This window comes from Acidimicrobiales bacterium, assembly GCA_041394265.1.
In the GTDB taxonomy this organism is placed as follows: domain Bacteria; phylum Actinomycetota; class Acidimicrobiia; order Acidimicrobiales; family SZUA-35; genus JBBQUN01.
In genome coordinates this window covers 1487949-1947689 of the sequence record JAWKIO010000005.1, presented here as the reverse complement: position 1 = coordinate 1947689, position 459741 = coordinate 1487949, and the positions used below count along the sequence as shown (strand labels likewise).

Genomic DNA, 459741 nt, shown 5'->3' with positions numbered 1-459741 from the left:
CGCCCGACCTTCCCCCGGTCGAGGAGTGCATTGCACGATCTGATGCCGCCGACCACCCCGACCTTCCCCCATTCCACAACAAGGTGGAACTGCGGCTGCATCCCGAAGACTCGGTGTCGGCCGAAGGTGTCCGCTCCGGCAAGGCACTCGTGCGCGGGTGGTTCCGCCTGATCGATGACGAGCCCCTCGACGCCTTCGCCCTCCTACAGGCAAGCGACGCCTTCCCTCCGACGATCTTCAACGCCAACCTCCCGGTGGCGTGGGTGCCCACCCTCGAACTCACCGTGCAGGTCCGGTCCGACCCGGCACCGGGCTGGTTGCGGGGCGTGTTCACCACTCGATTCGTCACGGACGGACTCCTCGAAGAAGACGCCGAGCTCTGGGATTCGACCGGCCGTCTGGTGGCGCTGTCCCGCCAATTGGCACTGGTCCCGAGGGTCCCGTCGTAGACGATCCAGCGGCGCCGAACGACCGCCTCTCATCGACTGTCACACCCCTTCATCCATACTCGTGACGCGTGTTCGAAAGGGAGACAATCATGACCATCACCACCGCAGCGGCCGGCGCCACCGAGTTCCGCTTCGATGCCGACGGCTCGCTCATCGAGCTCGGCGCCGACACCACCGAGACCGAGATCGATCTGCGAACGACCGCCGACGAGCCGCTGGTCGAGCACCTCGTCGAGCTCGCGTCCGGTGGCGAGATCACGGTCGTCGGCGCCAACGCCTATCAGCCCGAGGGGCCGATGACCACGTTCTTCGCCACGGGTTCGAGCCGTGGCACCATCGACTCGTGGTCGACTCGTGTTGCGTCGTATCGCACCAACGACATCGTCTCGATCCAGCGACGCGAGGTCCCCGCCGATGCGACACCGGCTCGTCGACCGAATCTGGTCGCGGTCTGAACGGCACCTGACACCGAACTGGGTCGATCCACTCGCCGACCAGTACCTTGGGCGCTGGTCTGGCCGCCTCGAGTGGCGGTCAGCCGAGGCCGACGATCGACGGAGTGAGATTCGATGTTCATCAACGGTGCATGGACCGACGCCTTTGCCGGCGGCACGTTCGACGTGACCAACCCGGCGACGGGCGAGGTGATCGGCACGATGCCCGACGGGGGTTCCATCGATGCGACCGCCGCCATCGAAGCGGCGTACGCCGCCTTCCCGGCCTGGTCGACCACCACCGCCCACGCTCGGGCGGCCCTGCTGCGCAAGGCGCACGCCCTCATGCTCGAGCGGGCCGAAGATCTCGCACGGCTCATGACCCTCGAACAGGGCAAGCCGCTGAAGGCAGCCCGGGCCGAGGTCAACTACGGCGCCGACTTCCTGCTCTACTACGCCGAGGAAGCCACTCGGGTCACCGGTAGCTGGATCCCCTCGTCCCGCCCCGATCAGCGGTTCCTGAGCATCCGTCAGCCGGTCGGTGTGGTTGCAGCGGTCACGCCGTGGAACTACCCGATCTCCATGCTCACCCGGAAGATGGGGCCAGCCCTCGCTGCTGGTTGCACGGTGGTCCTGAAGCCGGCCGAGGCCACGCCACTGTGTGCGAAGGCCGTCTTCGAACTGTTCATCGACGCCGGGATTCCCGACGGTGTCATCAACATGGTCACCGCGCTCGACCCACGACCGATCGGCGAGACCTTCACCAGCCACCCCAAGGTGGCCAAGCTCACCTTCACCGGATCCACGCCGGTCGGGCGTCACCTGGCCGGTGCAGCGGCAAGCCACCTCAAGCGGGTGTCGGTCGAGCTCGGCGGACATGCCCCGTTCATCGTCTTCCCCGACGCCGACCCTGTACGTGCCGCAAAGGGAGCTGCGGCCCTCAAGTTCCTCAATTCGGGCCAGGCGTGCATCAGCCCGAACCGGCTGTACGTCCACCGAGACGCCGCCGATGCGTTCATCTCCACCATGGTCGACCGTGTCGGCAAGGTGAAGGCGGGCAACGGCTTCGACGACGGTGTGGGCGTCGGTCCACTTGTTAACGAGGCCGCGGTCGAGAAGGTGGCCGCTCAGGTCGACGACGCAACGAGCAAGGGGGCCGAAGCACTCGTCGGCGGCAACCGGTTGACCGACGGCGACTTCGGCCGGGGCCACTTCTACGCCCCCACCCTCCTCACCGGTGTCACCGAGACGATGACCATCTACCGCGAGGAGACCTTCGGACCGGTCGCCCCGGTCATCGTCTACGACGACGTCGATGGCGTCATCGATCTCGCCAACGACACCAACTACGGGCTTGCGGCCTACGTGTACAGCAACGACATCACCACGGCGATGCGTGCCTTCGAAGGCCTGCGGTTCGGCATCATCGGCATCAACGACGTCAACCCCACCTCGGCCTCTGCGCCCTTCGGTGGTATGGGCGACTCGGGCCTCGGCCGCGAAGGCGGCCCCGAGGGCATCAGCGAGTATCTCGAGACGAAGCTGGGTGGCTTCGCGCTCTGAGCTCGTCCGCGACCCGACCGCTCGTCGGCGAGCCGGGCGGGCGTGGGGCGATGAGCAGTGACAGACTGCTCCCCATGTATGCGATTCGCTTTGCCACGACCGGCGGACCCGAGGTCCTGACCTTCGACGAACTCGACGATCCGACGCCGAAGCCGGGCCAGGTCGTGGTCGAGATGGCCGCCGCCGGCGTGAACTTCATCGACACCTATCACCGATCCGGTCTCTATTCATTGCCGCTGCCAGCCGGACTCGGAATGGAGGGCGCTGGTGTGGTGACCGCCGTTGGGGAAGGCGTCGATCATCTGGTCGAAGGTGACCGGGTGGCGTGGGCGATGGCGCCGAACTCGTACGCCACGATGGCCGCCATTCCCGCCGCCGTCGCCGTGAAGGTCCCTGACGGGGTCGACCTCGACCTGGCCGCTGCCGTCATGCTCCAGGGCCTCACCGCGCACTACCTGATCACCGATACGTGGCCGCTCGCCGCCGGGGAGCGCTGCCTGATCCACGCCGGTGCCGGGGGCGTCGGCCTCCTGGCGATCCAGATGGCCAAGCTCAAAGGCGCCGAGGTCTTCACCACCGTCAGCACCGCCGAGAAGGCCGAGTTGGCGACGGGTGCCGGAGCCGATCACGTCATCAACTACGCCGAGGAGAACTTTGCCGATGCGATCGAGGCCATCGCCGGCAAGCGCCCGCTCGACGTCGTCTACGACGGGGTGGGCAAGACGACGTTCGACGACGGACTACGGCTGTTGCGACCTCGTGGTCTGATGGCCACGTTCGGCAACGCCTCGGGGCCGGTCGATCCGATCTCCCCACTGGTGCTGTCGAACGGATCGCTGTTCCTCACTCGGCCCACGCTCGGCAGCTACACCCAGACGCGCGAGGAACTCGTCGGGCGCACCGACGAGCTGTTCGGCTGGATGGCCGAGGGCAAGCTCGATGTGCGGATCGGCGAGCGGATCCCCCTTGCCGAAGCGGCCGAAGCGCATCGCCTGCTCGAGGGTCGTCAGACCACCGGGAAGGTGTTACTCATCCCCTGATCCGACGCGGCGACATCAGAACGCGTCGGCGAGTGAAGCGGGGTCGGAACCCATCGCCCCCTCGACCTCGACCGCCGAGCCGTCGGCGAAGACGATGGTCAGGGGCGATGCCATCCGTCCCTTCTCCATGGTGACCGAGACGATCTCGGTGCGCTGCCACTCGGCGTCGATCGCCTTCGGACTGCCGGTCATTGCCGACAACGTGCAGGTGAAGACACGCTGGTCGGTCAACACGAGGAAGCGTTGACCCGACGGGAAGCGAGAACCCAGGGTGCCCTCGGTCGGCGCCGCGGTCGGCGACGAGGAACGACCGGCGATGGCAGCGCCGACGACGCCACCCACCTCGCGACCGATCATGTGCTTGATCGTGCCCTTGGGGTTGGTGGTGCACCCGGCGACCACGACCTCACCAGAGCGCAGACCGAGCTTGTCGGCAGCCTTCTCGACCTTCTTCTTCACGTTCACCAGAGCCATGGAATCCCATCGGTCGATGGCTATGGATCATGAACGATCGAGCCTCAGGGCCGACGGCCGGTACCGCCGCGCTTGTTCTTCGGGCGGGGCTTCCCCGATCGCGAAGACACCTTCGGACCCTTCTTCTTTTTGGTGCCGTCGTTGACCTTGGCCGTGCCGGGACGACCCGAGGCGTTCGGCCGACCGGGACGACCCGACTCAGTGCCGGCACGACGAGCGTCGCGCGGGCCGCTGCGAGAGGGGCGATCGTCAGTTCGCTCGGTCCGGTTGGAGCGCCCATTGCCATTGCCGTCGCCGCTGCTGCGAGCATGCTCGGTTCGTTGACCCCGACCTTCGCCGTCGCGACCGCCACCACCGAAGCCGCCATTGCGCCCGCCGCCGTTGCGGCGACCCTGGCCGCCGCGCCGTTGACCGGCAGGCTTGGCGCTCTGCGGCTTCGCCGCCGTTTCGTCACGCACCGGTGCCGGGCGATCCTCGGGGTCGGTGATGTCGGGTGTCTCCTCGAGGTGGTCGGGCAGCCCGAGTTCCTTCTGCATCTTCTTGGTGGACTTGTACTGGTCGGAGTTCACGAACGACACGACCACCCCGCCGGCGCCGGCCCTGGCCGTTCGACCCGACCGGTGGATGTACGTCTTGGCGTCTTCCGGTGGATCGAAGTGGATGACCCCGGCGACGTCATCGACGTGGATACCGCGGGCCGCCACGTCGGTGGCCACCAACGCCGACACCCGACCGGAGGTGAACGCGTCGAGGGCGGCGTCACGTTGGTTCTGTGAACGGCCGCCGTGGATCCAACCGGCTTTGACGCCGGCGTTGCGAAGCTGACGGGCGACCCGGTCCACGCCGTGGCGGGTCCGGCAGAACACGATGGTCGTGCCGGTCTCGGTGATGACGTCGGCCGCCAGCGCAACCTTGAGGTTCTGCTGGGTCTTGATGAATCGGTGGGAGGCCCGCTTGTCGAGCGTCTGCTCCGAGGGCCCGAACTCATGACGGACGGGATCGTTCTGGTAGGCGTCGATGATGACCTGGACGTCGCGGTCGAGCGTGGCGGAGAACAGCGTGGTCTGGCGATCGGTGGACGTGAGGTCGAGGAGCTGGCGCACCGGAGGGAGGAACCCCATGTCGGCCATGCGGTCGGCCTCGTCGATCACCACCTGGTTGACCTCGCTCAGCTTCACCTCGCCCTGGTTCAACAGGTCGATCAGACGGCCGGGGCAGGCGACGAGCAGGTCGACACCGGCCCGCAGCGCTCGCTGCTGTTCACCGAAGCCGACACCGCCGTAGATGGCGGCGGCAGTGCGACCACGTTCGCGAATCAGCGGCTCGAGTTCGGCACGGATCTGCTCGGCGAGCTCGCGAGTCGGCGACAGGATGAGCGCCTTGGGGTGGCGAGGCCGAGCCTTCTCGAGGCGGGCGACGAGCGGCAGACCGAAGGCCAGGGTCTTGCCCGATCCGGTCGGCGCACGGCCGAGGACATCGCGTCCGGCAAGGGCGTCGGGGATGGTGGCCGCCTGGATCTCGAAGGGGTGATGGATGCGCTGGCGTGCGAGAACATCGACCAAGTCGGCCGGAAGGCCGAGGTCGGCAAAGGTGGTGTCCATGAACTGGTACTTCCGTTCGGTGCCCAAGCCCCCATGATGGGCACGAGCAAGAGATCACCAACGGTAGCGGCGGCACCACGATCGGACACCGTGACGCATGGCATGACTGCTCACTCGTTCCACTTGCAGGGCCGAGACGGACTTCGGAGGTCGATGAGTCGATCGTCAGTCGAGGAGGTTGTAGCCGGGTACTTGGACGTGAGGAGTGTCCAAGTAGACCTTTGCTTCTGGCGAACCGAGAAATCTGCCGTGGCTCCATCGAATCTCGACGTGCCCCTCGACCATTCGTTCAATCCCAGAAGCGCGGCTAGTGACGGCAGCTGCCCATGCCACTTGCGGCTGGCCAGCCTTGACGGGGACCACCTCGAAGCTCGTCAAGTCGTACTGCTGCATCCAGTCCCACGCCGAGTCGACTCGGAGCCGCAGGGAATCGGCTCGACTCGTTCCGAGAATGAAGTAGGTGGCGGTGGTTATCCGCAGCATTCGCCAGAGCAGCCGAAGCGGGTTGCGCGGTTGCGACAATGCTGCTCTCCACCTAAGCGCCGACTCTGCTGAGACAGCGTCGCAAACGTCCTGCCAGGGTCCTTGCAGAGGCTGCGGCCAAGACCTGGCAGACAGGTTCACTTTTAGAGCGCGCTGTTGTTCTCGAGTGAGATCTCTGACGTGCTCGGGAAGACCCTCGATTCCGGTGAACCTTGAGGCGGCCACGTAGAGCCTCTGGTACTCATCTGGTGCAGCTTCAATGAACCAGTGCGTCCTCGACCGTTCATCACCGACGAGTAGCCGCTCGAAGAGCCTCGGAGGACCCGGATTGACCAAGACCTTCGAGAGGTACTTGCAGCTGACAAGAAACACATGATCAAGCCGAAGATCGGCAGGAATGACGTCGTCGCCTGGAGGTTGATGAGGTCCCTTCCACTCTGCACGAATCGGCGATCGGCCTCTGAGACCATCGCGCGCCTGCAGGAAGGCGCGACCGTTGGCGAACGCAGCGCCGGAAGGACGCCTCGTGCTCGCCATTGTGGTAGGCCAGCTGCAGAGCTCGCCACGTCTCATCCGACACACCGACCAGCTCGCGCGGTCGATGCTCGAGCGTCGACTCGAGGTCAGGGCCGAGCATGCCGAGAGCCGTCGAAATCTCCGTGATCTCGGTGAGACTGCTCGGCACGGCTCAATCCTGAAACAAGGGCGTGAAGTCCAGCTCATGGGCAGCCAGCTCAACGTCGCTTGCTCGATAGAGCTCGAACGACGAGTAGACGTCGACCTCGGTGCCGTGACTCATCCACAGTTCGACTGCCTCGCCCCACTGCTCATTCCGCAGCGCAGTACGAAGCCGGTCCCGAAGACCTTCGCCGATGTCGTTCCCAGGTATTCGCGCGATGAGCTGAAGCGCGATCACCCAGTTGAGAGTCTCTTGATCCTCAGCGATGAGGAGAAAAGGAGGGTCGTCACGGACGACGGCACAGGCGACGAAATCCACTATCAGCCTATTCGCCGAGCGAGATCCGCTACCGTCCAAAAACCTGGTTGAGGATTGTCGACGTATCCTCCCTGCGCGTAGAGGCTGAGCCGTTTGAGGCTGTCCTCCGACAGCATCTCGATGGCGTCGAAGAAGGCGTTCGGACCAGCGGTCCTTAAGGCGGTGTCCCCGTCGCTTGGTGTCCTCGGCAGATGACTGGTGAGGAAAACAAGCGGTACTCGTCCTCGTCCTTCATCTCCGCGGAGGGCGTGCGCTCGGCCCAGACACTTCCAGACGGTGTCGGTTCTCAGCAATCCGCCGCGGTGGCTTGTGAATGCTCCTGATACGTCGAAGTACCAGGAGTCGCCGTTGTTGTCCTTGGCGATGAAGTTGACGGTCACACCCGTCTTTCTGATCCGCCGGTTGCGTTCGTCGATGACGAATCCAGCCTCGTCGAGTAGCTCTTCAGCGAGCTTCTGTGCAGCCTTCCCCTCCTTGGTCGCACGGCTCTGGAAGTTCTCCGGTTGCTCTCGCAGATCAACGACCGGGGCCGGCGCACTCGAGTCGTTCTCGACAACGGTGACCGTCGGTGCGACCGATGCTCGAGTCTCAGTGGCGACTCGTTCGCGAGCGATCTCGACGTAGCTGGAATCAAGGTCGTAGCCGGCGTATCGACGTCCGAGCCGGGCGGCTGCAACGAGCGACGAACCAGATCCCATGAATGGGTCGAGAACCAGATCATCCTTGAACGTGTACAGGCGGATGAGCTGTTCTGGGAGTTCGACTGGAAACGGTGCCGGGTGGCCGACGCGTCGTGCTGACTCTGGTGGGATAGGCCAGATATCGAGAGTCGAGGCCATGAAGTCCTCTGTGAGAATGGTGCTCTCGTGGGGAAGCCCCTCCGCAAGCCGCTGCTTCACAGTCTTGGCACGGTCGAAGCGACCCTTGCTCGCGATGATGACTCGCTCGCTGATGTCGCGGAGTACCGGGTTCGCTGCGCTGCGGAACGAGCCCCAGGCGCATGATCCGCTCGCGCCCTCAGCCTTTTGCCAGATCAGCTCGCCGCGCAGCAGCATCCCTAGATCGTGCTCGAGGATTCGGATGACGTCAGCCGACAAGCTGCGATACGGCTTGCGTCCGAGGTTTGCGACGTTGACGGCCAACCGGCCACCCGGCTCGAGCTTGCGCACGCACTCGGCAAAGACGTCCGTAAGCATCTCGAGGTACTCGAGATACGACGCAGGAACACCTTCGCGGTCCAGTTCTTCCTCGTATTGCTTGCCTGCAAAGTAGGGAGGGGACGTGACGACGAGAGCGACAGACCCGTCGTCAATCTCGTCCATATCGCGGGCGTCGCCACAGATGAACGGTTCGGCGATCGGTTTCGGGGCAGGGATGTGTTGGTCATCGCTCAGCTCGGGTGCACGAAATCGATCGTAGAAAGGAGTCGAGTCGTGACTCTCACGCCCCCCGACGCCAAAGTTGGAGGTGGTCGTCTTTCGTCGTTGTCCCACTCGTCCTCCCACTACGAAAACAAGGTCGATCTCTTGCACAGACCGAACATACGCGCGATCCGAGCATAGTGGCGGCCGGGTGCCGGCACTCGGCTAGCGCCGTACTCGTCGACGAGACTGTCGTCTCGGACGAGGTGCGTCAGGGGCGGGTGATGCCGGGGCGACGCAGCGGGGGAATCGTCTTGGGTGGCTGACGGCGGGCGGGTACCTGGCCGAGCAACGTGGTCGTGGCCGCCGCTACGGCAGCCACGGCCGCCTCGAAGACGTCGGTGGTGGCGGCGTTCGGGTGGCGGATGCCGCTGACCTTGCGGATGTACTGACGCGCCGCCGCCTCGATCTCGTCGGCCGTCGCTGCCGGTTCGAGCCCGCGAAGTTCGGTGATGTTTCGACACATGCGCCCGATCCTGTCACAGGCGAGCCGGCGCGCGTCGGCCGATGCGGAGCCGCTCGTCAGTTGCCCGAGGGGGTACCAAGCCCAGAACGCCAGGCACCAAACAGCGCGGCATAGTGGCCGCCCTGCTCGACGAGTTCGGCATGCGGCCCGATCTCGGCGATCGAACCCTCGGCCACGACCGCAACCCGATCACACCGAGCAGCGGTCGTGAGGCGATGGGCGATGGCGATGACGGTGCGCCCGCTCATCAGCCGTTCGAGCGCCGCCTCGACGATGCGCTCCGTCCCAGGATCGAGCGACGAGGTCGCCTCGTCGAGCACCAGCACGGCCGGGTCGACCAACGCCGCACGGGCCAGCGACACCAGCTGCCGCTCCCCCGCCGACAACCGGCTGCCCCGCTCCTGTACCTCGGTTGCCAGTCCGTCCGGGAGCGCTTCGATCCGTTCCCAGATGCCGATGCGCTCGAGCGCCTGGCGGACCTCGTCGTCGCCGACCGACGGCGACGCGATGCGGATGTTGTCGGCGATGGAGCCATCGAACAGATAGCCCTCCTGCGGAACCACGAGAATGCGACGCCGCAATTCGGCGACCGAGCCGTCACGCAGGTCGACCCCACCGAAACGGATGGTGCCCACGGTCGGGTCGTAGAGCCGAGCGATGATCTTCGCGAGCGTCGACTTTCCCGCCCCGGTGGGGCCGACCAGCGCGATGCGTTCGCCGTCGGCGATGGTCAGATCGATGCCGCTCAACACGGGCTCGGACGACCCCTCATAGGTGAAGCCGAGGCCCTCCACCTCGATGGCACCCGACGGCGGGAACGCAACCGGGTTCACCGGCTCGACCAGATCGATCTCCTCGTCCAGCAGACCGAAGAGTTTGTCGAGTGACGCAGTGGCCGACTGCACCAGGTTGAACAGCTGGCTCAGCTGCTGCACCGGTTCGAACAGACCCTGGAGCAACAAGATGAAGGCCACCACGGTGCCGATCGTGAGCCGCCCCTGATGCGACAGGTAGCCACCGACACCGATCGTCAGCGCCGTCGTGGCCGTCGATGCGAACTCGATGATGGGGAGGTACCACGCCGCAACCCGGACCGAGTTCATGTGCGAGCGGTACAGATCCTCGTTGGTCTCGGAGAACTGCTGAGCCTGCAACGACTCCCGGCCGAACGCCTGAACCAGACGGACACCACTGATGCCCTCCTGAAGCGCCGACAGGGTCGAGCCGATGTTGTCGCGGACGGCGAGATAGGCCTTGTTCGAATCCTTCTGGAACTTGATCGACGCCAGACCGACCAGCGGGATCGCAGCGAGGCAGCAGAGCATCAACTGCCAGCTCAGGAACGTGAGCACGATCACCGTCCCCACCAGCTGGAGGAAGGCCGCCGTGAACATGAGCAGACCGAACTGCACCAACTCCGACAGCGAGTCGACGTCGGAGGTCATGCGGGAGACGAGGATGCCGGCCTTGTTGCGGTCGTAGTAGGCGAGCGACTGCCGCAGGAGCTTGTCGAACACCCGGCGACGGAGGTCGCGCAACGTGTTCTCCCCCACCCACGCCAACGTGGCGATCGACCCGCGATAGAACACGTAGCCCAGGACGGCGGCGGCAAGGTAGCCGCCGACGGCGAGTGCCAGATGACTGCCGTCCTTCGGCCTGATGCCGTCGTCGATCGCCGATCGGACGAGGAGCGGCCCGGCGATCGTGGTGCCGGTCCACAAGATCAGCAACGCGATGGCCTGCACTCCACGGCGGCGATAGGGCGACACGAGCCTCAGGGCCCGACGCAACACCGCCTTGGTGCCGGCGAGATCGAGACGCTCGTCGGCGCTGACGCCCCCCTGCATCCAGCCCGCCATCAGCCGGCACCTCCGTCGCCGGACGCGGCCGACGCACCCTCGGCAGCTGCGTCGGAGGCCAGGACCTCCTGATAGCGGAGGTTGCTCACCAACAGCTCGGCATGCGTGCCGGCGGCCACGATCCGACCCTCATCGAGTAGCACCACCCGATCCGCGAGCGCGATGGTGGCCGGACGATGCGCGATCACGATCGTGGTCCGCCCACCCATCACCTCGGCCATGGCGTCTCGGATCTCGTGTTCCTTCGTCGGGTCGACCGCGGAGGTTGCGTCGTCGAGGATCAACACTCGAGGGTCGGCCACGATGGCCCGAGCAATCGAGAGTCGCTGCCGTTGACCACCCGACAGCGAGAACCCGCGCTCGCCCAGCTCGGTGTCGTACCTGTCGGGCAGGGCCTCGATGAAGTCGGCCGCTCCGGCCAGCTCAGCCGCCCGGCGGATCACTGCGTCACTGGTCGAGGGGTCGGCAAACGCGAGGTTGTCGCGAATCGACCCGCTGAACAGGAACGTCTCCTCGAAGACGAGCGAGACCGCCTTGCGCAGTTCCTGGCGACGAAGATCGCGCAGGTCGATCCCGTCCAGGAGCACGGCGCCGCTGTCGACATCGTAGAACCGCGGAAGGAGGCGGGCGACGGTCGATTTGCCGCACCCGGTCATGCCAACAAGTGCCACCGACTCCCCCGGGTCGATCCGCAGGTCGAAGTCATGGAGGACCGGGACCTCGCCACCGTGGTAGCCGAACTCGACGTGGCGGAACTCGATGGCACCGCCGTTGCGGCGAGGTGGCAGCGATTTCGGGTGCGGTGGGTCGACGATGAGCGGCGCGGTGGAGAGCACCTCGGCGATCCGGTCGCCGGCCGCTGCCGCTCGCTGACCCTGGGCGACGACCTGGCCCAGCATGCGCAGCGGTTGGATCAGCATCAGGACGTAGAGGTTGAACCCGACGAGTTCGCCGACCGTGAGTTGATCCTCGATGACGAGGTGGCCGCCGTAGGCCAACACCATCACCAGCCCGAGGTTCGGTAGCAGCTCGATGGCCGGGAGATACGTGGCCCGGACCCGAGCCGAGCGCATCGATGACTCGAAGACGTCGTCAGCCTCGACGTCGAGCTTGGAGGCCTGCAGCGGCTCGGCTCCGAATCCCTTGACCACCCGAATGCCCGACACCGTCTGTTCGACCACGCCCGCCAACTGGGCCGACTCCTCCTGCACCGCAAGGACAGCCGGATGGAGACGCTGCGAGAAGCGACGGCCCAGCACGTTGATGATCGGGAGCCCGACCAATGCGAGCACGGCGAGTGTCGGGTGGAGCAGGAGCATGATCGCGACGGCCGTGACCACGATGAGGAAGTTGCCCGTCGTGATCGGCACTTGGGTGACCACGTTCTGGAACTGCTGGAGGTCGGTGTTGGCCCGACTCATCAGCTCACCGGTTGCGGTGACGTCGTGATAGGCGATGTGGAGTCGTTGGATGTGGGCGAACAGACGGTCGCGGTAGCGGGCCTCGACCAGTCGGGCGTTGCGGAACGCGGTATAGCGGCGTGCCCCGAGCGAGACGCCCGACAAGAGCCCGGCGGCGGCTACGGCGATCGACCATGGCAGGAGCGGATCGTCGCCCTCGATCCCCCGGTCGATCGACAGCTGGATCAGGCGGGGAACCGCCACCCGACCAGCCGTCCAACACAACGCAGCGAGCATCCCCACGAACAACCCGGTTCGCTGCTCGCGCAAGGCTTGCCGGAGCAGCGCCCAGCCGGTGGTCGGTGACGACGTCGGTGCGTTTTCCGACGCCTCAGGACCGTTCGTAGCGCCAGCCCTGTGGGTCGAGAGCAAGTCGATGCCGCGGTCCGGGATCGTCGGCGCCGCCACCGGCATGGAAGACGTCGGGCTCCCAGGTCAGGGTGGGGAACTCGGCCGGGAGGTGTTTGGTGTGGAACCGGGGCGGGGTCTGCGACGCCGCCCACCGCATCGCCGAGGCCGAGTCGCCATGGTGATCGAGCTGCATGAGGGTGACCCAGGTGGGCGGGACCAGCTCGATCTCGCCGGCACGGTGCAGTTGCATGGCGGCGGAGGGAGTGAGCCAGCGGTGCTCATGGATCTCACCGTCGTCGATCACGACCTCGCCGCCGGGTGCCGCCGTGGCGAAGAACCAGGTACTGAACCGACGGCGCGGGCCTCGGGTGGTCGACATGACCGACTGGAGCGGCGGCTGCCAGTGCGACCAAGTAACGAGATCGTCGACCGAGATGGTGAGGCCGGCCTCTTCGTGGCACTCGCGAACGGCGGCCCGCCGAGCAGACGCCAGCTCGTCGTGATCGAGCTCTTCGGCATCGACACGACCACCGGGAAACACCCAGGCGCCGCCGAAGGCGATCTTCGAGTTGCGGCGCAACATCAGGACCTCAGGTCCGTCGCTGGTGTCTCGCAATAACAGCACGGTGGCAGCCGAGTGCAATTCGAAGTCGTCGGTCATCGACATCCAACCTAGCGAGGCCGAAACAAACACACGAAACGGCCTCCGCTGCGACCTAACGTGGAACGAATGCGTCGGGACGGCATCGAGGTGGCACTCGCAGCGACGGTGGGAGCGGTCATTGCGCTCGTCATCTGGGGACTGATGCAGCGCACCAGCGACCCCGCCGACAACGATGCGTCGTCGCCGACCACCGTCGCCGAGGCGAGCACCGGACCCACCACCCAGCCACTTCGTGAACAGGCCGACCTCGACGCATTCCTCGATGCCTTCCGGGCGAGCCGCACCGGCACCTACCAGGTGACCGGACGCGTGCAGATCGCCCAGGCCGGTACCGACGACACCACCCAGCTCATTGTCTCGACGGTTCGGCGAGGCAGCGACGTCATCGAGGAAGCGGGTACGACGTTGCTCGTCATCCTCGACGGCCAGGAGCAGAGCTGCGAACGGATCTTCGGTGGCGATCTCACCTGTGGCGAGGTCCTCGTGCCCTCGAGCGCCGACGACGACGTCGCCGCCATCGAACGACTCTTCACCGGTGCCGACCCCGACTACCTGTTGTACGCCGAGGACGACGACTGCTGGCAGCTGGTGGCAACGGCCAACCCCGCACCCGCACAGTGGGGTCAGTCCACCACGATCTGTTTCGACCCGGAAACGGGCGCGATTGCACGCCAGACGACGAGCAGCGTGCAAGGAACTCGCACCTACGTGGCCGAGACCATCAGCGGCGAGGTCACCGACGAGGACCTCATTCCTCCGTCCTGACGTGCGCTCGGGCCACATCGGCCGGGCATGGCGAGGAGCGGGTGGGACGAGCGAAGGCCACCGTTGCGTCCCCGACCCGAGGGCCAGGGCTGCGATGCGTGTGGAGGGAGTGGTGACCCCCGCTCGTATCCCGATACCGGTGTGGGCGATGACCACCGGTGTGCTCATATCATCGGTTGGCCCTCCCCGTGACTTGAGGGCTGATTCGAGAACTTTTGCGATGATCTACGCCCAAGACCCCAACTTGCTCGGCGACAACCTCTTGGCCTGGCTCGTCCTCGCCATCGGGGGCGCACTTTTCGCCGGCACGGCCATGGCAGTGCTGCGGCCACCGGCCGAAACCAAAGAGGGCCAACTCGCCCGAGCACCCATCGGCCGAAGCATCGTGCAGATGCTGATCGGCTTCGTCGCCAGCGCCTGGGCCCTCGCCACCCTCCTGGCGTGAACGACCCTGCCAGCGTGAACGACCCTGGGTCGATACCGATCGGGGAGGCGCCTTCATCGACAACCTCCCCACCGAATGGAGTACGGAGCACAGCTCGACACCATGACCAGTGATTTCGTCTCTATGCCGAGCGTGAGGGGCCAGCTCGTTCAGGCGTTGGCCACACTGGCTGATCCGCTGTGGCAACGCCAGACGTGGGTGGGGCATCAACCGCCGTGGGATGCGGTCTCCGACTTCGATACCGATGTCGGCGAGCTGTATGACGGGGTGTCGGTACTCCCCGACCCTCGCCAGATGCTCGGCCGCGTTCTCCTGAATGAGCACGAGGTCGAAGCGATCGCCCGACTAGGGCGCGCGATCGACGCCATTCACAACAAGTACGGGAAGGACACCACTGGCCGCGACGCAGAGATCATCGAGGACCCGTTGTGGCCCGAGGTGCTCGACTCGGCACGAGCCGCGTTGGCAATGCTTCTCAATCCACGAATCTTCCAGGTCCGATGGTTCCAGGACAATCATCACACTCCCTATGAGGACGATCCTCATCCGTTGGACGAGAAGTGACGTTGATCTGAATCCGTGCCCTGGGTGGACTTGCCTGCACCCCTCAAGCGAGCATGCACAACCGCCGATAGGTACAGCGACGAAAGGCCAGTCGCTGTGAGTTCGATCGCGCAAGAAACCAAGGAAGCGGTGCATGCCGCCGGCCGATCCACCACTTCGACAACTCGCCGCCGAGTCGTCGCAGAACCGCAGACCGTTCCGGCGCGTCGCATCGTGGCCGACGATCGAGCGTCACGCACCACCGCGCTCGTGTTCCAGGCAGTGCTGTTCTGTGCCATGTGCGTGTCGCTGCTCGCAGTGATCCAGCAGGCGAGCAGCACCGACTCGAGCCACTCCTCGGTGAGCGGCACCGGCGTGAACGATGCGCCACCGGCCGTCTTCGTCAACGCCGACTGAGCACCGCACGTTCGCGGTCGAGCGGACCAGCTAGAACTCCGAGCGGGCCTGGTCGCGACTGCGGGCCATGTTCTCGAACCGGGTGTAGTGGCCCAGGAACGCCAGCTTCACGTTCGCGGTCGGGCCGTTTCGGTGCTTGGCCACGATGACCTCGGCGATGCCCTTCTGGTCGGTCTGGTCGTCATAGACCTCGTCGCGATAGAGGAACATCACGCAGTCGGCGTCTTGCTCCAAGGCGCCCGACTCACGAAGATCGCTCAACATCGGTCGCTTGTCCTGGCGTTGCTCCAGACCACGGTTGAGCTGAGCCAGCGCCACCACGGGCGCCTCGAGCTCACGAGCGAGGATCTTCAGGTTTCGACTGATCTCCGACACCTCGACCTGGCGGGACTCGGCGTTGGAGCGGCCCTGCATGAGCTGGATGTAGTCGACTACCACCATGCCGAGCGACCCGACCCGACTCTGTAGCCGGCGAGCCTTCGCCCGAATCTCCATGACCGAGGTGTGTGGATTGTCGTCGATGTAGATCGGTGCCTCGGCCAGTCGACCGACGGAATGGCTGATGCGATTCCAGTCGGACTCGTCGAGCCGACCGGTCTTCACCCTGGTGGCATCGACCCGGGCGTCGGAACACAGGATTCGTTGCGAGAGTTCGATGTGGCCCATCTCCAACGAGAAGAACAGCACCGGTTTCCCGCTCTTCATGGCCGCGTTCGTGCACATGCCAAGCGCAAACGCCGTCTTGCCCATGGCCGGACGGGCCCCGACGACGTAGAACGCATTGGGCTGCAGGCCCGACAGCAGTTCGTCGAGGTCGGTGTAGCCGGTCTCGACACCGGTGATGGTGTCGCCCCGCTCGTAGAGCTGCTCGAGCCGATCGAGGTTGGTGGCCAGGAGATCCTTGATCGGCACCGTGGTGTTGGCCACCCGACGCTGGGCGACGTCGAACATGCGCGCCTCGGCGTCGTCGACGGCCTTGACCACGTCGTCGGGTATCCCGTAGGCCATCTCGGCGATCTCGTTGCTGACGGCGATCAGGCGGCGCAGCAACGCATGCTCTTCGACGATGCGGGCGTAGTGCGCGGCGTTGCCGATCGCAGGGGTTCCCGCCTGCAGGTCGATCAGAAGTGAGGGGCCGCCGATGGCCTCGAGCAGATTGGCTCGACGAAGTTCCTCGGCGACCGTGACCGCGTCGATCGGTTCACCTGCGGAGTACAGGCTGAGAATGGCTTCGTAGACATGGCCGTGCGCCGGACGGTAGAAGTGCTCGGCCTCGAGCACCTCGACGGCGTCAGCGATCGCCTCACGGCTGAGCAGCATCGCTCCGAGGACAGCGGCCTCGGCGGCGGTGTTGTTCGGGGGGAGGCGGGTCGTCGGCGACGGAGGGGGACCATCGTCATACATGCGCTCATCCTTGCTCACGCCAACTGTGGATCACCAGAGGCGCAGTCTGTGGAAAACCTTCGTTGGTCTGGGGAAATCGGACGCCGTTGGGGATAGGTCTGTGGAAATCGGGGCGCGACTGTGGAGGAGGACCTGCACGCAGGCCCTCCTCCGACTCGTCGGAATCAGAGTGCGACGACCTCGACGGTCACCGGGAACTGCACCTCGGGGTGGGGGTGCACGGTGACACTGTGAGCGCCGAGGCTACGAATGCCATGGCCTTCGTCGAGGGCGATCAGCTTACGATCGAGCTCGACCCCAGCCTGCTCACGGATGGCATCGGCGATGTCGGAGGACGTCACCGAGCCAAAGAGCTTGCCTTCGCCACCAGCGCGCATAGCGATGGTGATCGGCTTCGACACAAGCGCCTTGGCGACCTCTTCGGCTGCCTCCCGCTCGCGAGCGTTGCGGACGGCCCACGCCTTCTTCATGGCCTGCGCTTCGATCTCGACGCCCTGCGAGGCCTGGCGAGCCAGACCCTTGGGAATGAGGTAGTTGCGGGCGTACCCATCGGCGACCTCGACGAGGTCACCACGATTTCCGAGACCGGAAACCTGCTCATGCAGAACGATGCGCATCAGTTCTCCTCGGTGGTCTCGTTGTCGTCGGCATCGACAACGTTCTCGTTCGGCTCGTCGGACTCATTCGACGGACGACGATCGCCGCGGTCGGGACGGTCGCCCCGATCGGGACGGTCGGAACGGGTGCGGCGCTGGGTGGTGACCCGGCTCGTGTAGGGCAGCAGGCCCATTTCGCGTGCGTTCTTCACGGCCGTGTTGATCACACGCTGCTGCTGTGAGTCGTTGCCGGTGATGCGACGACCACGGATCTTGGCCCGGTCGGACACGAACCGGCGCAGCAGGTCGGTGTCTTTGTAGTCGACGTACTCGATCTTCTCGGTCAGCAGCGGGCTGATCTTCTTCTTGCCGCGGCGGCCCGAGTCCTTGGGCTTGGCCCGGCGTGGGCTCTTCGTCTTTGCCATCAGAAAGGCTCCTCATCGGGCTGGTAGGCAGGGGGTTGTTGTTGGTTCTGCGGAGCGCCGAACGATCGGCCCCCACCGGCGCCACCCGAAGGTGCACCATCGCCGCCTTCGCGGCGCTCGTTGCGGGTTGCGCTGGCCGTGGCCCAACGCAAGCTGATGGCGACGTCGTCGGCGACGACCTCGACCTTCGACCGCTTGTCGCCCTCGGGGGTCTCCCAGGAGCGCTGATCGAGTCGACCGGTCACGGTGACTCGTGTACCCCGAGCGACCGATTCCGCCACGTTCTCTGCCAGTTGACCCCAGCAGGTGACGTCGATCCACGAGGTGGCCTCTTCCCATTCCTGGGTTTGGCGATTCTGCCAACGGCGCGACACGGCGACACCGAAGTTGGCGACCGGCTGTCCGTTGGGCGTGAACCGCAGTTCGGGTTCACGCCCGGCGTTGCCGGTGATGGTTACTGAATTGTCCATGGCCATGAGGGAACTCCTCGTCAGACCGTTGCTGCTGCGAGGCCTCGACGATGGGCTTCGGGAAGCGGCAGACGGATGAACTTGTGGCGGATGACTTCATCCGCGAGTCGCAAGGTCCGGTCGATCTCGCTCAGGGCGTTGGGGGCGAGGAACTCGAGGACGAGGTAGAAGCCCTCGTTCTGGTGCTTCATCTCGTAGGCGAAGCGACGAACGCCCCACTTGTCGATCTTCTCGAGCGATCCGCCCACCTCTTCGGCCATCTTGCCGAGATTGTTGGCGGTGGTCTGCACGGCGGACTCCTCGGTGTCTGCCGTGAAGATGATCATGAGTTCATAGGCTCGCATTGCAAGCATCAATCTCCCTGTGGACCCGGGTATTCGCCGGGGCCCCGGATCTCGGGGCAGGGTCTGTGGCCGAGAGACGGATCCCTCGACGGATGACCAAGCGATGCTAGCGGGCATGTGGACAACCTACACAGGCCCTCTGACACCGTCGTTCCTCGGCCCTGGGGCCTCGGCACTTACCGAGTTGTTCGCTGCGCTCACAACATCGCGCCGCTGGACCAACCCAGAGGCCCTGGGGCCTCGGCACTTACCGAGTTGCTCGCTGCGCTCGCAACATCGATCCGGTGGAACATCGATCCGGTGGGCTGCGAGCTGCTCAGTCGCCGGAGGCGGACGTGGTCGTCGATTCCGGTGGTGGCGTCGTCGTGGTCGTCGGCGCCGTGGTGTCGGGCGTCGTGGTGGAGGTCGTGCCGTCGTCTCCAGGGGCCGTGGTCTCGGTGGTCTCGCCTTCCACGGTGGTCGTGGTCTCCTCGGGAGGCGGCGGTTGGCACGGTTCGGTGGTTGCCGATGTCTCGCCCTCGGAGGTGGTGTCAACCGACGGATCACCCTCGCCTGGCACCGTGTCGGCCACCACGCAGAAGGGCAGTGTGGTCGTGGTCGACAGCTCGGGGTTGAGCAGCTGACCACCGAAGTTGCGCTCCATCGGCAGTTCGCACGGCGGCGCGTTCTCGGTTGCCCGGGTCATGAACGCCGACCAGATCGACGCCGGGAAGTCACCGCCGTGGACCTCGATGCCACGCACGTTCTCCATGGTTCGGACCGGCTCGCCGGGACCACCGGTGTATCCCATCCACACCGCGGCGGTCAGGTTGCAGGTGTACCCGACGAACCAAGCGTCGCGAGCGTCCTGGGTGGTGCCGGTCTTGCCCGCGGCGTCGCGACCGAATGCGGCGTTGCTCCCGGTGCCTGACGAGATCACCTGGCTCATGGCGTAGGTCACCTGGCGGGCGATCGAACCATCGAGCGCACCGGCCAGATCGGGCACCCGTTCGGGGCCGTCCCCGCATGTGCCGTCGTGTGGGTACCAACACACCGACCCGTCCGGGAGCTCGATCCGCTCGATGAGGACCGGATCGAACCGATCGCCCTGGTCGGCGAAGGTGGAGTAGGCGGCCGCCATGTCGAGCACCGACACCTCACCCGAGCCAAGGACCAAGGCATTGACCGGGTCGAGGTTGGTCGAGACACCGAGCCGCTCGGCCATCTCGACGACGGCGGTGGGCCCCAGCTGCACCATGAGTTGGGCGTAGACGACGTTGGACGACACCCGAAGCGCGTCGACCAGTGAGCGATAGCCGTTGCTGCTTCCGCCGCCGCTCACCACCCAGTCGGCGCCGTTGTTCGCCCCCGGCAGTGAGATGGTCGACGGTGCCGGGAACAGCGAATCACCCGAGATGCCGGCTTCCATCGCAACGGCCAGCGCGAAGGGTTTGAACGACGAACCCGGTTGGCGGCCGGAGCCGCCGCCGTCTCGCCCAGTCGCCAGGTTGACCTGCGAGGTGGCGAAGTCGTAGCCACCCATCATGGCCACGACCCGGCCGGACTCGTCGATCGCCACGAGCGCCGCCGACGGGTCATCGGGGTTCACACGAGGATCGACCACCTCGGTCACGCTGGTGAAAGCAGCCTGCTGGAGCGCCGGGTCGAGCGTCGTGTAGACCTTCAGGCCCATCGTGTAGAGCCCGCCATCGGGATAGAGCTCGGCCAACTCTTGGCGGACGGCCTCGACGAAGTATTCGCTGCCCTCGGCGCCACGGACCGCCACCGGTCCCGTGCGATCGGGGGCGGCAATCGTGATGGCGGCGAGATCGGTGGCGGACGCCGCCGCCGCATCATCGGCGGTGATGTAGCCGTCATCGGCCATCAGGATGAGCGTCACGTTCATCCGGCGAGCTGCCTCGACGGGATCCTCCTTCGGATCGGCCGAGTTTGGCGAGCGGATCAGGCCGGCCAGAAAGGCCGCCTCGGGCAGGGTGATCTGCTCGACGTTCTTGCCGAAGTAGTTCTGCGCAGCCGCCTGGACCCCGTAGGCCCCACGACCGAAGTAGATGCGGTTGAGGTAGCGGCGCAGGATCTCCTGCTTCGCTCCCGCCCCGTCGTACTGGTTTGCCAGTTCCCGTTCGAGCTTGATGGCGAGCGTGGCCTCGCGCACCTTTCGAACCAGTGATGCATCGTTGCCGACGTACGTGAGCTTCACGTACTGCTGCGTGATGGTCGATCCACCCTGTGACGCCGACCGCTCTCGGATGTCCTGGTAGAGCGCCCGAGCGATGCCGAGCGGGTCGACACCCTCGTGGGCGAAGAAGTCCTTGTCCTCGGTGGCGACGACGGCTTGGATCAGGACCGTCGGGATCTGCTCATAGGTGACGATCTGACGATCCTCACCAGCCGAGAACTGGGCCATCGCCACATCGTTCGTGCACTCGGCACCATCGGTGCGGGTGACCTCAGCCGAACAGACGAAGGTCGTCTGGGCCAGTGAGGCGAAGTCATCGTCTTCGAGCTCGATGCCCGACAGCACGGCGATCGCCGTGAACAGGCCGCCCAGGCAGAACAAGCCGAACAGGAACACCACGCGCCGCAACCGCCACAACAGGTGGCGCTCTCGATTCGGAGTGGGTCCGGGGCCGGCAAGCACACCTCGTCGAGACGAGGAGGAACGAGACTTCGACGATCGCTGAGATGCAGGTGACAACGCGGTGGTTCCCGAGAGGCGTTCAGTTGGCCGACGGAGCGACGTCGCCGGCGAGGGCGAAGGACTCACGAAGGTGATTCCACCAACAGCTTCGACAGATCTCGAGGGAGTAGCAGGTGGTGGGCTTGCCGCGACGCCGCAACCGGGTCATCTCCCGTAGATCGGCGACGAGGCGTCCGCCCTTCGGCAGCCCGATCCCGAAGGCAAAGGTGACCGTGACGAGTTCGTCGGCGTCGCAAATGGGGCAGGGCTCGTCGAGCGGCGCGGCATGGTGGTGCGCCACGCGGCGCAGCTCCGGCTGGGCGTCACAGACCTCGGTGGCCGTTCGCCGCCCCTCGTGAAACGCCGTGACCGTTCGCTGGCGCGCCAACCGGTAGCTCACGACGCCTTCGTTGTCAGCGGCTTGCCAGCGGGGCATGGCGCTCCAGGGTAGCGACCCCGGTGCCCGGAGTTCAGGCGGGCCCTACGCCGCCCCAACGGCGGAGCTCGTCGACCGCTTGTTCCGGGGTCAACGGGCCCAACTCGATGCGCCGCTGTTCGAGAAAGGCAACCGCCTTGCCGACTGAGGGTCCAGGTTCGATCCCGAACGTCGACATGATGGTCTCCCCGTCGAGCGGTGGGCCGGTCGGCACCAGCGGTTCGTCGACGGCAAGTTCGTCGAGCGCCGAGCGCAGTGCCGTGGCGACGACAGCGGTGTTGTCGCACAGTCGCCCGATCGCCAGCACGTCATCCACCACCGCCAGATCGTTCCGAGCGTCCGCGACCAGACGACGGGCGCCGGCGGCGCTGACCTCTCGATCGCCGAGCGACTCGATCAGAGCGATGGAGCGCACGGTGTGGCGTCGATCATCGGTCGAGGCCCGCAACCGTCGAAGGACGCCCTCGGCGGTGTCGGCCCCGTGGGGCAAGAGCAGACCGATTCGTCGGCGGGATCGAACGGTGCAGGCGTCGACGAGTCGGAACGACGCCGAGATCGTGGAGGGCGCCGGCTCGAACCCCAGGACCCGTGGCAGCAGGCCGACGTCGTCGAGGAACTCGAGTCCCCGCCGAGGTTCGGCGACGTGCAGCAGCCGTTCCAGCTCGTCGTGCACTCGCTCGCGCGAGACGATGTCGAGCCGAGCGGCGAGGGACCGTGCCGCCTCGAGGAGGTCGGCGTCGGCCGTCAGTCCGAACCGTGGGAGGAAGCGAGCCGCGCGCAACATCCGCAGGGGGTCGTCGGAGAACGACACCCTCGGGTCGAGTGGTGTTCGCAGTCGACGGGCGACGAGATCGTCGAGGCCACCGAACGGGTCATGCAGTTGCTCGTCGACCAGCGAGACCGCCATGGCGTTGATCGTGAAGTCGCGTCGCGCCAGGTCGGTCCGAAGGTCGTGTCCGAAGGCGACCTCGGGCTTGCGCGAATCGGGGTCGTAATCCTCGGCGCGGTAGGTGGTGACCTCCACGTCGAACGGCCCGATCCGCGCCCCGATCGTGCCGAACCGTTCGCCCTGGGTCCACAGTGCCGAGGCGAACGGTCGCAGGAGTTCCTTGATGGTGCCGGGATGGGCCGAGGTGGTGGCGTCGATGTCGGCCGCGTCGCCATGCACTCCGAGCAGGGTGTCGCGCACGATGCCGCCGACCAGGAACAGTTCGTGACCTGCGGTCTCGAACGCACGACCGACGGCTCGCATGCCATCGATCGTCGGCTGGAAGTCCGCCGGCCGGTAGACGATCTCGCCTGGCATCAATAGCGAAAGTGCAGGCTGCGGACCATGTCCACGATCTCGCGTCCCGGACCACCCGACGTGGTCGACTCCCGGGGCACCTCGACGCCGACCGCGGCGCCCGCCACCGAGGCGGTGCAGTCGTAGAGGGCCTGGAGGTCGTAGCCCCCCTCGAGGAAGAGCAGACGACGCGACGCAGGCACGAGCGGCAACATGTTGGCCACGATGTCGGCGTAGTCGGCGGCGCTGTAGCCCAGGTCGGTGAGCGGATCGGTCTTGTGTCCATCGAACCCGGCCGAGACGAGCAGCCACGTGGTCTTGTGGCGTTCGATGGCCGGCGCGATCACCGTGGTGAATGCATGGCGCAGCACGTCGCCGGTGGCGAAGGCCGGTAGCGGAACGTTGATCGTCGTGCCTTCCCCTTCGCCTTCGCCGACCTCGTCGACGCGTCCGGTGTAGGGGTACCAGGGGAACTGGTGCACACTCACGAAGAGAACGTCGGGGTCGTCGTAGAAGATGGCCTGGGTGCCATTGCCGTGGTGGGCATCGATGTCGATGATCGCGACCCGCTCGCCTCGATCGGCGAGCGCTCGAGCGGTGACCGCGATGTTGTTGATCAGGCAGAAGCCCATCTGGGTGTTGGCCAGCGCATGGTGACCGGGAGGGCGGACCACCGACCAACCAACATCGGCCTCGCCACGGTCGAGCGCAGCCACCAGGTCGAGTCCCGCACCCGCTGCTCGCAACGCGGCGTGGTAGGAGTCCTTCGACACGAACGTGTCACCGTCGATCTGTCCGCCGCCGGCTTCGCAGAGTCGCTGCAACGAGTCCATGAGTGCCCCGGGATGCACTCGTTCGATCAGCGCTCGCGGTGCCTCGCTGGCCTCGATCCACGTGAGGGCGTCGTTGATGCCCGCCCCCTCGAATCCCTTGAGCACGGCGGTGAGTCGATCAGGTCGTTCCGGATGGTCCTGACCCGGGTCATGCATCCGGCACAGATCGTGGGTGGCGAGCAGCATCGACATGACTCCACGCTAGGTGGTCGGGCCGCTCGTGTCCCAGTCCTTGCGCCATCGCGGTCGGATGAATCCCCGGGATGACCGTCGCCACTCGGCGGCTTCCAGAACACCTCGTCGTTACCCCACGAACCCCTCCCAGGTGTCTAGCCTGAGCACCGGTGGACCATCTGCATGCGAACCCACACGGCGCCGGTCTCCGCCGGAGCTGGACCAAACCTGCGTCGTTCGTCGGCCTGCGGGTGGTGCCGTGGCGTGGCGATGTCCGCGTGGCGCTGGTCGGACCCCGGCGCGATGGTCGCCGACCGAGCACCCTCGACATCGTCCAGTGCCTTGGCGAGCTTGCCGAGCGTGGCGTCGGTCAGGCCATCACCCCGGCGCTCGGACAGATGGACGCCCAACCGTTCTTCGACGCCGGGTTCCGCTTGCACGAGCACCTCCACCTGCTGGCCCACCGACTTTCCGACGAGGTCCCGCCGTCGCGGCATCAGCTGTCACCCGGCCGGCCATGGCACCGCAGCGCGGTACTGCGAGTCGATGCCCAGGCGTTCGAACCCTTCTGGCAGTTCGACCGCCTCTCACTACGCGAAGCTCGACACGCCACACCGACCAGCCGATTCCGTGTCGCCTTCGATGGGCGTGATCTCGTCGGTTACGCCGTCACCGGTCGCGCCGGTGACCGCGGCTACCTTCAGCGCCTTGCCGTCGCTCCCGCTGCAGCAGGTCGGGGCCTCGGTACAGACCTCGTGCTCGATGGGTTTCGTTGGCTGAGAAAGCGCGGCGTCCACACCGTGATGGTCAACACTCAGGAACACAACCATCGCGCCCTCGACCTCTACGAACACCTCGGGTTCGAACGGCAGGACCCGGGCCTCGTGGTGCTCCGCTGGGATGCTGCCGCGTGAGTTCAGCGCGTGAACCTCGTATCCAACGGCACGCGTCGGCGCCAAGGGCTTGGTCTCGGACGGCCCGTGGGTTCCGAGCGTCGCTCATCGCCGTGCTCGCCCTGACCGTCGGCGTCCTGACCGTGGTCACCGCTCCATCGGTGGCGGGCGGCCAGACCGACGACACCGACACCACGACCGATTCCGATACCACGACCGATTCCGACACGACGACCGAACCTCCCGTCACGCCGCTCCGAGCCGGCGCACTCACGCTCCTCGACCAGTCGCACTACGTCGCCGCCGACGGTGACTTCGTGGCGATCCTGGGCTGGAACGGGCCCGTCGACCCTGACCTCACCGTGACCGTGACCATTCGGGGCAAGGTCAGCAGCGAGTCCCAGCTCGCCGCCGACACCGCCGTGCTGAACCGTCGCCCGGCAGTACCCCTGATCACCGTTCGCCAGCCCGATGGCAGCCTGCGTGTCGATCTCGCCGTCCGGAGCTTCTCTCAGACCTCCGACGACGATCGCGAACGGGTGTTGATCCCCGACCCTGGGGTCTATCCGGTCGTCATCGAGGTCCGCGACAGCGGGGGGACGGTGGCCTCGATCCGCACCTACCTCGTGCGCCTTCCCACCGAAACGGCCGAGATCGATCTTCTCCCGATCTCGACCATCCTGCCGGTCAGCTCTGCCGACGGACTCTCGGTGACCGATGTCGTCACGTTGCTCGACCGTCACCCCACGCTGCCGATCACGGTGATGCTCGAGACCGGGGTCGTCTCCGAGCTGCTCGACGATCCGGCCGCTGCCGATGCGCTGCGGGTCGCGCTGGCCGAGCGAACGCTGATCGTGGGCTCGACCCTCGACCTCGACCCGTCGGCTCTCGCCGAGATCGGGCAGGGCCAGCTCTTTCAGGAGTCGGTCCGCTCATCGCGTGAAGTCCTCCAGGATCTGGGGCTCGATCCGTCGGAGTCGACCCTGCCCATCGAGCCACCACTGACCGAGGAAGGCGCTCAGCTCCTACGTTCCCTCGGATTCACGACCGTGCTCACCTCCGACGGCGGGCCGTCCGGTCTCATCGATACACCGGCAGGCGCGGTGCGCGTCGCCGGGATCGATGAAGAGCTGACGTCCCTCCTTGCCAGTCGGACCGAGGCCGTCTCGGCCGCCCACAGCCTGATCGCTCGGCTGGCGCTGCGGGCCGAGACCGACATCACGCCGGTGCTCATCGGCGGCCCGTCGCTACGACAGGCGTCGCTGGCATCGATCGACGTCTTGCTCAACGCCCAGGAAGGTGGTGGCCTCCTCGCTCCGAACTCCCTGGCCGACTTCAGTCGCCTCAGCCCACCACTGGCCATACGCACGGTGGAGAACCCCGCCCAGGATCTGGCGCCGGTCGCCGATCTGGTGGCCGAGTCCCTCGGGCTGATCGACAGCTACCGCACCTTCCACGCCTCCGGTACGTCGGCACCCGACGTGTTCGTGAACGGCCTCTTCGCCGCACTCGGCCGTGACCGCAACCCGACGGATCGCGAGCTCGCGATTCGCCAGGTCGACAACCAGCTCCAGGCGTCGTTCGACGTGATCCGGATTCGCGAGGGCCAGTCGATGACGCTCACGGCCCGGCGCCTGGTAGTCCCTCTCAGCATCGAGAACGTGTCCAGCGGTGATCGTCTGGTGCAGCTTCGGTTCACCGCCGACAAGGTCGTCGTCGAGGAGGACGGCCAGACCTTCTTGATCCCTCCCGGCCTGACGACGCTCGACATCACGGTCGAGGCGAGAGCGCTCGGACTTTCACCCCTCCAGGTCGAGGCGTTCACGCCCGATGGTTCGCGCTCGCTGGCAGCAACCCGGCTGCAGATCCGATCGACCGCCGTTCCCGGTCTCGGACTCCTGCTCTCGGGAGCCGCCCTTGCCTTCCTGATCAGTTGGTGGATCATCTCGATCGGGAGAACACGCGCCCTCAAACACGACGCGGCACGCGCCGCTCACGCCGACATCGAGCCGACGCTGCCCGAACGCCTCGACGTCGGCGATGCGGCCGTTGGCGTTAACGTCGACGCCGACGGCACGTCCCAAACGATCTGATCATTGATGGACTCTGAGCACGCGCTCGGCGCGCAGATGAGAGCCGGCTCGATGCTGGCTGGGCGCTATCGACTGGTCGCGCCCATCGCCACCGGCGGAATGGCGCAGGTGTGGCAAGCCGAGGACACCGTGCTTGGCCGCCGCGTCGCGGCAAAGGTGCTCCATCCCCACCTCGCCACCGACCAGGCGTTCCTCCTGCGATTTCGACGGGAGGCCATTGCTGCGGCCCGGCTGTCCCACCGATCGATCGTCGGCATCTACGACACCGTGTCTGACGACGGCAACGAAGCGATCATCATGGAGTTGATCGAAGGGCGGACGATGCGAGCGGTCCTCGACGAAGCCGGTCCGATGCCGGTTGCCGACGTGATCGATATCGGTGTGCAGGTCGCCGAAGCACTCGGCGAGGCCCATCGGGGCGGCGTCGTCCATCGCGACATCAAACCTTCGAACATCCTGCTCTGCGCCGATCGTCGGGTGATGGTCACCGACTTCGGCATCGCAAAGGCCGGCGAGGACACCGATCTCACCGTCACCGGCACCCTGCTCGGCACGGCGAAGTACCTCTCCCCAGAGCAGGTATTGGGCGACGACGTCGACCCACGCTCTGATCTGTACTCGCTGGGCGTCGTGCTCTACGAGGCGATCGCGGGGCGGGCCCCCTTCCGGGCGGAGACCGACGCTGCCACGGCACTGGCTCGCCTCCACCAACAACCACGCCCGCTGCAAGAGTTCCGTCGCGACCTGCCAGCCGCACTCATCTCTATCATCGATCGTCTGCTGGCACGCGATCCTGCCGACCGATGGATGACGGCGATCGAGGCCCGCACGGCGCTGGCCGCCCTCGATCGTTCACCGGTCACGCCGACCACACCACCCGGGGCCAACCAGGACGCCACCCGGACGATCACCACCCCCGAGCCTCTTCCTTCTGTCGCACCAAGTGCGTCGATCAACGACCATGTGTTGAACGACCACGAGTTCGGAGGGAGCGAGTTCGATGATCACGAGCACTCCTTCCTCCGATCGGAGCAAAGTTGGCTGGTTCCCGCCCTGATCGTGCTGGTGTTGGCCGCCGCACTGGTGCTCGCCGGGATCCTGTTCACCACCAAGGCCAGCATCGACTTTGGTGGGGACACCCCAAGCGTCAGTGGCGACGAAACCAGTGAAACCACCGTGCTCACGCCGACCAACGAACTCGTCGAGGCCACCGTCGCCGGTCTGTCGACGATCGACCCACCGGCGCAGGGCGGCGACGGCGAGGAGAACGACGCGCTCCTCCCCCTGGCCATCGACGGTGATCGCAACACCGTCTGGCGCTCGGACCGTTACAACGGACCAGGGTTCGCTGGACTGAAGCCGGGGATCGGGCTCCTCATCGATCTCGGCGGTACGGCCCGGGTCAGCCAGCTGGATCTCGAGACGAATGGCGAGGGATGGGCGGTCGAGATCTACGTCGGCGACGACTTCAGCGGCCCGATCGACACCTGGGGAGAACCGATCGGCGGGGGCAGTGATCTCGACGGTCGAGAGTCGTTCGACTTCGACAGCGCCCGGGGTACCCAGCTGCTGGTCTGGATCACCGAACCCGGTACGTCGCCAGACCGCAACGACGACGGCATCGACGACTACCGATTCGAGCTCGAGGAGATCTCGGTCGAATCGTAGGCATCGACATCGCCTCGTAGGTCGACGCCTAGGCTCTGCGCATCGAACCCGCCGACGACGATCTCGTACGCTCCGCCCAGTCCGGCGACCGAGCGGCGATGGAGATGCTGCTGGCGCGCCACTACGACCGAATCTACGCCGTGTGCCGACGTCTGGCCGGCAACGATGCGGATGCTGCCGATGCGTGCCAGGAGGCGGTCATGGCCATCGTCCGTGGCTTGAGCCGATTCGACGGCCGGTCGAGCTTTCGTACGTGGAGCTACCGCGTCGCCACCAACGCCTGCCTCGATGAGTTGCGGCGCCGGTCACGCCGGCCGCTCTCGCTGGTCGAGAACTACGAGCCGGACAGCGACACACCGGGGCTCGACCAACAAGTCGCCGATCGGGTGACGCTCGACGACCTCTGGCTGCAGATCCCCGAGGAGTTCCGGGCACCTGTCGTCATGCGAGATGTCGCCGGCATGGACTACGCCGAGATCGCCGAAGCGCTCGACATCCCGCCGGGCACCGTACGCTCTCGGATCGCGCGCGGCCGGCGTCATCTCGCGAAACTGCTCGGGAACCAAACCATGACCGACGAACGTCAGAGCTGATGTCATGAGCCAGCACTGGGACGAACTCGCCTCCGCCCACCTCGACGGAGAGGCCACCGCCGAGGAGATCGCGCGCCTCCAGGCCGATCCCGCGGGGCGCGCTGCGTTCGACGAACTCGGCCGGATCGCGAGGGCCAACGCCGACGTGCCCGCTCCCCTGCCGGGCCAGCAAGCCCGGCATCTCGACGCCGCGCTCGCCTTGTTCGACCAACTACACGATCAGCCCGAAAGCTCGTCGGCCACCGTCCCGGCGGCCACCACGACGGAGGTGGCCGACGCTGAGGATCGCGCCGACGCGGGCGCCACGGTGGTGCCGTTCCGGCGACGGCGGACGACCACTTGGCTCGCCGGTGCGGCGGCGGCCGCCGCCCTCATCGCCGGCGTGAGTCTGGCCACCGTGCAGGGCCGTGGATCGTCGTCGCTCGACACCGAAACCGCCGAACCCGCTGCCTCACCGTCGTCCGGCGAAGCCCTCGCCAAGGCCACCGACGCCGATACCTCGGCCGAAATGTCCACCGCCATGGCGAGTGACGAGAGCGCCGGCGATGAGATGGCCGATGACGGGATGGCCGGCAACGACGAGGCAGAAGTTGCAGCAGGTGAGGCCGACGATGTAGCAGAAGAAGCTGCGACATTTGTCACACCCGAGGCAACGTCGACCACCATGGCCGCGGCGGAGGACACATCGATGCCCGTGGCCGTGATCGCTTCCGGTGACGACCTCTTTGCGCTGGTCGACCAACTCCTCGCCGAGGGCGCAACCACGGCAACATCCGGCAGCGATGCTCTGAGCGAACTCGTCGTCCGGTGCCCGAGCGAACTCGACGGCTTCGACCCGGCCGCAGCGGTCCCCGTCACGTTCGATGGTCGCTCGGCTGAACTGGTGTTCACCACCGAGCCACTCGATCGGGTGATGGTGCTGACCCGACAGTGCAGCATTCTCGCCGCCGACGAGCGTCGCTGACCACCAGAAACCGGCAATCGCCGCGTCGAGTGACTAGGATCGTCGCCGATGTCCGACGCAGAAGCTCGCTCCACGACCGTTCCTGCCACCTCAGGCGATCAGGATTGGCCGACCACGCTCACGGCCACCCTGGTTGGCTATGTCGACACCGTCAAGGGCGCCACCACGGGCAAGGCATTGGTCGCCTCCCGCATGGGGGTGTACTTCTTCCCCATCGCCCTGATTGCGATGGTGCTCGCCATCGTGCTGCTCATCCTCGTGGTGCGTCTGCTCGTTGTCGTCACCGGCTATCTACCGTTCGTCGACGAAGGCAACCCCTGGCTCGCCTACCTCGTGCTCGGCTCGCTATTCAGCGCCGTCGGCGGATTGCTGTGGCGGAAGAAGGACGCCTGATCCGGGGTTGAGGCAGTGAGTGGGCTGCGCCAACATCACCCAACCCTTGGCCCCACCCGGAGTACCAATGTCCGATAGCAAGATCCATGACGTCCTGATCCTCGGGAGCGGACCGGCAGGATTGACCGCAGCGATCTACACCGCTCGAGCGAGCCTCGAGCCGCTCGTACTCGAAGGTGAACCGTCGTCGACCGGCGATCAGCCCGGCGGGCAGCTCATGCTCACCACCGAGGTCGAGAACTTCCCTGGCTTCCCAAGTGGCATCATGGGGCCGGAACTCATGATGGGCTTTCGCGAGCAAGCCGTGCGCTTCGGCGCAGATGTGCGCACCGAGAAAGCCACGAGGGTGGACTTCTCGTCGCGACCATTCAAGGTCTGGGTCGGCGATCCAAACGCCTCCGATCCCACCTACCTTGCCCGCTCGGTGATCGTCTCCACCGGTGCCACCGCCCTGATGCTCGACCTCCCCAACGAGCAGCGGCTGCTCGGTCACGGCGTCTCGACCTGCGCCACGTGTGACGGCTTCTTCTTCCGCGACCACGACATCGCTGTGGTCGGAGGCGGGGATTCCGCGCTCGAGGAGGCGACCTTCCTCACCAAGTTCGCCAAGTCGGTGACCATCGTGGTCCGACGAGACGAGCTCCGGGCCTCCAAGATCATGCAGGACCGCGCCCTGGCCAACCCCAAGATCACCTTCCTGTGGAACACCGTCGTCACCGACGTCCTCGGCGACCAGTCGGTCGAGAAGCTGCTCACCGAGAACACCCAGACGGGCGAGACGGGTGAACTTCTCGCCACCGGGCTTTTCGTGGCGATCGGCCATCGACCGAATACGTCGTTGTTCGAGGGCCAGCTCGAGCTCAAGGACAACGGCTACCTGATCACCGACGCACCGACCTCTCGCACGAGTGTCCCGGGCGTGTTCGCCTGCGGTGATGTCCAGGACGACATCTATCGACAAGCAATCACGGCCGCAGGTTCGGGCTGCTCGGCAGCGATCGACGCCGAGCGGTGGCTCGAAGCCACCCACACCTCGGAATAGAACGACTCGCGTCGCCGGTTACCCATAAGTCCACGACAGCCCGTCGCGGCAGGCGTCGTCCCGCCACCATCGATCGTTATCCCACCGTCCCGGAAGGCACAGCCACTCATGTCAGAGAACATCACCAACCTCACCGAAGCGACCTTCGACGAGGTCATCAACGCGGCGGCCGAACCGGTCGTCGTCGACTTCTGGGCCGAATGGTGCGGCCCGTGCAAGATGATCGCCCCGATCCTCGAGGAGATCGCCGTCGAGCAGGCCGGATCGGTCAAGGTCACCAAGCTCAACGTCGACGAGAATCCTTCCATCGCTCAGCGCTACGGCGTCATGAGCATCCCGACCATGCTGGTCTTCCGTAACGGCGAGATCGACCGCAAGGTCGTCGGGGCCAAGGGCAAAGCCCAGCTCATCGAAGAGTTCGGCCTCTGATCTGGCCTGACCGCACACGATCGGACCACCACGATCGTGTCACGACACTCCCTTGATGACAGGGCCGGCTCCACTGCGGAGCCGGCCCTCGTCGCTTTTGCGTCCAGTCGGTGATGGGTGTTGTTTCTCGTGAAACAGCCGACCTCCCCATCGGGAGCGCTGTCGCTAAACACTCCATCACACATCGAACCTCAGGGTTACACACATCCTTGTCCACAACCTGTGTGTAACCGTCAACCTCGAAACCCTCAACGACAACTCGCGCGCCGAAAAACGTTTCACATCAGTCGTCGTCACTCCGAGACGAGTGGCCCATCAGCACCTGATAGATGCGCTCGAGATCTTCGAGGTCGGCAAACTCGATCGTCATCCGACCCTTCGACTTCCCCATCGCCACCCCGACCCGGGTGTCGAGGTGCGCACCCAGGAGTTCTTCCAACTCCAAGAGTGCAGCTGGCCGAGTCTGACCGATCGCTCGTTCCTTGCGCTCGGCGGGAGCCTCCGACGCCTCGTCGTCAGCCTGGCGTTGCCGAACCAGTTCTTCGACCTGGCGAACGTTCAGGCCGTCGTCGACGCAGCGAGCAGCAAGCTCCTGTTGGGCCGTTCGATCGGGAAGGGCCAGCAGCGCACGCGCGTGACCAGCGGACAACTCGCCACTCGCCACGAGCTTCTGCACCGAAGTCGGTAGCTGGAACAGCCGCAAGGTGTTGGCGACCGCCGACCGACTCTTGCCGACGCGCTTCGCCACCTCTTCCTGTGTCAGCGAAAAGTCGTCGATCAACTGTTGGTAGGCCGCTGCCTCTTCAAGCGCGTTGAGATCCTCTCGGTGGAGGTTCTCCACCAATGCGTGCTCGAGCGACGTCTTGTCGTCGGCGTCACGCACCACCGCCGGCACGGCGGCAAGCCCAGCTCGACGGGCTGCCCGCCAGCGCCGCTCCCCCGCGATCAGCTCGTAGCGGTCGGCGCCGGAGCGTCGCACCAAAATCGGCTGCAGCACACCGAGCTCACGGATCGACTCGGTCAGAGAAACGAGCGCCTCTTCGTCGAACCGACTCCGAGGCTGGAACTCGTTGGCAGCGATCGCCGAGATCGGCACCTCAATGAACACCTCATTGGATTCAGCGACCTTCTCGGTCGGAATCAGTGAGTCGAGACCACGTCCAAGTCCGCTACGCCGGTTCACCGACGACCTCCATTGCCAGATCTCGATACGCCAGGGCGCCTCGAGATGTCGGGTCGAACACGGTGATGGGTTGGCCGAAGCTCGGGGCCTCCGAAAGTCGGACGGTACGAGGAATCACCGACCTACAGACCTTCGAGCCAAAATGCTCCCGGACCTCCGAGGCAACCTGCGCTGCGAGGTTGGTTCGTGCGTCGTACATCACCAACACGATCGCCGACAGATCGAGCGAAGCATTCAGATTGCGCTTCACAAGATCGACATTCCGGAGCAGCTGGCCGAGACCCTCGAGTGCGTAGTACTCGCACTGAATCGGAACGAGCACCTCGTTGGCGGCTGCGAAGGCATTCACGGTCAACAGACCGAGCGACGGCGGACAGTCGATCAGCACCAAGTCGAAGTCGTCGGCGACCGAATTGATAGCGTTCTTCAATCGCATCTCTCGACTGAACGCCGGCACCAACTCGATCTCTGCACCGGCCAGATCGAGATTCGCCGGGGCGACGAACAGGTTGCGAACGGCGGCGGCCTCGATGGCGTCGTCGAGTGGCACGTCATGGAGTAGGACGTCATACATCGACGCATCAAGACTCCGGGGATTGATCCCGAGGCCGGTACTCGCATTGCCCTGCGGATCGAGGTCGACGATCAAGACTCGGTGCCCGAGTTCAGCGACCGCAGCCCCAAGATTGACCGTCGTGGTGGTCTTGCCAACACCACCCTTCTGGTTGGCCACGGCGATGATGCGAGGGCCGGCGCGATCGAGCGGTCGGGGTGCTGGAGTCGGCTCGCTGGCCGATTCGGGCCGAGACCCCCAACCCCGATCGACTCGACCGGGATCATCGGACGACGGAGACGGCGCTCCGGAATCGGGACTTGTAGGACGGAATGCCATCGAGCCTCCAGAGGCTGTGGTGTGGGAGCCACTCGGCGGCTCGACTGATCGGCTGGGTTGGGGGCGACTGGTTTGGGGCCGGGTGGGAGCAGGCGCGGTCGAGGCGTCGAGTCGATCCTTCCAACCCGACAGGGTCTCCCGGGTCGACACCGAAGGGGGTGTCGTGCCGGCCTGTTCAGCAGCTGACGACAGAGGACCTTCTCCCCCACCCATCGACCCCGGGTCGGCCGCCTCGGGTTCAGTGGGACTCACCGCTCCACTGTCGTGTTCTTGCGGCTCGGTCACGCCGTCCACCTCGGGCTCGCTTGGCGCATCGGACCGCTCCTTCGACCGCCTCCAGGGAATGAACTCAGACACCAATTTCCTCCTCGAGGTGGCGTCATGCCACGACACCTCCCGTGTTTCACGTGAAACATCGTCGGCCGCCGGACCGGCCTTCACGCTAGCCGCACTGACGACAGCATGCGCCCCAGGAGCTGTCATCACGTCCCTACTCGCCTGTGCTCATGCACGTGGTGACGGCGCGACCACCCCATTTGGCCCCTCCCATTGGCCAGCCTGCCGGCCGCATCATGCGTCTTCCCGGCTCGACCTGCACGGAGATGGCGGCCCACCCCGATGTGAGCGCACCCCTCATATCGGGACCAATCCGGTCGACACGCGAGGGCTACCTCCTCCTACCTCAAGCTGATCCGCTGAGTCCGTGGGTGCCGTGTCGATGCTCGCCCGTCACAGATCCAGCCCGTTCCTCGTTGGGCCGAGCAATCGAGCGGGGCAACCATCAGGCCGACCCCACAGGACGATCGGTAGGTCGTTGTCAGCAATCTCGCCGACAGCGGCTCCGGGGCGGTACTGATTCGTGCTGGGCCAGGCGGCTCGACAAGGAAGGTGAGGACCGCATCGACCGAGGCGCTCGGGAAGCCACCATGTCCGGGGTCGGCGGTGACGACACTCTCTGGCGGCGCCTGGTTGAACATCATCGAGCCAACGGTGCTGGCGTCCGGATGGGTGGCGACAGGGTTGGGTTGCTTGATGTCGGGTCGTCGCAAGCGCATGATCTGGTTACTGGACATGTCGACTGCTCCTGATTCTTGCTCATGCCAACTCGAGCTGTCGCTGGTGCGACGGGGCGCGGCGGCGGGTCACGAGCGGAAGGACTTCAGGGAACCTCGCGTGTGACCTATGAGCGAGTGCGTGGAGTTCTTGACGGCCTTGCCAATATGGTCAGGAGCGGAAGATGCCGAAGTGCACCAACCCACCGAGCAAGCTGTTTGCCCCACCACTCGAGAAGAGCGACGACGTCGGCGTCTGTCCGTTCTGCGGTCTGGAAGGCCTCATGTGGGTATTGCAGACAGTCGACGGGCAACTCTTCCTCATCTGTGACGAGTGCCAAACCGTGGGGTTCGAACCCGACAGTTGGAAGACCGCCAACCTTCATGGCCAGGTCATGATTTCTGAGGAGGGAGCTCCTCGCAGAACTGATGGCGGCCTACAGCTCTTCCTCGACGCAGGCAACACCAAAGCTCGTCCCGAGGCCGTGCGAGCGGCAACATGGGACAAGGACCTGCTGACCCACGCCGAATTGCGTGATCTGATCGTTCGTGGCCGCCGCGAGGTGCAGGACCACGATGGCTTCCACCCGTGGCTTGTCGGTCACCTCGGCTCAGCTCGTCCCGGTCTATAGAACTCGAAAGCAGCTGGAGTTCTCGATGACACTGGTACGCCTGTCGGCGACGGACCTGTCGGCTTGGGGCGAAACCGATCATGGGCGGGCGATGAAGCCGAAGGGCCGTCCGGCCACGTTGTCGTTCCCGGGCCCCAGGTGGAGGCAGCGGCGGCTTGGGCAGCACACACCTGCGTCGGGCAACGGCCGCGACGGCGACGGTGCGAGCGTGACAGCCCCCGACGTGTTCAGAACAGCGGCGAGCGCTGCTGGCGCTTGTGCGGGCGGGGAATGTCGCCCGGAGCGTCACCGAGTGCACGGAACACTGCGACATCGTCGGGCGCGTCCAGTTCTTCGAATGCGAGTTGCGACAAGGCACCGGCCGGCCACGAGCGTCCCCCCGGGGGTTCGCTGATGATGGCGAGGCCACCCGGTCGCACATAGCCCCGGGCGTTCTCCAACGTGATCGCCGGTGGACCGAAGCCTCGCGACACCATCACGTCGAACTGCTGTCGGTAGGACGGGTCATGGGCAAGGAGCTCGGCGCGCCCGACGGCGACCTGCACTCGATCGGCCATCCCGAGCTCGACCACGGCCCACGTCAGGAACGCACCGCGTTTTGTCGCGGCATCGAGCAGGACCGCGGAGAGGTCGGGCCGGTGCGTGAGGATCGCCAATCCGGGAATACCCCCGCCGGATCCGAGGTCGATCATCCGACGGGCGTCTTGGGGGAGCGCGGTGAGGTAGCGCTCGGCGTGCTCGATATGGGCGCGAATCGGGCCCGGTCCGAGGAATCCCACGGACCGGGCCCGATCGAGCACGGTGTCGAGTGTCGAGGTCATCGATCGACGTCCCTCGCCAGCGTCAAGGACTACTCCTCTTCGTCACGCTTCGCCGGCGACTCGGCCGGTCCGACCACCACGCGACGACGGGGTTCGGTGCCGGCGGATCGGGTGACGGCCCCGTCGATGTCGTTGATGGCGTCGTGCACCGTCTTGCGATCGGCTGCGTTCATGGGCTCGAGGACGACCTCGACCCCCTCGTCGATGGCACGCTCGGCTGCCGACTTGGCGAACCCGATCAGCGCCTGGCGCCGAGCTTCGCGATAGCCGCCGACGTCGACCTTGATTCGCATTGACGACGGTGCACCGCGCTGGGCGGTAACGCGAGTCAGTTCCTGGATGGCGTCGAGCGTGTGCGCCTTCGGTCCGAGCAAAAGGCCATGCTTGCCTTCGATCGACGCCATGAGATGATCATCCTCGACTTCGATGCTCACTGGCGCATCGATGCCGAACGCGGCGGTGAGACCGGTGAGGAAGGTCTCGACGGTGCTGGTCACTTCTTCCACTGGGCTCTCTTCCTGCTTGGGTCGGCTGTTGCCGCCGGATGCTCGTTGTTGGCGCTTGCCGCCATCGCGTCCATTGTCGCGTCCTCGTCCACTGCGACCGGAACGAGGCTCAGACGAAGTTACATCGTTGTCATTTGCCGCTCCCTTGGTCCGTGCATTGCCCTCATCGGCACCACCGTCGGGAGTCGGAGCTGACTGGCGCTTGGACTTGGCTGCCGGTCGCTCGGAGGTGGTGGCACCATCATCGGACTTCTTCGGACGCCGACGACGCTTGGCATCGTCCTTGGCTCGCGGCGCCTTGGGAGCGATCCGGGCCCGCACACGGGCCTCGCCGCGGACACGGCCGAACAAGCCCTGACGGGGCTCTTCGAGCACTTCGAACTCGACTTCGGTCTCGTCGACGCCGAGGGTGTCGAGCGCCTGATCCTTCGCCTCGTCGAGGGTCTTCGCTGCTGTTTCGATCCATTCCACGATCGCTACCTCTTCCGGTTCTTTTTGTTCTTTGCACGCGGATCTTGCGGCTTGGTCCCCTTGGGAGTGATCCGGTCGGATTGCGTGGCGCTGGACTTCTTGGTTTGGGCCTTGGCGGCGCGGCGCTTGTCCCATTCTTCGCTGCGCTTGCCCGACGAGGTCGTCGAGCCGTTGGCGGAAGCGTCGCCCTTCGCCGAGCGTGAGGTGTCGGCGTCATCGTCGGCGGCCTTGGTCGACGGCTTGGCGCTGGCGGCCTTGGGCGTTGGCTTCTTCGGCGGAGCCGACAGCTTGCCCCCGTCAGCCATCTCCTTGCCGTAGATCTGGTGCGTGATGTAGGCCTGCTGACCAATACGGAAGACGTTCGACGTCGCCCAGTAGAGCACGAGGCCAGCGGGGAAGAAGAAGGACCAGATCCCGGACATCAAGGGGAGGAACTTGAGCAGCATCTGCTGCTGCTGGTTCATCGGACTCGGATCACCGTCCTTGCGACGGGCCGAGACCTGTTTCTGCTGGTAGAAGGAGGTACCGACCACGAAGAGGATCAACACGATGTAGGGCAGGCCGCGCAGGAAGTTGTTCTGGATCACATCACCGGCCTGCGCCGCTAGGTCGAATGGTCCGAACCCCATCTCGGTCGACTTGCTGAGATCGGCGAACATGGCGGTGTCGTGACCGATGTGCGCGGGGGTGATGCTCGTGCCGGAGTCCGGCGACAACCCCTGCGCCGCCCGAACGTCGTTGACCACCGAGAAGAACGGCGCATCAGCGGTATGGCGTGTGATGCCTTGAAGCACACGGAACAGCACGAGGAAGACCGGGAGCTGGGCAAACATCGGCAGACACCCGCCAACTGGGTTGATCCCGTTCTCCTGATAGAGCGCCATCATCTCGGCGTTCATCGTCTCGCGGTCGCCCTTGTGCTCCTTCTGCAACCGGCGAAGCTCGGGCTGCACCGCCTGCATCTTGATGGTGCTGCGTGTCGCCTTGAGCGTCAGCGGCATCAACACGATCATCACGCCGCCGGTGAGCATCATGATGGCCAGGCCATAGCTGCCACCGACGATCGGTAGCGAGTACAGACCAGCGAGAACGCCTGCGACGAAGTCGATCAGGTTGTTGAAGATCGCCATTTACCTCTCCGGGTCGGGAACCGGGTCATAACCGTGGGAGCCGAACGGGTGGCATCGTGCCAACCGTTTGATCGCCAGCCAGGAGCCGGCGGCTGAGCCATGCACTTCGATGGCCTCGGCTGCGTACTGCGAGCACGTGGGGACATAGCGGCAACGTGATCGTCGAACCGATGATGTGGCCTGATACATCGAGATCAACCAGAGGAGCGCTCGCTTCACCACCTGGTCGCCGCCTCAGGTGCCCCGAACCGAGAGCCGGTCGAGGCACCGATCGAGTGAGGTCGCCAGCATCGTGTAGTCACTGGTCAACACCGCTCGAGAGCAGCTGATCTGATACGCACCGGGCGGGAGCACTCGTGCCTTCGCCACGTCGTGGAAGGCCGAACGAAGGCGCCGTCGTGCTCGGTTTCGCTCGACGGCGGTGCCGAACTTCTTGCCGATGGCGAACGCCAGTGCGGGATGGGGTTCGACCGCGGCGAACACGACACTCACAGGCCCGGAGCGAACCCGCTGCCCATCACGCCGCAGTGCGGCGAATGAGGAATGTCGTGTCACCGAGGGAATCACGCACTGAGCTTGCGGCGGCCCTTTGCCCGACGAGCGCGCAGGACGGCGCGTCCTCCGCGAGTGGCCATGCGTGCACGGAAGCCGTGCTTGCGAGCACGCTTGAGGTTGTTGGGCTGGAAGGTGCGCTTCACCGCAGACTCCTTGAAAGAGGGTCGGCTCATCGAGCCGAGTGCGACACGGGCCACCGAGGTGGTCACCCGTGGAACGCCGACCCACTGCAGCTGCGGTGAGCCGACGCCTCGGTTGTCGCCGACTGAGGAGCCGTGCCAACCGATGACATCGAGAGGTCAGTCGGGATCGACCAGAGCCTTGCGGCGGCGATCAGGGGACTGCCGCTCGGCTGGGGCATCACAAAGAACGCCCACCCGAGCCAGATCAGGCTATGCCTCCTCGCCCCGGGGGACAACCAGGCTTTTCCACAGGCCGGGTGCACCTCTCGAGACGCCCTGCTACCGTCCGCTGACCCACCCCTTCGGTCGTCGATCCCCTCGATTCCAGCCGCCGAAGGAGCCGTCGCTTGCGTCGTGCGCGTGTGGGCCGACTGTTGTGGACAAGGCTGTGGAAGATGGGGAGAACGGCTGGTATCGGAAGTGATCGCGGCGGACCGAGTGTGGAACACAGCGGCTGACCGCCTCCGGGAGATGGTCGCCGACGGTGTCTGGCAGTCGACGTTCTCGCAGGTCCAGGCGATCGATCTCGACAACGACACGATCGTGTTGGCCGTCCCGAACAGCATCATCCGAGAAAAGCTCGAGGGCACCTACCGAGGCCTCGTCGAAGAGGCCATCGACCTGGCCTGTGACTCCCCCCTCACCGTGCAGTTCGACCTTCGTCCACCCACGTTGTTCGACTCGGCGATGTTCGACGCCCCGGGCGTGTCACCTTCTGCACCCACGTCGCCTGCCGTACCGGGGCCCACCGACGACCGCGTCATCGACATCACCAACGCCGCTCCGGCACCCGTCGACAAGAACGCTCCGTATCGTCCAGCGCCTTCGCTCGATGGCGGCAACCGGTATCTGTTCGAGGGCTTCGTGATCGGGCCTTCCAACCGATTCGCCCACGCGGCCGCGTTGTCGGTGGCCGAGCGCCCGGGAGAGTCGTACAACCCACTCTTCATCTACGGTTCGGCCGGCCTGGGCAAGACCCACCTACTGCGGGCGATCGAACACTACGTCAACGACGTCTATCCCGACCTACGGGTCCTCTACATCTCGACCGAGCAGTTCCTCAACGAATTCGTCGACGCCATCCGCAACTCGTCGAACAACGAGTTCAAGCGCCGCTATCGCCAGATCGACGTGCTGCTGGTCGACGACATCCAGTTCATTGCCGGTAAGGACGGCCTCCAAGAGGAGTTCTTCCATACCTTCAACGAGCTCTACGGCTCCGGTCGCCAGATCGTGTTGTCCTCGGACCGGCCGCCCGACGCGATCCCCACCCTCGAGGAGCGGTTGCGGAGTCGCTTCATGATGGGGCTGCTCACCGACATCCAGCCGCCCGACGTCGAGACCCGCATGGCCATTCTGCACAAGAAGGCCGATCGCGATGGCTACTTCATTCCGGCCGAGGTCTCGGAGTTCATCGCCACCAACATCACCAGCAACATCCGCGAACTCGAGGGCGCCCTCACGAAGGTCACGGCCTACGCCAACCTGAATCGCCAGCCGATGACCCGAGACCTCGCCGAGCAGACCCTGCGAGACTTCATCGCCGACCGCCAACCACGGCCGATCACCGTCGACATGATCCTCGAATCGACCGCCGAGCAGTTCAACTTCGACCTCGCAGAACTCATCGGAAAGTCACGACGGCGCCCGCTCGTCGAGGCTCGACAGATCGCGATGTACGTCACGCGAGAACTCACCGATCTCAGCTTCCCCCTCATCGCCAGCGCCTTCGGTGGCCGCGATCACACCACGGTCATGCACGCGTGCGAGAAGATCGGCAAGCAAATGACCGAACGATCACAGATCTTCGAAAAGGTCGGCGCCCTCGAACGCAGCGTGCGCGCCCGGGCGGCCGATTGAGGTGGTGAACGAGGAGCTGGGGACAGTGCTGCGGATCACCGGGGGAGAAACCGTGGACAAACGGGTCCGCATCGGTGGACAAGCCGACGATCATCCCCAGGGCGACCGTGGAGTCGTGCTCAACTTGGGGACGACGCATCACCACCTCTGGACAACCGCACAGCTGCTGACCAGGAACTCTGGGGATTCATCCACAATCCACAGGTCCTATCACCACTGTCACCTGAGCAAAGCACAATCGACAAGTAGTTGGGGACGACCTCGTGTGGAGATCGTTCACCTGAAGACAAAGGGAGCACAACGGTGAAGTTCCGTTGCGAACGAGACGTACTGGTTGAAGCACTGGCCACCGCGGGCCGGGCAGTGAGTGGACGCGGTACCCTGCCGGGCCTGTCCGGCGTCCGCGCCCAGTTGACCGGCGATCAACTCCGCCTCACGGGTAGCGATCTCGACCTGACGATCACCATCGCCGTGCTCGTCTCGGGAGAGACCGATGGTGTGGCGGTCATTCCTGCCCGTCTCGCCTCCGACATCGTGCGGTCGCTCGAACCCGGTGCGGTGTCGGTGACGGCCGACGGTGACGAGCTGCTCATCAGCGCTGGTCGCAGCCAGTTCTCGATCCGACTGATCGCCGGCGACGAATTCCCCCAGATCGAGCAGATCGCAACGGAGCCTGTCGAGCTGGCCTCGGCCCAGCTTGCCGACGCGTTGAAGCAGGTCGTGCCGGCGGCGAGCAACGACGACTCCCGTCCACCGCTCACCGGCGTGCTGTTCGCTTCCGAAAACGGTGGGCTGCGACTCGTCGCCACCGATTCCTACCGACTGGCCATGCGAGACGTCCCCGGCGTGTCGGTACTGGCCGAGGGGCAAAGCGTCCTCATTCCGTCTCGAGCCCTGTCAGAGCTGAATCGCATCCTGGCCCAGGGCGAGAAGGTCGAGCTGCGACTGGGGGAGCGCGAGGCGTCGTTCCACGTCGGTTCTGTCGACCTGATCACTCGCCTCATCGAGGCAGACTTCCCGAACTACCGGGGCCTCATTCCCGAGTCACACCCGAACTCGTTGACGGTGTCGCGCGACGAACTGCTCGACGCACTGCGCCGAGTGAAGCTGTTGGCTCGTGAGGCAACACCGGTTCGACTCGAGATGTCCGACGACGGCTTGGAACTCGCCGCGGTCACCCAAGATGTCGGCACGGCGCGTGAACAGCTCGAAGGGACCTACGACGGCACCGCGCTCACGGTCGCCTTCAACCCGCAGTACCTGCTCGAAGGCATCGATGTCGCCTCCAGCGACGAGATCGTGCTCTCCACCATCGATGAATTGCGCCCGGCGGTGGTTCGGATCCCGGGAAGCTCCGATTTCCTCTACCTGCTCATGCCGGTGCGGGTGTCGTGATCTCGAGTCGGTGAACGAACCACTGCCGATGTATGCGTCTTGATCGGGTCTGGCTGACCGATTTCCGCAGCTATGAGCACATCGAGATCGAACTCGATGACGGCTTGACTGCGGTCGTCGGGGCGAACGGCATCGGCAAGACGAATCTGCTGGAAGCCATCGGTCTGCTGGCCACACTCAAGTCGTTTCGCGGCGCACCCACCGACAGCCTCATCCGCCGTGGTTCGGAGCGGGCGATCATCCGGGCCGAGGGCGAGCGTGATGGCCGTCCGGTGCTGATCGAGCTCGAACTTGCCCCAGGAAAAAGTCGGGCGCAGGTCAATCGCCAAAAGCTGCAACGCACCCGCGACCTGCTCGGCGCCTTGCGAGTCACGGTCTTTGCGCCCGATGATCTGACGCTCGTGAAGGACGGACCGGCCGTCCGACGTGACTTCGTCGACGACCTCGCCGTGGCCCTCGATCCGAAACATGACCGAACCCTGAGCGACTTCGATCGAGCGCTACGACAACGCAACGCCCTGTTGCGCACGGCCGGGGGTCGGCTCGACGAATCGGCCGAGCTGACACTCGATGTCTGGGACACCCAGTTGGCGCAGCTGGGATCGGTCGTGCTCGATCGGCGCTACGACGTACTCGAACAGCTCGTGCCGCTCGCATCGGCGTGCTACCGCACCCTCGCGGCCGATGACACCGATCTGACGGCCGACTACTTGACGTCGTGGTCCGATGGGTCGCTGCTGGTGGCGCTGACGCAGAGTCGGGACAACGACGTGCGGCGTGGTGTGTCGACGGTGGGACCGCATCGCGACGAGATCGCGTTCAGCATCGACGGATTCGCAAGCCGCACCGAGGCCTCGCAAGGGGAGCAGCGGACGCTCGCCCTCGCCTTGCGCCTCGGTGGTCACCGCCTGGTCACCGACCGGATCGGTGAGCCGCCGCTCCTCCTGCTCGACGACGTCCTCTCCGAACTCGATCCCGATCGGGCGCACGCGCTGCTCTCGACCCTGCCACCAGGCCAGACGGTGATCACCAGTGCCGCTGCGCTCCCAGCAGCCACTCGGCCGGATACGCTGCTCGTTCACGACCCCAGCGCGGTGCGGGCTGGGGGCTTCGTCCGGAAACGGACCGAGTAGGGCGGTCACCGACACCAGCGACACCGAGCGGGGAGTGAGCATGTCCGAACCCGAACGACTGGGGTTGGCACTGGAACGTCTCTTCGGCCATCTCGGCGCCCCCGCGGTACGCACGGTGTCTGACCTCGGTGGCCGCTGGCCCTCGATCGTCGGGCCGGGCTTGGCCGAGCATTCCACACCCGCCGGTCTGATCGACGGCGTCCTCACGATTCACTGCGACGATGCGGCCTGGGCGTCGCAGATCAAGTGGATGGATGCCCAGATCAAGGAGCGGTTCTCGACCCACTTCCCCGACACCGAACTCCGGTCCATTCGAGCAGCCGTCGGGGGCTGACTTCGGCCTGTTCAGTGCCCAAAACTGCTAGGCTGGACCAGCTTGAAAAGCGATTGATGTATGACTGATCTCCCCTCTGAAAACGCTGTCACTCCCACCGCTTCGGAGGCCCCGTCGGCCACCGCGGGAGGCGATGCGCCGACCCCTGCGAACGACGGCAGCTACGGCGCCAAGGACATCCAGGTATTGGAGGGCCTCGAGGCGGTCCGGAAGCGTCCTGGCATGTACATCGGCTCGACCGGCTCGACCGGCCTCCACCATCTGGTGTGGGAGGTCGTCGACAACTCGGTCGACGAAGCGATGGCCGGTCACTGCTCGGTCATCGAGGTCGACGTCATGGCGAACGGTGGCATCGAAGTGCGTGACGACGGTCGCGGCATTCCCGTCGACCTCCACGAGAAGTACGAGATGTCGGCCGCCGAGGTGGTGCTCACGGTCCTCCATGCCGGCGGCAAGTTCGGCGGCGAGGGCTACAAGGTCTCCGGCGGCCTCCACGGCGTGGGCATTTCCGTGGTGAACGCCTTGTCGAGTCGGGTCGAGGTCGAGATCGACCGTGACGGTCAGCGCCATGCCATGTCCTTCGTCAATGGTGGTGCGCCCGACCAGAAACTGGTCGTGATCGGCGAGTCCCCCCTCGACGCCGACGGCAAGCCCCGTACCGGCACCACGGTTCGCTTCTGGCCGGATCCCTCGATCTTCAAGGAGGGCACCGAGTTCCGCACGCAAACCCTGCTCGAGCGGTTCCAGATCATGGCGTTCCTCAACGCCGGACTCGAGTTCCGGGTGCGCGACCTGCGCGACGCCGAACCCGAGACCATCGTCCACCGTTACGACGGTGGCATCCGCGATTTCGTCACGCACATCAACGGCTCCAAGGAAGCACTCTTCGACGACGTCGGGTGGTACGAGGAATCGGAAGAGACCGAAGAGGTCGAGGTCGCCTTCAGCTGGAACACCGGCTACCAGACCGACGGCATCCACAGCTTCGCCAACGGCATCTCCACCCTCGAAGGTGGCATGCACGAGCAGGGGTTCCGCACCGCGCTCACCCGTACCGTCAACAACTACGCCCGCGACAAGGGATTCCTCAAGGAGAAAGACGACAACCTCCAGGGCGAGGACATCCGTGAGGGCCTCACCGCCATCATCTCGGTCCGGTTGCAGGAGCCGCAGTTCGAGGGACAGACCAAGTCAAAGCTCGGCAACGTGTCGGTCCGCTCGCTGGTCGAGAAGGCCACCAACGACAAGCTCCGTGAGTGGTTCGAGGAGCACCCACGTGAGGGCCGGGCCATGGTGCTCAAGGCCTCGCAGGCGGCCAAGGCTCGTATCGCCGCCACCCAGGCTCGACAGACGATTCGCCGCAAGTCGGCGCTCGACGGCGCCGGACTTCCCGGCAAGCTGGCCGACTGCCGGAGCAAAGATCCCGCCGAGTCCGAGCTCTACATCGTCGAGGGCAACTCGGCCGGTGGGTCGGCCAAGGACGCGCGAGATTCGAACACCATGGCGATCTTGCCGATCCGCGGCAAGATCCTCAATGTCGAGCGGGCGCGGGCCGACCGCATGCTCAAGAACACCGAGGTCGTGTCGTTGATCCAGGCCATCGGCGCCGGCCTCGGGGAACCGAATCCGGAAACCGGCGAAGGCTTCGACGTCTCGAAGGCTCGCTACCACAAGGTGATCCTGCTGGCCGACGCCGACGTCGACGGCAGCCACATCCGCACGCTGTTGCTCACCTTCTTCTTCCGCCAGATGCGGCCGATGGTCGAAGCCGGCTACGTCTACATCGCCCAGCCGCCGCTGTACTCCACCGAAGTGGGGAAGTCGAAGATCTACCTGAAGGACGACCCCGCCCGGAACGCCTACGCAGCGGAACACCCCAACGCCGAATTCCAGCGCCTGAAGGGCCTGGGCGAGATGGACGCCATCGAGCTATGGGAAACCACGATGAACCCCGCCACCCGGACCCTGCTCCAGGTCACCGTCGACCAGGCCGCCATTGCCGACGAAGTGTTCTCGGTGCTGATGGGCGACGACGTCGAGAGCCGGAAGCGCTTCATCCAGACCAACGCCGACGACGTCCGATTCCTGGACATCTAGCCCGACCGCGATCATCGCGTGCCGACGTCCCCGGCCGACCGCGACCTCTGATGCACGAAGAGTTGATTCCATGAGCGACCTACCTCCCGACAGCACCACGACCGACGGCGGTGACGCCGGCGACAACATCGAGCCGATCGAGATCCAGGCGGAGATGGAACAATCGTTCCTCGAGTACGCCATGTCGGTCATCATCTCTCGAGCGCTGCCCGACGCCCGCGATGGCCTGAAGCCGGTGCACCGCCGCATCCTGTGGTCGATGTTCGACGCCGGCCACCGGCCCGATCGCAGCCACGTCAAGTGCGCCACCGTGGTCGGCGACGTCATCGGCAAGTACCACCCGCACGGCGACCAGGCGATCTACGATTCCCTCGTTCGCATGGGTCAGAGCTTCTCGTTGCGTAATCCGCTCATCGATCCGCATGGCAATTTCGGTTCACCCGACGATCCACCCGCCGCCTATCGCTACACCGAGTGTCGGCTCCGCCCGCTGGCGATGGAACTGCTGGCCGACATCGACCAGGACACCGTCGACTTCCGTGACAACTTCGATGGCAAGCATCGTGAACCCACCGTGTTGCCGTCACGGTTCCCGAACCTGCTGGTCAACGGCAGCCAGGGCATCGCGGTCGGCATGGCCACCAACATCCCGCCGCACAATCTCGAAGAAGTCATCGACGCCGTCGTCCACCTCATCGACAACGAAGACGCCACCGTCGACGATCTCATGGAATACGTGAAGGGACCCGACTTCCCGACCGGTGCCCAGGTGCTCGGCCGTGTCGGCATCCGCGACGCCTACCGAACCGGCCGTGGCTCGATTCGCATGCGAGCGGTGGCCGAAATCGTCGAGGGCAAGACCCACGATCAGATCATCGTCACCGAGGTGCCGTATCAGACCTCGGTCGACCAGATCGCTCGCAAGACCGCCGAGCTCGTCGAGAAGGGCGACCTCGCCGGCATCCGTGAAATCCGCAACGAGTCGGCCAAGGGCGAACTCCGGCTCGTCTTCGACCTCAAGCGAGACGCCACCGGTCTCGTCGTATTGAACAACCTCTACAAGTACACCCCGATGCAGACCACGTTCGGCGTGAACATGGTCGCGTTGGTCGACGAGGTGCCGCGCACGCTGAACCTGCGCGACGCGCTCGTCAGCTACGTCGGACACCAGCGCGAGGTCGTCACCCGGCGGACCGAATACCGCTTGGCCGAGGCGCGAAAGCGCGAGCACATCCTCGAAGGTCTCATCAAAGCCCTCGACGTCATCGACGAGATCATCGCCACCATCCGAGCATCGGACGATCGCCCGGATGCTCGTTCGCGGCTGATGGCTGAGCCGTTCGAGTTCTCCGAGATCCAGGCGAACTTCATCCTCGACATGAACCTCGGTCGTCTCACGCGCCTTGCACGCATCGAGATCGACACCGAACTGGCCGAGAAGCGAGAGGCCATTGCCGGCTTCGAAGCGATCCTCGCCGATCGTCAGATCCTCGATGGCGTGATCAAGGACGAACTGGCCGAGATCCGCTCCACCTTCGGCAGCCCCCGTCGCACCGCTCTCGTCACCGACCCCGGAGAGCTCGACATCGAAGATCTCATCGACGACGAGGCGCTCGTGGTGACCCTGTCGACGAGCGGCTACATCAAGTCGGTCTCGATCGACGAGTTCCGTACCCAGGCTCGGGGCGGGCGGGGCGTGAGCGCAGCGAAATTGAAGGACGACGACGATGACATCATCGCCCACCTGCTGCAGACGTCGGCTCACGCCTACCTGTTGTTCTTCTCGAACCGGGGCCGGGTCTATCGGATCAAGACCCACGAGATCCCGGTCACGTCGAGATCATCTCGGGGGATGGCGCTGGTCAACCTGCTCCAGCTCCAACCCGACGAGAAGATCCAGGCCATCATCGACACCCGGGATTACGAGACCAAGCGCTTCCTCTTCTTCGCCACTCGACAGGGTCGGGTGAAGAAGACCCTCTTCAACGCCTACGACTCGTCGCTCCGGGCCGGCCTGATCGCCATCAATCTCAACGATGGCGACGAACTCGTGTCGGTCGTTGCCACCAATGGTGTGCACGACATCTTCATGGTGTCCCGCCAGGGACAGGCGTTGCGGTTTCCAGAGGAACAGGTACGGCCGATGGGCCGCACCGCGGCTGGCGTCCGCGGCATGAAGTTCCGCTCCGGCGACGAGCTGGTGTCGATGGACGTCATGCAGCCCGACACCGAACTCCTGGTCATCACGAGTGAAGGTTTCGGCAAGCGAACCGACCCCGATCTCTTCACGCCGAAGGGCCGGTCGGGCCTCGGCGTGCGATGCGTCAAGGTCAACGAGCGCAAGGGCCGCGTGGTCGGTGCGATGTTCGTCGGCCCCGACGACGAGATCCTGTTGATTTCGTCCCACGGGGTCATCATCCGAACCGCCGTGGGCACCGTCTCGCAACAAGGACGCGACGCCACCGGCGTGTCGGTGATGAATCTCGGCAGCGGCGACGCCGTGTCGGCGGTGGCTCGAGTCCTCGTCCCCGAGGCAACCGAGGTGGCCGAGTTGTCCGATGCGGTGCCGGATGCAGGCGCTGCGCTCGATGACTCGGAGAACGAGTCGGACATCGAACCCGAGGCCGAGGACAACGACGCCGACTGAGCCGCGAGCCGGCCGGCCCGCCGTCGCCTCATCTTCCCCCGAACAGATCCAGCACCTCTTTGCGAGGTGATGCAACGGAGGAAGAAGCATGCATGGTCAATCCTCGCCCCACCCGGAAGGGGAGCGTGGCAGCATGATCGCGCTCATCGGCTTCGCCGGCGCCTTCATCGTGATTGCCGCCCTGCTGGTGGGTGGGGTCACCGGCCGAGTCATTGATCGGAGCCGGGCGCAGGCCGCGGCCGATGCCGCTGCGCTGGCAGGTGTCGCCGAGGGTCGGGCGGCTGCGGCCGCGATGGCGTTGGCGAACGATGCCGTCCTGACCGGCTTCGCCGCCACCGACAACGAGGTGACCGTCGAGGTCCGGTCAGCCGAGGGCACGGTGGCCGAAGCGACAGCTGAACGGCGGCTCGAGGGCTTTGGCGGCGGGTGATCGCTCTTGGCCGCGTTGTGACCATAGACTGCGACCAGTATGTCTATTGACGATCCCTCGGCGAAGGACTCAGTGGTTCTTGGCGCCGACCTGGTGGCTGCGCTCGGTTTCGAGCCGGTGACGGTCGAGCCCGACGTCGAACCCCACCCCGTCGTCGCGGAGGAATCGTCGAACGGTCACGCCAGCAACGGCCATGCCGACCACACCGACTCGAGCGATGATGACCCTGCGTCAGACACCGCCGTGAACGATGAGCCCCGGACCGACGATCTCGCCGCAACCGACGTCGCGGTGATCGACGACGTGGAGATCATCGACGAGGACGCCTCAGGCGATGACGCCGTCGTTGACGACGCGTCCGGGTCCGTCGAGTCGACCACCGCCGATCCATCTGCCGATGCCGAAAACTCGGCGACCGACGCCCAGGAAGCAACGATGGCCACAGAGACCGAAGCCGACGTCACCGCCGCGCCCTCGAGCAGCGATCGTGTCGATGACATCGACGTCGTCGACGATCTGGAGATCATCGACGACGCACCGACAGTTGTCGAGGATGCGGTTGTCGAGGATGGCGCCGCCAGCCGCTCGTCGCGAGGGCGGTTCGGCGTTCGCGGGTTGTTCAGTCGGCAAGCCGAGTCCGTGATCGACGCCGAGTCCGGTTCGACCCGCGATCTCTTCGCCAACGACGCTGCCGATTCCGGGCAGCTCGACGCCGAGGCCGTCATCCCGGTCGACGATCAGCCGATGACGTCGCCGTCCTCGGAGGTGCTCGATGCATCGGGCTCCGACGATCTCGAGACGCCCGGAGCGTCGGAGACGGCCGAGGCTTTCGAGACGCCCGGGGCGTCGGAGACGGCCGAGGCTTTCGCGACGCCGGCGCACGACCCCTCAGTCGAGGCCGCAGCCCTCGATGAGGCCGATGAGCCGGCGCCAGTGGCATTCGTCGACGAGGCACCGACGGCGTCGCTTGATCTGACCGCTCCGTCTGGATCTGCCCCGATGATCGATCTCGATCCGGGCCAGCGCGAAGAGCTCGAACTCGAGCGAACCTTTGCCCCCGATCTCGCCCCAGGCGAGCCCGTGACCACTCGGCCGGCCTCGGGTCTCGACCTCGAGAGCGCCACCGCAGCAGCTGCGGCAAGCTCGACCAGCCTCACCCGCCCGACGGGCCGTTCGCAAAAGAAGCTCCGAGCCAAGAAATCTCGTCGGGTGATCCGCCATATCGACCCGTGGTCGGTGCTCACGTTCTCGATCTTGTTCCACTTGGCCTTCTTCTCGGCCATGCTGCTGGCCGGTGTCCTGGTCTGGAATGCGGCCATCGCCGCCGGAACGGTCGAAAACGTCGAAAACTTCATCCGTGAACTCGCCGACTATGAGACCTTCGAGATCAACTCCCAACAGGTCTTCCGGGCGGCGGTGATCATCTCGGGCATGTTGACGCTCGCGTCGTCGGTCTTGGTCGTGCTGCTCACCGTGGTCTTCAACCTGATCTCCGATCTGGTCGGCGGCATCCGCATCACGGTGATCGAGGAAGAAACCGTGCGGGTCCGAGAGGATCAAAAGTAGTTGGTTCCGCGTGCGAGCGGTATCGTGGCCGTTCGCCTCGGGGCTATAGCTCAGTTGGTTAGAGCGCACCCCTGATAAGGGTGAGGTCACAAGTTCAACTCTTGTTAGCCCCACGAAGCGTGTCGAGATGCCACCCCCTCGGGTGGCATCTCCAGTTTTTCGGTGCCTCGAGCACTCACCGGCTGACGCCACGGTGACCACTGCTACGGTGTCGCCATGATCACCCTGGTCCGACGAGTCGTTGCCGCCATGTCGATGGCCGGGCTCGTCGCCGCTTTCTTCCGCCTACGGGGTACAGGCGGAACGCCGCCCCGCAGCGGTGGCTGGCGTGAGGTCACCGACGACGATCTCCGCTGATGCGACTGGCGGTGGTCGGCCTCGGCGCCGCCGGAACCCATGCCGCTCGGCAACTGGCGAGCAGCCACCCCGAGCAACTCGCGCTGTTCGATGTCGATGAGCGGCGGGTACTTGCGGCACTGGAACACCATGAATTGGGGATCGCCATACTGGGCGACATCGGTGGCGGTGGTGCCGACGTGGTCATCTTGGCCACACCGGCCGGTACGCATGCCGAACTGGCGAGAGCCATTGTGCGAGACGGTCGCCATGTCGTTTCCATCACCGATCATCCGGGCGACGTTGCCGGCCTTCTCGAGTTGGGTCACGAGGCCGAGGCGAACGACTGCACCGTGCTGGTGGGTGCGGGGTTCGCCCCCGGGCTGAGTTGTCTCCTGGCGCGCCGTGCAGCCGACCGTCTCGACGTGGTCGAATTCGTGTCGGTCGCGAAGAGCGGCACCGGCGGTCCTGCCTGCGCTCGTGAGCACCATCGAGCGATGAAGCACCCCGGTCACGAGTTGCAGCACGGGGACTGGGTGGTGCGGGCCGGCGGGTCCGGCCGTGAACTGGTGTGGTTCCCCGATCCCATCGGCGCCCGCGATTGCTATCGGGCGGATCTCCCGAGTCCACTCCTGCTGCAGCGGGTCTTCCCGCAGGCAACTCGATTGACCGCTCGAGTGTCGGCGACCCGGCGTGATCGCCTCACCTCAAGACTGCCCATGCTCCGTCCGCCTCACGCCGATGGTGGTCCTGGGGCGATCCGCGTCGAGGTGCGGGGCCGGTGCGGCTCGCGGGTCGAAACGTTGGTCTATGGCGTCGCCGACCATCCGTCCCTTGCCGCCGGCACCGTGGCGGCCGTGAGTGCCATCGACCTGTTGGGCCCCGATGTCCGCCCCGTCGGTGCCTACGGGCTGGCCGAACATCCCGGCCGACTCGAGCTGCTGCGGACCCTGCGACACCGTGGTGTGCGGGTCGAAACCTACGAAGGATCCGGCCTCGTGTAGCAAAATGTGGACTGATCTCACGCCAGGCGCGAGATTTTGCTCAAGGAACCACCCAGAGTGGCCGATTGATCCGTAGGGAAAAAATTCTCGAATTTCTCCTCAAGTTCTGTGTTCTGTGTGCCGAGAACCTTTGGCGTATGGAGGACAACCAGAGGATGAAGACGATGGGCGAGATGACGAAGGCCGAGATCAACGGGCGGATCGAGGCGAACCTGCCGCTCGTGAAGCACGTGGTGTTCCAGGTGGCGGTGCACTTCCCCCGCCACGTCGACCGGGAGGATCTGGCTCGGGCCGGCGCCCTCGGTCTGGTCGAAGCATCACGTCGGTTCGATGAGAGTCGGGGCGTGCCGTTCGAACGCTTTGCCGCACAGCGAATCCGGGGGGCGATCCTGGATTCGGTGCGAGCGGCCGACTGGGCCCCCCGTTCGGTGCGCCTGTTGGCCCGTCGACTCGAGGCGACCGAACAGCAGCTGGCGTCGGAACTCGGGCGAGTGCCGTCGCTGCCCGAGATGGCCAACGAACTGGGCGTGTCGGTCGATGAACTCGCGAAACTCCAAGACCGTCTGTTCCGCTCGGTCGTCCTGGCGCTCGATCACGAGACCAGCGACGAAGGCGACGAGGAACTGACCCTGGTCGACGTGCTCGAGGACCGGAGCTCGGTCGAGCCGCTCGAGGAGCTCGAGACCCGCGAGCTGCACGCCTACCTGCGTGACGCTGTGGGCCTGCTGCCCGAACGTCAGCGGTTCGTCGTCGTCGGCTACTTCCTGGAGGGTCGTACCTCGGAGGAGCTGGCCCGGTTCCTGGGTGTCACCGAGTCCCGGGTGAGCCAGCTGCGTTCCGAGGCGCTGCGCAATCTGAAGTTGGGGATCGAGGCCCAGTACGACGACGAGATGCCGAGCGAACCTTCTGGCCGGGTCGCCAAGCGTCAGGCGGCCTACGCCGAAGCCGTGTGCGGCGAATCCAACTGGAAGAACCGTCTCGGCCGGTGGGACGGCGACTACGACGTGCCCGAGGAACCCCTGCTCCCGGTCATCGCTGTCTGAACCATCGCGGTCTGATCCGAGGCAGGATCACCGGATCAGAATGTGGTGGCGGCCTGCCACCGATCGAGCAGGCTCGCATCGCCGAACAGTTCCAGGCGACTCGGGGGGAGACGACTCCACAACGCCAGGAGCAGATCGGAGACCGGACCCCGTGCGGCGACATCGCCCTTGGCGTGACCCGTGGTCCAGGTGATCTCGGTTGGCCCGAGTGTGACCAACCACTCGCCATCGTCGATGTCGGTCGCGTGGAGATGGATGACCTCGCCGGTCCCCGCCAACGCATCGAAGCTGAGACGTGTCGGAGCGAACGTCTCGAAAACCTCGTCGACGCCGTCGCGCGCCAACGCGGGGTCGATGGGCTGCGGCGAGCGGATGGCCGATTCGGCATCCCAGCGATGCATAGCCGTTTCGTGGGCCAACCGGCGGAGCCACCAGCGGGCGGGTTGCGGTCCGGTGAAGGTGGGAACGATGCGCTCGAGGTCGACGGCGTCGAAGGCCGCCATGAGAGCATCGGCACCGTCGGCGAACCAGTCGAGGACGGCCTCGCCCAGTGGCGGCTCGGGGACATCGGCGCGCCGCGGCGGCTGATCCGGAGTGGCGGCCAACGCCAGTGTCACGTAGCGAAACACCCAACCCGTGTGGCCGATGACGGTGCCGACCGTCCAGCCCTCGATGTGTGGCAGGTCGATGTCGAGATGGTCCGGCGAGATGGCGCGCAGCCGCGTCGTCTCTTCGCTGAGGAATTGCCGGTACTCGGTGCTGGACAGCTGAGGCATCGCAGACAGTCTTGCACTTCGGGGCTGGTCAGCGGCGGACATCGCCGGCATTGAGCGCTGGCCTCTGCGGACGAGTGGGTCAGCGAGCTCGGTGCTCGCTGACCCACTCGTCGAGCGCGAGCCACTGACCATTGAGCCAGTCCACCTGGTCGGCCGGGTCGGTGGGAACCGTCGAGCGGTCGACTTCCCACCAGCGAACGATGACGGGGTGGTGGAGGGGGAGATGTCGGCGCAGACCGCTCAGCTCGGCGACGCCTTCGAGGCCGGTGTGCGCGAGGATGACGATCGGGGAGTCGGGGCAGTTCGCAAGCAACGCCAGCGTGCCGGCCGGCTTGGGCGGGAGCAGATGCGTGAGCTGCTCGTTGAGACGCAGCGCCGTGTCGTCGCCTCGTCGAGCGAGCGACTCACTGACGCGACGTTTGGTGTTCGGCGTGGCGTAGGTGCCTTCGGGGAAGATGACGAGTCCGGCATCGGGGTGCGCCTGCGCGGCCAGGTCGGCGATCTGCGCGACTTCGGCATCGGTATCGCCGGTGCGGTCGACGAAGTGATTGCCGAGGCGATGCCCGTAGATGTCGATGTTCGGGACTTGCAGCAGTTCCTTCTTCATGACGTAGTGGACCGGTCGCTCGAACCTGGTGGGAAAGAGGTGAGCCGGAATGATCGCATCGACCATGCTGGCGTGGCGGCTGAGCATGATCACATTGCCCTCGGGCAGCGGAACGCCATCGGCGTCGATGTGGACCGACAGGAGCCGATCTGCCCAGCCGAGGAGTGAGGTCGACCACCAGCCCTGCATCCAGACGTGTGCGTCGTTGCGCATGCGGCGCCCGAAGCCTCCGGTCGTCCAGAGCCAGGCGGCATAGCTGATCCCGATCCACTCGTGGAAACAGAAGACGAGCGCGAACGCCCACAACCGCACCAGGGGGAGATCGAAGCGCCCGGTCATCACATCGAAGAGCACGATGATCGGTACGACGAGCGGGCTGAGCACGAACCACAACGGCACCGCGAGCAGCACGGCGGGAATGGTCGTGAGTCGCCGCTTGAGTGCTTGCACCAGGGCAAAACTAGTGGGTTCGGCCCCGTTGTGGTGCCAACGCGAAACGGCGCACCCGGTGGTGCGCCGTTTCGAGGTCGTTTGGCTCGCTCGTCAGCCGAGCGGAACGGGAGGAGCGATCAGCGCTCTTCCTTGAAGATCACATGGCGACGCAGCACGGGATCGTACTTGCGAAGCTCGATGCGCTCACGAGTGTTGGTCTTGTTCTTGCGAGTCGTGTACGTGAAACCGGTGCCCTCGGTGGAGCGCAGCTTGATCACGGGACGCTTGTCACCTGCTTTGGCCATCAGATCTTCACTCCTCGGCGGCGCATGTCGGCAACGACGGTCTCGATGCCCTTCTTGTTGATGGTCTTGATGCCCTTGGCACTGACCGTCAGCTTGACCCAACGCTTCTCGCTCGGGAGCCAGAAACGCTGCGTTTGGATGTTCGGATCCCAGCGCCGCTTCGTCACGCGGTGAGAGTGGGAGATGCTGTTACCGAAGCTCGGCTTGCGGCCGGTGACTTGGCAGACCATCGACATGGCGGTGACCTCTTCAGACGTTCGACTGGTGGTGACCGAATGGCCACGACCGACCGCCAAAGGGTAGCGGCCCATCCACTCGGCTCCACCCGGGTGACGGTGTCAGCAGCCGCGGAGGGCGCGGGGAGCCATCGCTCCTCCACCCATCGAGCCCGGCTCAAGGTAGCGATGCCCGATCCGCACGGCGCGGATGGTGCAAATGACCCATACGCATGTTGGGCAAATATGTCGATACGGTGACGAAACCCGTTCAAGGCGAAAGTTCGGACCACGCAATGGTCGACAGCGCCTGTGAAGGAGATCCCCTTGCTGAAGAAACGCCTGACCGGAGTTGCCGTGGCCCTCAGCGCCCTCGCAACTGCCGTCGTCGCAGTCCCTGCCAGCCCTGCGGGAGCCGAGGTCGTCGTGCACGACATCGTGCTGCCGGTCGATGCCGCTCATCTCGACAGCGTCTATTGGTCCGACACCTTCGGTGCGCCCCGTAGCGGTGGCCGCTCCCACCTCGGTGTCGACATGATGGGTCCGAAGGGCACGCCACTCCTGGCCGCGGCCGACGGTGTGATCACCTGGTTCCGCCACGACATCACCCGAGGGAACTACTTCGCCCTCACGGCCGATGACGGCTGGAAGTATCACTACTCCCACATGAACAACGACACGCCGGGCACCGACGATGGAGCGAACCCGTTCGAGTTCGCCTACGCCCCGGGTATGGGTCAGGGCGTTCGAGTCACTGCCGGCCAGCTGGTGGGCTACATGGGTGATTCGGGCAACGCGGAGAACTCCGGTTCGCACCTGCACTTCGAGATCGAGACGCCCGATGGGGTGTCGATCAACCCGACCCCGAGTGTCGACGCGGCGAAGACCCGAGTCGGGTTGCCGTCGATTCCGGCCAGCATGCTCGGCCCGTTCGACTCCACGCTGGCCATGAGCACCGATGTCTTCACCACCTTCACGGGTCGGGAACCGACCTCGGCCGAGGCGATCGTGCTCGCCAATGCCGTGGTCTCCGACGGGCTGGCCAGCGCCATCGCTCCGTACGTGAACTCCTCGTCGTCGGTCGCCCAGATCGACCGGCTGTATGTCGCCTACTTCCTCCGTCGTCCCGACTTCGCCGGTCTCCAGTACTGGCTCGAAACCCGAGGGTCGGGCACCACGGTCACCCAAATCGCCGACTCATTTGCCGATGGCGACGAGTTCAAGGCCCGCTACGGCGAACTCACCTTCGGCGATTTCGTCGACCAGCTGTACCGCGACGTGCTCCATCGTGAGCCCGATGAGGCGGGCAAGGCCTACTGGTTGGCGGAGCTCGCGGCCAAGCGCGTCACTCGGGGCAACATCGTCGTGCAGTTCACCGAGGGTCAGGAACTCATCGGGCTCACCGCCAAGCGCAGCGAAGTCGTCGGGCTCATGGCGCTGTTCTCCGACATCGCGCCGACCGACGCCGAGATCGACGCCTGGATCACCGCTCGGGCCACGATGTCGCTGTCCGAGGCCATCGACGCCTGGTTCGTCAACGCCGGCTGACCGGCTCAGTCGGTCGGGATCGATCCACACCAGGCCTCGACGGCATCGCAGAAGCCGTCGATCTGCTCCGAGGTGACCGGGATCGACAGGGCGATGAAGCCGCGCCGCGCCAGGTAGTACCCGGCGTCGAGCATGTCGAAGAAGAAGAGCTCGCGGTAGCGCTCGTCGGCTCCGGTGAGATCGGCGGGCGTGGTGACCGGGCCGGGAACGGCGTGGATGTTCATGAGCGACCCGAGACCCGTCACCGACATCGGCACGCCGGCGCGTTCGAAGCTGGTCGACAGGCGACGGCGCAGATCCTCGCCCTTGTCGTTGAGCGACCCGATGGCATCGGCCGTGACCACCTGCTCCAGCGTGGCCACACCGGCGGCCATGGTGAGGACGTTGTTGTTGAAGGTACCGGCGTGGCCGAGTGGCTCCAGGCCGGCGAGCGGTCCGTCGTCGCCCGATCGATTGGTGTCGTAGATCGACAGGATGTCGGCCCGGCCACCGAAGGCACCGAAGCTCATGCCGCCGGCGAGGTACTTGCCGAAGGTGGTGAGGTCGGGCAGCACGCCGTACCGCTGTTGTGCACCACCGGGCGACAGGCGCGACGTCATCACCTCGTCGAAGATCAGCAGGCTTGCGTGATCGTTGCAGAGCTGGCGGAGCCCCTCGAGAAACGCCGGTTCGGCGGGGATGCACCCACCCGACCCGAGCATCGGTTCGACCAGCACGGCGGCAATGTCGCTGCTGCGGCGCTGCATGATCTCGACCACCGATTCGAGGTCGTTGAACGTGGCGATCTCGGTGTCGAACGGAACGTTGATGGCGCGTCCGTAGCTGCCGTAGGTCAGCACGCCGCCGTGGTAGCCGCCGGCGAACACCACGATGGCCGGGCGTTGCGTGACGTGGCGGGCCGTCGAGATGGCCATGAGGTTGGCCTCGGTGCCAGAGTTGGTGAAGCGGACTCGTTCGAGCGACGGAAAACGTTCGACCATGAGTTGGGCGAAGCGGATCTCGTCGGGATGGGTGGCGCCGAGCGCCCAACCCGACGACATTGCTGCCGCCACGGCGTCGGCGACCGGAGTGGGGGAGTGGCCCGCCAGCCCGGCGGTGTAGTTGCCGAGCAGGTCGACGACGGTCAGGCCGTCGACGTCGGTCAGCGTTGCACCCTCGGCCCGTGCGACCCGGAACGGGAAGGGATCGAAGTGCAGCACGGTCCGGGTGTGGCCGCCGGGAAGGAACCGGCCGGCCTCGTCGGCCATCGCCTGCGAGGTGGGTCGTTTCGCCACGTAGTTCGCTCGAGCAGCACCGAGTCGTTGGTCGAGGCTGGGTCGTTCGTCGGGGCTGGGTCGTTCGTCCGGAGGGAGCGTCACCGCACGGACGCTACTGGCCGACACCTCGACCGTCGAGAGCCCGGTCATCGCTCAACTTGGCCAGGGCCCGACGGAGGTGGTCCATCTTGAGGGGCTTGGCCAGGTAGTCGGTCATGCCGGCGTCGAGGCATCGCTCGCGGTCGCCGGCCAGTGCGTTGGCGGTGAGCGCGAGAATGGGGACGGTCGAGCCCGCGGCGCGGAGCCGGCGGCTGGCGTCGAAGCCGTCGAGCACGGGCATCTGGCAGTCCATCAGGACGGCGGTGAACGGTCGCTCGAGTGCCGCCTCGACGGCCTGGCGCCCGTCGGTGACCATCTCGTAGGTCACGCCCATGTGGTCGAGGATCGCCTTGATGAGGATCTGATTGATCGTGTTGTCCTCGGCGACGAGGAGGTGGGGCACCTCGCCTCCGGAAGCCATGGTGGCGTCGTCATCGGCGAGTCCGGGCTCGTCGTTCTTGCCTGGCGCGAGGCCAACCGGAACGGTGAAGGCGAACGAGGATCCCACGCCGATCTGGCTGGCGACGGCGATGTTGCCCTCCATCAGTTTCACGGTCTCGCGGCAGATGCTCAGCCCCAGGCCCGTGCCACCGAAGGTCCGTGTGGTGGAGACGTCCAGCTGATTGAACGGGGCGAACAGATCGTCGAGTCGGTCGCTGGGAATGCCGACGCCGGTGTCTTCGACGACGAAGCGGAGTGTGGTTTGGGTGGGTGTGGTCTGGGTGAGAGTGGTGCCATCACCGTGAGGTCGACGCGATGTGGGTGGGTCGATCCGGTCGACCAGCAGGCGAACACTGCCGTGGCGGGTGAACTTGATGGCATTGCCAACGAAGTTGACCAGGACCTGGCGAATGCGTCCCGGGTCGCCAACCACGCGGCGGGGCAGGTCGACGCCGTGCACCACCGACACCGCCAGGCCGTTCGCCTGCGCCCGCGGCCCGAGGAGCGACATGACGTCGTCGGCAACGCGTGCCGGGTCGAAGTCGACCTTCTCGAGTTCGGTCCGGCCGGCCTCCAGCCGCGAGAAGTCGAGGATCTCGTTGATGATGTCGAGGAGGGCATCGCCCGAGGTCCGGGCGACGGAGATCCAGTGCCGCTGCTGATGGTCGAGCTCGGTGTGAGCGACCAGTTCGAGCATGCCGAGAACGCCGTTCATCGGTGTGCGGATCTCATGGCTCATGTTGGCCAGGAACTGGGACTTCGCCTCGGCGGCTCGTTGGGCCTCCCGCAGGGCTCGGGCCAGGCTTTCCATGGTCTCATTGCGCTCGGTGCTGTCATCGAACAACAGCACCATGCCGGTGATCTTGGTGCCTTCGACCAGCGGAGTGATCGACGCCCGCACCGGGCGACGATCGCGACCGGCATTGATGTCAGCGGCATTGATCTTGGCGGCACTGGTGTTGGCGGTAGCGGTGTGGCCGTGCCGAGAGCACAGGTAACCCACGGTTCCGGTGATGTCCTCACCGTCGGTGAGGTCTCGCCAGAGTTGTTCGATGGTGAGGAGTTCACCGCTGCGAGGATCCTTGAGCGAGAACCGGGCGAGCACGTCGGTCCCGGAGTCCGGCTCGCCACCCAACAGCGCGATCGCGGCTTCGTTGACGAACAGCACCTCGTCGTCTGAGTTGATGGCCACGAGACCGTGGTCGAGCGCCGAAATGACCGACCGACGCCGGTCGTTCTCGACGGCCAGCTGTTCCTCGGTGTGCTGCTCGAGCCGATGGCGGTAGCTGCGCATCTCGATCGTGGAGATGTCGAGCGCCCGCTCCAGTGTGTAGCGGGTGAGTTCGTTCTCCCGGTAGGTCCGATCGACGCGTTGGAGAAGGGCCATCAGTGCCGCAGGTTCGATGGGACGTCCGGCCACGATGCCGGCACGTCGAAGCTGGCGGCGAAGGTTCGGGTGGGCACCTTCGATGAGCTCGCCGTCGAAGGACTGCTCGTTCGCGGCGTCGCCCGTGCCGCTCGTCATGACCGTTCCGAGATGGCGGTGATCGTCATCGACTGGTTGTGCACGGTGGCGTTCACCTCGTCGGTGGGTGCGATCTCGCCGTAGGAATAGAACCCGAGAACGTGAGCCGCGTCGCCGAAGTGGTGGGCCACGACATCGAGTTCGTCCTCGGTCTCCTCCCCCAATGCCATCCGTCGTCCGACGCAGCTGACCGCGAGGGCGAGGCAGGGTCCCGATGCCGGGGTGTCGATTTGCATTGCCGCCTGCGCAGCGCCATCGAGGAGCCGATCGGTGGAGCCGAGCATCAGCGAGCAGACCGAACCCTCGGGGAGCGTGGCTGCGAACGTCATGGAGCGGGCAGCGTCGTCGATCGAAAGGATTGTTCGCACCACCTCACTGCCGTCGGGGAGCGTGACGGCGAGGGGGAGGAGCAGCGCCGCGCTCGGCAGCTCCGCGGTTCGGTCGCCCAGATAGTGCTCGTAGATGTCGAGCACGGGTTCGTCGTCGAGTTCGTAGAGAATCGGTCCGTCTGATCTCGTGACGAGCCGAGGTGGGCCGAAGGAGCGCCAGCCGTTGGCCACGCCGTGGTCCACGACGACGTCATTGCCGTAGAGGCCGACGAGCGTGAGGTGGGCGGTACGGGGGACGCCGTCCACCAGCGTCCACGAGCGCTCGAACTCGAGCCCGTCGCCGGCGACACCACCGGAAATCGCAACGTTCGGGTCGATCGCAGATCGGACGCCTTGGAGCGCTGCGTCGACGTCGGCCGACAGCCCGTCGATGAACATCAGCACGGCGCTGAGTCGCTGACCCTGGACCGTCGGCGACGCCAACTCGGCGCCCGCCTCTGCTCCAGCGAAGCCGGCATCGTCGGCGACCGACCGGGACACGACTCGGACCGGCGTGGTCGCGAACTGGAGCAAGGCCACGACCACCGAACCATCGCTGATGGCGTCGCCGAGCACCTCGCCGGCGGTCGAGCATCCGACCAGTTCGAGCTCGGGGTAGGCCTCGTACAGCGCTGCGGTTGCCGGGGTCGCCATCTCGATGTCGTGCGTTCCGAAGGCAAGGCCGAGGACCGGTCCGGTCCATGTCGGAAGGGGTCGGTCCCACGCGCCCGGTCCCGGCGACTCAGCCGGGATGTCGAGCTGACACGGACGGGTGTAGCGGCGCAGTTCGAGCAGCATGCAAGTGCCTCGGAGACGTTCGGATCTGGTCGCAGTTTCGGTATCCGGCGGCGGTGATATGAGTCGACGCCCGTTGCCGGCAGCGCTGCGCGCGAGGAGTGAACGGAGACCCAACACGGTCGGTGGTGTTCGCGCCACTCCAACACGAGTCGCGCGTGAGTCAACGCATGCCGCGCGAGAATGACAGCGCTGGAGTTTCGGGGGACAACCGGGTCGAAACCCTGAAAATCCAACCTTTTCTCTTGTGGATAAGTCTGTGGGCTTTGTGGAAAGGTGGCGGGCGGGAGCCGCCGTACCAGCGAACGGCCATGGCCTGATCCTCACACTGGGTGACATCTGAGTGAACCGGGGGCGACCAGTGCGTGTTGCTGCGTCGACCCCGGGTCTCGGGGCGTGTCACCCCGCCTGGGTAGGGTCGTTCTCGATGTCGGCGGTGCTGCGCACCGGCGACGGCTCGCCGATCACGATCGGCCCGATCGCACGACAACGAACAGAGCTACCCATGTCGTCCTCCTCACGTTCATCCTCAACCTCGGCGTCCCACATCTCCTCATCCCATGCAGCCTCATCCCATGCAGCCTCATCACCCGGCTGCCCTCCTTGGCCCGATCCGACCCTGCCGAACCGAATCGAATCCGAGGTGACCTCGCGGGTCACCGATGCCTACCGACGGGGCTGGCAACCCGCAGAGCTGCTTCGTCAGGCCCGCCGTGAGGCTCCGCCGTCGGTCGCCGTGATCGCGACCCTGGCGGTGGCGGCCGAACACCGGTCGCGCCCCGATCGCGCGTACCACCCTCGATGGCTCGATCATGTGGCCGGGCTCGAGCTTCCCGACGAGGGTGTCGAGTCCGGCTGGCTCGTTGCTGCATTGGCCGAGCACCCATCCATCACGACCGCCGACCTCCGATCATTGGTCGCTGCGTGGTCAGGACTGCCGGAGCTGCCGTGCCTGCTTCCGCCACCGGCGGGTATCGATCTGCCCCTCGCCGTCGAACTGCTCGACTCGCTCGGGCCGGATCCCGTCCTCGACAAGGTGCGGGCCCTGTTGGCGAAGGCCGAGGCCACCACCTTCGCCGCCGAGGCCGACGCGTTCACGGCCAAGGCACACCAGTTGATGGCTCGGCATCTGATCGACGAGGCCCTGGTGGCCGCGAGCTCCCGACCTTCGAATGCCACGCGGACGCACCCGATCACGATCCGCCTGCCGATCGACGCTCCCTATGAGACCCCGAAGGCCACGCTCATCGCCGTGGTCGCCGACGCCGGCGGATGTCGCGCGGTCCACCACTCCGCGCTCGGCCTCACCTCGGTGGTCGGGCATGCCTCCGACGTTGCCGCCGTCGAGGTGCTGTTCACCTCGTTGCTCGTCCAAGCCCAGTCGGCCATGGCCGAGCAGGCCCGCCTCGGCCCCACCCATCGCAGCCGCGGGTTCCGCTCCTCCTTCCTCCGGGCGTATGCCTTCCGGGTTGGGGAACGGCTGCGCGAGATCAACGCCGAGGTCCAGCAATCGGTCGAAGCCGACACGGGCACGTCGTTGGTGCCGGTCCTCGACCAGCGAGCCTCGGAGGTTCGCGAGGTCTTCGATCAGCTGTTCACCAAGGTCATCCCCGGCCGTGCGCCGCGCCAGTGGGACCACCACGGTGTGGTGTCCGGACGCTCGGCCGCCGACCGGGCACAACTCGATACCGCTGCGGTGAGCTCGGCGAAACGCCAACCCGCAGTGCCTGGCCCTTCCGCCACCTCCGGGTGACCCGCCATCGAGAGTTGATCTTGGGCGGTGCGCTCCCTTGGCTATGCTCTCGCCCGTCATGAGCATCCTGTCCGGACTTTTTGCGACCCTGTTGGTGGCACTCATCCTGTCGGGCGCCGACAAGCTGCGCCGCCCTGCCGGCGCCGGCCGGGCGCTGCTCACGGCCCGGCTCGTGTCGGGACCTCCGCAACGTCGGTTCGCCCGAGCCAAGTGGTCGGCCCGATTCCTCGGGCTGATCGAGGTGGCCGTCGGCAGTGCGGTCGCCGTCGTGTTCCTCAGTACGTCGGTGGCCGACACCTGGCGTGTCGTCGGATCGGGCGGCGTGGCGATGCTCTACCTGGGATTCAGCTGGTTCCTCCGTCGAGTCGAATCCATCGACCCCGGTGCGTCGTGCGGCTGTTTCGGCAACGCGTCGGTCACCGGTCCGCTCCACCTCGTCGCCAACCTCGTCGCCGTTGCGGTGTCGACGGTCATGGCGCTGTTGGTCTCGCTCGGGGCCGACACCTCCGTGTTGGGTGACGAACTGGCCGCCGGCACCCGAATCGTTCCGTTGACTGCGGCGATCGTCGTTGCCGCGCTGCTGTTCCTGCTGACCCCGTCGTTGGTCACCGACCTTCGACGAGCGCAGCGCCCAACGACTCCTACCGTTCCCACCTTCACGATCGCAACGCCGATCCAGCCATGACCTTCACCACCACCCTCACCAACCGTGCGGCGTCCGTACTCGAGCGGCGCACGAGCCGACGGGGCTTCGTCGGACGTACCGCAATGGTCGGGAGTGCGGTTGCCGTGAGTGGCACCAGCTACGTTCTGCGACCCGGAACGGCCTACGCCTCGATCTGCCGCTGTCCGCGCCAGGCGGTGGCTGCAGGCACCGAACGGCTGTGCGACTGCGGCGACCTGTGTTGCGACGGCTACACCGAATTCTGTTGCCAGATCTATGGTGAGAACGCCTGTCCGACCAACACGATCCTCGCGGGGTGGTGGAAGGTCGACAACTCGACCTTCTGCGACGGCGCAGCCCGCTATTACATGGACTGTAACCAGACCAACCCCAACTGTGGTTGCGGCGCTCGGGGCGTGTGTCGACCGGCCGACAACGAGTGCGGCTGCCGAACCTGCGACTCACGGGCCGACGGTTGCACGTCGTTCCGCTACGGCAACTGCAACAACGACATCGCCTGCGTCGGCCCGATCATGTGCCGAGTGGTCACCTGTACCAAGCCGTGGGAGATCGACCCCGGCTGCTCGACCATCGCCCGGACCGACCCGGCCACGGCGTTCCACCATCGGCCGTGCCTCGAGGCACCCGTCGAGCCGACGCCCGAAGCGCTGGCCTTCGCCGATGCCATCTTCATGGACTACCTCGAGCGTCCGCCCACCGACGCCGAACACCTCGAGTACGCAACCCGTACCACCAGTGGCGAGAATCGCAGCCACATCTCGATGTCACTGGCCCGGACCGCGGTCTACATCGGCTACTTCGTGGAAATGCTCTATCAGTCCGTGTTCGGCCGCTCGGCCGATGCCGCCGGGCTCGACTATTGGACGGCTCAGATCCTCGGCGGCGTCACGCCGGCCCGCGTCGCCGCCCTCTTCTACGGCTCACCAGAGTTCTTCGAAGCGTCCGGCACCGTCGATGCCTACGTTGCTCGCCTCTACCGCGAGATCCTCGATCGCGAGCCGGAACCCGACGGGTTGGCCTTCTGGACTGCCGATGTCGAGGGCACCGACGACCGGCTCGGCGTCGCGGCGGCGTTCTACGGATCGATCGAGTCGCGACGCCGCCGAGTCAGAAACCTCTACCTGCGGTTCCTCGACCGGGAACCCGACGACGCCGGACTCGAGTTCTGGGCGGGTCGCCTGCTCGTCGACGACGACCTCGAACTGGCCACCTTCCTGTCCGGCAGCGAGGAATACCTTGCTCGTGCCATCGAACGGTTCGCCCCATGACCGTCGTCGTCTGGCTGCTCGTCGTCATCGTCGGCCTGCTGAGCATGCTCGTTGTCGGCTTGCTGCGTAGCCACGCCGTGATCCTGCGCGCCCTCCACGACGCCGGCATCGACCTCGATCCCGATGGCGTCGGTCATCACGGCTCGGCCGGCTCGAGCGGTCTGCGTCCCACCGTCGAGTTCGCATCCGATACCGCACCCACGATCCGCACGATCGACGGGGTTCCGGGACCGGTCGAGCTGACGGGCATGCGCGCCCCCGACATCGTCGGCGAAACGCCCTCCGGCGGCGGGCGTACGATTGCCGTGAACGGGCGAAGCGCCACGCTGCTGGCTTTTCTCACCACGGGCTGCGCCACCTGCGCCACCTTCTGGTCCGAGTTCGCCAACGGCGCCCGGCTCCCGGCAGACACCCGGTTGGTGATCGTCACCAAGGGCGGCAACGAGGAAAGCCCCGCCGATGTCGCCGCCATGGCGCCTGCCGGCGTCGTCACGATCATGTCGAGCGACGCGTGGGACGACTACCGCATCCCCGTGGCGCCGTACTTCGTGCTGGTCGACGGTCGCCGCGGCATCGTCGCCGGCGAAGGTGCCGCACACAGTTGGGCGCTCGTTTCTCAGCTGCTCGACCGGGCCCTGGCCGATGCCGGCTATGCCGAGGGCGACCTCCGCCGCCGCGACGTGTTGATGGGGCGCCGTCGTCAGGAACGTATCGACCTCGATCTTCGCGCCGCCGGTATCGAGCCGGGCGACCCACGACTTCACCATCGCCCGGTCGACTCCGAGTGATCGCAGCCATCGTCGTCGTCGGCGTGACCGCCGCAGTGCTGGGCGCCATCCGTTCGACCTGGTCGCCCTGAGGCGAGTCGATGCTCTCGAGCATCCACCCCCTCGGTGAGCGGGGTCGACGAAACCACTTCTCCACGACAGCGACGGCCTTCACGCTCGGCAGCGCCGTTGGTGGCGCGTTCACGGGGCTGCTCCTGGGGTCGATCGGCGCCGCTGTCAACCTGGTGCCGCTCGTCGCCGGTGATCGCCGCCGTCTCGTCGCCGTGGCCGTGGTGGCAGTGATCGCCGTGTTCTTCGATCTTTCCGGCCGGGCGCTGCCGTCGGTGCGGCGGCAGGTCAACGAGGACTGGATGGGTGCGTTCCGAGGCTGGGTGTACGGCGCCGGCTTCGGGTTCCAACTGGGCGCCGGCATCACCACCTACATCACGTCGGCCGCAGTGCTGCTCTGGCTGTTCACGATGGTGGCGGTCGGGAGCATTCCGGCGGCAGTACTCATCGGCGTGACGTTCGGTGCCGTGCGTGGCTCGTCGATTCTCTTCGCCCGCTCGATCACCACGCCGGATCGACTGGTCGACTTCCATCGACGGCTCCACGCCTCGGTCCCTCGGATTCGACTGGCGACCCGAGCGGCCTTGATCATCTTGGCCGTGGCGACGGCTGGCCTGGCCCTCACGGGCGCGCCGTGACCACGCCGAGCAGCGCGAAAGGACGTGATACATGACCGACAACGACGACCCCTCGGATCTCACGCTGATGCGTACCGCCTCGATGCGGGTCGGGTTGCCGGCTGGATGGGAAGCCGAGATCGACAACGGATCGGGTGAGGCCGAGGCCGGCACGGTGGTCGCCACCCCTCGGGCGCACATCGCCAACTTCGCGCTCCCGCCGAACCGAGGTGATTTCGGCAGCGGTGCCGTCGAGCGGATGCAAGCCGGCGACGTCTTGATCTGCCTGCTCGAGGAGGACCCGGCGGTCATCGGTAGTCGATTGTTCGACCACGCCGGGCTGCCGAGTGTCACCGCCGAGGACTTCTCGCCCACCGGCATGCAGCGTCCGATTCGTGGACAGTCAGGGGCGCAGAAGTTCTTCCACGTGAACGCTCGAGCGTTCGCTCTCTACGTGGTGGTCGGTAGTCATCTGTCGAGAGCGTCGTTCATCGACGAGATCAACCAGGTGATCGCCGCCATCGACGTGTCGTGATTCGGGCGGTCACCCCATCAGCATCGTCAGCGTGACCGCCACGGTGTCACCCACGTCGATCCCCGCCTTGGAACGGATCTCCTTCTTCACGGGGAGGTCGTAGGGTCCGGCCTTCTTCTTTGGGAAGACGCTGGTCTTCCACTCGTGACCGTCGATCTCGACGCGGACCCGCACCGAGCCGAACCCGCCGATGTGCGGCGCCAGCTCGCGGATGACGTCGCTCTCGTCCTCGGGCACGGTCAGGAACACCCACGATCCGCCGGGGTGGAGCCACAGCGGAGCGTCGAACTCGAAGGTCGGTTCCACGGTGCTCAGCCCCGCAATCCGGTCATGATCAGCGCCACCGCCTCGCGCTCCAGGTCGACCCGGGCCGCCGTTGCCGCCCTGGGCCACTCGGCGACCCAGTTCAGTTGTCCGATGATGAGGAGTCGAAGGCGGATCGGGTCGATGTCGGCGCGAATTGCGCCGTGGTCCTGCGCTGCCGTGATGATCGAATGCCAGTAGTCGCCGTAGCCTCGTTGCGCCGCCCGGTATCGGCGCTGGGTCTCGGGCGGCAATTGACCGAGGAGCCGCAGGCTGGCCGAGGCGACGTCGGTGGGGTCGAGGATCACCGACAGGTGGGCCCGGATCGCCGTTTCGAGGATGCGCTGGTGGTCGGCGTCGTTCGGCAACGCTTCGACGGTGGTCCGCACGGTGTCGAACACTTCGCGGACGCCACGCCGGAGCACGTGATCGACGATGTCGTCGCGATCGGCGAAGTGGTAGTAGAGGCTGCCGGCCTGGATGCCCGCCGCTCGCGCGATGTCGCTCAGCTTCGTGCCGGCGTAGCCCCGGTCGGCGAGCACGCGGGCAGCCGAAGCGATGATGCGTTCGCGAGTCAGCTCGGACTTCGACAGGGGCCGGGTGCCGACCGGGGTCGAAGCCGATGGATCGGCGGGCGTCTTCTTGGCGACCATCGGTGAGCGAGCCTACTCCCCGGAGCGATCGAGCTTCTTGCTCGTCTTTCGAAACCTCATTAGGTTTTTCCACCATGGATCTCGGCCTTGGTTCGGCAGCTGTCATCGTCACCGGCGGAGGCTCGAACATCGGGCGTGGGATCGTCCACGCGTTCGCGGCCGAGGGTGCGCGCATCCTGATCGCCGATCGGGATCGCGACCAGACCGCCCTGGTGGTGCGCGAAGCGCTCGATCGAGGTGCGGCGCAGGTCGAGTCGATTGCCGTCGATGTCACCAGCGAAGGGGCGGGCACCGCCATCGTCGGCGCAGCGATCGGTCACTTCGGTGCTGTCGATGTGCTGGTCAACAACATCGGCTGGAGCGTGCCGGCGTTCTTCAAGGCGACGGATGCGACCGAGTGGCAGAAGACGTTCGATCTCAACCTGATGTCGGCGTTCGTCTGTACCCATGCGGTGCTCGAACCCATGCAGCGGGCCGGCCGTGGGTCGATCGTGTTCATCTCGAGCGATGCGGCGTTCGGCACCGTTCGTACCGCCACCTACGGAGCCGCCAAGGCCGGACTGATCGCCTTCGCTCGCACGATTGCCCGCGAGCACGGTCGCGACGGCATCCGCGCCAACGTGGTGTGCCCGGGGGTGGTGCTGCCCGAGGAGGGCGCCATCGGCGCCGGCAGCCTTTGGGACGGGGGACGAGAGGCGATCTTCAACGACGCCCAGCTCGACAACATCCGCCACTCGATCCCGCTCCGTCGACTCACCAATGCGGCCGACATCGCGAACGCCGTGCTGTTCTTCGCCTCCGAGACCATGGGCCGCCAACTCACGGGCCAGGTGGTGTCGGTCAGCGGAGGATTCGCCATGCCGTAGCTCAGCGACATCTGAGCGTTGCTCGGTTGACATCCGAGCGTTGCTCGGGTGGTATCCGATCGGATACCATGTTGCCATGGACGCAGGAGTGTTGGTTCGAGAGTCTCGGCGCCGCTCGGGTTTGTCGTTGCGTGAGCTTGGCGCGCTGGCCGGGACCTCGCACTCGACGCTGGCCGCCTACGAGCGCAGACGAAAGGTCCCGTCGGCCGCAACGTTGAACCGAATCGTCGAGGCCGCCGGTTTCGATCTCGACACCACATTGCGCCGTCGGGTCCGCGGAACGGCGGCGCTGCCCCGAGGCGACGAGCTGGAGGCCGTCCTCGATCTCGCTGCGGCCTTCCCGGCGCGCCACTCGACACGACTCGACGCACCGGTGTTCGGCCGTTGAGACTGGTCGAACAAATCGTCGAACTCCATGCGCGACTCGACGCGTCCGGCATCCCCCACGCGTTCGGTGGAGCGCTCGCCCTGGCGTGGTGCACGGAACGGGCGCGAGGCACGATCGACATCGATGTCAATCTGTTCGTCGACATCGATCAGGCCGAGCTCGTCTTCGCTGCGCTGCCCGAGGCGATGGTGATCAGCGACCAAGACCGAAGGCAGATCATCCGCGATGGCCAGACTCGGTTGTGGTGGGACACCACACCGGTCGACGTGTTCTTCAACACCACACCGTTCCATGCCGATGTCGCCGATCGAGTCCAGATCGAGGCGTTCGCCGGGGCCGAGATCCCATTCCTGGGGTGCGACGATCTTGCCGTGTTCAAGGCCTTCTTCGATCGGACCAAGGACTGGGCCGATCTCGAAGCGATGCACGAAGCGGGAACGCTCGATGTCGCCCGCGTGCTCGGCGTCCTCGTCACGTACCTGGGTGGCAGCGATCCGCGGGTCGAACGGCTTCGCCAACTCGTTCTGGGTTGACGATGCCGACCGGCTGGCTGCTCAGCTCGACAACGCCTCCACGGCCATCGGCACGAGCTTGTACTTCTGCACCTTGCCTGTCGGCGTGGTCGGCAATGCCGCAGGGGTGATGAAGAGGATGTGGCGCGGCCGCTTGAAGCGGGCGAGGTTTGCTCGGCAGACCTCGATCAAGGCCTCGCTGTCGAGCTCGGCCCCTTCCTCGGGAACGACGTAGACGCAACCCACCTCACCCCAGCGGTCATCGGGGACACCGATCGCATACGCCTGACTCACCCCCGGTTGCTGGGTCAGCAGCTCCTCGATCTCCTTGGGCATGACGAGTTCGCCGCCACTCTTGTAGAGCTCCTTGCTGCGCCCGGTGAGCTGGAGGTAGCCCCGTTCGTCGACCCGCCCGAGGTCGCCCGAGCAGACCCAGCCATCTCGAAGCGACTCGGCGGTTTCCTCCGGCTTCTTCCAATACCCCAGCATGTGGGTCGGACCACTCGAAGCGAGCTCGCCCTCCTCGCCGGGCGCAAGATCCTCGCCGGTCATCGGGTCGATGGTCTTGTAGACGCAGATCGGGTGGTCGTCGGTGTCGAGCCCGGCCACACCGGCCAGCTTGGTTCGGCCGACCGTGGTGGAGTGCGTGGTCATCGAATCCTCGGGCAAGGTCAGGGTCATCGCCCCGCCGCACTCGGTCATCCCGTAGCCGGTGGTGATCTCGTCGATGCCGAGGTCGGCCTGCATCTTCTCCCACAACCAGACCGGCGCCGGCGCCGCTCCCGACAGGATCGCCCGGCACGATGACAGGTCGCGGGTCGAACGATCGGGGTGTTCGACCAGGGCGACCGACATCGTCGGGACCGCCAGGATGTCGGATGCCCGGTGCCGCTCGATGCTGGCCAGGTAGTCGGCGGGAGAGAAGGCGGTACGCGGGATGATCGCGCCGCCGACGTACATGGCGGCGAGCAGGCCTTCGACGTAGCCGAACATGTGATAGCAGGGCAGCGAGAACAGGACTCGGCGACCGTCCTCGAACGCACGCGTGAGGGCCGAGGAGTACGCCGTGCGCTGCATCGCATCGTGGGTCACCATCACACCCTTGGGAGAACCGGTGGTGCCCGACGTGTAGAGAATGTCGCCGTTGTCGTCGGGTGACACGCCGGAATCGTCGGCGCCGCCGGGTGATGCCGCGCCGGCAGCATCGAGATCGGCAATGGTCATGACCGCGTCGCGGACGCGGCCGTCGGTCGAGAACTGCACGATCTGGCGGAGGTGGGGGAGGACGTCACCACCGCCGGACTGCTCCCAGCCGGGGGCGATCTCGTCGAGCATGGCCAGCTGATCGAGGCCACCGAAGCCGGTCATCGTGACGAGGACATTGCACTCGGATTGACCGAGCACGTAGGCCAACTCGTCTCGCTGGTAGAGGTAGTTGAAGGGGATGGCGACGGCCCCGACCCGGGCCACGGCGAACTTGAGTGGGATGAACTCGAGGTAGTTGGCCATGATGATCCCGACCCGATCGCCGGGGCGGACACCGATCGAGGCCAGACCGTCAGCCAGCCGAGTGGCCCAGGCGTCGACCTCGGCGTAGGTGGTGGTGGACTCGTCGGTGATCACCAGCGGTCGGTCACCGAACTCGGCGGCCGCGGTGGCCAGGAACGAACCGAGGGTCATCGGCGTCCAGGTCGGGAAACGGGCTTCGAGCGCCTGGCGTCGTTCGTCGAATGAGGTAGTGGTCATGGCATCGTCCTGGTTCGTGAGCGGTGAAAGGAAAGAGGTCAGTCGCCGGTGAAGACCGGGCCGCGATGTTCGATCACCGCAGCCAGGCCTTCGCGGGCATCCGCAGTGCCGGAGAGTTCGGCGACGGTGCGTGCCTCTTCGGCCAGTTGCGCCTCGACCCGTGAGCCGAGTCCCGACCAGACGAGTCGCTTCGCTGCGGCGAGGGCCTTCGGTGCGCCGGCGGCCAACGTGTCGGCCAAGGCGAACGTTTCGTCGAGAAGTGCGTCGTCGGGGACGACCTTGGTGATGAGCCCGATCTCGAGGGCTTCGGCCGCCGACAGCATCGGGTTGGTCAGCACGATCTCGAGTGCCTTGCGGGCACCGACCAGCTGAGGGAGCGAGACCGACACCCCGGCGTCGGGCGCCATACCGACTCGGGTGGCGCCGGCGAGGAACTTGGCGGATTGGGCGGCCACCACGATGTCGGCCGAGCAGACCAACCCGAACCCACCGCCGCCGGCAGCGAATCCGTGGACGGCGGCAATCACCGGCGCTTGCAGGCCGAGCAACGCGCCCGTGCAGATCTGGAGCCACGAGGTGGCCTGCCGTAGGTAGTCCGGCAGGGCCTCGCCCTTGCTGGCGAAGGTCTTGATGTCGCCGCCGGCGCAGAAGTTCGGACCGGCCCCCGTGATGATCAGCACCCGGAGCGAGGGCTCGCCGTGTGCGGCCATGAGTGCGGTGTAGAGCGATTGGAGGAACGGCACGTCCATCCCGTTCGACGCCTCGGGCCGGTTGAGCGTGAGATGGGCAACCCCGTTGTCGGCGAGGTCGAGGAGGATGGTGCCGTCGGCGATGAGCGAGCGAGTCATGGGGAAGTCCGATCCTTGGCGCACGGTCGAGTGGTCAGATGAGGAAGGCGATCGACGGTTGCGCCCATTCGCGATCGACGAGGTCGACCAGCTTGTACGACAGGGCGTAGCCGCTGGCGGTGGGGCGGAGGCGGTAGGTCACGCGGCCGGCGAAGGTGTGCGAACCCCGTTCCCGGGCCTCGACGAGCACGAAGTTGGCGCCGACCTCGAGGTCGCCCTGATCGGTGGTGCCGAGGAGCTCGATGTTGGAGATGACACGCCGGAGCCTTGACGGCGGAGCTTGGGCGTAGCGACGCCCCGACTCGAGCTGCTTGACCCGTGTGCCGAGCCGGTGGCGGTTGTCGGAGATGATCGACATGTGCTCGCCGGGTCCGTCCATCTGCGCCGCCGGCACCCAGTAGACGGCGTCGTCGGTCCAGAGCTCCTCCCATTCGGCGTATCGGTGCTCATCGGCCAACCGGGCTTCGTGGTACACGAATCGTTCGACGGCTCGCAGCTGATCGTGGTCGGTCACGACCGGCCCATCATGGAGTGATAGTTCGACCAGAAGCCGCGGATCGCCGTCTCGTCGTTGGCCGTGCCGATCGGGTGGCCGTCGACGTCGACACGCTCGCGGTCGAGGCCCCGGCGGGTGTCGATCCACTCGGGCTGGAGCTGCTCGACACCCGCTTGGTTGCGCTCGTACATCTCGGCGTCGTCCGCGAGCAACAGCCCCGCCGGCCCGACCGAACCGATGCATTGCTGCAGCATTCGACGGTTCAGGTCGGGTGCCCCCTTGAACTGGAGCGACGTGACGTGCTGCACGGTCTGGTCGACCGACAGTGGCTGGATGACGAACAGGCTGATCTCGGCGATGAAGAGGTTGGGGAACACCATCACGTGTGGTGCGCCGTCGATCATGATGCGATCGGCCTCGTCGCCGTAGGTGGTTCGCATGGCGGCCACGTAGTCGGGGACTCGGCCGGCGGTGGTGCCGAACCAGGCCATGGGCTGGCCCTGCTCACGAAAGGCGGGGCGCAGGTCGTTCTCGCTATGGCCGTTGGCGAACGCCCTCGTGACTGCTGGTGACTGCTCGCCGTAGAGCTCGCCGATCGGGCTGCCGGAGATGCCGAAGATGGCGCCGTGGACGAACTGGGGGTGGTAGCCGTCGGTCTCGTTCTCGACGACGAACTTCCAGTTGGTTCGGGCCCGGTGCCTCAGCCAGCCGGTGGAGATCTCGACCTCGCCCTCGGGCGAGAGGCGAGCGAGCCGTGTCAGTTCGCCGGCGGCACCACCCAAATGTTCCAGCAGGGTGGGCCCCTCGGCTGCCATGCTGGCGAAGACGAATCCTTCGTGCTGGTCGACCCGAGGCACGCGGGCCAGGCCCAGCTCGACGGGGTCGAGCGCATCACGGCCGCCGTAGCCGTCGGGGTGTGGGTAGCCCAGGAGGCGCCCGTCGTTGCCGAAGTTCCAACCGTGGTACGGACAACGGAAGCTCGAGGCGTTGCCGTCGTTCTTCACGCAGACCTGGTTGCCACGATGCGAGCAGCGGTTGACGAGGAGGTGGATCTGTCCATCGGCCGAGCGGGTCATGACCACGTCTTGTGGGCCGACGTGTTTGCGCACGAAGTCGCCGGCGTTCGGCACCTCGCTCTGGTGGCCGACGTAGACCCAGGTGCGGTACCAGATCTTCTCGAGCTCCTCGGCGAAGATCGTTGGGTCGGTGTAGAGCGAGCCGTGAATGCGGGTCGGCTCGATCAGTGCGTCGTAGTCGGTGCTCACCACTCGGTCCTCCCGTCCTGTCCCCGGCAGGAATCTAACTCAGATTCGAAGTCGGTGAAAGGCGTCACTCACAGGTGCGGTGCAACCTCGGTCGCGAAGCGCGAGAGGGAGTCGCGAACGAGGTGAGGCGCCATCCCCGGGAGAACGCCGAGCGCCAGATGCGTGGTGCGCACTCGCTGCATCGACGCCGTCAACACCTTGGCGACCTCGTCGGGTGACCCGAAGACCGGATCGAAGATCAGTCGCTGATCCGGGTCTCGCAACTGGTCCGGAGCGGGTACGACCTGGCGGAAGGTGCTGCCGTCGGCCTCGGCTGCGGTGTTGCCCCACGCTGCATAGACGTCGAGGAGGTGATGGAACGGCAGGGTGGCGTCGGCCCATGCGGTGTCGTTGTCGGCGGCAACATGCGTCCAGTGCAGCTGGAGCACGTTGGCCTCGTCGTCGAACCCGGCGACGGCGCGAGCCTCGTCGTAGGTCGCCTGGAGCTGCCGGTTGGCCAGCCCGAGCAGATGCGCCCCACGGCGCCCGGCTCGGGCGACCGCCTTGGAACTCGTGGCCCCGATCCACAGCGGTGGCGAAGGCTGCTGGACCGGGCGAGGGCTGAGACGGGCCCGGTCGATGTGGTAGTGCCTGCCGTCGTAGGAGAACACCTCGTTCTCCCACAACCCGCTCAGCACATCGAGACCCTCGATGAAGCGACCGAGCCGTTCCGCTCGGTCGATGCCGAAGCCGGCGAACTCGTGCACGGCGTAGCCCTGCCCGACGCCCACGTCGATGCGCCCGTTCGACAACACGTCGAGCGTCGCCAGGTCTTCGGCCAGGCGGACGGCGTGATGCAGTGGGAGTAGGAGCAGGTTGAAGCCGATGCGAACCCGCTCGGTGCGGGCGGCGATCGCTGCCGCGATCGTGAGGATCGACGGCGAGTATCCGTCATCGGCGAAGTGGTGTTCGGTCAACCAGATCGTGTCGAAGCCCAACGCTTCGGCCTCGACGGCCAGTTGGAGCTCATCGCGGTAGACGTCGACGAACGGCCGACGCCAACCGGCTGGATTCCGAAAGCTGAACATGACACCGGCGTCGATCCCGTCGATCAGTTGACCCATCTGCGTCCTCCCGTCGCTGGTGGGCCGGAACCTATCGGCGAGATGGTTTGGTGTCGATGTGGCGGGCGACTGTACAGTCGTACGGAACGACGCCGAACATCACCAGGGGGACCAATGACGCTCGACGTGCGAGGCACGCCGGAATCGATCGACGAGCATTGGCTGACGGCGACACTTGGTGCCGCCGGCGTTGCCGGCGGCGCGACGGTCACGGGCGTGCAGTTCCGAGGCGAGATCGGTACCGGTCAGACGGGCCGCAACGCTCGGTTCGCCCTGACCTGGGACGACCCGACCGACCGCCCGGCGTCGGTCGTCGCAAAGTTCCCGTCCGCGGATCCCGCCGCTCGAGCCGCAGCTTTCGCCAACGGCACCTACATCAAGGAGTGGTTCTTTTACCACGACCTCGTCGACACCGTTTCGATCCGAACGCCTGCGATCTATGCGGCGCACTTCGACCCGGAGGCCCCGGACTTCGTCCTGCTGATGGAAGACGTGTCGGGCTCGGTGCAGGGCGACCAGATCGCCGGCCTCAGCGTTGATGAGGCGGCGCTGGCCGCCGAGGAGGCCGTCGGCCTCCATGCGCCACACTGGGCCAATCCGACCCTCGCGGCAAAACTCGGGGTCGACCTGTCGGACGAGGAGAAGGTCGCCGCCGTCAACATGATGTACGGCGCAACCATGGGCGGCTTCCTCGATCGGCTCGGCCACCGTCTCGATGCCGATGTGGTGGAGCTCGTCCAACGATTCGCCGGCTCCGTCGGGCAGTGGGCACTCGGTACCGGATCACCGACCACGCTCGTTCACATGGACTACCGCCCCGACAACTTCCTGTTTGCTCGAGACCCCGGCGCGCCCCCGATCGTCGTGGTGGACTGGCAGACCGTGAACGTCGGCCTGGCCACGAGTGATATCGCATACCTGCTCGGTGGCTGCTTCGACCCTGACGTCCGAGCGTCGGCGGAACGCGAGCTCGTCGAGTCCTATCGTCGCCGTCTGGTTGCGACCGGGATCGACTACGACGCCGACACGTGTTGGCGCGACTACCGGTTCTCGAGCTTGTGGGGTGTCGCCATGACGGTGATCGCCACGGTCTTGGCCGAGAAGACCGAGCGGGGTGACGACATGCTCACGGCGATGGCGCAGCGACACGGCCGCCACGCCCTCGACCTCGACGCGCTAGCGCTGTTGGAATGACCGCCGGCGGACCCGCGCATGACCGATGGCCGGGCGTCCTGCGGCGCCGCCGTGTCGTCGCGCTCGTGCTGTCGGTCGGACTCCCCGCCGTGCTCGTCGTGCTCGCCGGCCATCGAGGTCAGCACATGGCGAGGAGTCTGCTGATCCCCGGTGCCGGACTCTACGACGAGCACCTCGTTGTCGGTGTCGCCCTCACGCTGGCGGCCGTTGCCGCCACGATCGCCTGGCTCCGCTGGGGACTCGACTCGATCCTTCTTGCGGTCGTGGGGTTGGCCATCGTGGTGTCGGGTCTGATGCCGCCCACGGTCCACGCCGTTGCGTTTCCGGCGATCGAACAGTCCGCCCACGAGTTCCCACTGGTCATCCTCGTCGTCGGCGCTCTCGCCTGGCTCCGGTCTGCGCTGCGCCGGGTCCCGATCGTCGGTCGGTTGGCGGCGCGTCGCTCGACGCGCCGACTCGACGGACTCGACGACCTGATGGCACTCCCACCGCTCGACCGGTGCCGCGCCGTTTCGGTACTGACGCTTCCACTGGCAGGCGCCGCGCCGGCTGAAGTCGATCCACGGTTGCCGGCTGCGGTCGGTGCCGCCGACGTCGAGCGCCGGGCCCGACGAATCGGTCTCCTCGCCCGTGGTCGCCGTGGCGGCGATCCGTTCCGCGTCGACCACGCCGCAGCTCGAACGGCTCGGCTGGGTGTCGGGGCGCTCACCACCGATCAGGTGGCGCAGTTGCGGGCCGATGCCGTCCGCGCCTGGGCTGGCGTCCCGGCCAGTGAGCCGACCTGGGTCCGGCTGTTCGACGCCGTCGTTGCCGCCATCGCGCTCGACCCGATCGACCCCGAGCCGGCCCGTCGCGTCGGCGAACTCCTGCACTCGCATCTCGGCCTGCGCCGCGGTCACCGCCCGGCGTGGATCTGGACACCGCTTGCCGTCGCCGCCGGCCGAGCCGACGACTGGGAGCACACCGCCGCCACCGCCCTCGCCCGGGCGGCCGGCTGGATCGGTGACGATGACTGGTCCGCCCTTCGACGTCGGGCCTTCGGCGCAGCCGCTCGGGGCACCGTCTTCGCCGGCGACGAGCGGACGGTTGCCGCCGCCCGGATCTGGACCGCGCTCGTCGACGATCCCGAAGCGGCACGCATCCTCGCCCGTCCGACCGTGGCCCACGACCCGCTTGCGGTCGCTCTCGACACCCTTGCCACTCGCCTTCGTGCTTCCGCCCCCGTCGCCAACCAGGAGGTCGCATCGTGACCCTCACCGTCGAGCCCACCCTGTCACCCGGTCCGGGCGCCATCCCTCTGCTGCCGGAGCGCCCGCTCCGGATGGGTCCGGTGACCCGCCGGTTGCTGACTCGAACGGCCCTGGTGGTGGGCGCCGCCGAGGCGATCGGTGCGATCCTCGTGTTCGCCGTCGGCGGGGAACGGGCGACAGCGGCCGGCCTCGGACTGATGTTCCCTGGTGGCGGCTTCCTCTACGACGCTGCGCCGTTGCTCCTCGCCGCGAGCCTGGTCGGCGTGGTCGTCTCCATCGTGTTGTGGTGGGCCATCAGTGCGGTCTGGGCGCTGCCGACGGTCTGGGCGGTGTCTGCAGTTGCGGCAACCCTTCTCGCCGACGGACCTCGACTGTGGACCGACGACGGAGCGTCGTGGGACTGGGCGATCCCCGTGGTCGTGGCGGCCGCCCTGGTCACGATCGCTGCGACCGTGTGGAGCTTCGAGCACCGATTCCGCACCAAGCGGGCCCGAGTGCCCGAGCTCAACGAGTACCTGGGGGCGGTGTCGGTCCCTGATCCGGTCAGCGCCTGGCGCGAACCCGACGAGACCGACGCCGAACTGCTCCGCTGGTGCTACGAACTCGCACTCCAGCCGATCGACTCGTTCGACGGGTTCGAATGGGGCGAGCAGTTCCACGGCGGCACCTGTGTCCGCTACCAACTCAACTACCTGGGGTGGGGACTCGCTCAGTACGCAGCGAACTCGCTACCGAATGCGCCGACCGAGATCGAGCTCGTCCTCCGCAACCTCGTGATCAAGCAGACCGACCTGCGAGTCTGGAGCTACTGGCGCACGCTGAACCGGATCGGGAACTTCGACGCCAACCCCGATCCGATCGTCCGCGACAACATCATGTTCTCCGGGTTCACCGGCGACCAGATCAACATGTACGAGGCAGCGACGGGCTCCACGTACTTCGACCAACCCGGTGCGCTCACCTTCGTCTGGTCCGACGGCCGAACGTTCGCCTACGACCACCACTCGTGGATGGACGAAGTACGGCGCAACTTCGACGAGAGCGAGTCGGGGTTCTTCCCGTGCGAGCCGGGTTGGGCCTTCGCCGCGTGCAACACCATCGGTGCCCAAGCACTGCTTGGCTACGAAGTGCTGCACGGACGCCCGCTCTGGTCGCAGTACCGGGATCGTTGGCGACAGACGCTCGAGGACGAGTACCTCCTGCCCGACGGAAACTTCGCCAACATCCGTTGCACGCGCACCGGCCTGTCGTGGGACACCGGCGAGACGCCGGGCGGGGAGTATCTCGTCACGGGGAGCAACGGCTTCGCCGACGTCGCACCCGACCTCGCTCAGCGCGGGCGTGCGCTTGCAACGAGAGGTCTCGATCGTAAGCTGGCCGCGCTCCGTGCCTCGATGGTCGACGGTGAACTGGCGATGGAGTTGCCGCCAGAACCCGAACGAAATCGAGTACGCGACACCGCGCTCAACTCGTGGTCGAAGCTCGTCGGCGCGTCGCGGATGATGGGCGACGCCGAGCTGCTCGGAGCGGTGTTGCGTGCGTCGGACCGCCAGTGCCGAACCGGCGAGCGTTGGCCCGAGCGTCCACTGGCCGCCGGGGTCCAGAACATGGCGATCCACATGATCACCCGATGGGCGGGTCCGGAGACCACCGCGTCGTTGAACCTGCGTGGCTACGTGCCGCCCGAGGGACCGATCCTCGGGTCGGTCCCGTGGCCGCAGGCAATGGTGACGGTGGCCCGCTCTTGCGACGGTGTCTCGCTCGACCTGTCGGTCCGGGCCGTCGAAGCGGCACCAACGGACTCGATCGACTTGACGTTCTCTGCGCTGCGCCCGGGCGTTGTGTATCGGCTCACCGCAGCCGATGGCGAAGGTCTTGCGTCGGTGCTCGCCGACGACGACGGTCGCGGCACGACCGCCGTCCGTCTCGAGCGTGCGGTCGGGCTTCGACTTGTTCCCGAGGTCGCGGCATGATCTCGATGTTCGTCAATTGCGCTCGAGCCTGGGTGCGCCTCGTGCAGCAGTTCCACCGAATCACCCGCCGCCCGCAGGTCACCCTGCACCGGGAGCCGATCCCGGTTCGTCCGAAACGGAGCTGACCGACGATGACCGTCACCGATCGTTCCCCCGAGCTCGTCGCCGACGACGCCATTCTCCTGCTTCCCGAATCGCCACCACGGCTGGGACCCTCCAGCCGACGTTTGCTCGCCCGACCGCTCGCCGCGCTCGTTCTGCTGCAGGCGATCGGGGCGTGGCTCGTGTTCGGCGTCGGCTCGCCCCGTGCAACCGCAGCCGGGCTGTCGCTCGTCTTCCCCGGTGCCGGCCTGCTCTACGACGCGGCACCCGTGCTCTTCGTCACCACCCTCGCCCTGATGGTCGTCGCCCTCGTGCTGTGGTGGGGTCTCAGCGCCCACGCGGCGATTCCGATCGTGTGGCTCGGCTCGGTGGTGCTGTCCGTGATCCTCGCCGACGGTCCGCGTCTCTGGACCGATCGCGGTAGCCACTGGGGATGGGCCATCCCGGTCGCCTACCTGCTGGCGCTGGCCACGCTCGGGCGGATGGTCTGGCGCTTTGAGTCCCGCTACCGAAGCAAGCGGGCGCGGATCCCCGAGCTCAACGAGTATCTGGCGTCGGCGGATCTTCCGGAGCGATATTCGCCGGTGCGGATGCCCGACGAGATCGACGCCGAGCTCGTCCGGTTTGCCTACGATCTCGCCTTCCAGCCCGATGACGGGCTCAAGGGATTGGACTGGGGCGAGCAGTTCCACGGCGGCACGCAGTTGCGCTACCAGCTCAACGCCTACTGCTGGGCGCTCAGCGTGTTCGCCGCGAACTACGTCCCCAATGCGCCCGCCCAGGTGGAGCGCGCTCTGGCCAAGCTGATCGACAAGCACACCGATCTGCGCGTCTGGAAGTACTGGCGCACGCTGAACGTGCTCGGCAACTTCGACACCAATCCGGATCCGATCGTTCGCGACAACATCATGTTCTCGGCCTTCCTCGGCGATGTGGTCAACATGTACGAGGCGGCGACCGGTTCGGATCGCTACGACCAGCCGGGTTCGCTGAACTTCGTCTGGTCGGACGGGCGGACGTTCTCCTACGACCACCATTCGCTCGTCGCTGCCATCCGGGCCAACTACGAACGGAGTCGGCTCGGCTTCTTCCCCTGCGAGCCGGGATGGTCGTTCACCGTCTGCAACATCATGGGGGCGCAGTCGCTCAGGGGGCACGGCACGCTCCACGGCTCGACCCTGTGGGACGAGGTGAAGCCCCAGTGGCGGCGGACGCTCGACGAGGAATACCTCACGCCTGATGGTTCCTATGCCCACATCCGTTCCAACCACGTCGGGCTGTCGTGGGACACCGGCGAGGTTCCGGGCGGCCACTACTTCGCCGCAGGGTCGAATCGCTTCGCCGACATCCTCCCGGCACACGCACGGCGGGCGGCGGCGCTCGAGCTCCGGACGGCGCCGGCGAAGATGGGTGCGCTCGCAGCGAAGATCGATGACGGCGTGCTCGACCTCGAACTACCGGAGGTTCCCGAGCGCCACCGGACCCGGTCCAGCGCGCTGCCCTCGTGGACCGGCGTGCTCGCCGGAGCGCGCGCCGTCGGCGAAGCCCGACTCGCCGATGCGTCGCTGGCCTCGCTCGCTCGCCAGTGTGCAACCGGGCAGCGCTGGCCCGACCGCCCGCTGAAGGCTGGGTCATCGGCGCTCGCCGGTCACATGATCGTGCGGTGGTCCTCGCCGATGACGACGGCACAGTTGAACGTACGGGGCTACGTCCCGCCGTCGGGGCCCGTCGTCGATTCGCTCGCTTGGGACGATGTGATCGTCGTGCTGGCCCGATCGACCGACGAGACCTCGCTCGATGTGGTGCTCGAGCCGTGGCGTGAGCCGGTGCTCGCCACCGTCGGGCTGCGCCAGCTCCATCCTGCGACGACCTATCTGGTCACGGCCCCGGCGTCCGGAGAGACGAAGCGGTGCACGGCCGATGGCGACGGTCGAGCGTCGTTCACCTGGCAGCTCGACGGTCGGACGACGCTGCGGCTCGAACCCGAGGTGGCGCCGTGAAGCGTACGTTCGTCGACTGCGATCGCATCTGGACCCGGTTGGTGACCGCGGTCTACCGGCTCCGACGGCTCCCACGAGTCACCAACGACCCGCCACCGCTGTCCTCGCGGGTTTCGTCGCGGCGGGCGAGGTAGCCGTCGGCGGCTGCGATCGCCACCTCGACCGCGCGGTCGACCTGGGACGGGTCGACTGCAGCCATCGCCGTGAGCCCCCAGAGCTGCGTGGTCACGAAGCGGACCAGGGCTGGACCGTCGTCGGCAACGAGCTCGCCGCGGTCGATGTTGCGCCGGACCAGATCACGGAAGAACTCCTCGTAGGGCGGCGTCACCAGCTGGAGTCCGAGAAGATCGGGATGCTCCCGGTCGAGGACGACGCGAATGGTGAAGCGGAGGAGGTCGGGATCGCGTTCCAGGAGGTCGCCGCCGCACCGCATGAGTGCGTGGACTTCGTCGACCAGGGTGGTGCATTCGGCGATGACCGCGGCGAAGGCCTCGTAGATCTGGCGGATGCCGTCGGCGTACACCAGCTCGTAGAGCGCGGCCTTCGACGGTGCATAGGTGTAGATCGCCATCGTGCTGAGGCCGGCATCGGCGGCAATGCCTCGTAGCCCCGCTCCGCCGTAGCCGTGCGTGGCGAAGGCCGACCGAGCCGCTCCGATCACTCGGTCACGTGTGTCCTGCACCCAGCGACCCTACCCGTGTCGAGTCTCTCCCATCCACGTCGCCGAGCGCCCACCGTTGGTCGACGCAGTCGCTATGCCGTGGACATCTCGAGGAACCCATGCTCGATGAGTCGGCGAACGAGGGCCTCCCGAGACGGCGCCTCCAGCTCGGCGAGACTGCCGACGCGGAATGGTCCGCCTGACGCAATGCGGTGCAGTGCCGGCTCGTATTCCTCTGGCAGCGAGATCAGCGAGTCGGGTGTTCGAAGAACCACCTGCCCCCCGTACCCCGGGTGGACACGCATCTGATTGAGCGTGGCCGGACTCACCAGCGAGTCGTCGTCGATCGTCGCGCTCAGAACCGCAGACTTCAACGCACCGGTCCCCGCCGGCAGCGGGCGCACGAGTCGCTCGAGCTGGAGCCGTGCGGCTTGGTCGAGGTCGATCGATCGAAGGTGTTGGCAGGCCCGATCGATGTGCTCGCCGAGTCGCCGTGCGACGTCGTTCGGTTCGGCGTTGATCGGAAGTGGCAGCGGCTCGTCGAGCCAGGCCGTTCCGGACTCAAGCAGTCGCATCACGAGCTCTCGGTACGTATTCGCAAGGATGGCGATCGAGATGTGGATGCTTGGCGTGTCGACGCTTCGCGCTCGGTGTCGGGTGCCGATCGGCATGTAGAGCACTTCGCCGGGGTGCAGCGTGACGTGGCCGATGTCCTCGGCCCACCACTCGCGGTTGCCACTGACCTGCATCACGAAGACATCGTGATGGTCGATGTGTGGGCGGAGACCTCGCCCGCCGGGAGGTGTGAGGAAGGCTTGGGCGTAGTTTCGCAGTCCAGTGGAGCGTTCGAGTTCGGCGGTGAAGTCTCGGAGCGGGGGCCACAGGTGGTGGAGCGAACGAAGGGCGACCGTGGCACCACCTCGGTACGCCGCCGTCACCTTCGCCGGATCGATGGCCCCGCGCACTGCGGTGCCGCGGTCGCGTTCTTCGACGACGAGTGAGCACTCGTCGACCAACTCGCCGCTGGTGATGACGTCGACCACCGACGTCGGCAGGGACGCCCCGACGAGTCGGTCGAACGCATCGAGATCGAAGAGGTCGTCGAACGGTTCGGTGCCGCAATGCACCGACGAGCCGTTTCCCCAACGTGTGGCGGCGAAGTCGTCGACGTCGCCGACGCATCGGCTGAGCGCTCGGGCGTATGGATGAGTCATGACGGTGTTCCTTTCATCGGCCACGGGCATCACCCCAGGCCAGGACGTGGAGGCGCGATGAGAGATTCCAGCCTCGCTCGACGACGTCGTCGGCGACGGAGCGAAGCGAGGCCTCGATCGCCGACGGAGTCGTGCCAAGGGGACTGATCCAGACTCGGTCCGGCGCGATCGCGTGGCGTTCGACGATGGCGGCCACCTCTTCGAGATCGGCCGGTGCCGAGCAGACGAACTTGAAGATGCTGTTCGGTTCGGCTGCGAGTTGGTCGAGGGAGTCGGCGCGCAACCGCACGCTGGCGTCCACTCCGGATGACGCAAGCTTGGGAGAGACGTTGTACTGGACGCCATCGATCGAAAGTGGGCGGTGTCGACCGTTGGTCTCGATCTCGACGCTCCGCCCCTGCTGCTGCAGCTCCTCGACCAACTTCGTCAGCGAGCGCCGTTGGAGGAGGGGCTCGCCCCCCGTGATGACGACGCGGTCGACAGCCATGCGGTCGACGAGTTCGAGGATGTGTGCGATCGGGCGGTCTTCCAGCTCGTCGGCGGGGTCGAAGCGACGTCCGTTGACGCCGCGCCAATCCCAGGTGTAGGGGGTGTCGCACCACGCACACGTGAGGTCGCAGCGCCCAAGGCGGACGAATGCGCACCGACGTCCGGCCGATGGTCCTTCGCCCTGGACCGTCGGCCCGAAGATCTCACTGACGGTCAGCGTCGCGGATCGCTGCGATTCGACAGTGAGAGCGACCGTTCCCATGATCCTCCGGACGACGCGTGTCCGCGGTGGTTACAGCGAGGGCGATGTGGACGACGAAATCGCGACGTAACCCGAGCCGGTCGGTGTCGTCAGGACGAGAGCGCTGCAGATGGTCTGGGAGTGGGAGATGTTCACGACAGCATTCGAATTCACGGTGCACGGTGGTCACCATGTGATCGACAGTCACGAGCACGACTTTCGTGTCCGCATCGAATGCGTTGGTGGTGTTGCCACCTGTGGTGCCACCGAGGGCATGGTCGTCGACTACCGGTCGCTCCGACGACTGGTCAGGTCCGTCCTGCGGCCCGAGGTCGAGAACGTGATGCTTGTTCGTCGCGGCGAGGAGTCGTTGGCGGAACTCAAGACGTGTGAGCGCTTCCAGCCTGTTCCCTTCCGGCCGACGGTCGAGAACCTCGCAAAGCATCTCTTCGAGTTGGCCGTCTCGGCGCTTGCCGACCACGAGCGTTCCAAGGTGGCGAGCATCACCGTGTGGGAGAACGACAGCTGCATGGCGACCTTCGCCGCCTGAGCGCCGCTGGATCGGACCTACTCCCGCTGACTGCGGTGCGCGTCGCAGTGGGTCCTTCCGGCGACGACCAGCGTCATCCACAAGCCGGTCGGGCGTGTCCATTTGACCTCGAGTCCACAGGCGGTGAGCCAGTCGGCGACGGTGGCCAGTGGCCACACTTGGCCAAAGCCGACGAGTAGCCAGTTCAGACTCGTGATTCGACTTGGATCCTTGGTGCCATCGTCGGTCGAAACGTAGTCGTGGAACACCAGGTGTCCGCCATCGGCAAGCAAGCGAGCGCAGGCTTGGAGTTGCATGCGGTTCTGCGCCTCTCCGAGCTGGTGGGAATAGCCGGAGTAGAGGACGAGATCAAAGCGGTCGTCCAACGGCACGTCGGGAAACTGTCCATCGAGGGTCTCGAACCGGCCCGACACCGGTGTCCGGTCGAGACGCTCTCGTGCCTGGCGGTTGATCCTCGGGTAGTCGACCTGTAGCGCGGTCGCGTTCGGGTACGCATGGAGAAGCGTCTCGGCGAACACCCCCGAACCGCCGCCGACATCGAGTATCCGATGTACGGGCACGCCGTCGGCGATCAATCGCTCGACGGTCAGGCCGGCGGCTCTTCGGGTGAGCGGGATGATCGCGTTGGCGATACCGAGCTTGTAGGCGTCATTGTCGAAGTCCGGCGGTGGCCCGACGGTGTCTCGTTCCGTCGCCGACATGGCGACCGATGCCGCGAACCCGTCCCAGAGGCGCCAACTGCCTCCGGTATCGGTGAGGGTCAGCGCAAGATCGCCGAGATATTCGGGCGTGCCTGGGACCAGATACCGGTTGGCGGCGCTCGTGTTTCGGTAGCGACTGGTTGCGCCCACCCCAGAGGTCTCGAGCACACCCATGCCGACCAAGCCCTCGAGGAGCAGCGTTGCGTTGGAAACCGGAAGACGACAGCTCCGTGCGACGTCAGCCGACGTCAACGGACCGCCGGCCAGCGCGTCGAAGACACCGTGGGTGACGCCCGCAGCAAGGCCTGCCGCCTGCCAGTGCCCATGAATGATGTCGAGAATGTTCGAGCCTTCGTCGTCGGCGTCCTCAGGTGGTGGGGGAGTCATGCACCGACCCGAGGGACGCTGTTCGCCACGCGATAGCGACCCGTCAACGCGATTCTCGGAAGGGTGTCGGTGTTCGGACGACTGGCGTGAATGGTCCACTGATCGAAGAACACCGCGTCGCCGGCACCTGCTTCGATCGGGATGCACTCGGGGAAGGCGTTCTCGTCGTCTTCGACGGTGCGAACCTGGTCGAAACGATCGAAGCCGTAGCGCAGGCCCGCACCGAAGGTCGGTGTCGGATCGATATGGCTTCGGGGCACCACGATCAGGGGTGCACGCCGGGCTGGCACATCGGTCAGCGCCACCCACGCAGCGCACATGTACGGCCCCCACGGGTCGGCGCTCACGGCTGCTTCCTGATGCCAGTAGGTCCGCTCGTCGGTGCCGGGACCGAGCGCATGGATTCCCCCGGCCGTCAGCCGTACGTCGACCGCCGGGTCGCCGAGCAACGTTCGTACGAAGTGCTCGACGACCGAGCGATGCCACAGTTCACGAATCCGCGGCTCGGCGTACCAGAGCTCGGAATCGATGATGTAGGTGTTCGGCCGGGTCGGATCAGGAATGTGTGGCAGGACGAGCTCGATCAACTCGTCGCATTGACGTCGGGTGACGAGTCCCGGCACGTGCAGCCAGCCCTCGCGACGGTAGTGCTCGCGCTGCTCCGCTGACGCCTCGACGAGCACGGCGACCTACTCCCAGGGAGAGGGAGCGGCTTTGCGGAGCACCGGAGGCTCGATGGGATTCTTCACGATGGGGAAGGCGTTCTTCGACGCTCCGGTGGTGAATTTGAGGTCCAAGAAGTTCTTCCCCAGAGGCGAAACGTCGGCGTATCCCGAGACCTCGGCGCCCTCCTCGCCGTTCCAGAGCGCTGCCGCGAACGCGTCGCGCTCTCGATTGTCGAGGCTCGCGGCGAAGGCTTCGATCTTCTCCGAAAGTGCCCTGATCTCGTCGATGGAAAGTTGCTGACTCATGACGGCTCCTCGCAGTCGTGTGGTAGTGCGGTCAGCATCGAGACGCTTCCACGTGACGGTGGTTACATGAACGGGTCGATCGCATAGCCGAAGAGCTCGAGCTCGTGTCCGGCAACACTCGCGAAGTCGGCAAGATCGTGCTCATCGAGCTCGGTCCTCCACGAGTCGTCCCTCGCAATGGTGCCGCGGTCGAAACGAACTCGGCTCCCGCGCAAGTGATGGGACTCGGCCTCCGTCCAGGTATCGAGGTCGATGAGATCGGGAAGGTCCAGCCAGTTGCAGATGCGGGTGAGTTCCGACGCAGGGGATTCGCAGAAATCCTCGTAGCGCACGCGCAGGTAGTCGTCCCCGAGGTCGTCGGCGATCTCCAGTGCACGGCGGTGGTGCTGTTGCCAATGCGTGGCCGCATCGACCGCGGAGTACGGCGACGATGGACCCTTCCGACGTCGGGCCGAGGCCAAATAGGCGCGGCCATCCCTGACGAGATGCAGCGCCTTGATCGGTCGACGCGTCCGCAGGGCCTCGAATCGGAGGTGGTGCTTGCTCGAGTCGACGAGCACGGACGTGCCAGATGCGTGCGCGACTCGATCGAGCAGCTGCATGGCTTGATCGGCGTAGGCGTCGACGTCAAGCGGGAGGCCGAGCGTGGCCTCGATCGTTGCCAGCGACAGCTCCGGTTGGGTTCGCAGCACGCGAGACCAGAATCCGCAGACCGTCACCTGATGTCCACATGAGCAGAGCAATCCGGCGTCGACATCGGAGCGAAGATCCATCAGCTCACCGGCAGCGGTGATGTCCGGGTGGCTCCCGAGGAGCAGGCTGAGCAGGGTCGATCCACTTCCCAGTACGCCGATCAGGTGCACCCATTGGGTCGACTGCGGGGGCCGAGCTGATCGAGCCGCTTCCGGCGGAGCCGCCGGGTCGGGGACACCGGCAGCTTCGAAGGCCTGACGCCGCTGCTCACATGCGAGGCACGTCGTGCAGGGCTCGGGACCCGGGCCGTAGCACGACCAGCTCAGGTGGAGAGGGGCACCCAGGTGCATGCCCGCCTTCACGACCATCTGCTTCTCGATGGCAACCAGAGGGGTCCCGATGCGAAGCTTGCGGCCGGCATGTGAGCGACGCAGTCCCTCGTCGAACGATTGTTGCACGGCACGAACGAACGCCGGCGAGGTGTCGGCGAAGCCCTGCTCGGAGGCGTTGGTACCGAGCCACACGCAGTCGAGATCCTGGGCCTCGGCCAGACCTGCCGCCAGTGAGAGCAGGATCAAGTTCCTTGCGGGCACGTAGGGGCCCCGGCGAATGATCGTCTCGTCGTTCTCGTCGAAGAGCAGCGACCCTCCCCACGATGCAAGGTCGATCTCGACCCGCCGTAGCTCGACGCCGAACCAGTCGGCGATCTCCTCGGCGCGTTCCAGCTCGATCTTGCTCCGCTGTCCGTAGTCGAACATGACGGCGATGACGCGATCGAACTTCTGCACTGCCATGGTGAGCGCGACCGTCGAGTCGAGTCCTCCGGAGAACAGCACCAGGCACGAGGTCTCGGCCAGCGGGGCGGAGCTGGGGGGCGCGGACGGCTCGGTGGGCATCAGCGCATCCATGTGACGATCGAGTAGCGGACGCCGCGAGTGACCGGTGAGACCGCATGGGAGAACAAGAAGTTCGAAGGAAACAACACCACATCGCCGGCGGTGAGGCCGGCCGGCAAACGGCGCGCAAAGAACGTGAGCTCGCCTCCGTCGAAATCGGACGGGAGAAGTGCCACGGCGCTGACGGTGCGAAAGGTCAGCGTGTTCGCGTCGTGATGGAGACCGAAGAAATCACCGACGTCATACCGGACCAGCGAAGGTGCGGTGTAGGAGTCGAGGACGACCCCGTCGACGTGATCGACGTAGGCAGTGATCCAATCGTGGATGCAGTTCTGCAGCTGGCGGGACAGTCGCCGCGCTCTCGCCGAGCCTCGTTCGCGAGCGCACCGCGAGACGTTGACCTGCGAGCTGCTTCTTACTGTCGGGTCGAGCTCACCATCGCCGATACGCGACGGCCGAAGTGTTTGTGGGGTCGCGAACTCGTCGATGAGCGCATTGCCAAGGTCGAGGTCGAGCGCCGCGTCGAGTCGGAGGATGAAGTCGGTGAGCTCGGGTGTTCGCTCGTGCATCGTTGCGGAACCCATACGGCGTCCAGACGACGAAGAGCGCACGCGGTTACTCCCCGGAGCGAATTGGGCGCAGACCACGCCATCTCTCGGCTCCAGAGCCCACCCGAACCCATCTCTCGGCCCCAGAGCCCGGAACCGGGCTCAGCAGCCGAGAGTTCGCCGAGTGTGGGCTCCACAGCCGACAGTTGGGGAGCGTCAGGTTTCGGTCAAGACGCGCGCCGGTGAGCGGTTCCTGCCGATGGGAACCACATGCGCCCATTCGATCGTCTCAGCGGCATGCGATCTTCACTCGTCATCACTGCCTTCATGGTCACGCTCGGCGCCTGCGGCACCGTTGCCGAGCAGGACCTCGTGGCCGGCGGGCCGGTCCAGGGATCGGATGATGCCTCGGCGGCCACGACCCTCAGCTCACTGCCGGTGACGACACTGCCGGCGATCGACAGCGAGGCCATCTTGGCGGCGTCGGGTTTCCATCGATGCCCGGCGGACGGTCCGCCGCCACCGGGCGACATCGGCGAGGAACGGGGCCTGGAGCTGCTGCACGCTGCAGTCGAGGCCGGGATCAGTCGTGGTGGCAGCCCGGGTGGCAACGGTTACCTGCCGGCGATCGATCTGATGGTGCTGGATGAACCGAGCCTCACCACGCTCGCCGGTTTCGCCGACCCCGACGAGCTCTGTGTGGACGGGGTCGACCCCAATGACTACGTGGCGCCCGGACCTCAAGCACTGGCGGGACCGGGCTGGCGGTGGGTGGGCGCGGGGTCCACGACCGGCTTCGATGCAGAGCCGAGCGTGATCGACAACCAGGACGACTACGACCGTCTGTGGACCGTGCTCGGTGAGGGACCCGAGACCGAGCAGCTCATCGTTGACTTCGATACCGAGGTGATCTTCGTCTTTCCGCATGTCGCGGGTGTCAGCTTCGACGCGTGTGGCCTGCGATTCGACGGCTACGGCATCGACGAGAACGGCACCGTCGTGCTCGATCTCTTCCGGCCCGGGGGCAGTGTGCCGTGCGACGCGGTCGCGCACCCGGTCGTGTACGCCGTGGCGCTCGAGCGCCGTTTCGTCGGCGACCTTCCGTTCGCTGTCGCCGTCAGGCGAGCCCCTCGGGACCGGCCGGTACGCCTGATTCCCCGAGACGAGGCGTTGCTCCCTGAGCGCCAGGACCCGGCGATCGAGGAGGCGCCAGTCGAGCCCCCACCAACGACCGAACCGGCCGTGCTGCCCACGGTGCCGCCGGTCGTGGGTGACTTCGCAGCCGGAGTCGTGTCGACCCCGGTCTTCCCCCAGCGTTCCGGATCGACCGAGTCGGGCGGTGTCGATCTCCCGGTGCCTGACGGGTGGGAAGCCGATCCCAGCCTGCCGTCGGCCAACGTGACCGGCCGCGGCGGATTGGTGGCCGCCACCTTCGATCTCGACGACCCGGCGTGGCGGACCATGGCGGATCCGGCCGAGCTCGTCGTCACCGAGGGCCCAACCGCCATCGCCGTGCCCCTCTATCGGGCAACACCGGATGGCGTCGTCACGACCGGTGCGTCGGCGTCGATCCAGCAGTATCGCCACGGCAGCTCCGACCCCGGTACCTGGCTCCGCCGGGTGGTGTGGGTCTACCCCCACGACGATCTCGTCACGGTGGTCGTGCTCGGCTACCCGGAGTTCCCCGAAGGCTCGAGCTTCGATTCCGACGACCCGCTGCAACGCTCGCTGGCCGGGCAGGATCCGATGACGATCATGCACGACGTTCGCTTCTTCGGCTCGAACTGACGAGCCGCCACCCGCCGCCGACCCTCCCGACGACGCCAACTCTCGGCTCCCGAGCCCACCCCCACCCATCTCTCGGCCCCAGAGCCCGGAACTGGGCTCAGCAGCCGAGAATTCGCCGGGTGTGGGTTCCAGAGCCGACGGTGCGGGTGCGCAGCAGCGGGCCGAAAACGCACGAAACCGCTGCTCAGCAGCGGTTTCGTATCTCGCGCGCTCGTAGGGACTCGAACCCCAAACCTTCTGATCCGTAGTCAGATGCTCTATCCAATTGAGCTACGAGCGCTAGAGCCAAGAACTCTAAGGTACTTTCGACCGTTGTCCACCCATCTTGAGCCACAGAAGCAAGTTCCGGCTCGAACTTTCGGAATTCCGCCACGCTGACCAGGACCTGCGAGTGACATCGAGCCCCAGCTCGAGCAACGACCGCCAGACCACCCTGACGAGGGGAATTTCGAGAACAGGGTGTTTCGACCCTTCCACCCAGGAACGACACCGCTACCTTTCGACGTATGCGTGTCGGAGTGTTCATGTTCGGTGGTGTCGAGATGGATGACGCCGGTGCCGGCCCACCCGCACCAACCGACCGTCGCTACACGAACGAGCAGATGTGGCGGGCCACCGAGCAGCTGCTCGAGATGGGTGTGCTCGCCGACACGCTGGGGTTCGACAGCTACTGGCTGACCGAGCACCACTTCCAGTACGAGGGCTACGAGGTCGTGCCGAACGGCATGCTGTTCAGCTCGATCCTGGCCGAACGCACCGAGCGGTTGCGGATCGGTGCCATGTTCAACGTGGTCGGCCAGTGGCACCCACTGAAGCTGGCCGAGGACTTCTCGATCCTCCACAACATCTCGGGTGGACGCGGCATCTTCGGCGTCGGCCGAGGCACCGTGCCTCGTGAAGCCCGCACCCTGGGCACCGACATCGGCAGTTTCGACAACCCCGACTCGGCCGCCGCCGACGCGTTGAATCGCAAACAGTTCGACGAGGCCATGCAGGTGATGATGTTGGCCATGACCGAGGAAGAGTTCTCGTTCAAGGGTGAGATCTTCGAGTTCCCGCCGGCCGGGATCCCCGACCGTGGTGGCTACGTCGAGAAGCTCACCCTGGTCCCTCGCCCCCTCTATCCGTTCGAGACCTGGCAGGCCATCACCTCGCCGCCGTCGCTCGACGCCGTGCCACGCAACGGCTGGGGCGGGGTGTTCTGGCTGAAGCACCATGAATTCACTCGTCAGTGGTGGGAGAAGTACGCCGCCACCTACGCCGAGGCCCACGGCCGAGACCTTGCGCCGGGGGAGAAGCGGTTGCTCGTCCTCAACGTGTGCATCGAGGACTCCTACGAGTCGGCCAAGGAATCGGTCCGCGACGGGCACGACGAGTTCTGGAAGTTTCTCGGCCCCTACGGCTGGAGTCGGGGCTACATGGGTGAGAACGGACGACCCGCCGAGCCTGGCCTGATTCCCACGCTCGAGGAATCGATCGACAACAAGACGTGGATCGTGGGAACGGCCGACGACGTCATCGAGGGCATCCAGACCTATTCGGAGGCCCTCGGCGGTCTCGAAGACCTGGTGATCTTTCCGAACATGGTCGGCGATCCCTACGCCAAGACCGCCGAGCAGATGACGCGGTTCGCCGAGCAGGTCCTCCCGCACCTCGGATGAGGATCGGTGATCGCGCTGACCGGTCGTCGTTGGAGGCAGCCGGCTACCTCGTGCTGTCGGCACCGGCCGAACCACATGCCCATCTCGACAAGGCCCTCACCGCCGATCGAGTCCTGAATCCCGCCGGCGATCTGCTCGGTGCCATCAACGCGTGGATCCAGCACCGGTCCACCATTGCCAAGGCCGACTTCGTCGAGCGAGCCACACGTGCGCTCGAGATGGGCTTGGCCAACGGCACCACGGCGGTGCGCACCCACCTCGACATCGGATCCGACATCGGCACCACCGGCGTCGAAGCGTTGCTCGACGTGAAGGCGGCGATGGCCGGCCGAGTCGACCTCCAACTGGTCGGCCTTGTCAGTTCGATCACCGATCGTCGGCTCGGGCCCGGCAACCGTGCGGCGTTGATCGATGCGATCGATCTGGGTCTCGACGTCGTCGGCGGCGTGCCCCACCTCGAACCCGACCCACGGACAGCGCTCGAGTGGCTCATGGAGCAGGCCGACACTCGCGCCCTCCCGCTCGACCTCCACACCGACGAGAATCTCGAGCCTGGCTCGCTCGACCTCGAGACCCTGGCCGAGCGGGTGCTCGCCGAAGGCTTCGGCCACGGTGTCGTGGCCAGCCACTGCGTAAGCCTCGGCATCCAACCCGCCGAGGTCCAGCGTCGTGTGGCCGAGAAGGTGGCGGCAGCAGGAGTTGCCGTCGTTGCCCTGCCCCAGACCAACCTCTTTCTTCAGGCTCGTGGTGTGGTCACCGCGCCGCCTCGAGGCCTGACAGCGGTCGCGGCGCTGACCGCTGCCGGCGTCGACGTGGCCGCCGGTGCCGACAACCTGCAAGACCCGTTCTGTCTGGTCGGCCGAGCCGACGCGTTCGAGACGGCAGCGCTCATGGTGATGACGGCACACCTCACCCCCGAAGCGGCCTACGGGGCGGTGTCGACCAACGCCCGCCGGGCCATGGGGCTCGGTCCGACTGACGACCTTCTCGCCGTTCGTGCCGCGTCGCTCCGAGAGGCGATCGCCTCGGCACCGCACGATCGTGTCGTCGTGCGGGACGGTGCCGTGGTGGCGTGCGCTCAGGAGCGATAGCGGAAGTGCTTCACCTCGGTGAACGCATCGACCAGCCGCTCGATCGTCGCGGACCAGGCGATGGCACCTCGCTCGGCCGTCGCCAGTGTCGGGTCGCCGATGTGACCGTCCGGGCCGAAGTCCGACGCCAGCCACCCGAACGACACGCCCCCACCGAAGCGGACGTGCGCGTTGTCGGCGAGATGCTCGGGAATGTTGCGTGTTGCGAGGTCCATGCGCACCAGCTCGGGTCGCAGATGCAGCATCAGCGACGTCTCGTCGATCCCGCCGTGGATCCCCATGCCGAGCTCCTCCTCGGCGGACGGGCCGCCCTGGTCGGGCGGAACGGCAGGGTGCAGCAGGAAGGTCTCCAAACCGTGGTGCAGGCGCAGTTCGCGGCACGCCACATTGAGGAGCGACGAGTTGCCGCCATGGCCGTTCAGGAAGGCCAGCTTGCGGGCGGGCGTCGTGGCGATCGAGCGACCAATGTCGTCGAGCACGGCGAGCAGCGTCTGCGGTCCGAGCCACACGGTGCCCGGTGTGCCCGAGTGTTCGTTCGACTTCGTGTAGGCCAGCGGTTCGAGCAGCCACAGATCCAGCTCATCGCCGGCACGTGCCACCACCTCCTCGGCACACGCCGAGGCGATCACCAGATCGGTGTTGAACGGAAGGTGCGGTCCGTGCTGCTCGACCGCGCCGACCGGCAGCACCAGGATCGATTCCTCGCCGATGTGGTCGGCGAGGTCGGACGCACGCAGTTCGGAGAGTCGCCGGGTGCCCCCAGACGTCGGTTCGGGCCGTGTCATCCAGTCACGCTAACGCAGCTCAGCGCCTCGCAGACCACGGCGGCGGAGGTCCTGCCGTGACCGAAGTCGCCGTCGATCGTCCCGATGACTTCGATGCGATCATCGTCGGTGGCGGCCACAACGGTCTCGTCTGTGGTGCCTATCTGGCCCGAGCCGGCCGCCGGGTGCTCGTGGTCGAGGCCCGCGACACCGTTGGTGGGTGCGCCGGCACCGACCACGCCGTCGGGGCCAAGGTCAACCTGTGCAACTGTGACCACGCGATGGTGCGGTCGGTGCCGTTGGTCGAGGAACTGCAACTCGATCGCCGCGGGCTCACCTACCTCGACCTGACGCCGTCGATGCTCGGACTCGGGTGGGACGCGCCGGGACCCATCGCCATCTTCCACGAGGTCGAGCAGACGCTCGAGGTCCTCGCAGTGAGCCACCCTCACGAGGTCGACAACTATCGGCGCTACGCCCAGGTGGCCGTGCCGGCTGCGCAGCTGCTGACCGAGATGGCGTCCGCTCCACCATCGGCTGCCGGATTGCTGCGTCGGGCCATCGGCCGGAACTCCCGGGCCGCCATCACGCTGGCCCAGTGGTCGCGCCGTTCGGTCGGCGACGTCTTGCGAAGCTACTTCACGTCCGACGGTCTGCTGGGCCCGGCCATGGCCGCCGGCCCGGCGGTGTGGGGTCTGTCCCCCGAGACCCCCGGCACCGGCCTGGGAGCGCTCGCGTGGGCCTTCAAACACGTGCTGCACACCGGTCGGCCGATCGGCGGCAGTGGGGCGCTCACCGACGCCATCGCTGCGTCGCTCAAGTCATTCGGCGGCAGCATCGTCACCGGTGCACCGGTGGCGACCATCCTGTGCGAGGGTGCATCCGTCGTCGGCGTCGAAACCGCCGACGGTCGGTCGTTCCGTGCCCCCACCGTCGTCGTCGCCAGCGACCCGCGCGAAGCGATCGTGCGCTACCTCAGTAACCCTCCATCGTCGGCGAAGGACTTCGTCGACAAGTGGCGGAACCGCACGCCGCAGGAAGGCTACGAATCGAAGATCGACGCTCGGATTTCGGCGGTGCCGACCTGGCGCTACCACGACGACCGCTACTCCAACGCCGGCCTTGCCGACCCGTCGTCGGCATCGACGCTCGTTGCACCGCCGTTGTCAGAGATCCACCGGGGGTTCGAGCTCATGCAGCGAGGTCAGATCCTCGAACGGCCGATGCTGTTCGTCAACGTGCCGTCGATCAACGACCCCACGCTGGCTCCTGCCGGGGAGCACGTGCTCAGCATCGAGGTGCTGTTCACCCCGTATTCCTTCACCGGCGGCTGGGAAGACGCGAGTGAACCCGAGCGCTGGCTCGACGTGACGTCGACCCTGTTCGCACCCGGGTTCACCGATTCGATTCTCGATTGGCGGGCCATGACGCCTGCGGTCTACGAGCGTGACCTGCACCTTCCGAAGGGACATGCCACCTCGTTCGCCGGCGGTCCACTGGCGGCGATCCTCGGACGGGACCGTGAACTCACCCGCTATCTGACGCCGATCGATGGGTTGTTCGTCACCGGCGCCGCCACGTTCCCGGGAGCGGGTGTGTGGGGCGCGTCGGGCCGCAACGCGGCCACGGTGATCCTCGATCGGACCAGCTGAGGTCTACCAGCCGGCCGAGGTCGGCGACTTGGCCTGGGTGCCGGTACAGGCGTTGGTGGTCTGGCCGTACTCGACCGCACCGGCGGCATCCACGTGGATCGTGAAGCAGGTGCCGGAGGCCGACATCGCAGCGCCGTACCAGTCGGTGGCCGCGTCGGGGAGCACACTCACGGTGGTCGGGGCGGCAGAAGCGGTCACGGCATCGACCCAGGTGATGCCCGGCTCGCTGGCCGACAGGTTCGTGGTCGTGGCCTGCGTGAGGTCGGCGTTGTCGGTGAAGATCACCATGGAGGAGCTCTGGGCGATACGCAGCGACGTCTGGGCGGCCCGATCCTGGGCCCGGGTCCGCGCACCGAGGAAGGTGGGCACGCCGATGGCGAGGAGGATGCCGATGATCAGGACGACCACCATCACCTCGATGAGGGTGAAGCCATCTTCACCGTCGTGTTTCTCGGTTCGATTCGTTTGAGGCTGCATTCGTTCGTCCTTTGGCGGGAGCTGTTCCCGAGGAGTCTCGGAAGGGGTCTCGGGGGTGTGAGGCCAAGATCAAGAAAATTCGTCTTCGGCTGATCGCCCCCTGAGGTGCAGCCGACTCGACCTACTGGACGAAGTCGATGATGCGGAACATCGGCAGGTACAGCGAGATCACCATGCCGCCGACGACGAGCCCGATGAGTCCCATCAGGAGTGGCTCGATGAGCGACGAGAAGCCGTCGACGGCGGCCGCCACTTCTTCTTCGTAGGTGTCGCCGACGATCGAGAACATCTGATCGAGCGAACCCGACTCCTCGCCGACGCTGATGAGCTGCACCATCGTGCCTGGGAAGAGCGGCTCGGCGAGCATGGTCGGTCCGATCGGCTCGCCTCGCTGGATGGCGTCTCGCACCCGTTCGAGGGCACGGGTCACCGCGGCGTTGCCGACGGTCTGGGAGGCAATGGCAAAGGTGTCGAGCACCGGAACGCCAGCAGAGGTGAGGACCGCCATGGTCCGACCGAAGCGAGCGAGCACCGTCTTGTGGATCAGCCCGCCGAGCAGGGGGAGGCGTAGCTTGAGCGAGTCCCAGCGGAAACGGCCGTCATCGCTGCGCTTCCAGCGTCGGAAGGCGAAGACCATCAGCGTGATGACGAGGACCAGCGGAACCGATCGGCGGACCACGAGATCCGATGCGGCAACGAGGATCCGGGTCGGCAGGGGAAGTGTGCCGCCGAGATCGGTGTAGATCGTGGCGAAACGAGGCACCACGAAGCGGAGCATCACGGCGATCACGCCCGTCACCATCACCAGGACGGCGGTCGGGTACGACATGGCCGAGCGGATCTTCTGACGAACCAGCACTGCGCGTTCCTGCGAGGTGGCGAGCTGGCGGAGCACCTCCTCGAGGGCTCCCGACTCCTCACCAGCGGCGACCATCGAGCAGTAGAGATGGTCGAACACGCGCGGGTGTCGGGTGATCGACCGACTGAGCGAGTCCCCGGCTTCCACATCGAAACGAACCTGTTCGAGCACTCGCACCATGATCGGGTTGTCGTTCTGTTGGGCCAGCACCGTGAGGGAGCGGATCAGGGGTATGCCGGCCCCGACCATCGTTGCGAACTGACGCGTGAAGGCGGCGAGTTCGCGTGGCTTGACGGTCGCCCCGATGCCGGGGATCGAGAACTCACGTTGGAACAGCGAGGTTCGTGACGTGCGCAGTCGGACCGGTCGGAGTTGCTGTCGCCGGATGCGATCGATCGCCTCACGTGGCGACGCGGCGGTGAGCTGCCCGCTGACCCGCTGGCCGTTGTTGTCAACGGCGACGTAGTCGAAGGTCTCGAGCGGACGGCCTGTCCCGGACGGCGGTGCCGCGGTCGGTGTCGGCGTGCCGACGGCGCGGCGTCGGCGACGAGGGGCCGTGCGCGGTGCGCCCGGCGTCGTCGACTCGGTCGGTGTTTCGGTGTCGAGGATCGTCGAAGTCATCGGCGGAGCAGGTTGTCGAGGCTGGAGGGTCGATGGGCGACACTGCGGGCGACATCGAAGGAGATCCGCCCGGCGCGCACGGCGGCCGCCAGCGCCTGGTCGAAGGTGTGCATGCCGTCGGCCCCGCCGGTCTCGAGCGCAGCGTGCAACTGGTGCGCCTTCTCGTCGCGGATCATCGCGCGGATGCCTGACGTCGCCGTCATCACCTCGGAGACGAGCGTGAGACGACCATTGACGTCGGGAACCAGCTGCTGGGACACACAGCCGCGGATGGACAGGGCGAGCTGGGCCCGCACCTGGTTCTGCTGCCCCTCGGGGAACGCGTCGACGATGCGAGTGATCGAGCCGGTGGCATCGGAGCTGTGCAGCGTGGCGAAGACCAGATGCCCGGTCTCCGCAGCCGTCAGCGCCGTGCTGATCGTCTCGAGGTCGCGCAACTCGCCGAGCAGGATCACGTCGGGGTCCTGGCGCAGCGCATAGCGCAACGCGGTGGCGAAGGACTCGGTGTCGGCGCCGACTTCGCGTTGCTGGATCACCGATCGAGCGGGGGTGTAGCGGTACTCGATCGGATCCTCGATCGTGATGATGTGCGCGGCTCGAGTCTGGTTGATGTGCTCGATGGCGGCGGCAAGTGTGGTCGACTTGCCCGAACCGGTACGACCGGTGACCAGCACGAGCCCGCTGTGGTGATCGGCGAAGGCACGCACGGCGGGAGGCAACCCGAGCTCGTCCAGGTTCGGCTTGTTCGAAGGAATCAGGCGAAGCGCAGCGGCGAGCGATCCCGATTGGCGGAACAGCGCCGCGCGGAAGCGACGGCTGCCGCTGCTCAACGCGAGTTCGAGGTCGCCCCGACGGAGCAGGGTCTGTCGCTGATCGGCATCGAGGTGGGCGAAGAGCATCGATTCGAGCTGTTTGGGGCCGATCGGTCCGACGCCTGCTATCGGACGCAGCGTGCCCTGCACACGGATGTGCGGCGGCTGTCCCGACGCGAGGTGGAGATCTGAGGCCTGGGCGTCGACGGTGGCCACCAGCAACTCCTCGAGACCGGCGCCCGCCCCGACGGGAGCGAGTGGAGAGCCCGATGTCGGTAGGGCATCGGTGAGCTCGCGTGAGGTGCTCGTGGTGCGCGTGGTCGTTCCGAGTGTCTCGGACAGAAAGGCGCGACTCTCCTCGTCCAGCCCGTACCACTCGTCGCTGTCGGTTCCCGTCCAGTCGGTCACGGAGCGGAGCTTCGGAACCGGTCCCGCAAGTGTGAGGATGAGCAGGCTCCTACAAGCTTTTGGGTGGTTGTCTCAACAGCGCGACCGACTGTCCGATGGAGACCCGTGACCAGTCGTCCGGTGGGAACCCGGCGCCGTATCGGCGAGATCCTCGTGGAGCTTGGCATCGTCAGCGATGACGATGTCAGTCGCGCGCTCGATCTGCAACGATCCACCGGCAAGAAGCTCGGTGACGTTCTGCTCTCCGAGGGCATCGTCAAGCCTCGTGACCTCCTGCGCGCACTGGCGGCGCAGTTCGAGCTCGAGTTCGTCGACCTCGCCGAACGCAAGATCGACCTCGACCTCGCCCAGCAGATCCCTCCGCAGCTGGCTCGCCACCACCGCGCGCTCCCGGTCTGGCACCGCGATGGCAAGATCGTGGTCGCCATGGCCAACCCGGTCGACGTCCTGGCGCTCGACGACATTCGTGATGCCCTGCGGCGACCGGTGCTGCCGGTCATGGCCGACAGCGAACAGATCATGGCGGCGATCGCCCGTCTGGGATTGAGCGACTCCCGCGTCCAGGAGGCGATCCAGGCCGCCGTCGGTGACAGCGAGCCGGCCCCCGAGGAGGTCGTGGTCACCGAGGTCAACGAGGAGCGCGCGCCGATCGTGGCGTTCGTCGACCTGTTGCTCTCGAAGGCGGTGCAGGAACGAGCCTCCGACATCCACATCGAGCCGGGGAAGAACGACCTGCGAGTCCGGTTCCGAGTCGACGGCGTGCTCCACGAGGCGATGACGCCGCCGCGATCGCTGCAGGCCGGCATCATCAGCCGCGTCAAGGTCATGGCCGAGATCGACATCGCCGAGCGCCGCATCGCGCAGGACGGGCGGATGTCGACCGTCGTCGGCGGTCAGCCGGTGGACATCCGTGTCGCCACCATCCCCACGATCTACGGCGAGGCGGCCGTGCTGCGAATCCTCCGCAGCGGCAACGAGGCGATCTCGATCGACAACATGGGCTTCTTGCCGATGCAGCTCGCCCGCTTCAAGGCAGCCTACGAACGGCCCTGGGGGGCAATCCTCGTGACCGGCCCGACGGGCTCGGGCAAGTCGACCACCCTGTACGGCGCGCTCGAGGCGCTCAAGGACCCGACCCGCAACATCATCACGGCCGAGGACCCTGTCGAGTACAAGATCGACGGGATCAAGCAGGTGCAGGTGAACAACAAGGCGGGCATGACCTTCGCTCGGGCGCTGCGGTCGTTCCTGCGGGCCGATCCCGACATCATGCTCGTCGGCGAGATCCGAGATGCCGAGACGGCAACGATTGCCGTCGAGGCGTCGCTCACCGGCCACCTCGTGTTGTCGACCTTGCACACGAACAACGCCGCCGCCACGCCGATGCGCCTGATCGAAATGGGCGTCGAACCGTTCCTCGTCACGTCGGCGTTGACGGCCGTCGTCGCCCAGCGGTTGGCCCGCCGACTGTGTGATCGGTGCAAGACACCTCGCACGAGCACGCTCGAGAAGCTGGGTGTCAGCAATCTGGACGGACTCGGGATCGACACCTCGCGGACGGTCACGGTCTACGAGGCCGCCGGTTGTGAGGCGTGCAGCGGCACCGGCTACCAGGGCCGGTTCGCGATCCACGAGGTGATGACCATCACCGACGAACTGCGGGCGGCAATCCTCGAACGCAGGAGCGCCGAGGACGTGCATCGCCTCGCACTGTCGCAGGGCATGATCTCCCTGCGCGCCGACGGTCTCATCAAGGTGTCGCAGGGTCTGACGACCATGCAGGAACTGTTCCGCGTCACGACCTGACGCATTGTCGGTCAGGTCAGGATCAGCGACGGACCGAGCAGCGTCACGAGCACGGCTCCTGCGCACAACGATGGTCCGAACGGTACGCGTACGCCGCGGGTTGACACGCCGCGACGGCGAGTCACGAGCGCAACGCCGACGAGACCGATCGCGCTCGCGATCATCAGACACCACGCCACCAAGAGTGCGACCTCGAGCACGCCCGCCCGGGTCCAGCCGAGCAGCAACCCCAGCGTGATCGCCAGCTTCACGTCGCCCATGCCCAGTCCATCCGGCCGGACCATGTGGAGCGCACCGAGGATCAGCGTGAGCAGGAGGGCCCCAATCCCGGCACTTGCTGCGTCGTTCGAGTGTCCGCCATCGATCGTGAAGATCGTGATCGAGACGGCGGACACGGCGAGGGCGATCAACGAGAGCCGATCGGGGATCCGCTGTGTTCGGCGGTCGACGTCGGCGATCATGACCAAGACGGGGGCGGTCATGAGGAGCGGACCGTAGGAATGGAGGAAGCTCACGGTGCGACCGCGTGCCACGACGAACTCGTCCAGTCGATCGTGGCGTCGACGACACGCGAATCCGCAGTGACCTTCAGCGAGTTCGCAGAGAAGGTCAGCGACCCCACCATCATGCGACCGGTGACGTCGATGCCGGTGTCGACTCGCACCTCACGCGACGGCGCGTTGATGACGCCGGTGAGCTTCGTGCCGTCGTCCCAGAATCGGCCGTATTCGAAGCCGCTGCCACTCGTCGGCCCACCGACGGCCTGGACGGTGAAGTTGCGGGGATCACCGCCCGTATTCACGTTCGCACGGAGGAACCAGAGCGTGACCTTCGAGTCGATGTGGATGACGAGGGGCGGATTGATGATGTTGATCGTCTGGTAGATGATCGCCGGATAGTGGCCGAAGTAGGGGTTGTCGGTCCGGAACGTGCACCGATACGGCTGCCCGTTCTTGCCGTCGAGTGTTCCCAGGAATCCATAGACGTTGCTCTGTCGTCCGTACTCGTCGGTCAGGACGGCCAGCGGGCAGCTGCGGGTGTTGCTCGGCGTGGCGGGCTCCGTCGTCGGCCAGGTGGGCGACTGCGAAGTGGCGTTGGTGCACCCGGTGCACGATCCCGACGGGACGAAGGTGTGGAAGGCCAGCGACGAGGCGTTGCCCGAGACGCTGATGGCGCCGTTGCTGCCGATCGGTTCGGACAGTGCAAAGTTGTTGTTCGTGATCGACAGCGCGGTCTTGGTGAACAGCGCATACGGCGAGCTGCCGCGATAGGTACCCGTGACCGATGCGGACGCCGCCCGCTCGATGGTCCCGGTTGCGGTGGTCGTGCGGGTGGCGCTCGCCTCGACGGTCCACGCAAGGGTCGCGGTTCTGGTCGCGGTGTAGGTGAACTGGACCTGGTCGATCGAGCCGGAGCCGGTGAAGCTGGCGTTCTCACCGAGTTCGATCCTGCTCATGGCGTTGGCCATCGCCGCGTCCAACCCGTCGGTGACCGAACGCTGGACCTCGAGCCGCATCGAGCCTCGAGCGCTCGCCTGGCTGTAGGTGAACATCGACGCAACGAGCAGCCCGATGACCATGAGCACGAGCATCGACATGACCACCGAACCGCGCTCGCCGGGTCGGTCGTCTCGAGGGTCCGACGTCGCGGTGGCAACCGGGAGATGGCGCGTGTTCAACATGTCGCCGTACCTCCGTTGAGGCTGCGGCTGGCGACGTCGAAGGCCAGATGATCGGTCCCCAGGGTCGTCACGCGCTCGATGTCGACGCTGATGTAGCCCGGGCAGTTCACGCTGGTGGTGAGGATGCGGTTGCCCGACTGGTCGTAGGCCTTGAACGGCGTCGCCGGCAGTGTGGTCGACAGATCGTCGAGCACGGCCGTGACGGTCGTCTGTGCGCCGATGGTCGACGTCCGCACCAGGTCGGTGTTGTCGCGCTTCCACGTCACGGCGGCGGTGGTGCCGGAGGTGTCGATGATGCCCAGCTCGAGCACGTTCGCAGTGGTGATCCGGATGGTGGTCGCCGAGCGGATGTCGGCACTGAGGCGTTCAGCGGCGACGTTGCCTGCGAGATCGGCGTCGATCCGTGCGGTCTGGGCCGCTTCGGTGGCGGTCGAGCTCTGCAACACCATCAGGATCGGGATGGTGACCATCACCATGATCGAGACGGCGACGAGCATCTCGACGACCGTGAAACCGGCCTCTCGTGAGGGGTGACCGCTCCTCACGGCGAGGTCGTCCGTGACAGCGCAGTCGAGGATCGAACATCGTGCGAGCCCGCGGCGTCGGTCCAGGCGACGATCACCGTCACCTGCTTGAAGGCCTGGCTGACCGGCGTGCCGTTCACCGTGGCCGAGCGCCAGGTCACGTACCGTTCGATCTCGTAGGTCACGCCTCCCAATGGCTTCGACGACGTGGGGAGGATCCGGCCGTTGGTCGCATCGGTGACCTGCGTGGCGCCCTCGAAGTAGGTCGCGCCGGCGGTTGCGACCTTCATGGCAACGCTCGTGTACGGCAGTGCCCGGGCCTTCTCGAGCTCGGAGGCAGCGAGACGGGTGGCTGTCGCATGCCGGTCGCCATTCTCGGCGAGCGTGCCCGATGCCGACATCGAGTGGTATAAGGCGAGCGCACCGATGGTCAGCAGCATCATCGCCACCAGCATCTCTGTCACGGTGAAACCGCCCGAGGCGTCGCGGGTCGGTCGCGTCGGCGGCGCGGCGGAACGGAAAGGCACCATGAGAGTCTCGGCAGGTGGTGCCACTGCGAAAGTCGTTTGACGATGATTGTCTAAACAGCGACACCCTTCATCCGATGGTGTCTCGATGAACGCACTGTCGACGACGAGAGAGGATCGGATCTGATGGCGCGATCCCTCGTGGGTGTGACCGTGCACGACAACGTGTTGCGAGGCATGGAGATCGCTCGCGACCAGCCGCGTCGTTGGGGTGAGGTCCCGCTCGACGCCGGTGTGATCGACCAAGGGGCCGTCGTCGACGTCGCCGCCTTCGCCGACGCGCTCGAAGCACTGTGGAAGTCGGCCGGGTTCTCGTCGAAGCGCATGGCGCTGGCCATCGAGGCCGAGGCGGCGACGATCCGTCGCGTGTCGCTCCCTGGGTCGGTCGCCGAGGACATCGCCGAAGCCGCCGCCTACGACATCGCCGAGGTGCTCGCCTATCCCGCAGCCGAGGCCGTCATCGATCACGCCGTCCTCAACGCCGTGTCCGACCAGCCGCTCGTCGAGACCGATGGTCTGCTCGTCGAAGCACCGTCGATCGAGACACTCGTCGTCGCCGTCCGGCGCGAGACCATCGAGGGCTTCACCAGGGCTGCCAAGATCGCCGGCCTCCGCTGGGTACGAGCCGAACTCACGCCGGCCGCCAACGTGTCGCTGCTCCCCAAGGATCCGCTCGGCCCGTCGCTCGGAGCGGTGGTCTCGATCGGCGAGTCGACCACCACGGTGTCGGTGCACGATGGTGGCGGGTTGCTCTTCGCCCGAGTCCTGATGACCGGCGTCGGCGACACGGCGTCACTCTCGCACGAGCTCGAAAGCCAACTGGCCGAGGTCGAACACCTTCGCACGGGTGGCCAGGGCGTGCACGGTGCCGAGGCGCGCCGTAGCGACGATGCGCCCGGCGTCGCCGTGGTGGCCGAAGGCATTCGTCGCACGCTCCACTTCCATGCCACCGAGATCGACAAGCGCACCATCGACCACGTCGTGTTGTGCGGGGCACGCAGTCGTGCGGCCGGTCTGCTCGATCGAGTCGCCGAGGCCATGCCCAACGCATCGGTCGCCCTGCTCGAACATGGCGACTGGCCCACGTTCGAACAATCCGAGCGATTCGACACGGCGTTCGCCGTCGCCCGGCTGGTGCAGACATCTCACAGTGACCATCTGCGAGATCTGTCGCTCGTCCCGCCCTCGGTGCGCGTCCGTCGCCAGGACCAGCGTGCCATCGCCGTCGGATCGGCCGTGGCGGCCGTGCTCGCAGCGGCAGCGTTCGCAAACTTCCAGTCGAGATCGGCGGCGATCGATCAGCAGGAGTTGACGGTGGAGGCGGCCGAGCATGCCGTCGACCGAGTCAGCGACGAAGTGGATCGTTTCGGCAATGACCGTCTCCTCGCCGCCGAGATCGAACGTCGTCGCCACGTGGTCGAGGCACTCGCCGCCGATCGAGTCGCGGTACCGGCGCTCGTCGGGCAGCTGGCCGAGGCGATGCCGGCCGACTCGATCCTGCGGTCGTTGCAGATCACCGCGGTCGTCGACGAGGAAGGTGACGCGTCGGTCGTTGCCATCGATGGAGCGGCCCCGGACCTCGACGGCGTCGCGGCATGGATCGACGGGGTGAACGACAGCGGTGTACTGAGCGATGTCCGACTGGTGAGCACGTCGTTCGGTCCGTATGGACTCGACGAGGAGGACGTCGCCGTGTTCCAGGTGACCGCAACGGTCGCCGGGACCGCGATTGCCCCACTCCCGGTTGCGGTGACCGGAGGGGCCGAATGAGGCTTCGATCGATCGTTGTCGGCGCCATCCCGCCGATCGTCGTTGCGGCGTTGTGGCTCGGCGCCGTCGTCGTTCCGACCGGCAATGCCGCAGGCGAGCTCCAGGACCGGCGGGATGCCAGCGACGCGGAGTTGCTCCAACTTGCGGCGGTTCTCGAGAACTCGCGTGCCGCCAATGAGCAGCTGGCAGCGATGAACGAGCAGCTGGATCAGCTGGCGGTCGCCGTCCCAGTGTCGCCCGACGTGGCCGGTTTCGTGCGACTCGTCGACGTGCTCGCCGACGAGTCCGATGCCGTGGTCTCGTCGGTGACACCCCAGGCGGAGCAGCCGAGCACGGCGTCGGCCGGGGTCGAGGTCACGAGTGTGTCGATGACGTTGCAGGGCACCTATCCCGAAGTGATGTCCTTCATCGAGCGGCTCCTCACTGCCGACCGCCTGGTCGAAGTTCGAAGCGTCGACCTCACCTCCGACACCGCCGCGGGTGCGCTCTTCGTCGACCTGACCGTGGCGATCTTCTCCGAACCTGGCAGTGGTGCCGCTCGCTCGGAACTGGTCGGCGATACCGCCGTCGGCATCACGCTCGAGGCGGCAGGCTGATGGCGGCCGTGTCCCCCGTTCTGAAGGCCGGCCTCGGTCTGGCTGCGGCTGCCGCCGCCTTCACGCTCTGGAACGGCAGCGGAGACAACGACGTGGTGCTGGGCGAGACGTTCGACAGCCCGCTTGCGATGGTCGACGAGTCGACCACCACCGCCACGACCTGGCAGTCGCCGCCCGTGACACGCAATCCCTTCGAGGCGGGCGGTCTCGTCGTCGACCCCGAGGCGGTCGAGGAGCTGACCGTCGAGACCACCGAGACCACCGCCATCGACCCGGCAACGACGCTCGATGACACGCCGGGCACGACCACGACCTCCGCCGGGGTCGTCACCACACAGGCGACGGAGACGTTGGAGCAGACGGTCACCCGGCGCATTCCTGCGGCCGGACTGCCGACCGACACCACGGTGCCCGGCGGCGAGGCCACCAACGGAACGTCGACCACCGGTCCCGCCACGATCCAGCTCGAAGGCTGATGTCACCCGTTCGGGTGAAAACGTACGATCGCCCGCTCTCGGATGAGAACGGGCGATCGCGGTGAGCGGAGAGGGTGGGATTTGAACCCACGGTGGGCTTACACCCACACCTCCTTAGCAGGGAGGCACATTCGGCCTGACTCTGTCACCTCTCCGGGACGTGGGGAGTGTAGCCAGAACGACTCTCGTGTCGCATCCGTCGATCGCGGCGGGGAGAACCTTCGCGACTAAGTGCGACTAACCGGCGAGTTTGGGGCAAACTAAGCAGGTGGCGAACAAGACCTATGCGCAATGGTGTCCGGTTTCGAGAGCGCTCGACATCATCGGCGAACGTTGGACACTGCTGATCATCCGAGACCTGGGCTTCGGCCTGCGGCGGTTCTCCGAGCTCCAGAGCGAGCTCGTCGGGATCAGCCCGAGCCTGCTCTCGGGGCGGCTCCGTCAGCTCACCGACGCCGGGGTGATCGAGCGCATCGACAATCGGTATCAGCTCACCGAGCGCGGCATCGAACTGCTCGACGTCGTCAGCGAGATCGGCCGGTGGGGCATCGGTCTCATGGGCCAGCCGGAGAAAGACGAGCAGTTCTCCGACTTCTTCCCACGCGCGGCCATCGGGTTCATGGTGCGGCCCGAGGTACTGCCCGACAACGGCTTGGTCGCCGAACTCCACCTCGATGACCGCGTCCACACGCTCGAGATCGCCGAGGCCGAGATCGACCTCCGACCCTCACGTCGCATCACGGTCCACGACGGTCCGGCCCCCGACGCCGTCGATGTCCGCTTGCGCGGCTCGCTGGCGGACCTCACCCGCTATCGCCAGGGCCGGGTCCCGGCCGAGAGCCTGGCCGATGCCGACCTCGTGCACATCGAGGGCGACCCTGACGCGTTGGCAACGCTCGGGCGACTCTTCTCTGCTGGTTGACGCGGTCGACGGCCGACGGTCAGTCGGCGACGAACCCCTTCCATCCCGACATGTAGCCGATGAACGCCTCTGACAACCCCTCGGCGGCGAGGTACTCGCGGCTGACCGGCACACGATTCGGGGTGAACCCGGGATCGAGCGCCAGTTGTCGCGGGTAGTCGTGGTGCAGGATGGCCACTCGCCCGAGTGCCACGACGTCGGCGCCGAGGTCGAGCACCCGTTCGGCGTCAGCCGGGTCATGGATCTTGCCGGCAACGGCGAGCGGCACGCGACGGCCCGACGGATCGGTGCGCCGCTCGATGTCGGTGGCGACCTCGGTGAGCGTTCGGCCCTTCCACTCCGCCTCCTCGGGCTCCTTGAAGCAATCCCAGAGCGACAGGTCGATGAAGTCGACCAGGCCGGAGTCGATCAGCTGCTGGGTCACGACGCGGATCTCGCCGAGTTGCATACCGAAGCGCTCCGGCGACAGCCGAACGCAGACGATGAAGTCGTCGTCGCATGCGGCGCGGATGCCATCGATGATCTCGAACAGCAGGCGACTCCGGTTCTCGAGGCTGCCGCCGTACTCGTCGGTTCGCCGATTGAGTTCGCTGCTGAGGAACTGGCAGATGAGGTAGCCATGAGCGCCGTGCAGCTCGACGCCGTCGAAGCCCGCCCGCTCGGATCGAACGGCGCCGGCAACGAAGTCGGCGATCACGGCCTGCACTTCGGCGTCGGTGAGGGCCCGCGCTCCGGTATCGGGATCGTCCGACGGGCAGACGGGAGTGGTGCCGATCAGCTCAGCAGGTGCTCGGTTGCCGGCATGGTGGAGCTGCACGATGGCCACGCTCCGTCCGCCACCGGCAGCGTTGCTCGGGGGTGCCTCGGCTCGGCGCGGGTGTTTGATGTCCTCTGCGAGGCGTGTGAGCCCGGCGATGTGGACGTCATCGAAGCACCCGAGCTGGCCGGCGAAGCCCTGACCGACGGCCTGCACGTGCGAGGCGCAGGTCATCACCAGACCGAAGCCGCCGTCGGCCCGCATCGTCAGCCAGTGATGCTCGTCATCCGAGAGGGTGCCATCAGCGTGGCTTTGCTGGTTCGTCAGCGGCGCCAGCATGAATCGGTTCGGCATGGCGGCGCCACGAGGGAAGGTGACATCGTCGAACAGTCGCGGACCGGCGCCGCTGTTGGCGGGGGTGGAAGCGGTGGACATCGAATCGCTGGGGCTCATGCCCGGCGAATCTAGGTCTCACGGTCGGTGACGGCCAAGGCCGCAGGTTGGCGCCTCGAAGCCGCCAATCGAGCGTGACCGCCGGCTCAGCCGACGAGCAGGCGGCGTCGAAGGCCGTTGGCCAGTTCGTCGGAGCCGCTTTGTTCTGCAAGCCACCGGTCGGGGCCGCCGGCGTCGACCAGTGGCGTGAGCGCGATCTCCAGCCACGCCGGATCGGTCCCGGCCATTCGTAGCCGCTGCTCGGGTGGGACCCGCGCTGCCATGTTCGGATACTTGCTGGCCATGGTCTCGAAGTGTTCGCGAACGTTCCGGCTCGACGCTTCGTACTCGGCGACGATCACTTCGCTGGGCACCCCGAGGGTGAGCTGGACCACCGCCGCGATCACGCCGGTGCGGTCCTTGCCCGACGTGCAGTGGACGACGACGGGCGCCGGCGCGTCGGCAATTCGCTCGAGCACGTTCACGACTTCGGACGCGTAGTCGGTGGTCATCAGCCCGTAGTTGGTGATCATCGGGTCGATCCCCGATTCGTACCACGAGTCCATTGAGCTGGGCGGAGCGCCGATCGAGTGCTGGATCCACTCGACCCCCTCGGTCTCGATGCGGCCATGGGCTGCGATCTCCTCGTCGCTGCGCAGATCGATGACGCGGGCGATACCGAGGTCGGCGAGCTGATCGGTCGCCAGCGTCGAGAGCCGATCGAGTGAATCGGATCGGAACACCAATCCGGGCTGCACCCGCTGTCCTTCGAACGTGGCCACACCACCGAGATCCCGGAAGTTGATGAGGCCGTCGATGGGGAGCGGGGCGGCGGGGAGTGGTTGGTCGATCGACGTCATGGGTGGTTCCCTTTGGACTTGATGAAGTGGTGGAGTGGCCCGCGTTCGGGGCCAGAGCGATTGGTGATGTCCCAGTACGCCTCGATCCGGGCCACGAACGGTGCGGGCTCCTCGGCGAAGACGGTGGAGCCGTTGCGGAGGGCCGAGCGGCCCAGCTGGTGTCGGGCGTCGTCGGCGCGATCGGCGGCCAGCTCGACATCTGCCAAGGCGGCGGCCACCTGGGCATCGGGATCCTTCTTCCGGCGCTTTTCGAGGTGGCGGCGCTCGTTGGCCAGGCCGTCGAGCAGCAGAGTGATGTCATGGTGATGCCCAAGGTCCTCGCCGACCACATCGAGCTGATCGATGAAGGGATCGAGCATGGACGGGGCGATCGCCCGGAGCAGCCGGAGCTGGTACCAGAGGTCCTTGACGTCCTTGCGCCACTCGTGCAGGTGGGCGGTGGTCGGATCGCCGGAAGCGACTTCCCACCCTCGTCGGCCTCGCCGGTAGGTGCGCTCCAGGCCCGATCCCAGCGGGCCGAAGCCGTCGGGCAGCGCCCACTGCTCGACCAGGCGCCGGGCGAGGCGCAGGTGCTGGCGGGCGCCGTCGACCGCCGACGCGACCTCGTCGAACGATGGTGCCGGTATGTCGGTCGTCGTCTCGGGGGCGTCGAGGGCACGGAGCAGACCCTCGGCGACGTGGGCGTTTCGCAGGGGGGCGAGGGCGCGAGCGGCGTCTCGGACGGTCTGGTTGAACGGTGCGAAGTCCTTGCCGAGTGCCGGCCGCACGAGCCGAGCCACGGCCCGGACCTGCTTGCAGCGTCGCCGAACGGCGTGCACGTGGGTGACAGCACTGGCGGGTTCGTCCGCCGTGATCTTGCTCAGATGTTCGAGCGCGTTCTCGAGCCGATCGACAGCCAGATGTTGGATCTGGAAGCAGGTCGATTGAGGTGGATCGAGCCGGAAGGCCACCGCGGTCACTCTCCGTGAGTTCTGGGTCGAGGGTAACGACGGATCACCCGAAGTCTGACCTCCGGCACTCAGTGTTCACCCAGCGGACATGTCCGCGTGTTCACCTAGCGGGCATGTCCGCGTGTTCACCGGGCGGGCATGTCCGCGGGTCTACCGGGCCGAGACGCGATCACCCTCGACATCGATCCAGCGCACAGCGAGGGGATCGGTCAACGCCCTTCGGGTCGATACATCCGAATCGGACGGTGCTCGGTGATCCACTCACCCTGCTTGGCCCACGGCTTTCCGGCGAAGGCGCCCCCGTCGACGACCTGGGCGTGGCCGGTGACGAAGCTCGAGTCATCACTCGCCAGGTAGAGCGCAGCCTGGGCGATGTCGAGTGGGTCCCCGATGCGCCCGAGCACCTGGGATGCGCCGAGCGCACGCTTCATCTTGTCGAGCGTTTCCTGAGGGGTGCCGGCCCGACCGGCGGCAAGCGGGGTGGCGATGATCCCCGGGCAGATGGCGTTGACTCGAATGCCGTCGGCCCCCAGCTCGAGTGCGACCGACTTGGTGAGGTGGATCACGGCCGCCTTGGCGACGCTGTAGAGGTGCGGCGACCAACCGGCTTGGAGTCCGGCGACGGAGGCGGTGTTGATGATCGACCCGCCACCGCTGGTGCGCATGGCGGGTGCCGCGTGCTTGATCCCGAGAAAGACCCCCTTCAGCAACACGTCGAACGTGAGGTCGAACTCCTCGACGGTCGTGCCTTCGATCGGGCCGAGCGCGCCACCGAACCCGGCGTTGTTGAACATCACGTCGAGACGCCCCCAGCGGGCCATCGCGTCGTCGACCGCTGCCGCCACCTGCTCTTCGCGAGTGACGTCGACCCGGAGGAATGCGACATCGTTGCCGAGCTCGTCGGCGAGGGCCTTGCCGTTCGGTTCGTGCATGTCGGCGATCAACACCTTGGCACCTTCGGCGGCGAACAGGCGGGCGCTGGCCGCGCCGATGCCGCTCGCGGCGCCGGTGATGATGGCGACCTTGCCGTCGAGACGGTTCATCAGTTGCTCCGTTGGTCGGGGTGCGGTCGGCGTGAGGCCATGCGCATGATGTCGCGATTGCCCTCCTGTCGGATGAGCGAGAGCTTCACCTTGGCCAGCTTCCAGCCGTCCGGTGTTCGGACGGCCTCGTCGATGTAGGTGCCGAACATCGTGTACTTGTCGCCCCCTCGGTCGGAGGTCAGCCAGTGCTCGGCACGCATGTGGGCGGTGATGACGGCGTGATCCCCGTCGATCGCATAGCGATGCGAGCCGATGAAGTGCTGGGTGGCATCGAAGCGGGCGAACATGCGCTCGACGGCACGTACGTGTTTCTCGACGGGCAGGAGGCGGGGGAGCGGTTCCGGTTCGACGTCGGTCATGTCGATGACCACCTCGTCGAGGAAGATGGATCGCCACAGCTCCCAGTCTTGGTGGTCGAGCCCGAACGCGTAGGCGTGGATCAGCTCTCGCAGCGCCGACTCGTCGGCCAGGCGCCGAAGGAGATTGGCGTCGGACTCGCTCATTGCGACCGGCGACGGGTCGGCTCCGCCGTTCCGAGTGTCCATTCGTCGGCGAGGATCACCCCATCGGTGACGAGTTGTTGGATCGAGGTCTGGTCGGCGCCGAGCCATTGTTCGAGCACTCGCCCGTTGTGCTCGCCCCGGAACGCGGGGATGCCGACATCACTGGTGTCGGCGCCCGACATGCGATAGGGCGTGCGTACGACTTCACGCGTGCCGCCCTCGCGGTCGTCGACCACCGCCACGGTCTGGCGATGTTGGATCGTGGGCGATTCGAGGACCGAGCGCAGCTCGCGCAGTTCGCCCCACGCCAGGTTGACGTTGTCGAGTGCGGCCAGCACCGCCTCGCGGTCGGGGAGCGAGCACAGGAACTCGGTGATGATCGCCCGCCGCGAGGCGAGCTTGACCTCGAGGTCGGCATCGGCCGGCGTGGGGTCGACCAGCCCGTAGCCGTTCGAGAGCTGGTGCCAGATCCAGCGCAGCCCACCGACCAACGTGATCTTGCCGCCGGCCGTCTGCCAGATCTCGCCGCCCATGGGTTCACGATGAACGCCGTCGAGGCTGTCGATCACCTTGTCATTGGAGAACACCATGGCGTCGGTCATGGCGAGGTCGATGTGCTGTCCGACGCCGGTCAGGTCTCGCATCCGAAGGGCGGCGAGGACGGCAACGACACCGTGCATGCCCGACAGCACGTCGGCGGCGCTGAAGGTGACATCGACCGGCCAGTAGTCGGTGTTCTGATCGACGAGTCCGGTCTCGGCATGGATGACGCCGGCGTAGGCGGCGCGATGCGACTCGGGGCCCTCCTGGCCGAACCCGCTGATCGACAGCATCACGAGTTCGGGATGATCGGCCGAGAGCGCCGCCCAGTCGAGGCCGTATTTGGCCATGACACCCGGCCGGAAGTTCTCGATGACCACGTCGGCTGCACTGGCCAGTTCGGCGATCAGGCGAGGGCCGCCTTCCGAGCGCAGGTCGATGCAGATGTTCTCCTTGCCGCAGTTCTGCTGGAGGAAATAGGTGGAGACGCCACCGCGCTTTCGTCCCCACAGACGCGTGACATCGCCTTCGGGTGGTTCGACCTTGACCACCTCGGCGCCGAGATCGGACAAGACGCGACCGGCGACGGGGCCGGCAAAGACTCGGGAGAGGTCGAGGACCCGGAGACCGCTCAGCGGCCGCTGGCCGATCGACGTGGAATCACCAACTCGTGCCATGCGCTGTGACCCTAGTCACTTCCGAGTGCTGCGCCGAATTGAACGAAGTGTCGGCTGCGGAGGATGATGTCGCCCGGGACCGACCAGGGATGCGGCGAGGCCACGGGACGGCCACGCCGTGTCCCACTGATCGAGAGGCATCGCCATGGCCGACCAGAAGCCGCAGAATCCGTTCCGTTTCGACATCTCGGATACGAAGGAGGGCGAACGTCCGCCCCAGGAGTACTACGACGAGATCAAGGCGAAGTTCGCCGAGGAGCGAGACCTCCGGCTCGGCTACCGGCCGCCGGGCACCACCCAGTACGTGCCGCTCGAAGGCGAGCTCGCGCATTACGAGACCGACCCCCACGCTACCGAGCACATCGAGCGGGAGCCGATCGACGACGAGGTCGAGGTGCTCTTCATCGGGGGTGGGTTCTCGGCGCTGCTCACCTCGGCACGGTTGCGCGAGAAGGGTGTCGAGAGCATCCGGATCGTCGAGCGCGGCGCCGATGTCGGGGGGACCTGGTACTGGAATCGCTATCCCGGCATCGCCTGTGATGTCGTCGCCTACGACTACCTGCCGCTGCTCGACGAGATGGAGTACGTGCCGACCCGCCACTACGCCGAGGGGCCTGAGATCTTCGCCCACTGTCAGGCGATTGCCCGCAAGTACGACCTCTACGATCTTGCGGTCTTCCAGACCACGGTGACCTCGACCGTGTGGGACGACTCGACGCAGCGTTGGCATCTCACGACCGACCGCGGCGACACGATGCGGGCGAAGTACGTCGTGTGTGCGAACGGCACGCTCTCGAAGCCCAAGCTCGCCCGGATCGACGGGATGGACACCTTCGAGGGTCACTCGTTCCACACGTCTCGGTGGGACTACGACTTCACCGGCGCCGATCTCGAGAAGCTCGCCGATCTGCGAGTCGGCATCATCGGCACCGGCGCCAGTGCGGTGCAGATCGTGCCGAATCTCGGTGCCAACGCCAAGGAACTGATCGTGTTCCAGCGGACACCGTCGTCGATCGACTTCCGCGACGACTGGGCGACCGATCCCGAGTGGGCGGCCTCACTCGAGCCGGGGTGGCAGGCCAAGCGGCGGGAGAAGATCATCTCGAAGCAGCGGGCCCAGGCGGAGCGCCGCGGCACCCTGCGAGGCATCACCAAGGAAGAGAAGGTCCGGCGTCAGGAGAACGCCAACATCGACGCCATGATGCGCATCCATCGTCGGATCGACGAGATCGTCGACGATCCGGAAACGGCCGAGTCGTTGAAGCCGTGGTACATGCTGATGTGCAAGCGTCCCTGCTTCCACAACGACTACCTGCCCACCTTCAACCGGCCGAATGTCCGTCTGGTAGACACCCACGGGCAAGGGATCACCGAGATCGGACCGAAGGGCCCGATCTTCGATGGGGTGGAGTACGAGGTCGACCTGCTGATCTACGCAACCGGCTTCGAGGTCCAGCAGACCGGCATCTACAACCGGATCATCGGCGAGGGCGGACTCGATCTCAACGACAAGTACGCCGATGGCATTCGCACCTTGCTCGGCATCCACACCCACGGCTACCCGAACCTGTTCGTGATGGGCGGCTACCAGGCCTCGTTCCAGTTCAACCTCACCGACCTGCTCCAGGTGCAGGGTGACCACATCGCGACCTGCATCGACATCGCCCGCCGCAACGAGTTCGACACCATCGACGTGCGACCCGAGAGCGAGCAGATGTGGGTCGACGAGGTGATCGCCCACCGGGGCAAGACCACGCGCAACCAGGACTGCACCCCCGGCTACTACAACTTCGAGGGCGAGGAGAACCGGCGACAAGACGGCAATTACAACGGTGGTTTCCACCGCTACATCGACCATATCGCCGACGTCGAGTCGGCAATGGAGGACCACTTCGTGTTCACGGCGGGATGAGCGGCGGTCATGACCGAGCTTCGTGAGCGGTACTTCGAGGACTGGTCGGTCGGGGAGTCGTTCATCTCGGCGGCACACGAGATGACGGCCGACCGGATCCGGTCGTTCGCCGAGGAGTTCGATCCTCAGCCGTTCCACGTCGACGAGGCCGCCGCCGCAGCGAGTATCTACGGCGGCATCATCGCCAGCGGGTGGCACACCGGTTCGGTGATGATGCGTCTGCTCACCGCCTTTCTCGGTCCCTCGAGCATGGGTTCCCCGGGTGTCGACGAACTGCGATGGCGAGCACCGGTGCGTGCAGGCGATCGGCTCCGCCTCCGGTTGACGGTGCGAGAGGTGCGCACGTCGAAGTCGAAACCGGACCGCGGCGTGGTGACCTTCGACGAGGAACTGCTCAACCAGCACGATGAGGTGGTCATGTCGCTGGTCGCCTCACTGTTCATGCAGCGTCGCTCACCGGGCTGACCCTCGATCCGTCCCATCGGGCGGCGATCGGCGACGATGGGGCGGTCAGCCTCGTGAAAGGAACGCCGTGACCCGTGCCCTCATCGATTTCAACCGCCCGACGGTCGACGTCCCTGATCACCGATTGGCCAGGCTCCGACGCTTCAACCTCGTCATGGGTGCGCTGCACCTGGTCTCGGGCCTCGCCATGGTCGTGCTCGGCAACGACTTCTCGTTGAGCGTCACGACCCTGAACCTGAACGGTCCGCCGGGAACGCCGGTGGCGCAAGGGACGCTTTCACAGGCGACCGAGGTGCCGCTGGCGTGGGGCACGGCACTCTTCCTGTTCCTCTCGGCGTTCTTCCACTTCCTGATCGCCTCACCCGTCGGGTTCCGAGGCTACGGGGCGGAACTACGACGGGGCCGGAACCGCTTCCGATGGGTCGAGTACTCGCTGTCGGCCACGTTGATGATCGTGCTCATCGCCATGGTGACCGGCATCCTCGACCTCGCTGCGCTCATCGCGCTGGCGTTCGCCAACATCGCCATGATCCTGTTCGGCTGGTTGATGGAGATGGTCAATGCTCCCGATCACCGCACATGGTGGACGCCCTTCTGGTTCGGATGCGTCGCCGGCATCGGGCCCTGGGTCGCCATCGCGGCCTACCTGGTCGTCAACCTGAACCAGGCCGGGGCGCAGGGCCCGCCAACCTTCGTGTACGGGATCATCGTGAGCATCTTCGTGTTCTTCAATACGTTCGCCGTCAACCAGTGGTTGCAGTACCGCCAGGTCGGGCGGTGGGCCGATTACCTGTTCGGCGAGGTCGTCTACATCGTGCTCAGCTTGGTGGCGAAGAGCGTGTTGGCCTGGCAGATCTTCGCCAACACGCTCATCGATTGAGCGTCACGGGAGTGAGACCACGGTCACCGCACCCGTATCGCCATTGACCTCGATTTCGGCACCATCGGGGATGCGCATGGTGGCGTCGGTCGCCGACACCACGCACGGAAGGCCGAGCTCGCGGCTCACGATGATGGCGTGGCTCAGTGCTGCGCCAACGTTGACCACCACGGCACCGGCGGCGACGAACAGGGGGGTCCACGCCGGGTCGGTGTGAGGCGCGATGAGGACATCGCCATGGTCGAGATCTCCGGGCTCGCTCGGATCGAGGATGACCCGGGCCGTTCCGCGATACGTACCGGAACACCCAGGGAGTCCGGCCAGCACTTCACCGACGGCGAGTGGTGAGAAACCGTGGTCGGCACGCTGCGGCCAGGTGTCGATCGGTGGCACGGTCTCGTTGATGATGAACGGCGGCTCGATCGACTTGAGGTGCTCGAGATGAGCCTGGCGTTCGGCGATCGTGTCGGCGAATGAGGTGGGATCGGCCATGAAGGCCTCGAGCTCATCGTCGAACAGGAGGCAGATGTCGGCGGGATGGGCCAGCGCCCCGGCGGCGACCGCACGCCGCCCCAGCTCGAACACGGCCATCCGAACCTCGTGGATGACCTTGATGATGGAGGTCTTCGACCGCTCACGTCCGGGCACGAAGGTCTTGGCGGAGGTGATGGCGGCGTTGAACAACCCTTGGGTTTCCGGGTCGCCGGCGAGCGCCTCGTTCACCGAAGAGACGAGCGCCTCACGTTCGGCTTCGCGGGCGGCGTGGCTCGTTCCCGGTGCCGCGTCGTCGGGAGCGAGTCGCATCCGGTCGACCAGGGCGAGCACCAGGTCGGGCTTGGTCTCCCAGACGTCGGAGTGGATGTCCCACTCGTTGGGCCCGCGCGAGCCGAACTCGGCGAGGAAGGCATCGAGATCGGCGACGAAGGCCCTGACGTCGGGATCATCCGAGGTCCGGAGCCAGGCGGTGAGACCCTGGTGTCCGTTCCCGAATGCGTCCCGGAGCGTCGCCGAGCTTCGAACGGTTCGAGACAACTCCCACATGGCATAGCTCGGGGCGGCCGAGTCGACGTCGCCCAGTCCACCGATGAGTCGCAACGTCAAGGTCGGATCGCCCATCGCCGTGGCGATGGCGCCGAGCGTGCCGGGCCCGATCGACGCCGCTCCGCTCTGGTTGATGTGCTGGCTGAACATGTCCTTGATCGTCGGGGCGAAGGAACGGGCCCGAGCGATCAGGTCGGCGTCGGAGGCTGCAGTGAGATCGGGGCGGCTGGCCCGGGCCGCATCGGCCGTAACGCGATCGGCTTGGAGTTCGGACTGGTCGAACGAGCCCATCACCCAGCCGAGCCATCCCTCCATGTGCGTGGTGGTCTCCGGGCGGTGGTGCCAGGGCTCGGCGACATAGGGCGGAACGTCGGGATGGTCGCCGTAGTAGGCCGCATCGATCATGCCGGCGTCCATGCCCGGCGTGCGCTCGGCCCAGATGCGGGTGGCGGTGGCGCCGAGGTAGGCATACCCGCCGAACATGCCGGTCACTTCCGGCCGGCCTGGCGACAGCTCGTCGGGACCCATGCCGAGTCGCTCGACGTAGCAGTGGCGCCAGCCCTCGAGGGTCCCGGTCTCCCACACCAGGTCCCATCCCAGCGGGCTGGGAGGCTCAGGCAGCACCTCGCCGACGTTCGCTCGTGTCCAGAACGGAAAGCGGTCGTTCATGACATTGTCTTCGATCCAGCGCACGCGTGTTCTCCCGTGTTCCTCACTCAGCCGCATCTCGGCCGCCCCGAGCGGTCCCTGCTCGGCGCCAAGGGAAACTAGAGCAAATGCTTCGCCACCGCCCAGCAACTTTGGAGAGTTGATGCCGCTCAGAGGTGTCAACTCGCCAATGTTGCTGCGGGTTTGGGTGAGAAGTTGACGGGTGACAACTTTTCGGCCGAGTCTGTGCGCCATCGTCGCTACCCCAACGAGACGGAGGACGCCGGTGACGCAATTGGAGTACGACGAGGTCATGTCACGGTGTGCCGCGCTGGCCGGCTCTGCCGCCGCTGCGGCTGACGAAGCCGAGAGGCTGCGCCGGCTCCCGCCGTCGCTGATCGACGAGGTGACCGAGGCCGACCTGTGGCGGCTGGTGATGCCCACAGGGTTGGGCGGCCACGGTCTCGGCATCACCGAACTGGCACACGGCACTCGGCGGCTCGCCCAGGGCTGCCCGGCCTCGGCGTGGACGATCTCGTTCCTCGTCATGCATTCGTGGTTGCTGACCAAGTTCGGCGAAGCGGCACGAGCGGAGTTCTTCGCCGAGCAACCGTGGGCGCTCGCCCCGGCGCCGCTGGCGCCGACCGGCACACTGACCGCCGTCGACGGCGGCTATCGGGTCAGCGGTCGGTGGGAATGGGCCACCGGTGTGCATCACGGCGAGTGGGTGATGGTGCACGCCGTGCAGACCGAACCGGAGTTCGCCACTCGGTTCGTCGTGGTGCGGGTGGACGAGGTCACCATCGAAGACGTCTGGCACACCTCGGGCATGCGGGGCACGGGGAGTGACGCCGTGCACCTCGACGACGTGTTCGTCCCTGAGCACCGGACGCTGCCGTCGGCGGGGCTGATGTTCGGCAGCGGTGAGATCGAGGGCGACGCCATGGCCGGGCTCCCGGTACCCCAGGTGTTGGCGCTGATGGCCGCAGCCCCGGCGCTGGGAGCGGCCGAGGCGGCGGTGGACCTGTTCCGTGAGCGCATTGCCGGCCGGGTGCTCGCCTACTCCCTCGGCGATCGAGCGAAGGACCAGCCGGTGTCGCAAGCTCGGCTCGGCGCCGTCATGACCCAACTCGCGGCGACGCGAGCCAACTGGGACCGGGCGATCGCCCGCCTTGCTGCCGTCCCGACCGCCGGTCCGTTGACGCTCGAGGAGCGAGTCGACCTGCGCCTCGCCGCGGCCTACACGGTGCGGTCGGTGCGCGAGCTGATCGGCTCGATCGGCGAGGGATCGGGTGCGTCGGTCTACTTCGCCGATTCACCCTTCCAACGGTTGCAGCGCGACGTCGAGGTGCTGAAGGGGCACGTGATCTTCGACTGGGACCGGGCGACGCAGATCGCCGGCCGGGCGGCACTGGGCATCGAACCCGGCCCGGCGGACATGGTGTAGGTGGAGATGGTGAGTGGAGGGAGTGTGGGCCAGGAGAGCACGAGTCGACGGGGCGAGCGTCGGTTGCGGGGGCGGCCGCCGGCGGGAGCGGAGCCGGTCGGGCAGGTCGAGATCATGCAGGCTGCGCTCGATGCGTTCGCGGCCAAGGGATTCGACTCGATGTCGGTTCGCGATCTCAACGAGACGCTCGGCGTGAGCCACAACTACCTGCATCGCCGGTTCGGCTCGAAGCTGGACCTCTGGCGGGCCGTGGTCGATCACTGGATCGGCGGGGTCGATGATGAGCTCCACGCCATCGCCGATCGGGCCACCCCGGGCGACGACCCGCTCGAGGTATTACACCGGGTGATCGTGGCGTTCGTGACCATCAACTGTCGCCAGCCGGCGCTGTTCCGCCTGGTGAACACCGAAGCGTCATTGCCCGGCGAGCGGTTGGACTATCTGCACGACCGATACATCGGTCCGTCGGCTCGCGGCCTGGCGGCGCTCGTTGCCAGGTTGGCCCCGACCGGAGCGTTCGATTCGGTGGCCCCGACGAGCCTGTTCTTCCTGCTCGCGCACGGGGCGACGGCACCAGCCGCTCATGGTCCGCTGGTGGCGAAGCTGACCGGTGACGAGCTGTCGAGCGAGGCGATCGACGCCCATGCCCGGTGGGTGGCGGATCTCGTGGTTGACGGCCTACGACCGCGGTGAGCGTCGACGCGCGACCGACGACGCAACCCCACCAGCTTCCACCATGCGAGTTATCACTCACATGGTGGTCACTCACGCGATGATGACTCGATTCGTCTGCATCACGCATGTCGAAACAACAAGTGTGTCCATTGAACGGGTCGGAGCTGGCATGATGTCCACATGCCCGAGGACGCCGACCTGACGATCGACGAGTTGGCGCGTGAAGCGTCGCTCCCCACGTCGACGGTGCGGCTCTACCAACACCGAGGGTTGCTGCCCTCGCCTGAACGCCGCGGCCGCGTCGGCTACTACGGCGACGTGCACCGCCAGCGGCTGTCGCTGATCGCGCGACTGAAGGACGACGGTTTCTCGCTGGCGGCGATCAAGAGCGTGATCGATGCGTACGAAGCCGGCCGTTCGCTCAACGAGGTGGTCGGCCGCGCCGGAGGGTCGCCGCTGGCGGGCCCCCGTCCGGTTCGCCTTTCACCCCTCCAGCTCGCTCAGCGCTTCGATCAGACCACGTTCTCCCGCGACGATCTGCGCCGAGCCGTGGAGCTGGGACTGATCCGCATCGACGGCACCGACTTCGAGGTCGCCAATCCGGCGATGGCCGCGCTCGGGTCGATGATCGGCGACGATCCGGTGCCCGTGGAGGCGGTGCTCGACGCCTACGAACAGCTCCGGTCGGTGATCCCCCCGGTCGAAGCGGCCTTCCGCTCGGCGCTGGAGGCGGATGGTTCTCGGCGCGGGTCGGACGGTGCGGGGCTGCCTGCGGCCAACGAGATGGCAGCGTCGATCATGATCTGCGAGCTGACGGCGTCGTTCCGTCAGCTGGTCGTGCGTTGGGCCACGGGCAATGACCACGTGGTCGATCTCGAGCCGGCCCGGTCGAGCGATGAGGGGACGGTCGACGGCCCCATGGCGCCCCCGGATCCGGTGCGACCGCCTGAGCAGCCCTCGGGCATCTGGCTCTCGTAGATGATTGCCGGCACTCAGCTGGTGGTGGGGGCGACCAGCTTCGGCGCGGCGTCCTCCGGTGCGTCTTTGACCTGTTCAGGCCGAGGAAACTGCAGCGGCTTGGGTCCGGCCTTGTTCGCTCGTTTGCGCCACAGATACGCGGCGCCCCCGATCAGCGCAGCAGCTCCCACGGCCAATGGGTAGCGGCGAGCGACGGTCGTGACACCGCGAAGCAACCAACCACGGGTGGACGAGGCAGCAGCGAACGTCCCGAGAGCGGACGGCAGGTCGGCGAGATGGTCGACGGTCTGGTCGGCGACCGACGCCAAGGCCGGCACGACGTCGTCGGACAGGGTTTCGAGTGCAGTGGACGGTGAGAGGTTCATGGCGGGCGGGATGCCCATCCCCGCCGAATGCAAACCTCCGGGGTCTCGGTGGCGTGAGCGGCCGGCGCCCGACCGATTGGTGTCGTCAGAAGTCACGTGCTCGACTGGCCTGAGTGACCGCCGTCACCGAAGGAGGCCCCATGTTCGCGTTGCCCCATCAGCTCGAGTTCCTCTCCGACGACTGGATCGCCGCCGCACGGGACTTCTTCGAGCGTGCGCAGTCCGACGGGCGACTCGCTGCCGTCGGACCGTTCGCCGTGTGCGAACGCTTCGACAACGCGCCACTACATCTGGCCCTCGCGGATGATCGGGCGACGTGGTTCGTCCGTTTCGACGGGTCGAGCGTGGAGGTTGGGCGCGGTGTCGACGACCAGGCCGACCTGTTGGTCGAAGGCGACTATCAGGCAGCGTTGGCCGCGGCCCAGTGGGTCGGCATCGGATCCACGGCGGCTCGAGCCGCGATGTGGCGCGAGGTGTCCCATCTCCACGGGTCGGAGGCGCTGCGAGTGAGCGGCGAACTCCGGCCGGAGGTCGATGCACTGCTCGTGCAACTGCACGACACGCTTGGTCGACGAACCGTCGAGAATCCCGACCTTGCGCATCGGGCTCGACGACAGGGCATCGACCGCCACGTGGTCGAAATGGAGGAGCAGGGGTTCACCGTGCTCGAACGAGCCATCTCGGACGAATTCGCCGACGAGCTCCGGCGGACCACACTGGCGGTGCTGGTCGATCACGGCGTCGACTCACTGAACTGGATGCTGTACCAGGGGCGATGCTTCGAGCGGCTCGCGCAACACCCAACGTTCCTGACGCTCGTCGACGCATCGCTGGGTCGTGGTGCGGTGATCGGCTCGTTCAGCGCCATCAAGCGCGGCCCGGGGCCGGGCACGATCCCGCTCCACACCGACTATGCGCTCGTCCCCGAGCCATATCCCGAGTGGGCGGTCACCGGCGTCGGGGTGTGGGCGCTCGAGGACTGGACCGAGGCGTCGGGCCCGACCTGGGTGGTGCCCGGCACGCATCGACTCCGCAGGGGACCCAAGCCCGGTGAGGCCACCGACGGCGCGATCCCCATCGAGATGCCGAAGGGTTCGGTGGTGTTCTTCACCAACGGACTGTGGCACTGGCAGGGGGATCGCACCGAACCGACCGATCGGGTCACGCTGCACTGGCATTTCAACCGTGGCATCTTCCGGAGCCTCGAACCGAAGAAGACCGACCCTCAGCTGTTGCACCGCAACTCGCCTCGGCTCGGCGAGATGCTCGGTGAGGACGACTGGTTCGACATGATGAAGGGCATCGGACGTGACTATCCGCGGCTGTCGCACATGGCCCGTCTGCAGCGGTTCACCGAACAGCAAAAGGCGGAGCTATTGACCGATTCGAGCGGGGTGCCCGGGGGCTGAGGGCCGCCAGTGCGATGCCCAACACGGCCGCCGACACCAGCGGCAGTATCGAGTCGAGCGTCGGCGTCGGCGCTACCACGGGGGTGAGCCCGGTCAGGGCGACGGTATGGCCGAACAGGGCGGTCTCGATGGAGAGCATGGCGACACCGGGCCAGATCGATCCCGACACAAGACGCAGTTCGCCCCGGACGACGGCGGCCACGAGCGAGCTCGCGAGCACCGTGGCGATCGTTGCCGGGTACCCGTCGGCCGGATGGGCGTGTCCCATCGCGTAGGGCAGCTGCCAGCACGCCGCCATCCCCCCAACGATGAGGTGGTTCACCGGCCGGCTCGTACCGCAGGCTTCGAGCCATGGGGTGAGACGCCCTCGCCAACCGACCTCCTCGAGGATCGCTGCGACCACGACGGGGAGCACCGCGAGGGGTGAGATCGTCGGCAGCCAGCGCAGGGCGATGATCAGGTCGAGCACGACGTTGCCCCAACCGTCCCGGACGATGCTGGCGACGACGATGCTCAGTGGGTACCACCAGATGGCGATTCGCCAGCACGTCGCCGACGGGTTCGGAGCGAGCGACGTTCTCCGCGTTCGCCGCCGGTGTGGGGCACCGTGTGGCCAGACGTCGGTGGGACGTGGTCGCACGAGGGCCAAGGTGGCCAGCGGGGTCATGAGCCACAGCACCCGCCCCGGTCCGGCGCCGATCGTGTTGCCAGCGACAAGGTCGATGACTGGTCCCAGCGAGGCAAGCAGCGAAACGGCGACGACGAGCTGGCCGATCTCGCTGTTCGATCGACGCTCGGCGCCCAGTGGTCGGGCGATGAATGTCGAGAACGCATCGTGCTGGTCGATGATCGGCATGAGTGCATCGTCATCGTCGACCAGGTGACTCGTCGTCGCCTCCCCGCGGTTCCACCCGGGTGAGATCCATCACGCGCTCGCCGGTCACCCCCGTGCCGGGCTTCGACCCGTGGGACGGGTGGGTGACGGACCCGATCACCCGGGTGAACGGGCTCGGCGTGGTGCTGGTCGGCGGTCGTTCCACCGACTGGGCTCGCCTCACACGATGTCGAGGAGCGTGAAGGTCAGCTCGTGCTTGTTGTGATGGAGGTGGCGAACGGTCGCCCCCTCGATGGCAGCGAAGTCAGCCACCACGCCGTGGTCGGTCGCCCCCTGGAACTTGATGGTGCACACGATGTTGCGGGCGGCGCCGGCGTCGATCCATCGCTGCACCAGCTGCAACAAGCGGCCGGGGTAACAGATGATGTCGCTGAACAACCAGTCGACCACCGGCTGGTCCCGCGGTTCGAGGGCGAACGCCGAACCCTGGACCCACTGGACGTTCGGGTGGCGAGCAACGTCGTCGGCGAGGGGCGCTTTGTCGACTGCGGTCACCGCGGCTCCGGTCTGGGCGAGCAGCCAGGTCCATCCACCGGGACTCGCTCCGAGGTCGAGACAGTGCTCGCCGGCCTGCGGCCAGCGGCGAGCGCGGGCGAGCGCTTCCCACAGCTTCAGGTACGCCCGGCTCGGTGGCCCGACGCGTTGCTCATCGATTCGAGGCGCACCGTTGGGAAACGGATCGGAGCAGGTGGCGGCGGCGAGCAGCAGCGTGGGTTCGAGCAACATCCACGACCCCAGTGGCGGGGTCGGCGCAACGTCGCCGATGCCCAGTGGTTTGGACGAAACGTGTGGCAGCTTCTCGGTGATGAGGCGGGATCGGCCAGCGTGAGAGGGAGCGTACGCCGACCAATTGCGTTGGCGGGCCTTCAGCTCTCGGGCGGCATGACCGATCGAGGTCACGGTCAGCCATTCGGCGTCGAGCCAGGTGTTCGCCGCCCACCGGGCGTCGATCGCCGGGTCGTCCGAGAGGAACAGCCGATCGTGACGGGCGGTGACACGAACGCCGGCCCGAGCCAGTTCGCCGGCCAGTTCGTGTTCGAAGCCTTCGGGTGCGAGGTAGCCGGTGAGCACCATGGCCCCATCATGGCCCTGAACATCGCCGAGTCACGACCTTCCAGCGACTCCCTCGGCCGATGTCAGCAGCTTGGCCAGCGCGCTTTCGGACCGTTCGAGCCAGCGGGACGATCGGGAACGTGACCATGCGATGTCGATGACGTGCTGCTCGGCTTCGAGGACGACCGGGTGGACATAGGAGCGTCGGGCGACGGCGCGGGTGTTTCCGAGCTCGTCGGCGGCGGCATCGACAGCATGCAGCACCTCGCAGCCGTCGGCGCGGGCGGCGAGCGCCGTCGCCGTGCCGCCCCAAGTTCGATAGTCCTTGGCAGAGAACGCCGGTCCGGCGTGTTCGACGATGAAGCGATTGACATCCGACGCCGTGGCTCGTCGGTGCTCACCGCTTTCGTCGAACCAGAAGAGCTCTCGGTCTGCCCCTTCCGCGAGTACTCCGAGGATGTCCACCAGCTCGTCGTCCTCGACCACGATCGTTCGCGTCTTTCCGCTCTTCGCAGTGTAGTCGAGGGTCATGAAGCCGTCGTCCACGACGTGTTCGACCGTGAGCGTCGTTGCGCCGAAGTGTCCGTTGGCGGCGGATTGATGGTTGCCGACCCGAAGGAGACATCGATCGATCAAGGTGATCGCCGCAGCGATGGCGTGGTCTCGGCTACCGGTTTCCTCCTCCAAGCCGGCCGCTGCCGCCTTGCGGAGGACGACGACGGCTCGGGCGAAGTAGCGGAGACGGTCGAACTTGCGACCGTCGCAGAACGAGCGGAACTCGGGGTGATATCGATGTTGTTTGCGGCCGGCGTCGTCGAGGCCGGTCGCTTGCAGGTAGCCGTCAGGCTCGGGACAGATCCACACCGATGTCCATGCCGGCGGAATGGCGAGCGCTTCGATCCGAGCTCGGTCCGACCCCGCCAGGGCGGTGCCGAAGGCGTCGGCGTAGCTGAAACCACGACCCCGGCGACGCCGAGTCCATCCGGGCGTCGAGTCCGGGAGATAGATCAGCCCGGCGGCCGGTGCGAGCACCTCGGGATCGCGTTCGATCAGTTCGGGTGGTACTCGGATGCCAGACGTCATCGGCGAGCACTACCCACCGCTGACCGCGAGTAGTCCGGATCCTCGCACGCCGACGGCGCGAGCGAGGAGGGTGGCGTTGGCGAGGCGACGCCGATTGCCTTGGTGGCGCTACGCCCCCGGTAGGGGTTCGAGCGTCAGGAGGGCGGGAAGCACCGCAGCCTTCAGCTCGTCGTAGCGGTCGGCGGGGGCAGTGAGGGTGGCGACGATGGCCTGGCCAGCATCGGTCATCCCGAAGACGCCGAGGTACTGCTGCTCGCCGGCGCGGTATTCCATGAGCGCCAGTGGCTGCCCGTTTGCGCCGTCGATCAGCTCGCTCGAGAGGACTTCGAAGTCGGCTCCGGCGGCGGGCGCATTGCCGACGCTGGCGTCGCGGTACTCGCTGAGCGTCAGACCCGGCGCCTGCTGCGTCAGGATGTTGACGTTCGGCGCACCGCCGGCTGTCGGCTCCTCGACCAACCACAGCTCGACCTCGGCGACGACCAGGCCGTGGTTCGCCTGCCACGTCGACGGGACACGTAGCTGGTAGGTCCCGTCGGGATCGACGAACAGCTCGTCGACCGGTAGCGGCACGGTGGTGGTCGCTGCCGTGGTCGAGCTCGACGTGCCAACAACTTCGCCGTCTTCGGTACTGCTCGAGCATCCGGAAAGCCACACGGCGACAAGAACGGCGGCAGCGGTGCGCAGGCACGAGCGGATGTGTGATGAGGCCATGGCGTCCGATCGGTCGTCCGGGCAGCGCCCTCGCTGCTCGACCGAACGACGGTACTAGTACCAAGGTCCACTACCAGGTACGACCGTCCACATCGCACGATCGATCACGGCCACCGTGGCCGTCTGACCAGGGAGTCAAGAAGTGCTTCGTCATCGCATCGCTGTCGCCGTTCACGTTTCGTTGCGGCCTACGCCGAGCCGGGCTGGACCTACACGGTCAAGTCGGATGGCAGCGGGACGAGCGCTCGGGTCGTGGTCGAGTTCCGCAACCGGGACACCGGTGTGAAGTACGTCTTCAAGATCGAGCCCGGAAGAGTGAAGGTCCGCTGAGACGCCGGGGTCGAGCCACCGACCTGACCGTCTCGAAGCGCCGCTCGTTCCCGGCGAGCGGCGCTAGGGCCGCGTCGGCAGCAACGCCCCGGGCGGTGAGACCCATGGCGAGTAGTAGCGTTCAGCGGATGCCCGTCCGGAACAACGCCGCATTTCAGCGAGGCTTCGACGCGCCGGTTCCGCTGTGGCGGTTGATGGCTCGATACGCAACGACGGCACTCGTGACCCTCGTGGTGGTGGCCGTCCTCACGGCATTCGCCAGCCGGAGCCTCGGTACCGACGAGGCGATCGAAGACGCCGCCCGTGTCACCACCCTGGCGGCCAATGCCGGCATCGAGCCCATCATCACCGACGCGATCCTCACCATGGAGCCCGACGAGCTCGCGAGGATCGATCATGTCGTTCGAGACTCCGTCATTCAAGGTTCGCTCGTCCGGGTCAAGATCTGGTCGGCCGATGGCACGATCGTCTACTCCGACGAGGGGCGCCTGATCGGAGAGCAGTTCGAACTGGACGACGAGAGTGTCGAACTTCTTGCCGCCGGACCGTCGGATGTCGAGGCACAGGCCGAGGTGAGCGATCTCGACGAACCGGAGAACAAGTACGAAGAGCGTGCGGTCAAGTTGCTCGAGGTCTACCTCCCGATCTACACCTCGACCGGCACGCCTCTGCTGTTCGAGGCCTATTTCCGCTACGAGGGCGTGGCCGAAGCCGGTCGTCGGGCGTGGCTTCGATTCGCGCCCGTGACGCTCGGGTCGCTCGTCTTCTTGTCGATGTTGCAGGGGCCTCTGGTCTTCTCGATCGCCCGGCGGCTCCGGCGAACGCAGGATCAGCGCGAGGACTTGCTGCAGCAAGCGATCCAGGCGACCGACATGGAACGCCGCCGCATCGCAAGCGATCTCCACGATGGCGTCGTGCAGGATCTCGCCGGTGTCACCTTCGCGCTGGCTGCGACGGCTCGCGAGATCGACGGCGACGCCAAGGAACAGGTGACCACGGCCAGTAGCCAGGTGCGTGACGCGATCCGCTCGCTTCGTTCGCTGCTGGTCGAGATCTATCCTCCCAATCTCGAGGAAGAGGGACTCGAGGCGTCGCTGTCGGACCTGATGGCTCGCCTCGACCCCCGTGGCATCGGGACTCGCCTCAGCATCGAGGCAAACGTCGAGAACATCGATCTCGACACGAAACAACTCGTGTATCGGACGGCGCAGGAGGGTCTACGCAACGTGATCGTGCACTCCCAGGCGTCCCAAGTCGACGTGACCCTGACCGATACCGGGCCTTGCGTAGTGCTCACCGTGTTCGACGACGGGATCGGGTTCGATCCGATCGAGAGTCCTCCCCGTGAGGGACACCTCGGGTTGCGCGCCCTCGACGGGCTGGTTCGGTCCAGCGGCGCACGATTGACCGTCTCCTCCGTGCCCGGGAAGGGCACCGAACTTCGCCTGGAGGTTCCCAAGCAATGATCACCGTCATGATCGTCGACGATCACGCCATCGTGCGCAACGGTCTGGAACGTCTCTTCGAAACAGCAGACGACATCGAGGTCGTCGCGCTGGCCAGCAACGGCCAGGAGGCGGTCGATCTCGCAGATCGACTTCATCCCGACGTCATTCTGATGGACCTTTCGATGCCCGTCATGGACGGGGTCGAGGCGACTCGGCAGATCACATCGACCGACTCGACGAGTCGTATCGTCGTGTTGACCTCCTTCGGTGACGAGTCGAGGATTCTCGATGCGCTGAACGCCGGCGCCGGCGGCTACCTCCTCAAGCACATCGACCCCGACGAGCTCCTGTCGGCGGTGCGGTCGGCGAGCGCCGGTGAGGCGCCGCTCGATCCGAGGGTCGGCCGCCTCCTGCTCGAGACCCGTATGAGCCCGCAGCCTCGCCCCAACGAGTTGACTGCTCGCGAGGCCGAGGTGCTCGCCCTGGTTGGCAAGGGTCTGGCGAACAAGCAGATCGCTCGACAGCTGGGTATCTCGGAACGCACGGTCAAGGCGCACCTGACCAGCGTGTTTCACCGGCTCGACGTCACCGATCGAGTACAAGCGGCACTGTGGGCCCAGCAGAACCTGCCGCCGAGTTAGCGCAGGCCGCCCAGTCGCACTGCCGGGCGGGTTCCGGCCTGGAACTCGTGGAGGCGTGCGTAGAGCCCGCCCGAACCAGCCAACGCCTCGTGGGTTCCGGATTCCACCAGTCGGCCACCCTTCAGAACGAAGATCACATCCGCGTCCCGAATCGTGGAGAGCCGGTGGGCGATCACGATGCGAGTGCGGTCCTTCGGCAGGTTGTCCAGGGCAGCCACGATCAGTTCCTCGGAGGCGGCGTCGAGCGCCGAGGTGGGTTCGTCGAGGATGACGATCGGGGAATCGCGGAGGATGGCGCGGGCGATGGCCACACGCTGGCGTTGTCCGCCCGACAGGTTCGCACCGCGTTCGCCGATTCTCGTGTCGAGCCCATCGGGGAGACGACAGGAGAACTCATCGACCAGTGCGAGGCGAGCGGCCCGTCGCACATCCTCCTCACGCACACCGGGTCGGGCGCACACGATGTTCTCGCGTAGGGTGCCCTCGAGGAGCAGTGTGTCCTGCAGCACGAAGCCGACTTGCGAGCGCAGCGAGCTCAGCTGATGGTCGCGGACGTCGACGCCGTCGACGAGCACGGCGCCGAGGTCGACGTCCATGAGGCGAGGGACCAGCGAGGCGATGGTGCTCTTGCCCGCGCCTGTCGGGCCGACGATCGCCGCCGTCTGGCCGGGTTCGATCCGCAGCGACAGACGATCGAGGACCGGTTCGCGTCCATACGAGAAGCTGACGTCTCGCAACTCGACGCTGCCGCGTAGGTGCAGTGGGCGTGCCGTCGGTCGGTCGACGATCTCGGGAGGTGTCGACATGACATCAACGATCCGTTCCGTGGCGGCGCGTCCCTTGGACACGACGTTTGCGAGTTTGGACAGCGATTTGATCGGCTTGTAGAGCGAGCCCAGATAGCTGACGAAGACCAGGAGGACACCGATCGTCAGACGCCCGTCCAGGACCCGGTTGGCCCCGAACCAGAGCACGAGCCCGGTCGAGAAGGCACCAGCGATGTCGACCAGTGGGCCGAGTCTTGCCTGGAGACGGATCGACTCCAGGCCGGCGTCGAGCGAATCGTCGGAGAGAGCGGAGAACCGGCGAAGCCGATCACGTTCGAGCGTGAAGGCCTGGACGAGGTGGACCGCGCCCAGACTCTCGGTGGCCGACGAGGCCAAGGCCCCATCTGCCTTTCGGACACGTCGTGCGGCGAGCTGGAGTTCACGCCGGGAGCGATGTGTTGCCAGGAAGAGGGGCGGCGTGGCGAGGATGGCGAGCAGTGTGAACAGTGGGTCGATGCTGACCATCACGGCGAACATGCCGATGACGAGCGCCAAGTTCGGCAGCAGTGTCGCCAGCACTTGCACGATCATGTCTTGCGCGTAGCCCGTGTCGGTGGTGACCCTCGCCACGAGGTCGCCGACGCGCTGGGCCGAGTGATATCGCAGCGACAGCGTCTGGAGCCGATCCAAGACATCGACCCGCAGGTCATTGGCAATGTTCAACCCCGCACTGCTCAGAAGTCGTGTTGCCCAGTAGTCCACGAACGCACCGACGATGATCAGGCCGAGCAGGCAGGCAACAGCGAGTGCCAGCCGCCACGAGGCGTTGGTCGGCGGACCGCCCTCGGCTTGCAGCACGTCGTCGATGACGTAGCGCATCGGCCATGGTTGGGCGAGGTTGACGGCAACGGCGACCAGTGTGAGACCAGCGCCGGCACCCAGCGCCCGCCCGTAGGGCGTGACGTAGCGGCGCGCTGTCGCCGCGTCGTGCGTCATCGAGCGACCACCGACGCCAGTTCACGGAGCACGGAGGCCGCCGTGCGTGCGCCGTCGAGGTCGAGGCCGGCGTCGGCGAGTTGCCCCGGAGCCAGGAGACGGGGTCGCGACAGGAGCCACGCCACTTCGTCGACGGCCGCTCCCTCATCGACGACGTCGGCCAGACCGAGCGCCGCAAGACGGGAAGCTCTGATGGCCTGCTCGCGCCTCGGGCTGCGGCGAGGCATGAGCACGGGGCGGAGCCCGGTGGCCAGTGATTCGACGGTCGAGTTGTAGCCCGCCATCTGTACGACGGCAGAAGCCTCCGCGAACAACGAAACGCAGCTCGGAACGTTCTGGCGCAGCTCGACTCGGCCCTCGAGCGCCGGGTCGGAGACATCGGCGCTTCGGGCGTACGGGCCGGCCACCAGGATGACTCGCTGGTCAACGAGCTGACGAGCGAGACCGAGGCCGAGTTGGAAGATTTGATCGCCGTCGCCGCCACCACCGGCGGTCACGACCAAGAGGTTCGATGCCCGGGGGCGCGGAGCGGCCTGTTCGACGACCCACCCGCAATAGATCGGAGGAACCGACAGGCCGTATTCGAGTTGATGGTCGCAGAGGGATTGCTGTCCATACACCAAAAGCGCGTCGAAGTCGTCGGCGACGCCGCGCCAGCCCTCGCCTGCGAGCTCTCGACGCACGACGTCAGGCTCGTCCAGCACATCGCGCAGTCCCAGTACCACCGCAGCGCCGAGGTCTCGGGCCCGATCGAGACCAGGCCGCAGCTCGCCGGCCGTGCCATAGGGGTGGCGGTCGACGATGCAGACGTCGGGCCGCCACGCCGCGATGGTCTGGTCGAAGATGTCGGCCCGACACTGGACGGCCTGTTCGAACGGCATGCCGGCATTCCGGTACGTGCCGTCGCCATCTTTCAGCAAGGCCGGAACGCGAACGACCTCGATCCGATGATCGTCGAGCCACGAAGGCTTGACGGGGAGGCCCGTCACGACCATCACTTCCGCGGTCGGGTCGTCGGCCAGGATCGCCCGGGCGATGAGGCTGTTACGTCGGACGTGGCCGAGTCCGAACCCGTCGTGTGAGGAGAACAGGTAGCGGGTCATCGTCCTCCGCCCTTCGGCTGTTGTGGACACTCAGTCGTCGTCATCGTCGCTGTCCTTCCCCGAGCCACTGGATCCGCTGCCCGAGTTGCTCGATCCCTTGCCCGAATTGCTGGATCCGCTGCCCGAGTTGCTCGAGCCCTTGCCCGAATTGCTCGAGTCATCGTCATCGTGATCATCGGTGGTGGACGTGGTCGCCGGACGTGTCGTGGTGGTGGTTGTCGGTCGGGTTGTCGTGGTGGTTGGGCGAGTGGTGGTGGTTGTTGGTCGGGTTGTCGTGGTGGTTGGGCGAGTGGTGGTCGCCGTTGGCTGCGTGGTCGTCGTTGATCGCGGGGCGGTCTGGCTCTGCGGTGGCGACGGCGCGGCGGTTGGAGGAGATGTTGCTGCCGGCCCTGCCGGAACCGTCGGCGTCGAGTTCACCGGCGAGGGAGCCGGTACCGGGGCTGGAGCGGGAGGTGCGGCGCTCTGGGGTGCGGCGACCGCCGTGGTCGGCGTGGAATGAGGTGTCGTGTCATGGCTCGCCGTGGAGGCATCTGGCCGAGTTGCCGAGGTTTCGTCATGCTCGTCGGCATGGCCGCGCTCGTTGCCGATGGCGTGCGCCTGCTCCTCTTCGGTGGTGGCTGGCGTCGACGACGTGGGAGCCGCTTGCGGCGCCGTCTGGGGTGGCGAGTCCGAGTCCGAGCTGGCGTGCGCCGCCGGTGGACGCGGTCCCTTGAGCCAGACGTCGACACTTCCAGGATCATCGAAGAGTTGCGACCACAACAAGACACTGCCGCCCACCACGATCCCAGCGGCGGCAGCCCAGCCGGACATGGCGAGTGTCCGACGGATTCGGTGGCGCGTCTGCCAGCTGATCGGGCGGGCGCCGATCACCTTGTGCAGCGGAACTGGTTCTCGAATGTCGTCACTCATGTCTGCAAAACCCTCGTGTCCCTCGCCTGACGCATCGGGCTGGTGTGGATGGACCTGCGTCCATTGTCGAACCGGCCAAGGGCGACGTGCACTTGTCTCATGGTCGTAGTACCGACGCTCACGGATGCGGGCCGGCAGGGCACGGTTTGCCCGGTGGTGCTAGCCCGAAGGTCCGATTGCCGGTCGCGCCCGGTCGCCTCGAAAGTCATGGCAACAAGAGCGACGAGCCCGTCGTCGCCTTCCGCCACGAAGGAGCGAGCCATGCATGCAGTGGTCACCGGCTGCGCCGGATTCATCGGATCTCACTTGAGCGAGCGGCTGCTCGCCGATGGGTGGCACGTCACCGGCATCGACTCGTTCACCGACTACTACGACCCTGCGGAGAAGCGCCGCAACCTCGATGGTCTTCGGAGCGAGCCCCGCTTCGAACTGATCGAGGACGACGTGGCGACGGCGCCGCTCGATCGGCTCCTTCGCCAACGGCCGGCGGTGTTCCACATCGCCGCCCAAGCAGGAGTTCGTGGCAGCTTCGGTGAGGAGTTCACTCGCTACTTGCACGACAACGTCCGATCGACCCAGCGGGTCTTCGAAGCTGCGGTCGAGGCCGGGGTGCGTCGGGTCGTCTACGCCTCGTCGTCGTCGGTCTACGGCAACGCCGAGGTCTATCCGTGCGGGGAGGCGACGCCGCTCTCCCCTCGCTCGCCGTACGGTGTCACCAAGGCGACGTGCGAGGATCTGGCGCGGATCGCTCGCCACGGCGGTCTGGAGACGGTCGGGCTCCGGTACTTCACGGTCTACGGTCCCCGCCAACGACCTGACATGGCGATGCGGCGTCTCTGTGAAACCGCCATCGGCGGACCGAGCTTCGAGCTGTATGGCGACGGCGAGCAGTCCCGTGATTTCACCTTCGTCGCCGATGCCGTCGACGCCACCGTGCGGTCGATGACGACGGAGAACGTCGATCCGATCCTGAACATCGGCGGTGGACAGGAGGCATCGATGAACCAGGTGATCTCGATCATCCAACGACTTGCCGGTCGCCGTCTCCTGGTGGAGCGGATGTCGACCCAACGCGGTGACGTGCAACGCACGTGCGCCGACACCACCGTCGCCCGACGGCAACTGGGTTGGCGGCCCTCGACGTCGTTGCACGAGGGGCTTGCCGCCGAACTGGAATTCGTCAGCGAGCGGAGAGCGGCAATGGCAAGTTCCGGCGCCGTTCTCGCCGCGGTGGGGTCGGCATGACGTCGAGTCTCACGACTCGGCCCGATGGTTGCGGAGCCGTGTCGGCGCGAGGCGGCAGGGTCGCCGTCGTCGTCTCGGGATTCCCCCGCCTCTCGGAGACGTTCGCCGTCAACGAGCTGCTTGCCCTCCAGCGAGCCGGACGCCTGGCTTGTGTCCTCGCCACGAAGCCCGGTGACCACGGCACGGTGGTGAGCGGTTGTGACCAACCGGGCTGGGGTCTGCTCGAACCGCTGACCACCGTGCTCAGCGGTGACGACGCAGAGCAGGCCGAACAGGCAGCTGAGATCGTTCGGGCCACCGGCGGTGTCGATCTCGTGCATGGCTACTTCGCCCATCGACCCGCAGCGATCGCCGAGCTGACGGCGGCGACCCTCGGCGTGCCGTTCAGCTTCAGCGTGCATGCGCTCGATGTCCGCAAGGTCGAGCCCGTGGAACTCCAACGTCGGGCGGCCAACGCCCGAACGGTGATCACGTGCAATGCCGACGCACTCGCCACACTTCGAGACCTCGATATCGACGCCCAGCTGGTGCCGCATGGCGTTGATCTCGATCGATTCCACCCTCCTGCGTCCCATCGGGAGCCTGGCCCCTCCCTCCGCCTGCTCTCGGTGGGACGTTTGGTCGAGAAGAAGGGATTTCGGTTCTTGATCGAGGCCATGGCGGCCGTCGACGACCGTGTGCGGCTCGAGATCGTCGGTGACGGTCCGGAACGATCGCATCTCGAGCAGATGATCGACGACCTCGAACTCGGCGATCGGGTCGCGCTCGTCGGTCGGCGGAGCCACGACGAGTTGCCACAGCTCTACCGAGACGCCGACGTGGTCGTCGTTCCCTCCGTCATCGACAGCACCGGTGACCGCGATGGTCTGCCGAACGTCGTGCTGGAAGCGCTGGCAAGCGGACGCCCGATCGTCGCCAGTGATGTCGCAGCGATTGCCGTGGCGGTACGCGACGGCGCCGGCGACGACGCAAACGGCCTTCTCGTCGAGCCCGCCAACGTCGCCGAGCTCGGACGGGCACTGATCGAGTTGTCGGAGCGGCCGGCGGTCCTCCGACAACTCGGACGCTCGGCCCGTCGTACCGCAGTCGAGCGGTACGACGTGCTCGAGTGCTCGACCCGATTCTGCCGAGCGCTGGAGGCACAGCATGTCTGATCACAGCACTTCTGAGCACAGCATTCCTCACCGCCAGGGCGGGCAGCCCACGGTTGCCTACGTCCTGAAGGGCTACCCGCGGATCTCCGAGCTGTTCATCGCCAGTGAGATCTACCGCCTCGAACAGCTGGGTGTCGCCCTTCGCATCATCGTCATCAAGCCGAGCGAGGAGACGACACACCATCCGATTGTCGATCTGATCGAGGCCGTTCCGACCTACCTGCCTGCGACCTCGTCCCTGTCGGGTACCGGCCTCCCACGCTGGCTCCGAGAGAACCTCGGTTCGTTCGCCGCGCCGCTCCGGCGAGTGGCTCGACGCCACCCGGTCGGGGTGTGCCGCGCGGCGGGGCAGGCAGCGGCCCAGTCCGTTCGTGCCCGGAAGGGTCGTCGACCCCGAGCGATCTACGCAAAGGAGTTCCTGTTGGCCGTGGCGCTGGTGGACACACTCGACGCTGCCGGCGACGTCGAGCATCTGCACGCCCACTTCGCCCACGGCTGTACGACGGTGACCTGGCTCGCCTCCATCATCTCGGGTACCAGCTTCTCCTTCACCGGTCATGCGAAGGACATCTACCGGTCGTCGCTGAACCCGGCCGGCCTGCTCGCTCGCAAGCTTCGAGCGGCCGACTTCACGCTCACCTGCACGGCCGCCAACGTGGATCACCTCCACCAGATCGAGCCATCGGCCGACGTGCAGCTGGCCTACCACGGGCTGAACGCCGAGTTCACGAAACTGCTCGTGGATGCACCACCGTTCCACCCGCCGTGCGACCGGCCGAGGATCATCTCGGTTGGTCGGCTCGTCCCGAAGAAGGGGTTCGACGTCCTGGTGAAGGCGGTTGCCGAGCTGGGCGACGTCGAGCTGGTCATCGCCGGAGAGGACGGCGACCAGGCCGACGTGGTGCGTGAACTCGTCCGATCGCTCGACCTCGCAGACCGTGTCACGTTGCGCGGTGCGGTGACACAGGCGCAGCTCGTCGAGGAGTACCGCAGTTCGTCGATGTTCGTCTTGGCCTGCCGTGTGGATGACACCGGAGACCGAGATGGCATTCCCAACGTGCTCGTCGAGGCGATGGCGGCGGGTCTCCCCGTGATCTCGACGAAGGTGTCGGGCATTCCCGAGGTCGTCGAGCACGGACGCAACGGGTTGCTCGTCCCACCCGAGGATCCGAAAGCGCTGGCCGATGCCATTCGCCGAGTGATCGACGACCCGGGCCTGGCATCATCACTCCGCAACCACGCCCGCTCGACGATCAACGAGCACTTCGACGGCGACCAGCTCGCCCGCGAGCTTGCCGAGAGGTTCAGCACCCGTCTCGCAGGGAGCGGCGTTCGATGAGCGCAACCGACACCCGCACCGACCTCGGGGCCTTCGTCTGCGTGATCGAGGAACTGCACCGTGACCTTGCGACCGCCGACGCGGCGTGCGTCGGTCGTTTCACGCACGCCGAGGTGACCCTCGACCTCGGGACCTCGCCGGACTGGATCGGCGGCGGCCTGGCCGATGACGAGGAATGGCGAATCGAGTGGGTCAAGCTCTACGAGGGCCTCGACCTCGCGCACGGGTTCGTCACCACCGGGGACCCGCGATACCTGTCGACATGGGAGGACCTCACGACCTCGTTCTGCGTCCAGGTTCCGGTCGGTCACGACACCTCGGACGTGAGTGCCCGTCGACTGCAGAACTGGCTGTACGCCTGGCAGCGCTTCGCGTCGTCCACCTCGTTCGAGGGATTTCGCCCGGGCGTCGCCGATCGACTGCGCCGCCGAATCCTCGACGATGTCGAGCACCTCGCGACGCATCTCACCGCGGAGCGCAACCACCGGACCATGGAGCTGTACACCCTGCTCCTCGTCGGGCTTGCGTTCGGCGAAGCACCGCTCGCCGCTGACGCCCTCGGCCTCCTGGCGGAGAACGCGGCACTCGACATCGTGGACGACGGGGTCCATCGCGAGCGGTCATCGGACTATCACATGATCGTTCTTCGTTCGTTGGTCGGCGCCGTCGCCAACGCTCGCCTCGCCGGGCTCGACGTCGACGATCGTCTGCTCGCCGCCACCGATCGGGCCGCCACGTTCGGCCTCCACCTGCAATGTCCCGACGGGACGACACCCGCCTTGTCCGATGGCGATCAGGCCGATTTCCGCAGTCTGCTCTCGTTCGCTTCCCGCGTGCTCGGGCGGCCTGACCTCGAGTGGGCGGCGACGCTGGGTGGTCGCGGGGTGCCGCCGAAGGACACCGCCGCCACGTTCCCCACCGGTGGCTATGTCGTCCAGCGCAGTGGTTGGGGCGACGGATCGACGCCCTACGGCGACGAACGCTGGGCGATTCTCGATTGCGGACCACTCGGCGATGGAGGACACGGGCACTACGACCACCTCAGCGTCGAGCTCGCCGGCGGCGGACATCGCATCGCCGTCGATCCCGGACGCTTCACCTACGCCGACGGACCCGACGGGTGGCGCAGGTGGTTCAAGGGGACCCAAGCGCACAACACGGTCTGCGTCGACGGTCTCGATCAGACGCCGTACCGGCGGGGCAAGCCCAAGGGACCCACGTCCTCGGCCCATCTCGTTCGCCGCCACACCGAGCACGGACTCGACATCGTCGTGGCGAGGGCAACCAGTCCGCAGTACCGGGCGGTGCACGAGCGAACCCTGGCGTTCGTCGGCGGGGAGTACTGGATCGTCATCGACGAGCTGGCCGACGACGAGCCCCACGACTACGTCGCTCGTTGGCATCTCGATCCGAGTACGCAGGGCGCGGTGACGGTTCGAGCGGCCGAAGCCGGCTCGATCGTCGAGACCCCGGCGGCGACCTTCGTGGTGCTGCGCGACAGCGGCCTCGTCGACATCGAAGACGGCTGGGTGTCGCCAACGTATGGAGAGCGCCTCCCGGCACCGGTGATCGCCATTGCGGCGCCTCGCCACCACACCGCAACGATCGTGACGTTGATCGATCCGCTCTGCCGCTCGCCGCGATCGGTCATTCACGAGGTCGACGGCGACCACCACGCCGTGCAGATCGATTGGGGCGGATCTCGTGACGACCTCGCCTGGCAGCCGTCCTCCGCGAACTGGAGTCGAACCTGATGTTGACCGCAACCGACCTTCTCACCCCAGATGCCGACCTGCCGAGTCGTGATCTCCATCTCGACCCCTGGAGCGCAGCGGTGCGATTCGGCCGGCTCCTCGGTGATCCGCCCGCCGGCGTGATCCCGCGTGGCCTGGTGCGTTCGAAGTACCGGATCGGCGAGAGCCTTCGGGTCGTGCACCGGTTCGAGATCGATGGCCGGACGGTCACCGCCACGGCTCGCCTGTTCCGCGACGGCAACGCTCTGGCCGCCTTCGAGAAGTCGGCGCGGGTGAGCCCCGAGGGCACGGTGCTGCACGACCCTGAGTGCGACGCCGTGTGGTGGATGTTCCCGACCGACCGCCGGATGCGACGAGCGGCCGAGGTGATGCACCCATCCACCGATCTGGCGTTCGACGTCGGACTTCCGGGATGGGCGCACAGCGAGGTGGCCGAATACGCCCCGGAGCGCAGCCTCACGGTGCGCGCCGCCGACGACAGATCCTCGACGCTGGCCTTCGTCAAGCTCTACGCGCCCGACACCGTCGACTCGTCGGTTTTCGCCGACCGGTACCGGCGGGTCGCCGACTGGTTTGCCGATGGTCACGACGACGTCTCGACGCCACGGGTGCTCGGCCGTTCGAGCGATGGGGCGCTCCTCGCTCTGTCCCCGCTCCCCGGATGGAGCTGGCGATCGGTGTCGAGCGGCCAGCTCGATCGAGTGCTCCACGGGCTCGGCGCAGCGATCGCCCATCTCCACCATCTGCCGATCAGTGCCGACGATCGACCGTTCGGCCGCCTACAGATCGAGCGAGTCGTGCACAGCGCCGAACTCGTCGGTCGTGCGCGGCCGGAGACGTCGTCCCGTCTCGAGGCTGTTGCCGAGCGATGGGCGAGCCGGGCGCGGCCTGGGGGTGAGCAAGTGCTCCTGCATGGAGACTGTCATCCGAACAACACCCTCGTCGATGACGGCCGGTTGTCGCTGATCGATCTCGACCAAGCCGGGGTCGGCTCACCCGCAGCCGACATCGCCAGCTTCCTCGCCAGGCTGAGCCACGGTGTGGTGCTGGGTGACATGCGCACCGACCGGGCCGATCAGTTGGCTGACGCCTTTCTGGCCGGTTACGCCGAAGTCCGCCGACTTCCCGACGATGACGACCTCCGCTGGCACCGAGTGGCAGCACTCATCGCCGAACGGTCGATCCGTGCTGTGAATCGAGTCGACACCCGTGCGCTCGAACACCTTGACGCACTCGTCGATCTGATCGTGGCGGAAGGAGACCAGCTCCGATGAGCACCACGGTACGTCCAACCCTGCTGTTCTGGTGTCAGCATTCGGTCGGTCTCGGCCATCTCGTTCGATCGCTCGCCTTGGCGGAAGCGTTGCAGCACGACTTCGAGGTCGTGTTGCTCAACGGTGGTCCGATGCCGACCGGCCTGACGATCCCGGAGGGGGTCGAGATCGTCAACCTCGATCCGCTCGGTCACGACGGCGGCTATGAGCTGGTCAGCCGAAGCTCGCAGGTCGACGTCGAGACGGCCAAGCGTCGTCGGGTCGCCACCATCCTGCGCGCACTGGCCGACCGGCGGCCCCGCGTCGTGCTGCTCGAGCTCTACCCCTTCGGCCGCAAGAAGTTCGCGTTCGAGATGGACCCGCTGCTCTCGGCCATCGACGAGTTGGGGGTCGAGGCCCCGAAGGTCGTGTGCAGCGTGCGTGACATCCTCGTGAACCAACGCCGAGACCAGGCCCGCCACGACGAGCGCGCCGCGCTTCGCTCCAACGAAGCGCTGGACGCGATCTTGTTCCACGCCGATCCGACGTTCGCCACACTCGACGAGTCATTCCGGCCCCGAACTCCGCTGCGGGTGCCGGTGTACGCCACCGGGTTCGTCACGGCCGGTGCAAGCCGACCCGTCGCACGACCGGCCGTCGACGAGCGGGCCGACCGTGTCATCGTCTCGGTCGGCGGCGGCATGGTGGGCGAACCCATCGTTCGTGCGGCCGTCGCCGCCCACGCCGCCGTCGCTGCCGCGACCGGACTGGAGACGCTGATCGTCGCCGGGCCGTTCCTGCCCACCCCGGAGTGGGACTGGTTGGTCGACCAAGCGGAGCGATCGTGCCGGCTCCACGTGATCCGCCAGGTCGACGACCTTGCGTCCGAGATCGCAGGCTCTGCCGTCTCGGTCAGCCAGTGCGGCTACAACACCACGATGGACCTGCTTCGAGCGGGGACACCGGCAGTGGTGGTCCCGTACTCGGAAGGTCGAGAAGACGAGCAGCGGCGTCGTGCCCTTCGCCTTCAGGAGCTGGGAATCGTCCACACGGTCGATCCCGACGAACTCACGCCCGAACGTCTGACGGCCGCCATCGTGACCGCCGCCGGCTCACCGCCGCCGACGGTCTCCCTCGACCTCGATGGTGCGACGGCTTCGGCCCGCATCGTCGCCGAACTCGCAGGAATCGACGCCCCGCTCGGGGAACGGAAAGGACTACTGACCCCATGACCATCGACATCACGTCGGGCCAGCCCGACCATCATGCCGCTGGCGTCAGCGATGCCGATGCCCAGCGTGCCATCGGCATCGTCGGGACGGGCTATGTCGGCTTGGTGACCGCCGTTGCGCTGGCCGAGCTCGGCCACCACGTGCGCTGCCTCGACATCGATGCACCGAAGATCGAACGACTGCGGCGCGGTGAGCCCCCGTTCTACGAACCGGGCTTGGCCGACCTGTTGAAGCTGAACGGGGAGCGGCTGACCTTCACGACCGATGCATCCCAGGTGTTCTCGCACTGCCGCATCGTGTTCGTCACCGTCGACACCCCACCGCTGGCCAGTGGCGACGCCGATCTCTCGCGGGTCGAGCGGGTGATCGACTCGATCCCCGACGAGGTCGACGACATGATCGTCGTGATGAAGTCGACCGTGCCGGTCAACACCGGCAATCGGATCCGACGTCGTCTGCTGGAACGAGGCGCCACCGGTGTCCGCTACGTTTCCAACCCGGAGTTCCTGCGTGAGGGCAGTGCGATCGAGGACGTCTTCCGGCCCGACCGGGTGGTCGTGGGCGCCGACGACCCTGCCGACGCCGAGGCGGTCGCCGACCTGTGGTCGAGCCTTGGCGGCGAACTCCTGATCTGCGATCTTGCGTCGGCCGAGATGGTCAAACTGGCGTCGAACGCCTTCCTGGCGACGAAGATCTCGTTCGTGAACGAGATCGCAAACGTCTGCGATGTGGTCGGTGCCGATGTTCGAACGGTGGCCAAGGGGATGGGGCTCGATCGGCGGATCGGCCCGGCGTTCCTGTCCGCCGGCATCGGCTACGGCGGCTCGTGTTTCCCCAAGGACGTGACCGCCCTGAAGCAGCTGGCCGGCAATGGCGGCTATCACTTCCAACTGTTGGCCGGAGTGATCGAGGTCAACGAGCTCCAGAAGCGCCGAGTGGTCACGACCCTCCTCGGGCGCCTCGGTTCGTTGCACGACCTGACGATCACGCTCCTCGGACTGTCGTTCAAGCCCGGGACCGACGACATGCGCGAGGCGTCGAGTGTCGTGCTCGCCCAGCGTCTTGCGGCTGAGGGAGCCCGGGTCGTGGTGCATGATCCGGTCGTCGGGCACGAAGCACTCGCACTCCTGCCGCCGGGAACGCGCCGGGCCGACCACATCGACGACGCGCGTCGTGGTGCCGACGCAGTGGTGATCGTCACCGAATGGCCCGAGTACGAAGCCATCCTCGATCCCGGCTCGAGCCTCCTGATGCGGCGTCCGATCGTCCTCGACGGACGGAACATGCTCGATCCTCAGGCCGCGGCCGACGCCGGCTACGAGTGGATCGGCGTCGGTTGCGGAGCGGCGCAGGCGGCCCCCCGCGTAGCGGAGGCGTCGTGACGGCCCCATGGCTGGAACCGGTTCGCGGCGTGCTCGACCGGCGGGCGACACCGGTCGACGTCTTCTTCCGTGATGACGACGCCGGTTGGGACGACGCAGCGCTCGGCCGCCTGCTCGACGTCTTCGAACGCAACGGTGCTCCGATCGACCTCGCCGTCATCCCCGAGGCACTCGGAGACGGACTTGCGGAAGAGCTGATCGCACGGCGTCGCCGCAGTGGTGTGCGACTTCACCAGCACGGGTTCGCCCATGTCAACCATCAGCTCAGTGGGCGCAAGGGTGAGTTCGGCTCGGACCGCTCGGTCGAGGAGCTCCGTGCCGACGTGGCCACTGGTTGGGGTCGGCTGAGCGACATGCTCGGGGATGCGCTCGACCCCGTCTTCACCCCACCATGGAACCGCTGCGCCGACGCGCTCGGCGACGTGCTCGTCGACATCGGCATCGGGGTGCTGTCGAGAGACCTCAGCGCAGGGCGGATCGGTACCCCCGGACTTGCCGAGGTGCCCATTGCCGTTGACTGGTTCGCGGCGCCGAAGGGCAGCGAACGAACGGCGGCGACCCTCGCCGACGCCCTGGCCTCGAGCATGGCCGGACCGGGGCCGGTCGGGATCATGCTGCATCATGCCGTGACGAGCAACGAAGAGCTCGCCGCCATCGCCGACCTGGTGACGCTGCTCGTCCGGCACCCGCGCACGCGGCTCACCTCGATCGTTCAGCTCGCCGGTGGGGCCAACTGAACGATCGAGGAATCCGTCACGAGGACTGGGTCAGGGCCACGGAGAGTTCGAGCACCGCCTGGTCATCGACACCGGCGACGATCGGGGCCTGCGGTGGATCGATCCCGTAGTCGGTGAGGAGGATGTCGAGCTGGCCGACTACCACGATGGTGTCGCCAACCGGTTGCGCTTCGAGCGGGAACGACACCGACTGGGTGACTCCATGAATGGTGAGGTCGCCCACGGCGGTGACGCTGATCGATGATCCCGAAGCGGGGGGATCGCCGATTTCGATTGGCTCCGTCAGCACGAACTGTGAGGTGGGGAACTGGTCGGTCTCGAGCGACTGTTCCCGCATCGAAGCGTCGCGGCGATCGTTGTCGGTGGTGACCGACTGCATGTCGACCTCGAACTCGGCGGAGGTGATCGTGAGGCCGTCGATCACGACCTCACCCTCGACCTCGCTCGTTCGACCGACCACCTCGAAATCGCCGATGGTGGTCAGCACCTCGTTGATGCGATAGCCGGCGAAGGTGATGTCGGAGGTCCCATCGACGATCCAGACGCCGGCGAACGTCGAGTCCGACTCGGTGTCAGCGCTCTCGCCGACCGTTGTCGTCTCGGTGTCGTCGTCACTCTGGACGGACGCAACGGCGTCCTCCAGCGACGCTTCGGCAGGTGGTTCCTCGAAGTAGCCCAGCCACCACGCCAGCCCGAGGACGACGATCGCACCTGCGACGATCGTCCCTCCAGCCACCGTGACGATGGTCTTGGTGCGAGATCGTTGCCGAGGCCCTCCGAGCTTCCTGTCCTTCGTCACGCGGTCAGCTCGCCATCCGATGTCGTCGGCTCAGGTCGGCAAGCGCCACGCCAGTCGCAAGGAAGCTCCCGCCCACGACGAGCAGAAGTGACGACGATCCGGTTCTCGGCAGGTCGTCGATTGCCGAACCACCGGAGAACTCGAGTCGGACATACGTGACTGCGGCGTCGATCTCATCGGCGGACAGCTCGTCGGCGAACGCCGGCATGCCGCCTTTGCCGTTGGTGACGCTCGCGATGTGTACCGAGCGGTCTGCTTCCTGTGCGCCGATGCCGACGAGCGATCGGCCGGTCACCGTTCCGGTGCCGTCCGCCCCGTGACACCCGCTGCAGGCAGCGCCGTAGATGGCCTCACCAGCGTCGAGCTTGGCAGGATCGTCGGTCGAGTCCTGAGCACCCGCCACCGAAGGTGCGCCCACCACGAACAGGCCGAGCGATCCCATCGCCAGGGCGGCCCGTGCTCGTCGTGACAGTGGTCGAGCGGATGCGGCGGAGGTCGTGCAGGATCGAGTCATCGGTGGCCTCGCTGTTCGTGGGATGAGATCGAAACCCATTCTGCTGGCAAGACGCCGACCCGGACATTGGACGATGGTACTACGACCACCCCACCCCTCCCGGTCAGCAACTTTGGCGAGTTGACACCTCTCAGCGGCATCAACTCGCCAAAGTTGCGGGAAGTTGGGGGTATGGACCGGCAGCACGTGGGTTGCGGAGACTGCATTGCACTAGGGTCCGCGGCGGTGCGCTCACGACGGGTGTCGCACCGGGAAGGCAACGATGTCCGAGCTCTATGAGGTGATGAGCACGCTGCGCGCCGTTCGGCGCCTTCGTCCTGACCCGATCCCCGCCGACGTCCTCGGACGCGTGCTCCAGGCTGCGTGTTGGGCGCCGACCGGGGGCAACATGCAGCCGTGGCGGGTGGTCGTCGTGACCAGCCCGGAGCGCAAGGCTGCGCTGCAGGCGATCTACGAGCCGGAGTGGGCCACCTACGCCGCGGCCAATCGGGCACGGCTCGAACGGGCGCCCCTCGCCTCCGATCGCGAGGGCCTCGAGCGCACCTTCGCTGCTGGTGACTACCTGGCTGAACACCTTGCCGAGGCTCCGGCGATCCTGATGTTCTGCGGCAACCCCAAGCTCATGGCCATCACCGACGCCAAGCTCGATCGCATCTCGATGGTCGGCGGTGGGTCGGTCTACACCGCAGTGCAGAACGCCATGTTGGCCTGTGTCGCCGAGGGTTTGGGATGCACGCTCACCACCCTCCACTGCTTGCGGGAGGACGAGGTGCAGGCAGCGCTCGACATCCCCGACGAGTGGGCAACGCTCGCCATGATCCCGATCGGCTACCCGGTGGGCCGTGGTCATGGTCCCATCCGGCGCCAGCCGCCCTCGGCGCTTGCGTTCGATGACACGTTCGGCACGCCTTGGTCCTGATCACGACGACACCGGCGGGCGCTAGGGTCCTGGCGTGACCACCACACGTGACCGAACGAAGGGCGGCTGCTGGTGAGCGATCGGGCCCCCGCAGTGATCGGTGTCGACATCGGCGGCACCAAGGCGCTCGGCGTTGTGATCGGTCGGCGGAACGAGATCCTCCTCGAGACCCGCTGGCCGACCCGAGCGACCGCCGCCGCCGTGATCGACATGCTGGCCGACATGGTCGCCGAACTCATCGATTCGACCGGATCCGACGTCGAGGCTCGCGGTGTGGGGATCGGGATCGCCGGCCTGGTCGACGTCGTCGGCCGATTGCGCCGCGCCCCCAACTTGGTCGATGCCGACGAGTTTCCCATTCGCGACCTGCTCGAGCCTCGAATCGGGTTGCCGGTCTTCGTTGACAACGACGCCAATTGCGCCGCCCGAGCCGAACTCGAGGTGGGCGTTGCCGTGGGTGTCGAGCACGCCGTGCTGGTCACGCTGGGCACGGGCATCGGTGGCGCCTTGATTGCGGATGGACACGTCGTCCGAGGCGCAGCAGGGATGGCTGGCGAGCCGGGGCACATGCTCGTGGATCCGAATGGTCCGCTCTGCGTCTGTGGACTCCATGGTTGTTGGGAGCGGTACGCCTCCGGCGCCGGGTTGCGATACCTGGGCGGTCAGGCGGCCGAAGCCGGTGAACTGCAGGGCGTGATGGCCGAGCTCGAGGGCGACATTTCAGCGCTGCGAGGTGAGCACATCACTCGAGCCGCTCGTCTCGGCGACTCGGAAGCGGCCGCGGTGCTCGATCGGTTCGCCTGGTGGGTCGCCGTCGGGATGGCGAACTGCGCGGCCATGAGCGACCCGGAACTGATCATCGTCGGCGGTGGACTCGTTCGCGACTGGGACCTCTACGGGCCCAGAGTGCAGCGAGTCTTCGGCGAGGTTCTGCTGGCGGCCCAACACCGGCCGACCATACGGATCGAGCCGGCGATGGCCGGTGAGGCCGCCGGTGCCTTCGGTGCAGCGCTCCTCGCGCGACACGAGTCAGGGATCCGACCGATCACCAGCGATCGAACGACCAACCGCTGAGGTTCGAACGGCTCAGCCGTCCAACACGGCCAGCGCGTTGTCGATGGCGTGGGCGTAGAGCCGCCGGTGCCCGGCGGCCGTCGACGACGCGATGTGTGGAGTGACGATCACTCGCTCGTGTCGAAGGAGCGGATGGTCCACCGGAAGCGGTTCGGGATCCGTGACGTCGAGTCCGGCACCGGCGAGCTGACCGGCGTCGAGCGCAGCCAGGAGGGAGTCCTGATCGACGAGGGCCCCTCGGGCACAGTTGATAAGCCGAGCACCGGGCTTCATCGCCGCAAGGCTGGTGGCGTTGACGAGGTGACGAGTCGCCTCGGTCGCCGGGGCGTGCAGCGACACGACGTCGGAGCGGCGCCAGACCTCGTCGAGGTCGACGAGCTCGATCGTGTCGGTCGGTGGCGCGAGAAGGAAGGGGTCGGTGGCGATCACGGTCATGCCGAGCGCACGGCCGACGGTCGCAACGCGTCGAGCAATACGACCGAACCCGACCAGACCGAGGGTGCAGCCGTCGAGTTCCAGCGCAGCGATCGGCATGGCTGCGCCCCACGTTCCCGCCCGTGCCCGTTCCCGTTCACCCGGCAGATTTCTCGCCACGGCGAGCATGAGAGCCACCGCGTGCTCGGCGGTGGAAACGGTAGGTGCTTCGGGCGTGTTGCGGATCACGATCGATCGGGCGGTCGCCGCATCGGCATCGACGTTGTCGACGCCGATGTCCAGGCGAGAGATGACCCGGAGTCTCGAGAAGCGGTCCATCTCTGCGGCGTCCCACCGCTGTCCGCCGGCGATGGCGGCCTCGGCGATGTCGAACCCGTCGTCGGGGCCGACGATGGTGGCTCGTCCCTCGATCAGATCCAGGTAGGCCGGTGGGAACGGCCGATCGGCGTAGAGCACGTGCATGGTCGACCTCGGAGTCTGCTCGATGACGCGACCCTAACGCCGCGAGTCGCTCTCGTGGCTGCGTTCGGGTGGGGCGATCTGGGCCGCAGAACGTGCGCCGTCCACGAATCGGGCACACTTGCCGTCGATGACCACCAGCCACATCCTCACGCTCACCTGCCCGGACCGTCCAGGCATCGTCCACGCCGTGACCTCTGGTGTGCTCGACGCTCGGGGGAACATCGTCGAGAACGCTCAGTTCACCGATCCAGACTCGTCCACGTTCTGCATGCGGACGGTCGTCGAGACCGACGGCGACTCGGCGGCGCTACGCGAGGTCGTCGCCGCCCGCCTCGCCGATGCCGGATTGGACCGCCCGACGTTGCGGGTGCGACCGAGCAGCCAACGGCCGCGAGTGCTGATCATGGTGTCGAAGTTCGATCACTGTCTGGTCGACCTGCTGTACCGGTGGCGCAACGGGATGCTGGCGATCGATGTCCCGCTCATCGTCTCCAACCACCCCGACTGTCAGCCGGTCGCCGGCCGGTACGACGTCCCCTTCCTCCACCTACCCATCACGAAGGACACCAAGGCGCAGCAGGAGGCCCAGATCAAGCACCTGATCGACTCCCACAACATCGACCTGGTCGTGTTGGCCCGTTACATGCAGATCCTGTCGGGGGATCTCTGCACCGAGCTGCGGGGCCGGGCAATCAACATTCACCACTCGTTCCTGCCGGGGTTCAAGGGCGCGAAGCCGTATCACCAGGCTCACGATCGCGGCGTGAAACTCGTCGGGGCCACCGCCCATTTCGTGACGGCTGATCTCGACGAGGGCCCGATCATCGAGCAGGACGTCGCTCGGGTCACCCATGCGCACACGGCCGAGCAGATCGTCGAACTCGGGCAGGACACCGAGCGCCTCGTGCTGGCCCGCGCCGTGCGGGCCTGGGCCGAGGATCGCATCCTGCAGATCGGGGCGAAGACGGTGGTGTTCCCGTAGCCACGCGGCCCTATGTCTTCGATCGGTGCCCGCCCCCAACTCCCGCGCAACAACGACGACCTCAATGCGGCCTGGCTCACGCAGGTCATGCGGGCCGACGGTCTCGATGTCACCGTTGCGTCGCTTCGGCGTGAATCGCTTGGTGAAGGCGTCGGACTGATGTCGGGTCTCGAACGGCTTTGCATCGAGTACGCCGAAGGCGACGGGCCCGAGGTGCTGATTCTCAAGCGTCCGTCCGACAACGACGCCAACCGCTCGGTCGCATCACTCTTCGATCTCTATCGACGTGAGGTGCTTTTCTACCGAGACGTGGCCGATCGCTGCGCCGCCACCATGCCCGGCATCTACTACGCCGACATCGACGGCGACGACTTCACCCTGATCGTCGAGGACCTGTCCTCTCGTGTGCTCGGGGACCAGATCGCCGGTGCCACGCTCGACCAGGCCCAGGCGGTCATGCGATGGATGGGTCGACTGCACGCCAGCTTCTGGGATCGTGTCGAGGACGACACACTCGAGTTCCTCCCCATGGTCCACCCGTCCTACAGCTCCGAGGGGCTCATGCAGGGTGCAGCGTTCGGGTGGGACCCGATGGTCGAGAACTTTGCCGAGGTGATCCCCACGCACCTCGCTGGTCTCAAGGATCGGTTCCTCGCTGCGCTCCCGACCATCTTCGAGTGGATGGCAACGGCGCCGCTCACCGTCATCCACGGTGATGTCCGAATGGACAACCTGTTCTTCGGGGCATCCGCCGAAGACGAGCCGGTGGTGGCAGTCGACTGGCAGGGCGCGCTGCGCGGCCGGGCCGCGCAGGATCTTGGCTACTTCATGGGTGGCAACCTGCCGACCGAGATCCGTCGCGAGCACGAACAGGACCTCATCGGTGCCTGGCACACCGAGCTCACCGCGAGCGGAGTGAGCGACTACACCGCCGACGACGCCTGGCGCGACTACCGCCGAGGGATGCTGTTCTCCCTCACCCACGCCACGGTGATCGCCGGCACGCTCGACCACACCAACGAACGTGGTCGCCGCTACGTCACCGAGATGGTTCGGCGAGTGTTTGCCGCCATCGACGACCTCGCGCTGGTCGAACTCATCGACGAGATCCTGGCCTGAACGCGCCTCGGCTGCGTTGTGAGGGCGGCGATCAGTCGTCGCCAATGATGACACGCACCTCGGAGAGGAAGACCGGGCTGGCGTCGATGTCGAGGAACCTCCGTTCGTCCTCGTGGAACTCCTGGCGCAGCGCGGCCACCGCTTCGGCTGAAGCGGTGGGAGGGTCACGGTAGATCTCGCTCATGCCATCGAACGCAGGAGGAGCGTTGCGTTCCCGGGCCAGCGGGCGATCGTCGGCGTCGGCGGGAGTGTGGAGCTGGACGTAGTGACGGAACCCGAAGACCTCGGGGTGGCGCATCGCCCAAGGCCCGTGGACCTCTCGCCAGTGGTGCTTGAACTCCTCACGGGTGACGTTCGGGTTGCGCCGCAACATCGCCGTCATGCGGAGACCGGTCGGCGGGCCTTCGAGCCGCACATCTTCGTCGGCGACCCAGATCGGTGACGACTCGAGGTCGATGAACGTTCGCTCGTCTTCGAGCAGTGCGTTGGACGCAGCAGCGACCGCCTCGCGGTCGGGAGAGCGACGAGCCGGGTCGATACGAAGCTCAGCGATGCCGTCGAAGCACGGAACGGCGGTGGCCCGAGTCTCCTCACGAGTGTGGACCTGTTGGTATCGCACGATGCCCAGCGTGTCGGCGAAGGAGGCGACGAGCGGACCGTGCGAGTCGAACCAGTAGGTCTGGAACTCCTCGCGGGTCAGGTGGGGAAGCCGCCGCAGCGGAAAGACGATCCGTTTGGCCATGGCTCGGTTTCTAGCAGGTCATGGTCGGGTCGTCGGATCGATGGGTCGCCACGGATGCACGACAGTACGCGCGACGAGGTCGACGGAGAAGTAGTGGCCCTGTCCAGGTTGGTCGTGTCGTCGGTCGATGGGCTGGCCGGTGACGTGGCAGTACCAGAGCGTGCCGACGCCGCCATGCCCGACGACTGCGATGTCACCAGCAGCGTCGTCACCACTCGCGGTGTCGAGAAGGTCGGCGAGGCCGCGGACGATCCGGGCCTGGGCGTCGACGGCCCGTTCCCAACCACGGACCGAGGCGTGAGGCTCGGCGAAGAACGCGTCGGCGAGGACCTCGAACTCGGCGGGTGGGACGAAGCCGGTCGCACTGCGGTCGTTCTCGCCGATGCCGCGTCGGATCTCGACCTCGAGCCCGAGACGGCCAGCGAGGATCTGCGCCGCCTCGACCGCCTTGGTTTCGCTACTCGACACGACGCGTCCGATCGAGGGCACCCAGGGTTGGTCGAGCATCGCCCGGGCCCGGCGCCGACCCTCGTCGTTGAGTCCCCACTCAGGAACGGGAATTGCCGGGTCGATCGCGACATTCGGGTGGCTGAGGTAGCGAAGCATGCGACCGGTCATGGTCGGTCGGCCCCGAGGAAGGCGGCGAGCCGTCGCTGGAGGTCACCGTGGACGCCGGGGTCGAAGGGACTGCCCGTGCGGACCGCAGTGGGATACCACCACACGGGTGCTCGTCGATACTCGTCGGGCTCGGATGCGTAGCGGGGGAAGACGTGGGCGTGGAGGGCTGCATCGCCGTTGCCGAGGATCTCGTAGTTGATGCGAAAGGTGTCGGTGCAGGCATGCAGCGCCTCGCCGATGCGCGCCATGTCGCTCAGGTAGGCAGCTCGGCCGTCGTCATCGAGATCGGTCAGGTGATCCACGACCGGGTCCGGAAGCAGGAGGCTGTAGCCCGTGAGGAACTGGTGATCACCGAGCACCGCCCATCCCGAAGGCATCCGACAGATGACGGTGGGATTCTCGCCACGTCGGGCGGCGGCGACTCGTTCGTGGATCAGCGTGGGGTAGGGGTTCATCGGTCTCGGGGTGGCACGAGGCTGAGCCAGGGGTGTTCCGCCGGCAGGTGCTCGGCCAACCATGCCACGCGATCGGGTTCGAGCGCCGGGATGACGGTGGCGGCGTCGAGGTCGTCCTTGGGACGGAGGTCCTTGCTCTTGAACATCAGCTGGAGTTCGGGGGCCAGGTAGGCGACGCCGGTTGGCGTAGACAGGACGGCGTCGCCCCATGGCCGTCGGATCGAACGATCGCGTCGGTAGATCCAGTCCTGGTCGTCACCGTCGCCGATGGTGATGTCGAGCATCCATGGCGAGTGTGGCGTCGGCCGGCACCACAGGTTGTTCTGTGAACGGTCGGCGTCGAGCGGTTGGCCCGCCCACTTGGTGAGCACGCCACCCGCACCGATGTGGAGGTCCCACCCCGAGAGCACCTCGAGGAGACGAGGTGTGCTGTCGCGACAGATGCCGATGTCGGTGTCGTCGTGGGAACGCCAGCGACGTCCGAGATGGGCCTCGAGCGCATGCCCGCCTGACAGCCACCAGCGGAAGTCGGCGGCACGGAAGCGGTCGACCGCGTCGGCCACACTCATCGGCTCCCATGGTCCCAGGTGCTCGGCCCCCACGACACCCGACCGTAGTGCGACGACCGAGGGGGTGCCGCGTGGGTGGTCAGCTCCTCATGTGCCGATGCGTTCCCGCTTGATCACAATCCCGGCCGCCTCACGATCCCAGGTGGTCGCGGTGAGCCCATCGCCTTTGAGCACAACCTTCTGCACCTTCTGGGTGGGGGTCTTCGGTAGTTCGTCCACCACGCGGATATATCGGGGAAGCATGAAGTGGGCCATGCGCGGTTCGAGAAAGTGGAACAACTCGATGCAGTCGATCGTGTGCCCTTCAACGGGCGCAACCACGATCATCACTTCGTCTTCGCCAAGGTCGCTCGGCACGGCGATCGCCGCCGCCTCTCGCACGTCGGGGTGGGCGGTGACCTCGTTCTCGACCTCGAACGACGAGATGTTCTCACCCCGACGTCGAATGGCATCCTTGATTCGATCGACGAAATAGAAGTAGCCCTCCTCGTCGTAGCGGAAACCGTCGCCGGTGTGAAACCATCCGTTGCGCCATGCAGCGGCTGTGGCCGCAGGATTGTTGTGGTACCCGTGGTTCATGGCCCACGGCCGGTCGGTGCGCACGATCAGCTCCCCAACCTCGCCGGGGGCGACCTCGCAGTCGTTCTCGTCGACCACCCTGGCCTCGACGCCCTCACGAACCTTCCCACAGGTACCGGGCTCCTTGGGAAAGGTTCAGAGACCATTGGCGAGGAGACCTCGGTCATGTTGAACGTGGTGCGGAGTTCGATGCCGTAGCGACGGCCCACGGCCATGGCGTCCTCGTTCCACGGAACACAGATGGCACGGCGCAGTGTGTGGTCCCGCTCGTCGTTGCTCGGCGGGAGCTTGAGGAGGAATGGGATCATGGCGGCCAGGAGACAGGTGGCGGTGACCTCGTGCTTGCGGACGGTGTCCCAGAACTCGTCGGTCTTGAAGTGAGTGTCGATCACAGCGGACGCGCCGGTGGCCAGCGTGAGGACGAGGAAAATGGTGCCGCCCACGTGGAAGAGGGGCAGGTTGACCAGGTGCCGCTCGTCGCTCCCCAGGTAGGAGTGGGCGTCGGGCCCCATCGAGTAGCCCTGCAGGTACGAGGAGAGCACCGCCTTGGACGGACCGGTGGTGCCCGAAGTGAAGATGATGTACTGGGGATCCCAGGGATCGATGTCGACTGGCATGGCGGTGAGACCGACCGCGGGGAGGAGCGACTCGGCGGTGTGGAGTGTGAGCTCGGCGAGATCGAGGCTCGGGACAGCGCCGGCGCCGCCGGTGAGGACGACGTCGGTGAGCGCGCCGGTGTCGATGTCGGCGAGGCGGGGCGCCAGATCGGCGTGGCACACCATCAGCGTGGCGTCGGAGAGGTCGATGGTGTGCTCGAGCAAGCTGCCCCGGTAGGCGATGTTCATTGGGACGTAGACCGCACCGAGGTAGTTGAGTCCGAACCAGGTGAGCACCGCTTCGCGATTGTTGGGCTGCCACGACAGGACGTGATCACCCTTCTGCACGCCAAGGTGTGCCAGGCCGGCGGCAGCTCGTCGAGTAAGCTCGAGCGTCTCGGCCCAGGTCCAGCTCTCGCCCCCGTGGAAGATGAAGGCCGTCTCGTCCGGTGTGGTCTCTGCCCATCGTTCGAGTTGGCTGCCAAGGACGCAGAGCTCTCTGGCCGGGATGCGCGGATCGTACACCATGATGACCTCCCATCGGCCCGACGCTTCATGGTCCGGCACGGTGAAGAGAGCCTCCGTCACCTCGACCCCAAGCGTCAACCCCGTTGATGCCGCAGCAGTCCTCGGTCGCAGCCGAGGGGTGCGTACTGCGCAGATGGGTGCCACCTGTTGCCCGGTGTTCTGGGCACGGAGCCCGCTGGCGATCCAGCGTCCCCCTCTCAGAAGGAGCTCTGAGCTGGGCGTTCGAGGTGTGTGCGGCCGAGTAATTGTCGAGCGCCACGATGCTCAGGCTCAGGTCACATCGGTCCGAGCTGTTGAAGGAGCCACTCGTGGATACTCCCGTTCGTCAGCACGATGACCGACGTGTGGAGATCCTGGCGGCCGGACAGGTCCGACCAGGCGCCGCCGGCGGCGGCGACAATCGCTGCAGTGGCCGCATGATCCCAGGGCCCACCACCGAACAGCACGAAGCCGTCGAGGGCACCCTCGGCGACCAACATGGCGGCGTTGGGAACCCCGGCGCCCCACGACGGGCGTGTCAACCGACCTGCGGTCAGTTGGTCGAGCCGGCTTCGGCCGTGTTCCGACAAGTGGTCGCCGGTCTGCTGGGCTGGGGGCCAGCAGGCGATCGTGACCGACGGCCGCTGCGATGCGGCGGTGACCCGGAGCGATCTGGTCTGGCCGCCTGGACCAGCGACGACGGCGTGCCCGTCGGCATCGACGTACCACCGCTTCCCCAGGGCGGGGCCGGTGCAAAGGCTCTGACGGAGACCCGTGGCATCGGTGAGTGCGATGAGTGTCGACCATTCCGTGCGGCCGTCGGCATAGGCCCTCGTCCCGTCGATGCCGTCGACGTACCAGCATCGGCCCGAGGTCCCGGCCGTCACTCCGAGCTCCTCACTCACGAAGCCGTCGTCCGGGTGTTCCAGGAGCACTCGATCACGGACCCGTTGCTCCACCTCGATGTCCACCGGGGTGACCGGGCTACCGTCCGGCTTGCGAGAGGTCGCCAGACCGCGTGAGCGCCACGATCCCAGGGTGATCTCGTCTGCGATATTCCCGAGGCTCGAGAGCAGTTCGAGGTCGCCGGTCTCTTCACTCACGGGCCGAAGATCACGTCGAGGACCGCTGGCGCCTCGAACACGCGGTTGTAGTTGCCGCCTGTGGTCTCCACGAGGATTCCCATCGACTCGAGTGCATTCACGGCACCGTTGGCGGACGGATTGGAGACTCCAAGAAGCGACTTCGCCTGCTTGACCGTGATGACCGGGTATTCGATGAGGAAGGGCACCAGATCGACGACAGAGCCCTTGCGGCCATTCGCTCGGAGGACCTCGACGGTCTCGTCGCGCCAGGACAGCAGACGACGGATGCGCTCCTGCGCCTCGGTCGCTTGATTGGCGATGGCTTCGCAGAAGAACTGGATCCACTCGTCGATGGCGCCGTGCGTGCTGACCGATCGCAGTCGGTGTCGGTACTCCTCGGAGCGTTGCTCGAAGTAGGGGGACAGGTTGACAAGCGGTCCGGGGAGGAGGCCGGCGTGGATCAGTTGGAGGATGGCCAGGAGCCGCCCGATGCGACCATTGCCATCCGTGAAGGGATGCAGCGCTTCGAACTGGTAGTGGCCCAGCGCCACCTTGACCAGGTCGTGACAGGCAGACTCGTTGAGCCACTTCTCCCAACTCGACAAGCCAGCTTCCAGGTCGGCGCCTGGTGGCGGCGGTACGTAGGTGCTCTCTTGAATCGAGCAGCCTCGATACGGACCGATCAGTACCTGGGTCTGACGTACCGATCCGGTCTGGTAGTCCTCGCTCGGTGTGCCTCGTACAAGGCGACCCTGAAGCTCGCATGCGAGGCGAACGCAGACCGGGAGCGTGGAAGCGACGGCATCATCCCATGCCCGGACGTAGTTGAGGATCTCGACGACGCCAGCATCTCTTGGCGACGCTTCGTCCATCTCGGACGACAGCACCTGTCGGGCTGGTGCGTACGTCCCCTCGAGCGCGGAAGTGCTGACCGCCTCTCGACGAACCGTGACTCGCCCAATGAGAAGTGGGTCGGGGAGTCGGTCTTCAGCCAGCGTCCTGAGTTCAGCGAGCGTTGATGCCGCATGGACAATGGCCGCCCAGGTACTGGAGCTCAGCAGCGGGTCGTCGGGGAGAGGGGCGGGGAGAAAGGCGTAGTAGGGCACGGTCTCGCCACGTTGCCGGACCTCGATCGGGACGAGATGGCCGGTGGGTGACGACTCGAACGCTCCCAGGTCCATAAACGTAAGGTTACCGGATCAACCCTAAGTTTCATGCGTGTGATCTAAAGGTTGCCGTCGCCACCTCGGTCTCAATGAACGGTTGCATCTTCAACCCTAGGAAGGCGGCCATCGATTCAAGGCTTGCGTCCCCTCGACGAGCGAGTCGCCGAACATGGGTGGATTCAGTCGAGCGAGTCATCGCCTGGTGCGACCGGGGGTCCGTGTCGGGGAGCGCGTCACGCGTGGAGTACCTCGCGTGCTTTGTTGCAGTCCTTCTCGGCGACAGCGCTCATGAGAGGAGCGGAGTTCGAAGCGAAACATTCGAACATCGACTGTCAGCCCAAGCTATCTGGAGCGCCGTCCAGCGAGGGAATCAACGATCCGCTCGACGGCGGCGTCGTCGGCGAGGCTGTGCTCGATCGACAGCAAGCTCAGGATCTGGAGCCGCGAGCCGGCGGCGGCTGCCGCTTCGATCTTGTGATGGCCATCGAGGAGAAAGTGGGCGAGGCCCCAGTGGATCAAGGCCTCCTCGGGCGTGTCGGCGAAGGCGCGTTGGCGAACGTCGAGAACGCTGAGCGCCACGCAGGTGAGCTGGCTCGAGATGGCGAGACGCTTGGCGTGAGCCTCGACCTTGCTGCGATCGTTCCAGTTGGGCGGGACCATCGGAACGACGAACTCGAAGAGGGTGTTCTCCTCGTCGAGTTGGCGCGTGTCGCCCCGGTAGTACGGGGTGCGTGGGTTCTCGGGCAAGCCCCAGAATCCGCTCGATGACTTCCAGGTCGCGTCCTGTTCCTCCGCGAAGTAGTCGCCGGGCTTCACCGGATGCGTGAGGGTTGGCTGGATCTCGAGAAGGAGCGGGACGTAGCTGCCAATCGGCAGCAGCGGTTCGAATGCGGCGATCACGGCGTCGTCGACGCCGCTCAGGCCATCGGAGAGCTTGGTCTGGAGCTCGTCGATGGACTGTGTGCCGTTCGACCCCTCGAGGCGCTGGAACAGGAAGGGGCAAGTCCCGCACCAATAGCTGAGTTCGAAGGCGGGGGCGCCGCTCACGCTGAGGAGACGTCGCCCAGCCCACGCACCCGGGCTCTTTGCTTCCTCGCCGATGGTCAGCACCGAGTCCTGCGAACCGAGGCGGCGTGCTTGTTGTGCGTCGAGCAGCTTGGTCGGGCCGGCCATGCCGCAGTCTCCCATGGGTCAGCTCGCCGGCGGGGGAGGTTTCTTGCTGACTGTGGGGATCGCGGGGCACACAGCTTGGACTGGTTCACCTACGCGGGTGACGTGCGGCCGGGCGATGGCTCGCTCACCGTTGGGTTCGCTGCTGTCGCAGACCTTGCGGGTGTCGATGTGTAGCTTCGTCTGAACGTACACTCCGGGCGGGTGGCGCCGATCAAGCTCTCGACTGCTGCAACGCGGGTGACGCTTGCAGTTCTCCCCTTCCTGATGGCCGCAGGGTTCATGAGCCTCGGTTGCTCGGGCGCCGCGCCTGCAGCGCTGTTCTTGCTGATCGCGGGTCGGTTGGCGATGGTGTCGGTGAACGTCTCGTCCGCTGGCGTGATCGTGCGCAACCCACTCAGGACCGTCAGTCTGGATCTCGACGAGGTTGCAGGGTTCTCCGAAACGCACAGTCCATTTCACGGCGGCCCGGTGCTGAGCGTGCTGACGCACTCCGGACGACCGGTTCCCGTCGTTGCCTTCCCTCTTACCAATCTCGGACGCGTCGCCCTTCGTCGCCGCGACGCGATCGCCGATCTCAATGAGTGGCTTCTGGAGACTCGACAGCGAGGTTGAGCAGCTCTCGGCGTGATCGCCCCCTGCTTCTCGTTGTTGTCGGCACGAAACCGGGTGTCGCTTGCTTGGTCAGACCCACTCCATCGTCGATGGCTCCCAGGTGCCGTCGGTCGTGTACTCGAAGACTGGGCGATAGAGCGCGACTGCGATGTCGAGTGCGTCGTTGGCGTTCTGCACCTCGAACCCGGCGACCGTTCGTGCGATGGCTGTGTAGCCGCTCACCCAGGTCTGGTCCGGCAGCTCGAGTCGTTCGGGCAATTGGTGGTTTCGGTGGCGTCGCTCCGATTCGACAGCCCTGCGCAGCGCCTCGGCGTCGATCGATTGTGTTTGGGCAATCAGCACGATGTCGACCAGATCTCGGAAGCGGGTGCTGGGGCGATCTCCGGCAAACCTGCTCGTCATCGCGAAGAGCTTGTCGGCGAGATGGTCGACCACCGGGTAGACACGGTACGTGCTGGTGGGGAGCCCCTCGATGTCGATGGGCCGGAGCCCTGGCGCCCGGTCGGGGACACCGGTCATGTTCGAGTCGACGACGGCGTCGATCTGGAAGTCGGCGAACTTGATGTCACCGATGTAGGCGACCACCTTGTACTTGCGGCCAGAGGTGGTGCCGGCGAGGGCGCCGGTTTGCTCGATGTCGAAGCTGAAGTAGTCACCGAGGTCCAGGTTTGCAGCGGCCGATAGTTCGGTGTGGGCACGCTCGATCTCGCCGTGACGGTAGAGGTCGATGTCTTGGGTGTGGCGCGCTCGCTTGGGCACGCGGACGAGGAGGCCGGTTCCGCCCTTGAGCACCCAGGTTGATTCGGGGTCGAGGAAGAGGCGGGTGAGGAACCGGTCGTATGCGAAGTGCCGCCGGATCTGGTTGATGTCGTGCGGACCGCGTTTGGATTCGGCAGCGGCGCGCACCTTGATCGCATCGTGCAGCGCAGTTGCGGTTGCGTAGCGATGAGGATCCGTCATCGGCCAGTGCCTTCGCCGGCCATGTCCAGTAGCGCGTCGACCGGGGTCCGCAGTGATGCTCGGGTGAGATCCGCGGTGCGGATCGCACCGGTGTCGATTGCATCACGGAGGAAGGCGCCAAGATGGCCGCCATCGGTGTTGGCCCCGTCGAGATCGATCAGGGTCAGCAGGGGCGACGTGACTGCCATCCCGTCTCTGATCACCCACTGATCCAGGGTCAGTCCGTCGGGGCGGACCTGGACATGCAGCGCGTCGGAGCGGAGCTGTTTGCGGACGGTGGAGATGAACTGATGCTTGGGAGGGATGAACGTGCCGAGACCAAGGAGGACGGCGGCCGACTGGTGGGAAACCCAGATGGTGGGGTTCTTGGTGCGCTCTCGGGGTCGGCGCTTCGGGTCGAGTCGCAGCCAGGCGATGCGCAGATCGGCGTGTTCGTCATGACCCGCTCCGGCGACTCGATAGATGCCGTGATCGAGGCGTCGGATTTGTCGGTAGTCGGTTGCACGCGAGAGCTGGACGTCACTGACCCCGACGTCGTGTGCTTGGGCACGAGTGAAATAGCCGTGCTGCGCCTCGGAGAGTTCCTCGATCATTGTGACCAGATCGATCCGTGGCGTCGTTCTCATAGCTGCATAGCTTACAGAATCCGCAAGCTATGCAGCAGTACACAACTGCGCCGAAGAGTTCGCGGCCGCTCGTCGGGTTCACGTGGCGACCACCGTGGATCTCGGTCTCCGTGGTCGCCAACCATGACTACCGCTCTTGAGCTAGTGCCCTGTCCACGAACGTTGGTGGGGTCGCGTCCACCACTTGGCGCTCTGGGCCTGTTTTGATTTGGGGATGCCTGATCCTGTGAGGGTTCGTCGGTTGACGGATCACGAAGGCCGCCAGTTGCAGCAGATCGTGCGACGTGGCGGCGGCAAGTCCCAGAAGTCGGTGGTTCGGTGGCGACGGGCGATGGTCGTGATGGCCTCGGCGTCGGGCAACACGGTCCCGGCGATCGCCCGGCTGGTCTCGACGTCGGAGGACCGGGTCCGGGAGATGATCCACCGGTTCAACGACAAGGGGATGGCGTCGCTGGACCCTCAGGGGGCGGGTGGCCGTCCCCGCCGGATAACGACTGATGACGAGGCATTCATCGTCTCGACGGCCACGACTCGACCCGAAGCGCTGGGCCAGCCATTCACCCGCTGGTCGCTCCGCAAGCTCGCCGCCTACCTCGGTGACAACGAGACCCGGGTCGTCAAGATCGGCCATGAGCGGCTCCGTCAGATCCTCGCCGCGAACGATGTGACGTTCCAGCGGACCAAGACCTGGAAGGAGTCCAACGACCCTGATCGTGACGCCAAGCTCGACCGCATCGAGGAGGTCCTCGATGCCTACCCCGACAGGTGTTTCGCGTTCGACGAGTTCGGGCCGTTGACGATCCGCCCGGTCGGGGGCTCTGCGTGGGCGTCGAAGGGTCGGCCACAACGCCAGCCGGCGAACTACAACAAGTTGCATGGGGTCCGGCAGTTCCACGGCTGCTACTCGATCGGCGACGATCTGCTGTGGGGTGTCGTGCGCCGCAAGAAGTCAGCGGTGAACGTGTTGGCCGCGCTCAAGACCATCCGAGCGTCGCGGCCTGACGGCGAAGCGATCTATGTGATCCTCGACAACCTCTCCGCGCACAAGGGACCCAAGATCCGGGGCTGGGCTGAGCGGAACCAGGTCGAGCTGTGCTTCACCCCGACCTACAGCTCGTGGGCGAACCCGATCGAGCCGCATTTCGGGCCGCTACGTGAGTTCGTGCTGAACAACTCGAACCACCCGAACCACGTCGTGCTCACTCGACGGCTCCAAGCACATCTCCGCTGGCGCAACGCCAATGCTCGAGCGCCCGAACTCCTCGCCGCTCAACGACGAGAACGAGCCCGCGTCCGAGCCGAGAAAGGTCACCGTTGGGGCCGACCAGCCAAGGCAGCCGCATGACCCACCCGCGCGAACCTTTCTGGACAGGGCACTAGCCCGCCCTGTTCAGTAGCGGTCCGGGGTTGGGGGTGGTGAGTCCGCGGAAGTGCCCTTCTGGTGCGGGAAACTTGTGCTTGTCGAAGGCCAAGTGATCCGAACCCGAAGGGCACTTTCATGGTGAAGCGTAGACCGCGGCGGCCGGCTCTGAAGGTGACCGGTGATGGGAATGGTGTGGCCAATCACGCAGGGGCGCGTCTGCTTGCCGATCTGGCCGACGGTGGGGTTGACTGGGGCGTTGTCGGCGGCGATGGCGCCGACCAAGCAGCGTCACCGGGGCCACGACCGTGGCGAAGTGCTGTGCGATCTGGCGGTCGCGATCGCCGATGGGGCTGAGACGATCTCGGATCTCGCGGTGCTTCGCGACCAGCCCGACCTGTTCGGCCCGGTGGCGTCGCACCCCACGACGTGGCGGTCCCTGGCCGCGATCGACGGCGAGGCGCTGGCACGGATCAAGGCCGCTCTCGTGCGCAGGCTCGAGCGAACGCCTGGGAGGCAGGCGCTGATCCTGGGTTCTATGTGATCGATATCGACGCCACGCTCGTCGGGTCCCATTCGGACAAAGAACATGCGGCGCCGACCTGGAAGCGCGGGTTCGGGTTCCATCCGCTGCTGGCCTATCTCGACGCCACCGGTGAAGCACTCGCCGGTGTGCTGCGACCAGGCAACGCCGGCTCAGGCACCGCCGCCGATCACGTCACCGTGCTCGACGAAGCCCTCGGCCAGCTACCAGTTGACCCGACCCAGGACGAGATGATCGTGCGGGCCGACTCCGCCGGCTGGTCACACGACTTCGTCGAGGCCTGCCGCGGCCGGCACGTACGGTTCGTGATCGGTCACCAACTCACCGTGCAGATCGCATCCGTGCTCGTTGACCTGCCGCAACGGGCGTGGCAGCCAGCGATCTCCGCCGACGGGTCCGACTGGCGCGAATACGCCGAAGTCGCCGAGATCACCCATCTCGTCGCCGACGTCTTCAACGCCACACGACCCTGGCCCCCAGGGCTCCGGATGATCGCCCGCCGCGAACAACCACACCCAGGCGCCCAACTCACCTTCACCGACATCGACGGACACCGCTACCAAGTGTTTGTCACCGACCTCGCCGACACCGACATCGCCTACCTCGAAGCCCTCTACCGCGGCCGGGGTCGAGCCGAACGACAGATCTGCGACACCAAAGCCACCGGACTGGCCAACCTGCCATCGCACTCATTCGCCATCAACCACGCCTGGCTCCACCTCGTGCTCTGCGCCCACGACCTACTTGCTTGGACCAAGCTCCTCGCACTCAAAGGCACCAGCCTCGCCAACGCCGAACCCAAACGGCTTCGCTACTGCCTCCTGCACACCGCCGCACGCATCGGACGCACCGGACGACAAACCACCTGCCGGCTCGCCGCCAACTGGCCCTGGACCCCCGACCTCGTCACCGCGTTCGACCGCGTCCGCCATCTTCCGCTGCGCTGCTGAGCAACACATCGCGGTCCACCGGCGACCGCAGCACCCCGCCAGCCGGCCAACCCACACCACCCCCTCCACACCAACCCCGCACGCCCCGACACCGAACCAGGCCGCCACGAACACCCGACCACGACCCACCCCTCACCACACCAACACCAACAACCCCTACCGAACAGCCTGGGCTAGCAGGGCGCGGAAAATCGGCTTGTAGCGGCGGTTCTGGTCGGGATCGGTAGGGCTGGCTGGTTCTCGTGGTCCTGGGCTGGCCGGAGGACCGGCTCGGGTGGCTGTCGGGGCCCTGGCTTCAGGCTGGTGTGGCGGTGTCGAGGGCGCAGATCCGGATCAGGTTGTAGGTCGCTGCTTCGATCTTGAGCCAGGCCCGGTTCTTGGTCTGGCCGATGTAGCGGAGCTTGCGGCCCGCCCCGACGGTCTTGATCCAACCGAAGGGTTCCTCCACGCGTTTCCGGATCCGCAGCGACGTGCGGTAGCCCTCGTGCCGGGTCGTGCGGCCATCGATCGCGGAGCGACGATTCGAGGTGTTCTGCGCGACATGGGGGTGAACCCCAACTCCCGGACTCCGGCCACGAAGTCTTTGGTGTCATAGCTCTTGTCCGCCGCCACGGTCCGACGCCGACCCGATGCCGGCAACCGTTTGAGCATCTCGGTCGCGCAGTCCCGCTCGGCGTAACCGGTCGCTTGGGTCAGCTCGACATCGACGATCAGGCCGGACCGGTTCTCGATCAACAGATGCCCCATGTAGGACAGCTCTGCTGCGGCGTTGGAAGACTTCCGGAACAGCATCGCTTCGGGATCGGTCGTGGAGGTGTGGGTCTTGTTCGATCGCCGCTGGCCTTTGAAGTCGACCTCGGCGTTGCGGCCCTTGAACCCGTTCCCGTCGCCGTCGTCGTCGGACCTGTCGTTGGGTTTGAAGCTCTTGTTCGATGCCCACGCCTGCAACAGCGTGCCGTCCACGCTGAAGTGTTCCGAGGAGGTGTAGCGCCGCAACCTGGCCTGGGCGACGACGGCGGCGAAGAACTCGTCCGCGATCGCATGATCCAACAGGCGTTGACGGTTCTTGGTGAACGTGGTCGGATCGAACGCCCGATCATCGATCGCCATGTCCAGGAACCACTTGAACAACATGTCGTAGTTCAACCGTTCACAGAACGCCCGCTCGGAACGGATCGAGTAGAGCGCCATCAACACCGTCGCCTTCAACAGGGTCTCGGGCGGCACGCTGCGGCGGCCCGAGTCCGCGCATGGCATCGAACCGGTCATCCATGCCAGCCAGGACTTCGTCGACCACAGCCCGGATCCGGCGGATCGGATGATCGGTCGGGATCAGGTCCTCGGTCGAGAGCGACGACAACATCGACAACTGGCGATCAGGCGTTCCACGCATACCCACCAGTATTTTCGATCCCCGCCCAGAACGCGAGCCCCAATCAGACGAACTTCAGCACCCTGCTAGCGGACGTCGCCGAACGGTCTGCTGCTCTCGACTGCTGCCGCCAGTTGCCCGACCTTCCGGCTGCACTCTCGGCTCGGTGACCGGTGGCGAACCAGGGGGAGTGGTTCAGGAACCGCCGTGAACAGGGGATTCGTGGAGAGCGGGTGACGAGAATCGAACTCGCGTATTCAGCTTGGGAAGCTGATGTTCTACCATTGAACTACACCCGCAGGGCGGCCCAACCTAGCGCCTCTTCTCGCCGTTGAGCCAGGCAGCAGACCGTGCTGCTGAGGGAATGTCGGAGTCTACGGCTGGCGGCCGGTGAAGGCGATGAACGTGTCGACCACCGATGCGTCATTGCGGAGGTCGATGACCTCGCCGAACAGGCCTGGACTCCGCAGGATGTCGCTGAGCGGCGTCATCACCGCCAGCGCTTGCTCGGCAAGCTCGGTCGGCAGCGCATGATCGACGCCGGTGGCTTTCGCCACGTCGAAGGTGTGTGTGAGCGGGTCGATGAAGAGCGACCCGAGCGCCTGGTCGACCGGCATCTCGCCGAAAGGCGTGGGGGTAATCGCGGCGAGGACATCCTTGTGGTCGAGCGCAGCGAGCATGGCGTCCATCGCCGCAGTCCACGAGCCGACGGGATCGTCACCGGCAACGTCGGCTTCGGCTTGTTCGGCCGGTGGATCGTCGCCGTTGATGCCGGCGGTCATCCGCTTGAGTCCCCAGATGGTGTGACCCAGCGCCTCACGCGCCGTCCAGTCGTCGCACGGCGAGGGGTTGTCCCACGCATCGGCGGGCACACGGCGAACGACGGCGTCCATGGCGTAGAGCGTCTTGGTGTAGGTGCGGAGGTTCTGGCTCATGGCCGAGATCGTACGTCAGACCTTCATTGCGTTGCCCGAACTGCCGATACTTCCGGTGTGGTTCCCGCCCGACTTCTGACCGCCGTCGCAGCACTGGCGCTGACCGCAGCGGCCTGCTCCGCGGTGTCACCCGCTGGGGACTCAGACGTAGCGGCGACCGCTGTCGGCACCGTTTCCACGGTCGGCGATGGCGACATCGCGGTGACCACGCTGGTCGACGCTGACGACCCGGCGAACGAGGTGTCACCGGAAGCCCTGGCGCTGATCCTCGCCGATGCAGCCGCGAATGCAGTCACCGACGATGACAAGTCGCCGATGGGCGCCGGTCCGTCGAGCACCGCCACGCCGACCAGTCCGACGAGTGGCGCGCCTCGACCACCCGCCACCCCGGCACCGGCGACGGGATCGAATCCGACCGCCGGGTATCGGGGCCTCCTCGGCACGCTCGGCCCCGACGACCTGGTCGGCCCGGCTGCTCCGGCGCCTGCCCCGGTCGCAGCGGCGAACGCGGCGCCCCTCACCGGCATGTGGCTCGCCATCGTGCCCGCCCGTGAAGCCGTCGTGGTGAAGATCGACAACTCCTCGAAGGCCCGACCTCAGGTCGGTTTGAATCTCGCTGACATCGTCATCGAAGAAGAGGTCGAAGGAGGGATCACCCGGCTCGCGGCGATCTATCACTCGAACAGCACGACCGTCGGTCCGGTCCGCAGCGGGCGGACGACCGACATCTCGTTCCTGACGTCGCTGGGCTCGCCGTCCTTTGTCTACTCCGGTGCCAACGACGTGTTCGACGCGTTGCTCCTCCAGCAGCCGACGGTCGCAAACTACAGCGCCGCCCGCAACGGCGGCTACTGGCGTGACAAGACCCGCAAGGCCCCGAGCAACCTGTTCGCCGACACCGCAACGTTCGAGCGTGCCGGCTCGCCACCGCACCCCCAGTTCGCCTACCGGCCGATGGGGGAGCAGCCGACCTGGCCTGGGGCCTCGTCGATCTCGGTCGACTTCGGTCGCACGGTGTCGAGCTGGACGATCCTCGCCGGCTCCGACCAGTGGCAGCGGACCCAGGACGGCAAGGCCCACATGACCAACGGGCAACGGGTCGGCGCCAGCAATGTCGTGCTGGTCTACACCGACGAGCTCGACACCGGTCTGACGGACGTGAGTGGAAGTCCGGTCCCCGAGTTCGTCTTCGTGGGTACGGGTCGAGCGGTCGTGTTCTCGGGCGGCCACGTGATCGAGGGGACCTGGACTCGGCCATCGCTGCGAAGCCCGGCGATTCTCACCGACGCGACGGGCTCGGTCATCGAACTGAACCCGGGCCGGACCTGGATCGAACTCGTCGGCGAGAACGTCGCGTCCTGGTCCTAGAGCTCCTGGAGCGGTCCAGCATCCCGAGCCCACTAGCCTTGGGCAGCGTGATCCTCTCCGACCGCACCATCAAAGAAGAGATTGCGGCTGGCCGCATCATCATCGAGCCCTATGCCGAGTCGGCGGTGCAGCCGTCGTCGGTCGATCTGCGGCTTGATTCCTACTTCCGAGTGTTCCGCAACCACACGCTCAGCCACATCGATGTGAAGCAGAACCTCGAGGAGCTCACCGAACTGGTCGAGACCTCCGACGAGAATCCGTTCATCCTGCACCCGGGCGAGTTCGTGCTCGGCTCGACCGCCGAACGGGTGGCGATCCCCGCCGACCTGGTCGGCCGCATCGAGGGCAAGTCCAGCCTCGGCCGTCTCGGTCTGCTGATCCACACCACCGCCGGTTTCGTCGACGCCGGTTGGGACGGGCAGCTGACCCTCGAGTTCTCCAACGTGGCGAGCCTGCCGATCACCCTCTACCCCGGCATGAAGATCGGCCAGATCAGCTTCATCCGCATGACCACCGAGGCCGATCAGCCGTACGGCACCGGCAAGCTCGGCTCGAAGTATCAGGGTCAGAAGGGTCCGCGGCCCAGTCGCTACTGGGAGAACTTCGACAACGAGTAGCGAGTGACTCTTCTGCCATCACGGAGTCGAGCGAACCTCAGTTGATCCCGGCCATCGAGATGCGGTGGTAGGCCTCGATGCTCGACTCGCCGATGCCCTCGACGGCGGCACTCGACCCGGTGAATGGCCACGCGAACGTGCCGTTCACGTTGATCTGATCTGCCCGCAAACGGCGGATCTCGTCGAAGAATCCGGCCACGACGTCGTACCGATCGGGATACTCGATGTCGATGAGCCGGTTCGGGAGTCGCTCGGAACCAACGGGGACGTGGGTCTCGGTCAGGAGGAACGATCTGCCGGGCAGGAGGCCATCGAGTTCGCGTACGGCGTCGGCGACCTCGGCCGGCGCGCGAGTGCCGAGTTGGTCGATGTTGAGCGCAACGAACGACGTGCGGGCCGACGCCGAGGCCAGGTGATGCACCCACGCGCGACCGGTCGGGCCCGGAGTGAGCTGGGTGATGTCGACCGACGCACCGAGCCGAGCGTGCGGCACGTGGGCTCGAAGGATGTTGGTGCTGATGACCTGGGCTCGTGCCAAGACCGTGAGAACCGAGGCGTCGAACCGAGCCGGCTGGGGGTCGGCGAGCGTGATCCACTCCTCGACCATGTCGCCGAGACGGGCGCCGACGGCTCCGACGAAGTCACCGTACGCGGCCGCAGTGGCCTGATTGCGCCAACCGCCATCGGCCTCGAGGTGGCGAGGGACCGCGCCATTGTCCAGGGCAACGAGCGGCTCGAGTCCGGCGTCGAGCACCAATTCGATGGTGTCCGCCAGCTGGTCGAGCACTCGGTGGTCGATGATCTCGGCCGCCGGTGCGACACTCCGCCACGACACATTCACGCGGTAGCGCACCACACCGAGGGATCGAAGCGAGGCGAGGGCCGAGGGTGTGGGCGCCGTCGAATCGATCGCCGTGTCGAGCTGCGCACCGACCCCGAGGCCGAAAGGTGTGAGGGGTGATCGATCGACCTCGGAGGTGGTGCTCGGGGTCATCAGATTCGTCATGGCGCGGCGCTTTCTTGGCGTGCCCGCCCCCGGGAACAGATTCGCCAGTATGCGGCTTCTGCATCGGTCTTGCAAGTACATTCAACGCCCATCGTGTTGGTGCGACCACAAGCAATGAGTTGACCAGGGAAAAGTGTCGACAAAAACGATTTCGCCCTGCCGGCGAAGGCAGGGCGAAATTCGAATTTCTTTCAGATTTCTGTCGGTGGCGATCGCCGCCGCTGGGGTCAGTCGGCGATGACTTCGGCGGTGATGCTGGCCCGCCGCGTGTCCGCTTCGGCCGCTTCGATTGCCTCACCGTTCTCGATGGCCTCGAGGACGTGCATGGCGATGTCGGCGACGCGGATCTGCTCTTCGTCGGCACCGTGCCCCTTCACACCGTCGTCCATCATCACGTAGCAGAACGGACAGGCCGTGGCGACGCGGCTGGCGCCGGTCGCGATCAGCTCACGTGAGCGCTCGTCGTTGACCTTGGTGCCGATGGTCTCCTCCATCCACATGCGGGCACCGCCGGCGCCGCAGCACATGCCCTTGGTGCCGTTGCGCCCGGCCTCGACGATCTGGACACCCTTGAGTGAGCCGATGACGTTGCGGGGGGCCAGGTACACGTCGTTGTGGCGACCGAGGTAGCAGCTGTCGTGGTAGACGATGCGCTCCTCGAGGGTGGCCGAGTCGACGTCGAGCTTGCCCTGATCGATCAGCCATTCGAGGAACTGGCTGTGGTGGACGACCTCGTAGTTGCCGCCGAGCTGCGGGTACTCGTTCTGCAACGTGTTGAAGCAGTGCGGGCACTGCGTGATGATCTTCTTCACGCCCATGGTGTCGAGCGTCTCGATGTTCTGCTTGGCCAACATCTGGAAGATGTACTCGTTGCCCGAGCGGCGAGCAGGATCGCCGGTGCAGAGCTCGGACGGGCCGAGGATGGCGTAGTCGATGCCCGAGCGGTCGAGCAGCTTCGACATGGCCTGGGTGACCTTCTGGTTCTTGTCGTCGAAGCTGCCGGCGCAGCCAACCCAATAGAGGTACTCGTGCTGGAGGATCTCGGTGCCGTCGACGATCGGGATGTCGAGGTTCTTCGCCCAGTCGGCCCGGGTGCTCTGGCTGATGCCCCACGGGTTGTTCGAGTTCTCCATCGAACGGAACGCCGAACCCAGCTCGGTGGGGAAGTCGGACTCCATCAAGGTGAGATAGCGGCGCATGTCGAGGATCTTGTCGAGGATCTCGATGTTGACCGGACAGATCTCGTCGCACGCCTTGCAGCTGGTGCAGGACCACACCTCTTCGGTGGTGACCCGTTCGAAGATCCAGTCGGCCTTGACCTCGATCTCGGCATCGACCCCGATCGGGGGCGACACGGCGGGATTGCCGGTGCGAGCCATGACCTCGCCGGTCTTGAGCACGATCTCGCGAGGATCGAGCGGCTTGCCGGTGGCATTGGCCGGGCACACCGACGTGCAACGGCCGCACATGGTGCAGGCGTCGGTGTCGAGCAGCTGCTTCCAGGTGAAGCTGCCGATGGTGGAGGCGCCGAAGGTCTCGAGGCTCGTGTTCTCGAGGTCGGGCATGGCCTTCATGGCACCCTTCGGGCGCTCGCGGTCGCGCAGGTACATGTTCAGCGGCGAGGTGAACATGTGTCGCAGCATCGTGCCGGGGATGATGGCGAGGAAGACCACGAAGCTGATCACGTGGGCGATCCACCAGCCCTGGTGCCAGCCGGCGAGGTTGCCGAGCGGTTCGACCGCGAGCGAGAGCGGATAGCCGATGATGCTCCACTTCTCGAACTCTGGCTGATCCTGGAGAGCGATGCGGAAGGCCTCGGCGCCGAAGCCGGTGACGCCGATGGCGAGCAGGGTGCCGTTGATCAGCAGGTGCTCGGGACGGGTCTTGACAGCGATGCGATACGGCCGCCACTTCCGAGGGCCATACCGGCGCACGATCGCGATCACCATGCCGAGCACGAAGCCGGCGCCGGCGACGTCGGCGATGAGCGCATACGCCTTGTAGACGTCGCCGTGGAGGAACTTCATGCTCTCGGGAACCTGGTGGTTGATCTCGAGCACCGTGGTCACGGCCAGCAGGATGAGGAAGTTGAAATAGATGAGGCTGTGCATGATGCCGGCCCCCGGCTCGCGCATCAGCGTCTGCATGTAGATGCCGGCTCGGAAGTCACCGAGGCGGCGCTTGATGTTCTTCGGCGTCGTCGCCCGATTGTCGGGTGCGCCGCGCTCCCAGTTTTTCACCCGGTAGCTCAACTGCAGTGTCGACCACAGCAGCATCACCGGAATGACGGTGTAGAACGCCAGCTTCAGCGGCCCGGGGACGTTCAGGAAGACCTCTCGCTGGATCTCCGATTCGTCGTGGAATTGGAAGACCGTTGCGGCGATCCCCGACAGGGCGGTGACCGTGGCGATCAGGATCCCGGCGCCGAGCCACACCATGCGGGCGCGAGGCGCACCGCCGCTGGGCGTTTCGGTTTGAAGTTCTTCACTCAGAGGTGCATCCATAACGCCGTAGACGGTAGTGGTTCGCGGGGCAAGGCGAGTAGCTGCGAGCGGCAATTCCCGTCATCGGATCCGCTGAGATCGCGCGCCGGGCCGGCTCGGCGGCGAGCGGGCCGAGACGACTTGGGCTCCGTCCGAGTGGTTTCGTCGCCTTCATGTTGACGAAACAACGGCGAAACCTTCGCTTCGTACGGTCGGTCCATGGACGTGGCATTGGTCAGTTGGCCAGAAGAGGAACAGCGAAGGCTCGACCTTCGTGAACGTGGCCGGGCGCGGCTCCTGCTCGTGAAAGCCGAGGCGCCGGCGCCGATCGCATCGGATGCGCTCGAGGACTGGATCCGGCTGCCCGCCGACGAGCACGACATGCGTGCTCGCATCGAGGGGCTCACCCTCCGAGCCGGTCTCAACGAGCGAGCACCGCTCCGACTCGACGACGACGGCCTCCTGCATCACGGCGACGCCTGGGTTGCGCTCCCGACCATCGAGGGTCGACTCGTGACGGCGCTCATGCACAAGCTCGGCACGGTCGTCGGGCGTGAGGCGCTCGTGAAGGCGGGTTGGCCCGGCGAGGCGCCGAATCGGAACGTGCTCGACGTGCACATCCTTCGGCTTCGTCGCCGCTTGGAGCCCATCGGCTTGTCGATTCGCACGGTCCGGTCGAGGGGGTACGTGTTGGAGGGTTGACCGCACTGCGCGCAGCAGAGACGTCAGAAACGTGAAAGTTCGGTGTCGCCTGGACGTAACGCAAGGCGAATCTTTCAGAAATCCGTCATCCGTAACGTCGAACGCAACACCTCGCCAAGAGCGATCAAAGCAAGCAAGACAGCACCGGATGTCAACCGGGGGTCGACCCGCTCGGCGGGAAACCACCACATCGGGTCGAACCAAAATGAAGTGGAGAAACCATTGAGACGAAAAGTTGTAGCCGCAAGCCTCGTAGCGATGTTGGGGTCATTGCTGATCGCAAACCCTGCCATCGCTCAAGATGCGTACGAACCGACGATCGGTGACTTCCTCGACAACACCTTCTTGGTGATTGCCGCCGTCCTCGTGCTGTTCATGCAGGCGGGCTTCGCCCTGGTCGAAGCCGGCCTCACCCGGGCGAAGAACGTCGCCAACATCATGATGAAGAACCTGATGGACATGGCCATCGCCTTCATCGCCTTCTGGGCGGTCGGCTATGCCTTCGCCTACGGGTCCGACGCCGGTGGCTTCATCGGTACCGATCTGTTCTTCCTCCAGGACGACTCGGTCTACGAAGGTGGGCTGACGCTCGGTACGAACTTCATCTTCCAGGTCGCCTTCGCCGGCGCCGCTGCCACCATCGCCTCGGGCGCCATGGCGGAACGGACGAAGTTCTACAGCTACGCCGTCTTCAGCCTGGTGATGACCGCCTTCATCTATCCGGTGGTCGTCCATTTCTTCTGGGGTGGCGGCATCATTGCCGACCTCACCGTCGGCAATGCCAAGTTCGGTGACTTCGCCGGCTCGACCATCGTGCACTCCGCCGGCGGCTGGGCGGCCCTCATGGGCGCCATCTTCCTCGGCCCACGCATCGGCAAGTACGGCCCTGACGGCTCGGTCCGCCCGATCATCGGTCACTCGATGCCGCTCGTCATCACCGGTTGCTTCATCCTCTTCATCGGCTGGTTCGGCTTCAATCCTGGTTCGGAACTGGCGGCCGACCTGGCCGTGCCGGACATCGCCGTCACCACCGGTCTGGCTGCGGCCGCCGGTGCCGTCGGCGCCGTGCTGACCATCACCTTCAAGTCGGGCAAGCCCGACGTCGGCATGGCCGGCAATGGCCTGCTCGCCGGCCTCGTCTCGATCACCGCCGGCTGTGGCACGCTCACCCCACTCGGCGCCGTGATCACCGGCTTCCTCGGTGGCATCATCGTGGTCCTCTCGGTCCTGTTCATCGACACCAAGCTCAAGATCGACGATCCGGTCGGTGCCGTTTCGGTGCACGGTGTCTGCGGCGTGTGGGGCACCCTGGCCGTCGGCCTCTTCGCTCACCATGGCGATGCCTTCGTCGATGCGGCGTACCCGCTGGCGGACGGCACCGAGTACACCTCGTCCGGCCTCTTCTACGGTGGCGGCATCAATCAGCTCATCGTTCAGCTGCTGGGTGTGCTCATCGTCGCTGCGTGGGTCCTCGTGACCTCGGGCATCCTCTTCGCCGCCATCAAGGCAACGATGGGCCTTCGGGTCACCGCCGAAGAGGAGATCGAGGGCTTGGACGTCCTCGAACATGGTGCTCCGGGCTACGGTCCTGAGATGTCGGTTACGGCCTAGAAAGAGAGATCCACATGCAACTCATTACTGCAGTCATCAAACCGCACATGCTCGACGAGGTGAAGGAGGCTCTACGGGGCATCGGCATCTCCGGCATGACCGCCACCGAGGTCAAGGGCTTCGGTCGGCAGGGCGGCCACACCGAGACCTACCGCGGCGCCGAGTATCAGGTCGACTTCGTGCCGAAGGTGAAGCTCGAGATCGTCGTCGACTCGCCCGATGTGGCCAAGGTGACCGAGGCCATCACGGCGTCGGCTTCGACCGGCAAGATCGGCGACGGCAAGATCTGGGTCACCCCGGTCGACACCCTGATTCGCATCCGTACCGGCGAACTCAACGTCGACGCCGTCTGATCCACCCGGCCAACCACCTCGTCGGTGAACGATGAGGTGAGACAACCGACGTAGCAGCGAGAGAGCGGGGCCATCCGGCCCCGCTCTTCTGCTTTTTTCGAAGCTTCGGACCTGCCCTCTGACCAGGGAAGATGTCGGTCGGCGACAGTCGTGGGGGTGGTGGGCCGCCCTTGTCGTCCTAGGTCGTATGGCCTAGCTTGTCGCCACTTGTCTAAGCGTGTGGAAAGGAGGCGAGTATGTACGAAGGATCTTCCTGGTCATGACCGACCTTGCGGGGGTGGAGGCCAGACGGTGTCCGCCCCCGCACCGAGGCATGTCAGACCAGGTGAGACCATTCGTGCTCGCTGACCTTTCGGCTGCGAAGGAGCGTGACCCCGGCGAGCGACGACGCCGCGGTCACGAGCATCGCAATCGCTGCCGCTTGCTTGGACCCGACGAGATCGGCGCCGACGCCGCCCAGAGCGGCGCCGAGGCTCGTAGCCAGGAAGACCATCGCCTGGAGAACGCCGAAGGTGCCAGCTCGGCTCTCGGCCGGTATTCGGCGTCCAACGGCGATGTTGGCCGCCGTCGAGAAGGTGAAGATCAAGCCGACGGCGGCATAGCCGACGAAGGCGCTGGCCCGGTTGAAGCCGCCGCCCAGGAGGATCGCTGCAGGAATGGCGGCGGCAACAGCGAGGAAGAGGCCCTGCTCGAGCACCTCGCGATCGTCGCCGTCGGTTCGCAGATCCATGATCGACAGCAACGTCGCTGCTGGGACGATGGCGGCCAGCAGACCGGTGCCGACATCGTCGAGTCCCACCACGGCACTGCCGTACACCACCGCCTGGCTCTCCACCGCCATCGCGGCGGCGACCGTCAGGAAGGTGACGATGACGGCCGTGCGCGACAGCGGATCATCGGCAAGGAACCGGTAGGCCTGCGAGAGGCTGGGGGAAGTGGTCGATCGATCGGTTGTCGACGTCACTCGGATGTGGCTGATCAAGAGGGCGGACAGCAGGAATGACGCACCGTTGAGCGCCAGAGCACCGGACGGGCTGAGCAAGGCGCTCAGCACGCCGCCGAGCGAGAATCCGATGAGCTGTGACGCCTGATTGATGGCCCCGGCGACCTGGATGGCCGCCGGGTAGTCGTCCTCGGGGACGATGTCGACGATCAGGGCCGAGCGGTTCGCTTCGAAAACAGGATCGATGGTGGCGGCGAGCGCGATCATTGGGAGCAGGACAGGGAGGGGCAGGTTGACGAAGCCGATCGCAACGAAGACGGCACCTCGCACGATGTCGCAACCCATGAGCAGCCGCCGACGATCGAGGCGGTCACTCCACGCGGCGAGCCACTGACCGGGCCCGAGCCAGGGGAGCACGAGGATCGTCGCCACCAACCCGACGGTGCTGGGGTCGCCGGTGCGCTCGTAGACGAGCAGGGAAAGCGCGAGGCGCGCCGCCCAGTCGCCGAGCTGTGAGGCGACCGATGCGCCGATGAGCGTCCGGAAGTTCCGGCTGGGAGGCACCCTCATGGGTCCCCGACCCTAATGCCGGGATCGACATCATTGTTGGGCCAGCGACCTATTTGTCGCTCTGTTGCCATGTGGTGGCGCCCGATGCGGTCGGCACGCTCTTGGGTGGCGCCGGCACGCCCGTGGCGATGGGCTGGCCGAGCGAGCGGCGTTCAGGAGCTGGCGAGTCCGGCGAGGAGCGAAAGCTGTTCGGCGGTGGGAACCCCCGCAGCGGTACTGCGGTAGTTCGCCGCACCGACCTGCCAGACGGCGAACGCTTCGGCGAAGTCGCCGGCGCCGGTGGCGAAGTCGGTGACGCCGTCACCTGGCCACCATTGCACGCCCTCGATCCCGCGGGCCGCAGCCCACGTCGCCCGGTCGTCGCCGTTGTTGAGCGTGACGTCGACTGCGTGTCCGAGCTCGTGGGCGATCACGTGCGCCAAGAGGGCGTCGCTCATCGAGTCCCGAACGAAGATCTCGATTCGCTGCTCGCCGACGTAGGTGTAGCCGAATACACCGGATCGGCCGGGCGCGAAGGTGATCGACCAGCCGGGCAGGCGCCCGTTCCAGTCGTAGCTGATGCGTCCGAGTGCCTGGGCACCCCGCTCCTGCGGCGTGGCGGGTGCCGGTGCCGACGTGGTGGCTGGCAGTGTGGTGGGCGGCAGTGTGGCGGGTGGCAGTGTGGTGGGTGGCAGTGTGGTGGGTGGCGCGGTGGGCGGAACGGTCGTCGAGGTCGTGGTGGTCGACGGCGCCGTTGCCGGTGCACTGGTGGTCGAGGGCGAGATCGTCGCCACTTGTTCGCTGCCCAACACCTCGATCGGTGACGAGGTGGTCGACAGGTTCGGCTCGACGGGGAACGTGCGCCCGCTCGAGAGGAGGCGGTCGTTTGTGGTTGCCTCGACCACGGCAGTGTCCGCCGACTCGGCGGCGGCCGGCGCCTCACCCGCCCGACTTCCGGCGACGGCGGCCAACGCAACGGCCACGAGCAGCACGGCAGCCCCGTGGCGCTGATGCTTGCCGTTCCCATTCACAGGCCGCCACGGTAGTGAAGGGCTCGCCCCGGCGTGAGAGGCAAATCATCCTCTCGGGACGACGCCCGTACACTTGCCACCAGCTACCGAAGGTGAGGAACACCAATGTCACTGTCGCTCGAGCCGCTGTCGACGTTCTCCCATCGACCTGGCCCGCTCCTGATCGTCGTCGCTGACGGCGTCGGGGTCGCACCCGCCGGTCCGAGCAACGCCGTCACCACGGCGCCGACCCCGACCTACGACGCACTCACCACCTCACCGCTGTCGACCACACTCCTCGCCCACGGCCCGGCAGTTGGGCTGCCCAGCGACGACGACATGGGCAACTCCGAGGTCGGTCACAATGCGCTCGGCGCCGGGCGGATCTTCGCCCAGGGGGCCAAGCTGGTGAACAAGGCACTGGCCGACGGCTCGATCTTTCGCACGCCGGTGTGGAAGCAGGTCATCGAACACGGACGGGCGAACACACTGCACTTCATCGGTCTCCATTCCGATGGCGGGGTGCACGCGAACACCGAACACCTCTATCAATTGCTCGAGCGTGCGGCCGAGGAAGGTGTGCGGCGGGTTCGTGTCCACATCCTCCTCGATGGACGAGACGTGGCGGCCCGCTCGGCGCTCGACTACATCGCCCAGACCGAACAGGTGTTGCAGAAGATCAACGAACACCACCGTGCCGCCGAGGGCTCCGACGAGCCAGGAGCCGACTACCGCATCGCTTCGGGTGGTGGTCGCATGAAGATCACCATGGATCGTTACCAGGCCGACTGGGCCATGGTGGAGCGTGGCTATCGCTGTCACACCCAGGGCGTCGGTCGCCACTTCACCTCGGCCACCGAGGCCGTCGAGACCATGTATGCCGAGAGTGACGCCGGTGATCAATACCTCGACAGTTTCGTGATCGTCGACGACCCCGACCACGGCGAACCCATCGGCATCATGCACGACGGCGACGCCGTGGTCCTGTTCAACTTCCGCGGCGATCGGGCCATCGAGATCTCACGGGCCTACGAAGAGGCGGACTTCGACGGGTTCGATCGGGGTGAGCACCCCGAGGTGTTCTTCGCCGGCATGCTCCAATACGACGGCGACGCGCTCGTGCCGAAGCACTACCTCGTCGATCCGCCGACGATCGACCGCACCATGGGTGAGTTCCTCTGTGCCGCTGGTCTGCGCAGCTTTGCCATCTCCGAGACCCAGAAGTTCGGGCACGTCACCTACTTCTGGAATGGCAACAAGTCGGGCTACATCGACCCCGAGCTCGAGACCTACATCGAGATCCCCTCCGACAATGTCGAGTTCAACACCACTCCCGGGATGAAGCTCCGAGAGATCACCGATCGCACCATCGAATTGCTCCGCAGTGGCGACTACGACACCGGTCGGCTGAACTTCCCCAATGGCGACATGGTCGGCCACACCGGCGACCTGGGTGCCACGGTCGAGGCCATGGTCGTGCTCGATGCCTGTCTGGCCGAACTCGTGGAAGTGATCGACGAGCTTGGCGGGGTGCTCGTCTTCACCGCCGACCACGGCAACGCCGACATCATGTACACCGAGTCGGGTGGCGTCCGGTCGCCCAAGACCTCGCACACGCTGAGCCCGGTGCCGTTCGCCATCCACGATGCTCGCTACGACGGCGAGTACCACATGGCCGAGCCCGAGCATGCCGGGCTGTCGAACGTCGCCGCCACGGTGTTCAACCTGCTGGGCTACGAAGCACCTGCCGACTACGACCCGAGCCTCATCTCGTTCGAGTCCTGAATCCGTCGGCGGCACCTTCGCCTGGCACATCTCCAATCGACTGCTTGCCTGAGCCCGCGCCGAACGGCGCGGGCTCAGGCGCGTTCTGCCTGCCCATGGTGGCCGGAAGCCGACCGACGATGGGTAGGGAAAGGCAGATTGACAACCGTCACACAAGAAAGGTTGATATGCAGGCACTCAGGTTTGTACACTTGACGAAGTCAGGTTGCTAGGCTCGATGGGGTAGCGCTCGTCGTGGCAGCACGGCGGCCTTCATTCCTCCCCGAACGAACCCCCAAAGCCCATGGTCCGAGCCGGACCACGCAGAAAGAGAGACAAGATGGCAAAGGCAGTTGGCATCGACCTCGGAACCACCAACTCCGTCGTCGCCGTGCTCGAAGCTGGTGACCCCGTGGTCATCCCCAATTCCGAAGGTGCTCGCACCACCCCGTCGGTCGTCGCCTTCTCGAAGGACGGCGGTGAGGTCCTCGTTGGCGAAGTCGCCAAGCGTCAGGCCATCACCAACCCCGACCGTACGATCCGCTCCGTCAAGCGCCACATGGGCACCAACTGGAGCACCGACATCGATGGCAAGAAGTACGCCGCCCAGGAGATCAGCGCTCGCACGCTGATGAAGCTGAAGCGCGACGCCGAGGCCTATCTCGGCGACACGGTCACCCAGGCCGTGATCACCGTGCCCGCCTACTTCGACGACGCCCAGCGCACCGCCACCAAGGAAGCCGGCCAGATCGCCGGCCTCGAGGTGCTCCGCATCATCAACGAGCCGACCGCCGCCGCGCTCGCCTACGGCCTCGACAAGGAAGGTGAAGATCAGACCATCCTCGTGTTCGACCTCGGGGGCGGCACCTTCGACGTCTCGGTCCTCGAGATCGGCGACGGTGTGTTCGAGGTGAAGAGCACCTCGGGCGATACCGAGCTCGGTGGCGATGACTGGGACGCGGCCATCATCAACTGGCTAGCCGCCCAGTTCAAGAACGCCCACGGCGTCGACCTCGCCGCCGACAAGATGGCGGCGCAGCGGCTCAAGGAAGCGGCCGAGAAGGCCAAGATCGAACTGTCGACCACCCAGTCGACCTCGATCAACCTGCCGTTCGTCACCGCCACGGCCGAGGGTCCGCTCCATCTCGAGGAAACCCTGAGCCGGTCGAAGTTCCAGGAACTCACCGCCGATCTCCTCGAACGGGTGAAGAAGCCCTTCGAGGCGGCCATCAAGGACGCCGGCCTGAAGCAGTCCGACATCGACCACGTGGTCATGGTCGGCGGCTCCACCCGGATGCCTGCGGTCACCGAGCTGGTCGAGACCATGACCGGCAAGGAAGCCAACAAGACCGTCAACCCCGACGAGGTCGTCGCCATCGGTGCTGCGGTCCAGGCCGGCGTGCTCAAGGGCGACGTCAAGGACATCCTGCTCCTCGACGTCACACCGCTGTCGCTCGGCATCGAGACCAAGGGGTCAGTGATGCACAAGCTCATCGAGCGCAACACCACCATCCCCACCCGTCGCACCGAGACGTTCACGACCGCCGACGACAACCAGCCGTCGGTCGAGATCCACGTCCTCCAGGGCGAGCGCGAGATGGCGAGCGCCAACAAGACGCTCGGCAAGTTCCAGCTGGTCGATCTGCCTCCCGCTCCTCGTGGGATCCCGCAGATCGAGGTCACCTTCGACATCGACGCCAACGGCATCGTCCACGTGTCGGCGAAGGATCGGGCCACCAACAAGGAACAGTCCATCACCATCACCGGCCAGTCGACCCTGTCGAAGGACGACATCGAGCAGATGGTGAAAGACGCCGAGGCCCACGCCGAGGAAGACAAGAAGATCCGCGAAGAGGCCGAGGTCCGCAACGGCGCCGACTCGCTGGTGTACCAGACCGAGAAGCTCGTTCGTGAGCAGGGTGACAAGCTCGACGACGCCGAGAAGTCGGCCGTCGAGGAAGCCCTCGTCGAGCTGAAGACCGCCATGGCGGGCAGCGACATCGATGCCATCAAGAGCGGCACCGAGAAGCTCATGACCGCCAGCCAGACCGTGTCGACCAAGCTCTACGAGCAGGCTGCGGCCGAGGCTGATCCCAATGCCGCTGCCGGCGGAGCTCCCGACGACGACGAGGTGGTCGACGCCGAGATCATCGACGAGGACGAGTCGTGACCGACCCGTCCCACGACGACCTCACGGCCGACGCCACCGCCCCGCCGACGGAGCCGTCCGCCTCGACGGTCTCGCACGACGCCGACGAGGCGACCGACGAGACCGTCGAGGGCACCGCTGATGCCGAGGCCGGGGAGTCCGACGAAACCGCCGACATCACGGTCGAAGATCTCGTCGCCAACCTGGAAGCGGTGACCGCCGAGCGCGACAACTACCTCGACGGGCTCCGGCGGCTCCAGGCCGAGTTCGAGAACTACCGCAAGGCCGTGGCCAAGCGGGAGCTCGAGGCCCGGGAGCGGGCAAACGAAGGGTTGGTGGCAGAACTGTTGCCGGTCCTCGACGCCTGCGACGGAGCCGTTGCCAACGGCGCCGACGACGTCGCCCCGGTACGCGTCTCGCTGCTCGAGATCCTGGCCAAGCAGGGACTCGAGCGCATCGAGGAATCCGGCACGCCGTTCGACCCCGAGCAGCACGAAGCCGTGATGCACGAACCGTCTGACGACGACTCGGGCCCCCTCGTCTCCCAACTTCTCCGGGTTGGCTATCGCTGGAAGGGCCGAACGGTCCGCCCTGCCATGGTCCAAGTCCGAGGCTGATTCCGTCTCCGGGCCGGGGTTCGAACGAACCCCGGCCCGCCACCACAGTGCAAATGAAAGGAGGGTTGGATGCCCCCGCAGCACGAATGGATCGAAAAGGACTTCTACAAGGTCCTGGGTGTGTCGTCTGATGCCTCCGAGAAGGAGATCACGAAGGCGTACCGCAAGCTCGCCCGTGAGTTCCATCCCGACAAGAACCCCGGCGACGTCAAGGCCGAGGAACGGTTCAAGGAAATCTCCGCCGCCTACGACGTCATCAACGACCCGAAGAAGCGGGCCGAATACGACGAACTCCGCCGGCTCGGGCCGGCCGCCGGCGGCTTCGGCCGAGGTTTCGGCGGCACACAAGGAGCACCGGGCGGCGGAGGCTTCGACGTCGGAGACCTCGGCGATCTTCTCGGCGGGCTCTTCGGCAACCGCACTCGCCCCTCGGGTGGGGGAGCGGCCGCCGGCCCGGTCCGCGGCGGCGACCTCGAGGCCGAGCTCCACCTGAGTTTCGACGATGCTCTCGCCGGCATCACCACGTCGGTCCACCTCACGTCCGAGGCCCCGTGCAGCACGTGTCGGGGCTCGGGAGCCAAGCCGGGCACCGTGCCCAGCACCTGTGGCCAATGCGGTGGCCGAGGCGTGCTCGACGACAACCAGGGCCTGTTCTCCTTCAGCCAGCCGTGCCCCTCGTGCGGTGGCCGAGGCCGGGTGATCAAGGATCCGTGCCCCAGCTGCTACGGCAGTGGCATGGAACGCCGACCCCGTCAGGTCAAGGTACGGATCCCGGCCGGGGTGAAGGATGGCCAGCGAATCAAGCTGAAAGGTCGGGGCACCCCCGGCCGCAACGGTGGCCCGGCTGGCGACCTCTTCGTGTTGGTCAAGGTGGCCGAGCACGAGATCTTCGGTCGTCGTGGCGACCACCTCACGATCACCGTCCCCATCACCTACACCGAAGCGGCGTTGGGTGCGAAGGTGGCGGTCCCCACACTCGACGGCGGTGCCGTCACCCTGAAGCTCCCGGCGGGCACGCCCACTGGCAAGACCTTCCGGGTCAAGGGCAAGGGGGCCGCAACCTCGAAGGGCGTCGGCGATCTCCTGGTCACCGTCGAAGTAGCCGTCCCCACCAAACTGAGCGACCGCCAGCGCGAGGCACTCGAGGCACTCGATCGAGTACTCGTCGAATCTCCCCGATCCCGTATCGAGACGCTGGCCCGCCGAGCTCGGACCACTGCCGCGAGCGACACCGACACCGGTGATGGCTCGTTCGAGTCGACACCGGGAGGTGCCTGATCATGTCCAAACGACCCGGAGGAGATCGGTACCGGGCGCTCTATGTCATCTCGGTCGCCGCCGAACTTGCCGGCGTCCACCCTCAGACGCTCCGCATCTATGAGCGCAAAGGTCTGGTCAATCCGGCCAGAACCGACGGCGGAAGTCGTCGCTACTCCGAGGCCGACATCGACCTTCTTCGTCGGATCCTCGAACTCACCGACGAGGGGCTCAACCTCGCCGGGGTGAAGCGAGTACTGCAACTCGAACGGGAGCTGGCCCAAACCCGCCAGCAACTCGAGTCGCTCGCCGCCGCCAACGAACAACAACTCCAAGAGGCACACCGCCAATACCGGCGAGACCTCGTCCCCGTCACCCAAGCGGTGACCCTGTACCAAAAGCGCCGTCGCTGAAGCACCGACGACTCCGCCAACACCGCCTCGGTCGGTGACCGACCTGGTGTCGACGTAGCGCCAGCCGTCAGCAGCGGCTCCTCGTAGAAGGGAAGCCAGACATGGCTCTCGACCCGAACCGCTGGACCATCAAGACCCAAGAAGTCGTCACTGCCGCCATCGGCCGGGCGAAGGACGACTCCCATCCCGAAGTCACGCCCGACCACCTGCTGTCGCTGCTTCTCAGCCAGCCCGAAGGTGTCGTGCTGCCGATCCTGACCAAGGTCGATCGTCAGCCTGGCAAGCTCCGGGCCGACACCGAAGCTGCGCTGGCTGCGCTCCCCAAGGCGTACGGCTCCGAGGCCCGCTTCTCCAAGCAGACCAACCGTGTGTTCGACGACGCCGACTCGGTACGTCGCCAACTGGGTGACGACTACCTGTCGACCGAACACCTCCTGCTCGCGTTGGCCAACCCCGACGCCGGCGGCGCCACCGCCGCCCGCCTCGACCTGTCGCGAGACGTCCTGTTGGCCGCGCTCCAGGAGGTACGCGGCTCGCACCGAGTCACCAACCAGAATCCCGAAGCGCAGTTCCAGGCGCTCGAACAGTACGGCCGCGACCTCACCGAAGATGCCCGCTCGGGTCGACTCGATCCGGTCATCGGGCGCGACGAGGAGATCCGTCGGGTCATCCAGGTCCTCTCCCGGCGGACCAAGAACAACCCGGTCCTCATCGGTGAACCCGGCGTCGGCAAGACCGCGATCGTCGAGGGGCTCGCCCAGCGCATCATCGAGGGCGACGTGCCGGAGAGTTTGCGCAACCGCCGGGTGATCGCGCTCGACATGTCGGCGATGCTCGCCGGGGCAAAGTACCGCGGCGAGTTCGAGGAACGGCTCAAGGCCGTGCTCAAGGAGATCACCGACGCCGAGGGCGAGGTCATCACCTTCATCGACGAGATGCACACGGTCGTGGGCGCCGGCGCCGGCGGCGACTCGGCGATGGATGCCTCCAACATGCTCAAGCCGATGTTGGCCCGGGGCGAGCTCCGGATGGTCGGCGCCACCACGCTCGACGAGTTCCGCAAGTACATCGAGAAGGACCCAGCACTCGAGCGACGCTTCCAGCAGGTGTTCGTGGGCGAGCCTTCCGTCGAGGACTCGATCGCCATCCTCCGTGGCCTCAAGGAGCGCTACGAGGTGCACCACGGTGTCCGCATTCAAGACGCCGCGATCATTGCGGCGGCCATGCTGTCCGATCGGTATCTGACCGGCCGCTTCCTGCCTGACAAGGCCATCGACCTCATGGACGAAGCCGCATCGAAGCTCCGCATCGAGATCGATTCGCTTCCCACCGAGATCGACGTGGTCGAGCGTCGGATCCGCCAGCTCGAAATGGAGCAGGTGGCGCTGGCCAAGGAGACCGACTCGGCATCCGAAGAACGGCGCAGCGAGATCCAGCACGACCTCGCCGATCTGCGTGAACGATCACAGGCCATGAAGGCGCATTGGCAGAACGAGAAGGACGCCATCGCCACCATCCGTTCGCTGAAGGAGGAGCACGAGGCGCTCAAGCGCGACGCCGAGCGTGAGACCGACCTCGAACGCGCCGCCGAGATTCGCTACGGACGAATTCCGCAGGTGGAGCGAGACATCGAACAGGCGACGGCAGCACTCGCGGCGTTGCAGAGCGAGCAGACGATGCTGAAGGAAGAGGTCGACGAGGAAGACATCGCCGAGGTCGTGAACCGGTGGACGGGCGTGCCCGTGAGCCGGCTGATCGAGAGCGAATCGCGCAAGCTGCTTCGTTTGGAGGACAAGCTCCACGAGCGTGTCATCGGGCAGGACGAGGCCGTGGCCTCGGTGTCGGCAGCCATCCGCCGCAGCCGGGCGGGCCTCTCCGATCCGAACCGCCCCATCGGCAGCTTCCTGTTCCTCGGGCCGACGGGTGTCGGCAAGACCGAGCTCGCCCGATCGCTCGCCGACTTCTTGTTCGACGACGAGCGGGCCATGGTGCGCATCGACATGTCGGAATACATGGAGAAGCACTCGGTCAGCCGTCTGATCGGTGCCCCTCCGGGCTACGTCGGCTACGACGAAGGAGGCCAACTCACCGAGGCCGTGCGGCGCCGGCCGTACGCCGTCGTGCTGCTCGACGAGGTCGAGAAGGCGCACCCCGACGTGTTCAACGTGCTGCTCCAGCTCCTCGACGACGGTCGTCTCACCGACGGCCAGGGCCGCACGGTCGACTTCACCAACGTGGCGCTGATCATGACGTCGAACCTGCCCGGTGATCCGAAGGACTTCTTCCGTCCCGAGTTCATCAACCGGGTCGATGACATCGTGCGCTTCAGCCCGCTGACCGAAGCCGACCTTGCGAACATCGTCGACATCCAGTTGGTGCATCTCCAAACTCGTCTCGATCAGCACAAGGTCCGGCTCGACGTCACGCCCGCTGCCACCGCGAAGCTGGCCGGTCTCGGCTACGACCCCGCCTTCGGCGCTCGCCCGCTCAAGCGAGTCATCCAGAAGGAGGTGGCGGACCGCATCGCCATGGAGATCCTCGATGGCGGCCTCGACGAGGGCTCGAAGATCGTGGTCGATGTCGTCGACGACGAGCTTGCGATCACTGCCGTCTGACACCGGCGTCCCGGAGTCCGCCCTCGTGCGGCTCCGGGACCCGCGCGCCGATAGGCTTGTCCAACGTGCCAGCAACGATCGTGGTCGGAACTCAGTGGGGCGATGAGGGCAAGGGGAAGTTCACCGACCTCCTGTCCAAGGAAATGGCGATGGTGGTGCGCTATCAGGGCGGCCACAACGCCGGGCACACCATCGTCGTCGGCGATGAGAAGTTCGCCATCCAGCTGATTCCGAGCGGCGTCCTCTACGACCACATCGTCCCCGTCATCGGCAACGGTGTCGTGGTCGACCCCTTCGTGCTGCTCGCCGAGAAGGAGATGCTCACTCGGCGCGGCATCGACTGTTCTCGGCTCCAGGTGTCGGGCAATGCCCACCTGATCCTTCCCTATCACCAGCAGCTCGACGCTTTGCACGAGCGTCACTTGGGCAAGGCGAAGCTGGGCACCACCAAGCGGGGCATCGGCCCGGCCTACGCCGACAAGGCGATGCGCCTCGGAATTCGTGTGCAAGACCTCCTCGACGAAGACATTTTCCGCGAGAAGCTGCACGGATCGCTCTCGCACACCAACAAGGTCCTCACGAAGGTCTTCAACCGCCTGCCCGTCGATCCCGACGCGCTGGCCGATCGTGTGCTCCAGGAGTGTCTCGAGGGCATCAAGCCGCACATCGCCGACTCGGTCAACCTGATCCACGACGCACTCGATGCCGGACAGCACGTGTTGTTCGAGGGGGCACAGGCGACCTTCCTCGACCTCGACCACGGCACGTACCCGTTCGTCACCTCCAGCAACCCGATTGCCGGCGGTGCCTGCACCGGCGCCGGTATCGGGCCCAAGGACATCACTCGGGTCGTCGGCATCGCGAAGGCGTATGTCACCCGCGTCGGCTCGGGACCGTTCCCGACCGAGCTTCTCGACGACACCGGCGACAAGATCGTCGACATCGGCCGGGAATACGGCGTCAACACCGGTCGTCGCCGCCGGCCCGGCTGGTTCGATGCCGTGATGCTGCGGCACGCCGCACGGGTCAACGGACTGACCGAGTTGGCGATCACCAAACTCGACGTGCTCGACACGTTCGACGAGATCAAGATGTGCGTGGCCTACGAGATCGACGGCGAGCGGGTCGAGCGGATGCCGTACCACCAGTCCGACCTGCACCGGGCGAAGCCGATCTACGAGACCTTCCCTGGCTGGAAGACCGACCTGACCGCAGCGACCGAGCCGGGCGACCTGCACGCACACGCTCAGTCGTATCTGCGGGCGCTCGAGGAGCAGGTCGGCGTCAAGGTCTCACTCGCCTCCACCGGCCCCGGCCGAGACCAGTACCTCCACTGGAGCTGAGGACCCGGGCGTCCTCTGTCGACGGTCAGTCGCGCTGACGACGGCGCGGGAGTTGATCAGCTCGTCGCTCTTCGACCGGCGCCATGCCGCGCAGCAGCGGAGGGATCCAATTGCCGTTCGCGTCGGTATCGGCTGCGGCTCGAGCGGTGGCGCCATTGGCGACGGGACCGACCGCCGAGGCGGCCGGAACCGGGTTCGGTGTGGCGGGGACCACCGGTGGCGCCTGGCCTTCGAACGGTGGGGCGACCGGGGGCGGTGTTGCTCGCGACGGGCTGGGCGCGACCATCGGCGACGGCTCGCTCCGCCGCTCCACCAGGGGCTCAGCCGGAGGCTGGAACTGGTCTGCGGCGCGTTGGCGTGGCGGAAGGGGTGTCGTAGCGGCGACGTGCGACGGGCCAGGCGCCGCAGGGGCAGCTGACGCTGGGCCGGCCGCCGACGGGGTCGAGTCTGGGAAGGCCGGAGCGCCGAAAGGGTCGCCCATGGCAAACGGATCGCTCCCGAGATCGGTGGCGGCCGGCGCATGTCCGATGGGTTCCGGGGTCGCCGGCGAGGCGGCCCGGGGGGTGGTGGCATCCCACAGGAGGGGCGTGGCCGGCGTGGCGAACGGATCGTTGCTGCTCGGCGCAGCCGATGGTGCCGGGAAGGCCAGATCGACCTGCGGCGTCGTGGTCGGCGTGGGCTCGACGAACGGATCCCACGTCGGGGCGAACGGATCGGCGTCGAGATCGTCGGCCGCTGTCGCCGCGGCCGGAGGAGCCGGTTGGTCGACCGGCGCCGCATGCTGGCCCGTCGTCGGCGAAGCGGCGGGCGACGCTGCCGCCCCGTTGGCCGTTCGGGTTCGGAATCGATCTGCCAATGAGTCCGCTGGTGGGGCGACCGGAGTCACGTGCTCGGTCGGCTCCGCATCGTCGGCCTGGGTCGACGGCGCCGTCTCCAGCTTCGATCCGGTGACCTCGCCGTCGATCGGCCAGCCCGGGTCGGGAGGCGAGCTGGCTTCAGGCGACAGCTGCGACGCCGGCAGCGTTCCGGGTGGTGCGCTCGCCAGTGCGCCGCTCTCGATCAGCGTGGTCGCGGGGGTGGAACGGCCGGTCGGCACCGATGGTGGGCGTGGCGCTGGTTCCGCTGTCTCCTGCTCGGCCAGCGTTTCGTCGCTGGTGTCGAGTTCGGGATCGTCGTCGCCGCGGCGCCGCAGCCCGAAGCGGCGTTTCGACGCTCGTGCCTCGTCGAGGACTGGTTCGTCGATCGGCTCCGGCGCGATCACCTCGGCGGAGCGCTCGACATAGTCCTCCGCTTCGTCGAAGAATTGGAAGGTCTTTGCTCGTCGGGTTGATTTGGCCTCTTCGAGCGCAACCCGGGCCCGTTCGACATGGGCTTTCGACACGCGCGGTTTCGACGCTTTCGCCCCTTTGATCCCACTGTTACTGATCGCACATTCGCGGCAGATCAGCTTTCCCTTCCCGCCGCGAGTCGTGATGAGGCAGCTTCGGCAGAACTCGTCACCGCAGAATTCGCAGACGTCATCGGCATGATCGAGCGGATCAGCGCTGCAGCGGCCATTCATGTGGATCGATGCTCCAAACGGACGAGGGTGGACACCCGATCGATCGACATGGTCCGGGGGTGGCTTGAGAAGTTTTCTCCGATGATGCAACCGATGGCGCGAAGGAGGGCGGGCCCACCGCAGCCCGCCCCCGTCGCGACGATCGATCGGACCTCGGATCAGCTCGAACGGGCGATCCCGGCGGCTTTCAAGGTCTTGGCGCTCACGCCGAGTTCGCGGAACGCGCTGTAGGAGATCCCCTTGCGTTCGGCATAGCTCTTCGCCACCTCGGTGAAGGCCCGTTCGAGTTCCTCGAGGTCATTGTCGCTCTGGAGCCGCTCGAGTTCTTCCTCGAGATCGATGCGCTCCTGCGTCAGCTGCAGTCGCTTGAGCGGGTCGACCTCGGGGAGATCCCGGGCGATGGCGTCGAGCCGATTCTTGATGGAATCGGGCGTGCGCTTGCGTCCACGTTTGGGACGATGGGTGTCGAGCGCTTCGAGGTAGTTGCGAACGGTTCTCCCTTCTGCTCGTCCCTGCGCAAGGGCATCTTTGTGTTCTTGTGACATGGAAGTCATTGGCGGTGTCATGAATCCAGTCAACACCATGAAAGGCTCGATGGGAACACCTTGGATCGAACCGCTGGAGACGATGAGTCATTGGGCCTGACCAATCCGGCCGTATTTGCCAATGAGAAGCGGTCGCTATTGGGCCATTGGGGTAGCGACAGGACGAGGGCGCTCGGGCCGCAACGCAAATCGACCAGCGCCGGAAGCGCTGGTCGACTCGTGTTGATCTGTGTGGTCGGGACCGGCGTCGATCCGGTGACCTACCGCTTTTCAGGCGGTCGCTCTGCCAACTGAGCTACCCGACCGTGCTTGGTGTGTCGGGTGCTCGGGAGCCGAGCGCCCAGCACGCTTGAGCAATCGAAGAAATTCGCTCAGCGAATTTCTTCAAGAAACCCGAAGGGTTTCAGCGGTCCCGACGAGATTTGAACTCGCGACCTCCGCCTTGACAGGGCGGCGTGCACTCCAGACTGCACTACGGGACCTCTTGGATTCCACATCGTATGGCAAAGTGATGTGGCGTACTACTGGTATTGCGCACCCCCAACGGGATTCGAACCCGTGTTCCTGCCGTGAAAGGGCAGTGTCCTAGGCCGCTGAACGATGGGGGCCAGTGAGACCAGGCTCTTGCCCGTGAGGGCCGGGACAATCTAGCACGCCGTTGCGGAACCACCACCTGGCGGTCGTGCTTTTTCGCGTCGTCGATGTCGGTCAATCCGTCAGGCGGGAATGGAGGGCCCCAACGATGGACTCCAGCAGGACGCCGAGGATGTGGTAGATCTCGAGGCCGTCGGCCCGAGGGTCGTCGTCATCGACGTCGGGTTCGTCCTCGCTGACGTCGAGCATGGTGCCGAGCACCAGCCGGAGATCGTTGATGACGTGCATCCAGGCCAGAACGGTCTCCTCGTCGACTCGATCGGCTCCGGCGGTCTCGGCCACCCGTTCGACGTGTGCGCGGCGCTGGTCGATCAGTTCGCCTCGCGCCAGGATCTGGTACCCGGCATCACGCTCGGCATCGTCGGCGTAGGCCGTCGGGAAGAGTCGGGTGAGCTCGGGCCGATCGTCGTCCAGCATCGAGTCGAGCTGACCGGCGAGGCCGACCACCAACTCGACCAGATGATCGGGAAATAGGATCGAGTACGTCCCGTCACGATGGGTCTTGACCAACTCGAACATGGTCGGCTTTCAATCGTCTTGCTGGAGCGTGGCCCACAGACCGTAGCCATGGAGACGGTGGACGTCTCGCTCGGCATCCGAACGGGTCCCACTCGACACGACGGCGCGCCCTTTCTCGTGCACATCCATCATCAGCTTGTCGGCCTTCTCTTTCGAGTAGCCGAACAACTTCTGGAAGACGAACGAGACATACGACATCAGGTTGATCGGGTCGTTCCACACCAAGACGACCCATGGCCGGTCTTCATCGACACGTTCATCGACATCGGGGTCGAGAAGTTCGAGCGGCGAGCTGTCGGTCATCGAACGGCCGACTGGCGGGAGGCGTCGAGGTCGGTCAGATCGATCGTGTCGGTCGTATGAGTGAACAGCGAGAGGTGCGTCCAAAGCAGCGCCGAGAACACCACGACGGAGCCCAGCACGTGAAGTTCGACCAGCGCAGCGGGAACGCCGGTGAAGTATTGGAGATAGCCGACGGCGCCTTGGGCGATGAGGGCCCCGAGGGAGAGACTGGCGAGCTTCGAGATCTCCGGCGGTCCGCTCGACTGCAAACGAAGCACCAGCGTGATGACGAGGGCAACACAGACCCAGGCCGCCAGACTGTGGAGGCGAACGATCGAACCGAGGTCGAACGAGAGCCGGTCGACCTCGGGGTCGCCACTGTGCGGTCCGGTGCCGGTGACGAGGGTGCCGACCATGAGCACCACCACGGACCACCAGACGGCGATACGGCTGATCGTGACGGTCCCGGCGTCGACGAGCGGTCGGGCCGGGCCCGGCTCGGACCGGTTGCGGTCGAGCAGCACGATGGCATTCCACAGCAGGACGATCGACAGCAGGTAGTGGCCCGAGACGAAGAGTGGGTGCAGATCGACCAGGACGGTTGCTCCACCGAGAACGATCTGGCCGACCACCCCGGCGACCAGCCCCCACGCCCAGAGGATCAGGTCGCGACGGCGCGGCGTGCGTCGGTACGCAAATAGCACGGCGGCGCCGACCCCGAAGCTCACGACCCCGGTGAGGAGTCGGTTGCCGAATTCGATCCACGGATGGAACCCGATGGCCGGGACGAGCCGGTCCTCACTGCAGGTTGGCCAATCCTCACACCCGAGGCCGGAGCCGGTGAGCCGCACGGCGGCACCGGTGAGCACGATGCCCGCGAGGAGGGCGGTGGCGAAGAGGAGTACGTGTTGGTAGCGCTCGGGAGTGATGCCTCCCCGACCGGTGGAGACATGCTCGGAGCGTGCGCGCAACTGATCGTCGGCCATGGCGGCAACGGTACTGGACGGGTCCTCGCAGCAGAAGACCCGAGGAGGCGGAGATGACCAAGGTCCCGGCGGCGTCGAGCCCGCGAGGCCCGAGCGCCCTGGTTGGTGACAACTCGCACTGATCGCCACAACTTCTTTCTGGCGACGCATCCACAGGGCTACCCTGTCCCACGGTGTTGATCACGGTCGCTTCTCAATCCAGGGTTCGTGCCTTCGTCGCGCTGACGAAGCCGCGCATCATCGAACTCCTGCTGGTGTCGACCGTGCCCACCATGGTGCTGGCCCAGCGGGGACTGCCCGACATCTGGCTGATGGTGGCCACCGTGATCGGCGGGACCTTCTCCGCCGGCGGGGCGAACGCCATCAACATGTACGTCGACCGCGACATCGACGCAAAGATGGAACGCACGAAGGGCCGACCGCTCGTCACCGGCGAGCTGCAACCGACCGAAGCGTTGGTCTTCGCCGTCGGACTCGAGATCATCTCGTTCATCTGGCTCTGGGGGTTCGTCAACCTGCTCAGCGCCGTGCTCGCCGTCACGGCGTGCCTCTTCTATGTGTTCATCTACACGCTGTGGCTGAAGCGTACGTCCACCCAGAACATCGTGATCGGTGGTGCGGCCGGTGCTGCGCCCGTCCTGATCGGGTGGTCGGCGGTGACCAACCAGGTGGGGTGGCCCGCCGTGCTGCTCTTCGGTGTCGTCTTCTTCTGGACGCCTCCCCATTTCTGGGCGCTCGCGATCCGCTACGAGTCGGACTACGCCGCGGCTGGCGTACCGATGATGCCGGTGGTGGCCGGGCACAAGCAGACTGCCAAGCAGATGCTCGTCTATTCGCTCGTCGTGTGGGCCTGCAGTCTTGCGCTCATCCCGGTGGCCGACATGGGCTACGTCTACATCGCCTCGGCGTTGCTCATCGGCGCCGCGTTCTCGGGAGGGGCGTGGCAGCTCGTTCGTGAGCAGGACCCGGCCGTGCTCAACAAGCTCTCGATCCGCTACTTCGCCTTCTCGATCACCCATCTGACCGTGCTTTTCGGTGCGGTGGCGCTCGACCAATTGTTGGGATGGGGGACATGAACTTCGTCTCCAGCGCTCCAGCCGGTTACAGTGCTCCCGCACCCACGAGCTGGCGCGGGTGGCTCGCGCCCTATCACCACCTCCAACTGGGGTCCACGCATCCATGGCAATGACTGAAATCCGCCCCGAAACCGAAGCTGCTGCGGGTCTCGCTGCGCCAGCGACGACCCTCGACTCGGTCCTCGGGACCGGCGATCACAAGGTGATCGGCCGACTGTGGATCGGGACAGGTGCACTGTTCCTCCTCGCTGCGCTCGCGATCTCGGCGGTTGCCGCCGTCGAGACACTCGATCTCGGCGGATTCAGCATCGTCGAAGATGCCGGGGAGTTCGTCCAGATCTACTCGCTTGCTCGCGAGGCCCTGTTCTTCGCCGGCATCGTCCCGCTGCTCGTGGGCCTCGCCACCTACCTGACGCCACTGCAGGTCGGTTCCTCGGCTCTCGCGTTCTCACGTGGTGCCGCCGCTGCCTTCTGGTGCTGGTTGGCCTCCACCATCATCTTCATCGTCGCCTACATCGACAATGGCGGCCCGGCCGGCGGTCGCCTCGACGGCACGGTGCTATGGACGCTGTCGCTCGCCGCCATGATCGGCTCGATCGTGTGGGCATTGGTGTGTGTCGCCACCACGACCCTCGGCGCACGTGCTCCGGGGATGAGCCTCGACCGGGTGCCGGTGTCGGCATGGGGCTTCACCGTCTTCTCCGTCGTCGGGCTCTTCGCCCTTCCGATCGTCATGGCCCAGCTGCTCCTGGCCTACATCGACACCAAGTACGGCTACCTCCCCACCTCGGCCGACCGGCTCTCGCTCGTCACGATCGGCAACAGCTTCAGCCTCGCCCCGGCGCTCTACTGGGTGAGTGTCCCGGCGCTCGGCCTCGCCATCGACATGATCGCCGTCCACAGCGGCCGCCCGGTGCGGTTCCACCGCTCGGTGCTGGCGGCGCTCGGCCTGCTCGGCATTGCGAGCTTTGCTTCCGAACTGCTGAGCTTCGGCGGACGCGGTCGCCCGGTCGCCTTCGACAACGGCCTGCTCGTGGTGGGACTGCTCGTGGCCATCCTCCCCACCCTCGCTGCGCTGGCGCTCGTCGGCGACAGCATCAAGTCCGGTGGGGTCAAGGTCACGGCGCCGATGACCGCAGCACTGCTTGCCGGTCTGCTCACGCTGCTGGGCGTTGTGGTGGGTGCGCTCGGCACCATCGCCCCGATCGTCGGCTTCGTCGAGAAGGTCGCCGACACTGACATCAACCTCTCGTCGGCCCTCACGCTGAACACCACCGCCTTCCACGACGGGGTCCGTGGTCTGATCCTCGGTGCCGCCGTCGTTGCCATCATCGGCGCCGTGCACCATTGGGGTCACAAGATCTTCGGTCGAAACCTCAGCGAGCCGGCCGGTCTCGCCGCCGTGCTCGCATCGGCCCTTGGCGCCGTCCTGTGGGGTATCGGTGGCGTCATCAACGGCTTCCTCGAAGCGCCGCTCTTCATGATCGACGCCGACGTCGATGGCAATGTCGAGACGCTGAACCTGCTCGCCGTCGTTGGCACGGCGCTGCTCACCGCCGGAGCTGCGCTGCTGCTCCTCAATGTGCTCGGCGCCCTCGCCGGCCGCGGGACCTCGACCGAGCCGTGGCGAGGCACCACCCTCGAGTGGTCGACCACCTCGCCACCGCCACCCGGCAACTTTGCCGAAATGCCCATCGTCAACTCGGCGACGCCGCTGGCTGACGCCGCCCAGGAGGATCAGGCCTGATGGACACCGTCGCCGTCGATCGCAGTCCCTTCGACGCCATTCCGGCGCAGGCCGTCGCCCCGACACCGGCTCGGCCCCGCCTGCTCTTCATCGGCACCGCGCTGGCGTCCGCCGCCGTTGCCTCCGGCTTCAGCGGACTCGTCGGTCTCTACGTCGCCGCTCGAGCCGACCTGCGGGCCACCGGTCAGGTCTGGCTCCCTCGGGGTGTCGAGATCCCGCTGACGCAACCGAACATGATGGCCTTCACGCTCGTGTTCAGTGCCGTGACCATGTATTGGGCGGTGTCCTCGATCAAGAACGACGACCGCAACAACGCCACCATCGCCCTGGCGATGTCCACGTTGTTCGGCTTTGCCTACATCGCGCAGACCGCGTACCTGCTCACCATCATGGGCATGCCGGTCCGGGGCGACGAGTTGGCCCGTCCGCCACTGTTCTACGCCATCATCGGCTCCCACATCGTCATCATGCTCGCCGCTGTGCTCTACGCCGTCGTCATGTGGCTGCGCACTCTCGGTGGGGAGTACAGCGCCAAGGATGTCGAGGGCATTCGCGGCGCTGCGATGTTCTGGTATGTCGCCGTCGGTCTGTACCTGGTCTTCTGGTACGCCATCTACATCACCAAGTAGGTAGAGACACCAATGTTCACCTGGGGTTCGAAGTTCCTGTTCGCCATCTCGCTCGTGGCGCTGATCAGTGCCTGTGTGTATGGCCTCGTCACCGGCGGTCAGCCGGTGGGTGTCATCAGCGCCGGCTACAAGGGCGGCGTCGGCGAGCACCTCGGCTACACCATCTTGGTGTTCGCTTCGGTCAGCGCCCTGGTGCTCGGCACGGTCGCCGTCATTGCTCGCGACGGCGATGCCGAAGCGATGGCCCAGCTTGCCGGCACCGGCACGGTGCCTGCCGTTACGCCGCCCGCCGATCCGGCCATCTGGGGTTTGTTGTCGGCCTTCGCCCTGGCCAGCGTGATCGTGGGAGCGGCGGTGTCCCGCGCGTTCCTCTATCTCGGCATCGCCGTGTTCGCCGTGGTGCTGATCCAGTGGCTGGTGCAGGCGTGGTCCGATCGAGCCACCGGTGATCCCGAGGTCAACCGCATCATCCGCCGCCGGGTGATCGGCCCGATCGAGGTACCGCTCATGGGCACCGTCGGCATCGCCGTCATCGTCCTTGGGGTGTCGCGCATCTTCTTGGCCGCCCCCAGCCAGACCTGGTCGGTCGTCGCTGGATCCGTGATCACCATCGTGTTGTTCGGTTCGGCGGTCCTGTTGTCCAAGGTGCAGGTGCCGAAGAGCGTCAGCACCGCACTGATGGTGCTGGGTGCTGTCGTCGTGCTGGCCGGCGGGATCGTCGGCGCCGCCGTCGGCGAACGCGACTTCCACCACGGCACCGAGCACCACGAGGAGGCCGAGTGAGTTTGCTCGGACCACGAACCCCCCGCCCCCGATCCGACGAGAAGGTCATGACCAACTCCCGCCGCCGCTCACTGCGCACGATCTCCACCCTCGGCGTCGGCACGCTGGTGCTTGCGTCCTGTGCCGACGACAAGCCACTGAACACCTTCGAGCCGCGGGGCCCCAAGGCCGAGATCGCACTCGACCTCATGTACCCCTACATCTGGGCCATCATGGGCTTCGTTTTCGTTGCGGTGGTCTTCGGCGGCATCTCCCTCACCGTCAAGAATCGGGTGAAGCCCGAAGACTTCGATCACGACGATCTGCCCTACCAGCGTCACGGTAACGACAAGCTCGAGATCGGCTGGACCATCCTGCCGGCGATCGTCCTGGCGATCGTTTCGGTGCCCACCGTCATCAGCATCTGGAAGCTGGAAGAGAAGAACGACTCGAATCAGCTCGACGTCATGGTCATCGGCCAGCAGTGGTGGTGGGAATACCGCTACGACGTCGACGGCGACGGCTTCTTCCGCGACGCCGACGGTGACGGCGAGATCTGGGGCGCCGATGGCGAGGGTGGCGACGCCGACGACCGCGAATGGCCGCTCGAACTTGCCCTCGACCCCGACGATCTGGTGGTCGCCAACGAGCTCGTCATTCCGGTCGGCATGCAGGTCGACCTCACGATCACCTCGCGTGACGTCATCCACTCGTATTGGATCCCACGCCTCAACGGCAAGCGCGACGCCGTGCCCGGCCGGTTCACCACGTGGAGCCTCGAAGCCGACGAAGTCGGCAAGTACACCGGCTGGTGCACCGAATACTGTGGGCTGTCGCATGCTCGCATGCGCATGTCGACCGTGGCCCTCGAACAAGGCGATTGGGACCAGTGGTTCGCCAATCAGCTGAAGCCCGCCGAGGTGCCCACCGACGAGGCCGCCCTCGCTGGTCGCACCCTCTTCCAGGCCAACTGTGCGAGCTGCCACGTGATTCGCGAGAACGACCTCGACGTGTTCGGTGAGGACGAGAGCGATCCCTACCTCAACCCGTACAACCTCTCCCAGGAGGAGTACGAGGCCGCGTTCTCCGAAGATCAGCGAGCCACCCTCGGTGACGACCCGAATGCCGTGGCCTTCGCCGACCTGATCCCGCTCACGTCGATGGCGGCGCCCGACCTCACCCACGTGGCGACCCGTTCGGTCTTCGCTGGTGCGATCTACAGCCAGTACGCCGAAGTCGATGCCGACGACGACAATCTGCTCGAGCAATACCCGAACTACCTCACCCTGAGCGAGGACGCCCGGTGGAACGTGCCCCAGCTCACCCGCTGGATCCGCAATGCACCCGAACAGAAGGCCATGTATGCCGACGGGCAACGTGGCATGCCGGCCTTCCCCGGCCTCTCCGCAACCGACATCGACAATCTGGTCGCCTACCTGGCGACCCTGGACTGAGCAGGAGCTGACCAACGATGGCCATCATCGAAGGTGAACCGCTCGCCCTTCCCTCGGGCGATCAACGGCGGGCTGAACAACCCCTCGGGGTCTTTGCTCGTCCTCGCAACGCCACCGGTCTGAAAGACTGGTTGACCACGGTCGACCACAAGAAGATCGGCATCATGTACGGCGCGTCGGCCATGTTCTTCCTGCTGATCGGCGGTGTGGCTGCGCTGCTGATCCGAGCGCAGCTGGCCACGCCCAACAGCCAGTTCCTGTCGGCAGACATGTACAACCAGGTCTTTACCATGCACGGCACGGTGATGATCTTCCTCGTCGTCATGCCGATCGGTGCGGCCTTCGCCAACTATCTCCTGCCGCTGCAGATTGGTGCTCGAGACGTTGCGTTCCCCCGAATCAACGCCTTCAGCTTCTGGGTGTTCCTCTTCGGCGGCCTGTTGTTGAACACCAGCTGGTTCCTCGGCGGCGGCGCCGATGGTGGCTGGTTCAACTACGCCCCCAACAATGGAGTGTCCTACTCGCCTTCGCACGGCATCGACTTCTGGAACGCCGGCCTGCTCATCGCCGGTATCGGCTCGCTGAGCGGTGCGGTCAACCTGATCACCACCGTGCTCAACATGCGGGCTCCCGGCATGGCCTTCATGCGGATGCCAATCTTCGTGTGGATGACCCTGGTCACCCAGTTCCTGCTCCTGTTCGCGGTGCCGGTGCTCACCGTGGCCCAGATCCTGCTGCTTCTCGATCGCAACTTCGATGCCAACTTCTTCAACATCGAACAGGGCGCCGACCCACTGCTGTGGCAGCACCTCTTCTGGGTGTTCGGTCACCCCGAGGTGTACCTCATGATCCTGCCGGCCTTCGGCATCGTGTCCGAGGTCATCCCCACCTTCGCTCGCAAGCCCATCTTCGGCTACCCCTTCATGGTGTTCTCCGGCATCGCCATCGGTTTCATGGGCTTCGGCGTGTGGGCACACCACATGTTCGTTTCGGGTCTGGGTCCGCTCGGTGTCACTGCCTTCTCGGTCGCCACCATGTTCATTGCGGTGCCGACGGGCGTGAAGATTCTCAACTGGATGGCAACCCTCTGGGGCGGCAAGCTCACGCTCAACACGCCGATGCTCTTCGCCATCGGCTTGGTCACCCAGTTCACCGTCGGTGGTCTGTCGGGCGTGTCGCACGCCATCGCCCCGTCCGACACTCAGCAGACCGACACCTACTACATCGTTGCCCACTTCCACTATGTGCTCTTCGGCGGTGCCCTCTTCGGGTTCGTGTCGGGCTTCTACTTCTGGTGGCCGAAGGTCTTCGGCTTCAAGCTGAACGAGACCATCGGCAAGTGGCATTTCTGGGGGATGGTCGTCGGCTTCAACATGACCTTCGCCCCGCAGCACATCCTCGGCCTGCAGGGCATGCCCCGCCGCATGCACACCTACGACGATGCGATGGGTCTCAACACTTGGAACCTGGTGTCATCGATCGGCTCATTCATCCTCGGTGTCTTCACCCTCTTCCTGCTGCTCAACGCCTTCATGTCCTGGAAGCAGTGGAAGGCGGCCGGCCGTCCCGCCGTCGGCGCCGACCCGTGGGACGCTCGCACGATCGAGTGGTCGATCCCCTCGCCATCGCCCGAGCACAACTTCGACACCACTCCAGTGGTCACCTCGGTCGACGACTTCTGGCACCGCAAGTACCAGAAGAACGACGAAGGCGTCCTTCGCCGGGTCCACACCGGCGAGGAACTGGCCCAGGCCGGCAACGGCCAGGGTGTGCACCTGCCGGCGCCCAGCTACTGGCCGATCCTGTTGGCCTTCTCCTTCCCGATCCTGGGTTACGCGGTGATCTTCAGCCTGTGGCTGGCGATCCCGGCCGGATTCCTTCTGATCATGTCGATCTTCGGTTGGGCGCTCGAGCCGGCCGACGACCTCGACATCCAAGACCATGGTCACGACGACCACGAGCTCGCAGGGGCCCACGCATGACCGACATCGCCGAACCCACCGAGCACGTTGCATCGGCTGCGGCCCACGACCAGCACGAGGAGCACCACACCAGCCTCGGCATCTCCAACATGAAGCTGGCGATGTGGCTGTTCCTCGGGTCGGAGTGCCTGCTCTTCGGTGCGCTCATCTCGACCTACCTGCTCACCAAGACCCGGTTCCTCACCGAGTTGATCGCCGGCAACCCGCGCGTCACCTCCACCCTCCCGGCCGAGCTGGTCGCTGAGATGACCGAGAAGGGATCGGTCGAGCCGATGTTCGACATCCCCTTCACCTCGTTCAGCTCCTTCGTCCTGCTCATGAGCTCGCTGGCCATGGTGCTCGCCCACTCGGCCATCGTGCGGGCCGACTACAAGAACACCAAGCTCTGGCTCGCCACCACGGCGCTGCTCGGCACCGTGTTCATCGGTGGTCAGGTGTATGAGTTCACGGCCTTCTATCGGGAAGGTCTGACCTACACCGGCAACCTCTTCGGATCGGCCTTCTTCACTCTCACCGGCTTCCACGGCATCCACGTCACCGTCGGCATCTTGATGCTGCTGGCGCTCCTCGTCGTTGCCCAGCAGGGCAAGCTGCACCAGGATCGGGCGGAAACGGTCGAGCTGGTCGGTCTCTACTGGCACTTCGTCGACGTCGTCTGGGTGCTGATCTTCACCATCGTCTACCTGATTCCCTGAGTCGAAGGAGCATTCATGTCGGATTCCACCATCGACCCCACCATCTTGGGAGACGACGACTTCCACGCAGAACATGTCGCTGAGAAGAGCTACTGGATCGTCTTCCTTTCGTTGGCCATCATCACCGCCGTCGAGATCGCCTGGTCGTATCTCGGCTTGAGCGGCATTGCGCTCGTCGTGCCGCTCGTGATCATGATGATCGTCAAGTTCTTCGTTGTTGCCGGTGTGTTCATGCACCTCTACTTCGACCTGAAGTTCGTGAACGGCAAGTACTTCAGCATCATGTTCGGGTTCGGTCTGGTGTTGGCGGTCGCCGTGTTCCTCGCCGTAGTGGCCTCCTTCGACTTCAAAGTCTGACCTGGCCATGATCCCGGCCGTCACCATCGGATTCGGTGACGTTTCGTACGTCCCGCATCCCGAGGTCTGGATGCTGTTGGTGGGCTCGCTCGCCATCGGCTGGTACGCCTCGCGAGTGCTCGAGCCCAAGGCCGTTGCCGCCGGCTACGAGGCGATCACCCGCAACCAGCGCCGCTGGTTCGGTGTGGGCTTCGTCAGTATCTGGCTGGCGTCGGACTGGCCGGTACACGACGTGGCCGAGAACTACCTCTACTCGGTGCACATGCTGCAGCACATGCTGCTGTCGATGCTGATCCCGGCGGCCTTCGTGCTGGCCACTCCCCGCTGGTTGCTCGAACTGGTGATCGACCCCAGTAGCCGTCTGTGGCGCTGGTTCCGCACGGCGTCGAAGCCGCTAGTGGCCGGGATCGTCTTCAACTGCCTGACGATGTGGCTCCACTGGTCCCGAGTCGTGCAGATCTCGGCCGACTCGGGTGTGGTCCACTTCCTCTTCCATCTGATGATCTTCGTCTCCGGCCTCCTCATGTGGATGCCGGTCTTCGGACCCATCACCGAGTGGCGCCTGAAGCCCCTCAGCCAGTGCATCTACCTGTTCTCGATGTCACTGGTGCCCACCATCCCCGGTGGCTGGCTCGTCTTCGCCACCGGCGTGGTCTACGGCCACTACGACACCCCAGAGCGGCTGTGGGGGATCGACGTCCTCGCCGATCAGCAAGCGGCCGGCGTCATCATGAAGCTGCTCGGCGGCTTTGTGCTGTGGGCGATCATCTTGGTCGTGTTCACCAAGTGGGCCAAGGCCGAGATGCGATCCGACGAGGCAGCACGCGACGAACGAGCACGACTCGAGCGGGTCGACACCCTCACCTACGAGCAGGTCAGTTCGGCGTTCGCCACCACCCCGGCGCCGAGCGAACCGCACTGAACCTTTCCGTTCGTCGCATCGACCGACCCGGCGACGCGATGGGCTCGACTCACTCCCAGCGGAAGAGGCGAAGGGCGAGCAGTGGCGCTCCGGCCGCCCACACCATGAGTGTCCCCCAGGCCCAGCCCGCCCCGTTGCTGCCGGCGAAGCCGGACCGGAGGAGTTCGGCAAGCGCCGTCGAGGGAAGGAGTTTGGCGAGCGCTCCAAGCCACCCGGGCAGGGTGTCGAGCTCGAAGACCAGCCCGCTCAGGATCAGGAGGAGCACGTAGAGGGTGTTGGCGAGAGCGAGCGAGGTCAGTCCCTCGACGACGCTGGCGACGACGATGCCGAGTGCACTGAACGCGATCAAGCCAAGTGCGAGTGCAGCGACGATGCTCGGATGGAGCGACGGGTCCCAGCCGAGCACCAGCGCAACGATCGCGAGCACGACCAGCTGGGCACAGAAGAAGACCACCGTCCCCACGAACTTGGCGGTGATGAACTCCGAGGCTCGCAGGGGAGTGACGGCGAAGCGGCGGATGGCGCCGAAGCTGCGATCGAAGCCGAGGCCGATGGCGACGCGCACGAACGACACCGACAGCAGGGCGAGCGAAAGGACGCCCGGGGTCAGGAAGTCGACTGGGTCGCCGTCGCCGGTGGGCAGGACGTCGACGCTCGAGAAGAAGACGAGCAGGAGGAGCGGGAGACCGAGGGTCAGGAGCAGTTGCTCGCCGTCGCGGCGGGCGATGCGGAGGTCGGTCAGGACGAGCGCACGAATCCGGTCGATACTCATCGGTCGCTACTCGACTCGTCTCGTAGACCTGGGTGTGCCGGCTCGCCGGTGAGTTCGAGGAACACGGACTCCAACGAGCGGTGTCCGGCGAGCATGGAGCTGGCCATGGTGTCGTGAGCGGCGAGCCACTGGTTGACCGATCCCACGGCAGCAGCGGACGGTGGGTGATCGACCCGGTAGTGGCCAAGGGGTCCCTCGACCGCCGTGGTGTCGAGCAGCGACGCCAATTCAGCGATGGGAAGGCCCCCCGGGGCGCGGAACTCGATGCGATCCGTGGTGGTGGTGAGTTCGTCGATCGTTCCGTGTGCGACATCGTGACCGTGGTCGAGGATGACGACTCGATCGGCGACTCGTTCCACGTCGTCGAAGCGATGGGTCGTGACCAGCACGGCGGTGCCCTCGGCGGCGTGCTGGGCGATGAGCGTGAGAATGCGCTCTCGGCCGGCGGCATCGACGGCGTTGGTCGGCTCGTCGAGCAGGAGGACCTCGGTGCCGCCGCACAGCGCCAGCGCCAGGCTCAGTCGTTGCTGCTCACCGCCCGATAGCTTCCGCCACCGTTGGTTCCGGAGGGCGGTGAGACCGGTGGCCTGGACGATGCTTTCGATCCGCTCTTCTGCCCCGTGCAGCGACGCGAACAGCTCGATGGCCTCGATCACGGTGACCCCCATGGGCAGACCGCCTTGTTGAGGCATCACCCCCCATCGATTGGCGATGGCGTGGCGCTCGGTTGCCGGGTCACGATCGAGGATGCGAACGCGCCCTTGGGTCGGCTGCAGGTAGCCCTCGATGGCGTTGAGCAAGGTGGTCTTCCCGGCCCCGTTGGGTCCGAGGAGGGCAACGACCTCGCCCGGCTCGACCCGGAGCGTGACGCCGTCGACGGCCGCCGGTGCCGACGAGTCGTAGCGGATGACCAGATCGTCCACGTCGATCGACATGTTCGCACGCTATCGCCATCGATCGGCTTGACTGGAGGACGTGGATTTGGCCCGGATGCGCGCAGAGTACGAGAACCAAGGACTCGATGTCTCCGATGTCGAGCACGACCCGATGGATCAGTTCGAGCTGTGGCTCCGTGCCGCGCTCGACGCCGAGCTGGTCGAGCCCAATGCCATGGTGCTGGCCACCGTCGATCACCATGGCCGCCCGCACGCACGCAACGTCCTGCTCAAGGGCATCACCGACGGCGGGTTCGAGTTCTTCACCAACTACAACAGCGCCAAGGCGGAGCAGTTGGCGACCAACCCGGCCGCTGCGCTCACGTTCAGCTGGCTTGGCCTCCACCGGCAGGTCAATGTGATCGGCACCGTGTCCAAGGTCGAGCCGGGCGAGTCCGACGCCTACTTCGCCGTCCGTCCCCGTGGGTCGCAGCTCGGAGCCTGGGCATCGCTGCAGAGCACCGAGCTGCCCGACCGGGCCACGCTCGAGGGGCGCTACGAGGCAGCCGAGGCCGGATTCGAGGGTGTCGAGGTCCCGCGTCCGGACCACTGGGGTGGCTACCGGCTCGATCCGACCGAGATCGAGTTCTGGCAGGGCCGGCCCAGCCGTCTGCACGACCGGATCCGCTTCCGCAAGGTCGGCAACGACTGGACCCGCATCCGACTCTCCCCCTGACCCCCGTTCCGTCGCCGACCCCTCCCCGTTCTGTGCGTCATTCACCCCGCGTTCCCCGTTCTGTGCGTCAAAGTTCCCGGACCCGGGAACTTTGACGCACAGAACGGTTCCGACCGGTGAGTTTGACGCACAGAAGGAGGGTCAGAGGAGCTGGTTGCCGGCGAAGGCGATGTGGTCGAGGTCGGCGAGATCGAGCACCTGGAGGTAGATGCGGGTGATGCCGAGGTCGGCGTAGCGGCCGAGGCGGTCCCGGACCTCTTCCACCGTGCCGGCGGCGGAGTCTTCGCGCATCTGGACGAGGTCTCGCCCGATGTTGTCGGCGCGGCGTTGGGCGTCGGCCTCGGTCTCGCCCAGGCACATCACCATCGCCGACGAGAACACCAGCTCGTCGGGGTCGCGGTCGATCGCCTCGCAGGCGGCGCGCACCCGATCCATGATCGGGGGCAGATCGTCGAGCGGGACGAAGGGCGTGTTGAACTCGGCGGCGTAGCGGGCGGTGAGCGCCGGTGTCCGCTTGGGGCCGCGTCCGCCGATGATGATCGGCGGACCGGGCCGCTGGGTCGGCTTGGGAAGAGCAGGCGAGTTGGTGAAGGTGTGGAACTGGCCGGCGTGGTCGTAGGTCTCGCCTTCGGGCGTGGCCCACAGGCCCGTGATCTGCTCGAGGTATTCCGTGAGGCGGTCCATGCGCTCGCCGAGGTCGGGGAACGGCAGGCCATAGGCATCGTGCTCGGCCTCGTACCAACCGGCGCCGATGCCCAGCTCGACCCGCCCGCCACTCATCTGGTCGACCTGGGCGACCGTGATGGCCAACGGGCCGGGTTGGTAGAAGGTGACCGGGCTGACGAGCGTGCCGAGCCGGATGCGGCTGGTTTCGCGGGCGAGCCCGGCCAGCGTCGCCCACGCCTGCGTGGGGCCGGGCAGGCCAGAGACGTCGCCCATCTTCAGGTAGTGGTCGGAGCGGAAGAAGGCGTCGAAGCCGGCGTCTTCGGTCGCTTTGGCGACGGCGAGGAGGTCGTCGTAGGTGGCACCCTGCTGGGGCTCGGTGAAGATTCGGAGCTGCATACGGCCAAGGTAGTGGACGTGGGGCATGCTCTTGCCATGCAAAAGGTCGAACGTGGCATCGTCGATTTCGCCGATCTGCTCGCCCGGCCCGGGGTCATCGAGCATTGCGACCTCCGCAGTACCTTCGGTTTCATGGCCTTCCACGGCGGCAACCTCGAGCGGCTGACCGATCAGATTGCGAGTGAGGCAGCGGCCCGCTCCGGCGCTTCCTTCTATGGGGTCATCCAGCCGCCGGGCATGCGCCAGCACATCCCGTCGGCCAAGGTCGATCCCGAGCAGTCCGACACCCTGGCTCGATTCCTCGACCACTGCGACGTCGTCGTCGCCATCCACGGGTTCGGTAGCAACAAGCGTTGGACCGACCTGCTGTTCGGTGGCGGCAATCGCGACCTGGCTCGGCACCTTGCGTTCCATGTCCGCTCGGCGTTGCCCGCCTACCGGGTGGTCGATGACATCGACGAGATCCCTCGCCGGCTCCGTGGCCTGCATCCGTCCAATCCGTGCAACGCCACCCCGGGCGGCGGGGTGCAGATCGAGCTGTCACCACGAGTGCGCGGGCTGTCACCGTTGGCGCTCTACTACCCCGGCTCACATGGCGATCGCGCTCCGGGCCCATCGAATGGTGCCCTGCGGCGGTTCACCCACACGCAACACCTGATCGATGGTCTGGTCGAGGGCGCTCAGACCTGGGCGGCCTGACGAGCGGTCCGCTCGCCTCGACGAGCAACCGCTCCCGCAATCACGAGGCCGGCGTTGAGCGCGAGGAATCCCCAGCCCAGTACGGTCGATCGGTTGTTGATCCACGTGGCAAACGATCCCTGCCAGCCCTCGGCCGTGGTCACGATCGAGTTCCCGATCCCGGCGAGTCCGGTCGGCTCCTCGAGGAACGGCACCGAGAGCGACCACCAGCCGTAGATCGATACGTAGATACCGACGACGACGAGGACGACGGCGGAGATCAGCGTGATCTTCGGGAGGAGCTGGCGGAAGCGGTTGACGAGCCCACGCTTGCCGAAAGCAACGGCCAACGTGAGGGTGGTGGCGAGCAGACCCATGCCGAGGCCGTACGAGACGAAGCCGCCCAGGCGTTCGGTGAACCCCTTGCCCGAACTCGAGGTGCCGACCACGCCGAGGAACAGCCCAATGGTGCACGACAGGGACGCAATGGCATAGGACACGCCGAAGAGAAACATCGAGGCGACCGACCGGCTGCCCGTTCCCTTGTCGAGCTTCGGAAGCTTGAGGGCCAGGTCGAAGCCTCGCAGCATGGCGATACCGAGAGTGACGAGACCGATCCCGATCACGATCGTGACCCAAGGAAGCGCCCCGCTGATCGATGAGTAGAAGCCGGCGAACACCACACCGAGGAGGCCGAAGACCACCATGAATCCGGCCGACAGCGACAGCCCCACCATCTGGGCTCGATTCAGTGCGACGATGCGCGATTCGTCGGCTGCGTCGTCGAGACCGAGGAAGTAACCCAGGTAGGCGGGGAGGAGTGCAAAGCCGCACGGGTTGACCAGGGCAACCATGCCGATGGCGAAGGCGTACGGTTGGAACAGCTCACCCACGGGAGTCCCCAGTCCGCCTCATCCGAGCAGGTCCGTGTTGATGTACTCGCGCAGCGAGTCCTCGGTCTGGAGCCCCGCAACCATCTGCACCATGTTGCCTTCGGCGTCGAGGAAGATCGTGGTGGGCATGAACCGACCGTCGATGGCCTCGAACAGTTGGCCGGTGGCACCCTCGAACATCGTGGGGAACGTGACTCCGGTTTCGGTGACCATCGACTTCCACGACGATTCCTCGATGTCTCGGTTGATGCCCACGACGTTGACCTGGCCGGCGAACTCCTGGCTGATCTGTTCGAGATCGGGCATCTCGGCCTTGCACGGGCTGCAGTAGCTGGCGAAGAAGTTCACGACCGTGGGTTTGCCGGCGTAGGCCGCCAGTGTGGTGGTGCCTCCGTCGTCGGTGGTGAGTGAGATGGACGTCAGGTCGGGCGACTCGCCCGCCGCCTCGGCCGATCCGCCGGAGCACGCAGCCGCCAGGCCCACGAGCGCGAACAACGCTGCTCCGAGGCGGAGCAGCGAGGCCGGTTGATGATGGTGAGCGAGTGCAGTGGTCATGAGAAAGATCCGAAGGGGAGGGGAGCGTTGGCTCCTGGGACGTCAAACCGACTCCAGGATGCCAGCATTCCCCTCCCCGCCACCTTCGCCCGTCGACTGGTGCGAGCTCGCTTGTGTCCCGCAGAGGGACGGCCGTTGCTCGTACTGCGATCGGGCAGACCCGCTCGCCTGGTCAGGTGATCAGGCGATGAGCTTCTGTAGGTGCTCGGGCACCGGGATCATCGGGAGCTGATCCTCGGGCCGAGGGTTCTTTGGCGGGCGGCCGCGGCGACGTTTGATCATCACGATGCGACCGCTGTCGAACAGCTGGCCGCCCCAGACCCCACACGGCTCGCCTCGGTGGATTGCCTCCTCGAGGCAGGGGGCGATGACCGGGCAGTCGGCGCAGATGCGCTTTGCTGCCGCCATGTCGGTGAGCTCTTCGGAGAAGAACAGGTCCTTGGCATCGGGAACGGTCCGGCAGGCCGACGCCACCCACCAGTCCTGGGCGAAGGGGCTCGAGATCTGGTTGAGTTCGGCGATCGTCGTCGGGCTGACGCCGGCTTTCGCCGAGGTGGCAGCGGGCGACGCCGGGATCAGCGAGGTGAGCGTGCTCGATAAGGGAGGGACGGGGGAAGGTTCGATGGGTGTCGGAGTGGTCAACATGGGTGGTTCCGTGTTTCGAGTGGATCGTGAGCTGAGTGAGGAGGGCGGGCCGTGGTGCGGTCGAACCAGGCCGAAAAGCGAAGAAGCCGCCGGGAGCTTGTGCTCCCAGCGGCTTCGACTTCGACCAGTTCGATGATTCGTCAGGTCGGTCTTGAGCGCTGGGAGTGTGCCTTGGTGTTGAAGGCGATGGCATCGAACGCCGGCTTCGGGTTGGCAATCTCCACGATGGTCGAGCCATAAGCCCAGATACGGGTGGTGAGGCCATTGCCGCACGTGTTGCCCATGTGGCCGGTGGTCACGGCGTCGGCCATCACGGCGTCGGCACACATGGCGGCCGCGACGCGGGTCGAGGCGTGGGTGTGCGTGGCGAGGCCGCGATGGTGCTGCGAGGTCATCCCCCTGCCACGGGACGCGGCGGGCACGAGCTGGGCGGAGGCGCCGAGTGTGGAATCGGTCATCATCATCGGGGCCTCTCCTTTCGTGTCGTGCGAGGCGTCAAGCTGGCTGTAAGGGCGTGCCCGGGGGCACTGATTGCGAGCAACGCTCCTATGAATGGGCGAGCGTGTCAATCGAATTATCGGCCAATACCGTCGAATGGTGACCTCGAAGGCCCAACCTCTGACCCCGTTGCCGTCGGTCGGACGCGCATATTCCCAGGTCAGAAAGGTGCGATTGGGTGACGTGCGGCCCGACGGAAAACTTCGGTTCGACGCGCTGGTTCGCTACGCCCAGGACGTGTCGAACGACGACACGACCGACGCCGAGCTGGTCAACGACCTGGCTTGGGTGGTGCGCAAGACCACCGTCGACGTCGTCGTCGAGGCCGAGTTCGGTGAGGTCCTCACCTTCGTGACCTTCTGTTCCGGGTTGGGTGGTCGCTGGGCTGAACGCCGTCTCCATGTCACGGGCGACCGTGGTGCCCGCATCGAGGTCGCCACCCTCTGGGTCCATCTCGATCCCGACTCCGGCCGTCCGAGCCGTCTGTCGCAGCAGTTCATCGACCTCTACGCCGAGGCGGCGCAGGGACGCAAGGTCGGTGCCCGACTCGACCACCCCGATCCGGGGCCGTCGGCCACCACCCGCTCATGGCCCATCCGCTACGTCGACTTCGACATCTTCGACCACATGAACAATGCCGCCTACTGGGCTGCAGTCGAGGAACTGATCGCCGAGCGTTCGTTCCCGCCGGTGCGCTGCCGGGCCGAACTCGAGTACGGACACGGCATCGATCATGGTGGTGACATCACGCTCATCGTCGATGACGTAGCGGTGGGCCCTGCCACCTCTTCGAGCCGGGGATTCGCGCTCTGGTGGTCGTCCGACGAAGCCGCGAAGCCAGCGGCGTCGGGACTGGTGTTCTCGCTACCCGACGACTGGTACCGCTGAGGCAACGCCCGGCAACACTCAGCCGACGGTGTAGACCGCCGGGGCCTCCGGCGCCTTGAACATGGCCTCGCGGTAGAAGGCCAGTTCGGCGATGCTCTCCTTGATGTCGTCGAGGGCACGATGGGTGCCGGTCTTCTTCGGCGCACCACTGATGGCCTTGGGATCCCAGCGCTTGCCCAGTTCCTTGATGGTCGAGACGTCGATCGACCGGTAGTGCAGGAACTCCTCGATGTCGTTGAGGTAGGCCGCAAGGAACCGACGGTCCATGCCGATCGAGTTGCCGCACAGTGGCACCGATCGGGGCCCGAGGTGTTCCTGCAGGAAGGCGAGCGTCTGGGCGCCGGCCTCTTCGAGGGTGAGGGTCGACGAGCGGATGGCGTCGAGCAGGCCGGATTTGGTGTGCATGTCGATGACGACGTCGTCCATCTCGGCGAGCTCGGCCTCGGTGGCGTGGATCACGAGATCAGGTCCCTCGGCGACGATGTTGAGGTCGTCGTCGGTGATCAACGTGGCGATCTCGACGATCACGTGTCGGGTTGGGTCGAGGCCGGTCATTTCGAGATCCATCCAGGCAAGCACCCTTGGAGCCTACCCCCGGGCGGTGAACCCCGACCGGGTCGGTCTGCGCTCGGGCGTAGGGTGCAAGCGTGGTTGATGTTCCGCTCCTCCGTCTCGATCCCGATCTCGACGCACCGCGTCGCATGCGTGCCGGCGATGCCGCCGCCGATCTTCCGGCCGCCGCCGCTGTCACCGTTCCGGCCGGCGGTCGTGTGCTCGTGCCCACCGGGTTCGCGGTTGCCATCCCCGATGGGCACGCCGGCTTGGTGTTGCCTCGCTCGGGTCTGGCGCTCCAGCACGGGGTCACGGTGCTGAACGCCCCCGGTTTGATCGACTCGGGGTACCGCGGCGAGCTGAAGGTCGTGTTGCTGAACACCTCGTCGGTGGACGTCGTGATCGAGCGGGGTCAACGCATCGCCCAGTTGCTCGTGATTGCCGTCCCGGCCTTCCAGCTCGTGGCGACCGACTCGCTGCCGGAGGCGCCCGACGATCGCGGTGCGGCCGGGTTCGGCTCGTCGGGATCGTGACCGTCCCGACGACCTGAGGCTCGCCGTCCGGCGCTGTCGAAGTCAGCTCGCGTCTTCGAGCACCAGGCCCACGTGGGATGCACCGATGCTCGCTTCGTCGACGAGGCCTCCGAGGATGCCGGCGAGTTCTTCCTGTCGTTCGGTGCCGAGGTGGGCGTCGCTGTTGTTGATGTCGATGTTGAGGCGCCCGGGCTCCCACCGTGCCTCGACGGTGATCGTGCCGTCACCGGCCAGCGAGCCGACGGCCTCGTCGACGGCGAGCCGTAGTTGCTCGACCTGCTGGACGTCGATCTCGAGTCGTAGGGCGAGTCCGGCCATGGCGACCCGACCGACGCGGACGAATCGCTCGGCCGCAGGAAAGACGACCCGCATCGTGTCGGTGGTCCCGTCGTTCATCGGTCCACTATCCCACGAAGTGTCGCTCGTGCCCACGCAGAAATCGCCGCACGCCGGGCGCTCCCTACCTACTGGTCGGTAGGCTTGCGTCCCATGGTCATCGACGCCGACATCGCCTTCCTCGCCGAACTCGAAGCCACCGCCGAGACCCTGCTCGAGCGGCACCTCACCCAGACCAAGGAGTGGCACCCCCACACCATGGTGCCGTGGAGCCGGGGGCGCGACTTCGAACCCGACTACGAGTGGTCGCCCGATGAGGCCAACATCCCGGCCGACGTTCGCAGTGCGCTGTTCGTCAACCTGCTGACCGAGGACAACCTGCCCTACTACTTCCGCGACATCGAGCGCATGTTCGGCACCGATGGTGCGTGGGGCGAGTGGGTGCGGCGCTGGACCGCCGAGGAGGCGCGGCATTCGGCGGCGATCCGCGACTATCTCACGGTGACCCGAGCGATCGATCCGGTCGGCCTCGAACGGGCGCGCATGATCCAGATGGGCGGGGGCGAAGTCCCGCAACCACCGAACGCAGCCTCGGGCATGTTGTACGTCACCATGCAGGAACTGGCTACGCGCATCTCGCACCGCAACACCGGCAAGCTCCTCGAAGGCATCGATCGCGCCGGCTACGACATCATGCGTCGGGTGGCGATCGACGAGAACTTCCACTTCCTCTTCTACCGAGACATCGCCACGGCCGCCTTCGAGATCGATCCATCGCAGATGATGATCGCTCTCGAACCGCAGGTCACCGAGTTTGCCATGCCCGGAACCGGTATCCCCGATTTCGCTGCGCACTCCAAGGCGATTGCGAACGCCGGCATCTACGACTTCGCACTTCACCACGAGCAGATCCTCGTGCCGATCGTGCTCCAGCACTGGAACATCGCAGCGATCGAAGGCCTCGATGCCGAGGCGGAACAGGCGCGCGAGCGCATCGTGACCTACATCGACAAGGTCGGCCGTGTCGCCGCGCGAGTGAAGGCGAAGCGCGACGCCGCTGCCGAGAAGGCGCTCACCGTCGCCGTCTGATCTCGCCGGCGCCAGATCCCCGATCGTCGACGGACTGCATCCAGCTCGGCGCGCCCATCGAAAACGCTGCCAAGGGTCGAATTGCTGCTTGTCGGACCACGGTCGATCAGGCAAGCATGGGCCATCTCGTACGTGGTGGGCGTTGAGCAAGGTGGAAGGTCGGAGCACGATGGTGAAGCAGCAGTTGGTCGGTGGACGTAGGACATCGCGGCGCCTCGTGGCATTGGTTGCTGCGATCGCCGTGGTCATCCTTGGTACGCCGGCGACGAGTGGTGCGCACTCGGCCAATGAGCCACTCGTCTACCTCGACTTCACCGACATCGCAGTGGGTGGTCGCGTCGAGTTCCCGACACCGATGATCGAGGAGTACCTCGGCATTCCGCTCGAGGGCAAGGGCCAGGCACTCATCCCGCAGCTCGAAGCGGATCTCCCGAGGTTGCAGGCGTTCGCCGACGAGCATCTCGACATCATCGTCGATGGTCAGGCCATGCCGCTGACGTGGACCGGTCTCGACATCCTCTTCGAGGAGGGCATCGACACCGATCTCAACTTCGTCGATCTCGGCTTCACGGTCGAAGGTCTCGACGGCGAGATCCCCCGCACGTTCGATGTGCGGTTCGATCCCTTCTTCGACGAGACCGACGATTCCACCGCCCTCCTGCTGATCGGCAACGACATCCAGGGCGGCATCTTCGAGAACGGCGAGGAGTGGCTCATCGACTTCGACGACGACAACCGCGTGCGGTCAGTCGACCTCGGTGACGCCAGCCAGTGGAACAACTTCTCGTCGAGCGTCACCCTGGGCATCGACCACATCAAGACCGGTCCCGATCACATCCTGTTCATCCTCGTGCTGCTGCTCCCGTCGGTGCTGGTGTTCCGCAATGGCTGGCTTCCCGGCGACTCGTTCGGCTCGTCGCTCTGGCGGATTCTGAAGATCGTCACGATGTTCACGGTGGCGCACACGATCACGTTCAGCCTCGCTGGGCTCGGCATCTTGCCGCTGCCGCCGTCCAAGTTGGTCGAGTCGATCATTGCGATCTCGATCGCCCTGGCCGCGCTGCACAATCTCAAGCCCATCGCCCCCAACAAGGAGTGGGCGATCGCGTTCGGTTTCGGCCTGTTCCACGGCATGGGATTCGCCACGCTGGTCGAAGGCCTCGACGTGTCCCGCAAGACCCAGCTGGTGTCGCTGCTCGGCCGCAACATCGGGATCGAGATCGGCCAGACGGCGGTCGTGTTGCTCTCGTTCAGCGCCCTCTTCCTGATGCGCCGGACTCGCTACTACCAGCCGCTGTTCTTCCTGGCGTCGCTCGTGCTGGCCGGTATTGCGCTCGGGTGGATGTACGAGCGGGTCTTCGAGGTCGACCTCGGTATCAACGGTTTCGTCGAGCCCTTCTTCAAGTTCCCACGGATCCTGGTGCCCGTGGCACTCGGCACCATCGTGGCAGCGGGTATCCAACGGTTCGAGGCGACGACGGGGCGTTTGCTTCCGACCGCAGAACAGCTCGAAGGTCGCACCGGCGATCCCGAGGCCGACGAACGGATCACGGTCGGCGTCTGAGGGTCGACGGCAATCAGCGGGCGAAGCGTCGCTCGACTCGGTCGAGCCACTCGGTGCATGCTTCGGGAGCTTGTCGGTCGATCTTGTAGATCGCGGTGAAGCTGGTGCGACACAACGGGTGGCACAACAGCCGTAGGGTGCGGAAGACGATCAACCGCCCACCGTTGCCCTGCACGAGGTTGACCAGGCGCGAGGACCCGTGTGACGTGACGATGTCGAGACGGCGCACGTTCCAGAGCTTGGCGCGTATGCGACTCGAGTCGGCGGGAAGCTCGAACGCCACCTGGTGCATCCACGTCCGGTCGATCCAACCCTTGAGACGGGCCGGCTGGCCACTGAACCACGTGGGGTAGACCAGCACGATCCGCTGGGCCCAGCGGAGCGCATCGGCGTGGTCGGCGAGGTAGGGCCGATCGTTCGGATCGCCGATGTGGTGCTGCTGCTCGAAGGCGGTGAGCCGCGGATCGAATTGCTCGTTGTCGAGGTCGATGAGTCTCACCTCGTGTCCGGCGGCGTCGAGGCCGGCGAGCACGCGCTCGAGCGCAGCTCGAGTCAGTGAATCCGGGCGAGGATGTTCGACGACCACGAGGCAGCGCGTCATGGTTTACTCGATTCGGGTGACGCCGAGGCGGCAGGATCGAGGGAGGCGAACGACGCCTCGACCTCTCGGAGGTAGGCCTGGCGGGCCGCATCATCGATCGTGTTGATCTTGTGCAGCCGGTGGAAGTGGGTCTTGGTGGACCGGCCGCACACCAAGCGAATGGTGCGGGTGATCGTCCGGCGCCCGGCATCGCCGACGAAGAGCATGTACCAGGAAGGCGAACCGTACGTGGTGACGCCGATGAGGTGGCGGAGTTCGAGGACCCCCTTCACCTTGTTGGTCCGCTCGTCGAGCCGGAAGGCCACACCTGGCAGCATCGTGCGATCGAGCCAGCCCTTCAGGATGGCCGGCAGCCCCGACCACCACGTGGGGTACACGAGCACGAGTGCGTCGGCCCAGCGCACCAGTTCGATGTGACGAGCAACGACCGGATCGGGGTGCGCCTCGGCGATCGACTCGTAGTGTCGATGCTCGTCGTCGGTCATCCAGGGCCGGTAGTCGATCTCGTACAGGTCGATGAGCTCGACATCGTGACCAGCGGTGCGGAGCCCACTGACGACGGCGTCTCGCAACGCATGGGAATACGAGCCGGGGACGGGGTGAGCATGGACGACCAGGGCGTGCACCGCGTCAGGCTACGTCCCACCAGATCACGTCGGGCGGGGTACGTTCCGGCGGATGTTCCACGAGGAAGGCCGCCACCTCGTCGACTCGTTCGGGTCCGAGGCAGCACATTCGGGCCACCTGCTCGGCCTGCGCACGCGGCGATTGCGGGGCGCGCTGGGCGTTGATCTGCGTGTCGTGTTCGAGCGTGGCGTCGATTCCCGCCTCGAGCAACACGGCGTGGGCATCGTTCGCAGTCGGGCCGTCGGGCCGATCGAGCCCCCAGAAGTGTCGCCAGACCGTGCCGTTCCTCGTTTGGGGATGGCGGGGTGTCAGCTCGATCACGACCCGCCGTCGAGCCGAGTGGCCAAGCGCCAAAGCGAAGTCGCCAAGGTCGGGCACGTTGTAGACGACGTGGTGACACACGACGACATCGGCTCGTTCGACTGCGTCGCTGACGTCGGGCCAACGCCCGAGAACGGTCGAATGGGTGACACCTCGTTCTCGGGCCGAGGTGGCGAAGCGATCGAGCATCCCGCTCGACTCGTCGATGCCGACGAGTCGCGCCGCCGGTGGTGCGAGCGCGAGCGAAGCGGCGCCTCCTCCGCAGCCGATGTCGAGCACCGACCCGCCGTCGGGGAGCGCCTCGAGCGCTCGTCGTGTGGCGAGTCCCGGTGGCGTCGGCGTGTCCGACCGAGCGGCCGTGAACAGCTGCGGGTTCAGTTCCCATGGGCTCTGCCCCTTGGACCGTTCGAGGATCTCCTCGGGGATGGCCCACGCCGCCAGCGCCGCTCTCCATCGCTGCATTGCGCTCATCGATCGAGTCTGACAACACCGGTCGCACGAGGCAAAGTGGCGCATGACCGACGACGCCGCCCCGACCGACGAGCGATCACCGCTCGACAAGCTGGAACTGATGGCCATGCAGACGGCCCGGGTCGGCCCCGACCTCGATCATCTCGAGCTCTACACCATGAAGGGTCTCCTGGGCGTGCTGTGGCACGGCGACGCCGAACTGGAGAACGTGGTGGTGTGCGTCGGCGGTGCCATGGGCGGACTGCTCGGTCCCGACGGTGGTCTCTACCAGCGCCTCGGCGACACGCTGCCAGAGCTCGGTATCGGTGTGGTGCGCGTCGGCTACCGCAAGCCCAACGATCTCGGACGATGCGTACATGACACCTTGGCGGTCATGGAACTCGTGGCGCGCTACGGCGGGCGCCGATTCGTCACCCTCGGACACTCCTTCGGCGGGGCGGTCGCCGTCCAGGCGGCTGCCCACCTGGACCGGTCGACGGTGCCGGGTGTGGTCACCTTCGCCACCCAATCGGCGGGATGCGAGGCTGCGGATCGATTGGGTGACCGCGACCTGCTGTTCTTTCACGGCACCAACGACACGATCCTGCCGTCGTTCGCAAGCGAGATGGTGCGCATGATCGCCGGCACCGGGGAACTCGTCCTCTTGGACGGGGCCGACCACCTCCTCGCGCCCGCAGGACCCGAGATCCTCGCCCGCCTCATCGAACACCTTCCGTCGGTCTTCGCAGCGGCACCGCCCGCCGAGGCAGGTTGAGGCGTCAGCTCGCGACGATCTCGACCTCGTACATCACCGGCCAATATTTGCCGGTGAGGTACCACCTTCCGGTGTCGGGCTGGAAGGCGATGCCATTGAGGACGTAGTCGGCGTTGTCGGCCGACAGCCCGTCCGGTCGTAGGGCCGAGGCATCGACCACCGCAACGACGATGCCGGACATCGCGTCGATCACCACGATCTGATCGAGTCCGTAGACATTGGCCAGGATCTGGTCGCCAACACACTCGAGTTCGTTCAGCATCTCCAGCGGTCTGCCGTTCGTGGTGACCGCCAATGTCGAGACGACCTCGAACGTGACCGGGTCTCGCTTCGTCAGCAGGTTCGTCCCACTGCTCATGATGAGGTGATCACCGTCGTGACACAGGCCCCAACCGTCGCCTTCGTAGCGTTGGGTCGTGATCGGTGCCAGGTCGTCGATCCCGCTCCGCAGCAGCTCGCCCTCGCGCCAGCTCAGTTGCAGGATCTCGCCACCGACGATGGTGAGACCTTCGCCGAAAAGGTGGTCGGCGAGCGGCACGAGGGCGTCGACCTCGCCGGTCGTCGGATCGATGCGCCGGAGGTCGGACTGTTCGTACTGCCCGGTGCTCTCGTAGAGCCATCCGTCGTGCCATTCGAGGCCCTGGGTGAAGGCGTACGGGTCGTGGGCGAGCTCGTCGACCACCGTCACGGTGTAGTTCCCCATCAGCGGCTCGATCGCTGCCGGTGCGGCGAGCGTCGTCGTGGTAGTGGATGTGGAGGTGGTGGACGAGTCGCCGACCGCCGGGGTCGTGGGTGACGCCACGGTTGTCGGCACCGTCGAGGAGTCGTCGACCGACATCGTCACGTCACCTGCGGAGGAGACCGAACTGCACGCCGTGGTGAGCAGCAGCAATGCGGCGAACACCGTGCAGAGGGGAAGCGGCACACCCGAGGTCAAGCGTCGAAGACTACTGCCCGCCCCGGCCTCCTCGGCGTCGGCGAAGGCGACCGGTAGCGTCGGCCCCATGTCCGGCGAAACCGACCTCGACTCCATGTTGGCGACCCTGAGTGTCTCGCGGCGAGCCGAGACCTACGCAGTCGTCCATGTCGATGGCGTACCCGATCAAAGCGAGGCACCGGTCGTCGGTGACGGGATCGAGGCACTCGTGGTCGAGAGTGAAGGGCTCACCGTGGTGTGCACGCTCGGGGTCGCGCTCGACCGCGGCTGGCGGGTCGATTTCGAAGCGGCCTGGCTGACCCTTGACGTGCACAGCGCGCTCGAGGCCGTGGGCCTGACGGCTGCGTTCTCCACTGCGCTCGGATCAGCGGGGATCCCGTGCAATGTGCTTGCCGGGTTCTTCCATGACCACCTGCTGGTACCGGTCGATCGGGCCGACGACGCCATCGCCTGCCTCGAAGGGTTGCGGGAGCGCTGACGCGTCAGCGGAGGCGGGCCCGCCAATCGCCGCCCGGGATGGGCCGCCAATGTGCGGGAATCGGCCAGCGGTAGTGGTAGCACCAGGCGTCGATGAACTCGCCGGCGTCGGCGCGCACGGTGGTGATCAGCCGCTCGTACTCGGGTCGGCCGTCGTCGTCGACCTCGAGTTCCAGCCGATCGACCGACGCCAGCACCTCGGGTTGGGTCACCTCGAAGACGTGCACCACGACCCGATCCGAGCCCGGGAGGAGGGCGGGGTAGGGGTAGGCATCCGTCGTCAGGGCCGGTACCTCGACCAGTCGCCCACCGATGGTGCCGCTGGTCGCGAGCAGGCTCGACCCCAGGTAGGTCGAGTGGTTTCGCTCACCGAACATCAGCGTCCCGTAGACCGCCAGGTGTCGGCAGCGACGCAGGTCGTCGTCGAGCGGATGATGCATCGAGCGCCGACGATCGGTCAGCCGGCCGGAACGAAGCGCACTTCGTACATCGTGTTCCAGCGCTTGCCGGTCACGAAGAAGGTCGAGGACGATGCCCGATAGGCGATGCCGTTCAGCACGTCCTCCTGGCCGAGGGTTTGGTCGGTCGGGATGAGCGACTGGGCATCGACGATGGCGGTCACCGCACCGGTGGACGGATCGATCTGCAGGATCTCCGAGGTCAACCAGCGGTTGGCCCAGATCACGCCGTCGACGCATTCGAGTTCGTTGAGGTTGGAGACGGGTTGGCCGTCGTAGGTGACGTCGATCGACCCGGTGGCCTCGAAACTCGCGGGGTCACGGACGGTGAGTCGGCTGGAGCCGTCACTCATGACGAGGCGGTCGGCCTCGGCACAGATCCCCCAACCTTCGCCGTCGAAGTCGAACTGGCCGGTTGCCTCGAGGGTGGTGGGGTCGGCAACGATGGCTCGCCCCGCCTTCCAGGTCAGCTGGACGAGTCGATCGTTCGACACCGTGATGCCATTGCCGAACTGTTCGAGCGGGAGCTTGACCTCGGCCGTGACGGTTCCAGTGACGGGATCGACGATGCGTCGGGCCGAATTGCCGTACTCGCCGACCCCTTCGATCAGTGCGTCGTCGTGGAACTCGAGACCCTGCGTGAAGGCCAGCGGATCGTGGGGGTAGCGGTTCACGATCTCGGGGACCAGCACCTGCACCCCTGCCGCTGCGGTGGGGACCGTGGTGGTCGTGTCGAGCGTGGTGGGGACGGTGGCCTCGACGACACTCGTGGTGGTCGACGCACTGGTGGCCGGGGCCGAGCTCGACGTGGTCGGATCGGACGCAATGGTCGACACAGCGGCGCCGTCACTCGACGGTTCGATGCGTGAGCAGCCGACGACGGTGGCAGCGGCGACCCCGATGGTGGCCAGTTGCCGGAGCAGTCGGGCGGGCAAGTTCAGCCTCCGAGCAGTCGGGCCTTGGCTGCCTTGGAGCGCTCGAGGATGGCGGCAGGAATCTGGCTGGCGATGCCGTCGCCTCCGCCGCCTCCGCCCTCGGCCGCCGGGGCGTCGCCGGAGGCGGCCGACTCGTCACGTAGCGCCGCTTCGGCCTGCGCCGCGGCTCGGGCATGCCATTCATCGACCTGTGATGGACGGACGAGATCGATGTGGCTGACCTGGCCGACGATCTCACCGTCGGCGAATCGAACCCAGTACCGGATCCACGGATCGAACCCATTGATGAGCTTGACCTTCGCCTGTGAGCCCTCGGGATGAGGCCCGAGCGCCCTCGTGGTCAACACCTTCTCGCCTCGCCGGAATGGCGTGTCGAGTGTGGGTGCAGACTTGGCCATGGGACCGGCTCCTGGGAAAGGTGAACGTTGGATCGGCGGCGGACCGCCCGAGCAGGCTAGTCGCTCGCTCGGTGGACCACGAAGCACGCAGCGTGCCCCCGGTGGGATTCGAACCCACGACCAATGGATTAAAAGTCCACTGCGCTAACCAGGCTGCGCCACAGGGGCGAGTCGAGGCTACTTGTGTCGCACCCCGACAGCACGCTTTTCTCCGGTCGGCGATGGTGGACAAACGACCTGGTGCGGTGTGTTCGCGGCGGCAAGGTGACAACATGGAAACGATGTCGTCCCGAGGCTCGAACAACCGGCACACGAAGGGTCCGGGCGCCGGTGCTGTCGATCCGACGGGGATCCGCCGCCAGCTGGTGTTGCGGTGGCTGGTCCCGGGTTTGGTGGCCGCCGGTCTTGCTGCGGCGTGTGGTGAGATCGAACCTCCCGATCTCGGGGCCGAGATCACCGTCGCCACCACGATCGACACCGACCAGGACGCGGCCGTTGCGTCGCAGAGCGACGAACCGGTACCGCTCGAGGCACAGGCGCCGTTGGCGGTGCTCCCGCCTCGCGATCCGGGCTATGTGTCGGTCGTCGTGCTCGGAACGCCCGACGGCGTGTCGAGCGGCCCGTTCGACGACCTGGCGCCGTTGGCCGAACCGCTCGGATCGCTGTCCACCGATGCCGTTGCCGACGATCTCTTCGGCGGGCTGGTCGTCGACGCCTCCGGGAGCGGCGTGCTGTGGTACGCCGCCGAGGGTGCCGAGGCGGTCGCCATCCGCCCGCCTGGCGTCCGTCTGCTCGACGTCGGATATCTGAACAACACGGCCGAGGCGCTGGTCCTCGTCGACGACAAGTTGGTCGAGCGTGTCCGGCTGTTCGACCTCGAGGCCGAACCGATCATCGTGCTCGACGACGCCGATGAGCTGCTCGACTTCTCCGCTGCAGGTGGTCTCTACGCGGTCACCGTGGGGAACGAGGAGTGCGGGCGCATCGGGTTCCTCAATTCTCTTGGCGATCCAGTCGGCATCGCCGGGCCGACCGTCGTGGAGTGCCCGGTGCCTCGACGAGCCACGTTCACGCTGATCGATCTCAGCCCTGACGGTGACGCCATGGCGTATACCGAGGTCACCTACCGTTCCGACGGCGTCGAAGCGAGCACCGAACTGGTCGGCGCCGAGCTGAGCAGTGGCGTCGAGCTCTTCCGGATCCCGGTGGGTGGTGCCGGCGACCGCATCAGCTCGCTGAGTTTCGATGGTCGCCGGGTCGTCTTCGTGCGCACGCCACTCGAGGGCGACAACCGCGACCTCGTGCTCATCGATGCCGTCACCGATGGCCTCCCGGTCGAGGAGGTGGCACCGCTTCCACGCTCAGGGGCCTTCGACGTCTCGTTCGCCCGGCTGCCGCTCAAGGTCGGTGCCGACTCGAATGGATAACATCGAGCCGTGATGCAGCCGCCGCCCGCCCGACCCCCCTTCGCGACGCCGACCGTCCCACCGGTTCCGCCGCGAGTGGTGGCACCGTCGATGTCGGCACTCGCGCATCCGTTGCCGGCGTCGCCCACGAGCGGTCGTGATCTGCCGACCATGGCCGACCTCGACCAGCTGCAATCACAACTCGACGCCCTCGACCTGACGCTCGCCGATCTCGACCAGTCCGGATCCTGAAGATCACGTCTGCGGTCGGCGACTTCACACCGGCTGGCCGGCGGGCGCTCAGGTGGTGACGGTCAGTCTTCCCCGCCCTTGGCGATGAGGTAGCCGCGTGCTCGTTCCGTGAGCGGATATCGGCCGACCAGGCGCCAGAACGCCGGCGAATGGTTCGGTTCGACCAGGTGCGCCAATTCGTGCACGATCACGTAGTCGACGACCCAGTCGGGAAAGCCCGACATCCGGTCCGAGAGCCGGACCACCCGGTCGGCCGGCGTGCATGAACCCCAGCGGTGTCGCTGATTGGAGACCCAGCGGATGGACTCGGGCACCGGGAGGTCGTGGCGTTTGGCGAGCCTCGCCGCTCGGTCGACGAGGTCGAACTCGGCGGCGTCACGACGACGTTCGTAGAGGGAACGGAAGTGGACGACCATCTTGTCGACCTCCTTCGCCGGCATTCGTGACGGCACTCGGATGACCACGACCCCGTCGATCAGCCGGGCCTGGGCCGTCTTCTTCCGGCGGTCGCTCCGGATGATCTCGACCTCGAGCATCAGATGCGGTTGCCGTCGCCACCCGTGGCGATCTCCTCGTCGAGGAATCGCACCTGCTCGCCCAGTGAGATCCGATCGTCGGCCCCAACATGCACGACTCGACCCGAGAGGTTCGGGACTCGTCCGTCGATGACACCGTGATGTTCCTCGATCGCCTTGATCACCCCGCCATGACAGAGGACCAACACCGTCGACCCACGCATCTCGTCGGCAATCTGACGGAGCGCAGGCAGCACCCGCCCGATGAGTTCGTGGTCGGTCTCGAAGTCGTCGGGTCGGCGATGGTCGTCGAGCCATCCCGGATACGCCGCCTCGATGTCGTCGCGCGTGAGCCCCGACCACGAGCCGGCCGAACGTTCACGGAGATCATCGTGGACGAGCACCGGGCCGACCCCGTTCGCTTCGGAGATGATCATTGCGGTCGACAGCGCACGGTCCTGGGGTGACGAAACGATGGCATCGGTCACGCCGATGCGGGTGGCGGCGAATGCCGCCTGCTCGCGACCATGCGCGGACAAGGGCGGATCGGCTTGGCCCTGCCAACGCCGTTCGGCGTTCCACGTGGACTGACCGTGGCGGGTGAGGAGCAGCACGGTCGCCGGGCCCGAGGCGGAGGACGAAGCGGTCATGGTGCCCAGAGTAAATGGTCGGAGCCCGAGCTCTACACTCGGGCCGTGGCCACCCTCCGTCTCTTCGCACAAGCTCGCGAACTCGCCGGCACGGCGAAGGTCGACATCGATGCGGCCACGGTCGGCGCCGTGGTCGCCGAAGCCCGCACTCGCTTCGGTCCCGACTTCGCCTCCGTTGCCGACAACGCTCGAGTCTGGCTCAACGGATCGCCGGCCGACGACGCTGATCCGGTGGTGGCCGGCGACGAGGTGGCGATCCTCCCGCCGGTTTCTGGCGGATGACCACTTCGAGCCCGCCGACTCGTCGGGTGCGCCGCCAACTCCGGGCCGAGCAGCGAATGCAGGCCCAAGAGCAGCGGTGGCGCCAGCAACGGTTTGCCGTTCCCCATCGCGTCGACGGGCCGAAGGTGACACTGGGAGTGGCCTGGTTCCTGGGGCTCCTCGCCGCCACCACGCTGACCCCAAAGCTGGTGGCCATCTTCGTGCTTCCTGCGGCGGCCATTGCTGCCCTCCAGACGGCGCACGCGTGGGAACGCGAGGCCTCGATCGACCGTCAGCTCGCCGCTGGTCTCACCGTGGTCGTCGCTGCCACCGGATTGTTCGACAGTGCGCTGTGGCTGGGGATGGGGGTGGTCGTCGCCACGCTGGCCATCGCGGCGTACGCGGGCGCAACGGTCACCGGACGCGGTGCGCAGCCGTTGCAGTTCGCCGAGCTCACTGTTCGCTGTGCCATCCCGATGGGGGTGGCTGCCGGCTCGTTGACCCTGCTCGCGTCGCAACACGTCGGTGCCTTCGTGGCCTTGCTCTGCCTCGTGAGCGCCTATGAGTCCGGCGACTTCCTGATCGGATCGGGTGCCGTCAACGACGTGGAAGGCCCGGCGGCCGGTGTCGTTGCGGTGGGGATCGTCGGTGCCGGTGTCTGGCTGCTGGCTCCCGAGCCGCTGACCACCACCATCATCCCGTTCTTCGTCGCTCTGACAGCGCTGGCGTGTCCGTTGGGCCAGATCTTCGGGTCGGCGCTGCTTCCTCGTGGCGATGCCTGGGCGCCGGGGCTGCGCCGCATCGATTCGTACCTCCTAGCCGCTCCGATCTGGTTACTCCTCCTCTGAGCGGCCACTGGGGTCGGCGCCCGACGCTGGTTCGGTGATCCCTCCGGGTAGCCGGTAGTCTCACGCAGTGTGATCGACGCTCTTGAACAGGTTCTGGCCGACGACCTCCTCGATGGTCTCACCACGCGCCCGATGGAAGAGGTCCGTTCGCTGCGCACCCAGTGCGCCCAGGTCGAAGCCGACGTCTCGCTCGCTCGCCGAGTCGTGCAGGGCCGACTCGACATCATCGGCTACGAGGCCCGCCGTCGCAACGGCGACGCCGACGCTGCCGATGCGCTTCCCGGGCTGCTGTTCGACCTGCCGTCGTTGATGACCGACGAACCCCGCCCCGGTGCGCCCACCACCACCCCGGGTGCTCGTCCGGTGTCCATCAACGCTCCCGGCGACGTGGCCGCCGCCCTCGTCGAACGGCTCGACGCCGTGGCGTCGCCCGGCAAGCTCACCGGCGTCGGCACCATGTCCGACGCCGAGCTCGCCGAGTTGCTCGATCGTATGCGGGCCTACGAGATCGAGCTGTCCACCGTTCGTCGTCGCCTCCACGACCGGATCGATGCCTTCCAGTCCGAGATCGGCCGTCGCTACCGCGACGGCGAGGCCTCCGTCGATTCGCTGTTGCGCTGATCAGCGAGCGGTCATGGCAGAGCAACCCCTCGACGTCGGCGACTTCATCCGGGAGCAGCGGCGCCTCGCCGAGCTCTCGGTGCGGCGTCTGGCCGAGATGTCCGGGGTGTCGAATCCGTACCTCAGCCAGATCGAACGAGGACTTCGGCGGCCGTCGGCCGACATCCTCGCCAACATCGCTCGTGGTTTGCAGATCTCGGCCGAATCGCTCTATGTCCGAGCGGGAATTCTCGACGGCGATGCGGTGTCGGAGGACCCGGAAACGAACCTCGAAGACGCCATTCGCCATGCACGCGAACTGCATCCCGACCAACGCAAGGCCCTGCTCGGGGTCTACCGGAGCTTCGTCGCCGTGAATCGCTCTGCGTCCGACGCCGATCTCGCGACGACCGCCGAGTCGGACGACGATTGAGTTCCGCCGTGCAGCGCGTCGCCGTCCTCTCACTCCACACGTCCCCGCTGGCGCAGCCCGGCACGGGCGACGGCGGGGGGATGAACGTGTATGTCCGCGAGCTCGTCTCGGCGCTCGCCCAGGCGGGTGTGCACTGCCGGGTCTATGTGCGGCGCTGGTCCGACGACCAGCCCAAGACCGTGCTGGTCGAGCCCGGCTTCGAGGTCGTGCACGTGCCCGCCGGGCCCGTCGACCTGCCGAAGGAACAGTTGTCGGCCTACGTGGAGGAGTTCGCCGATTGGGTGGCGAACGACATCGAGGAATTCGGTGCCGACGTCATCCACGCCAACTATTGGCTGTCGGGAGTCGCCGGCTTGTTGCTCAAGCAGCGGCTCGGACTGCCCCTCGTCACCACGTTCCACACGCTCGCCCGAGTCAAGGCGATCAGCGGCGACCCCGAACCGGAGCGACGGGCCGAGGCCGAGGGGCGGGTCATGGGCTGCGCCGACACGATCCTCGCCAACTGCACCCCCGAGGCCGAGCAGTTGGTCGAGTTCTACGCCGCCAACTCCGACCGCATCGAGATCGTGCCACCCGGTGTCGACCACGCGTTCTTCTCACCCGGTCATCAGGGTGGGGCTCGGTTCGCCCTCGGGGCCGACGACCGGCCGCTGTTGCTGTTCGTCGGACGCATCCAGCCCCTGAAGGGACTCGACGTCGCCGTCCGTGCTCTGGCGCAGGCGGAGCGAGACGACAGCCGACTGTGGGTGGTCGGCGGTGCCAGCGGCGCCGAGGGGTCGACCGAGGTCGAGCGCATCCGTCAGCTGATCAGCGATCTGGGTGTCGAGGACCGAGTCGTGTTCCGCCCGCCGCAGCCGCACCATCTCCTGTCCACGTTCTACCGTGCCGCCGACATCTGCCTGGTGCCCAGCCGATCGGAGTCCTTCGGACTGGTTGCGCTCGAGGCCGCGGCCTGTGGCGTACCGGTGGTCGCCTCGGCGGTCGGCGGTCTGCTCACCCTCGTCGATCATGGCCACACCGGTTTCCTCGTCGACGGCCGCGACCCCGCCGACTATGCAGGCTGGATCGATCTCCTCCTCGGCGATCCCACCCTGGCCCGACGCATGTCCGTGTCGGCTGCGGCCCGGGGCCGCACCTACACGTGGAGCACGTCGGCCGCTCGCCTGCGTCGCTTGTACGTGGATCTCGCAGCTGGCGCCCTCACCGCGTGCGAGTGAGGAGACACCCGTGAGCCCGATGCCGCCCGACGTCTTGGCCCTGGTCGAAGCCGCCGTCGACGCGTTCCTCGGCGAACAGCTGGCCGAGAACCCCGCCATCGACGCCGTCGACAGGGGGGTCGATGGGCCGCGCAGCTGGTTCGTCCGGGTCCGCGGCGAGGAGAAGGACGTCTACACGATCCGGTTCCACCTCGACCAGCGAACGCTGGCGTACGAGACCTACGTGATGCCGGCGCCCGAGGAGAACCACGCCGAGTTCTATGCCCACCTCTTGGGTCGCAACCGACGGCTCTACGGGGCGGCCTTTGCGATCGGCGAGGAGGGGGCGATCTTCCTGCAGGGACAGCTCGACAACCGGGCGGTGCTGGTCGACGGAGAGCTCGATCGGATCCTCGGCTCGATCTACCAGTGGGTCGAGGCGTACTTCCGGCCGGCGTTGCGAATCGGGTTTGCGTCCAAATTCTCTTGAATGCGTTTGTTGTCTCTTGCTTCGGGTGGTAGGGTCCTTCCATCGCCGGTCGAGACAGTGACGACGCGAGTTTGGGGAAGGTCGCCCGTTCCTGTCTCGACCTGCCGATCCCGGTAGGTTGCAGCCGTGACTGATACCGCTGCAGATGCGAGCCCCGCGGCCACCCTCCAGGTGATCGGCGGCGGCAAGATGGGCCTCGCCCTGGTCGGAGGACTCCTGGCCTCAGGATGGGCCGAGGAATCCGCGATCGTGGTGGTCGAGGCGCTGGAGAGCCAGCGAGCGGCCATCGCGGAACAGTTCCCGGCAGCAGTGGTGCGAGAACAACCGGTCGCCGGTGTCGACACCCTGCTCGCACTGAAGCCGTGGCTCACCGTCGAGGTGGCCGCAACGCTCGAAGCGCCGGGCCGGGTGATGTCGGTGGCCGCCGGGGTCACCATCGCTGCGCTCGAGGCGGTGTTGCCGGCAGGCACGCCGGTCATCCGGGTGATGCCCAATACGCCGGCGCTCGTCGGTGCGGGTGCGAGCGCGATCGCCGGTGGGCACAGCGCATCGAGCGCCGACATCGAGTGGGCCACGGGCCTGCTGTCCTCGGTGGGTGTCGTCGAGGTCGTGTCCGAGAAGCAGCTCGATGCCGTCACGGGACTGTCGGGGTCCGGCCCGGCGTATGTCTTCCTGGTGGCCGAGGCCCTCACCGACGCCGGGGTACGGGTAGGACTCACCCGGGCCACGGCCGAGCGGCTGGCAAACCAGACCATTCTCGGAGCGGGGGCGATGCTCGCTGCCGGCGACGAGTCGGCGGCCGAGCTGCGCGCCGGCGTCACCACACCGGGCGGCACGACCGCCGCAGGTCTCGGCGAACTCGAGCGCCACGCGCTCCGGGCGGCATTCCAAGACGCCGTCATCGCCGCCACCACTCGCTCCGAGGAGCTCGGCCGATCATGACCGATCGCTCCAGGCCACCATTGGCGTTCGACACCATCTCGTTCCTCACCGACTATGGGCTGAAGGACGAATTCGTGGGTGTCGTGAAGTCGGTGATCCGCAGCATCACCCCCGAGGTCGCGGTGATCGACATCACCCACGACATCGAGCCGCATGACGTACGTGCCGGCGGGCTCGCGCTCGCTCGGTCCGTGCAGTACCTGGCGCCCGGGGTCGTGCTGGCGGTGGTCGACCCCGGCGTGGGGACCGACCGCAAGGGCATCGTGATCGAGGTGGCGAACGGAGCGGCATACCTCGTCGGTCCCGACAACGGACTGTTGGCCCCTGCAGTGTCGATCGTCGGCGGGGCGACCGGAGCCGTCGTCCTCGACAATCCTGAGTACCAACTCCCGCCGGTCGGGTCCACCTTCGACGGGCGCGATGTCTTCGCCCCCGCGGCCGCCCATCTCTGCGCCGGTGTGCCCATGGATGCGTTGGGCACCCGCATCGACCCATCACAGCTCGTGCCGGGTGTCCTTCCGGTCAGCCAAACGGCCGACGATGGAGCGATCAACGCCGAAGTGTTGTGGGTCGACCGTTTCGGCAACCTCCAGCTCAACGTCGATCCATCCGATGTCGACGGCTGGGGTGAGGCGATCGAGGTGGCCGGAGGCCGAGTGACGCGGACGGCGGCCCGGGTCGACACGTTCGCCGACGTCCCCACCGGCAGCCTCGGGCTGATGGTCGACGCCTATGGGTTGCTGACCATCGTGGTCGATCGGAGTTCGGCTGCTTTCGAGCTGGAGTTGAGTGAGGGTGACGCGGTCACCCTGCGCGAGGTCGAGGGCAGTCCGAGCGTCACCACGTCGGTCCAGCTGGGCAAGACCAACGTCGGCCGTCCCACGGCCTCATTCGAGAACGAGGAGCTGCAATGCGACCCGCCGTCGTGATCACGCTGGTGTTGCTGATGATGGCGCTGCTCGTCGCGGCCGCGCTCCAGCTGTTCGTGTACACCCGCTGAGCGCTCGTCGCCGAGCGTCGGTCACAGACCGGCGGCTTCGAGATCAGCGGAAAGCTGCCGGACCAGTTCGGGGGCGACGATCGGACGCGGTGGCACCGCCGCCGGCTCGGTCGAGTCGGTTGCCGTAGGGTCGGTCTGGGCGGCGGGGAGCGCCGGATCGGGCGAAGCCGGCGCCTCGCTTCCTGCCGCTGCCGTGGTGGGCGTCGTCGGTCGGGTCGGGGCTGTTGTCGGCGAGGTGGTCGGCCGGGTGGTCGGTGGCAGTGTGGTCGAGGGCAGTGTGGTCGGCGGTGCCGTGGTTGGCGGCGGTGTGCTGGTGGTGGCCGTGCCGGAACCGTCGGAGGCCAAGGCCATGAAGCGGTGGGCGGTCCAGATACGACCGTCGGTGTCGTAGACCACGCCGACACCGATGTAGCGGTAGTCGGCCTTCACGAGATTGGCGTAGTGGGCGGGGCTGGCGACGAATGCGTCGAAGAGCGCCTGCACCTGGTTCGCCGGCCCGACGCCGACGTTCTCGCCGAGTCGGCTCCAGTTCTCGGTGACGCCAACCGAGAGGTCCGGCGCATGTGACAGCGCACCCTGAGTGCGGAGGTGCGCCGCCCAGTCCCGGGCCAGGGGGACCAGCGTGGGATGCACCGCCAGCGGTTCGAGACCGAGCCCGGTCCGCAGCTCGTTGATCTTGTCGACGAAGAGCTGCTCGTCGCTCGCCTCGGAGCGCCAGTTGGCGACGATCGCCGACTCGTTGCTGGACGGGCCGAGGTCGGACGCAACGGCGGCATCGACGCCGGCCGATCCGCCAAGGAGCACGAGCGACGCGATGACGATGGAGCGGAGCGGGCGCGAGAACAGCACCCTCTCTACATCGGCAGAAGCATTTGCGTGTTGAACCCCCAGGCTGCCCACCCCATTGAGCCAACCCCCGGCAACTTTGGGGAGTTGATGCCGCTCAGAGGTGTCAACTCTCCAAAGTTGCTGGGGTTCTGCGTGTCGGGACCAAGGTCCCGAGAGGTGCTTGCGCGCTTGTGAACGCACACCGCCGTCCCTAGCCTGGACCCGTGAAGCGCGACCGTGTGAGCGAGGCCACCGTGGCCCGACTGCCGAGCTACCTGCGGGTGCTCGTCGACGCGGCGACCGACGGCGCGGCCACGATCTCGTCGGAGCATCTCGCCCAGCTCAGCGGCAACCAGCCCGCCACCGTCCGACGAGACCTGTCGTCGCTCTCGATCACCGGTACTCGTGGCGTCGGCTACGACGTGAAGCACCTGGTCTACGAGATCAGTGTGGTGCTCGGGGTCAACCAGGAATGGCCCGTCGTCATCGTCGGGTCCGGCAATCTCGGTCGGGCGTTGGCCAACTACGAAGCGCTCGCCGACCGAGGCTTCCCGGTACGAGTGCTGATCGACATCGACCCGGCGCTCGTCGGGCAACGCGTTGCCGGCGTTGTCGTGTCCCCGCTCGACCAACTGGAACGCCTCGTGCACGAACAGGCCATCACCGTCGGCGTCATCGCGACGCCGGCCAACGCCGCCCAAGACGTCGCCGATCATCTCGTCGCGGCCGGCGTCACGTCGCTCCTCAACTTCACCTCGACCCCCCTGGTGGTCGACGACGACGTCCAGGTTCGTGGCGTCGATCTCGCCACCGAGCTCCAGATCCTCAGCTTCTACCAACAACGCACCTCGAGCGCCCGCGACGGCGTCGGTGTCCCCCTTGCCACACTGCGGGCCCTCGAACAGGAGGCAGCAGGTTGATGACCATGTCGATGCGGCGCTCGACCACGATCCTGGACAACTCTTTGCCGGTTCGAATGGTCACCAGACGCTGTAAGGGGGCACACTGGGTGCCTGTTCTCCGGGACGCAGCCATCTCATGACCGTCATCGCCATTGGACTCAACCATCGCTCCGCGCCGCTCGAGGTGCTCGAGGGCATCGCCATCCCTGCCGACGGCATGTCGAAGGCGCTCACGGCGATCACCTCGTCGGAGTTCGTGAACGAGGCCGTGGTGCTGTCCACCTGCAACCGCACCGAGGTCTACATCCACGGTGAGCGCTTCCACGACGCCTACCACGACGTCCGAGACGCACTCTCGATGCTGTCGGGCCTCGACGTCGACACCTTCGTCGATCACCTCTACGTGCACTACCACGACGAAGCAGTTCGCCATCTCTTCACCGTCACCGCAGGACTCGATTCCGCCGTGCTCGGCGAGCACGAGATCCTCGGGCAGGTCAAGACCGCATGGGAGACCGCCCGCCTCGAGGGCACGGCGGGCACGTTGCTGGGTCAACTGTTCGAACACGCCATTGCCTGCGGCAAGCGGGTCCGCACCGATACCGGCATCGGTCGCAGCACCGCCTCGCTCTCGCACGCAGCCGTCAGTCTCGTCACCGAGCGACTCGGCTCTCTCGATGGCAAGCGCATCCTCCTTGTCGGCGCCGGCGAAGTCGGTGCAGGCGTCGCCACGGCCTTGGCCAAATCCGCCAACCTCCAGGTGGAAGTGACCAACCGAACCGCAGCGAAGGCGAATGATGTCGCCAACGCCGTCGGAGCGGTCGCCGTCGACTGGAGCGAGCTGACCGCCGCGATGACCCGGGCCGACGTCGTGATCACCGCCACGGCCGCCCCGGGCAACGTCATCAGCCTCGATCAGGTTCGCACCGCCACCGACGATCGCTCCGCACCCACGCTCCTGCTCGATCTCGCCGTCCCCCGCGACATCGAAGCCGGCGTCGCCGAACTCGATCAGTGCGAACTGCTGGTGCTCGCCGACCTCCAGGCGTTCGCCAACCGCGGGCTGGCGCAGCGACAGAAGGAAGCCACCAAGGCCCGAGCGTTCGTCGAGGAAGACCTCGAGCGCTACGCCGACGCCTCTTCTGCCCGCCAGGTCGCGCCGCTGATCGGTGCGCTGCACCGTCGATCAGAACAGCTGCGAGCCGACGAGATCAACCGTCACGCCAAGAAGCTGGCATCGCTCGACGACGACCAACGCGCCGCCGTCGAGGCGCTCACCAAGGCGCTGATCGCCAAGATGCTCCACGAACCGTCGGTCGGTCTCAAGAAGGCCGCCGGGAGTCGACGCGGCGACCGCCTGGCCGAAGCGGCCCGGGAACTGTTCGATCTGTGAACCGCCCACGGTCGGCCGGTCGATCGCCCAACCGGCTCCGCATCGCCACTCGACGCAGTCCCCTCGCCATGTGGCAGGCCGAGTATGTCGCCGACCGGTTGCGTGCGGCGCACGACGACCTCGAGGTCGAGTTCGTCTCGATGGACACCACGGCCGACCAACGGCTCGACATCGCCATCTCCGAGCTCGGTGGCAAGGGCGCCTTCAGCAAAGAAGTCCAGCAGCTGGTGCTGGCCGATCACGCCGATATCGCCGTGCACTCGGCCAAGGATCTCCAGGCCGTCACGCCTGAGGGCCTCGTGCTGGGTGCGTTTCCGGTACGAGGCGAAGTGCGGGACTGCCTCGTTGGCTGCCGCCTCGAGGATCTGGCCGAAGGGGCGATCGTGGCCACCGGTTCCAACCGGCGTCGGGTGCAGCTGGCGTCACTTCGTCCCGACCTCGAGTTCCGTGGCCTGCGGGGCAACATCGCCACACGTCTCGGCCAACTCGATCAGTTCGCAGCGATGGTGATGGCCACCACGGCACTCGAACGACTCGGGACCGAACCGGCGGTGGTCGACGTGCTCGACCCCGACGTGATGATTCCCCAAGTGGGGCAGGGGGCGCTGGCCGTCGAGTGCCGATCCGACGATCCAGCCACGATCGAGTTGCTGGCGACCATCGACGACGCAGCCGTACGGGCCACCGTGTCGGCCGAGCGTGACTTCCTCGTCGAACTCGGCGGCGACTGCACGATGCCCGCCGGCGCCAACGCATGGTTCGATGATCACGGTGCGCTCCGACTCCGGGCGCTCCTGGCCTCGGCCGACGAGCAAGTCGTTGAACGAATCGAGCTCGGACCCGATGATCACGACGACCGCTGGTCGATCGGCACCACCGCCGCCAAACAGCTTCGAGCACGAGTGTCGTGAGCCAGTCTGACGACGCCGCCAGGCCGACGGGGCTGGAGGGTCGCCGCGTCGTGGTGTGTCGAGCAGCGGACCAAGCGATCGGGTTGGTTGCCGCCGTCGAGGCGCTCGGCGCGACCGCCATCGCGCTGCCCCTGCTCGAGCAGCAAGCGCCCGCCGATGGGGGAGCGGCGCTCAACCGAGCCTTGAACGACGATGCGGCCTTCGACTGGATGGTCCTCACGTCGGCCAATGCCGTGCGGGCGGTGGCCGGCCTTCACCCGGTGCTGCCTCCTGGCCTCCAGATTGCGGTCGTCGGACCGGCAACGGCTCGAGCCGTGGCCGCCGTGGGGTGGACCGTCGACTTCGAGCCGAGCGTCGCAACGGCCGCCGCCTTGGCGGCGGAACTCCCGCTGGGGTCGCCCTCGCTCCGTGTGTTGGCACCGCTCGCCGAACTGGCGGCCGACACGCTGGAGCGGACGCTGACCGATCGGGGCGCGATCGTCGAGCGGGTCGAGGCGTACAGGATGGCGATGCCTCGTCATTCGAACGAACGACTCGCTGAAGCGCTCAGCGGCGACGTCGTGCTGCTCACCTCGCCCTCGACGGCCGAGCGATTTGCTGCGCTCGCCGGCGAGCAGCGGAGCAACGCCGAGCTGCCGGTCGACCTGCCGGCAGCCGTGGCCATCGGACCGTCGACCGAGGCGGCCGCACAAGCCGCGGGGTTCACAGTGCTCGCCACGGCCGATCCCCATACCGAGGACGGGTTGGTTGCTGCGTTGGTGCGTAGCATCGAGGGATGAGCTTTCCCCAACGTCGTCTCCGCCGGCTCCGCCGAACCCCAGCGCTTCGTCGACTCGTCGCCGAGACCACGCTGACGCCCGACGACCTCGTTGCACCGCTCTTCGTTCGGGAAGGCATCACCGCCCCACAGCCGATCGTTTCGCTGCCCGGCGTCGTCCAACACACGCAGGAGTCGGTGCTGGCCGAGGTCGATCGGCTCGTCGCGCTCGGCGTGCCGGCGGTGATCCTGTTCGGCATTCCCGAGCGGAAGGATCCCGAGGGCTCCGAGGCGTGGAATCCCGACGGTGTCGTGCAGGTCGCGCTGCGCAACCTGAGGAGCCAACACGGTGGCGAGCTCGTGATCATGTCCGACCTCTGCGTCGACGAATACACCGATCACGGACACTGCGGGATCGTCGATGCCACCGGTGACGTCGACAACGACGCAACGCTCGAGCTCTACCGCCGGGCCGCCATCGCTCAGGCCCGAGCAGGTGCCGACGTGATCGCACCGTCGGGGATGATGGACGGGCAGGTGGCGGCCATCCGCGATGCGCTCGACGGTGAGGGCTTCACCGCACAGGCCATCCTGGCCTACTCCGCCAAGTACGCAAGCTCGATGTATGGCCCGTTCCGCGACGCCGTCGACGTGACGATCGCTGGTGGCGGCAACCGCAAGGGCTACCAGCAGGACCCTCGCAACGCCCGTGAGTCCATGGAGGAGATCCGGTTCGACCTCGACGAGGGTGCCGACATGATCATGGTCAAGCCCGCCTTGATGTACCTCGACATCATTGCAGCGGCGAGAGCCGAGTTCGACGTCCCGCTGGGTGCCTATCACGTCAGTGGCGAGTACGCGATGCTCAAGGCGGCGGCGGCCAACGGCTGGATCGACGGCGACGCCGCTGCCATCGAAGCACTCACGTCGATCAAGCGGGCAGGCGCCGACATGATCCTCACCTACCTCGCCGCCGAGGTCGCCGAACTCCTGTCCTGACACCGCTGGCGTTGGCCCGGCGCTGGCCCCTGACACGGCGATCGTCGCCGGGGCGTTGGGATCTGACGGCTCGCGACTGGCACACTGACCGGGTGACCAACTCCGCCGACCCCATCACCAACGACGCGCTCTTCGCCCGCGCCCAACAGGTTCTCCCAGGCGGCGTGAACTCGCCGGTCCGGGCCTTCCTCTCGGTCGGTGGCACGCCCTATTTCGTCGCACGGGCGGAAGGCGCCCGGGTCTGGGACGAGGAAGGTCAGGAGTACCTCGACTACGTCCAGAGCTATGGCGCATCGATCGTCGGTCACGCCGATCCGACCGTCCTGGCCGCGATCTCGGCGGCGGCGGCCAACGGGACCACCTACGGCGCGCCCACTCGGCTCGAGGTCGAATTGGCGGAGACGATGACTTCATGGGTCCCCGGGCTCGAAATGGTACGCATGACGTCGTCGGGAACCGAGGCCGCAATGTCGGCGATCCGACTGGCGCGAGGCGCCACTGGCCGCTCGAAGGTCGTGAAGTTCGCCGGTTGCTATCACGGACACACCGACTCGCTGCTCGCCGCTGGTGGCTCGGGCGTGGCGAATCAGGGGCTGGTGGGTTCGGCCGGCGTGCCGGAAGCGGCCGTCGCCGACACGGTCGTTGCTCCGTTCAACGTGGTCCCCACCCTTGACGAATCCGTCGCCGTGTTGGCGGTGGAACCGGTCGCGGCCAACATGGGTTTGGTCGAGCCCGAGCCGGGCTTCCTGCAGGCTCTGCGCGACGAGTGCGATCGTGTGGGCGCCCTGTTGCTGTTCGACGAGGTCATCACCGGCTTCCGGATGGGGCGAGGCGGTGCCACCGCTTGGTCGGGCGTGCAACCCGACGTGTGGGCGTTCGGCAAGGTGGTCGGTGGCGGTCTTCCGGTCGGCTGTTTCGGCGGTTCGCGCGAGGTCATGGCCAACGTGGCCCCACTTGGTCCGGTGTATCAGGGCGGCACTCTTTCGGGGAACCCGCTCGCCATGGCGGCAGGTCTGGCCACGCTGGGGCAGCTGAGCGACGACCGCTACGCCACCCTCGAGGCGACGGCCACGCGCCTGGCCGACGGGCTCCGTGCAGCGTTCGCCGACGCCGGCGTGGCCGCCACTGTGCCGCAGGTCGGTCCGCTTCTCGGCGTCTTCTTCAGCGACGAGCCCGTCCGCAACTACGACGACGCCAAGGCAGCCGCCGAGGTCGGGCGCTACGCCCCGTACTTCCACGGCATGCTCGAGCGAGGCATCGCGTTGGCCCCCGGCCCCTACGAAGTCATGTTCCCGAGCCTGGCCCACACCACCTCCGACATCGATCGCACGATCGAAGCCGCGGCCGAGGTGGCCGTCGAACTCGCCGCTGGCTGAGCACGCCGCCGCTCCGAATCGGCGACCCGCAGAGTCTCAGGGCAGGGTGCCGGTTCGAATGATGAACTCGAGTGACTCGGAGAAGCTGGCGATCATCGTGCCCCGGTCGAGTCCGGCGGCCAGTTGCGCCGCCCAGTGCGCTCGGCCACCGGCGTCGGGTGAGCGAGTGAGCACGTTGTTGTAGACCAGCTCGACGAAGCGCTCGTCGGTGATGTTGCCGTAGGTTGCTGCGAACTCGGGCGACTTCGCCATCTCGACCGCGATCGACTCGAGCGAGGCGCCGCGTCGTTCCGTGGTCATCCAGAAGTCGAGCCCCGCCGCATCGGGTTCACGGAGGAAGAACGCGAAGTACAGGCGCGAGATCCGGCCCTCGGACGAGGTCGAGCGAACCGTGGCCGTGTTCGTCACGAACTCGGGCGACTCGGAGAAGCCGGCCATGACCTGACCACGATCACGCCCCGCCTGCAACTGCCCGACCCAGTAGGTCAGGCCGGCGGCATCGGCTGGTCGGCCGAGCACGTTCCGGTAGATCAGATCGACGAACGCCCGGTTGTCGAGGTTGCCGTATCGCTGGCGGAACTCGGTGCTGTTCGCGAACTCCGACGAGATGGCCGCGAGCGAGACGCCACTCGCCCGTTGCCGAGTCCAGTAGGAGAAGCCTGACGGGTCGGGCTCACGTAGGAAGTAGGCGACGAAGAGACGGCCGACTTCGCCGTCGAGCGGCAACGGCCGGATGATGCCGCCGGAGACCCCGACGAGCAACGACGCACCGCTTGGTCCGCGCTTGCCGGCTCGTTCGGCCGACACCCGGAACTGGTAGACGCCGTCGACGAGTGTCGTGGTGATCGAGGTGGCACCGGTCGAGCCGATGTTGGTCCACTCGCCGCCGATCAGGCGTTGTTCGACGTGATAGGTCTCGCCGCCACCGGCGCCGACGGGTGCCTGCCAGGTGATGGTCTGCGTCGAACCATTGCCGGCGGCGGCCACCTGTCGAGGCTGGTTCGGAAGATCGGGCATGGCGGCCGAAGCGGTGGTGGTGGCACCCGAACCGGAACGTCCGATCGGGGTGACGTCGATCGAGTAGGTGACCCCGTTGTAGAGCGGGCCGAGCGTGACGCTGGGTTGGCCGGCGCTGACCCGAACGGCTGCATCGACGTTGTTGCCTCGTCGGGCGACCACGTCGTAGCTGATCGGGGCCTCACCGACCTGGGCCAGGTTCGGGTCGAGGGCGAGCGAGATCCGAGTGTTGCTCGTGGTGGCGACCACGGTGGGGCTCACCGGGCGGCCAGATGTGGTCCAACCCTGCTGGGTCAGCACGCCGAGCACGGCGGCGTCGATCGTGCGCTGAGCAGATCCCGACCCCAACTCGGGGGTCATCATGGTGCCGCCCCGGGTGCCCCCAGTGGTCGACGCATCGAAGTGGGAGAAGCTGCTGCCGTTGATGAAGAAACCGGGGGAGTACAGCGAGTACAGATTGCCCCCGCCGACGTCGATGGTGAGCGGCGACGTGAGGTGCGTGTTCGGGTTCGACTCGCTGAGCAGGGAGCGGTCCTCGGTGTGGACGAGGGCGTCGAAGGCATAGGGCGTGGCTTCGAGCGTCGGGGTGTTCGCCCCGGGCTTGCGCCACGCCGAGCCGAGGAAGCCGATGCCGTGCGCCACCTCGTGCAGTACGACCGACAACATGTCGACCTTGTTCGCCGGCGGTGTACCGGTGCCGGTGTACCAACGGTCGGCCGCGAAGCTGCACGTGTTGGCCACCGCCAGCTCGGCATTGAGGACGACCCGGATCTCCGGAGCCGCACCATTGAGGTCTCGCCCGGTCAAGGCGTTGGCCAAGGCGTTCGGGTAGCCGTACGGCGTCGGCAGCTCGGCGAGCCGATAGATCTCGGAGGCCCCGGCGTAGCCGAGGATCCCGGGGTCACCGAGGCAGATCCACGACACTTGGACGACGACCGGGAGCGGAGAGTCGAGCACGGTGCCCCACGTACCGACGGCGGTGCTCACGACCGACCGCACATCGGACGGGACGTTCGCGTCGAATGATGCGGTGAACCCGGCTTGCGCAGCTGCCTGGCCCGGCGCGAGCTCGAGGGCAGCGCCGGAGGGAAGGCGACGGTCGAGCTGGTCGTCGATCGCCTGCATGCGTTCGATGAGCACCGGATCATTGGGGTCGAGGTCGCCGATGGTCTCGATCACAAAGGGGGCGTCGGTGACCAGGTCGGTCGGGCGCGCCGGATCGACCGATGGTTGCGGGGCGACGGCCCACGCCGGGGTGCCAGCGAGCAGGACGCACGATGCCAGTGCGACACCGAGACGACGACGTCTCAACGGTTGCCCTCCTGCCGGCCGGGAGTGGCGCTCACCCCACTGGTGAACAACGAGGTATTCAGAACTACCAGCAGTTGGGGCCGATGCGGGCGCGGGAACCCAACCTCGTCGGACAAATTCACATCAACGCCATCACCTTCGCGCCACGACGGCGACGCCTTCGTCGGTGAACGAGAACGGGCACCGGCCGTTGGCCGATGCCCGTTGTGTCGAGTGTGGTCACCTGTTGGGTGATCAGCCGCCCAGTGCGGCTTCCTCACCTTCGGCCGCCTTCGGGCCGGGGCACTCCTCGGGGTTCTCCGGAGCGCCGGTGGCGCCCGGGGTGAACTCGGGGTTGGCGCACGACAGCAGCATCTGGAACACCTCGTCGGTGATCGGGGTCGAACTGCCGGACTCGATCTTCTCGCGCAGTTCCTCTTCCCAGGCGATGAAGGCTTCGGTGGTGAGTTCCTCGCCACCGAGGATGTGGCGCTCGTGGTAGACGACGAGTTCGAGGTGTTCGAGCGACAGCGTTCCTCCGAAGCCGGGCATCACGCCTCGCTGCCCGGCGATGCGGGCGCCACCGTCGCGATTCGGATCGCCGTACTGCTCGCCGGTGATGGCCGCCGACCCACGGGCGATGTGCACCATCTGGTCGACGGGGGAGGGGAACGTCTTCATGATTTCGCCGGCGCTGAACTGGTACCCGCTCCCGCCGCCACCCCCGGCGCCGTGGCAACCAGCGCATCCGCCCTCGACGGTGTAGATCTCGGCAGCGTCGATGAGGAACGTGTCTTCGACGGCCTGCTCCTGCATGGTGCCGGCGTAGATCCAGGCCCAGATCGGCAGGGCGAACACCAGGCCCATGGCCCAGATCGGCATCTTCTTCCGAGCATTGGCGGCCGCGATGTAGGCCGGGACCGGCTTGGCCGGTGCCGCAGGCTTGTCGGGGCTCATCGACGCGGCAGCCTTCGCCAGCGCCGGCGGCACGCCCGCGGGTGCAGCGGCAGCGGAGGAAGCGGCCGGGGTGACGGCCTCGCCAGCGGGGGAAGCGTCGCCGTCGGCGGACGAACCGCCCTTGGCCTTTCTGCTTCGCTTGAGAAGATGTTCTGGGATCTCGGTCACGATACGTCCGGGGGTTCCAGGGGTCGGGGCGCGTCCGTCAGGACGGAACAGGGGACAATGCTAGGTCCGATCGGCTGCACCTGCCCATTCTTGACGCAGCATTTCTTTCGCTCGTTTTTCTCTGTCGTCAGCCAAGCTCGGGCAGCGTCCTGGATCTCCGGGCGGTCGACTGCGGGTGATCGCGTCGATCCTGCGGCGGTGAAAACGACGGGAAAGGTCGCCTCGGCGACGTTTGCGTGCTACACCGACGGTGCTCGTTATCCGGTCACCGGTTTGTCGGTGACCCACTTTCCCGCTGTAGATTGTGCAGAGCTTCACAAAGTCGTGTTCGTCCGCCGCGTGTCGGATGCCCCCACGGCCGCCGTGAACTGCCCTTTTCGTCCATTCAGGAGTTTCGCCGTGGTCGCCCTCGTGGTGTCGACATTGATCGCAGTCGTGATGAGCCTGGCCATCATGTGGTACGCCAAGCGACGCCCGCAGGGAACCCGCACCACCTGGGGCGAGGCGATGTTCGGCAGCATCTACGTGTTCTGCATCCTCTACCTGGTCTTCGGTGTCGTCCCCCACCAGTGGCTCACCCTCGCCGAGAACGAGTGGAGCTGGCGTGCCGACCGGATCTGGGATGCCTGGGGCCTCATCACCGCCAAGAGCCGCGGTGGCTGGTTCCCGTTCGAGGTCACCTATCGCGTGCTGTCCGACACCATCGCAGCCCTCATCTACATCGTCTTCCTCGGCGGCATGACCAAGATGTGGGTCGACTGGCAGGTCCGTGGTGATGCCAGCGCTGCCGCCAAGGAGATCGAGACCAGCACCTACGGTCGTCCCCTGGTGAAGCGGAGCTGACGCCTGATGGCAACGACCGACGCCAATCCGCCACTCCCAGAATTCCGAGACGACTACGTCTTGGTCGAGGTCGATGCCGACTATCTGGGCAAGGCCGTCAAGCCGAAGCAGTTCATCCACATCGATCAGTCGGAATGCATCGCCTGTGAGGGCTGTGTCGACATCTGCCCGTGGAAGTGCATCCATATGCAGCCCACCGATGTCATCGCCGAGAGCTACGGCATCGCCCGCCCCGGCGACGACCCCAACGACGCCTTCATCTTCACGATCGACGACGACGTCTGCACGCGGTGCGCACTCTGCGTCGATCGCTGCCCCACCGGTGTGATCATCCTCGGCAAGATCGTCGACCCGAACGCCACCGGCGACCTCCACCAGCGAACCCCCTCCCATGGCTACGGCTACGGCATGCGCCTCGCCTGAGCACCACTTTCCACACGACCCAACAGGAAACCCACATGGCAAAGTCGATCCAAGACAAGCCCTCTCTCGGTGAGCGGGTGCAGACGCAGCTCGCCGGTCTCACCGATTCGGTGCAGGGCTCCCAGACCTGGAACTCGATCTTCCGACCCGGCTCGGTCTTCCGCAAGGGCTACACCGACAGCCCCCGGAACCGTTCCTACGTGATCATGAACAGCGTGCTCTATCACCTGCACCCGGTGAAGGTGAAGCGGCACGCAGTGAAGGTGTCCTACACCCTCTGTCTGGGCGGACTCAGCTTCTTCCTCTTCATCGTGCTCACGGTCACCGGCATCTTCTTGATGTTCTTCTACCGTCCCACCGCGGCTGCGGCCTGGACCGACATCCAGACGCTGCAGACCTCGGTGACCTTCGGCCTCCTGGTTCGAAACATGCATCGATGGGGTGCCCACCTCATGGTGTTGTCGGTGTTCCTCCACATGGCCCGTGTCTTCTATCACGGTGCCTACAAGGCGCCCCGCGAGTTCAACTGGGTCATCGGCACGATCCTTTTGCAGATGACCCTCCTGCTGTCGTTCACCGGCTACCTGTTGCCGTGGGACCAGCTGGCGCTGTGGGCCGTGACCGTGGGTACCAACATGATGGGCTATACCCCGGTCTTCGGCGACCAGGTCCGGTTCGTCCTCCTCGGCGGCAAGGTCATCGGCACCGACACCCTCCTGCGCTGGTACGTGCTGCACGTGCTCATGCTGCCGTTCGTCACCGTCATCTTCATGGCCATCCACTTCTGGCGAGTCCGTAAGGACGGCGGGATCAGCGGTCCGCTCTAGGCCCGCTCCTCCCACCACGTCGTTCCCCGCCCGAGATCAAAGAGACTTCCATCCATGACCGAGATCCCAGAACATCTCCGCAAGCGTGCCGAAGAGGCTCGGAAGAAGGCCGAGAGTTCGGCTCCCGAGCCAGCTCCCGCCGCTGCCAGCGACGCGCCCAGCGACCCCGCGGCATCGAAGATCCCGGCACACCTGCTGGAGCGGTCGAAGTCGGCGAAGTCCAAAGAGGCCGAGACCGCCGTTGCGCCGGCGGCAACCGCAGGTGCTGCGGTGGCCGCTGCTACCGCTGTGGCCGACGCCCCGGTCATGAGCGGCCCGGGTGGCCACACCCAGCGACTGCTCACCGTCGTCAAGTCGGGCTCGATCCAAGACATCAAGATGACCCCGCACGACAAGGTGCACACCTGGCCCCACCTCATCGTGGTCGAGTTCGGTGCGGCGTTGTTCTGCCTCGGCTTCTTGACCTTCTTCTCGATCTGGTCGAATGCCCCACTGCTCGAGCTGGCCAACGTCAACCAGACCCCGAACCCGTCGAAGGCGCCGTGGTACTTCCTCGGCCTCCAGGAACTCCTCACCCTGTTCCACCCGATGGTGGCCGGCGTGACCATTCCCGGCATCGGCCTGATCATCTTGACGATGGTCCCCTACATCGACAAGAACCCGTCCAACAAGCCAGAAGATCGCAAGTTCGCCGTCTCGATGTTCACCGTGTTCATGATGTTCTGGGCGGTGTTGGTGATCATCGGCTCGTTCTTCCGTGGCCCTGGCTTCAACTTCGTCTTCCCCTGGAACGACGGACTGTTCTTCGAGCTCTGAGAGAGAGGATCCGCACGTGATTGGCATCATCATCGCCGCCGTTGTCGTCCTGGCGTTGTTGGCCGTCGTCGGCGTGGCGACGTCGCTGCGACGCAAGGACACCAACACCGCCCTCGGTCAGCTCTCGGGCGAGACCGTCAAACGCGACCGTCCGGTCAACGTGGGCAGTGGCGCGAGCGAGACCGCGGTCTCGGGTCGCGCCGTCGAGGCCCTTGCTCGCAAGGAACAATCGGGAGCGCTCGTCGCCACCGGCCCGTCCGCCCCGGTTGCCTACGTCCCACCCGACCCCGAAACCCTCGGTGTCGCCCGACGCCAATTCCTGAACCGCAGCATCGTCGCGATGTTCGGGCTCGGCCTGTCCGGGTTCGGCGCCGCGGCGATCGGATTCCTGTGGCCGCAGGGAGCCAGTGGCTTCGGTGCCAAGATCAACGTTGGCCGCATCCCCGACATCCAGGCCGCGATCATCGCCGGTGGCGGGTTCTTCTACGTCCCCGAAGGTCGCATGTGGGTCACCGAGTACCCCCAGCCCGCGCTCGAGAAGGCCGTCTCCCAGTACGCCTTCTACCCACAGGTGGAGCAGGGTCTCAACGCCGGCGTCACCGCCCTCTACCAGACCTGTCCTCACCTCGGCTGCCGTGTTCCCGAATGTGGCACCTCGCAGTGGTTCGAGTGCCCGTGTCACGGGTCGCAGTACAACCGAGTCGGTGAGAAGAAGGGCGGTCCCGCTCCCCGTGGCATGGACCGCTTCCCGATGGAGGTCACGGCAGCCAACGAGCTGATCGTCGACACGGGCGTGGTCATCCAGGGCCCGCCGATCGGCACCAACACCACCGGTCAAGAGGCCGAGGGTCCCAACTGCATCGGGGCCTCGGAGGGACACTGATGATTTCGACCATGCTGCTCGCAGCGAACTACCGAGCGATCGGCCTCACGGTCGCGGTACTCGTCTTCCTGGCCTACGTTGCGCTGTTCGTCCGCAACATGATCCAGGCCAAGCCCGAACTCGGCTCCGAGCTCGAGCTGGCCGCCAACAAGCGTGAGTACCTCTCCGACGAGGAGCTCGAAGGCCCGAAGCTCGACCGTTCGCTGAGCTTCGCCCTCGTTTGCCTCGGGCTGATCGCCATGGCGCTGCCCTTCTACTGGCTGGCCGAGCCCGGTCGTCAAGAGGGCGCCGTCGAGGCCTACGACTTCCGCTTCGAGGTCTTCGGCGGCCGCCTCTACACCCAGGGTGCGCAGTGCGTGAACTGCCATGCCGCCGGTGGTGTGGGCGGCATCGCGCCCTACGTGCTGCAAGACGCCGATGGCCAGTTCATCGCCAACGCCAACTGGACCGCTCCGGCACTCAACAACGTGCTGCTTCGCTACTCCGAGGAAGAGGTCACCTACATCCTCAACTACGGTCGCCCGGGATCCCCGATGGCGGCGTGGGGCACGCCGGGTGGCGGTCCGCTCACCTCGCAGAACATCGAGGAGATCATCACCTACCTCGGCACGCTCCAGGTGCAGACGCTCGACCCGATCGCCATCAGCGAGTCGGCTGATCCCGAGGCGGCAGCAACCGCAGCTGCCGAACTGACCACGGGCATCCGCGACGAGGTCCAACGCTCGCTCGACGACGGCGAGTTCGCCACCATCGGCGAGGCGGTGTTCAATCTCGGACTCTTCTCCGGCTACCAGGCCGGGTCGCTCAGCTGTGGTCGTTGCCATACGGCCGGCTGGTCGCTCGGCATCGACGTGTCGCCCAACGTGCTCGACGAAGGCGTCGCCGGTTGCGGCGGCGGTGATCCCTCGGGCATCGGCTACAACCTGTGTGGTGGTTCGGTGCTCGAGCGCTTCCCGAACGACACCTGGAAGCTGCCGAACACCGGTGAAACTCACGTCATCGAGAGCAGCAAGGTCGAGATCACGCTGAACGGTGGTTGGTTGCCATCGGGTGGCCTCACCGGCGAGGATGGCCGCAATTACCTCCTTGGCGCCGACGGTGAGACTCGGGTCCAACTCGACGAGAAGGGCGTTCCGATCTCCGATCTCGAAGACGAGACTGGTGCGGCACGGCCCTTCATCGTGATCGAGGAAGGCGAGAACGCCGGCGACCTCGCGGCGTGCGCCTTCGAGTCGGCACTGTGGGAACCGGGTGGTATCTCCGCCAACGCGTATCCGTTCGATCCCTCGATCCCACTCGTTCTCGCAGCGGATGCCCCAGAAGGCACCGCCACCACGAACGGGTTCGCCGACCCGCCTGTGCTCGATCCCGCCGATCTCGCCGGCAATGTGATCGAGTTCGCCGATGGTCGACTCGGTGGCGATTGCACCGTGGTCGAGATGCCCGAACGCACCAGCCAGGCGCACTACGACTTCGTCTACTCCGGCGCCGATGCCGGCAAGGGCTACGGCCGGGGCGGACAGAGCCACGCCGGCATGATGCCCGGCTTCGGTGCCACCCTGCCGCCCTCGTTCATCCAGGCGGTCGTCGACTACGAGCGAGGTCTCTAGATGATCCACATGCTGTCTTTCATCGACGGGCTCGGCTTCGACCCGTTCATCCGTGGCCTGCTGTCGGTCATGGTCGGCGTGGTCGTCCTGATCGGCGGCACCTACCTGCTGGTCGCGACCAACTCCGGATCGCGAACCGGCGGGCTGATCGCCGGCGCAGGCCTGTTTGGCTGGATGATGTTGATGGGCGTCTTCTGGACGGTCTACGGAATCGGTTGGCGCGGCCAACCTCCCACATGGGAGCTCGTCGAAATCGTTCCGGAAAACCTCGACCTGGCCGAGAGTGAACGAGCGCAGGAGTTGGGTTTCGCTCTCGACGAGGTATCACCGGCCGACGGCGTGACATCGGATGATCCCGATCTCGCTCAGGCCGAGGCCGTGGCGTTCGTCCGTGACAACGAGGGGGAGTTCGCCGACTGGCGGTACCTGTCGACCTCCGACCCGACTCGAGGCGAGGCGACGTCGCTCGCCGGTGAGTATCTCATCGAGTTCGAGGTGTACGAGGGTGCCGGTGACTACCTGCCGCTCCAGTTCGGCGCCTTCAACACCGGGGGCAAGCCGTTGCTCGACCCCGACATCGATGCCGACGACCCCGACAAGAACCAGTGGGTCGAGACCTTCACCGATGCCCCCAAACGGGCGTTGCACAAGCTCGACACCATGACGCTGCATGCGATCCACACCGAAGAACTCATGGTGATCCAGGTCCAGGGGATCGTCGAGCAGCCGACCCTGCCCGGCCAGGCGCCGCCGGTCGCCCAGGTCGATCCGGAGAAGCCGATCTACAACGTGGTGATGGAACGCGATCGCGGCGGCCCGATGCCTTGGCTGTTCGGCGGTCTACGCTTCACCCCGGCAATGTTCACCCTGTTCAGTGGTCTCCTGTTCGCGGTGTTCTGCTACGCCCTCCACGTTCGTGACAACCACGAGGCGGAAATCCGCGCCAACGCTTGATCAAGACGGTCACCGCGTGCTCGTTCTACGGGTACGGACCTTTGGCCCCATCGGGTCATGACCCTCTCGCTCTAGCATCCCCACCACACCTGAGAACGAAAGGACACCCATGGCCCAATATCTGCCGATCCTGGCATTGACGGTCTTGGCGGTGCTCTTCGCCGCTGGCAGTTTCGTGGCATCGAAGCTGCTCGCTCCTCGCCGTCCCACGGTCGAGAAATACGCGCCCTACGAGTGCGGCATCGTCCCCGGCCGAGAGCCGCCGCAGCGGTTTCCCGTCCGCTTCTACCTCGTGGCGATGCTCTTCATCATCTTCGACATCGAGATCATCTTCCTCTACCCGTGGGCGATGGTGCACCGCGAGCTGGCGCTTCCGGGTCTGATCGCCATGATCGTGTTCTCGTTGCTGGTCTTCGAGTCGTTCGTCTACCTGATTTCCAAGGGTGCACTCGACTGGGGGCCGCTCCAGGTCAACACCCGTCAGCACGAGATGCGCTCGAGCGCCCGCACCACCACCACCACGATCCGCCGGGTCGGTACCGACGGTCGTTTCGACGAGGTACGGGTGCCCGATCGCCGTGTTGCCGCCGTCGCCAGAGAGGACGTCGCCTGATGGGGTTCGCCGACATCCAGGCCCACGGCCTCGAGGGCATGGAGCACAACGTGCTCACCGGCCAACTCGAGTCGTTCATCAAGTGGACCCGCGCTCGGTCCTCCTGGCCCGCCACCTTTGGGCTCGCGTGTTGCGCCATCGAGATGATGGCCGCCGGTGGGTCTCACTACGACATGGCTCGGCTCGGCATGGAAGTGTTCCGGGCCTCGCCGCGTCAGGCCGACATCATGATCGTCGCCGGTCGGGTCTCGCAGAAGATGGCGCCAGTACTTCGACAGGTCTACGACCAGATGATGGAACCCAAGTGGGTCATCTCGATGGGTGTCTGTGCCTCGTCGGGCGGCATGTTCAACAACTACGCCATCGTGCAGGGCGTCGACCAGATCGTCCCGGTCGACGTCTACGCACCGGGTTGCCCTCCCGGCCCCGAAACCCTCATCCATGCGATCAACACCCTGCACACGAAGATCGAGACCGGCGAGATCATGCGACGCCGCGAAGCCACCGGCGCCGGTGCCGGCATCGTCATCGAAGAACGCACCGCTTCCGGGGGTTCCAACCTCATCACCGTGGGGCGGCGCTGATGAGCGACACTTCCGACACCGCCGTCGACGCCGAGGAAGCGGCGCCAACGCCGCCGCCGGAACGCTACGGCGTCCTGGCCGACGAGTCCGGTGAGCGCCTCGTGCTCCACCCCACCCGAGACCAGTGGCTCGACCTCGCTCGTGCGCTGCTCGCCGACGGGTTCACCATGGGCCTCGACCTCACCGCCGTCGACTACCTCACCTACAAAGGGAACCGTCCGTTGCCCGAGGGCGTGGCGGGCGAACGGTTCGAAGTCGTCGCCGCCTTCGCCGACATCGAGGGCAACCGTCGCCTGTGGGCCAAGGTGCAACTGCCGGCCGATGATCCGGCCATCGCCTCGCTGACCACGTTCTACCCCGGCCTCGACTTCCTCGAGCGCGAGGTCTACGACATGTTCGGCATCGAATTCATCGACCACCCCGATCTCTCCCGCATCCTCATGCCGGAGAGCTGGCAGGGTCATCCGTTGCGCAAGGACTACGCCATCGGCGCGATCCCCGTGCAGTTCAAGGGCGCGCCCGGCGCGCGCTAGGAGCACCAATGACGGTCACCGAACGCCCCACCGACGCCGCAGTCCACGAAGCATCCGAGACTCCCGAGGGGCAGCTCCACCTTCTGCCTCGCCGCCATGCCGTGCTGCGAATGTCCGAAGTACAGATGGCCGAGCTGGCCGACGCTCCGTTGGAAGACGAGAACGACCAGACCATGTTGATCAACATGGGTCCGTCGCACCCCTCGACCCACGGTGTGTTGCGGCTCATGCTCGAAATGGACGGCGAGACCGTTCGTCGCTCCAAGCCGGTCGTCGGCTATCTCCATACCGGAATGGAGAAGCAGGCCGAGGCGCTCACCTTCCTGCAGGGCTCCACGAATGTGACCCGGATGGACTACGCCTCGCCGCTGTTCACCGAGCTGGCGTTCTCGCTCGCCACCGAGAAGTTGCTCGGCGTCGAGATCCCCGAGCGGGCCACCTGGATCCGCATGCTCATGACCGAGATGAACCGCATCTCGTCGCATCTGTTGTTCATGGCCACCAACGGCATGGACCTCGGTGCGGTCTCCATGATGATCTACGGCTGGCGCGAGCGCGAGCAGGTGCTTCGATTCTTCGAATCGGTCACGGGCCTGCGCATGAACCACAACTACATCCGCCCGGGTGGCGTTGCCGCCGACCTCCCTGACGGCTGGCGCACCGAGGTCCTGCGGCTCCTCGAGATGCTGCCGCACCGCCTCGACGAGTACGACACCCTCATGACCGGGCAGCCGATCTGGCGAGACCGTCTGCAGGGCGTAGGTGTGCTCGGGCCCGAGGAGGCCATGGCGCTGTCGGCCACCGGCCCACTGCTCCGTGCCACCGGCATCCCCGCCGATCTGCGTCGCGACCAGCCCTACCTCGCCTACGACCAGGTCGAGTTCGACGTCGTCGTCGGCACCTACGGCGATTCGTTCGACCGCTTCGCGATCCGGCTGAACGAGATCCGCGAATCGATGCGGATCCTGCATCAGATCCTCGATCTGATGCCAAAGGGTGACTACCGGGTGCAAGACACCAAGGTCACGCCGCCGCCCCGGGCCCGGATCGACGAGTCCATGGAAGCGCTGATCCATCACTTCAAGATCTTCACCGAGGGCTTCAAGGTCCCCGAAGGCGAGGCCTACGCCTCGGTTGAGTCACCTCGCGGTGAGCTCGGTTGCTACATCGTCAGCGACGGCTCGTCGAAGCCGTACCGCATGTCGATCCGCCCGCCGAGCTTCATCAACCTGCAAACGCTGCCGCACATGATGGCCGACGGTCTCCTCGCCGACGCCGTGGCGATCATCTCGTCGGCCGATCCGATCCTGGGAGAGGTGGACCGCTAAGTGCCACGCCTGAACGCCGCCAACGTCTCGTTGGCGAAAGAGATCATCGCTCGCTATCCCCGCCCCAAGTCGGCGCTCATCCCGCTGTTGCACCTGGCCCAGGAGCAAGACGGCTACGTGGCCGACGACGCCATGGAGCACCTCGCCGAACTGGTGGGCGTCACCCCGGCCGAAGTTCTCGGCACCTGCTCGTTCTACGAGATGTTCGTGCGTCACCCGGTCGGCAAGTACAAGATCAACATCTGTACCAACCTGAGCTGCCAGCTGATGGGGGCCGAAGAGCTGTTGCACCACGCCGAGGACACCCTCGGCATCCGTGCCGGCGGTACGACCGATGACGGCCTCTTCACGATCGAAGACGTCGAGTGCATCGCCGCCTGCACCGAGGCGCCGTGCCTCAGCGTGAACTACCGCTTCGAGAATCGGGTCACGATCGAGCACTTCGACCAGCTGGTCGATGATCTCCGCAGCGGGAAGCGGGCCGACATCCCCAACCACGGCACGCTCGGCCTGGTGCGGCAACACATCCCGGCCGACCGCCTCGGCGGGATCGCCCCGCCCGAACAGACGACCAAGCCCGACTGGTTCGCCAGCCGCGAGGCCGCCGCAGCACCGGAAGGAGCGTAGATGGCCACCAACGCGTACATCCCCCACGCCGCGGGATACGTCGACAACGAGGGCCCCAAGGTCGTCAGCAGTCGCTTCCCCTACGAAGACTCCTTCACGCTCGAGCGTTCGCAGGCCACCGGTGGCTACGAGGCGTTGCGCAAGGCGCTCGCCATGTCTCCGGCCGAGGTGGCCGGTGAGGTCAAGGAAGCGGTGTTGCTCGGTCGTGGTGGCGCCGGGTTCCCGGCCGGGATCAAGTGGGGATTCATGCCGCCGGTGTGGCCCCGCTACCTCGTGGTCAACGGCGACGAGTCCGAGCCGGGCACCTACAAGGACCGACTCCTCATGGAGCGCGATCCGCATCAGCTGATCGAAGGCTGCGTCATCACCTGCTACGCACTCGGGCTGAACCAGTGCTTCCTCTACATCCGCGGTGAGATGGCACTTGCGCAGGAACGAGTCGCTCAGGCCCTCAACGACGCCTACGCCGCCGGTTTCGTCGGCAAGGACATCATGGGCACCGACGTCAGCATCGACGTCGTGCTGCACTGGGGCGCCGGTGCCTACATCGTCGGTGAAGAGACGGCGCTGATCGAGTCGCTCGAAGGCAATCGCGGCATGCCCCGGTTGAAGCCGCCGTTCTTCCCGGCCGCCAAGGGCCTCTACCTCAAGCCAACGATCGTCAACAACGTCGAGACGCTGTCGAACGTGCCGTGGATCATCGAGCACGGTCCGATCGAATACAAGAAGATGGGCTCCGAGGCCTCGCCGGGCACCCGCATGGTGGCGGTCAGCGGCCACGTCAATCGTCCTGGTGTCTACGAGGTCGAGCAGGGCATCACCACCTTCCGCGACCTGTTCTACGGCGACAACTACGGACAGGGCATCCGCAACGGCAACGACCTGAAGGCGTTCGTGCCCGGTGGCGGCTCGGCGCCCTGGTTCTTCCCCGAGCAGCTCGACGTTCCGCTCGAGGGTCGCGTCGCCGGTGCCGAGGGGTCGATGCTCGGTTCCGGCGCCATCATCGTGATGGACCACACCTCGTGCGCCGTGAAGTCGGCGTTGCGACTCGTGCGCTTCTACGCCCGCGAGTCCTGCGGCAAGTGCACGCCGTGCCGCGAGGGCACCAGCTGGGAAGAGAAGGTGCTCCAGCGCATCCTCGACGGTCACGGCCGACCCGACGACATCGAGCTGCTACTGTCGATCGGTGAGAACATCAGCCCCGGGCCGTACCCGGTCGCTGCTCACCCCGAAGCCGGCCTGACGGCGGTGCCGTTCCCGCCGAAGCAGACCACGATCTGTCCGCTGGGCCCCTCGTCGGTGGCACCGATCACGTCGGCCATCCGCCGCTTCCGCGACGAATTCGAGGCGAAGATCGCCGCCAATCCGGCCAACGCCGCCACGCCCGTCGACGCCCACGAGGCGCCCGCCACTGCAGCCACCGAACCGGCGGCCACTGCCGTCTCAGGAGCGCATTGATGACCGCCACCGATCCCACTCCGGCCGTCACCGGCGTCCCGTTCGTGCTCAACGGCACGCCGTGCGAGGCCAACGACGGTGAGTTGCTCATCGACGCCGCCGAGCGCAACGGCGTCCACATCCCCCGGTTCTGTTACCACCCTCGCATGACGCCGGTCGGTATGTGCCGGATGTGCCTGGTCGAGGTCGATGGCGGACGCGGCCCGAGCCTCCAGCCATCGTGCATGTTGCCGGTCACGCCCGACATGAAGGTGAACACCGAAGTCGAGTCGGCCAAAGCCGCCCAGGACGGTGTGCTCGAACTCCTCCTCATCAACCATCCACTCGACTGTCCGGTCTGCGACAAGGGCGGCGAATGTCCGCTCCAGGACAACGCCTACGCCTACGGTCCGGGCGAGAGCCGCTTCGTGGAAGAGAAGCGGCACTACGAAAAACCCATCCCGATCAGCGACCTCGTCTACCTCGATCGCGAGCGCTGCATCCTCTGTGATCGCTGCACCCGCTTCTCCAAGGAAGTGGCGGGTGATCCGCTCATCCACTTCATCGGTCGTGGTGCCGACACCCAGGTCAACACCTTCCCCGACCATCCGTTCTCGTCCTACTTCAGCGGCAACACGGTGCAGATCTGCCCGGTCGGCGCGCTGACCGCCGAGCCCTATCGCTTCAAGGCTCGCCCGTGGGACCTCGCCGAGAACGAGTCCACCTCCACCGTCGACGCCACCGGCGCGCGCGTGGTGCTCCAGTCCTCACGTGACCGCCTCTTGCGTGTCCTCGGTGTCGACTCCGAGGCCGTCAACTGGTCGTGGCTCTCCGACAAGGAACGGTTCGCCTACGAAGCCACCAACTCCGACGAGCGTCTTCGCGCCCCGCTGTCGCAGGCCGCTGGCGACGCCGAACCCACCACGATCCGCTGGGCCGAAGCCGCCGCACGCGTCGCCAAGGCCATCGAGGCTGAACCCACCCGGGTCGGCGTCCTCGGTGGCGCCCGTCTGCCGGTCGAAGGCCAGTACGCCTGGTCGAAGCTGCTGCGCTCGGTCGCCGGTGTGCACAACATCGACGCCCAGCTCTCCGACGGCCTGCCCGATCAGGCGGTGCTGTCGATGCCTCGAGCCACCATCGCCGAAGCGGTCGCACCGGGCGGGGTCATCGTGCTCCTGGGTGCCGACCCCAAGGAGGAGCTGCCCACGCTGTTCCTGCGGCTGCGCCACGCCGCTGAGTTCGATGGCGCCTCGATCATCGAGATCACGCCGACCGCCACGTCGCTGCTGCCCCACGCCGCAGCCTCCCTGCGCCCCCTGCCTGGCAATGCCGGCGTCGTCGCCGATGCGATCGCCTCGGGCGACGTCAACCGTGCGATCCCTGGCGTCAACTCGGCTGCACTGGCCAAGGCCGCCGACCTCATCGGCTCCGGCCGACCCGTCACGGTCATCGTGGGCCGAGCCAACTTGGCCGAAGATGCGGCGTTCACGCTCGCCGCTGTCGAGCACCTGCGCAAGGCCGCACCCCAGCTCAAGGTGTTGCCGGCGTTGCGCCGGGGCAACGTCATGGGTGCGCTGGAACTCGGCTTGACCCCCGGTGTCGACACCCGAGGCGATGCCCTCGTCGAGCCCGGTCTCGATGCCGACGGCATCCTCACCGCTGCGGCCAACGGCACGATCAAGACCCTCGTGCTGCTCGGCGCCGACCCGCTGGTCGACCACCCCAATCGGGCGCTGGTGGAAGCGGCGTTCGATGCCGTCGACACGATCATCGCCGTCGACCTGTTCCTCACGGCTTCGTCGAGCCGAGCCAACCTCGTGTTGCCAGCCGCTGCGTTCGGTGAGGTCGACGGCAGTTTCGTCAATCTCGAGGGTCGCATCAGCCCGCTCCAAGCGAAGGTCACGCCTCCCGGCCAAGCTCGTCCCGACTGGATGATCGCGGCCGAAGTGGCTCGGGCCATGGGCGCCGATCTCGGCTTCGCCACGCTGGCCGAACTCCGCGAGGACCTGTCGTCCAACGTTCGCTCGTTCGCGAACGTCGATTGGGCCGGCCTCGCTCGCTCCGAAGACGGACCGATCCTCGACATCGGGCGTGACTGGACCGTGCCATCTGCCGCATCCGTCGTCGCACCCGCCGCCGACGGCTACGGTCTTCGACTGGTGATCGATCGGAAGCTCTGGGATCTGGGAACAACGGTGCAGCAATCGGCATCGCTTGCGCACCTCCCATCGCCAGGCCGACTCGAGCTCTCACCCGCCGACTTCGAGGCGCTGGGCGTCGCCGCCGGCAGCGAGGTCACGGTCGAGTACGCAGGCGGCAAGACGACCGCTCCCGTCGCCTCCTCACCTGCGGTGCCTCGCGGCACGGCTCGTGCATCGTTCCGGCTGCCTGGCTTCGACCCGGGCACGTTGACATCCACTGACCGTTTGGTCACCGACCTACGAGTGACGGCACGCTGATGGGACATCCATTCCTCCGAGACGGCGTCGACTTCTGGGACTTCGTGATGGTGATCGTGATGGTGGTCGCCGCCTTCGCGATCTGTCTCGTCGCCACCATGTTCATGGTCTGGTACGAACGCAAGGTCGTCAGCCGTCTCCAGAACCGCATCGGCCCGAACGTCGCCGGTCCCTTCGGCCTCCTCCAGACCCTGGCCGACGGCACCAAGCTCTTCATGAAGGAAGACATCATCCCCACCAAGGCGGATCGGTTCGTCTTCCAGCTGGCGCCGTATCTGTCGTTGGTCCCGGCCTTCCTCACCTTCACGCTCATCCCGATCGCCGGCAACTTCGGTGAGGGCGGCACCGGCTCGAGCACCATCGGCGGGCGTGAGTTCTACTGGCAGGTGGCCGACGTCCCGGTCGGCATCCTCTTCTTCCTGGCGATGAGCTCGATCGGCATCTACGGCGTCATGCTCGCCGGCTGGTCGTCGGGCTCGAAGTACCCATTGCTGGGTTCGATCCGGGCCACGGCCCAGGCCATCTCCTACGAGGCGGCGCTCGGCCTGGCACTCGCTGCGGTCATCATGGTGGCCGGCTCGCTCAGCACCCACCAGATCGTGGCCAACCAGGTCGGCGGGATCGCCAACTGGCACCTCGTCGCCACGGGCGTCATCCCCTTCGTCGTGTTCCTCATCGCCGGTACCGCCGAGCTGAACCGGCCACCGTTCGACCTCGTCGAAGCCGAGCAGGAACTTGTCGGTGGCTTCCACACCGAGTACTCCTCGATCCGCTTCGCCCTGTTCTTCCTCGCCGAGTTCATGAACACCGTCACGATGTCGGCGATCATGGTCACCCTCTTCTTCGGTGGCCCGTCGCCCCTGTTCGACATCCCCTTCACCGACGTCTCGCTCGGTGCCTTCGGTGGCTTGCTCTGGTTCCTCTTCAAGCTGAACTTCTTCCTGTTCACCTTCGTGTGGTTCCGGGCAACGCTTCCCCGTCTCCGCTACGACCAGCTCATGGATCTGGGGTGGAAACTCCTGATCCCGCTGTCGCTGGGTTGGCTGCTCGTGCTCGGTGCGATTCGTATCTCGCAAGACGGCAATCTCGGGATCACCGACGACACGGTCGCCGACACCCTGATCGCCATCATCGTCGCGATCATCGGGTTGGGCATCGGCGCCTCGCTGGTGGTCAAGGCCTCCAAGAACGCACGCCAGGATCGACTCGACGCCGCCGGCCTCAGCGTGGTGCCCACGCTGACGGGCGCCACCACTGCAGGGGCTGCCGGGCCCGCCAAGGGAGCTGATCACTGATGGGCTACCTCGAAGGATTCGCCGTCACCTTCCGCAAGTGGGGCGAGGGCGTCACCACCCGGGAGTACCGCGGCGGCCGCAAAGGCGAAGCGCCCGATACCAAGGCCCCGAAGCCGCCGCGGCTGCACGGTCGCCACGTGCTGAACCGCTACGAAGACGGCATGGAGAAGTGCATCGGTTGCGAGCTGTGCGCCGGTGTGTGCCCGGCCAAGTGCATCTACGTCCGCGGCGCCGACAACCCGGTCGACGATCCCAAATCGCCGGGCGAGCGGTTCGGGTTCATCTACGAGATCAACTACCTGCGCTGCATCCATTGCGACATGTGTGTCGAGGCGTGCCCCACGCAGGCGATCACCGAAACCAAGCTGTTCGAGTTCTCCTTCACCAACCGCGACGACGCCATCTACACCAAGAACGAGCTGCTCGTCGGCGACGACGGCAAGCCGCAGTTCCTTCCGTGGGAAGACTGGCGACCGGGCGACGACGAGCACACCTCGGGCTGGATGCGAGCCACGTCACCGGGTGGCAAGGCGTCCTACGAGGGCACCGTCGGCTGGGCCGGCGAGCTCGGCTACGGCGTGCGTGCACCCGAAGCGGGCCAGCACGGCGAAGACCCCGAACCCGTCGTCGAAGCCCACGACGACCACGGTCATGACAGCCACGGAGGTCATCACTGATGGATGTCGCAGTCTTCATCGTCTCGGCGATCATCGTGCTCGGCGGTGCCGTCGGCGTGGTCGTCAACCCCAACCCGGTCCGGGCCGCGCTCTCATTGGTCGCAAGCTTCTTCGGTGTTGCGGTCCTCTTCGTTCTGCAGGAGGCCCACTTCCTCGCCCTCGTGCAGGTGGTGGTCTATGGCGGCGCGATCGTCGTGCTGTTCCTCTTCGTCATCATGTTGCTCGGTGTCGACAAGGTCGAAGACATCCGCACCGAACCTCTGGTCAACCAGCGGCCAGCCGCCCTCGCCGGTGGCGCCGTCATGTTGCTGCTGATCTTCGGCGGCCTCTTCCTGTCAGGTCCCGGCGGCGAGCAGGGAGCGGTCGCCATCACCGGTCAGCCCGAGATGAGCCAGGCGCTCGACGCGCCGGGCATCAAGGCCGGCGGCCCCACGTCGATCGACCCGACCAACATGCGCGAGCCTGACTCGAACGTGGTGGCGCTCGCCCGAGATCTCTTCACCCGCAACCTCTTCGCCTTCGAGGCCACTGCGCTGCTGCTCACGATCGCCACGGTGGGAGCCGTGGTGCTGGTGCGCAACCAGGGCGCGGAAGACCTCGTCGTCGATGAGCCGGGTACCGCGAACCGATGACCCCCGAGGCTGACGTGCAGACTCCGAAGACAAGCGAGGTGACCTCATGGAGGTGACCCAAACCTGGTACCTGATCCTGAGCGCGCTGCTGTTCACGATCGGGACGGTCGGCCTGCTGACCCGACGCAACCCGCTCATCATGTTCATGTGCGTCGAGCTGATGCTGAACGCCGTCAACATCTCGTTCGTCTCGTTCTCCAAGGCGCTCAACGACATCGCCGGGCAAACGGCCGTCTTCTTCGTTCTCGTGGTGGCTGCCGCCGAAGTGGTCGTCGGCCTGTCGATCGTGGTGGCACTGCTGCGCCGCCGTCCAACGGCCACGGCCGACGATCTCGTGCAGTTGAAGGGGTAGGGCGATGGTCGAAGCAGCGTGGCTCATTCCCGCATTCCCTCTGGCCGGCTTCCTGTTCCTCATGGCGTTCGGTCGCCGCCTCGGTGAGCCGATCGCCGGCTGGCTCGCCACCGCCGCCATCGGCGGCAGCTTCTTGTCGACCATCGTGGTGTTCCTCGGCCTGGTCGCCGAAGAACCTGACGACCGGTTCTTCATCCAGAAGATCTTCACCTGGGTGCCGGCCGGCTCGTTCCACGTCGATCTCGGATTCCTCGTCGATCCGCTCTCGATCACGATGTGTCTGTTCATCACCGGGGTCGGAACGCTCATCCACCTCTATTCGGTCGGCTACATGCACGGGGATGCGGACTTCTCGAAGTTCTTCATCTACCTGAATGCCTTCGCCGCCTCGATGCTGATGCTGGTGCTCGGCGACAACCTGCTCATCACCTTCCTCGGCTGGGAGGGTGTCGGCGCCTGCTCGTACCTGCTCATCTCCTTCTGGTTCACGAGTGAGGCGAATGCATCGGCGGGCAAGAAGGCGTTCGTCACCAACCGTGTCGGCGACTTCGGGTTCATGCTCGGCACGTTCGTGGTGTTCGGCGCCATCGGCTCGATTCGCTATGCCGATGTCCTCACGAGTGAGTTCTCGTCCGGCATGGCCACGGCCGCCGTGATCCTCTTCCTCGTCGCCGCCACCGGCAAGTCGGCCCAGATCCCACTGTTCGTCTGGCTGCCCGACGCCATGGCCGGCCCGACACCGGTCTCGGCGCTCATCCACGCCGCCACCATGGTCACCTCGGGCGTGTACCTCCTCACCCGCCTGAACCCGATCCTGGCCCAGGCCGACCCCTGGTCGACCACGGTCATCGCCTGGGTCGGAGCCCTCACGGCGTTGGTCGCCGCTTTGGCGGCCTTGGTACAGACCGATATCAAGAAGGTCCTCGCCTACTCGACCGTCAGCCAGCTCGGGTACCTCTTCCTCGCCATCGGTGTGGGCGGCTACGTGCCCGCCATCTTCCACATGGTCACCCACGCCTTCTTCAAGGCACTGCTCTTCCTCGGATCCGGTTCGGTGATCCACGGCCTCCACGACGAACAAGACATGCGACGTATGGGCGGGCTCACCAAGTTCATGCCCATCACCGCCGGCACCTTCATCGTCGGCTGGCTCGCCATCGCCGGTGTGCCACCGTTCGCCGGCTTCTGGTCGAAAGACGAGATCCTCCTCTACGCCTGGAACGAGAACCCGGTCCTGTGGGCGATCGGCCTCATCACCGCCATCCTCACGGCGTTCTACATGACCCGTCAGGTGGTGCTCACCTTCTTCGGCCGCACCCGCTTCTTCGATGCTCATCAAGACGAGATCGATGCCGCATTCGGTCACGCCATCACCGAGGCCGAGGCCGGTGTCCTTGCCGCAGAGGAAGCCGTGTCGAAGGCAGAAGAGGCCATGGCGAAGGCCGACGACGATGTCGCCAAGAAGCAGCTGGCGCTGACCAAGGCCACGGACTCCCTCGCCGAGGCCCAGGCCGCGGTCGACGCCTCGTCGCCCGATGCCGACGACCACGCAAAATTGGTCAAGGCCCTCGACAAGGCCGACAAGGCAATGCCGAAGGCGGTGTCGGCACTCGAGAAGTCGCAGGCGAAGCTGGCCGAAGCCACGGCTGCTCATGCCGAGGCGGTCGAGGCCATCGACGCGGCCAAGGACAACGTCCGTGCCGCTGCTGCGTCGGTGTCGTCCGCCCCGAAGGCGCCGCAGTACGTCACCGCCCTCACCCCGGCCGTCGATGTCTCGGCCTTTGCCGATCAGCTGCCCGACTCCTATGCCCATCGTCAGGAATACCACCCGCACGAGTCGCCGTGGACCATGTCCCTGCCGCTCGTCGTGTTGGCCGGCCTCGCCGCCGTCGGTGGTCTGCTCAACCTGCCGTTCTCGCACAACCTCCACTTCCTGGCGAACTGGCTCGAGCCGATGCTGTTCGGCAACGAGGTCGAGGTCTCGGCCGGCGCCAGCACCAAGATCGTGCTCGCGCTCATCGCCACCGCTTGCGCCATCGGTGCCATCGTCGCCAGCCTCGCGGTGTACCTGAAGGGCAAGGCCGACCCGGCCGCCATCGAGCGCAAAGAACTGGCCCTGGCCATCGACTACGACCGAGGACTCGCCCGCTTCATGGGTGGGCCGGGCACCGAAGTCTTCGAACGGGCCAGCTGGCTCGATCGCACCTACGTCGACGGAGCGGTCAACGGCGTGGCCTCGGTCATCCGCTCGGCCGGTCGCTCGGCACAATCGCTCCAAACCGGCTTCGTCCGCAGCTATGCGTTCGGCATCGTTGCCGGAAGCGCCGCTGTGGTGCTCTGGTTCCTCGTGAGGCTCTGGTCATGATCTCCACACTTGTTCCCATCCTCGCAACGGAGGCGCCAGGCGAGACCGCCGATGCGCTCGGCAGCTTTCCGCTCCTGCTGGCACTCATCCTGATGCCGCTGTTCACCGCCATCGTCTTGATGGCGATCCCGGCCCACCGGGTCGCCGAGCTCCGACTCACTGCGCTGGTCGGATCGGCGATCGCCGGTGCGATGTCGGTGTACCTGATGGTCAAGTTCGACGCCGCCGAAGGTGGGTTCCAGGCCGTGAGCCGTCACACCTGGATCGCCGACCTCGGCCTCGAATGGCACCTTGGTGTCGACGGCATCTCGCTGTTCCTCGTCGTGTTGGGTGGGCTGCTCTTCCCGATCGCCATCCTGGCCTGCGACCCGCATCACGATCACAAGCCGTACTACATCTGGCTGATGGTGCTGATGGCCGGCTCCACCGGTGCCTTCGTTGCCCTCGACCTGCTGCTGTTCTTCCTCTTCTTCGAGGTCGTGCTCGTCCCGATGTACTTCCTCATCAGCGGATGGGGCCACGGCAACCGGATCTACGCCGCCACGAAGTTCTTCCTCTACACCATGTTCGGCGGGGCGCTGATGCTCGTCGGCATCGCCTCGCTCGCGCTCCTGTCGCAGCGGGCGGCACAGGCGGCTGCAATCGAGGCCGGGTCAACAGCGAAGATTCCTCTGACCTTCGACGTCACGGCGCTCGCCGGCGCCGAGGGGCTGAGCACCAACGCCCAGCGACTGATCTTCCTGGCCTTTGCCGGGGCGTTCGCCGTCAAGGTGCCACTGTTCCCACTGCACACCTGGTTGCCCGACGCCCACACCGAGGCACCGACGGCCGGTTCGGTGATCCTCGCCGGCGTGATGCTGAAGCTCGGCACCTACGGCTTCGTTCGCTTCGGGATCTACCTCTTCCCCCAGGCCGCGTACGACTTCGCCCCGCTGTTCATCACCCTGGGTGTCATCGGCATCGTCTACGGCGCCGCCGTGGCCACGATGCAGAAAGACCTCAAACGAGTCGTCGCCTACTCATCGATCGCCCACCTCGGCTTCATCATCCTCGGCATCTTCGCCCTCAACTCCCAGGGCCTCGAGGGTGGCGTGCTGCAGATGGTCAACCATGGTCTGTCCACCGGCGCACTCTTCATCCTCGTCGGCTGGATCTACGAACGGCGCCACACCCGTGAGATCGCCGCCCTGTCCGGCCTCCAGAAGCCGGCCCCGATCATGGCCGCCGTCTTCACCATCGTGATGCTGTCGAGCATCGGCCTCCCGGGTCTCAACGGGTTCGTCGGCGAATACCTGATCCTCCTCGGTGGCTACAAGGCCGCCCAGTGGTGGACCGTGGTCGCCGTCACCGGTGTGATCCTCGCCGCCCTCTATCTGCTGTGGGCCTATCAGCGGGTCTTCCACGGCCAAGCGGAGGGCGACAACGCCACGATGCCCGACCTCAAGGTCTCCGAACTCATGGCCATCGCCCCGCTCATGGTCCTGATCGTCTTCATGGGCGTCTACCCGAAGCCGGTGCTCGAACGCATCGAGCCCTCGGTCGACGTGCTCATCACCCACGTCACCGACCACGTGGACGGCTTCGTCGAGCCGGAACCCGACGCTCCCGCCGAACCGGCAGGTGCCGAGCAGCTCAAGGCAGCGGCAGCCGTCGCGGCCGAAGCATCGGGCCACCACGGTGAGTCCGAAGACACCGGCCACGACGACGAGTCCGAATCGACCAACCACGAAACCGGGGAGGAGGGCTGATGCTGCACGTCTTGGCCCAAACCGGAACATTGCCGATGCCCGACGTCGAGTGGTCGCTGATCTGGCCGCTCACCATCTTGGCCATCGGCTCGGTTCTGCTCGTCACGATCACCTCGCTGGTTCCGACCCTGCGGACCAACGGGTTCCCCGCCCTCTTCTCCATCACGGCCGCGGTAGCGGCCGCTGCGTTGCTGCCCTACACGGCGCAGCGCATCAGCGATGCCCCCGGCCCGCTCCGTGTCATCGGCAGCGCCATGGTGGTCGACCACTTCACCGTATTCGTCACCGGTGTGATCTGCCTGTCGGTGCTGCTGGTCTCGCTGATCCTCGACGACTATCTCCGTCGTGAGGGCTTCGACGGCCCCGAGTGGTACGTGCTGATGCTGCTATCGGCGTCGGGCGGGGTGATCCTCGCCGCGGCGAACGACCTCATCGTCACCTTCCTCGGTCTCGAGATCCTGTCGATCGCCGTGTACGTCCTCGCCGCCCTGCAGCTGCGTCGGACCCAGTCGCAGGAAGCCGGCTTCAAGTACTTCGTGCTCGGCGCCCTGTCTTCGGCCATCTTCCTCTACGGCATCGCGCTCACGTATGGCGCCATTGGCTCGACCAACTTCGACGCCGTGGCCAGCGTGCTCGGCAGCTTCTTCGGCGCCCCGAACGCAGCGGGCCTGACCCCGGTCACCGACTCGTCGATGTTGCTGGTCGGTATGGCGATGATCCTGATCGGCTTCGCCTTCAAGGTGTCGGCCGTGCCGTTCCACTTCTGGACGCCCGATGTCTACCAGGGCGCCCCCACTCCGGTCGTGGCGTTCATGGCGTCGTCGGTCAAGGTGGCAGGCTTCGCAGCGCTCCTTCGTGTGTTCGTCGTCGCCTTCAACGATCGCGGCGGCGACTGGCGACCGCTCATCGGCGCCCTTGCGCTGTTCTCGATCCTGCTCGGTTCGGTCATGGCCATCGTGCAGACCGACGTCAAGCGCATGCTCGCCTATTCGTCGATCTCGCACGCCGGTTTCATGCTGATCGGCGTGCACGCTGCGGGAAGTGCCACCAGCGACGTCGCTCAGTCCGGCGCCCGGGCGGTGCTCTTCTACATGCTGTCCTACACCGCGGTGGTTGCCGGCACCTTCGCCGTCGTGACCGCAGTGAGCGGGTTCGGCGACGGCAACACGAGCCTCGACGACTTCACCGGCATGGCCCGGCGTCACCCGGTGCTCGCCTCGATGCTCGTCGTACTGCTGTTCTCGCAGGCGGGCATCCCCTTCACCTCCGGCTTCTTCGCCAAGTTCCGGGTGATCGTGGCCGCAGCCGATGGTGGCGCCTACGTCATGGCCGGTATCGCCATGCTCGGCTCGGTGATCGGTGCGTTCCTCTACCTGCGGATCGTCATCGCGATGTTCACCAATGCCGGGGGTGACGACCACGGTGACGACCACAGCGACGAAGTCGTCGAGGGGGACGCGCTGGCGTTGCCCGGTGTCGGTTCGCTGACCGTCCCGACCACGGTGCTCTTGGCAGTCGGCCTCGCCGTCTTCGCCACCCTGCTGCTCGGCATCTGGCCGGCCGTTGTCGACACGCCGCTGACCGACGGCGCACGGTCGCTGCTCGGCCTCGCCGGCTGATCGGCCTCGGGTGGGCGAATCCACCCGAGCCACCGGAAACTCCTCAAGTCCAGTCGGGGGTCGGTCGATGGACCGACATGGAATCACCAGAGGTTGCACTCCCCCAGCACACGGTCGTGCTCGGCGTTGCCGATGCGATGGCCGCCGCTCACCTGCGTCGTCAGCTGATGGATCATCCTCGGTTCGATCTCGTGGCGACGGCACACAACGCCGTGCAGACGCTCTACGCCGTCGAGGAGACCCATGCGAGCGTGGTGCTCATGGCCGACGATTCCCCCGGCCTGCGCGGCCGTGAGGTGCTGGCCGACATCGCGGCGGCATCGCCCGAGACCTACGTGATCATCACCACGCCGGGCGACCCGGCGGCCCTGGCCAATGAGCCGGCGGTGGCGTCAGCGGTCTACGACACCGACATCTACGGCATCTACGCCGCTCTGAACCAGCTGGCCGAATTCCTCGACCGTCCCAAGGCCGAGATCCCGGAGCGCAGGGCGCACGCCGATCGTCGGCTGCACCAGGACTGGACCAAGGTCTTCGCCGAGCGTCGCGAGCACGTTCGGCGCCACGACGCCGTGGCGGCGAACTGACCTCAGTGGCCCCAGGCCGGTCCGCCCGCACCACGCATCCATCGGTGTCGAGCTGACCGAGCGATCTCGACGATCGCGGTGGGAATGGAGGACCACGCGCTCTCGAACGGTCGACGAGCGTCGCTGACGAACACCCGCTGTGCGGCTCCGGGTTCCTGTTCGAGCCAGTAGTTGCGCGCCCGCTTGGCGTGCATCGGGTCCGACGCGATGATCACGCGGTCGAACGAGGCGACGAGCGGTGCGGTGTAGGCCACGTTCTGCCACGTGCTCGTGGCCTCAGGCTCGATCATGATGGCTGCAGCCGGAACGCCGGCTCGGCGAGCGAGGTGCGCCATGGTCTCGGCCTCGACGTGGTCGTTGGCGGCGGCGCCGCCGGTGAAGACAATGCGCTCGGCGGCCGCAGCACGCATGGTGCGGATTCCGAGGCGGACCCGCCAGCGCTGGATCGGATGTGGCCGCCCGTTCGCTCTCGTCGGGTAGCCGAGGACGACCACCGCGGTCGAGCCGGTGCCGGCGGCGACCGCGGTGCGTGCCGCCCGTTGGTGGAGGAGCTCGGCGGCAACGATGGCGGCGAGCGGAACGAGCAGTACGGGCACGAGCCACGGCGATCGGCCGACGCGACTCGTGATCGTGCTCGCTGCTGCCGCCTGATGCATGTGGTGGTGCGCCTAACCGCCGGACGCGGAGGTGTCGCCATCGGCATCGGCGACGGCGTCATCATAGGGGTCGTCGAGCCAACGGTGGGGGAGCGCAACGACCTGGGGACCCCGAGTGTGGCCTCGGGCGACGCGCCGGTTCTCCTCAGGGAGTTCGGCGTCGGGGAGCGTCGCCAAGAGGTCGTCGAGCTGGGACAGGCTTTCGAAGCGACCGAGGCGGCGTCGGATCTCGCCGCCGGTCGGATACCCCTTCAGATACCAGGCGGTGTGCTTGCGGAACTCGCGTACACCCTTGTGCTCACCGAACCACTCGACGAGAAGTCGAGCATGTCGAGCCATGATCGGCGTGACCTCGGACAGCGTGGGGGGCTCGGGAACGGGCTCACCGGCGAGCGCTGCCTCGAGTTGGGCGAAGAGCCAGGGTCGACCGAGACAGCCCCGACCGATGACGACCCCATCGCAGCCCGTCTGTTCCATCATGGCCAGCGCGTCGGCAGCCTCCCAGATGTCGCCGTTGCCGAGCACGGGAATCTCGGGGACGGTCTCCTTCAGTCGACCGATGGTCGACCAATCGGCGGTGCCCGAGTAGAGCTGGGCAACAGTGCGGCCGTGCAGCGCCAGGGCCGCCACACCGAGGTCGGCGGCGATCCGGCCGGTCTCGAGGTAGGTGAGGTGGTCGTCGTCGATTCCGACCCGGAACTTGATCGTGACCGGCACGGTGCCGGCGTTGTCGACCGCCGCCTTGACGACCGAGGCGAACAACTTCCGCTTGTACGGGAGGGCACCCCCGCCGCCGTGGCGAGTGACCTTGCGGACCGGACAGCCGAAGTTCATGTCGAGATGATCGATGCGATCTTCGTCGACCAGCATCCTCACGGCCTCACCCACGTACCGCGGGTCGACCCCGGCGATCTGCAGGCTCCGAGGCGACTCGTCGGCGTCGAAGCTGGCGAGCTTGTCGGTCTTCTCGTTGCGTTCGCAGAGCGCACGCGCCGAGATCATCTCGCTGACGTAGAGCCCGCCACCGAACTCGCGGCACAGCCGGCGGAACGGGGCATTGGTCACCCCGGCCATGGGGGCGAGCACCACCGGGGTCGGCACGTCAATGGGACCGAACTTCACCCGTGAAGGATGCCGGGTCGCGGTGGTCCGCCCAACCCACCCGTTGCAGCGACGGTGTCCGCCGTTTTGCTCGGAAGGTCGTGGACAGGAGGTCGTGTGGCCCGGAGGTCGTGTGGCCGTCCGGCGCTGCGGGTGGCGGCAGACCCGCCTAGTCTTCGGAGATGACTCAGGAACCTGCACAGACCGTGGCCGTCATCACCGGTGCCAACTCGGGAATCGGCCGGTCCGCCGCCGTCGATCTCGCGGCGAAGGGCTGGAAGGTCTACGCGACGATGCGCAGCCTCGACAAGGGAACCAAGCTCGCCGAGATGGCAGCCGCCGCCGGCGTCGAGGTCACGCCGCTCGTGTGCGATGTCACCAACGACGAGCAAGTCACCGACGCAATTGCTGCGGTCATCGAGCAGGCCGGCCGGATCGACGTCCTGGTCAACAACGCCGGTGTCGGGGGCAACGGGGTGCTCGAGGAGACACCCATCGACCTCTACAAAGAGGTGATGGACGTCAACCTGTATGGGATCGTCCGGTGCTGCCAGGCGGCGCTGCCACACATGCGTGCGCAGGGGAGCGGGGCCATCGTCAACATCTCGTCGGTTGCCGGCGTCATTGCCGCCCTGGCCCAGTCGCCCTATGTGGCGTCGAAGTGGGCGGTCGAGGGGCTGTCCGAGGGCCTCGCCCAAGAGGTGGCGCCCTTCGGGATCCGAGTGGCGATCGTCGAGCCCGGGGTCGTACGCACGGCGATCATGGCGAAGAACATCGACAGCCCGAACACCACCGGTGCCTACGACATGCACAATCGGCGACTGTTCGGCTTCTACGCCGCCGGCCTCGCCAAACCCGGCCTGCCCTCGGAAGTTGCCGATGTGATCTTCGAAGCGGTCACCACCGATCAGCCGCAGTTGCGGTGGACCTGTGGATGGGGCGGACCCGAGCTCACGGGGAACAAGGCGAAGGTGGCCGACAACGACTGGGTCGACATGGGCCGGATCGAGGACGACGAGGCGTATGCGGCACGGTTCGAAGAGCTGTTCGGGCTGGATATCCGAGCATGAGCGGCGGTGAGCGGGGTGCCAGCATGAGCGGCGGTGAGCGGGGTGCCAGCATGAGCGGCGGTGAGCGGGGTGCCAGCATGAGCGGCGGTGAGCGGGGTGCCAGCATGAGCGGTACGAGTGACTTGATTCCCGAGGGCGACCGGTGGTTGTTCAACGCCGGCACCCATCACCGGTTGTACGACGTCCTCGGGGCGCAACCCCTGTCGACGTGGAGCGAGCCCGGGAGGCGCTTCGCCGTGTGGGCGCCGAGTGCGCGCCGGGCGTGGGTCGTCGGTGACTTCAACGGCTGGACGGCCGACGACACCTCGCTGCTCATCCCGCAGGCGTCGAGCGGTATCTGGGCTGGAGAAGTTGCATCGGCCGGCATCGGCGATCGCTACAAGTACCGACTCGAGACCCAGGACGGTGTCATCGTCGAGCGTGCCGATCCGTTGGCGTTCGCTGCCGAACTGCCGCCGGCGACCGGCTCGGTGGTCACCGACTTGTCGTATGAGTGGTCGGATGGCGACTGGCTCGATGAGCGAGCCGAACGCCAAGACGCCGATGCGCCGATCTCGATCTACGAGATGCATGTCGGTTCGTGGCGTCACGCCGACGCTCATCGCAGCCTCACCTGGCTCGAGCTGATCGAGCCGTTGGCCGACTACCTGCATACCTACGGGTTCACCCATGTCGAACTGCTCCCGGTCATGGAGCACCCCTTCTATGGTTCCTGGGGGTACCAGACCACCGGTTTCTTCGCTCCGACGGCCCGGTACGGCCTGCCCACCGAGTTCATGGCGTTCGTCGACGGGATGCACCAACGAGGGCTCGGGGTGATCCTCGACTGGGTGCCCTCGCACTTCCCGTCCGACGAGTTCGCCCTGGCCAACTTCGACGGCACCCATCTCTATGAACACGCCGACCCCAAGGAAGGGTGGCATCCCGACTGGAAGAGTTACATCTTCAACTACGGCCGGCACGAAGTGCGATCGTTCCTCGTGTCGAGCGCGATGTCGTGGATCGACCGCTTCCACGTCGACGGGATCCGCGTGGATGCGGTCGCCTCGATGCTCTACCGCGACTACTCGCGCAACGAGGGCGAATGGGTGCCGAACATCTACGGCGGTCGAGAGAACCTCGAAGCCATCGAATTCCTTCGCCAGTTCAACACCGCCATCGGTGCCGACTACCCCGAGGTGATCACCATCGCCGAGGAGTCGACCGCGTTCCCTGGTGTGACGCGTTCGGTTGCCGATGGGGGGCTCGGGTTCCACTACAAGTGGGACATGGGGTGGATGCACGACACGCTTCAGTACATGGAGCGTGATCCGATCCACCGGATGCACCATCACGACGAAATCACGTTCCGGGCGCTCTATGCCTTCTCGGAGCACTATGTGATGCCGCTGTCACACGACGAGGTCACGCACGGCAAGGGATCGATCCTGGCGAAGATGCCGGGTGATGCCTGGCAGCAGTTCGCCAACCTGCGTGTGCTGTACGCCAATCAGTGGCTCAACGCCGGCAAGAAGCTGCTCTTCATGGGGCAGGAGTTCGGGCAGGGCCCGGAGTGGAACCACGACCAGCCGTTGTCGTGGGATGAAGCCGAGCTCGAGGTGCACGCCGGCGTCGGTCGGTGGGTGCAGGAGCTCAACCGGCTCTATCGATCCGAGCCGTCGCTGCACCATCGAGAGCAGTGGCCGTCGAGCTTCGAATGGGTCGTGCGCGACGACGGAGCGAACAGTGTGTTGGTGTGGCTTCGCCACGGTGATGCCGGCGACCGCCCGGTGTTGGTCGTCGCCAATCTCACTCCGGTACCGAGGTCGGGTTATGACGTGGGTGTTCCGGTGGCCGGCACGTGGCAGCTCCTGGCGAACAGCGATGCCGCCGAGTTCGGTGGCAGTGCGGCACCGATTCCGTCGAACCTCGACACGGTTGCTACGGCTTCTCACGGCCGCCCGCAGCACCTCTCGCTGACGATTCCGCCCCTGGCCACGGTGGTGTTCGCCCCTTCGGCGACCAGCTGACGCGCCAACTTTCGCCCCTTGGTGTGGTACAGAGCTTGGGGTCGGGTGCGGATCAGAGGTAGCATCGCCCCTCGTGTCGGACTTTCTCCGTGATTACCTCATCGTTGGCCTCTTCGGCATCACCGCCTTCGCGGTGGTCGGCGCCTTCATCGGGCTGTCCAGCCTCCTGCGCCCCGACCGCCCGACGGCGCAGAAGATCGAGAACTACGAGTCTGGTGTCGACCCGGTCGGCAGCGGTTGGTCACAGAGCCAGATTCGCTATTACATCTTCGCCCTGCTCTTCGTGATGTTCGACGTCGAGGCCGTCTTCATCTTCCCGTGGGCAACCCGTCTCGAGGCCTACGGCTACTTCGGCCTGGTCGAAATGGTCATCTTCATCTTCATCCTCGCGCTGGGTCTTGGTTACGCCTGGCGCAAGGGTGTGTTGCGCTGGGTCTGATCCCACCTATCACTCGCGAAAGAAGGCACGAAGCGCGTATGGGCCTCGTCGAATCTGGAAAGCTGCCAAAGCCGCTGACCACACTCCTCAACACCAGCCGCAAGTACTCCCTCTGGGTCTACCAGTGGGGCCTCGCGTGCTGCGCGATCGAGATGGGTGCGGCCTTCGGCTCGCCCCGCTACGACGTCATGCGGCTCGGGGTCATCCCGCTACCGGCCAGCCCCCGCCAGGCCGACCTCGTCGTCATCTCGGGCACCGTGACCGACAAGATGGCGCCGGCCATTCGTCGTCTCTATGAGCAGATGCCCGAGCCCAAATACGTGATCTCGATGGGTTCGTGTGCCAACTGCGGCGGTCCCTACTGGGACAGCTACTCCGTCACCAAGGGTGTCGATCAGGTCATCCCGGTCGACGTGTACGTCCCCGGGTGCCCACCCCGTCCCGAGGCCCTGCTCGAAGGCATCGTGTTGCTCCAGGAGCTGATCCAGAACGAGGACATGACCGAGAAGTGGAAGGGTGATCCTCTTGCCGTCTGAGACGACCGAAGACACCACCGACGCCCCGGTCGACGAGGCCCGCTCGGCCCTGCTCGAGGCCATCACCGCCGACCTCGGCGATGCCGTGGTCGGCCATCACCTCGTTGCCGGCTCCGACCTGTGGGTGCGAGTCGGCACCGAAGCGTGGGGCGACCTCGCGGCGTACCTGCGCGAGCGTCAGCGTTTCCGCTTCTTCAGCTGGCTGTCGGCGATCGACTGGATGCCGTCGCCCTTCGGTCGCAGCCTCGATGCGAACGTCGACAACCTGCTCGAGCCCACCGAGGCCAACGAGCCAGCCGTCGGTGGTTCCGGCCATGCGGGTGGCGACACTCGGTTCCAAGTGCTCGCTCGGGTGCACAACCTGTCGACCGGGCTCGGCATCACCGTGAAGGCCGACGTCCCCGACGACTCGCTCAGCGTCGGCACCTGGACCGCGAGCTACCCCGGTGCCGAGTGGCACGAGCGTGAAGCGTGGGAGATGTTCGGCATCGACTTCGCTGGCCACCCGGGTCTGCGCCACATCTACCTGCCGGGCGAATTCGAAGGCCACCCGATGCGCAAGGACTATCCGCTCCTCGCCCGTCTCATCAAGCCCTGGCCCGGCATCGTCGACGTCGAACCCATGCCGGGATCCGACGACGAACCGAGCACCGACAACCCGGAGGGAACCACATGATGCGCAGCATCATCTGCCCGCGAGTTTGCGGAGCAAACTCGATGAACCCGGAAGTCTCGCCGCGAGTTTGCGAAGCAAACTCGATGAACCCGGAAGTCTCGCCGCGAGTTTGCGAAGCAAACTCGATGAACCCGGAGGGTTCACAGTGACCGCCATCTCCGATCGCCGTCAGCTCGCCTACATCGCGGCGCAGGCCGCCGATGCCCGCGTGAACGTCGAGCTCGAAGCCGAGGGCATGACCCTCAACATCGGCCCCCAGCACCCGGCCACCCACGGCACCCTGCGGATCGTCGCCCGTCTCGACGGCGAGCTCGTCACCGAGGCCGAGCCGATGATGGGCTACATGCACCGGGGCTACGAGAAGCTCACCGAGGTGCGTACCTATCCCCAGGTCACCACGCTGATCAACCGGATCGACTGGCTCGGCAGCTTCGCCAACGAGGTGCCGTTCATCCTCGCCGCCGAGCAGCTGATGGAGATCGAGGCACCGGCTCGGGCCCAGCACATCCGCACGATCCTGTTCGAGATGGCCCGCATCGCGAACGTCACCCTGTTCCTCGGCGACATGGGCGTCCAGCTCGGCGCCGTCACGCCGATCTTCTACGCCTTCCGCGATCGTGAGCACATCCTCAACCAGATCGAGGCGGCCACCGGCGGCCGGTTCCACCCGAACTTCGACCGCATCGGCGGCGTCAAGGACGATCTGCCCGCCGGCTGGATCGCCGAGACCAAGACCACGCTCGACAAGATCCGTCAGTTCTGCGACGAGATGGAAGACCTGCTCGTCGGCAACGCCATCTTCGAAGCCCGCACCCGCGGGATCGGCGTGATCCCCGCCGACATCGGCCTCTCCTACGGCTTGACCGGTGCGAACATTCGAGCGTCGGGTGTCGATTGGGACCTCCGCCGCGATCAGCCCTGTGGCCTGGCCTACGACAAGGTCGATTGGAAGGTTTGGACCCACCCCGACGGCGACTCGTTCGCTCGCTACTGGGTGCGTCTCCAAGAGGTTCGCGAATCGTGCAGCATCGTCGAGCAGCTGCTCGACTCGCTGCCGTCCGGCCCGATCATGGCGAAGGTGCCCCGCATCATCAAGGTGCCCGAGGGCGAGGCCTACGCCGAGACCGAGAACCCGCTCGGTGTCATGGGCTACTACGTGGTGTCCAAGGGCGGGCTCGAGCCGTTCCGTGTCAAGATCCGTTCGGCCAGCTTCTCGAACATGTCGATCACCCCGTGGCTGCTGAAGGGCAGCTACGTCCCCGACGTGATCACGATCCTGGCGTCCCTCTACTTCATCCTCGGAGACATCGATCGATGACCCTGTTCGGCCTCGACCTCGTCATTCCGCTCAAGCTCCTCCTCGGTCTCGCCGTCGTGCTGCTGCCTGCGGGCACCACGGTCTACCTGTACCTCTTCAAGGCCGTGTCCTTCATGCAGAGCCGGCTCGGCCCGATGGAAGCGGGACCCTACGGCTCGATGCAGTTGCTGGCCGAGGTCGGCAAGTCGCTGCAGAAGGAAGACATCTTCCCCGCCCGAGCTGATCGCACCGTGTTCGCCATGGCGCCCTACGTGGTGCTCATGTCGACCTTCCTGCTCGCCGTGGTCGTGCCGTTCGGACCCGACGCCTACTTCGTCGACCTCGACACCGGCATCTTCTTCGCCCTGGCCGTCAGCTCGGTGTCGGTCGTCGGCATCTTGATGGCCGGCTGGGCGTCGGCGTCGAAGTACTCGCTCCTCGGTGGCCTCCGAGCTGCCGGTCAGCTGGTCGCCTACGAGCTGCCGCTCGTGCTGGCGGTCGTCGGTGTGGTCATCCAGGCCGGCACCCTGAACTTGCAGGGCATCATCGCCGCCCAGACCGAGGGCGAGATCTTCGGCTGGGGCGGCATCGGGAACCCCTTCATCCTCACCCAGGCCGTCGGCTTCCTGATCTTCATGATCGCCATTCAGGCCGAACTCACCCAGGTCCCGTTCGACATGCCGATCGCCGAGTCCGAACTCGTGTCGGGCTACATGACCGAGTACTCGGGCATGCGCTTCCTCATGTTCTTCATCGGCGAGTTCGCGACAGCGGCCGTGTTCGGCTTCCTCGGTTCGGTGCTCTTCCTCGGCGGCTGGCAGATCCCTCCGTTCGTGTCCGACCTGCTCGGTCTCGACTACGACTCGAACTGGTTCAACGTCATCGGGCCGCTCGTGATGGTCGTGAAGATGCTGGTGTTGACCTTCGTCATCTACTGGGTGCGCTTCACCTACCCCCGATTCCGTGAGGACCAGCTGCAGACCTTTGCCTGGAAGTTCCTCATTCCCCTCTCGCTGGTGAACATCGCGGCCACCGGTTTGTTGAAGGTGGTGTTCTAGATGAGTGCGAACGCATTCGCCCCGGGCCAGACTGTTCGGCCGGTCGATGCTTGCGACGTTGGAGGTGCGTGCTGATGGCGTTGGTTCCCAAGGGATTGGTCAAAGGCCTCGGCGTCACCTTCAAAGAGCTCACCAAGACCATTGTCGATGGTGCCGAAACGGTGCAGTACCCGCACGAGAAGGAAGCCCCGCCCACCCGGGCGCGCGGCGTCATCGCCCTGCACGAGGAGAACTGCACCTCGTGCATGCTCTGCTCGCGTGAGTGCCCTGACTGGTGCATCTACATCGAGGGCCACAAGGAGCTCGCTCCGCCCCGTCGGGCCGGCGGCAAGCCCCGCTCGGTGAACAAGCTCGACCGCTTCGACATCGACTTCGGCCTTTGCATGTTCTGCGGCATCTGTGTCGAGGTCTGCCCGTTCGAGGCGCTGTTCTGGAGCCCGGAGTACGAGTACTCCGAGCCGCGCATCGCCGATCTGTTGCACGACAAGACCCGCCTCGGGCAGTGGATGCAGACCGTCCCCGACTTCGAGCCCTATGAAGCGGGCGCCGAGGTCAAGGCAAAGAAGGTGCCGCGGTGATCGCTCTCGTCGCCCCACTCGTGGCCACCACGTCGTGGGCACCCAACATCTTCTTCTGGATCATTGCCGTGATCGCCACGGCGGCAGCCCTGAAGATGGTCACCACCGACAACGTCGTGCACGCTGCGCTGTACCTGCTGATCGTGTTGGCGGCGGTCGCTGCGGTCTATGTGATCCTCGGGGCCGAGTTTGCTGCCGCCACCCAGGTCATGGTCTACATCGGCGCCATCCTCGTGCTGTTGCTGTTCGGTGTGATGCTCACGCGGGCCCGCATCGGTGGTGAGGACGATCTCAACTATCCGCAGCGCTGGATCGGTGCGCTCGTCGCCGCCTCGCTGGCGGCGGTCATGGGCTACTCCCTGTGGGAGGCCTTCGGCGACGACCAGCTCCCCGACGACCGCATGGTGCAGCGAACCAGCGACGTCGCCGACTCGATCTTCAGCAGCTACATCGTGCCCTTCGAAGCCATTTCGGTGCTGCTCCTCGCCGCACTGATCGGTGCGGTCGTCGTGGCGAGAAAGGACTGAGGGAACGCAACCATGTGGCTGAATCAGTTTCTCTTCTTTGCAGCAGTGCTCTTCTCGATCGGGGTGTTCGGCGTCCTGACTCGCAAGAACGCCGTCCTGGTCCTGATGTCGATCGAGCTGATCCTCAACTCGGTGAACATCAACCTGGTGGCCTTCGGGTCCTACAACCAGGACATCGCCGGTCAGGTGTTCGCCCTGTTCATCATCGCTGTCGCGGCAGCTGAGGTCGGCGTTGGTCTGGCCATCGTCCTCCTCATCTATCGGAACCGTCGCAGCATCGACGTGTCCGAAGCCGACCTCCTCAAAGGCTGACCCGAAGGTTCTTACTGGTGTCCCTCGCAATGCTCGCTGCCGAAGCTGCACCCACGTACGAAGTCTCGTCGTGGTTCTTCGAGAACGTCTGGATCATCCCGGCGTTGCCTGCTGCTTCGTTCGTCATCACCCTCCTCTTCGGCAAGCGCCTGCTTGGCGACAAGGTCCATTTCATCGGTCTGGCCGCCGTCGGGGCGGCGTTGGTGCTGTCGCTCGCCACCGCCGGTGCGTGGATCTCGGCGATCGAAGGCCACGATGCCGATGCCGAGGCCCACTCGGCCGAGTACAGCAACGACAACTGCTACGCCGGCTACCAGGGCGGCGATGACAGCCACGGCGACGACGCCCACAGTGACGAGGCCGACCACAGCGAGGACGCCGATCACGAAGCGCTCGCTCCTTCCGCGCTCGCCTTCACCGAGGCCGAGGCCGACCACTCCGAAGACACCACTACCGAAGAGGGCGATCACGGCACCGAGGAAGGCGACCACGGCGGCGAGGCCGAGCACGAAGTGCACGCCAAGCCCCTTCCGGTCGTGTGCTCCTACACGTGGTTCTCGTCGGGCGGTTCGGCCGACAGCGGCGGCGCCACCATCCCCTGGGGCACCCTGGTCGACGGCCAGTCGGTGCTGATGCTCGTGGTCGTCACCTTCATCTCCTTCTTGGTCCACGTCTTCTCGACCGACTACGTACACGGCGACCGCCGTTACACGCATTACTTCGCCTTCCTGTCACTGTTCACCGCCTCGATGCTCTTCTACGTGGTGTCGGCCTCGACGCTGCAGATGATCGTCGGCTGGGAGCTCGTCGGTGTGTGCTCGTTCGCACTGATCGGTCACTGGTGGGAGGACTCCAACAACTCCGACGCTGCGCTCAAGGCCTTCCTCACCAACCGCGTCGGCGACATCGGCCTGCTCGTCGGCATGATCATTCTGTTCTTCGCCGCGGGGAACACCTTCGACGTCCTGTCGGTCAACCACGCTGCGGTCACCAAGAGCATCGGCCACGGCACCCTCACCGTTGCCAGCCTTTGCCTGCTCACCGCCGTCATGTCGAAGTCCGGCCAGTTCATCCTCCACACCTGGCTGCCCGACGCCATGGCCGGCCCGACGCCGGTTTCGGCCCTCATCCACGCCGCCACCATGGTGGTCGCCGGCATCTACATGGTTGGCCGCCTCTACCCGGTCTTCTGGGACGGACTCAGCATCTCGGGCTCCTCGCTCAACGTCCTCGCGGTCATGGGTGGCATCACGTGCGTCGGTGGTGGTGCGCTGGCGTTCGTCCAGCGTGACATCAAGAAGGTGCTGGCCTACTCCACCATCTCGCAGCTCGGCTACATGGCCATGGCGCTCGGTGTCGGAGCGTGGACCGCAGCCATGTTCCACCTCTTCACCCACGCCATCTTCAAGGCGTGCCTCTTCCTCGGCGCCGGCTCCGTCAGCCACGCCTGCCACCACAGCTTCGACATGAAGGCCGACATGGGTGGGCTCCGCAAGTACATGCCCAAGACCTTCCTCACCTTCGTGATCGCTTCCGGTGCCCTCGCCGGCATCCCGCCCCTGGCCGGCTTCTGGTCGAAAGACGAGATCCTGGTCGGAACGGGCGGGTGGCCTGGTACCGACGGCAACGGCAACTACACGATCATCCTCGTGATGGGTCTGCTCACTGCGGCCATGACCGCGGCCTACATGACCCGAGTCATCTGGCTGACCTTCTTCGGCACCTACCGAGGCCATGCCCACCCGCATGAGTCCGGCCCTCGCATCACGATCCCGCTGCAGATCCTGGCCGGTTTGGCCGTGGTCGCCGGGTTCTTGAACGTGCCCGAAGAACTCCCGATCCTCGGTGACGCCTTCGGCCTCAAGTTCGAGTCCTGGTTCGAGCCGGGCGGCGGGTCGACCTTCCCGGTGATCAGCCACGCCAAGCCGAGCTTCTCGCTGGCCATCTTCGCCACGTTGCTCGCTCTCGGCGCCGCCGCGGTCGTCTGGCAGTACTACAAGCGGCTGTACGCCCAGGACAACAAGGCCACCGAGTACACGAACTCGTTCGTCGCCAACAACGCCGTGGTGCGAGCGGGCCACACCCTGCTCGTCGAGAAGTACTACCTCGACCACCTCTACACCGGCATCATCGCCGGTGCGACCAAGGGCCCGCTCGCCAAGGCGGCCTACTGGTTCAACCAGAACGTGCTCGACGGCATCATCGACGGCGTCGGCAAGGGCTCGGTCGGCCTCGGCCGCTTCATCTACCGCTTCATCGATCAGGGCACCATCGACGGTGCCGTGAACGCTTCCGGTGCTGCGGCGTCGGAGTCCGGCCAGGTGCTGCGTCGAGTCGAATCGGGCCGCATCCGCCAGTACGCAACCTTGATGTTCGGCGCTTCGGCGCTGCTCGCCGCCGTGTTCATCGTGGCCATCTGACGATGGTCGCCACGACGAACACCGCAGCAATTGTCAGTGATCCCCCTGCAAGGGAACGAGTGAGGAATCAGAAATGACAGAGTTCTTGAACGACTGGGGCATCACCGCCATGGTCTTCCTGCCCCTCGTGGGTGCGTTGATCATGATGATCACCCCTGCCGATCAGGAGGAGACCCACAAGGGGATCGCACTCCTCACCACGCTGGCGACAGCGGTGATCGGTGTGCTGCTCTTCGCTGACTTCGACTTCAACGACTCGGGCACGCTGCAGTTCGTGACCGATCACTCGTGGATCGACATCGTCAATGCTCGCTACACGGTGGGCATCGACGGCATGTCACTGCCGCTGATCGCGCTGACCTTGCTAGTGGTGCCACTCGTCATCATCTATTCGTGGGATCACATCCCGGCGCCGGGCAACCCCAAGTCGTTCCTCATCCTGATCCTGGTGCTCCACACCGGCATGCTGGGCAGCTTCGTCGCCCAAGACCTCGTGCTGTTCTTCGTCTTCTTCGAGGTCGTGCTGCTCCCGATGTACTTCATGATCGGTGTCTGGGGTGGCGAGAAGCGCCTCTACGCCGCCATCAAGTTCTTCCTCTTCACCCTGTTCGGCTCGGCGCTCATGCTCGTCAGCTTCCTCGCTCTCTACTGGCTCACCGGTTCGCAGACCTTCAACATGGTCGGCCTCGCCGAAGAGGTCGCGAAGGGTGACATCTCCAGCCGGGCGCAGTGGCTCATCTTCGGCGGCATGTTCATGGGCTTCGGCATCAAGGTCCCGATGTTCCCGTTCCACACCTGGCTGCCCGACGCCCACACCCAGGCCCCAACCCAGGGTTCGGTCATCCTGGCCGCCGTCCTCTTGAAGCTCGGCACCTACGGTTTCATCCGTATCGCCATCCCGATCCTGCCCGACGCCGCCATCGACTGGGCCCCGATCATCGGTCTCCTCGCCGTGATCGGCATCATCTACGGCGCCCTCGGCTGTCTCGCCCAGACCGACATGAAGCGTCTCATCGCCTTCTCGTCGGTCGCTCACATGGGCTACGTCATGCTCGGCATCGCCACCATGACCCCGTTCGGTCTCAACGCCGCCATCTTCGGCATGGTCGCTCACGGCCTCATCACCGGCATGCTGTTCTTCCTTGCCGGTTCGGTGAAGGAACGGTTCCACACCCTCGAGATCAAGCGTCTCGGCGGCCTGCTGGTGCAGGCACCTCGGATGGGTTGGGCGCTCGGGTTCTGCACGATGGCGTCGCTCGGTCTGCCCGGTCTCGCCGGGTTCTGGGGTGAGTTCCCCGCGATCCTCGCCGCCTATCAGCCGGCCGACGGCATCAACACCAACCTGTTCCGGGTCTACATGGTGATCGCGGCCATCGGCACCGTTCTCGCCGCCGCCTACCTGCTGTGGCTGCTCCAGCGCACCGCCTTCGGTGAGCCGAGCGAGGAGTTCGCCAATGACCCGCACATCCACGACGCCGGCCAGTTCGAATGGATCGCCTGGACCCCGCTGCTCGTGCTGATCGTGGTCTTCGGTTTCGTCCCCAGCCTGATCTTCGACATCACTGATTCGGCGGTCATGCAGGCCCTTCAAGCCTTCGGAGCCACTCCGTGATCCCACTCCTGGCCCAAATTGCGCAGGCGCCGTTCGAGCGACCCCACATCGATTGGCATGCCGTCGCCCCCGAGCTCGTGCTCCTGGCCGCCGGTGCGTTGATCACACTGGTCGACCTCATCTGGCTCGAACGGGCTCGCCGCATCGTGCCCACGCTGACCGCCTTCGGCTTCCTGGCGGCGCTCATCCCGGTGGCCACGTTGTGGGAAGCCAACGAGGGCACCGCACGCTCGATGTTCGACGGCGCCTACATCATCGACAACTACTCGTTGGTGTTGAAGGGCCTGTTCCTGCTGTCGGGCTATGTGATCGTGTTGCTCTCGACCAACTACATGAGCGAGGGCGACTACTACGACAGCGAGTACTACCAGCTCATCGCGGCGTCGGTGCTCGGCATGATCGTGATGTCGTCGGCCCGAGACCTCATCACGATTTTCGTTGCGCTCGAGCTCGTGTCGATCCCGGCCTACCTGATGGCGGCATGGCGCAAGCGAGACCTGCGTTCCAACGAAGCCGGCCTCAAATACATGCTCATGGGCGTGTTCGCCTCGGGTGTCCTGCTCTACGGCATGTCGCTCCTGTACGGGCTCAGCGGTAGCACCAAGCTGGTCGACATCGGCCAGGCGATCGCCATCGGCGAGTCCAAGCCGATCATCACGCTCGCCGTGGTCTTCAGCGTGATCGGTTTCGGGTTCAAGGTCTCGGCCGTCCCGTTCCATACCTGGGCCCCCGACACCTACGAAGGCGCCCCCACTCCGCTCACGGCGTTCCTCGCCGTTGCGTCGAAGGCCGCAGGTTTCGTGGCTCTCATCAACATCGTCGTGTTCGCCTTCCCTGGTCAGTCCGACGTCGTCGAGCCGCTCATCTGGCTGCTCTCGGCGCTCACCATGACCGTCGGCAACCTGATTGCGCTGCGCCAGACCAACATCGTGCGCATGCTCGCCTACTCGGGCATCGCCCAGGCCGGCTACATCCTGGCACCGCTCGCGGTCTACAGCGATCGTTCCGACCAAGCGGTGTCGGCCATGGTGACCTACCTGATCATCTACGCCGCCATGAACCTCGGCGCCTTCGCCACCGTGATCGTCATTGCCCGTAAGACCCGGTCCGGTGAGATCGCCAGCTACGGCGGCTTGTTCCAATACGCACCGGGCCTCACCGTCGCCATGACGGCGTTCCTCTTCTCACTCGCCGGCATTCCGCCCATGGGCGGCTGGTGGGGCAAGTTCGAGCTGTTCCGGGTGCTCACCGTCGGTAGCTCCAGCTCGGGTATCGCACTGGCCGTCGTGCTTGCCGTCAATTCGGTGGTCGCTGCGTACTACTACCTGGCGATTGCCAAGCAGATGTGGTTCATGCCCGCTCCCGATGGCGACCACAGCCGCATCGTGATTCCGCCGGCGCTCCAGGTGGCGGTGGCGCTCACCCTGATCGTGGCGCTGGCCACCGGCACCCTGCTGCCGGGCGTCCTCAGCGACATGACCGACTTCACCCTGCTCGCAGCGCCGTAGTTCGGCGCGGTCCTCGACCGTCCCGGTGTCACTCGAGCGATTCGACGACTACATGAACCGCTGCCTCTACGGGGGCAGCGGTTTCTATGTTTCGGGCGGGGGACGAGCCGGGCGGCGCACCGGCGACTTCATCACGAGTCCAGAGGTCGGGCCGTTGTTCGGCGCGGTGCTCGCTCGCTGGCTCGATACGGTCTGGCAGTCGCTCGGCCAGCCCGACCCCTTCGTCGTGATCGATGCCGGCACCGGTCCCGGCACGCTGCTGCGCAGCCTCGAGCGCGCCGCTCCGGCGTGTGCGCAGGTGTGGCAGCTGAGCGGCGTCGACCCGGCGCACGGGACCGAGCTCCCGGTGCGTCTCGACGGTGCGGTGGTGGTGGCAAACGAATTGCTCGACAACCTCGTGGTCCGGATCCTGGAACACCGCGCCGATGGCTGGCACGAGGTGTGGGTCGACGATGGTCAGGAAGTGCTGCGTCCCCTCGACGAGGCCGATGTGGCCCGCCTGCCCGGACCGATCGCAGCGCTGCCGGTCGGGGCCCGTACTCCGTGGTTCGAGGCGGCAGCAGCGTGGGTCGGTGATGTCTTGCGTCGTGGTGCTGCCACGATCCTCGCCTTCGACTACGGAGCCCCCACCACGGCCGAGCTCGTCGAGCGGGGTGGATGGCTGCGTACCTACCGACAACACCGGCGTGGCGACGACCCCTATGTCACGCCTGGCAGCGCCGATATCACGGTCGACGTCGCGTTCGACCAGCTCCCGCCGACGCGTTCGCTCGTTCGCCAGGACGACTTCCTCGTTCGATACGGGATTGTGGAGCTCGTCGACGAAGGTCGACGGCACTGGGACGCTCACGCCGCACGGCCCGACCTCGAGGCCATGGTGATGCGGAGCCGCAGCAACGAAGCGGCCGCGCTGACCGATGCGTCCGGGCTCGGCGGATGGCTGGTCGCCACTTGGGGAGCCGGAACCTGACCCTCGCTGAGGCTTCGGGAACGAGGCCGCCGCTTTCCCATTAGCCTCTGTCGGATGCGGCAGGCGGAACGACCCACCCTCAACCGAGAGGCCATTGCGCGCGCCGCGCTCGAGCTCATCGACACCGATGGCCTTGCCGGTCTGTCGATGCGCAAGCTCGGCTCGAAACTCGGCGTCGAGGCCATGTCGCTCTACCACTACGTCGCCAACAAGGGTGATCTGCTCGTGGCTGCCGTCGAGCAGCTCTATCTCGAGATCGACATCTCTACGCCGGCCGACCCGGTCGAATGGGAAGCCACGGTGCGCTCGGGTCTGCAGTCGTTCCGCGACACCCTCGCCCGCCATCCGAACGCCATCTCGCTGTTCGCGTCCGAACCGGCGGTCAGCCCCGGCGCCTTCGGCGTGTTCTATGCGGCGTACGACCTGTTCCGTTTCGCCGGGCTCGAGCCCGCAGAGGCCCATGAGGCCCTCCATCTCGTGGTGTCCTTCGTGCTCGGGCATCTCATGCTGGGTGTGAGCCGGGCCGACGGCCTCGACGTGTGGGATCTGGTGGAGGTCAGCGGCGACACCGAACCCGAAGTTGCGGCGTTCATCAAGGCGGGTGCGGCGACGCCGGCCGACGACCATTTCGACTTCGGTCTCGACACGATGATCGCTGGTCTGCGGGCCCGGTTCGATCTTCCCTGACCTGCTGTGACCTTCGCCTCAGGTCCGGCGCCCGACTAGCATCGACCGCGTATTCGCCACCGCACGGGGCTGTGGCGACGATCGCCGTGAGGAATGGAGTCTGCGATGACCGAGCCAACGATTGGGGTCTACGAGATCGAGGGTCGGACGTTTCCTCCTCCCAGCGAGTTCGCAGCCAACGCGCTCACCAACGATCGCTCCCTCTATGACGAGGCCGACGCCGATTACGAGGCGTTCTGGGCTCGACAGGCTCGTGAACTCCTCACCTGGGACACCGACTTCACCAAGATCCTCGACTGGCAGCTGCCGTTCGCCAAGTGGTTCGAAGACGGCAAGCTGAACGTGTCGGCGAACTGCCTCGACCGCCATGTCGAGGCCGGTCGAGGCGACAAGGTCGCCTACCACTGGGAAGGCGAGCCCGGCGACACCCGCACGATCACCTATGCCGAACTCCTCACCGAGGTGAAGAAGTTCGCCAACGTGCTGAAGGGGCTCGGCGTCGAGAAGGGCGACCGGGTCGCCATCTACATGCCGATGGTCCTCGAACTGCCGATCGCCATGTTGGCCTGTGCCCGCATCGGTGCTGCCCACTCGGTGATCTTCGGTGGCTTCTCCGCCGACGCCATCGTCGACCGTTGTGTCGACGCCGAAGCAAAGGTCATCGTCACCGCCGACGCCGGCTACCGGCGTGGCGCACCGGCGTTGCTGAAGATCACCGTCGACGCTGCGCTCGAGGCGGGAGCACCTTCGGTACAGCACGTGGTCGTGGTCGACCGATGCAACACCGGTCCCGACATGGTCGAGGGTCGAGACGTGTGGTGGCACGACGTCATGGCCGACGCCTCCGATGACTGCCCGGCCGAACCGATGGACGCCGAGCAACTGCTGTACCTGCTCTACACCTCGGGCACCACCGCCAAACCCAAGGGAATCATGCACACCTCGGGTGGCTACCTCACGCAGGTCGCCTTCAGCCACAAGTACACCTTCGACCTGCGCCCCGACACCGACGTCTACTGGTGCGCCGCCGACATCGGCTGGGTCACGGGCCACAGCTACATCGTCTACGGACCGCTCACCAACGGTTGCACCTCGGTCATGTACGAGGGCACGCCCGACACCCCGGGCAGGGATCGGCTGTGGGACATCATCGAGCGCTACGGGGTCACCCAGCTCTACACCGCACCGACCGCCATCCGCATGTTCATGAAGTGGGGCGCCCAGGAGCCCGCCAAGCACGATCTGTCGACCCTGCGGGTCATGGGCACCGTGGGTGAGCCGATCAACCCCGAGGCGTGGATGTGGTATCACGAGCACATCGGAGGCGGGAACACCCCGATCGTCGACACCTGGTGGCAGACCGAGACCGGCGGTCACATGATCGCTCCGCTCCCCGGCGTCACCACCACCAAACCCGGCTCGGCCTGTCAGCCGATCCCCGGCATCTTCACCGAGCTGGTCGACGACGCCGGCCACAAGGTCGACGTCGGTGGGGGCTACCTCACCATCACACGGCCCTGGCCGTCGATGCTCCGCGGGATCTGGGGCGACCCCGAGCGCTACAAAGACACCTACTGGAGCACCTACGAGGGCAAATACTTCGCGGGCGACGGGGCCAAGCTCGACGAAGACGGCTATCTCTGGCTGCTCGGCCGGGTCGACGACGTCATGAACGTCTCCGGTCACCGCATCTCGACCACCGAGGTCGAGTCGGCGCTGGTCGACCATCCGGCGGTCGCCGAGGCGGCCGTGGTCGGTGCCACCGACGACCTCACCGGTCAAGCCATCGTGGGCTACGTGATCCTGCGCGGCACCCACGAGGCGAGCGCCGACCTGAGCAAGGAGATCCGCGAGCACGTGGGCGTGAAGCTCGGCAAGATCGCCCGACCGAAGATGGTCGTGATCGTGCCCGATCTGCCCAAGACGCGTTCGGGCAAGATCATGCGCCGTCTGCTGCGCGACGTCGCCGACGGGCGCGACCTCGGCGACACCACCACCCTCGCCGACCCCGGTGTCGTCAACGAGATAGCGGCACGGGCGGCCGAAGCAGCCGAAGGTTGATGCGTCTGAGCATGTATCGCGATGATCCCGTGTGGACCTGGAATGCCGGCAAGGTCCTGGCACCAGGTCCCACGGTGTGCGTCGACATCGACGGCGTGCTCGCCGATGCCACCCATCGCCAATACCTGCTCGACTATCACGACTGGGACAGCTTCTTCATGGCCGTCGGCGACGACGCGCTCCTCGAACCGCAAGCTGCCCTGCTCGAACTCCTGAGCGAGAATCACGTCGTCTCGCTCGTCACCTCACGACCGCAGTGGGTCGGTGATCTGACCATCGGCTGGCTCGGCCGGACCGGCGTCCGCTGGGACCTGTTGATCATGCGATCGAACGGCGACTATCGGCGAGCTCCGCAGGTCAAGGCCAACGCGGTTGCGCAACTCCGAGCCGGCGGCTTCGATCCGGTCCTCGCCTTCGACGACGACGAACGAAACGTCGCTGCGTACGAGCGCGAAGGCGTGCCCTGCGTCTACATCCACTCGGGCTACCATCCCCGGGACTGACCCGGCCGCATTACCGCAGACCCCCACGTTCCCTCGCAACTTTGGAGCGTTGGCACCGCTGAGCGGCATCAACTCGCCACAGATGCGGCTGTGTCCGGCGGCACGGAACCAGTCTGGATGATCGAGCGTTGGTGAGAGCATGAAGAACGGATTGAAGACCGCAGTCCTCCTGGCCGCCATGGGCTCGCTGGTCATGTTGATCGGCGGCGCCCTCGGTGGATCGAGTGGCCTGATCTTCGGCTTCGTCATCGCCATCGCGATGACCGGCTTCTCGTACTGGAAGAGCGACACGCTCGCCATCAAGTCGGCCCGGGCCGTCCCGGTCACCGAACAGCAGATGCCCGAGTACTACGCGATCATGCGCGAACTCACCCAGTTGGCCGACCTGCCGATGCCCAAGCTCTACGTGTCCCAGGAGCAACAGCCCAACGCCTTCGCCACGGGGCGGAACCCCGAACACGCTGCCGTGTGCGTCACCGAGGGGCTGCTCCGCACGCTCAGCTGGCCGGAGATCCGCGGCGTGCTCGCCCACGAGCTTGCCCACATCCGCAACCGCGACATCCTCACTGGTTCGGTGGCGGCGGCGATCGCCATGGCGATCGGCTTCGTCGCTCGGATGGCCATGTGGGGAGCCATGTTCGGCGGTGGCAACCGCGACCGTGAGGGCGGGGGCAACCCGTTCGGTGCGCTGGCCGTTGCGATCTTCGCCCCGATGGCCGCCGGCCTGATCCAGATGGCCATCAGCCGCAGCCGAGAGTACGAGGCCGACCGCACCGCAGCTCGCCTCATCGGCGACGGCGAGCCGTTGGCTCGAGCGCTCGAGAAGCTCCACGGCTACTCGGTGCGGGTGCCGTCGCACGTCGACCCGGCGCAGGCCAGCAACTACATCGTGAACCCGCTCGCCGGGCGCCGGGGCGGTTTCACCAACCTCTTCACGACCCACCCGCCGGCCGAAGACCGCATCGCTCGGCTCCGCTCCGGCGAGTGGCGAGAGATGGGTTTCTAGTGTTGCTTTGAACTGCTCCGCAGTTCGGGCTTCGCCCATCTGGTTCGGGCCAGCGTGGCGTGCTCACTTCGTTGCGCACGCGTGACCGGGTTCCGCAGTTCGGGCTTCGCCCATCTGGTTCGGGCCAGCGTGGCGTGCTCACTTCGTTGCGCACGCGTGACCGGGTTCCGCAGTTCGGGCTTCGCCCATCTGGTTCGGGCCAGCGTGGCGTGCTCACTTCGTTGCGCACGCGTGACCGGGTTCCGCAGTTCGGGCTTCGCCCATCTGGTTCGGGCCAGCGTGGCGTGCTCACTTCGTTGCGCACGCGTGACCGGGCTCCGCAGTTCGGGCTTCGCCCAAACGGTCAGTCTCGGAAGTTCTGGAACTGCAGCGGGAGATCGAGGTCTGCCTCCTTGAGCGAGGCGATGACGGCCTGCAGGTCGTCTCGCTTCTTGCTCGTGACCCGGACCTGATCGGACTGGGTCTGCGACTGGGTGCCCTTCAGCTTCATGTCCTTGATGTGCGTGTTGATCTTCTTCGCCATGTCCGACGAGATCCCGGCCTTGAGCGACACCTTCACCCGCGCTCGCCCGCCCGACGCTTCCTCGGTCTTGCCCCAGTCGAGGATCTTGAGGGAGATCCCACGCTTGACGAATTTCTCCTCGAGCATCTCCCGCACGGCCCGCAGCTTGTCTTCGCTCAGGGTCTCGATCGTGAGGCTCATGCCCTTGTCGTCGAGATTGATCGAGGAGTTGGTGTCTTTGAAGTCGTAGCGGTTCGCGACCTCGCGGGAGGCCTGGTCGACCGCGTTGCGGACTTCCTGCATGTCGATTTCGGAGACAACGTCAAAACTTGGCATGGTTTGACGCTACACCGGCGCTAACCTTCGTTGCTCCTGGGTCGGTGCCCGAGTGGCCAAAGGGAACGGGCTGTAAACCCGTCGGCATCGCCTACGTAGGTTCAAATCCTACCCGGCCCACGTCGTGCGTCAGCCCTGGCGGGCTTCCTCACTTACCGAGTTGCTCGCCAGGGCTCGCAACGTCGACCGGCGCAAACGCTCGGTCACACCAGAACGGCCCTGAGGGCCGTTCTTTCGCGTCGTGCGTCAGCTTGCTCGGGCGAGTTCGATCCCGAGGGCGCGCGGTCGGGTGTGACGATGGTGGCCGAGGTGGGCCAGATCGTGGGGAGCCACAGGGCAAGCACGGCGGCCAGGGCCGGTCCGGCGATGGCGAAGACCAGCATCCCGGGACGGAGGCCGAGCATCGAGATGATTGCCGGAAGCGAGACCGCACCGAGCAGCATCGTCGCCACGAGCATCGAATCGACGATGCCGAACACCCGACCGATCAGCGAGGGCGGGAGCGATTCGAGAATGATCGACAGCGCCGCCACCTCGGCGGCGACGCTGAAGGCACCGGCCATGAACGCCAACACGAGTGCCACCGGCTGATCGCCTGCCACGGCAAGCAGTCCGAAGGGGACCCCCGACAGCACCGCCGATCCCGCCAACACGGGGAGCCGTCGACGTGACGTGGCCAGTCGCTTGCTGGCGACGAGCCCGAGGATCCCGCCGACGCCGAGAACGGTCGTCAACAGGCCGAAGCCCTCTTTGCCTGTTCCCAGCACGTCTTCGGCCACGATGACCAGACCCACCCCTCGGCGCCGTTCAGGGCGTTCACGACGGCGACCAGCAGCATCGGCGCAACGATCTCGGCCCGGCTGGCGATGGCTCGAATGCCGCCGAGCACGGACGTCGTACCGGCGACATCGATCGGCGTCCCGGTCATCGCACCCCCGGATTCGGACGCAGCTGCGGAATCGACCACCCGCCGGCGAGCGAGATGATGGCGCCGATCGCGACGACGGTGACCGGGTCGAACACGACGAGGAGCGCCCCGCCGAGCGCCGGGCCGATCACCCAGCTCAGCGTCTCGACACCATTCAGAACGACACTCGCACAGATCATGTCCTCGTCATCCACGATGTGGGGGAGCGACGACGCAAGAGTCGGGAAGAGCGGCGTGGTCAGCACGGTCGAGACGCTGATGATCGCAAGCGTCACGGCCGGGTCGAACGACAGCATCAACGCACCGGCCAAGGCGAGCAGCAGGAGGGCCTGCCCGAGCGCCATCACCGCAAGCGTCCGCCGTCGGTCGAGGCGGTCGGCGACGAAACCGGCGAGCCACGACACGAGCAGGAAGGGCACCAGCCGAGCCACGGTCACGGCCGCCACCCACGAGGTCGAACCGGTCTGGGCGTAGATGGCGGTGGCCACCGGAACGGCACTGAGCGACCGTGCGGAGCCTGCGGTTGCGTAGTAGCCCAGGCAGCGCCGCATGTCGGCATAGCCCAGCGTGGCGGCGACCGTGCCACGGCAGGCTGCCGCGCGTGGTCGCTGGAGAACGGGGACGTCAACCGGCCCCGGGCAAAGCTTGCGTGTCACGGCCTCATTCCCTCCGAGTTCGGCCTCGGACGAAGGTAACACTCGCCCGCGGTGCCGGCCATCGACGGTTTACGAAGCGTTTCGCCTACCTGTGGTGCGGCGTCGATGCATCGCTGAAGCTGCATGAACCTGTTCCCTTCGACGCGACCCGATCACGACGCCGGCGGCGGGCCCTGCGCCGGTGCGGCCGGGCGAGCTCGAGTCAACGACGACGTCGCGAAGGAGACGCCCGAGGAGCGGCTGGGTTACAGCGAGAAGCGGACGGAGCTACAGCAGGCGTTGCAGCAGTGCAACGTCGAGCCACCGACCGAACTTGCGGCCGACCTGTCGTTCGATGCCAACGAGTTCGAAGCCGTGCTGCTGGTGGAGAGCCAGGCTCGCTTCCTGTGCGTCGACCACGCGCGAACACGGCATGGAAGCCGTTGGTGGCGGCGCGCTCGACGAGGGCGCCGAGTAGGGCGCCGCCGACACCCTTACGGTGATGGTCGCGGTGCACATACACCGAGTTCTCGACCGAAGTGCGGTAGCCGGGGCGGTCTCGGTAGAAGCTGAGCGCCCCGAACCCGATCACCGGTCCGTCGTTGGGGTCGCAACTGAAGCCGCCACGACTGATGCCGTTGTCGACCGCCACCAGCACGGCCAGGACCCCGGACCGCTCCCGGATGTAGTCACGCTGCTGCTCGAGCGTCCGTTCGACCAGGTCGAAGGTGTGGGTGCTGTCGACCACCTCGCGGTTGTAGATGCGGGCGATCGCCTCGGCATCGGACAAGTCGGCGTCTCGGACCAGCACGCCTCCGAGCGTAACGCGGCCCACTCCGCCCGCGAAGCGGATCGAGCGGCGAATCGGGCCCGACAGAATCTCTGCCCGAGTGGTTGGGGCCGCCCGCTTGTCGTGGCAGACTTTCGGACGGTCTGCGTGCAGGCCCACGCCTCCTTAGCTCAGTCGGCAGAGCGCTTCCATGGTAAGGAAGAGGTCAACAGTTCAATTCTGTTAGGAGGCTCCAGTGTCGGCCAGCGCTCACCTCGGTGAGCCTGCCTCGTTCCGAGGCAGGGCCTCGCACCGCCACCGTCTCGCTCCGAACTCGGAGAGGCACGGCGTGCAACACGGCGACGTAGCTCAGTTGGTAAGAGTGCTCGACTCATAATCGAGAGGTCGTCGGTTCGAGCCCGACCGTCGCTACGCAGAAAACATCTGCCCCCCAAGCTTCGATTCCATCGGGAGTGCGTCGTCATGGCAAAAGCAAAGTTTGAGCGTAATAAGCCTCACGTGAATGTGGGGACCATGGGTCATATTGATCATGGGAAGACGACGTTGACGGCGGCGATTACGAAGGTGTTGTCGGATCGGGTTGCTGGGAATACGGCGACGGCGTTCGATAATATTGATAAGGCGCCTGAAGAGCGTGAGCGTGGTATCACGATCAATGTGTCGCATGTGGAGTATGAGACGGATTCTCGTCATTACGCGCATGTTGATATGCCGGGTCACGCGGATTACATCAAGAACATGATTACGGGTGCGGCGCAGGTGGATGCGCGATTTTGGTGGTGTCGGCTGCTGATGGTCCGATGCCGCAGACGCGTGAGCATGTGTTGTTGGCTCGTCAGGTGGGTGTGCCTGCGATCGTGGTGGCTTTGAACAAGGCTGACATGGTTGATGATGAGGAGTTGTTGGAGCTGGTGGAGTTGGAGGCTCGTGAGCTTCTTTCTGAGTACGAGTTCCCGGGTGATGATGTTCCGGTGGTGCATGTTTCGGCGTTGAAGGCGTTGAGGGTGACGAGGCTGCTGGTGACAAGATCATGGAGTTGATGGCTGCGGTGGATGAGTACATCCCGGAGCCGGCTCGTGATTTGGATAAGCCGTTCTTGATGCCGATTGAGGATGTGTTCTCGATTACTGGTCGTGGGACGGTGGTGACGGGGAAGATCGAGCAGGGTGTCGTGAATGTTGGCGATGCGCTCGAGATTGTTGGTATTCGTCCGACGCAGAAGACGACGTGTACTGGTGTTGAGATGTTCCGGAAGTTGTTGGATTCGGGGCAGGCTGGTGACAATGTTGGTGCGTTGTTGAGGGGTATTGAGAAGGATCAGGTGCAGCGGGGTCAGGTGTTGGCGAAGCCTGGTTCGATTACGCCGCATACTGATTTTGAGGCGCAGGTGTATGTGTTGTCGAAGGAGGAGGGTGGTCGTCATAAGCCGTTCTTCGGGAATTATCGGCCGCAGTTCTATTTCCGTACGACGGATATCACGGGGACGGTGACGTTGCCGGAGGGTACGGAGATGTGTATGCCGGGTGATAACACGGAGATGACGGTGGAGTTGATCAATCCGATCGCGATGGATGAGGGTTTGCGGTTCGCGATTCGTGAGGGTGGGCGTACGGTTGGTGCCGGGCGTGTCACCAAGATCATCAAGTAAGACCGTCTGAACACATCGTTCGATCGAGACTCGGCCCCGACACTCGCAGTGTCGGGGCCGAGTCGCGTCCGGCGCGCCGGGAGCTTCGAGCACTCGGGGTAACCTGACTCGGCGGAAAGGGGTCCAACCCAATGTCGAACCCGACAACGCCGAGCCCCCACGAGCGGCGCACCATGGCTGCAAGGTCCAATGCGCTCAGTTCCGACGGTGTCTCGCGCCCATTGGACCTCCACCGTCACGAGGACCCCGTGCCGTTTCCTGCCGTTGTTGATGACCGAGGTGCCGTCGCTTCCGATGGCGTGGCACCGTCGAGCACCACCTCACGGTGGTCGAGTGTCGAGCGAGCGATCGAGCGCAGCACGGGCCCGCTTCGTTCTCGCCTCGGCATGGATGGTTTGGTCGACCAGGCCAAGGAGGGCGATCAGCGAGCGTTCGAGGAGCTCGTCCGCCGGACCTACGCCGACACCTACACGCTGGCCTTCCGCCTGACCGGCGACGAAGAAGATGCCCGCGATGTGGTGCAGGAGACCTACCTGCGAGTGCACAAGAGCCTGTCGCGCTTCCGTGGCGACGCCCAGTTCACCACCTGGCTCCACCGAGTCACCGCCAACTGCGCCAGCACGCTCCTGGGGCGACGCGGCAGGCATCGTCACGACCCCCTGCCCGACGACCCTTCGATCGTCGACGAGAGTCCCCGCCACGACCCGGCGCTGCGGGCCGACGTTGGCCAGCTGCGTAGCCAACTCACCGATGCACTCCGGGCGCTGCCACCGAAGTTGCGGGCAGTGGTCGTGCTGCGTGACATCTATGACCTCCCCCACGAGGCCATTGCCGCAGAACTCGGCATCTCGGAGTCGGCGGCGAAGGTGCGGCTGCACCGAGCCCGAAAGCGGCTTCGTGAACGGCTCTACCCGTTGCACGGCGACCGTGACAACGCCCCCGGCGCTGCCGATACCGCCGGTGAGAACGTGATCGCCCTGGCCGAAGTCACGCCGCTCGATCGCTCCGACCGGCAGGTGGCGCCATGAGTCGTCGACCGTCGGTGCGTCGCCGGGCGGCGGGGCCGTCGTCGGAGTGTGCCCGCTTTGGCCTCGAACTCGCTGCGGCAAGCGACCAGCCGACATTGCTGGCCGCACCCGTGCGGGCCCATCTCGACTCGTGCCTGCGTTGTCAGGCCGAGCTCGCCACCTACCGCAAGCTGCGCAGGAGCATGGGCGATCTGCGCCCGCTCACCCTCGAGGTTCCTTCGCTGCAGGTCGACGAGTTCTTGGCGGCATTCGGCCCGGTCGCAACGATTCACGCCTTGCGCCGTCGGTCGCGGCGGCGGGCGTATGTCGGCGGTATCGCAGCGGCGGTCACGGCGGCGGGTGCGGGGGCAATGATGCTGGCAGCGCGCCTGACGACACGGTCGGCGCTCGCCGGGTGACCCACTGCCTGGTAGCGATCGTCGATTCACGGTGATTGACTGGTGTGCTTGCCTGCCGGTCGAAGCGCCGCATTCTGCTGCTAGCCTCGGACCGGCCCTAGGGCACTAGCTCAATTGGTAGAGCACCGGTCTCCAAAACCGGGGGTTGGGGGTTCGAGTCCCTCGTGCCCTGCAACGCATGTCACCTGCGTCAACGTACGTGGCGCTGCAGGTGATACTTCGAACGACCGAAAGGTACACGGCACCCGGCATCGTCGCCGGCATGTCAGGTGGCGAGACTTCTCATGAGGCATCAGCAATGGCAATGAATCGGGAGCAGCGGCGCTACCTGCAAAAGCAGGGCCAGATCGACGCTGAAGGCAATCCGGTCGCCACGCCGCGCGATACCCGCCCGCAGCCAAAGGGCGAGTCGGTCGGCCTCCGCCAGTACACCAGCGAGGTCAAGACCGAGCTTCGTCGGGTGCAGTGGCCCACGAAAAACGAGGTCATCAATTACACGATGGTCGTCATCGTCACCCTGATCATCATGACCGCCTTCATCGCCGGCGCCGACCTGTTGTTCGGCCGGGGCGTCATCAAACTCCTGGAGCTTGGTCAATGACCGAAACCGATCTCACCACCGACCAGCCCGTCGATGATACCGCCGATGCACTCGACGCAAGTGTGGAAGCGTCCGCCGTCGACGAGGCCGCCACGAACGACACTCCCGAGGCCAGCAACGTCGTTGACGATGCCGCCGCCGACGACGCCGCAGGCGAAACCACGGCGAGCGACGAGGGCGAGGACGTCACCATCACCGAGGCGCCGGTGTCGCCCTATGACCGACCGGGCCGCTGGTACGTCCTGCACACCCAGTCGGGCTACGAGAACAAGGTGCGCAAGAACATCGAGGCCCGCATCTCCTCGATGAACATGGAAGAGCGGATCTTCGAAGTCGTCATCCCGATGGAAGACGTCGTCGAGTTCAAGAACGGCAAGAAGGTCGTCGTCCAGAAGAAGGTCTTCCCCGGCTACCTCCTGTGCCGCATGAAGCTCAATGACGACTCCTGGTTCGTCGTGCGCAACACCCCGGGCGTGACCGGTTTCGTCGGTGCCGGCAACAAGCCGTCGCCGCTGCCTCGTCGAGAGGTCGAGAACTTCCTGCAGGTGCCGGCCGAGGGCGACGAAGCTGCTCGCAAGGGCAAGCCCCGCCTCGAGTTCGAAGAGGGAGAGACCGTTCGGGTCAAGGAAGGCCCTTTCGCCGACTTCCAGGGCCAGATCGTCGAAATCAACGAGGACCAGCTCAAGGTCAAGGTGCTGGTCAACATCTTCGGTCGAGAGACCCCGGTCGAGCTGGAGTTCGCCCAGGTCGGCAAGCTCTGATCGGTCGGGCCGACCGGTCACGATCCACCATTTCCCCCGCCTGGCGGTGTAAGGCCCGCGTTGGGGCCATCTCCCGCTAGGCTTCGCAGTCGCTTTTCCGTCCACGTTTTCGTGCGTGCGTCACCCCGAGGCAGAGGTCAATGGCCAAGAAGAAAGTAATGGCAGTCGTCAAGATCCAGATCCCTGGTGGTCAGGCATCTCCCGCGCCTCCCGTCGGTACCGCACTCGGTCCGTATGGCGTCGCCATCATGGACTTCTGCAAGGACTACAACGCCCGCACCGAATCCCAGCGTGGCCAGGTCGTGCCGGCCGAGATCACCATCTTCGAAGACCGCACGTTCAGCTTCATCCTGAAGACCCCGCCGGCCGCCGAGCTCATCAAGAAGGCCGCCAAGATCGACAAGGGTGCCTCCGACCCCAAGCGTGATCGCGCCGGCAGCATCACCGACGCCCAGCTCACCGAGATCGCCGAGATCAAGATGCCCGACCTCAACGCCTACGACATCGAGGCGGCGAAGAAGCAGGTCGCCGGTACTGCTCGCAACATGGGTGTCCGCATCCGATAGTCACTCGAGTCTCGACTCGAACCGTTCCAATCATCGGCTCGGCGCACCCACCTCAGTCGTCGGCCATACCAACGAGGGAGCCATCATGGCGAAAGCAAAGAAGTACGTCGACGCCACGCGTCGCTATGACCGAGACCACCTTCACGCTCCGAGCGAAGCGATCGATCTGGTCAAGAACCTGGCCAGCGCCAAGTTCGACGAGTCCGTCGACCTGGTGATCCGCTTGGGCGTCGACCCCCGCAAGGCCGACCAGATCGTGCGGGGCACGGTCTCGCTGCCTTCGGGCACGGGCAAGGACGTCCGCGTTGCGGTGTTCGCTCAGGGCGAAGCCGCCGCCGCTGCCACCGCTGCCGGCGCCGAGTTCGTCGGAGCCGACGACCTCGTTGCCCAGGTCGAGGGCGGCATGCTCGACTTCGACGTGGCCATCGCCAGCCCCGAGATGATGCCGCAGGTCGGTAAGCTCGGCCGGGTGCTCGGTCCCCGCGGCCTCATGCCGAACCCCAAGACCGGCACCGTCACCCCCGATGTCGCCAAGGCGGTCGAGAGTTTCAAGGGCGGCACCGTCGAGTACCGCACCGACCGCTACGGCAACATCCACGTCAGCATCGGCAAGGCCAGCTTCGAGCCGGCCGCCTTGCAGGCCAACCTCCACGCGATCGTCGAGGAGTTGAACCGGGCGAAGCCGGCATCGGCCAAGGGTCGCTACATGCAGAAGTCGTCGCTCTCGACCACCATGGGTCCGGGCGTCAAGATCGATCCCGCTCGTCTGGACGAGAAGCCGGCCGAATGATCGTCGGGCGAGGGTCGACGGCGACAAGCCGTTAAACTTTCGCCCGCTCACTGCTCGGCGTGCCGGGCAGCGACAACACTGCTCGGCGTGCCGGGCAGCGACAACACTGCTCGGCGTGCCGGGCAGCGAGCAACAATCGAATACTCACGCCAAAGACTTGGGTGCGGGTTCACCCGCCGAAGCATCCCAACGAGGTGATCTCTTCTGTGCTCCACCGCCGGTATGCCCGGTTCTGGATTGGCAGATGTGGTTGTTCGGCCTCTGAGTACGTCGAAGCAAACCACAGAAGCAATCAGAACATGAGGAAGGAGGTGTGATGGAGAACCCACGACCCGAAAAGGTCGCGATCGTCGATGAGGTACGCGAACGGCTCAGCAATGCCGGCGGCGTCGTCGTCACCGAGTATCGAGGGCTCAACGTTGGCGCCATGTCATCGTTGCGCCGAGAGCTCAGGCCGGCCGGTGGCGCGTACAAGGTGTACAAGAACACCCTCGTGCGCCGGGCCGCTGACGAAGTGGGGATGGACATCAGCGACATGCTCGTCGGTCCGACGGCGCTTGCGTTCGTCGAGCAGACTCCCGAGGGGGAGCCTGGCGACGTTGTCACGGTGGCCAAGGTCCTGCGAGATTTCGCCAAGGCCAATCCCAACCTGATCGTCAAGGGCGGTGTCCTCGACAACAACGTCATCGATGCCGATGGCATGAAGGCGTTGGCCGATGTCGAGCCGCGCGAGGTCCTGCTGGCCAAGTTGGCCGGCGCGATCGCTGCGCCGATGGTCCAGTTCGCTGGACTGTTGCAGGCCCTGCCGCGCGACTTTGCGTATGGACTTCAGGCACTGATCGAAAAGGGCGGAGCAGGCGATGCCCCGGCGGGCAGCGCCCCCGACGCCAGCCCATCCGCCGAGGCCGAAGCGGCTCCCGCCGCCGAGGCCGATGTTGAAACCGACGCAGCACCCGCTGCCGAGGCCGAAGAAGCAGAACAGACCACCCCGGCCGACGCCGGCGAAGAAGCACCGGCCGAATCCGGTGAAGAGAGCGAGAGCTGATCATGGCAACCAAGGAAGAAATCCTCGAAGGCATCGCCAGCATGACCGTGCTGGAACTGTCCGAACTCCTCAAGGAATTCGAAGAGAAGTTCGGCGTCACCGCTGCGGCCCCGATGGCCGTTGCCGTCGCCGGCGGTGGCGGCGGTGCTGCCGCTGAAGAGGCGGAAGAGAAGGACGAGTTCGATGTCGTCCTCACCTCGGCCGGTGACAAGAAGATCCAGGTCATCAAGGCTGTCCGCGAGCTGACCGGTCTCGGCCTCAAGGAAGCCAAGGACCTCGTCGAGAGCGCCCCGGCCAACGTGCTCGAAGGCGCCAAGAAGGACGACGCCGAAGCGGCGAAGGCCAAGATCGAGGAAGCCGGCGGCGCCGTCGACCTCAAGTAAGACCACCATCGTGTGACTCGCGCGTTGGCGCGGGTGTCTGTGGGAACTCCCTGCTCTCGGCCGGTTCGTCCGGTCGAGGGTGGGGAGTTTCTGCGTGGCGGCAGCGGTGCTTCGAGGGTGTGGCCTGTGCCGAAAACCGCAGCCGGGATCCTTGACCTCTCGGCGCCTCACCCTTACAGTCCGCTGCACGTGATCGTGCCACGTGCGTGCGGCACCACCGGTGCCGAAATCGGCGGTAGCTGCGAGCTTGTCGGTCGGCGCGTTGTGGATAACGAGTGGTGCGCGTATGCTTGGCCGTTGCCGTGCGTGCCCGCTCTGTTTTGCCGACCTCAAATTTGCGAGAAGTACCGGTTTTCGGCTTGCTGATCGCTCCTTGGTGTCGGGCCCTGACGACCTCTCACCGGGGCCGTTGTGAAGCCGAGAGACGCGCGCTGCTTTCCTTGGCCTCCCGTGCTACCCCAGGTGGTGTCCTTTGCCTGCACGTACCGTCGCTCGCGACCGTTACTCCTTCGGCAATCTCCAGGAGGCCCTCGAGCTTCCAGATTTGATCGCCATCCAGCGGGAGTCGTTCCGCTGGTTCCTCGAAGAAGGTCTGTCGAATGCCTTCCGGGACATCAGTCCCATCAAGGACTTCACGGAGACGCTCCAGCTGGAGCTCGAGTTCGATCCTCACGACGAGGACCTCGAACCCTTCCCGAAGTTCTCCGTCGAGGAGTGCAAAGAGAAGGACATGACCTACGCGGCGCCGATCTTCGTGCGCGCTCGGTTCATCAACGCCAACACCGGCGAGATCAAAGAACAGACCGTCTTCATGGGCGACTTCCCCATGATGACCGACAAGGGCACCTTCATCATCAACGGCACCGAGCGTGTCGTGGTGTCCCAGCTCGTGCGTTCGCCGGGCGTCATCTTCCAGCCGGGTGAGCGGTTCCGGCTGCGGAACATGTCGAAGCACCAGATGGTCACGGGCACCATCCACCCTTATCGCGGTGAGTGGATCGAGTTTGATGTCGAACAGAAGCCGGGCAAGGATCCGACCGCTGGCGTGCGGGTGGCTCGCAAGCGTCGCCTGTCGCTGTTCACCATGTTGCGCGCGCTCGGGTTCGACGAGGAGAACGCTCCGGGCTTCCTCGATGCGTTCGTCGCTCATTTCGATTTCCTCGAAGGTCAGTGGGAGAAGGATCGCGAGATCGCCCCCACCCAGGACGAGTCGCTCATCGAGATCTACAAGCGGGCCCGCCCGGGTGAACCGCCGACCCTCGAAGCCGCCCGTTCGTACCTGCGCAACGCGTTCTTCGAGAGCCGTCGCTACGACCTCTCGCGAGTCGGTCGCTACAAGCTCAACCGCAAGCTCGGCCCCGAGATCGATCGCCTCGAGCAGCAGTTCCCGATGCTGGCCGGCCTCCTCGACAAGCCCGAAGCCGATCAGGGTGTGCTGTCGCGATGTGAGGTGATGGCCGCGGCCACCTACCTGCTGAACCTGATGATCGCCGAGCCGGGCTACCGCCTCGACGACCAGGACCACTTCGCCAACCGTCGCGTGCGGTCGGTGGGCGAGCTCATCCAGAACCAGGTCCGCATTGGTCTGTCTCGCATGGAGCGGGTCGTGCGCGAGCGCATGACCACCCAAGACGTCGAGGCCATCACGCCGCAGACGCTCATCAACATCCGCCCGGTCGTTGCTGCGATCAAGGAGTTCTTCGGAACCTCTCAGCTGTCGCAGTTCATGGACCAGGTCAACCCGCTGTCGGGTCTCACCCACCGTCGCCGTCTCTCGGCGCTCGGCCCGGGCGGTCTGTCTCGCGAGCGTGCTGGCTTCGAAGTCCGAGACGTCCACTTCTCGCACTACGGCCGTATGTGCCCGATCGAGACGCCCGAGGGCCCGAACATCGGCCTCATCGGTTACTTGGCCTCGTATGCGCGGGTGAATGAGTTCGGGTTCCTCGAGACTCCCTACCGACGCGTCGTCGACGGCGTTGCCACCGATGAGATCGTGTTCCTCACCGCCGACGAGGAAGAGGAATACGTCGTCGCCCAGGCCAACGCCAAGCTCAACCCCGACGGCTCCTTCGTCGCCGACCGAGTGCTCGCACGTCGTTCGCCGCAGGCGGCCTCGCTGCGAGACCTCAAGCTGCAGCTCGAGCGCGACATCTTCTTCGGCGCCACCACCGAGATCTCTCAGGTGCCGGGCGGCGACGTTGACATGATGGACGTCTCGCCGAAGCAGATCGTCTCGATCGGTACCGGCCTGATCCCGTTCCTCGAACACGATGACGCCAACCGTGCCCTCATGGGCGCGAACATGCAGCGCCAGGCCGTGCCGCTCCTCACCCCGGAGGCGCCCTACATCGGCACCGGCATCGAGAAGCGAGCGGCGCACGACGCTGCCGACACCCTCGTCGCCGACGACGATGGCGTGGTGCTCGAGGTCGACGGCAAGCACATCACCGTCGAGTACTCCAAGCTGGGCAAGAAGATCTACCGCCTGCTCAAGTTCGAGCGCTCGAACCAGGACACCTCGATCAACCAGAAGCCGCGGGTCGTCCCGGGTGACACCTTCAAGAAGGGTCAGCTTCTCGCCGACGGTCCCTCGACCGACAACGGTGAACTGGCGTTGGGCAAGAACCTGGTCGTGGCCTTCATGACCTGGGAGGGCTACAACTTCGAGGACGCGATCATCCTCAACCAGCGTCTCGTCCGCGACGACGTGCTCACCTCGATCCACGTCAAGGAGCACGAGATCGACGCTCGTGACACCAAGCTCGGTCCGGAAGAGATCACCCGCGACATCCCGAACCTCAGCGAAGACGTGCTCGCCGATCTCGACGAGCGCGGCATCATTCGGGTCGGCGCCGAGGTCAGCCCGGGCGACGTCCTGGTCGGCAAGGTCACCCCGAAGGGCGAGACCGAGCTCACTCCCGAAGAGCGCCTGCTTCGCGCCATCTTCGGCGAGAAGGCTCGCGAGGTTCGCGACACCTCGTTGAAGGTGCCGCACGGTGAGGTCGGCAAGGTCATCGACGTCAAGGTGTTCAACCGTGACGACTCCCATGAGCTTCCGCCGGGTGTGAATCAACTCGTGCGGGTCTATGTGGCGCAGAAGCGCAAGATCTCCGTCGGCGACAAGCTCGCCGGCCGCCACGGGAACAAGGGTGTCATCTCGCGCATCCTCGCCACCGAAGACATGCCGCACCTCGCCGACGGCACACCCGTCGACATCATCCTCAACCCGCTGGGCGTTCCGTCCCGAATGAACGTCGGCCAGGTGCTCGAGTCGCATCTCGGCTACGCCGCCCGTTGGGGTTGGACCATCGACGGCGAACGGGTCGGTCACGAACCCGTTCGCGGCACCGAGACCAAGACCCGTCCGTTCACCACCCCGGCCACCCTCGTGTCCACCCCGGTGTTCGACGGTGCGAAGTGGGACGAAGTCGAACTGGCCGGCGACAAGCCGACCATCCAGACCGTGTTCGAGAACCTCAACCCTGAGGCCAAGGACGGGCGCCGCCTGATCCAGCCCGACGGCAAGACCACGCTCTACGACGGTCGCACCGGTGAGCCGTTCGACAACCCGATCATGGTCGGGATCATGTACATCCTGAAGTTGTCGCACCTCGTCGACGACAAGATCCACGCCCGCTCCACCGGCCCGTACTCCATGATCACCCAGCAGCCGCTCGGTGGTAAGGCCCAGTTCGGTGGTCAGCGATTCGGTGAGATGGAAGTGTGGGCCCTCGAGGCCTACGGCGCGGCGTACTGCTTGCAGGAGCTGCTCACCATCAAGTCCGACGATGTCCTCGGCCGCGTCAAGGTCTACGAGGCGATCGTCAAGGGCGAGAACATTCCCGAGCCCGGCATCCCTGAGAGCTTCAAGGTGCTCATCAAGGAGATGCAGGCCCTGTGCCTGAACGTCGAGGTCCTCTCGGCCGACGGCTCCGAGATCGAAATGCGCGAACTCGACGACGAGCTCTTCCGCACCGCCGAGGAACTCGGCATCGATCTCTCACGTCCCGAGCGGGGCACCGACGAAGACGACGCCGCCCGCGCTGCGGGTGGACGACGCTGATCAGCGCTGATTCTGATCACGACAAAGGGAAGACACCTGAATGCTTGATGTCAACGATTTCGATCAGCTGAAGATTGGCCTCGCCACCGCCGACTCGATCCGTATGTGGTCGAACGGCGAGGTGAAGAAGCCCGAAACCATCAACTACCGCACCCTCAAGCCCGAAAAGGACGGCCTCTTCTGCGAGAAGATTTTCGGCCCGACCAAGGACTGGGAGTGCGCCTGCGGCAAGTACAAGCGGGTGCGCTTCAAGGGCATCATCTGCGAGCGCTGCGGCGTCGAGGTCACCCGCTCGAAGGTGCGCCGCGAGCGCATGGGTCACATCGAGCTCGCTGCTCCCTGTGTGCACATCTGGTATCTGCGTGGCACCCGGTCGTGGCTGGCGTACCTGCTCATGGGCACCGAGCCCCGTGAGGAGCTGAAGGCCAAGCAGCTCGAGAAGGTCATCTACTTCGCGGCCAGCCTGGTCACGTGGGTCGACGAGGAGCGGCGCGACGCCGATCTGCCGAACCTCGAGGCCGAGGTCATCGCCGAGCGCGAGACCATCATCAAGGAGATGGAACTCCGCCTCGCCGAAGAGCACGAAGAGCTCGAGAAGGAGCTCGAACAGCTCGAGGCCGAGGGAGCCAAGGACACCGAGATCCGAGCGCGCCAGCGTTCTGCCGACAAGGACTTCGCGTCCACCCGCGAGCAGTACGAGATGGAACTCGACGTGCTCGATCGGGCGTGGGAAGAGTTCAAGGGCCTGTTCGGACGCCAGATCCTCGAAGACGAGCTCCTGTGGCGGGAGATGACCGACCGCTGGGGTGACTACTTCGAGGGCGGCATGGGCGCCGACGCGCTGGCCCAGCTCATCGAGCGCATCGACTTCGACAACGAGGAAGTCCTGCTCCGCGCCGCCATCGACCCGCCCGAGGGTCAGAAGCCGCTGTCGGCGCAGCGCAAGCAGAAGGCCATCAAGCGACTCAAGATCGTTGCTGCGTTCAACCGTCGCGACGAGAACGAGCGTCGGATCAATGACCCACGAGCCATGATCCTCGACGTGGTGCCGGTGATCCCGCCGGAGCTCCGCCCGATGGTGCAGCTCGACGGTGGCCGCTTCGCCACCTCCGACCTCAACGACCTCTATCGCCGAGTGATCAACCGGAACAACCGACTCAAGCGGCTCCTCGATCTCGGTGCCCCGGAGATCATCGTCAACAACGAAAAGCGCATGCTGCAGGAGGCCGTCGACGCACTGTTCGACAACGGCCGCCGCGGTCGTCCCGTCACCGGACCCGGCAACCGTCCGCTCAAGAGCCTGTCCGACATGCTCAAGGGCAAGCAGGGCCGGTTCCGTCAGAACTTGCTCGGCAAGCGCGTCGACTACTCGGGTCGTTCCGTCATCGTCGTCGGCCCGACGCTCAAGTTCCACCAGTGCGGTCTGCCGAAGATCATGGCACTCGAGCTGTTCAAGCCGTTCGTCATGAAGCGCCTCGTCGACCAGGAGCTGGCCCAGAACATCAAGTCGGCCAAGCGAATGGTCGAGCGCCGTCGTCCGCAGGTCTGGGAAGTCCTCGAGGACGTCATCCAGGAACACCCGGTCATGCTCAACCGAGCACCGACCCTGCACCGCCTGGGTATCCAGGCGTTCGAGCCCGTCCTCGTCGAGGGCAAGGCCATCCAGATCCACCCGCTGGTGTGCACCGCCTTCAACGCCGACTTCGACGGCGACCAGATGGCCGTGCACCTGCCGCTGTCCGCCGAGGCCCAGGCCGAGGCCCGGGTGCTGATGCTGAGCGCCAACAACGTGCTCTCGCCGGCGCATGGCCGTCCACTGGTCACCCCGACCCAGGACATGGTCATCGGTTGCTTCTACCTGACCGAGTCGATCCCGCTCGAGGGTGACGACGTCACGATCCCGACCTACCGAGAGGCCTATCAGGTCGAGCGGGCCTACGAAGAGGGCCAGATCACCCTCCACCAGGCCATCTACTTCCGGCGCGACGACCTCATCGCCGAGCGGGCAACCGATGGCAAGGCGGCGGTGTACACCGAGACCACGCCAGGTCGGGTGCTCTTCAACGAGACGCTCCCGGAGAACTTCCCGTTCGTCAATCACCTGATCGCCAAGCGAGACATCTCGGCGATCGTCGACGAGCTGGCCAGCAACTATCCCAAGGCTGAGGTCGGTGCGTCGCTCGACCGCATCAAGTCGCTCGCCTTCCACTACGCCATGCAGTCCGGCCTCACCGTCTCGATCGACGATGTCCAGACGCCGGCCGAGAAGAAGGCGATCCTCGACGGCCACGAGCTCGAGAACGACAAGGTGGAGTCACAGTTCCACCGCGGCGTGATCACCGACGGCGAACGTCGTCAGAAGCAGGTGGAGATCTGGACCCAGGCGACCGACGAAGTTCGCTCGGCGATGGAAGTCAACCTGCGGTCGAAGAAGTTCAACCCGATCGACATGATGGTCGGCTCGGGCGCCCGAGGAAACATGATGCAGGTCCGCCAGATCGCGGGCATGCGTGGCCTCGTGGCCAACCCCCGAGGCGACATGATCCCTCGTCCGATCAAGTCGAACTTCCGTGAAGGCCTCACCATGTTGGAGTACTTCATCTCCACGCCGGGTGCCCGAAAGGGTCTGGTCGACACTGCACTGCGTACCGCCGACTCCGGCTACCTGACCCGTCGTCTCGTCGACGTCGCCCAGGAAGTCATCATCAACGATCGCGATCCCTTCTCCGAGGGCCGCCCGATCCGCGGACTCGTGCTCGAGAACGTCAAGCCCGACGGCTATTACAACAAGATCACTGGGGAGCCATCCGACCCCAGCGATCCCGATGCCACTCGTCAGGCCTTCTACCTCGAGACCCGTCTGTTCAGCCGGACCCTCGCCGACGACATGGAACTCGCCAACGGCGTCACCCTCACCAAGGGCACGCTCGTCGGTGAGGAAGAAATGGCGATGCTGCGTGACGATCCGGAGATCACCGAGGTGCGAGTCCTGTCGCCCCTCACCGACGACTCCCCGGTCGGCATCTCGGCTGCCAGCTACGGCATTTCGCTGGCCACCGGCAAGCTGATCGAGGTTGGCGAAGCCGTTGGTGTCATCGCTGCCCAGTCGATCGGCGAGCCCGGCACCCAGCTGACGATGCGTACCTTCCACACCGGTGGTATCGCCGGCGGTACCGACATCGCCGGTGGTCTGCCCCGTGTCGTGGAACTCTTCGAGGCTCGTACCCCGAAGGGCAAGTCGACCCTCGCCCGGGTCTCCGGTGTCGTTCGCATCGCCGAAGACGAAGGCAAGGGCAAGGTCATCACCATCGTCACCGACGAAGGTGAGGAAGACTCCTACACCGTGCCGACCATCGCCCGCCTCGAGGTGCGCGACGGCGACGAGATCACCGCCGGCGACCCGATCGTCGACGGTCCTCGTGACCCGAAGGAACTGATCGAGATTCGCGGCATCCGCGAGACCCAGCAGTACCTCGTCGGCGAAGTGCAGAAGGTCTACCGCGACCAGGGTGTGTCGATCCACGACAAGCACATCGAGCTCATCGTTCGTCAGATGACTCGCCGTGTCAGCATCCAGGAGCCGGGCGAGTCCGACTTCTTGCCCGGCGAGCGCGTCGACCAGTGGCATTTCGCCGGTGTCAACCGCAACCTGGTGCAGGAGGGTCTCAAGCCGGCCGAAGGCCGCCCCGAGATCATGGGTATCACCAAGGCGTCGTTGGCCACCGACTCGTGGCTGTCGGCAGCGTCGTTCCAGGAGACCACCCGGGTGCTCACCGAGGCTGCCATCGAGGGCAAGTCCGACTCGATGATCGGCTTGAAGGAGAACATCATCATCGGCAAGCTCATCCCGGCCGGTACTGGTCTGCCTCGTCACCGTGAAGCGGTGACCTTCGCACCCGACTACCAGCCGCTGTCGTTCTACAGCTCCGAAGGCGACGAGCAGGATCCGGCCGAGTGGCTGGCCTCGCTCGGCCAGAACGGCGACACCGACAGCGAAGCGCCCAGCACCATCGGCTGAGCACAGCAGACAAACATCTTCTCCGCCTCCATTTGGTGGTGGAAGCCGACAACGACGATGGCCGCTCCGGTAACGGGGCGGCCATCGCCGCGTCCGGGCACGAATCTGAACATCAGGCCAAGCTCGCGGGTTGGTGAGACAGCGCCCTGCCGGGTGTGGCACCATCTGTGACGCGGGGCACAGCGCCTCCACGGCAGGCGGTCGGGCACGGCATCGACTGCTGGGCGAACAACATCACTCACACCCAAACCCGAAGGGGGACCTGTGCAGGTCGAGATGACCATCAACGGACGATCGTGTTCGGCGGATGTCGAACCACGAACGTTGCTCGTTCACTATCTACGAGATGCCATCGGGCTGACCGGCACCAACGTTGGTTGCGACACCTCCTCGTGCGGCGCCTGCACCATCCACATCGACGGCGAAGCGGCCAAGTCGTGCACGATGCTCGCCGTCCAGGCGCGAGGTGCCAACATCACCACCATCGAAGGCATGGCTGCCGCCGACGGGACGCTCCACCCGATGCAGGAAGCCTTCCGCCAGTGCCACGGGCTGCAGTGCGGTTACTGCACACCCGGCATGGTGATGGCGGCGACCTCGCTGCTCAACGAGAACCCCAACCCCACCGAGGCCGAGGTGCGCGAAGGACTCGAGGGCAACCTCTGCCGGTGCACCGGCTACCACAACATCGTCAAGTCCGTGCTCAGCGCGGCAGGAGGCGCAGCATGACCGCAACCGAGATCCCGCCGAGCGACTCCGTCGTCGGCAAGGCCCGACTTCGCCGGGAGGACCCTGAACTCCTCACGGGCGAGGGCAAGTACGTCGACGACATCCAGGTCGCCGGCCAGCTGTGGATGGGCATGGTCCGATCCACCATGGCGCACGCCACCATCGCCGGCGTCGACACCTCCGACGCTGCGGGAATGCCTGGCGTGCATGCCGTGTACACCGGGTCCGAACTGGCCGACATGGGACTGTGGGCGGCGCCGCTGCCCTGCGCCTGGCCGGTCACCCCCGACATGGTCAACCCGCCCCACTATCCGGCGGCCACGTCGGAGGTCCATCACGTCGGTGAGATCATCGCCGTGGTCCTGGCCGAAACCCGCTACCAAGCAGCCGACGCCGCCGAGGCGGTCGTCGTCGACTACCAGCCGCTGCCGGCGGTGGCGTCGATCGACGCGGCGATCGCCGACACCAACAAAGCGCACTCCGATCTGGCCAGCAACAAGGCCTACACGTGGGCGCTCGAGCCCAACCCCGAGGCCGTCACGGCCGCATTCGAGGGGGCAGCGCATCACGTCACCGCCAACTTCGTGCAGCAACGCCTGATCCCTGCGGCCATGGAACCCCGCGGTGTGCTGGCGATCCCGTCGCCGCACGGTGGCGATGTCACGCTGTACTCCTCGACCCAGGTGCCCCACATCCTCAAGGTGATGATCGCTGCCACCACGGGGCTGCCGGAGCAGAAGCTTCGCATCGTCGCCCCGGCCGTCGGTGGTGGCTTCGGCGCCAAGCTCAACGTCAACCCCGACGAGATCCTCGCCGTGACGCTCGCCAACAAGCTGAAGCGACCGGTGCGCTGGACCGAGACTCGTTCGGAAGCGGCGTTCTCGACTCATCAGGGCCGGGCGCAGCAGCAGAAGATCGAGCTCGCCGCCGATGCCGACGGCAAGTTGCTCGGAGTTCGGGTCCACCTCGACGCCGACATGGGCGCCTACATGATGCTGATCACTCCCGGTGTCCCGCTGCTCGGCAGTTTCCTCTACACCGGCGTCTACGACGTCCCCGCCTTCGGCTTCACCTGCGACGGCTACTTCACCAACATGACCCCGACCGATGCCTACCGTGGCGCCGGTCGTCCCGAGGCCAGCTATGCGATCGAGCGGGCCATGGACATGCTGGCGGCCGAGGTCGGTGTTGGCCCCGACGAGATCCGCCGCCGGAACTACCTGGCTGGGGGAGGGGAGTTCGAGAATCTCGAGACTGCCTCCACGCTCGTGTTCGACTCCGGCAACTACGCACCCAACCTCGACCTCGCTCTCGAGATGGCGGGCTACGCCGACCTCCGGGCCGAGCAAGCCCGGCGCCGCGATGCCGGCGAGAAGAAGCAGCTCGGTATCGGCCTGTGCACCTATGTCGAGATCTGCGGTCTGGCCCCGAGCCGGGCCCTCGCCGGACTCAACTACGGCGCCGGCGGCTGGGAGCACGCATTGGTGAGGTTCCTGCCAACCGGCAAGGTCGAGGTCGTCACCGGCTCGACCCCGCACGGTCAGGGTCACGAAACGGCGTGGTCGATGATCGTTGCCGACAAGCTGGGCATCGATCCGGACGATGTCGAGGTGCTGCACTCCGACACCGCAGTCAGCCCGCTCGGGATGGACACCTACGGCTCGCGCTCGCTCGCCGTCGGTGGTGTTGCGATTTCGATGGCGTGCGACAAGGTGGTCGACAAGGCCCGCGAGATCGCCGCTCACCAGCTCGAAGCCAACCCCGACGACCTCGAGTTCGTCGGTGGCACGTTCGCCGTCAAGGGTTCGCCCGACAAGGCACTCCCGATCCAGGCAGTGGCCTTCGGTGCGTTCACCGGGCACAACCTGCCCGACGGCATGGAGCCGAATCTGCAGGAGCAGGTCACCTTCGATCCTCCGAACTTCGCGTTCCCCTTCGGAACGCACGTGGCGGTGGTCGAGATCGACGAGACCACCGGACACGTCGAGCTGCTCTCGTACACCGCGGTCGACGACTGCGGCAATCACATCAATCCGTTGATCGTCGAGGGCCAGGTCCACGGTGGTGTCGTGCAGGGCGTGGCCCAAGCACTGTGGGAGGGGGCGAGCTACGACGACGACGGCAACTGCCGGAACCCATCGTTCCTCGACTACCTGGTGCCGTCGGCCGCGGAGATGCCGAACATCACCACCGGCTACACCTTCACCCCGAGCACCAGCAACCCGATGGGCGTCAAGGGCGTTGGCGAAGCCGGAACCATTGGCTCAGCCGCCGCCGTGATCAACGCGATCTGCGACGGACTCAGCCCCTACGGCATCACCGACATGGCGATGCCTGCCACCCCGCAGCGGGTGTGGAAGACGATCCAAGCGGCCAAGGCGGCCAACGACGCAGGTGGTGCAGCATGATTCCCGCAACGTTCGACTACGTCGAGGCCGACTCGGCCGATGCCGCCATCGCTGCGCTCACCGAGCACGGCGACGAAGCCAAACTTTTGGCGGGGGGTCACAGCCTCATCCCGCTCATGAAGTTTCGGCTCGCCACACCGTCGGTGCTGGTCGACATCGGTCGGCTCAGCGATCTGTCCTACATCAATGACGCTGGTGACCACATCGCCATCGGCGCCATGACCCGGCACCGTTCGCTCGAGACGTCCGAGCTCCTGGCCAGTCAGGCGCCGATGCTGGCACACGTGGCGGGTCAGGTCGGCGATCCGGCCGTTCGTCATCGGGGCACACTCGGCGGCTCCCTCGCCCATGGCGATCCGGCGTCCGACCTTCCCGCAGCGTTGCTCGCGCTCGGGGGCACGATGGTGTTGCGGGGTCCGAGCGGTACCCGCGAAGTGGCGGCCAACGACTTCTTCACCGGGTTCCTCGAAACGGCGCTCGCACCCGACGAACTCCTCACCGAGATTCGGGTGCCGAAGGTGGGCGACGCCGGCTGGAGCTACCAGAAGTTCAACCGGCGAGCCCAAGACTGGGCGATCGTCGGTGTTGCTGCGGTGATGAGCGACAGCCCGGGTGTTGCCCTGGTCAACATGGGACCGGCACCGATGCGCTCCGCCTCGGTCGAAGCGGCTCTCGCCTCGGGGGCCAGCGCCGCCGACGCGGCGTCGGTTGCTGCCGAGGGAACGCAGGCGCCGGAAGACCTCAACGGCGACGCCGAATACCGCAACCACCTGGTGCAGGTACTCGTCGAGCGAGCGTTGACCGAGGCCGGCCGAGCCTGACCCACCCCAAACCCACTCGTTCTCGAGTCGTCAAGCGACACATGTGTCGCCTCGACTCTCGAGAACGAGTGGGTTTGTCGGTTTTGGACTCGGGTTCCGACGCCGGCGGGCCGAGCAGCCGACGCCGAGTCTGTCCGGTGTCGAGTGGGCCAGTAGCCTGCCAGGCGTGACGACATCGTTGGAAACGCTGGTGAGTTCGGTCGACGACGTGAAGGCGGCGCTGGCCGCGAACGATTACCTCGCCGACGAGGGACTCGCCACGTCGATCTTCCTCGCCATCACCTTGCGTCGCCCGCTGTTCCTCGAGGGCGAGGCCGGGGTCGGCAAGACCGAGGTGGCCAAGGTGCTCAGCCGCTGGCTCGGCGGCCCGTTCATCAGGCTGCAGTGCTACGAGGGCATCGACGCCAACCAGGCCGTGTTCGAATGGGACCACGCCCGGCAGCTGTTGCACCTGCGTACCGCCGAAGCGTCGGGACGCATCGACGCAAAGAACGCCAATGTTCTCGAGTCAGAGCTCTACGGCGAGCAGTTCCTCATTCGCCGGCCGTTGCTGCAGGCGCTCACACCGACCGAGGATGGCTCGGTCCCGGTGCTGCTGATCGACGAGGTCGACCGAGCCGACGACGAGTTCGAGGCCTTTCTCCTGGAGGCGTTGTCGGACTATTCGGTCACGGTGCCCCAGCTTGGAACGATCAAGGCATCGAACCCGCCACTGGTGATCCTCACCTCCAATCGGACCCGCGATGTCCACGACGCGCTCAAGCGACGCTGCCTCTACCACTGGGTCGAACACCCCGACTTCCAGCGCGAGGTCGAGATCGTGCGGCTACGCGCTCCCCATGTGGGTGAGCAGTTGGCGCGCCAAGTCGCGGCCGCCACCGAAGCCGTTCGGGGCTACGGGCTCTACAAGCCGCCAGGCGTGGCCGAAACCATCGACTGGGCCATGTCACTCGCCGCTCTCGGGCGCAGCGAACTCGACGACGCGGCGGTGAGCGCCACGCTCGGCACGGTGCTCAAGTACCGCGAAGATCACGACCGTGTCGCCGAGCGCGGCGTGCACGACCTCGTGCGTGCGGCGATTGCCCGTGCCAAGTGAGGCGACGCCCTCCACGATGACCGACGGTGAGCGTCTCGCCGTCGGCTTCAGTCGCGTGCTCCGACAGGGCGGCATGAAGGTCCCGGCGAGTGCGACGATCAACTACACGCAGGCGCTGGGGGCGATCGGACTCGACGACGCCGAGCGGGTCTACTGGACGGGACGGGCGACGCTGGTCAATCGCCCCGAAGACATCGCACTCTACGACCAGGCGTTCCGGTCGTACTGGCAGCGCCGAGGCCTCGAGGGGCTCCGAGTCGAGTCGGTCGCTCAGGACGTCACGATGTTGCTCGACAGCGACGATCCTGCCACTGACGAGCCCGACACCGGCGAGGAGTCCGACGAGTCGGGCGAGATCGAAGCCGTGCGGTTCAGCCGGGTCGAGATCCTCGCCGAGAAGGACTTCGGCGATTGCACTGACGCCGAACTCGCCGAGTTGTCCACGCTCATGACTCGGCTGCGCTTCACCTCACACCGCCGTCAGAGCCGACGGCAGATCGCCACCAAGAGCACGACCAGTCGGCACGATCTCGAACGCACGGTTCGACTTGCGCTCCGCCATCACGGGGAACCGATGCGATGGGCACATACGGCAAACGCCTGGCGCCCGCGACGCCTGGTGATGATCCTCGACGTGTCGGGCTCGATGGAGAGCTATGCCCGTGCCCTTCTGCGTTTCGCTCACGCCGCCGTCGTCGCTCGAAACCGGGTCGAGGTGTTCACGCTCGGCACCCGGCTGACGCGGGTCACCCGTCAGCTGGGCAACCGCGACCCTGACGCAGCGCTACGAGCGGTGACCCCCGATGTCGTCGACTGGTCGGGGGGCACTCGGCTGGGCGAGGTACTCGGCGACTTCAACGATCGCTGGGGCATACGCGGCATGGCCCGCGGCAGCGTGGTGGTGATCCTGTCCGATGGGTGGGATCGGGGCGAAGCCGAGCTGCTGGGCGAGCAGATGGAGCGGCTCCACCGGGTGACCCATCGCCTCATATGGGTCAATCCGCTGAAGGCCACCCCTGGCTATGCGCCGTTGGCCGCCGGGATGGCGGCAGCGCTGCCCCACGTCGACACCTTTGTCGCCGGCAACTCCTATCGCAGCCTCGAAGACCTCGCCGCGATCATCGCCGGCGCCACCGATCCCGAGCAGCGGTGAGGGATCCCGGCCGCTCCACGATCGATGATCGCGGCCGATAGAACACCCAGAACCTGCCCTGCCCCGAGGTCGTCCGACGCTCATGAACGCTGACAGCTGGATCTTCATCGCCGTGGTGCTCGTGATGTTCACGGCGTTGGTGTCGCGCCGGGTCTCGCCGGCGGTTGGCGTCGTCGGCGCGCTGATGGCGCTCTTCCTGATCGGTGTCATCGACTCCGACCAAGCGCTCCAAGGCTTCTCGAACCGAGCGCCAGTCACGATCGCCTGCATGTACGTGGTGGCCGGCGCCATCGACCGGACCGGCGCACTGACGCCGATCGTGCGCTCGTTGACGGGAGCTCGTTCGACGGCGGCCGGACTCGCCCGGGTCATCGGCGTGTCCGGGATCATCTCGTCCATCGTCGCCAACACCCCGGTCGTCGCCATGCTGATCAATCCACTGGTGGGCTGGTCGGGGCGGCAGCGGATCTCGCCATCGAAGGTCCTGATTCCACTCAGCTATGCGACGCTCTTCGGCGGGATGATCACGCTCATCGGCACCTCGACCAACCTCGTCGGTTCCGGCGTTGTGTCCTCGTTGGGGGAGGAGCCGTTCGGCCTGCTGGAACCGGCCAAGCTCGGGCTTCCCATCGCGGCGCTCGGACTGGTGATGGTGGTGGTGCTCGGGCCACGCCTGTTGCCCGATCGGGGTGGTCGGATCGACGAGAATGTCGAGCGTCCATTCACCGTCTCGCTGGTGGTCGAGCCGGGAGGTGCGCTCGACGACGCGACCGTCCAGGGCGGCGGTCTTCGGAATCTGCCCGGCGTCTTCCTGGTCGGGCTCGAGCGAGAAGGAGAACTCACCGCACCCGTCCATCCCGAGCATGCGCTACGTGGGGGCGACCAACTCACGTTCGCCGGGCAGGTCGACCAAGTCGTCGAACTCGAGCGAACGGCTGGGCTGAAGCTCGATGGCCACAAACACCTCATGGCGCTCGAGGACGGCGAACACTCCTGGTTCGAGGCCGTGATCGGTGCGTCGTCATCGCTCATCGGCAGCACGATCAAGGCGGTTGGCTTCCGAGGTCGGTACCAGGCCGCCGTGGTCGCGCTGCATCGCTCTGGCGAGGCGGTCGAGGGTCGCCTTGGCGATGTCCGTCTCCAGGTGGGCGACTCACTGTTGTTGGTCGCCGACTCCCAGTTCCGCTCTCGGTGGAAGGATCGGAGCGACTTCCTCCTGATCGCCTCGCGATCGGAGCCGCCACCGACGGCGTCGAAGCGCGCCCCGCTTGCGCTGTTGGTGATGGCGATGGTCGCCGTGCTACCGCTGCTCGGGGTGACCGATGTGCTGCGTTCCGCAGTACTCGGTGCAGCCGCGACCGTGGTGCTCGGGCTGCTGACCCCGCGCCAGGCAAGAGACAGCGTCGACCTGAGCGTCATCGTGTTGATCGCTGCAGCGATTGGTGTCGGCGCGGCCGCCGAGTCCACCGGTGTCGCCACGACCATCGCAGATGGTCTGGTCTCGGCGCTGGGCTGGGCCGGCACGTGGGGTGTGGCGCTCGGTGTGGTGCTGGCCACGCTCACACTCACCGAACTGGTGACCAACGCCGCGGCGGTCGCCATCGTGGTGCCGATCGCCATGCGGGTCGCCGAGGACAGCGGTGCCGACCCTCGCCTGTTCGCGCTCGGCGCCACGCTGGCTGCGTCGGCGAGCTTTCTCACCCCGATCGGTTATCAGACGAACACCATGGTGTACGGACCGGGCCGCTACCGGTTCGCCGACTACCTGCGTCTGGGTGTGCCGCTCACGCTGATGATCGTGGTCGCGCTCCCGCTGATGATGGCCAACGGGTGGTCGCTCTAGCTGCTGCGGGCTCCGTGCAGCATCGCCATAGCGTCTGCGGCGCAACGTTTGGGGGATCCTCGGCCGTTCGTGCCTGGCGCTCGTTGTGATCCCTTGACCGCCCCCGTAGCATGGACCGTCGGCATTCCGGCCGAGTAGTTCGCATGCCCGGAACGCCACCTCGCTTCCGCACCCAGAGGTCTCCTGTGCCCACGATTAACCAGCTGGTCCGTAAGGGCCGTCAGTCCAAGTCCAAGAAGGGGAAGACGCCGGCGCTCGTCGGATCGCCCCAGCGCCGTGGCGTGTGCACCCGTGTGTACACCGCCACGCCGAAGAAGCCGAACTCCGCGCTCCGCAAGGTGGCTCGTGTTCGTCTCACCAGCGGCGTCGAGGTCACGGCCTACATCCCGGGCGAAGGGCACAACCTCCAGGAACACTCCATCGTGCTCGTGCGCGGTGGTCGTGTGAAGGACCTTCCTGGTGTGCGTTACAAGATCATTCGCGGCACGCTCGACACCGCCGGTGTCCGAGACCGCAAGCAGGCACGCTCGCGTTACGGCGTGAAGAAGGAAGGCTGACGATGCCTCGTAAGGGCCCCGCTCCCCGTCGTGAACTCGTGCCGGACCCGGTCCACGGGTCGGTCCTGGTCACCCAGGTCATCAACAAGATCCTCTTGCACGGCAAGAAGACCACCGCCGAGCGCATCGTGTACACCGCGCTCGACATCGTCGCCGAGAAGACCGGTGGCGATCCGGTCGCTGCGCTGAAGCGTGCCATCGACAACGTCCGCCCCCAGCTCGAGGTGCGTTCCCGCCGAGTCGGCGGCGCCACCTACCAGGTGCCGGTCGAGGTTCGCCCCCGCCGTGCCACCACCCTTGCCGTTCGTTGGCTGGTCGGGTTCTCCCGTCAGCGCCGCGAGCGTTCGATCGCCGAGCGCCTCGCCAATGAGATCCTCGATGCCTCCAACGGCATCGGTGCCTCCGTCAAGCGGCGTGAGGATCTCCACAAGATGGCCGAGTCCAACAAGGCCTTCGCTCACTACCGCTGGTAGTCGCCCTATCGGCGACTGCACCCAGCAGTTCGTTGTCGCATCCGCCGCGCCGTTCGGGCGGGGTCGATGCTCGCCCACTCCGACTCGAGTGGCCCGTCGGGGCCGACACACCGTCGCCGCCGATTGTTCGACCAGCCGAGGCATCCGTCGCTTCGGCACCCGTCCGGGTGAACGCTCGGACCGCCCGTAACGGATCCTCCGCCCCCGGACGCTCCCCCTTCTCCACCACTGCCGAAGAGGCCAACATCATGTCTTCGCGACCGACACCACTCGACAAATATCGCAACATCGGCATCATGGCGCACATCGATGCCGGCAAGACCACCACCACCGAGCGCATCCTCTACTACACCGGCAAGAACTACAAGATCGGTGAAGTGCACGATGGTGGCGCGACCATGGACTGGATGGAGCAGGAACAGGAGCGTGGCATCACCATCACGTCCGCTGCCACCACCTGCTTCTGGAACGATCACCGCATCAACATCATCGACACCCCCGGCCACGTCGACTTCACGGTCGAGGTCGAGCGCTCGCTGCGCGTCCTCGACGGCGCCGTCGCCGTGTTCGACGGTGTTGCGGGCGTGGAGCCACAGTCCGAGACCGTGTGGCGTCAGGCCGACAAGTACGGCGTTCCCCGCATGTGCTTCGTCAACAAGCTCGACCGCACCGGTGGCGACTTCTACTTCGTGGTCGACACCATCAAGGAACGTCTGACCCCCGACATCGCCATCCTCCAGCTGCCGATCGGTATCGAGTCCGACTTCGCCGGCATCATCGACCTGGTCGAGATGAAGGCGTTGATGTACCACAACGAGGATCTGGGCGCGACCTGGGACGTCGTCGACATCCCTGCTGACTACGCCGACAAGGCCGCCGAGTACCGTCTCGAGCTGGTCGAGTCCATCGCCTCGACCAGCGAGGAACTGATGGAGGCCTACCTCGAGAACGAGGACCTCACCGTCGAGCAGCTGCACGCCGGCATCCGCCACGCCTGCATCAACAACATCCTCGTCCCGATCCTGTGCGGCTCGGCGTTCAAGAACAAGGGTGTCCAGCCTCTCCTCGACGCCGTGGTGCACTACCTCCCGTCACCGCTCGATCTCCCACCGGTGCACGGCACCCTTCTCAAGGGTGGCGACGACGCCGAGCGCGCTCCCGACGACAAGGAGCCGTTCTCGGCTCTGGCCTTCAAGATCATGACGGCGCCGAACGTCGGCAAGCTCACCTACTTCCGGGTGTACTCCGGCACGCTCGAGAAGGGCAGCCAGGTGCTCAACACCCGCACGGGTTCGAAGGAGCGGATGGGTCGCCTCCTCGAGATGCACGCGAACAAGCAGGAGGACCGCGAGTTCGCCATGACCGGCGACATCATGGCGGCGATCGGCGTCAAGAACGTCCGCACCGGTGACACCCTCACCGATCCGGCGCACGCCATCATCCTCGAATCCCTCGAGTTCCCCGATCCCGTGATCCACGTGGCCGTGGAGCCCAAGACCAAGGCCGACCAGGAGAAGATGGGCAAGGCCCTCATGGCCCTGGCCGAGGAAGACCCGACCTTCACGGTGCGTACCGACGAAGAGACCGGTCAGACCATCATCGCCGGCATGGGCGAGCTCCACCTCGACATCTTGGTCGACCGCATGCTCCGCGAGTTCAAGGTCGACGCCAGTGTCGGCAAGCCGCAGGTCGCCTACCGCGAGACCATCAACGGCACGGTCGACAGCCACACCTACACCCACAAGAAGCAGACCGGCGGTACCGGTCAGTACGCCGAGGTGCAGATCGCACTGGAGCCGACCGGCCCCGGTGGTGGCTATGAATTCGTCGACAAGATCACGGGTGGTCGTGTTCCCCGTGAGTACATCCCCTCGGTCGATGCCGGGGCCAAGGAGGCCATGACCAACGGCGTCCTCGCCGGGTTCCAGACCGTCGACGTGCGCGTCACCCTGCTCGACGGCAAGTTCCACGACGTCGACTCCTCGGAAATGGCCTTCAAGATCGCCGGCACCATGGCGTTCCGCGAGGCCGCCCGCAAGGCGCAGCCGATCCTCCTCGAGCCGATCATGGCCGTCGAGGTCGTCACCCCCGAGGACTACATGGGCGACGTGATCGGCGACCTCAACTCACGTCGCGGCCGAGTCGGCCAGATGGAAGCCCGTGGCACCAACAAGGTCGTCACCGCCCAGGTTCCGCTGTCGGAGATGTTCGGCTACGTGAACGATCTGCGGTCGAAGACCCAGGGTCGAGCGAGCTACACCATGCAGTTCGATAGTTACCAGCCAACGCCTGGCAACGTGCAAGAAGAAATCGTGAAGCGAGTCCGGGGCGAGTGACCCCAACCATCTGAAAGGAAACACGCCCCAATGGCAAAAGCAAAGTTTGAGCGTAATAAGCCTCACGTGAATGTGGGGACCATGGGTCATATTGATCATGGGAAGACGACGTTGACGGCGGCGATTACGAAGGTGTTGTCGGATCGGGTTGCTGGGAATACGGCGACGGCGTTCGATAATATTGATAAGGCGCCTGAAGAGCGTGAGCGTGGTATCACGATCAATGTGTCGCATGTGGAGTATGAGACGGATTCTCGTCATTACGCGCATGTTGATATGCCGGGTCACGCGGATTACATCAAGAACATGATTACGGGTGCGGCGCAGGTGGATGGCGCGATTTTGGTGGTGTCGGCTGCTGATGGTCCGATGCCGCAGACGCGTGAGCATGTGTTGTTGGCTCGTCAGGTGGGTGTGCCTGCGATCGTGGTGGCTTTGAACAAGGCTGACATGGTTGATGATGAGGAGTTGTTGGAGCTGGTGGAGTTGGAGGCTCGTGAGCTTCTTTCTGAGTACGAGTTCCCGGGTGATGATGTTCCGGTGGTGCATGTTTCGGCGTTGAAGGCGTTGGAGGGTGACGAGGCTGCTGGTGACAAGATCATGGAGTTGATGGCTGCGGTGGATGAGTACATCCCGGAGCCGGCTCGTGATTTGGATAAGCCGTTCTTGATGCCGATTGAGGATGTGTTCTCGATTACTGGTCGTGGGACGGTGGTGACGGGGAAGATCGAGCAGGGTGTCGTGAATGTTGGCGATGCGCTCGAGATTGTTGGTATTCGTCCGACGCAGAAGACGACGTGTACTGGTGTTGAGATGTTCCGGAAGTTGTTGGATTCGGGGCAGGCTGGTGACAATGTTGGTGCGTTGTTGAGGGGTATTGAGAAGGATCAGGTGCAGCGGGGTCAGGTGTTGGCGAAGCCTGGTTCGATTACGCCGCATACTGATTTTGAGGCGCAGGTGTATGTGTTGTCGAAGGAGGAGGGTGGTCGTCATAAGCCGTTCTTCGGGAATTATCGGCCGCAGTTCTATTTCCGTACGACGGATATCACGGGGACGGTGACGTTGCCGGAGGGTACGGAGATGTGTATGCCGGGTGATAACACGGAGATGACGGTGGAGTTGATCAATCCGATCGCGATGGATGAGGGTTTGCGGTTCGCGATTCGTGAGGGTGGGCGTACGGTTGGTGCCGGGCGTGTCACCAAGATCATCAAGTAGGGATTGCATCCATGGCTGCCAAGCAGAAGATCCGTATTCGCCTCAAGGCCTATGACCACGAGGTGATCGATCAGTCCACGAAGAAGATCGTGGAGACCGTTGCTCGTACCAACGCCGAGTTCCGGGGTCCCATCCCGCTGCCCACTGAGAAGCACAAGTTCTGTGTCATCCGTTCGCCGCACAAGGACAAAGACAGCCGCGAGCACTTCGAGATGCGGATCCACAAGCGTCTGATCGACATCCTCGAGCCGAACCCCAAGACCGTCGACTCGCTCCAGCGTCTCGACCTGCCGGCGGGTGTCGACATCGAGATCAAGATCCAGCAGCTGTAGTGGGTTCCGGTCGAGTGACCGGCCAGCACGACTGACGACGAGACCCGGGCCAAGCGCCCGGGTCTCGCTGCGTCCGGCCAGATGTCGCTCGTCACGTTGTCGAGGACAGGGTGGAAGCGGGTTGTTGGTTCGATACCCTTGCCAGGCCCAAGTGGTTCCCCCACTTGGCAACTGAAGTCCGGCCAGGTCCCACAGCGCTCCACCTGGGGCGTCCTCGCTCGTCGAGTCGCTCCCTCCACGGAGCACGGGAAACCCGCTGGCACAATCGAAATCTCGCTCCGCTCGGCTTCGCCTGGCGGAGCGTTGACGTGAACGGCCTGGAATCGCTCCCGAACCAGGCCCGCTGACGGAAGTGGAAGGCATGACGAAGAAAGCGATTGTCGGCGAAAAAGTCGGCATGACTCAGGTGTGGGACGAGAACAACAACATCGTCCCGGTCACCGTGATCAAGGTGTCCCCGTGTCGCGTGGTGCAGATCAAGACGGTCGCCACCGACGGGTATGACGCCGTGCAGATCACGGTCGGCGACAAAGACGCCAACAAATTGAACCGCCCCGAGGCCGGACACTTCGCCAAGGCCGGTGTCGCCGCCGGCACCCAGCTGGTCGAACTTCGCCTCGCCGACATCTCGAGCTTCGAGGTCGGTCAGGAACTGACCGCCGAGATCTTCGAGGCCGGCGAAGTCGTCGACGCCATCGGCACCAGCAAGGGCAAGGGCTTCACCGGTGTCATGAAGCGTCACAACTTCTCGGGCCAGAAGGCCACGCACGGTACGCACCTCGTGCACCGCATGCCCGGCTCGATCGGCCAGTGCGCCACGCCATCTCGTGTGTTCAAGGGCATGAAGATGGCCGGCCACTCGGGTAACGAGCGGGTCACCACCCAGAACCTCAAGATCGTGCAGTCCGACGCCGAGCAGAACCTGCTTCTCGTCAAGGGCGCGGTTCCCGGACCTCGCGGCGGCACGGTCATCATCCGCAACGCGGTGAAAGTGAGCTCGTGATGTCGGTAGAGAAGACGATCGTCGAACTCGACCCCGCCATCTTCGGTGTCGAACCCAACGTCGGTGTGATGCACCAGGTCGTGAATGCCCAGCTCGCCGCCAAGCGCGCCGGCACGCACAAGACGAAGACTCGAACCGAGGTTCGAGGTGGCGGCGCCAAGCCGTGGAAGCAGAAGGGCACCGGTCGTGCCCGCGCCGGCTCGACCCGCTCACCGATCTGGATCGGCGGCGGCACGGTCCATGGACCTCGCCCTCGTGACTACTCCGAGCGCACCAACAAGAAGATGAAGCGCCTGGCGCTGCGGTCCGCCCTGTCGGACCGCGCAGCCGAGTCCAAGGTCGTGGTCGTTGCCAACTGGGGCTTCGATGCTCCCAGCACCAAGGCAGCCAAGGCAGCCCTGGCCGATCTCGGCGTCACCGGTCGTGCGCTGGTCGTGCTCGACCGCAACGACGAGGTCGCCTGGAAGAGCATGCGCAACCTCCCCGAGGTGCACCTGCTCGCCGCCGATCAGCTCAACACCTACGACGTGCTCGTGAGCGACTACGTGGTCTTCACCACCGCCACGCTGCCCACCACCGCTGCGAAGGAGGCCTGAGATGAAGGATCCGCACGACGTCATTCTCCGACCGGTCGTGTCCGAGAAGACCTACCTCCAGGTCGAGGCGCTCAATGCCTACACCTTCGAAGTCGCCAAGTCGGCTTCGAAGCCCGAGATCGCCGATGCCGTCGAAGCCATCTTCGCCGGCGTGAAGGTGAAGAACGTGAACACCATGAACCGCAAGGGCAAGCGCGTCCGGAATCGCCGGACGGGTCGCTGGTCGAAGCGGTCCGATGTCAAGCGAGCCGTGATCACCCTTTCCGAGGGTGAGATCGAGCTCTTCGCGAGCTGAGGAACGACTGATGGCCATTCGCAAACGCAAGCCAACCAGCCCCGGCCGCCGGTTCCAGACCACCTCCGACTTCTCTGAGATCACTCGGACGAGCCCGGAGAAGTCGCTGCTGGCCAAGCAGTCGGGCACCGGTGGGCGCAACAACTACGGTCGCAAGACCTCTCGTCACCGCGGTGGTGGTCACAAGCGCCGCTATCGGGTGATCGACTTCCGTCGCAACAAGGACGCCATTCCGGCCACTGTTGCTTCGATCGAGTACGACCCGAACCGCAACTGTCGGATCGCCCTGTTGCACTACCGCGACGGCGAGAAGCGCTACATCCTGGCCCCCAAGGGCCTCGAGGTCGGTGCCACGGTCCAGTCGGGTGCCGGGTCTGACATTCGACCGGGCAACGCCATGCCGATGCGCTTCATCCCCGTCGGTACCACGATCCACAACGTCGAGCTCAAGCCGGGCGCCGGCGCCAAGATGGCCCGCTCGGCCGGCACGAGCGTCCAGCTCGTGGCCAAGGAGGGCGAGACCGCCACCCTGCGTCTGCCGTCCACCGAGATGCGGCGCGTGTCGATCGACTGCATCGCCACCGTCGGCGAAGTCGGCAATGCCGAGTTCGAGCTGATCAAGGTCGGCAAGGCCGGCCGGTCGCGTTGGAAGGGCAAGCGCCCGCAGACTCGTGGTGTCGCCATGAACCCCGTCGACCACCCCCACGGTGGCGGCGAAGGCAAGACCTCGGGTGGTCGTCACCCGGTGTCCCCCTGGGGACAGCCGGAAGGCCGTACCCGTAAGAAGGGCAAGAAATCTGATGACCAGATCATCCGCCGCAGGCGGACTCGTGGCGGACGGAGGTAAGCCATGCCGCGCAGCCTGAAGAAGGGCCCGTTCGTCGATGACCATCTGTTGAAGAAGGTCGACGAGCTCAACGACAAGAACGAAAAGCGTGTGATCAAGACCTGGTCCCGCCGCTCGACCATCATCCCCGACATGGTCGGCCACACCATCGCCGTCCACGACGGACGCAAGCACGTGCCGGTGTACATCACCGAGTCGATGGTCGGCCACAAGCTCGGCGAGTTCTCGCCGACGCGGACCTTCCGGTATCACGCCGGTCAAGAGAAGTCAGGACGCCGATGACGGGAATGAAGACCAACGAGCGCCCCGGCACTCGCGCCCAGGTCCGCTACTTGCGGATGTCGGCGACGAAGGCCCGTGTCGTTCTCGACCTCATCCGCGGCAAGAACGTCGGCGAGGCCATCCAGATCCTCACCTTCTCGGAGCGCCTCGCATCCGAGCACATCCTGAAGGTGCTGAACTCGGCCATCGCCAACGCAGGCCACAACGACGACATCCCGGCCGAGGAGCTCTACGTGTCGGCGTGCTACGCCGACGAGGGCCCCACGCTCAAGCGGTTCCGCCCCCGGGCTCGTGGCCGTGCCGGTCGTATCAACAAGCGCACCTGCCACATCACCATCGTGGTGAGCCGCCTGAACGATGACGAGCTCGATCGTCTGCGCAACCGGGCCGAGCGTCGTGGCGGGAACGCCGACGCCGCTGCCGCTCGGAGCCGTCGTGTCGCCAAGTCACGCGCCGACCAGCCAACCGACGAAGCCCCCGCCGACGAGGTGGTCGACGAGGCAGCTGCCGAGGACGCTGCAGTGGAGGAGACTGCGGCCGTCGATGCTCCCCACGGTGAGGGCAGCCACGGTCTGGTCGACGGCGATCCGTCGATCATGCCCGAGGGCTTCCCGATCAAGGGCAATGCCGACTCGATGATCTACCACAACCCCGACAGCCCGCACTACGAGCGGACCTCCGCCGAAGTGTGGTTCGCCACCGAGGAGGCTGCCGAGGCAGCCGGGTACTCCAAGCCGGCCGGCCAGGCCGCCGAGACCGACGATGACGCTGCTGCCGAGACCGAGGGAGACGCCTGATGGGCCAGAAGATCAACCCGTACGGCTTCCGCCTCGGGATCACCACCGAATGGAAGTCGCGCTGGATCGCCGATGGTGCGGAGTACCGCAACTTCCTCCACGAGGACCACGCCATTCGGACCTACCTGATGGAACAGCTGCCCAACGCAGCGATCAGCCGCATCGAGGTCGAGCGCACCTCTGACAAGCTCCAGATCGATGTGCACACCGCTCGTCCGGGCATCGTCATCGGTCGCAAGGGCTCCGAGGCCGATCGTCTCCGCCAGGGTCTCACCAAGATCACCGGCAACGCTCGGGCCAAGCTCAACATCATCGAGATCAAGCATCCCGAGCTCGACGCCGCCCTGATTGCTCAGGGTGTTGCCGACCAGCTCGTTGGTCGTATGGCCTTCCGCCGTGCGATGAAGCGGGCCGTGCAGAACGCGATGAAGGCCGGGGCCAAGGGCATCCGGATCCAGTCGTCGGGCCGCCTCGGCGGCGCCGAGATGAGCCGTACCGAGTGGTACCGCGAGGGTCAGGTGCCCCTGCACACCCTGCGCGCCGACATCGACTACGGCCTGCGCGAGGCGCACACCACCGCCGGTCGCATCGGTGTGAAGGTGTGGCTCTACAAGGGCGACATCCTTCCCTACAAGCCAAGCCAGGACAAGGCCGTCGTCGAGGCAGCACTGGCCGTCGGTGAGACCGCCGGTGCACCCGATGTGCCGAAGAAGGTCGTGTCGTCACGGCGCCGGGCCACCGCTCGCCCCGACGACGCTGCCGAGGCCGAGCCACTCGTCAAAGAGGCCGATCCCGAGTTCGAGCGACTCCTCGCCGAGGAAGAGGCCATCGAGGCCAAGCTTTCGCACTCGTCGGCCGAAACCCCACACTTCCGGCCGGAGGACGGCGACTGATGTTGATGCCACGAAAGGTCAAGCACCGCAAGCAGCACCGCGGGCGCATGACCGGATCAGCCAAGGGTGCCACGAAGGTCTCCTTCGGGGAGTACGGCATCCAGGTCCTCGAGCCGGGGTGGATCACCGCCCGCCAGATCGAGGCCGCACGTATCGCGATGACCCGCCACATCCGCCGAGGCGGCAAGGTCTGGATCAACGTGTTCCCCGACAAGCCCGTCACCGAGAAGCCGGCCGAGACCCGCATGGGTTCCGGCAAGGGCAACCCGGAGCGATGGGTGGCCGTGGTCAAGCCCGGCCGCGTCATCTTCGAGCTGTCCTTCCCCGACGAAGCGATCGCTCGTAGCGCCATGGAGCGCGCCATCCAGAAGTTGCCGGTCAAGGCACGTGTCATTGCCCGAGAGGACGGTTTCGATGCCTGAGAATCTCCGAGATCAGTCCGTTGAGGAGTTGAACGGCGCCCTGGCCGATGCCAAGCGCGAGCTGTTCAACCTGAGGTTCCAGTTGGCCACCGGTCAGCTCGAGAACACCGCCCGAATGAAGCAGGTCAAGCGCCAGGCCGCTCGGATCCGCACCGAAATGCGAGCCCGTGAGCTCGCTGGTCAGGAGTCGTGATGGCTGAGCAAGAAGCCAAGCCCCGCAACACCCGGCGCAAGGTCCGTGAGGGCCTCGTGCGTTCGGCCGGGATGGACAAGACCGCCGTGGTCGAGGTGACCAGCCGGTCCCGCCATCCGCAGTACTCGAAGACGGTGCAGAAGTCGTCTCGCCTCTTCGTCCACGATGAGGAGAACACCCTCAACGTTGGCGACCGGGTTCGCATCGTCGAGACCCGTCCGCTGTCGAAGAAGAAGCGGTGGCGCCTCCTCGAAATCATGGAGCGTGCACGATGATCCAGCAGGAAACCCGACTCCGGGTCGCCGACAACTCCGGCGCTCGCGAGGTGCTCTGCATCAAGGTGCTCGGCGGATCCCGCCGTCGCTATGCCGGCATCGGCGACATCTTCGTCGCCTCGGTGAAGGACGCCATCCCCGGCGCCGCCGTGAAGAAGGGCGACGTCGTCAAGTGCGTCGTCGTCCGCACGAAGAAGGAGCGCCGTCGCCCCGACGGGAGCTACATCCGCTTCGACGAGAACGCCGCCGTGCTGATCAACGATCAGCGCAACCCGCGCGGCACGCGCATCTTCGGCCCGGTCGGTCGTGAGCTGCGTGACAAGAAGTTCATGCGCATCGTTTCGCTCGCCCCGGAGGTGCTCTGATGAAGATCCGCAAGGGTGACCGCGTGCAGGTGCTCGCCGGCAAGGACCGCGGGCGTGAGGGCGTGGTCACGCAGGCCATTCCCGAGCGCAACAAGGTCGTCGTCGAAGGCATCAATATCGCCAAGCGCCACACCAAGCCCCGCTCGGCCGAGGAGCCCGGTGGCATCGTCGACAAGCCGATGCCGCTCGATGCCTCCAACGTCGCGGTGATCAGCCCGGCCGACGGCAAGCCCACCCGCGTCGGCTACAAGATCGACGCCGAGGGCAACAAGACTCGCATTTGCCGCCGTAGCGGCCAGGAGATCCCGGAGGTGAACGAGTGAGCTCCTCCACGACGTCGGTGCCTCGCATGAAGGCGAAGTACAACGACGAGATCCGTGACCAGCTCAAGGCCGACCTCGAGCTGCCAAACGTGATGATGGTCCCTCGCATGACCAAGATCGTCATCAACATGGGTGTCGGGGAGGCCTTGGCCAACTCGAAGACCCTCGAGAACGCCGCCAACGACCTCGCCCTGATCGCCGGCCAGAAGCCGGTCATCACCCGAGCGAAGAAGTCGCTGGCCAGCTTCAAGCTGCGCCAGGGCAACGCCATCGGCACCAAGGTCACCCTTCGGGGCGACAGGATGTGGGAGTTCTTCGACCGTCTCGTGACGCTGTCGATTCCACGCATCCGTGACTTCCGCGGCCTCAACCCCCGCTCGTTCGACGGTATGGGGAACTACACGTTCGGTTTGAACGAGCAGCTCATGTTCCCCGAGATCGACTACGACACCGTCGACGCAACCCGTGGCATGGACATCACCATCGTCACGACGGCTTCATCCGACGACGAAGGACGGGCACTTCTCACCGCCTTCGGATTCCCGTTCCGACGCGAGGGGCAGGCCCAGTAATGGCAAAGAAGGCGCTCAAACTCAAGCAGCAGAAGAAGCCGAAGTTCAAGGTGCGGGGCTACACCCGTTGCCAGAAGTGCGGTCGCCCGCACGCCGTCTACCGGCGCTTCGGTCTCTGCCGTATCTGCTTCCGAGACATGGCACACGCCGGGGAGCTCCCTGGCGTCACGAAGTCGAGCTGGTGAGGAGGTAGCACACAATGGCAATGACCGATCCGATCGCCGACATGCTCACCCGCATCCGCAACGCGAACATCGCGATGCACGACGAGGTGGCGATGCCGTCGTCAAAGCTCAAAGAGGCTCTGGCCGCTGTCCTCTACAGCGAGGGCTACATCGGCGAGTACACCGCAACCGACAACGAGTCGGGCGTGGGCCGCACGCTGAGCATCAACATGAAGTACTCCCCGGAACGCGAGCGTGTCATCTCTGGCATCAAGCGTGTGTCCAAGCCGGGCCTGCGGGTGTACTCGAAGTCCGATTCGATCCCGCGTGTCCTCGGTGGACTCGGGGTCGCCGTTCTCTCCACCAGCAATGGACTCGTCACCGACCGTGAGGCTCGCAAGGCCAAGGTCGGCGGTGAGGTCCTCTGCTACGTCTGGTAGGCCGCCATGTCTCGAATTGGCAAAGCACCCATTTCCATCCCGAAGGGCGTCGACGTCACCGTGTCGGGCCAGGACGTGACCGTCAAGGGCTCGAAGGGTTCCTTGACCCACACCGTGCCCGACGTCATCTCGGTCACGGTCGATGACGACACCATCACCGTCGATCGCGCCACCGACGAGCGTTCGTCCCGCGCCCTTCACGGCCTCAACCGATCGCTGATCAACAACATGGTCATCGGCGTGAGCGAAGGGTTCCGCAAGGACCTCGAGATCGTCGGCGTCGGTTACCGCGCTGCGGCCAAGGGGCCCGACAAGATCGAGCTGGCGCTCGGCTTCAGCCACCCGGTCGAGGTGCAGGCGCCCGAAGGGATCACCTTCGATGTCCCCGAGCCCACCAAGATCGGCGTCATCGGTATCGACAAGCAGGCCGTGGGTCAGGTCGCGGCAGTGATCCGGGCCTACCGCAAGCCCGAGCCCTACAAGGGCAAGGGTGTCCGCTATGCCGGCGAGCGCGTCGTGCGCAAGGCCGGAAAGGCAGGTAAGTAATGGCGAAGACCAACGTCAAAGCCGCCGCCCGCAGTCGGCGTCAGCGCCGAGTGCGCAAGAAGGTCGTCGGTACCACCGAGCGTCCGCGTCTGGCCGTGTTCCGGTCGAACCGTCACATCAGCGTCCAGCTGATCGACGACTCGGTCGGCCGCACGATCGCCGCTGCCTCCAGCTACGAAGCCGAGCTTCGCACCGCCACCACCGGCAATGTGGTCACCGCCACCGCCGTTGGTACCAAGATCGGTGAGCGGGCCAAGGCCGCAGGCGTCACCACGGTCGTGTTCGACCGTGGCGGCAACCGCTATCACGGCCGGGTCGCAGCGGTGGCCGACGCCGCCCGCGAAGCCGGGCTCGAGTTCTAGGAGAATCGCAATGGCCAACGACAATCGAAACGACCGCGGCGATGGCCGTGAGTCACGAGTCATCACCATCAACCGAGTCTCCAAGGTGGTCAAGGGCGGACGCCGTTTCGCCTTCACCGCACTCGTCGTGCTCGGTGACGGCAACGGCCGAGTCGGTCTCGGCTACGGCAAGGCCAAGGAAGTGCCCCTCGCCATTCAGAAGGGCACCGAAGAGGCCCGGAAGCTGATGTTCGACGTGCCCATGGCCGGCGGCACCATCACGCATCCCATCCTCGGAGAACAGGGCGCTGGTCGCGTGCTCCTCAAGCCGGCCGCCCCCGGTACCGGCGTCATCGCCGGTGGTGCTGCTCGTGCCATCCTCGAAGAGGCCGGCATCCGCGACATCCTGTGCAAGTCGCTCGGTTCCGCCAACCAGATCAACGTGGCCCGAGCCACCATCAACGCCCTGCAGGGTCTCAAGCGCCCCGACGAGGTCGCTCGCCTGCGGGGTCTCGATCCTTCGGAGTTCACGCCGAAGGGCATGCTCGAGGCCTACAACGAGACACAGCGCGCTCATCGCAGTGAAGCGGTAGAGGTCAACTGATGGCAGAGTTCAAGATCACGCAGGTTCGCTCCGCAATCGGCGCCAAGCCGAAGCAGCGGGGCACCCTCCGAGCCCTCGGATTGCGCGGGGTCGGCAAGTCCAACACGATCGCTGACAGCCCAGAGCTGCGCGGTATGCTTGCTCGTGTCCCGCACCTGGTCAGCGTGGAAGAGGTGACGGCATGAAGGTTCACGATCTCCAGCCCGACGAGGGTTCGCGCAAGCGGGCCAAGCGCGTCGGTCGCGGTATCGGCGGCAAGGGCGGCAAGACCGCCGGCCGCGGCAGCAAGGGTCAGCGGGCTCGCAATACCGTGCGGGTCGGCTTCGAAGGCGGGCAGCTCCCGCTGCAGCAGCGGTTGCCAAAGCTGCGCGGCTTCGACAACCCGTTCCGCGTCGAATATCAGGCCATCAACCTCGACACCATCGCCGAATCCGGCCTCACCGAGGTCACGCCCGACGCACTGTTCGCCAAGGGTCTCATCGGCAAGGACGTCCTCGTGAAGGTCCTCGGCCGTGGCGAACTCTCCGCCGCGGTCACCGTGAAAGCTCACGCCTTCTCCAAGTCGGCCGAGGCGGCGATCACCGCCGCCGGTGGTTCGACCGAGAAGCTGCCCCTGCCGTTCGCCGTGCGTCCGGCGTCGTCGGGCAACCAGCACATGAACCGCTGATTCGATTCGATGCGAACCCCTGCCCTCACGAGGGCAGGGGTTTGTGTCATTTTGTCTCGGTAGCGACCATCAGGAGCCCGCTGTGAAAACCCTGAAGCACGTCTTTGCCACCGCAGAGTTGCGCAACAAGATCCTGTTCACCCTCGCCATGATCGCGCTCTACCGTCTCGGTGCGCAGATCCCCTCGCCGGGTGTGAACCTCGACGCCATCACCCAGCTGGCCAATGCCTCGGGCGACGACTCGCCGACCGGGGGCATCTTTGGCTACCTGCAGCTCTTCTCCGGTGGCGGTCTCGGGTCGCTGTCGTTCTTTGCGCTCGGGATCCTGCCCTACATCACGGCGTCGATCATCATCCAGATCCTCACGGTCGCGATTCCCAAGCTCGAGGAATGGCAGTCCCAGGGTGCGGTCGGCCAGCGCAAGATCACGCAGTGGACCCGCTACGTCTCCATGGTGCTCGCCCTCGTGCAGAGCACCAGCTTCGTCTTCTTGATCTCGGGCAACCCCGATGGCTTCTTCGGCACCAGCGGCATCGACCTCTTCCCACGCAACCAGGCCAATTGGGGGTTCAAGGTCGTCCTCGCCGTCACCTGCATGACCGTTGGCACCGCCATCGTGATGTGGATGGGCGAGCTCATCACGCAGAAGGGCATCGGCAACGGCATGTCGCTGATGATCTTCGCCTCGGTCGTCTCGGGTCTTCCCGGTATCGGGCTCCAGATCGAGGTGCTGCAGGGCTGGTTCGGACTGATCGTCGCCCTCGTGCTCCTCGTGGGCCTGACCGCCGGCATCACGTTCGTCGAGCAGGGCCAGCGCCGCATCCCGGTCAACTTCGCCAAGCGTGTGGTCGGTCGTCGTCAGTACGGCGGCAACAACACCTACATCCCGCTCAAGGTCAACCAGGCCGGCGTGATTCCTGTGATCTTTGCCTCATCGTTGCTCCAGTTGCCGAGCCTGTTGGTCGGTGTGCTGCCGGCTGATGGTTGGGGTCAGGACATCCGAGGGTTCGTCTCCGACAACCTCTATCGGCCCGACAACATTGGCTATGTGTTGGTGTTCGGTTTGTTGATCGTCGGCTTTGCCTACTTCTACAACTCCATCGCTTTCGACCCCATCCGACGGGCCGACGAGCTGCGCAAGTCCGGCGGCTTCATTCCCGGCATCCGGCCTGGTCCCCAGACCGAGCGCTACCTCGCCAAGGTCCTGAATCGCATCACGCTGCCTGGCGCGATCTTCCTCGCTGTTGTCGCCTTGATTCCGTCGGCCGCGTTGTCTCGAGCCCTGGGTGACTCGGGAACCCAGGTCGGTTTCTCCGGCGTCTCGATCCTGATCGCCGTTGGCGTTGCGCTCGAAACCATGAAGCAGATCGACTCGCATCTGCTCAGCCAGAACTATGAGGGCTTCCTCAAATAGTCGGCGCTCGGACCGTGATGGGCAAGGTTGCCGACTGGACAAGCGGCGCACGATCTGAGACCTTGTCTGGCCATGTCCAACGGACTCACCCGAGTTCACCGACACCGCGGCCCGATCTGATCGTTGGTCAACACATCTGCGGTGAACGCCCGGACCGCTCTCTTGGGAGGAAACAGTGTCGAGCCCCACACGTTTGGTGATCTTCGGTCGCCAAGGCGCCGGTAAGGGAACGCAGTGCGTGCGTCTGGTCGAGAAGTACGGCGTCCAGCACATCTCCACCGGCGACATGCTGCGTGGCGCCGTCGCCGCAGGCACCGAGATGGGGCTCAAGGCGAAGGCGGTCATGGACGCCGGCAATCTCGTGGGCGACGACATCATCAACGGCATCGTGCGCGAGCGGCTCGCCGCCGACGACATCGCCGAGCACGGCTTCGTGCTCGATGGCTACCCCCGCACCGTCGCCCAGGCCGAGGCGCTCGTCCAGATCCTGGGCGACGATTCCCTGCACTGTGTGGTCGATCTCGACGTGCCGCTCGATGAGGTCACCGAGCGCATGAAGGCCCGTGGTCGCGACGACGACACCGACGAGGGCATCGCCCGTCGACTCGAGCTCTACGAACAGGAGACCCGCCCGGTGCTCGACTGGTTCGCCGCTCGCGGTCTGCTGATCCAGGTCGATGGGCTCGCCGATGAGGCCACGGTGACCGAGCGGCTGTTCGCCGCCATCGACACCGCGATGGCCTCGGCCTGAGCGCATCGACACCGCGATGGCCTCGGCCTGAGCGCATCGGCACCGCAATGGCCTCGGCCTTCGCCAGGCATCACGCCCGGGGGAGTTCGACGATCACGGTCGTACCGGCCGGTGAGCGGTCGGTGATCTGAATCGTGCCTCGGTGGGTCTCGACGATCCGCTTGGCGATGGCGAGTCCCAGTCCGGCGCCGCCTCGTTGGCCCGATGGTGGACGATCGTCCTGCCAGAAGCGCTCGAACACCATCGCCTTTCGATCGTCGGGGATACCCGGACCAGTGTCGGAGACCGATACCCGGATCCGGCGGTCGTCATCGCTGGTCGAGCACGCCGTGATCGTGACGGGCGCGCCGTCGGGCGAGAACCGCACGGCGTTCGTGAGCAGGTTGGTGAAGAGCTGAGCGAGGCGAGCGGCGTCGCCGTGCACCGGGAGATCGATCGCCGTCTTCAGATCGACCGTGGTGTCGGGCGTCACGAGTCGGGTCCGTCCGGCCACATCATGAAGCAGGTCGCCGAGATCAATCCGTTCCGGTCGCTCGATGCCATCGAGTGCGTCGAGCCGGGAGAGGTCGAGGAGTTGGGTGACGAGGTCACCAAGGTGCTCGGCGTGGTGCAGCAGCACCGCGATCGTCTTGGCGTCCGGCCGGCCGACCCCGTCGGCGAGGTTCTCGAGTGTTCCCCGCAGCGCAGCAACCGGGGTACGTAACTCGTGTGACGCGTTGGCGATGAACTCGCGCTGGCGACGATCTGCCTCGGCCAGGTCGGTGGTCATCGAGTTGAACGCCTCGGCCAAGCGCCCGACCTCGTCGGCACCGGTGACGTCGATCGGGTCGACGGGTCGACGTTCGGCCATGTCGTTTGCCGCCACCGCCATCTGCCGCAGCGGGCGCGTCATCCCGCGAGCGAGGAACTGGACCATGGCCAGCGCCAGCGAGGCGGCAACGAGGGGTCGGAGCCACGCCGGCCAGCCGAGCTCGAGGCCGATCTGGCTGACGAGCGCCGTGACGGCCACCGCGGCCACGATCACGATCGACCACTTGGTCTTGATCGATCTGATGCCGGCCAGTGGAACGAACCGCCGAAGGGGCGACGTCATCGCCGGTCGTCACTCTCGGTCGTTCGCAGGGCTTCGCCCTCTGTTGTTCGTAGGGCTTCGCCCTCTGTTGTTCGTAGGGCTTCGCCCTCTGTTGTTCGTAGGGCTTCGCCCTGTGTCGTTCGCAGGGCTGCGCCCTGTGCGGTACCCATGCCGTACCCCACACCGTGCACCGTGCGAATGGCGTCGTCGCCCAGTTTGCGGCGCACCGAACGCACGTGGGAATCCACGGTGCGGGCGCCTGAGCCGTCGCGGTAACCCCACACTGCGAAGAGCAACTCCTCGCGAGTGAACACCCGACCGTGATCCTGGGCAAGACGATGCACGAGGTCGAATTCGGTCGGGGTGAGATGGACCGGGTCGGTGTCGACGAGCGCCAGCCGACGCGCCGGGTCGAGCGTCACTCGCCCGATGCTCAGCACGGGGGAGTGGACGGGGTCGGTCAGGGCGGCCACGGCGGCTGCCTGCGCCGTCTCGACCCGGCGGAGTACCGCACGGACCCGGGCGACCAGCTCACGCGGCGAGAACGGCTTCGTGATGTAGTCATCGGCGCCCACGCCGAGTCCGACGAGGAGATCCATCTCGTCGTCTCGGGCCGTGAGCATGACCACCGGTGTCGGCCGCTCCGCCTGGATCCGACGGCAGACCTCGATGCCATCGAGCCCGGGAAGCCCGAGGTCGAGGACGATCAGTGCGAACTCGACCTCGGCGCAACGCTCGACCGCCACGCGTCCGTCGTGGACACACTCCACATCGAAACCCTCACTGACCAGGCGCAACACCACCGCCTCGGCGATCGTCGGCTCGTCCTCGACGACGAGGAGGCGCGGTGTCCACACTTGGGCGCCCATCCGGGCTACAACAGGTGTCATTCCGCCAACGGTACGAAATGGCCGTGAAGGTCGCTCGGACACCCGGTGAAGATTCGGTGCAGGTGCCATCGCCGCTGCATTGTCGATCCTCACTGTGCGATGACGAGGGTTGGAGCGCGGGTCACCGACCACTAGCATGGTCGGTCGGCCATCGACGCGTCTCATTGTCGCTGCGGTTGCCTCACTCTCCGAGTTCCTCCAGCACGTACCGCGTCAGTGGCATCAGGTTGGAATCCGAGCGGAGAGTCGTCCACTCGTCGAGGAGGAACGTCCTGCCGAAGTCCAAGGAAGATGCGATTGTCCTCGAGGGCACCATCGTCGAGTCGCTCCCGAACGCCATGTTCCGGGTCGAACTCGAAAACGGTCTGACCGTGCTCGGCCACATCTCAGGCAAGATGCGCCGGCACTACATCCGAATTCTTCCGGGCGACCGGGTGCAGGTGGAGCTCACGCCCTACGACCTCACCCGTGGACGCATCACCTACCGCTACAAGTAGGCACCGATTCCGACTCACCGGTCGGCGAGTTCGCTCGCCACTCGCGGTGAGATGCCCGTGCGGCGCTCCATGCGTCGACACGGCATGCCAATCCGAAAACCAGGTAACCAACCATGACACGGGATGCACGATGAAGGTACGACCCAGCGTCAAGAAGATGTGCGAGAACTGCAAGGTCATTCGTCGGCGCGGACGCGTCATGGTGATCTGCGAGAACCCGCGTCACAAGCAGAGGCAAGGCTGATATGGCACGCATCGCCGGCGTTGATATTCCACGCGACAAGCAGGTGGGCATCTCCCTCACCTACATCTTCGGCGTAGGCCGCACCACGGCGAGCGAGGTGCTCGACCGCACGGGTGTCGACGCCACGACTCGGGTCAAGGACCTGACCGAAGCCGAGGTCATGGCCATCCGTGCCGACATCGACGCCAACGTGAAGACCGAGGGTGACCTCCGGCGCGGGGTGTCACAAGACATCAAGCGCAAGATGGAGATCGGAAGCCACCAGGGCATCCGTCACCGCAAGGGCCTGCCGGTCCGCGGTCAGCGCACCCAGACCAATGCCCGCACCCGCAAGGGCCCGAAGCGCACCGTCGCCGGCAAGAAGAAGGCAAAGTAGACATGGCCAAGCCAAGTTCCGGAGGCCGGCGGCCTCGCAAGAAAGAGCGCAAGAACGTCTCGCACGGCGTTGCGCACATCAAGTCGAGCTTCAACAACACCATCGTTGCCATCACCGACCAGGACGGCAACGTGCTGTCGTGGGCCTCGGCCGGCAACGTCGGCTTCAAGGGGTCTCGCAAGAGCACCCCGTATGCCGCCCAGATGGCCGCCGAAGCCGCCGCTCGCCGGGCCATGGAGCACGGCGTCCGCAAGGTCGACGTCCAGGTGAAGGGTCCGGGCTCTGGCCGCGAGACCGCCATCCGCTCCATTCAGAACAGCGGGATCGAAGTGACGGGCATCAAAGACGTCACCCCGGTTCCCCACAACGGCTGCCGGCCGCCGAAGCGTCGGAGGGTTTGATCAATGTCGCGTTACACCGGGCCCCGCGCTCGCATCTCTCGCCGCCTTGGCACCAACATCTTCGACACGCGGGGTGAAGCCCAGGCACTCGAGAAGCGGCCGTATCCGCCGGGCGTGCACGGTCGCACCCGCCGCCGGGGCAACAACAACACCGAGTATCTCTTCCAGCTCCAGGAGAAGCAGAAGGCCCGCTTCGCCTACGGTCTGACCGAGCGTCAGTTCCGCAAGATCTATGACGAAGCCCAGCGTCGCCCCGGTGTCACCGGTGAGAACATGCTGCGCTTCCTCGAGCTCCGCCTCGACAACGTGGTCTACCGCGCCGGGCTGTGCTCGACCCGGGCCCAGGCCCGCCAGTTCGTGAGCCACGGCCACATCAAGGTCAACGGCAAGCGTGTCAACATCCCCTCTTACCGAGTCCGCAAGGGCGACGTGGTGGAGTTCAAGGAGAAGACCCGCGAGAACGCCGTCATCCAGTGGAACCGGGACGTGCTCGATCGCACGCCCCCCGCATGGCTCGACCGGGCTGCCGACGGCACCTCGGTCACCGTGTACAGCGAACCCCTGCGTGAGCAGATCGACGTTCCGCTGCGTGAGCAGCTCATCGTCGAGCTGTACTCGAAGTAGTCCCTCGCCCGAGCTGGCCGGAAGGAATCCCACCATGCTGATCATTCAGCGCCCCACCGTGGAGCAACTCGACGACGGCGAATCGAACACCGGTCGCTTTGCGATTGGCCCTCTCGAGCCTGGCTTCGGTCACACGCTCGGGAACTCGCTTCGTCGCACGCTGCTGTCCTCGGTTCCTGGCGCCGCCATCACCAGTGTCCGGTTCGATGACGCCCTGCACGAGTTCGACACCCTGCCCGGTGTGGTCGAAGACGTCACCGACATCATCTTGAACCTCAAGGACATCGTCGTCACCAGCACGAGCGACGAGCCCGCCACGCTGCGACTCGATGCCCGCGGCCCCGGCGACGTCACGGCTGCCGACATCGCGTGCCCTCCCGAGGTCGAGTTGCTCAACGGCGACATCCACCTCGCCAAGCTCGACGGCAAGGGTCGCATCGCGATCGATCTCGTGGTCGAGCGTGGCCGCGGCTGGATCGGTTCGGACCGCGCGACCAACAACACCGTCATCGGCGTCATCCCGATCGACGCGATCTTCAGCCCGATCCGTCGGGTCTCGATCACTGTCGAGCCGACCCGCGTCGAGCAGTCCACCAACTACGACCGCCTCATTCTCGAGATCGAGACCGATGGCGCCATTTCGCCTCGTGAATCGCTGGCCTCGGCCGGTGCGACCCTGCGCTCGTTGGTGCAGCTGGTCGAAGAGATGAGCGACGAGCCCGAGGGCCTCACCCTGGGCGAAGCACCCGCCGCTGCGTCGGGTTCGCCCGACCTCGATCTGCCGATCGAAGACCTCGACCTGTCCGAGCGCCCGCGCAACTGCCTCAAGCGTGCGCAGGTGAACAGCATCGGGGAACTGTTGACCAAGACCGAAGACGACTTGCTGGCCATCACCAACTTCGGCCAGAAGTCCCTCGACGAAGTGATCGCCAAGCTCGACGAGCGTGGCCTGTCGCTTCGTGGATCCAGGAGCTGACGATGCAAGGACGTCCCCGCAAGGCCCGCCGATTCGGCGGCTCTGCACAACACCAGAAGCTGATGATGGCGAACCTCGTTGCGTCGCTGGTCGCCGCCGAGGGCATCGTCACCACCGAGGCCAAGGCGAAGGCCATGCGCCCCATCGCCGAGCGCATCATCACCAAGTCGAAGAAGGGTGGTCTCCACAACTACCGTCAGGTGCTGTCGTACCTCGGCGACGTGGAGATGACCACCAAGTTGTTCGACGACGTCGGTCCTCGTTATGCCGATCGGCCCGGGGGCTACACCCGGATCCTCAAGATCGGTCAACGAGCGGGTGACAACGCGCCGATGGCGCGCATCGAGCTGGTCTGACCTCGTCGGCGCCCCGCCGACGATGACCTAGCGTCACGGCAGCGACCATCTCACCGACGTGGAAACGCTGAGTCTCTTTCCCGAAACGAGCGGACCTCAGGGTCCGCTCGTTCGCGTTGCGCTGCTGATCGCCTACCACGGCGGACGTTTCCGTGGGCTGGCGCCGAATGCCGGCGTCCGCACCGTCGTCGGCGAGATCGCCGACACCCTGCGTCCGTTCCTCGGCTATCACCCCGACATCGTGATGTCGGGCCGTACCGACGCCGGCGTCCACGCCTGGGGTCAGGTGCTCTCTCTCGACGTTCCCGAGGCCAAAGCCGACCCCGAGCGAATCACTCGGGTGATCAACGTGGGGCTCCAACCGGAGGTCGTGTGCCGAGACGCCCGGCTGGTGTCCGACGACTTCAGCGCTCGGTTCTCTGCGACCGGACGCAGCTACCGCTTCTATGTCCTGAACACCGAGCACCCGAGCCCGTTCCACGCCGACACGATGTGGTGGGTGCCCGAGCCGCTGAACGTGGCCTCGATGCGTCTGGCTTGCGACCCGATCATCGGAGAGCACGACTTCGCGTCGTTCTGCCGCCGGCCGAAGAGCGACGATGGCACCGAGGTGTCACTCGTGCGTCGTGTGACCCGGGCCCATTGGACCGACCTCGGCGACGGTGTCCTTCGCTTCGAGATCGACGGATCGGCGTTCTGTCATCAGATGGTCCGCAGCATCGTCGGTTTCCACGTGGCCGTCGGCAAGGGGCGCCGGTCGGCCGGCGAGCTGCTCGGCGTGTTGGCTGCCCGCGATCGCAACGCTGCGGTCTCTCCTGCACCGCCCCACGGTCTCACCCTGTGGTCGGTCGTCTATCCCGACGACCCGTTCGCCCGCTCCTGAACGATCCGATCGACGAAGTCGGTCGAATGGGCTCGCTGTTGCACGGTTGCGACGGAGGAGCGCCGTTTCGGGCGTTTGACTTGGGTGGCCGGCGGCCCGATCGACGAAGTCGGTCGAAAGCGGCTGAGGTGTTGCACGGTTGCGACGGAGGAGCGCCGTTTCGGGCGTTTGACTTGGGTGGCCGGCGGCCCGATCGACGAAGTCGGTCGAAAGGGACATAGCACGGTTGGGACGGGCAGCGCGCGACCCTATGCTTGCTCTTCGGCTGTTTCGGCCCGGCTTTTGCTGTCAAGACTGCAGGTACCCCGTGAAGACGTACTCACCGAAGAAATCCGAGATCGACCGCCAGTGGTTCGTGGTCGATGCCGAGGGTATGACCCTCGGTCGTATGGCCACCGAGGTCGCTCGCATCCTGCGGGGGAAGCACAAGCCGACCTTCGCCCCCCACATGGACATGGGCGATCACGTGATCGTCGTCAATGCTTCGAAGATCGTGCTCACCTCCGACAAGGCGTCGAAGAAGCAGGTGCACCGTCACTCCGGCTATCCGGGTGGTCTCACCTCGCTGAGCTATGCCGAGTCGCTGGGCAAGCGCCCGGCCGACACGGTCCGTAAGTCGATCACCGGCATGCTGCCGAAGAACCGGCTCGGTAGCCAGATGGCCACCAAGCTCAAGGTCTACGCAGGCCCGGAGCACCCCCACGGCGCCCAGTCGCCGACCGTTCTCGAGATTCCCGGCGCACGCCGAGAGGTGAAGTGACACCATGGCTTCTTTGATCCAGACCACCGGCCGGCGCAAGCAGGCTGTCGCTCGTGTTCGTGTGTCCGCCGGTAGCGGCACGATCACCGCCAATGGCCGGGCGTTCGATGACTACTTCCCCTCTGCGGTGCACCGCCGGCTCATCACCGAGCCCCTGCGGGTCACCGAGACCGAAGAGGCCTACGACATCGACGTCACCCTCGATGGTGGTGGTCTCTCGGGTCAGGCTGGCGCCTTCCGCCTCGGCATCGCTCGTGCGCTGATCTCCCTCGACCCGGAATGCCGCACCGCGGTGAAGGCCGAAGGCCTGCTCACCCGTGATCCCCGCAAGAAGGAATCGAAGAAGTACGGCCTCAAGAAGGCCCGTAAGGCGCCGCAGTACTCCAAGCGCTGAGCTGCGCTCGCTCCGATGGTGCTTCCGTCGTTCGGTACCGATGGGGTACGTGGAGTCGCCAATACTGATCTGACCCCAGAGGTGGCACTGGCCCTCGGCCGTGCCGCCGCTGGCGTTTTGGGCGGCGACACGTTCGTGATCGGCCGTGACCCCCGCCGGTCGGGGCCGATGCTCGAAGCCGCGCTGGCGGCAGGGCTGGCGGCCAGTGGCGCATCGGTCGAGTTGTTGGGCGTGGTGCCGACGCCCACCGTGGCCTGGGTCTGCGCCGAGCGGCAGTTGCCCGGCGCCATGATCTCGGCGTCGCACAATCCCTTCGCCGACAACGGCATCAAGCTCTTCGCCGCCGGCGGCATCAAGTTGTCCGACGCGGCCGAAGCCGACATCCAAGCCCGGTTCCACGCCATCCTCACCGACGGTGCGAACACCACGGCGGCACCCACCGGTGCTGGAGTCGGCGAGATCACCTCGCACGATCCATGCGACGACTGGGTCCATTCGGTCGTCGAGTCGCTGGGCGGGCGCAAGCTCGACGGCGCTCGGGTCGTGCTCGACGGTGCGAACGGCGCGGCGAGCATCGTGGGGCCAATGGTCTTCGAAGAGCTTGGTGCTCACGTCACGGTGATCGGAAACGAGCCGGATGGTTTGAACATCAACCTCGAACGTGGCTCGACCAGCCCGGCGGCGCTGCAGGCGGCGGTCGTCGAGCACTCGGCCGACATGGGGCTCGCCTTCGACGGCGATGCCGATCGCCTCATCGCCGTCGATCACACCGGCGCCATCGTCGATGGCGACCACATCTTGGCCATTCTCGCCAACGATTGGGCCGCGAGCGGGCGTTTGCGCCACAACACCCTCGTCGTCACGGTCATGAGCAATCTCGGACTCCACCTTGCGATGCGTGAGGCGGGCATCGAGGTACGCCAGACCGGCGTCGGTGACCGCTACGTGCTGGCCGAGCTCGACGCCGGCAACTTCTCGCTCGGTGGTGAGCAATCGGGTCACGTGATCTGCCGGGATCTTGCCACGACCGGCGATGGCGTACTGGCGGCGGCCCAGCTTGCCGATGCCGTCGTGCGGTCGGGGTCGTCGCTTGCCGAGCTGGCCTCGAACGCCATGAGTACGGTCCCGCAGGTTCTCAAGAACGTCCGGCTCCCCGCACGCGACCCTGAGCTGCTCGCCAAGCTCTCGCCGCACATCGAGGCGGCGGAGGCGGAGCTGGGAACGCAGGGTCGAGTGCTGGTGCGAGCATCGGGCACCGAGCCGCTCATTCGCGTCATGGTCGAACATCTCGATGCGGCAACTGCGGAACGGATCTGCGCCCAACTGGTGCAAACCACCCAGTCGTTCGTTACCGGAGGATGAACTCGCCGCCCCGATGAGGCCGATTGCCTACATCGACTCAGGGGCAGGGAAGATCAGCCGATCCATACTGGGTACGGACCCTATTGAGGAGGCCGATTTCTGTGTGCGGCATCATCGCCATTGCCCGTCGTCGAACCCAGCGGGCAACCCCTGCGGCCGACGAGATCCAGCAGCTCGTCACCGCCGCCACGTCGGCGCTTCCCGAGGCCGGTGCCGATGATCTGGCGGCCCGCCTGACCTCGGCGGCCGAGGCACTCGGCGCTGTCGACCACCTGCTGCGGGGCGAGGCTGGGCTGCGAGCGCTGCTCCAGCATGAGGGTCTGGCGGCCACCGTCGCCTCCGACATCGCCCTCATCGGCGATCGTCTCGCCACCATCGAGCAGCACCTGTTCGACCATGGCCACGAGTACCACGATCTCGAGGCCATCAACTCCGCACTGATCGCAGCGAAGGATGGTGCTTGGGCGATCGAGCGCGACCGTCTGCGCATGGCGACCGAAGTTGCTGCGCTGGCCGGCCCCTCACCATCGGACGCAGCCATTGCTGCGTTCATGAGCATCCAACAGGCCCTCAGCTCACTCGACCGGCTCGAGGTACGTGGCCGCGACAGCGCCGGTCTTCACCTGCTCGTCCGGCACCACGGTCTCGACCTCGAGCATCCCCAGTTCGCGTCGTTGATGACCGAGCGCGCCAACGACCCGCTCTTCACCAGCGGCGCCGTCCGCACCCCCGACGGCCACCTCAGCCTCGTCTACAAGGCGGCGGCCGAGATCGGCGAACTTGGCGACAACACCAAGGCGATGCGGGCCGGTATCGCATCCGACGAATTGCTCGCTGCTGCGCTGGCCAACGAGGCGGCCGAGGTGACCGTGCTCGGGCACACCCGCTGGGCATCGGTCGGCATCATCTCCGAGCCAAATGCCCACCCGGTCAACTCCGACGAGGTGGGAAGCACCGACGCTCCCTACGTCACGGCCACGCTCAACGGCGACGTCGACAACTTCGCCGACCTCATCGCCCTCGAGAAGTTGGCGATCGCCGGTGAGATCACCACCGACGCCAAGGTGATCCCCACGATGGTGTCCCGCGGTCTGGCCGAGGGACTCGATCTCGACGAGGCCGTTCGTTCGGCCGTGTCCCAGTTCGAGGGCTCGGTCGCCATCGGGATCTCGACCACGGCCGAGCCCGGTGACCTCCATCTCGCGCTCCGTGGCTCGGGTCAGGGTGTGTTCGTCGGCCTGGCCGAAGACGCGTTCGTGATCGCCTCCGAGCCCTACGGCGTCGTCGAAGACGCCAGCCTGTACCTGCGGATGGATGGCGAAACCCCATCGGATCCCGACAACCCCACGGGAAGCCAGGGGCAGATCATCCGGATCCGCGGCGCCATGGCCGGTAATCGCAACGGGCTGAGCCGCATGTCGTACGACGGCACCGAGCTTCCGGTCGACGAGGTCGAGTGGAAGACCCCCGAGGTCACCACCCGTGACATCGATCGAGGCGACGCCCCTCACTTCCTGCTCAAGGAGATCTCCGAATCGCCGGGTTCGTTCGCGAAGACCCTGCGCGGCCGTCTGATCGAGACCGACGGCACGCTCAGCGTGCGTCTGCCCGATGAAACCATGAACGACGCCGTTGCTGCCCGCCTTCGGTCCGGCTCGATCCGCCGGGTCGAAGTGATCGGTCAGGGCACCGCCGCCGTCGCCGGCCAAGCCGTCGCCTCTGCGTTCGAGTGGATGCTCGAGGGGATGAACATCCCCGTCCGGGCCATCACCGCAACCGAGCTCTCTGGCTTCCAGCTGGCCGACGACATGTCCGATGTGCTCGTCGTCGCCATCAGCCAATCCGGCACCACGACCGATACGAACCGGACGGTCGACCTCCTGCACGGACGCGGCGCCATCGTGCTCGCCATCGTGAACCGTCGTGGCAGCGACCTGGTCGACAAGTCCGACGGTGTTCTCTACACCTCCGATGGTCGCGACGTCGAGATGAGCGTGGCATCCACCAAGGCGTTCTACGCCCAGATCGCCGCCGGCTTCTTGCTGGCGGAGGGTGTGTCGCAGCTGATGGGCGCCGGTTCGTCGGACGGCACCAAGGCGACCGGTCGAACGGCCGCCGAGCGCCAATCGGTGTTGGCCGGGCTGCGTGCGCTCCCGGCGGCCATGACTGCCACGCTCGCCAAGCGTCCGGAGATCGCCGCCGCCGCCGATCGGCACGCGCCGAGCCGCCGCTACTGGGCAATGGTCGGCAATGGCGCCAACGCGGTTGCGGCACGCGAGCTTCGCATCAAGCTGTCGGAGCTCTGCTACAAGTCCATCGCCTGCGACATCACCGAAGACAAGAAGCACATCGATCTGTCGTCCGAGCCGTTGATCCTCGTGTGTGCCGCCGGACTCGTCGGGTCGAACGCCGACGACGTCGCGAAGGAAGTCGCGATCTTCCGAGCGCACAAGGCCGCGCCGATCGTCATCGCCACCGACGGCGAGAATCGCTTCAACGGGGCGCTCGACGTGATCTTCGTCCCCGAGACCCACCCGCTGCTCGCGTTCGTGTTGTCCACGGTGGTCGGCCACTTGTTCGGCTACGAGGCAGCCCTTGCGATCGATGCGTCGGCCCGCCCGCTGCGCGAGGCCCGGGGCATCATCGAGGGCTTCGTCGGTGCGACCGGCGAGGAGTGGTTCAACCAGTTCGCCAACGACCTGGAGCCCAAGGCAGCCTCGTTCTTCACCCTGTTGCGCGACGGGCGCTACAACGGTCAACTTGAGGCTTCGACCGCCACACGGGTCGCCACGCTGCTCCGTTTCGCCGGGCAGGCCTACCCGCTCGAGGCCTATCAGCTGGAGTTCGGCAAGGTCGGCACCCCGGGTGTCGTCGTCGAGGATCTCGCAGCGGCATTGACCAAGGGCATCGAGGAACTCACTCGTCCGGTCGACGCCATCAAGCACCAGGCCAAGACGGTCACCGTCGGCATCTCGCGTGCCGACGAGTCCCTGCTCCAGTCCGACCTCATCCAGGGCGTGCTCGCGACGGGCTGCCCCCGCGACCGCCTCAGCTACCGCACCCTGCGCTCGTTGGCGGCCCTCGACCCGGCGATCGACGAGGTCACCGGGTATACCCGCTACCGGATCGAGGGCGACCCCGATGACAGCGCACAGATCTTCGTTGCCGACAAGGGTGGCCTGGCCGCCAACCTCAGCTCTCGGGTGGCCGACGATCCGTCGTTGCGAGGTACCAAGCACCGGGTGGCGGCCGATCGCGAGCTGATCGTCACGGTCGGTTCCGACGGTCGCACGGTCCTCATCGTGCCTGAGGTGAAAGACGGCGAGACCACCGGCCTCACGCTCTGCCATCTGAAGGTCAACGAAGGTCTCGACGCCGGTACTGCCCGCTCGGTGCTGCAGGGCTACCACAAGCGGTATCGCCAGCTGGTCGACGTGGTCACCGAGACGCAGCCGACGTTCCGTGAGGATCTCCTCGGGTCGGTGCCGACCGTCGAGCTGCTCACGGCGCCCATCAGTACCGTTGCAGCACGATGGGCCACGAACTGACCGACGCCGATGCAGGGTTCGAGGCGGCAGCCACTCAAGCTGCCGCCCTCGAAGCGTTGATAGGGCGATCTGTCGTCTCCATCGGCGTCGATGTGGTCGAGATCGACCGGATCCGGCGCATCACGGTCAGTCGTAGCGGCTTCGTTCGCCGCGTCTACACCGACGACGAGTCTCGCTATGCGCTCGCCGCCCGTGATCCAGCGGAGCGGTTCGCCGCCCGGTTCGCGGCCAAGGAGGCGACGATGAAGGCGCTCGGGGTCGGGCTCGGTGGGGTCGACTTTCGTGACATGGCCGTTTCGAAGGCACCCTCGGGTGCGCCGTCGCTGGTCGTCAGCGGTCGCGCCGCCATCCGGGCGAATGAGCTCGGTATCGGCGGTTGGCTGCTCACCCTGTCGCACAGTGACACGATTGCCATCGCAGTGGTGGCAGGATTGGCGTCGTGACCGCCGATGCTCCGCGCTGGAACCAGCTGATCGCTGCGTCGCTCGAACGGCTGTGGCGCGAGTTCGCGCCGCCGGACTCGCTCCTGCCCCAGTTGGCCTTCGATGCCGTGCTCGTGCGCGCCGACGATGGTGAGTTCCTCGAGTGCCTTCCTCGTCTGCTCGAGCTGGTGACCCTTCCCGGCGCCGACCCCGAGCTCGCGGTTGCGGTCTTCGATCGGCTCGAGTCCCACGAGTGGACCTCGTGGCCCGACGAACGCCGACGACCGGTCGAAGAGCTGCTCGACCGATGGTGGGCAACCCACCTGGCGCTCGAACCGGGTGATCCGCCGGCCCACGACGTCCTTGCCGCCCTGGTCCGCCTCGACCAGCCGGCGAACCGATGGCTGCAGCCATGGCTCGAGGACCTCGATGGCCCTGGCGCTCGCCACCTGGCGCTCCTGGTGCGCGACCAGCTCAGCTCCACTCGGTGGAGCGAGGTTCCCGACCGTCGAGGGCAGGTGCTGGCGTGGACTCGTTCCGAGCCCGTGGTCATGGGACTCACGCTCGTCGGCGGCGTCCACCTCGACCCGGGCCAACTCGGCGACGCCTTGGATCGGATGCTCTGACATGCGACCCGTCGTGACGCCGGAGGAGATGCGAGCGATCGACGCTGCAGCCGCCGAGGATCTCGACACGCTGATCGGGCGCGCCGGCTGGGCGAATGCGGTTGCGGCGCGCTCACTTCTCGGATCGGTTGCCGGTCGCCGAATCGTGGTGCTGGCAGGGCCGGGAAACAACGGAGCCGACGGTCGAGTCGGGGCACAGATCCTCGAGCGCTGGGGAGCCAAGGTCGCCGTGGTCGATGCCCGGACGTGGCGCGACGCCTCGGTGGTGTGGTCCCGTTGCGAGCTCGTCATCGACGCTGCGTTCGGAACCGGACTGCGTCGTCCCTTCGATGCCCCCGATCTTGCTGCGCTGTGCCCCCGCCAACCGCTCGTCCTGGCGGTCGACATCCCGAGCGGCCTCGATGGCGATACCGGGGCGGTGCTGGGGTCGGCGCTTCGGGCCGATGCCACCGTGACGTTCGGGGCGATCAAACCCGGGCTGCTGTTCGGTCGAGGACCGGCGCTCGCCGGACCGGTGACGGTCGCCGACCTCGGTCTCGACACCTCGAACGCTCGGATCCATCTACTCGATCCCGACGACCTCGCATCGTGGCCCAACCGGGCGGTCGACGCCCACAAGTGGCAGTCGGCGGTCTGGGTCGTCGGTGGGCAACCGTCGATGCCGGGCGCTCCGCGGTTGGCCGCCACGGCCGCCGCCCGAGCAGGCGCAGGCTACGTGCTTGGCTCGATTCCCGGCCTCGATGCCGCCGCCGTCGATCTCCCGATCGAGGCCGTCGGTCGAAGCATCGGAGACGACTGGGCAGCGGACGTCACCCGCCAGGCCGACCGGGTGGCGGCCTTCGTGCTCGGACCCGGCCTTACGACCGACGACCGATCCGGCGAACAGGTCCGGGCGCTGGTGAGCGGCGTTGATCAGCCCGTCGTCTTGGATGCCGGCGCGCTCGACGCCATCGCCACCGGTGCAGAGAGGTTGGCCGGCAGCAGCGAGCGAACCTCCTGCCTTCGTGATCGTCAGGCCCTGGCCGTGCTGACACCGCACGACGGTGAGTTCGCCCGGTTGATGGGCGATCCTCCAGGAAGCGACCGCGTGCAGGCGGCTCGTCGGGCGGCGAAGGCCTACGCCAGCGTCGTGCTCCTGAAGGGTCCGGTCACCGTGGTCGCCCATCCCGATGGTCGGGTCCTGTTGTCGAATGCCGGTGACGAGCGGTTGGCGACGGCAGGCAGCGGCGATGTGTTGAGCGGCATCATCGGCGCCGGCCTCGCGCTGGGTCTCGAACCGTTCGCCGCAGCCGGCGTGGGCGCCGAGCTGCACGGTCGGGCAGCGTCGCTGGGTTACCGACGGGGCCTGGTCGCCGGTGACCTGCCCGAGCTCGTCGCTCGGGTGCTGTCGTCGCTGCCATCACGCGAGGGAGGGAAGCAGTGAGCCGGGCATGGCTCGAGATCGATCTCGACGCCGTGGCGCAGAACTGTTCGATGCTCGGCTCGTTCGCTGCCGGTAGCGAACTGTGTGCCGTCGTGAAGGCCGATGGGTACGGACACGGTGCCGTCGAGGTCGCAACGACCGCGCTCGGCGCCGGCGCCTCTCGTCTCGCTGTCGCTCAGGTCGCCGAAGGCCGGCAGCTCCGCGAGGCGGGGATCGATGCGCCGATTTGGGTTCTCTCGCAACCTGATCCGGCGGAGTTCGAAGCCGTTGCCGCACTCGATCTCGAGCCGGCGCTCTACAGCCGTGAAGGGATCGAACTGGCCATCGCCGCCGCCGGCGACCACCGGGTGATGACGGTGCACCTCGTGGTCGACACCGGGATGGGTCGGGTCGGTGCGACCGGGGCCGACACGATCGAGTTGGCGCAGATGATCGTGGCGGCCGACGAACTCGAACTCGGTTCGGTGTGGACCCATCTCGCCCGCTCCGAGGAACTCGGTCATCCGCTCAACGACCAGCAGCTCGACCGATTCGACGCAGTGATCGAGGAACTGTCGGCCATCGGTATCGATCCACCGCTCGTCCACGCGGCAAACACCGCTGCAACGGTCTCGCTCGGTCGGAGCCACCTCGATGTGGTGCGATGCGGCATCGGTCTCTACGGCTGCCTCCCGGGGCCTGACCTCGACGACCTGGTCGAGTTGCGGCCGGCGATGCGATTGGTTTCGACCGTGGGGTTTGTCAAGCGGGTGCGCGCCGGCACCGCCGTCAGCTACGGCCACCGGCGCTCGTTGACCCGAGATTCGACGCTCGCCACGGTTCCGATCGGCTACGCCGATGGTGTGCCTCGGGCGTGGTGGGACACCGGTCAGGTGTTGATCAACGGCGAGCGCCACGGATTCGCCGGTTCGATCACCATGGATCAGGTGATCGTCGATTGCGGCGACGCCGAGGTCGCCGTCGGCGACGAAGTGGTGTTCCTCGGGGCCCAGGGCGGCGATGCGATCTCGGCCGAGGAATGGGCCGAGGTGCTCGGGACGATCCCGTATGAGATCGTCTGCGGGTTCGGCACACGGCTCGACCGAGTGTTCCGGGGCACGAGATGAACGGCGGTCCCGTTCGTCTGTCGGCGCTTGCCATCGGTGCGGCGGTCGGCTGGGCGGCCGAGCGACTCGTCATGCGACGCGTCGACCTGGCGGCGGCACCGTCCGAACCTCTGCCGCTGCCAGCAGCGGCGGTCGACCGGGCCATGGTGATGCGAGACGGCGCATCCATGCATTGGATCGAAGCTGGCGAAGGCCGACCACTGATCCTCCTCCACGGCATCACCCTCGAAGCCGAGGCGTGGACTCGTCAGTTCGCGCTGGCCGACCGATCGAGGGTCATGGCCATCGATCTCCGTGGGCACGGCCGATCCACGGCCGGAACCGACGGGGCCACGATCGCGGCCAATGCCGGTGACCTCGCCGAACTGCTCGAGCGCGAGGACCTCCATGATGCGGTGATCGCCGGGCACTCGATGGGCGGCATGGTCCTCGCCCACTTCCTGGCAACCGCTCCCGCCTCGACCGTGCAGCGAGTCAGCAGTGCGGTGTTCGTCGACTCGGCGATCCGCTCGCCGATGTCGCCGTCGTTGCGGAGCGAGCGACTCGACGCATTCCTGCAACGGCCAGCCGTGGCCGCTGTGGTCGGCACGGTGCCCGACAGCGATGCCGGTCGGCTGGCGGTGATGACCACCTTCGGTCGACGACCCAGCACCCTCGATCTCCAGACGGTCGCGCAGAGCTTCGATCGGCTCGACCCCGAGACCTATTGGCAGGCAATGCCGTCGATCCTCGATCACGACGTTCGGGCAGCGATCGCCGAGCGCAGCGATCTCGATCGGGTCGAGGTCGCCGTGATCGTTGGGTCGCTCGACCGGCTCACACCGATGCGCTGCGCCCGGGAACTGGTCGACGTCTTCCCGGGATCCACGCTGCACGTCCTCGACGGCGTCGGCCACCAGGCGATGATGGAGGCACCGGCGGCGGTCAACGAGGTGCTGGCAGGGCTCCTGGACCATCCCGCATGAAGCTGCTGATCGTCGAGCCTTGGCTCGGTGGTTCCCATGCGCAGTGGGCCGAGGGATATCGAGCGGTGAGCGTTCACGACGTATCGATCGTCGGGTTGCCGGCGGATCGATGGCGCTGGCGACTGCGCGGCGGCGCCGTGCCGCTGGCCGAGCTCGTCCAGCGCCATGTCGCCACCAAGGGGCGACCCGATGTCGTGCTGGTGTCGAGCCCGCTCGACGCGGCGCGGCTGATCGGTCTGTTGCGAAGCGAGCTCGAGGGCGTCCCCGTTGCGGTGTACCAGCACGAGTCACAGCTGCTGTACCCGAACGCCAGGGGAGTGGCTTCCAACGACGCCGACGCCCTCTACGACTGGTTCTCGTGGCTCGCTGCCGATGTCGTGTTCTTCAATAGTGACTGGCACCGCCGGCAGGTGGTTGCCGAGCTGCCGGCCTTCGTGCGTCGGCTGCCGGACGACGACCATGTCCGCTCGATCGATCGGGTCATCGAGTCTTTCGAGACCCTCCCGCTCGGTCTCGACCTGTCCTGGGCGGCGCCCTCGGCCGAACGTTTCGATGGCACGGGCCCGGTCGTGCTTTGGCCGCATCGGTGGGAGCCCGACAAGGATCCGGCGGCGTTCGCTCGCGCCGTCGACCGGCTGGTCGAGGTCGGTCTCGATGCTCGGCTCGTGCTGGCCGGGGCGTCGGGGCCTCTCGACGATGACGTGCGCCGTCGTGTGGTCGACCGGCATCGCCGCCGGGTCCTCGCCGCAGGTCCCTTCGGAGTCGAGGAGTACCGAGACTGGGTGTGCCGCAGCGATGTCGTCGTGAGTTGTGCCCACCATGACTTCTTCGGGGTGGGGGTCGCCGAAGCCGTGGCTGCGGGTTGTGTGCCGGTGGTGCCGGATGCGCTCAACTATCCCGACTTGCTCGGTGACGCCGCCGGTGCCTTCGGGTATCGGCCCGGGAGTTTCGGTACCCGGCTCGCTGATGTCGTGCGCGATCTCGACCGATGGCGGGCGGAGCTGCCGGCGGCGGTCGCCGCCGTTCGCTGTCACGACTGGGGTGTGATGGCCGCGATCTACGACCAACGCCTCGAGGCCCTGGCCCGATGATGGCCGATGTTCTCGTTTCGGTTGTCGGGGTGGCGTTGATCGCCATTGCCGTCGCCGATCTCGTCAACACCCTTGTGTCCACGTCGACCTCGCCGGCGCGCTGGTGGCCGACGAAGCTGATCGGGCGGTCGCTGTACGTCGGCCTCCGCTCTGTCGCCCGCCGCATGCCCGAGGAAGCGCCGGCGCGTGAGCGGATAATGGCGGCGTTCGGACCCCTCCTCGTGATCGTGCTGCTGGCCAGTTGGGCGCTCTTGCAGGTGACCGGCTTTGGCTTGCTGTGGTGGGCGAGGGGTGGCCTCGCCGGGGCCAATGGCTTCGGCGACTCGTGGTACTACTCCGGGGTCGTGTACTTCACGGTCGGATTCGGCGAGATCGTGCCCGGCGGGATCGTGCCGCGAGCCGGTGCGCTGATCGAAGCGTTCTTCGGTGTCATCACCGTCGCTCTGGTGGTCGGTTATCTGCCGACGCTCTACTCGGCGTACTCCGACCGTGAACGACAGCTGATCACCCTCGATGCCGGAGGATCCGATCGGATCACTCCGACGGCGCTGGTGAAGGCCTGGGCTCCGGATGCCGATCCGAAGAAGATCGACGCCCAGTTCGAGAAATGGGAGCAATGGGCGGCCGGCATTCTCGAGACCCACTCGTCGGTGCCACTGCTGGTCCTGTTCCGCTCGCATGATCGGCGACAGAACTGGGTCACCGCGCTCGGGCTGCTGTGCGACGCGGCGTTGCACGCGCAGATCATCATGGGTGCCACCGATGGCAACGCGTTCTGGTTCCTGCGTCGGGCCGAGGCGATCTTCGCCGAGGCGACACAGGGCAGCGATCTGCGGCGCTACGAGGAGGCGTTTGGTGCCGACGGCGATCCCCGCATGTTCATCGGGCTGTACGAGGAGTTGAGCGCCCACGGCTTCGAGCTGCGTCCCTACGACGACGCTCGCTCCTACACCCGACAGGCCCGGGCGGCGTTTGCCCCCGCACTCGAGTACCTCATCGACGATCTGCTCTGTCCCCGAGGCTTCTGGTCGCTGGACTCGACCATCCTCAGCTGGTCGAGTGAGCACGAGATCCCGCGGTACGACGATGCGGCCGATGTTGACCAGGGCGGCAACACCTGACACGCTCGGCTGATGACCGGTGAACACGGTGACCGGCCGGGTGTGCTGACCGACGTTCCCGGCGTGCTCGTTGGGCACTGGACCAGTCCGGCAGGTGACACCGGCTGCACGGTCGTCCTGCTTCCCGAGGGGACAGTGGCCTCGGGCGAGGTGCGAGGAGGAGCGCCCGCCACTCGCGAGTTCGCGCTACTCGAGCCGACGCGCATGATGCAGCGCGTCGATGCGGTGGTGTTGTCAGGGGGATCGGCGTTTGGCTTGGCAACGGGCGACGGCGTGATGCAGTACCTGGCTGAACACGAGATCGGCTTCCCGACGGCGGGGGGCGTCGTACCGATCGTCGTCGGCATGAGTATCTACGACCTGACCGTCGCAACGAGCGGCGTCCGGCCCACCGCTGCCGCCGGGCACGCTGCAGCGGTCGCCGCCACCGATGGACCCGTGCTCTCGGGCCGGATCGGCGGCGGTGCCGGCGCCACGTACCGGAAGTGGTGGGGCCGAGAGGGTACCCGACCCGGAGGGGTCGGCATGGCGACCGTGCGCGCCGGCGACGCGATCGTCAGCTCGCTCGTCATCGTCAACGCACTCGGCGACATCGATCCCGGTGACGGCTCGCTTCGTGCGATGCCGCCCGAACGTGTTCTTGCCACTACGCCCGACATCGATCCGACGCTCGGCACCAACACCACGATCGGCGTGGTGGTCACCAACGCCAGACTCGACAAGACACAGTGCCTCCTGCTCGCCCAAGGTGGACACGATGGCTACGCCCGATCGCTCGTGCCGGCGCACACTGCCGCCGATGGCGACGCCATCCTCGCTGCGTCGACCGGGCAGATCGAGGCCGATCCCGTCCACCTTCGAGTGATGGCCACCGAGGCCGTGACCCGCGCCATCCGCTCGCTGATCTGACGGGTCGTGGCCAACGGCTCGCCGGAGCAGCGGCGGTAGCCTGGGACGCCGTGCCCGAGACCGATCCCTCGACGATCCCCGAGCCGATCGTGGTCGCCACGTCGTGCCCGGCACAGACCAAGCAGGTCGCCGCCGAACTGGCGGCGCAGCTTCGCGATGGTGATCTGCTCGTGCTCGCCGGCGACCTGGGTGCGGGGAAGACCTGTTTCACGCAGGGGCTCGGTGCCGGGCTCGGCATCGAGGGGCGCATCACCAGCCCGACGTTCACGCTGGCGAACCAGTACGAGGGTCGCCTCGAACTCCACCACCTCGACGTCTACCGGATCGACGACATCGGCGAGACCCTCGATCTCGACCTGCCCGAGTTGTTGGAGCGCGGGGTGACCGTCATCGAGTGGGGCGAGCAGATCGAGCCCGTGCTTCCTGCCGACCGACTCACGGTTCGCCTGCTGCTCGGTGCCGATGACGACGATCGGGAACTCCGGTTCGAACCAGGCTCGGCGGCATGGCGCCAACGCCTCGGTGCACTGGCCGCGATCGCCGATCGGCTCGAACCGTGCTGATCCTGGCCGTCACATCGGCGACGGCGAGTGTCGGCGTGGCCATCGTCGAGTTCACCGACGGCGTCGTCGAGACCCTCGCGGAGCGACAGATCGCGACTGACCGACGCCATGCCGAGGAACTCGTCCCGATGATCGCCACGGCGCTCGAGACCGCATCCGGCGCCGCCGGTCGCTCGATCACCCTCGGCCATATCGACCGGTTCGCCGTCGATGTCGGACCAGGCCGGTTCACCGGTTTGCGGGTCGGGCTCGCCACGGTCCGCACCCTCGCCCTGGCCAACGACACACTCGTCACGGGCGTGTCGAGCCTCGAAGCGCTCGCCGCTGCCCACGCCGATTCGACCGTCACCGCCGTCGTCGACGCTCGACGGGCCGAGGTGTTCCAGCAAACGTTCACCGTGGACCACGCCGGACGGCCTGTCCCGCTCGGCGACCCCTTCGTCGGTCCACCCGGCGATGCGGTCGACGCGATCGGCGACGACGACCTGGTGGTCGGCGATGGCGCCGATCGCTACACCGATCTCTACGGCGACCTTCGGGTTGCCGGGTGCGAACCGTCGCCGGTGGTGATTGCCCGCCTCGCCGCCGAGCGAGCCGGTGTCGTCGGGTCGGCGGTGCTTCCGATGTATCTGCGTGACCCCGACGTCCAGATCAACATCAAGACCCGGCACAACACATGATCTCAGAGCCCATCGTCCTCACCGAACTGGCGACCGACCACCTCGACACCGTGGCTGCGATCGAGTCGGTGTCGAGCGCGTTGCCGTGGTCACGCTCCCTGTTCGCCGGCGAACTGTTGATGCCACCGGCCGAACGCCACTGGCTGGTCGCCATGGCCGGTGAGCGTGTCGTCGGATTCGGCGGGATGATGCTCGTCGGCGACGAAGCGCACCTCATGAACATCGCCACCGATCCCGCGCAACGCCGTCGAGGCCTGGCCCGACAACTGCTGATGCAGCTGATCGCCGACGTGGTCGAGCGGGGTGCCCGCCACCTCACCCTCGAGGTCCGCACCGACAATGTTGCGGCCCTGCGACTCTACGACCGCTTCGGGTTGGTGTCGGCGGGCGAACGCAAGGACTACTACGGACCCGGGCAACACGCCGCGATCCTGTGGGTGCACGACATCGACGACCCCGGTTACCTCATGTCGGTGTCGGACGATCGCAAGGAGACGCCATGACGATCATGCTGGCCATCGAGAGCAGCTGTGACGAGACCGCCGTGGCCATCGTGCGCGATGGCAGCGAGGTGCTCGCCAACGTGGTGTCGAGCCAGGTCGAACTGCACGCCGAGTTCGGGGGCGTCGTCCCCGAGGTCGCCAGTCGAGCACATCTCGACCTGCTCGAGCCGGTGCTGTCCCGGGCGCTCGCCGATGCCGGCCTGGGCCCATCCGACATCGACGCCGTCGCGGCCACCCATGGTCCTGGACTCATCGGTGCCCTGCTGATCGGGGTGAGTGCGGCCAAGGCGTTGGCTCTCGCCTGGGGGGTGCCGTATGTCGGTGTCAACCACATGGAGGGCCATCTCTTCGCCACGACGCTCGAGCGGCCCGACCTCGTCCCGCCCCTCGTCGTCCTACTCGTCTCGGGTGGACACACCCTGATCGTCCACGTCGAAGAACCGGGACGCTACGAGATCCTCGGTTCGACGATCGACGACGCCGCCGGCGAAGCCTTCGACAAGGTGGCCCGCTACCTCGGTCTGGGTTACCCGGGGGGACCGTTGATCGACGCCCTGGCCCGCGAGGGTGATCCGACCGCCATCACGTTCCCCCGAGGGATGATGAACGAAGGACTCGACTTCTCGTTCAGCGGCATGAAGACGGCGGTGGTCAACCACGTGCGGAAACACCCGGAATCGACCAACGCCAACGTGGCAGCGGCGTTCCAGGAGGCGGTGGTCGACGTGCTGGTCAGCAAGACCATGCGGGCCGCAGTCGAGGTGGGGGCGCGTGCGGTGTGCTTGGGCGGTGGCGTTGCGGCCAACTCGTTGCTGCGAGAGCGATTTGCAGCTGCCGCAGCTGATGCCGGCATCGACGCGCTGGTGCCAGACCGGGCCTACTGCACCGACAATGCGGCGATGATCGCTGCGGCCGGGCACTGGCGCCTCCAGCACGACGGGCCAACCGGCTTGGACGACGGCGCACTCCCGAACCTGGCGCTGCCAACTCGCCCGGTGCGATAGCCGCGGGCCGATGGTGCGGTCTGCGACCGGCGGTGCTGGTCAGTGCGGGGTGCGCAGGACCGCGCGGGCAACGCCGCGCTGATCGAGGAAGGTGTGGTCGGCGTCGAGCGGGTCGTCGCCACGTGCAGCCAACCCGCCGAACTCGGTGATGGCCCGCCCGACGGCATGACGCAGATCGATCGAGCCGATGCTGGACGCGCTGATCGACAGCACCACGCCCGATGCCGCCTCGCCGGACGCCGACCGGTGCTGGTCGAGGAGTTCGGACCGCACGATGACATAGCCGTCGTCGGATTCGAGGCGAATCTGGTCGCCCGGTTCGGCGTCGAGCGGGTTGTAGCCCCGAGCCAGGAAGTGTCGCAGCACCGGGGTGAGCAGCTGCCGCTCGCTGTCATCAACGACCAACTCGACGGTCGAGTCGATGGTCGCCGCCGGCGTGCTCGGTTCGTCGGTGCCCCGGTGTTCGTGCAAGCGGCCAGTCTTGCAGGCCGAGCGCGTGTGTCCAAGCATCTGACCTGGGCGATGGTGCCCTCCGGCGGATGATATCGAACCTGAGTGATGGGTACTCAGGTTTTCTCTGTCGTTCGACTGAAGTTCACGGAATCCACGCCGAGGTGGGTTGGCGGATCCGCACGCCTTCGCTAGTGTTAGCACTCGTGCCACGAGACTGCTAACGCCACCGCCAGGTGGGCGAGTAGTCGAGGAGCACACGGTGGCTGAAATCTCCTGATCTGATCAGTCGCCGGTACCAGTCCGAGATCACGCCGTACGGAGGCGAATCTGCATGAACCTGCAACCACTCGATGATCGCATCGTCGTCAAGGCCAAAGAGGCCGAGGCCACGACCGCCAGTGGCCTTGTCATCCCCGACACGGCCAAGGAAAAGCCCCAGCAGGGCGAGGTTATCGCCGTTGGCGCTGGCCGCCGCTCCGACTCGGGCGAACTGATCCCCATGGAGGTCTCGGTCGGTGACACCGTCGTGTACTCCAAGTACGGAGGCACCGAGATCAGCCTCGAGGGTGTCGACTACCTCATCCTGACCGCCCGTGACGTCCTCGCAATCGTGAAGTGAGAATCTGAACCATGTCCAAAATCATCAAGTTTGACGAAGAAGCGCGCCGCGCCCTCGAAGCCGGTGTGAACCAGCTCGCCGACGCCGTCAAGGTCACCCTCGGCCCGAAGGGTCGCAACGTCGTCCTCGACAAGAAGTTCGGCGCCCCGACCATCACCAACGACGGTGTGTCGATCGCTCGTGAGATCGAGCTCGAAGACGCCTTCGAGAACATGGGCGCCCAGCTCGTGAAGGAAGTCGCCACCAAGACCAACGACGTCGCTGGCGACGGCACCACCACCGCCACCGTGCTCGCCCAGGCGCTGATCAAGAACGGTCTCCGCAACGTGGCCGCCGGCGCCAACCCGATGGGCCTCAAGCGAGGCATCGAGAAGGCCGTGGCCGCCGCTGTCGGCGCCATCGCCGAGCAGTCGAAGGAGATCGACGAAAAGGCCGAGATCGCTCAGGTCGCCGCCATCTCCGCAGCGGATCAGAGCGTGGGCGACGTCCTCGCCGACGCCATCGACAAGGTCGGCAAGGATGGTGTGGTCACCATCGAAGAGTCGAACACCTTCGGCATCGAGCTCGAGTTCACCGAGGGCATGCAGTTCGACAAGGGCTACATCAGCCCCTACATGGTCACCGACCCCGACCGCCAGGAAGCCGTCCTCGACGATCCGTACATCCTGTTCGTCCAGGGCAAGATCACCTCGGTCCAGGATCTCCTCCCCGTGCTCGAGAAGGTCATGCAGGCCTCGAAGCCGCTCGTGATCATCGCCGAGGACATCGAAGGCGAAGCGCTGGCCACCCTCGTGGTCAACAAGATCCGTGGCACCTTCTCCTCGGCTGCCGTCAAGGCGCCCGGCTTCGGCGAGCGCCGCAAGGCGATGCTCCAGGACATGGCCATCCTCACCGGTGGTCAGGTCGTCGCCGAAGAGGTCGGTCTCAAGCTCGACGGTGTCACCATCGACATGCTCGGCCAGGCTCGCAAGGTCGTCATCACCAAGGACAACACCACCATCATCGAAGGTGCCGGTGACGGCAGCGACGTTGCCGGTCGTGTCTCCCAGATCAAGTCCGAGATCGACAACACCGATTCCGACTGGGACCGTGAGAAGCTCCAGGAGCGTCTCGCCAAGCTGGCCGGCGGCGTCGCCGTCATCCAGGTCGGCGCGGCCACCGAGGTCGAGCTCAAGGAAAAGAAGCACCGCATCGAAGACGCACTGTCGGCCACCCGCGCCGCCCTCGAAGAGGGTGTCGTTGCCGGCGGCGGTACCGCACTCCTGCGGGCCCGCCCGGCCGTTGCCGCCGTGCTCGAGGGTCTCGAGGGCGATGAAGCCACCGGTGCCCGCTCGGTGTGGGAGTGCCTCGAGGCGCCCGCCAAGCTCATCGCCATGAACGCCGGTCTCGAAGGCGCCATCATGGTCGCCAAGGTCGAAGAGGCGTCCGGCACGGTCGGCCTCAATGCCGCCACCGGCAACATCGAAGACCTCATGGCTGCCGGTATCACCGACCCGGCCAAGGTCACCCGCGCTGCGCTGCAGAACGCCGGCTCGATTGCTGCGCTGGTCCTCACCACCGAGGCACTCGTCGCCGACAAGCCCGAGGAGTCGGGTGGCGGCGGTATGCCAGACATGTCGGGCATGGGTGGTATGGGCGGCATGATGTGATCTGAGCCTTCGGCTCACGAACACATCGCTCGGCTCACGCTGAACGAAGACACGAACGGTCGGTCCTCCGGGGCCGGCCGTTCGTCGCGTCAAGGGTCGGACTTCTGAGTAGCGTCGGCCTGGTGAGCGAGCAGAACTGGGCTGGCAACTACACCTACCGAGCCGCCGACTGGCGTCGTCCGACCTCGGTCGACGAGTTGCAGGCTGCCGTCGGTGCCGCGGATCGTATTGGGGTCATCGGGTCTCGACATTCCTTCAACGGACTGGGCGACGCCGACACGGTCATCGACCTGACGGCACTCCCCACATGGATGCACCATGTCGAGGGATCCGACGAGGTCGCCGTCGCCGCACACATGACCTACGCCGAGGTCGCCGCCGCGCTGGCCCCGCATGGTCTGGCGCTGGCCAACCTGGCATCGCTGCCACACATCTCGGTCGCGGGAGCCGTCGCCACCGGCACCCACGGATCAGGGTCGCGCAACGGCAACCTTTCCACGGCGGTGCGCGGCCTACGCGTCGTTCGTGCCGATGGCGCACTGGTCGGCGTCGCCGCCGACGATCTGGCGGGAAGCGTGGTCGCCATGGGTCTGCTCGGCGTGGTCGAGAGCGTCACGTTGGCTGTCGAACCGGCCTATGAGGTGGCGCAGGTCGTCTACGACGACCTGACCTGGGACACCGTGACCACGTCCTTCGAGACGCTGTTCGACTCGGCCTACAGCGTGAGTGTCTTCTCCCGGTATGGCGAACGGCCTGAGCAGGTGTGGCTCAAGTTCCGAGCCGACGATGCACGGCTCCACGACCATCGCTCCGGTACTGCGCTCGCCGGTGCCGCACGTGCCACGGTCGAGCTGCACCCGATTCGGTCGATGTCAGCCGAGGCGACCACCGCACAGCTCGGCCAACCCGGCCGGTGGGACGAACGGCTGCCCCACTTTCGCGCCGCCTTCCAACCCAGCGCCGGCGAGGAGATCCAGACCGAGTTCTTCGTCGACCTGCGTGACGGTGCCGCTGCGCTCGAGGCGCTGCGGGGAATCGCCCCCGCCCTCGACGACGTGTTGCTGGTCAGCGAGATCCGCACCGTTGCCGCTGATGCGTTGTGGATGAGCCCGACCTACGGCCGTCACTCGGCAGCCTTCCACTTCACGTGGCGGCGCGATCCGCCGCCGTCGATCGGGCAATCGGCATCGTCGAGGATGCGCTTGGCCCCTTTGCGCCTCGGCCTCACTGGGGAAAGGTCTTCCATCCATCGGCGTTCGATGTGGCGTCGGCCTATGAGCGAGCCGGCGACTTCCGTCGCCGGCGGGAGGCGGTCGATCCGAAAGGTTGCTTCGCCAATGCGTGGTCGGCGGCCACGCTGGGCTGGTGATCCTCGGCGATCCGTCGTCAACCGAGTGGCAGAGCGACGCCGGCGGCGACCGTCCGCTCGACGTTGGTGATCTGGGCCACACCGCCGGCGACGACGGCCGCTGTGGTGTTCGCGCAGCCGCCGTCCTCGTGTCGTTGGAAGCTGGTGGTCATCGCCACCGGGGTGAGCGTCGATCCACCGATGGTGACGACCTCGGGCTGTGACCACTCGACCCGGACGCTCGGCGCGTCGCAATCGGCGAACACCTCGCTCCACACCACGATGTCGGTGAGTTCGTCGGTGGCTTCGGGACTCCACAGGTCGCGGATGACCGTGGTGTCACCTCGCTCGAGATCGGTGATCGTCGCCCGCCACCCTCGTTCAGGGGACGGAGCGATCCGGTAGCGGTAGGACACCCCCGCACGCCACGGGTAGTCGCGTGTGTTCACGTTGCCGAGCGTCGAAGGCAACGCCGAGGTCGATCCGGCCAACTCACCGCCGCCATGGCGGTAGCCACCCCAGTTCACCGCTCCCGCTCCCGGATAGCGAGGGTGGTGCTGCAACCCCATGTGCGCAGCGCCGACGCTACGTCCCCCGGTGCCGAAGCTCGCCTGGAGGGCCCAGAAGTAGAGCGCAGGGACGGTCGGAGGTTCGACGACCCTGAACACGACCGATACCTCTCGACAACGGGGCCGAGCGCCTGCGGCGAACGTCCAACGCAGATGCATCGAGCTGGCGCCGTTGGACGACGTCGGTGGGCCGCTCATGCGCCCGGCGCTGGCGAACGTCGGAGCGGCCGCCCGCCGGACCGCTGATCGCAAGTTGTCGAACCAGGACATGCCTCAGTCTGGCCGAAGTCGGCCACGAGTTGCGTCGCGATCGCCGCCGGACGTGACGCGGCCGGCATCGGCGGTAGCCTCGCAGGGTGTCCGACATCGAACGTCCGCTGCCCGACCCCACCAAACTGCTCGGCTTCTGGATGGAGTGGGAAAAGGGTGCCGATACGCCCGGCACCGTCCTCAAGAACCTGAAGAACGGTGGCATGAAGGAGTTGCTGCAATCGCTCGCTGCCGCCGTCGAGGAGCAGCCCTGAGCTTCCGGCCGCCTCCCGGTCGAGGCGGCCCCCAGGAGATTCCCCGGCCCCCTGGCTCTCGCTTGGGGGCGGCAGCGCCGTGGGCAGGGCGACCGCTTCCCGAATCCGTCGCCGAGGTCGCCGAGATCGTCGCCCGTTCGCGTCCCCACCGGCCGCGGGTCGAAGCGGTCGATGGGCGCCCGCCATCCGCGGTCCTCGTCCCGTTCCGCGATGGCGTCGACGGGCCCGAGCTGTTGTTCACCCGGCGGGCCTGGCACCTGCGCTCGCACAAGGGTGAGGTCTGCTTTCCCGGTGGTCGGCTCGAGCCGGGCGACCCCGATCTGGCCACCACGGCGTTGCGAGAAACCCACGAGGAAATCGACCTTCCGCCGTCGTCGGTGCGACTGGTGGGTGAGCTCGATCGCCTGACCACGGTGTCCAGTCCGTCGTTCATCGTCCCGTTCGTCGGGTTGATCGACGGTGAGCCCACGCTGACCCCGGCGACCAACGAGGTCGATGGCATCCTGCGGATTTCACTTCGCGAGCTCGCCGATCCGGTCATCTTTCGCGAGGAGCTGTGGACCCGCGACGGCAACGAGATGGCGATCTACTTCTTCGAGCTGGTCGGCGACACCCTCTGGGGGGCCACCGCCCGTATGGTCCACAATCTCCTGCGCCTGGTCACGGCCGAATGACCACACCCGTCCGCTCATTGTCGCGAGCGCAGGCCCGCCGAATTGCCCTCGGCGCACAGGGCTTCGCCGACAAGCGGCCGGCAGGTGCCGTCGATGTCCGCCACTTTCGACGGGCTCTCGATCGGATGACCATCCTCCAGCTCGACTCGGTCAACGTCCTGGCCCGGTCGCACTTCCTTCCGATGTTCTCTCGACTCGGCCCCTACGACCGGGACCGACTCGACCGGTGGATCTGGCGCTCAGGCGAGAACCACGAGTACGTCGCTCACGAGGCTTCGATCACCTCGATGGACCTCCATCCGTTGTTGCGATGGAAGATGGGTCGGGGCCGATGGAACGCCGGACGGGAACTCGAGGAGGGCCAGCCCGAGTATCTCGACGCCATTCTCGATGAGATCGAGCGGCACGGGCCACGCTCGATCAAGACCCTCGACGATCCTGGTACGCGCACCGGGCCGTGGTGGGGGATGCCTCGGGGCAAGGTCGCGCTCGAGTGGCTGTACTACACCGGGCGCCTCTCGATCCACCATCGTGACCACCAGTTCACGACCCACTATGACCTGCCCCATCGGATCGTCCCTGCCCACGTGAGTGGCCAGCCGACGCCGACCACCGAGGAAGCGCAGGCCGAGATGCTGATGCTGGGCGCTCGGTCACATGGCATCGGGACGGCCGCCGACCTCGCCGACTACTTCCGGATCAAGATGCCCGAGGCTCGGCCGCTGCTGGCGCAGCTCGTTGCCGAGGGGCGCCTGGAACCGGTGACGGTCGAGGGCTGGTCGGCGCCGGCGTACCTTCACCCGGAGGCGAAACGGCCCCGAGCCATCGATGTCGCCACGGTGCTGAGTCCGTTCGATCCGGTGGTGTGGTTCCGGGATCGGGCCGAGCGGTTGTGGGACTTCCACTATCGGATCGAGATCTACGTTCCCGAACCGAAACGGCAGTACGGCTATTACGTGCTCCCGTTCCTGCTCGGCGACGATCTGGTCGCGCGGGTCGATCTGAAGGCCGACCGCGCCGCCGGGGTGCTGCGGGTCAAGGGTGCATTTGCCGAGGCCGACGCCGAGCTGGACGAGGTCGCGACGCCCCTGGCCACGAACCTCGTCGAGTTGGCGGGATGGCTGGGACTCGCCGAGGTCGAGGTCGGCAATGGTGATCTGGCGCCGGCGTTGCGGTCGGCCGTGCGAAGCGTGGCTGCGTGATCGAGGTGAATGCGGTGATCGAGGTGACCGCGTGGTCGAGGTGACAGGGTGAGGCAGCGCGCGGCGACCGTTTCCACCGCCCTGGTGCCGAGCGGCGCGATGCTGCTCGCCACCCAACTCCCTTGGGTGCAGTCGGGCTCGGCCAGTCGGAACAGCTATGAGATGTTCCGCTCGGCGCAGCGGCTCGGCCTCGATGAGCTCACACCGTTCCGAGTGGTCTGGTTCCTGTTGCCCGTCCTGTGTCTTGGGGCGGTGCTGATGGCGGGCCTCGCTCGTCATCATGTCGGCGCGGCGTTCCTCGCCGCTGCTTCGATCGTAAGTGTCGGTGCCGGTATCGCCGTCGTGTCGAGCGGCCTCGGCGCTGGTCCCGGAGCACCATTGGCGGCCGCCGCCGGGGTGGTCGGACTGCTCGCTGTCGTTGTGCTCGTGATGCAGGGGCGACGAACGCTGTCGAACTGACGGTTCGTTCCAGCGACCCCGACTAGCCTGCGCCCATGGCTGAGCTGTCGTTCCAAGGTGAGACCCACGACGAGATCGTGCAGAAGGTGCGGCGCTGGTTGGCCTCGGTCGATGGGGCCGACACCAATGCCACGACGGCCAACGACATCGTGACCCAGTCCGCCGAGCTCACCAAGGATGCCCTCGCCGTCATCGCCAAATCGGCGCCTGGCCCGATCGCCCAGAGTGATCTCTTCAAGGCGCTCACCACCATGGGCTACCGGGCGACCGACGCCACCCGCGACGCCACGCTGTCGAGCCTCGACGCTGTCGAGACCGCCACCGGTGGGTCGGTGGTGCGCAAGATCACCGAGTCCGGCAGCCAGGCGCTTTTCGAGATGAACGCCCAGGTGGCCAAGGCACTGTTGAAGAATCTCATGAAGGACTGAGGCTTCCGGGCCACTCCTGGTCCCGGTAACCTGGTCGCTTCGCTGAGGGCCGAAGTGAGAGCGGAACCGCTGTTCCACCGCCCGAGTGATGCGTGCAAGGAGACTTCGGTGGCCGATATCGAGATCGGAATGGGCAAGTCGGGGCGACGATCGTTCAGCCTCGACCAACTGGCGCTCCTGCCGTCCAAGCGAACCCGAGACGCCGATCTCATCGACCTGAGCTGGCAGATCGACGCCTACAGCCTCGACCTTCCCATCATGAGCGCAGCGATGGACTCGGTGACCAGTCCCGAGACCTGCATCGCACTCGACAAGATGGGTTGTCTCGGTGTGCTCGACCTCGAGGGCGTCTGGACCCGACACGCCGATCCGGATTCGCTGCTCGCCGACCTGGCCGAGATGGACCATGACGCTGCGTTGGTCCGGCTCCGTGAGCTCTATGCCGCACCGGTCGACCCCGATCTGGTCACCCAGCGCATCCGAGAGCTCCGAGCGGCCGGCGCCTACGCCGCAGGAGCAGTATCGCCTCGGCGGGTGGCCTCACTGGCCAAGACCCTGTTGTCAGCCGAGCTCGACCTCCTCGTCATCGAGGGCACGGTCATCTCGGCCGAGCACGTGTCGAGCAAGGACGCCCCCCTCAACCTCAAACAGTTCGTGCGAGAGCTCGAGACCCCGGTCGTCGTCGGTGGCTGCGCCAGCTACTCGGCGGCGCTGCACCTGATGCGCACCGGAGCCGCCGGTGTGCTGGTCGGTATCGACGGTGGCCGCTCGGCCACGAGCAGTTCGGTCACCGGCGTCGGATCGGGCTTGGCGACGGCGCTGGCCGACGTGCGTGCCGCCCGGATGCGTCACCTCGACGAAACCGGTGTCTATGTGCACGTCATCGCCGACGGCGGTGTCCGCTCGGGTGGCGACATCGCCAAGGCCGTCGCCTGTGGCGCCGACGCCGTGGTGCTCGGTACCACCCTCGCTTCGGCCGACGAGGCGCCGGGCCGAGGATGGCACTGGGGCCGCTCCACTGTGCACCCCGAACTGCCGCAGGCCCGCCTGCTCGAGGTCGATCCGATCGGCCCGCTCGAGATGGTGCTGAACGGACCGGCGGTCTCCGCCGACGGTCGGGCGAACGTTGCCGGAGCGCTCCGTCAGTCGATGGCGACGCTCGGCTACGAGTCGATCAAAGACCTGCAGAAGGCCGAACTCGTGGTGCTGGCGCCGTGAGCACGCCGTCCGACGCCGCCAACGCCGCAACGGCCACGCCCGACCAGGTCGTCTTCGTCGTCGACTTCGGTGCCCAGTACGCCCAGTTGATCGCCCGCCGCGTTCGTGAGCACCGCGTCTACTCCGAGATCGTCCCTCACACGATCGCCGCTGCCGATCTGGCCAAGCGGAATCCTGCCGCCATCATCTTGTCGGGCGGTCCGAAGAGCGTGAACGTCGAGGGCGCACCGGTTCTCGACCCGGCCATCTACGACCTCGGCGTTCCGATCCTCGGGATCTGCTACGGCGCCCAGCTGATCGCGAAACAGCTCGGTGGCACCGTTGGGCGCGACGACCGGGGTGAGTACGGCCGCACCACGCTCACCTGCCATGGCGACGGTGCACTGCTCGACGGTCTGCCCGCCGTGCAGACCGTCTGGATGAGCCATTTCGACGCGGTCACCGCCGTGCCCGACGGCTTCACCGGGACCGCATCCACCCCCAACGCGCCCGTCGCCGCGTTCGAAGACCACGACCGCAAGATCTACGCCGTGCAGTACCACCCCGAAGTCGGGCACACCGAGAACGGTGTCGCCGTCATCGAGCGGTTCCTGCACGATCTGGCTGGCTGTGACCCGAACTGGACCATGGACTCCGTGATCGACTCCTCGGTCGCTGCCATCCGGGCCCAGGTCGGCGAAGGCCGGGCCATCTGCGGCCTCTCTGGCGGGGTCGACTCTGCGGTGGCCGCTGCGATCGTGCACAAGGCCATCGGCCACCGCCTCACCTGCGTCTACGTCGACACCGGGCTGATGCGCAAAGGCGAGTCCGATCAGGTGGTCGACACCTTCCAGAAGCACCAGGGCATCGAGCTCATCCACGTGCGGGCGGGCGACCGCTTCTTCGAGAAGTTGGCCGGTGTCGTCGAGCCCGAGGCGAAGCGCAAAGCCATCGGCGAGACCTTCATCCGTGTCTTCGAAGAAGCCTCGGGCGGTATCGAAGACGCCACGTTCCTCGTGCAGGGCACCCTCTATCCCGATGTGATCGAGTCGGGAACCGGCAGCGCCGCCAAGATCAAGAGCCATCACAACGTCGGTGGCCTCCCCGAAGACCTCGACTTCGAGCTGGTCGAGCCGCTGCGCAACCTCTTCAAGGACGAGGTCCGCGCCGTTGGGAGCGAACTCGGCCTGCCCGACGAGATCGTGTGGCGTCAACCCTTCCCCGGTCCGGGCCTGGGCGTGCGCATCATCGGCGAGGTCACACCCGAGAAGGTGGCCATCCTCCAGAACGCCGACTTCATCGTGCGGGAAGAGATCGCGGCCGCTGGGCTCGAACGAGAGATCTGGCAGGCCTTTGCCGTGCTGGCCGACATCCGTACGGTCGGGGTGATGGGTGACGAGCGCACCTATGCCCACCCGGTCATCATCCGTGCCGTCACGTCCGACGACGCCATGACCGCCGACTGGGCCCGTCTGCCCTACGACCTGCTCGAGAAGCTGTCGAACCGCATCATCAACGAGGTCGACGGTGTCAACCGGGTGGCCTACGACATCACCTCGAAGCCGCCGGGCACCATCGAGTGGGAGTAGCCGACCTCAGCCCTCAGGCTGGTGGGCCGGCACTGCTGCGGTGCGAAGTGGCTCTGCGTCTTCCGTCGGGGTTCGTTGCTCCGTCCGGGTCCAGCGATGCTTGAAGCGCATCGCCGGGCGCTCGATGAGCACGTGCGACAAGACGGTGGCGATGGCGGTGCCGATGATGATTCTGAGCTTCGGGTCGGCGGCCGGAGCGACGATCGGGGCGATGGTGAACATCGGCAGATGCCAGAGGTAGATGCCATACGATGACGCTCCGATCCTGCGGAGCGGACCCCAGGTGAGCAGCGATGTGTTGCGGGCGATGGTTGCCCCCGAGACGAGTGCAAGCGAACAGACCGTGACGGGCAGGTAGCCGGCTCCTGCATGGACCGGGCCGAACCGATCCGGTAGCAGCGCGAGTAGGGCGACTCCTGCCGTTCCGACCGCGAGCAGACGGCGACCCATCGGTTGACTCGCCAATTCGAGAAGGCGCGGCGTGGCGCCGAGGCACGACCCTGCGAGTAGTAGCACCAGACCGTGCGAGTGCGTCGCGAAGTAGAGATCGAACCCGTTGGCGCCGTTCCAGAATCTGAGGGCGGTCATGCCGGCCGTCACCACGTACCCCATGCCGGCGAACGCTCGGACGGCGGCGACGCCGCGGTGGCGAAGAAGCGCGATCACCACGACCGGCCAGACGATGTAGAACTGTTCCTCGACGCTCAATGACCAGGTATGGCTGAACGGCCCGCCGTGTGTGTGCGTGACGACGTCGTGCCAATTGGTCACGTAGGAGATCGCCCACAGACTGCGTGCGGTCAGGTTGTCCTCGAGCGCGGGCGCATCGAGGAGGGCGGCCGCCAGCGCAACGCCCGCGACGAGCCCGGCCAGCGCGGGGAACAGCCGTAGCGCACGGCGGAGGTAGAAGCTCCGCAGCGAGATCTCGCCGAAGCGAGCGTGTTCGTCGACCAGCAGGCGGGTGATGAGAAAGCCGCTGAGCACGAAGAAGACATCGACGCCGATGAAACCGCCCTGGATGCGAAACCAATCACCGTGGTAGGCGACAACGATCAGCACGGCGAGCGCGCGGACCCCATCGAGGGCGGGTACGAATCCGAGGGGTTGCACGCCGCCGGGTGCGGTCGGTCTTGGCGGCGACAGCATCGTGGACATGACCTCTCACCATCGGCAGGAGCCGATCAACGCTGAAGGGTTCGCAGCTCGGCGCCGCCTTGGTCGACTGGGAGTCGTTGCGTCTCGCCCCGATGCCGGATCAGGCCTTCTTGACGAATTCGGCTTTGATGAGGATGCCTCGCCCGTTGACCTTGCCATCGATGGGGTGATCGCCTTCGACGAGCCGAATGCCGCGCACCTTCGTGCCGGCCTTGACGCCGCCGGTCTTGCCGTCGAGCTTCAGGTCCTTGATGACGGTGACGTCGTCGCCGTTGGCGAGCAAGTTGCCGTTGGCATCGCGGATGTCATCGAGGCCGTCGCTCGGTTCGCCCAGCCACTCGTGGCCACACGTCACACACTCGAATTCGTCGCCGGTGGCGACCAGATCGGTCATCGTGCAGATCGGGCATTCGGCGGTCGCGGTCATGCACCCTGTCTAGCGGTCCGCTCAGTCGACACGGCGCCGTCAGCGCTCGATCGTCGACGCCGATCGGCCATTCACTGAGCCGAGCCCCGGCTTCCGTCTGCGAGCTGGTGGCCCGAGCACGCGAACAACTCGGCCCGTCGTCGAAGGTCGACGAGGAGGCGGCGCGACGGAACACCGAAGCGTGACCGATTCGGCCTAACCTCCGGGAACGCACATCGACAGGTAGGGAGCGACATGGCAGGTGGACTCGTCGGACTGCTCGACGACGTAGCGGCACTGGCGAAGCTCGCCGCTGCCTCGGTCGACGACGTCGGCGCAGCCGCAGGACGCGCCAGCGCGAAGGCGGCAGGTGTCGTCGTCGATGACACGGCCGTCACACCGGCCTACGTGCAGGGCATCGCCGCCGAGCGCGAGTTGCCGATCATCAAGAAGATCGCCACCGGTTCGTTGCGGAACAAGCTCATCATCATCCTTCCGATCGCCCTCCTGCTGAGCGCCGTCGCTCCGCTGCTCGTCGAGATCATCTTGATGATGGGTGGGACCTACCTCTGCTTCGAGGGCGTCGAGAAGATCTATCACAAGCTCAAGGGTGACGATCACGATCACGACGTGCCTGCCGCAATGCTCGGCCCTGAGGCCGAAGCCGCGACCATCGCCGGGGCGGTGCGCACCGACCTGATCCTTTCCGCCGAGATCATGGTGATCGCCCTGAAGGAGGTCATCGACGAGGGCTTGCTGGCCCGGGCGATCATTCTCGTGGTGGTGGCGTTCCTGATCACGATCATCGTGTACGGCGTCGTGGCCCTGATCGTGAAGATGGACGACATCGGGCTGTCGTTGGCCGACCGGAACTCGGCGTCATCGAAGCGGGTGGGCCTGCTGATGGTGAAGGGCATGCCCGTGCTGCTGGCCTGGCTGTCGACCATCGGCACCGCTGCGATGCTGTGGGTCGGCGGCCACATCATCCTCGTCGGCACCGACGAGCTCGGTTGGCACGGTCCCTACGAGTGGGTGCATCACCTCGAGGAACGAGTGCACGAGGTCGGTGGCATCGGGGGCGTGCTCGCCTGGTTGGTGAACACCTCGATCTCGGCGGTGCTCGGCATCGCCGTGGGTGCCGTCGCCGTCGCGGTCTACAGCCGGCTCCCGTTCGCAGGACACGGCGCCGGCACTACGCACGCTGACGACACTGGGCACCCCGGCGACGCAGGCCACGGGGCCGACGCTGCGCATTGAGCCAGTCGGTCAGTCCACCACTGCTTGATACACCAGGCTGCGGAAGTCACGATCGGGCCCTTCGACTCCGGTCATGTACTGCGACATGAAGATGCCGATCAGCTCCTCGGCGGGGTCGACGAAGAAGTAGGTCTTGGCCGCACCCGCCCAGCCGTACTCGCCGTCGGAACCGGTGCCGGCGCTCGCCGCGGTGTCGATCATCACTCGAGACCCCAAGCCGAAGCCGTAGCCGAGTGAGTTGCGTCCGAGGAGTTCGTAGGGGAGCAGGGCGGCCGGCAGATGATTGCGGTGCATCACCTCGAGCGTCTTGCGTCCGAGGATCTGGTCGTCGCCATAGCGGCCGTTCTGGAGCAGCATCGTGGCGAAGCGGAGGTAGTCGCTGCCGGTCGAGAACAGGCCGAGGCCGCCACGCTGGAACACGTCGGGCGTATCGGTGGGGTAGGTGGCCGCCACGTCGATGCGCTCGTTGAACCCGCTCAGTGCCGCTTCGACCAGCTGCATGGCGTCGTAGTTCTGACCGACGAGATCGGGGAGTCCGTACATGGCCGACAGGCGGTCGAGCTTGGCGTCGGGCACGCCGAACCCGGTGTCGGTCATGCCGAGCGGATCGAAGAATCGCTCACGCAGGAAGTCGCCAAGCGGCTGGTCGGCGAGGACCTCGATGAGGCGGGCAGCGACGTCGATCCCCACGCTGTAGTGCCACCGAGCGCCGGGCTGCGATGACAGCGGGATCTCGGCGAGGGCGTCGACGAGGTCGCCGAGCGTGCGCGTGGCGTCGTTCATGATCCGAGCGTCTCGATACATCTGAGCGACGGGTGTATCGATCATGAAGTCATAGGTGAGGCCGCTGGTGTGAGTGAGCAAGTCTCGAACCTCCATGGGTCGAGCCTGTGGAACCAGTGTCCCGTCGGGTGCCATGACGGGGGTCGACATGAAGGCGGGCAGGAATCTTCCGACCGGGTGTTCGAGCTGGAATGCGCCTTCCTCGTGCAGCAGCATCAGCGCGGTCGACACGACCGGTTTGGTCATCGAGTAGATGCGGAAGATCGTGTCGTCGGTCATGGCGACCCCGGCTTCGCGGTCGCGGTGGCCGAAGGCGGCCGAGTGGACGACGTTGCCTCTCCGGGCGACCAGGGTGGTGGCGCCGGCAATGGTGCCGCTGTCCACGAAGCGCTGCATCACGGGTGCGATGCGCTCGAGACGTGCGCTGCTCATGCCGACGGATTCGGGCGCTGCGGTGTCGATGGTCATGGGTTCCCCTTCACTCGGTTCGAAGATCATGTCGGTGTCGAGCCGGGTCGGGCAAGCCGTGCGAGGCCGGTCAACCCGTGCGGTCGTCGATGGCGCTCATGTTGTCGAGGAGGCGGACCAGATAGTGCAGGGCGTGACTGAGGTCCTCGGTCGACAGCCCGTGAACGGCTTCGTCGTAGAACGCGCCGATTCGTGGAAGCGCTCGGGTCTCCCAACGCTCCTTCCCCTCGGCGGTCATCCGCACCAGGCGGCTGCGGCGGTCGTTGGTGTCGGCGATGGTCTCGATCAGTCCGTCGCTCTCGAGCCGACCAATCACGCCGGCGAGGCTTTGCCTGCTCACTTTCAGATAGCGAGCGAGATCGCCGATCGCCATGCCATTGGAAACACCGGAACGGGAGAGCGCACCGAGCACCGCCCATCGCTGCGTGGTGAGGCCCTCATCCTCGAGGGCGCGTGACCCAGTCTTGTGCAGGATATTGGCGCATTGGTACAGCCGAAAGAACAGACGGTTGGCCAGCTCGTAGCGCACATTGGGTTCGAACGATGGGGTATCGGTGTCGATTGCCACGACGGACTCCTTGGATCGGGCTTTACAGGTACGACAATATCATGTCATAGTTTGTGACGTCGAACACAACTGGAGGAAGCACATGTCACGTTTCGAAGGTCGCACGATCGTGGTCACCGGTGGTGGCGGAGGCATCGGCAGTGCCGTGTGCGCCGGGTTCGCCGCCGAGGGTGGATCGGTCGCCGTGTTCGATCGAGCGCTCGAGCCGGCGACGGCAACGGCAGCCGCGATCACCGACGCCGGTGGACGAGCGATTGCGGTGGAGTGCGACATCACCGACCGCGCAACGATCGACACCGCGGTCGAACGTGTAGCCGGTGAACTCGGGCCGATCGACGTGTTGGTCAACAACGCCGGCTGGGACATGTTCGTGCCCTTCCTCAAGACCGAGCCAGATGACTGGGCCCGTCTGATCGACATCAATCTCGTCGGCGCGTTGAACATGCACCACGCGATCCTCCCGGCCATGGTCGAGCGGGGGAGTGGACGGGTCGTCAACGTCTCGTCCGATGCGGCCCGTGTGGGTTCGTCGGGCGAGGCTGTCTACGCCGCCTGCAAAGCCGGCCTGGTCGCCTTCTCCAAGACGCTCGCTCGTGAGCACTCGCGTCACGGCATCACGTTCAACGTCGTGTGCCCGGGTCCTACCGATACGGCGCTCCTGGCCAGTGTCACCGATACTGCGAACGATCCGGAGAAGCTGCGCGAAGCGTTCCGTCGTTCCATTCCCATGGGTCGACTCGGCCAGCCCGACGATCTCGTCGGCGCGGTCTTGTACTTCGCCAGCGACCAGGCGTCGTTCGTCACCGGCCAGGTGTTGAGCGTCTCCGGCGGCTTGACCATGGCCGGCTGAGCCGCCCTGCTCCAACCCCAACTCCCCATCCCAACCAAGACGCAACGAGGAAGACCATGGACTACACCGACATCTCCGTCGAGTACCGGCGCAACGTCGCCTACATCACGATCAACCGTCCCGAGGTGATGAACGCCTTTCGCGGCCGTACCTGCGACGAGCTGATCAACGCCCTCCACCGGGCGGGCTACGACCCCGAGATCGGAGCGATCGTGCTCGCCGGCGCCGGCGAACGGGCCTTCTGTACCGGCGGCGACCAGTCCACCCACGATGGCCAGTACGACGGTCGGGGCACGATCGGCATGCCGGTCGAGGAACTCCACACGGCGATTCGCGACGTGCCGGTGCCGGTCATCGCTCGGGTGCAGGGGTATGCGATCGGCGGCGGCAACGTGCTGGCGACGATCTGCGATCTCACGATCTGTTCCGAGTCGGCGATCTTCGGACAGGTCGGGCCGAAGATGGGATCGGTCGATCCCGGCTACGGCACGGCGTTCCTGGCCCGAGTGGTGGGCGAGAAGAAGGCTCGTGAGATCTGGTACCTCTGCCGTCGCTACTCGGGTCGCGAGGCCGAGGCCATGGGACTGGCCAACGTCTGCGTTCCCGACGACGAGCTCGACGCCACGGTGGAGGCGTGGGCCGAGGAGATCTGCGAGCGGAGCCCGACCGCCATTGCCATCGCCAAGCGGTCCTTCAACCTCGACACCGCCCATCAGGCCGGCATCGCCGGCATGGGGATGTACGCCCTCAAGCTCTACTACGAGACCGACGAGTCTCGCGAGGGCGTCAACGCGCTGAAGGAGAAGCGGGCGCCCCGGTTCCGGGAGTTCGCCAAGTGAAACTCCGGCCGAACCCCTACGTCGACGGCGATCTCCTCGACCTGGCCGAGATGACCCAACGGTTCGCCCAGGACCGAGTGGCCCCGGGCTACATCGAGCGTGACACCACTCGCGTCCTCGACCGGTCGCTCAGCGAAGAAATGGGGGCACTCGGACTCATCGCTCCGGAGCTCCCCGAGGAGTTCGGCGGTCAGGGTGCCACCAAGGTCGCGGCGGGCGTGATCCACGAACTCATTGCGGCCGCCGATCTGTCGCTGTCCTACATCAACCTGTTGGGCTCGCTGAATGCACAGATCCTCGCCGATCACGGCGATCCCGACATCGTCCGGCCGTGGCTCGTCGAACTCACCGCGGGTCGTGCCATCGTCGCGCTCGGGTTGACCGAACCCCGCGGCGGGTCAGACGCTGCGGGTCTTGCACTGCGCATGGAGCGAGACGGCGACCACTACGTACTCGATGGCGAGAAGACCTCGATCTCGGCCGCCGATCAGGCCGAAATCGCCGTCGTGTTCGGCAGGACGGGAGGGCCAGGTGCTCGGGGCATCACGGCCTTGTTGGTACCGATGGACCTGCCCGGCATCACCACCACCCGTTTCGACTGCCATGGCCAGCGCGCCATCGGCCGAGGTTCGATCTTCTTCGATGACGTACGGGTGCCGGTCTCGCACCGTCTCGGCGACGAGGGCGGCGGTTTCGTCCAAGTGATGCAGGGGTTCGACTTCTCCCGAGCGTTGATCGGCCTCCAGGTGCTTGGCGTGGCCCGCGCCGCGCTCGACGACGCGTGGACCTACTCGACCGAGCGCACCGCGTTCGGCCAGCCGCTGTCGGCCTTCCAGGGCGTCTCGCATCGACTTGCCGAACTCGACACCCAGGTCGAGGCGGCACGCCTGCTGTGCTTCCAGGCCCTCTGGGCCGCGGATCGAGGCCTCCCGCACACCGCCGAGGCGGCCATGTGCAAGTGGTGGGCGCCGAAGCTCGCCTACGACGTCGTCCACGAATGCCTTCTCGTTCTCGGCCACGGGGGCTACGACCGTGGTGTCATGGAACAACGGCTGCGAGATGTGCTTGGCTTCCAGATCGGGGACGGAACCGCACAGATCATGAAGACCATCGTCGCCCGCCAACGGGTCGGCCGAGACGCCGTCCCCGCCTGAAAGAGAGACACGCCATGCACTTCGATGCCGACAACCTCGTGCTGCGCCGGCCGGCCATGATTGCCGCCGGCCACTGGCGAGACCTCACGGCGAACGACGCACTCGACGCAGCGGTCGAAGCCGGGCCCGACCGGCTGGCGGTCTGTGCTCGTCAGTTCGAGACGGGTGAGGATCAGACCTTCACCTACGCCGAGTTGGCGACAATGGCCGACCGCGTTGCGATCGGCTTGCATCGGCTTGGGATCCGGGCCGACGACGTCGTCGCCGTGCAGCTGCCCAACTGGTGGCAGTTCACCGTCTCCTACCTGGCGTGTGTACGCATCGGCGCCGTGATGAACCCACTGATGCACATCTTCCGTGAGCGCGAACTCGAGTTCATGCTCAACCACGGTGAGGCGCAGGCGGCGATCATCCCTTCGACGTTCCGCGGTCTCGACTTCGCTGCGATGTACGACGGCCTTCGCTCGAAGGTGCCGAGCCTTCAGCACATCATTGCCGTCGGCGACAGCGGCCCGGGTGGATTCGAGGCGTTGCTCTCCGGCCCGCCGTGGGAGGACGAGGCTGACGCCAACGAGATCCTGCACGCCAGCCGGCCCGGTCCCGATGCGGTGACCCAGCTGATCTACACCTCGGGCACCACCGGCGAGCCCAAGGGCGTGATGCACAGCTCGAACACGATCACGGCCAACATCGTTCCCTACGCCGAGCGTCTCGGACTCGGCGGCGATGACGTCGTCCTCATGGCCTCTCCGATGGCCCACCAAACGGGGTTCATGTACGGACTCGTGATGCCCGTGATGCTCCAATGCCCGGCGATCCTGCTCGATGTCTGGGACGCGGCAACGGCGAGTTCACTCATCAACGGGCACGGTGTCACCTTCACCATGGCGTCGACCCCGTTCCTCACCGACCTCACCGAATACGTCAGTGCCCCCGACCATGCCGTCCCGACACTGCGCACGTTCCTCTGCGCCGGCGCCCCGATTCCCGGGCCGCTGGTGGAGCGGGCCCAGCAGTCGCTCGGAGCCAACATCATCTCGGCCTGGGGGATGAGCGAGAACGGCGCGGTCACCACGACCCTGCCCGACGATCCGCCCAGCCGAGCCGTCGAAACCGACGGCTGTCCACTGCCGGGCGTCGAACTGAAGGTGGTCGATGACGACGGTGCAAGTGTGCCGACCGGCGAGGCCGGGCGCCTCCTCGTCCGCGGGTGTTCGAACTTCGGCGGCTACCTGAAGCGTCCGCATCTCAACAACACCGATGACGACGGCTGGTTCGACACCGGCGACCTCGCCCGGCTCGACGACGCCGGCTACATCCGGATCACCGGGCGCTCGAAAGACGTGATCATCCGGGGTGGGGAGAACGTTCCGGTCGTCGAGATCGAGAACCTCATGTATCGGCATCCGTCGGTCGCGCAGGTGGCGATCGTCGCCTATCCCGACGAACGTCTGGGCGAACGGGCCTGCGCGGTGGTCACGTTGCGCCCCGACACCAGCCTCACGTTCGACGAGATGGTCGAGTTCCTGCTCGAACACAAGATGACCAAGAGCTACCTGCCCGAGCGACTGCTGATCGTCGATGCCATGCCGGTCACGCCTTCGGGCAAGATCCAGAAGTTCAAGCTTCGAGACGATCTCGCTCAGTCGAACGAGTAGCGGAGCTGCTCGCCGGTGTCGTCCACCTCGGCTTCGCCCGTCAGGCGAAGGTGCTCGAGGTGGGCGTACGTCTCACTCTCGGCCATGGCACCCCACGAGCGCTCGGCGAACAACAGCTTCATGTAGTCGTTGACCGTCCCGCGGCCGACTTCGTCGGAGGCGTCACGCAGCTTGTCGAGACGCTCGTGGTGGTGGAGTTTGATGCCCTCGGCGCGCCCCGCGAGGTCGCCGAACTCGAGCCCATGGGCGGGCAGCACGGTGGTGACCTTGTCGAAGGTCTTCATCCGGTCGAGGCTGTCGAAGAAGTCGTTGAGCGGGTCGACGGTGGCGCCGAGGCCCGAGATGTGAGGAGTGATGGTGGGGAGCACGTGGTCGCCGCTGATCATCACCTGGGCATCGGGGTCGTACAGACACAGGTGATCGATGGTGTGGCCGGGGGTGTGGACGGCGACCCATTCCCGCCCACCGACGAGCAGGACCTGGGCGTCGTCGACGCGCCGAGTGGGCGACGGTGTTGCCACGATGCGGCCGGCCGCCTTGCGCATCGCCCAGTAGCGCAGCCGTCGCGAGCGCGGCATCATCCGGGGCTCGCCTCCCCAGGGTGTCTGCTTCATGAACGGGCCCTGCTCGAACTTCATGCCCCGCACCGATTCGACCTGCGCCTTCAGGTCTTGCTGCGTGACTTCGAGGTCGTCGTCGGCCTCGACCTCCTCGGCGTCGGGGTCCATGAACGTGCGAAACGCACGGTGCGTGATGATCTCCGCACCGAACTTGCGCTTGAACGTTCCCGCCTGCCCGAAGTGGTCGGGATGCGAGTGGGTGATGATGACGGTGTGGACTCGCTCGATCGGGTAGCCACCCGATTTGAGGGTGCGCTGGAGTTCGCGGAAGGTGCGAGGGCCCGGAAGTCCCGGATCGACGAGCGTGATGCCGCGGCTGTCCTCCATCGCATAGCAGTTGACGTGGCCGAGGCCTGGTAGCGAGATCGGAAGCTGCACCCGAAGGATGCCGGGTGCGACTTCCTCGACGCCCTCTCGGGGTTCGCGGCGCTCCTCTCGGACGGGCTTGATCTCGGTGTGCGAGTGGTCGGTCACGCCACACTCCTAGTCGGAGCAGTGGCCCACCGTCGAACTGGCATGAGCTCGGAACGACTCGGACGGTGCTCGGTGTGGTCTAGACAAGTCCCTCGTAGGGATGGAGCGGATCCGTCGAGTCCCACTCGATCTGCATGGTGCGGCCCAGTCCGTGGGCGTCGGCGAGTTCGAGCGCGAGCCGCAAAGCGACCTCGTCCTCGATGGCCCAGCCGGTCGAATCGAAGACCGTTCGTCGGGTCCGATCGACGTGCGCCTGCTCGCCCCGTTGCACCAACGCCGTGATGTCCGGGCCGATGCCGGCAGTAGTCAGCGCCTGGCACTCGCCTTCCACCACGCACTGTTCGACGCAGTCGGGGACGACCAACGCACCCTCGAGCAGACTCGAAGGAAGCTCGATCTTGCCGGGAAAGTCGGCCCCGACGGCGTTGACGTGGAGCCACGGGCGTGTGGTGGCCTCGGGCACCACGGGACCGGCACCGATGTCGACCGACGTGCAGGTGACGAGCACGTCGACGTCGGTCACGACGCGGTCGAGCGAGTCCGCTCCGATGATGTCGACCTCCACGCCGAGGAATCCGATCCGTTGAGGGAACGATGCCGCTGCCTCCGTCGAGGTGTCGAACGCCAGCACCCGCCGAACCTCACGGACTCGGCTCAGGGCGTGGAGTTGAGCGACCGACTGCGCCCCGAGGCCGACGATGCCGACGTCGACGGAGCCAGGTATGGCGAGAATGTCGGTTGCCACCGCCGAGGCCGCCGCCGTGCGCATCGCCGTCAGCAGCGTCGCATCGGCGAGTGCGACGAGATGACCGGTTTCGGTGTCCCACATCGACGAGGTTGCGAGCACACTCGACACCGATCGCTGGACCGGGTTGGTCGGGTGATATCCGACCATCTTGATGACCACCGACCCTCCGGCGTCGTGGACCGGCATCCACTCCAACAAGCCGAGAGCCGGCTTGTCATAGCGAAACCCGTCCCGGGTTCTGACCTCGGTCAGCGCCGGATCATGCTCGGCGAACCGTTGCCGGAGACGAGCGATCATGAGGTCCAACAGCTCGTCGAGCCCGACTCGCTCCACCATCAGGCGGAGATCGGCCGCCGTCAAGATCAGTGTTTCCATGTTCCCCACCTCGTGCAGCTTCCGCACGCACCATCTGAGTGCAGCGCCTCGTTCCTCTCATGACCCCGCCAGCGGTCACAGCTGCATCCTCGCGCTCGCGGCGGGTCGGACGACATACCGCGACGGCAACTGGGCACCTTCGCCTGCCGCCGAGCGATGAGGTTTCAGGGGGCGAGCGTCGGGTAGGGCGGGCTCCAGATCGAGCTTCCACCTCGAAGCTCGCACGAACGAAGGAGTGCCGCACATGGGAGCCATCCGCAAGACCCTGTCGATCGCAACGCTCGGCATCGTCAACTTCCGCAGCAAGTCGGAACGTCTGGCCAGAGCCGAGAACGAACGGGATCTGGCGCTGGCCGCCGGCAGCGAGGCATCGGCTCGAGCCGAGAAGCTGTCGGCGAGAGCGCGACGTGCGGAGAAGCGGGCGAAGAAGGCCGAGTGGCGAGCGCTCGGCGAGGCCAAGAAGTCACGTCGTGAGCGCCGCCGGGCCGATCGATCCGCCGACTCCACCGTGGTCGGGGCCTCCGACCGAGCCGTCGTGCTGGGGCGCCGCGCCCGGAGGAAGGCCAAGAAGGAAGCCAAACAGCTCGCTCGGTCGGGCCGGGCCGAATTCGAGAACGTGAGTCACACCATCGCTGACAAGACCCACGATGCAGTCGACATGGTTGGCGACGCCGCCGAGAAGGTCGGCGTGGGAGGATCGAACTGATGACCGCGACAGCCACTCCGACATCGGTGAATTCCAGCATCGAAGAACTCCGGCGGGCGGCTGCCGACGCCCGGGATCGGGCATATGCGCCCTACAGCAAGTTCGACGCCGGTGCCGCCGTGCGAACAACCTCCGGCGCGGTGGTCACCGGTTCGGTCGTCGAGAACATCTCACTCGGATTGGCCATGTGTGCCGAGCGGGCGGCGTTGTTCTCGACCGTTGCATCCGGCCACCGACCGAGTGAACTGCTGCTGTGGGCGCCGCCGACCGGTGACGACGTCACCATGCCGTGTGGCGCGTGTTGCCAGGTCGCGCTGGAACTGGGCGGTCCGGACCTCATGGTGCACAGCGTGCATGGCAAGACGGGAGAGGGTGATCTCGAGATCGTCAGCGCCCGATTGGGCGACCTCTTGCCGAGAGGGCCCTACAACGGCACCAAGGACTGAGCCTCGTGCCGTCTCGGGTCGAGGGTGAGCTAGGTTCGAGCATCCTCCGCCTCGACGCACTGAAGAATCGACTGACGCAGAGCCTGTTCTTCGTCCCGTTCCTGATGCTCTCGGTCAGCCTGGCGCTCTCCCAGCTGACGGTGCAGATCGATCGGCAACTGGCGGCCGATGCGCTGCCAGGTTGGTTTCAGGTCACGGTCGACTCATCGAGGAGCATTCTGTCGGCCATTGCCGGCGGCACGATCACCGCCGCCTCGATCGTGTTCTCCCTCACACTCGTTGCGGTACAGCTCGCGGCCAGCCAGTTCTCACCGCGGGTGCTGCGCGACTTCCTCGGCGACCGGTTTCAACAACTGGTGATGGGTACGGTCATCGGAACATTCTCCTACTCGCTGTTGGTCCTCCGCGAAGTTCGGTCGGCGCCCGAGGGAGTGGAGCGCGCCTTCCTTCCTCAAGTGTCGGTGGCGCTCGCCGTCGTGTTGGCGGTCGTCTCGCTCGTTGCCATCTTGGGGTCGATCGATCACACCGCAAAGGGGCTGCGAGTCGGCTCGGTGGCCGACGGCATCGTGGCGGCGACCATGCGGGTCATCGAGCAGCTGCCCGAACGCGGGAGTGATGACACGGTCGTCCCGCTCGTCGATGCGCCCGGCGTGTCGAGCGCTCGACCGACGCCGGAGTCAGGCCCGGCTGACCACTCGCCGCCAGGCGACGCGCTGGTGGTGTGGGCGCCGCGCACTGGATGGGTGACCGGGATCCAAGTGGAGCGACTGATGGGGGTGATCCCCGATGGCGTCACCGTCTCGTTGTCCGCTGCCGTGGGGACCTACGTGGTCCGTGGAACGCCGATCGCGTTCATCTGGCCCAGGAAGATCGAGGCCGTCGATGAGATCGTCGACGCGCTTCCAGACGTGATGCGGATCGAGGAGGAGCGCACGATGCAGCAAGACATCTCGTTCGGCATTCTCCAGCTCAACGACATCGCCATGCGAGCATTGTCCCCCGGCGTGAATGATCCGAACACCGCCAACGAGATCGTGGTCCGACTCGGCGCAGTCATCACCGAGCTCTATCGGCGCGACCTACCGCCAATCGAGACGGCAGCGGGTCGACGGCGGATCCTGCGACCATCCGATCCTGGACGAGGTGACTATGTCGAGCAAGCCTTCGAGCCGGTGCGCCGGTACGCCCGGCAGGATCCACGCGTGCTCGAGGTGATCGTCGGCGTTTTGGAGTCGATCATCGAGGATTGCCATCGTCGTCAAGGTGACGAGGCCGATGTGCGTCCGTTGATTCGCCAGCTCGAACTGATGAGCGACGAACTCGGCGAACTTGCGACGAGCGAGGACCGCCGGCGGGTCGGGGCGGCCCTCGCTCGCGTGTTTGCCGAAGTCACCAAGGTGTGAAGATCACCCCTCGGGATCGGTTTCGTGCATCAGAGCATCGATGAGCTGGGCCTTGTTCATGCCGGACCGGCCTTCGATGTCGAGCTCCTGCGCTCGTTCGTAGAGGTCGGCACGGGTCCAACTCGCGAACGACGCCTCGGTCATGTCGTCGGCGACCGTCTCGGCCTCGTCGGCGAGCTCCATCGCCTCGTGTTCGACGGTGTCGACGAAGTGTTCGGTCTGTGCCCTCGCCTGGCCGGCGATTTCACGCGTGCCACTGGCTGCGGTGGACATGGTGCGGTCGAGGACAGATCGGGCCTGACCGGTCACCGTCCGAGTGCCCGTGGCCGCAGCGTCGGCAACCACTTCACTCGAATCGCCGAGCGCCGATGCGGCTCGGGTGGCGAGGCTGCAGCCAAGCGAGGCGACGGCTCGGTTGATCTGCAACATTCGACGGGGGATCGCCGGGAGCCGACCCTCGATCGTGTCGAGTGTGGTGTTGATCTTCTCGGCGGGATACGGAAGGACGGAACGGGGAACTGCCATTGGGAGCCTTTCGGTTGGTGGCGCAGACGGATTTCTGCCTGGCGACGATGTGCCCGCTGGCGGGTGGGACAAACCCACTGAGGACGACCGGCCGAGCCACGCAGCAGCGTTTCCACGTTTCCCCTCGTGGGCGAGGGGAACGACCTCGTCCAGGTGCCGAATGGCACGCCCGCACGTCGGGCGAAGATCCATCATGGGAGGGTCTCGTGACCAACGAATCAGACTTCTGCGACCGACCCGGTGGTCTGCGATGAACCGGCGGATTACCGCGTGGATCTCGATCGTGATGGCGTTGACTTGTGCAGCGATTGGCTGGGTGGCACTCGGCGCGCTCGAACTCGGCGCCAACGACTCGCTGTCCGAGGTCAATGCAGCGCTGGTGTCGGTTGAGGATTCACTCCGTGGGTCGACGGAGGTGGCATCGGCCACCGCTGATGCGCTCGACGCCGCTGCTGTTTCGGTCGACGACGCGGCGGCGGGATCGAGAGCGACCTCCGACGTGGCTCGTGAGGTGGCCGACGTGAGCGGAACGCTCCCGCCGGTTCTCGAGAGCGTGGCCGAGGGCATCGATCAAGTGAACGGCACAGTAGTGCAGCTGAACGCACTGCTGGACTCCTTGCCGTTCACGCTCGGCGACGGCGGCCAGCTCCAGACGTTCGACCCGATCCTGACTGACGTCGATCCGCTCCTCGAGGACCTGCGCGGAGCCGAAGCATCACTCGATGCACTCGTCGTTCAGGCCGATGCCATCGAGAGCTCCTCGACTGAACTGTCCGACGAGCTGCGATCGGTGGCGACCGAACTCCGCAACTCCGTCGCCGACATCACCGTGCTCGCCGACGATGTCGCCGACGCTCGATCGACGCTGGTGGTGAGCGATGAACAGTCGTCGGTCGACCTGCTGGTGGCCCAGCTCGTGATCGTCGGATTGGCTGCGGCCATCATCATCGGCGCACTACCGGACGTCTACGGGGGACGGCGCGATCGGCGCGACGAGGAGTAATCGGCGACAACTCAGTCGGCGCTGCCAAGACCCCCGGCCTCGAAGTCGACGTCGACATGTGAGCCATCGCAGAGTGGTTTCGATGCCGACGCACCGCAACGACAGAGGGTGACTCGGTTGCGTACCTCGAGCTCGGTGCCGTCGTCCATGCGTACGGTGACATTGCCGGTCAGCCACAACGGACCATCCGGGATGACACCGACGCCGGCAGGCAGCGCCGGCTCGACGACATCGCCGTCCACGATGTTCACGAGGCGACCGGATGGGCATTTCTCGACCATTCGAATCACCGTCGCTCGGGTGTCGGTGTCATTGGTCTCGCTCATCAGTGACCAGACCGTTGCCCGCTCGGTGCCGCACAATCCGGCGTGCACGCAGAGCGAAGGATCATCGGTCACCGTCAGCTTCGTGCCCTGCTTGGGAAGGGCTCGCTCGGCGTAGCTGCCGGCCGGCGGCGACGACGTGGCGTCCCACTCGTGCTCGGCATGACTGCCGTCGCAGAACGGCTTGTCACTTGATTCCCCGCATCGACACAGGGCGGTGCCGGATTCGATTTGGCGGGGTGATCCGAACTGCCACGTGAGTGGTTCGCCCTTCTCCGACCAGACATAGTCGGCCGTACGTATCGAAAGCTCGTCGCCGCAGACGAATGGCCCTCCCGCCGTGGCGGTGATGGTTCGTGCGGGCTCGTTGCGGGTCGTCACGTCGTCATTCCTCTGCGCTCATCGGTGCCAGATGTCGATCAGTCCTCGGCGAGATGTCGCCGCATGTCATCGACGTAGTCAGTGGCCAGGCTCGTCTTGTCGTCGTCAGACAACGCCTTGCCGGCGACGGGGAACACTTCTCGCTCCTCCTCGTCGAGGTGGTGGATCAGTCGATCGGCGAGTTCCCTGGCGGTCTGGATCCATTGTGATCCGGACATGTCGTATCCCTGGAGCTGCTCGATGAAGTCGTCCAGCTCCTTGTGCTCGGCGACGCTGTGGCGGGCGGCGTCCTGCGTGAGGTCGTGCTGCATCAGCGGCACATAGAAGTACCGCTCCTCGGCGGCGGCGTGCGCTTCGAGCTGCGCCCGGAGTCGGTCGAACAGTTCGATCCGACCATCGCTCTCGCCGTGGGTCTTGGTCAAGAGGTCGATCAGCGTCCGTTGCTTGTCATGATCGGCGCGGATCGCCTCGAAGATGGTCGTGTCAGTGGTGATATCGGTAGCCATGCCTCCCGCACTACCCGCCTCACCCGGCTGCAAACGGTCGAGCCATGTGCGGTCGAGGTTTGCGCGTTTGGAGGCATCAGCGACGGGTAGCCCGGACTTCGTACCCTAAATGAGTGAGGCATCATGCTCGACATCAGTGACCCCATCCGACTCGTTGGCCGAAGCGTGACCGTGCGAACGGCTGACGGCGACGAGCAGTCGGGGACGCTGTGTTCGGCTGGTCTCAGTGGTGTCGTGGTCGACGTCGACGGCCACAGCGAATGGCTCGCCGCCGCCGACATCGACAGCGTGGAAGCCGCCAACCTCGACGATGCTCAGCCAGAGTCGGTCACTCCCACCTCGTGAGGCTGGCCTGGTCGGGTTGCATCCCGTGGGCCGTTCCCCACAGCACGGCGTCGACGCGGTTGGACGCACCGATCTTGGCGTAGGCCGAGCGGATGTTGCCCTTGATCGTGTTGACGCTCAGGTGCAGCAGGTCGGCGATGGCCGCATTGGACTTGCCCTGCGTGATGAGCGCCAGAACCTCGGCCTCGCGTGCCGTGAGGCCGGCCGACCTGCCCGGCCATTCGAGTGCTTCGTTGTGGAGCCGCCGTGCGGGATGCGGGCTGATGAACCGCTCGCCGGCGTGGAGCCGTTCGAGCGCATCGACGAGCTCGTCGGCCGACGACGTCTTCGACACGTAGCCAGCGGCGCCCAGTGAGAATGCCAGCTCCACCAGTTCGGGGTCGAACGACCAACTGAACACGGCGACCCGTTTGGCGCACGGATTGGCCACGAGCGCGCGTATCTCGCCCAGGTTGGGTTCGGTGCGAGCGAAGGTGTCGTAGAGCACGAGGTCGACCGGTTGCGATACGGGCATGTTCGCATCGAGTTCGAGCACCCGGATGCGGTCGGCATGGGGTGCCAGCATGGCGTTGATCCCCGCGAGCACGACCCCGTAGTCGTTGACGATGGCCAGCGTGATGGGCGCGTCGGTGTCGGCGGTCTCGGTCACCGAATCAGTATGCACAAAGCTGCACGGTCATGCCGGTTTTCCACCCCCAGGGGTGGTTCGTTTGCCGGTGTGTTCCACCACGATGGTGAGACAGGCCGACGGGCCGACGTTGCTTCTTCGTCGGCCTGCGGTGCTCGTGGGAAGGAGTCCATGATCGAGCCGTTCTTCGCTGCCTTCGACGTCGCCTCCGGTGTCCTCACCGTGCGAGGTGAACTCGACGAGGGAACGGCTCCCCACGTCTACGCGCTCAGGTTCGGTGAGGCACGGGTTCGGCACATCGATGCAGCCGGCGTCACCTTCCTCGGTGCCGGCGGCGTCACGGCGCTCCTGGACTGCTGCAAGTCGGTCCCCACGACCATCGACGCGTCGCCCCAAGTTCGACGACTCATCGAACTCTGCGCCCTCGACCACATCCTCGTGGTCGTGCCCCACACCCCCAAAACCCCAGCAACTTTGGAGACTTGATGCCGCTCAGAGGTGTCAACTCTCCAAAGTTGCGTGGGTTTGGGTTGGTCAGGGGAGGTGTTGGTCAGGGGCGGAAGCCCCAGCGGGGTGGGGTGGGCGTCAGGGTGCGTCGGGCGAGGTGGACCCAGTCGCAGAGGAGGGCGCGAGTGTCACGAGGGTCGATGATCTGCTCGATCTCGTAGAACTCGGCGGAGCGATGGGGTGAGCGGTAGCGGTTGAGCCGCTCGGCGATCTCGGCCCGTAGTGCGTCGGGATCGTCGGACGCGGCGAGGTCGGCCTTGTAGGCCACCTCGAGGCCACCTTCGAGCGGGAGCGAGCCCCAGTCGCCCGACGGCCAGGCCATCCGCATCGACTGGGATCCCGGCTTTCGGTTCGAGGCACCGGCAATGCCGAAGGCCTTGCGCAACACCACCGTGCAGTACGACAGCTTGGCCTGGCGGAGGGCGACCAGCACCCGTGAGCCTTCGCGAACGGTTGCTTCCTCCTCGGAGGTCTTGCCGATGACGAAGCCGGGGCAGTCCTCGAGATGGACCATCGGCAGATGGAACAGCGACGCCAGATCGATGAGACGGGTCAGCTTCTTGCACGAGTCGGCGGTCCAGCCGCCGCCGTAGATCCTCGGGTCTTCGGCGTAGATCGCGATGGGGACACCGTCGAGGCGGGCCAGTCCACCGATGATCGATGTGCCCCACTGGCGCCCGATCTCGAAGAAGCTGTCGTGATCGACGACAGCATTGATGATCGCCCGCATGTCGTAGGCCTGGCGTCGCTCCCGTGGGATGGCGTCGATCAGCCACTCCTCCCGCCGGCCCGGATCATCGCCCCAGTCCTCGATCGGCGGCAGTTCGTCGACGTTGCCCGGCAGGTACGACAGGAAGTGTGCCGCCCGTTCGAACGCCTCGGCTTCGGTGTCGACGGCGTCGTCGATGGCACCGTTCGAGGTGTGGATGTTGGCGTGCCCGAGTTCTTCCTTCGACACCGAGCCGAGACCGGCCTGTTCCACCAGCGCCGGCCCGGCGATCATCATCTGCGAAGTGTCTCGCACCATCACCGAGTAGTGGCAGGTCGTGGCCCGTGCCGCTCCCATCCCGGCGACCGAACCGAGTGCGAGGGAGACCGACGGCGCGACGTCGAGATGGTCGATGACGGTGTGCCACCCGGCGAGCACCGGAATGTAGGTGCGCCCGGCCATCTCGATGGTCTTGACCGAGCCACCCCCCGACATGCCGTCGAGGAGGCGCACGTGGGGGAGCCGCATTTCGAGCGCCAGGGACTCCGAGGCCTCACGCTTGGCCGAGATGGAGGCGTCGTTGGACCCACCTCTGACGGTGAAGTCGTCGCCGGACACCACGATCGGGCGACCGTCGAGTTCGGCGAGCCCGAACACGAAGTTCGAGGGCATGAGATCGAGCAGGTTGCCGTCGTCGTCGTAGGTGGCGACGCCTGCGGTCTTGCCGAGCTCCCAGAGCGACCCCTTGTCGACGATCGCCTCGAGCCGTTCGCGGATGGTCTGCTTGCCGAAGTAATGCTGGCGTTCGACCTTGTCGGCGCCGCCGAGCTGCTCGGCCAGACGCTCGCGTTCTCTGAGCTCGTCGAGCTCCGGTTCCCATCCCACTCGAGGTCCCCTTCGATGTCGGTGTGGAGCTCGAGACTATGTGCCGGTCACGGTGCGGTCGAACCGATCCCGGCCGACCGCACCGTGTCCCGCTACTCGATTACGACCGAGGTCGACGACGATCGGCCGAACACCTCGGGTGCGTAGATCTCTTCGGCTCGGGCCGGCGGCACGACGAACGCACCGGGGGTGGTCGCCCGAGCGGTGTAGACGTATTCGTAGGTACCGGCGCCGAGGTAGGCGGCGAAGGCCTCGGCCCGGTCGTCGCGCAGGTTCTGGTGTTGGTACCACGGCCAGCACCAGCACCAGTCGTCCCAGCGAGCGACCGGGCTGGCTTGCTCGGCCTCGGGCGGCAATTCGCCCACGTTGGCGAGCGCGGTGTTCAGCGGCTCGAACCCAGCGGGCAGCGGATCGATGAGGGCCATGTTGGTGCGAACGGCGTCGGCCACCATCGTGACCCGGACCCGCACCGTGGCCCCGGCCTTCACGTGCCACACGCCGTCGGCCCCGAGCACGACGTCGGAGGGATCGTCGATCGGCTCGTAGGTTCGGTCGACGACGAAGCCCTCGTCGCGTGGGGCGAGATGGAGATCGTCGGGGGCATAGCGAAGGCCGAGTCGGTAGTAGAGCCGGCCGGTGCCGTCGTTCGCGAGCGTGAGCGAGGTGTCGCCGCCGGCAACCAGGTCGGCCATCGGCACCAGCGTGCTCCCACGGTCGGTCGTACGCCCGTCGTAGGTGTGCTCGGCGGCGTAGCGGTCACCGAGCCACGCTCGGGCGACGAAGTCGGGTGTGGCCGACTCGAAGGTGGCGAAGTACCGCTGCATCGCCAGGAGGATGAAGCCGTTCTCGTAGGCGTTGTTCCAACGTCCCTTGATCTGGTTGCCGAGCAGGCCCTGCACGACCTTGGGGATCAGGTCGCTTTCCGGGCGCTGCGAGATCAAGGCGTCGAGCACGATGCCGTCCGTCCGACGATCGGAGTAGGCGAGGAGGTAAGCCTGATCGCCGTAGTCGGTGGCGAACGTGGCGGCACCCGGCGTGTCGACGGCCCGATTGACGAAGGTGCGCTCGATCGCGTTCCCCGCTGCCTCGTCGTCGAGCACCGGCCACAGCCACGCCAGGGCGTCGAGTCCGAGCGTGTCCCTCGCCCGGTCGTAGAGCGACTTGGCCTTCTGGGGGTCTCGATCACCGGCGAGGTTGCGGACATGGAGGGCGTAGGCCGAGAGCGTGTCACGCACCGGCTGGCCGTACCACTGCGGGAAGTGGGACTCGATGTCGGCCAAGTACCACAGCCCCTGATCGATGGTCTGCTGCGACACTGTGTAGCCGGCGTTCTTCGTCGAGATCACCGCCTGCAGTGCGGCGAGCGAGGTGAACGGTTCGGACACATCGCCTCGACGCCACGATGGGAAGCCACCGTCGTCGTTCTGCAGTCGGGTGAGCGCATCGAGGTCTCGTCGCATCGATGCCTCGATGGCGGCAGCGTCGGGGAGTCCGTCGGCGTCGAACTGGTCGAGGACATCACGCAGGGCGACGATCGCAATGATGCGGGCGGCCCGGCCGTCGGCGTTGTCGTAGTCGTACTCGTTGAGGTAGAGCACGGCGTCGGTGAGCGCCTGCACCGCGGTCGAGGACGTGTCGACTTCGAGGCCGCCGAACCGCGGGTAGACACCGGTCGGAGCCAGCAGCGGTTGGGCGATGGCCGTCGTCCCGCCGTCACCGTCGATGACACCGTAGGTGGCGAACGCTTCGGCGGTTGCCGGCGTGTACACCGGGAGCGAGATGGCGGCCGAGTCCGAGGCGTCAGCGCTCACGGCCGCCACCCGGAACTGCGCCGTGCCGGCATTGACGGCCTCCGCCGGGAACCGCACTTCGACCCGATCGTTGGCGGGCACGACGATTCGTCGACCGTTGCCGGCCGTCAGCTCGAGGTTCGAGGTCTCGATCGCAACATCGACGGTCATGTCGACATCGGTCTGGTTCTGCACCACGATCGGGAGTTCGAAGCGGTCACCGAAGTTCAGGAACCTCGGCGCCGACGGGCGCACCATGAGCGGGAGACGTGCCGTGATGGTCGATTCGCCCGAGCCGAACCGATCGGCACCGTCGACGGCGACGGCCATCACCCGGTAGCGAGTCAGGTTGTCGGGGAGCGGCACCTCGACGGTGACTCGGCCCGAAGCGTCGGTAAGTTCGCTCGGGCGGTAGACCGCCACGGCGCTGAAGTCGGACCGCACGTCAATCGACGGCGACGGCGCACCAGCGTTGCGAGTCGAGGTGTCCTGGTCGGCTGCAGCCGGAGCGATGGCGCCTTCCTCGGCTTCGGTCGCGCTGTCCTCGGACCCTCCGTAGGCAGCGGCCGTCGTGGTTTCCGCCGCAGATTCGTCGCCACCGTCGCCGGCCAGCTGGTCGGCGCGGTGCAGCACGATGGTGGAGCGGAGGTACTCGGCGAAGGTGTTCGAGTAAATGGGGGAGTAGAACACCGCAAGCGGATCGGGGAGCTGATAGCCCGTCAGCGAGAGCACAGCTTCGTCGACGACGACCAGCGCCACCTCGGCGCCGTCGACCTTTGAGCCGCCGGGTCCGGCGACTTCGACGGTGACGGACGTGTCGTCGCCCGGTTCGAGCTGGACGGCGCCTGGCGTGGCGGTGACGGAGAGGGTGCGGGTCACCGGCGGGATCGAAAGGTCGATGGTGCCGGTGGCGAAGGCCGGTCGGCGCGGCGCGTCGGGCAGCGCGCTGCCGTCGTCCGCCGTGCGTTCGGCCGACCCGACCATCTCGATCATGAGGGTGAGGTTCGGGATGTCTCGCTCATCGATCGGGATCCGGAGGACAGCGGAGCCGTCAGGTGCGTCGAAGACCTCGGTCGACTGCACGCCACCTCGCGTCACCACGAGTTGACCGGTGGCGGGGCTGAAGGGCGCCTGCACCAGGATCTCGGCGGTGTCGCCCGGGGCGTACGTCTCTCGGTCGGGGACGATCGTGACGGTTTCCTGGGTGACGGTTCGGTTCGGTCGGCCGGTGCCGCCGCTCACCCAGCGGGTCAGCTCCGTGCGGTTGGTGCGACCACTGGCATCGTGAACGGTGGCGGTGATCTTGTAGGTGCCGCCGATGTCGGTGTCGAACTCGCATTCGACGGCCTCGTCGGCCGAGGCGACCTCACAGGTCTGGGCATCGACCAGGGTCTCGGTCCAGGTGCCGTTGCGGTAGGTCGATTCGGTGCGGCCGGCCTCCATCGAGATCGTCGTGCCGGGCACCGCCCCACCGTCGATGTCGGTGACGATCGACTGGATCCGGAGCGGCGTACCTGCCTCGACGAATGCCCGATCGCTGCGCAGACCGACGTAGAGCTCGGAGGGATGGACGAGCACCTGGGTCTGCGACGACCACTGCTGCCGGTTCACGTCGGTCACGGTCGCCTGCGCCGACACGGTGGTCGGCTGATCGACCTCGGGGCCCGAGAACTCCATACGGAGGTAGTGCGAACCGTCGGCGTCGGTCCGCCCGGCGAACTCCTTCACCTCGACCTCGCCGCTGCCGGGCCAGCAGTCAAAGCAGTCGCTCGGGTAGTACTCCTCGGCGTAGCCGTAGCCGTACCCGTCGTCGATGGCGAAGCCGGACCACCACGGGGTCCAGATGCCGAAGGTGAAGTCCGATCGATTCGGTGGCGTGTACTGGGTATTGCGGTTGGTGACCAGCCATGCCACGTCGGCGTCGGGTAGTGGGCCGCCGGCGTAGTACGTGGCGTCGACGGCGACCGTTGCGTCCTCGCCGAGGAAGTACGGCGCACTCGATTCGTGTCGGGCGTTGACCTCGAATTCCGGGGTGCGGAACTCCTGGATCATGAACGAGTGATCGGTCTGTTGGTAGCTGAGGCCTTGCGCACCGACCAGTTCCATCGACATCCACGCCTGACCGAGGTTTACTCCGTCGGGGAGATCGAGCGACACCTCGAACCCACCGAGCGCATTGACCTCGGCGGTGCCTGAGCCGAGGTCGACGCCCTGGGGGTCGTAGGCCTGATAGCGAATGGAGGCGTCGGCGCCCACGAGGGCGAGCTGTGGATCGTCGCCGCCACCGAGCTTGCGGACCCAGCCCTTGAGGCGCATCGTCTCGCCCGGTCGATAGATGCCGCGATCGTCGAAGGTGTACCAGCGGGTCTGGTCCGACGACCCCATGGGCGTCCAGCCGGACGACCACTGCGACATGAGCATCGTGATCCGACCGTCGTCGCTCGCCGACAGACCCCGCACGCTCGCTGGCATCGGCTGGACGATCGCAAGGCCGTCGTCGTCGGTGGTGACCTTGCGGCCAGAGCCGAGCATGGTGACCTCGACGTCGGGACGAGGTTCGCCGGTCGACAGGTCGGTCGTCCACACGAGCATCGTGTCGTTGGCGATCACCGCGTCGATGCCGAGGTTGGTCGACTGGACCCAGGCAACGGTCGGCTGGTTCTGCCAGTACTCCTCCGACTGGTTCGAGTAGCGCTCGGTCGGGGCGACGCGAACCACCAGTTGTGATGACTCCTCGAAGGGATCGGAGAGGTCGAGGAGCGATTCGGTGATGCGGTCCTGTTCGGCATCGAGGTCGACGACCTCATCGACCAGCACCGGCCAATCTGGCGCAGGTGGGTTCGTGTCCGACCATTGGCGATCGAGGTAGTTCTGGAAGTCACCGATGTCGTCTGGCCCGACCTTCCACACGGTGAGCTGCACCGAGTCGTGGTTGGTGGTCGTGATGTTGACGCCCTTGGACTTGGACAGCGGATCGACGGTGAGGAACGCGCGGTCGAACCGCTGCAGGCTGGGGAGCGCGTCACCGACCTCGAACTCGACCTCCCTCGCTTGACCGAGCGTCTGGCCGAAGCGGTCGGTGATCGAAGCGTCGAGCGTGACCGTGTAGGTGGTCCTGCCGTTGCTGACGCCGCGAATGTTGATGCTGTCGCCGTAGAAGTCGACGGCTTGCCCGGGGAGCGAGGGGCTGACGGAGACCATCGACGGATCGAACAGGTCGAGATCGAGTGGGTTGGAGAACCGGATCGACCAGTGGTCGCCGGGTCGGCAGGTGTCGTTCCAGCCACACGCCGAGTCGGCAACCCGTAGCGGCGGGTAGGTGCGGCCGTTGAAGGTCGTCGCCGAGGTCGCCGTCTTCGGACCCTCGGCCGACGGCGTGCCCGGTCCAACCTCGATGGTGATCGCACGGTCGGCGGGCAACAGTGCCTCGGGTGTGATCGCCAGCCAACGCCCCTCGAGCGCCGTGGACACGTGCGAGGCCACGGCCTCGTCGTCGGCGATCTCATCGCTCGTCGCCAAGCGGATGCTCACCGAGTCGCCGTCGGCCCGCACCGTCGTCGAGGCCAGTACCTCGGCGGGGTCGACCAGTTGGTCGAAGCCGATGAAGAAGACGGGAGCGAGCGGCAGTGAGTCCGAGAGGGGGACCACGGTGGTGGGGACCGCCGGCGGTGTCTGGAACGTCCAGCTCACGGCGCTCGAGAGGGTCTGGCCGCTGGCCGACGCCGTCCCGGCGGGAACGGTGACGGTGTAGTCGGTGGCCATCGGCAGCCGATCGGTCAGCGCGGGCTCGACCTCGAACCGGAGTGTGCGTGTGCCGATCCAACGCCAGCGGCCAGGCACGTCGGGCTCGATCGAGATGGGGACGTCGGCCTCCTCGAGTTGCTCGACGGTGGCCAGGGCCACCATGGGCTGGTTGAAGGTGACGCTCAGGAACGGTGCGAGTGCGACCGCTCCCTCCGGCTGGAAGCGCACGACTTCGAGCGGTGCGTCATCGTCGGTTGCGACCGGCGGCACGTCGACGGGCGGAGGGAAGGCGGTGTCGACCGTGCGGCCGACTCGGGGAGGCTGGAGCGACGATGTCGGCCAGTTGAACTCGGTCGAGTCGTCGGCCACGTCCCAATCCGGGAGGCGATCGATCACGGCGGCTGCGGCCGTCGCATCGAGCGGGTCGCCGTCGACGACCTGCGGCGGTTGGGCTTGGCCGGCCTGACCGGCTGAGAGATTGATCGTGAACACACCGCCACCTGCCCCGGTGGCCGTCACCGGTCGAGTCGTGGATCGAACGGGTTGTGCCTCATCGCTGCTTCCGCCGGTGCAACTGGAGGCGACGAGCAGCGCACCGAGGAGCGCTCCGGCCATGCGACGTGATCCTGTCTGCATCTGCTCGTTCCTTCCTTGTCTCGACGCGAATCGGCCGCGTCAGAGCAGAAGTGAGACGACCGACACCCGGAGGCTGGTTCCCCGGTGCGACGATTTTCCTTCCAGTGATGGGTCATAGACAGTGGCTTCGGGCCCTGGACCTCGGTGATCGAGATCGCCACAGTGGTCGTGGCGACCGGCGAGACGAGCAGGTGATCAGCATGAAGGCCATGATCCTCAAGGAGTTCCGACAGATGCGCCGTGACCGGCGCACCGTTGCCTTGATGGTCGGACTGCCGATCATGCTGCTCGTCGTCTTTGGCTACGCCGCCCGCTTCGATGTCGCCTCGATCCCGACCGCCGTGGTGGGGCCGAACGCCAGGGATATGGCCGGTCAGCTGCCGGAAGTGTTCACGGTCGATCTGGTCGACCCGACGCTCGGCGAGGGCGAGGTGACCACGATGTTGCGCGACTCCGAGGTCAAGGTGGCATTCGTGACCAGTCAGCAGACGGTGCTGCTCGTGGACGGCACGGAGCTGTTCGTGGCCCAGTCGGCGTTGCGGCGGGTGCCGTCAGGGGTGATGCCGAAGGTGCTGTTCAACCCGCAGCTCGACACCGCGACCGTCATGGTGCCGTCGTTGATCGGACTGATCATGTTGTTCATCGGCACGGTGATCACCAGCCTCGGCGTGGTGCGCGAACGTGAACAGGGCACGCTCGAGCAGTTGGCCGTGATGCCGCTGCGCCCGGTCGACGTGATCGTCGGCAAGATCGCACCGTACTTCCTCGTTGCCGTGATCGATCTCGCAGTGGTGACGCTCGCCGGGCTGTGGTTGTTCAACGTGCCGTTCCGGGGCTCGGTGCTGCTCTTCGCCGCCTACGCCATGCTCTTTCTCTTCGTCGTCCTCGGTCTTGGTGTCGCCATCTCGACGGTGTCACAGAGCCAGGGCGAAGCGATCCAGTTGGCGATCATGACGCTGCTGCCACAAATCATGCTGTCCGGCATGATCTTCCCACTGGAATCGATGGCCGCCGGCGTCCGGTGGATCGGCTACCTGCTCCCGCTCACCTGGTTCGTCGTCGGCATGCGAGGCATCTTCTTGAAGGGCACGGCGGTCTCTGCCCTCTTGTTTCCCCTCGCGCTCCTGGGTGTGATGGCCGCCGTGGTGTTCGGCGTGGCGATGTACCGATTCCGGCAGGACCTCGCTCCCACGGCGCAGCAGGGCGGTGCATCGTGAGCTGGTCGGTGACCGACCTCAGCGTCCGGTTCGGCGAAACGAAGGCGCTCGAGCGAGTCGATCTCACGGTTCGCCCTGGTGAGTTGACAGCCGTGGTCGGCGGTGACGGTGCCGGGAAGTCGACGCTGCTGCGGGTCCTTGCCGGCCTCGACATCGGCCGGCGCGGTTCGGTCTCGATTCCGGCGGCGGATCGCATCGGCTACGTGCCGGCCACCGGGGGTGTCTACGACGATCTGACGATCATGGAGAACCTGTCATTCGTCGCTGCTGCCTACCGGGTGGTGTCCTGGCAACCCCGCGCTCGTCAGCTTCTCGCCGCCGCTGCCATCGACGGCTTCGAGGATCGCCTGGCCGGCCAGTTGTCGGGAGGCCAGCGCCGCAAGTTGGCCGGCTGTCTGGCGCTGCTCCATGAGCCCGAGTTGGTGGTGCTCGACGAGCTCACCACCGGTGTCGATCCGCTCAGTCGGACCGAGATCTGGCGGCTCATGGCTTCCGCCGCCGCTCGGGGATCCGCAATCGTTGCGGCGACGACCTACCTCGATGAGGCAGAACGGGCGGTCAGTGTCACGCTGCTCCACGAGGGTCGGGTGTTGGCGGCCGGTGCGCCGGCGGACATCGTCGCCGGGATCTCGGGCTCCGTCGACGATCGGAGCGAACCGACGAACGGCTCGCTGGCGTGGCGTAAGGGCCGGGGCTGGCGGCAGTGGGATCCGAATGGTGTGCGGAGTCGCCAACTGACGCTGGAGGACGCCGCCATCGTGCTGGAGCTCCAGGCCGAACTTGCGTTGACGACGCAGGGCGATCGGCCATGAGCCGGGCAAACGGCGCCAAGCCGGTCGCTGCTGAGCAGCTCACCATGCGGTTCGGTGACTTCACCGCCGTCGACGATGTCGACCTCAGCGTCGAGGCCGGGGAGGTGGTTGCGCTGATCGGGGCGAACGGTGCTGGCAAGACGACGCTGATCAAGATGCTGCTGGGCCTGCTCCGCCCGACGTCCGGCCAAGTCAGCGTCTTCGGCGCGCAACACGATCGAGAGGTCCGGCGGCGCATCGGCTACGTGCCGCAGAACCTCGGGCTCTACGCCGATCTGAACGAAGACGAGAACCTCGAGTTCCGGTCGGCGGTCTTCGGGGCAGGGAACGGCGGACGAACGAACCGGCCCGCCCGCTCCGGTCGGCCGCCGGTGGTCGGCAAGATGCCGCTTGGCCGACAGCGTCAGATCGCCTTTGCCGCGGCGATCGGCCACCACCCCGACCTGCTCGTGCTCGATGAGCCGACCTCGGGGGTGTCGCCGCTCGCTCGGAGCAGGCTGTGGGACCAGATCCATGAGCAGGCCGATGCCGGGGCGGCCGTGTTGGTGTCGACCCACTACAGCGACGAAGCCGAGCAGGCGGACCGGTTGGTGATCATGGCAAAGGGCGCGGTGGTCGCTTCCGGCCAGACTGCCGACATCATCGGTGGCCAGACCCTCGTCGAGGTCACGACCGAGCGGTGGGCGGAGGGGTTCGAATCACTCGAGCGAGAGCACCTCGACATCAGCCTCGACGGCCGACGGATCCGAGTGCTCGGTCGCTCGGCCGACGAGGTGCGCTCGTTGCTGGGGCCCCTCCAACACGACGCCGCCATCGCGATCGTCCCCGCCACCTTGGAAGAGGTCGTGATCTCGCTCGATGCTCGTCGGACGACTCGACCCACCGGCGGGCGTGGGTGATACTCGGACGCGTGCGGGCACCGCTCGCCGACGACACGATCAGGGGGATCCGACATGAGCCGCAGCATCGAGACCGGGAGCGAACACCTCACCTGTGACATCGACGACGGGGTGGCCGTCATCACGATGAACCGACCGGAGCGCCGGAACGCCCTGACCGACGGGATGCTCAGCGGCATCGCGCACTGCCTGGCCGAGGTCGAGACGGCCGACGACGTCCGATGCGTGGTGTTGACCGGCGCCGGTGGCGCGTTCTGCGCCGGCGGCGACGTGAAGGGATTCGCCGAAGGCGATGGCGCCGGGGGTGGAGGCACGTCCTGGGACGCCGGGGTGCACAAACAGCGGCTGAACCATCGCAACACGTCGGGGGCGCTGCACCGCATGCCGAAGCCGACGCTGGCCGTCATCCCGGGCGCGGCGGCCGGTGCCGGGCTGTCGATGGCCCTGGCCTGTGACCTGCGGATCGCCGCCGACTCGGCCGTGATGACCACGGCGTTTGCCAAGGTCGGGTTGGCCGGCGACTACGGCGGCACCTGGTTCCTGACCCAGCTGGTCGGCCCGGCGAAGGCGAAGGAGCTCTACTTCCTCCCCGAACGCATGTCGATGGATACTGCGCTCGAGCTCGGCATCGTGAACAAGGTCGTGCCGGCCGACGAGCTCGAATCCACCTGGCGTGACTGGGCGGCGCGGCTCGCCGCCGGCCCGCCGATCGCCTACCGCTACATGAAGGAGAACATCAACCGGTCGGTCACCGGCGATCTCGACACCACGCTCGATCTCGAGGCGACGCACCATCGCCACACCGGGACGACTCGGGATCACAAGGAAGCGTCGAAGGCCTTCGTCGAGAAGCGTGAGCCGGTGTTCGAAGGCCGCTGAGGCCCGACCACCCCAGCAACTTTGGAGAGTTGATGCCGCTGAGAGGTGTCAACTCGCCAGAGTTGCGTCGATTTCGGGGTCAGCCGTTGCCGCTGAGGTAGATCTGGGCGGCGACGAACCCCACCACCGACAGCAGCACGCCGAGCCCGAAGGTGAGTTTGATGACGTGCTCGGAGCGCCACTGCCATTCGGCGGCGCCGCGGAACGGTTCGGGCAGGTGGTGGACCCGGATCTCGCGAACGAGGATCGTCGAGCTCAAGCCCACCGCCAGGGCCAGGAGACCCACCAGGACGGTGGCGGCGGCGGTGATGATGAGCGCACCGCTCCCGGCGAGCGCCCAGTGGTTGACGGCGCGTCCGAGACGCCACTGCTGGGTGGCGGCAACCCCGCCCTTCTCGGCGGCAACGGTCAGGCAATCGGTGGCCTCGTCGAACCAGCCCAATCCGGCGAAGGAGGCGGCAAGGTCGGCCCAGCCTGCGGGCGACGACGGGTCGGCTTCGATCGACTTGCGGGCGAGCGCGTCAGCTCGGGTGTAGCGGTGGTCGACCAGGGCGGCGACCGCCTGGGCGTGGTAGGCCGACGCACCGAGTTCCTCACGTTCCTCGAGGCGAGCGAGCGCAGCCTTCAGCTGCTTGCGGCGACGGGCGTGCGCGGCAGCGATCACCGTCAGTTCGTCGATCGACGGGTCGTCGGGGCGAAGGCGGCGCGCCGAATCGAGCACGTCGAGCGCCGGCTTCCACTGGCGCTCCTCGATCAGCTGGACAGCGTGCCCGAGCAGGGTCTGTCCGGCCTCGGGTCCCTTCGTCGTCGCGGCGGCGCCGACGACTCGACGGGTGGTGTGCAGCGCATTCACCCGCCCCCATCGGTCGAAATCGCCTCGGCTTGAGCGATTGCTCGCCCGCCGGCGCTCACCCCGCAGCTCATGCTGCGCCGTGCGGACGGCCTGTCAGTGCCAACCCCTACAGTGATCGGGTGGTGCAACGTGAGAACATCCTCGACGGCCTCAACCCCGCCCAGCTCGATGCGGTGGTGCACACGGGTGGTCCACTGCTCGTCATGGCCGGGGCCGGATCCGGCAAGACTCGGGTCCTCACCCGTCGGATCGCCTATGCGATCGAGCAGGGACAGTCACCGTTCGAGATCCTCGCCATCACGTTCACCAACAAGGCTGCCAACGAGATGAAGCAGCGGGTCCAGGCGTTGATCGGGCCGGTCGCGAACAAGATGTGGGTGTCCACGTTCCACTCCGCCTGTGTGCGCATCCTGCGTCGTGAAGCGGCAGGGCTCGGCTTCCCGTCGAGCTTCACGATCTACGACCAGGCCGATTCGCGCCGGCTCACCGGCTACGTCATCCGCGATCTCGGCCTCGACCAGAAGCGCTTCGCCCCCCGGGCCATGCAAGGCGCCATCAGCGCGGCGAAGAACGAGGGGTTGGGTCCCGAGCGCTACGCCGATCAAGCAGCGGCCGGGTTCGAGCGCAAAGTCGCCGACGTCTACCTCGAGTATCAACGCCGCCTCACCCAGGCCGGCGCCATGGACTTCGACGACCTGCTGCTCAACACCGCACACCTGTTCCGCAAGCACCCCGACGTGCTCGGCCATTACCGGCGTCGCTTCACGATGCTGCTGGTCGACGAATACCAAGACACCAACAGCGTCCAGAACGAACTCGTGCTGGGGCTCGCTGCCGAGCACCGGTCGGTCACCGTGGTGGGCGACAACGACCAGGGCGTGTACGGCTTCCGCGGCGCCGACGTCCGCAACATCCTCCAATTCGAAGACGCCTTCCCCGACACCACCGTGGTGCTACTCGAACAGAACTACCGGTCGTCGCAGACCATCCTCGATGCGGCGAACGCGGTGATCACCAACAACTTCAGCCGCAAGCCGAAGAACCTGTGGACCGACGCCGGCATGGGCGAGGCCATCCAGCGTTTCCAGGCCGACGACGAGGTCGACGAAGCCCAGTTCGTGGCCAACGAACTGGCCCGGCTGCACGACCGGGGCGACTACCGGTGGGGCGACATGGCGGTCTTCTACCGCACCAACGCCCAGTCCCGAGTACTCGAGGAGTACTTCCTGCGGGTGGGCATCCCCTACAAGGTGGTCGGTGGCACCCGCTTCTACGATCGCAAGGAGATCAAGGACGCCATCGGCTACCTGAAGGCCGTGGCCAATCCATCCGACGAGGTCTCGGTCAAGCGGGTCCTCAACACGCCGAAGCGGGGCATCGGCGACACCTCGGTCGCGAAGATCGATGCGTTCGCCAAGATGCACGGCTATTCGTTCACCCAGGGCCTCGAGCGAGCATCCGACGCCGGGGTGTCGGGCACGGCGGTCAAGGGCATCGCCCAATACCTCGAGCTCATGTCGAGCTTCGGCGCCGAACTCGAGAAGGGCCCGGCGCACGTGATCGAGACGATCCTGCGCGACACCGGCTATCTGGTCGAGCTGGAAGACGAACGCTCGGTCGAGAGCGACAGTCGAGTCGAGAACCTGCAGGAACTGATCGGCGTCGCCCGCCAGTTCGAGACCGTCGACGAGTTCCTCGAACAGGTCAGCCTCGTGTCCGACGCCGACGAACTCGATGACGAAGACTCCGCCGTCATCCTCATGACCCTCCACGGGGCCAAGGGTCTGGAGTTCCCAGTCGTGGTGATGCTGGGCATGGAGGACGGCATCTTCCCCCACCTGCGCGCGCTCACCGATCCCGACGAGCTCGAGGAGGAGCGCCGCCTCTGTTACGTCGGCATCACACGGGCCGAGGAGCGGCTCTACATGACCCACGCCTGGAGCCGCATGCTCTTCGGCCAGAGCCAGTACAACCCGCCGAGTCGGTTCCTTGACGAGATCCCCGAGAACCTCATCGTCGAAGCCGAGGGATCACGTGGTCGTCGCAAGAGTGGCAGCAGCGTCTTCGGCGGGAGTGGCACGTCGAGTCGGGCCGGGCGCCAGGGCACGATGTTCGGCGGGCGAGACGAGAAGGTCGATACTGCGCTCAAGCCTCGTGGCAACGCCCTCGCCGGGCCCAGCGTCTTCGGCGCTCCGAGCGGGGTGCAGCCGAGCGGCGCCGACTCGCTCGACCTTCGTACCGGCGACGACGTCATCCACAAGAAGTGGGGTGAGGGCGTGATCCTGTCGATCCGGGGCGGCGGCGACAAGGCCGAAGCCGTCGTGCGGTTCCCGTCGGTCGGGGAGAAGACACTCCTGCTCGCCTGGGCCCCGCTCCAGAAGGTCTGACCTCCGCTCACGACGTTGGCCTGCGTGGCGGGCAGGCGTTGTCGACAAGGTGCCAATCAGCTGGCGGCCGGCGGGCTTCAGGTGCGTCCGCGGATGGATTTCGTGCGCCGAGCGTGACCAGCCAAGGTTGGTGGTCACTCAATGTGACGAAACGCATCCGCGGGTGGATGCCACGCGTCCCGGTCTGGCGCGGATTCAGTTTTGTCTGTTGACAAGGCGTGGGGATCGTGCGCTGTCGGCATGGGCAGCGATCTCATTCGACGCCGTCTGCCGCAGGTGCATTGCTCATCGAAGGACGGCGCCGTGTGGATCTACCTTCGAGTGATGGGCGGCGGTGGAACCAGGCTGGTGAAGGGCGTCGTGTCGCTCGATGTGGCGCTTCGGTTCGCCGCCATGGTGATTGCTGTCTCGCTGCTCCGCGAGTTCCGCCAGGAATCGGAATCGGTCGAGCCGAACAGCGATGGCTTCCCGGTCGGCCTGCTCATCGGCCCGCTCGCAGTGTTCGTCGTCTGGAACCTCGTCCTGATGGGCGTGTCGATCCGAAGGTGGAGCAAGGGATCCCTTGGTGAGGTGGGCCACGTCAGCCTGGTCGGTGCGTTGAGCGCTGCACGGGTGCTCTGGATGTTCCCGCTCGCTGATGACCTCTGGTATCGGCATCACGATCAGTTGATGGTGCTTGTTGCAGCGTCGGTCCTCTGTACCGCCGGTGCTTTGGTGCATCGTTCTCAGGTGCAGGGCGACCCTTCGACGCTCGTGGCGTGATCGGACGCACACGAGCGGAGCGTGAACTCGGTCTCGTGGTCGAGCGACATGTATCTCGCTGACTCGTAGCGGTTGCGTGACAAGGGTGTTGCAGTGCTCGCTGGAGGCTGGTCTCGTCTTGGGCCGCTCGGGAACTCGTTGGCGGGCGGCGTCGTCAGAGCGGCATGTGGCTTCGTGCGGGTGAAGTGGCGGAAGGCGTGATGCGCAGGAGTTGGACGATGCTCGTTGTTGCCGTGGCGTTCGCGGCGTCGTGCTCGAGCGGGTCGAACGACGCATCGGATGGCGCTGGTTCGGACGCGGACCCTGTCTTCGACGCCAGCGTGGTCGTCGTCGCACAGGCGGAAGTCGCCCGGGATCCGATTGTCGGGCCGAGCCCAGACAGCGATCAGACGGCCTACTTCTGCGGTGACCAACTCCTGGCGACTCTCGAGGAGCTCGTTGCCTTCGACACGCTCCCCAGTCCGCCGCAGGAACGGGTCGACGCAGAGTCGACCAAGCCGCTCGGTCCCGCCGCCGACTGGGTCCAGTTCGGGTCGGGGTACATCGCCGACCGTCGCCTCCTCGATACCTCACCGCCGACCCTGGTGATCGCTGCTCCGGGGTCCAACTGGACCGCTGCGTGTGTCCCAACACGAGCCACCGACCGCCAACCCGTCGCGTGGAGGTTGGCCGATCGAACCGGCGACCAGCGAGTGACGATCGAGGTCGAGCCGTGCTGGAACGACGCCGACCTCGTCACCGATGTTCGGTTCGACGGAAACCGAGCCCTGGTTGCGGTCTACGCCGACGGTTTGCCGTCGGGGTCGTGTGTTGTCGATGGCAGCGCGACCATCGATCTGAACCTGCCGGACGGGGTGAGCGAGGTGCTGTCGAGCCAGTATTGGCCGTTCGCTCCCGGCGACCCGTCGGAGTTCTGGACCTTGGAGCCACCTACTGCGGCAGTCGTCGAGCCGACTGACGAGGCTTGGAACGCGATTCGGTGTGATGTGCGCGCCGACCTCGGCAACGTTCAGTTCAGGCTGTTCGACGTGCCGGCCGGCGGGGTGGTGTCGGTGGAGATCAACGAGCAGCCGTGGCGTACGGATGTCAGGGTGCAGCCACGCGATGAAGTCCGGCGGATCGCTCACCCTGCGCTCACCGACCGGCAGGTCTCCTACGGGGATCTGTTGATGGCCACCAATGTCGGCTTCGCCGAGCCACAGCAGGCCACCCGATTCTACGAGGACGCCCAGGCCGGCCAGGTGCTCAGCTTCACCATGACGGTGAGTATCGATCAGCAGGAACAGACCTACTCCTGCGGCCACACAGCGATCCTCGACCGACCAGTCGTCGAAGAGTGCAGGGTGTCGGTCGCCGGCGGGCTGCCGCAGTTCGTCACCAGTCCCTGGCTGTCACCGCCTCAGCTCACCCTCTTGCGTGACGGTGAACCGTTGCCGGTCACGTCGATCTCCGGGCCGACGATCGACATGTCGCCTCTCCCGGGGCTCGACCATCAGTACCGCATCCAACTGGCAGATCGCGGAGCGACCGAAACCGTCGAGTGCGGCACGGTTCCGATCGAGTGGATCACCCCCGACGCCGAAGAGATCGCGGCGGCACGCGCGATCTTTCAACGACTGGCCATCGGACCGTACGTGTACGCCGATGTCGAAGGGCCTGACGATGTCGAGCGGCTCATCATGGCCTTCGGCACCGACGGCTTCGTCTTCTTCGAGCCAGTGACCGGCGGCCAGCCCTACGATCCGACAACCATCCACGATCGCCTCATCGCTGCGCTCGAAGCTGGCAGTGAGGTCCGCTACCTCCTGGACGTGTCCTCAGGGTTCCCCGTGCGGTGGAGCATCGACGGACAGGACTACGGCGTGTCGTGCCTACGGTTCGAGACATCTCCACCAGAGATCTTCGGTGAGAGCTGCGGCGACCACTCGACCGATTTGCTCGGCCAACCTCGATGACCCGTCATCCGACCGAGCGGCCGTACGTGCTGGGCACGGGTCGAGTGTCAAGCGCTTTCTTGTTGTCTTGCGAGATCGCCTTCGGCTCGTGCTTTCGCATGACGTAGCCCAGCTGCCGGTTGCGGCGGCTCGGGATAGTTGACAGGGTCATGCACCAGTCGGATCAGCTTCTTGAATGCGTCGTTGAGAGCCATGGGAATAGCTACCACTCCGTAGTTCGCTGCCGCTGGTCGCCCAGACGATGGCGACCTGATGGCGAGGATTACGGATCTTCCACGGGGTTGGGGTCGCCGTCGTCTCGTCCGCTGCCCTTGGCTGATTGATTGGTGGTGGTTGTATGGATCGGGCCGGTTCGTTCGTGGGGTAGGTATGGGCCATGACAACAACCACTGTGCTGGGCTGTGAGACGGGCAGCTTCGTTGACTGACCCCGCCGAGCTCGTCGGACCTGGCGAAGCGTTCGAGGAGTTCTACCGTCGCGAACTTGGCAGGCAGGTGCGTCGCGCTGCGCTCATCCTCGGCGACGACACCGCAGCGAACGACGTGGTCCATGACGCGTTCACGACCTTGTTCGCCCGTTGGGGATCGGTGACCGAGCCCGGCCCGTACCTGCAGCGCATGGTGCTCAACGGCTGCCGGGACCAGGCCCGCCGAACCCGACGACTACGTCGTCTGCTGCCACGGCTCGCCGCCAGCGCCAGTGCGCAACCCTCGGAGATCCTGTGGGATGTGCTGGCTGGTCTGCCGTTCAACCAGCGCGCTGCGGTGGTGCTCCGCTACTACGAATCGCTCCCTGAAGCCGAGATCGCCGCGGTGCTGGACTGCCCGACCGGGTCGGTTGGTCCATGGATCACACGAGGGCTCGCCACGATGAGGAAGGCGCTGCAATGACCGAACTCGAGGACCAGCTCACCGGGATGCTCCACCAGCAAGCCGGCAACGTCCGCGTCGAGGACCGGCTCGACGCCATCATCAACCACACCGGCACGGTCAGCCCTGCCCCCGCTCGCCAACGACACCGCCTCGTCTTCGCCGGTGCGGCGGTGCTGCTCGCCGTTGCCGGAGCGGTAGCGATCCGAGAAGTTGGCGACACACCACGATCGGCGCCGTCAGCCGGCGACACGACCTCCACCACAGAATCCTCGACCACATCGACCACTGATGCGGCCACGCCGACCAGCACCACCCTCGCCACCGCAACAACTGCAGCACCGGCGACCGAGACGGACTGTTTGCCCACGTTCCGATTCAAGGACGTGCAGCTCGACCCGCCGGTGGGGGTGACGGGGCGGGATCTGGTGTTCTCCGCCGAGATCGTCCGGTCTGACGGGGTGCCGTTCCTTCAAACGAGGGTGCTCGAAGCTCCGGAAGGTACAGCGATCATCGAGATCTTAGTGAACGGACACTCAGAGGGTGGTGGGAGTTACCTGCCCGGCACCGTGCAGGGCTCAGCTCTGGGAGACGAATCGACTGCCATCGTCGAGCTCTGTGCCTACGGGAGCGACTACAACCTGATCGTCTCCAAACGATACGACGAGGAACTCCCCATCGAGTGACGACCACCCGTATAACCGCGGTTCGGGGACGGCCATCCTGTTCAAGCAGTTGAACGGTTGGGGACGCTCAGCACTGCGTCTGGCGAGCGGGTCAGGGAATGTCGAGAACGACGGCGAGGCTCTCACGTACCTGTGTCAGGGTGATCGATCCGACGTTGCCCCGCACTCCGATGATCCTGCCAGGGGAGATTGCTCGGATGTGCTGACACTGGGCGGCAGAGACGACATCGAGTCCGTTGGTGTCGTCGGGTTCGATGGTGATTTCGGAGCCGAAGGGTCTGATGGTGCTGGTGAGCGGGACGACGTGGACGACGGAGGGTTCGGCGTCGAGGATGCGTTGGGCGGTCACGAGGACGGCGGGGTGCCGGAATCCGGCTTCTCTGCCTTGGGGTGTGCCGAGTTCGAGGTCGACGACGTCACCCGAGGTCAGCATCGAGCCAGTCGATCTCGTCGTCTCGTAGCGGTGCGGTAAGGTCGGCGCCGATTCGGTCTTGACGCAGCGCCCGTACGGCGAGGGAGACAGTGTTGCCGACAGTGGTGTTGAGTTCGGCGGCGAGTCGTTTGAGTTCGTCGTGGGTGGCGGTGTCGATCCGGACGCTGGTGCTTTGCATGCAAATCAGCATACATCGGTCGGTTGACGGACAGCTATCGGTTTGTCGGGGTTGGCGAAGCGCAGGTGGCTGACAGCCTCCTAACGCGCGGCTGATATCGGGATGGGCATGCCCCCAGGGTGCCGATAGGCGACGCATTGATATCGCCGCGTCCCGGTTGGTCTTGGGAGGCTGAGTGCGTCATGTTGGCGGCGACCATCACCAGGATCAGTGCCCCTACCGTGTGGGGTTGCTATGTCAGCTCGGTGAGCGAGCGGGACGAAGGGGTTCTCGCCCGCAGAGCGCGTCCGCCCTCTGCCTACAGGACCGTTCCGGTGCGCTGCAGGTTCTCGGGCGAGTTGGCGAACGCCACCAATACCGACACCACGTTGCGCCGTTGCAGCTCGGCAACCCAGTAGGTCACGCCGGCGGTGTCGCCGGGCCGGTCGAGGATGTTGCGATACAGCGCATCGACGAGTTGCTCCGGCGTGGGGTTGCTGCCGAACCGGGTCGCCCACTCCGCCGAGGCCACGAATTCGGTGGCCAGCGCCTCGAGCGACGCACCGCCGCGATGCAGCCCGACCCAATACTCGTAGCCCTCGTCGTCGGGGGCCCGCCCGAACGCGGCTCGATACAGGCGCAGCACCCTCGCTTCGTCGGCGGCGATCGGTGCGCTCGTGCCGGTGATGGCGATGTTCTCGGGCGAGTCGACGAAGGCCAGCAGCGTGGCGTTGCGTGTGACGCCGCCCGCCAACTGCCCGATCCAGTAGGCAACACCTTCCGGTTCACCGGGCCGTCCGAGGACGTTGCGGTACAGCTGATCGACCAAGGCGGCGTCGTCGAGCTGGTTGCCGAAGCGCTGTTGCCACTCGGCCGAGGTCATGAAGTCGTCGGCAATCCGGGCCAGTGGGCGACCGCCTCGGTAGACCGCCGTCCAGTACAGGAACCCGGCGGCATCGGGCGAGCGGCCGAACACGGCTCGGTAGAGCCGCACGATCTGGTCATCGGCCGGTCGGGCGTCGTCAGCGGGCACGACCGGCGGCACCGTGGGTGACAGCCGGATCATGCCGCTCACGGCTCGGCCGGTCGAGGCGACGTTCGAGAACTGGCCGCCGAACCAGACCCGGCCGAGCGAGTCCTCCACGATGGCGTAGGCGCCGGCCTGGCCGGTGACGTCGATGGTGAGCGGGATGAGCTCCTCGGTGGTCTTGTCGATCCCGAAGCCGCCACGCACCCGTTGCTGGCCGAACGGATTCTTGGTCCCGAAGTCGTAGGTCCACTGCAGGTATTCGGCGTAGGTCATGCGCCCGGCGGCGTAGCTGCCGATCTCGTACGGGCCGACCGAGCCCCAGCAATGACAGCCCGACCAGATCGTGTGCTTGCCGATGGTGATGACCTGGGTGTCGCCCCCGGCGGCGATGTCGCCGACGCCCTGGTTGGTGTGGAAGGTCGCGTCGACCGAAAGGTCGGCTGCGTCGAGCAGCATCGTCTGGTGGGCGCTACCACCGAGGTACACACGGTCGCCCTCGAATTGGACGTCTTCCATCGTCATCGACGCCACCTCCCGATGGTCGGGGATGCCGAGCGGGAGTCCCTGCGGTAGCCCGGGAACGAAGGAACCGTCGGTCGTGGTGAGGATCGCGAAGTAGGCAGCGTCGGTGTTGCCATTGATGCCGCCGAACTTGCCGGCCACGTAGACCCGCTGGCGGGTGGAGTCGATGGCGAGGGCGTGCACGAGCTGGCCGGCCTCGGCCGATACCGAGACATCGGGGTTCGCCATCGGCGTCCATCCCGTGTCGAGTACCCCGGTGGTTGCATCGACTCGGGCGAGGTTCGACAACGTCGTGCCCTGGGCGCTCGAGAACCGACCGCCGAGATAGACCGAGCTGCCGACGACTTCAACGTCGAAGACGGCGGGCGGGCCCCAGCTGAGCGTGATCCCGGGCTGGTAGGTGGTGTTGCGTGCACCGGTGCGGGCGTCGTAGAGCGCCGAGCCGCCAGCGAACTCGCCGCCGACATACAGGCGGCCGTCGGGTGTGATCTCGATCGAGTAGACGATGCCGTCGAGCACCGGACGGAACGTGGAGTCCCACACCCCGGTGTCGAGGTCGAACGCTGCGAGGTACGGCTGGGCGTGGGTGGTGCCGTCGGGAGCGACCACGTCGAGGAACTTGCCGGCCACGTACATGCGGCCCTCGAACTCCTCCATGTCGCGCACGATCGTTCGGAGATCGTTGGTGTGTTGCGAGGTGGTGGCCGGGTTGGTGACATCCCAGATGACGTCGGGCGTCGAGTACCAACCGGGGTCGCCGGTCGTTGCCGCTCCTGCCGGCGGCGGTGCAATCGTGAGCCCGATCGCGGCCGTCAGGACGGCCAGGATGGCCAGGAGATGACGCTGCACCCCGTCGAATCTACCGATTCCGTTCGAGGTGCTCGTCGGCCCAGGCTGGGACGAATGGCCTAGCGTCGAGGTCGATGTACCGGGTGTGGCTCACCCAGGTGCCGTCGTCGAATCGATGGACGAGGTAGCCCGGCGGGCCGTCGATCATCTTCAGCGGCGTGACATCGCCAACGTCGAACTCGAGGGCGACATGCTGCACGGTCGACAGTCCGACCTGGGCGATCGTGCCCCCGACCAGTGCGTTCATCGGGCGGTGCATATGACCGCAGAGGATGCGATCGACCGAGTGGGCGCTGACGACCTCGGCGAAACGCTCGAGTCCGATGAAACCCGAGCGGTCCATCCACGAGATGCCGGACCGGAACGGCGGATGATGCATGGCGAGCAGGGTGGGACCCCCGGCCAGGTCGGCGTCCGCCAGCGCAGTGTCGAGCCAGACGGCTCGCTCGTCGTCAAACTCCGCCCCGTGGAACCCGAGGTGTGTGGTGTCGAGGCCGATGATGGTCACGCCCTCGTGGACCATCGACCAACTGGCATGCTCGGCGTCGACCCACGGCAGACCGGGAACAAGCGTGCGGATCGAGGCTCGGTCGTCGTGATTGCCCGGAATGGCAAGGACCGGCACATCGAGGGGCGCGATCAGTTCGGCGATCGCCTCGTACTGCTCGGGTCGTCCTTCGTTGGCGAGGTCGCCGGTCATCACCACCGCACTCACCGGCACGGTCTCGGCGAGGACGGACTCGACGGCAAGCCGGAGCCGGCGGTTCGGGTCGAGCGGATGATCGGCGTCGGTGCCGGCCACGTGGGTTTGGTCACGCGCCACGACGTGGGTGTCGCTGAGTTGGGCGAGGAGCAGCGGTGACGTGGGCACGGGTCAGTTCTCCGCGTCGGCCGAGCGCAGATCGATCGTGAGGAACCCGTCCTCGTCGATGTCGATCGGGTAGGGCGGAAGACCCTCACCCGTGCTCGGGTAGACCGTGCCGTCACAGTTGTCGACGAAGGTCTCGTCGTCGGGCTGCCACTCGACGAAACAGTCGCGGGTGGCGGCCAGCGGGCGAACCGCAAACGCATACCAGCCCGCTCGATCGTCGTCGCCGATGTGCTGGAGGAAGATGTCTCGGTCGCCGCCGGAGACGTCGCCGAGGAGCAGCGGGGTCTCGAGCTTGGCGATGTCATCGGCCAGGCGATCGACGTTGCCGGCGAGGAAGACGTCGTCGCCGATGCTCACCTGCACGTTGGCGTTGCTTCCGGTTCCACCCACTTGGGTGAACAGCCAGACCATCGCGACCAGCCCCAGAACCGTTGCTGCGGCCAGCATCAGGAGCTGGCGACCGCCTCGTTCACCACGTTGCGCTATCGGCACGAGCCACCTGCATCAATGATTCGAACGAACTTGGGATTGGGCTGGTTCACCGCCCTAGTATCGCCGGTACAAACCCCCAACCACGAGGCGGAGGCCCCACACGTGGATCTTCTCGAATATCAAGGCAAGCAATTCTTCGCGACCTACGGCATCCCGGTGTCCGACGGCGCGGCAACCGACAACGTCGACGAAGCCGTGGCCATCGCCGACCGGGTCGGCTATCCCGTCGTCGTGAAGGCCCAGGTCCACGTTGGTGGCCGGGGCAAGGCCGGTGGCGTGAAGCTCGCCAACGACGCGGCGGAATGCCGCGAGCACGCCACGAACATCCTCGGTCTCGACATCAAGGGCCACATCGTCAAGACGATCTGGATCGAGAAGGCCTCCGACATCGCCGAGGAGTACTACGCCAGCTTCACGCTCGATCGCTCGGCGAAGAAGTACCTGGGCATGCTGTCGGCTCAGGGTGGTGTCGAGATCGAAGCCGTCGCCGAGGAGAACCCCGACGCCATCGCCAAGATCTGGGTCGACCCGGCCGAGGGGCTCTCCGAGGCCGAGTGCCGCGCCTGGGTCGAGGCGGCGGCGCTCAACCCTGCCGCCACCGACGGCGCGGTCGACATCCTCATGAAGCTCTACACCGCCTACGTCGAGGGCGACGCCGATCTCGTCGAGATCAATCCGCTCATCCTCAAGCCCACCGGCGAGGTCCACGCACTCGACGCCAAGGTCAGCCTCGACGCCAACGCCGTCTACGAGCACCCGGAGTACTCCGAGTACGACGCCACGCAGCCCCGCGACGAGCGCGAGGAAGCGGCTCACGAGAAGGGCCTGCAGTACGTGGGCCTCGACGGCAGCGTCGGCGTCATCGCCAACGGTGCGGGTCTCGCCATGAGCACCGTCGACGTGATCAATCAGGTCGGTGGCGCACCGGCCAACTTCCTCGACATTGGTGGCGGCGCCAACGCCGACGTCATGGCCGGGGCACTCGAGGTCATCAACAACGATCCGAAGGTGAAGTCGATCTTCATCAACATCTTCGGTGGCATCACCCGCGGTGAAGAGGTTGCCAACGGCATCATCGAAGCGTTGAAGCGGGTCACCATCGACGCACCCATCGTGGTGCGTCTCGATGGCACGAACGCCGACGAAGGTCGCGCCATTCTCGAACCGGCGTTGACCGACAAGTTGATGATGGAACCCACCATGCTCGCTGCTGCCACCAAGGCCGTCGAGCTGGCGAAAGGCTGAGGCACCACGATGAGCATTTTCCTCGATGAGAGCACCAAGGTCATCTACCAGGGCCTCACCGGTTCGACCGGTAGCTACTACGGCAAGCTGAACCGCGACTACGGCACCCAGGTCGTCGGCGGCACGCACCCCAAGAAGGCCGGCACCGATGTCGACGGCATCCCGATCTTCGCTTCGGTCGCCGATGCGGTCGACGCCACCGGCGCCACGGCATCGTGCATCTTCGTGCCCGCCCCGGGTGTGAAGGCCGCCGTGCTCGAGGCCGCCGAAGCCGGTCTCGAACTGATCGTGTGCATCACCGAAGGCGTTCCCGCCCACGACGAGGCGCAGTTCTTCAACGTCTTGAAGCGGGACTTCCCGAACACCCGACTCCTGGGCCCGAACTGCCCCGGTCTCATCTCGCCCGGAAAGGCAAACGTCGGCATCACCGCCGGCCACATCGCCAAGGCCGGCGGTCCTGTCGGCATCGTGAGCCGCTCCGGCACGCTCACGTACCAGGCGCTCTATGAGCTCCAGCAGCAAGACATCGGTGTCACCACCTGTGTCGGCATTGGTGGCGACCCGGTCCCCGGCACCAGCTTCATCGACTGCCTCGCGGCGTTCGAGGCCGATCCCGACACCAAGGCCGTCATGATGATCGGTGAGATCGGTGGTTCGGCTGAAGAAGAGGCCGCCGAGTTCATCGCCAACAACATGACCAAGCCGGTGTCGGCCTACGTCGCCGGTGTCACGGCGCCCCCGGGCAAGAAGATGGGCCACGCCGGTGCCATCGTCTCCGGTGGCAAGGGCACCGCGGCCGCCAAGATGGAGGCCCTCACGGCCGCCGGCGTGAAGGTGGGCAACAACCCCACCGAGGCCGGTCAGCTGATGGTCGAGATCGTCGCCGGTCTGTAGATCAGCACCTTCGCAACACCCCGAATCCCTGCGCTGCCTCGTCGCTTCGACGCAGGTCTCGCAGGGATTCGTCGTTTTGTCGGTTTGACTGGGGGTGTGCCCTCGTCCCGCCGCCATCCGACCCTTGCCGCGCTCATGGTGTCGGGTCTGCTCACCGCCGGATGTACCGCTGTCTCGGCCACCGACGAGCCGGCGGTCGACAACAACGGCGTCGGCACCACGATCGGCGACGAGATCGCAGACGATCAGGCGGCGTCATCGACGACCGTCGCCACGGTGGACGAGGAACCCGAGCCGGAACGGCCCGCCATCGTCACGCCCGGCGACGCTCGGGCCCTGATCACGCCGACCGGTGTCGTGGTGCCGGTCGCCGGATTCTCCGACGCCGGCTACGCCATCATGACGCCCTGTGGCAACGATGGGATCGTTTCCTGGGGTACGCCGCTCAACGACATCCAGATCGTGCTAGACCCAGGCCATGGCGGCGATGTCGAAACCGGTGCGCAGGGCCCGAACGGCTTGGTCGAACGAGATCTCAACCTCGCCGTGGCCAAGCGGACGGCGAACCTGCTGGGGCAACGACAGATCTCGGTGGTTCTGACCCGGACCGCCAACTACCGCGTGCCATTGGCGGTCCGAGCCGAGATCGCCAACCGGCTCGAGGCCGCTGCGATCGTGTCGATTCACCACAATGCGCCCGAGGGTGTGCCATCGCCGACCCCTGGCACCGAGGTATTCGTCCAGAAGGACGTCGAGGAGTCCCGTCGCCTGGGCGGCACCATCTACGAGGCCGTGGTCGACGCGCTCGAGCCGTTCGATGTTGCCTGGCAGACCGCACCAGATGCCGGCGTGCTGGAGGTGCTGAACAACGAAGGCGAGGACACCTACGGGATGGTCCGCCGACCGGAGATGCCAGGTGTGCTGGTCGAGCTGGGCTATCTCGCGAACCCAGCAGAGGCCGAACTCTTCGCCACCGACGAGTACGTCGAGGTGGCGTCGCTGGCGCTGGCCGACGGCATCGAGGCCTGGTTGCTGTCCGACGCAGAAGGCACGGGCTTCGTGGCCGAGCCGCGGATCTTCATCCCGACCAGCGGCACCGGCGGCGCGGGCGGCTGCGTCGACCCTGCCCTCGAGTGATGCCGATCGAGGCGTGATCCGTTCGCCGTCGGTGTCAGGTAGACGGTAACGCGCCGGACTCGTCGTCGTCCCAGCACAGCGCAGCGGTCAGCGCGTCGAGCATGGCGTCGATGCGCGGTGTCGGCGGTCGTACGACCCCGGTCCATCCGACATCGCTCGCAGCGGACGCACAAACGGGGCCGACGACCACCGCAACGCAGGCGCCGTCGAACGCTCGGTCGAGCAGCCGTAGCCGGCCCGCCGATGCCGCGATGCCCCGAAGGTGACGGATCGCAGCAGAGGTGGTGAAGGTGACCGCATCGACGTGTCCCGTGATGATCCGATCGATCAGATCGTGACACGGTTCCAAGTCGACCGGCATCGCGTACCGGTAGACGTCCAGCTCGACCACGTGGGCCCCCTGTGCCCTCGCGACGTCGACGAGACACTGATCGTCGTTGCCGTCGAGCTGAATGGCGACTCGGTGGCCTCGTAGCTCGACCTGTGTGAGGTGTTCGGCGACGTCACCGACGGTCTCGGTTGCTGCTTCCCACGTAGGGGCGAGACCCACGGCTCGGGCGGCACTCGATGCTCTTGCCCCGCGGCACCAAACGTCGGTGGTTCGCAGACTGCCGAGCAGGCCATCGAGCTTGTCGTCGTTGTCTGCAGCGTCGAGCCACCATTGGAATCCCTGACCGGTCTGGACGACCAGCACGTCGGCGGGATGGTCGATGAGGTCGTAGGTGGCAGCGATCAGGCGCGGGTTGGTCCGGGCATCGATGGTCTGCAGCACCGGAGCGCAGATGACCTCAGCCCCGAGCGACTCGAGATAGCGCGCCTGCTGATCGGCTCGTCGCTCGGCCGTGACACCGACGATGACACCGTCGAGGCTGGTGTCCATACGACCGCCGAGCATCGAACCCATGCCGCAGCATGGCGGCAGCTCGGACGGCTGCGATGTGGCCAACCACGTTGTTCACGATGTCGCAACAACTCATGCCGACCCCTCTCATGGTGAAAACTCGATAGCTTCGACGCCGTGCGTGCACTTCTCTCGGTCTACGACAAGTCCGGCATCGCCGAGCTTGCCCAGTCGCTCCACGAACTCCGCGTCGAGTTGGTCTCCTCCGGTGGTACCGCCAAGGTGATCACCGAAGCCGGGATCCCGGTCACCGATGTTGCCGACTTCACCGGCTACCCGGCGATGTTGGGGCACCGTGTCGTCACGCTGCATCCCCGGGTGCACGGCGGCCTCCTCGCCGATCGCCGCGACCCTTCGCACCTGACCGACCTCGAGACCCACCACATCGACCTGATCGACATCGTGGTCGGCAATCTCTACCCCTTCGGGGCCGATCCGGAGAGCTTCGACCACGCTCCGCAGGCCTCGTCGGAAGACCTGATCGACATCGGTGGCCCGGCCATGCTGCGCGCAGCGGCGAAGAACCACGAGTACGTGACGGCACTGGTCGATCCGGCCGACTACGAGCCGGTCCTCGAGCAGCTCCGCAATGGTGGAAGCACCTCGCCGGCCATGCGTCACCGGCTCGCCCGCAAGGTGTTCGCCCACACCTCGGCCTACGACGCCGCCATCGTGAAGTGGTTCGACGAGACCAGCACGACGCCGGAGGTTCTTCCCGAGACGATCCACCTCTCGCTCGAGCGGGCGCAAGACCTGCGCTACGGCGAGAATCCCCACCAGCAGGGTGCCCGCTATCGGCTGCAGGGCACCAGCACGTGGTGGGATTCGGCCGAGCAGCACTCGGGGCTGGCGCTCAGCTATCTCAACCTCTTCGATGCCGACGCGGCGTGGCGGCTCGTCCACGATCTCGGTGACGGGCCGGCCGTCGCCATCATCAAGCACGCGAATCCCTGCGGGGTGTCGATCGCCTCCGACCTGGCGACCGCCTACGAGCGGGCCTTTGCGTGCGACCCTCGCTCGGCCTTCGGTGGCATCGTCGCGCTGAACCGAGTGGTCGACGAAGCGACGGTCGCAGCGATCGAGGGAGCGGCACAGGCCGACCTCATCATCGCCCCCGGCTACGAGCCCGGCGTGATCGATCGACTGATCGCCAAGCGCAAGAACACTCGCCTGCTCACCGCCTCGGCGCCCGAGAGCCCAGCGCTCACCGTGCGGCCGCTGTCGAGCGGGTTCCTCGTACAGCAGAACCACTACTTCGGTGCCACCCCCGACACCTGGCAGGTCGTCACCGACCGCCAGCCCACCGAGGCCGAGATGGCGGATGCCCAGCTCGCCTGGAAGCTCTGTAGCTACGTGATCTCGAATGCGATCGTCCTGGTCAAGGACGGCACGGCCTGGGGGATCGGCGCCGGCCAGCAGAACCGGGTCGAGTCGGGCCTCCTCGCCGCAAGCAAGGCCGACGGCCGCGCTATCGGCGGCGCGTGTGCCTCCGACGCGTTCTATCCGTTCGCCGACGGCGTCGAAGCCGCTGCCGATGCAGGCGCCGCGGTCGTGATCCAGCCTGGCGGCTCGGTCCGCGACGAAGAGACCATCGCCGCCGCCAACGCCCGCGGCATCTCGATGATCTTCACCGGTGAGCGCCAGTTCCGGCACTGATCCACGGCCGCCCGCTCACGCGGGCGGACGACCACCTTCTCTGCTTGGGTGCCGTGCGCGGCGCTCGGGCACCGGAGTCGGAGCGGGGCGCTGCGAGCTGTGGGCTCAATTACCGACTGCCGGGGTCGATCATGAGAGGGTAGGCTTTGGAACAATTCACGGTCACGGTTGCTGGTTTGGCAATCGGGAGCGATGGCGATGATGGTGATCACATCGCCCGCTGACGGCGCCGTGCAGGTGAACATGAGGAGAGCCGCGAATGGCTTTGATCGGTGACCTGCTGGCCGAAAAGCGAACGGTCAGCTTCGAATTCTTTCCCGCCAAGACCCCGGAGGCTCGGGCTCAGCTTGACCAGACGGTGGTCGACCTCCATGTGGCGAACCCGGATTTCGTCAGCGTGACCTACGGTGCCGGAGGGTCTGATCGGGATCGCACGAGGGATGTCGTCCTCGACATCGAGCAGGGCAACGCCTTCCCGGCGATGGCCCACCTCACGTGTCTCGGACACACCAAGCCGGAGATCGACGCCCTCCTCGAGTCGTACTCGGCTGGTGGCGTCGGCAACATCCTCGCGCTGGGCGGCGACCCGCCCGCCGACGGCTCGCCCGTGCCCGACGGCGATTTCGAGCACGCCATCGACCTGGTCGAGTACCTGCGCACCAAGACCACGGTGTCGATCGGTGTGGCCGCTCATCCTGAGGGCCACCCGCGCTCGCCGAACCTGCGATCCGACCGGGAGCGGCTGGCCCAGAAGCTCGAGGTCGCCGACTTCGCGGTCACGCAGTTCTTCTTCGACATCGACCACTACCTGTCGATGGTCAACGACCTCGCCGACCTCGGCAGCACGAAGCCAGTGGTGCCAGGCGTCATTCCGATCACGAATGCCGGTCAGGTCGCCCGGTTCGCCGCCATGGCCGGCGCCACCATTCCGGCGCCGCTGGCCGCCCGCATCGAGGCCGTCGCCGACCGACCTGACGAAGTGCGCAAGATCGGTATCGAGGTGGCGGCCCGGCTGTCGCAAGACCTCATCGAAGCCGGCGCACCGGGCATCCACTTCTACACGCTGAACCGTTCGGAGGCGTCGCTCGAGGTGATCGATCAGATCGACCTCGCCCGCTGAGTGATCGCTGGCGTCAGCCGACCGGGATGATCAGGTTCGACGACACCCACAGCTGGTTGCCGTCGACGATCACGCCCCACCAGGCCCGGCCGTCGGTATCGAGCTCGCACTTGGTGAGATCGAGTTCGAGTTGGGTGAACGACGGGAGGACGGTCACTGGTGGGGTGTCGGCGCCGAGGCCCGGTCCGCTGCGAGCGTTGGCTCCACCGTCTTTGTCGTCGGCGGCGATCTCTTTGATCTGATACGTGATGTTCGGGTCGGGGATCCGGTCGTCGGGGCAATTCGTGTTGTTCACGAGGCTGGTCTCGGTCGGTGTGGACCCGCCCTCGCCCGCGGTGCCGTCGCTCCCATCAGCGGCGGTCGTGGTGGTCGAGCTGGTGGTGGTGCCTCCGGTCGAGGGGAGCTCGAACAGGTCGAGTGCGTAGGCGGCCGCACCGCCGAGCCCGACCACGAGCACGAGGCCCAGGAAGAACATCGATGCCGACCGCTTCTTCTTGGGTCGGTGCACCTGCGGTGCAGGGCGACCCTGGCCCGGAACGTGGAACTCGTTTGGCACCAGCACCGGGTTGGCTTGCGTGGCCGGCACGTTCCAACCGCTGGGTTGGGCGGCGGGCGACACAGCGGCGGGTGGCTGGAGCGGGCGCGCCACCGGGCGCGGAACATCGAGTGGGGGAGGGGCAGGCTGGCGTCCTCGTCCTCGGTCCATGAACTCGGGGAGGCCCTCGGAGATGTGGGGAAGCTCCTGGAACATGCCGCCGAGCGGCTGGCGGAGCTGGAGGTCGTCGGCCTGGCTCGCCTGGCTCGCCGGGCTCGGCGGAGCAGCAGGCGTGGGCGGTGCCGGCGCTGGTGCGTCGGCGGGTGGCGTGGGTGGTGGTGCCGCAGCGGCTGCTGGCGTGGATGGCGGTGTGGCTGCGGGTGGTGTCGGCGGATTGGCCGGCTGCTCGGCCGATGAGGGCGTCGACGGCGTGGGCGGAGCCGATGGAGTCGCTGGTGCTCGAACGGACGCGGACCGGGTGGATGCGGCCAGCTGGGCGGCGCCGAGGGCACAGGCGTGCTTGGGGTGGGCGTCGGTCGCCAGGGGGCGCCCGGTGTGACTGGCGACCCGTTCGGCCACCAGCGGAATCCGGCTCGAACCGCCGACCATCAGGACCCGGTCGAGCTGCTCGTAGGTCAGCCCTGCCGCCGAGATGGTGTTGTCGAAGGTGTCGAGTGAGCGGGCAATCGCTGGTGCGATCAAGGTCTCGAATTCACCGCGGGTGATGCGAACCTGTTCGGATCGGCCAGGGAGGAGGACCGACACCACCGCAGAGGTGTCAGCCGAGAGGGTGTGCTTCGCCTCGGTGCAATCGGCCCGGAGGCGGGCCACCCCGGCTTGCACTGCGATGTCGTCGTCGTCATAGGCGTCGAGATCGAGGTCGAGCGAGCGCAGCACGTGATGGAACACGGCGGTGTCGAAATCGATCCCGCCGAGTCGCTCGATCCCGCCCGGTCGTCCGATGCGTTCCCAGCCATCGGTGGTCTTGCGGAGGATCGCCACGTCGAACGTGCCGCCCCCGAGGTCGTACACCGCCACCGTGGTGCCGTCGGCAACCCGGGACTGGGCGGCATAGTGGATGGCCGCAGCCTCGGGTTCGGTGACCAGACGATGCGATGGGAGGGCCGAGTTGGCGAGCGTGTCGCTCAGCAGCGAGGTCTTGAACGGCCCCCAGTTCGCTGGGTGGCACACCACCAGGTCGGTCGGTGTTTCGCCCTGGAGTTCCGTGGCGGCCTCGACGAGGTGGGTGGCGAGCAGCAGGGTGAGGTCGTTGGCGGCGACCGGTGTGCCGTGGAGGAGGAACGGGGTTTCGTCGCCGAACCGGCGCTTGAACTCGCGAGCGACACCCGCGGGATCGCCTTCGGCTCGGCGAACGGCGGCCCGTCCGAAGGTGGTCGACCCGTCGCCAGTCACGTGGATGACCGACGCGACGATCGGGCCGTCGTGACCGAGCGACAACATGCGAACGCCCTGGTCGTCGGCGATGGCCGCTGCTGAGTTCGTCGTGCCGAGGTCGATCCCGAGCGAATAAGTCAACCGAAAGCCTCCGCTCGGGATGGTAGCTGAGACCGATCGCCGGTCGCGTCGCCGCCCGCCCGGCCCAACCGGGAGCATCGACACGTCGGAAATACGGGTGAGGCAGGGTCGACGCCTCGCTAACGTGGTCCATCCCCCAGCCACGAGAGGTCTCACGGTGTCCGACCGGACCGCGCTTCGACGTGGGGTGGGCCATGTCGTCGACATGGTCCGACTCCACCCCGGGCCCTTCACCATTGCTGCCACCGGCGCCGCGGTTTTTGCCGCGGGCACGGTCTTGTCGACCGTCGTGCTCGGTTGGATCACCGATGAGGTCATCATCCAGTCGGTCGAGACCGGCCAGGTCGTCGACGGGGTGCTCTGGAAGGCCGCGATTGCGGTGGTAGCGGTCACGTTGCTGCGAGTCTCGGGGGTGGTCGCCCGCCGGTATTTTGCCGGCATGACGGCCGAACGGGTGCAGGTCACCCTCCGGCAACGGCTCAGCGACCAGTATCTCGCTCTGCCCCTGTCGTGGCATCAGCGCATCCCTGCCGGTCAGCTCCTGGCTCACGCCGACAACGACGCCGAGGTCGCTGTCGAGGTGCTCCACCCGCTCCCGTTCTCGCTGGGTGTCGGCTTCCTCGCCGTGTTCTCGGCGGTGAGCATCGTGCTGGTCGATCCGATCCTCGCCCTGATCGCCTTCATGATCTTTCCGGCCCTCACCATGCTGAACCGGGTGTACTCGCACAAGGTCGAACTCCCGGCGGCCAAGGTGCAGGCCGGGGTGGGCGAGGTGTCCTCGATCGCACACGAGAGCTTTGACGGCGCGCTCGTGGTGAAGACCCTCGGTCGATCCGGCGACGAATCGGAGCGGTTCGCCGCGGCCGCTCGGCAGCTGCAGTCCGACCGGGTGCGCGTGGGCTACATGCGGGCCGCGTTCGAGGCGGTCATGGACGCCATCCCCAACGTCGGCATCATCATCGTGCTGATCGTCGGCATCTATCGGGTCGACGCCGGCGCCGTGGGCCCGGGTGACCTGGTGCAGGTGGCGTCGCTGTTCACGGTGCTCGCCTTCCCGATGCGGGTGCTCGGCTTCTTCCTCGAGTCCATGCCGCCATCCGTCGTGGCCCGGGGTCGTCTCGATGCGATTTTCGACGAGCCGCTCCACGACCCACCCGATGCCTTCGCCCACCTGCCGAGCGGCCCGCTGTCGGTGCAGGCCGTCGACGTCGACTTCCACTATCCCGACGGCACGGCAGTGCTCACCGGGGTGAACGTGCACGTGCGTCCGGGCGAAGTCGTGGCGCTGGTCGGGTCCACCGGGTCGGGCAAGACCACCCTCTGCAACGTGATCTGCGGGTTGGTTCCACCGAGCAGCGGTGTGGTGCGCCTCGGCGGGATCGACCTCACCGAGATCGATCCCGCCCATCGGACTGACGACATCGCATTGGTGTTCCAGGAGTCCTTCCTCTTCGCCGACACACTGCGGGCCAACATCGATCTGAGCGGCCGGGCCGACGACGCCAGTGTCCGGCGAGCGGCCGAGGTGGCCCAGGTTGGCGACTTCATCGGCGAGCTGCCTCAGGGGTTCGACACCGTGGTGGGCGAGCGTGGCGTGACCCTGTCGGGTGGGCAGCGGCAGCGGGTGGCACTCGCTCGGGCGCTGATCCGTTCGCCTCGGTTCCTCGTGCTCGACGACGCAACGAGCGCCGTCGACGCCCGGATCGAGCAGCAGATCCTGGCGGGTCTGCGTCGGGAACTCGACACCACGACCTTCATCGTCGCTCAGCGGGTCTCCACGATCGAGTTGGCCGATCGGGTGTTCTACCTGCGCGACGGCACGATCGAAGCCAGCGGAACCCATGCGGATCTGCTCGATCATCCGGGCTACCACGCGCTGGTGACCGCCTACGAGGAGGCATCGGCATGACCGCCATCGATGTGTCCGACGAGCTCTCGACGACCGACGCCGCCGGTCAGGACCCAGAAACCGAGGTCGGCACCTCCGAAGGCGCACTCTCGGTTCTGCGACGCGGTCTGCGTCAGAGCGACGAACTGCGCCAGGGCATCATCCCTACAGCGATCATGGGGCTCGCCGTCGCCCTCGGGCGGCTCGTCGTGCCGGTGCTGATCGAACGAACCATCAACGACGGCGTCCTCGATCCCGCTGGTATCGACCCTGGTGCGGTCGTACGAGCAGGGTCGGTGATGGCCGTGATCGTGGTCGCTGCGGCGCTGATCTCGTGGGCGACCCAGCGGCGCTTGGTTTCTCGGGCCGAGGCCGGCATCGCCACGCTGCGCATTGCGGCGTTCGACAAGGTGCACCAGCTGTCGATCGCCGACCACAACGAGACGAAGCGGGGTGTCCTGGTTGCTCGCGTCACCGCCGACGCCGAGGCGCTGTCGCGCTTCGCCCAGTGGGGCCTCTACTCCTGGACCATCCACCCGACCGTCATCCTCGGCACGTTCGCCGTGCTCGCCTACTACTCGCCGGTGCTGGCGCTGATCGCGTTCGTCGCCTATCTCCCGGTGCTGCCGATCATGCGGTGGCTCCAGGTCCGCCAGCTCGCGGCCTACGACCTGCTACGAACCCGCATCAGCGACATGCTGTCGTCGTTCAGTGAGGCCGTGATGGGGGCGGCCGTCGTCCGCGCCTACGGCGCCGAGGCTCGGACGAGGCAAGACCTCGACGATCGCATCGCCGCCCGCTATCGGGCCAGGCTCCACGCGAACAAGTTCATGGCGGCCGTCTTCGTCGTCGGTGACTTCTTCGGGGCGGTGGCGTTCATCGGGGTGATGGCGGTCGGTCTCACCCAGCGAGATCGGCTCGGCCTCGGAGCTGGTGACATCGTGGCGTGCCTGTTCCTCACGACGCTGCTGCACGAGCCGATTGCCGAGCTCGGCGAAACCATGGACCAGACCCAGACTGCCGTCGCAGGGTGGCGCAAGATCCTCGATCTGCTCGACCGTCCCATCGACGTCGCCGAGGCCGAGCCCGGCGTCGACCTGCCCCGTGGTGCGGTCGAGGTCGTGGCTCGCGAGGTTGGGTTCGCCTATCGAGACAGCGAGCCGGTCCTCCACGACGTGAGCCTGGTGATCCCCGCCGGAACCAACGTGGCGATCGTCGGAGAGACCGGATCGGGCAAGACCACCTTTGCGAAACTCCTGTGCCGGCTGGCCGACCCCACCACCGGCGGCATCGAACTCAACGGGGTGCCACTCACGGCGATCTCCCACGACGCTCGGCTGGCGAGTGTCCGCATGGTGCCGCAGGATGGCTTCCTCTTCGACACCACCATCCGAGAGAACATCCGGTTCGGTCGGCCTGCGGCAGCCGATGACGACATCGAGCACGCCTTCGATCGCCTTGATCTGGGCTGGTGGATCGAACGGCTGCCGAACGGACTCGACACCGAGGTCGGTGAACGAGGCGACAACCTCTCCGTCGGCGAGCGCCAGCTCGTGGCGCTTGCTCGGGCCGCCCTGGCCGACCCCGGGCTCCTGATCCTCGACGAGGCCACCTCGGCCGTCGACCCCGAGACCGACCAGGCTCTGACCACGGCCATTACGCGCCTCGCTGCCGGGCGGACCCTGGTGAGTATCGCCCACCGGTTGGCGACGGCCGAGGCCGCCGACCTCGTCCTCGTGTTCGACAAGGGTCGCCTGGCCGAGGCCGGTCCGCATGCCGAACTCGTCGACGCGGGCGGCATCTACACCCGCCTCCACCGAGCATGGATCGGCAACACCCGCCAGGCCCGCTGACTCCAGCAAGCGTCGCTTCGCTGATTGCACCCCCTCGGACGTGGCGTGTGATCTCGCCGAGGGCCGAACGTTGTCGGGTCGTCGCGTCGGCCTAGCGGGTCACGACGTCGTCAACGGCGGGGGGGAGCGATGACGCCCTCGATCGCGGTGGCGTTGCGCCCCGGCTGGAGCTCCCCGGTCGACGTGATGATCCACAGCGCACGCCCGCACGCGGGGCACGAACGTTCGGTGATCTGGGGGCTCAGGCCCCGGTGGCCCTTGACGTACACGAACTCGTCGAGCGTCTGGATCGACCAGTCGAACGCCTTGGACAGGTGCGCAAGCGTGGCCCGATCCTCGGCGGACGAGCTGAGTCCGACAGAACGCGCCGACTGGGCCACGAGGATCGGATCGACGGTGAACCGGGCACGGCAGTGGAGACACGTCAGCTCGATCGGCTGACCGGGCGGCAGGTGGCCGAGTTCCTCGATGCCGTCGTGGATCAGCCTGGGTTGGAACCGTTCCACGGTGGCAGGCGGCAGGTCAGCGTGGTGCAGCGTGCAGGAGATGGCGCTCGAGTCCGCCGACGAGCAGATCGATCCCGAGCTCGAACTCGGCGTCGCGATCGTTGTCGGTGGCGAAGATCTGCGCCAGGATCGGGAGCTGGTGCAGGGGTGCGGCCCGGCGGGTGCGGGCCACCAGATCGACATCGACCTCGTGATGGTCGGCCTGGCTCACGCCGATTTCGGTCAAGACATGCCCGTTGACGAAGCTCACGATCACGAGGACGACTCGGTTGGCCTCCTCGGGCGAGAAGCCGACCTCGGTGAGCTCGGCGAGGGCCCGCTCGGCGATGTTGAGGCCGGCATCGTGCTGGATCGGCCGCACCGCGAGATAGGGCACGGCCCGAGGATGCTGGAGCAGGGCCCGTCGATACGAGCGGCTGTAGTCGCGCATCCGCTCCGCCCAGCTCTGCCCATCGGGCTCGAGCACGACCTTGGCGTACACGGCGTCACACGCGAGGTCGATCAGCGCCACTCGGGAGTCGGCCAGGTCGATGACGTCGTCGTGCCGACAGCCAAGGCGACCGGCGAGCGTGCGTGAGTCGAGCGCCTCGGGCCCGCCGAGGTCGAGGAGTTCGAGTGCGGCACGAGCGAGTTGGCGTTGGTCGATCTTCGGCATGGTGACTGCCCCGTTCTCGGGAATCCCCGATGTCTCGCCCCCTGTTCGAGCCAACGGCCGTGCCGAGTCGAGACCCGGCGGCACGGTGGCCGCCCACCATGGTGCCTCAACATTGTCGTCGGAGCGAGGCACCCCGACGGAAAAGGTCGAATCCGGGTGGGCCAGCTACGCTCGCAGGTGGTCCGAGTGGACCCTTCCACGTTGTATGCAAGGAGTCGTCGTGAGCAAAGCCCCCGTCCGAGTCGCTGTCACCGGAGCCGCCGGCCAGATTGGCTACAGCCTCCTCTTCCGCATTGCGTCCGGCGAGATGCTGGGCGCCGATCAGCCCGTGATCCTGCAGATGCTCGAGATCACGCCGGCCCTCGGAGCGCTCGAAGGCGTGGCCATGGAGCTCGACGACTGCGCCTTCCCGCTTCTCGCCGGCACGGTGCGCACCGACGACGCCAACGTCGCTTTCGGTGACGCCGACTACGCCCTGTTGGTGGGGGCCATGCCTCGCAAGCAGGGCATGGAGCGAGCCGACCTCCTCCAGGCCAACGGCGGCATTTTCGGTCCCCAGGGCAAGGCCATCAACGAGAGCGCCAACAAGAACATCAAGGTGCTCACCGTCGGCAATCCGGCCAACACGAACGCGCTCATCGCCATGTCGTCGGCACCCGACATCGACCCCCGTCAGTTCCACGCGATGACTCGCCTCGACCACAACCGCGCCCTCAGCCAGCTCGGCGCCAAGGTCGGTTCGCCGGTCACCGAGATCACGAAGATGACCATCTGGGGCAACCACTCCACCACGCAGTATCCCGACCTCTTCCATTGCGAGGTCAACGGCAAGAACGCCGCCGAGCTGGTCAACGACCAGGCCTGGCTCGAGAACGACTTCATCCCCACCGTGGCCAAGCGGGGTGCGGCCATCATCGATGCGCGCGGTGCGTCGTCGGCGGCGTCGGCCGCCAACGCCGCCATCGACCACATGCACGACTGGGCGCTCGGTACTCCCGACAACGACTGGGTGTCGATGTCGGTCATCTCCGACGGCTCCTACGGCGTGCCCGAGGGCATCATCTCGAGCTTCCCGGCCACCTGCGCCGGCGGCGACTTTGCGATCGTCCAGGGTCTCGAGATCGACGACTTCAGCCGGGCCCGCATCGACGCCTCGACTGCCGAACTCGTGTCCGAGCGCGACGCCGTTGCCGAACTCGGATTGATCTGACGAATACCTCGAGGGCCGCAGGGCCCTTCGCGAGGCCGAGGGTGCCGCCGCAGTCGCAGCGTCACCGCAACCACATACTCGCTGGTCGAGCCGCCGACACCCTCGGGAGTCGGCGGCTCGACGGGTTTTTCTCGCAGAAACAAACTTGATCCAAACCTCATGGCCACCGAACGCGGAACCGAACCTGTGCGCACGCTGCGAGAAGGGGTCATCCGACGTGGACGAGATTGTCAACGAATTCTTGGTCGAGAGCCACGAGATGCTCGACGAGATCGATCAGTCACTGGTGTCGCTCGAGGAGCGTCCCGATGACACCCGTGTCCTCGAAGGGATCTTCCGCGGCCTGCACACGATCAAGGGCACTTGCGGGTTTCTCGGCTTCGACCGGCTCGAGAAGGTCGCCCACGCCGGCGAGAACCTGCTCAGCTTGCTGCGAGACGGCAAGCTCGAGCTCTCCGAGGCCGTCACCGACGCGCTGCTGGCGACGATCGACGCTCTTCGCACCTGCCTGGCAACGATCGAAGAAACGGGTACCGACGAATCGGAGGACCACTCCGAGCTGATCGCTCGTCTGCACGCACTGGCCGAGGTAACGGTTGCCGACGCCGACGCCGACGCCGACGCCGACGCCGAGACCGAGGACGTCCTGTCCGATGCAGCCGATGCGGACGACGAGGACGCACCCGCCGATGCTTCGGCTGCCGAGCTCGACCCCACCGCTCTGGGTCGTCTTCTCGTCGCCGACGGCACCGCCGCTCACGACGACGTCGAGATTGCAGCCTCCGAGCAGGAACTCGGTGACCGTCGCTTGATCGGCGAGATCATGGTGGGTCAGGGCAAGACCTCGCAGGAGGACGTTGCCACTGCCCTCAACAAGCAGCAGGCGGCTCGCGAGAAGAACGGATCCGCCGCCGACAGCACGATTCGTGTCGACGTCGCGCTGCTCGATCAGCTGATGAACCTCGTCGGCGAGCTGGTGCTCGCACGGAACGAGATCGTGCAGCTCGTCGACAACACCCGGAACGCCACGTTCAGCGCCCCGTCTCAACGGCTCAACATCATCACGTCCGAACTCCAGGAGGGCGTGATGAAGACCCGGATGCAGCCGATCGGCAACGTCTGGGGCAAGCTGCCCCGGGTCGTCCGAGACCTGTCGCACCAGATGGGCAAGTCCATCCGCATCGAGATGGATGGCAAGGACACCGAGCTCGACAAGACCATCATCGAGGCCATCAAGGACCCGCTGACCCACATCGTCCGCAACACGGTCGACCACGGCATCGAGCGTCCCGATGATCGTGAGGCTGCCGGCAAGGATCGCGAAGGCGTCCTGCACCTGCGGGCCAACCACGAGGGTGGCCAGGTCAACATCGAGATCTCCGACGACGGCGCCGGCATCGCTCTGGACCGCATCAAGGCCAAGGCAGTCGAGCGGGGGCTGATCTCGCCGGAAGCCGCCGAGCGGATGAGCGACAACGAGGCCACTCACCTGATCTTCCTGCCGGGCTTCAGTACGGCTGCCGCCATCACCAACGTGTCGGGCCGCGGTGTCGGCATGGACGTGGTGAAGACCAACATCGAAAAGATCGGTGGTTCGGTCGAGGTCCGTACCGCTCCGGGCGAGGGCACCACGTTCAAGATCAAGATCCCGCTGACGCTGGCCATCATCCCGGCGCTGTCGGTGCTCTGTGGCGGCAACCGCTATGCCATCCCGCAGATCAACCTCATCGAACTCGTTCGCGTCGAAGCCGGCGAGCATTCTGCCGGTATCGAGTTCGTCCACGGTGCGCCGGTGTATCGCCTTCGCGGCCGCCTGTTGCCGATCGTCGATCTGCGTACGGTGCTCGGCTCGCCGGTCGCCGACAGCGAGGTCGCCAACGTCGTCGTGCTGCAGGCCGACGATCGCCAGTTCGGCGTGGTCGTCGACGAAATCCACGAGACACAGGAAATCGTCGTCAAGCCACTCGGCCAGGTCGTTGCCGACATCCCGCTCTACTCGGGGGCGACGATCCTCGGCGACGGCCGTGTCGCCGTCATCCTCGATGTGCTCGGGCTCGCCCAGCATGCCGGCATCATTTCTGCTCACGGCGAGGGCAACCCGCTGCACGAGTTCCTCGACGCCGCCGAGGTGCGCGCATCGACCGAGATGACCACGCTCCTCCTGCTCGCCCTGGGCGAGGGACGGCGAGTGGCCCTGCCCCTGTCCGATGTCGCCCGGCTCGAGGAGTTCCCGGTCGAGGCGATCGAGCAGGCCGGCCATCGCTCGGTGGTGCAGTATCGCGGTCGCATCATGCCGCTGGTCGACCTGGGCAGCAGCCTCGGCTACGGCGGTTGGTACCAGAGCGAGCACCCAACGGTCAGCGTGGTGGTCTACCAACACGAGGGTCACGACGTCGGCCTGATCGTCGGCGAGATCCTCGACATCGTCCAACACGACCTGTCACACGGCAACTCCGAGAGTGTCGTGATCGGCGACCGGGTCACCGACCTGTTCGACGTGGCCAGCGTCGTCGCTCGCGAAATGCCGGTCTCCGAACTCGATCTCATGGGAGCGTACTGATGCCCGCCACCACCGTCCGCCGCGACGCCTCCGAGCGCCAGCTCTGCACCTTCCGGGTCGGAGAACTCTTGCTCGGCCTGGACGTCCTCAGCGTCCAGGAAGTGCTGTACCACTCCGACATCACCGCCGTTCCGCACAGCCCCCATGCCGTGACCGGTCTGATCAACCTTCGGGGTCAGATCGCAACGGCGATCGACCTGCACGCGCGGCTCGATGTCGCCCGCGATCCCGAGGCCAAGAAGGAGCAGGTGCACGTGGTGGTCCGCTATCGCAACGAGCCCGTCAGCCTCATGGTCGACGAGATCGGTGACGTGATGACGGTCGACTCGGAGATCTACGAGCAGCCGCCCGAAACCGTCAGCGGCATCGCTCGTGAACTGATCACCGGCGCCTACAAGCTCCCGAACGAGCTGCTGTTGACGCTCGATGTCGAGCGCACCATCGCCATGACCCGCACCACCAACTAGAGGACCCGATGACCACGAACGAAGCACCCACACTCGAGCCTGCGATCGGATCGACGTCAGCTCCGAGTCGATTCTCCGTCCGCCAGCGAGTGCTGTTGGTCGGATCGGTCGGGCTCGCCGGACTCATCGGCCAGGCGGCAATCGTGTCGGCCTCGGCTCGCGCCGTCTCCGACGACTCGACGACGCTGCAATCCCAGGCCGTGCCGGCCACGCTGCTGATGCTGAACGTCGACCGGGACTCCTATCAGGCGCAACTGGCCGCCGAACGAGCGATTGCCACACCCGCAGGCCCCGAGCACGACCAGTTCATCGAGGACTACGAATCGAACCGGGCGCAGACCTTCGAGCGCTTCGACCAGTTCAAGGCGATCTCGCTCGGGCTCGAGGGCGAGGCCGAGCTGGTCGCCGAGTACGACCCCTTGCACCAGGAGTGGGCCGATCGTTCGCAGGCAATGGTCGACAACCCCACGCCGGAAACGATCGCCGCCGCTCGCACCTCCTTCGAGGCGATGCGAGATCGGATCGACGTCCTCGAGGAGGGCATCTACGAGGCCGAGACGACGTCCTTGATGGACGAACTCAAGTCCGCTTCGTCGACGCTCGTCACGAACATCTTCGCCGTGACGATCGTCGTGGCTCTGGCCGCCGCTGCCGTGTCGTTCCTGATCGCTCGGTCGATCGGCAACACGATCGGTGCATCGGCCCGAGCGCTCATCGATGCGTCCCGTCGCCTCGATCAGGCATCGGGACGAATGGGCGACATGTCGGCCGGAACCACCGAGCGGGCGGACGCCGTTGCGAATGTCGCCGGTGTCGTCTCCGGCAGCGTCGGGAACGTCGGCGCCGCCATCGAGGAGCTCTCGATGTCGATTCGTGAGATCGCGGAGAACGCCAGTCGGGCTTCGTCCGTCGCCAGCGACGCGGTGGCTCGCGCCACACGGACGAACGACACCGTGGCGAAGCTGGGCGAATCCTCGGCCGAGATCGGCCAGGTCATCGATGTCATCACCTCCATCGCCGAGCAGACCAACCTCCTGGCGCTGAACGCCACGATCGAAGCTGCCCGGGCCGGCGAGGCAGGCAAGGGGTTCGCCGTGGTCGCCAACGAGGTCAAGGAGCTGGCCAAGCAGACCGCAGCGGCCACCGAGCAGATCTCAGAACGCATCAGTGGAATCCAAGGCGAGACCGTGTCGAGCGTGGAGGCCATCGAAGCGATCGCCAAGGTGATCAGCGAGATCGCCGACTTCCAGACCAGCATCGCCGCTGCCGTCGAACAGCAGACGGCAACGACCAGCGACATCGCCCGCTCGGTCACCGAAGCCGTCGACGGGTCGTCGCACATCGCCCACACGATCGGCGCGGTCGCCGATTCGGCTCGCCAGGCCACCGGCGAAGTGGCGGTCACACAGCAGGCCGCCCGGCAGCTCGCCTCGGTCGCCGACGACCTGCAACGTCTTGTGAACGGTCGGTCGGCCGCCACCGAGTTCCATCACGCACCCGCCACTGCACCGTCGCCGAACGTGGCGATGGCGTGACCACCGAATCAACCGCTAGCCCTCGCAACGCCGGGTCCTCCGGAGGAGAATCATGAACACCAATCACGCACTGATCGTCGATGACTCCCGTGCCATTCGGCGGATCCTGAGCCGCATGCTGGAGGAACTCGGCTGGGAGGTCCACGAGGCAGCGCATGGTCGCCAGGCCCTCGAGATCCTCGAGTCGACCGACCGCATGGACGTTGCACTCGTCGACTGGAACATGCCGGAGATGAACGGCCTCGAGTTCGTCAAGCTCGTGCGCGCCAGCCAGCGCTGGGGTTCGCTACCGCTCATGATGGTCACCAGCGAGACGGAGTTCGACAACATGGAGGCGGCGCTGACGGCGGGCGCGAACGAGTACGCCATGAAGCCGTTCGACCAGACCGTGATTCGGGACAAGCTCTCGATTCTCGGCTTCTGACGCGGGATCGATGATGTCGCTGAGCGAAGCCGACTTCACCTACATTCGGCAGATCGTGAGGGCCGAGTCGGCCATCTCGCTCGATGTGTCGAAGTCATATCTCGTCGAGGCTCGGCTGAAGCCGATCATGCGCGAGCAGAAGCTGGGTTCGTTCGACGAGCTGGTGAGCCTCTTGCGGCGCCAGCAACGAGGACCGCTCGTGGATCGCGTCATCGACGCCATGACCACGAACGAGACCTCGTGGCTTCGAGACGCCCACCCCTTCGACGTGCTCATCAAGAGCATCCTCCCCGACCTGGCCAACAAGCGCGGGAACGAGCCAATCCAGATCTGGTCGGCCGCATGCAGCAGTGGGCAGGAGCCGTACAGCATCGCGATGCTGGTTGCCGAGCATCTTCCGCACCTCCAGCGACAGGTCAAGATCTTCGCCACCGACCTCTCGACGGAGATGCTGGCCAAGGCCAAAGAGGGGAGCTACACCCAGCTCGAGGTCAACCGTGGCATGCCGGCACCCATGCTGATGCGTCACTTCAACCGGGCGGGGACGCACTGGCAGGTCAAGCCCGAACTCAAGGCCATGATCCAGTTCCGCCAGCACAATCTCGACCAGCCCTTCACCGGCATTCCGACCAGCGACGTGGTCCTGATGCGCAACGTCCTCATCTACTTCGAGAGCGATGTGAAGCGATCGATCCTCGAGAAGGTCCGCAAGGTCCTGCGGCCGGACGGGCACTTGATCCTCGGCGCATCGGAGACGACGGTCGGCGTCGATGCCTCCTGGCGTCGCGAACTCATCTCCAAGACCAGCATCTACCGCCCCTCATGAACGCCACCCCGACAACGACGACACCGAGACAGGTGAAACCACATGCAACTCACTGACGAAGACCTGATCGAGATGATGACCCAGATCTGGGACACCATGATCGGCGAGGAGCTCTACGCGACCGAGATCGCCGCGGACCATGCCTTCGGCATGTACTCGACGGTCGACATCGACAGTCCCGATGGGGCGTCGTTGGCCGTCGTGATCGAATGCGGCGCAGCGTTGGCCTCTCGGCTTGCCGAGGTGTTGTTCTCGATGTCGACCGATGAAGTCGCGGCCGAAGACGCCGCTGACGCTGTCGGTGAGCTGGCGAACATCTTCGGCGGCAACGTCAAGGGTGTGCTGGCGATGTCGGCAACCCTGTCGCTGCCCAAGGTGGTGGTCGGCAGTGTCGAGCCGGGTTCGTACACCGGCGCGGTGCTCAACCGAGTCGGGTTTGATGCCGGTGGCAATCGCCTGGTCGCGTCGCTGCGTGAGCGTCAGCTGGCCGTCGCCGAGTAGCGAGGAAGGCCGTCGTCCACAGCGGACGCGACCTGAGGTTCACTTGAGGAACTTGCTGGTGCTGTTGTCGGCCAGCAGTCGGCCACCGGTCTGTCTGGTGGGGCAGTAGTAGACGGTGTAGGCGCGATAGTCGATGGTGCGAATCGTGTCGCCGCAGTCGACACATGGCTCGCCGGCGCGATTGTGGACCTTCGAGGGGCGATCGACGCTCTTACCGATGTCGTCGAGCGTCCGCTCGTGAGCAAGCGCAGACGCCACGACCGAAGCGATCGACGAGTGGAGTCGAGCGACGTCGTCATCGCTGAGCTTCGAGGCATTGACGAATGGACTGAGCTCGGCCTCGTAGAGGACCTCGTTGGTCAGCATGCGTCCGAGACCGGCAACGACCCGTTGGTCTCGGAGCAGACCGTGGAGTCGCTTGGAGTGTCGGCGCACGGTGGTGGCCAGTGCGTCGACCGAGAGGTCGGTCGCTTCGGGCCCGAGATGGTCGAGCGGCTCCTGCGCGAGCGGGTCGTCACGTAGGACCCAGAGCCCGGCGCGGCGTTCGGTTCCGGCCTCGGTGAGGAGCCACGAAGGTGTGCCGAGCTCGTCGCGGTCGCCGGCGGCGAAGGTCCATCGCATCAACCCACCACGCGGCTTCTTGGTTTCCTTCGGGTCGGGTCGGAGCCGCCCACCCTGCATCAGGTGCACGACGTGGGTGTGCCCGTTGTCGAAGCGCATCAGCAGATACTTCCCCCGGCGCCCGACATCCACGAGCCGAGTGCCCTTCGATGCGTCAGGTGGCGGATCGAAGGTCTTCAGCGACGCGAAGTTCAGGAGGCGGAAGCCGGTCAGCTCGGCCCCGCCGAGCGCGGCCGTCATACGTTCGGCGTGGGCCTGGACCTCGGGCATCTCGGGCATGGTGGTTCCTGGGAGCTGGATTGACCGTGTGTGGTCTGGCCGACCCTAGAGCGTCGGCGCCGAAGCGTCAGGTGCCACCGCGAAGTCGGTCATCGATCGCAAGCCGGCGAGACGATCATCGATCAGCGTGAGCGGGGCGGCGGAGCCGAGCAGGGCGGTCACGTCGCCGCCGAGCACGATGCCGCCATCGAGGAAGGCCCGTTGGGCGCTCGTGGCACCCTGGGCGATGTCGACAGCCAGCTCATAGTCGAGGCGCAGTGTTGCCGACGTGTCACACAGGCCGGGCACAAAGGCGATCGAGCAGGGCCCGAGCACGAGGGTGTAGGGGCCCACGCCGTCAGGCCCGCCGACGATGTCGTAGCCGACCCGGATCGTCAGATCGGTCGGGGGAATGTCGGACAGTGCGTGGGTTGCCGCCTCAAGCCAGGACTCGCTGAGGTATTTCACGGCCCGGAGGGTAGCCGATCGCCATGGGGCGGTCAGGATCGTCGTTCGGCGCCTGCAGCGTTGACGGCGCGCTGGAGGCGATCGAGGGCGTCGAGCTCGGCGCGCAGGGGATCGACGACGAGTTCGTCGGCGACCTGCTCGACGGCGTCGGCCGCTCGACGTCGTACGGCGGCAGCCCGACGCCGACCGCCGATACGCGCCAGCCGACGAGACAGCAGCGCCAGTGCCCATCCGGCGGCAAGTCCGACGATGAGCATCCCCGTCGGGAGCGGGATGCCGCGCCACGCAGGTGTACCGAACTCGGGGAGCCGGAGCCAGTTGTTCGCTGCCAGCGCCGTCAACCATGCGCCACCGACGAGTGCCACCACGGCGAGGAGGAACTGGAGGGTCCGGAGCACTCCCCACCAGCGTGGTGACGAGAACGATGCGTCGCGGACGGCGTCGGCGACGGCAACGTCGAGCCGGTCGTGGAGCTCGGCCGAGTGGGGCGTTGCAGCATCCCGTAGCAAGGTCGGCCATGGCTCATCGAGCCTCGACGACGCCGACTCGGCGACGGCTCGAATGGCTGCACCGGCTCGCGCGGTCTGCGCACCGCTCGGGGCGGGGAGCGAGCTGCGGCCTCGGTCGTTGCGTTCGAGATGGAGTCGACGCAGCGGGTCGGGTCGCAGACGACGCACCCACCGCGTGAACGGCCAGCCGGTGCGTTGGACGGCGTCGAAGCGATACCCGGCCGCCGAGGCATCGGCGACGGCGTCGATACCCGACGCCGTGGCGAGATCGACAGCGAGTCGGCGGACGCTGTCGTCGGCGATCACGGGTGGGGGAGGGGGCGGCACCTGTTCGGCCAAGGTGTCGGCGGCGGTCGCCACATCGGCCGAGAGCCGCTCGACCATCGCCCGCTGCGCGGCCACGGTGTCGGCGAGCCGATCGAGCACGGCGTCGACTCCCTGGCCGGTCGTCGCCGACACCGGGAACACGCTTGGCTTCGCGATGCCGTCGTTGTGCAGCAGACGCTCAAGGTCGGCGGTGCAGGCGTGGAGCTCGGCGGGGGTCAGGCGGTCCGCCTTGTTCAGGATCATCAGCGTGACGGCATCGTGGCGGGACAGCGCACGCAGGTAGTGGTGCATTGCCTCGTCGGCATACTTCTCGGGATCGGTGACCCACAGCAGCAGGTCCGCATGCTGAGCGATGCGCTCCATCTCGAGTCGATGGGTGACCGCGACCGAGTCGTGGTCGGGGACATCGAGGAGGACCAACCCTGATTGCGGGCTGTCAGGTGATGCGGAGACGAGGTGCCGATTGCCGACACCCAGCCATTCGAGGAGGGACGACGCGTCGTGGTCACCCCACACGAGCGCCAAGGTGCTCGAGGTGGTGGGCCGACGCACGCCGGTGGTGGCGACGTCGGAGCCGGCGAGGGCGTTGGCCATCGACGACTTCCCACTGCCGGTCGCCCCGAGCAGGGCGACCAGTGTGTGGGTGGTGCCGTGGCGGAGCCGCCCCTCGGCCTTGTCGACCACCCGGCGTGCGGACTCGACGCGGTCGGGGTCGAGTCGGCCATCGGCCAGCGCCGTGGCAACACCCAGCGCCTCGAGTTGCTCGGGCAGCGCGGCCAGTTCGCGGGGCGTCCGCCCGAACGTCGGCAGCTTGATCATCGCTGGTCACCGTGATCGAGTGCGATTCGGAACTCCTCGATCGCCTCGGCCAACGCAGCGGATGCCTCCGGCGGTGGGATGGTGGCCCACAGCGCACGCCGGAAACGATTGGCGTCGGTCTCGAGCAGCGCACCCAGGCGGTCGGCCAGGAGCGACCGAGCCTGATTGGCGAGATCCCTCACGGCCTGCTCACCGAACAGCGCGTTGAGCAGTGCCTGCGAGATCCCCGCGGTGCCGGAAGCAACCGCGACCTCGCCCCCCGTGATTCCCCCGGTCTGGGCGAAGAGCACGATCATGAGAGCGACGCCGATCCCGTTGACGCCGGCAGCCAGCACCCGAGCGGTGTTCCGCTTGCCGGCGCCGGTCGCTCGCACGAGTTCGAGCACGTCGTCCTGCCACGCCCGGACCTCGGGGGCGAGCGCTCGTTCGAACTCGGCTGAACGGTGGTCGAGCGTGGGGTCGCCGGCCAACACCTGTGGGCCGCCCGGTAGTTGGCGCCACGCGGTGACGGCGTCGAGCGCAGCAGCGTCGGCGTGGTCGAGGACGAGCCGCTCGAGCGTGGAGGTGATCTCGCCCTGCACTTCACCGGTCGCAGCAGCGCGGCCTCGAATGGCGGCAGCGATGCGGTCTCGCAGCAGCGAGATTCGTGACTGGACCGCTCGCATGAGTTCGCCCGTGCCGATCAGTTCCTGCCAGCGTTCCAGGACCTCACCCCGAAGCATGGTGCCGTTGCTGAGGTCGGCGACGATGCGCTCGCCTGCCAGGCGGTAGGCACGGTCGGCCGCGCTGCGGAGTTCGGCTCCGATCGCGTCCTGGGATCTGGCCGCCGCGAGGATGGTGTCGGCCCGAGGACCCACCGAACGGAGAGCGCCGTCGAGCGTGCTGCGGACCACGGCTGCTCGCTGCTCGGCGTCCTCGGTGAGGTTCGTGATGACGGCCCGCAGTTCGGCGACGTCGACCTCGGGCAGGCGGCCGTCGATGAGCGAACCCTCGACGATCGGGAACAGGGACACGTCGTGCAGCCCGCCGTCGTCGAGCATCTGGGCGAGATGGTTGCTGATCTCCTCGGCTGCACCGTGAGGAACCCGGTTGATGACGATGGCGAGCTCCATCCCACGTTGCTGGGCTCGTTCGAGGAACTGCCATGGCACGGCGTCGGCATAGCGAACGGCGGTCGTGACGAACAGCCACAGATCGGCGGCGGCCAAGAGTTGGGCGGCGAGATCACGATTGGCGAGCTCGACCGAATCGATGTCGGGGGCGTCGATGAGGGCGACGCCCGGGCCGACCGTGTCGGTGGGGCGGATCGCCAGCACCTGGCCGATGGCGTTACCTTCGCCCGACACTCGTGGAAGGTCGCCGAGGAGGTCGGTGGTGGTGAACCAGGCCACGTCATCGGGATGGCAGATGAGCACCGGCGCCCGAGTGGTGGGGCGAAGCACGCCGGCCGGTGAGACGTTGGCCCGAGCGAGTGAGTTCGTGATGGTGGACTTGCCCGAGCCGGTCGATCCGCCCAGGACGGCGAGCAAGGGTGCGTCGAGTCGTGACAGGCGCGGCAGCAGGTAGTCGGTGATCTGATCGGACAGCTCGGTGGCGACGACCCGTGCATCGTCGAGTCCGCCGACGCCCAGTCGCAGCGGCGTGGCATCGATCGCCGCGTCGAGGTCGGCCAGGGCGTCGACGACAGGCCCCAGCGGGGTCGCGGTGCTGTCGAGATCGTCAGGTCGCCCGTCGGTCATCAGCGCCTCAGCGTAGACGCCGTGCAGGGGTACGGTGAGTCGATGTGGTCTGGACGATGGAGCTGACACCCGACCTCGAGCAGCGACGCACTGTCGGGGGCGTCACCGGCGCCCGATGGTTCGAGGGGCACCGGCTCGACCTGTTCGTCGAGTCGAGCGAGGGCGCCGGTCCGGCGGCCGTGATGCTGTCGATCGTTGCCGAGCCAGCTGTCGCCCGGGTCTCGTTCGTCGGCGTGGTGCTGCGGGCCGGCTTCGCCCCGGTGGTGGTTGCCGACGACGACGTTCCTCTCCCCGATCGGGGCTGGGAGGTCCGCACGTCGGGGCTCTGGGCCGATCATGTCTGTGAAACCCCGCTCGAACACTGGAGCTACGGGCTGGAAGCCTTCGGCTTGTCGCTTGACGATCCCGAAGCCCTGCTGGGCCGGGGGTTCGGCGAGCGAACCCCGATCGGCTGGGAACTCGAGTTCGAGGCGGCATCGACGGCACAGTGGTCGTCAACACCGTTGTCGACAACACCGTGGTCGACTGCCGAGGAGTACCGTCAGCTCGGGGTTGGCCACGGGCTCGTGCTCGATGGCGACGGCCAACACGCGGTCGAGGGCGTCGCCATTCGCACCCACTGGTGGGGATCCCGGTCGCCGGGCCGACTGGAGGTCGGCGACGTACCACCGTCTGGATCGGATGAGCCTCTGAGCTGGGTATCGGTGCCGAGCCGCGAGGCCCGTCGGTGCTATGCGTTGTGGGGAGCGGGAGCGAGCTCGTCGCCGATCGACTCCTGATCGGCGTCGGCGAACCGCACGATGAGCATGGTGACCACGAAGGCCGCAGCGGCGAGCGCCACGCCACCGATGGCCTGTCCGGCATCGGGAAGATGCAACGCCGTGCCTTTGACCACTGACGCCTGCTCCTCAGAGACGACACCGACCCCGTTCGGCCACGGCCACAGCACCCGGAAGGAACCGAGCATGAGTCCGAGCAGCGCCGCGAGCACGGTTTGCTCATGGTGCTCGAGCAGCCAGTTGAGGAACGACGAGAACCCCGCGAGTCCGATCACCGCACCGACGAGGAAGACCAGCAGCTCGACCGGGGCGCCGGTGATGACACCGGCGTACATGCCGAGCATCAGCATGATGAACGAGCCCGAGATGCCGGGGAGGATCATGGCGCAGATCGCAATGGCGCCGGTGACGAAGAACATCCAGATCGGCGCGTCGGTGATGGCGCCGGATTGGAAGCCGAGGAGAACGAACGCAGCGACGGTGACGAACGCGAGCACTCCCATGCGGAGTGCGTCTCGGACGGTGAGCTGTTGCCAGACGAGCAGACAGCTGGCGAGCACCAGGCCGGCGAACACGGCGGCCGTTCCCTCGGCGTGGTCGACCAGCAGCGTTTCCATGGGATGGCGCAGCACGAGGAAGGCACCGGCGATCCCGGCGCCCAGCGGGATCAGGAACAGCCAGTCGATGGTGCGGAAGTCGTCGACGAAGCCCCCGGGGTCGCCCGTGACGAGTCGCTTCAGCGCATGCGCCCCGCCACGAACGTTGTGGATGAGGTCCTTGTAGATCCCGAGGATCAGGGCAACGGTGCCGCCCGACACGCCGGGCACGATGTCGGCCGAGCCCATGAAGAATCCGCGGAGGAACTGGAGGAGGTGCTTTGCCACCTTCGCGAAGGTATCGGAGGAAGATCCCCGAGCGATGAACGGTCCTACCTACGCGAGCCCCCGACGCAAGCCCACCGGACGCGACGATGCCCACCCCTTCGGAGTGGGCATCGTCGCTTGCTTGGTCCGGTTGGTGGACCGGATCGAGATCAGCTCTGGCTGGCCAGGCGCCGGTTGACCCGCTTGGTCTTCATGTAGTCGCGGTTCATGTAGGCGATGAAGTCGAGGCTGATCTCCTTCGGGCAGGCGTCGGCGCACTCACCGTGGTTCGTGCACGAGCCGAAGAACTGCTCCATGGTCTCGACCATGGCCTCGGTGCGTCGGAACCGCTCGGGCTGACCCTGGGGCAGCGAGTTGAGGTGCCAGATCTTGGCCGAGGTGAACAGCTGACCCGCCGAGTTGGGGCAGGCAGCGATGCAGGCACCGCACCCGATGCAGGCCGCCGCGTCCATCGAGGAGTCGGCGACCTCTTTCGGGATGGGGATCTCGTTGGCGTCGGGCGCCGTACCGGTGGGGGCGCTGATGTGGCCGCCGGCCTCGATGATGCGGTCCATGGCGGACCGGTCGACGATGAGGTCGCGCAACACCGGGAAGGCGGCCGCACGCCACGGCTCGATCACGATGGTCTCGCCATCGGTGAACTTGCGCATGTGTAGCTGGCAGGTGGCGGTCGCCTTCTCCTGGCCGTGGGCCCGGCCGTTGATCATGACGCCGCAGGTACCGCAGATGCCCTCACGACAGTCGTGCGGGAACTCGATCGGGACTTCACCCTTCTCGATGAGTCGTTCGTTGACGATGTCGAGCATTTCAAGGAATGACGCATCGTCGGGAATGCCGGTGGCTTCGTAGTTGGCGAAGCTGCCCTGGGCGTTCGGGCCGTTCTGACGCCACACCTGGAGATGGAGGTTGAGAATCTTGCTCATGGTTGAATGCTCCCCGGCCTACTTGTAGGACCGCTGCGACGGCTTGACGTAATCGAAGGTCAGCTCTTCACGGTGCTTGGTCTGCGGTGTGTCTGGATCGTGCCACTCCCAAGCCGAGACGTGGGAGAACTCGTCGTCGCGCCGTTGCGCTTCACCTTCTTCGGTCTGTGATTCCTCACGGAAGTGCCCGCCGCAGCTCTCTTCACGATCGAGTGCATCACGGGCCATGAGTTCGGCGAGCTCGAAGAAGTCGGCGACACGCCCCGCCTTCTCGAGCGAGGAGTTGATGGTGTCCTCGGTGCCGAGAACACGCAGGTCCTTCCAGAACTCCTCACGCAGCGCCCGGATCTCCGAGATCGCCTTCTCGAGGCCGTTCTTGTTGCGTGCCATCCCGATGTAGTCCCACACGATCTTGCCGAGCTCCCGGTGGAAGTGCTCGGGCGACTTGGTGCCGCCGATCGACAGGAACCGGTTGAGCCGCTCGCGGACGTCGGCTTCGGCCTGGGTGAAGACCGGATCGGTGGTCGGGACCGGGTCGGTGCCGAGCTTGCCGGCCAGGGAGTCGCCAATGGTGTAGGGCAACACGAAGTAGCCATCGGCGAGACCCTGCATGAGGGCCGAGGCACCGAGACGGTTGGCGCCATGATCGGAGAAGTTGGCCTCGCCGGCGGCGTAGAGGCCGGGCACGGTGGTCATCAGGTTGTAGTCGACCCAGAGTCCGCCCATCGTGTAGTGGGTGGCGGGGTAGATACGCATCGGCATCTCGTAGGGGTCTTCACCCGTGATCCGCTCGTACATCTCGAAGAGGTTGCCGTACCGCTCCTCGACGGCGTCTCGGCCGTCGCGGTTGATGGCGTCGGCGAAGTCGAGGTAGACGCCGTTCTTCTGTGGGCCGACACCGAGCCCTTGATCGACCACGGTCTTGGCGTTGCGGGAGGCGACGTCGCGCGGCACCAGGTTGCCGAAGGCCGGGTACTTCTCTTCGAGGTAGTAGTAGCGGTCGGCCTCGGGAATGTCGCGAGCGGCCCGCTTCTCGTCGGGGTTGCGGGGCACCCAGATGCGTCCGTCGTTACGGAGCGATTCCGACATCAGCGTCAGCTTCGACTGGAACTCGTCGGCCGAGGGGATGCAGGTGGGGTGAATCTGGGTGTAGCAGGGGTTCGCGAACAGGGCGCCCTTGCGGTGGGCCCGCCAGGCCGCAGTGACGTTGCAGGCCATGGCGTTGGTCGAGAGGTAGAACACGTTGCCGTAGCCGCCGGTCGCCAGCACCACGGCATGGGCCGAGTGGCTGGTGATCTCACCGGTGACGAGGTCACGGACCACGATGCCGCAGGCTTCGCCGTCCTTGAGGACGACGTCGAGCATTTCCTTCCGGGTGTGCAGCGTGACCTTGCCTGCCTTCACCTGGCCCATCATCTGTTGATAGGCACCGAGGAGGAGCTGCTGGCCGGTCTGGCCCCGGGCGTAGAAGGTGCGGGAGACCTGGGCGCCACCGAAGGAGCGGTTGGCCAGCAGGCCACCGTACTCGCGAGCGAACGGGACGCCCTGGGCGGCCATCTGATCGATGATGTCGACCGACACCTGGGCCAGGCGGTACACGTTGGACTCGCGGCTGCGGAAGTCGCCGCCCTTGACCGTGTCATAGAACAGCCGGAAGACGCTGTCGCCGTCGTTGCGGTAGTTCTTGGCGGCGTTGATGCCGCCCTGGGCGGCGATCGAGTGGGCCCGGCGAGGGGAGTCGTGGAACGTGAAGGCATCGACGTTGTAGCCGAGCTCACCGAGTGCCGCGGCGGCCGACGCGCCGGCCAGGCCCGTGCCCACCACGATGATGCGGAACTTCCGCTTGTTCGCCGGGTTGACCAGCTTGATGTTGAACTTGTGGTTGTCCCAGCGCTCTTCGATGGGGCCTTCGGGGATCTTGGAATCGAGAATCATCGTGGCTCCTAGTTGACGTCGACGATGCCGGACAGGACTGCGATCGGGAAGCTCACGTTGCCGATCAAGATGATGAGCGAAAGGCCCGTGGCGATGCCGCGTCGGAGGTTGTTCCACCGGGGGTTGCTGAGCCCGAGGCTCTGGAACATGCTCCAGAGCCCGTGGTAGAGGTGCGCCGCCAGCAAGATGTTGGCGACGATGTAGATCAGCGCCACGATCGGGTTGGACAGCGAACCGACGATGTTCTCGTAGACGTGGCCGTACTCCCAGTCGTAGCCGGGGATCAGACCCCAGGTGAGATCGGCGAGGTGGAAGAGGATGTAGGCGCCGACCACGATGCCGCTCACTCGCATGGTGCGCGAGGCGAAGTTGGCGGCAATGAAGTCCTGCTTGGACTGGTACGGCGAGCTGGACGCCATGTTCATCCGGGTGAGGTGATAGGCCGACATGACGTGGAGGATGCCGGCGACGATGAGGCCGATACGGAGCAGCCACAGGGTGTAGCCGTGGGGGAGGATCGGCACGAGCAGCTCACGGAGGAAGTGGCCGTAGATGTCGATGTCGTACTCCATCGCTCCGTTGTGCTCGACCTTGCCGAGGTACATCTTCAGGTTGCCGATCATGTGGAACAACACGAAGCCGTAGAGCATGAGTCCGGTGGCGGCCATCACCCACTTCTTGCCGACCGCCGTTTGGTACATGTTGAGCGGGAAGGGGAGCTCCCGGGCCTTCTTGCGAAGCGGGATCGAACCCCTGGACGAACCTGGTCGTGACGTTGGATCGAGGGTCGGCGTGGCCACCGTGTGCCTCCGTTGGAGAGTTGCGGACCCGGGACAGCATCGTCACCGGGCGGGAGAAAACGTAGCCGCATTCAGCGGGGACGACCCAAACTCCTCCGTCAATACTTTGACGGCCAAAGGCCGCCGTCGGCACGTGCCCTCGCTGGTGATGCCACTCGCCCGAGTTCAGCGCCGGACCGAATGCCGGGTGGTGGCCTCGGAGGGCGGGATCACCACCGAGTGATAGCGATTGGTCGCCGCCCGGTCGACGGCGAGGAGCGAGAGGTCGATCACGAGCTGACCGTTGAGGTCGGGCACCTCGAACGCCAGCTCGCCGATGAGTTGGCAGCTGTCGGCCGGGAGGTCGCCGTGCCAGGTCTGGCGGTGCGACCACGAGCCGCAGGTTGCGGTGGCGATCACCTCGACATTGCCGAGCGTGGTGCGCAGGTCGCTGATGGCGTGGACGGCGAGTTGGATGGGCGCCCCGGCCGTGGTGATGGCCGGCGGCTGATCGGCCACGATGGCTACCGGTGTGCAGGCATCGGCCACGGCATCGAACGCCGGTTTGCGATGCCGCTCGTGATCGAGCAGTCCGAAGCCGCCGTCGGGGTCGGCATCGATCAGCGAGAGCAGGCAGAAACCACCGGCGGGGGAGTACTTGAGACGCCGGATGGTCTCGATGTGGAAGCGCAGGAGTTCGGCCTGGTAGGCCCGAGTGGCGAGCGCCCAGCTCTCGCCGTCGGCGTAGGCCCGGCGAGGCACGTAGCGGTCGAAGGCGCCGGCCTGTGCACTGGCGAACTGGGGGGCGTCTTCATCCCAATCCGCAACGGTGACCGACTGGGACCCGAAGCCGCCGAGGAAGGCACCGAGCCGGGGCCACTGGCGAATCAGCTCCGGGAGGTCTTCGTAGGTGCCGGAATGCCAGCCCAGCCAGAGGTGAGGATCGGAGGCCGAGAGATCGGTGAGCAACGGCAGGCTGCCGGATCGGACGATCACGGATCGTGACGTGTCGGCCGAGCGGATCTCGCGGCGCAGCAGGGGATCGAGAACCGACCGGTTCCAGCTCGGAAACAGATGTCGACCGAGGCGACGCGCCGTTGGTGGTTCGATCTGTGCGCTGCGGTTCGGCTCGGGGAGCGGCGGCCCGTTGGGTTCGTCGTGGGCACACCACACCGCCACGGAGGGATGGTGCCCGAGCAGGTCGACCACATCGCGGGCGATGCGCCGGGCCAACTTTCGGGTGGAGGTGGCGTACGGGCCGACGAGGGGGAGGTCTTGCCACAGCAGCACACCCTGCCGGTCGGCCGCTTCGTAGAGTTCGGACCGAGCGACGTGGCCGTGAACGCGAACGAGATCGAGCCCGGCGTCGCGAACGGATCGCAGGTCATCGGCGATGACACCGGTGTCCATCGAGCCGAGGAAGCGGTCCTGTGGGCCGAGGCTGACGCCCTTGACGAACATTCGCTCGCCATTGACCCGCCACACCATGTTGTTGACCGAGATCCGCCGCAGACCGGTGCGCCAGTGGCGGCGATCGCTGACCTCATTGTCTGGCGTGCGGATGGCGACACCGACTTCGTAGAGCGGCTGGGATCCGAGCGCGGCCGGCCACCACAGCGACGGCTGATCGATCTCGACCTTCCACTCGAGCCGGTTCTCGCCGCTCGCGAGCTCGTGGGTTTCCGCCCCGCCGCCCGCGGCCTCGCCGTCGGGGCCGGTGACCGAGGTGTCGATGCGGGCCTCGCCCGCGCTGAGCGCGTCGACGACGAGCCGGACCCGGAGGACGGCTTTGGCGTCGGTGGCTTCCTGACAGATCACACGGGCGTAGCGGATGGCGATCGGTCCGGTTCGTTCGATGCGCACCGGGCGCCAGATCCCACCGGGTGAGCCCGAAGGCGCGAGCGGCCCGCTCTGGAGCGAGCCGGTGAGGCTGCGCTTCGACGACGAGTCACCCTGATCGGGGCAGGACACCTCGATCGCCAGGACGTGCTGGTCGCGTTCGTTCAACGCGTCGGTGATCTCGAACTGGTGCGGGACGAAGTAGCCGATCGTGTCGCCGACGAAGCGGCCGTCGAGCCAGATCTCGGACTGGGCGAGCACACCGTCGAGCGCCAGCCACGAACGTTTGCCCGGCTCGGTCGGTTCGTGCTCGAACTGGCGGCGATACAGCAAGGGCCCCTGCGCGTGGGCAAACCGCGAGGTCTCGCCCCAGTGGCCAGGCACGGTGACCGTGTTCCACCCAGAGTCATCGAGGTCGGGATCGGCACCTGACCTGTTGAGTTCGGCGTCGAGCGGTGCAGCCCGCCAGGAGCCCGAGAGATCCACGAAGGGACCATAGCCCGCTCCGCCCACGGCGTCGCCGGTCGGCCGGTGCCCAGTGTCGCCGGTCGGGCGGTGCCCGAGTGTCGCTGGCCGGCCGGTGCCCGGTGTCGCCGGTCGTGCGGTGCAGGTGTGGCGCCGACCTGTTGCCACCATCCGCCCGGCATGACGTTCGTCGCTCGGGCCGTCTAGGGTCGGCGTCCGTGGCTAACCATCCTGATGTATCGACGCTGGCCGAGCTCCTCGAGTCCGGCTGGGTCTCTCGCTCGGTGAAGGAAGAGATCCGGCAGAACACCCTCGCCCGCATGGCAGCCGGCGACGACCTGTTCCCCGGTGTGCAGGGCTACGAGCACACGGTCATTCCCCAGCTGGAACACGCAATCCTGGCCGGACACGACATCGTGTTCCTGGGTGAGCGCGGGCAGGCGAAGACCAGGATGATCCGCTCGCTCACCAACCTGCTCGATGAGTGGATGCCGATCGTCGCCGGATCCGAGATCAACGACGACCCGACGAATCCTGTGTCGCGCTACGCGATGGACCTCATCGCCTCCGAGGGCGACGACACTCCGATCGCGTGGGTGCATCGTTCCGACCGTTTCGGCGAGAAGTTGGCAACACCCGACACCTCGATCGCCGACCTGATCGGTGAGGTCGACCCCATCAAGGTGGCCGAGGGTCGGTACCTGTCCGACGAGCTCACGCTCCACTACGGCCTCGTCCCGAGAACCAACCGGGGCGTGTTCGCCATCAACGAACTCCCCGACCTCGCCGAGCGCATCCAGGTCGGTTTGCTGAACGTGCTCGAGGAGCGCGATGTGCAGGTCCGCGGCTACAAGGTGCGGCTGCCGATCGATGTCATGCTCGTCGCCTCGGCCAACCCCGAGGACTACACCAACCGCGGCCGCATGATCACCCCGCTGAAGGACCGCTTCGGCGCCCAGATCCGCACCCACTATCCCCTCGACATCAACACCGAGGTCGAGATCGCCCTGCAGGAAGCGAACCTGCCCGACGACGGTCCGGCGGTCTTCATTCCGGACTTCATGGCCGAACTCATCGCCACCTTCACCCACGCCGCTCGGGGCAGCGGCCACATCAACCAGGCGTCGGGTGTCTCGGTGCGGCTCACGGTGTCGAACCTCGAAACCCTGGCAGCAGCGGCCGTTCGCCGTTCGCTCCGCATGGGCGAGGCCGGTCTCGACTCCGGCACCGTGGTGCCACGGGTCAGCGACCTCGATGCGTTGATCGCGTCGACGGCAGGCAAGATCGAGATCGAGGCCCTCGACGAAGGCCGCGACGGCGAGGTCATCGATCACCTGATGCGCTCCGCGATCGTCGAGCTGTTCAAGCGCCGCCTGTCCGGTGAGGGCATTCGTCAGGTCGCCGATGCGTTCGAGGGCGACATCGTTGCGTCGTCGGGCGACGACGTACCGATCGGCGACTACGTCGACCTCATGGCCAAGGTTCCGGCGCTGGCCGTGCCGGCGGCCGAGCTGCTCGGCGATCAGGCCGACCAGCTCGACGATGCGGGCAGAGCCGCGGCCAACGCGTCGGCCATCGAGCTGATCCTCGAGGGCATGCATCTGTCGAAGCGCCTCAACAAGGACGCGATCGGCACACGCTCCGCCTACCGGTCTCGGATGTAGCTCGTGGGCCTGCGGGCCCCGATCTGGTCAGGCCGAACCGAAGACCCCAGCGGACGGGCGCTCGCTGCGGTCCCGAGCGACGATGCCGGGCTCGAGGTGTTCACCTGCTTCCCAGTGCCAGCCGTCGATCGGGCTGGACTGGAACCAGCCATCGACGCCGACGTCGGCGGCCGCCGCCATCAGCTCGCCGAGATAGTCGGCGCGGCTCGGCTCCGATGTCGGGGCGGGTGCCAGGTCGGCAACGGCACACAGCGGGCGGTCGCCGACGTGATCGGCAACCCGGCTGAGTCCTTCCGCGAGGCGGTCGATGACGTTTGCCTGCGGGTGCAGATGCCATCCACCATCGCCGTCGACCACGATGGGTGGGCGGAGCTGGACGAAGACCTGGTCGAAGGCATCGGCCAGGTCGGCGACCGGCCGACCCGGGAGGTTCCCCGCTTGGACGGTGCCGTCGACGATCGCCTGCAGCCACGGACGGAGGAAGAGATCGTCGAGATGCCCGACCTCGCGTGACGCCTTCACGTTGGTCGTCCCGTGCTCAGCGCTGCGCTCGGGAACGAAGACCCGGGCGGTCTGGTAGGTGGCAACTGGCGCCGAGCCTCGCAGTATGCGCCACGCCTCGGCCTCGGCGAGCGCGAGGTCGCGCACCGCTTCGGCTGCCTTCACCGGGTTCGTACCACCGGGTGGGGCCTTGTCGATCAGCCGAGCCCGCACCCCGAGATGGGCGGGCTCACGCATCGGCACCCAGCCGTCGGCAAGATCGCCGAAGGTCTCACCCACCCATTCGACATGGCGCGGCCACAGCAGCCGGCGAGCGTGGCCGTCGGCGAAGCCGTGTTCGTCGTAGGTGAACCAGCCGGGAGCCGTTCCGTCGAGCAGGCAGAGCCACACGGTCAGACCTCGATCACGGGCGGCGACGATCACGTCGCGCGTGAGCATCGTGGCGACCGGGTCGTGGCGGCCAGGCTCGGGCTCGAGGCGGGCCCACTCGACGGTCAGCACGACCTCGTTGGCGCCGAGGGATGCCACCTGTTCGAGATCATCGGTCCAACGCTGCACATCGATCCCGTGGTCGAACCCGGCGGGAGCGCGGCCGGTCGAGATCCAGTACGACCAGTCGGCGGTCGGACTCACCCCGTCGAGTTCGGCCGAGGTGAGTACCACGCCTCGACGTGCCGAGCCGGCCATCAGGCCCCGATGACGAGGCGCCGGATCTCGTCGACGGCGGCGGTGGTGTCGTTGCCGACCAGCACGGTCACCATCTCGAGGTCTCGCGCCACCTCGAGATTGGTGTCGGCGTCGTCGATCACCAGGGTGTGGGCGGGGTCGAGGTCGAAGGTCTCGAGGATCAGCGAGTAGTAGGCGGGGTTGGGCTTGCGCATCCCGACCAGCGCCGAGTTGACGATGGCGTGCACCAGGCCGCTTTCGAGGTAGCGGGCGGCGAGGATGTCCTGCGCCGTCTCGAAGTTGTTGGTGGCCAGCACGATGAGGGTGTCGGTCTCGGCGAGGTCTTCGAGCAACTGGATCATCTCGGGCCGGTCGGCGGCATGGAAGATCGACGGCGGCTCGGCGTCGAAGAGGCGCCCCGCACCCTCGGCGATGTCGTCCATGTGCGCCCGAAGATCATCGTCGGAGATCTGGCCGATTTCGGCTCGATGAATGATCGAGTCGGGATCGGTCATGTAGCCCGCGAGTCCCTCCAGCGCTCTGGTGAGTTCGTCGGCTCCGAAGCCGAGCTCGTTCACCGAATGAAGTACTGCATCGAGCAGGGGAACGGTGATGGTCCCGGCCCAGTCGATGATGATCGCATCGAAGCCATCTGAGGTCATGGCGTCAGGCTAGGGGTGCCACGATGGGGGGAGGACAGGGGCACCACCGGTCTGCTACAACGTGGGTTCGGCTTTCCGGCCGAGTGTCGGCTGTGAGGGCAAGCTGCGAGGGCAAGCGGTGAGGGACTGGTGAGCTACGCCATTGGCATCGATCTGGGGACCACGTTCACCGCGGCTGCGGTGTGCGACCCCGGTGTCGCGCCACAGATGCTGTCGCTCGGTTCCAGTGGCTACAGCGTCCCCTCGGTGCTCTTCCTGCGGGAAGAGGGCGCGTTTCTCGCAGGTGAAGCCGCAGAACTGCGGGCCGCGGGTGACCCCACTCGGGTGGCGCGCCATTTCAAGCGGCGGCTCGGCGACGACGTCCCGATCCGACTCGCCGGCACTGCATTCGATCCGCTGACGCTCACCAGGGAACTCCTTGGGTGGGTGCTCGATCTGGTCACCTCCCGCCGGGGCGAGGCGCCTGCGGTCGTCGTGCTCACGCACCCGGCCAACTGGGGCGAGTTTCGCGTCGATCTGCTTCGCGACGCCGTCGATCTCGCCGATTCGAACACCCTGCTGATCTCCGAGCCTGCGGCGGCTGCAGCCCACTACGTCCAGGGTGAGCGGGTCGAGCCAGGCGAGCTGATCGGGGTGTACGACCTCGGCGGTGGCACCTTCGACGCGGTCGTCATGCGCCGAACCGAGAACGGCTTCGAGACCGCCGGTCGGGCGGGCGGGATCGAGCGGCTCGGTGGTGTCGATTTCGACGACGCCATCTGGTCCTACGTATTGACAGAAGCCGAGGTCGAACTCGGTGCCGACGACGACGCCACGCTGGCCGCGGCCTACGACCTCCGGTCGAACTGCGTTGCCGCAAAGCGGCTGCTCTCGGTCGACACCTCGGCCGACATTCGGGTGCCGCTGCGCGCCGCCACTTCGTCGGTGCGGTTGACCCGGGCGGAGTTCGAACGACGCATCCGTCCCCGACTCGCCGAATCGATCGAGGCATTCGACGACGTCTTGAGCAGCGCCGGGATCGTCGCCGGTGATCTCAGCCGTATTCTCCTGGTCGGCGGATCGAGTCGCATTCCCCTCGTCGGCGAGATGCTGGCATCCCACTTCGGTGTTCCCATCGCCGTCGACTCCGATCCGAAGAACGCCGTCGCCCTCGGTGCTGCCGGATTCGGAGCCACGTCGCTCGCCCCGGTGAGCGTGGCGTCATCGTTCCGGGCTCAGACCCGCACCGTGTCCGCCACGCCCGAGGCTCGTCGAGCGTTCACGCCGCCAGCCCCGACCACTCCATCGTTCGAGCCGACGGCCGCCCCTCCGCCCACCACCGAGCCATCGGTTCGAGCGGTGCCGCCGTCACCACCGGCCGACCTCCCTCGACCCCCGAGCCCAACGATGCCGCCGCCGGCAGCGGCGCCCGCCGCTCGGTCCACCGTGGCACCGGCCCCGGGCCCTTCGACGCCGCCGGCCGCCCGTACCGCGCCGGCCCCCACCTCGGCACCGGCGGTGCCATCACCCACCTCGCCGGCGCTGCCCCCCGCCGCGACCCCGAACGATCCGCCGGTCGTGCACACCGATCCGGTGCGCCGCGCGCCGCTCGAGCCCGCAGCGCCATTGGCGCCGCAAGCGCCGTCGCCGCGGCCGAGTTCCGACCGGCTCCCTCCGCCGGCCGGTGCGCCGCGCCCCCCGGCTCGACCTGCGGGCTCCGACGCCGTGACCGACGGCCCGAGCCGACCAGCCGAGCCGACCGCCAACAGCCTGGCTCCCCTCGATCCCTCCGCTCGTCGCCAGAGCTCCGACGGCGACCTCGCCTCGGTGTCCACCGAATCCCGCCACCGGGTGCGGACACCGGTCTCGATGGATGCGCCCGCCGTCGCTCAATTCGAGACGGTACCGGCCCAGGCCCAGCCCGTCGGATCCAACCAAACGCTGATGTTGGCGGTCATCGTGCTCCTCGTGATCGCCATTGCACTGGGTGGGTATTTCGTGTTCGTCAAGTAGTCGTCGACGTCCCGGGCCTGGCCCGGCGGCCTCGAGTGAGTAAGAGTGGATCTGCGTCCAGGAGGGAAGAAGATGAGCATCCAAGCCGAGCCGAGTCAGGTCGAGGCGTTCCGTGAGCGATTCGAGTCGATTCATCAGAACGTCTCGCGAGTCATCCGGGGCAAACCGGGCGAGATCCGTCTCGCCCTCACGTGCATGCTTGCCGAGGGCCACCTGCTGATCGACGATGTGCCGGGAACCGGTAAGACCACGCTGGCCAAGGCCATCGCCGCGTCGTTGGGCTCCACCATGCACCGGATCCAGTTCACTCCCGATCTGCTTCCCACCGATGTCACGGGTTCGCAGATCTACGACGCCAGCACCGGCTCGTTCCGCTTCCACCCGGGGGGTGTCTTCGCCAATGTCGTCTTGGCCGACGAGATCAACCGTGCGTCGCCGAAGACCCAGTCCGCCCTGCTCGAGGTGATGGAGGAGCGGCAGGTCACCATCGACAGCCATCGCCATCTCGTGCCTCGTCCGTTCGTGGTGATCGCCACGCAGAACCCGGTCGAGTTCGACGGCACCTATCACCTGCCCGAGGCACAGATCGACCGTTTCATGATGCGGATGGCCATGGGCTATCCCAGTCACGAAGCCGAGGTCGAGGCCATCGCCAACCGCCTCCACGGTCAGCGCCCCGAGGAACTCACCCCGGCGGTCACCGCTGAGGCGTTCGAGTGGATGATCGGCGTGGCCGGATCGGTGCACGTGGCCGACTCGCTCCAGCAGTACGCCGTCACCATTGCGGCCGCCACCCGGCGGATGGATGAACTCCGCCTGGGTGTGTCCCCTCGTGGCAGCCTCGCATTGATCAAGGCCGGCCAGGCGTGGGCGGCGGCGAAGGGCCGCACCTTCGTGTCGGCTGACGATCTGCGGGAGTTGGCGCCGTTCGTCCTCGGGCACCGGATGCTGCTGTCGCCCGAAGCCGAGCTCCAGGGCTTCACCAGCGCCGACCTGATCCAGCGCACCCTCGACGCCGTCCCGCTGCCGGAAATCCGCATCTGATGACCGCCAACGGTCGCTGGGCGTTGATCGTCGCAGCGCTGAGCCTGGTGGGCGGGCTGGCAACTGGCTACACGTTCCTCCTCGTCGTGGCCGGCCTGCTCACGCTGTCCGTCGCGTTGGCGGCGCTGTACGTCGCGTGGCGCCCGTCGTTGGTGGCGAGTCAGCACGTCTCGCCTCCCGTGGTGGGGGCCGGCGAGCTGGCGTCAGCTCGGGTGTCGGTCACCAACACGGGCCGGCGCAAGAGCGCACCGATCGTTGCCGCCGACTGGATCGCCGGGCACCAACATTCGGTGGCGCTGCCGGCAGTGAACGCCGGCGAGACCCATGTGTCGCTTCTCACCCTGCCCACCGACCGTCGCGGCCACTTCGAGGTCGGTCCGCTCGAGATCGAGCGTGTCGATCCACTGGGGTTCTTCCGCGCTGCGACGCATCGGGGGTCGACGTCGTCGCTCATCGTGTATCCCGCGGTGCATCACATGTCGCCGTTGCCCACCGGTCACCGTCGGGAGTTCGAAGGCGCAGCGGCCGAGCAGCCCCATGAGGGCGGCATCTCGTTCCACAGTCTGCGCGACTACGAACTCGGAGACGACCTGCGGCTGGTCCACTGGCGCTCGGTCGCCAAGACCGGCACGTTGATGGTGCGCAAGAACATCATCACCAGTGAGCCCCGCCTGATGATCGTGCTCGACACCTGGAGCGGTTCCTACGGGGGTGACAGCTTCGAGGATGCCGTACGGATCGCGGCATCCCTGGTCCAGGCCGGCTGCAGCAGCCACTATCCCGTGATGTTCCGCACCACCGGCGGGCTCGCGGCCGATGCAGCCGCTTCGGGTGAGGGACGGGTGGCGATCATGCGCATCCTGGCCGGTATCCAGCCCAGCGATGCCGACCCGGGGCTCAACGGCGTCATCCGATTCGCGGAAGGAGCCGAGGGCGTCTCCCTCGGGGCGATCACCGGGCAACCGCCGGCCGAACGCACCGCTGGCATCAGCCGGGTCCGGCCCCGTTTCGACATGGTCACCGTGGTGCAGGTGGGCGAGCACTTCGACCGCCCGCCCATGCGAATCCCGGGCGCGTTGACGCTGAACGGTGCCGACAGCGCCGAGGTGGCCGCCCGGTGGAAGGCGAGGTTCGGATGACGCTCCTCAACAACACCGCCCCGGCCCCGGAGGATCTTCCCGATCCGAGTGTGCGACCGGCACATCTGTCGGATGCCGTCGTCGAGACCGAACGCGCTCGATCGCTCTCGCTTCCGTCGCTTCTCGACCTCGTTGCCGTGGTGGCGATGGTCGTCGGTGCGGCGCTACCGCTGGTGCTGTGGGGGCGGATCTTCGCCGACAACGGGCACATTGCTCCGATCGTGGTGGCCAGTCTCGGGGGTGCCGCCGTTGCCTTGGCCATGTCGATGGTCCGACGCTCCACCGGCGAATCGTTTGCGCTGCTGCTCATCGTGCTCGCCGTGGGGCTGGCCGCCCGCTACAACACGGCTGCCAGCGATCTTCCCGGCGATCTGATCGATTCGTGGAAGTCGCTCGCATCGACCGGCCTCCTCATTGCCACGAGCAAGATGTTCCTGCTCCCGCCGGTGATCGTCACCGCCCTGGCCTCATGGGCAGCAACGACCATCGTCGTGCGGCAGCGTTCCTCGGTTCTCGTTGCCCTTCCGCTGTTCGCAGCCACCGCAGTGGCGCTTGCTTACACCGCGTCGCTGGGTGGTGTGCCGGCATGGTTCGTCGCCGCGATGATGGGTTTGGTCGGCGTCGCGCTCGCGATCGGGGGCCTGCGGCGTCCCGGTGGGGCGAGCTTCGCCGATGCCACGTCGATGCCGTTGCGCCAGGTGCTGTCGAGCCTCGCCTTCGTCGGCTTGCTCGCGCTGGGGGCGGCGGTGCTCACCACCGTCGTGGGCAGCCAACGCGACGACGCACTTGATCTGCGCGCCGAACTCGCTCGTCCGCTCGACATCTACGAGGCCGCAACGCCGCTCGCCAGCGTGAAGGCCGGTCTGATCGCCGACGTGCCGGGGGAAGTGTTCACCATCCGGCTCGACGGGTTGCCCGCCGACACCGAAATCCGATTCCTGCCGGTGGCAACGCTCGACACCTACGACGGCAGCGTGTGGTCGACCACGGCGCAGTTCGAGCCGGCCGGCGCCCGGCTGCCCTCGCCGGAGCAGGTGACCGGTCTCGGTGTCGGTCCGTTCCGGCAGGAGATCGACCTCGGCGACGCCTACCCGTTCCGGTTCCTGCCCCGTGCCGGGATCGTCCGCAACCTGTCGGGCGAGGGCCTCGCATGGGATCCTCGATCCGGCACCGTCGCATCGGTCGACCCGTCGACCGCGGCTTATGCAGCGACGGTCGACCTGGGGCAACCCCGACCCGACGACCTCCCCGACCCGGGTGAGGTTCCCGGCTCGCTTCGCTACGCCTCGGAGCGACCCGAGACCACCGAGGGACAGGCCGAGGTCCTCGGCCAGTACGCCCAGTCCGTGGTCTCCACCGACGACTCGATCCAAGCTCGCCTGGCGAAATTCGAGGCCGACCTGCGCAGCGGCTCCTTCCTCTACAACGAAGAGGCGCCCGCCGGACACAGTCTCGCAGCGCTCACCAGCTACCTGCGGCCCGAGGCCGACACCGACGACCCCAGCGCTGCCGTGCCGAGGATCGGATTCTCGGAACAGTCGGCCTCGGTCTTCGCGGTGCTCGCTCGTGAGATGGGACTCGCGTCGCGAGTGGTGGTCGGCTACCGCCTCGACGAGCCGCTGACGGCAACCGATCCTGAGCGGACTGTGACCGAGGCCCAGATCTACGCCTGGCCCGAGGTGTGGTTCGACGGACTGGGGTGGATCGGCTTCGATCCGACCAACAGCGACAATCGTTCCGACGAGCTCACGGCTCGCACCCCGGCGGTGAGCTCGTCTGGCCAGGAGGCAGCGCAAGGACAGCTGCCGGAGTTCCAGGAGCCGGTGCTGCTCCCACCCGAGGGTGACGACGGTGGCCGATCCAAGCTGTGGTGGTTGCTCCTGATCCCCGCGTTGCCCGTGCTCTACGCCGTCGTGGTGCTCGGGTTGAAGCGGCTCCGCCGGACTCGTCGTCGGCGGAGCGTCGACCCCGATCGTCAGGTGGTCGGCGCGTGGCGCGAGGTGCGGGACCGGTTCGGCGAACTCGGTCTCCCGGCGTCGCGCTCGGCCTCGGCCCTTGACCTTGCCGAACACCTCGACGTGATCGACCTCCGGGATCTTGCCCAACCGGTGGGCGACCTCGCTCCGGTCGTCGACGACGCGCTGTACGCCCCGTTCCCTGTCACCGACGGTCAGGCCGATCGGGCGTGGGAGTTGAGCGGCACCGCCGTCAAGCTCGCCCGCAAGCAGGCCGGCCTCAAACAGCGCCTCGCCGCCGCCCTCGACCCCCGCTCCCTCTTCCGTTAGCTCGATCCCGCCGGCGCCGCACGACTCGCTCACCCCCGAACTGTCGAGGCTGGAGCCCATCTCGCTGAACTGTCCACACTGGAGCCCGATTCTGAGCTCGAGTGCGGACAGTTCGGTGGTTTGGGCTTCAGTGTGGACAGTTCGCTGTGGGTGGTTGGTGCGCCATCTCTCGGCGGTGGAGCTCACCTGGCTCGTTCTCTCGGCTGCTGAGCCCGGTTCTGGGTTGGTGAGCCGAGAGTTCGGTGGGTGTGGGCTCGACAGCCGACAGTTGCGGTGTGGCGACAGCGCAGCCGGTGCCGGAGTGTTGCTGCTTGGAGTGCGTTGCCGGCCCCTCGCTGTGGTCTGCGTCGACCCCACCGGTGCCACCCGGCTGGTCGGCGACCGAACTGTCGGCGCTGGAGCCCATCTCGTTGAACTGTCCACACTGGAGCCCTGTTCTGAGCTTCAGTGTGGACAGTTCGCTGGTTTGGGCTTCAGCGTGGACAGTTGGCGTGTGGACGGTTGAGGTAGAGCCCGCTCGTCGGGTCGAGGGTTAGCCGAAGGTGATGCTGCGGCTGGCCGAGACGGGGGTGCCGGTGGCGACGTCGGTGGCGGTCAGGGTGACCCCGACGGTGCCGGCGGCGTTGTAGCGGAAGCTCATGGTGTCGCCCGCCGGCCACCACTCGAGTTGGCTGCCGTCAGGCGCCGACGGCGACCAGTTCCAGCCCGACGACAGCGCCGGATCGGAGGTCAGCGAGCACGAGACGATCGTGCTGACACCGGTCGAGCCGGGGCTGCAGCTGATCGAGACCGGCGACGGCTGCGGCGGCGGTGTCGTGGTGGTCGAGGTGGAGGTCGTGGTGGTGGCGACTTCCACGAAGGTGATCGTGCGGCTGGCACTCACCGGATTGCCGGTGGCGTTGTCCGTGCCGGTGAGCGTCACGGTGACGTTGCCCGGCTGGGCATAGCCGACGTTGTAACCCCGGTAGTCGCCCCAGGAGTTGAGCGCACCAGGGTTCGGTGCGTTGATCGAGTACGTGAGGCCCGAGAAGTTGTTGAGATCACCGTCGAGGGTGCACCACGACACCTCGCTGCCATCGGCCGGCACGCTGTAGCTGGTGCATGACATGCCGAACGGCGATGGCGGTGTGGTGGTGGGGGGCGTGGTGGTCGTTCCCGTGAACGTGATGGTGAACGGACCGCCGCTCACCGGGGTGCCGGTGGCGGTGTGGGTGCCGGTCACGGTCACCGTGATCTGGCCCGGGTCGAACGAAGCGGTGTAGGACTCGCCAGGGGCGCCCCAGCGGTTGAGTTCGAGATTGCTCGGATTCGACACGTTGTAGGTGAGGCCCGTGAACTCCGCGTAGTTCCCGTCGGCCAGCTTGCACGTGGTGGCGCTCGTTCCGTTGGCCGGCTGCGTGGTGGGGCTGCACACCGGGTTGAAGGCGAACGTCGGCGCAGCGGCGGTCACCGTGACGGTCTTGGAGATCGTCGTGGACCCGGCACCGCCGAGCACGACTTCGATCCGATACGTGCCCGGGTTGTTCCACCGGATGTTGGTGGTCTCGCCACTCGGGTTGGAGAAGGTGGGGCTGCCTTGGGCCGTCCAGCTCCACGAGGCGATGTTGGTACCCGAGGCGCTGAAGCTGTTGGTGGTGCCGGCCTCGACCGAGCTCGGTCCGGTGACCGTTCCCTCGGGCAAGACCTGGATCACGGTATTGGCAACACTGATCGAGAACGTGTCGCTGCGGTCGTTGCCGCTCACCTTGTCACGACCGGTCAGTGTGACCGTGATGGTGCCCTCGACTGCGGACGACACCGTGTAGCTGGTGGGCCCGCTCGGGCCCCGGGTCGCCTGCGATGGATTGGGCACGGTGGAGGAGAACGCAAGGTCCCAGAAGTCGTTGGGATCGCCGACGAGCGAGCAGGTGGCGGTGTCGCCCGTGCTCATGCTGGACGGCGAGCAGTTCACACCGAAGGGTGAGTCGGGTCCGCCGATCGCCGGCCGCAGGATCGTGATCTCCCGGGTGACGGTGTCGGTCTCGCTGCCTCGCTTGATCTCGAGCGTGACGGTCTTGGGTCCGGGCTCGGTCCAGCTGGAGGTGGCGTTCGGCGACGTGGAGAAGTTGGGCGTGCCGCCGGGGAAGGTCCAGCGGTAGCTCGCCGGATCGCCCTGTGAGGTGCTCTGGAAGCTCACGTCGGCCGACACCTCGGCATCGGCCGGGGCGGTGAATGAGGCCTCAAGCGGGATCAGGTCGGGGTTGTCAACCACCTTGACGCTGATGGCCGGCGTGACGCAGTTGTTGTCGGCGTCACACGCCTTGATCGCCACGCTGTAGGTGCCCGGGTCGTAGAACGTGTAGTCGAACTCGCCGAAGGTCTCGAACTTGGCCTGCTTGCCCGAGTCGGGCGACACGATCAGCTGCCAGAAGTTCGGCTTGCCCTTGACCGTGATCGAGCTGAAGTGCAGCGTGCCGCCGGCCTCGACCTGGCTGCCGCTCGCACCGATCTGGATGACCAGTGGCGCCGGGTTCTCGGTGGTCGTCGTGGTCTCGGTGCCCGGATCGGTGGTGACGGTCGTCTCGGGGCCCGGGTCGGTGGATGGGCCGGGCGTCCCGTTGGGGTCGGTGACCGGGGTGGTGTTCTCGGTCTCGGGGCCCGCCGGTGAGGTATCGGGCGTGGTGGGCTCCGGGCCGCTGTCGCCGCCGCCATCGTTCGGTGCGGTGGTGGGGGTGGTGGCGTCGGTGTCGGGCTGGGCCGACTGGGCGTTCGCCTCCTGCTGTGGCTCATCGGGCGTGGTCTGGCGACCGGCAACGGCGATGTCGTCGACCTCGGAGTCGCCGAGCGGTGCGGCGACGAATCCGCCGTCGCTCGCCTCGTCGTACTTCGAGATCGGTTCGATGGTGCCATCGCGATGGATCAGGCCGGCCCGCGACGAGTGGGGGTCGTTGTACCAGACCGCCCCGTTCTCGGCGACCAGCTGGACCTCGGTGCCGGGCTCGACCCCTTCGAGGCTCCGGCGCTGCACGTTGTCGAGCGCATCGAAGTCGACGACGATCACTTCGCCCGACTCGACGTCTTGTACGACCGCCCAGCCGAAGGTCAGGATCGGGCGGCTGTAGGTGCTCGACCCCAGCGACAAGAAGTCGTCGGCGGTGGGGCACCCGGACTGGCGAGGATTCCACAGGAAGGCGCTGCCATCGTCGGCCACCACGAAGAGATGATCGTCGGCGCCATTGGCCTTGAGTTGGGCGCCGGCGGTGACTTCGAGTCGATTGCACACATGGCCACCGTCGGCGAGCCACACGGTGTGGTCGTCGAGGTCGACCGCAGCATCGGTCGAGCCGAGGTCGGCCAGCGCTGTCGGGCCACGCAGATCGTCGACATCGGAGGCGGGTGAGCCGTCGATGTGGAACTTGCGCACGGGGGCGTCGGGATCGTTGCTGGCGTAGATGAGGTCGCCGTCATCGGTGACGAGCCCGTCTCCGAAGGCCGAACCCACGGGCACGGCGTCGCGCTGAGCGAGGGACTCCAGGTCGAGCGGTGCCACCGAGCCGGACTTCACGAGCCAGCCGACATCGTGGCCGGCGACGACGGCCATGGCTTCGCCGGGCTTGGCGAACTGCACCCTGCCGGTGGTGATGGACCACGAGGCGCCATCGAGTCGGGAGACGGTGCCGTCGGAGGTGTTGACGATGAGGGCATCGGAGCCCCACTGCACGACGCCGAAGTCGTCGTTGTTGTCGGCGACACCGAGTGAGGTGGCGATCGAACCCGATCCCCCGTCGAGGAGGCTGACCCCGCCGAGCACCTGCGATGGCAGCCACACGGCGCCATCGGACAGACGAACCTGCACCTCGGAGCGGGGCTCGCTGGTGGTGATCATCCACGAGGTGAGCACCACGGCAGCGACGCCGACGGACGCCAGCGCGGTGCCGGTGAGATTGAGTGAGCGGTTGCGCAGAGCGGCAACCCAGCGTTCGATGGACATCGGCCCTCCTCCGATGGCACCCGAAATCGGATGCCCAGGTGTGTTGCACCCAGAGGGTCAACGCTACTTCAGCGCCGACCGGGGTGCGAGGTCAGTGTGTTCCGGACGGCGCCTGGGGTCATGGGGGAAATCCCCCGACCGGGTGCGGGTCGTGGGGCGGGAGTAGGGTCACTGGGCATGATCGGTAACCGGTTTCGGTATTCGCGCTGGGATGGCACACAGAAGGGCTTCGAACTCGACGCCTTCGACGTGATGGAACAGCTCACCGACGATCTGCTGTACCACGGTGACCCCATGGCCGCACTGCGCAAGCTGATGCAAGAGGGCTTCGAGGACCGCAACGGTGAGCGGATCCAGGGATTGCGCGAGATCATGGAGAAGCTGCGCCAGGAGCGCCGTGAGCGGCTCGAGAACCATGATCTCGGTGGCGTCTACGACGAGATCAACGAGGCGCTCAACGACGTGATCGATGCCGAACAGCAGGGGCTCGCCGACCGCGAGGCGCTGGCCGACATGCAACTGGCCGACCCGGACACCTCGGCCGCCGATCAGCGAAACGCCGAGCTGGCCAAGGAGACCACTGCGTCGAAGCAGATGGAGCTGGCCATGCTGCCCGACGACCTTGCCGGCAAGGTCCGCTCATTGCAGAACTACGACTTCGAATCCGCCGAGGCGCAACAGAAGTTCGACGAGCTGGTCGACAAGCTTCGCAACGAGCTGGTCAAGCAGCAGTTCCAGTCGATGGCCGAGGGCATGGAGAACATGACGCCCGAAGACCTGGCGCGCATGAAGGACATGATGGCCGAGCTGAATCGGATGCTCGAGCAGCGAGCCAATGGCGAGGAGCCCGACTTCGACAAGTTCATGGAGGACTACGGCGACTTCTTCCCGAACAACCCCGAGACCCTCGACGAGTTGCTCGAGCAGATGGCGCAACAGATGGCGGCCATGCAGGCGCTGCTGAATTCGATGACCCCCGAGCAGCGCCAGCAGCTGATGGACCTGTCGAACCAGCTCCTCGAAGACATGGACCTCAACTTCGAGATGAGCCGGCTGAGCCAGAACCTCCAGGGGATGTTCCCGAACGCCGGGTGGCAGCAGAGCTACGACTTCTCCGGCTTCGATCCACTCGGCATGGCCGATGCCTCGCAGATGCTCGCAGAGCTGGGCCAGCTCGATCAGTTGGAGCAGTTCCTCCAGAATCCGTCCTCACCGGCCGCCCTCGCCGAGGTCGACCTCGAGCAGGTCCGCCGGCTCATGGGCGAGGACGAGGCGGCAAGTCTCGAGCGCATTGCCGAACTGGCCAAGATGCTCGAAGACTCCGGGCTCGTACAGAACAAGGAGGGCCGGCTCGAGCTCACGCCGCGAGGGCTGCGACGGCTGGGCCAGCAAGCGCTCGGCGACCTGTTCTCCAAGATGGACCCGAACCGGGTCGGCAAGCACGACACCAATCGCTCGGGGATCGGCCACGAGCGGAACTTCGACACCAAGCCCTACGAGTTCGGTGATCCGTTCAACCTCCACATCGAAAAGACCGTGAGCAACGCGATCCGTCGCTCGGGCGGCGGTACACCCGTCAAGCTCACACCGGAGGACTTCGAGATCGAACGGACCGAGCGGCAGGTGCGCTCGGCCACGGTGCTGATGCTCGACCTGTCGTTGTCGATGCCGATGCGTGACAACTTCCTGCCGGCCAAGAAGGTGGCCATGGCGCTGTACTCGTTGATCTCGAGCCAGTACCCCAACGACTACCTCGGGATCGTGACCTTCTCCGAGATGGCGCACGAACTCAAGCCAGCCGACCTGCCCGAGGTGAGCTGGGACTTCGTCTATGGCACGAACATGCACCACGCCTTCAAGCTGTCGCAGCGCATGCTGGCGAAGGAGTCGGGCACCAAGCAGATCATCATGATCACCGACGGTGAACCCACGGCGCATCTGCTCGCCGACGGAACGCCGCTGTTCAGCTATCCGCCGCTGCGCGAGACGGTCGAGGCCACGTTCGCCGAGGTGATGCGATGCACCAAGGCGGGCATCACGATCAACACCTTCATGCTCGATCCCGACTCGGGGCTGCGGGGGTTCGTCGAGCGTCTGACCGAGATCAACCGAGGCCGAGCGTTCTTCACCACGCCGCAGAACCTCGGTGACTATGTGCTGGTCGATTTCATCGAACACAAGCGCAAGCTGTTGAAGGGTCGCGGTTCGGCCTGAACCCCGGGATGAAAACGCACGGTGCGTGGCTGAACACTCACCTCGCGCGCTCAAATGTCGAGTGGTCGTCGGGAAACCGCAGAAAACCAGGGCACGAGCACGCAAAAGCCGCGATTCACCTTGTCAAACGCGCGTGATCACGGCAGAATCGCACCGTTGTAATTACATGGTACCCCTGGCGCGGCGCTGGGTGGGGAATGGTCGAAGGGGAAACCCATGCGACCGAACCATCCGCAGGTTTCCCTCCTGTCGTGCCGTCGGCAACTCATCCCGGTCCCGCAACTCTCTCGACCTTCCGCATCGAGGACCGGCGTAGCGGAGGAGTAGGCAGTCATGCGAAGTGGGCGAAAACAACTGGCGCTGGACACGACCTGGCAAGAGTTCTCGAACTGCTTGGGCGTTGATCCTGACCTCTTCTTCCCCGAACGGGGCGCCTCCACGCGTGAGGCAAAAGAAGTGTGCCGTGGCTGTGTCGTCCGAGGAGACTGTCTCGAGTTCGCGCTTGCCAACGGTGAGAAGTTCGGCATCTGGGGTGGCATGAGCGAGCGTGAGCGGCGCCGCATCCGTCGTCAGCGAGCGCTCGAGCGCGAGACCGTGCCTGCCCCGGTCGAAGTCGTGTCGGCCCACTTCGGCTGACGCCGACGAGTCATCTCACCTCGTGATCGGCTCCCGCCGGTGATGCGTTGGCAATCGGCGGTACTCTTCGAGCCATGGCAGGACTCAAGCCCCAAGAACTTCTGATCATCTTGGTCATCCTTCTCGTGTTGTTCGGCGGCGCGAAGCTGCCCCAGCTCGCGAGAAACCTGGGCCGGGCGCAGAAGGAATTCAAGGATGGGATCGCTGAGGGCTCGTCCTCGGCGTCAGACGAGAACTCGAAGAGCGAGTAACCAGTATCAATCCGTCAACGGCGGGAACTTCCCCCACCGAACCGCCGTTGTGAGTCACGATCGGAGGGCGGGAACACGTGGCACGTTCTCGTCGCACGCTCACCGATCAGGCAACCTCTGACGTTCCCTCGTGGGAAGAGGTTGCACTCACTCACGGTCGGTTCATCTACAGCGTCGCGTACCGCCTCACTGGGAACCACCACGATGCGCAGGATCTGGTGCAAGAAGTGTTGTTGCGAGTCAGGCGAGGACTAGCCACCTACCAGCCCGGGAATCTCGAGGGCTGGCTCGGTCGAATCACCACCAACGCGTTCCTCGACCGGGTCCGACGCGACAAGCGACGACCCACCGTGCCACTGCCCGACGAGCCCGATCGGGTCATCGCCGGCACCGAAGGCATCGACGCCGAACTCGAAGCCAGCGATCTGCCGCAGCACCTCCAGGACATGTTGGGTGAGCTGCCGGTCGACTATCGCATTCCGGTGATCATGAAAGACGTGTTCGGTTACTCCTACGAAGACATCGCCGAGCGCCTCGACATCCCGATCGGCACCGTCAGGTCGCGGATTCACCGTGGTCGCGGCCGGTTGCGAGAGGCGATGGCGGCATGAAGGCAGCCCGATGACCGAACACACCCTCCCCGAATTCGAAGAGGAAGAGTGGGAGCACGAGATTGCTCGCCTCCTGGGCTCGCTGCCCGAGGTCGAACCACCCCCAGGGTTCCTCGAAGCCGCCATCGACCGCCGACCCCTGCACGCAGGCCGCGTGGCGGTCGGCGCACTCTCGTTGTCGGCGATGGCGCTCGTCGGCGTTGCGGTGTTCGGCCTCGTCGGGCCGGGCCGGGCCGAGTTCTCCCTCGACTGGCTGACCTCGCGTCATGCCACGGTCGCCGCCGGCATGCGATCGAGTTCGTCGACCTCGGCGGCCGTTTCGCTCGACGCGCTGTTGGCCGGCGACCCGTCGGTCGTCGTGGCCGACCAGCCGAGCGACGATCCCCTCGATCTGCCCAGTGAGTTCGAGCACGAGGCAGACTTGGTCACCGAAGACCTCCGGCAGGCGGTCTACTCCCACGGCAGCGATGCCGTGTCGGTGTTCGAGCAACCGGGACGGGCTGACTTCGACGCCTTGGGTGTCGAAGGGATCCGTGACTTCGATGGTGTCGATGCCTGGGTCGACGAACGCCGCGAGCTCATGATCGTCGAGACCACCGACGCCGTGGTCGCCGTCGTGGGACTGCAACCCGATGAGATGGCCGCGGTGCTGGCCGATGCCCGACCCCGACGCGAGGGCACCTTCGATGCAACGGTTGGCGCCCTGATGGCGGAGCTTGGCTTTCCCGAGTGATCCTGTCATCGGCGAGTATTGGTCTGGCCGCTGGCCCGGCGCGACGCCGTCCTTGGGCGTCGAGGGTAAAGCTGGCATAAAACGGAAACCGGACCCGCGTGAGCAGGTCCGGCGGTGTGGAGAACGTGGTGAGCAGGGCTGATGCCGGCTCGATGTGGGCGTCGGCCTCGGCCGGCGCCCGAAGGTTCAGCTGGCAGCGAGGCGCTGCTCGGCCCGGCGTGCCTTCAAGATGCGGCGACGCTGACGCTCCGATGCTCCGCCCCAGACGCCGTGATCGATACGGGCGTCGAGCGCGTACTCGAGGCAGGTCGCCTGCACCGGGCACGTGGCGCAGATCTTCTTGGCTACTTCGACGCCCACACCGTCGCTCGGGAAGAAGACCGAGGGTGGGTGGTTGTTGCAGTTGCCGTCGGCCATCCAATTGGTGTCCATGGCTCTACAGACGCTCGGTGGAAGCAATTGGTTCCCGTCCGATGGGAAAACTTCTCCAAGCACGTCGATGTCAATGAGCCGAACGGACCGTTTCTGCCGGTCCGGGACGCAGGCTGCCTGCTGCGGGCCCGGCGCTGTAGCCTGGGCGCATGTCTGATGTTGCGACGCTCGAAGAAGCGCCAGCTCCGGTTGCCCACGTCACGATCGTGTATACCGGACCCGTGGCCCCACACTGGGAGATGCACCGCCACTTCGGCGACGCCACCATGCTCGACGAGTTCTGGACCCGAGTCACTGCTCGACTCCTGTTGCTTCCTCGTCACGATCCCCAGTTCCGCCGCAATCGTGAGCGGGTCAACCGTGACGCCGAACGTGAACTGATCCGGGTCGACTGGGACCTGGGCGACGAGCCGCCCGCCCGCACCCAATGACCACCGCGCCGGCCCGCAGCGAGAAAGCGGTCGGCTGATGCGCGTCGTCGGCGTCGATCTCGGCGGCACCAAGGTGCTGGCGCGGATCGTCGACACCGAGACCGGATGGTCGGAGGGGCGGGCCAAGGCCTCCACTCCCCGCACCGGACCCGCCGACGTGCTCGATGTCGTGGCCAAGGCCGTCCGCTCGCTCGACGGGTGGGAGGAGGCCGACGCCATCGGCATCGGTCTTCCCGGACTCGTCGGCTCCGATGGTGTCGTCAACCGCTGCCCCAACATTGCCGGTTGGGACAATCCCGTTGCCGTGAGTGCGACGCTGGGCGCTGCCTTGGGCAAGCCCGTTGCCGTCGGCAACGATGTCAACTGCGGTGCCCTCGCCGAGCATCGGGTCGGCGCCGGACAGGGCGCGGCCGACCTGCTGGCCGTGTTCGTCGGCACCGGCGTCGGCGGCGGATTGGTCCTCGATGGTCACGTTCGTGGTGGCGCCCGGGGCATGGCGGGGGAGATCGGACACCTCACCGTCGAGCCCGGTGGTCGTCAATGCGGCTGTGGCGGTCTCGGCCACCTCGAGGCGTACGCCGGCAAGGCCGGCATCGAGCGCGAGGTGCGGGTCAGAGGCTCGAAGGGCGTGAAGTCGATGCTGGTCAGGCAGGCGGCCGACGGCCCCCTCAAGTCACGACACCTGGCCGCCGCCATCGACAACGACGACGACCTCGCCCACGAGCTCATGAACGATGCGGCCGACGCGTTGGCCGAAGGCATCGGCAACGTGGCCACCCTCATCGATCTGCAGCGTGTGGTGCTCGGCGGGGGAATCGTCGACAAGTTCGGCGAGTGGTTCGTTCGCAAGATCGTCGACAGCTCGAGCTTCGGCGGGTTTGGCACGTCGGTCTGTGAACTCCGGTTGGCCGAGCGGCTCGACGACGCGGGCGTCGTTGGTGCCGCCATGCTCGCCGGTGACCAGTTCGAGTGAGTGCCGAACGACAGGAGTTCATCTCCGCGTCACCGAACCGGGCCCTCCCAGTGGTTCACTGAACGACGCACGAAGGAGGTCGCCAGCAGACCGTGTTGGAACATCACGATGACATCGATCTGTCGAGCCGCTTCACCAACCGCGAGCTGTCCTGGCTGAACTTCAACGCCCGAGTGCTGGCACGGGCCGAAGACGAGTCGGTCCCCGAGCTCGAGCGACTCAAGTTCTGTGCCATCTACGCATCCAACCTCGATGAGTTCTTCATGGTGCGAGTCGCCGGCCTGAAGGACCAGGTGGCGGCCGGCATCACTCGAACGCCGCCCGATGGCTACACGCCCCTTGCTCAACTGCGCCACATCAAGCGCACCGCCGACCGGCAACTCGATCGACTCGAACGGATCCACGTCGATGCGCTGCGGGTTGCGCTCGCAGCCAAAGGGATCGAGATCATCGACTGGGCCGATCTCGACGACGACGAGCGCGCGTTCGCCGCCGTCGAGTTCGAGACCCGGATCTTCCCGATCCTGACGCCGCTCGCGGTCGACCCCGGGCACCCCTTCCCCTACATCTCGAACCTGTCGCTCAATCTCGCGGTGCAGGTGTTCGACCCCTCCAGCGGTCGCCAGCGCTTCGCCCGCATCAAGGTGCCACCATCGATCGATCGGTTCCTCGCCCTTCCCTCGGGCCGCTTCGTCTCGCTGGAACAGGTGATCGCAGCGCACGTCGACCAGCTGTTCCCGGGTTTCAACGTCACTGGCGCGTGGCCGTTCCGGGTCACTCGCAACGCGGATATCAGTCTCGAAGACGAGGGCGCCGAAGACCTGCTCGAAGCGGTCGAGCTCGAGCTGCGACGCCGTCGGTTCGGTCGTGCGATCCGGCTCCAGGTCGACCACACGATGCCGCCCGAGATCATGAAGTTGCTCCTGCGCGAGCTCGACCTCGAGGGTGACGACGTCTATCACTACCGAGGGCTCATCGACTGCACCGGGTACTGGCAGCTCGTTTCGCTCGACCGCCCCGAGTTGCTCATCGATTCGTACAGCGGGGTGGTGCCTCGAGAGCTGCAAGACATCGAGTCGCCGGCGGAGTTCTTCGCCCGAATTCGCCGCGGCGACATCCTGCTCCACCATCCCTACGACTCGTTCTCGGCGTCGGTCAGTGAGTTCGTGCGGTCGGCGGCGAACGACCCCATGGTGCGAGCCATCAAGCTCACCATCTATCGCACCTCGGGTGACTCGCCCATCGTGCAGTCACTGATCCACGCGGCCGAGCAAGGCAAGCAGGTCGCGGTCCTGGTCGAGGTGAAGGCCCGGTTCGACGAGCAAGCCAACATCGAATGGGCCCGACGGCTCGAAGAAGCCGGCGTCCACGTTGCGTACGGTCTCGTCGGTCTCAAGATCCACTGCAAGACCGCGCTGGTCGTGCGCGAGGAACACGACGGGCTCCGCCGGTATTGCCACATCGGCACCGGCAACTACAACCCGAAGACCGCCACGATCTACGAGGACCTCGGGCTCCTCACCGCCGATCTCCAGATCGGTGAGGACCTCAGCCAGCTCTTCAACTTCCTGACCGGCTACGGCAATCATGTCGCGTTCGAGAACCTCCTCGTGGCTCCGTACTCGCTGCGCACCGGAGTGGCTCGACTCATCGAGAACGAGCGGATGGCACCCGCCGGTGAGGGCCGCATCGTTCTCAAGTTGAACAGCCTCGTCGACGCCGACCTGATCGAAGCGCTGTACGCCGCCAGCCAGGCCGGCGTGTCGATCGATCTCATCGTCCGTGGCATCTGCTGCCTGCGACCGGGCATCCCCGGATTGTCCGAGAACATCCGGGTGCGGTCCGTCGTCGGTCGCTACCTCGAGCACTCGCGGATCCTCTACTTCGCCAACGGACGGGGCCCGGGTACGCCCAGCTACTACATCGGGTCGGCCGACCTCATGCCCCGGAACCTCGACCGTCGAGTCGAGGCGCTGGTGCGTATCGATGACCCGGCTGGGCAGGCTCGGCTCGATCAGGTCATCGAGTACGTCCTGGCCGACGACGATCTCGCCTGGACCTTGGGCCCTGACGACGAGTACCACCCCATCACCACCGGGACCTTCCAGGCCCACGATGCGTTCGAAGTGCTCGCCCGCCAGCGAGCCGGGGTCGATCGCAGTATCGACATCACCACCGAGATGCCGAGACCCGTCGTGCGTCGTCGGCCCCAGCTCCCCGACAAGAACGAGGAAACGATGAGCGAGATCGCCGTTCGGGCCGCTGGTTGCGTGGTGTGGCGCCGGATCGACGGGAAGCGTCGCTTCGCTGTCGTACACCGGCCCCGCTACGACGACTGGTCGTTCGCCAAGGGCAAGCTCGATCCGGGCGAGACCGAGCTCCAGGCCGCGCTGCGTGAAGTGCTCGAGGAGACCGGCCTCGAGGGCCAGGTCGGTCCGGCGCTCCCGACGGTCTTCTACGTCGACCACAAGGACCGCCCGAAGTCGGTGCACTACTGGCTCCTCGAACACGACAAGGGCACCTTCGTCGAGAACGATGAGGTCGACGAACTCCGTTGGTGCACCGCTCCCGAGGCGGCAGACCTTCTCACCTACGAGTACGACCGCACGTTGCTGGAACAGGCCGCCGAGCTCCTGGGCGACTGACCTCGTCATGGACGGCAGGATCCGGTGGGCCACGCCGGTCTCGCCCGAGCGATGGTTCGACGCCGAGCGACTCGAGCGGTCACGGGCCTACCACCGACCACTGGTGAGAGCCGCCACCGTCCGGTTGCTGTCGCAGGCACTGCTGCTCCTCGTCGTCGCCGTTGTCCTCGGAGCGCTGATCGAACCGGATGACTCCGGCTGGCGCGACGCCGTTGTTGCCGGGGTGCTCGTGGCGTTGGCGTGGTGGTTGCCAAAGCTGGCGGTCGACAGCTGGATGGAGTTCCACCACGAGCCGAGATTCGACGGCTCCACGCTGCCCATTGAACGGTTCGTCGCCAGCTCGCTGGTGAGCACACTCGGGGTGGTGCTGGTGGCGGCGCTGGCCGGGCCCACGTTCGGCGCACTGGTGAACGCCACGCCCTGGTGGCCGGTGATCGTGTCCTTCGGACTCGGCGCCATCGCCATTTCGACGGGCCCGGCGGTCGCCCGGGCCGCACATCGAGCGGCGCCACTCGATGCCCCAACCGAGGCCGATCTGCAGCTGGTGGCCGAGGCCGCTGGGGTGTCGAGGATCGCGTGGGGTCGTCTGGATGCCTCGATCGAGCGGGGCTTGAACGCAGTGTCCTTCGGTGGAGCGAGGTCCTTCGGTGGAGCGAGATCGCGGCGACGCAGGAGTCATCGTCGGGAGCCGCTGGTGTTGTGCAGCGAGGAACTGCTGGCCGCCGACCCCGACCTCCGCGACTTCGTGGTCGCCCACGAGATCGCACATCTTCGTCGTCGTCATCACGCCGTCGCACTCACGGCGTCACTTGCGGGAACAGCGGCGGAGGTCATGGGTCTCTGGATCATCGACCGAATGGTGTTCACGCCACTCGGGCGCGGTGTGGAAGATCCTCGGCACTGGCCGCTGGCCACCGCCGTCCTGGCGGTGATCGCGCTGCCGGTCGGTCTGCTCGAGGCCTGGGTGTCGCGTCGCCACGAACGTCAAGCCGACCTCGATGCCGCCTCGATCGTCGGGCCACCTCGATTGGCCGACCTTCGCTCGATGCATGAGCACGATCGGAGCGACTTGGACCCTGGCGCGATGGCGCGCCTGCTCGCTCACCACCCGCCGCCCGCCGAGCGGTTGCTTCTGGCTGAGCGGTCGGCGGCTCGTCGCCGTCGCTCCGGCGGCTGACCAGGTCGAGAAGCTTGCGGCCGTCACCCGATGATGGTTCCGTGTTCGCTCCCGGTTCACCTGTTGGTCACCTCCACTCCCCACCATGGTCACCGGTCGGGCGTAGCCTTGCGGTGAACGTCCGGAGAGGACCACGTGACTTCGGCAGAGAACCCGCGCCTGATGCGACGACCATTCGACGATGAACTGGAGCAACTCCGACTCCAAGTCGAGTTGATGACTCTGCTGGTCGGAAGCGCGTTCGACAAGGCCATCACGGTGCTCGCCACCGGCGACCAGGCCGTGGCTGCCGATCTCCTCGCCTCCGACGACGAGATCGACGCCATGCACGTCTCACTCACCGAGCAGTGTTACGAGCTGCTCGTCCGTGAATCGCCGCGTGCCACGGACCTCCGGCTCGTCGTGTCGGTGATCCGCGTCCTGACCGCTCTGGAGCGCATCGGTGACCTGTGCCTCCGCATTGCGAAGACCGCCGACGACCACTCGCTGTTGACCGCTCATCCGGGTGTCTTCGCCGTCTTGCGAGAACTCGGACGATGCGTGCGCGAGCGGTTCGGTATTGTGCAGGAGGCGTGGTCAGCCAACTCGATCGAGCCACTCGCCCGGCTCGAGACGGCCGAAGCGCTGGAAGACTTCGCCGATCCGCTCATGAGCCGGATCCTCGAACTCGACGGTCCCGACGCTGCTCGTGTTGCGGTTTCGGCCTTCGTGGTCGGTCGCTCGCTCGACCGCATCGGCGACCACACTCAGATCCTGTCCGCTCGATTGCACTATCTGATCACGGGCGACAACGTCTACCTTGCTGACGAAGTCATCTAGGACAGCACGAGGAACCATGCCCACCACCGACCCGAGCAAGCCGGATCACCGCAGCGCCTACCACCGTCGACTCGAGGCGCTCGACGCCAGCCTGATCCGGCTGGGTGCGATGGTGTCCGAGCTGATCCCCTGGGGCACCCAGGTGCTGCTCAACGGCGACATGGGTGAGGCCCAGAAGCTCATCGACGCCGACGACGAGATCGATCATCTGTCGGTCGAGATCGAGGAATCGGTCTACGAGATCATGGTCCTGCAGGCGCCGGTGGCCAGCGACCTTCGCCACCTCACCACCATCCTCAAGTCCGTTGGCGAACTCGAGCGGTCGGCCGACCTGGTGGTCAACATCTGCAAGGCCACCCGTCGCATGTACGGCTCGCCGATGAGCCCGAAGATCCGAGGCGTCATCGATGGCATGAGCCAGGAGGCCCGTCGTCTGATCCAGCTGGCGATGGAGGCCTTCGCCGATGCCGACAGCGCCTTGGCTGCTGCGTTGAGCGACATCGACGATGAGCTCGACAACCTGAATCGCGAGATGGTCGAAGCGGTCTTTGCCGCTCACCACGATGGTGCCATCGACCTCGCTGCCGCCGTGCAGCTGGCGCTGGTGGCCCGCTACTACGAGCGCATCGGAGACCATGCGGTGAACATCGGCGAACGAGTCGGCTACATGGTCACCGGCTGGCTCCCAGAACTCAACGGTTCGCTCCGGACCCAACACCGTGGCCAGAGCGCTGATCCGGTGGTGGCCAATCCAGGCGACGGCCCAGCCGACGGCGGTTGAGACATCCGTGATCGTCGTGTGGATCGCCATCGCGGCCGTTGCCGGAGCGGCACTCGGCGTTGCCTTCGGCCGGCGCAGTGGCCGACGGGTCGGCGGCCAGGCACGAGAGCAGCGCGAGTACATCCACGAGTCCGACGAGCGAGTCATGCAGGCCATCGAGACGCTGCCGCTGGGCATCGTGCTCTACGACGGGGCGGGCCAGCGGGTGTTCCACAACTCGTCGGCGATGGTGCTCGGTGGCAACCGGCATCAGCGGCCCCTGGTCGATGCTGCGCTCGAGGACGTGTCCTCGTGGGCCGGCGTGCACGGGCAAGCAGAGCGGTCGCTCGATCTGTTCGGCCCGCCTCGCCAGGTGCTCGAGTTCCGTGGATCGCAGGTGATGGTCGATGGCGCCTCCATCGGTGTCGTGGTGATCATCGAAGACGTCACCGAACAGCGGCGGTCGGTCGAGGTTCGCCGCGACTTCGTCGCCAACGTCTCCCACGAGCTGAAGACACCGGTGGGCGCAATGGGGATCCTCGCCGAAGCCCTCGTCGACACCGACGACCCCGCCGTGGTCGACCGGCTCGCCGGGCGGCTGCACGCCGAAGCGATCCGGCTGGGGAACACGATCGACGATCTGCTTGCACTGTCCGAGATCGAGTCCGGCTCGCTCAGCGACGAGCAACTGGTCGATCCGAGCACCGTGGTCGCTGCCGCCCTCGCTCGTTGTACTGCGGCGGCCGAGCTGCGTTCGGTCGCCATCAGCGTGCACGACGACAGCGATGGCGCCCGCGTGCTCGGTGATCGACGGCAATTGGTCGCTGCGGTCGGCAACCTCGCCGACAATGCCGTCAAGTACTCCGATCCGAACTCCGAGATCTCGCTCGCGCTGCTCCGCCGGACCGACGCAGAGGGCGAGGAGCAATTGGTCATCGAGGTCAGCGACGGTGGCATCGGTATTCCGGCCAGCGATCGCGAACGGATTTTCGAGCGCTTCTACCGGGTCGATCACGCCCGGAGTCGCAGCACCGGGGGCACCGGCCTGGGTTTGTCGATCGTTCGTCACGTGGCGATCAACCATCGAGGGTCGGTCGAACTCGAATCGGTCGAAGGTGAGGGATCCACCTTCCGCCTCGTCATCCCGCTGGCGGTGGAGCCGGCGATCCCTTCCGTCATCGGAGAAAGCTGAATCCATGTCCCTCCCATCGGTCCTCGTCGTCGAAGACGAAGA

Annotated in this window: 450 protein-coding genes, 12 tRNA genes and 6 pseudogenes (2 of these 468 running past the window's edge); 297 read left to right on the top strand and 171 right to left on the bottom strand. The window is 66.3% G+C overall.

Annotated features, from left to right (window positions below; all coding sequences use genetic code 11):
* The 4 genes from R2733_09540 to R2733_09525 form a co-directional block, all read left to right on the top strand.
* Positions 1-449: the 3' portion of a thioesterase family protein gene (locus R2733_09540; GenBank protein MEZ5376739.1), read on the top strand. Its footprint begins 361 nt before the window's first position; 449 of the gene's 810 nt are visible here — the last part of the coding sequence; its start codon lies off the left edge, out of view; it ends in the stop codon at positions 447-449.
* An 89-nt stretch (positions 450-538) separates the two neighbouring features.
* Positions 539-904, top strand: coding sequence for a hypothetical protein (locus tag R2733_09535; protein ID MEZ5376738.1), 366 nt, complete (start codon positions 539-541; stop codon positions 902-904).
* Positions 905-1018: 114 nt separating this feature from the next.
* Positions 1019-2446, top strand: a complete 1428-nt coding sequence (locus tag R2733_09530; protein MEZ5376737.1) for an NAD-dependent succinate-semialdehyde dehydrogenase — start codon at positions 1019-1021, stop codon at positions 2444-2446.
* A 74-nt stretch (positions 2447-2520) separates the two neighbouring features.
* The gene (locus tag R2733_09525; protein MEZ5376736.1) at positions 2521-3486 is read left to right on the top strand and encodes a quinone oxidoreductase; all 966 of its coding nucleotides are present in this window, start codon (positions 2521-2523) and stop codon (positions 3484-3486) included.
* A 15-nt stretch (positions 3487-3501) separates the two neighbouring features.
* Here R2733_09525 and R2733_09520 read toward each other — a convergent pair whose 3' ends face one another.
* From R2733_09520 to R2733_09480, 9 genes are all read right to left on the bottom strand, one after another.
* Complete coding sequence (locus R2733_09520; protein ID MEZ5376735.1) at positions 3502-3960, bottom strand: hypothetical protein; 459 nt, start codon at positions 3958-3960, stop codon at positions 3502-3504.
* Between the two features lie 44 nt (positions 3961-4004).
* Positions 4005-5588 (bottom strand): DEAD/DEAH box helicase, encoded by a 1584-nt coding sequence (locus R2733_09515; protein ID MEZ5376734.1) that lies wholly within the window; start codon positions 5586-5588, stop codon positions 4005-4007.
* A 138-nt stretch (positions 5589-5726) separates the two neighbouring features.
* On the bottom strand, positions 5727-6416 hold the full coding sequence (locus R2733_09510) for a hypothetical protein (GenBank protein MEZ5376733.1): 690 nt from the start codon (positions 6414-6416) through the stop codon (positions 5727-5729).
* Between the two features lie 316 nt (positions 6417-6732).
* On the bottom strand, positions 6733-7041 hold the full coding sequence (locus R2733_09505; GenBank protein MEZ5376732.1) for a hypothetical protein: 309 nt from the start codon (positions 7039-7041) through the stop codon (positions 6733-6735).
* Between the two features lie 2 nt (positions 7042-7043).
* Entirely contained in the window at positions 7044-8573 is a 1530-nt protein-coding gene (locus R2733_09500) for a site-specific DNA-methyltransferase (protein MEZ5376731.1), read from the bottom strand.
* Between the two features lie 100 nt (positions 8574-8673).
* Positions 8674-8928: a DUF2277 domain-containing protein gene (locus R2733_09495; GenBank protein MEZ5376730.1), complete on the bottom strand. Its 255-nt coding sequence runs from the start codon at positions 8926-8928 to the stop codon at positions 8674-8676.
* 56 nt (positions 8929-8984) lie between these two features.
* Entirely contained in the window at positions 8985-10787 is a 1803-nt protein-coding gene (locus R2733_09490; GenBank protein ID MEZ5376729.1) for an ABC transporter ATP-binding protein, read from the bottom strand.
* On the bottom strand, positions 10787-12484 hold the full coding sequence (locus tag R2733_09485; GenBank protein MEZ5376728.1) for an ABC transporter ATP-binding protein: 1698 nt from the start codon (positions 12482-12484) through the stop codon (positions 10787-10789). Before R2733_09485 ends, R2733_09490 begins: the two co-directional genes overlap by 1 nt.
* 94 nt (positions 12485-12578) lie before the next feature.
* Entirely contained in the window at positions 12579-13259 is a 681-nt protein-coding gene (locus R2733_09480) for an NUDIX hydrolase (GenBank protein MEZ5376727.1), read from the bottom strand.
* A gap of 69 nt (positions 13260-13328) precedes the next feature.
* Here R2733_09480 and R2733_09475 point away from each other — a divergent pair, with 69 nt between their 5' ends.
* The 4 genes from R2733_09475 to R2733_09460 all read left to right on the top strand — a co-directional run bounded on the left by R2733_09475 (position 13329) and on the right by R2733_09460 (position 15432).
* Positions 13329-14027: a hypothetical protein gene (locus R2733_09475; GenBank protein ID MEZ5376726.1), complete on the top strand. Its 699-nt coding sequence runs from the start codon at positions 13329-13331 to the stop codon at positions 14025-14027.
* Positions 14028-14247: 220 nt separating this feature from the next.
* Entirely contained in the window at positions 14248-14472 is a 225-nt protein-coding gene (locus R2733_09470) for a hypothetical protein (GenBank protein MEZ5376725.1), read from the top strand.
* 75 nt (positions 14473-14547) lie between these two features.
* On the top strand, positions 14548-15036 hold the full coding sequence (locus R2733_09465) for a hypothetical protein (GenBank protein MEZ5376724.1): 489 nt from the start codon (positions 14548-14550) through the stop codon (positions 15034-15036).
* 96 nt (positions 15037-15132) lie between these two features.
* Complete coding sequence (locus R2733_09460; protein MEZ5376723.1) at positions 15133-15432, top strand: hypothetical protein; 300 nt, start codon at positions 15133-15135, stop codon at positions 15430-15432.
* A gap of 30 nt (positions 15433-15462) precedes the next feature.
* Here the strand turns inward: R2733_09460 and dnaB are convergent, their stop codons facing one another.
* The 9 genes and pseudogenes from dnaB to R2733_09415 form a co-directional block, all read right to left on the bottom strand.
* On the bottom strand, positions 15463-16836 hold the full coding sequence (gene dnaB / locus R2733_09455; protein ID MEZ5376722.1) for a replicative DNA helicase: 1374 nt from the start codon (positions 16834-16836) through the stop codon (positions 15463-15465).
* 164 nt (positions 16837-17000) lie between these two features.
* Positions 17001-17453: a 50S ribosomal protein L9 gene (gene rplI / locus R2733_09450; protein MEZ5376721.1), complete on the bottom strand. Its 453-nt coding sequence runs from the start codon at positions 17451-17453 to the stop codon at positions 17001-17003.
* A 149-nt stretch (positions 17454-17602) separates the two neighbouring features.
* Positions 17603-17857: pseudogene (rpsR, locus tag R2733_09445) on the bottom strand (30S ribosomal protein S18).
* Positions 17857-18327: a single-stranded DNA-binding protein gene (gene ssb / locus R2733_09440; GenBank protein ID MEZ5376720.1), complete on the bottom strand. Its 471-nt coding sequence runs from the start codon at positions 18325-18327 to the stop codon at positions 17857-17859. Before ssb ends, rpsR begins: the two are co-directional and overlap by 1 nt.
* A gap of 20 nt (positions 18328-18347) precedes the next feature.
* Positions 18348-18680 (bottom strand): 30S ribosomal protein S6, encoded by a 333-nt coding sequence (gene rpsF / locus R2733_09435; GenBank protein ID MEZ5376719.1) that lies wholly within the window; start codon positions 18678-18680, stop codon positions 18348-18350.
* A gap of 307 nt (positions 18681-18987) precedes the next feature.
* Positions 18988-21246 carry a transglycosylase domain-containing protein gene (locus R2733_09430; GenBank protein ID MEZ5376718.1) on the bottom strand — a complete coding sequence of 753 codons (2259 nt, stop codon included), beginning with the start codon at positions 21244-21246 and terminating at the stop codon, positions 18988-18990.
* A 142-nt stretch (positions 21247-21388) separates the two neighbouring features.
* Complete coding sequence (locus R2733_09425; protein ID MEZ5376717.1) at positions 21389-21784, bottom strand: DUF5318 family protein; 396 nt, start codon at positions 21782-21784, stop codon at positions 21389-21391.
* Between the two features lie 34 nt (positions 21785-21818).
* The gene (locus tag R2733_09420) at positions 21819-23090 is read right to left on the bottom strand and encodes a hypothetical protein (protein ID MEZ5376716.1); all 1272 of its coding nucleotides are present in this window, start codon (positions 23088-23090) and stop codon (positions 21819-21821) included.
* A complete protein-coding gene (locus R2733_09415) occupies positions 23090-24094 on the bottom strand; it encodes a histone deacetylase (protein MEZ5376715.1) in 1005 nt (334 codons plus the stop codon). The genes R2733_09420 and R2733_09415 overlap by 1 nt, the downstream gene beginning before the upstream one ends.
* Positions 24095-24246: 152 nt before the next feature.
* On the opposite strand from R2733_09415, the gene R2733_09410 reads away from it, so the two are divergent.
* The 8 genes from R2733_09410 (at position 24247) to trxA (ending at position 32151) form a co-directional block, all read left to right on the top strand.
* Positions 24247-24990, top strand: coding sequence for a GNAT family N-acetyltransferase (locus R2733_09410; protein ID MEZ5376714.1), 744 nt, complete (start codon positions 24247-24249; stop codon positions 24988-24990).
* A gap of 92 nt (positions 24991-25082) precedes the next feature.
* Positions 25083-27062 (top strand): hypothetical protein, encoded by a 1980-nt coding sequence (locus R2733_09405; protein ID MEZ5376713.1) that lies wholly within the window; start codon positions 25083-25085, stop codon positions 27060-27062.
* A gap of 6 nt (positions 27063-27068) precedes the next feature.
* Positions 27069-28730 (top strand): serine/threonine-protein kinase, encoded by a 1662-nt coding sequence (locus R2733_09400; protein ID MEZ5376712.1) that lies wholly within the window; start codon positions 27069-27071, stop codon positions 28728-28730.
* A 35-nt stretch (positions 28731-28765) separates the two neighbouring features.
* Positions 28766-29323 carry an RNA polymerase sigma factor gene (locus R2733_09395; protein MEZ5376711.1) on the top strand — a complete coding sequence of 186 codons (558 nt, stop codon included), beginning with the start codon at positions 28766-28768 and terminating at the stop codon, positions 29321-29323.
* A 4-nt stretch (positions 29324-29327) separates the two neighbouring features.
* Positions 29328-30287, top strand: a complete 960-nt coding sequence (locus R2733_09390) for a hypothetical protein (GenBank protein ID MEZ5376710.1) — start codon at positions 29328-29330, stop codon at positions 30285-30287.
* Between the two features lie 48 nt (positions 30288-30335).
* On the top strand, positions 30336-30680 hold the full coding sequence (locus R2733_09385) for a hypothetical protein (protein MEZ5376709.1): 345 nt from the start codon (positions 30336-30338) through the stop codon (positions 30678-30680).
* A 67-nt stretch (positions 30681-30747) separates the two neighbouring features.
* The gene (gene trxB / locus R2733_09380) at positions 30748-31722 is read left to right on the top strand and encodes a thioredoxin-disulfide reductase (protein ID MEZ5376708.1); all 975 of its coding nucleotides are present in this window, start codon (positions 30748-30750) and stop codon (positions 31720-31722) included.
* Positions 31723-31830: 108 nt separating this feature from the next.
* Positions 31831-32151, top strand: a complete 321-nt coding sequence (gene trxA, locus R2733_09375; protein MEZ5376707.1) for a thioredoxin — start codon at positions 31831-31833, stop codon at positions 32149-32151.
* A 283-nt stretch (positions 32152-32434) separates the two neighbouring features.
* On the opposite strand, the gene R2733_09370 is transcribed toward trxA, so the two are convergent.
* A complete protein-coding gene (locus tag R2733_09370) occupies positions 32435-33259 on the bottom strand; it encodes a ParB/RepB/Spo0J family partition protein (protein ID MEZ5376706.1) in 825 nt (274 codons plus the stop codon).
* A gap of 61 nt (positions 33260-33320) precedes the next feature.
* Complete coding sequence (locus R2733_09365; protein ID MEZ5376705.1) at positions 33321-34067, bottom strand: AAA family ATPase; 747 nt, start codon at positions 34065-34067, stop codon at positions 33321-33323.
* Positions 34068-35463: 1396 nt separating this feature from the next.
* On the opposite strand from R2733_09365, the gene R2733_09360 reads away from it, so the two are divergent.
* Positions 35464-35910: a hypothetical protein gene (locus R2733_09360; GenBank protein ID MEZ5376704.1), complete on the top strand. Its 447-nt coding sequence runs from the start codon at positions 35464-35466 to the stop codon at positions 35908-35910.
* Positions 35911-36137: 227 nt separating this feature from the next.
* Here the strand turns inward: R2733_09360 and R2733_09355 are convergent, their stop codons facing one another.
* The 6 genes from R2733_09355 to rpmH are packed head-to-tail and all read right to left on the bottom strand — an operon-like array spanning position 36138 to position 39536.
* The gene (locus tag R2733_09355; protein ID MEZ5376703.1) at positions 36138-36731 is read right to left on the bottom strand and encodes an RsmG family class I SAM-dependent methyltransferase; all 594 of its coding nucleotides are present in this window, start codon (positions 36729-36731) and stop codon (positions 36138-36140) included.
* Between the two features lie 29 nt (positions 36732-36760).
* The gene (gene jag, locus R2733_09350; GenBank protein ID MEZ5376702.1) at positions 36761-37708 is read right to left on the bottom strand and encodes an RNA-binding cell elongation regulator Jag/EloR; all 948 of its coding nucleotides are present in this window, start codon (positions 37706-37708) and stop codon (positions 36761-36763) included.
* A 5-nt stretch (positions 37709-37713) separates the two neighbouring features.
* The gene (yidC, locus tag R2733_09345) at positions 37714-38838 is read right to left on the bottom strand and encodes a membrane protein insertase YidC (protein ID MEZ5376701.1); all 1125 of its coding nucleotides are present in this window, start codon (positions 38836-38838) and stop codon (positions 37714-37716) included.
* Entirely contained in the window at positions 38839-39057 is a 219-nt protein-coding gene (yidD, locus tag R2733_09340) for a membrane protein insertion efficiency factor YidD (GenBank protein MEZ5376700.1), read from the bottom strand.
* A 15-nt stretch (positions 39058-39072) separates the two neighbouring features.
* Positions 39073-39393 (bottom strand): ribonuclease P protein component, encoded by a 321-nt coding sequence (locus R2733_09335; protein MEZ5376699.1) that lies wholly within the window; start codon positions 39391-39393, stop codon positions 39073-39075.
* Positions 39394-39401: 8 nt separating this feature from the next.
* Positions 39402-39536 (bottom strand): 50S ribosomal protein L34, encoded by a 135-nt coding sequence (gene rpmH, locus R2733_09330; protein ID MEZ5376698.1) that lies wholly within the window; start codon positions 39534-39536, stop codon positions 39402-39404.
* A 477-nt stretch (positions 39537-40013) separates the two neighbouring features.
* Here rpmH and dnaA point away from each other — a divergent pair, with 477 nt between their 5' ends.
* The 12 genes from dnaA (at position 40014) to R2733_09270 (ending at position 53420) form a co-directional block, all read left to right on the top strand.
* Complete coding sequence (dnaA, locus tag R2733_09325; protein ID MEZ5376697.1) at positions 40014-41435, top strand: chromosomal replication initiator protein DnaA; 1422 nt, start codon at positions 40014-40016, stop codon at positions 41433-41435.
* 303 nt (positions 41436-41738) lie between these two features.
* A complete protein-coding gene (gene dnaN / locus R2733_09320; protein ID MEZ5376696.1) occupies positions 41739-42830 on the top strand; it encodes a DNA polymerase III subunit beta in 1092 nt (363 codons plus the stop codon).
* A 32-nt stretch (positions 42831-42862) separates the two neighbouring features.
* A complete protein-coding gene (locus R2733_09315) occupies positions 42863-43963 on the top strand; it encodes a DNA replication/repair protein RecF (protein ID MEZ5376695.1) in 1101 nt (366 codons plus the stop codon).
* Between the two features lie 40 nt (positions 43964-44003).
* Complete coding sequence (locus R2733_09310) at positions 44004-44297, top strand: DUF721 domain-containing protein (GenBank protein MEZ5376694.1); 294 nt, start codon at positions 44004-44006, stop codon at positions 44295-44297.
* 60 nt (positions 44298-44357) lie between these two features.
* The gene (gyrB, locus tag R2733_09305; GenBank protein MEZ5376693.1) at positions 44358-46394 is read left to right on the top strand and encodes a DNA topoisomerase (ATP-hydrolyzing) subunit B; all 2037 of its coding nucleotides are present in this window, start codon (positions 44358-44360) and stop codon (positions 46392-46394) included.
* Between the two features lie 70 nt (positions 46395-46464).
* On the top strand, positions 46465-49041 hold the full coding sequence (gene gyrA / locus R2733_09300) for a DNA gyrase subunit A (protein ID MEZ5376692.1): 2577 nt from the start codon (positions 46465-46467) through the stop codon (positions 49039-49041).
* Between the two features lie 133 nt (positions 49042-49174).
* Positions 49175-49471 carry a hypothetical protein gene (locus R2733_09295; GenBank protein MEZ5376691.1) on the top strand — a complete coding sequence of 99 codons (297 nt, stop codon included), beginning with the start codon at positions 49175-49177 and terminating at the stop codon, positions 49469-49471.
* 39 nt (positions 49472-49510) lie between these two features.
* Positions 49511-51037 (top strand): DUF3566 domain-containing protein, encoded by a 1527-nt coding sequence (locus R2733_09290; GenBank protein ID MEZ5376690.1) that lies wholly within the window; start codon positions 49511-49513, stop codon positions 51035-51037.
* Positions 51038-51076: 39 nt separating this feature from the next.
* Positions 51077-51150 (top strand) — tRNA-Ile (locus R2733_09285).
* Between the two features lie 103 nt (positions 51151-51253).
* A complete protein-coding gene (locus tag R2733_09280) occupies positions 51254-51394 on the top strand; it encodes a hypothetical protein (protein ID MEZ5376689.1) in 141 nt (46 codons plus the stop codon).
* Positions 51394-52377, top strand: coding sequence for a Gfo/Idh/MocA family oxidoreductase (locus tag R2733_09275; GenBank protein ID MEZ5376688.1), 984 nt, complete (start codon positions 51394-51396; stop codon positions 52375-52377). The genes R2733_09280 and R2733_09275 overlap by 1 nt, the downstream gene beginning before the upstream one ends.
* A 164-nt stretch (positions 52378-52541) precedes the next feature.
* Entirely contained in the window at positions 52542-53420 is an 879-nt protein-coding gene (locus R2733_09270) for a FliA/WhiG family RNA polymerase sigma factor (GenBank protein ID MEZ5376687.1), read from the top strand.
* A gap of 35 nt (positions 53421-53455) precedes the next feature.
* On the opposite strand, the gene R2733_09265 is transcribed toward R2733_09270, so the two are convergent.
* The 4 genes from R2733_09265 to rpmB all read right to left on the bottom strand — a co-directional run bounded on the left by R2733_09265 (position 53456) and on the right by rpmB (position 55776).
* Entirely contained in the window at positions 53456-54196 is a 741-nt protein-coding gene (locus R2733_09265) for a maleylpyruvate isomerase family mycothiol-dependent enzyme (GenBank protein MEZ5376686.1), read from the bottom strand.
* Positions 54197-54275: 79 nt separating this feature from the next.
* The gene (locus tag R2733_09260; protein MEZ5376685.1) at positions 54276-55253 is read right to left on the bottom strand and encodes a lysophospholipid acyltransferase family protein; all 978 of its coding nucleotides are present in this window, start codon (positions 55251-55253) and stop codon (positions 54276-54278) included.
* A gap of 119 nt (positions 55254-55372) precedes the next feature.
* Positions 55373-55540: a 50S ribosomal protein L33 gene (gene rpmG / locus R2733_09255; GenBank protein ID MEZ5376684.1), complete on the bottom strand. Its 168-nt coding sequence runs from the start codon at positions 55538-55540 to the stop codon at positions 55373-55375.
* Positions 55540-55776: a 50S ribosomal protein L28 gene (gene rpmB / locus R2733_09250; GenBank protein MEZ5376683.1), complete on the bottom strand. Its 237-nt coding sequence runs from the start codon at positions 55774-55776 to the stop codon at positions 55540-55542. Before rpmB ends, rpmG begins: the two co-directional genes overlap by 1 nt.
* Positions 55777-56082: 306 nt before the next feature.
* Between rpmB and R2733_09245 the strand changes: the two genes are divergently transcribed.
* Positions 56083-57303, top strand: coding sequence for a DUF4214 domain-containing protein (locus R2733_09245; GenBank protein MEZ5376682.1), 1221 nt, complete (start codon positions 56083-56085; stop codon positions 57301-57303).
* A 5-nt stretch (positions 57304-57308) separates the two neighbouring features.
* Here the strand turns inward: R2733_09245 and R2733_09240 are convergent, their stop codons facing one another.
* The 4 genes from R2733_09240 to R2733_09225 form a co-directional block, all read right to left on the bottom strand.
* Entirely contained in the window at positions 57309-58661 is a 1353-nt protein-coding gene (locus R2733_09240; protein ID MEZ5376681.1) for an aspartate aminotransferase family protein, read from the bottom strand.
* A gap of 10 nt (positions 58662-58671) precedes the next feature.
* Positions 58672-60624 carry an ATP-binding protein gene (locus R2733_09235; protein ID MEZ5376680.1) on the bottom strand — a complete coding sequence of 651 codons (1953 nt, stop codon included), beginning with the start codon at positions 60622-60624 and terminating at the stop codon, positions 58672-58674.
* Positions 60621-61790, bottom strand: coding sequence for an FIST N-terminal domain-containing protein (locus R2733_09230; protein MEZ5376679.1), 1170 nt, complete (start codon positions 61788-61790; stop codon positions 60621-60623). Before R2733_09230 ends, R2733_09235 begins: the two co-directional genes overlap by 4 nt.
* Positions 61791-62186: 396 nt before the next feature.
* Positions 62187-62447, bottom strand: coding sequence for a hypothetical protein (locus R2733_09225; GenBank protein ID MEZ5376678.1), 261 nt, complete (start codon positions 62445-62447; stop codon positions 62187-62189).
* Between R2733_09225 and R2733_09220 the strand changes: the two genes are divergently transcribed.
* The 6 genes from R2733_09220 to R2733_09195 all read left to right on the top strand — a co-directional run bounded on the left by R2733_09220 (position 62431) and on the right by R2733_09195 (position 67481).
* Positions 62431-63540: a DUF2786 domain-containing protein gene (locus R2733_09220; protein MEZ5376677.1), complete on the top strand. Its 1110-nt coding sequence runs from the start codon at positions 62431-62433 to the stop codon at positions 63538-63540. The genes R2733_09225 and R2733_09220 overlap by 17 nt on opposite strands.
* 58 nt (positions 63541-63598) lie before the next feature.
* On the top strand, positions 63599-64225 hold the full coding sequence (locus R2733_09215; protein MEZ5376676.1) for a hypothetical protein: 627 nt from the start codon (positions 63599-63601) through the stop codon (positions 64223-64225).
* On the top strand, positions 64222-65493 hold the full coding sequence (locus R2733_09210) for a DUF4214 domain-containing protein (GenBank protein ID MEZ5376675.1): 1272 nt from the start codon (positions 64222-64224) through the stop codon (positions 65491-65493). Before R2733_09215 ends, R2733_09210 begins: the two co-directional genes overlap by 4 nt.
* The gene (locus R2733_09205) at positions 65490-66281 is read left to right on the top strand and encodes a hypothetical protein (GenBank protein MEZ5376674.1); all 792 of its coding nucleotides are present in this window, start codon (positions 65490-65492) and stop codon (positions 66279-66281) included. Before R2733_09210 ends, R2733_09205 begins: the two co-directional genes overlap by 4 nt.
* 80 nt (positions 66282-66361) lie before the next feature.
* Positions 66362-66967: a hypothetical protein gene (locus R2733_09200; protein ID MEZ5376673.1), complete on the top strand. Its 606-nt coding sequence runs from the start codon at positions 66362-66364 to the stop codon at positions 66965-66967.
* 31 nt (positions 66968-66998) lie between these two features.
* Complete coding sequence (locus R2733_09195; GenBank protein ID MEZ5376672.1) at positions 66999-67481, top strand: hypothetical protein; 483 nt, start codon at positions 66999-67001, stop codon at positions 67479-67481.
* Positions 67482-67490: 9 nt separating this feature from the next.
* On the opposite strand, the gene R2733_09190 is transcribed toward R2733_09195, so the two are convergent.
* Positions 67491-67787 carry a DUF1905 domain-containing protein gene (locus R2733_09190; GenBank protein MEZ5376671.1) on the bottom strand — a complete coding sequence of 99 codons (297 nt, stop codon included), beginning with the start codon at positions 67785-67787 and terminating at the stop codon, positions 67491-67493.
* A gap of 5 nt (positions 67788-67792) precedes the next feature.
* Positions 67793-68437: a TetR/AcrR family transcriptional regulator gene (locus R2733_09185; GenBank protein MEZ5376670.1), complete on the bottom strand. Its 645-nt coding sequence runs from the start codon at positions 68435-68437 to the stop codon at positions 67793-67795.
* 74 nt (positions 68438-68511) lie between these two features.
* Here R2733_09185 and R2733_09180 point away from each other — a divergent pair, with 74 nt between their 5' ends.
* From R2733_09180 to R2733_09170, 3 genes are all read left to right on the top strand, one after another.
* Entirely contained in the window at positions 68512-69303 is a 792-nt protein-coding gene (locus R2733_09180; GenBank protein MEZ5376669.1) for an SDR family NAD(P)-dependent oxidoreductase, read from the top strand.
* A 76-nt stretch (positions 69304-69379) separates the two neighbouring features.
* Positions 69380-69691: a helix-turn-helix transcriptional regulator gene (locus R2733_09175; protein MEZ5376668.1), complete on the top strand. Its 312-nt coding sequence runs from the start codon at positions 69380-69382 to the stop codon at positions 69689-69691.
* A complete protein-coding gene (locus tag R2733_09170) occupies positions 69688-70224 on the top strand; it encodes a hypothetical protein (protein ID MEZ5376667.1) in 537 nt (178 codons plus the stop codon). The genes R2733_09175 and R2733_09170 overlap by 4 nt, the downstream gene beginning before the upstream one ends.
* 21 nt (positions 70225-70245) lie before the next feature.
* Here the strand turns inward: R2733_09170 and R2733_09165 are convergent, their stop codons facing one another.
* The 5 genes from R2733_09165 to R2733_09145 all read right to left on the bottom strand — a co-directional run bounded on the left by R2733_09165 (position 70246) and on the right by R2733_09145 (position 75661).
* Positions 70246-71949, bottom strand: coding sequence for an AMP-binding protein (locus R2733_09165; GenBank protein MEZ5376666.1), 1704 nt, complete (start codon positions 71947-71949; stop codon positions 70246-70248).
* A gap of 38 nt (positions 71950-71987) precedes the next feature.
* On the bottom strand, positions 71988-72797 hold the full coding sequence (locus tag R2733_09160) for an enoyl-CoA hydratase-related protein (protein ID MEZ5376665.1): 810 nt from the start codon (positions 72795-72797) through the stop codon (positions 71988-71990).
* 34 nt (positions 72798-72831) lie between these two features.
* A complete protein-coding gene (locus tag R2733_09155) occupies positions 72832-73311 on the bottom strand; it encodes an aromatic-ring-hydroxylating dioxygenase subunit beta (GenBank protein ID MEZ5376664.1) in 480 nt (159 codons plus the stop codon).
* Entirely contained in the window at positions 73308-74558 is a 1251-nt protein-coding gene (locus tag R2733_09150) for an aromatic ring-hydroxylating dioxygenase subunit alpha (GenBank protein ID MEZ5376663.1), read from the bottom strand. The genes R2733_09155 and R2733_09150 overlap by 4 nt, the downstream gene beginning before the upstream one ends.
* A gap of 68 nt (positions 74559-74626) precedes the next feature.
* On the bottom strand, positions 74627-75661 hold the full coding sequence (locus R2733_09145) for an LLM class flavin-dependent oxidoreductase (protein MEZ5376662.1): 1035 nt from the start codon (positions 75659-75661) through the stop codon (positions 74627-74629).
* Between the two features lie 114 nt (positions 75662-75775).
* Between R2733_09145 and R2733_09140 the strand changes: the two genes are divergently transcribed.
* The 4 genes from R2733_09140 (at position 75776) to R2733_09125 (ending at position 82180) form a co-directional block, all read left to right on the top strand.
* Positions 75776-76855 carry a phosphotransferase gene (locus R2733_09140; protein MEZ5376661.1) on the top strand — a complete coding sequence of 360 codons (1080 nt, stop codon included), beginning with the start codon at positions 75776-75778 and terminating at the stop codon, positions 76853-76855.
* A complete protein-coding gene (locus tag R2733_09135; GenBank protein ID MEZ5376660.1) occupies positions 76852-78105 on the top strand; it encodes a hypothetical protein in 1254 nt (417 codons plus the stop codon). Before R2733_09140 ends, R2733_09135 begins: the two co-directional genes overlap by 4 nt.
* Positions 78102-80078, top strand: coding sequence for a hypothetical protein (locus tag R2733_09130; GenBank protein MEZ5376659.1), 1977 nt, complete (start codon positions 78102-78104; stop codon positions 80076-80078). Before R2733_09135 ends, R2733_09130 begins: the two co-directional genes overlap by 4 nt.
* A 131-nt stretch (positions 80079-80209) precedes the next feature.
* Positions 80210-82180: a hypothetical protein gene (locus R2733_09125; GenBank protein MEZ5376658.1), complete on the top strand. Its 1971-nt coding sequence runs from the start codon at positions 80210-80212 to the stop codon at positions 82178-82180.
* A gap of 52 nt (positions 82181-82232) precedes the next feature.
* On the opposite strand, the gene R2733_09120 is transcribed toward R2733_09125, so the two are convergent.
* The 3 genes from R2733_09120 to R2733_09110 all read right to left on the bottom strand — a co-directional run bounded on the left by R2733_09120 (position 82233) and on the right by R2733_09110 (position 84806).
* Positions 82233-82862: a TetR/AcrR family transcriptional regulator gene (locus R2733_09120; protein ID MEZ5376657.1), complete on the bottom strand. Its 630-nt coding sequence runs from the start codon at positions 82860-82862 to the stop codon at positions 82233-82235.
* A 71-nt stretch (positions 82863-82933) separates the two neighbouring features.
* Positions 82934-84055, bottom strand: coding sequence for a cupin domain-containing protein (locus R2733_09115; protein MEZ5376656.1), 1122 nt, complete (start codon positions 84053-84055; stop codon positions 82934-82936).
* A gap of 13 nt (positions 84056-84068) precedes the next feature.
* Positions 84069-84806 carry a 7-carboxy-7-deazaguanine synthase QueE gene (locus R2733_09110; GenBank protein ID MEZ5376655.1) on the bottom strand — a complete coding sequence of 246 codons (738 nt, stop codon included), beginning with the start codon at positions 84804-84806 and terminating at the stop codon, positions 84069-84071.
* Between the two features lie 127 nt (positions 84807-84933).
* Here R2733_09110 and R2733_09105 point away from each other — a divergent pair, with 127 nt between their 5' ends.
* Entirely contained in the window at positions 84934-85335 is a 402-nt protein-coding gene (locus R2733_09105; protein ID MEZ5376654.1) for a 6-carboxytetrahydropterin synthase, read from the top strand.
* 17 nt (positions 85336-85352) lie between these two features.
* Here R2733_09105 and R2733_09100 read toward each other — a convergent pair whose 3' ends face one another.
* The 5 genes from R2733_09100 to R2733_09080 form a co-directional block, all read right to left on the bottom strand.
* Positions 85353-86423, bottom strand: coding sequence for a class I SAM-dependent methyltransferase (locus tag R2733_09100; GenBank protein ID MEZ5376653.1), 1071 nt, complete (start codon positions 86421-86423; stop codon positions 85353-85355).
* Positions 86420-87106, bottom strand: a complete 687-nt coding sequence (locus R2733_09095; protein ID MEZ5376652.1) for a phytanoyl-CoA dioxygenase family protein — start codon at positions 87104-87106, stop codon at positions 86420-86422. Before R2733_09095 ends, R2733_09100 begins: the two co-directional genes overlap by 4 nt.
* 6 nt (positions 87107-87112) lie before the next feature.
* Positions 87113-87394, bottom strand: coding sequence for a hypothetical protein (locus tag R2733_09090; protein ID MEZ5376651.1), 282 nt, complete (start codon positions 87392-87394; stop codon positions 87113-87115).
* Between the two features lie 62 nt (positions 87395-87456).
* Positions 87457-88983 (bottom strand): 7-cyano-7-deazaguanine synthase, encoded by a 1527-nt coding sequence (locus R2733_09085; protein ID MEZ5376650.1) that lies wholly within the window; start codon positions 88981-88983, stop codon positions 87457-87459.
* The gene (locus R2733_09080) at positions 88983-89552 is read right to left on the bottom strand and encodes a 2OG-Fe(II) oxygenase (GenBank protein ID MEZ5376649.1); all 570 of its coding nucleotides are present in this window, start codon (positions 89550-89552) and stop codon (positions 88983-88985) included. The genes R2733_09085 and R2733_09080 overlap by 1 nt, the downstream gene beginning before the upstream one ends.
* 276 nt (positions 89553-89828) lie before the next feature.
* Here R2733_09080 and R2733_09075 point away from each other — a divergent pair, with 276 nt between their 5' ends.
* Complete coding sequence (locus tag R2733_09075) at positions 89829-91319, top strand: hypothetical protein (GenBank protein MEZ5376648.1); 1491 nt, start codon at positions 89829-89831, stop codon at positions 91317-91319.
* 206 nt (positions 91320-91525) lie between these two features.
* On the opposite strand, the gene R2733_09070 is transcribed toward R2733_09075, so the two are convergent.
* Positions 91526-91599, bottom strand: a tRNA-Arg gene (locus tag R2733_09070).
* 226 nt (positions 91600-91825) lie between these two features.
* On the opposite strand from R2733_09070, the gene R2733_09065 reads away from it, so the two are divergent.
* Together R2733_09065 and R2733_09060 are read left to right on the top strand one after the other, a co-directional pair.
* Positions 91826-92980: an LLM class flavin-dependent oxidoreductase gene (locus R2733_09065; protein ID MEZ5376647.1), complete on the top strand. Its 1155-nt coding sequence runs from the start codon at positions 91826-91828 to the stop codon at positions 92978-92980.
* Positions 92977-94071, top strand: coding sequence for an amidohydrolase family protein (locus R2733_09060; GenBank protein MEZ5376646.1), 1095 nt, complete (start codon positions 92977-92979; stop codon positions 94069-94071). The genes R2733_09065 and R2733_09060 overlap by 4 nt, the downstream gene beginning before the upstream one ends.
* On the opposite strand, the gene R2733_09055 is transcribed toward R2733_09060, so the two are convergent.
* Positions 94059-94856 carry a creatininase family protein gene (locus R2733_09055; protein MEZ5376645.1) on the bottom strand — a complete coding sequence of 266 codons (798 nt, stop codon included), beginning with the start codon at positions 94854-94856 and terminating at the stop codon, positions 94059-94061. The genes R2733_09060 and R2733_09055 overlap by 13 nt on opposite strands.
* A 56-nt stretch (positions 94857-94912) precedes the next feature.
* Between R2733_09055 and R2733_09050 the strand changes: the two genes are divergently transcribed.
* Entirely contained in the window at positions 94913-96487 is a 1575-nt protein-coding gene (locus R2733_09050; GenBank protein MEZ5376644.1) for an NAD(P)/FAD-dependent oxidoreductase, read from the top strand.
* Between the two features lie 3 nt (positions 96488-96490).
* Here R2733_09050 and R2733_09045 read toward each other — a convergent pair whose 3' ends face one another.
* The 3 genes from R2733_09045 to R2733_09035 all read right to left on the bottom strand — a co-directional run bounded on the left by R2733_09045 (position 96491) and on the right by R2733_09035 (position 99664).
* Positions 96491-96964: a type II secretion system protein gene (locus tag R2733_09045; protein ID MEZ5376643.1), complete on the bottom strand. Its 474-nt coding sequence runs from the start codon at positions 96962-96964 to the stop codon at positions 96491-96493.
* A gap of 121 nt (positions 96965-97085) precedes the next feature.
* Complete coding sequence (locus tag R2733_09040) at positions 97086-98444, bottom strand: type II secretion system F family protein (protein MEZ5376642.1); 1359 nt, start codon at positions 98442-98444, stop codon at positions 97086-97088.
* Complete coding sequence (locus R2733_09035; GenBank protein ID MEZ5376641.1) at positions 98441-99664, bottom strand: PilT/PilU family type 4a pilus ATPase; 1224 nt, start codon at positions 99662-99664, stop codon at positions 98441-98443. Before R2733_09035 ends, R2733_09040 begins: the two co-directional genes overlap by 4 nt.
* A gap of 105 nt (positions 99665-99769) precedes the next feature.
* Here R2733_09035 and R2733_09030 point away from each other — a divergent pair, with 105 nt between their 5' ends.
* Complete coding sequence (locus R2733_09030) at positions 99770-101470, top strand: ATPase, T2SS/T4P/T4SS family (protein MEZ5376640.1); 1701 nt, start codon at positions 99770-99772, stop codon at positions 101468-101470.
* Between the two features lie 11 nt (positions 101471-101481).
* Here the strand turns inward: R2733_09030 and R2733_09025 are convergent, their stop codons facing one another.
* From R2733_09025 to R2733_09010, 4 genes are read right to left on the bottom strand one after another with little or no spacing between them, the layout of a single operon-like run.
* On the bottom strand, positions 101482-102003 hold the full coding sequence (locus tag R2733_09025) for an A24 family peptidase (protein ID MEZ5376639.1): 522 nt from the start codon (positions 102001-102003) through the stop codon (positions 101482-101484).
* Positions 101982-103151 (bottom strand): hypothetical protein, encoded by a 1170-nt coding sequence (locus tag R2733_09020; protein MEZ5376638.1) that lies wholly within the window; start codon positions 103149-103151, stop codon positions 101982-101984. The genes R2733_09025 and R2733_09020 overlap by 22 nt, the downstream gene beginning before the upstream one ends.
* Positions 103145-103696 (bottom strand): prepilin-type N-terminal cleavage/methylation domain-containing protein, encoded by a 552-nt coding sequence (locus R2733_09015; protein ID MEZ5376637.1) that lies wholly within the window; start codon positions 103694-103696, stop codon positions 103145-103147. Before R2733_09015 ends, R2733_09020 begins: the two co-directional genes overlap by 7 nt.
* On the bottom strand, positions 103693-104202 hold the full coding sequence (locus R2733_09010) for a prepilin-type N-terminal cleavage/methylation domain-containing protein (GenBank protein MEZ5376636.1): 510 nt from the start codon (positions 104200-104202) through the stop codon (positions 103693-103695). Before R2733_09010 ends, R2733_09015 begins: the two co-directional genes overlap by 4 nt.
* A 126-nt stretch (positions 104203-104328) precedes the next feature.
* On the opposite strand from R2733_09010, the gene pilM reads away from it, so the two are divergent.
* From pilM to R2733_08995, 3 genes are read left to right on the top strand one after another with little or no spacing between them, the layout of a single operon-like run.
* Positions 104329-105972, top strand: a complete 1644-nt coding sequence (gene pilM, locus R2733_09005; protein ID MEZ5376635.1) for a pilus assembly protein PilM — start codon at positions 104329-104331, stop codon at positions 105970-105972.
* The gene (gene pilO / locus R2733_09000) at positions 105969-106568 is read left to right on the top strand and encodes a type 4a pilus biogenesis protein PilO (GenBank protein MEZ5376634.1); all 600 of its coding nucleotides are present in this window, start codon (positions 105969-105971) and stop codon (positions 106566-106568) included. Before pilM ends, pilO begins: the two co-directional genes overlap by 4 nt.
* Positions 106568-107044 carry a hypothetical protein gene (locus R2733_08995; protein ID MEZ5376633.1) on the top strand — a complete coding sequence of 159 codons (477 nt, stop codon included), beginning with the start codon at positions 106568-106570 and terminating at the stop codon, positions 107042-107044. Before pilO ends, R2733_08995 begins: the two co-directional genes overlap by 1 nt.
* Positions 107045-107110: 66 nt before the next feature.
* Here the strand turns inward: R2733_08995 and R2733_08990 are convergent.
* Positions 107111-107199 (bottom strand) — tRNA-Ser (locus tag R2733_08990).
* Between the two features lie 113 nt (positions 107200-107312).
* On the opposite strand from R2733_08990, the gene R2733_08985 reads away from it, so the two are divergent.
* Positions 107313-107966: a helix-turn-helix domain-containing protein gene (locus R2733_08985; protein MEZ5376632.1), complete on the top strand. Its 654-nt coding sequence runs from the start codon at positions 107313-107315 to the stop codon at positions 107964-107966.
* A gap of 19 nt (positions 107967-107985) precedes the next feature.
* Here R2733_08985 and R2733_08980 read toward each other — a convergent pair whose 3' ends face one another.
* The 6 genes from R2733_08980 to R2733_08955 all read right to left on the bottom strand — a co-directional run bounded on the left by R2733_08980 (position 107986) and on the right by R2733_08955 (position 113728).
* On the bottom strand, positions 107986-109176 hold the full coding sequence (locus R2733_08980; protein MEZ5376631.1) for an NADH:flavin oxidoreductase: 1191 nt from the start codon (positions 109174-109176) through the stop codon (positions 107986-107988).
* 86 nt (positions 109177-109262) lie between these two features.
* Positions 109263-110015 carry a tyrosine-protein phosphatase gene (locus R2733_08975; GenBank protein MEZ5376630.1) on the bottom strand — a complete coding sequence of 251 codons (753 nt, stop codon included), beginning with the start codon at positions 110013-110015 and terminating at the stop codon, positions 109263-109265.
* Positions 110012-110965, bottom strand: coding sequence for a CHAD domain-containing protein (locus R2733_08970; GenBank protein MEZ5376629.1), 954 nt, complete (start codon positions 110963-110965; stop codon positions 110012-110014). The genes R2733_08975 and R2733_08970 overlap by 4 nt, the downstream gene beginning before the upstream one ends.
* Positions 110966-111174: 209 nt before the next feature.
* Entirely contained in the window at positions 111175-112008 is an 834-nt protein-coding gene (locus R2733_08965) for a glucose 1-dehydrogenase (protein MEZ5376628.1), read from the bottom strand.
* The gene (locus tag R2733_08960) at positions 112008-112511 is read right to left on the bottom strand and encodes a nuclear transport factor 2 family protein (GenBank protein ID MEZ5376627.1); all 504 of its coding nucleotides are present in this window, start codon (positions 112509-112511) and stop codon (positions 112008-112010) included. The genes R2733_08965 and R2733_08960 overlap by 1 nt, the downstream gene beginning before the upstream one ends.
* Positions 112508-113728 (bottom strand): CaiB/BaiF CoA-transferase family protein, encoded by a 1221-nt coding sequence (locus R2733_08955; protein ID MEZ5376626.1) that lies wholly within the window; start codon positions 113726-113728, stop codon positions 112508-112510. Before R2733_08955 ends, R2733_08960 begins: the two co-directional genes overlap by 4 nt.
* A gap of 145 nt (positions 113729-113873) precedes the next feature.
* Here R2733_08955 and R2733_08950 point away from each other — a divergent pair, with 145 nt between their 5' ends.
* The 3 genes from R2733_08950 (at position 113874) to heR (ending at position 116985) form a co-directional block, all read left to right on the top strand.
* Positions 113874-115640 (top strand): NAD(P)/FAD-dependent oxidoreductase, encoded by a 1767-nt coding sequence (locus R2733_08950; GenBank protein MEZ5376625.1) that lies wholly within the window; start codon positions 113874-113876, stop codon positions 115638-115640.
* Positions 115641-115649: 9 nt separating this feature from the next.
* Positions 115650-116105, top strand: a complete 456-nt coding sequence (locus tag R2733_08945) for a MaoC family dehydratase (protein MEZ5376624.1) — start codon at positions 115650-115652, stop codon at positions 116103-116105.
* Positions 116106-116172: 67 nt separating this feature from the next.
* The gene (gene heR, locus R2733_08940) at positions 116173-116985 is read left to right on the top strand and encodes a heliorhodopsin HeR (GenBank protein ID MEZ5376623.1); all 813 of its coding nucleotides are present in this window, start codon (positions 116173-116175) and stop codon (positions 116983-116985) included.
* 3 nt (positions 116986-116988) lie between these two features.
* Here heR and R2733_08935 read toward each other — a convergent pair whose 3' ends face one another.
* A complete protein-coding gene (locus R2733_08935) occupies positions 116989-118695 on the bottom strand; it encodes a PEP-utilizing enzyme (protein ID MEZ5376622.1) in 1707 nt (568 codons plus the stop codon).
* 265 nt (positions 118696-118960) lie between these two features.
* Between R2733_08935 and R2733_08930 the strand changes: the two genes are divergently transcribed.
* The 3 genes from R2733_08930 to R2733_08920 all read left to right on the top strand — a co-directional run bounded on the left by R2733_08930 (position 118961) and on the right by R2733_08920 (position 121774).
* Positions 118961-120121, top strand: a complete 1161-nt coding sequence (locus R2733_08930; protein ID MEZ5376621.1) for an acyl-CoA dehydrogenase family protein — start codon at positions 118961-118963, stop codon at positions 120119-120121.
* 9 nt (positions 120122-120130) lie between these two features.
* Complete coding sequence (locus R2733_08925) at positions 120131-120814, top strand: TetR/AcrR family transcriptional regulator (GenBank protein ID MEZ5376620.1); 684 nt, start codon at positions 120131-120133, stop codon at positions 120812-120814.
* 162 nt (positions 120815-120976) lie between these two features.
* Positions 120977-121774 carry a MerR family transcriptional regulator gene (locus R2733_08920; GenBank protein MEZ5376619.1) on the top strand — a complete coding sequence of 266 codons (798 nt, stop codon included), beginning with the start codon at positions 120977-120979 and terminating at the stop codon, positions 121772-121774.
* 14 nt (positions 121775-121788) lie between these two features.
* Here the strand turns inward: R2733_08920 and R2733_08915 are convergent, their stop codons facing one another.
* Complete coding sequence (locus tag R2733_08915; protein MEZ5376618.1) at positions 121789-122235, bottom strand: hypothetical protein; 447 nt, start codon at positions 122233-122235, stop codon at positions 121789-121791.
* Positions 122236-122279: 44 nt separating this feature from the next.
* On the opposite strand from R2733_08915, the gene R2733_08910 reads away from it, so the two are divergent.
* Complete coding sequence (locus R2733_08910; protein MEZ5376617.1) at positions 122280-123548, top strand: phytanoyl-CoA dioxygenase family protein; 1269 nt, start codon at positions 122280-122282, stop codon at positions 123546-123548.
* Here R2733_08910 and R2733_08905 read toward each other — a convergent pair.
* From R2733_08905 to R2733_08890, 4 genes are all read right to left on the bottom strand, one after another.
* A complete protein-coding gene (locus tag R2733_08905) occupies positions 123490-124404 on the bottom strand; it encodes a CPBP family glutamic-type intramembrane protease (GenBank protein ID MEZ5376616.1) in 915 nt (304 codons plus the stop codon). The two genes, R2733_08910 and R2733_08905, sit on opposite strands and share 59 nt — an antisense overlap.
* A gap of 198 nt (positions 124405-124602) precedes the next feature.
* Positions 124603-125517: an SAM-dependent methyltransferase gene (locus R2733_08900; GenBank protein ID MEZ5376615.1), complete on the bottom strand. Its 915-nt coding sequence runs from the start codon at positions 125515-125517 to the stop codon at positions 124603-124605.
* Between the two features lie 30 nt (positions 125518-125547).
* A complete protein-coding gene (locus R2733_08895; GenBank protein MEZ5376614.1) occupies positions 125548-126579 on the bottom strand; it encodes a hypothetical protein in 1032 nt (343 codons plus the stop codon).
* Positions 126580-126687: 108 nt separating this feature from the next.
* Positions 126688-127290: a hypothetical protein gene (locus R2733_08890; GenBank protein ID MEZ5376613.1), complete on the bottom strand. Its 603-nt coding sequence runs from the start codon at positions 127288-127290 to the stop codon at positions 126688-126690.
* Positions 127291-127748: 458 nt separating this feature from the next.
* Here R2733_08890 and R2733_08885 point away from each other — a divergent pair, with 458 nt between their 5' ends.
* Both R2733_08885 and R2733_08880 read left to right on the top strand, forming a co-directional pair.
* Entirely contained in the window at positions 127749-129086 is a 1338-nt protein-coding gene (locus R2733_08885; GenBank protein MEZ5376612.1) for a sensor histidine kinase, read from the top strand.
* The gene (locus tag R2733_08880) at positions 129083-129709 is read left to right on the top strand and encodes a response regulator transcription factor (GenBank protein ID MEZ5376611.1); all 627 of its coding nucleotides are present in this window, start codon (positions 129083-129085) and stop codon (positions 129707-129709) included. Before R2733_08885 ends, R2733_08880 begins: the two co-directional genes overlap by 4 nt.
* Here the strand turns inward: R2733_08880 and R2733_08875 are convergent.
* Genes R2733_08875 through R2733_08865 form a run of 3 tightly spaced genes read right to left on the bottom strand, consistent with a single transcriptional unit; the run spans position 129706 to position 133484 of the window.
* On the bottom strand, positions 129706-131472 hold the full coding sequence (locus tag R2733_08875; GenBank protein MEZ5376610.1) for an ABC transporter ATP-binding protein: 1767 nt from the start codon (positions 131470-131472) through the stop codon (positions 129706-129708). The genes R2733_08880 and R2733_08875 overlap by 4 nt on opposite strands.
* The gene (locus R2733_08870; protein ID MEZ5376609.1) at positions 131469-132575 is read right to left on the bottom strand and encodes a hypothetical protein; all 1107 of its coding nucleotides are present in this window, start codon (positions 132573-132575) and stop codon (positions 131469-131471) included. Before R2733_08870 ends, R2733_08875 begins: the two co-directional genes overlap by 4 nt.
* A 30-nt stretch (positions 132576-132605) precedes the next feature.
* Complete coding sequence (locus R2733_08865; protein ID MEZ5376608.1) at positions 132606-133484, bottom strand: hypothetical protein; 879 nt, start codon at positions 133482-133484, stop codon at positions 132606-132608.
* 261 nt (positions 133485-133745) lie between these two features.
* Here R2733_08865 and R2733_08860 point away from each other — a divergent pair, with 261 nt between their 5' ends.
* Genes R2733_08860 through R2733_08825 form a run of 8 tightly spaced genes read left to right on the top strand, consistent with a single transcriptional unit; the run spans position 133746 to position 143580 of the window.
* On the top strand, positions 133746-134729 hold the full coding sequence (locus R2733_08860) for a GDP-mannose 4,6-dehydratase (protein ID MEZ5376607.1): 984 nt from the start codon (positions 133746-133748) through the stop codon (positions 134727-134729).
* Positions 134726-135883, top strand: coding sequence for a glycosyltransferase (locus R2733_08855; protein ID MEZ5376606.1), 1158 nt, complete (start codon positions 134726-134728; stop codon positions 135881-135883). Before R2733_08860 ends, R2733_08855 begins: the two co-directional genes overlap by 4 nt.
* Positions 135876-137222 carry a glycosyltransferase family 4 protein gene (locus tag R2733_08850; protein MEZ5376605.1) on the top strand — a complete coding sequence of 449 codons (1347 nt, stop codon included), beginning with the start codon at positions 135876-135878 and terminating at the stop codon, positions 137220-137222. The genes R2733_08855 and R2733_08850 overlap by 8 nt, the downstream gene beginning before the upstream one ends.
* Positions 137219-138976, top strand: a complete 1758-nt coding sequence (locus tag R2733_08845; GenBank protein MEZ5376604.1) for an alginate lyase family protein — start codon at positions 137219-137221, stop codon at positions 138974-138976. Before R2733_08850 ends, R2733_08845 begins: the two co-directional genes overlap by 4 nt.
* Complete coding sequence (locus R2733_08840; GenBank protein MEZ5376603.1) at positions 138976-140250, top strand: phosphotransferase; 1275 nt, start codon at positions 138976-138978, stop codon at positions 140248-140250. Before R2733_08845 ends, R2733_08840 begins: the two co-directional genes overlap by 1 nt.
* Entirely contained in the window at positions 140247-141461 is a 1215-nt protein-coding gene (locus R2733_08835) for a glycosyltransferase (GenBank protein MEZ5376602.1), read from the top strand. The genes R2733_08840 and R2733_08835 overlap by 4 nt, the downstream gene beginning before the upstream one ends.
* Positions 141458-142843 (top strand): UDP-glucose/GDP-mannose dehydrogenase family protein, encoded by a 1386-nt coding sequence (locus R2733_08830; GenBank protein MEZ5376601.1) that lies wholly within the window; start codon positions 141458-141460, stop codon positions 142841-142843. The genes R2733_08835 and R2733_08830 overlap by 4 nt, the downstream gene beginning before the upstream one ends.
* On the top strand, positions 142840-143580 hold the full coding sequence (locus R2733_08825; GenBank protein MEZ5376600.1) for a hypothetical protein: 741 nt from the start codon (positions 142840-142842) through the stop codon (positions 143578-143580). Before R2733_08830 ends, R2733_08825 begins: the two co-directional genes overlap by 4 nt.
* A 16-nt stretch (positions 143581-143596) precedes the next feature.
* Here the strand turns inward: R2733_08825 and R2733_08820 are convergent, their stop codons facing one another.
* Together R2733_08820 and R2733_08815 are read right to left on the bottom strand one after the other, a co-directional pair.
* Complete coding sequence (locus R2733_08820) at positions 143597-144316, bottom strand: YceI family protein (GenBank protein ID MEZ5376599.1); 720 nt, start codon at positions 144314-144316, stop codon at positions 143597-143599.
* A gap of 67 nt (positions 144317-144383) precedes the next feature.
* Positions 144384-144893 carry a cytochrome c gene (locus tag R2733_08815; GenBank protein ID MEZ5376598.1) on the bottom strand — a complete coding sequence of 170 codons (510 nt, stop codon included), beginning with the start codon at positions 144891-144893 and terminating at the stop codon, positions 144384-144386.
* Positions 144894-145155: 262 nt separating this feature from the next.
* Here R2733_08815 and R2733_08810 point away from each other — a divergent pair, with 262 nt between their 5' ends.
* Both R2733_08810 and R2733_08805 read left to right on the top strand, forming a co-directional pair.
* On the top strand, positions 145156-145812 hold the full coding sequence (locus R2733_08810) for a nitroreductase family protein (protein ID MEZ5376597.1): 657 nt from the start codon (positions 145156-145158) through the stop codon (positions 145810-145812).
* A 72-nt stretch (positions 145813-145884) separates the two neighbouring features.
* A complete protein-coding gene (locus R2733_08805) occupies positions 145885-146886 on the top strand; it encodes an ROK family protein (GenBank protein ID MEZ5376596.1) in 1002 nt (333 codons plus the stop codon).
* A gap of 12 nt (positions 146887-146898) precedes the next feature.
* Here R2733_08805 and R2733_08800 read toward each other — a convergent pair whose 3' ends face one another.
* A complete protein-coding gene (locus R2733_08800) occupies positions 146899-147783 on the bottom strand; it encodes an NAD(P)-dependent oxidoreductase (protein MEZ5376595.1) in 885 nt (294 codons plus the stop codon).
* A gap of 127 nt (positions 147784-147910) precedes the next feature.
* On the opposite strand from R2733_08800, the gene purU reads away from it, so the two are divergent.
* Together purU and R2733_08790 are read left to right on the top strand one after the other, a co-directional pair.
* On the top strand, positions 147911-148765 hold the full coding sequence (purU, locus tag R2733_08795) for a formyltetrahydrofolate deformylase (GenBank protein ID MEZ5376594.1): 855 nt from the start codon (positions 147911-147913) through the stop codon (positions 148763-148765).
* A 12-nt stretch (positions 148766-148777) separates the two neighbouring features.
* Positions 148778-149884 carry a phosphotransferase gene (locus tag R2733_08790; protein MEZ5376593.1) on the top strand — a complete coding sequence of 369 codons (1107 nt, stop codon included), beginning with the start codon at positions 148778-148780 and terminating at the stop codon, positions 149882-149884.
* A gap of 31 nt (positions 149885-149915) precedes the next feature.
* On the opposite strand, the gene R2733_08785 is transcribed toward R2733_08790, so the two are convergent.
* The 9 genes from R2733_08785 to R2733_08745 all read right to left on the bottom strand — a co-directional run bounded on the left by R2733_08785 (position 149916) and on the right by R2733_08745 (position 157374).
* Entirely contained in the window at positions 149916-150626 is a 711-nt protein-coding gene (locus R2733_08785; GenBank protein ID MEZ5376592.1) for an EthD domain-containing protein, read from the bottom strand.
* Positions 150627-150644: 18 nt separating this feature from the next.
* Positions 150645-151244, bottom strand: coding sequence for a histidine phosphatase family protein (locus R2733_08780; protein ID MEZ5376591.1), 600 nt, complete (start codon positions 151242-151244; stop codon positions 150645-150647).
* A complete protein-coding gene (locus R2733_08775; GenBank protein MEZ5376590.1) occupies positions 151241-151699 on the bottom strand; it encodes a hypothetical protein in 459 nt (152 codons plus the stop codon). The genes R2733_08780 and R2733_08775 overlap by 4 nt, the downstream gene beginning before the upstream one ends.
* Positions 151696-152268 carry a hypothetical protein gene (locus R2733_08770; GenBank protein MEZ5376589.1) on the bottom strand — a complete coding sequence of 191 codons (573 nt, stop codon included), beginning with the start codon at positions 152266-152268 and terminating at the stop codon, positions 151696-151698. Before R2733_08770 ends, R2733_08775 begins: the two co-directional genes overlap by 4 nt.
* An 87-nt stretch (positions 152269-152355) precedes the next feature.
* Positions 152356-152925, bottom strand: coding sequence for an AMP-binding protein (locus tag R2733_08765; protein ID MEZ5376588.1), 570 nt, complete (start codon positions 152923-152925; stop codon positions 152356-152358).
* Positions 152874-153971 (bottom strand): AMP-binding protein, encoded by a 1098-nt coding sequence (locus R2733_08760; GenBank protein MEZ5376587.1) that lies wholly within the window; start codon positions 153969-153971, stop codon positions 152874-152876. The genes R2733_08765 and R2733_08760 overlap by 52 nt, the downstream gene beginning before the upstream one ends.
* A 275-nt stretch (positions 153972-154246) precedes the next feature.
* Entirely contained in the window at positions 154247-155053 is an 807-nt protein-coding gene (locus tag R2733_08755; protein ID MEZ5376586.1) for an inositol monophosphatase family protein, read from the bottom strand.
* On the bottom strand, positions 155050-156216 hold the full coding sequence (locus tag R2733_08750; protein MEZ5376585.1) for a Fic family protein: 1167 nt from the start codon (positions 156214-156216) through the stop codon (positions 155050-155052). Before R2733_08750 ends, R2733_08755 begins: the two co-directional genes overlap by 4 nt.
* 327 nt (positions 156217-156543) lie before the next feature.
* Positions 156544-157374, bottom strand: coding sequence for a hypothetical protein (locus R2733_08745; protein MEZ5376584.1), 831 nt, complete (start codon positions 157372-157374; stop codon positions 156544-156546).
* A 201-nt stretch (positions 157375-157575) separates the two neighbouring features.
* Here R2733_08745 and R2733_08740 point away from each other — a divergent pair, with 201 nt between their 5' ends.
* Complete coding sequence (locus tag R2733_08740; protein MEZ5376583.1) at positions 157576-157986, top strand: PH domain-containing protein; 411 nt, start codon at positions 157576-157578, stop codon at positions 157984-157986.
* Positions 157987-158055: 69 nt separating this feature from the next.
* On the opposite strand, the gene R2733_08735 is transcribed toward R2733_08740, so the two are convergent.
* Together R2733_08735 and R2733_08730 are read right to left on the bottom strand one after the other, a co-directional pair.
* Positions 158056-158946 (bottom strand): nucleotidyl transferase AbiEii/AbiGii toxin family protein, encoded by an 891-nt coding sequence (locus tag R2733_08735; GenBank protein MEZ5376582.1) that lies wholly within the window; start codon positions 158944-158946, stop codon positions 158056-158058.
* The gene (locus R2733_08730) at positions 158943-159572 is read right to left on the bottom strand and encodes a type IV toxin-antitoxin system AbiEi family antitoxin domain-containing protein (protein MEZ5376581.1); all 630 of its coding nucleotides are present in this window, start codon (positions 159570-159572) and stop codon (positions 158943-158945) included. The genes R2733_08735 and R2733_08730 overlap by 4 nt, the downstream gene beginning before the upstream one ends.
* A 241-nt stretch (positions 159573-159813) precedes the next feature.
* Between R2733_08730 and R2733_08725 the strand changes: the two genes are divergently transcribed.
* Positions 159814-160917: an IS630 family transposase gene (locus R2733_08725; GenBank protein MEZ5376580.1), complete on the top strand. Its 1104-nt coding sequence runs from the start codon at positions 159814-159816 to the stop codon at positions 160915-160917.
* A gap of 153 nt (positions 160918-161070) precedes the next feature.
* A pseudogene (locus tag R2733_08720) lies at positions 161071-162426 on the top strand (IS1380 family transposase).
* 295 nt (positions 162427-162721) lie between these two features.
* On the opposite strand, the pseudogene R2733_08715 reads toward R2733_08720, so the two are convergent.
* The 3 genes and pseudogenes from R2733_08715 to R2733_08705 form a co-directional block, all read right to left on the bottom strand.
* A pseudogene (locus R2733_08715) lies at positions 162722-163819 on the bottom strand (IS5 family transposase).
* A gap of 207 nt (positions 163820-164026) precedes the next feature.
* Positions 164027-164097: transfer RNA gene (locus R2733_08710), tRNA-Gly, on the bottom strand.
* A gap of 75 nt (positions 164098-164172) precedes the next feature.
* Positions 164173-164733 (bottom strand): TIGR03086 family metal-binding protein, encoded by a 561-nt coding sequence (locus R2733_08705; GenBank protein MEZ5376579.1) that lies wholly within the window; start codon positions 164731-164733, stop codon positions 164173-164175.
* Positions 164734-164790: 57 nt separating this feature from the next.
* Between R2733_08705 and R2733_08700 the strand changes: the two genes are divergently transcribed.
* Complete coding sequence (locus tag R2733_08700; protein MEZ5376578.1) at positions 164791-166101, top strand: DUF3048 domain-containing protein; 1311 nt, start codon at positions 164791-164793, stop codon at positions 166099-166101.
* A gap of 47 nt (positions 166102-166148) precedes the next feature.
* On the top strand, positions 166149-166718 hold the full coding sequence (dcd, locus tag R2733_08695; protein MEZ5376577.1) for a dCTP deaminase: 570 nt from the start codon (positions 166149-166151) through the stop codon (positions 166716-166718).
* 37 nt (positions 166719-166755) lie between these two features.
* Here the strand turns inward: dcd and R2733_08690 are convergent, their stop codons facing one another.
* A complete protein-coding gene (locus R2733_08690; GenBank protein ID MEZ5376576.1) occupies positions 166756-167724 on the bottom strand; it encodes a family 1 glycosylhydrolase in 969 nt (322 codons plus the stop codon).
* Positions 167725-167951: 227 nt separating this feature from the next.
* Entirely contained in the window at positions 167952-170228 is a 2277-nt protein-coding gene (locus tag R2733_08685; GenBank protein MEZ5376575.1) for a heterodisulfide reductase-related iron-sulfur binding cluster, read from the bottom strand.
* 198 nt (positions 170229-170426) lie between these two features.
* Here R2733_08685 and R2733_08680 point away from each other — a divergent pair, with 198 nt between their 5' ends.
* The 3 genes from R2733_08680 (at position 170427) to R2733_08670 (ending at position 172873) form a co-directional block, all read left to right on the top strand.
* On the top strand, positions 170427-170909 hold the full coding sequence (locus tag R2733_08680) for a helix-turn-helix domain-containing protein (GenBank protein ID MEZ5376574.1): 483 nt from the start codon (positions 170427-170429) through the stop codon (positions 170907-170909).
* 258 nt (positions 170910-171167) lie between these two features.
* Complete coding sequence (gene amt, locus R2733_08675; protein MEZ5376573.1) at positions 171168-172520, top strand: ammonium transporter; 1353 nt, start codon at positions 171168-171170, stop codon at positions 172518-172520.
* A gap of 14 nt (positions 172521-172534) precedes the next feature.
* On the top strand, positions 172535-172873 hold the full coding sequence (locus R2733_08670) for a P-II family nitrogen regulator (GenBank protein MEZ5376572.1): 339 nt from the start codon (positions 172535-172537) through the stop codon (positions 172871-172873).
* 316 nt (positions 172874-173189) lie between these two features.
* Here R2733_08670 and R2733_08665 read toward each other — a convergent pair whose 3' ends face one another.
* The gene (locus R2733_08665) at positions 173190-174386 is read right to left on the bottom strand and encodes an MFS transporter (protein MEZ5376571.1); all 1197 of its coding nucleotides are present in this window, start codon (positions 174384-174386) and stop codon (positions 173190-173192) included.
* A 152-nt stretch (positions 174387-174538) separates the two neighbouring features.
* Entirely contained in the window at positions 174539-175396 is an 858-nt protein-coding gene (locus tag R2733_08660; protein MEZ5376570.1) for a hypothetical protein, read from the bottom strand.
* A 105-nt stretch (positions 175397-175501) separates the two neighbouring features.
* Here R2733_08660 and gpmI point away from each other — a divergent pair, with 105 nt between their 5' ends.
* From gpmI to R2733_08625, 7 genes are all read left to right on the top strand, one after another.
* Entirely contained in the window at positions 175502-177160 is a 1659-nt protein-coding gene (gpmI, locus tag R2733_08655; GenBank protein ID MEZ5376569.1) for a 2,3-bisphosphoglycerate-independent phosphoglycerate mutase, read from the top strand.
* A 319-nt stretch (positions 177161-177479) separates the two neighbouring features.
* Positions 177480-179309: a molecular chaperone DnaK gene (dnaK, locus tag R2733_08650; GenBank protein MEZ5376568.1), complete on the top strand. Its 1830-nt coding sequence runs from the start codon at positions 177480-177482 to the stop codon at positions 179307-179309.
* The gene (locus R2733_08645) at positions 179306-179905 is read left to right on the top strand and encodes a nucleotide exchange factor GrpE (protein MEZ5376567.1); all 600 of its coding nucleotides are present in this window, start codon (positions 179306-179308) and stop codon (positions 179903-179905) included. Before dnaK ends, R2733_08645 begins: the two co-directional genes overlap by 4 nt.
* Positions 179906-179974: 69 nt before the next feature.
* Entirely contained in the window at positions 179975-181183 is a 1209-nt protein-coding gene (dnaJ, locus tag R2733_08640) for a molecular chaperone DnaJ (GenBank protein ID MEZ5376566.1), read from the top strand.
* Positions 181184-181185: 2 nt separating this feature from the next.
* Positions 181186-181575 (top strand): MerR family transcriptional regulator, encoded by a 390-nt coding sequence (locus R2733_08635; GenBank protein MEZ5376565.1) that lies wholly within the window; start codon positions 181186-181188, stop codon positions 181573-181575.
* Positions 181576-181676: 101 nt separating this feature from the next.
* Positions 181677-184190: an AAA family ATPase gene (locus tag R2733_08630; protein ID MEZ5376564.1), complete on the top strand. Its 2514-nt coding sequence runs from the start codon at positions 181677-181679 to the stop codon at positions 184188-184190.
* Positions 184191-184255: 65 nt separating this feature from the next.
* Positions 184256-185533: an adenylosuccinate synthase gene (locus R2733_08625; GenBank protein ID MEZ5376563.1), complete on the top strand. Its 1278-nt coding sequence runs from the start codon at positions 184256-184258 to the stop codon at positions 185531-185533.
* A gap of 25 nt (positions 185534-185558) precedes the next feature.
* On the opposite strand, the gene R2733_08620 is transcribed toward R2733_08625, so the two are convergent.
* The 8 genes from R2733_08620 to R2733_08585 all read right to left on the bottom strand — a co-directional run bounded on the left by R2733_08620 (position 185559) and on the right by R2733_08585 (position 190080).
* Positions 185559-186914: a hypothetical protein gene (locus R2733_08620; GenBank protein MEZ5376562.1), complete on the bottom strand. Its 1356-nt coding sequence runs from the start codon at positions 186912-186914 to the stop codon at positions 185559-185561.
* A gap of 338 nt (positions 186915-187252) precedes the next feature.
* On the bottom strand, positions 187253-187639 hold the full coding sequence (locus R2733_08615; protein MEZ5376561.1) for a hypothetical protein: 387 nt from the start codon (positions 187637-187639) through the stop codon (positions 187253-187255).
* A gap of 232 nt (positions 187640-187871) precedes the next feature.
* Positions 187872-187944: transfer RNA gene (locus R2733_08610), tRNA-Phe, on the bottom strand.
* Between the two features lie 102 nt (positions 187945-188046).
* Positions 188047-188121 (bottom strand) — tRNA-Asp (locus R2733_08605).
* A 53-nt stretch (positions 188122-188174) separates the two neighbouring features.
* Positions 188175-188247: transfer RNA gene (locus R2733_08600), tRNA-Glu, on the bottom strand.
* 100 nt (positions 188248-188347) lie between these two features.
* Positions 188348-188812 carry a DUF2017 family protein gene (locus R2733_08595; protein ID MEZ5376560.1) on the bottom strand — a complete coding sequence of 155 codons (465 nt, stop codon included), beginning with the start codon at positions 188810-188812 and terminating at the stop codon, positions 188348-188350.
* A gap of 9 nt (positions 188813-188821) precedes the next feature.
* Entirely contained in the window at positions 188822-189115 is a 294-nt protein-coding gene (gene clpS, locus R2733_08590) for an ATP-dependent Clp protease adapter ClpS (GenBank protein MEZ5376559.1), read from the bottom strand.
* Positions 189112-190080, bottom strand: a complete 969-nt coding sequence (locus R2733_08585; protein ID MEZ5376558.1) for a COX15/CtaA family protein — start codon at positions 190078-190080, stop codon at positions 189112-189114. The genes clpS and R2733_08585 overlap by 4 nt, the downstream gene beginning before the upstream one ends.
* A 173-nt stretch (positions 190081-190253) precedes the next feature.
* Here R2733_08585 and R2733_08580 point away from each other — a divergent pair, with 173 nt between their 5' ends.
* The 9 genes from R2733_08580 to R2733_08540 all read left to right on the top strand — a co-directional run bounded on the left by R2733_08580 (position 190254) and on the right by R2733_08540 (position 199704).
* On the top strand, positions 190254-191156 hold the full coding sequence (locus R2733_08580; protein MEZ5376557.1) for a heme o synthase: 903 nt from the start codon (positions 190254-190256) through the stop codon (positions 191154-191156).
* Between the two features lie 109 nt (positions 191157-191265).
* The gene (locus R2733_08575) at positions 191266-192903 is read left to right on the top strand and encodes a cbb3-type cytochrome c oxidase subunit I (GenBank protein ID MEZ5376556.1); all 1638 of its coding nucleotides are present in this window, start codon (positions 191266-191268) and stop codon (positions 192901-192903) included.
* Complete coding sequence (locus R2733_08570; protein MEZ5376555.1) at positions 192903-193532, top strand: cytochrome c oxidase subunit 3; 630 nt, start codon at positions 192903-192905, stop codon at positions 193530-193532. Before R2733_08575 ends, R2733_08570 begins: the two co-directional genes overlap by 1 nt.
* 12 nt (positions 193533-193544) lie before the next feature.
* Positions 193545-194315: a hypothetical protein gene (locus R2733_08565; protein MEZ5376554.1), complete on the top strand. Its 771-nt coding sequence runs from the start codon at positions 193545-193547 to the stop codon at positions 194313-194315.
* Between the two features lie 47 nt (positions 194316-194362).
* The gene (gene coxB / locus R2733_08560; GenBank protein ID MEZ5376553.1) at positions 194363-195748 is read left to right on the top strand and encodes a cytochrome c oxidase subunit II; all 1386 of its coding nucleotides are present in this window, start codon (positions 194363-194365) and stop codon (positions 195746-195748) included.
* Between the two features lie 17 nt (positions 195749-195765).
* Positions 195766-197730 (top strand): cytochrome c oxidase subunit I, encoded by a 1965-nt coding sequence (gene ctaD / locus R2733_08555; protein MEZ5376552.1) that lies wholly within the window; start codon positions 195766-195768, stop codon positions 197728-197730.
* Positions 197727-198425: a heme-copper oxidase subunit III gene (locus tag R2733_08550; GenBank protein ID MEZ5376551.1), complete on the top strand. Its 699-nt coding sequence runs from the start codon at positions 197727-197729 to the stop codon at positions 198423-198425. The genes ctaD and R2733_08550 overlap by 4 nt, the downstream gene beginning before the upstream one ends.
* A 15-nt stretch (positions 198426-198440) precedes the next feature.
* Entirely contained in the window at positions 198441-198782 is a 342-nt protein-coding gene (locus R2733_08545; protein MEZ5376550.1) for a cytochrome C oxidase subunit IV family protein, read from the top strand.
* A 7-nt stretch (positions 198783-198789) separates the two neighbouring features.
* Positions 198790-199704 carry a cytochrome c oxidase assembly protein gene (locus R2733_08540; protein MEZ5376549.1) on the top strand — a complete coding sequence of 305 codons (915 nt, stop codon included), beginning with the start codon at positions 198790-198792 and terminating at the stop codon, positions 199702-199704.
* A gap of 49 nt (positions 199705-199753) precedes the next feature.
* Here R2733_08540 and R2733_08535 read toward each other — a convergent pair whose 3' ends face one another.
* Together R2733_08535 and R2733_08530 are read right to left on the bottom strand one after the other, a co-directional pair.
* Entirely contained in the window at positions 199754-200476 is a 723-nt protein-coding gene (locus R2733_08535; protein MEZ5376548.1) for an ABC transporter permease, read from the bottom strand.
* The gene (locus R2733_08530; GenBank protein MEZ5376547.1) at positions 200473-201411 is read right to left on the bottom strand and encodes an ABC transporter ATP-binding protein; all 939 of its coding nucleotides are present in this window, start codon (positions 201409-201411) and stop codon (positions 200473-200475) included. Before R2733_08530 ends, R2733_08535 begins: the two co-directional genes overlap by 4 nt.
* A 55-nt stretch (positions 201412-201466) precedes the next feature.
* Here R2733_08530 and pdxH point away from each other — a divergent pair, with 55 nt between their 5' ends.
* On the top strand, positions 201467-202087 hold the full coding sequence (gene pdxH, locus R2733_08525) for a pyridoxamine 5'-phosphate oxidase (GenBank protein MEZ5376546.1): 621 nt from the start codon (positions 201467-201469) through the stop codon (positions 202085-202087).
* 141 nt (positions 202088-202228) lie between these two features.
* On the opposite strand, the gene R2733_08520 is transcribed toward pdxH, so the two are convergent.
* The gene (locus tag R2733_08520; GenBank protein MEZ5376545.1) at positions 202229-203149 is read right to left on the bottom strand and encodes an LLM class F420-dependent oxidoreductase; all 921 of its coding nucleotides are present in this window, start codon (positions 203147-203149) and stop codon (positions 202229-202231) included.
* A gap of 36 nt (positions 203150-203185) precedes the next feature.
* Here R2733_08520 and R2733_08515 point away from each other — a divergent pair, with 36 nt between their 5' ends.
* Positions 203186-203848, top strand: a complete 663-nt coding sequence (locus tag R2733_08515) for a poly-gamma-glutamate hydrolase family protein (GenBank protein MEZ5376544.1) — start codon at positions 203186-203188, stop codon at positions 203846-203848.
* On the opposite strand, the gene R2733_08510 is transcribed toward R2733_08515, so the two are convergent.
* From R2733_08510 to R2733_08495, 4 genes are all read right to left on the bottom strand, one after another.
* A complete protein-coding gene (locus R2733_08510) occupies positions 203830-204720 on the bottom strand; it encodes a cytochrome c biogenesis CcdA family protein (protein ID MEZ5376543.1) in 891 nt (296 codons plus the stop codon). The genes R2733_08515 and R2733_08510 overlap by 19 nt on opposite strands.
* 18 nt (positions 204721-204738) lie before the next feature.
* Entirely contained in the window at positions 204739-205275 is a 537-nt protein-coding gene (locus R2733_08505) for a TlpA disulfide reductase family protein (protein MEZ5376542.1), read from the bottom strand.
* Between the two features lie 180 nt (positions 205276-205455).
* Positions 205456-205920 carry a WhiB family transcriptional regulator gene (locus tag R2733_08500; GenBank protein MEZ5376541.1) on the bottom strand — a complete coding sequence of 155 codons (465 nt, stop codon included), beginning with the start codon at positions 205918-205920 and terminating at the stop codon, positions 205456-205458.
* Between the two features lie 140 nt (positions 205921-206060).
* Positions 206061-206384, bottom strand: coding sequence for a hypothetical protein (locus R2733_08495; protein ID MEZ5376540.1), 324 nt, complete (start codon positions 206382-206384; stop codon positions 206061-206063).
* 88 nt (positions 206385-206472) lie between these two features.
* Between R2733_08495 and R2733_08490 the strand changes: the two genes are divergently transcribed.
* A complete protein-coding gene (locus R2733_08490) occupies positions 206473-207306 on the top strand; it encodes a thioesterase (protein ID MEZ5376539.1) in 834 nt (277 codons plus the stop codon).
* A gap of 18 nt (positions 207307-207324) precedes the next feature.
* On the opposite strand, the gene orn is transcribed toward R2733_08490, so the two are convergent.
* Positions 207325-207885 carry an oligoribonuclease gene (gene orn, locus R2733_08485; GenBank protein ID MEZ5376538.1) on the bottom strand — a complete coding sequence of 187 codons (561 nt, stop codon included), beginning with the start codon at positions 207883-207885 and terminating at the stop codon, positions 207325-207327.
* A gap of 68 nt (positions 207886-207953) precedes the next feature.
* Between orn and dut the strand changes: the two genes are divergently transcribed.
* Positions 207954-208391 (top strand): dUTP diphosphatase, encoded by a 438-nt coding sequence (gene dut / locus R2733_08480; protein MEZ5376537.1) that lies wholly within the window; start codon positions 207954-207956, stop codon positions 208389-208391.
* A gap of 42 nt (positions 208392-208433) precedes the next feature.
* Here dut and R2733_08475 read toward each other — a convergent pair whose 3' ends face one another.
* On the bottom strand, positions 208434-208787 hold the full coding sequence (locus tag R2733_08475; GenBank protein ID MEZ5376536.1) for a hypothetical protein: 354 nt from the start codon (positions 208785-208787) through the stop codon (positions 208434-208436).
* A gap of 93 nt (positions 208788-208880) precedes the next feature.
* Between R2733_08475 and R2733_08470 the strand changes: the two genes are divergently transcribed.
* Positions 208881-209816 (top strand): acyl-ACP desaturase, encoded by a 936-nt coding sequence (locus R2733_08470; protein ID MEZ5376535.1) that lies wholly within the window; start codon positions 208881-208883, stop codon positions 209814-209816.
* 169 nt (positions 209817-209985) lie between these two features.
* Positions 209986-211380 carry a HupE/UreJ family protein gene (locus R2733_08465; protein ID MEZ5376534.1) on the top strand — a complete coding sequence of 465 codons (1395 nt, stop codon included), beginning with the start codon at positions 209986-209988 and terminating at the stop codon, positions 211378-211380.
* Positions 211381-211393: 13 nt separating this feature from the next.
* Here R2733_08465 and R2733_08460 read toward each other — a convergent pair whose 3' ends face one another.
* From R2733_08460 to R2733_08450, 3 genes are read right to left on the bottom strand one after another with little or no spacing between them, the layout of a single operon-like run.
* Complete coding sequence (locus R2733_08460; GenBank protein ID MEZ5376533.1) at positions 211394-211981, bottom strand: NAD(P)H-dependent oxidoreductase; 588 nt, start codon at positions 211979-211981, stop codon at positions 211394-211396.
* Positions 211978-212607, bottom strand: coding sequence for an NAD(P)H-dependent oxidoreductase (locus R2733_08455; GenBank protein ID MEZ5376532.1), 630 nt, complete (start codon positions 212605-212607; stop codon positions 211978-211980). The genes R2733_08460 and R2733_08455 overlap by 4 nt, the downstream gene beginning before the upstream one ends.
* 4 nt (positions 212608-212611) lie before the next feature.
* Complete coding sequence (locus R2733_08450; protein ID MEZ5376531.1) at positions 212612-213400, bottom strand: class I SAM-dependent methyltransferase; 789 nt, start codon at positions 213398-213400, stop codon at positions 212612-212614.
* A gap of 43 nt (positions 213401-213443) precedes the next feature.
* Between R2733_08450 and R2733_08445 the strand changes: the two genes are divergently transcribed.
* Positions 213444-214154: a hypothetical protein gene (locus R2733_08445; GenBank protein MEZ5376530.1), complete on the top strand. Its 711-nt coding sequence runs from the start codon at positions 213444-213446 to the stop codon at positions 214152-214154.
* A gap of 4 nt (positions 214155-214158) precedes the next feature.
* Here the strand turns inward: R2733_08445 and R2733_08440 are convergent, their stop codons facing one another.
* Positions 214159-215160 carry a glutaminyl-peptide cyclotransferase gene (locus R2733_08440; GenBank protein ID MEZ5376529.1) on the bottom strand — a complete coding sequence of 334 codons (1002 nt, stop codon included), beginning with the start codon at positions 215158-215160 and terminating at the stop codon, positions 214159-214161.
* On the opposite strand from R2733_08440, the gene R2733_08435 reads away from it, so the two are divergent.
* Positions 215159-215569 (top strand): ACT domain-containing protein, encoded by a 411-nt coding sequence (locus R2733_08435; GenBank protein MEZ5376528.1) that lies wholly within the window; start codon positions 215159-215161, stop codon positions 215567-215569. The two genes, R2733_08440 and R2733_08435, sit on opposite strands and share 2 nt — an antisense overlap.
* A 4-nt stretch (positions 215570-215573) precedes the next feature.
* Here the strand turns inward: R2733_08435 and R2733_08430 are convergent, their stop codons facing one another.
* The 4 genes from R2733_08430 to R2733_08415 all read right to left on the bottom strand — a co-directional run bounded on the left by R2733_08430 (position 215574) and on the right by R2733_08415 (position 217527).
* The gene (locus R2733_08430; GenBank protein ID MEZ5376527.1) at positions 215574-216008 is read right to left on the bottom strand and encodes a gamma-glutamylcyclotransferase family protein; all 435 of its coding nucleotides are present in this window, start codon (positions 216006-216008) and stop codon (positions 215574-215576) included.
* 17 nt (positions 216009-216025) lie between these two features.
* The gene (locus R2733_08425; GenBank protein MEZ5376526.1) at positions 216026-216961 is read right to left on the bottom strand and encodes a glutaminyl-peptide cyclotransferase; all 936 of its coding nucleotides are present in this window, start codon (positions 216959-216961) and stop codon (positions 216026-216028) included.
* 2 nt (positions 216962-216963) lie between these two features.
* A complete protein-coding gene (locus R2733_08420; GenBank protein ID MEZ5376525.1) occupies positions 216964-217359 on the bottom strand; it encodes a hypothetical protein in 396 nt (131 codons plus the stop codon).
* Positions 217360-217452: 93 nt separating this feature from the next.
* Positions 217453-217527: transfer RNA gene (locus R2733_08415), tRNA-Lys, on the bottom strand.
* A 104-nt stretch (positions 217528-217631) separates the two neighbouring features.
* Between R2733_08415 and R2733_08410 the strand changes: the two genes are divergently transcribed.
* Together R2733_08410 and R2733_08405 are read left to right on the top strand one after the other, a co-directional pair.
* Positions 217632-218786 carry a hypothetical protein gene (locus R2733_08410; protein ID MEZ5376524.1) on the top strand — a complete coding sequence of 385 codons (1155 nt, stop codon included), beginning with the start codon at positions 217632-217634 and terminating at the stop codon, positions 218784-218786.
* Between the two features lie 9 nt (positions 218787-218795).
* Entirely contained in the window at positions 218796-219017 is a 222-nt protein-coding gene (locus R2733_08405; protein MEZ5376523.1) for a hypothetical protein, read from the top strand.
* Between the two features lie 62 nt (positions 219018-219079).
* On the opposite strand, the gene R2733_08400 is transcribed toward R2733_08405, so the two are convergent.
* Together R2733_08400 and R2733_08395 are read right to left on the bottom strand one after the other, a co-directional pair.
* Positions 219080-219553: a M48 family metallopeptidase gene (locus R2733_08400; GenBank protein MEZ5376522.1), complete on the bottom strand. Its 474-nt coding sequence runs from the start codon at positions 219551-219553 to the stop codon at positions 219080-219082.
* Positions 219553-220182, bottom strand: coding sequence for a histidine phosphatase family protein (locus R2733_08395; protein MEZ5376521.1), 630 nt, complete (start codon positions 220180-220182; stop codon positions 219553-219555). Before R2733_08395 ends, R2733_08400 begins: the two co-directional genes overlap by 1 nt.
* 45 nt (positions 220183-220227) lie before the next feature.
* On the opposite strand from R2733_08395, the gene R2733_08390 reads away from it, so the two are divergent.
* The 8 genes from R2733_08390 to R2733_08355 all read left to right on the top strand — a co-directional run bounded on the left by R2733_08390 (position 220228) and on the right by R2733_08355 (position 225881).
* Positions 220228-220464 carry a MoaD/ThiS family protein gene (locus tag R2733_08390; GenBank protein MEZ5376520.1) on the top strand — a complete coding sequence of 79 codons (237 nt, stop codon included), beginning with the start codon at positions 220228-220230 and terminating at the stop codon, positions 220462-220464.
* A complete protein-coding gene (locus R2733_08385) occupies positions 220461-221291 on the top strand; it encodes a hypothetical protein (protein ID MEZ5376519.1) in 831 nt (276 codons plus the stop codon). The genes R2733_08390 and R2733_08385 overlap by 4 nt, the downstream gene beginning before the upstream one ends.
* A 69-nt stretch (positions 221292-221360) precedes the next feature.
* Positions 221361-221912: a hypothetical protein gene (locus tag R2733_08380; protein ID MEZ5376518.1), complete on the top strand. Its 552-nt coding sequence runs from the start codon at positions 221361-221363 to the stop codon at positions 221910-221912.
* A gap of 13 nt (positions 221913-221925) precedes the next feature.
* Entirely contained in the window at positions 221926-222324 is a 399-nt protein-coding gene (locus R2733_08375) for a helix-turn-helix domain-containing protein (protein MEZ5376517.1), read from the top strand.
* A gap of 8 nt (positions 222325-222332) precedes the next feature.
* Complete coding sequence (locus R2733_08370; protein ID MEZ5376516.1) at positions 222333-223541, top strand: glycosyltransferase; 1209 nt, start codon at positions 222333-222335, stop codon at positions 223539-223541.
* Positions 223542-223560: 19 nt separating this feature from the next.
* Positions 223561-224010, top strand: coding sequence for a YbjN domain-containing protein (locus R2733_08365; protein MEZ5376515.1), 450 nt, complete (start codon positions 223561-223563; stop codon positions 224008-224010).
* A 126-nt stretch (positions 224011-224136) separates the two neighbouring features.
* Positions 224137-224952, top strand: a complete 816-nt coding sequence (proC, locus tag R2733_08360; protein ID MEZ5376514.1) for a pyrroline-5-carboxylate reductase — start codon at positions 224137-224139, stop codon at positions 224950-224952.
* Positions 224949-225881, top strand: a complete 933-nt coding sequence (locus R2733_08355) for an SAM-dependent chlorinase/fluorinase (GenBank protein MEZ5376513.1) — start codon at positions 224949-224951, stop codon at positions 225879-225881. The genes proC and R2733_08355 overlap by 4 nt, the downstream gene beginning before the upstream one ends.
* 92 nt (positions 225882-225973) lie before the next feature.
* Here the strand turns inward: R2733_08355 and R2733_08350 are convergent, their stop codons facing one another.
* Positions 225974-226801 (bottom strand): CAP domain-containing protein, encoded by an 828-nt coding sequence (locus R2733_08350; protein MEZ5376512.1) that lies wholly within the window; start codon positions 226799-226801, stop codon positions 225974-225976.
* Positions 226802-227004: 203 nt separating this feature from the next.
* Here R2733_08350 and R2733_08345 point away from each other — a divergent pair, with 203 nt between their 5' ends.
* The 6 genes from R2733_08345 (at position 227005) to R2733_08320 (ending at position 233118) form a co-directional block, all read left to right on the top strand.
* On the top strand, positions 227005-227700 hold the full coding sequence (locus R2733_08345; protein ID MEZ5376511.1) for a redox-sensing transcriptional repressor Rex: 696 nt from the start codon (positions 227005-227007) through the stop codon (positions 227698-227700).
* A gap of 118 nt (positions 227701-227818) precedes the next feature.
* Positions 227819-229075 (top strand): glutamyl-tRNA reductase, encoded by a 1257-nt coding sequence (gene hemA / locus R2733_08340; protein MEZ5376510.1) that lies wholly within the window; start codon positions 227819-227821, stop codon positions 229073-229075.
* A complete protein-coding gene (gene hemC / locus R2733_08335; protein ID MEZ5376509.1) occupies positions 229072-229986 on the top strand; it encodes a hydroxymethylbilane synthase in 915 nt (304 codons plus the stop codon). The genes hemA and hemC overlap by 4 nt, the downstream gene beginning before the upstream one ends.
* Positions 229983-230765, top strand: a complete 783-nt coding sequence (locus R2733_08330; GenBank protein ID MEZ5376508.1) for a uroporphyrinogen-III synthase — start codon at positions 229983-229985, stop codon at positions 230763-230765. Before hemC ends, R2733_08330 begins: the two co-directional genes overlap by 4 nt.
* Complete coding sequence (gene hemB, locus R2733_08325; GenBank protein MEZ5376507.1) at positions 230762-231742, top strand: porphobilinogen synthase; 981 nt, start codon at positions 230762-230764, stop codon at positions 231740-231742. Before R2733_08330 ends, hemB begins: the two co-directional genes overlap by 4 nt.
* 92 nt (positions 231743-231834) lie before the next feature.
* Entirely contained in the window at positions 231835-233118 is a 1284-nt protein-coding gene (locus R2733_08320) for a glutamate-1-semialdehyde 2,1-aminomutase (protein MEZ5376506.1), read from the top strand.
* 36 nt (positions 233119-233154) lie between these two features.
* Here the strand turns inward: R2733_08320 and R2733_08315 are convergent, their stop codons facing one another.
* On the bottom strand, positions 233155-235446 hold the full coding sequence (locus R2733_08315) for a DUF4214 domain-containing protein (GenBank protein MEZ5376505.1): 2292 nt from the start codon (positions 235444-235446) through the stop codon (positions 233155-233157).
* A gap of 234 nt (positions 235447-235680) precedes the next feature.
* Complete coding sequence (locus R2733_08310) at positions 235681-236550, bottom strand: hypothetical protein (protein ID MEZ5376504.1); 870 nt, start codon at positions 236548-236550, stop codon at positions 235681-235683.
* A 399-nt stretch (positions 236551-236949) separates the two neighbouring features.
* Between R2733_08310 and R2733_08305 the strand changes: the two genes are divergently transcribed.
* The 22 genes from R2733_08305 to R2733_08200 all read left to right on the top strand — a co-directional run bounded on the left by R2733_08305 (position 236950) and on the right by R2733_08200 (position 259762).
* Entirely contained in the window at positions 236950-237393 is a 444-nt protein-coding gene (locus R2733_08305; GenBank protein ID MEZ5376503.1) for a hypothetical protein, read from the top strand.
* Between the two features lie 6 nt (positions 237394-237399).
* Positions 237400-237816, top strand: coding sequence for a 4Fe-4S binding protein (locus tag R2733_08300; protein ID MEZ5376502.1), 417 nt, complete (start codon positions 237400-237402; stop codon positions 237814-237816).
* A 35-nt stretch (positions 237817-237851) separates the two neighbouring features.
* A complete protein-coding gene (gene extP, locus R2733_08295; GenBank protein MEZ5376501.1) occupies positions 237852-238643 on the top strand; it encodes a selenite/tellurite reduction operon b-type cytochrome ExtP in 792 nt (263 codons plus the stop codon).
* A 54-nt stretch (positions 238644-238697) separates the two neighbouring features.
* A complete protein-coding gene (locus R2733_08290) occupies positions 238698-239459 on the top strand; it encodes a menaquinol-cytochrome c reductase cytochrome b subunit (GenBank protein ID MEZ5376500.1) in 762 nt (253 codons plus the stop codon).
* Between the two features lie 16 nt (positions 239460-239475).
* Positions 239476-240342 (top strand): Rieske 2Fe-2S domain-containing protein, encoded by an 867-nt coding sequence (locus R2733_08285; protein ID MEZ5376499.1) that lies wholly within the window; start codon positions 239476-239478, stop codon positions 240340-240342.
* Entirely contained in the window at positions 240342-241952 is a 1611-nt protein-coding gene (locus R2733_08280) for a cytochrome c (GenBank protein ID MEZ5376498.1), read from the top strand. Before R2733_08285 ends, R2733_08280 begins: the two co-directional genes overlap by 1 nt.
* Before the next feature lie 9 nt (positions 241953-241961).
* The gene (locus tag R2733_08275) at positions 241962-242906 is read left to right on the top strand and encodes a hypothetical protein (protein ID MEZ5376497.1); all 945 of its coding nucleotides are present in this window, start codon (positions 241962-241964) and stop codon (positions 242904-242906) included.
* Between the two features lie 109 nt (positions 242907-243015).
* On the top strand, positions 243016-243519 hold the full coding sequence (gene ndhC / locus R2733_08270; protein ID MEZ5376496.1) for an NADH-quinone oxidoreductase subunit A: 504 nt from the start codon (positions 243016-243018) through the stop codon (positions 243517-243519).
* Between the two features lie 38 nt (positions 243520-243557).
* The gene (locus R2733_08265) at positions 243558-244103 is read left to right on the top strand and encodes an NADH-quinone oxidoreductase subunit B family protein (GenBank protein MEZ5376495.1); all 546 of its coding nucleotides are present in this window, start codon (positions 243558-243560) and stop codon (positions 244101-244103) included.
* On the top strand, positions 244103-244636 hold the full coding sequence (locus R2733_08260) for an NADH-quinone oxidoreductase subunit C (protein ID MEZ5376494.1): 534 nt from the start codon (positions 244103-244105) through the stop codon (positions 244634-244636). Before R2733_08265 ends, R2733_08260 begins: the two co-directional genes overlap by 1 nt.
* A gap of 8 nt (positions 244637-244644) precedes the next feature.
* Complete coding sequence (locus R2733_08255) at positions 244645-245964, top strand: NADH-quinone oxidoreductase subunit D (protein ID MEZ5376493.1); 1320 nt, start codon at positions 244645-244647, stop codon at positions 245962-245964.
* Positions 245965-246591, top strand: a complete 627-nt coding sequence (locus tag R2733_08250) for an NAD(P)H-dependent oxidoreductase subunit E (GenBank protein ID MEZ5376492.1) — start codon at positions 245965-245967, stop codon at positions 246589-246591.
* On the top strand, positions 246592-248049 hold the full coding sequence (gene nuoF, locus R2733_08245; protein ID MEZ5376491.1) for an NADH-quinone oxidoreductase subunit NuoF: 1458 nt from the start codon (positions 246592-246594) through the stop codon (positions 248047-248049).
* A complete protein-coding gene (gene nuoG / locus R2733_08240; GenBank protein ID MEZ5376490.1) occupies positions 248049-250487 on the top strand; it encodes an NADH-quinone oxidoreductase subunit NuoG in 2439 nt (812 codons plus the stop codon). Before nuoF ends, nuoG begins: the two co-directional genes overlap by 1 nt.
* The gene (nuoH, locus tag R2733_08235) at positions 250487-251782 is read left to right on the top strand and encodes an NADH-quinone oxidoreductase subunit NuoH (protein MEZ5376489.1); all 1296 of its coding nucleotides are present in this window, start codon (positions 250487-250489) and stop codon (positions 251780-251782) included. The genes nuoG and nuoH overlap by 1 nt, the downstream gene beginning before the upstream one ends.
* Positions 251782-252459: an NADH-quinone oxidoreductase subunit NuoI gene (nuoI, locus tag R2733_08230; GenBank protein MEZ5376488.1), complete on the top strand. Its 678-nt coding sequence runs from the start codon at positions 251782-251784 to the stop codon at positions 252457-252459. The genes nuoH and nuoI overlap by 1 nt, the downstream gene beginning before the upstream one ends.
* Complete coding sequence (locus R2733_08225; protein MEZ5376487.1) at positions 252459-253091, top strand: NADH-quinone oxidoreductase subunit J; 633 nt, start codon at positions 252459-252461, stop codon at positions 253089-253091. Before nuoI ends, R2733_08225 begins: the two co-directional genes overlap by 1 nt.
* 46 nt (positions 253092-253137) lie before the next feature.
* Complete coding sequence (nuoK, locus tag R2733_08220; GenBank protein ID MEZ5376486.1) at positions 253138-253443, top strand: NADH-quinone oxidoreductase subunit NuoK; 306 nt, start codon at positions 253138-253140, stop codon at positions 253441-253443.
* Between the two features lie 4 nt (positions 253444-253447).
* Positions 253448-255808: an NADH-quinone oxidoreductase subunit L gene (gene nuoL / locus R2733_08215; protein ID MEZ5376485.1), complete on the top strand. Its 2361-nt coding sequence runs from the start codon at positions 253448-253450 to the stop codon at positions 255806-255808.
* Positions 255805-257556 (top strand): NADH-quinone oxidoreductase subunit M, encoded by a 1752-nt coding sequence (locus tag R2733_08210; protein ID MEZ5376484.1) that lies wholly within the window; start codon positions 255805-255807, stop codon positions 257554-257556. The genes nuoL and R2733_08210 overlap by 4 nt, the downstream gene beginning before the upstream one ends.
* Positions 257556-259175, top strand: a complete 1620-nt coding sequence (locus R2733_08205) for an NADH-quinone oxidoreductase subunit N (GenBank protein MEZ5376483.1) — start codon at positions 257556-257558, stop codon at positions 259173-259175. Before R2733_08210 ends, R2733_08205 begins: the two co-directional genes overlap by 1 nt.
* A gap of 77 nt (positions 259176-259252) precedes the next feature.
* Entirely contained in the window at positions 259253-259762 is a 510-nt protein-coding gene (locus tag R2733_08200) for a hypothetical protein (GenBank protein ID MEZ5376482.1), read from the top strand.
* Between the two features lie 2 nt (positions 259763-259764).
* Here the strand turns inward: R2733_08200 and R2733_08195 are convergent, their stop codons facing one another.
* Together R2733_08195 and dusB are read right to left on the bottom strand one after the other, a co-directional pair.
* Positions 259765-260418 carry a YdcF family protein gene (locus R2733_08195; protein ID MEZ5376481.1) on the bottom strand — a complete coding sequence of 218 codons (654 nt, stop codon included), beginning with the start codon at positions 260416-260418 and terminating at the stop codon, positions 259765-259767.
* A 12-nt stretch (positions 260419-260430) separates the two neighbouring features.
* On the bottom strand, positions 260431-261540 hold the full coding sequence (gene dusB / locus R2733_08190; GenBank protein ID MEZ5376480.1) for a tRNA dihydrouridine synthase DusB: 1110 nt from the start codon (positions 261538-261540) through the stop codon (positions 260431-260433).
* 161 nt (positions 261541-261701) lie between these two features.
* Between dusB and R2733_08185 the strand changes: the two genes are divergently transcribed.
* From R2733_08185 to R2733_08100, 18 genes are all read left to right on the top strand, one after another.
* The gene (locus R2733_08185) at positions 261702-262589 is read left to right on the top strand and encodes an SDR family oxidoreductase (GenBank protein MEZ5376479.1); all 888 of its coding nucleotides are present in this window, start codon (positions 261702-261704) and stop codon (positions 262587-262589) included.
* Entirely contained in the window at positions 262586-264598 is a 2013-nt protein-coding gene (gene glgB, locus R2733_08180; GenBank protein MEZ5376478.1) for a 1,4-alpha-glucan branching protein GlgB, read from the top strand. Before R2733_08185 ends, glgB begins: the two co-directional genes overlap by 4 nt.
* 73 nt (positions 264599-264671) lie before the next feature.
* Complete coding sequence (locus tag R2733_08175; GenBank protein ID MEZ5376477.1) at positions 264672-265037, top strand: NADH-quinone oxidoreductase subunit A; 366 nt, start codon at positions 264672-264674, stop codon at positions 265035-265037.
* A 38-nt stretch (positions 265038-265075) separates the two neighbouring features.
* Positions 265076-265573 carry an NADH-quinone oxidoreductase subunit B family protein gene (locus tag R2733_08170; protein ID MEZ5376476.1) on the top strand — a complete coding sequence of 166 codons (498 nt, stop codon included), beginning with the start codon at positions 265076-265078 and terminating at the stop codon, positions 265571-265573.
* Positions 265563-266249, top strand: a complete 687-nt coding sequence (locus R2733_08165; GenBank protein MEZ5376475.1) for an NADH-quinone oxidoreductase subunit C — start codon at positions 265563-265565, stop codon at positions 266247-266249. Before R2733_08170 ends, R2733_08165 begins: the two co-directional genes overlap by 11 nt.
* Before the next feature lie 145 nt (positions 266250-266394).
* Positions 266395-267567 (top strand): NADH-quinone oxidoreductase subunit D 1, encoded by a 1173-nt coding sequence (locus tag R2733_08160; GenBank protein ID MEZ5376474.1) that lies wholly within the window; start codon positions 266395-266397, stop codon positions 267565-267567.
* Entirely contained in the window at positions 267564-268604 is a 1041-nt protein-coding gene (locus R2733_08155) for a complex I subunit 1 family protein (protein MEZ5376473.1), read from the top strand. Before R2733_08160 ends, R2733_08155 begins: the two co-directional genes overlap by 4 nt.
* A 74-nt stretch (positions 268605-268678) precedes the next feature.
* Entirely contained in the window at positions 268679-269182 is a 504-nt protein-coding gene (locus R2733_08150; GenBank protein MEZ5376472.1) for an NADH-quinone oxidoreductase subunit I, read from the top strand.
* Positions 269179-269709 carry an NADH-quinone oxidoreductase subunit J gene (locus R2733_08145; GenBank protein ID MEZ5376471.1) on the top strand — a complete coding sequence of 177 codons (531 nt, stop codon included), beginning with the start codon at positions 269179-269181 and terminating at the stop codon, positions 269707-269709. The genes R2733_08150 and R2733_08145 overlap by 4 nt, the downstream gene beginning before the upstream one ends.
* Positions 269710-269721: 12 nt before the next feature.
* On the top strand, positions 269722-270021 hold the full coding sequence (gene nuoK, locus R2733_08140; GenBank protein MEZ5376470.1) for an NADH-quinone oxidoreductase subunit NuoK: 300 nt from the start codon (positions 269722-269724) through the stop codon (positions 270019-270021).
* 17 nt (positions 270022-270038) lie between these two features.
* Positions 270039-272441 (top strand): NADH-quinone oxidoreductase subunit L, encoded by a 2403-nt coding sequence (locus tag R2733_08135; protein MEZ5376469.1) that lies wholly within the window; start codon positions 270039-270041, stop codon positions 272439-272441.
* Positions 272442-272514: 73 nt separating this feature from the next.
* A complete protein-coding gene (locus tag R2733_08130; protein MEZ5376468.1) occupies positions 272515-274053 on the top strand; it encodes a NuoM family protein in 1539 nt (512 codons plus the stop codon).
* Positions 274050-275561 carry an NADH-quinone oxidoreductase subunit N gene (locus tag R2733_08125; protein MEZ5376467.1) on the top strand — a complete coding sequence of 504 codons (1512 nt, stop codon included), beginning with the start codon at positions 274050-274052 and terminating at the stop codon, positions 275559-275561. The genes R2733_08130 and R2733_08125 overlap by 4 nt, the downstream gene beginning before the upstream one ends.
* A gap of 25 nt (positions 275562-275586) precedes the next feature.
* Positions 275587-276531, top strand: coding sequence for an SAM-dependent methyltransferase (locus tag R2733_08120; GenBank protein MEZ5376466.1), 945 nt, complete (start codon positions 275587-275589; stop codon positions 276529-276531).
* A 54-nt stretch (positions 276532-276585) separates the two neighbouring features.
* Positions 276586-277218 carry a TetR/AcrR family transcriptional regulator C-terminal domain-containing protein gene (locus R2733_08115; protein MEZ5376465.1) on the top strand — a complete coding sequence of 211 codons (633 nt, stop codon included), beginning with the start codon at positions 276586-276588 and terminating at the stop codon, positions 277216-277218.
* Between the two features lie 105 nt (positions 277219-277323).
* A complete protein-coding gene (gene acs, locus R2733_08110) occupies positions 277324-279279 on the top strand; it encodes an acetate--CoA ligase (protein MEZ5376464.1) in 1956 nt (651 codons plus the stop codon).
* 11 nt (positions 279280-279290) lie between these two features.
* Positions 279291-279782 (top strand): hypothetical protein, encoded by a 492-nt coding sequence (locus R2733_08105; GenBank protein MEZ5376463.1) that lies wholly within the window; start codon positions 279291-279293, stop codon positions 279780-279782.
* A 139-nt stretch (positions 279783-279921) separates the two neighbouring features.
* The gene (locus R2733_08100; GenBank protein ID MEZ5376462.1) at positions 279922-280788 is read left to right on the top strand and encodes a zinc metalloprotease HtpX; all 867 of its coding nucleotides are present in this window, start codon (positions 279922-279924) and stop codon (positions 280786-280788) included.
* A gap of 343 nt (positions 280789-281131) precedes the next feature.
* On the opposite strand, the gene R2733_08095 is transcribed toward R2733_08100, so the two are convergent.
* Positions 281132-281626, bottom strand: a complete 495-nt coding sequence (locus R2733_08095; GenBank protein MEZ5376461.1) for a YajQ family cyclic di-GMP-binding protein — start codon at positions 281624-281626, stop codon at positions 281132-281134.
* A gap of 38 nt (positions 281627-281664) precedes the next feature.
* On the opposite strand from R2733_08095, the gene R2733_08090 reads away from it, so the two are divergent.
* Positions 281665-281746 (top strand) — tRNA-Tyr (locus R2733_08090).
* 83 nt (positions 281747-281829) lie between these two features.
* On the opposite strand, the gene R2733_08085 is transcribed toward R2733_08090, so the two are convergent.
* From R2733_08085 to R2733_08070, 4 genes are all read right to left on the bottom strand, one after another.
* Positions 281830-282360 carry a hypothetical protein gene (locus R2733_08085; GenBank protein MEZ5376460.1) on the bottom strand — a complete coding sequence of 177 codons (531 nt, stop codon included), beginning with the start codon at positions 282358-282360 and terminating at the stop codon, positions 281830-281832.
* Positions 282357-282554, bottom strand: a complete 198-nt coding sequence (locus R2733_08080; protein ID MEZ5376459.1) for a hypothetical protein — start codon at positions 282552-282554, stop codon at positions 282357-282359. Before R2733_08080 ends, R2733_08085 begins: the two co-directional genes overlap by 4 nt.
* Positions 282551-283210, bottom strand: coding sequence for an MFS transporter (locus tag R2733_08075; protein ID MEZ5376458.1), 660 nt, complete (start codon positions 283208-283210; stop codon positions 282551-282553). Before R2733_08075 ends, R2733_08080 begins: the two co-directional genes overlap by 4 nt.
* Before the next feature lie 202 nt (positions 283211-283412).
* Positions 283413-284000 carry a GNAT family N-acetyltransferase gene (locus R2733_08070; protein MEZ5376457.1) on the bottom strand — a complete coding sequence of 196 codons (588 nt, stop codon included), beginning with the start codon at positions 283998-284000 and terminating at the stop codon, positions 283413-283415.
* Positions 284001-284138: 138 nt separating this feature from the next.
* Between R2733_08070 and R2733_08065 the strand changes: the two genes are divergently transcribed.
* From R2733_08065 to R2733_07835, 47 genes and pseudogenes are all read left to right on the top strand, one after another.
* Positions 284139-284214 (top strand) — tRNA-Thr (locus R2733_08065).
* 102 nt (positions 284215-284316) lie between these two features.
* Positions 284317-284390, top strand: a tRNA-Met gene (locus tag R2733_08060).
* 51 nt (positions 284391-284441) lie between these two features.
* Positions 284442-285627: pseudogene (gene tuf, locus R2733_08055) on the top strand (elongation factor Tu).
* Positions 285628-285800: 173 nt separating this feature from the next.
* Complete coding sequence (locus tag R2733_08050; protein ID MEZ5376456.1) at positions 285801-286655, top strand: RNA polymerase sigma factor; 855 nt, start codon at positions 285801-285803, stop codon at positions 286653-286655.
* On the top strand, positions 286652-287053 hold the full coding sequence (locus R2733_08045; GenBank protein MEZ5376455.1) for a hypothetical protein: 402 nt from the start codon (positions 286652-286654) through the stop codon (positions 287051-287053). Before R2733_08050 ends, R2733_08045 begins: the two co-directional genes overlap by 4 nt.
* A 99-nt stretch (positions 287054-287152) precedes the next feature.
* Positions 287153-287225: transfer RNA gene (locus R2733_08040), tRNA-Trp, on the top strand.
* Between the two features lie 27 nt (positions 287226-287252).
* Positions 287253-287654 (top strand): preprotein translocase subunit SecE, encoded by a 402-nt coding sequence (gene secE, locus R2733_08035; protein MEZ5376454.1) that lies wholly within the window; start codon positions 287253-287255, stop codon positions 287652-287654.
* Positions 287655-287860: 206 nt separating this feature from the next.
* Positions 287861-288415, top strand: coding sequence for a transcription termination/antitermination protein NusG (gene nusG, locus R2733_08030; GenBank protein ID MEZ5376453.1), 555 nt, complete (start codon positions 287861-287863; stop codon positions 288413-288415).
* Between the two features lie 140 nt (positions 288416-288555).
* Positions 288556-288981 carry a 50S ribosomal protein L11 gene (gene rplK / locus R2733_08025; GenBank protein MEZ5376452.1) on the top strand — a complete coding sequence of 142 codons (426 nt, stop codon included), beginning with the start codon at positions 288556-288558 and terminating at the stop codon, positions 288979-288981.
* An 82-nt stretch (positions 288982-289063) separates the two neighbouring features.
* A complete protein-coding gene (gene rplA, locus R2733_08020) occupies positions 289064-289771 on the top strand; it encodes a 50S ribosomal protein L1 (protein MEZ5376451.1) in 708 nt (235 codons plus the stop codon).
* 316 nt (positions 289772-290087) lie between these two features.
* Entirely contained in the window at positions 290088-290816 is a 729-nt protein-coding gene (rplJ, locus tag R2733_08015) for a 50S ribosomal protein L10 (protein ID MEZ5376450.1), read from the top strand.
* Positions 290816-291199 carry a 50S ribosomal protein L7/L12 gene (rplL, locus tag R2733_08010; GenBank protein ID MEZ5376449.1) on the top strand — a complete coding sequence of 128 codons (384 nt, stop codon included), beginning with the start codon at positions 290816-290818 and terminating at the stop codon, positions 291197-291199. The genes rplJ and rplL overlap by 1 nt, the downstream gene beginning before the upstream one ends.
* Before the next feature lie 472 nt (positions 291200-291671).
* Positions 291672-295262: a DNA-directed RNA polymerase subunit beta gene (locus R2733_08005; protein MEZ5376448.1), complete on the top strand. Its 3591-nt coding sequence runs from the start codon at positions 291672-291674 to the stop codon at positions 295260-295262.
* Positions 295263-295302: 40 nt separating this feature from the next.
* Positions 295303-299280 (top strand): DNA-directed RNA polymerase subunit beta', encoded by a 3978-nt coding sequence (gene rpoC, locus R2733_08000; GenBank protein MEZ5376447.1) that lies wholly within the window; start codon positions 295303-295305, stop codon positions 299278-299280.
* Positions 299281-299556: 276 nt separating this feature from the next.
* Positions 299557-300009 carry a (2Fe-2S)-binding protein gene (locus tag R2733_07995; protein MEZ5376446.1) on the top strand — a complete coding sequence of 151 codons (453 nt, stop codon included), beginning with the start codon at positions 299557-299559 and terminating at the stop codon, positions 300007-300009.
* Positions 300006-302417: a xanthine dehydrogenase family protein molybdopterin-binding subunit gene (locus R2733_07990; GenBank protein ID MEZ5376445.1), complete on the top strand. Its 2412-nt coding sequence runs from the start codon at positions 300006-300008 to the stop codon at positions 302415-302417. The genes R2733_07995 and R2733_07990 overlap by 4 nt, the downstream gene beginning before the upstream one ends.
* A complete protein-coding gene (locus R2733_07985) occupies positions 302414-303238 on the top strand; it encodes a xanthine dehydrogenase family protein subunit M (GenBank protein ID MEZ5376444.1) in 825 nt (274 codons plus the stop codon). Before R2733_07990 ends, R2733_07985 begins: the two co-directional genes overlap by 4 nt.
* 166 nt (positions 303239-303404) lie before the next feature.
* Positions 303405-304334 carry a MoxR family ATPase gene (locus R2733_07980; GenBank protein ID MEZ5376443.1) on the top strand — a complete coding sequence of 310 codons (930 nt, stop codon included), beginning with the start codon at positions 303405-303407 and terminating at the stop codon, positions 304332-304334.
* A 16-nt stretch (positions 304335-304350) separates the two neighbouring features.
* Positions 304351-305487 (top strand): VWA domain-containing protein, encoded by a 1137-nt coding sequence (locus tag R2733_07975; protein ID MEZ5376442.1) that lies wholly within the window; start codon positions 304351-304353, stop codon positions 305485-305487.
* An 82-nt stretch (positions 305488-305569) separates the two neighbouring features.
* On the top strand, positions 305570-307330 hold the full coding sequence (locus R2733_07970) for an SLC13 family permease (GenBank protein MEZ5376441.1): 1761 nt from the start codon (positions 305570-305572) through the stop codon (positions 307328-307330).
* A 185-nt stretch (positions 307331-307515) separates the two neighbouring features.
* Positions 307516-307887, top strand: a complete 372-nt coding sequence (gene rpsL, locus R2733_07965) for a 30S ribosomal protein S12 (GenBank protein MEZ5376440.1) — start codon at positions 307516-307518, stop codon at positions 307885-307887.
* A 2-nt stretch (positions 307888-307889) separates the two neighbouring features.
* Entirely contained in the window at positions 307890-308360 is a 471-nt protein-coding gene (rpsG, locus tag R2733_07960; GenBank protein ID MEZ5376439.1) for a 30S ribosomal protein S7, read from the top strand.
* Between the two features lie 248 nt (positions 308361-308608).
* A complete protein-coding gene (gene fusA / locus R2733_07955; GenBank protein MEZ5376438.1) occupies positions 308609-310696 on the top strand; it encodes an elongation factor G in 2088 nt (695 codons plus the stop codon).
* A 30-nt stretch (positions 310697-310726) separates the two neighbouring features.
* On the top strand, positions 310727-311914 hold the full coding sequence (tuf, locus tag R2733_07950; protein ID MEZ5376437.1) for an elongation factor Tu: 1188 nt from the start codon (positions 310727-310729) through the stop codon (positions 311912-311914).
* Positions 311915-311925: 11 nt separating this feature from the next.
* On the top strand, positions 311926-312246 hold the full coding sequence (gene rpsJ / locus R2733_07945) for a 30S ribosomal protein S10 (protein MEZ5376436.1): 321 nt from the start codon (positions 311926-311928) through the stop codon (positions 312244-312246).
* 361 nt (positions 312247-312607) lie between these two features.
* Positions 312608-313249 (top strand): 50S ribosomal protein L3, encoded by a 642-nt coding sequence (gene rplC, locus R2733_07940; GenBank protein ID MEZ5376435.1) that lies wholly within the window; start codon positions 312608-312610, stop codon positions 313247-313249.
* Positions 313249-313845: a 50S ribosomal protein L4 gene (gene rplD, locus R2733_07935; GenBank protein ID MEZ5376434.1), complete on the top strand. Its 597-nt coding sequence runs from the start codon at positions 313249-313251 to the stop codon at positions 313843-313845. The genes rplC and rplD overlap by 1 nt, the downstream gene beginning before the upstream one ends.
* Before the next feature lies 1 nt (position 313846).
* On the top strand, positions 313847-314140 hold the full coding sequence (gene rplW, locus R2733_07930) for a 50S ribosomal protein L23 (protein MEZ5376433.1): 294 nt from the start codon (positions 313847-313849) through the stop codon (positions 314138-314140).
* 10 nt (positions 314141-314150) lie between these two features.
* Complete coding sequence (gene rplB / locus R2733_07925; protein MEZ5376432.1) at positions 314151-314987, top strand: 50S ribosomal protein L2; 837 nt, start codon at positions 314151-314153, stop codon at positions 314985-314987.
* Positions 314988-314990: 3 nt separating this feature from the next.
* A complete protein-coding gene (gene rpsS / locus R2733_07920) occupies positions 314991-315269 on the top strand; it encodes a 30S ribosomal protein S19 (protein MEZ5376431.1) in 279 nt (92 codons plus the stop codon).
* A 5-nt stretch (positions 315270-315274) separates the two neighbouring features.
* Positions 315275-315616 (top strand): annotated as a pseudogene (gene rplV / locus R2733_07915) (50S ribosomal protein L22).
* A 449-nt stretch (positions 315617-316065) separates the two neighbouring features.
* Positions 316066-316701, top strand: a pseudogene (gene rpsC, locus R2733_07910) (30S ribosomal protein S3).
* Positions 316702-316958: 257 nt separating this feature from the next.
* A complete protein-coding gene (gene rplP / locus R2733_07905) occupies positions 316959-317381 on the top strand; it encodes a 50S ribosomal protein L16 (GenBank protein ID MEZ5376430.1) in 423 nt (140 codons plus the stop codon).
* Positions 317374-317574: a 50S ribosomal protein L29 gene (rpmC, locus tag R2733_07900; protein ID MEZ5376429.1), complete on the top strand. Its 201-nt coding sequence runs from the start codon at positions 317374-317376 to the stop codon at positions 317572-317574. Before rplP ends, rpmC begins: the two co-directional genes overlap by 8 nt.
* The gene (gene rpsQ / locus R2733_07895; GenBank protein ID MEZ5376428.1) at positions 317574-317849 is read left to right on the top strand and encodes a 30S ribosomal protein S17; all 276 of its coding nucleotides are present in this window, start codon (positions 317574-317576) and stop codon (positions 317847-317849) included. The genes rpmC and rpsQ overlap by 1 nt, the downstream gene beginning before the upstream one ends.
* The gene (gene rplN / locus R2733_07890; GenBank protein ID MEZ5376427.1) at positions 317846-318214 is read left to right on the top strand and encodes a 50S ribosomal protein L14; all 369 of its coding nucleotides are present in this window, start codon (positions 317846-317848) and stop codon (positions 318212-318214) included. Before rpsQ ends, rplN begins: the two co-directional genes overlap by 4 nt.
* On the top strand, positions 318214-318537 hold the full coding sequence (gene rplX / locus R2733_07885; protein ID MEZ5376426.1) for a 50S ribosomal protein L24: 324 nt from the start codon (positions 318214-318216) through the stop codon (positions 318535-318537). Before rplN ends, rplX begins: the two co-directional genes overlap by 1 nt.
* 26 nt (positions 318538-318563) lie before the next feature.
* Positions 318564-319109 (top strand): 50S ribosomal protein L5, encoded by a 546-nt coding sequence (rplE, locus tag R2733_07880; protein MEZ5376425.1) that lies wholly within the window; start codon positions 318564-318566, stop codon positions 319107-319109.
* Positions 319109-319294, top strand: coding sequence for a type Z 30S ribosomal protein S14 (locus tag R2733_07875; protein ID MEZ5376424.1), 186 nt, complete (start codon positions 319109-319111; stop codon positions 319292-319294). The genes rplE and R2733_07875 overlap by 1 nt, the downstream gene beginning before the upstream one ends.
* A 14-nt stretch (positions 319295-319308) precedes the next feature.
* Positions 319309-319713: a 30S ribosomal protein S8 gene (gene rpsH / locus R2733_07870; protein ID MEZ5376423.1), complete on the top strand. Its 405-nt coding sequence runs from the start codon at positions 319309-319311 to the stop codon at positions 319711-319713.
* 6 nt (positions 319714-319719) lie between these two features.
* Positions 319720-320259 carry a 50S ribosomal protein L6 gene (rplF, locus tag R2733_07865; GenBank protein MEZ5376422.1) on the top strand — a complete coding sequence of 180 codons (540 nt, stop codon included), beginning with the start codon at positions 319720-319722 and terminating at the stop codon, positions 320257-320259.
* Positions 320259-320621, top strand: coding sequence for a 50S ribosomal protein L18 (gene rplR / locus R2733_07860; protein MEZ5376421.1), 363 nt, complete (start codon positions 320259-320261; stop codon positions 320619-320621). Before rplF ends, rplR begins: the two co-directional genes overlap by 1 nt.
* A 10-nt stretch (positions 320622-320631) precedes the next feature.
* A complete protein-coding gene (gene rpsE / locus R2733_07855) occupies positions 320632-321204 on the top strand; it encodes a 30S ribosomal protein S5 (GenBank protein MEZ5376420.1) in 573 nt (190 codons plus the stop codon).
* Positions 321204-321389 carry a 50S ribosomal protein L30 gene (gene rpmD / locus R2733_07850; GenBank protein ID MEZ5376419.1) on the top strand — a complete coding sequence of 62 codons (186 nt, stop codon included), beginning with the start codon at positions 321204-321206 and terminating at the stop codon, positions 321387-321389. The genes rpsE and rpmD overlap by 1 nt, the downstream gene beginning before the upstream one ends.
* Positions 321386-321871 carry a 50S ribosomal protein L15 gene (rplO, locus tag R2733_07845; GenBank protein MEZ5376418.1) on the top strand — a complete coding sequence of 162 codons (486 nt, stop codon included), beginning with the start codon at positions 321386-321388 and terminating at the stop codon, positions 321869-321871. Before rpmD ends, rplO begins: the two co-directional genes overlap by 4 nt.
* An 82-nt stretch (positions 321872-321953) precedes the next feature.
* Positions 321954-323285, top strand: a complete 1332-nt coding sequence (secY, locus tag R2733_07840) for a preprotein translocase subunit SecY (protein MEZ5376417.1) — start codon at positions 321954-321956, stop codon at positions 323283-323285.
* A gap of 175 nt (positions 323286-323460) precedes the next feature.
* Positions 323461-324036: an adenylate kinase gene (locus R2733_07835; protein ID MEZ5376416.1), complete on the top strand. Its 576-nt coding sequence runs from the start codon at positions 323461-323463 to the stop codon at positions 324034-324036.
* Positions 324037-324106: 70 nt separating this feature from the next.
* Here the strand turns inward: R2733_07835 and R2733_07830 are convergent, their stop codons facing one another.
* Entirely contained in the window at positions 324107-325129 is a 1023-nt protein-coding gene (locus R2733_07830) for a HAMP domain-containing sensor histidine kinase (GenBank protein ID MEZ5376415.1), read from the bottom strand.
* Entirely contained in the window at positions 325126-325998 is an 873-nt protein-coding gene (locus tag R2733_07825; GenBank protein MEZ5376414.1) for a response regulator transcription factor, read from the bottom strand. The genes R2733_07830 and R2733_07825 overlap by 4 nt, the downstream gene beginning before the upstream one ends.
* A gap of 272 nt (positions 325999-326270) precedes the next feature.
* On the opposite strand from R2733_07825, the gene infA reads away from it, so the two are divergent.
* The 24 genes from infA to tsaD all read left to right on the top strand — a co-directional run bounded on the left by infA (position 326271) and on the right by tsaD (position 346832).
* Complete coding sequence (gene infA / locus R2733_07820; GenBank protein ID MEZ5376413.1) at positions 326271-326495, top strand: translation initiation factor IF-1; 225 nt, start codon at positions 326271-326273, stop codon at positions 326493-326495.
* 130 nt (positions 326496-326625) lie between these two features.
* On the top strand, positions 326626-326739 hold the full coding sequence (rpmJ, locus tag R2733_07815) for a 50S ribosomal protein L36 (GenBank protein MEZ5376412.1): 114 nt from the start codon (positions 326626-326628) through the stop codon (positions 326737-326739).
* 1 nt (position 326740) lies between these two features.
* The gene (gene rpsM / locus R2733_07810) at positions 326741-327115 is read left to right on the top strand and encodes a 30S ribosomal protein S13 (protein MEZ5376411.1); all 375 of its coding nucleotides are present in this window, start codon (positions 326741-326743) and stop codon (positions 327113-327115) included.
* A gap of 2 nt (positions 327116-327117) precedes the next feature.
* Complete coding sequence (gene rpsK / locus R2733_07805; protein ID MEZ5376410.1) at positions 327118-327516, top strand: 30S ribosomal protein S11; 399 nt, start codon at positions 327118-327120, stop codon at positions 327514-327516.
* A gap of 3 nt (positions 327517-327519) precedes the next feature.
* The gene (gene rpsD / locus R2733_07800; protein MEZ5376409.1) at positions 327520-328140 is read left to right on the top strand and encodes a 30S ribosomal protein S4; all 621 of its coding nucleotides are present in this window, start codon (positions 327520-327522) and stop codon (positions 328138-328140) included.
* A 34-nt stretch (positions 328141-328174) separates the two neighbouring features.
* Positions 328175-329116: a DNA-directed RNA polymerase subunit alpha gene (locus tag R2733_07795; GenBank protein MEZ5376408.1), complete on the top strand. Its 942-nt coding sequence runs from the start codon at positions 328175-328177 to the stop codon at positions 329114-329116.
* 2 nt (positions 329117-329118) lie between these two features.
* Positions 329119-329472 (top strand): 50S ribosomal protein L17, encoded by a 354-nt coding sequence (gene rplQ, locus R2733_07790; GenBank protein ID MEZ5376407.1) that lies wholly within the window; start codon positions 329119-329121, stop codon positions 329470-329472.
* Between the two features lie 58 nt (positions 329473-329530).
* Positions 329531-330355 carry a tRNA pseudouridine(38-40) synthase TruA gene (gene truA, locus R2733_07785; GenBank protein ID MEZ5376406.1) on the top strand — a complete coding sequence of 275 codons (825 nt, stop codon included), beginning with the start codon at positions 329531-329533 and terminating at the stop codon, positions 330353-330355.
* Between the two features lie 307 nt (positions 330356-330662).
* A complete protein-coding gene (gene rplM, locus R2733_07780; protein MEZ5376405.1) occupies positions 330663-331115 on the top strand; it encodes a 50S ribosomal protein L13 in 453 nt (150 codons plus the stop codon).
* Between the two features lie 4 nt (positions 331116-331119).
* Positions 331120-331509 (top strand): 30S ribosomal protein S9, encoded by a 390-nt coding sequence (rpsI, locus tag R2733_07775; protein ID MEZ5376404.1) that lies wholly within the window; start codon positions 331120-331122, stop codon positions 331507-331509.
* Between the two features lie 15 nt (positions 331510-331524).
* Entirely contained in the window at positions 331525-332871 is a 1347-nt protein-coding gene (gene glmM, locus R2733_07770) for a phosphoglucosamine mutase (protein MEZ5376403.1), read from the top strand.
* A gap of 101 nt (positions 332872-332972) precedes the next feature.
* Positions 332973-336419: an SIS domain-containing protein gene (locus R2733_07765; protein MEZ5376402.1), complete on the top strand. Its 3447-nt coding sequence runs from the start codon at positions 332973-332975 to the stop codon at positions 336417-336419.
* Entirely contained in the window at positions 336404-336862 is a 459-nt protein-coding gene (gene acpS / locus R2733_07760; GenBank protein ID MEZ5376401.1) for a holo-ACP synthase, read from the top strand. The genes R2733_07765 and acpS overlap by 16 nt, the downstream gene beginning before the upstream one ends.
* A complete protein-coding gene (locus tag R2733_07755; protein ID MEZ5376400.1) occupies positions 336859-337467 on the top strand; it encodes a hypothetical protein in 609 nt (202 codons plus the stop codon). Before acpS ends, R2733_07755 begins: the two co-directional genes overlap by 4 nt.
* Before the next feature lies 1 nt (position 337468).
* Positions 337469-338890, top strand: coding sequence for an NAD(P)H-hydrate dehydratase (locus tag R2733_07750; protein ID MEZ5376399.1), 1422 nt, complete (start codon positions 337469-337471; stop codon positions 338888-338890).
* Entirely contained in the window at positions 338887-339996 is a 1110-nt protein-coding gene (gene alr / locus R2733_07745; GenBank protein MEZ5376398.1) for an alanine racemase, read from the top strand. Before R2733_07750 ends, alr begins: the two co-directional genes overlap by 4 nt.
* Positions 339993-340961 carry an alpha/beta hydrolase gene (locus R2733_07740; GenBank protein ID MEZ5376397.1) on the top strand — a complete coding sequence of 323 codons (969 nt, stop codon included), beginning with the start codon at positions 339993-339995 and terminating at the stop codon, positions 340959-340961. The genes alr and R2733_07740 overlap by 4 nt, the downstream gene beginning before the upstream one ends.
* Entirely contained in the window at positions 340958-342052 is a 1095-nt protein-coding gene (locus R2733_07735) for a DUF3524 domain-containing protein (GenBank protein ID MEZ5376396.1), read from the top strand. The genes R2733_07740 and R2733_07735 overlap by 4 nt, the downstream gene beginning before the upstream one ends.
* The gene (locus tag R2733_07730; protein MEZ5376395.1) at positions 342049-343173 is read left to right on the top strand and encodes a potassium channel family protein; all 1125 of its coding nucleotides are present in this window, start codon (positions 342049-342051) and stop codon (positions 343171-343173) included. The genes R2733_07735 and R2733_07730 overlap by 4 nt, the downstream gene beginning before the upstream one ends.
* Positions 343174-343185: 12 nt before the next feature.
* On the top strand, positions 343186-344082 hold the full coding sequence (locus R2733_07725) for a P1 family peptidase (protein MEZ5376394.1): 897 nt from the start codon (positions 343186-343188) through the stop codon (positions 344080-344082).
* Positions 344083-344132: 50 nt separating this feature from the next.
* A complete protein-coding gene (tsaE, locus tag R2733_07720; GenBank protein ID MEZ5376393.1) occupies positions 344133-344645 on the top strand; it encodes a tRNA (adenosine(37)-N6)-threonylcarbamoyltransferase complex ATPase subunit type 1 TsaE in 513 nt (170 codons plus the stop codon).
* Entirely contained in the window at positions 344639-345325 is a 687-nt protein-coding gene (tsaB, locus tag R2733_07715; GenBank protein ID MEZ5376392.1) for a tRNA (adenosine(37)-N6)-threonylcarbamoyltransferase complex dimerization subunit type 1 TsaB, read from the top strand. Before tsaE ends, tsaB begins: the two co-directional genes overlap by 7 nt.
* Positions 345322-345828, top strand: a complete 507-nt coding sequence (gene rimI / locus R2733_07710) for a ribosomal protein S18-alanine N-acetyltransferase (protein ID MEZ5376391.1) — start codon at positions 345322-345324, stop codon at positions 345826-345828. Before tsaB ends, rimI begins: the two co-directional genes overlap by 4 nt.
* On the top strand, positions 345825-346832 hold the full coding sequence (tsaD, locus tag R2733_07705) for a tRNA (adenosine(37)-N6)-threonylcarbamoyltransferase complex transferase subunit TsaD (GenBank protein MEZ5376390.1): 1008 nt from the start codon (positions 345825-345827) through the stop codon (positions 346830-346832). Before rimI ends, tsaD begins: the two co-directional genes overlap by 4 nt.
* Before the next feature lie 39 nt (positions 346833-346871).
* Here the strand turns inward: tsaD and R2733_07700 are convergent, their stop codons facing one another.
* Positions 346872-347303, bottom strand: coding sequence for a hypothetical protein (locus R2733_07700; GenBank protein MEZ5376389.1), 432 nt, complete (start codon positions 347301-347303; stop codon positions 346872-346874).
* A gap of 313 nt (positions 347304-347616) precedes the next feature.
* On the opposite strand from R2733_07700, the gene groES reads away from it, so the two are divergent.
* From groES to R2733_07685, 3 genes are all read left to right on the top strand, one after another.
* On the top strand, positions 347617-347904 hold the full coding sequence (gene groES, locus R2733_07695; protein MEZ5376388.1) for a co-chaperone GroES: 288 nt from the start codon (positions 347617-347619) through the stop codon (positions 347902-347904).
* 11 nt (positions 347905-347915) lie between these two features.
* Positions 347916-349553, top strand: coding sequence for a chaperonin GroEL (gene groL, locus R2733_07690; protein MEZ5376387.1), 1638 nt, complete (start codon positions 347916-347918; stop codon positions 349551-349553).
* A 122-nt stretch (positions 349554-349675) separates the two neighbouring features.
* Positions 349676-350992: an FAD-binding protein gene (locus R2733_07685; protein ID MEZ5376386.1), complete on the top strand. Its 1317-nt coding sequence runs from the start codon at positions 349676-349678 to the stop codon at positions 350990-350992.
* On the opposite strand, the gene R2733_07680 is transcribed toward R2733_07685, so the two are convergent.
* Entirely contained in the window at positions 350940-351740 is an 801-nt protein-coding gene (locus R2733_07680) for a hypothetical protein (GenBank protein MEZ5376385.1), read from the bottom strand. The two genes, R2733_07685 and R2733_07680, sit on opposite strands and share 53 nt — an antisense overlap.
* An 86-nt stretch (positions 351741-351826) precedes the next feature.
* On the opposite strand from R2733_07680, the gene R2733_07675 reads away from it, so the two are divergent.
* From R2733_07675 to guaA, 7 genes are all read left to right on the top strand, one after another.
* The gene (locus R2733_07675) at positions 351827-351994 is read left to right on the top strand and encodes a hypothetical protein (protein MEZ5376384.1); all 168 of its coding nucleotides are present in this window, start codon (positions 351827-351829) and stop codon (positions 351992-351994) included.
* Between the two features lie 62 nt (positions 351995-352056).
* Positions 352057-352668, top strand: coding sequence for a CoA pyrophosphatase (locus R2733_07670; protein ID MEZ5376383.1), 612 nt, complete (start codon positions 352057-352059; stop codon positions 352666-352668).
* On the top strand, positions 352665-353870 hold the full coding sequence (locus R2733_07665; protein ID MEZ5376382.1) for a crosslink repair DNA glycosylase YcaQ family protein: 1206 nt from the start codon (positions 352665-352667) through the stop codon (positions 353868-353870). Before R2733_07670 ends, R2733_07665 begins: the two co-directional genes overlap by 4 nt.
* Positions 353871-353918: 48 nt before the next feature.
* A complete protein-coding gene (locus R2733_07660; protein ID MEZ5376381.1) occupies positions 353919-354329 on the top strand; it encodes a hypothetical protein in 411 nt (136 codons plus the stop codon).
* Positions 354330-354364: 35 nt separating this feature from the next.
* Positions 354365-354757, top strand: a complete 393-nt coding sequence (locus R2733_07655; GenBank protein ID MEZ5376380.1) for a hypothetical protein — start codon at positions 354365-354367, stop codon at positions 354755-354757.
* Between the two features lie 108 nt (positions 354758-354865).
* The gene (locus R2733_07650) at positions 354866-355975 is read left to right on the top strand and encodes a GuaB3 family IMP dehydrogenase-related protein (protein MEZ5376379.1); all 1110 of its coding nucleotides are present in this window, start codon (positions 354866-354868) and stop codon (positions 355973-355975) included.
* Positions 355972-357543, top strand: a complete 1572-nt coding sequence (guaA, locus tag R2733_07645) for a glutamine-hydrolyzing GMP synthase (GenBank protein ID MEZ5376378.1) — start codon at positions 355972-355974, stop codon at positions 357541-357543. The genes R2733_07650 and guaA overlap by 4 nt, the downstream gene beginning before the upstream one ends.
* Positions 357544-357549: 6 nt before the next feature.
* Here guaA and R2733_07640 read toward each other — a convergent pair whose 3' ends face one another.
* Complete coding sequence (locus tag R2733_07640) at positions 357550-358698, bottom strand: acyltransferase (protein MEZ5376377.1); 1149 nt, start codon at positions 358696-358698, stop codon at positions 357550-357552.
* Between the two features lie 100 nt (positions 358699-358798).
* Positions 358799-359125 (bottom strand): zinc ribbon domain-containing protein YjdM, encoded by a 327-nt coding sequence (locus R2733_07635; protein MEZ5376376.1) that lies wholly within the window; start codon positions 359123-359125, stop codon positions 358799-358801.
* Between the two features lie 234 nt (positions 359126-359359).
* On the opposite strand from R2733_07635, the gene R2733_07630 reads away from it, so the two are divergent.
* Positions 359360-360361, top strand: a complete 1002-nt coding sequence (locus R2733_07630; GenBank protein MEZ5376375.1) for a DUF808 domain-containing protein — start codon at positions 359360-359362, stop codon at positions 360359-360361.
* A 9-nt stretch (positions 360362-360370) separates the two neighbouring features.
* On the opposite strand, the gene R2733_07625 is transcribed toward R2733_07630, so the two are convergent.
* Together R2733_07625 and R2733_07620 are read right to left on the bottom strand one after the other, a co-directional pair.
* Positions 360371-361612, bottom strand: coding sequence for a serine hydrolase domain-containing protein (locus R2733_07625; protein MEZ5376374.1), 1242 nt, complete (start codon positions 361610-361612; stop codon positions 360371-360373).
* A gap of 70 nt (positions 361613-361682) precedes the next feature.
* A complete protein-coding gene (locus R2733_07620; protein ID MEZ5376373.1) occupies positions 361683-362180 on the bottom strand; it encodes a MarR family transcriptional regulator in 498 nt (165 codons plus the stop codon).
* A gap of 82 nt (positions 362181-362262) precedes the next feature.
* On the opposite strand from R2733_07620, the gene R2733_07615 reads away from it, so the two are divergent.
* From R2733_07615 to aliA, 4 genes are read left to right on the top strand one after another with little or no spacing between them, the layout of a single operon-like run.
* Positions 362263-363030 (top strand): glucose 1-dehydrogenase, encoded by a 768-nt coding sequence (locus R2733_07615; protein ID MEZ5376372.1) that lies wholly within the window; start codon positions 362263-362265, stop codon positions 363028-363030.
* 56 nt (positions 363031-363086) lie between these two features.
* The gene (gene badI, locus R2733_07610; protein MEZ5376371.1) at positions 363087-363869 is read left to right on the top strand and encodes a 2-ketocyclohexanecarboxyl-CoA hydrolase; all 783 of its coding nucleotides are present in this window, start codon (positions 363087-363089) and stop codon (positions 363867-363869) included.
* Positions 363866-365023, top strand: coding sequence for a cyclohexanecarboxyl-CoA dehydrogenase (aliB, locus tag R2733_07605; protein ID MEZ5376370.1), 1158 nt, complete (start codon positions 363866-363868; stop codon positions 365021-365023). The genes badI and aliB overlap by 4 nt, the downstream gene beginning before the upstream one ends.
* 14 nt (positions 365024-365037) lie before the next feature.
* Positions 365038-366681: a cyclohexanecarboxylate-CoA ligase gene (gene aliA, locus R2733_07600; protein MEZ5376369.1), complete on the top strand. Its 1644-nt coding sequence runs from the start codon at positions 365038-365040 to the stop codon at positions 366679-366681.
* Here the strand turns inward: aliA and R2733_07595 are convergent.
* Both R2733_07595 and R2733_07590 read right to left on the bottom strand, forming a co-directional pair.
* Complete coding sequence (locus tag R2733_07595; protein ID MEZ5376368.1) at positions 366666-367775, bottom strand: MBL fold metallo-hydrolase; 1110 nt, start codon at positions 367773-367775, stop codon at positions 366666-366668. The two genes, aliA and R2733_07595, sit on opposite strands and share 16 nt — an antisense overlap.
* A 79-nt stretch (positions 367776-367854) precedes the next feature.
* Positions 367855-368898, bottom strand: a complete 1044-nt coding sequence (locus tag R2733_07590; GenBank protein ID MEZ5376367.1) for a hypothetical protein — start codon at positions 368896-368898, stop codon at positions 367855-367857.
* Positions 368899-369142: 244 nt separating this feature from the next.
* Between R2733_07590 and R2733_07585 the strand changes: the two genes are divergently transcribed.
* From R2733_07585 to R2733_07575, 3 genes are read left to right on the top strand one after another with little or no spacing between them, the layout of a single operon-like run.
* Positions 369143-369604, top strand: coding sequence for a hypothetical protein (locus tag R2733_07585; protein ID MEZ5376366.1), 462 nt, complete (start codon positions 369143-369145; stop codon positions 369602-369604).
* Positions 369604-370050, top strand: a complete 447-nt coding sequence (locus tag R2733_07580; GenBank protein ID MEZ5376365.1) for a cytidine deaminase — start codon at positions 369604-369606, stop codon at positions 370048-370050. The genes R2733_07585 and R2733_07580 overlap by 1 nt, the downstream gene beginning before the upstream one ends.
* A 5-nt stretch (positions 370051-370055) precedes the next feature.
* On the top strand, positions 370056-371453 hold the full coding sequence (locus R2733_07575; protein MEZ5376364.1) for a DUF2254 domain-containing protein: 1398 nt from the start codon (positions 370056-370058) through the stop codon (positions 371451-371453).
* Between the two features lie 3 nt (positions 371454-371456).
* Here R2733_07575 and R2733_07570 read toward each other — a convergent pair whose 3' ends face one another.
* On the bottom strand, positions 371457-371978 hold the full coding sequence (locus R2733_07570; protein ID MEZ5376363.1) for a Rho termination factor N-terminal domain-containing protein: 522 nt from the start codon (positions 371976-371978) through the stop codon (positions 371457-371459).
* A 250-nt stretch (positions 371979-372228) separates the two neighbouring features.
* On the opposite strand from R2733_07570, the gene R2733_07565 reads away from it, so the two are divergent.
* The gene (locus tag R2733_07565) at positions 372229-372981 is read left to right on the top strand and encodes a hypothetical protein (protein MEZ5376362.1); all 753 of its coding nucleotides are present in this window, start codon (positions 372229-372231) and stop codon (positions 372979-372981) included.
* Between the two features lie 11 nt (positions 372982-372992).
* Here the strand turns inward: R2733_07565 and R2733_07560 are convergent, their stop codons facing one another.
* Positions 372993-373685 (bottom strand): CDGSH iron-sulfur domain-containing protein, encoded by a 693-nt coding sequence (locus R2733_07560; protein MEZ5376361.1) that lies wholly within the window; start codon positions 373683-373685, stop codon positions 372993-372995.
* 38 nt (positions 373686-373723) lie between these two features.
* The gene (locus R2733_07555; GenBank protein MEZ5376360.1) at positions 373724-374191 is read right to left on the bottom strand and encodes a hemerythrin domain-containing protein; all 468 of its coding nucleotides are present in this window, start codon (positions 374189-374191) and stop codon (positions 373724-373726) included.
* 123 nt (positions 374192-374314) lie between these two features.
* On the opposite strand from R2733_07555, the gene R2733_07550 reads away from it, so the two are divergent.
* Entirely contained in the window at positions 374315-374536 is a 222-nt protein-coding gene (locus R2733_07550) for a hypothetical protein (protein ID MEZ5376359.1), read from the top strand.
* Here R2733_07550 and R2733_07545 read toward each other — a convergent pair.
* Positions 374520-375185, bottom strand: coding sequence for a response regulator transcription factor (locus R2733_07545; GenBank protein MEZ5376358.1), 666 nt, complete (start codon positions 375183-375185; stop codon positions 374520-374522). The two genes, R2733_07550 and R2733_07545, sit on opposite strands and share 17 nt — an antisense overlap.
* Positions 375186-375335: 150 nt before the next feature.
* Between R2733_07545 and R2733_07540 the strand changes: the two genes are divergently transcribed.
* Positions 375336-375650, top strand: coding sequence for an STAS domain-containing protein (locus tag R2733_07540; protein MEZ5376357.1), 315 nt, complete (start codon positions 375336-375338; stop codon positions 375648-375650).
* Between the two features lie 64 nt (positions 375651-375714).
* Here the strand turns inward: R2733_07540 and R2733_07535 are convergent, their stop codons facing one another.
* Both R2733_07535 and R2733_07530 read right to left on the bottom strand, forming a co-directional pair.
* On the bottom strand, positions 375715-377265 hold the full coding sequence (locus R2733_07535) for a carboxyl transferase domain-containing protein (protein ID MEZ5376356.1): 1551 nt from the start codon (positions 377263-377265) through the stop codon (positions 375715-375717).
* A 92-nt stretch (positions 377266-377357) separates the two neighbouring features.
* Positions 377358-383435, bottom strand: a complete 6078-nt coding sequence (locus R2733_07530; GenBank protein ID MEZ5376355.1) for an alpha-2-macroglobulin family protein — start codon at positions 383433-383435, stop codon at positions 377358-377360.
* 200 nt (positions 383436-383635) lie between these two features.
* On the opposite strand from R2733_07530, the gene R2733_07525 reads away from it, so the two are divergent.
* The 4 genes from R2733_07525 to R2733_07510 are packed head-to-tail and all read left to right on the top strand — an operon-like array spanning position 383636 to position 387242.
* Positions 383636-384652 (top strand): ABC transporter permease, encoded by a 1017-nt coding sequence (locus tag R2733_07525; GenBank protein ID MEZ5376354.1) that lies wholly within the window; start codon positions 383636-383638, stop codon positions 384650-384652.
* 8 nt (positions 384653-384660) lie between these two features.
* Complete coding sequence (locus R2733_07520) at positions 384661-385464, top strand: ABC transporter ATP-binding protein (GenBank protein MEZ5376353.1); 804 nt, start codon at positions 384661-384663, stop codon at positions 385462-385464.
* Positions 385461-386363, top strand: coding sequence for an ATP-binding cassette domain-containing protein (locus R2733_07515; protein ID MEZ5376352.1), 903 nt, complete (start codon positions 385461-385463; stop codon positions 386361-386363). Before R2733_07520 ends, R2733_07515 begins: the two co-directional genes overlap by 4 nt.
* Before the next feature lie 54 nt (positions 386364-386417).
* Positions 386418-387242, top strand: coding sequence for an enoyl-CoA hydratase (locus R2733_07510; GenBank protein ID MEZ5376351.1), 825 nt, complete (start codon positions 386418-386420; stop codon positions 387240-387242).
* A gap of 79 nt (positions 387243-387321) precedes the next feature.
* Here the strand turns inward: R2733_07510 and R2733_07505 are convergent, their stop codons facing one another.
* Positions 387322-388095, bottom strand: coding sequence for a hypothetical protein (locus R2733_07505; GenBank protein MEZ5376350.1), 774 nt, complete (start codon positions 388093-388095; stop codon positions 387322-387324).
* 119 nt (positions 388096-388214) lie between these two features.
* On the opposite strand from R2733_07505, the gene pcrA reads away from it, so the two are divergent.
* The 5 genes from pcrA to R2733_07480 all read left to right on the top strand — a co-directional run bounded on the left by pcrA (position 388215) and on the right by R2733_07480 (position 394754).
* On the top strand, positions 388215-390482 hold the full coding sequence (pcrA, locus tag R2733_07500; protein MEZ5376349.1) for a DNA helicase PcrA: 2268 nt from the start codon (positions 388215-388217) through the stop codon (positions 390480-390482).
* 240 nt (positions 390483-390722) lie between these two features.
* Positions 390723-391244 (top strand): hypothetical protein, encoded by a 522-nt coding sequence (locus R2733_07495; GenBank protein MEZ5376348.1) that lies wholly within the window; start codon positions 390723-390725, stop codon positions 391242-391244.
* A gap of 218 nt (positions 391245-391462) precedes the next feature.
* Positions 391463-393199 (top strand): hypothetical protein, encoded by a 1737-nt coding sequence (locus R2733_07490; GenBank protein MEZ5376347.1) that lies wholly within the window; start codon positions 391463-391465, stop codon positions 393197-393199.
* 419 nt (positions 393200-393618) lie between these two features.
* A complete protein-coding gene (locus tag R2733_07485; protein MEZ5376346.1) occupies positions 393619-394089 on the top strand; it encodes a sigma-70 family RNA polymerase sigma factor in 471 nt (156 codons plus the stop codon).
* The gene (locus tag R2733_07480) at positions 394086-394754 is read left to right on the top strand and encodes a hypothetical protein (GenBank protein ID MEZ5376345.1); all 669 of its coding nucleotides are present in this window, start codon (positions 394086-394088) and stop codon (positions 394752-394754) included. Before R2733_07485 ends, R2733_07480 begins: the two co-directional genes overlap by 4 nt.
* Before the next feature lie 91 nt (positions 394755-394845).
* On the opposite strand, the gene R2733_07475 is transcribed toward R2733_07480, so the two are convergent.
* The 5 genes from R2733_07475 to R2733_07455 form a co-directional block, all read right to left on the bottom strand.
* The gene (locus tag R2733_07475) at positions 394846-395187 is read right to left on the bottom strand and encodes a type II toxin-antitoxin system PemK/MazF family toxin (GenBank protein ID MEZ5376344.1); all 342 of its coding nucleotides are present in this window, start codon (positions 395185-395187) and stop codon (positions 394846-394848) included.
* Entirely contained in the window at positions 395171-395365 is a 195-nt protein-coding gene (locus R2733_07470; GenBank protein ID MEZ5376343.1) for a hypothetical protein, read from the bottom strand. The genes R2733_07475 and R2733_07470 overlap by 17 nt, the downstream gene beginning before the upstream one ends.
* 298 nt (positions 395366-395663) lie before the next feature.
* Positions 395664-397745: a DUF4214 domain-containing protein gene (locus R2733_07465; protein ID MEZ5376342.1), complete on the bottom strand. Its 2082-nt coding sequence runs from the start codon at positions 397743-397745 to the stop codon at positions 395664-395666.
* A gap of 10 nt (positions 397746-397755) precedes the next feature.
* Positions 397756-398616, bottom strand: a complete 861-nt coding sequence (locus tag R2733_07460) for a phosphodiesterase (GenBank protein ID MEZ5376341.1) — start codon at positions 398614-398616, stop codon at positions 397756-397758.
* A gap of 3 nt (positions 398617-398619) precedes the next feature.
* The gene (locus tag R2733_07455; GenBank protein MEZ5376340.1) at positions 398620-399108 is read right to left on the bottom strand and encodes a hypothetical protein; all 489 of its coding nucleotides are present in this window, start codon (positions 399106-399108) and stop codon (positions 398620-398622) included.
* A 102-nt stretch (positions 399109-399210) separates the two neighbouring features.
* On the opposite strand from R2733_07455, the gene sucC reads away from it, so the two are divergent.
* The 3 genes from sucC (at position 399211) to R2733_07440 (ending at position 402384) form a co-directional block, all read left to right on the top strand.
* Positions 399211-400353 carry an ADP-forming succinate--CoA ligase subunit beta gene (gene sucC / locus R2733_07450; GenBank protein ID MEZ5376339.1) on the top strand — a complete coding sequence of 381 codons (1143 nt, stop codon included), beginning with the start codon at positions 399211-399213 and terminating at the stop codon, positions 400351-400353.
* A gap of 9 nt (positions 400354-400362) precedes the next feature.
* Positions 400363-401247 (top strand): succinate--CoA ligase subunit alpha, encoded by an 885-nt coding sequence (gene sucD, locus R2733_07445; GenBank protein MEZ5376338.1) that lies wholly within the window; start codon positions 400363-400365, stop codon positions 401245-401247.
* 96 nt (positions 401248-401343) lie between these two features.
* Complete coding sequence (locus R2733_07440) at positions 401344-402384, top strand: N-acetylmuramoyl-L-alanine amidase (protein MEZ5376337.1); 1041 nt, start codon at positions 401344-401346, stop codon at positions 402382-402384.
* Between the two features lie 34 nt (positions 402385-402418).
* On the opposite strand, the gene R2733_07435 is transcribed toward R2733_07440, so the two are convergent.
* Positions 402419-403288: a uroporphyrinogen-III synthase gene (locus R2733_07435; protein ID MEZ5376336.1), complete on the bottom strand. Its 870-nt coding sequence runs from the start codon at positions 403286-403288 to the stop codon at positions 402419-402421.
* A gap of 114 nt (positions 403289-403402) precedes the next feature.
* Between R2733_07435 and purH the strand changes: the two genes are divergently transcribed.
* The gene (purH, locus tag R2733_07430) at positions 403403-404941 is read left to right on the top strand and encodes a bifunctional phosphoribosylaminoimidazolecarboxamide formyltransferase/IMP cyclohydrolase (protein ID MEZ5376335.1); all 1539 of its coding nucleotides are present in this window, start codon (positions 403403-403405) and stop codon (positions 404939-404941) included.
* 259 nt (positions 404942-405200) lie between these two features.
* Positions 405201-406061, top strand: coding sequence for a methylenetetrahydrofolate reductase (locus tag R2733_07425; protein MEZ5376334.1), 861 nt, complete (start codon positions 405201-405203; stop codon positions 406059-406061).
* A 13-nt stretch (positions 406062-406074) separates the two neighbouring features.
* Here the strand turns inward: R2733_07425 and R2733_07420 are convergent, their stop codons facing one another.
* Complete coding sequence (locus R2733_07420; GenBank protein ID MEZ5376333.1) at positions 406075-408132, bottom strand: Hsp70 family protein; 2058 nt, start codon at positions 408130-408132, stop codon at positions 406075-406077.
* Between the two features lie 157 nt (positions 408133-408289).
* Here R2733_07420 and R2733_07415 point away from each other — a divergent pair, with 157 nt between their 5' ends.
* Both R2733_07415 and R2733_07410 read left to right on the top strand, forming a co-directional pair.
* Complete coding sequence (locus R2733_07415) at positions 408290-410041, top strand: ABC transporter ATP-binding protein (protein MEZ5376332.1); 1752 nt, start codon at positions 408290-408292, stop codon at positions 410039-410041.
* Positions 410038-411873, top strand: coding sequence for an ABC transporter ATP-binding protein (locus R2733_07410; protein MEZ5376331.1), 1836 nt, complete (start codon positions 410038-410040; stop codon positions 411871-411873). The genes R2733_07415 and R2733_07410 overlap by 4 nt, the downstream gene beginning before the upstream one ends.
* A gap of 110 nt (positions 411874-411983) precedes the next feature.
* Here R2733_07410 and R2733_07405 read toward each other — a convergent pair whose 3' ends face one another.
* Positions 411984-412379: a hypothetical protein gene (locus R2733_07405; protein MEZ5376330.1), complete on the bottom strand. Its 396-nt coding sequence runs from the start codon at positions 412377-412379 to the stop codon at positions 411984-411986.
* A 16-nt stretch (positions 412380-412395) separates the two neighbouring features.
* The gene (locus tag R2733_07400) at positions 412396-413034 is read right to left on the bottom strand and encodes a TetR/AcrR family transcriptional regulator C-terminal domain-containing protein (protein MEZ5376329.1); all 639 of its coding nucleotides are present in this window, start codon (positions 413032-413034) and stop codon (positions 412396-412398) included.
* A 220-nt stretch (positions 413035-413254) separates the two neighbouring features.
* Between R2733_07400 and R2733_07395 the strand changes: the two genes are divergently transcribed.
* From R2733_07395 to R2733_07365, 7 genes are all read left to right on the top strand, one after another.
* Positions 413255-414244 (top strand): malate dehydrogenase, encoded by a 990-nt coding sequence (locus R2733_07395; GenBank protein ID MEZ5376328.1) that lies wholly within the window; start codon positions 413255-413257, stop codon positions 414242-414244.
* Positions 414245-414461: 217 nt separating this feature from the next.
* Entirely contained in the window at positions 414462-416804 is a 2343-nt protein-coding gene (locus tag R2733_07390; protein ID MEZ5376327.1) for a chemotaxis protein CheA, read from the top strand.
* Entirely contained in the window at positions 416804-417271 is a 468-nt protein-coding gene (locus R2733_07385; protein ID MEZ5376326.1) for a chemotaxis protein CheW, read from the top strand. Before R2733_07390 ends, R2733_07385 begins: the two co-directional genes overlap by 1 nt.
* Before the next feature lie 8 nt (positions 417272-417279).
* Positions 417280-418806: a methyl-accepting chemotaxis protein gene (locus tag R2733_07380; protein MEZ5376325.1), complete on the top strand. Its 1527-nt coding sequence runs from the start codon at positions 417280-417282 to the stop codon at positions 418804-418806.
* Positions 418807-418858: 52 nt separating this feature from the next.
* Positions 418859-419230 carry a response regulator gene (locus R2733_07375; protein MEZ5376324.1) on the top strand — a complete coding sequence of 124 codons (372 nt, stop codon included), beginning with the start codon at positions 418859-418861 and terminating at the stop codon, positions 419228-419230.
* Between the two features lie 10 nt (positions 419231-419240).
* The gene (locus R2733_07370) at positions 419241-420056 is read left to right on the top strand and encodes a protein-glutamate O-methyltransferase CheR (GenBank protein MEZ5376323.1); all 816 of its coding nucleotides are present in this window, start codon (positions 419241-419243) and stop codon (positions 420054-420056) included.
* Positions 420057-420098: 42 nt separating this feature from the next.
* Complete coding sequence (locus tag R2733_07365) at positions 420099-420557, top strand: chemotaxis protein CheX (GenBank protein ID MEZ5376322.1); 459 nt, start codon at positions 420099-420101, stop codon at positions 420555-420557.
* 39 nt (positions 420558-420596) lie between these two features.
* On the opposite strand, the gene R2733_07360 is transcribed toward R2733_07365, so the two are convergent.
* From R2733_07360 to R2733_07345, 4 genes are read right to left on the bottom strand one after another with little or no spacing between them, the layout of a single operon-like run.
* Positions 420597-421457, bottom strand: a complete 861-nt coding sequence (locus R2733_07360; GenBank protein MEZ5376321.1) for a DNA-formamidopyrimidine glycosylase family protein — start codon at positions 421455-421457, stop codon at positions 420597-420599.
* A 45-nt stretch (positions 421458-421502) separates the two neighbouring features.
* Positions 421503-421904, bottom strand: a complete 402-nt coding sequence (locus R2733_07355) for a hypothetical protein (protein MEZ5376320.1) — start codon at positions 421902-421904, stop codon at positions 421503-421505.
* 32 nt (positions 421905-421936) lie between these two features.
* The gene (locus tag R2733_07350) at positions 421937-423559 is read right to left on the bottom strand and encodes a GTPase (GenBank protein MEZ5376319.1); all 1623 of its coding nucleotides are present in this window, start codon (positions 423557-423559) and stop codon (positions 421937-421939) included.
* Positions 423556-425298, bottom strand: a complete 1743-nt coding sequence (locus R2733_07345) for a dynamin family protein (GenBank protein ID MEZ5376318.1) — start codon at positions 425296-425298, stop codon at positions 423556-423558. The genes R2733_07350 and R2733_07345 overlap by 4 nt, the downstream gene beginning before the upstream one ends.
* 44 nt (positions 425299-425342) lie before the next feature.
* Here R2733_07345 and R2733_07340 point away from each other — a divergent pair, with 44 nt between their 5' ends.
* Positions 425343-426077 carry a hypothetical protein gene (locus R2733_07340; GenBank protein ID MEZ5376317.1) on the top strand — a complete coding sequence of 245 codons (735 nt, stop codon included), beginning with the start codon at positions 425343-425345 and terminating at the stop codon, positions 426075-426077.
* Here R2733_07340 and R2733_07335 read toward each other — a convergent pair.
* From R2733_07335 to R2733_07315, 5 genes are all read right to left on the bottom strand, one after another.
* A complete protein-coding gene (locus tag R2733_07335) occupies positions 426029-426961 on the bottom strand; it encodes a DUF368 domain-containing protein (GenBank protein ID MEZ5376316.1) in 933 nt (310 codons plus the stop codon). The two genes, R2733_07340 and R2733_07335, sit on opposite strands and share 49 nt — an antisense overlap.
* 149 nt (positions 426962-427110) lie before the next feature.
* Positions 427111-427884, bottom strand: coding sequence for a succinate dehydrogenase/fumarate reductase iron-sulfur subunit (locus R2733_07330; protein MEZ5376315.1), 774 nt, complete (start codon positions 427882-427884; stop codon positions 427111-427113).
* Between the two features lie 18 nt (positions 427885-427902).
* Positions 427903-429819, bottom strand: a complete 1917-nt coding sequence (locus R2733_07325; protein ID MEZ5376314.1) for a fumarate reductase/succinate dehydrogenase flavoprotein subunit — start codon at positions 429817-429819, stop codon at positions 427903-427905.
* 8 nt (positions 429820-429827) lie between these two features.
* A complete protein-coding gene (locus tag R2733_07320; protein ID MEZ5376313.1) occupies positions 429828-430619 on the bottom strand; it encodes a succinate dehydrogenase cytochrome b subunit in 792 nt (263 codons plus the stop codon).
* A 165-nt stretch (positions 430620-430784) separates the two neighbouring features.
* Positions 430785-432923 carry a hypothetical protein gene (locus tag R2733_07315; GenBank protein MEZ5376312.1) on the bottom strand — a complete coding sequence of 713 codons (2139 nt, stop codon included), beginning with the start codon at positions 432921-432923 and terminating at the stop codon, positions 430785-430787.
* Positions 432924-433120: 197 nt separating this feature from the next.
* Between R2733_07315 and R2733_07310 the strand changes: the two genes are divergently transcribed.
* A complete protein-coding gene (locus R2733_07310; protein MEZ5376311.1) occupies positions 433121-434566 on the top strand; it encodes a sigma 54-interacting transcriptional regulator in 1446 nt (481 codons plus the stop codon).
* 27 nt (positions 434567-434593) lie between these two features.
* Here the strand turns inward: R2733_07310 and R2733_07305 are convergent, their stop codons facing one another.
* A complete protein-coding gene (locus R2733_07305; protein MEZ5376310.1) occupies positions 434594-435754 on the bottom strand; it encodes a beta-galactosidase in 1161 nt (386 codons plus the stop codon).
* The gene (locus R2733_07300; GenBank protein ID MEZ5376309.1) at positions 435754-436395 is read right to left on the bottom strand and encodes an HAD-IA family hydrolase; all 642 of its coding nucleotides are present in this window, start codon (positions 436393-436395) and stop codon (positions 435754-435756) included. The genes R2733_07305 and R2733_07300 overlap by 1 nt, the downstream gene beginning before the upstream one ends.
* A 129-nt stretch (positions 436396-436524) precedes the next feature.
* Between R2733_07300 and R2733_07295 the strand changes: the two genes are divergently transcribed.
* From R2733_07295 to R2733_07280, 4 genes are all read left to right on the top strand, one after another.
* On the top strand, positions 436525-438387 hold the full coding sequence (locus tag R2733_07295; GenBank protein MEZ5376308.1) for an Hsp70 family protein: 1863 nt from the start codon (positions 436525-436527) through the stop codon (positions 438385-438387).
* Between the two features lie 72 nt (positions 438388-438459).
* The gene (locus R2733_07290; protein MEZ5376307.1) at positions 438460-439431 is read left to right on the top strand and encodes a MoxR family ATPase; all 972 of its coding nucleotides are present in this window, start codon (positions 438460-438462) and stop codon (positions 439429-439431) included.
* A complete protein-coding gene (locus R2733_07285) occupies positions 439431-440570 on the top strand; it encodes a DUF58 domain-containing protein (GenBank protein ID MEZ5376306.1) in 1140 nt (379 codons plus the stop codon). Before R2733_07290 ends, R2733_07285 begins: the two co-directional genes overlap by 1 nt.
* Positions 440567-442855, top strand: coding sequence for a transglutaminase domain-containing protein (locus tag R2733_07280; protein MEZ5376305.1), 2289 nt, complete (start codon positions 440567-440569; stop codon positions 442853-442855). The genes R2733_07285 and R2733_07280 overlap by 4 nt, the downstream gene beginning before the upstream one ends.
* A gap of 532 nt (positions 442856-443387) precedes the next feature.
* Here the strand turns inward: R2733_07280 and R2733_07275 are convergent.
* Complete coding sequence (locus R2733_07275) at positions 443388-446825, bottom strand: PKD domain-containing protein (protein MEZ5376304.1); 3438 nt, start codon at positions 446823-446825, stop codon at positions 443388-443390.
* 177 nt (positions 446826-447002) lie between these two features.
* Between R2733_07275 and R2733_07270 the strand changes: the two genes are divergently transcribed.
* From R2733_07270 to R2733_07250, 5 genes are all read left to right on the top strand, one after another.
* Entirely contained in the window at positions 447003-449039 is a 2037-nt protein-coding gene (locus R2733_07270) for a hypothetical protein (GenBank protein ID MEZ5376303.1), read from the top strand.
* Positions 449040-449372: 333 nt separating this feature from the next.
* Entirely contained in the window at positions 449373-449675 is a 303-nt protein-coding gene (locus R2733_07265; GenBank protein MEZ5376302.1) for a WhiB family transcriptional regulator, read from the top strand.
* A 74-nt stretch (positions 449676-449749) separates the two neighbouring features.
* Entirely contained in the window at positions 449750-449926 is a 177-nt protein-coding gene (gene tatA / locus R2733_07260) for a twin-arginine translocase TatA/TatE family subunit (protein MEZ5376301.1), read from the top strand.
* 77 nt (positions 449927-450003) lie between these two features.
* On the top strand, positions 450004-450537 hold the full coding sequence (locus tag R2733_07255; GenBank protein MEZ5376300.1) for a sigma-70 family RNA polymerase sigma factor: 534 nt from the start codon (positions 450004-450006) through the stop codon (positions 450535-450537).
* Between the two features lie 10 nt (positions 450538-450547).
* Positions 450548-451270 carry a hypothetical protein gene (locus R2733_07250; protein ID MEZ5376299.1) on the top strand — a complete coding sequence of 241 codons (723 nt, stop codon included), beginning with the start codon at positions 450548-450550 and terminating at the stop codon, positions 451268-451270.
* A gap of 186 nt (positions 451271-451456) precedes the next feature.
* On the opposite strand, the gene R2733_07245 is transcribed toward R2733_07250, so the two are convergent.
* Positions 451457-451702, bottom strand: coding sequence for a WhiB family transcriptional regulator (locus R2733_07245; GenBank protein ID MEZ5376298.1), 246 nt, complete (start codon positions 451700-451702; stop codon positions 451457-451459).
* Positions 451703-451851: 149 nt separating this feature from the next.
* Between R2733_07245 and R2733_07240 the strand changes: the two genes are divergently transcribed.
* From R2733_07240 to R2733_07205, 8 genes are all read left to right on the top strand, one after another.
* Complete coding sequence (locus tag R2733_07240; GenBank protein ID MEZ5376297.1) at positions 451852-452133, top strand: hypothetical protein; 282 nt, start codon at positions 451852-451854, stop codon at positions 452131-452133.
* Between the two features lie 37 nt (positions 452134-452170).
* On the top strand, positions 452171-453106 hold the full coding sequence (locus tag R2733_07235; protein ID MEZ5376296.1) for an ROK family protein: 936 nt from the start codon (positions 452171-452173) through the stop codon (positions 453104-453106).
* Positions 453107-453201: 95 nt separating this feature from the next.
* The gene (gene ppk1, locus R2733_07230) at positions 453202-455751 is read left to right on the top strand and encodes a polyphosphate kinase 1 (GenBank protein MEZ5376295.1); all 2550 of its coding nucleotides are present in this window, start codon (positions 453202-453204) and stop codon (positions 455749-455751) included.
* Positions 455752-455758: 7 nt separating this feature from the next.
* Positions 455759-456928, top strand: coding sequence for a M48 family metalloprotease (locus R2733_07225; protein ID MEZ5376294.1), 1170 nt, complete (start codon positions 455759-455761; stop codon positions 456926-456928).
* A 216-nt stretch (positions 456929-457144) separates the two neighbouring features.
* Complete coding sequence (locus R2733_07220; protein MEZ5376293.1) at positions 457145-457747, top strand: PhoU domain-containing protein; 603 nt, start codon at positions 457145-457147, stop codon at positions 457745-457747.
* 16 nt (positions 457748-457763) lie between these two features.
* Positions 457764-458528 carry a phosphate signaling complex protein PhoU gene (gene phoU, locus R2733_07215; protein ID MEZ5376292.1) on the top strand — a complete coding sequence of 255 codons (765 nt, stop codon included), beginning with the start codon at positions 457764-457766 and terminating at the stop codon, positions 458526-458528.
* 7 nt (positions 458529-458535) lie between these two features.
* The gene (locus tag R2733_07210) at positions 458536-459699 is read left to right on the top strand and encodes an ATP-binding protein (GenBank protein MEZ5376291.1); all 1164 of its coding nucleotides are present in this window, start codon (positions 458536-458538) and stop codon (positions 459697-459699) included.
* Positions 459700-459703: 4 nt separating this feature from the next.
* A protein-coding gene (locus tag R2733_07205) for a response regulator transcription factor (protein ID MEZ5376290.1) crosses the window boundary here: on the top strand, positions 459704-459741 show its beginning. It continues 670 nt past the right edge of the window; only the first 38 of its 708 coding nucleotides appear in the window; it begins with the start codon at positions 459704-459706; the stop codon falls past the right edge of the window.

Coding starts and splice junctions, on each gene's coding strand:
- R2733_09535 (MEZ5376738.1), top strand. CDS start 539: ATGACCATCACCACCGCAGCGGCCGGCGCCACCGAGTTCCGCTTCGAT.
- R2733_09530 (MEZ5376737.1), top strand. CDS start 1,019: ATGTTCATCAACGGTGCATGGACCGACGCCTTTGCCGGCGGCACGTTC.
- R2733_09525 (MEZ5376736.1), top strand. CDS start 2,521: ATGTATGCGATTCGCTTTGCCACGACCGGCGGACCCGAGGTCCTGACC.
- R2733_09520 (MEZ5376735.1), bottom strand. CDS start 3,960: ATGGCTCTGGTGAACGTGAAGAAGAAGGTCGAGAAGGCTGCCGACAAG.
- R2733_09495 (MEZ5376730.1), bottom strand. CDS start 8,928: ATGTGTCGAAACATCACCGAACTTCGCGGGCTCGAACCGGCAGCGACG.
- R2733_09490 (MEZ5376729.1), bottom strand. CDS start 10,787: ATGGCGGGCTGGATGCAGGGGGGCGTCAGCGCCGACGAGCGTCTCGAT.
- R2733_09485 (MEZ5376728.1), bottom strand. CDS start 12,484: ATGCTCGCTGCGTTGTGTTGGACGGCTGGTCGGGTGGCGGTTCCCCGC.
- R2733_09480 (MEZ5376727.1), bottom strand. CDS start 13,259: ATGACCGACGACTTCGAATTGCACTCGGCTGCCACCGTGCTGTTATTG.
- R2733_09475 (MEZ5376726.1), top strand. CDS start 13,329: ATGCGTCGGGACGGCATCGAGGTGGCACTCGCAGCGACGGTGGGAGCG.
- R2733_09470 (MEZ5376725.1), top strand. CDS start 14,248: ATGATCTACGCCCAAGACCCCAACTTGCTCGGCGACAACCTCTTGGCC.
- R2733_09465 (MEZ5376724.1), top strand. CDS start 14,548: ATGGAGTACGGAGCACAGCTCGACACCATGACCAGTGATTTCGTCTCT.
- dnaB (MEZ5376722.1), bottom strand. CDS start 16,836: ATGTATGACGATGGTCCCCCTCCGTCGCCGACGACCCGCCTCCCCCCG.
- rplI (MEZ5376721.1), bottom strand. CDS start 17,453: ATGCGCATCGTTCTGCATGAGCAGGTTTCCGGTCTCGGAAATCGTGGT.
- ssb (MEZ5376720.1), bottom strand. CDS start 18,327: ATGGACAATTCAGTAACCATCACCGGCAACGCCGGGCGTGAACCCGAA.
- rpsF (MEZ5376719.1), bottom strand. CDS start 18,680: ATGCTTGCAATGCGAGCCTATGAACTCATGATCATCTTCACGGCAGAC.
- R2733_09425 (MEZ5376717.1), bottom strand. CDS start 21,784: ATGCCCCGCTGGCAAGCCGCTGACAACGAAGGCGTCGTGAGCTACCGG.
- R2733_09420 (MEZ5376716.1), bottom strand. CDS start 23,090: ATGCCAGGCGAGATCGTCTACCGGCCGGCGGACTTCCAGCCGACGATC.
- R2733_09415 (MEZ5376715.1), bottom strand. CDS start 24,094: ATGTCGATGCTGCTCGCCACCCACGATCTGTGCCGGATGCATGACCCG.
- R2733_09400 (MEZ5376712.1), top strand. CDS start 27,069: ATGGACTCTGAGCACGCGCTCGGCGCGCAGATGAGAGCCGGCTCGATG.
- R2733_09390 (MEZ5376710.1), top strand. CDS start 29,328: ATGAGCCAGCACTGGGACGAACTCGCCTCCGCCCACCTCGACGGAGAG.
- R2733_09385 (MEZ5376709.1), top strand. CDS start 30,336: ATGTCCGACGCAGAAGCTCGCTCCACGACCGTTCCTGCCACCTCAGGC.
- trxB (MEZ5376708.1), top strand. CDS start 30,748: ATGTCCGATAGCAAGATCCATGACGTCCTGATCCTCGGGAGCGGACCG.
- trxA (MEZ5376707.1), top strand. CDS start 31,831: ATGTCAGAGAACATCACCAACCTCACCGAAGCGACCTTCGACGAGGTC.
- R2733_09360 (MEZ5376704.1), top strand. CDS start 35,464: ATGCCGAAGTGCACCAACCCACCGAGCAAGCTGTTTGCCCCACCACTC.
- R2733_09355 (MEZ5376703.1), bottom strand. CDS start 36,731: ATGACCTCGACACTCGACACCGTGCTCGATCGGGCCCGGTCCGTGGGA.
- yidC (MEZ5376701.1), bottom strand. CDS start 38,838: ATGGCGATCTTCAACAACCTGATCGACTTCGTCGCAGGCGTTCTCGCT.
- R2733_09315 (MEZ5376695.1), top strand. CDS start 42,863: ATGCGTCTTGATCGGGTCTGGCTGACCGATTTCCGCAGCTATGAGCAC.
- R2733_09310 (MEZ5376694.1), top strand. CDS start 44,004: ATGTCCGAACCCGAACGACTGGGGTTGGCACTGGAACGTCTCTTCGGC.
- gyrB (MEZ5376693.1), top strand. CDS start 44,358: ATGACTGATCTCCCCTCTGAAAACGCTGTCACTCCCACCGCTTCGGAG.
- gyrA (MEZ5376692.1), top strand. CDS start 46,465: ATGAGCGACCTACCTCCCGACAGCACCACGACCGACGGCGGTGACGCC.
- R2733_09295 (MEZ5376691.1), top strand. CDS start 49,175: ATGATCGCGCTCATCGGCTTCGCCGGCGCCTTCATCGTGATTGCCGCC.
- R2733_09290 (MEZ5376690.1), top strand. CDS start 49,511: ATGTCTATTGACGATCCCTCGGCGAAGGACTCAGTGGTTCTTGGCGCC.
- R2733_09280 (MEZ5376689.1), top strand. CDS start 51,254: ATGATCACCCTGGTCCGACGAGTCGTTGCCGCCATGTCGATGGCCGGG.
- R2733_09275 (MEZ5376688.1), top strand. CDS start 51,394: ATGCGACTGGCGGTGGTCGGCCTCGGCGCCGCCGGAACCCATGCCGCT.
- R2733_09270 (MEZ5376687.1), top strand. CDS start 52,542: ATGGGCGAGATGACGAAGGCCGAGATCAACGGGCGGATCGAGGCGAAC.
- R2733_09265 (MEZ5376686.1), bottom strand. CDS start 54,196: ATGCCTCAGCTGTCCAGCACCGAGTACCGGCAATTCCTCAGCGAAGAG.
- rpmG (MEZ5376684.1), bottom strand. CDS start 55,540: ATGGCCAAAGCAGGTGACAAGCGTCCCGTGATCAAGCTGCGCTCCACC.
- rpmB (MEZ5376683.1), bottom strand. CDS start 55,776: ATGTCGATGGTCTGCCAAGTCACCGGCCGCAAGCCGAGCTTCGGTAAC.
- R2733_09235 (MEZ5376680.1), bottom strand. CDS start 60,624: ATGACGAGCGGCACGGGCGACGCCGCGAACGAGCAGTCCTTCGACGGC.
- R2733_09230 (MEZ5376679.1), bottom strand. CDS start 61,790: ATGCTGCTCGAACTGCGCCGCTACACCCGTCCGTGTCAGCTCGACATC.
- R2733_09215 (MEZ5376676.1), top strand. CDS start 63,599: ATGAGCATCCTGTCCGGACTTTTTGCGACCCTGTTGGTGGCACTCATC.
- R2733_09210 (MEZ5376675.1), top strand. CDS start 64,222: ATGACCTTCACCACCACCCTCACCAACCGTGCGGCGTCCGTACTCGAG.
- R2733_09205 (MEZ5376674.1), top strand. CDS start 65,490: ATGACCGTCGTCGTCTGGCTGCTCGTCGTCATCGTCGGCCTGCTGAGC.
- R2733_09200 (MEZ5376673.1), top strand. CDS start 66,362: ATGCTCTCGAGCATCCACCCCCTCGGTGAGCGGGGTCGACGAAACCAC.
- R2733_09195 (MEZ5376672.1), top strand. CDS start 66,999: ATGACCGACAACGACGACCCCTCGGATCTCACGCTGATGCGTACCGCC.
- R2733_09185 (MEZ5376670.1), bottom strand. CDS start 68,437: ATGGTCGCCAAGAAGACGCCCGCCGATCCATCGGCTTCGACCCCGGTC.
- R2733_09180 (MEZ5376669.1), top strand. CDS start 68,512: ATGGATCTCGGCCTTGGTTCGGCAGCTGTCATCGTCACCGGCGGAGGC.
- R2733_09175 (MEZ5376668.1), top strand. CDS start 69,380: ATGGACGCAGGAGTGTTGGTTCGAGAGTCTCGGCGCCGCTCGGGTTTG.
- R2733_09165 (MEZ5376666.1), bottom strand. CDS start 71,949: ATGACCACTACCTCATTCGACGAACGACGCCAGGCGCTCGAAGCCCGT.
- R2733_09160 (MEZ5376665.1), bottom strand. CDS start 72,797: ATGACTCGCTCGCTCATCGCCGACGGCACCATCCTCCTCGACCTCGCC.
- R2733_09145 (MEZ5376662.1), bottom strand. CDS start 75,661: ATGGGTCAACTGATCGACGGGATCGACGCCGGTGTCATGTTCAGCTTT.
- R2733_09140 (MEZ5376661.1), top strand. CDS start 75,776: ATGACGCTCGACGTGCGAGGCACGCCGGAATCGATCGACGAGCATTGG.
- R2733_09135 (MEZ5376660.1), top strand. CDS start 76,852: ATGACCGCCGGCGGACCCGCGCATGACCGATGGCCGGGCGTCCTGCGG.
- R2733_09125 (MEZ5376658.1), top strand. CDS start 80,210: ATGACCGTCACCGATCGTTCCCCCGAGCTCGTCGCCGACGACGCCATT.
- R2733_09115 (MEZ5376656.1), bottom strand. CDS start 84,055: ATGACTCATCCATACGCCCGAGCGCTCAGCCGATGCGTCGGCGACGTC.
- R2733_09110 (MEZ5376655.1), bottom strand. CDS start 84,806: ATGGGAACGGTCGCTCTCACTGTCGAATCGCAGCGATCCGCGACGCTG.
- R2733_09105 (MEZ5376654.1), top strand. CDS start 84,934: ATGTTCACGACAGCATTCGAATTCACGGTGCACGGTGGTCACCATGTG.
- R2733_09100 (MEZ5376653.1), bottom strand. CDS start 86,423: ATGACTCCCCCACCACCTGAGGACGCCGACGACGAAGGCTCGAACATT.
- R2733_09090 (MEZ5376651.1), bottom strand. CDS start 87,394: ATGAGTCAGCAACTTTCCATCGACGAGATCAGGGCACTTTCGGAGAAG.
- R2733_09085 (MEZ5376650.1), bottom strand. CDS start 88,983: ATGCCCACCGAGCCGTCCGCGCCCCCCAGCTCCGCCCCGCTGGCCGAG.
- R2733_09080 (MEZ5376649.1), bottom strand. CDS start 89,552: ATGCACGAGCGAACACCCGAGCTCACCGACTTCATCCTCCGACTCGAC.
- R2733_09075 (MEZ5376648.1), top strand. CDS start 89,829: ATGCGATCTTCACTCGTCATCACTGCCTTCATGGTCACGCTCGGCGCC.
- R2733_09065 (MEZ5376647.1), top strand. CDS start 91,826: ATGCGTGTCGGAGTGTTCATGTTCGGTGGTGTCGAGATGGATGACGCC.
- R2733_09060 (MEZ5376646.1), top strand. CDS start 92,977: ATGAGGATCGGTGATCGCGCTGACCGGTCGTCGTTGGAGGCAGCCGGC.
- R2733_09055 (MEZ5376645.1), bottom strand. CDS start 94,856: ATGACACGGCCCGAACCGACGTCTGGGGGCACCCGGCGACTCTCCGAA.
- R2733_09045 (MEZ5376643.1), bottom strand. CDS start 96,964: ATGCAGCCTCAAACGAATCGAACCGAGAAACACGACGGTGAAGATGGC.
- R2733_09040 (MEZ5376642.1), bottom strand. CDS start 98,444: ATGACTTCGACGATCCTCGACACCGAAACACCGACCGAGTCGACGACG.
- R2733_09020 (MEZ5376638.1), bottom strand. CDS start 103,151: ATGTTGAACACGCGCCATCTCCCGGTTGCCACCGCGACGTCGGACCCT.
- pilM (MEZ5376635.1), top strand. CDS start 104,329: ATGGCGCGATCCCTCGTGGGTGTGACCGTGCACGACAACGTGTTGCGA.
- pilO (MEZ5376634.1), top strand. CDS start 105,969: ATGAGGCTTCGATCGATCGTTGTCGGCGCCATCCCGCCGATCGTCGTT.
- R2733_08995 (MEZ5376633.1), top strand. CDS start 106,568: ATGGCGGCCGTGTCCCCCGTTCTGAAGGCCGGCCTCGGTCTGGCTGCG.
- R2733_08980 (MEZ5376631.1), bottom strand. CDS start 109,176: ATGAGCCCCAGCGATTCGATGTCCACCGCTTCCACCCCCGCCAACAGC.
- R2733_08975 (MEZ5376630.1), bottom strand. CDS start 110,015: ATGACGTCGATCGACCAACCACTCCCCGCCGCCCCGCTCCCCATCGAC.
- R2733_08965 (MEZ5376628.1), bottom strand. CDS start 112,008: ATGAACCGTCTCGACGGCAAGGTCGCCATCATCACCGGCGCCGCGAGC.
- R2733_08960 (MEZ5376627.1), bottom strand. CDS start 112,511: ATGAGCGAGTCCGACGCCAATCTCCTTCGGCGCCTGGCCGACGAGTCG.
- R2733_08955 (MEZ5376626.1), bottom strand. CDS start 113,728: ATGGCACGAGTTGGTGATTCCACGTCGATCGGCCAGCGGCCGCTGAGC.
- R2733_08950 (MEZ5376625.1), top strand. CDS start 113,874: ATGGCCGACCAGAAGCCGCAGAATCCGTTCCGTTTCGACATCTCGGAT.
- R2733_08945 (MEZ5376624.1), top strand. CDS start 115,650: ATGACCGAGCTTCGTGAGCGGTACTTCGAGGACTGGTCGGTCGGGGAG.
- R2733_08935 (MEZ5376622.1), bottom strand. CDS start 118,695: ATGAACGACCGCTTTCCGTTCTGGACACGAGCGAACGTCGGCGAGGTG.
- R2733_08920 (MEZ5376619.1), top strand. CDS start 120,977: ATGCCCGAGGACGCCGACCTGACGATCGACGAGTTGGCGCGTGAAGCG.
- R2733_08910 (MEZ5376617.1), top strand. CDS start 122,280: ATGTTCGCGTTGCCCCATCAGCTCGAGTTCCTCTCCGACGACTGGATC.
- R2733_08905 (MEZ5376616.1), bottom strand. CDS start 124,404: ATGCCGATCATCGACCAGCACGATGCGTTCTCGACATTCATCGCCCGA.
- R2733_08900 (MEZ5376615.1), bottom strand. CDS start 125,517: ATGGTGCTCACCGGCTACCTCGCACCCGAAGGCTTCGAACACGAACTG.
- R2733_08895 (MEZ5376614.1), bottom strand. CDS start 126,579: ATGACGTCTGGCATCCGAGTACCACCCGAACTGATCGAACGCGATCCC.
- R2733_08890 (MEZ5376613.1), bottom strand. CDS start 127,290: ATGGCCTCATCACACATCCGCTCGTGCCTGCGCACCGCTGCCGCCGTT.
- R2733_08885 (MEZ5376612.1), top strand. CDS start 127,749: ATGCCCGTCCGGAACAACGCCGCATTTCAGCGAGGCTTCGACGCGCCG.
- R2733_08880 (MEZ5376611.1), top strand. CDS start 129,083: ATGATCACCGTCATGATCGTCGACGATCACGCCATCGTGCGCAACGGT.
- R2733_08875 (MEZ5376610.1), bottom strand. CDS start 131,472: ATGACGCACGACGCGGCGACAGCGCGCCGCTACGTCACGCCCTACGGG.
- R2733_08870 (MEZ5376609.1), bottom strand. CDS start 132,575: ATGACCCGCTACCTGTTCTCCTCACACGACGGGTTCGGACTCGGCCAC.
- R2733_08865 (MEZ5376608.1), bottom strand. CDS start 133,484: ATGAGTGACGACATTCGAGAACCAGTTCCGCTGCACAAGGTGATCGGC.
- R2733_08860 (MEZ5376607.1), top strand. CDS start 133,746: ATGCATGCAGTGGTCACCGGCTGCGCCGGATTCATCGGATCTCACTTG.
- R2733_08855 (MEZ5376606.1), top strand. CDS start 134,726: ATGACGTCGAGTCTCACGACTCGGCCCGATGGTTGCGGAGCCGTGTCG.
- R2733_08850 (MEZ5376605.1), top strand. CDS start 135,876: ATGTCTGATCACAGCACTTCTGAGCACAGCATTCCTCACCGCCAGGGC.
- R2733_08845 (MEZ5376604.1), top strand. CDS start 137,219: ATGAGCGCAACCGACACCCGCACCGACCTCGGGGCCTTCGTCTGCGTG.
- R2733_08840 (MEZ5376603.1), top strand. CDS start 138,976: ATGTTGACCGCAACCGACCTTCTCACCCCAGATGCCGACCTGCCGAGT.
- R2733_08835 (MEZ5376602.1), top strand. CDS start 140,247: ATGAGCACCACGGTACGTCCAACCCTGCTGTTCTGGTGTCAGCATTCG.
- R2733_08830 (MEZ5376601.1), top strand. CDS start 141,458: ATGACCATCGACATCACGTCGGGCCAGCCCGACCATCATGCCGCTGGC.
- R2733_08815 (MEZ5376598.1), bottom strand. CDS start 144,893: ATGACTCGATCCTGCACGACCTCCGCCGCATCCGCTCGACCACTGTCA.
- R2733_08810 (MEZ5376597.1), top strand. CDS start 145,156: ATGTCCGAGCTCTATGAGGTGATGAGCACGCTGCGCGCCGTTCGGCGC.
- R2733_08800 (MEZ5376595.1), bottom strand. CDS start 147,783: ATGCACGTGCTCTACGCCGATCGGCCGTTCCCACCGGCCTACCTGGAT.
- purU (MEZ5376594.1), top strand. CDS start 147,911: ATGACCACCAGCCACATCCTCACGCTCACCTGCCCGGACCGTCCAGGC.
- R2733_08790 (MEZ5376593.1), top strand. CDS start 148,778: ATGTCTTCGATCGGTGCCCGCCCCCAACTCCCGCGCAACAACGACGAC.
- R2733_08785 (MEZ5376592.1), bottom strand. CDS start 150,626: ATGGCCAAACGGATCGTCTTTCCGCTGCGGCGGCTTCCCCACCTGACC.
- R2733_08780 (MEZ5376591.1), bottom strand. CDS start 151,244: ATGACCGGTCGCATGCTTCGCTACCTCAGCCACCCGAATGTCGCGATC.
- R2733_08775 (MEZ5376590.1), bottom strand. CDS start 151,699: ATGAACCCCTACCCCACGCTGATCCACGAACGAGTCGCCGCCGCCCGA.
- R2733_08770 (MEZ5376589.1), bottom strand. CDS start 152,268: ATGAGTGTGGCCGACGCGGTCGACCGCTTCCGTGCCGCCGACTTCCGC.
- R2733_08760 (MEZ5376587.1), bottom strand. CDS start 153,971: ATGGTGTACGATCCGCGCATCCCGGCCAGAGAGCTCTGCGTCCTTGGC.
- R2733_08750 (MEZ5376585.1), bottom strand. CDS start 156,216: ATGGACCTGGGAGCGTTCGAGTCGTCACCCACCGGCCATCTCGTCCCG.
- R2733_08745 (MEZ5376584.1), bottom strand. CDS start 157,374: ATGGCCGGCCCGACCAAGCTGCTCGACGCACAACAAGCACGCCGCCTC.
- R2733_08735 (MEZ5376582.1), bottom strand. CDS start 158,946: ATGACGGATCCTCATCGCTACGCAACCGCAACTGCGCTGCACGATGCG.
- R2733_08730 (MEZ5376581.1), bottom strand. CDS start 159,572: ATGAGAACGACGCCACGGATCGATCTGGTCACAATGATCGAGGAACTC.
- R2733_08705 (MEZ5376579.1), bottom strand. CDS start 164,733: ATGAGCCAGAACCTCCGCACCTACACCAAGACGCTCTACGCCATGGAC.
- R2733_08690 (MEZ5376576.1), bottom strand. CDS start 167,724: ATGACGAATCTGATGACCCCGAGCACCACCTCCGAGGTCGATCGATCA.
- R2733_08685 (MEZ5376575.1), bottom strand. CDS start 170,228: ATGGATGCACCTCTGAGTGAAGAACTTCAAACCGAAACGCCCAGCGGC.
- R2733_08680 (MEZ5376574.1), top strand. CDS start 170,427: ATGGACGTGGCATTGGTCAGTTGGCCAGAAGAGGAACAGCGAAGGCTC.
- amt (MEZ5376573.1), top strand. CDS start 171,168: ATGTTGGGGTCATTGCTGATCGCAAACCCTGCCATCGCTCAAGATGCG.
- R2733_08670 (MEZ5376572.1), top strand. CDS start 172,535: ATGCAACTCATTACTGCAGTCATCAAACCGCACATGCTCGACGAGGTG.
- R2733_08665 (MEZ5376571.1), bottom strand. CDS start 174,386: ATGAGGGTGCCTCCCAGCCGGAACTTCCGGACGCTCATCGGCGCATCG.
- gpmI (MEZ5376569.1), top strand. CDS start 175,502: ATGTCACTGTCGCTCGAGCCGCTGTCGACGTTCTCCCATCGACCTGGC.
- dnaK (MEZ5376568.1), top strand. CDS start 177,480: ATGGCAAAGGCAGTTGGCATCGACCTCGGAACCACCAACTCCGTCGTC.
- dnaJ (MEZ5376566.1), top strand. CDS start 179,975: ATGCCCCCGCAGCACGAATGGATCGAAAAGGACTTCTACAAGGTCCTG.
- R2733_08635 (MEZ5376565.1), top strand. CDS start 181,186: ATGTCCAAACGACCCGGAGGAGATCGGTACCGGGCGCTCTATGTCATC.
- R2733_08630 (MEZ5376564.1), top strand. CDS start 181,677: ATGGCTCTCGACCCGAACCGCTGGACCATCAAGACCCAAGAAGTCGTC.
- R2733_08615 (MEZ5376561.1), bottom strand. CDS start 187,639: ATGTCACAAGAACACAAAGATGCCCTTGCGCAGGGACGAGCAGAAGGG.
- R2733_08595 (MEZ5376560.1), bottom strand. CDS start 188,812: ATGTTCGAGTTGGTCAAGACCCATCGTGACGGGACGTACTCGATCCTA.
- clpS (MEZ5376559.1), bottom strand. CDS start 189,115: ATGACCGACAGCTCGCCGCTCGAACTTCTCGACCCCGATGTCGATGAA.
- R2733_08585 (MEZ5376558.1), bottom strand. CDS start 190,080: ATGGCCGACGATCAGTTGCGCGCACGCTCCGAGCATGTCTCCACCGGT.
- R2733_08575 (MEZ5376556.1), top strand. CDS start 191,266: ATGACTGAAATCCGCCCCGAAACCGAAGCTGCTGCGGGTCTCGCTGCG.
- R2733_08570 (MEZ5376555.1), top strand. CDS start 192,903: ATGGACACCGTCGCCGTCGATCGCAGTCCCTTCGACGCCATTCCGGCG.
- R2733_08565 (MEZ5376554.1), top strand. CDS start 193,545: ATGTTCACCTGGGGTTCGAAGTTCCTGTTCGCCATCTCGCTCGTGGCG.
- coxB (MEZ5376553.1), top strand. CDS start 194,363: ATGACCAACTCCCGCCGCCGCTCACTGCGCACGATCTCCACCCTCGGC.
- ctaD (MEZ5376552.1), top strand. CDS start 195,766: ATGGCCATCATCGAAGGTGAACCGCTCGCCCTTCCCTCGGGCGATCAA.
- R2733_08550 (MEZ5376551.1), top strand. CDS start 197,727: ATGACCGACATCGCCGAACCCACCGAGCACGTTGCATCGGCTGCGGCC.
- R2733_08545 (MEZ5376550.1), top strand. CDS start 198,441: ATGTCGGATTCCACCATCGACCCCACCATCTTGGGAGACGACGACTTC.
- R2733_08540 (MEZ5376549.1), top strand. CDS start 198,790: ATGATCCCGGCCGTCACCATCGGATTCGGTGACGTTTCGTACGTCCCG.
- R2733_08535 (MEZ5376548.1), bottom strand. CDS start 200,476: ATGAGTATCGACCGGATTCGTGCGCTCGTCCTGACCGACCTCCGCATC.
- R2733_08530 (MEZ5376547.1), bottom strand. CDS start 201,411: ATGTCGATCGACGTGGACGATCTGGTCATCCGCTACGACTCGTCGGCA.
- pdxH (MEZ5376546.1), top strand. CDS start 201,467: ATGCGCGCAGAGTACGAGAACCAAGGACTCGATGTCTCCGATGTCGAG.
- R2733_08520 (MEZ5376545.1), bottom strand. CDS start 203,149: ATGCAGCTCCGAATCTTCACCGAGCCCCAGCAGGGTGCCACCTACGAC.
- R2733_08515 (MEZ5376544.1), top strand. CDS start 203,186: ATGCAAAAGGTCGAACGTGGCATCGTCGATTTCGCCGATCTGCTCGCC.
- R2733_08505 (MEZ5376542.1), bottom strand. CDS start 205,275: ATGACCACTGCACTCGCTCACCATCATCAACCGGCCTCGCTGCTCCGC.
- R2733_08500 (MEZ5376541.1), bottom strand. CDS start 205,920: ATGTTGACCACTCCGACACCCATCGAACCTTCCCCCGTCCCTCCCTTA.
- R2733_08495 (MEZ5376540.1), bottom strand. CDS start 206,384: ATGATGATGACCGATTCCACACTCGGCGCCTCCGCCCAGCTCGTGCCC.
- R2733_08490 (MEZ5376539.1), top strand. CDS start 206,473: ATGGGCGAGCGTGTCAATCGAATTATCGGCCAATACCGTCGAATGGTG.
- R2733_08475 (MEZ5376536.1), bottom strand. CDS start 208,787: ATGAACGACGGGACCACCGACACGATGCGGGTCGTCTTTCCTGCGGCC.
- R2733_08470 (MEZ5376535.1), top strand. CDS start 208,881: ATGGTCATCGACGCCGACATCGCCTTCCTCGCCGAACTCGAAGCCACC.
- R2733_08465 (MEZ5376534.1), top strand. CDS start 209,986: ATGGTGAAGCAGCAGTTGGTCGGTGGACGTAGGACATCGCGGCGCCTC.
- R2733_08460 (MEZ5376533.1), bottom strand. CDS start 211,981: ATGACGCGCTGCCTCGTGGTCGTCGAACATCCTCGCCCGGATTCACTG.
- R2733_08450 (MEZ5376531.1), bottom strand. CDS start 213,400: ATGAGCGCAATGCAGCGATGGAGAGCGGCGCTGGCGGCGTGGGCCATC.
- R2733_08445 (MEZ5376530.1), top strand. CDS start 213,444: ATGACCGACGACGCCGCCCCGACCGACGAGCGATCACCGCTCGACAAG.
- R2733_08435 (MEZ5376528.1), top strand. CDS start 215,159: ATGTCCGGCGAAACCGACCTCGACTCCATGTTGGCGACCCTGAGTGTC.
- R2733_08440 (MEZ5376529.1), bottom strand. CDS start 215,160: ATGGGGCCGACGCTACCGGTCGCCTTCGCCGACGCCGAGGAGGCCGGG.
- R2733_08430 (MEZ5376527.1), bottom strand. CDS start 216,008: ATGCATCATCCGCTCGACGACGACCTGCGTCGCTGCCGACACCTGGCG.
- R2733_08420 (MEZ5376525.1), bottom strand. CDS start 217,359: ATGGCCAAGTCTGCACCCACACTCGACACGCCATTCCGGCGAGGCGAG.
- R2733_08410 (MEZ5376524.1), top strand. CDS start 217,632: ATGGAAACGATGTCGTCCCGAGGCTCGAACAACCGGCACACGAAGGGT.
- R2733_08400 (MEZ5376522.1), bottom strand. CDS start 219,553: ATGCTCGAGGTCGAGATCATCCGGAGCGACCGCCGGAAGAAGACGGCC.
- R2733_08395 (MEZ5376521.1), bottom strand. CDS start 220,182: ATGACCGCTTCGTCCTCCGCCTCGGGCCCGGCGACCGTGCTGCTCCTC.
- R2733_08385 (MEZ5376519.1), top strand. CDS start 220,461: ATGACCACTTCGAGCCCGCCGACTCGTCGGGTGCGCCGCCAACTCCGG.
- R2733_08375 (MEZ5376517.1), top strand. CDS start 221,926: ATGGCAGAGCAACCCCTCGACGTCGGCGACTTCATCCGGGAGCAGCGG.
- R2733_08365 (MEZ5376515.1), top strand. CDS start 223,561: ATGCCGCCCGACGTCTTGGCCCTGGTCGAAGCCGCCGTCGACGCGTTC.
- R2733_08355 (MEZ5376513.1), top strand. CDS start 224,949: ATGACCGATCGCTCCAGGCCACCATTGGCGTTCGACACCATCTCGTTC.
- hemA (MEZ5376510.1), top strand. CDS start 227,819: ATGACCGTCATCGCCATTGGACTCAACCATCGCTCCGCGCCGCTCGAG.
- hemB (MEZ5376507.1), top strand. CDS start 230,762: ATGAGCTTTCCCCAACGTCGTCTCCGCCGGCTCCGCCGAACCCCAGCG.
- R2733_08300 (MEZ5376502.1), top strand. CDS start 237,400: ATGGCAACGACCGACGCCAATCCGCCACTCCCAGAATTCCGAGACGAC.
- extP (MEZ5376501.1), top strand. CDS start 237,852: ATGGCAAAGTCGATCCAAGACAAGCCCTCTCTCGGTGAGCGGGTGCAG.
- R2733_08290 (MEZ5376500.1), top strand. CDS start 238,698: ATGACCGAGATCCCAGAACATCTCCGCAAGCGTGCCGAAGAGGCTCGG.
- R2733_08280 (MEZ5376498.1), top strand. CDS start 240,342: ATGATTTCGACCATGCTGCTCGCAGCGAACTACCGAGCGATCGGCCTC.
- R2733_08275 (MEZ5376497.1), top strand. CDS start 241,962: ATGCTGTCTTTCATCGACGGGCTCGGCTTCGACCCGTTCATCCGTGGC.
- ndhC (MEZ5376496.1), top strand. CDS start 243,016: ATGGCCCAATATCTGCCGATCCTGGCATTGACGGTCTTGGCGGTGCTC.
- R2733_08265 (MEZ5376495.1), top strand. CDS start 243,558: ATGGAGCACAACGTGCTCACCGGCCAACTCGAGTCGTTCATCAAGTGG.
- R2733_08260 (MEZ5376494.1), top strand. CDS start 244,103: ATGAGCGACACTTCCGACACCGCCGTCGACGCCGAGGAAGCGGCGCCA.
- R2733_08255 (MEZ5376493.1), top strand. CDS start 244,645: ATGACGGTCACCGAACGCCCCACCGACGCCGCAGTCCACGAAGCATCC.
- nuoF (MEZ5376491.1), top strand. CDS start 246,592: ATGGCCACCAACGCGTACATCCCCCACGCCGCGGGATACGTCGACAAC.
- nuoG (MEZ5376490.1), top strand. CDS start 248,049: ATGACCGCCACCGATCCCACTCCGGCCGTCACCGGCGTCCCGTTCGTG.
- nuoH (MEZ5376489.1), top strand. CDS start 250,487: ATGGGACATCCATTCCTCCGAGACGGCGTCGACTTCTGGGACTTCGTG.
- nuoI (MEZ5376488.1), top strand. CDS start 251,782: ATGGGCTACCTCGAAGGATTCGCCGTCACCTTCCGCAAGTGGGGCGAG.
- R2733_08225 (MEZ5376487.1), top strand. CDS start 252,459: ATGGATGTCGCAGTCTTCATCGTCTCGGCGATCATCGTGCTCGGCGGT.
- nuoK (MEZ5376486.1), top strand. CDS start 253,138: ATGGAGGTGACCCAAACCTGGTACCTGATCCTGAGCGCGCTGCTGTTC.
- nuoL (MEZ5376485.1), top strand. CDS start 253,448: ATGGTCGAAGCAGCGTGGCTCATTCCCGCATTCCCTCTGGCCGGCTTC.
- R2733_08210 (MEZ5376484.1), top strand. CDS start 255,805: ATGATCTCCACACTTGTTCCCATCCTCGCAACGGAGGCGCCAGGCGAG.
- R2733_08205 (MEZ5376483.1), top strand. CDS start 257,556: ATGCTGCACGTCTTGGCCCAAACCGGAACATTGCCGATGCCCGACGTC.
- R2733_08200 (MEZ5376482.1), top strand. CDS start 259,253: ATGGAATCACCAGAGGTTGCACTCCCCCAGCACACGGTCGTGCTCGGC.
- R2733_08195 (MEZ5376481.1), bottom strand. CDS start 260,418: ATGCATCAGGCGGCAGCAGCGAGCACGATCACGAGTCGCGTCGGCCGA.
- R2733_08185 (MEZ5376479.1), top strand. CDS start 261,702: ATGACTCAGGAACCTGCACAGACCGTGGCCGTCATCACCGGTGCCAAC.
- glgB (MEZ5376478.1), top strand. CDS start 262,586: ATGAGCGGCGGTGAGCGGGGTGCCAGCATGAGCGGCGGTGAGCGGGGT.
- R2733_08170 (MEZ5376476.1), top strand. CDS start 265,076: ATGGGCCTCGTCGAATCTGGAAAGCTGCCAAAGCCGCTGACCACACTC.
- R2733_08155 (MEZ5376473.1), top strand. CDS start 267,564: ATGACCCTGTTCGGCCTCGACCTCGTCATTCCGCTCAAGCTCCTCCTC.
- R2733_08150 (MEZ5376472.1), top strand. CDS start 268,679: ATGGCGTTGGTTCCCAAGGGATTGGTCAAAGGCCTCGGCGTCACCTTC.
- nuoK (MEZ5376470.1), top strand. CDS start 269,722: ATGTGGCTGAATCAGTTTCTCTTCTTTGCAGCAGTGCTCTTCTCGATC.
- R2733_08130 (MEZ5376468.1), top strand. CDS start 272,515: ATGACAGAGTTCTTGAACGACTGGGGCATCACCGCCATGGTCTTCCTG.
- R2733_08115 (MEZ5376465.1), top strand. CDS start 276,586: ATGCGGCAGGCGGAACGACCCACCCTCAACCGAGAGGCCATTGCGCGC.
- acs (MEZ5376464.1), top strand. CDS start 277,324: ATGACCGAGCCAACGATTGGGGTCTACGAGATCGAGGGTCGGACGTTT.
- R2733_08105 (MEZ5376463.1), top strand. CDS start 279,291: ATGTATCGCGATGATCCCGTGTGGACCTGGAATGCCGGCAAGGTCCTG.
- R2733_08100 (MEZ5376462.1), top strand. CDS start 279,922: ATGAAGAACGGATTGAAGACCGCAGTCCTCCTGGCCGCCATGGGCTCG.
- R2733_08095 (MEZ5376461.1), bottom strand. CDS start 281,626: ATGCCAAGTTTTGACGTTGTCTCCGAAATCGACATGCAGGAAGTCCGC.
- R2733_08080 (MEZ5376459.1), bottom strand. CDS start 282,554: ATGACCGGGACGCCGATCGATGTCGCCGGTACGACGTCCGTGCTCGGC.
- R2733_08050 (MEZ5376456.1), top strand. CDS start 285,801: ATGGCTGCAAGGTCCAATGCGCTCAGTTCCGACGGTGTCTCGCGCCCA.
- R2733_08045 (MEZ5376455.1), top strand. CDS start 286,652: ATGAGTCGTCGACCGTCGGTGCGTCGCCGGGCGGCGGGGCCGTCGTCG.
- rplK (MEZ5376452.1), top strand. CDS start 288,556: ATGGCCAAGAAGAAAGTAATGGCAGTCGTCAAGATCCAGATCCCTGGT.
- rplJ (MEZ5376450.1), top strand. CDS start 290,088: ATGGAGAACCCACGACCCGAAAAGGTCGCGATCGTCGATGAGGTACGC.
- rpoC (MEZ5376447.1), top strand. CDS start 295,303: ATGCTTGATGTCAACGATTTCGATCAGCTGAAGATTGGCCTCGCCACC.
- R2733_07995 (MEZ5376446.1), top strand. CDS start 299,557: ATGACCATCAACGGACGATCGTGTTCGGCGGATGTCGAACCACGAACG.
- R2733_07990 (MEZ5376445.1), top strand. CDS start 300,006: ATGACCGCAACCGAGATCCCGCCGAGCGACTCCGTCGTCGGCAAGGCC.
- R2733_07985 (MEZ5376444.1), top strand. CDS start 302,414: ATGATTCCCGCAACGTTCGACTACGTCGAGGCCGACTCGGCCGATGCC.
- R2733_07975 (MEZ5376442.1), top strand. CDS start 304,351: ATGACCGACGGTGAGCGTCTCGCCGTCGGCTTCAGTCGCGTGCTCCGA.
- R2733_07970 (MEZ5376441.1), top strand. CDS start 305,570: ATGAACGCTGACAGCTGGATCTTCATCGCCGTGGTGCTCGTGATGTTC.
- rpsG (MEZ5376439.1), top strand. CDS start 307,890: ATGCCTCGTAAGGGCCCCGCTCCCCGTCGTGAACTCGTGCCGGACCCG.
- fusA (MEZ5376438.1), top strand. CDS start 308,609: ATGTCTTCGCGACCGACACCACTCGACAAATATCGCAACATCGGCATC.
- tuf (MEZ5376437.1), top strand. CDS start 310,727: ATGGCAAAAGCAAAGTTTGAGCGTAATAAGCCTCACGTGAATGTGGGG.
- rpsJ (MEZ5376436.1), top strand. CDS start 311,926: ATGGCTGCCAAGCAGAAGATCCGTATTCGCCTCAAGGCCTATGACCAC.
- rplC (MEZ5376435.1), top strand. CDS start 312,608: ATGACGAAGAAAGCGATTGTCGGCGAAAAAGTCGGCATGACTCAGGTG.
- rplD (MEZ5376434.1), top strand. CDS start 313,249: ATGTCGGTAGAGAAGACGATCGTCGAACTCGACCCCGCCATCTTCGGT.
- rplW (MEZ5376433.1), top strand. CDS start 313,847: ATGAAGGATCCGCACGACGTCATTCTCCGACCGGTCGTGTCCGAGAAG.
- rplB (MEZ5376432.1), top strand. CDS start 314,151: ATGGCCATTCGCAAACGCAAGCCAACCAGCCCCGGCCGCCGGTTCCAG.
- rpsS (MEZ5376431.1), top strand. CDS start 314,991: ATGCCGCGCAGCCTGAAGAAGGGCCCGTTCGTCGATGACCATCTGTTG.
- rplP (MEZ5376430.1), top strand. CDS start 316,959: ATGTTGATGCCACGAAAGGTCAAGCACCGCAAGCAGCACCGCGGGCGC.
- rpmC (MEZ5376429.1), top strand. CDS start 317,374: ATGCCTGAGAATCTCCGAGATCAGTCCGTTGAGGAGTTGAACGGCGCC.
- rpsQ (MEZ5376428.1), top strand. CDS start 317,574: ATGGCTGAGCAAGAAGCCAAGCCCCGCAACACCCGGCGCAAGGTCCGT.
- rplN (MEZ5376427.1), top strand. CDS start 317,846: ATGATCCAGCAGGAAACCCGACTCCGGGTCGCCGACAACTCCGGCGCT.
- rplX (MEZ5376426.1), top strand. CDS start 318,214: ATGAAGATCCGCAAGGGTGACCGCGTGCAGGTGCTCGCCGGCAAGGAC.
- rplE (MEZ5376425.1), top strand. CDS start 318,564: ATGAAGGCGAAGTACAACGACGAGATCCGTGACCAGCTCAAGGCCGAC.
- R2733_07875 (MEZ5376424.1), top strand. CDS start 319,109: ATGGCAAAGAAGGCGCTCAAACTCAAGCAGCAGAAGAAGCCGAAGTTC.
- rpsH (MEZ5376423.1), top strand. CDS start 319,309: ATGGCAATGACCGATCCGATCGCCGACATGCTCACCCGCATCCGCAAC.
- rplF (MEZ5376422.1), top strand. CDS start 319,720: ATGTCTCGAATTGGCAAAGCACCCATTTCCATCCCGAAGGGCGTCGAC.
- rplR (MEZ5376421.1), top strand. CDS start 320,259: ATGGCGAAGACCAACGTCAAAGCCGCCGCCCGCAGTCGGCGTCAGCGC.
- rpsE (MEZ5376420.1), top strand. CDS start 320,632: ATGGCCAACGACAATCGAAACGACCGCGGCGATGGCCGTGAGTCACGA.
- rpmD (MEZ5376419.1), top strand. CDS start 321,204: ATGGCAGAGTTCAAGATCACGCAGGTTCGCTCCGCAATCGGCGCCAAG.
- rplO (MEZ5376418.1), top strand. CDS start 321,386: ATGAAGGTTCACGATCTCCAGCCCGACGAGGGTTCGCGCAAGCGGGCC.
- R2733_07830 (MEZ5376415.1), bottom strand. CDS start 325,129: ATGACGTCGCCCCTTCGGCGGTTCGTTCCACTGGCCGGCATCAGATCG.
- R2733_07825 (MEZ5376414.1), bottom strand. CDS start 325,998: ATGACACCTGTTGTAGCCCGGATGGGCGCCCAAGTGTGGACACCGCGC.
- rpmJ (MEZ5376412.1), top strand. CDS start 326,626: ATGAAGGTACGACCCAGCGTCAAGAAGATGTGCGAGAACTGCAAGGTC.
- rpsM (MEZ5376411.1), top strand. CDS start 326,741: ATGGCACGCATCGCCGGCGTTGATATTCCACGCGACAAGCAGGTGGGC.
- rpsK (MEZ5376410.1), top strand. CDS start 327,118: ATGGCCAAGCCAAGTTCCGGAGGCCGGCGGCCTCGCAAGAAAGAGCGC.
- rpsD (MEZ5376409.1), top strand. CDS start 327,520: ATGTCGCGTTACACCGGGCCCCGCGCTCGCATCTCTCGCCGCCTTGGC.
- R2733_07795 (MEZ5376408.1), top strand. CDS start 328,175: ATGCTGATCATTCAGCGCCCCACCGTGGAGCAACTCGACGACGGCGAA.
- rplQ (MEZ5376407.1), top strand. CDS start 329,119: ATGCAAGGACGTCCCCGCAAGGCCCGCCGATTCGGCGGCTCTGCACAA.
- rpsI (MEZ5376404.1), top strand. CDS start 331,120: ATGGCTTCTTTGATCCAGACCACCGGCCGGCGCAAGCAGGCTGTCGCT.
- glmM (MEZ5376403.1), top strand. CDS start 331,525: ATGGTGCTTCCGTCGTTCGGTACCGATGGGGTACGTGGAGTCGCCAAT.
- acpS (MEZ5376401.1), top strand. CDS start 336,404: ATGGGCCACGAACTGACCGACGCCGATGCAGGGTTCGAGGCGGCAGCC.
- R2733_07750 (MEZ5376399.1), top strand. CDS start 337,469: ATGCGACCCGTCGTGACGCCGGAGGAGATGCGAGCGATCGACGCTGCA.
- R2733_07740 (MEZ5376397.1), top strand. CDS start 339,993: ATGAACGGCGGTCCCGTTCGTCTGTCGGCGCTTGCCATCGGTGCGGCG.
- R2733_07735 (MEZ5376396.1), top strand. CDS start 340,958: ATGAAGCTGCTGATCGTCGAGCCTTGGCTCGGTGGTTCCCATGCGCAG.
- R2733_07730 (MEZ5376395.1), top strand. CDS start 342,049: ATGATGGCCGATGTTCTCGTTTCGGTTGTCGGGGTGGCGTTGATCGCC.
- R2733_07725 (MEZ5376394.1), top strand. CDS start 343,186: ATGACCGGTGAACACGGTGACCGGCCGGGTGTGCTGACCGACGTTCCC.
- rimI (MEZ5376391.1), top strand. CDS start 345,322: ATGATCTCAGAGCCCATCGTCCTCACCGAACTGGCGACCGACCACCTC.
- tsaD (MEZ5376390.1), top strand. CDS start 345,825: ATGACGATCATGCTGGCCATCGAGAGCAGCTGTGACGAGACCGCCGTG.
- groES (MEZ5376388.1), top strand. CDS start 347,617: ATGAACCTGCAACCACTCGATGATCGCATCGTCGTCAAGGCCAAAGAG.
- groL (MEZ5376387.1), top strand. CDS start 347,916: ATGTCCAAAATCATCAAGTTTGACGAAGAAGCGCGCCGCGCCCTCGAA.
- R2733_07680 (MEZ5376385.1), bottom strand. CDS start 351,740: ATGTCCTGGTTCGACAACTTGCGATCAGCGGTCCGGCGGGCGGCCGCT.
- R2733_07665 (MEZ5376382.1), top strand. CDS start 352,665: ATGACCACACCCGTCCGCTCATTGTCGCGAGCGCAGGCCCGCCGAATT.
- R2733_07655 (MEZ5376380.1), top strand. CDS start 354,365: ATGGCTGAGCTGTCGTTCCAAGGTGAGACCCACGACGAGATCGTGCAG.
- R2733_07640 (MEZ5376377.1), bottom strand. CDS start 358,698: ATGTCCACGATGCTGTCGCCGCCAAGACCGACCGCACCCGGCGGCGTG.
- R2733_07635 (MEZ5376376.1), bottom strand. CDS start 359,125: ATGACCGCGACCGCCGAATGCCCGATCTGCACGATGACCGATCTGGTC.
- R2733_07630 (MEZ5376375.1), top strand. CDS start 359,360: ATGGCAGGTGGACTCGTCGGACTGCTCGACGACGTAGCGGCACTGGCG.
- R2733_07625 (MEZ5376374.1), bottom strand. CDS start 361,612: ATGACCATCGACACCGCAGCGCCCGAATCCGTCGGCATGAGCAGCGCA.
- R2733_07615 (MEZ5376372.1), top strand. CDS start 362,263: ATGTCACGTTTCGAAGGTCGCACGATCGTGGTCACCGGTGGTGGCGGA.
- badI (MEZ5376371.1), top strand. CDS start 363,087: ATGGACTACACCGACATCTCCGTCGAGTACCGGCGCAACGTCGCCTAC.
- aliA (MEZ5376369.1), top strand. CDS start 365,038: ATGCACTTCGATGCCGACAACCTCGTGCTGCGCCGGCCGGCCATGATT.
- R2733_07590 (MEZ5376367.1), bottom strand. CDS start 368,898: ATGGAAACACTGATCTTGACGGCGGCCGATCTCCGCCTGATGGTGGAG.
- R2733_07585 (MEZ5376366.1), top strand. CDS start 369,143: ATGGGAGCCATCCGCAAGACCCTGTCGATCGCAACGCTCGGCATCGTC.
- R2733_07580 (MEZ5376365.1), top strand. CDS start 369,604: ATGACCGCGACAGCCACTCCGACATCGGTGAATTCCAGCATCGAAGAA.
- R2733_07570 (MEZ5376363.1), bottom strand. CDS start 371,978: ATGGCAGTTCCCCGTTCCGTCCTTCCGTATCCCGCCGAGAAGATCAAC.
- R2733_07565 (MEZ5376362.1), top strand. CDS start 372,229: ATGAACCGGCGGATTACCGCGTGGATCTCGATCGTGATGGCGTTGACT.
- R2733_07555 (MEZ5376360.1), bottom strand. CDS start 374,191: ATGGCTACCGATATCACCACTGACACGACCATCTTCGAGGCGATCCGC.
- R2733_07550 (MEZ5376359.1), top strand. CDS start 374,315: ATGCTCGACATCAGTGACCCCATCCGACTCGTTGGCCGAAGCGTGACC.
- R2733_07540 (MEZ5376357.1), top strand. CDS start 375,336: ATGATCGAGCCGTTCTTCGCTGCCTTCGACGTCGCCTCCGGTGTCCTC.
- R2733_07530 (MEZ5376355.1), bottom strand. CDS start 383,435: ATGCAGACAGGATCACGTCGCATGGCCGGAGCGCTCCTCGGTGCGCTG.
- R2733_07525 (MEZ5376354.1), top strand. CDS start 383,636: ATGAAGGCCATGATCCTCAAGGAGTTCCGACAGATGCGCCGTGACCGG.
- R2733_07515 (MEZ5376352.1), top strand. CDS start 385,461: ATGAGCCGGGCAAACGGCGCCAAGCCGGTCGCTGCTGAGCAGCTCACC.
- R2733_07510 (MEZ5376351.1), top strand. CDS start 386,418: ATGAGCCGCAGCATCGAGACCGGGAGCGAACACCTCACCTGTGACATC.
- R2733_07495 (MEZ5376348.1), top strand. CDS start 390,723: ATGGGCAGCGATCTCATTCGACGCCGTCTGCCGCAGGTGCATTGCTCA.
- R2733_07490 (MEZ5376347.1), top strand. CDS start 391,463: ATGCTCGTTGTTGCCGTGGCGTTCGCGGCGTCGTGCTCGAGCGGGTCG.
- R2733_07480 (MEZ5376345.1), top strand. CDS start 394,086: ATGACCGAACTCGAGGACCAGCTCACCGGGATGCTCCACCAGCAAGCC.
- R2733_07475 (MEZ5376344.1), bottom strand. CDS start 395,187: ATGCTGACCTCGGGTGACGTCGTCGACCTCGAACTCGGCACACCCCAA.
- R2733_07470 (MEZ5376343.1), bottom strand. CDS start 395,365: ATGCAAAGCACCAGCGTCCGGATCGACACCGCCACCCACGACGAACTC.
- sucD (MEZ5376338.1), top strand. CDS start 400,363: ATGAGCATTTTCCTCGATGAGAGCACCAAGGTCATCTACCAGGGCCTC.
- R2733_07435 (MEZ5376336.1), bottom strand. CDS start 403,288: ATGGGTTCGATGCTCGGCGGTCGTATGGACACCAGCCTCGACGGTGTC.
- R2733_07425 (MEZ5376334.1), top strand. CDS start 405,201: ATGGCTTTGATCGGTGACCTGCTGGCCGAAAAGCGAACGGTCAGCTTC.
- R2733_07410 (MEZ5376331.1), top strand. CDS start 410,038: ATGACCGCCATCGATGTGTCCGACGAGCTCTCGACGACCGACGCCGCC.
- R2733_07400 (MEZ5376329.1), bottom strand. CDS start 413,034: ATGCCGAAGATCGACCAACGCCAACTCGCTCGTGCCGCACTCGAACTC.
- R2733_07385 (MEZ5376326.1), top strand. CDS start 416,804: ATGCCCGCCACCACCGTCCGCCGCGACGCCTCCGAGCGCCAGCTCTGC.
- R2733_07380 (MEZ5376325.1), top strand. CDS start 417,280: ATGACCACGAACGAAGCACCCACACTCGAGCCTGCGATCGGATCGACG.
- R2733_07375 (MEZ5376324.1), top strand. CDS start 418,859: ATGAACACCAATCACGCACTGATCGTCGATGACTCCCGTGCCATTCGG.
- R2733_07370 (MEZ5376323.1), top strand. CDS start 419,241: ATGATGTCGCTGAGCGAAGCCGACTTCACCTACATTCGGCAGATCGTG.
- R2733_07365 (MEZ5376322.1), top strand. CDS start 420,099: ATGCAACTCACTGACGAAGACCTGATCGAGATGATGACCCAGATCTGG.
- R2733_07360 (MEZ5376321.1), bottom strand. CDS start 421,457: ATGCCCGAGATGCCCGAGGTCCAGGCCCACGCCGAACGTATGACGGCC.
- R2733_07350 (MEZ5376319.1), bottom strand. CDS start 423,559: ATGATCAAGCTGCCGACGTTCGGGCGGACGCCCCGCGAACTGGCCGCG.
- R2733_07345 (MEZ5376318.1), bottom strand. CDS start 425,298: ATGACCGACGGGCGACCTGACGATCTCGACAGCACCGCGACCCCGCTG.
- R2733_07330 (MEZ5376315.1), bottom strand. CDS start 427,884: ATGAGCAAGATTCTCAACCTCCATCTCCAGGTGTGGCGTCAGAACGGC.
- R2733_07325 (MEZ5376314.1), bottom strand. CDS start 429,819: ATGATTCTCGATTCCAAGATCCCCGAAGGCCCCATCGAAGAGCGCTGG.
- R2733_07305 (MEZ5376310.1), bottom strand. CDS start 435,754: ATGGCCGGCTCGGCACGTCGAGGCGTGGTACTCACCTCGGCCGAACTC.
- R2733_07300 (MEZ5376309.1), bottom strand. CDS start 436,395: ATGACCTCAGATGGCTTCGATGCGATCATCATCGACTGGGCCGGGACC.
- R2733_07290 (MEZ5376307.1), top strand. CDS start 438,460: ATGAGCATCCAAGCCGAGCCGAGTCAGGTCGAGGCGTTCCGTGAGCGA.
- R2733_07285 (MEZ5376306.1), top strand. CDS start 439,431: ATGACCGCCAACGGTCGCTGGGCGTTGATCGTCGCAGCGCTGAGCCTG.
- R2733_07280 (MEZ5376305.1), top strand. CDS start 440,567: ATGACGCTCCTCAACAACACCGCCCCGGCCCCGGAGGATCTTCCCGAT.
- R2733_07275 (MEZ5376304.1), bottom strand. CDS start 446,825: ATGTCCATCGAACGCTGGGTTGCCGCTCTGCGCAACCGCTCACTCAAT.
- R2733_07270 (MEZ5376303.1), top strand. CDS start 447,003: ATGATCGGTAACCGGTTTCGGTATTCGCGCTGGGATGGCACACAGAAG.
- R2733_07265 (MEZ5376302.1), top strand. CDS start 449,373: ATGCGAAGTGGGCGAAAACAACTGGCGCTGGACACGACCTGGCAAGAG.
- tatA (MEZ5376301.1), top strand. CDS start 449,750: ATGGCAGGACTCAAGCCCCAAGAACTTCTGATCATCTTGGTCATCCTT.
- R2733_07250 (MEZ5376299.1), top strand. CDS start 450,548: ATGACCGAACACACCCTCCCCGAATTCGAAGAGGAAGAGTGGGAGCAC.
- R2733_07245 (MEZ5376298.1), bottom strand. CDS start 451,702: ATGGACACCAATTGGATGGCCGACGGCAACTGCAACAACCACCCACCC.
- R2733_07240 (MEZ5376297.1), top strand. CDS start 451,852: ATGTCTGATGTTGCGACGCTCGAAGAAGCGCCAGCTCCGGTTGCCCAC.
- R2733_07235 (MEZ5376296.1), top strand. CDS start 452,171: ATGCGCGTCGTCGGCGTCGATCTCGGCGGCACCAAGGTGCTGGCGCGG.
- R2733_07225 (MEZ5376294.1), top strand. CDS start 455,759: ATGGACGGCAGGATCCGGTGGGCCACGCCGGTCTCGCCCGAGCGATGG.
- R2733_07220 (MEZ5376293.1), top strand. CDS start 457,145: ATGACTCTGCTGGTCGGAAGCGCGTTCGACAAGGCCATCACGGTGCTC.
- phoU (MEZ5376292.1), top strand. CDS start 457,764: ATGCCCACCACCGACCCGAGCAAGCCGGATCACCGCAGCGCCTACCAC.